At 68.5% G+C, this 454,078-nt stretch carries 425 protein-coding genes and 4 pseudogenes (1 of these 429 cut by a window edge); 197 read left to right on the forward strand and 232 right to left on the reverse strand.

The annotated features are described in order from the left end of the window. On the reverse strand, positions 1-1,376 hold the 5' end (the start) of the coding sequence (locus tag ACZZZF_RS09045; protein WP_463498026.1) for a S8 family peptidase. It extends 1,681 nt beyond the left edge of the window; only the first 1,376 of its 3,057 coding nucleotides appear in the window; it begins with the start codon at positions 1,374-1,376; the stop codon falls past the left edge of the window. A 174-nt stretch (positions 1,377-1,550) separates the two neighbouring features. On the opposite strand from ACZZZF_RS09045, the gene ACZZZF_RS09050 reads away from it, so the two are divergent. The 5 genes from ACZZZF_RS09050 (at position 1,551) to ACZZZF_RS09070 (ending at position 6,296) form a co-directional block, all read left to right on the forward strand. Then, positions 1,551-2,063 carry an ECF transporter S component gene (locus ACZZZF_RS09050; protein WP_463498028.1) on the forward strand — a complete coding sequence of 171 codons (513 nt, stop codon included), beginning with the start codon at positions 1,551-1,553 and terminating at the stop codon, positions 2,061-2,063. A 99-nt stretch (positions 2,064-2,162) separates the two neighbouring features. Further along, positions 2,163-3,914, forward strand: coding sequence for an ABC transporter ATP-binding protein (locus ACZZZF_RS09055; protein WP_056276576.1), 1,752 nt, complete (start codon positions 2,163-2,165; stop codon positions 3,912-3,914). Beyond that, positions 3,911-4,729, forward strand: coding sequence for an energy-coupling factor transporter transmembrane component T (locus ACZZZF_RS09060; protein WP_463498029.1), 819 nt, complete (start codon positions 3,911-3,913; stop codon positions 4,727-4,729). The genes ACZZZF_RS09055 and ACZZZF_RS09060 overlap by 4 nt, the downstream gene beginning before the upstream one ends. A gap of 11 nt (positions 4,730-4,740) precedes the next feature. Then, entirely contained in the window at positions 4,741-5,616 is an 876-nt protein-coding gene (locus ACZZZF_RS09065) for a siderophore-interacting protein (protein WP_285363849.1), read from the forward strand. After that, a complete protein-coding gene (locus ACZZZF_RS09070; protein WP_463498031.1) occupies positions 5,613-6,296 on the forward strand; it encodes an ECF transporter S component in 684 nt (227 codons plus the stop codon). Before ACZZZF_RS09065 ends, ACZZZF_RS09070 begins: the two co-directional genes overlap by 4 nt. 118 nt (positions 6,297-6,414) lie before the next feature. Here the strand turns inward: ACZZZF_RS09070 and ACZZZF_RS09075 are convergent, their stop codons facing one another. Both ACZZZF_RS09075 and ACZZZF_RS09080 read right to left on the reverse strand, forming a co-directional pair. Next, positions 6,415-7,578 carry an acyl-CoA dehydrogenase family protein gene (locus ACZZZF_RS09075; RefSeq protein ID WP_053098639.1) on the reverse strand — a complete coding sequence of 388 codons (1,164 nt, stop codon included), beginning with the start codon at positions 7,576-7,578 and terminating at the stop codon, positions 6,415-6,417. Positions 7,579-7,741: 163 nt separating this feature from the next. After that, positions 7,742-8,674: a M15 family metallopeptidase gene (locus ACZZZF_RS09080; protein ID WP_463498033.1), complete on the reverse strand. Its 933-nt coding sequence runs from the start codon at positions 8,672-8,674 to the stop codon at positions 7,742-7,744. Between the two features lie 83 nt (positions 8,675-8,757). Here ACZZZF_RS09080 and ACZZZF_RS09085 point away from each other — a divergent pair, with 83 nt between their 5' ends. Both ACZZZF_RS09085 and ACZZZF_RS09090 read left to right on the forward strand, forming a co-directional pair. Further along, positions 8,758-9,819, forward strand: a complete 1,062-nt coding sequence (locus tag ACZZZF_RS09085) for an Rv2578c family radical SAM protein (RefSeq protein WP_072592194.1) — start codon at positions 8,758-8,760, stop codon at positions 9,817-9,819. A 64-nt stretch (positions 9,820-9,883) separates the two neighbouring features. Continuing rightward, positions 9,884-10,423: a YaeQ family protein gene (locus ACZZZF_RS09090; protein WP_053098637.1), complete on the forward strand. Its 540-nt coding sequence runs from the start codon at positions 9,884-9,886 to the stop codon at positions 10,421-10,423. 189 nt (positions 10,424-10,612) lie between these two features. Here the strand turns inward: ACZZZF_RS09090 and ACZZZF_RS09095 are convergent, their stop codons facing one another. Continuing rightward, positions 10,613-12,958 carry a DEAD/DEAH box helicase gene (locus tag ACZZZF_RS09095; RefSeq protein ID WP_463498035.1) on the reverse strand — a complete coding sequence of 782 codons (2,346 nt, stop codon included), beginning with the start codon at positions 12,956-12,958 and terminating at the stop codon, positions 10,613-10,615. A gap of 292 nt (positions 12,959-13,250) precedes the next feature. On the opposite strand from ACZZZF_RS09095, the gene ACZZZF_RS09100 reads away from it, so the two are divergent. After that, positions 13,251-14,147: an aldose 1-epimerase family protein gene (locus ACZZZF_RS09100; protein ID WP_463498037.1), complete on the forward strand. Its 897-nt coding sequence runs from the start codon at positions 13,251-13,253 to the stop codon at positions 14,145-14,147. A 112-nt stretch (positions 14,148-14,259) separates the two neighbouring features. On the opposite strand, the gene ACZZZF_RS09105 is transcribed toward ACZZZF_RS09100, so the two are convergent. The 4 genes from ACZZZF_RS09105 to ACZZZF_RS09120 form a co-directional block, all read right to left on the reverse strand. Further along, positions 14,260-17,490, reverse strand: a complete 3,231-nt coding sequence (locus ACZZZF_RS09105) for an efflux RND transporter permease subunit (RefSeq protein ID WP_400340094.1) — start codon at positions 17,488-17,490, stop codon at positions 14,260-14,262. Between the two features lie 21 nt (positions 17,491-17,511). Next, entirely contained in the window at positions 17,512-18,102 is a 591-nt protein-coding gene (locus tag ACZZZF_RS09110; RefSeq protein WP_463498039.1) for a TetR/AcrR family transcriptional regulator, read from the reverse strand. Between the two features lie 99 nt (positions 18,103-18,201). Beyond that, on the reverse strand, positions 18,202-18,561 hold the full coding sequence (locus tag ACZZZF_RS09115; RefSeq protein ID WP_463498041.1) for a fluoride efflux transporter FluC: 360 nt from the start codon (positions 18,559-18,561) through the stop codon (positions 18,202-18,204). After that, positions 18,558-18,947, reverse strand: coding sequence for a fluoride efflux transporter FluC (locus tag ACZZZF_RS09120; protein WP_463498042.1), 390 nt, complete (start codon positions 18,945-18,947; stop codon positions 18,558-18,560). Before ACZZZF_RS09120 ends, ACZZZF_RS09115 begins: the two co-directional genes overlap by 4 nt. Positions 18,948-19,033: 86 nt before the next feature. On the opposite strand from ACZZZF_RS09120, the gene ACZZZF_RS09125 reads away from it, so the two are divergent. After that, entirely contained in the window at positions 19,034-20,563 is a 1,530-nt protein-coding gene (locus ACZZZF_RS09125; RefSeq protein WP_463498044.1) for an FAD-dependent oxidoreductase, read from the forward strand. Positions 20,564-20,566: 3 nt separating this feature from the next. On the opposite strand, the gene ACZZZF_RS09130 is transcribed toward ACZZZF_RS09125, so the two are convergent. From ACZZZF_RS09130 to ACZZZF_RS09140, 3 genes are all read right to left on the reverse strand, one after another. Next, the gene (locus ACZZZF_RS09130; RefSeq protein WP_053098629.1) at positions 20,567-21,391 is read right to left on the reverse strand and encodes a nitroreductase family protein; all 825 of its coding nucleotides are present in this window, start codon (positions 21,389-21,391) and stop codon (positions 20,567-20,569) included. A 4-nt stretch (positions 21,392-21,395) separates the two neighbouring features. After that, positions 21,396-21,770: a hypothetical protein gene (locus ACZZZF_RS09135; RefSeq protein ID WP_056276548.1), complete on the reverse strand. Its 375-nt coding sequence runs from the start codon at positions 21,768-21,770 to the stop codon at positions 21,396-21,398. 162 nt (positions 21,771-21,932) lie between these two features. After that, on the reverse strand, positions 21,933-22,721 hold the full coding sequence (locus ACZZZF_RS09140; protein ID WP_056276545.1) for a MerR family transcriptional regulator: 789 nt from the start codon (positions 22,719-22,721) through the stop codon (positions 21,933-21,935). A gap of 196 nt (positions 22,722-22,917) precedes the next feature. Between ACZZZF_RS09140 and ACZZZF_RS09145 the strand changes: the two genes are divergently transcribed. The 8 genes from ACZZZF_RS09145 (at position 22,918) to ACZZZF_RS09180 (ending at position 30,411) form a co-directional block, all read left to right on the forward strand. Further along, positions 22,918-23,127, forward strand: coding sequence for a hypothetical protein (locus ACZZZF_RS09145; RefSeq protein WP_201778466.1), 210 nt, complete (start codon positions 22,918-22,920; stop codon positions 23,125-23,127). A 29-nt stretch (positions 23,128-23,156) separates the two neighbouring features. Then, positions 23,157-23,912, forward strand: coding sequence for an ATP-binding cassette domain-containing protein (locus ACZZZF_RS09150; protein WP_463498046.1), 756 nt, complete (start codon positions 23,157-23,159; stop codon positions 23,910-23,912). Continuing rightward, positions 23,909-25,330 carry a hypothetical protein gene (locus ACZZZF_RS09155; protein ID WP_463498047.1) on the forward strand — a complete coding sequence of 474 codons (1,422 nt, stop codon included), beginning with the start codon at positions 23,909-23,911 and terminating at the stop codon, positions 25,328-25,330. The genes ACZZZF_RS09150 and ACZZZF_RS09155 overlap by 4 nt, the downstream gene beginning before the upstream one ends. Further along, positions 25,314-25,628 (forward strand): hypothetical protein, encoded by a 315-nt coding sequence (locus ACZZZF_RS09160; RefSeq protein ID WP_463498049.1) that lies wholly within the window; start codon positions 25,314-25,316, stop codon positions 25,626-25,628. Before ACZZZF_RS09155 ends, ACZZZF_RS09160 begins: the two co-directional genes overlap by 17 nt. Position 25,629: 1 nt before the next feature. Next, positions 25,630-26,151 carry a hypothetical protein gene (locus ACZZZF_RS09165; RefSeq protein WP_394194846.1) on the forward strand — a complete coding sequence of 174 codons (522 nt, stop codon included), beginning with the start codon at positions 25,630-25,632 and terminating at the stop codon, positions 26,149-26,151. An 85-nt stretch (positions 26,152-26,236) separates the two neighbouring features. Then, on the forward strand, positions 26,237-28,702 hold the full coding sequence (locus ACZZZF_RS09170; protein WP_056276522.1) for a glycogen/starch/alpha-glucan phosphorylase: 2,466 nt from the start codon (positions 26,237-26,239) through the stop codon (positions 28,700-28,702). A gap of 246 nt (positions 28,703-28,948) precedes the next feature. Beyond that, positions 28,949-29,788: a DUF4097 family beta strand repeat-containing protein gene (locus ACZZZF_RS09175; RefSeq protein WP_053098620.1), complete on the forward strand. Its 840-nt coding sequence runs from the start codon at positions 28,949-28,951 to the stop codon at positions 29,786-29,788. Beyond that, a complete protein-coding gene (locus ACZZZF_RS09180; RefSeq protein ID WP_053098619.1) occupies positions 29,785-30,411 on the forward strand; it encodes a PadR family transcriptional regulator in 627 nt (208 codons plus the stop codon). The genes ACZZZF_RS09175 and ACZZZF_RS09180 overlap by 4 nt, the downstream gene beginning before the upstream one ends. A gap of 106 nt (positions 30,412-30,517) precedes the next feature. On the opposite strand, the gene ACZZZF_RS09185 is transcribed toward ACZZZF_RS09180, so the two are convergent. Then, complete coding sequence (locus tag ACZZZF_RS09185) at positions 30,518-31,060, reverse strand: universal stress protein (RefSeq protein ID WP_053098618.1); 543 nt, start codon at positions 31,058-31,060, stop codon at positions 30,518-30,520. Positions 31,061-31,209: 149 nt separating this feature from the next. On the opposite strand from ACZZZF_RS09185, the gene ACZZZF_RS09190 reads away from it, so the two are divergent. Both ACZZZF_RS09190 and ACZZZF_RS09195 read left to right on the forward strand, forming a co-directional pair. Next, positions 31,210-31,398, forward strand: a complete 189-nt coding sequence (locus ACZZZF_RS09190; protein WP_042537993.1) for a DUF3073 domain-containing protein — start codon at positions 31,210-31,212, stop codon at positions 31,396-31,398. 132 nt (positions 31,399-31,530) lie between these two features. Continuing rightward, positions 31,531-32,352 carry an MOSC domain-containing protein gene (locus tag ACZZZF_RS09195; RefSeq protein ID WP_463498051.1) on the forward strand — a complete coding sequence of 274 codons (822 nt, stop codon included), beginning with the start codon at positions 31,531-31,533 and terminating at the stop codon, positions 32,350-32,352. 49 nt (positions 32,353-32,401) lie between these two features. Here the strand turns inward: ACZZZF_RS09195 and ACZZZF_RS09200 are convergent, their stop codons facing one another. The 3 genes from ACZZZF_RS09200 to purM are packed head-to-tail and all read right to left on the reverse strand — an operon-like array spanning position 32,402 to position 36,315. Beyond that, the gene (locus ACZZZF_RS09200; RefSeq protein ID WP_056276518.1) at positions 32,402-33,709 is read right to left on the reverse strand and encodes an MFS transporter; all 1,308 of its coding nucleotides are present in this window, start codon (positions 33,707-33,709) and stop codon (positions 32,402-32,404) included. Continuing rightward, positions 33,706-35,178 carry an amidophosphoribosyltransferase gene (gene purF / locus ACZZZF_RS09205; RefSeq protein ID WP_463498053.1) on the reverse strand — a complete coding sequence of 491 codons (1,473 nt, stop codon included), beginning with the start codon at positions 35,176-35,178 and terminating at the stop codon, positions 33,706-33,708. Before purF ends, ACZZZF_RS09200 begins: the two co-directional genes overlap by 4 nt. 6 nt (positions 35,179-35,184) lie before the next feature. Then, positions 35,185-36,315 (reverse strand): phosphoribosylformylglycinamidine cyclo-ligase, encoded by a 1,131-nt coding sequence (gene purM, locus ACZZZF_RS09210; RefSeq protein ID WP_053098614.1) that lies wholly within the window; start codon positions 36,313-36,315, stop codon positions 35,185-35,187. Between the two features lie 62 nt (positions 36,316-36,377). On the opposite strand from purM, the gene ACZZZF_RS09215 reads away from it, so the two are divergent. Continuing rightward, positions 36,378-37,010, forward strand: coding sequence for a hypothetical protein (locus tag ACZZZF_RS09215; RefSeq protein ID WP_053098613.1), 633 nt, complete (start codon positions 36,378-36,380; stop codon positions 37,008-37,010). A gap of 15 nt (positions 37,011-37,025) precedes the next feature. Here ACZZZF_RS09215 and ACZZZF_RS09220 read toward each other — a convergent pair whose 3' ends face one another. Together ACZZZF_RS09220 and ACZZZF_RS09225 are read right to left on the reverse strand one after the other, a co-directional pair. Beyond that, positions 37,026-37,340 (reverse strand): hypothetical protein, encoded by a 315-nt coding sequence (locus ACZZZF_RS09220; protein ID WP_053098612.1) that lies wholly within the window; start codon positions 37,338-37,340, stop codon positions 37,026-37,028. Between the two features lie 65 nt (positions 37,341-37,405). Then, positions 37,406-37,777, reverse strand: a complete 372-nt coding sequence (locus ACZZZF_RS09225; protein WP_053098611.1) for a sterol carrier family protein — start codon at positions 37,775-37,777, stop codon at positions 37,406-37,408. 198 nt (positions 37,778-37,975) lie between these two features. On the opposite strand from ACZZZF_RS09225, the gene ACZZZF_RS09230 reads away from it, so the two are divergent. From ACZZZF_RS09230 to ACZZZF_RS09245, 4 genes are all read left to right on the forward strand, one after another. After that, positions 37,976-38,656 (forward strand): NUDIX hydrolase, encoded by a 681-nt coding sequence (locus ACZZZF_RS09230; protein ID WP_463498055.1) that lies wholly within the window; start codon positions 37,976-37,978, stop codon positions 38,654-38,656. A 47-nt stretch (positions 38,657-38,703) separates the two neighbouring features. Next, positions 38,704-39,981: a phosphoribosylamine--glycine ligase gene (gene purD, locus ACZZZF_RS09235; RefSeq protein WP_463498057.1), complete on the forward strand. Its 1,278-nt coding sequence runs from the start codon at positions 38,704-38,706 to the stop codon at positions 39,979-39,981. Between the two features lie 98 nt (positions 39,982-40,079). Next, positions 40,080-40,544, forward strand: a complete 465-nt coding sequence (locus tag ACZZZF_RS09240; RefSeq protein WP_463498058.1) for a winged helix-turn-helix transcriptional regulator — start codon at positions 40,080-40,082, stop codon at positions 40,542-40,544. Further along, positions 40,541-41,860: an MFS transporter gene (locus ACZZZF_RS09245; protein ID WP_463498060.1), complete on the forward strand. Its 1,320-nt coding sequence runs from the start codon at positions 40,541-40,543 to the stop codon at positions 41,858-41,860. Before ACZZZF_RS09240 ends, ACZZZF_RS09245 begins: the two co-directional genes overlap by 4 nt. Positions 41,861-41,921: 61 nt before the next feature. On the opposite strand, the gene ACZZZF_RS09250 is transcribed toward ACZZZF_RS09245, so the two are convergent. The 6 genes from ACZZZF_RS09250 to ACZZZF_RS09275 all read right to left on the reverse strand — a co-directional run bounded on the left by ACZZZF_RS09250 (position 41,922) and on the right by ACZZZF_RS09275 (position 47,361). Beyond that, positions 41,922-42,650 (reverse strand): amino acid ABC transporter ATP-binding protein, encoded by a 729-nt coding sequence (locus tag ACZZZF_RS09250; RefSeq protein ID WP_056276496.1) that lies wholly within the window; start codon positions 42,648-42,650, stop codon positions 41,922-41,924. Next, positions 42,647-44,125: an amino acid ABC transporter substrate-binding protein/permease gene (locus ACZZZF_RS09255; RefSeq protein ID WP_072590633.1), complete on the reverse strand. Its 1,479-nt coding sequence runs from the start codon at positions 44,123-44,125 to the stop codon at positions 42,647-42,649. The genes ACZZZF_RS09250 and ACZZZF_RS09255 overlap by 4 nt, the downstream gene beginning before the upstream one ends. A 119-nt stretch (positions 44,126-44,244) precedes the next feature. Further along, positions 44,245-44,775 carry a GNAT family N-acetyltransferase gene (locus ACZZZF_RS09260; protein ID WP_463498062.1) on the reverse strand — a complete coding sequence of 177 codons (531 nt, stop codon included), beginning with the start codon at positions 44,773-44,775 and terminating at the stop codon, positions 44,245-44,247. Positions 44,776-44,871: 96 nt separating this feature from the next. Next, entirely contained in the window at positions 44,872-46,449 is a 1,578-nt protein-coding gene (locus ACZZZF_RS09265) for a DHA2 family efflux MFS transporter permease subunit (RefSeq protein ID WP_056276494.1), read from the reverse strand. Then, positions 46,446-47,057: a PadR family transcriptional regulator gene (locus ACZZZF_RS09270; protein WP_053098603.1), complete on the reverse strand. Its 612-nt coding sequence runs from the start codon at positions 47,055-47,057 to the stop codon at positions 46,446-46,448. The genes ACZZZF_RS09265 and ACZZZF_RS09270 overlap by 4 nt, the downstream gene beginning before the upstream one ends. Before the next feature lie 88 nt (positions 47,058-47,145). Next, the gene (locus tag ACZZZF_RS09275) at positions 47,146-47,361 is read right to left on the reverse strand and encodes a hypervirulence associated TUDOR domain-containing protein (RefSeq protein ID WP_072590630.1); all 216 of its coding nucleotides are present in this window, start codon (positions 47,359-47,361) and stop codon (positions 47,146-47,148) included. A 99-nt stretch (positions 47,362-47,460) separates the two neighbouring features. On the opposite strand from ACZZZF_RS09275, the gene ACZZZF_RS09280 reads away from it, so the two are divergent. Then, positions 47,461-48,339, forward strand: coding sequence for a phosphoribosylaminoimidazolesuccinocarboxamide synthase (locus tag ACZZZF_RS09280; protein WP_056276492.1), 879 nt, complete (start codon positions 47,461-47,463; stop codon positions 48,337-48,339). A 224-nt stretch (positions 48,340-48,563) separates the two neighbouring features. Further along, positions 48,564-49,919: a uracil-xanthine permease family protein gene (locus ACZZZF_RS09285; RefSeq protein WP_056276489.1), complete on the forward strand. Its 1,356-nt coding sequence runs from the start codon at positions 48,564-48,566 to the stop codon at positions 49,917-49,919. A gap of 81 nt (positions 49,920-50,000) precedes the next feature. On the opposite strand, the gene ACZZZF_RS09290 is transcribed toward ACZZZF_RS09285, so the two are convergent. Genes ACZZZF_RS09290 through ACZZZF_RS09310 form a run of 5 tightly spaced genes read right to left on the reverse strand, consistent with a single transcriptional unit; the run spans position 50,001 to position 56,147 of the window. Continuing rightward, the gene (locus ACZZZF_RS09290) at positions 50,001-51,713 is read right to left on the reverse strand and encodes an acetyl/propionyl/methylcrotonyl-CoA carboxylase subunit alpha (RefSeq protein ID WP_463498064.1); all 1,713 of its coding nucleotides are present in this window, start codon (positions 51,711-51,713) and stop codon (positions 50,001-50,003) included. After that, a complete protein-coding gene (locus ACZZZF_RS09295; RefSeq protein ID WP_463498066.1) occupies positions 51,710-53,299 on the reverse strand; it encodes a 5-oxoprolinase subunit B/C family protein in 1,590 nt (529 codons plus the stop codon). The genes ACZZZF_RS09290 and ACZZZF_RS09295 overlap by 4 nt, the downstream gene beginning before the upstream one ends. After that, on the reverse strand, positions 53,299-54,099 hold the full coding sequence (locus ACZZZF_RS09300; protein ID WP_463498068.1) for a putative hydro-lyase: 801 nt from the start codon (positions 54,097-54,099) through the stop codon (positions 53,299-53,301). Before ACZZZF_RS09300 ends, ACZZZF_RS09295 begins: the two co-directional genes overlap by 1 nt. Position 54,100: 1 nt before the next feature. Next, positions 54,101-54,865, reverse strand: coding sequence for a LamB/YcsF family protein (locus ACZZZF_RS09305; protein WP_400340017.1), 765 nt, complete (start codon positions 54,863-54,865; stop codon positions 54,101-54,103). 4 nt (positions 54,866-54,869) lie between these two features. After that, positions 54,870-56,147 (reverse strand): NRAMP family divalent metal transporter, encoded by a 1,278-nt coding sequence (locus ACZZZF_RS09310; protein WP_053098595.1) that lies wholly within the window; start codon positions 56,145-56,147, stop codon positions 54,870-54,872. Between the two features lie 174 nt (positions 56,148-56,321). Here ACZZZF_RS09310 and ACZZZF_RS09315 point away from each other — a divergent pair, with 174 nt between their 5' ends. After that, the gene (locus ACZZZF_RS09315; RefSeq protein ID WP_053098594.1) at positions 56,322-56,978 is read left to right on the forward strand and encodes a GntR family transcriptional regulator; all 657 of its coding nucleotides are present in this window, start codon (positions 56,322-56,324) and stop codon (positions 56,976-56,978) included. 34 nt (positions 56,979-57,012) lie between these two features. Here ACZZZF_RS09315 and ACZZZF_RS09320 read toward each other — a convergent pair whose 3' ends face one another. Next, positions 57,013-57,678, reverse strand: a complete 666-nt coding sequence (locus ACZZZF_RS09320) for a TetR/AcrR family transcriptional regulator (protein ID WP_082297963.1) — start codon at positions 57,676-57,678, stop codon at positions 57,013-57,015. Between the two features lie 116 nt (positions 57,679-57,794). Between ACZZZF_RS09320 and ACZZZF_RS09325 the strand changes: the two genes are divergently transcribed. Further along, the gene (locus tag ACZZZF_RS09325) at positions 57,795-58,598 is read left to right on the forward strand and encodes a DUF1266 domain-containing protein (protein ID WP_072590624.1); all 804 of its coding nucleotides are present in this window, start codon (positions 57,795-57,797) and stop codon (positions 58,596-58,598) included. 97 nt (positions 58,599-58,695) lie between these two features. Here ACZZZF_RS09325 and ACZZZF_RS09330 read toward each other — a convergent pair whose 3' ends face one another. The 5 genes from ACZZZF_RS09330 to ACZZZF_RS09350 form a co-directional block, all read right to left on the reverse strand. Continuing rightward, on the reverse strand, positions 58,696-59,691 hold the full coding sequence (locus ACZZZF_RS09330; protein WP_056276469.1) for a LacI family DNA-binding transcriptional regulator: 996 nt from the start codon (positions 59,689-59,691) through the stop codon (positions 58,696-58,698). A gap of 56 nt (positions 59,692-59,747) precedes the next feature. Then, the gene (locus ACZZZF_RS09335) at positions 59,748-61,184 is read right to left on the reverse strand and encodes a GH1 family beta-glucosidase (RefSeq protein ID WP_295103424.1); all 1,437 of its coding nucleotides are present in this window, start codon (positions 61,182-61,184) and stop codon (positions 59,748-59,750) included. Positions 61,185-61,189: 5 nt separating this feature from the next. Next, positions 61,190-62,080 (reverse strand): carbohydrate ABC transporter permease, encoded by an 891-nt coding sequence (locus tag ACZZZF_RS09340; RefSeq protein WP_053098590.1) that lies wholly within the window; start codon positions 62,078-62,080, stop codon positions 61,190-61,192. Beyond that, positions 62,077-63,183, reverse strand: a complete 1,107-nt coding sequence (locus tag ACZZZF_RS09345) for a carbohydrate ABC transporter permease (protein ID WP_053098589.1) — start codon at positions 63,181-63,183, stop codon at positions 62,077-62,079. Before ACZZZF_RS09345 ends, ACZZZF_RS09340 begins: the two co-directional genes overlap by 4 nt. Before the next feature lie 112 nt (positions 63,184-63,295). Next, entirely contained in the window at positions 63,296-64,603 is a 1,308-nt protein-coding gene (locus ACZZZF_RS09350) for an ABC transporter substrate-binding protein (RefSeq protein WP_072590620.1), read from the reverse strand. A 181-nt stretch (positions 64,604-64,784) separates the two neighbouring features. On the opposite strand from ACZZZF_RS09350, the gene ACZZZF_RS09355 reads away from it, so the two are divergent. The 3 genes from ACZZZF_RS09355 (at position 64,785) to purQ (ending at position 66,348) form a co-directional block, all read left to right on the forward strand. Beyond that, on the forward strand, positions 64,785-65,315 hold the full coding sequence (locus ACZZZF_RS09355; protein WP_394194862.1) for an adenine phosphoribosyltransferase: 531 nt from the start codon (positions 64,785-64,787) through the stop codon (positions 65,313-65,315). A gap of 80 nt (positions 65,316-65,395) precedes the next feature. Next, positions 65,396-65,644: a phosphoribosylformylglycinamidine synthase subunit PurS gene (gene purS / locus ACZZZF_RS09360; protein WP_053098586.1), complete on the forward strand. Its 249-nt coding sequence runs from the start codon at positions 65,396-65,398 to the stop codon at positions 65,642-65,644. Then, entirely contained in the window at positions 65,641-66,348 is a 708-nt protein-coding gene (gene purQ / locus ACZZZF_RS09365; RefSeq protein WP_053098585.1) for a phosphoribosylformylglycinamidine synthase subunit PurQ, read from the forward strand. The genes purS and purQ overlap by 4 nt, the downstream gene beginning before the upstream one ends. Positions 66,349-66,927: 579 nt before the next feature. Here purQ and ACZZZF_RS09370 read toward each other — a convergent pair. After that, positions 66,928-68,184, reverse strand: a complete 1,257-nt coding sequence (locus ACZZZF_RS09370; RefSeq protein ID WP_463498070.1) for a hypothetical protein — start codon at positions 68,182-68,184, stop codon at positions 66,928-66,930. Positions 68,185-68,339: 155 nt separating this feature from the next. Here ACZZZF_RS09370 and ACZZZF_RS09375 point away from each other — a divergent pair, with 155 nt between their 5' ends. Continuing rightward, the gene (locus ACZZZF_RS09375; protein ID WP_053099364.1) at positions 68,340-68,789 is read left to right on the forward strand and encodes a VOC family protein; all 450 of its coding nucleotides are present in this window, start codon (positions 68,340-68,342) and stop codon (positions 68,787-68,789) included. On the opposite strand, the gene ACZZZF_RS09380 is transcribed toward ACZZZF_RS09375, so the two are convergent. Beyond that, positions 68,786-69,214, reverse strand: a complete 429-nt coding sequence (locus ACZZZF_RS09380) for a DUF1761 domain-containing protein (protein ID WP_053098583.1) — start codon at positions 69,212-69,214, stop codon at positions 68,786-68,788. The genes ACZZZF_RS09375 and ACZZZF_RS09380 overlap by 4 nt on opposite strands. 139 nt (positions 69,215-69,353) lie before the next feature. On the opposite strand from ACZZZF_RS09380, the gene ACZZZF_RS09385 reads away from it, so the two are divergent. The 5 genes from ACZZZF_RS09385 to ACZZZF_RS09405 all read left to right on the forward strand — a co-directional run bounded on the left by ACZZZF_RS09385 (position 69,354) and on the right by ACZZZF_RS09405 (position 76,145). Further along, positions 69,354-71,015 carry a glycoside hydrolase family 13 protein gene (locus ACZZZF_RS09385; protein WP_072590618.1) on the forward strand — a complete coding sequence of 554 codons (1,662 nt, stop codon included), beginning with the start codon at positions 69,354-69,356 and terminating at the stop codon, positions 71,013-71,015. A 30-nt stretch (positions 71,016-71,045) separates the two neighbouring features. Beyond that, a complete protein-coding gene (locus ACZZZF_RS09390) occupies positions 71,046-72,053 on the forward strand; it encodes a LacI family DNA-binding transcriptional regulator (protein WP_187248936.1) in 1,008 nt (335 codons plus the stop codon). Positions 72,054-72,099: 46 nt separating this feature from the next. Further along, positions 72,100-73,572, forward strand: coding sequence for an alanine/glycine:cation symporter family protein (locus ACZZZF_RS09395; protein ID WP_187248937.1), 1,473 nt, complete (start codon positions 72,100-72,102; stop codon positions 73,570-73,572). 94 nt (positions 73,573-73,666) lie between these two features. After that, a complete protein-coding gene (locus ACZZZF_RS09400) occupies positions 73,667-74,560 on the forward strand; it encodes a formylglycine-generating enzyme family protein (RefSeq protein ID WP_463499933.1) in 894 nt (297 codons plus the stop codon). An 85-nt stretch (positions 74,561-74,645) separates the two neighbouring features. After that, positions 74,646-76,145, forward strand: a complete 1,500-nt coding sequence (locus ACZZZF_RS09405) for an arylsulfatase (protein ID WP_053098580.1) — start codon at positions 74,646-74,648, stop codon at positions 76,143-76,145. Between the two features lie 9 nt (positions 76,146-76,154). Here the strand turns inward: ACZZZF_RS09405 and nhaA are convergent, their stop codons facing one another. The 3 genes from nhaA to ACZZZF_RS09420 form a co-directional block, all read right to left on the reverse strand. Continuing rightward, a complete protein-coding gene (gene nhaA, locus ACZZZF_RS09410) occupies positions 76,155-77,435 on the reverse strand; it encodes a Na+/H+ antiporter NhaA (RefSeq protein ID WP_463498072.1) in 1,281 nt (426 codons plus the stop codon). 64 nt (positions 77,436-77,499) lie between these two features. Further along, positions 77,500-77,673: a hypothetical protein gene (locus ACZZZF_RS09415; RefSeq protein ID WP_171821976.1), complete on the reverse strand. Its 174-nt coding sequence runs from the start codon at positions 77,671-77,673 to the stop codon at positions 77,500-77,502. A gap of 51 nt (positions 77,674-77,724) precedes the next feature. Beyond that, positions 77,725-78,066: an ArsR/SmtB family transcription factor gene (locus ACZZZF_RS09420; protein ID WP_053098578.1), complete on the reverse strand. Its 342-nt coding sequence runs from the start codon at positions 78,064-78,066 to the stop codon at positions 77,725-77,727. Positions 78,067-78,149: 83 nt separating this feature from the next. Here ACZZZF_RS09420 and ACZZZF_RS09425 point away from each other — a divergent pair, with 83 nt between their 5' ends. Continuing rightward, on the forward strand, positions 78,150-79,484 hold the full coding sequence (locus ACZZZF_RS09425; protein WP_463498074.1) for an NAD(P)-binding domain-containing protein: 1,335 nt from the start codon (positions 78,150-78,152) through the stop codon (positions 79,482-79,484). Next, positions 79,481-79,885 carry an arsenate reductase ArsC gene (locus ACZZZF_RS09430; RefSeq protein WP_053098576.1) on the forward strand — a complete coding sequence of 135 codons (405 nt, stop codon included), beginning with the start codon at positions 79,481-79,483 and terminating at the stop codon, positions 79,883-79,885. The genes ACZZZF_RS09425 and ACZZZF_RS09430 overlap by 4 nt, the downstream gene beginning before the upstream one ends. 173 nt (positions 79,886-80,058) lie before the next feature. Here the strand turns inward: ACZZZF_RS09430 and ACZZZF_RS09435 are convergent, their stop codons facing one another. The 3 genes from ACZZZF_RS09435 to fdxA are packed head-to-tail and all read right to left on the reverse strand — an operon-like array spanning position 80,059 to position 81,546. After that, entirely contained in the window at positions 80,059-80,688 is a 630-nt protein-coding gene (locus tag ACZZZF_RS09435; RefSeq protein WP_053098575.1) for a superoxide dismutase, read from the reverse strand. 10 nt (positions 80,689-80,698) lie between these two features. After that, entirely contained in the window at positions 80,699-81,223 is a 525-nt protein-coding gene (locus ACZZZF_RS09440; RefSeq protein ID WP_053098574.1) for a flavin reductase family protein, read from the reverse strand. Beyond that, on the reverse strand, positions 81,220-81,546 hold the full coding sequence (gene fdxA / locus ACZZZF_RS09445) for a ferredoxin (protein WP_053098573.1): 327 nt from the start codon (positions 81,544-81,546) through the stop codon (positions 81,220-81,222). The genes ACZZZF_RS09440 and fdxA overlap by 4 nt, the downstream gene beginning before the upstream one ends. A 79-nt stretch (positions 81,547-81,625) precedes the next feature. Here fdxA and soxR point away from each other — a divergent pair, with 79 nt between their 5' ends. Next, on the forward strand, positions 81,626-82,102 hold the full coding sequence (soxR, locus tag ACZZZF_RS09450) for a redox-sensitive transcriptional activator SoxR (RefSeq protein ID WP_053098572.1): 477 nt from the start codon (positions 81,626-81,628) through the stop codon (positions 82,100-82,102). A gap of 17 nt (positions 82,103-82,119) precedes the next feature. On the opposite strand, the gene ACZZZF_RS09455 is transcribed toward soxR, so the two are convergent. The 6 genes from ACZZZF_RS09455 to ACZZZF_RS09480 all read right to left on the reverse strand — a co-directional run bounded on the left by ACZZZF_RS09455 (position 82,120) and on the right by ACZZZF_RS09480 (position 89,943). Next, entirely contained in the window at positions 82,120-84,366 is a 2,247-nt protein-coding gene (locus tag ACZZZF_RS09455) for an exo-beta-d-1,3/1,6-glucosidase (RefSeq protein ID WP_463498076.1), read from the reverse strand. Next, a complete protein-coding gene (locus tag ACZZZF_RS09460; RefSeq protein WP_400339978.1) occupies positions 84,366-85,490 on the reverse strand; it encodes an ABC transporter permease in 1,125 nt (374 codons plus the stop codon). Before ACZZZF_RS09460 ends, ACZZZF_RS09455 begins: the two co-directional genes overlap by 1 nt. A 1-nt stretch (position 85,491) precedes the next feature. After that, a complete protein-coding gene (locus ACZZZF_RS09465; protein ID WP_463498078.1) occupies positions 85,492-86,580 on the reverse strand; it encodes an ABC transporter permease in 1,089 nt (362 codons plus the stop codon). Then, positions 86,577-87,383, reverse strand: coding sequence for an ABC transporter ATP-binding protein (locus tag ACZZZF_RS09470; protein WP_463498080.1), 807 nt, complete (start codon positions 87,381-87,383; stop codon positions 86,577-86,579). The genes ACZZZF_RS09465 and ACZZZF_RS09470 overlap by 4 nt, the downstream gene beginning before the upstream one ends. Further along, on the reverse strand, positions 87,380-88,204 hold the full coding sequence (locus tag ACZZZF_RS09475) for an ABC transporter ATP-binding protein (RefSeq protein ID WP_053098568.1): 825 nt from the start codon (positions 88,202-88,204) through the stop codon (positions 87,380-87,382). Before ACZZZF_RS09475 ends, ACZZZF_RS09470 begins: the two co-directional genes overlap by 4 nt. Positions 88,205-88,275: 71 nt before the next feature. After that, entirely contained in the window at positions 88,276-89,943 is a 1,668-nt protein-coding gene (locus ACZZZF_RS09480) for an ABC transporter substrate-binding protein (protein WP_072590603.1), read from the reverse strand. Between the two features lie 166 nt (positions 89,944-90,109). On the opposite strand from ACZZZF_RS09480, the gene ACZZZF_RS09485 reads away from it, so the two are divergent. After that, positions 90,110-90,757, forward strand: coding sequence for a TetR/AcrR family transcriptional regulator (locus tag ACZZZF_RS09485; RefSeq protein WP_053098566.1), 648 nt, complete (start codon positions 90,110-90,112; stop codon positions 90,755-90,757). Between the two features lie 9 nt (positions 90,758-90,766). Continuing rightward, entirely contained in the window at positions 90,767-91,981 is a 1,215-nt protein-coding gene (locus ACZZZF_RS09490; protein WP_463498082.1) for an amidohydrolase, read from the forward strand. A 116-nt stretch (positions 91,982-92,097) separates the two neighbouring features. On the opposite strand, the gene moaA is transcribed toward ACZZZF_RS09490, so the two are convergent. From moaA to ACZZZF_RS09515, 5 genes are all read right to left on the reverse strand, one after another. After that, positions 92,098-93,183 carry a GTP 3',8-cyclase MoaA gene (moaA, locus tag ACZZZF_RS09495; RefSeq protein ID WP_463498084.1) on the reverse strand — a complete coding sequence of 362 codons (1,086 nt, stop codon included), beginning with the start codon at positions 93,181-93,183 and terminating at the stop codon, positions 92,098-92,100. Between the two features lie 186 nt (positions 93,184-93,369). Further along, a complete protein-coding gene (locus ACZZZF_RS09500) occupies positions 93,370-94,431 on the reverse strand; it encodes a sulfate/molybdate ABC transporter ATP-binding protein (RefSeq protein WP_463498086.1) in 1,062 nt (353 codons plus the stop codon). Further along, complete coding sequence (gene modB / locus ACZZZF_RS09505; RefSeq protein ID WP_463498088.1) at positions 94,428-95,216, reverse strand: molybdate ABC transporter permease subunit; 789 nt, start codon at positions 95,214-95,216, stop codon at positions 94,428-94,430. Before modB ends, ACZZZF_RS09500 begins: the two co-directional genes overlap by 4 nt. Then, positions 95,213-95,992: a molybdate ABC transporter substrate-binding protein gene (gene modA, locus ACZZZF_RS09510; RefSeq protein WP_431738123.1), complete on the reverse strand. Its 780-nt coding sequence runs from the start codon at positions 95,990-95,992 to the stop codon at positions 95,213-95,215. Before modA ends, modB begins: the two co-directional genes overlap by 4 nt. Before the next feature lies 1 nt (position 95,993). Then, positions 95,994-96,386, reverse strand: coding sequence for a TOBE domain-containing protein (locus ACZZZF_RS09515; protein ID WP_056276411.1), 393 nt, complete (start codon positions 96,384-96,386; stop codon positions 95,994-95,996). 150 nt (positions 96,387-96,536) lie between these two features. Here ACZZZF_RS09515 and ACZZZF_RS09520 point away from each other — a divergent pair, with 150 nt between their 5' ends. From ACZZZF_RS09520 to ACZZZF_RS09535, 4 genes are read left to right on the forward strand one after another with little or no spacing between them, the layout of a single operon-like run. Beyond that, positions 96,537-97,307: a HesA/MoeB/ThiF family protein gene (locus ACZZZF_RS09520; RefSeq protein ID WP_053098560.1), complete on the forward strand. Its 771-nt coding sequence runs from the start codon at positions 96,537-96,539 to the stop codon at positions 97,305-97,307. Continuing rightward, positions 97,304-98,551 (forward strand): molybdopterin molybdotransferase MoeA, encoded by a 1,248-nt coding sequence (locus tag ACZZZF_RS09525; protein WP_463498089.1) that lies wholly within the window; start codon positions 97,304-97,306, stop codon positions 98,549-98,551. Before ACZZZF_RS09520 ends, ACZZZF_RS09525 begins: the two co-directional genes overlap by 4 nt. Further along, positions 98,548-99,027: a cyclic pyranopterin monophosphate synthase MoaC gene (gene moaC, locus ACZZZF_RS09530; protein WP_295100619.1), complete on the forward strand. Its 480-nt coding sequence runs from the start codon at positions 98,548-98,550 to the stop codon at positions 99,025-99,027. Before ACZZZF_RS09525 ends, moaC begins: the two co-directional genes overlap by 4 nt. Continuing rightward, positions 99,024-99,260: a MoaD/ThiS family protein gene (locus tag ACZZZF_RS09535; RefSeq protein WP_056276399.1), complete on the forward strand. Its 237-nt coding sequence runs from the start codon at positions 99,024-99,026 to the stop codon at positions 99,258-99,260. Before moaC ends, ACZZZF_RS09535 begins: the two co-directional genes overlap by 4 nt. Before the next feature lie 125 nt (positions 99,261-99,385). Here the strand turns inward: ACZZZF_RS09535 and ACZZZF_RS09540 are convergent, their stop codons facing one another. The 5 genes from ACZZZF_RS09540 to ACZZZF_RS09560 form a co-directional block, all read right to left on the reverse strand. After that, entirely contained in the window at positions 99,386-99,826 is a 441-nt protein-coding gene (locus ACZZZF_RS09540) for a molybdenum cofactor biosynthesis protein MoaE (protein ID WP_463498091.1), read from the reverse strand. After that, a complete protein-coding gene (locus ACZZZF_RS09545; protein ID WP_053098555.1) occupies positions 99,823-100,311 on the reverse strand; it encodes a MogA/MoaB family molybdenum cofactor biosynthesis protein in 489 nt (162 codons plus the stop codon). Before ACZZZF_RS09545 ends, ACZZZF_RS09540 begins: the two co-directional genes overlap by 4 nt. Positions 100,312-100,352: 41 nt before the next feature. Further along, positions 100,353-101,993: a molybdopterin-dependent oxidoreductase gene (locus tag ACZZZF_RS09550; protein ID WP_072590595.1), complete on the reverse strand. Its 1,641-nt coding sequence runs from the start codon at positions 101,991-101,993 to the stop codon at positions 100,353-100,355. 84 nt (positions 101,994-102,077) lie between these two features. Further along, complete coding sequence (locus ACZZZF_RS09555; protein WP_053098553.1) at positions 102,078-102,347, reverse strand: hypothetical protein; 270 nt, start codon at positions 102,345-102,347, stop codon at positions 102,078-102,080. A 200-nt stretch (positions 102,348-102,547) separates the two neighbouring features. Beyond that, the gene (locus ACZZZF_RS09560; protein WP_053098552.1) at positions 102,548-103,246 is read right to left on the reverse strand and encodes a GTP pyrophosphokinase; all 699 of its coding nucleotides are present in this window, start codon (positions 103,244-103,246) and stop codon (positions 102,548-102,550) included. A 98-nt stretch (positions 103,247-103,344) separates the two neighbouring features. Here ACZZZF_RS09560 and ACZZZF_RS09565 point away from each other — a divergent pair, with 98 nt between their 5' ends. Continuing rightward, positions 103,345-103,704, forward strand: coding sequence for a nuclear transport factor 2 family protein (locus tag ACZZZF_RS09565; protein WP_187248959.1), 360 nt, complete (start codon positions 103,345-103,347; stop codon positions 103,702-103,704). Between the two features lie 93 nt (positions 103,705-103,797). After that, complete coding sequence (locus ACZZZF_RS09570) at positions 103,798-105,885, forward strand: APC family permease (protein WP_463499935.1); 2,088 nt, start codon at positions 103,798-103,800, stop codon at positions 105,883-105,885. A 6-nt stretch (positions 105,886-105,891) separates the two neighbouring features. Here ACZZZF_RS09570 and ACZZZF_RS09575 read toward each other — a convergent pair whose 3' ends face one another. After that, positions 105,892-107,298, reverse strand: coding sequence for an aminotransferase-like domain-containing protein (locus ACZZZF_RS09575; RefSeq protein WP_285363778.1), 1,407 nt, complete (start codon positions 107,296-107,298; stop codon positions 105,892-105,894). Here ACZZZF_RS09575 and ACZZZF_RS09580 point away from each other — a divergent pair. The 3 genes from ACZZZF_RS09580 to ACZZZF_RS09590 are packed head-to-tail and all read left to right on the forward strand — an operon-like array spanning position 107,297 to position 109,488. Then, a complete protein-coding gene (locus tag ACZZZF_RS09580; protein WP_463498093.1) occupies positions 107,297-108,244 on the forward strand; it encodes a DMT family transporter in 948 nt (315 codons plus the stop codon). The two genes, ACZZZF_RS09575 and ACZZZF_RS09580, sit on opposite strands and share 2 nt — an antisense overlap. After that, positions 108,244-108,855 (forward strand): FMN-binding negative transcriptional regulator, encoded by a 612-nt coding sequence (locus tag ACZZZF_RS09585; RefSeq protein ID WP_463498095.1) that lies wholly within the window; start codon positions 108,244-108,246, stop codon positions 108,853-108,855. Before ACZZZF_RS09580 ends, ACZZZF_RS09585 begins: the two co-directional genes overlap by 1 nt. Before the next feature lie 9 nt (positions 108,856-108,864). Next, the gene (locus ACZZZF_RS09590) at positions 108,865-109,488 is read left to right on the forward strand and encodes a GNAT family N-acetyltransferase (RefSeq protein ID WP_463498097.1); all 624 of its coding nucleotides are present in this window, start codon (positions 108,865-108,867) and stop codon (positions 109,486-109,488) included. Here the strand turns inward: ACZZZF_RS09590 and ACZZZF_RS09595 are convergent. The 6 genes from ACZZZF_RS09595 to ACZZZF_RS09620 all read right to left on the reverse strand — a co-directional run bounded on the left by ACZZZF_RS09595 (position 109,452) and on the right by ACZZZF_RS09620 (position 114,235). After that, positions 109,452-110,153 carry a GntR family transcriptional regulator gene (locus ACZZZF_RS09595; RefSeq protein WP_053098545.1) on the reverse strand — a complete coding sequence of 234 codons (702 nt, stop codon included), beginning with the start codon at positions 110,151-110,153 and terminating at the stop codon, positions 109,452-109,454. The two genes, ACZZZF_RS09590 and ACZZZF_RS09595, sit on opposite strands and share 37 nt — an antisense overlap. A 1-nt stretch (position 110,154) precedes the next feature. Continuing rightward, positions 110,155-110,895: a GntR family transcriptional regulator gene (locus tag ACZZZF_RS09600; protein ID WP_072590588.1), complete on the reverse strand. Its 741-nt coding sequence runs from the start codon at positions 110,893-110,895 to the stop codon at positions 110,155-110,157. Positions 110,896-111,108: 213 nt separating this feature from the next. Continuing rightward, positions 111,109-112,287 carry an SLC13 family permease gene (locus ACZZZF_RS09605; protein ID WP_463498099.1) on the reverse strand — a complete coding sequence of 393 codons (1,179 nt, stop codon included), beginning with the start codon at positions 112,285-112,287 and terminating at the stop codon, positions 111,109-111,111. 33 nt (positions 112,288-112,320) lie between these two features. Further along, the gene (locus ACZZZF_RS09610) at positions 112,321-112,677 is read right to left on the reverse strand and encodes a YciI family protein (RefSeq protein WP_053098543.1); all 357 of its coding nucleotides are present in this window, start codon (positions 112,675-112,677) and stop codon (positions 112,321-112,323) included. Continuing rightward, complete coding sequence (locus ACZZZF_RS09615; protein ID WP_463498101.1) at positions 112,674-114,047, reverse strand: RNA polymerase sigma factor; 1,374 nt, start codon at positions 114,045-114,047, stop codon at positions 112,674-112,676. Before ACZZZF_RS09615 ends, ACZZZF_RS09610 begins: the two co-directional genes overlap by 4 nt. Next, complete coding sequence (locus ACZZZF_RS09620) at positions 114,044-114,235, reverse strand: hypothetical protein (protein ID WP_463498103.1); 192 nt, start codon at positions 114,233-114,235, stop codon at positions 114,044-114,046. The genes ACZZZF_RS09615 and ACZZZF_RS09620 overlap by 4 nt, the downstream gene beginning before the upstream one ends. Before the next feature lie 282 nt (positions 114,236-114,517). Between ACZZZF_RS09620 and ACZZZF_RS09625 the strand changes: the two genes are divergently transcribed. Genes ACZZZF_RS09625 through ACZZZF_RS09650 form a run of 6 tightly spaced genes read left to right on the forward strand, consistent with a single transcriptional unit; the run spans position 114,518 to position 122,278 of the window. Further along, positions 114,518-114,607: a potassium-transporting ATPase subunit F gene (locus ACZZZF_RS09625; RefSeq protein WP_056276367.1), complete on the forward strand. Its 90-nt coding sequence runs from the start codon at positions 114,518-114,520 to the stop codon at positions 114,605-114,607. Continuing rightward, the gene (kdpA, locus tag ACZZZF_RS09630) at positions 114,607-116,292 is read left to right on the forward strand and encodes a potassium-transporting ATPase subunit KdpA (RefSeq protein ID WP_463498105.1); all 1,686 of its coding nucleotides are present in this window, start codon (positions 114,607-114,609) and stop codon (positions 116,290-116,292) included. The genes ACZZZF_RS09625 and kdpA overlap by 1 nt, the downstream gene beginning before the upstream one ends. Position 116,293: 1 nt before the next feature. After that, complete coding sequence (gene kdpB / locus ACZZZF_RS09635) at positions 116,294-118,432, forward strand: potassium-transporting ATPase subunit KdpB (protein ID WP_463498107.1); 2,139 nt, start codon at positions 116,294-116,296, stop codon at positions 118,430-118,432. Between the two features lie 41 nt (positions 118,433-118,473). Continuing rightward, on the forward strand, positions 118,474-119,073 hold the full coding sequence (kdpC, locus tag ACZZZF_RS09640; RefSeq protein WP_463498109.1) for a potassium-transporting ATPase subunit KdpC: 600 nt from the start codon (positions 118,474-118,476) through the stop codon (positions 119,071-119,073). 14 nt (positions 119,074-119,087) lie between these two features. After that, positions 119,088-121,610 carry an ATP-binding protein gene (locus tag ACZZZF_RS09645; RefSeq protein WP_463499938.1) on the forward strand — a complete coding sequence of 841 codons (2,523 nt, stop codon included), beginning with the start codon at positions 119,088-119,090 and terminating at the stop codon, positions 121,608-121,610. Continuing rightward, complete coding sequence (locus tag ACZZZF_RS09650) at positions 121,607-122,278, forward strand: response regulator (RefSeq protein ID WP_053098537.1); 672 nt, start codon at positions 121,607-121,609, stop codon at positions 122,276-122,278. Before ACZZZF_RS09645 ends, ACZZZF_RS09650 begins: the two co-directional genes overlap by 4 nt. 131 nt (positions 122,279-122,409) lie before the next feature. Here the strand turns inward: ACZZZF_RS09650 and ACZZZF_RS09655 are convergent, their stop codons facing one another. Both ACZZZF_RS09655 and ACZZZF_RS09660 read right to left on the reverse strand, forming a co-directional pair. Continuing rightward, the gene (locus ACZZZF_RS09655; RefSeq protein WP_463498111.1) at positions 122,410-123,204 is read right to left on the reverse strand and encodes a TspO/MBR family protein; all 795 of its coding nucleotides are present in this window, start codon (positions 123,202-123,204) and stop codon (positions 122,410-122,412) included. Between the two features lie 98 nt (positions 123,205-123,302). Next, entirely contained in the window at positions 123,303-123,866 is a 564-nt protein-coding gene (locus ACZZZF_RS09660; RefSeq protein ID WP_056277669.1) for a TetR/AcrR family transcriptional regulator, read from the reverse strand. Positions 123,867-123,960: 94 nt separating this feature from the next. Between ACZZZF_RS09660 and ACZZZF_RS09665 the strand changes: the two genes are divergently transcribed. Beyond that, positions 123,961-124,803 carry an alpha/beta fold hydrolase gene (locus ACZZZF_RS09665; protein WP_056276350.1) on the forward strand — a complete coding sequence of 281 codons (843 nt, stop codon included), beginning with the start codon at positions 123,961-123,963 and terminating at the stop codon, positions 124,801-124,803. Positions 124,804-124,866: 63 nt separating this feature from the next. Here ACZZZF_RS09665 and ACZZZF_RS09670 read toward each other — a convergent pair whose 3' ends face one another. The 5 genes from ACZZZF_RS09670 to ACZZZF_RS09690 form a co-directional block, all read right to left on the reverse strand. After that, positions 124,867-127,641, reverse strand: coding sequence for a glycosyl hydrolase 53 family protein (locus ACZZZF_RS09670; protein ID WP_463498113.1), 2,775 nt, complete (start codon positions 127,639-127,641; stop codon positions 124,867-124,869). 29 nt (positions 127,642-127,670) lie between these two features. Next, positions 127,671-128,582 (reverse strand): sugar ABC transporter permease, encoded by a 912-nt coding sequence (locus ACZZZF_RS09675; RefSeq protein ID WP_463498115.1) that lies wholly within the window; start codon positions 128,580-128,582, stop codon positions 127,671-127,673. Continuing rightward, positions 128,582-130,204, reverse strand: a complete 1,623-nt coding sequence (locus ACZZZF_RS09680) for an ABC transporter permease subunit (protein ID WP_072590577.1) — start codon at positions 130,202-130,204, stop codon at positions 128,582-128,584. The genes ACZZZF_RS09675 and ACZZZF_RS09680 overlap by 1 nt, the downstream gene beginning before the upstream one ends. A gap of 64 nt (positions 130,205-130,268) precedes the next feature. Further along, positions 130,269-131,495, reverse strand: a complete 1,227-nt coding sequence (locus ACZZZF_RS09685) for a sugar ABC transporter substrate-binding protein (RefSeq protein WP_463498117.1) — start codon at positions 131,493-131,495, stop codon at positions 130,269-130,271. A gap of 115 nt (positions 131,496-131,610) precedes the next feature. Further along, positions 131,611-133,617 (reverse strand): beta-galactosidase, encoded by a 2,007-nt coding sequence (locus tag ACZZZF_RS09690; RefSeq protein ID WP_463498119.1) that lies wholly within the window; start codon positions 133,615-133,617, stop codon positions 131,611-131,613. A gap of 215 nt (positions 133,618-133,832) precedes the next feature. Between ACZZZF_RS09690 and ACZZZF_RS09695 the strand changes: the two genes are divergently transcribed. Then, positions 133,833-134,840, forward strand: coding sequence for a LacI family DNA-binding transcriptional regulator (locus tag ACZZZF_RS09695; RefSeq protein WP_463498121.1), 1,008 nt, complete (start codon positions 133,833-133,835; stop codon positions 134,838-134,840). A 210-nt stretch (positions 134,841-135,050) separates the two neighbouring features. Here the strand turns inward: ACZZZF_RS09695 and ACZZZF_RS09700 are convergent, their stop codons facing one another. From ACZZZF_RS09700 to ACZZZF_RS09745, 10 genes are all read right to left on the reverse strand, one after another. Further along, positions 135,051-135,917, reverse strand: a complete 867-nt coding sequence (locus ACZZZF_RS09700) for an alpha/beta fold hydrolase (protein WP_463498123.1) — start codon at positions 135,915-135,917, stop codon at positions 135,051-135,053. Positions 135,918-136,203: 286 nt separating this feature from the next. Next, positions 136,204-137,160 (reverse strand): siderophore-interacting protein, encoded by a 957-nt coding sequence (locus ACZZZF_RS09705; RefSeq protein ID WP_463498125.1) that lies wholly within the window; start codon positions 137,158-137,160, stop codon positions 136,204-136,206. Next, complete coding sequence (locus ACZZZF_RS09710) at positions 137,150-137,950, reverse strand: ABC transporter ATP-binding protein (RefSeq protein ID WP_053098527.1); 801 nt, start codon at positions 137,948-137,950, stop codon at positions 137,150-137,152. The genes ACZZZF_RS09705 and ACZZZF_RS09710 overlap by 11 nt, the downstream gene beginning before the upstream one ends. Continuing rightward, positions 137,947-139,029, reverse strand: a complete 1,083-nt coding sequence (locus ACZZZF_RS09715) for a FecCD family ABC transporter permease (RefSeq protein ID WP_463498127.1) — start codon at positions 139,027-139,029, stop codon at positions 137,947-137,949. Before ACZZZF_RS09715 ends, ACZZZF_RS09710 begins: the two co-directional genes overlap by 4 nt. Beyond that, positions 139,026-140,069, reverse strand: a complete 1,044-nt coding sequence (locus ACZZZF_RS09720; RefSeq protein WP_072590572.1) for a FecCD family ABC transporter permease — start codon at positions 140,067-140,069, stop codon at positions 139,026-139,028. The genes ACZZZF_RS09715 and ACZZZF_RS09720 overlap by 4 nt, the downstream gene beginning before the upstream one ends. Before the next feature lie 32 nt (positions 140,070-140,101). Further along, positions 140,102-141,136, reverse strand: coding sequence for an iron-siderophore ABC transporter substrate-binding protein (locus tag ACZZZF_RS09725; RefSeq protein WP_053098526.1), 1,035 nt, complete (start codon positions 141,134-141,136; stop codon positions 140,102-140,104). A gap of 264 nt (positions 141,137-141,400) precedes the next feature. Then, on the reverse strand, positions 141,401-141,604 hold the full coding sequence (locus ACZZZF_RS09730) for a cold-shock protein (RefSeq protein ID WP_042538190.1): 204 nt from the start codon (positions 141,602-141,604) through the stop codon (positions 141,401-141,403). 77 nt (positions 141,605-141,681) lie between these two features. Continuing rightward, positions 141,682-144,594 carry a helix-turn-helix transcriptional regulator gene (locus tag ACZZZF_RS09735; protein WP_463498129.1) on the reverse strand — a complete coding sequence of 971 codons (2,913 nt, stop codon included), beginning with the start codon at positions 144,592-144,594 and terminating at the stop codon, positions 141,682-141,684. A 68-nt stretch (positions 144,595-144,662) separates the two neighbouring features. Further along, positions 144,663-144,914, reverse strand: coding sequence for a hypothetical protein (locus ACZZZF_RS09740; RefSeq protein WP_053098524.1), 252 nt, complete (start codon positions 144,912-144,914; stop codon positions 144,663-144,665). Between the two features lie 184 nt (positions 144,915-145,098). Beyond that, a complete protein-coding gene (locus tag ACZZZF_RS09745) occupies positions 145,099-145,554 on the reverse strand; it encodes an SRPBCC family protein (RefSeq protein WP_053098523.1) in 456 nt (151 codons plus the stop codon). Positions 145,555-145,671: 117 nt separating this feature from the next. Between ACZZZF_RS09745 and ACZZZF_RS09750 the strand changes: the two genes are divergently transcribed. Continuing rightward, positions 145,672-146,706, forward strand: a complete 1,035-nt coding sequence (locus ACZZZF_RS09750) for an FUSC family protein (protein ID WP_230100845.1) — start codon at positions 145,672-145,674, stop codon at positions 146,704-146,706. Positions 146,707-146,728: 22 nt separating this feature from the next. On the opposite strand, the gene ACZZZF_RS09755 is transcribed toward ACZZZF_RS09750, so the two are convergent. Beyond that, the gene (locus tag ACZZZF_RS09755; RefSeq protein WP_463498131.1) at positions 146,729-146,926 is read right to left on the reverse strand and encodes a hypothetical protein; all 198 of its coding nucleotides are present in this window, start codon (positions 146,924-146,926) and stop codon (positions 146,729-146,731) included. 101 nt (positions 146,927-147,027) lie between these two features. Between ACZZZF_RS09755 and ACZZZF_RS09760 the strand changes: the two genes are divergently transcribed. Next, positions 147,028-147,696 (forward strand): DNA alkylation repair protein, encoded by a 669-nt coding sequence (locus ACZZZF_RS09760; protein WP_053098520.1) that lies wholly within the window; start codon positions 147,028-147,030, stop codon positions 147,694-147,696. Positions 147,697-147,767: 71 nt separating this feature from the next. Here the strand turns inward: ACZZZF_RS09760 and putP are convergent, their stop codons facing one another. Next, the gene (putP, locus tag ACZZZF_RS09765; RefSeq protein WP_187248979.1) at positions 147,768-149,279 is read right to left on the reverse strand and encodes a sodium/proline symporter PutP; all 1,512 of its coding nucleotides are present in this window, start codon (positions 149,277-149,279) and stop codon (positions 147,768-147,770) included. A 106-nt stretch (positions 149,280-149,385) separates the two neighbouring features. Here putP and deoD point away from each other — a divergent pair, with 106 nt between their 5' ends. Then, entirely contained in the window at positions 149,386-150,099 is a 714-nt protein-coding gene (gene deoD, locus ACZZZF_RS09770; RefSeq protein WP_053098518.1) for a purine-nucleoside phosphorylase, read from the forward strand. A 176-nt stretch (positions 150,100-150,275) separates the two neighbouring features. After that, positions 150,276-152,789, forward strand: a complete 2,514-nt coding sequence (locus tag ACZZZF_RS09775) for a DEAD/DEAH box helicase (protein WP_463498133.1) — start codon at positions 150,276-150,278, stop codon at positions 152,787-152,789. Here the strand turns inward: ACZZZF_RS09775 and ACZZZF_RS09780 are convergent. Genes ACZZZF_RS09780 through ACZZZF_RS09790 form a run of 3 tightly spaced genes read right to left on the reverse strand, consistent with a single transcriptional unit; the run spans position 152,786 to position 155,531 of the window. Next, positions 152,786-153,781 carry a D-alanine--D-alanine ligase family protein gene (locus ACZZZF_RS09780; RefSeq protein WP_463498135.1) on the reverse strand — a complete coding sequence of 332 codons (996 nt, stop codon included), beginning with the start codon at positions 153,779-153,781 and terminating at the stop codon, positions 152,786-152,788. The two genes, ACZZZF_RS09775 and ACZZZF_RS09780, sit on opposite strands and share 4 nt — an antisense overlap. Continuing rightward, positions 153,778-154,926 (reverse strand): alanine racemase, encoded by a 1,149-nt coding sequence (alr, locus tag ACZZZF_RS09785; protein ID WP_463498137.1) that lies wholly within the window; start codon positions 154,924-154,926, stop codon positions 153,778-153,780. Before alr ends, ACZZZF_RS09780 begins: the two co-directional genes overlap by 4 nt. Next, positions 154,923-155,531, reverse strand: a complete 609-nt coding sequence (locus ACZZZF_RS09790) for a M15 family metallopeptidase (protein WP_056276300.1) — start codon at positions 155,529-155,531, stop codon at positions 154,923-154,925. Before ACZZZF_RS09790 ends, alr begins: the two co-directional genes overlap by 4 nt. Before the next feature lie 102 nt (positions 155,532-155,633). Between ACZZZF_RS09790 and ACZZZF_RS09795 the strand changes: the two genes are divergently transcribed. Both ACZZZF_RS09795 and ACZZZF_RS09800 read left to right on the forward strand, forming a co-directional pair. Beyond that, positions 155,634-156,305, forward strand: a complete 672-nt coding sequence (locus ACZZZF_RS09795; protein ID WP_463498139.1) for a response regulator transcription factor — start codon at positions 155,634-155,636, stop codon at positions 156,303-156,305. Between the two features lie 28 nt (positions 156,306-156,333). Then, positions 156,334-157,410, forward strand: a complete 1,077-nt coding sequence (locus ACZZZF_RS09800) for a sensor histidine kinase (protein ID WP_053098513.1) — start codon at positions 156,334-156,336, stop codon at positions 157,408-157,410. Between the two features lie 198 nt (positions 157,411-157,608). On the opposite strand, the gene ACZZZF_RS09805 is transcribed toward ACZZZF_RS09800, so the two are convergent. Continuing rightward, complete coding sequence (locus ACZZZF_RS09805) at positions 157,609-158,265, reverse strand: FMN-dependent NADH-azoreductase (RefSeq protein WP_053098512.1); 657 nt, start codon at positions 158,263-158,265, stop codon at positions 157,609-157,611. 79 nt (positions 158,266-158,344) lie between these two features. On the opposite strand from ACZZZF_RS09805, the gene ACZZZF_RS09810 reads away from it, so the two are divergent. Next, on the forward strand, positions 158,345-158,683 hold the full coding sequence (locus tag ACZZZF_RS09810) for a winged helix-turn-helix transcriptional regulator (protein WP_053098511.1): 339 nt from the start codon (positions 158,345-158,347) through the stop codon (positions 158,681-158,683). 164 nt (positions 158,684-158,847) lie between these two features. Here ACZZZF_RS09810 and ACZZZF_RS09815 read toward each other — a convergent pair whose 3' ends face one another. The 3 genes from ACZZZF_RS09815 to ACZZZF_RS09825 all read right to left on the reverse strand — a co-directional run bounded on the left by ACZZZF_RS09815 (position 158,848) and on the right by ACZZZF_RS09825 (position 163,038). Further along, positions 158,848-160,365: an SDR family NAD(P)-dependent oxidoreductase gene (locus ACZZZF_RS09815; protein WP_187248985.1), complete on the reverse strand. Its 1,518-nt coding sequence runs from the start codon at positions 160,363-160,365 to the stop codon at positions 158,848-158,850. A gap of 181 nt (positions 160,366-160,546) precedes the next feature. Continuing rightward, positions 160,547-161,752: a hypothetical protein gene (locus tag ACZZZF_RS09820; RefSeq protein ID WP_463498141.1), complete on the reverse strand. Its 1,206-nt coding sequence runs from the start codon at positions 161,750-161,752 to the stop codon at positions 160,547-160,549. 68 nt (positions 161,753-161,820) lie between these two features. After that, on the reverse strand, positions 161,821-163,038 hold the full coding sequence (locus ACZZZF_RS09825) for a hypothetical protein (RefSeq protein WP_463498143.1): 1,218 nt from the start codon (positions 163,036-163,038) through the stop codon (positions 161,821-161,823). A gap of 238 nt (positions 163,039-163,276) precedes the next feature. On the opposite strand from ACZZZF_RS09825, the gene ACZZZF_RS09830 reads away from it, so the two are divergent. The 4 genes from ACZZZF_RS09830 to ACZZZF_RS09845 are packed head-to-tail and all read left to right on the forward strand — an operon-like array spanning position 163,277 to position 165,297. Then, complete coding sequence (locus ACZZZF_RS09830) at positions 163,277-164,341, forward strand: M4 family metallopeptidase (protein ID WP_187248988.1); 1,065 nt, start codon at positions 163,277-163,279, stop codon at positions 164,339-164,341. Next, positions 164,316-164,621 carry a protealysin inhibitor emfourin gene (locus ACZZZF_RS09835; RefSeq protein WP_053098506.1) on the forward strand — a complete coding sequence of 102 codons (306 nt, stop codon included), beginning with the start codon at positions 164,316-164,318 and terminating at the stop codon, positions 164,619-164,621. The genes ACZZZF_RS09830 and ACZZZF_RS09835 overlap by 26 nt, the downstream gene beginning before the upstream one ends. A gap of 35 nt (positions 164,622-164,656) precedes the next feature. Continuing rightward, positions 164,657-164,995 carry a hypothetical protein gene (locus ACZZZF_RS09840; protein ID WP_463498145.1) on the forward strand — a complete coding sequence of 113 codons (339 nt, stop codon included), beginning with the start codon at positions 164,657-164,659 and terminating at the stop codon, positions 164,993-164,995. Between the two features lie 59 nt (positions 164,996-165,054). Then, positions 165,055-165,297, forward strand: a complete 243-nt coding sequence (locus ACZZZF_RS09845) for a hypothetical protein (RefSeq protein ID WP_463498147.1) — start codon at positions 165,055-165,057, stop codon at positions 165,295-165,297. A 9-nt stretch (positions 165,298-165,306) separates the two neighbouring features. On the opposite strand, the gene ACZZZF_RS09850 is transcribed toward ACZZZF_RS09845, so the two are convergent. After that, entirely contained in the window at positions 165,307-166,362 is a 1,056-nt protein-coding gene (locus tag ACZZZF_RS09850; RefSeq protein ID WP_463498149.1) for a mechanosensitive ion channel family protein, read from the reverse strand. 85 nt (positions 166,363-166,447) lie between these two features. Here ACZZZF_RS09850 and ACZZZF_RS09855 point away from each other — a divergent pair, with 85 nt between their 5' ends. Together ACZZZF_RS09855 and ACZZZF_RS09860 are read left to right on the forward strand one after the other, a co-directional pair. Then, positions 166,448-167,185: a ribonuclease H family protein gene (locus ACZZZF_RS09855; protein ID WP_053098502.1), complete on the forward strand. Its 738-nt coding sequence runs from the start codon at positions 166,448-166,450 to the stop codon at positions 167,183-167,185. 38 nt (positions 167,186-167,223) lie between these two features. Continuing rightward, entirely contained in the window at positions 167,224-167,646 is a 423-nt protein-coding gene (locus tag ACZZZF_RS09860; protein WP_053098501.1) for a DoxX family protein, read from the forward strand. A gap of 78 nt (positions 167,647-167,724) precedes the next feature. Here ACZZZF_RS09860 and ACZZZF_RS09865 read toward each other — a convergent pair whose 3' ends face one another. Both ACZZZF_RS09865 and ACZZZF_RS09870 read right to left on the reverse strand, forming a co-directional pair. After that, the gene (locus ACZZZF_RS09865; RefSeq protein WP_072590556.1) at positions 167,725-168,702 is read right to left on the reverse strand and encodes an SRPBCC family protein; all 978 of its coding nucleotides are present in this window, start codon (positions 168,700-168,702) and stop codon (positions 167,725-167,727) included. A 1-nt stretch (position 168,703) separates the two neighbouring features. Then, the gene (locus ACZZZF_RS09870; RefSeq protein WP_053098499.1) at positions 168,704-169,099 is read right to left on the reverse strand and encodes an ArsR/SmtB family transcription factor; all 396 of its coding nucleotides are present in this window, start codon (positions 169,097-169,099) and stop codon (positions 168,704-168,706) included. A 156-nt stretch (positions 169,100-169,255) separates the two neighbouring features. Here ACZZZF_RS09870 and ACZZZF_RS09875 point away from each other — a divergent pair, with 156 nt between their 5' ends. After that, on the forward strand, positions 169,256-170,302 hold the full coding sequence (locus ACZZZF_RS09875; RefSeq protein WP_053098488.1) for an NAD(P)-dependent alcohol dehydrogenase: 1,047 nt from the start codon (positions 169,256-169,258) through the stop codon (positions 170,300-170,302). 138 nt (positions 170,303-170,440) lie between these two features. Here ACZZZF_RS09875 and ACZZZF_RS09880 read toward each other — a convergent pair whose 3' ends face one another. The 9 genes from ACZZZF_RS09880 to ACZZZF_RS09920 form a co-directional block, all read right to left on the reverse strand. Beyond that, on the reverse strand, positions 170,441-172,558 hold the full coding sequence (locus tag ACZZZF_RS09880) for a heavy metal translocating P-type ATPase (protein WP_463498151.1): 2,118 nt from the start codon (positions 172,556-172,558) through the stop codon (positions 170,441-170,443). Positions 172,559-172,624: 66 nt separating this feature from the next. Beyond that, entirely contained in the window at positions 172,625-174,886 is a 2,262-nt protein-coding gene (locus ACZZZF_RS09885; RefSeq protein WP_463498153.1) for a heavy metal translocating P-type ATPase, read from the reverse strand. Positions 174,887-174,955: 69 nt separating this feature from the next. After that, entirely contained in the window at positions 174,956-175,918 is a 963-nt protein-coding gene (locus ACZZZF_RS09890) for an Ig-like domain-containing protein (protein ID WP_463498155.1), read from the reverse strand. Then, on the reverse strand, positions 175,915-176,127 hold the full coding sequence (locus ACZZZF_RS09895; protein WP_187248995.1) for a heavy-metal-associated domain-containing protein: 213 nt from the start codon (positions 176,125-176,127) through the stop codon (positions 175,915-175,917). Before ACZZZF_RS09895 ends, ACZZZF_RS09890 begins: the two co-directional genes overlap by 4 nt. Positions 176,128-176,273: 146 nt before the next feature. Beyond that, a complete protein-coding gene (locus ACZZZF_RS09900) occupies positions 176,274-177,212 on the reverse strand; it encodes a carbohydrate kinase family protein (protein ID WP_463498157.1) in 939 nt (312 codons plus the stop codon). Further along, on the reverse strand, positions 177,206-178,714 hold the full coding sequence (locus tag ACZZZF_RS09905; RefSeq protein ID WP_463498159.1) for a glycoside hydrolase family 32 protein: 1,509 nt from the start codon (positions 178,712-178,714) through the stop codon (positions 177,206-177,208). Before ACZZZF_RS09905 ends, ACZZZF_RS09900 begins: the two co-directional genes overlap by 7 nt. A 36-nt stretch (positions 178,715-178,750) precedes the next feature. Beyond that, entirely contained in the window at positions 178,751-179,584 is an 834-nt protein-coding gene (locus ACZZZF_RS09910; RefSeq protein ID WP_295103831.1) for a carbohydrate ABC transporter permease, read from the reverse strand. A gap of 8 nt (positions 179,585-179,592) precedes the next feature. Beyond that, a complete protein-coding gene (locus ACZZZF_RS09915) occupies positions 179,593-180,531 on the reverse strand; it encodes a carbohydrate ABC transporter permease (RefSeq protein ID WP_201778482.1) in 939 nt (312 codons plus the stop codon). Beyond that, on the reverse strand, positions 180,531-181,913 hold the full coding sequence (locus ACZZZF_RS09920) for an extracellular solute-binding protein (protein WP_463498160.1): 1,383 nt from the start codon (positions 181,911-181,913) through the stop codon (positions 180,531-180,533). The genes ACZZZF_RS09915 and ACZZZF_RS09920 overlap by 1 nt, the downstream gene beginning before the upstream one ends. A gap of 194 nt (positions 181,914-182,107) precedes the next feature. Here ACZZZF_RS09920 and ACZZZF_RS09925 point away from each other — a divergent pair, with 194 nt between their 5' ends. Both ACZZZF_RS09925 and ACZZZF_RS09930 read left to right on the forward strand, forming a co-directional pair. After that, positions 182,108-183,133: a LacI family DNA-binding transcriptional regulator gene (locus ACZZZF_RS09925; RefSeq protein WP_053098481.1), complete on the forward strand. Its 1,026-nt coding sequence runs from the start codon at positions 182,108-182,110 to the stop codon at positions 183,131-183,133. A 118-nt stretch (positions 183,134-183,251) separates the two neighbouring features. Further along, the gene (locus ACZZZF_RS09930; RefSeq protein WP_053098474.1) at positions 183,252-184,004 is read left to right on the forward strand and encodes an SDR family NAD(P)-dependent oxidoreductase; all 753 of its coding nucleotides are present in this window, start codon (positions 183,252-183,254) and stop codon (positions 184,002-184,004) included. Between the two features lie 160 nt (positions 184,005-184,164). Here ACZZZF_RS09930 and hisD (ACZZZF_RS09935) read toward each other — a convergent pair whose 3' ends face one another. Then, a complete protein-coding gene (gene hisD, locus ACZZZF_RS09935) occupies positions 184,165-185,481 on the reverse strand; it encodes a histidinol dehydrogenase (protein WP_053098473.1) in 1,317 nt (438 codons plus the stop codon). A 77-nt stretch (positions 185,482-185,558) separates the two neighbouring features. Between hisD (ACZZZF_RS09935) and ACZZZF_RS09940 the strand changes: the two genes are divergently transcribed. After that, the gene (locus ACZZZF_RS09940; protein ID WP_053098472.1) at positions 185,559-186,485 is read left to right on the forward strand and encodes a LysR family transcriptional regulator; all 927 of its coding nucleotides are present in this window, start codon (positions 185,559-185,561) and stop codon (positions 186,483-186,485) included. A gap of 251 nt (positions 186,486-186,736) precedes the next feature. Here ACZZZF_RS09940 and ACZZZF_RS09945 read toward each other — a convergent pair whose 3' ends face one another. From ACZZZF_RS09945 to ACZZZF_RS09960, 4 genes are all read right to left on the reverse strand, one after another. After that, positions 186,737-187,618, reverse strand: a complete 882-nt coding sequence (locus ACZZZF_RS09945) for a nitrilase-related carbon-nitrogen hydrolase (RefSeq protein ID WP_463498162.1) — start codon at positions 187,616-187,618, stop codon at positions 186,737-186,739. Continuing rightward, on the reverse strand, positions 187,611-188,780 hold the full coding sequence (locus tag ACZZZF_RS09950) for a hypothetical protein (RefSeq protein ID WP_463498163.1): 1,170 nt from the start codon (positions 188,778-188,780) through the stop codon (positions 187,611-187,613). The genes ACZZZF_RS09945 and ACZZZF_RS09950 overlap by 8 nt, the downstream gene beginning before the upstream one ends. Positions 188,781-188,810: 30 nt before the next feature. After that, the gene (locus tag ACZZZF_RS09955; RefSeq protein WP_053098470.1) at positions 188,811-189,791 is read right to left on the reverse strand and encodes a nuclear transport factor 2 family protein; all 981 of its coding nucleotides are present in this window, start codon (positions 189,789-189,791) and stop codon (positions 188,811-188,813) included. A 134-nt stretch (positions 189,792-189,925) separates the two neighbouring features. After that, positions 189,926-190,927: a LacI family DNA-binding transcriptional regulator gene (locus ACZZZF_RS09960; RefSeq protein WP_463498165.1), complete on the reverse strand. Its 1,002-nt coding sequence runs from the start codon at positions 190,925-190,927 to the stop codon at positions 189,926-189,928. Positions 190,928-191,026: 99 nt separating this feature from the next. On the opposite strand from ACZZZF_RS09960, the gene hisD (ACZZZF_RS09965) reads away from it, so the two are divergent. Genes hisD (ACZZZF_RS09965) through ACZZZF_RS09975 form a run of 3 tightly spaced genes read left to right on the forward strand, consistent with a single transcriptional unit; the run spans position 191,027 to position 193,853 of the window. After that, positions 191,027-192,358 carry a histidinol dehydrogenase gene (gene hisD / locus ACZZZF_RS09965; protein ID WP_463498167.1) on the forward strand — a complete coding sequence of 444 codons (1,332 nt, stop codon included), beginning with the start codon at positions 191,027-191,029 and terminating at the stop codon, positions 192,356-192,358. Beyond that, positions 192,355-193,113, forward strand: coding sequence for an SDR family NAD(P)-dependent oxidoreductase (locus ACZZZF_RS09970; RefSeq protein ID WP_056276223.1), 759 nt, complete (start codon positions 192,355-192,357; stop codon positions 193,111-193,113). Before hisD (ACZZZF_RS09965) ends, ACZZZF_RS09970 begins: the two co-directional genes overlap by 4 nt. Then, positions 193,110-193,853 (forward strand): HpcH/HpaI aldolase family protein, encoded by a 744-nt coding sequence (locus ACZZZF_RS09975; protein WP_463498169.1) that lies wholly within the window; start codon positions 193,110-193,112, stop codon positions 193,851-193,853. The genes ACZZZF_RS09970 and ACZZZF_RS09975 overlap by 4 nt, the downstream gene beginning before the upstream one ends. 167 nt (positions 193,854-194,020) lie before the next feature. On the opposite strand, the gene ACZZZF_RS09980 is transcribed toward ACZZZF_RS09975, so the two are convergent. The 8 genes from ACZZZF_RS09980 to ACZZZF_RS10015 all read right to left on the reverse strand — a co-directional run bounded on the left by ACZZZF_RS09980 (position 194,021) and on the right by ACZZZF_RS10015 (position 200,486). Next, the gene (locus tag ACZZZF_RS09980; RefSeq protein ID WP_463498171.1) at positions 194,021-194,734 is read right to left on the reverse strand and encodes an alpha/beta fold hydrolase; all 714 of its coding nucleotides are present in this window, start codon (positions 194,732-194,734) and stop codon (positions 194,021-194,023) included. A gap of 1 nt (position 194,735) precedes the next feature. Beyond that, positions 194,736-195,629, reverse strand: coding sequence for a carbohydrate ABC transporter permease (locus ACZZZF_RS09985; RefSeq protein WP_056276215.1), 894 nt, complete (start codon positions 195,627-195,629; stop codon positions 194,736-194,738). Further along, positions 195,626-196,498: a carbohydrate ABC transporter permease gene (locus ACZZZF_RS09990; protein ID WP_056276212.1), complete on the reverse strand. Its 873-nt coding sequence runs from the start codon at positions 196,496-196,498 to the stop codon at positions 195,626-195,628. Before ACZZZF_RS09990 ends, ACZZZF_RS09985 begins: the two co-directional genes overlap by 4 nt. 72 nt (positions 196,499-196,570) lie before the next feature. Beyond that, positions 196,571-197,878, reverse strand: coding sequence for an ABC transporter substrate-binding protein (locus tag ACZZZF_RS09995; RefSeq protein ID WP_053098462.1), 1,308 nt, complete (start codon positions 197,876-197,878; stop codon positions 196,571-196,573). A 153-nt stretch (positions 197,879-198,031) separates the two neighbouring features. Then, positions 198,032-199,255: an MFS transporter gene (locus ACZZZF_RS10000; RefSeq protein ID WP_072590531.1), complete on the reverse strand. Its 1,224-nt coding sequence runs from the start codon at positions 199,253-199,255 to the stop codon at positions 198,032-198,034. An 85-nt stretch (positions 199,256-199,340) separates the two neighbouring features. Beyond that, positions 199,341-199,631 (reverse strand): hypothetical protein, encoded by a 291-nt coding sequence (locus ACZZZF_RS10005; protein WP_157557383.1) that lies wholly within the window; start codon positions 199,629-199,631, stop codon positions 199,341-199,343. 3 nt (positions 199,632-199,634) lie between these two features. Then, entirely contained in the window at positions 199,635-199,964 is a 330-nt protein-coding gene (locus tag ACZZZF_RS10010; protein WP_285363716.1) for a DUF7882 family protein, read from the reverse strand. Positions 199,965-200,036: 72 nt separating this feature from the next. Then, positions 200,037-200,486, reverse strand: a complete 450-nt coding sequence (locus tag ACZZZF_RS10015) for a MarR family winged helix-turn-helix transcriptional regulator (protein WP_056276197.1) — start codon at positions 200,484-200,486, stop codon at positions 200,037-200,039. Positions 200,487-200,609: 123 nt separating this feature from the next. Here ACZZZF_RS10015 and ACZZZF_RS10020 point away from each other — a divergent pair, with 123 nt between their 5' ends. Both ACZZZF_RS10020 and ACZZZF_RS10025 read left to right on the forward strand, forming a co-directional pair. Next, on the forward strand, positions 200,610-200,861 hold the full coding sequence (locus ACZZZF_RS10020; protein ID WP_053098457.1) for a hypothetical protein: 252 nt from the start codon (positions 200,610-200,612) through the stop codon (positions 200,859-200,861). After that, on the forward strand, positions 200,861-201,418 hold the full coding sequence (locus ACZZZF_RS10025; protein ID WP_053098456.1) for a MarR family winged helix-turn-helix transcriptional regulator: 558 nt from the start codon (positions 200,861-200,863) through the stop codon (positions 201,416-201,418). The genes ACZZZF_RS10020 and ACZZZF_RS10025 overlap by 1 nt, the downstream gene beginning before the upstream one ends. Before the next feature lie 15 nt (positions 201,419-201,433). Here ACZZZF_RS10025 and ACZZZF_RS10030 read toward each other — a convergent pair whose 3' ends face one another. From ACZZZF_RS10030 to ACZZZF_RS10040, 3 genes are all read right to left on the reverse strand, one after another. After that, on the reverse strand, positions 201,434-203,011 hold the full coding sequence (locus tag ACZZZF_RS10030; protein WP_285363714.1) for an MFS transporter: 1,578 nt from the start codon (positions 203,009-203,011) through the stop codon (positions 201,434-201,436). A gap of 100 nt (positions 203,012-203,111) precedes the next feature. Further along, positions 203,112-203,285 carry a CsbD family protein gene (locus ACZZZF_RS10035; RefSeq protein WP_072590528.1) on the reverse strand — a complete coding sequence of 58 codons (174 nt, stop codon included), beginning with the start codon at positions 203,283-203,285 and terminating at the stop codon, positions 203,112-203,114. Positions 203,286-203,341: 56 nt separating this feature from the next. After that, a complete protein-coding gene (locus ACZZZF_RS10040) occupies positions 203,342-203,590 on the reverse strand; it encodes a hypothetical protein (protein WP_295104537.1) in 249 nt (82 codons plus the stop codon). 91 nt (positions 203,591-203,681) lie between these two features. Here ACZZZF_RS10040 and ACZZZF_RS10045 point away from each other — a divergent pair, with 91 nt between their 5' ends. Further along, the gene (locus ACZZZF_RS10045; protein ID WP_463498173.1) at positions 203,682-205,361 is read left to right on the forward strand and encodes an SDR family oxidoreductase; all 1,680 of its coding nucleotides are present in this window, start codon (positions 203,682-203,684) and stop codon (positions 205,359-205,361) included. A 286-nt stretch (positions 205,362-205,647) separates the two neighbouring features. Here ACZZZF_RS10045 and ACZZZF_RS10050 read toward each other — a convergent pair whose 3' ends face one another. From ACZZZF_RS10050 to ACZZZF_RS10060, 3 genes are all read right to left on the reverse strand, one after another. Further along, positions 205,648-207,723 carry a BCCT family transporter gene (locus ACZZZF_RS10050; RefSeq protein ID WP_463498175.1) on the reverse strand — a complete coding sequence of 692 codons (2,076 nt, stop codon included), beginning with the start codon at positions 207,721-207,723 and terminating at the stop codon, positions 205,648-205,650. A 198-nt stretch (positions 207,724-207,921) separates the two neighbouring features. Then, on the reverse strand, positions 207,922-209,610 hold the full coding sequence (locus tag ACZZZF_RS10055; protein ID WP_463498176.1) for an ABC1 kinase family protein: 1,689 nt from the start codon (positions 209,608-209,610) through the stop codon (positions 207,922-207,924). A 24-nt stretch (positions 209,611-209,634) separates the two neighbouring features. Continuing rightward, positions 209,635-210,222, reverse strand: coding sequence for a PadR family transcriptional regulator (locus ACZZZF_RS10060; RefSeq protein WP_053098452.1), 588 nt, complete (start codon positions 210,220-210,222; stop codon positions 209,635-209,637). A 165-nt stretch (positions 210,223-210,387) separates the two neighbouring features. Between ACZZZF_RS10060 and ACZZZF_RS10065 the strand changes: the two genes are divergently transcribed. The 3 genes from ACZZZF_RS10065 to ACZZZF_RS10075 all read left to right on the forward strand — a co-directional run bounded on the left by ACZZZF_RS10065 (position 210,388) and on the right by ACZZZF_RS10075 (position 213,619). Beyond that, positions 210,388-210,765 carry a YciI family protein gene (locus tag ACZZZF_RS10065; protein ID WP_053098451.1) on the forward strand — a complete coding sequence of 126 codons (378 nt, stop codon included), beginning with the start codon at positions 210,388-210,390 and terminating at the stop codon, positions 210,763-210,765. Further along, the gene (locus ACZZZF_RS10070; protein WP_463498178.1) at positions 210,762-211,949 is read left to right on the forward strand and encodes an RNA polymerase sigma factor; all 1,188 of its coding nucleotides are present in this window, start codon (positions 210,762-210,764) and stop codon (positions 211,947-211,949) included. The genes ACZZZF_RS10065 and ACZZZF_RS10070 overlap by 4 nt, the downstream gene beginning before the upstream one ends. 140 nt (positions 211,950-212,089) lie before the next feature. Continuing rightward, the gene (locus tag ACZZZF_RS10075; RefSeq protein WP_463498179.1) at positions 212,090-213,619 is read left to right on the forward strand and encodes a glycosyltransferase family 2 protein; all 1,530 of its coding nucleotides are present in this window, start codon (positions 212,090-212,092) and stop codon (positions 213,617-213,619) included. A gap of 6 nt (positions 213,620-213,625) precedes the next feature. On the opposite strand, the gene map is transcribed toward ACZZZF_RS10075, so the two are convergent. Next, positions 213,626-214,396: a type I methionyl aminopeptidase gene (gene map / locus ACZZZF_RS10080; protein WP_187249009.1), complete on the reverse strand. Its 771-nt coding sequence runs from the start codon at positions 214,394-214,396 to the stop codon at positions 213,626-213,628. Between the two features lie 78 nt (positions 214,397-214,474). Between map and ACZZZF_RS10085 the strand changes: the two genes are divergently transcribed. Further along, positions 214,475-214,753: a helix-turn-helix domain-containing protein gene (locus tag ACZZZF_RS10085; RefSeq protein WP_056277652.1), complete on the forward strand. Its 279-nt coding sequence runs from the start codon at positions 214,475-214,477 to the stop codon at positions 214,751-214,753. Between the two features lies 1 nt (position 214,754). Beyond that, the gene (locus tag ACZZZF_RS10090; protein ID WP_463498180.1) at positions 214,755-215,513 is read left to right on the forward strand and encodes an SDR family NAD(P)-dependent oxidoreductase; all 759 of its coding nucleotides are present in this window, start codon (positions 214,755-214,757) and stop codon (positions 215,511-215,513) included. 31 nt (positions 215,514-215,544) lie between these two features. On the opposite strand, the gene ACZZZF_RS10095 is transcribed toward ACZZZF_RS10090, so the two are convergent. Then, on the reverse strand, positions 215,545-215,850 hold the full coding sequence (locus ACZZZF_RS10095) for an ArsR/SmtB family transcription factor (protein WP_053098447.1): 306 nt from the start codon (positions 215,848-215,850) through the stop codon (positions 215,545-215,547). A gap of 85 nt (positions 215,851-215,935) precedes the next feature. Here ACZZZF_RS10095 and ACZZZF_RS10100 point away from each other — a divergent pair, with 85 nt between their 5' ends. The 3 genes from ACZZZF_RS10100 (at position 215,936) to ACZZZF_RS10110 (ending at position 218,557) form a co-directional block, all read left to right on the forward strand. Next, complete coding sequence (locus ACZZZF_RS10100) at positions 215,936-217,150, forward strand: MFS transporter (protein WP_463498182.1); 1,215 nt, start codon at positions 215,936-215,938, stop codon at positions 217,148-217,150. Positions 217,151-217,865: 715 nt separating this feature from the next. Further along, positions 217,866-218,354: a DUF2975 domain-containing protein gene (locus ACZZZF_RS10105; protein WP_053098445.1), complete on the forward strand. Its 489-nt coding sequence runs from the start codon at positions 217,866-217,868 to the stop codon at positions 218,352-218,354. Continuing rightward, entirely contained in the window at positions 218,354-218,557 is a 204-nt protein-coding gene (locus tag ACZZZF_RS10110) for a helix-turn-helix domain-containing protein (protein ID WP_042540715.1), read from the forward strand. The genes ACZZZF_RS10105 and ACZZZF_RS10110 overlap by 1 nt, the downstream gene beginning before the upstream one ends. 325 nt (positions 218,558-218,882) lie before the next feature. On the opposite strand, the gene panB is transcribed toward ACZZZF_RS10110, so the two are convergent. Genes panB through ACZZZF_RS10125 form a run of 3 tightly spaced genes read right to left on the reverse strand, consistent with a single transcriptional unit; the run spans position 218,883 to position 221,337 of the window. Continuing rightward, a complete protein-coding gene (panB, locus tag ACZZZF_RS10115; protein WP_463498183.1) occupies positions 218,883-219,752 on the reverse strand; it encodes a 3-methyl-2-oxobutanoate hydroxymethyltransferase in 870 nt (289 codons plus the stop codon). After that, on the reverse strand, positions 219,749-220,615 hold the full coding sequence (gene panC / locus ACZZZF_RS10120) for a pantoate--beta-alanine ligase (RefSeq protein ID WP_463498184.1): 867 nt from the start codon (positions 220,613-220,615) through the stop codon (positions 219,749-219,751). Before panC ends, panB begins: the two co-directional genes overlap by 4 nt. Next, on the reverse strand, positions 220,612-221,337 hold the full coding sequence (locus ACZZZF_RS10125) for a DUF2520 domain-containing protein (protein WP_463498185.1): 726 nt from the start codon (positions 221,335-221,337) through the stop codon (positions 220,612-220,614). Before ACZZZF_RS10125 ends, panC begins: the two co-directional genes overlap by 4 nt. Before the next feature lie 324 nt (positions 221,338-221,661). Between ACZZZF_RS10125 and ACZZZF_RS10130 the strand changes: the two genes are divergently transcribed. Beyond that, positions 221,662-223,158, forward strand: coding sequence for a SulP family inorganic anion transporter (locus ACZZZF_RS10130; RefSeq protein WP_463498186.1), 1,497 nt, complete (start codon positions 221,662-221,664; stop codon positions 223,156-223,158). Between the two features lie 19 nt (positions 223,159-223,177). Here the strand turns inward: ACZZZF_RS10130 and ACZZZF_RS10135 are convergent, their stop codons facing one another. The 4 genes from ACZZZF_RS10135 to ACZZZF_RS10150 form a co-directional block, all read right to left on the reverse strand. Beyond that, positions 223,178-224,500, reverse strand: coding sequence for an enolase C-terminal domain-like protein (locus tag ACZZZF_RS10135; RefSeq protein ID WP_463498188.1), 1,323 nt, complete (start codon positions 224,498-224,500; stop codon positions 223,178-223,180). Continuing rightward, positions 224,497-226,083, reverse strand: coding sequence for an aldehyde dehydrogenase (NADP(+)) (locus tag ACZZZF_RS10140; protein WP_463498189.1), 1,587 nt, complete (start codon positions 226,081-226,083; stop codon positions 224,497-224,499). The genes ACZZZF_RS10135 and ACZZZF_RS10140 overlap by 4 nt, the downstream gene beginning before the upstream one ends. 37 nt (positions 226,084-226,120) lie before the next feature. Further along, positions 226,121-227,056, reverse strand: a complete 936-nt coding sequence (locus tag ACZZZF_RS10145; RefSeq protein ID WP_053098437.1) for a 5-dehydro-4-deoxyglucarate dehydratase — start codon at positions 227,054-227,056, stop codon at positions 226,121-226,123. A 116-nt stretch (positions 227,057-227,172) separates the two neighbouring features. Next, positions 227,173-228,150, reverse strand: a complete 978-nt coding sequence (locus tag ACZZZF_RS10150) for a 2-hydroxyacid dehydrogenase (RefSeq protein WP_463498190.1) — start codon at positions 228,148-228,150, stop codon at positions 227,173-227,175. Positions 228,151-228,409: 259 nt separating this feature from the next. On the opposite strand from ACZZZF_RS10150, the gene ACZZZF_RS10155 reads away from it, so the two are divergent. From ACZZZF_RS10155 to ACZZZF_RS10170, 4 genes are read left to right on the forward strand one after another with little or no spacing between them, the layout of a single operon-like run. Continuing rightward, positions 228,410-229,978: an ABC transporter substrate-binding protein gene (locus tag ACZZZF_RS10155; RefSeq protein ID WP_463498191.1), complete on the forward strand. Its 1,569-nt coding sequence runs from the start codon at positions 228,410-228,412 to the stop codon at positions 229,976-229,978. Positions 229,979-230,007: 29 nt separating this feature from the next. Further along, positions 230,008-230,997 (forward strand): ABC transporter permease, encoded by a 990-nt coding sequence (locus tag ACZZZF_RS10160; RefSeq protein ID WP_053098434.1) that lies wholly within the window; start codon positions 230,008-230,010, stop codon positions 230,995-230,997. Beyond that, positions 230,990-231,955 carry an ABC transporter permease gene (locus ACZZZF_RS10165; RefSeq protein WP_053098433.1) on the forward strand — a complete coding sequence of 322 codons (966 nt, stop codon included), beginning with the start codon at positions 230,990-230,992 and terminating at the stop codon, positions 231,953-231,955. Before ACZZZF_RS10160 ends, ACZZZF_RS10165 begins: the two co-directional genes overlap by 8 nt. Positions 231,956-231,962: 7 nt before the next feature. Further along, positions 231,963-232,688, forward strand: a complete 726-nt coding sequence (locus ACZZZF_RS10170) for a sulfite exporter TauE/SafE family protein (RefSeq protein WP_363519108.1) — start codon at positions 231,963-231,965, stop codon at positions 232,686-232,688. A 36-nt stretch (positions 232,689-232,724) separates the two neighbouring features. Here ACZZZF_RS10170 and ACZZZF_RS10175 read toward each other — a convergent pair whose 3' ends face one another. Next, positions 232,725-233,705, reverse strand: a complete 981-nt coding sequence (locus tag ACZZZF_RS10175; protein ID WP_463498193.1) for a 2-hydroxyacid dehydrogenase — start codon at positions 233,703-233,705, stop codon at positions 232,725-232,727. Next, entirely contained in the window at positions 233,702-235,015 is a 1,314-nt protein-coding gene (locus ACZZZF_RS10180; RefSeq protein WP_463498194.1) for a glucarate dehydratase family protein, read from the reverse strand. Before ACZZZF_RS10180 ends, ACZZZF_RS10175 begins: the two co-directional genes overlap by 4 nt. Positions 235,016-235,147: 132 nt before the next feature. On the opposite strand from ACZZZF_RS10180, the gene ACZZZF_RS10185 reads away from it, so the two are divergent. From ACZZZF_RS10185 to ACZZZF_RS10215, 7 genes are all read left to right on the forward strand, one after another. Further along, positions 235,148-236,056, forward strand: a complete 909-nt coding sequence (locus tag ACZZZF_RS10185) for a LysR family transcriptional regulator (RefSeq protein WP_400339726.1) — start codon at positions 235,148-235,150, stop codon at positions 236,054-236,056. Between the two features lie 124 nt (positions 236,057-236,180). Further along, positions 236,181-237,887, forward strand: coding sequence for a dipeptide ABC transporter ATP-binding protein (locus ACZZZF_RS10190; RefSeq protein WP_187249023.1), 1,707 nt, complete (start codon positions 236,181-236,183; stop codon positions 237,885-237,887). A 354-nt stretch (positions 237,888-238,241) separates the two neighbouring features. Then, complete coding sequence (locus ACZZZF_RS10195) at positions 238,242-239,318, forward strand: extracellular solute-binding protein (RefSeq protein WP_053098430.1); 1,077 nt, start codon at positions 238,242-238,244, stop codon at positions 239,316-239,318. 45 nt (positions 239,319-239,363) lie between these two features. Then, positions 239,364-240,380 carry an ABC transporter ATP-binding protein gene (locus ACZZZF_RS10200; RefSeq protein WP_463498195.1) on the forward strand — a complete coding sequence of 339 codons (1,017 nt, stop codon included), beginning with the start codon at positions 239,364-239,366 and terminating at the stop codon, positions 240,378-240,380. Positions 240,381-240,462: 82 nt separating this feature from the next. After that, positions 240,463-242,256, forward strand: a complete 1,794-nt coding sequence (locus ACZZZF_RS10205; RefSeq protein WP_463498196.1) for an ABC transporter permease — start codon at positions 240,463-240,465, stop codon at positions 242,254-242,256. Then, on the forward strand, positions 242,253-243,290 hold the full coding sequence (locus tag ACZZZF_RS10210; RefSeq protein WP_463498197.1) for a LacI family DNA-binding transcriptional regulator: 1,038 nt from the start codon (positions 242,253-242,255) through the stop codon (positions 243,288-243,290). Before ACZZZF_RS10205 ends, ACZZZF_RS10210 begins: the two co-directional genes overlap by 4 nt. Before the next feature lie 40 nt (positions 243,291-243,330). Further along, positions 243,331-244,242: a metallophosphoesterase gene (locus ACZZZF_RS10215; protein WP_463498198.1), complete on the forward strand. Its 912-nt coding sequence runs from the start codon at positions 243,331-243,333 to the stop codon at positions 244,240-244,242. Positions 244,243-244,289: 47 nt separating this feature from the next. On the opposite strand, the gene ACZZZF_RS10220 is transcribed toward ACZZZF_RS10215, so the two are convergent. Continuing rightward, positions 244,290-244,823, reverse strand: a complete 534-nt coding sequence (locus ACZZZF_RS10220) for an HAD family hydrolase (RefSeq protein WP_463498199.1) — start codon at positions 244,821-244,823, stop codon at positions 244,290-244,292. A gap of 97 nt (positions 244,824-244,920) precedes the next feature. On the opposite strand from ACZZZF_RS10220, the gene ACZZZF_RS10225 reads away from it, so the two are divergent. Next, entirely contained in the window at positions 244,921-246,186 is a 1,266-nt protein-coding gene (locus ACZZZF_RS10225; protein ID WP_463498200.1) for a hypothetical protein, read from the forward strand. Between the two features lie 273 nt (positions 246,187-246,459). Here ACZZZF_RS10225 and ACZZZF_RS10230 read toward each other — a convergent pair whose 3' ends face one another. Together ACZZZF_RS10230 and ACZZZF_RS10235 are read right to left on the reverse strand one after the other, a co-directional pair. Next, positions 246,460-247,671: an ATP-dependent nuclease gene (locus tag ACZZZF_RS10230; RefSeq protein WP_463499940.1), complete on the reverse strand. Its 1,212-nt coding sequence runs from the start codon at positions 247,669-247,671 to the stop codon at positions 246,460-246,462. A gap of 1,282 nt (positions 247,672-248,953) precedes the next feature. Beyond that, positions 248,954-250,180 (reverse strand): DUF2130 domain-containing protein, encoded by a 1,227-nt coding sequence (locus ACZZZF_RS10235; protein ID WP_463498202.1) that lies wholly within the window; start codon positions 250,178-250,180, stop codon positions 248,954-248,956. A 193-nt stretch (positions 250,181-250,373) separates the two neighbouring features. On the opposite strand from ACZZZF_RS10235, the gene ACZZZF_RS10240 reads away from it, so the two are divergent. The 8 genes from ACZZZF_RS10240 to ACZZZF_RS10275 all read left to right on the forward strand — a co-directional run bounded on the left by ACZZZF_RS10240 (position 250,374) and on the right by ACZZZF_RS10275 (position 263,713). Continuing rightward, on the forward strand, positions 250,374-252,350 hold the full coding sequence (locus tag ACZZZF_RS10240) for a hypothetical protein (RefSeq protein WP_463498204.1): 1,977 nt from the start codon (positions 250,374-250,376) through the stop codon (positions 252,348-252,350). 50 nt (positions 252,351-252,400) lie between these two features. Then, positions 252,401-253,972, forward strand: coding sequence for a class I SAM-dependent DNA methyltransferase (locus tag ACZZZF_RS10245; protein WP_463498206.1), 1,572 nt, complete (start codon positions 252,401-252,403; stop codon positions 253,970-253,972). Then, positions 253,965-255,161: a restriction endonuclease subunit S gene (locus ACZZZF_RS10250; RefSeq protein WP_463498208.1), complete on the forward strand. Its 1,197-nt coding sequence runs from the start codon at positions 253,965-253,967 to the stop codon at positions 255,159-255,161. The genes ACZZZF_RS10245 and ACZZZF_RS10250 overlap by 8 nt, the downstream gene beginning before the upstream one ends. A 20-nt stretch (positions 255,162-255,181) precedes the next feature. Next, entirely contained in the window at positions 255,182-255,775 is a 594-nt protein-coding gene (locus ACZZZF_RS10255; RefSeq protein ID WP_463498210.1) for a hypothetical protein, read from the forward strand. A gap of 32 nt (positions 255,776-255,807) precedes the next feature. After that, entirely contained in the window at positions 255,808-256,977 is a 1,170-nt protein-coding gene (locus ACZZZF_RS10260; protein WP_463498212.1) for a GTPase family protein, read from the forward strand. A 15-nt stretch (positions 256,978-256,992) separates the two neighbouring features. Continuing rightward, positions 256,993-260,181, forward strand: coding sequence for a type I restriction endonuclease subunit R (locus ACZZZF_RS10265; protein ID WP_463498214.1), 3,189 nt, complete (start codon positions 256,993-256,995; stop codon positions 260,179-260,181). A 393-nt stretch (positions 260,182-260,574) separates the two neighbouring features. Next, positions 260,575-261,918, forward strand: coding sequence for a DUF6361 family protein (locus tag ACZZZF_RS10270; protein ID WP_463498216.1), 1,344 nt, complete (start codon positions 260,575-260,577; stop codon positions 261,916-261,918). A 202-nt stretch (positions 261,919-262,120) separates the two neighbouring features. Then, a complete protein-coding gene (locus tag ACZZZF_RS10275; RefSeq protein WP_463498218.1) occupies positions 262,121-263,713 on the forward strand; it encodes a phospholipase D family protein in 1,593 nt (530 codons plus the stop codon). Here ACZZZF_RS10275 and ACZZZF_RS10280 read toward each other — a convergent pair. After that, the gene (locus tag ACZZZF_RS10280) at positions 263,704-264,009 is read right to left on the reverse strand and encodes a hypothetical protein (protein WP_463498220.1); all 306 of its coding nucleotides are present in this window, start codon (positions 264,007-264,009) and stop codon (positions 263,704-263,706) included. The two genes, ACZZZF_RS10275 and ACZZZF_RS10280, sit on opposite strands and share 10 nt — an antisense overlap. Before the next feature lie 6 nt (positions 264,010-264,015). Here ACZZZF_RS10280 and ACZZZF_RS10285 point away from each other — a divergent pair, with 6 nt between their 5' ends. The 3 genes from ACZZZF_RS10285 (at position 264,016) to ACZZZF_RS10295 (ending at position 268,971) form a co-directional block, all read left to right on the forward strand. After that, positions 264,016-266,814, forward strand: a complete 2,799-nt coding sequence (locus tag ACZZZF_RS10285) for a helicase-related protein (protein ID WP_463498222.1) — start codon at positions 264,016-264,018, stop codon at positions 266,812-266,814. Positions 266,815-266,830: 16 nt separating this feature from the next. After that, complete coding sequence (locus ACZZZF_RS10290) at positions 266,831-267,817, forward strand: hypothetical protein (RefSeq protein ID WP_463498223.1); 987 nt, start codon at positions 266,831-266,833, stop codon at positions 267,815-267,817. Positions 267,818-267,969: 152 nt separating this feature from the next. Next, positions 267,970-268,971 (forward strand): SDR family NAD(P)-dependent oxidoreductase, encoded by a 1,002-nt coding sequence (locus ACZZZF_RS10295; protein WP_463498225.1) that lies wholly within the window; start codon positions 267,970-267,972, stop codon positions 268,969-268,971. Between the two features lie 139 nt (positions 268,972-269,110). On the opposite strand, the gene ACZZZF_RS10300 is transcribed toward ACZZZF_RS10295, so the two are convergent. Next, on the reverse strand, positions 269,111-269,815 hold the full coding sequence (locus ACZZZF_RS10300) for a uracil-DNA glycosylase (RefSeq protein WP_463498227.1): 705 nt from the start codon (positions 269,813-269,815) through the stop codon (positions 269,111-269,113). 211 nt (positions 269,816-270,026) lie between these two features. Between ACZZZF_RS10300 and ACZZZF_RS10305 the strand changes: the two genes are divergently transcribed. Further along, complete coding sequence (locus ACZZZF_RS10305; RefSeq protein ID WP_463498229.1) at positions 270,027-276,479, forward strand: DUF3320 domain-containing protein; 6,453 nt, start codon at positions 270,027-270,029, stop codon at positions 276,477-276,479. 89 nt (positions 276,480-276,568) lie between these two features. On the opposite strand, the gene ACZZZF_RS10310 is transcribed toward ACZZZF_RS10305, so the two are convergent. Continuing rightward, positions 276,569-276,844: a hypothetical protein gene (locus ACZZZF_RS10310; RefSeq protein ID WP_053098408.1), complete on the reverse strand. Its 276-nt coding sequence runs from the start codon at positions 276,842-276,844 to the stop codon at positions 276,569-276,571. Between the two features lie 73 nt (positions 276,845-276,917). Between ACZZZF_RS10310 and ACZZZF_RS10315 the strand changes: the two genes are divergently transcribed. Continuing rightward, the gene (locus ACZZZF_RS10315) at positions 276,918-277,229 is read left to right on the forward strand and encodes a hypothetical protein (protein WP_053098407.1); all 312 of its coding nucleotides are present in this window, start codon (positions 276,918-276,920) and stop codon (positions 277,227-277,229) included. Positions 277,230-277,260: 31 nt separating this feature from the next. After that, positions 277,261-277,641: a hypothetical protein gene (locus tag ACZZZF_RS10320; RefSeq protein ID WP_463498230.1), complete on the forward strand. Its 381-nt coding sequence runs from the start codon at positions 277,261-277,263 to the stop codon at positions 277,639-277,641. Here the strand turns inward: ACZZZF_RS10320 and ACZZZF_RS10325 are convergent, their stop codons facing one another. Together ACZZZF_RS10325 and ACZZZF_RS10330 are read right to left on the reverse strand one after the other, a co-directional pair. After that, complete coding sequence (locus ACZZZF_RS10325; protein WP_463498232.1) at positions 277,642-278,058, reverse strand: DUF1428 domain-containing protein; 417 nt, start codon at positions 278,056-278,058, stop codon at positions 277,642-277,644. A gap of 74 nt (positions 278,059-278,132) precedes the next feature. Next, positions 278,133-278,702, reverse strand: coding sequence for a TetR/AcrR family transcriptional regulator (locus ACZZZF_RS10330; protein WP_463498233.1), 570 nt, complete (start codon positions 278,700-278,702; stop codon positions 278,133-278,135). A gap of 101 nt (positions 278,703-278,803) precedes the next feature. On the opposite strand from ACZZZF_RS10330, the gene ACZZZF_RS10335 reads away from it, so the two are divergent. Beyond that, positions 278,804-280,027 (forward strand): FAD-dependent oxidoreductase, encoded by a 1,224-nt coding sequence (locus ACZZZF_RS10335; protein WP_463498235.1) that lies wholly within the window; start codon positions 278,804-278,806, stop codon positions 280,025-280,027. Here ACZZZF_RS10335 and ACZZZF_RS10340 read toward each other — a convergent pair. Then, on the reverse strand, positions 280,003-280,569 hold the full coding sequence (locus ACZZZF_RS10340; RefSeq protein ID WP_463498236.1) for a dihydrofolate reductase family protein: 567 nt from the start codon (positions 280,567-280,569) through the stop codon (positions 280,003-280,005). The two genes, ACZZZF_RS10335 and ACZZZF_RS10340, sit on opposite strands and share 25 nt — an antisense overlap. A gap of 120 nt (positions 280,570-280,689) precedes the next feature. Between ACZZZF_RS10340 and ACZZZF_RS10345 the strand changes: the two genes are divergently transcribed. Further along, a complete protein-coding gene (locus ACZZZF_RS10345) occupies positions 280,690-281,109 on the forward strand; it encodes a hypothetical protein (protein WP_463498237.1) in 420 nt (139 codons plus the stop codon). An 85-nt stretch (positions 281,110-281,194) separates the two neighbouring features. Beyond that, positions 281,195-281,578 (forward strand): VOC family protein, encoded by a 384-nt coding sequence (locus tag ACZZZF_RS10350; protein ID WP_363519026.1) that lies wholly within the window; start codon positions 281,195-281,197, stop codon positions 281,576-281,578. A 14-nt stretch (positions 281,579-281,592) separates the two neighbouring features. On the opposite strand, the gene ACZZZF_RS10355 is transcribed toward ACZZZF_RS10350, so the two are convergent. The 4 genes from ACZZZF_RS10355 to gnd form a co-directional block, all read right to left on the reverse strand. After that, complete coding sequence (locus tag ACZZZF_RS10355; protein ID WP_463498239.1) at positions 281,593-282,123, reverse strand: N-acetyltransferase family protein; 531 nt, start codon at positions 282,121-282,123, stop codon at positions 281,593-281,595. Between the two features lie 3 nt (positions 282,124-282,126). Beyond that, entirely contained in the window at positions 282,127-282,291 is a 165-nt protein-coding gene (locus ACZZZF_RS10360) for a hypothetical protein (RefSeq protein ID WP_157534255.1), read from the reverse strand. Between the two features lie 47 nt (positions 282,292-282,338). Further along, the gene (locus tag ACZZZF_RS10365) at positions 282,339-282,809 is read right to left on the reverse strand and encodes an N-acetyltransferase family protein (protein ID WP_463498241.1); all 471 of its coding nucleotides are present in this window, start codon (positions 282,807-282,809) and stop codon (positions 282,339-282,341) included. Positions 282,810-283,006: 197 nt separating this feature from the next. Then, complete coding sequence (gnd, locus tag ACZZZF_RS10370; protein ID WP_056276027.1) at positions 283,007-284,068, reverse strand: phosphogluconate dehydrogenase (NAD(+)-dependent, decarboxylating); 1,062 nt, start codon at positions 284,066-284,068, stop codon at positions 283,007-283,009. A gap of 426 nt (positions 284,069-284,494) precedes the next feature. Here gnd and ACZZZF_RS10375 point away from each other — a divergent pair, with 426 nt between their 5' ends. Next, positions 284,495-285,661, forward strand: a complete 1,167-nt coding sequence (locus ACZZZF_RS10375; RefSeq protein WP_463498242.1) for a MalY/PatB family protein — start codon at positions 284,495-284,497, stop codon at positions 285,659-285,661. 145 nt (positions 285,662-285,806) lie between these two features. On the opposite strand, the gene ACZZZF_RS10380 is transcribed toward ACZZZF_RS10375, so the two are convergent. The 3 genes from ACZZZF_RS10380 to ACZZZF_RS10390 all read right to left on the reverse strand — a co-directional run bounded on the left by ACZZZF_RS10380 (position 285,807) and on the right by ACZZZF_RS10390 (position 288,154). After that, a complete protein-coding gene (locus ACZZZF_RS10380) occupies positions 285,807-286,991 on the reverse strand; it encodes a MalY/PatB family protein (protein WP_463498244.1) in 1,185 nt (394 codons plus the stop codon). 182 nt (positions 286,992-287,173) lie between these two features. Next, entirely contained in the window at positions 287,174-287,920 is a 747-nt protein-coding gene (locus ACZZZF_RS10385) for a 3-keto-5-aminohexanoate cleavage protein (protein WP_463498246.1), read from the reverse strand. Positions 287,921-287,926: 6 nt separating this feature from the next. Next, complete coding sequence (locus ACZZZF_RS10390; protein ID WP_053098394.1) at positions 287,927-288,154, reverse strand: DUF2188 domain-containing protein; 228 nt, start codon at positions 288,152-288,154, stop codon at positions 287,927-287,929. A gap of 217 nt (positions 288,155-288,371) precedes the next feature. Between ACZZZF_RS10390 and ACZZZF_RS10395 the strand changes: the two genes are divergently transcribed. Beyond that, positions 288,372-289,847: a serine/threonine-protein kinase gene (locus tag ACZZZF_RS10395; protein ID WP_463498248.1), complete on the forward strand. Its 1,476-nt coding sequence runs from the start codon at positions 288,372-288,374 to the stop codon at positions 289,845-289,847. 106 nt (positions 289,848-289,953) lie between these two features. On the opposite strand, the gene ACZZZF_RS10400 is transcribed toward ACZZZF_RS10395, so the two are convergent. After that, a complete protein-coding gene (locus ACZZZF_RS10400; RefSeq protein ID WP_463498250.1) occupies positions 289,954-290,415 on the reverse strand; it encodes a VOC family protein in 462 nt (153 codons plus the stop codon). A 100-nt stretch (positions 290,416-290,515) separates the two neighbouring features. Between ACZZZF_RS10400 and ACZZZF_RS10405 the strand changes: the two genes are divergently transcribed. Further along, positions 290,516-291,469, forward strand: a complete 954-nt coding sequence (locus ACZZZF_RS10405; RefSeq protein WP_463498251.1) for a helix-turn-helix transcriptional regulator — start codon at positions 290,516-290,518, stop codon at positions 291,467-291,469. Positions 291,470-291,521: 52 nt separating this feature from the next. Here ACZZZF_RS10405 and ACZZZF_RS10410 read toward each other — a convergent pair whose 3' ends face one another. The 4 genes from ACZZZF_RS10410 to ACZZZF_RS10425 are packed head-to-tail and all read right to left on the reverse strand — an operon-like array spanning position 291,522 to position 295,829. Further along, on the reverse strand, positions 291,522-291,917 hold the full coding sequence (locus ACZZZF_RS10410) for a Rid family hydrolase (RefSeq protein WP_200955145.1): 396 nt from the start codon (positions 291,915-291,917) through the stop codon (positions 291,522-291,524). A gap of 32 nt (positions 291,918-291,949) precedes the next feature. Beyond that, positions 291,950-293,161 (reverse strand): N-methyl-L-tryptophan oxidase, encoded by a 1,212-nt coding sequence (solA, locus tag ACZZZF_RS10415; protein ID WP_463498252.1) that lies wholly within the window; start codon positions 293,159-293,161, stop codon positions 291,950-291,952. After that, positions 293,158-294,297 (reverse strand): tyramine oxidase subunit B, encoded by a 1,140-nt coding sequence (locus tag ACZZZF_RS10420; RefSeq protein ID WP_187249301.1) that lies wholly within the window; start codon positions 294,295-294,297, stop codon positions 293,158-293,160. The genes solA and ACZZZF_RS10420 overlap by 4 nt, the downstream gene beginning before the upstream one ends. 59 nt (positions 294,298-294,356) lie before the next feature. Continuing rightward, positions 294,357-295,829, reverse strand: coding sequence for an APC family permease (locus tag ACZZZF_RS10425; RefSeq protein ID WP_053098388.1), 1,473 nt, complete (start codon positions 295,827-295,829; stop codon positions 294,357-294,359). 436 nt (positions 295,830-296,265) lie between these two features. On the opposite strand from ACZZZF_RS10425, the pseudogene ACZZZF_RS10430 reads away from it, so the two are divergent. The 6 genes and pseudogenes from ACZZZF_RS10430 to ACZZZF_RS10455 all read left to right on the forward strand — a co-directional run. Further along, positions 296,266-296,805: pseudogene (locus ACZZZF_RS10430) on the forward strand (APC family permease); the annotation flags it as partial. Positions 296,806-296,954: 149 nt separating this feature from the next. Continuing rightward, positions 296,955-297,560 (forward strand): amino acid permease, encoded by a 606-nt coding sequence (locus tag ACZZZF_RS10435; RefSeq protein WP_463498253.1) that lies wholly within the window; start codon positions 296,955-296,957, stop codon positions 297,558-297,560. After that, the gene (locus ACZZZF_RS10440) at positions 297,557-298,240 is read left to right on the forward strand and encodes a helix-turn-helix domain-containing protein (protein ID WP_463498254.1); all 684 of its coding nucleotides are present in this window, start codon (positions 297,557-297,559) and stop codon (positions 298,238-298,240) included. Before ACZZZF_RS10435 ends, ACZZZF_RS10440 begins: the two co-directional genes overlap by 4 nt. A gap of 84 nt (positions 298,241-298,324) precedes the next feature. Beyond that, entirely contained in the window at positions 298,325-300,658 is a 2,334-nt protein-coding gene (gene purL / locus ACZZZF_RS10445) for a phosphoribosylformylglycinamidine synthase subunit PurL (protein ID WP_053098386.1), read from the forward strand. Continuing rightward, positions 300,655-300,798 carry a hypothetical protein gene (locus tag ACZZZF_RS10450; protein WP_171821968.1) on the forward strand — a complete coding sequence of 48 codons (144 nt, stop codon included), beginning with the start codon at positions 300,655-300,657 and terminating at the stop codon, positions 300,796-300,798. The genes purL and ACZZZF_RS10450 overlap by 4 nt, the downstream gene beginning before the upstream one ends. Before the next feature lie 244 nt (positions 300,799-301,042). Beyond that, positions 301,043-301,753, forward strand: a complete 711-nt coding sequence (locus tag ACZZZF_RS10455) for a DUF2786 domain-containing protein (RefSeq protein ID WP_463498255.1) — start codon at positions 301,043-301,045, stop codon at positions 301,751-301,753. A 21-nt stretch (positions 301,754-301,774) separates the two neighbouring features. Here the strand turns inward: ACZZZF_RS10455 and ACZZZF_RS10460 are convergent, their stop codons facing one another. Then, a complete protein-coding gene (locus ACZZZF_RS10460) occupies positions 301,775-302,344 on the reverse strand; it encodes a TetR/AcrR family transcriptional regulator (RefSeq protein ID WP_320489505.1) in 570 nt (189 codons plus the stop codon). Positions 302,345-302,416: 72 nt separating this feature from the next. On the opposite strand from ACZZZF_RS10460, the gene ACZZZF_RS10465 reads away from it, so the two are divergent. Further along, positions 302,417-304,957 carry an MMPL family transporter gene (locus ACZZZF_RS10465; RefSeq protein WP_463498256.1) on the forward strand — a complete coding sequence of 847 codons (2,541 nt, stop codon included), beginning with the start codon at positions 302,417-302,419 and terminating at the stop codon, positions 304,955-304,957. A gap of 357 nt (positions 304,958-305,314) precedes the next feature. Here the strand turns inward: ACZZZF_RS10465 and ACZZZF_RS10470 are convergent, their stop codons facing one another. Genes ACZZZF_RS10470 through phnD form a run of 5 tightly spaced genes read right to left on the reverse strand, consistent with a single transcriptional unit; the run spans position 305,315 to position 309,545 of the window. After that, positions 305,315-306,049 (reverse strand): TetR/AcrR family transcriptional regulator, encoded by a 735-nt coding sequence (locus tag ACZZZF_RS10470; protein ID WP_463498258.1) that lies wholly within the window; start codon positions 306,047-306,049, stop codon positions 305,315-305,317. Next, positions 306,046-306,813: a tyrosine-protein phosphatase gene (locus ACZZZF_RS10475; protein ID WP_463498260.1), complete on the reverse strand. Its 768-nt coding sequence runs from the start codon at positions 306,811-306,813 to the stop codon at positions 306,046-306,048. Before ACZZZF_RS10475 ends, ACZZZF_RS10470 begins: the two co-directional genes overlap by 4 nt. Next, complete coding sequence (phnE, locus tag ACZZZF_RS10480) at positions 306,810-307,700, reverse strand: phosphonate ABC transporter, permease protein PhnE (protein ID WP_187249061.1); 891 nt, start codon at positions 307,698-307,700, stop codon at positions 306,810-306,812. The genes ACZZZF_RS10475 and phnE overlap by 4 nt, the downstream gene beginning before the upstream one ends. Next, positions 307,684-308,604, reverse strand: coding sequence for a phosphonate ABC transporter ATP-binding protein (locus tag ACZZZF_RS10485; RefSeq protein WP_233277276.1), 921 nt, complete (start codon positions 308,602-308,604; stop codon positions 307,684-307,686). Before ACZZZF_RS10485 ends, phnE begins: the two co-directional genes overlap by 17 nt. Then, positions 308,601-309,545, reverse strand: a complete 945-nt coding sequence (gene phnD / locus ACZZZF_RS10490; protein WP_232224512.1) for a phosphate/phosphite/phosphonate ABC transporter substrate-binding protein — start codon at positions 309,543-309,545, stop codon at positions 308,601-308,603. Before phnD ends, ACZZZF_RS10485 begins: the two co-directional genes overlap by 4 nt. 105 nt (positions 309,546-309,650) lie before the next feature. Between phnD and ACZZZF_RS10495 the strand changes: the two genes are divergently transcribed. Further along, on the forward strand, positions 309,651-310,001 hold the full coding sequence (locus ACZZZF_RS10495) for a TraR/DksA family transcriptional regulator (protein ID WP_053098380.1): 351 nt from the start codon (positions 309,651-309,653) through the stop codon (positions 309,999-310,001). 33 nt (positions 310,002-310,034) lie between these two features. On the opposite strand, the gene ACZZZF_RS10500 is transcribed toward ACZZZF_RS10495, so the two are convergent. The 7 genes from ACZZZF_RS10500 to ACZZZF_RS10530 form a co-directional block, all read right to left on the reverse strand. Then, positions 310,035-311,114 (reverse strand): tartrate dehydrogenase, encoded by a 1,080-nt coding sequence (locus ACZZZF_RS10500; RefSeq protein ID WP_463498262.1) that lies wholly within the window; start codon positions 311,112-311,114, stop codon positions 310,035-310,037. A 44-nt stretch (positions 311,115-311,158) separates the two neighbouring features. Continuing rightward, entirely contained in the window at positions 311,159-312,175 is a 1,017-nt protein-coding gene (locus tag ACZZZF_RS10505; protein ID WP_187249064.1) for an ABC transporter ATP-binding protein, read from the reverse strand. Continuing rightward, positions 312,172-313,179, reverse strand: coding sequence for an ABC transporter ATP-binding protein (locus tag ACZZZF_RS10510; RefSeq protein ID WP_463498264.1), 1,008 nt, complete (start codon positions 313,177-313,179; stop codon positions 312,172-312,174). The genes ACZZZF_RS10505 and ACZZZF_RS10510 overlap by 4 nt, the downstream gene beginning before the upstream one ends. Next, the gene (locus ACZZZF_RS10515) at positions 313,176-314,078 is read right to left on the reverse strand and encodes an ABC transporter permease (RefSeq protein ID WP_463498266.1); all 903 of its coding nucleotides are present in this window, start codon (positions 314,076-314,078) and stop codon (positions 313,176-313,178) included. The genes ACZZZF_RS10510 and ACZZZF_RS10515 overlap by 4 nt, the downstream gene beginning before the upstream one ends. Next, positions 314,075-315,040, reverse strand: coding sequence for an ABC transporter permease (locus ACZZZF_RS10520; protein ID WP_187249067.1), 966 nt, complete (start codon positions 315,038-315,040; stop codon positions 314,075-314,077). Before ACZZZF_RS10520 ends, ACZZZF_RS10515 begins: the two co-directional genes overlap by 4 nt. Before the next feature lie 40 nt (positions 315,041-315,080). After that, positions 315,081-316,781 carry an ABC transporter substrate-binding protein gene (locus tag ACZZZF_RS10525; RefSeq protein WP_187249068.1) on the reverse strand — a complete coding sequence of 567 codons (1,701 nt, stop codon included), beginning with the start codon at positions 316,779-316,781 and terminating at the stop codon, positions 315,081-315,083. Between the two features lie 130 nt (positions 316,782-316,911). After that, positions 316,912-318,744, reverse strand: a complete 1,833-nt coding sequence (locus ACZZZF_RS10530; protein WP_463498267.1) for a S9 family peptidase — start codon at positions 318,742-318,744, stop codon at positions 316,912-316,914. A gap of 167 nt (positions 318,745-318,911) precedes the next feature. Here ACZZZF_RS10530 and ACZZZF_RS10535 point away from each other — a divergent pair, with 167 nt between their 5' ends. After that, positions 318,912-319,628 (forward strand): TetR/AcrR family transcriptional regulator, encoded by a 717-nt coding sequence (locus tag ACZZZF_RS10535; protein WP_187249070.1) that lies wholly within the window; start codon positions 318,912-318,914, stop codon positions 319,626-319,628. 289 nt (positions 319,629-319,917) lie between these two features. Here the strand turns inward: ACZZZF_RS10535 and ACZZZF_RS10540 are convergent, their stop codons facing one another. Both ACZZZF_RS10540 and ACZZZF_RS10545 read right to left on the reverse strand, forming a co-directional pair. Next, a complete protein-coding gene (locus ACZZZF_RS10540) occupies positions 319,918-321,018 on the reverse strand; it encodes a M20 family metallopeptidase (RefSeq protein WP_295102741.1) in 1,101 nt (366 codons plus the stop codon). Further along, a complete protein-coding gene (locus tag ACZZZF_RS10545; RefSeq protein ID WP_463498268.1) occupies positions 321,015-321,896 on the reverse strand; it encodes an alpha/beta fold hydrolase in 882 nt (293 codons plus the stop codon). Before ACZZZF_RS10545 ends, ACZZZF_RS10540 begins: the two co-directional genes overlap by 4 nt. 132 nt (positions 321,897-322,028) lie before the next feature. On the opposite strand from ACZZZF_RS10545, the gene ACZZZF_RS10550 reads away from it, so the two are divergent. The 4 genes from ACZZZF_RS10550 (at position 322,029) to ACZZZF_RS10565 (ending at position 325,850) form a co-directional block, all read left to right on the forward strand. Then, a complete protein-coding gene (locus ACZZZF_RS10550; RefSeq protein ID WP_463498269.1) occupies positions 322,029-322,952 on the forward strand; it encodes a hypothetical protein in 924 nt (307 codons plus the stop codon). Then, positions 322,949-323,674 (forward strand): polyamine aminopropyltransferase, encoded by a 726-nt coding sequence (locus ACZZZF_RS10555; protein ID WP_463498271.1) that lies wholly within the window; start codon positions 322,949-322,951, stop codon positions 323,672-323,674. Before ACZZZF_RS10550 ends, ACZZZF_RS10555 begins: the two co-directional genes overlap by 4 nt. Continuing rightward, positions 323,671-324,513, forward strand: coding sequence for an SDR family NAD(P)-dependent oxidoreductase (locus ACZZZF_RS10560; protein WP_463498272.1), 843 nt, complete (start codon positions 323,671-323,673; stop codon positions 324,511-324,513). The genes ACZZZF_RS10555 and ACZZZF_RS10560 overlap by 4 nt, the downstream gene beginning before the upstream one ends. A gap of 335 nt (positions 324,514-324,848) precedes the next feature. Then, positions 324,849-325,850, forward strand: coding sequence for a magnesium and cobalt transport protein CorA (locus tag ACZZZF_RS10565; RefSeq protein ID WP_053098377.1), 1,002 nt, complete (start codon positions 324,849-324,851; stop codon positions 325,848-325,850). A 12-nt stretch (positions 325,851-325,862) separates the two neighbouring features. Here ACZZZF_RS10565 and ACZZZF_RS10570 read toward each other — a convergent pair whose 3' ends face one another. Then, positions 325,863-326,396 (reverse strand): hypothetical protein, encoded by a 534-nt coding sequence (locus ACZZZF_RS10570; protein WP_053098376.1) that lies wholly within the window; start codon positions 326,394-326,396, stop codon positions 325,863-325,865. Positions 326,397-326,437: 41 nt separating this feature from the next. Here ACZZZF_RS10570 and ACZZZF_RS10575 point away from each other — a divergent pair, with 41 nt between their 5' ends. The 8 genes from ACZZZF_RS10575 to ACZZZF_RS10610 all read left to right on the forward strand — a co-directional run bounded on the left by ACZZZF_RS10575 (position 326,438) and on the right by ACZZZF_RS10610 (position 333,176). After that, a complete protein-coding gene (locus tag ACZZZF_RS10575; RefSeq protein WP_463498274.1) occupies positions 326,438-327,169 on the forward strand; it encodes an SGNH/GDSL hydrolase family protein in 732 nt (243 codons plus the stop codon). 96 nt (positions 327,170-327,265) lie between these two features. Then, positions 327,266-328,006, forward strand: a complete 741-nt coding sequence (locus ACZZZF_RS10580; RefSeq protein ID WP_187249076.1) for a Type 1 glutamine amidotransferase-like domain-containing protein — start codon at positions 327,266-327,268, stop codon at positions 328,004-328,006. After that, positions 328,003-329,358 carry an anaerobic C4-dicarboxylate transporter family protein gene (locus ACZZZF_RS10585; RefSeq protein WP_072590470.1) on the forward strand — a complete coding sequence of 452 codons (1,356 nt, stop codon included), beginning with the start codon at positions 328,003-328,005 and terminating at the stop codon, positions 329,356-329,358. The genes ACZZZF_RS10580 and ACZZZF_RS10585 overlap by 4 nt, the downstream gene beginning before the upstream one ends. Before the next feature lie 17 nt (positions 329,359-329,375). Continuing rightward, entirely contained in the window at positions 329,376-330,692 is a 1,317-nt protein-coding gene (locus tag ACZZZF_RS10590; RefSeq protein WP_072590469.1) for a threonine/serine exporter family protein, read from the forward strand. 205 nt (positions 330,693-330,897) lie between these two features. After that, on the forward strand, positions 330,898-331,257 hold the full coding sequence (locus ACZZZF_RS10595) for a PadR family transcriptional regulator (RefSeq protein ID WP_053098373.1): 360 nt from the start codon (positions 330,898-330,900) through the stop codon (positions 331,255-331,257). A 1-nt stretch (position 331,258) separates the two neighbouring features. Continuing rightward, a complete protein-coding gene (locus ACZZZF_RS10600; RefSeq protein WP_053098372.1) occupies positions 331,259-331,630 on the forward strand; it encodes a DUF1048 domain-containing protein in 372 nt (123 codons plus the stop codon). Further along, positions 331,627-332,412: an ABC transporter ATP-binding protein gene (locus tag ACZZZF_RS10605; protein WP_056275960.1), complete on the forward strand. Its 786-nt coding sequence runs from the start codon at positions 331,627-331,629 to the stop codon at positions 332,410-332,412. The genes ACZZZF_RS10600 and ACZZZF_RS10605 overlap by 4 nt, the downstream gene beginning before the upstream one ends. Further along, positions 332,409-333,176 carry an ABC transporter permease gene (locus tag ACZZZF_RS10610; protein WP_053098370.1) on the forward strand — a complete coding sequence of 256 codons (768 nt, stop codon included), beginning with the start codon at positions 332,409-332,411 and terminating at the stop codon, positions 333,174-333,176. Before ACZZZF_RS10605 ends, ACZZZF_RS10610 begins: the two co-directional genes overlap by 4 nt. Positions 333,177-333,375: 199 nt before the next feature. Here ACZZZF_RS10610 and ACZZZF_RS10615 read toward each other — a convergent pair whose 3' ends face one another. The 12 genes from ACZZZF_RS10615 to ACZZZF_RS10670 all read right to left on the reverse strand — a co-directional run bounded on the left by ACZZZF_RS10615 (position 333,376) and on the right by ACZZZF_RS10670 (position 350,214). Further along, a complete protein-coding gene (locus tag ACZZZF_RS10615) occupies positions 333,376-335,400 on the reverse strand; it encodes an outer membrane protein assembly factor BamB family protein (protein WP_463498275.1) in 2,025 nt (674 codons plus the stop codon). A gap of 49 nt (positions 335,401-335,449) precedes the next feature. Beyond that, positions 335,450-336,457 carry a hydroxyacid dehydrogenase gene (locus tag ACZZZF_RS10620; protein ID WP_463498277.1) on the reverse strand — a complete coding sequence of 336 codons (1,008 nt, stop codon included), beginning with the start codon at positions 336,455-336,457 and terminating at the stop codon, positions 335,450-335,452. Continuing rightward, positions 336,454-337,365, reverse strand: a complete 912-nt coding sequence (locus tag ACZZZF_RS10625; RefSeq protein ID WP_187249078.1) for a carbohydrate ABC transporter permease — start codon at positions 337,363-337,365, stop codon at positions 336,454-336,456. The genes ACZZZF_RS10620 and ACZZZF_RS10625 overlap by 4 nt, the downstream gene beginning before the upstream one ends. Beyond that, on the reverse strand, positions 337,362-338,303 hold the full coding sequence (locus tag ACZZZF_RS10630) for a carbohydrate ABC transporter permease (protein WP_463498278.1): 942 nt from the start codon (positions 338,301-338,303) through the stop codon (positions 337,362-337,364). The genes ACZZZF_RS10625 and ACZZZF_RS10630 overlap by 4 nt, the downstream gene beginning before the upstream one ends. A 66-nt stretch (positions 338,304-338,369) precedes the next feature. Then, a complete protein-coding gene (locus ACZZZF_RS10635) occupies positions 338,370-339,665 on the reverse strand; it encodes an ABC transporter substrate-binding protein (RefSeq protein WP_463498280.1) in 1,296 nt (431 codons plus the stop codon). A gap of 100 nt (positions 339,666-339,765) precedes the next feature. Next, the gene (locus tag ACZZZF_RS10640) at positions 339,766-340,875 is read right to left on the reverse strand and encodes a LacI family DNA-binding transcriptional regulator (RefSeq protein ID WP_463498281.1); all 1,110 of its coding nucleotides are present in this window, start codon (positions 340,873-340,875) and stop codon (positions 339,766-339,768) included. Between the two features lie 204 nt (positions 340,876-341,079). After that, the gene (locus tag ACZZZF_RS10645; RefSeq protein ID WP_463498283.1) at positions 341,080-342,552 is read right to left on the reverse strand and encodes a lipase maturation factor family protein; all 1,473 of its coding nucleotides are present in this window, start codon (positions 342,550-342,552) and stop codon (positions 341,080-341,082) included. Between the two features lie 190 nt (positions 342,553-342,742). After that, on the reverse strand, positions 342,743-345,043 hold the full coding sequence (locus ACZZZF_RS10650; RefSeq protein ID WP_463498284.1) for a GEVED domain-containing protein: 2,301 nt from the start codon (positions 345,041-345,043) through the stop codon (positions 342,743-342,745). A gap of 288 nt (positions 345,044-345,331) precedes the next feature. Further along, on the reverse strand, positions 345,332-346,249 hold the full coding sequence (locus ACZZZF_RS10655) for a glycine betaine ABC transporter substrate-binding protein (RefSeq protein ID WP_053098368.1): 918 nt from the start codon (positions 346,247-346,249) through the stop codon (positions 345,332-345,334). A gap of 76 nt (positions 346,250-346,325) precedes the next feature. Further along, positions 346,326-347,354 carry an ABC transporter permease gene (locus ACZZZF_RS10660; protein ID WP_463498286.1) on the reverse strand — a complete coding sequence of 343 codons (1,029 nt, stop codon included), beginning with the start codon at positions 347,352-347,354 and terminating at the stop codon, positions 346,326-346,328. Then, positions 347,354-348,658 carry a quaternary amine ABC transporter ATP-binding protein gene (locus ACZZZF_RS10665; protein WP_053098367.1) on the reverse strand — a complete coding sequence of 435 codons (1,305 nt, stop codon included), beginning with the start codon at positions 348,656-348,658 and terminating at the stop codon, positions 347,354-347,356. Before ACZZZF_RS10665 ends, ACZZZF_RS10660 begins: the two co-directional genes overlap by 1 nt. Positions 348,659-349,092: 434 nt before the next feature. Next, positions 349,093-350,214 carry a class I SAM-dependent methyltransferase gene (locus ACZZZF_RS10670; RefSeq protein ID WP_463498288.1) on the reverse strand — a complete coding sequence of 374 codons (1,122 nt, stop codon included), beginning with the start codon at positions 350,212-350,214 and terminating at the stop codon, positions 349,093-349,095. 61 nt (positions 350,215-350,275) lie between these two features. Here ACZZZF_RS10670 and ACZZZF_RS10675 point away from each other — a divergent pair, with 61 nt between their 5' ends. The 8 genes and pseudogenes from ACZZZF_RS10675 to ACZZZF_RS10710 all read left to right on the forward strand — a co-directional run bounded on the left by ACZZZF_RS10675 (position 350,276) and on the right by ACZZZF_RS10710 (position 356,753). Then, positions 350,276-350,932, forward strand: coding sequence for a TetR/AcrR family transcriptional regulator (locus ACZZZF_RS10675; RefSeq protein ID WP_320489487.1), 657 nt, complete (start codon positions 350,276-350,278; stop codon positions 350,930-350,932). Then, a pseudogene (locus ACZZZF_RS10680) lies at positions 350,929-351,444 on the forward strand (ABC transporter ATP-binding protein); the annotation flags it as partial. The gene ACZZZF_RS10675 and the pseudogene ACZZZF_RS10680, both read left to right, overlap by 4 nt. 463 nt (positions 351,445-351,907) lie before the next feature. After that, positions 351,908-352,708 carry an ABC transporter permease subunit gene (locus tag ACZZZF_RS10685; RefSeq protein ID WP_463498290.1) on the forward strand — a complete coding sequence of 267 codons (801 nt, stop codon included), beginning with the start codon at positions 351,908-351,910 and terminating at the stop codon, positions 352,706-352,708. Between the two features lie 196 nt (positions 352,709-352,904). Beyond that, positions 352,905-353,303: a GntR family transcriptional regulator gene (locus tag ACZZZF_RS10690; RefSeq protein ID WP_053098362.1), complete on the forward strand. Its 399-nt coding sequence runs from the start codon at positions 352,905-352,907 to the stop codon at positions 353,301-353,303. Further along, positions 353,300-354,217 (forward strand): ABC transporter ATP-binding protein, encoded by a 918-nt coding sequence (locus tag ACZZZF_RS10695; protein WP_056275931.1) that lies wholly within the window; start codon positions 353,300-353,302, stop codon positions 354,215-354,217. Before ACZZZF_RS10690 ends, ACZZZF_RS10695 begins: the two co-directional genes overlap by 4 nt. Next, complete coding sequence (locus ACZZZF_RS10700; RefSeq protein ID WP_053098360.1) at positions 354,217-354,903, forward strand: hypothetical protein; 687 nt, start codon at positions 354,217-354,219, stop codon at positions 354,901-354,903. The genes ACZZZF_RS10695 and ACZZZF_RS10700 overlap by 1 nt, the downstream gene beginning before the upstream one ends. A 158-nt stretch (positions 354,904-355,061) precedes the next feature. Continuing rightward, entirely contained in the window at positions 355,062-356,198 is a 1,137-nt protein-coding gene (locus ACZZZF_RS10705) for an FUSC family protein (RefSeq protein WP_463498291.1), read from the forward strand. Positions 356,199-356,294: 96 nt separating this feature from the next. After that, positions 356,295-356,753 (forward strand): GyrI-like domain-containing protein, encoded by a 459-nt coding sequence (locus tag ACZZZF_RS10710; protein WP_320489481.1) that lies wholly within the window; start codon positions 356,295-356,297, stop codon positions 356,751-356,753. Between the two features lie 3 nt (positions 356,754-356,756). On the opposite strand, the gene ACZZZF_RS10715 is transcribed toward ACZZZF_RS10710, so the two are convergent. Further along, positions 356,757-356,975, reverse strand: a complete 219-nt coding sequence (locus ACZZZF_RS10715; protein WP_394195029.1) for an SCO4848 family membrane protein — start codon at positions 356,973-356,975, stop codon at positions 356,757-356,759. A gap of 153 nt (positions 356,976-357,128) precedes the next feature. Here ACZZZF_RS10715 and ACZZZF_RS10720 point away from each other — a divergent pair, with 153 nt between their 5' ends. The 4 genes from ACZZZF_RS10720 to ACZZZF_RS10735 all read left to right on the forward strand — a co-directional run bounded on the left by ACZZZF_RS10720 (position 357,129) and on the right by ACZZZF_RS10735 (position 362,485). Further along, on the forward strand, positions 357,129-357,755 hold the full coding sequence (locus ACZZZF_RS10720) for an RNA polymerase sigma factor (protein ID WP_463498292.1): 627 nt from the start codon (positions 357,129-357,131) through the stop codon (positions 357,753-357,755). Then, complete coding sequence (locus ACZZZF_RS10725) at positions 357,752-358,234, forward strand: hypothetical protein (RefSeq protein ID WP_056275923.1); 483 nt, start codon at positions 357,752-357,754, stop codon at positions 358,232-358,234. The genes ACZZZF_RS10720 and ACZZZF_RS10725 overlap by 4 nt, the downstream gene beginning before the upstream one ends. Before the next feature lie 185 nt (positions 358,235-358,419). Beyond that, positions 358,420-359,994 (forward strand): S8 family peptidase, encoded by a 1,575-nt coding sequence (locus ACZZZF_RS10730; protein ID WP_463498293.1) that lies wholly within the window; start codon positions 358,420-358,422, stop codon positions 359,992-359,994. Positions 359,995-360,055: 61 nt separating this feature from the next. Then, a complete protein-coding gene (locus ACZZZF_RS10735) occupies positions 360,056-362,485 on the forward strand; it encodes a CHAT domain-containing protein (protein ID WP_463498294.1) in 2,430 nt (809 codons plus the stop codon). Between the two features lie 248 nt (positions 362,486-362,733). Here the strand turns inward: ACZZZF_RS10735 and ACZZZF_RS10740 are convergent, their stop codons facing one another. Genes ACZZZF_RS10740 through ACZZZF_RS10760 form a run of 5 tightly spaced genes read right to left on the reverse strand, consistent with a single transcriptional unit; the run spans position 362,734 to position 367,241 of the window. Continuing rightward, on the reverse strand, positions 362,734-363,510 hold the full coding sequence (locus ACZZZF_RS10740) for a DeoR/GlpR family DNA-binding transcription regulator (protein ID WP_053098352.1): 777 nt from the start codon (positions 363,508-363,510) through the stop codon (positions 362,734-362,736). A gap of 28 nt (positions 363,511-363,538) precedes the next feature. Further along, complete coding sequence (locus ACZZZF_RS10745) at positions 363,539-364,393, reverse strand: class II fructose-bisphosphate aldolase (RefSeq protein ID WP_463498295.1); 855 nt, start codon at positions 364,391-364,393, stop codon at positions 363,539-363,541. Beyond that, positions 364,390-365,331 (reverse strand): 1-phosphofructokinase family hexose kinase, encoded by a 942-nt coding sequence (locus ACZZZF_RS10750; RefSeq protein ID WP_463498297.1) that lies wholly within the window; start codon positions 365,329-365,331, stop codon positions 364,390-364,392. Before ACZZZF_RS10750 ends, ACZZZF_RS10745 begins: the two co-directional genes overlap by 4 nt. Continuing rightward, the gene (locus tag ACZZZF_RS10755) at positions 365,328-366,320 is read right to left on the reverse strand and encodes an ROK family protein (RefSeq protein ID WP_394195034.1); all 993 of its coding nucleotides are present in this window, start codon (positions 366,318-366,320) and stop codon (positions 365,328-365,330) included. The genes ACZZZF_RS10750 and ACZZZF_RS10755 overlap by 4 nt, the downstream gene beginning before the upstream one ends. Before the next feature lie 24 nt (positions 366,321-366,344). Beyond that, positions 366,345-367,241 carry an SIS domain-containing protein gene (locus ACZZZF_RS10760; RefSeq protein WP_053098349.1) on the reverse strand — a complete coding sequence of 299 codons (897 nt, stop codon included), beginning with the start codon at positions 367,239-367,241 and terminating at the stop codon, positions 366,345-366,347. Between the two features lie 288 nt (positions 367,242-367,529). Between ACZZZF_RS10760 and ACZZZF_RS10765 the strand changes: the two genes are divergently transcribed. Genes ACZZZF_RS10765 through ACZZZF_RS10775 form a run of 3 tightly spaced genes read left to right on the forward strand, consistent with a single transcriptional unit; the run spans position 367,530 to position 370,702 of the window. Next, positions 367,530-368,774, forward strand: coding sequence for an extracellular solute-binding protein (locus ACZZZF_RS10765; protein WP_056275906.1), 1,245 nt, complete (start codon positions 367,530-367,532; stop codon positions 368,772-368,774). 30 nt (positions 368,775-368,804) lie between these two features. After that, positions 368,805-369,779, forward strand: a complete 975-nt coding sequence (locus tag ACZZZF_RS10770; RefSeq protein ID WP_053098347.1) for a carbohydrate ABC transporter permease — start codon at positions 368,805-368,807, stop codon at positions 369,777-369,779. A gap of 2 nt (positions 369,780-369,781) precedes the next feature. Beyond that, positions 369,782-370,702 carry a carbohydrate ABC transporter permease gene (locus ACZZZF_RS10775; protein ID WP_171821966.1) on the forward strand — a complete coding sequence of 307 codons (921 nt, stop codon included), beginning with the start codon at positions 369,782-369,784 and terminating at the stop codon, positions 370,700-370,702. 96 nt (positions 370,703-370,798) lie between these two features. On the opposite strand, the gene ACZZZF_RS10780 is transcribed toward ACZZZF_RS10775, so the two are convergent. Beyond that, positions 370,799-371,533 carry an SDR family NAD(P)-dependent oxidoreductase gene (locus tag ACZZZF_RS10780; protein WP_053098346.1) on the reverse strand — a complete coding sequence of 245 codons (735 nt, stop codon included), beginning with the start codon at positions 371,531-371,533 and terminating at the stop codon, positions 370,799-370,801. A gap of 113 nt (positions 371,534-371,646) precedes the next feature. On the opposite strand from ACZZZF_RS10780, the gene ACZZZF_RS10785 reads away from it, so the two are divergent. Beyond that, positions 371,647-372,123: a hypothetical protein gene (locus ACZZZF_RS10785; RefSeq protein ID WP_400339531.1), complete on the forward strand. Its 477-nt coding sequence runs from the start codon at positions 371,647-371,649 to the stop codon at positions 372,121-372,123. 43 nt (positions 372,124-372,166) lie between these two features. Here ACZZZF_RS10785 and ACZZZF_RS10790 read toward each other — a convergent pair whose 3' ends face one another. Together ACZZZF_RS10790 and ACZZZF_RS10795 are read right to left on the reverse strand one after the other, a co-directional pair. Beyond that, on the reverse strand, positions 372,167-373,333 hold the full coding sequence (locus tag ACZZZF_RS10790; protein WP_053098344.1) for an ROK family protein: 1,167 nt from the start codon (positions 373,331-373,333) through the stop codon (positions 372,167-372,169). Between the two features lie 138 nt (positions 373,334-373,471). After that, the gene (locus ACZZZF_RS10795) at positions 373,472-373,771 is read right to left on the reverse strand and encodes a chorismate mutase (protein ID WP_053098343.1); all 300 of its coding nucleotides are present in this window, start codon (positions 373,769-373,771) and stop codon (positions 373,472-373,474) included. A 95-nt stretch (positions 373,772-373,866) separates the two neighbouring features. Between ACZZZF_RS10795 and ACZZZF_RS10800 the strand changes: the two genes are divergently transcribed. After that, positions 373,867-375,144, forward strand: coding sequence for an AI-2E family transporter (locus ACZZZF_RS10800; protein WP_463498298.1), 1,278 nt, complete (start codon positions 373,867-373,869; stop codon positions 375,142-375,144). Positions 375,145-375,210: 66 nt separating this feature from the next. Here ACZZZF_RS10800 and ACZZZF_RS10805 read toward each other — a convergent pair whose 3' ends face one another. From ACZZZF_RS10805 to ACZZZF_RS10845, 9 genes are all read right to left on the reverse strand, one after another. Next, positions 375,211-376,134: an ABC transporter substrate-binding protein gene (locus ACZZZF_RS10805; protein ID WP_056275893.1), complete on the reverse strand. Its 924-nt coding sequence runs from the start codon at positions 376,132-376,134 to the stop codon at positions 375,211-375,213. Positions 376,135-376,216: 82 nt separating this feature from the next. Continuing rightward, positions 376,217-376,945, reverse strand: coding sequence for an ABC transporter permease (locus tag ACZZZF_RS10810; RefSeq protein WP_053099329.1), 729 nt, complete (start codon positions 376,943-376,945; stop codon positions 376,217-376,219). Then, positions 376,942-377,622 carry an ABC transporter permease gene (locus ACZZZF_RS10815; protein ID WP_230101098.1) on the reverse strand — a complete coding sequence of 227 codons (681 nt, stop codon included), beginning with the start codon at positions 377,620-377,622 and terminating at the stop codon, positions 376,942-376,944. Before ACZZZF_RS10815 ends, ACZZZF_RS10810 begins: the two co-directional genes overlap by 4 nt. Then, the gene (locus ACZZZF_RS10820; RefSeq protein WP_082586468.1) at positions 377,619-378,506 is read right to left on the reverse strand and encodes an ABC transporter ATP-binding protein; all 888 of its coding nucleotides are present in this window, start codon (positions 378,504-378,506) and stop codon (positions 377,619-377,621) included. Before ACZZZF_RS10820 ends, ACZZZF_RS10815 begins: the two co-directional genes overlap by 4 nt. A 68-nt stretch (positions 378,507-378,574) precedes the next feature. Further along, entirely contained in the window at positions 378,575-378,877 is a 303-nt protein-coding gene (locus ACZZZF_RS10825) for a DUF427 domain-containing protein (RefSeq protein WP_056275888.1), read from the reverse strand. Between the two features lie 199 nt (positions 378,878-379,076). After that, a complete protein-coding gene (locus ACZZZF_RS10830; protein ID WP_463498300.1) occupies positions 379,077-380,510 on the reverse strand; it encodes a dihydrolipoyl dehydrogenase family protein in 1,434 nt (477 codons plus the stop codon). A gap of 111 nt (positions 380,511-380,621) precedes the next feature. Further along, positions 380,622-381,998: an MFS transporter gene (locus ACZZZF_RS10835; protein ID WP_463498302.1), complete on the reverse strand. Its 1,377-nt coding sequence runs from the start codon at positions 381,996-381,998 to the stop codon at positions 380,622-380,624. A gap of 57 nt (positions 381,999-382,055) precedes the next feature. After that, positions 382,056-383,165, reverse strand: a complete 1,110-nt coding sequence (locus ACZZZF_RS10840) for a lactonase family protein (RefSeq protein WP_072590450.1) — start codon at positions 383,163-383,165, stop codon at positions 382,056-382,058. A 7-nt stretch (positions 383,166-383,172) separates the two neighbouring features. Then, positions 383,173-384,459, reverse strand: a complete 1,287-nt coding sequence (locus ACZZZF_RS10845; RefSeq protein WP_056275880.1) for an adenylosuccinate synthase — start codon at positions 384,457-384,459, stop codon at positions 383,173-383,175. A gap of 210 nt (positions 384,460-384,669) precedes the next feature. Between ACZZZF_RS10845 and ACZZZF_RS10850 the strand changes: the two genes are divergently transcribed. Both ACZZZF_RS10850 and ACZZZF_RS10855 read left to right on the forward strand, forming a co-directional pair. Beyond that, the gene (locus ACZZZF_RS10850) at positions 384,670-385,605 is read left to right on the forward strand and encodes a DMT family transporter (RefSeq protein ID WP_187249102.1); all 936 of its coding nucleotides are present in this window, start codon (positions 384,670-384,672) and stop codon (positions 385,603-385,605) included. A 63-nt stretch (positions 385,606-385,668) separates the two neighbouring features. Then, positions 385,669-386,409, forward strand: a complete 741-nt coding sequence (locus tag ACZZZF_RS10855; protein ID WP_463498304.1) for a Pr6Pr family membrane protein — start codon at positions 385,669-385,671, stop codon at positions 386,407-386,409. Positions 386,410-386,454: 45 nt separating this feature from the next. On the opposite strand, the gene ACZZZF_RS10860 is transcribed toward ACZZZF_RS10855, so the two are convergent. Beyond that, the gene (locus ACZZZF_RS10860; RefSeq protein WP_463498306.1) at positions 386,455-387,333 is read right to left on the reverse strand and encodes a hypothetical protein; all 879 of its coding nucleotides are present in this window, start codon (positions 387,331-387,333) and stop codon (positions 386,455-386,457) included. Positions 387,334-387,566: 233 nt separating this feature from the next. Here ACZZZF_RS10860 and ACZZZF_RS10865 point away from each other — a divergent pair, with 233 nt between their 5' ends. Genes ACZZZF_RS10865 through ACZZZF_RS10900 form a run of 8 tightly spaced genes read left to right on the forward strand, consistent with a single transcriptional unit; the run spans position 387,567 to position 394,632 of the window. Beyond that, complete coding sequence (locus ACZZZF_RS10865) at positions 387,567-388,709, forward strand: AAA family ATPase (protein ID WP_463498307.1); 1,143 nt, start codon at positions 387,567-387,569, stop codon at positions 388,707-388,709. 6 nt (positions 388,710-388,715) lie between these two features. Beyond that, positions 388,716-389,603 (forward strand): DUF58 domain-containing protein, encoded by an 888-nt coding sequence (locus ACZZZF_RS10870; RefSeq protein WP_053098331.1) that lies wholly within the window; start codon positions 388,716-388,718, stop codon positions 389,601-389,603. Further along, positions 389,590-390,081, forward strand: coding sequence for a hypothetical protein (locus ACZZZF_RS10875; RefSeq protein ID WP_053098330.1), 492 nt, complete (start codon positions 389,590-389,592; stop codon positions 390,079-390,081). Before ACZZZF_RS10870 ends, ACZZZF_RS10875 begins: the two co-directional genes overlap by 14 nt. Then, positions 390,072-391,058: a vWA domain-containing protein gene (locus ACZZZF_RS10880; protein ID WP_187249106.1), complete on the forward strand. Its 987-nt coding sequence runs from the start codon at positions 390,072-390,074 to the stop codon at positions 391,056-391,058. Before ACZZZF_RS10875 ends, ACZZZF_RS10880 begins: the two co-directional genes overlap by 10 nt. Beyond that, the gene (locus ACZZZF_RS10885) at positions 391,040-392,077 is read left to right on the forward strand and encodes a vWA domain-containing protein (RefSeq protein ID WP_463498309.1); all 1,038 of its coding nucleotides are present in this window, start codon (positions 391,040-391,042) and stop codon (positions 392,075-392,077) included. Before ACZZZF_RS10880 ends, ACZZZF_RS10885 begins: the two co-directional genes overlap by 19 nt. Beyond that, positions 392,074-392,859: a hypothetical protein gene (locus ACZZZF_RS10890; protein WP_463498311.1), complete on the forward strand. Its 786-nt coding sequence runs from the start codon at positions 392,074-392,076 to the stop codon at positions 392,857-392,859. The genes ACZZZF_RS10885 and ACZZZF_RS10890 overlap by 4 nt, the downstream gene beginning before the upstream one ends. Continuing rightward, positions 392,853-393,974, forward strand: a complete 1,122-nt coding sequence (locus ACZZZF_RS10895) for a hypothetical protein (RefSeq protein ID WP_463498313.1) — start codon at positions 392,853-392,855, stop codon at positions 393,972-393,974. The genes ACZZZF_RS10890 and ACZZZF_RS10895 overlap by 7 nt, the downstream gene beginning before the upstream one ends. A 52-nt stretch (positions 393,975-394,026) precedes the next feature. Continuing rightward, positions 394,027-394,632 carry an ATP-binding protein gene (locus ACZZZF_RS10900; RefSeq protein WP_463498314.1) on the forward strand — a complete coding sequence of 202 codons (606 nt, stop codon included), beginning with the start codon at positions 394,027-394,029 and terminating at the stop codon, positions 394,630-394,632. A gap of 54 nt (positions 394,633-394,686) precedes the next feature. Here ACZZZF_RS10900 and ACZZZF_RS10905 read toward each other — a convergent pair whose 3' ends face one another. The 3 genes from ACZZZF_RS10905 to ACZZZF_RS10915 all read right to left on the reverse strand — a co-directional run bounded on the left by ACZZZF_RS10905 (position 394,687) and on the right by ACZZZF_RS10915 (position 397,670). Continuing rightward, entirely contained in the window at positions 394,687-395,394 is a 708-nt protein-coding gene (locus ACZZZF_RS10905) for a ZIP family metal transporter (RefSeq protein ID WP_320489437.1), read from the reverse strand. An 88-nt stretch (positions 395,395-395,482) separates the two neighbouring features. After that, positions 395,483-396,274, reverse strand: a complete 792-nt coding sequence (locus tag ACZZZF_RS10910) for an NAD(P)H-dependent oxidoreductase (RefSeq protein ID WP_463498316.1) — start codon at positions 396,272-396,274, stop codon at positions 395,483-395,485. A 13-nt stretch (positions 396,275-396,287) separates the two neighbouring features. Next, positions 396,288-397,670 (reverse strand): MFS transporter, encoded by a 1,383-nt coding sequence (locus tag ACZZZF_RS10915; RefSeq protein ID WP_463498318.1) that lies wholly within the window; start codon positions 397,668-397,670, stop codon positions 396,288-396,290. Positions 397,671-397,768: 98 nt separating this feature from the next. Here ACZZZF_RS10915 and ACZZZF_RS10920 point away from each other — a divergent pair, with 98 nt between their 5' ends. The 6 genes from ACZZZF_RS10920 to ACZZZF_RS10945 all read left to right on the forward strand — a co-directional run bounded on the left by ACZZZF_RS10920 (position 397,769) and on the right by ACZZZF_RS10945 (position 406,083). Then, positions 397,769-398,173 (forward strand): winged helix-turn-helix transcriptional regulator, encoded by a 405-nt coding sequence (locus ACZZZF_RS10920; protein WP_187249111.1) that lies wholly within the window; start codon positions 397,769-397,771, stop codon positions 398,171-398,173. A gap of 50 nt (positions 398,174-398,223) precedes the next feature. Then, a complete protein-coding gene (gene argG / locus ACZZZF_RS10925) occupies positions 398,224-399,657 on the forward strand; it encodes an argininosuccinate synthase (RefSeq protein ID WP_056275848.1) in 1,434 nt (477 codons plus the stop codon). A 229-nt stretch (positions 399,658-399,886) separates the two neighbouring features. Continuing rightward, positions 399,887-400,510: a TetR/AcrR family transcriptional regulator gene (locus ACZZZF_RS10930; RefSeq protein ID WP_053098320.1), complete on the forward strand. Its 624-nt coding sequence runs from the start codon at positions 399,887-399,889 to the stop codon at positions 400,508-400,510. Then, positions 400,507-401,421, forward strand: coding sequence for a hypothetical protein (locus ACZZZF_RS10935; protein ID WP_463498319.1), 915 nt, complete (start codon positions 400,507-400,509; stop codon positions 401,419-401,421). Before ACZZZF_RS10930 ends, ACZZZF_RS10935 begins: the two co-directional genes overlap by 4 nt. Next, entirely contained in the window at positions 401,418-403,295 is a 1,878-nt protein-coding gene (locus tag ACZZZF_RS10940) for a YhgE/Pip family protein (protein WP_431738917.1), read from the forward strand. Before ACZZZF_RS10935 ends, ACZZZF_RS10940 begins: the two co-directional genes overlap by 4 nt. Before the next feature lie 133 nt (positions 403,296-403,428). Beyond that, positions 403,429-406,083 (forward strand): penicillin acylase family protein, encoded by a 2,655-nt coding sequence (locus tag ACZZZF_RS10945; protein WP_463498321.1) that lies wholly within the window; start codon positions 403,429-403,431, stop codon positions 406,081-406,083. A 20-nt stretch (positions 406,084-406,103) separates the two neighbouring features. Here the strand turns inward: ACZZZF_RS10945 and ACZZZF_RS10950 are convergent, their stop codons facing one another. Continuing rightward, the gene (locus tag ACZZZF_RS10950) at positions 406,104-407,354 is read right to left on the reverse strand and encodes an MFS transporter (RefSeq protein ID WP_463498322.1); all 1,251 of its coding nucleotides are present in this window, start codon (positions 407,352-407,354) and stop codon (positions 406,104-406,106) included. Between the two features lie 104 nt (positions 407,355-407,458). On the opposite strand from ACZZZF_RS10950, the gene ACZZZF_RS10955 reads away from it, so the two are divergent. Next, positions 407,459-408,220: an alpha/beta fold hydrolase gene (locus tag ACZZZF_RS10955; protein WP_072590437.1), complete on the forward strand. Its 762-nt coding sequence runs from the start codon at positions 407,459-407,461 to the stop codon at positions 408,218-408,220. 63 nt (positions 408,221-408,283) lie between these two features. On the opposite strand, the gene ACZZZF_RS10960 is transcribed toward ACZZZF_RS10955, so the two are convergent. The 14 genes and pseudogenes from ACZZZF_RS10960 to ACZZZF_RS11025 form a co-directional block, all read right to left on the reverse strand. After that, positions 408,284-409,201, reverse strand: a complete 918-nt coding sequence (locus tag ACZZZF_RS10960; RefSeq protein WP_463498324.1) for a hypothetical protein — start codon at positions 409,199-409,201, stop codon at positions 408,284-408,286. Between the two features lie 261 nt (positions 409,202-409,462). Next, positions 409,463-409,852 carry a monovalent cation/H(+) antiporter subunit G gene (mnhG, locus tag ACZZZF_RS10965; protein ID WP_053098314.1) on the reverse strand — a complete coding sequence of 130 codons (390 nt, stop codon included), beginning with the start codon at positions 409,850-409,852 and terminating at the stop codon, positions 409,463-409,465. Continuing rightward, complete coding sequence (locus ACZZZF_RS10970; RefSeq protein ID WP_053098313.1) at positions 409,849-410,118, reverse strand: MrpF/PhaF family protein; 270 nt, start codon at positions 410,116-410,118, stop codon at positions 409,849-409,851. Before ACZZZF_RS10970 ends, mnhG begins: the two co-directional genes overlap by 4 nt. Further along, entirely contained in the window at positions 410,115-410,702 is a 588-nt protein-coding gene (locus ACZZZF_RS10975) for a Na+/H+ antiporter subunit E (RefSeq protein ID WP_056275839.1), read from the reverse strand. The genes ACZZZF_RS10970 and ACZZZF_RS10975 overlap by 4 nt, the downstream gene beginning before the upstream one ends. Then, positions 410,699-412,252, reverse strand: coding sequence for a Na+/H+ antiporter subunit D (locus ACZZZF_RS10980; RefSeq protein ID WP_056275836.1), 1,554 nt, complete (start codon positions 412,250-412,252; stop codon positions 410,699-410,701). Before ACZZZF_RS10980 ends, ACZZZF_RS10975 begins: the two co-directional genes overlap by 4 nt. Positions 412,253-412,515: 263 nt before the next feature. Then, positions 412,516-413,016: pseudogene (locus tag ACZZZF_RS10985) on the reverse strand (Na(+)/H(+) antiporter subunit C); the annotation flags it as partial. Further along, positions 413,016-415,958: a Na+/H+ antiporter subunit A gene (locus ACZZZF_RS10990; RefSeq protein WP_463498326.1), complete on the reverse strand. Its 2,943-nt coding sequence runs from the start codon at positions 415,956-415,958 to the stop codon at positions 413,016-413,018. The gene ACZZZF_RS10990 and the pseudogene ACZZZF_RS10985, both read right to left, overlap by 1 nt. Positions 415,959-416,138: 180 nt before the next feature. Continuing rightward, positions 416,139-416,855, reverse strand: a complete 717-nt coding sequence (locus ACZZZF_RS10995; RefSeq protein WP_053098309.1) for a GntR family transcriptional regulator — start codon at positions 416,853-416,855, stop codon at positions 416,139-416,141. Between the two features lie 5 nt (positions 416,856-416,860). Then, complete coding sequence (locus ACZZZF_RS11000) at positions 416,861-417,874, reverse strand: aldo/keto reductase (RefSeq protein WP_394195055.1); 1,014 nt, start codon at positions 417,872-417,874, stop codon at positions 416,861-416,863. Continuing rightward, on the reverse strand, positions 417,871-419,019 hold the full coding sequence (locus ACZZZF_RS11005) for a mandelate racemase/muconate lactonizing enzyme family protein (protein WP_463498328.1): 1,149 nt from the start codon (positions 419,017-419,019) through the stop codon (positions 417,871-417,873). Before ACZZZF_RS11005 ends, ACZZZF_RS11000 begins: the two co-directional genes overlap by 4 nt. Next, positions 419,019-419,882, reverse strand: a complete 864-nt coding sequence (locus ACZZZF_RS11010; protein ID WP_187249122.1) for a carbohydrate ABC transporter permease — start codon at positions 419,880-419,882, stop codon at positions 419,019-419,021. Before ACZZZF_RS11010 ends, ACZZZF_RS11005 begins: the two co-directional genes overlap by 1 nt. Then, positions 419,875-420,837 (reverse strand): carbohydrate ABC transporter permease, encoded by a 963-nt coding sequence (locus ACZZZF_RS11015; protein WP_463498330.1) that lies wholly within the window; start codon positions 420,835-420,837, stop codon positions 419,875-419,877. Before ACZZZF_RS11015 ends, ACZZZF_RS11010 begins: the two co-directional genes overlap by 8 nt. Before the next feature lie 13 nt (positions 420,838-420,850). Beyond that, complete coding sequence (locus tag ACZZZF_RS11020; RefSeq protein WP_463498332.1) at positions 420,851-422,107, reverse strand: ABC transporter substrate-binding protein; 1,257 nt, start codon at positions 422,105-422,107, stop codon at positions 420,851-420,853. Positions 422,108-422,187: 80 nt separating this feature from the next. Next, positions 422,188-423,531 carry an alpha-L-fucosidase gene (locus tag ACZZZF_RS11025; protein WP_187249123.1) on the reverse strand — a complete coding sequence of 448 codons (1,344 nt, stop codon included), beginning with the start codon at positions 423,529-423,531 and terminating at the stop codon, positions 422,188-422,190. A gap of 86 nt (positions 423,532-423,617) precedes the next feature. Here ACZZZF_RS11025 and ACZZZF_RS11030 point away from each other — a divergent pair, with 86 nt between their 5' ends. The 3 genes from ACZZZF_RS11030 to ACZZZF_RS11040 are packed head-to-tail and all read left to right on the forward strand — an operon-like array spanning position 423,618 to position 426,835. After that, positions 423,618-424,946: an alpha-L-fucosidase gene (locus tag ACZZZF_RS11030; protein ID WP_463498333.1), complete on the forward strand. Its 1,329-nt coding sequence runs from the start codon at positions 423,618-423,620 to the stop codon at positions 424,944-424,946. Between the two features lie 15 nt (positions 424,947-424,961). After that, on the forward strand, positions 424,962-425,288 hold the full coding sequence (locus tag ACZZZF_RS11035; protein WP_053098302.1) for an L-rhamnose mutarotase: 327 nt from the start codon (positions 424,962-424,964) through the stop codon (positions 425,286-425,288). A 47-nt stretch (positions 425,289-425,335) separates the two neighbouring features. Continuing rightward, positions 425,336-426,835, forward strand: a complete 1,500-nt coding sequence (locus ACZZZF_RS11040) for a hypothetical protein (protein ID WP_463498335.1) — start codon at positions 425,336-425,338, stop codon at positions 426,833-426,835. Between the two features lie 21 nt (positions 426,836-426,856). Here ACZZZF_RS11040 and ACZZZF_RS11045 read toward each other — a convergent pair whose 3' ends face one another. After that, positions 426,857-427,918, reverse strand: coding sequence for a LacI family DNA-binding transcriptional regulator (locus ACZZZF_RS11045; protein ID WP_463498337.1), 1,062 nt, complete (start codon positions 427,916-427,918; stop codon positions 426,857-426,859). Between the two features lie 59 nt (positions 427,919-427,977). Here ACZZZF_RS11045 and ACZZZF_RS11050 point away from each other — a divergent pair, with 59 nt between their 5' ends. Further along, positions 427,978-429,228 carry an MFS transporter gene (locus tag ACZZZF_RS11050; protein WP_320489405.1) on the forward strand — a complete coding sequence of 417 codons (1,251 nt, stop codon included), beginning with the start codon at positions 427,978-427,980 and terminating at the stop codon, positions 429,226-429,228. Between the two features lies 1 nt (position 429,229). On the opposite strand, the gene ACZZZF_RS11055 is transcribed toward ACZZZF_RS11050, so the two are convergent. Next, a complete protein-coding gene (locus ACZZZF_RS11055) occupies positions 429,230-429,556 on the reverse strand; it encodes a hypothetical protein (RefSeq protein WP_053098299.1) in 327 nt (108 codons plus the stop codon). A gap of 147 nt (positions 429,557-429,703) precedes the next feature. Here ACZZZF_RS11055 and nucS point away from each other — a divergent pair, with 147 nt between their 5' ends. Further along, positions 429,704-430,399, forward strand: coding sequence for an endonuclease NucS (gene nucS / locus ACZZZF_RS11060; RefSeq protein WP_053098298.1), 696 nt, complete (start codon positions 429,704-429,706; stop codon positions 430,397-430,399). A 63-nt stretch (positions 430,400-430,462) separates the two neighbouring features. After that, on the forward strand, positions 430,463-431,128 hold the full coding sequence (locus ACZZZF_RS11065) for an HAD hydrolase-like protein (protein ID WP_463498339.1): 666 nt from the start codon (positions 430,463-430,465) through the stop codon (positions 431,126-431,128). A gap of 117 nt (positions 431,129-431,245) precedes the next feature. Here the strand turns inward: ACZZZF_RS11065 and ACZZZF_RS11070 are convergent, their stop codons facing one another. Continuing rightward, positions 431,246-431,452 (reverse strand): cold-shock protein, encoded by a 207-nt coding sequence (locus ACZZZF_RS11070; protein ID WP_042540947.1) that lies wholly within the window; start codon positions 431,450-431,452, stop codon positions 431,246-431,248. A gap of 542 nt (positions 431,453-431,994) precedes the next feature. Here ACZZZF_RS11070 and ACZZZF_RS11075 point away from each other — a divergent pair. After that, positions 431,995-432,813 carry a shikimate 5-dehydrogenase gene (locus ACZZZF_RS11075; protein ID WP_463498341.1) on the forward strand — a complete coding sequence of 273 codons (819 nt, stop codon included), beginning with the start codon at positions 431,995-431,997 and terminating at the stop codon, positions 432,811-432,813. A gap of 30 nt (positions 432,814-432,843) precedes the next feature. Here the strand turns inward: ACZZZF_RS11075 and ACZZZF_RS11080 are convergent, their stop codons facing one another. Together ACZZZF_RS11080 and ACZZZF_RS11085 are read right to left on the reverse strand one after the other, a co-directional pair. Continuing rightward, a complete protein-coding gene (locus ACZZZF_RS11080; protein ID WP_295101241.1) occupies positions 432,844-433,677 on the reverse strand; it encodes an aldo/keto reductase in 834 nt (277 codons plus the stop codon). 35 nt (positions 433,678-433,712) lie between these two features. Next, positions 433,713-434,901, reverse strand: a pseudogene (locus ACZZZF_RS11085) (MFS transporter). A gap of 114 nt (positions 434,902-435,015) precedes the next feature. Between ACZZZF_RS11085 and ACZZZF_RS11090 the strand changes: the two are divergent. Then, positions 435,016-435,465 (forward strand): MarR family winged helix-turn-helix transcriptional regulator, encoded by a 450-nt coding sequence (locus ACZZZF_RS11090; protein WP_285363587.1) that lies wholly within the window; start codon positions 435,016-435,018, stop codon positions 435,463-435,465. A gap of 15 nt (positions 435,466-435,480) precedes the next feature. Here the strand turns inward: ACZZZF_RS11090 and ACZZZF_RS11095 are convergent, their stop codons facing one another. From ACZZZF_RS11095 to ACZZZF_RS11110, 4 genes are all read right to left on the reverse strand, one after another. Then, positions 435,481-437,826, reverse strand: coding sequence for an FdhF/YdeP family oxidoreductase (locus ACZZZF_RS11095; RefSeq protein WP_463498342.1), 2,346 nt, complete (start codon positions 437,824-437,826; stop codon positions 435,481-435,483). Next, the gene (gene fdhD / locus ACZZZF_RS11100) at positions 437,816-438,700 is read right to left on the reverse strand and encodes a formate dehydrogenase accessory sulfurtransferase FdhD (protein ID WP_056275793.1); all 885 of its coding nucleotides are present in this window, start codon (positions 438,698-438,700) and stop codon (positions 437,816-437,818) included. Before fdhD ends, ACZZZF_RS11095 begins: the two co-directional genes overlap by 11 nt. Positions 438,701-438,766: 66 nt before the next feature. Continuing rightward, positions 438,767-439,447, reverse strand: a complete 681-nt coding sequence (locus ACZZZF_RS11105) for an ABC transporter ATP-binding protein (RefSeq protein ID WP_394195066.1) — start codon at positions 439,445-439,447, stop codon at positions 438,767-438,769. Further along, positions 439,444-440,514, reverse strand: a complete 1,071-nt coding sequence (locus tag ACZZZF_RS11110) for an FtsX-like permease family protein (RefSeq protein WP_463498344.1) — start codon at positions 440,512-440,514, stop codon at positions 439,444-439,446. Before ACZZZF_RS11110 ends, ACZZZF_RS11105 begins: the two co-directional genes overlap by 4 nt. Positions 440,515-440,677: 163 nt before the next feature. Here ACZZZF_RS11110 and ACZZZF_RS11115 point away from each other — a divergent pair, with 163 nt between their 5' ends. Both ACZZZF_RS11115 and ACZZZF_RS11120 read left to right on the forward strand, forming a co-directional pair. Next, positions 440,678-441,796, forward strand: a complete 1,119-nt coding sequence (locus tag ACZZZF_RS11115; protein WP_463498346.1) for a sensor histidine kinase — start codon at positions 440,678-440,680, stop codon at positions 441,794-441,796. A gap of 61 nt (positions 441,797-441,857) precedes the next feature. After that, complete coding sequence (locus tag ACZZZF_RS11120) at positions 441,858-442,484, forward strand: response regulator transcription factor (protein ID WP_463498348.1); 627 nt, start codon at positions 441,858-441,860, stop codon at positions 442,482-442,484. A gap of 55 nt (positions 442,485-442,539) precedes the next feature. On the opposite strand, the gene ACZZZF_RS11125 is transcribed toward ACZZZF_RS11120, so the two are convergent. Beyond that, the gene (locus ACZZZF_RS11125) at positions 442,540-443,511 is read right to left on the reverse strand and encodes a LacI family DNA-binding transcriptional regulator (protein ID WP_053098288.1); all 972 of its coding nucleotides are present in this window, start codon (positions 443,509-443,511) and stop codon (positions 442,540-442,542) included. A gap of 152 nt (positions 443,512-443,663) precedes the next feature. On the opposite strand from ACZZZF_RS11125, the gene ACZZZF_RS11130 reads away from it, so the two are divergent. From ACZZZF_RS11130 to ACZZZF_RS11160, 7 genes are all read left to right on the forward strand, one after another. Beyond that, positions 443,664-445,196 carry a mannitol dehydrogenase family protein gene (locus tag ACZZZF_RS11130; protein WP_463498349.1) on the forward strand — a complete coding sequence of 511 codons (1,533 nt, stop codon included), beginning with the start codon at positions 443,664-443,666 and terminating at the stop codon, positions 445,194-445,196. Continuing rightward, the gene (locus ACZZZF_RS11135; protein ID WP_463498351.1) at positions 445,193-446,197 is read left to right on the forward strand and encodes an L-idonate 5-dehydrogenase; all 1,005 of its coding nucleotides are present in this window, start codon (positions 445,193-445,195) and stop codon (positions 446,195-446,197) included. The genes ACZZZF_RS11130 and ACZZZF_RS11135 overlap by 4 nt, the downstream gene beginning before the upstream one ends. Positions 446,198-446,256: 59 nt before the next feature. After that, entirely contained in the window at positions 446,257-447,648 is a 1,392-nt protein-coding gene (locus ACZZZF_RS11140) for an MFS transporter (RefSeq protein WP_053098285.1), read from the forward strand. An 84-nt stretch (positions 447,649-447,732) separates the two neighbouring features. Then, positions 447,733-448,959 carry a D-mannonate dehydratase ManD gene (gene manD, locus ACZZZF_RS11145; protein WP_053098284.1) on the forward strand — a complete coding sequence of 409 codons (1,227 nt, stop codon included), beginning with the start codon at positions 447,733-447,735 and terminating at the stop codon, positions 448,957-448,959. Beyond that, a complete protein-coding gene (locus ACZZZF_RS11150; RefSeq protein ID WP_372984470.1) occupies positions 448,949-449,602 on the forward strand; it encodes a bifunctional 4-hydroxy-2-oxoglutarate aldolase/2-dehydro-3-deoxy-phosphogluconate aldolase in 654 nt (217 codons plus the stop codon). The genes manD and ACZZZF_RS11150 overlap by 11 nt, the downstream gene beginning before the upstream one ends. Beyond that, entirely contained in the window at positions 449,599-450,558 is a 960-nt protein-coding gene (locus ACZZZF_RS11155) for a sugar kinase (protein ID WP_463498352.1), read from the forward strand. The genes ACZZZF_RS11150 and ACZZZF_RS11155 overlap by 4 nt, the downstream gene beginning before the upstream one ends. A 40-nt stretch (positions 450,559-450,598) precedes the next feature. Continuing rightward, complete coding sequence (locus tag ACZZZF_RS11160; protein WP_230101131.1) at positions 450,599-451,360, forward strand: Pr6Pr family membrane protein; 762 nt, start codon at positions 450,599-450,601, stop codon at positions 451,358-451,360. 18 nt (positions 451,361-451,378) lie between these two features. On the opposite strand, the gene arr is transcribed toward ACZZZF_RS11160, so the two are convergent. The 3 genes from arr to ACZZZF_RS11175 form a co-directional block, all read right to left on the reverse strand. Next, complete coding sequence (gene arr / locus ACZZZF_RS11165) at positions 451,379-451,789, reverse strand: NAD(+)--rifampin ADP-ribosyltransferase (RefSeq protein WP_083569242.1); 411 nt, start codon at positions 451,787-451,789, stop codon at positions 451,379-451,381. Between the two features lie 128 nt (positions 451,790-451,917). After that, positions 451,918-452,172 carry a hypothetical protein gene (locus tag ACZZZF_RS11170; RefSeq protein ID WP_053098281.1) on the reverse strand — a complete coding sequence of 85 codons (255 nt, stop codon included), beginning with the start codon at positions 452,170-452,172 and terminating at the stop codon, positions 451,918-451,920. Beyond that, positions 452,169-452,405: a hypothetical protein gene (locus tag ACZZZF_RS11175; protein WP_053098280.1), complete on the reverse strand. Its 237-nt coding sequence runs from the start codon at positions 452,403-452,405 to the stop codon at positions 452,169-452,171. The genes ACZZZF_RS11170 and ACZZZF_RS11175 overlap by 4 nt, the downstream gene beginning before the upstream one ends. Positions 452,406-452,594: 189 nt before the next feature. On the opposite strand from ACZZZF_RS11175, the gene ACZZZF_RS11180 reads away from it, so the two are divergent. Together ACZZZF_RS11180 and ACZZZF_RS11185 are read left to right on the forward strand one after the other, a co-directional pair. Then, entirely contained in the window at positions 452,595-453,008 is a 414-nt protein-coding gene (locus ACZZZF_RS11180; RefSeq protein WP_463498353.1) for a hypothetical protein, read from the forward strand. Between the two features lie 69 nt (positions 453,009-453,077). After that, positions 453,078-454,067: an aldo/keto reductase gene (locus ACZZZF_RS11185; RefSeq protein WP_463498354.1), complete on the forward strand. Its 990-nt coding sequence runs from the start codon at positions 453,078-453,080 to the stop codon at positions 454,065-454,067. Positions 454,068-454,078: the final 11 nt, after the last annotated feature.

Consider the following 454,078-nt stretch of genomic DNA (forward strand, 5'->3'; position numbering starts at 1 on the left):
GCCTGTCCGGCAGCCGGCGCGTCACCCGCGTAGATCGACGGCCCGGTGACGGTCGTGCCGAACGGCACGCTCACCGATGCGCCGGCCTGGGCGAAGCCGTCGAACTGCACGGTGCCCTCCCACGTCGGGATCGTCGATGCCGCGACCGTGGTGTACCAGGGGGAGGCGTGGTCGGCGGTGACGGAGTCGGGACCGTCGTTGCCGGCGCTCGTGGCGACGAAGACGCCGGCTGCCGCCGCGTTGAAGAACGCGATGTCCTCGGGGGCGAGCACGGTGGATGCCGCTCCGCCGCCGATCGAGTAGTTGATCACGTCGACGCCGTCGGCGACCGCCTGGTCGATGGCGGCGATCAGGTCGCTGCCCGCGCAGATGTCGTCGGTGGTGACGGCCTCATCGGGCCCGACGTAGCAGGCCTTGTAGGCGGCGACCTTGGCTCCGGGGGCGACCCCCGAGATCTTGCCGAAGTCGACGTCCTCGATCGAGGCCTTCACGCCGAAGTTGCCGGCCGCCGTGCTCGCGGTGTGCGAACCGTGGCCGTCGCCGTCGCGCGGCGAGAGGTAGTCGTACTGGAAGTCGAATCCGGCCGCCTCGGCGCCGGTGTAGAAGTACTGGGCTCCGATGAGCTTCGACGAGTAGTCGCCCTTGTCCCACTCCTGAGCCTCGACCATCGTGCTCTGGAACTGGCCGCCGTCGGACTTGTCGAAGTAGACGAAGGTGCCGTCGGTGTACGGCTGACCGCCCTTGTGGCGCTTGTCGTTCTTCGGCTGCTTCTTGAGCTTCTTGCCCTCGAAGGAGGGGTGCTCGGGTGCGATGCCCGTGTCGATGACACCCACGACCACGCCCTCGCCGGCCTTGTCGACGCCGCCGGTCTGCTGCCAGACGCCGCCACGCCCCTTCTTGTCATCGCCGAGGCCGAGGAAGTCCGTCGAGGTCTGCGCGTCGGGGTGACGGATGAAGTCGGGGTAGACGTCGTACACGTCCTTCGACGCCCGCAGCTTGTCGACCTGCGCGCCCGTGAGCTCGGCGCTGAAGCCGTTGAGCACGACCTGGTAGCTGATCTCGGGAGTGACTCCCGCCTCCTGCGCGACCGTCTGCTGCTCGGCCTCGAGGTGCTGCACGTAGCGCTGCGAATCCTGCGACTGCGTCTCGAGCTGCTCGCCTTCGGCGGGCTTGGTGGCCTTGAGCCCGTTGACGTCGCCGGTGTAGCTCGCGAGCGGATCGGACTTCAGCACGACGATGTAGTGACCGGGCGTGCCGTCGACCGGAGTGGGGTTTGTCACCTCCTCCGTGCCTGCGTAGCCTGCGGTTGCCGTCGATGCGATGAACAGCGTTGCCAGGGTGGTGGCCGCTGCCATCCGGAGGGGTGTTCGACCCATGTGCTTCTCCCGATGATCACGGTGCGACTGCGGTGCCGCACCGCCGTTCAAGCTACGCCCGGCTTCCGTCCACACACCAGGGTCGGGGATTATTCCTGGACGAACGGCCAGCCGTGTCGCCAATGGTCGACAGTAGGCTGGAGGGGTGGCCCCCTCCCCGTTCTGACGACCCGCGTGCTGCTGGTCTGCGCCGCGATCGGCGTCGCCACGGGCATCCTCGGGGGGATCGCGGGGCTCATCACGCCGGTCGTCATCGTGGGCGCTCCGTATCTCTACGGACTCGTGCTCGGCTCGCACGTGCTGCCGGGGATCATCGCTCAGGAGGTGCTGCGCCGCCCCTTCGTGGCCCTCGTCACGCACGTGTTCGCCGCCCTCATCTCGAGCGCGTTCAACCCGGCCTGGACGCTGCGCTTCATCGGCACCGCGCTGCTGTTCGGGGCGATCCAGGAGGGCATCGCCGCGCTCACCCGCTACCGCTCCTGGGGCCCTTGGCGCTTCTTCATCTCCGCAGCGATCATCGGGGTCATCGTGGCCGTCGTGGTGTTCTTCGCCGTCGACCTCGCGACCTTCCCGCTGTGGGCGGAGATCTCCTACCTCGTGATCGCGGTGCTCGGTCCGATCGCGTGGACCGCAGCAGGACTCGCGATCGGATCTTCTCTCAGCCGCGCAGGCGTCGCTCGGCGCTGATCACGGCGTCCGACCCTTCCGAGGCGTCCGGCCTGTGCAGATCAGGTAAGGCTCAGCTAAGTTAGAACGGTACCGATCCGCTGAAACCGGGGTTATGCCGTGCGCTCATCTGCGCCTCTCCTCCGCGTGCGTGACCTCTCGATCACCCACGCCGATGCTGTGCACCCCTCGCCGCGGGACGTCACCTTCGACATCGATGCCGGCGAGGTGGTGCTGCTGCTCGGCCCTTCGGGTTCGGGCAAGTCGACGCTCACGCTCGCGCTCAACGGGCTGATCCCGCACGCCGTGCCCGCGACCATGACGGGATCGGTCGAGGCCGGCGGAGTCAGCACGGCGGATGCCGACACCGCATCGCTGAGCACCCACGTCGCGATGGTCTTCCAGGACCCGGACGCCCAGATCGTCACCGGCACGGTCTACGACGAGGTCGCCTTCGGCCCCGAGAACCTGCTGCTGTCGCTCGACGAGGTGCGCACGAGAACCGAAGACGCACTGCGCCGTGTCGGCCTGTGGGAGCGGCGCGATGAGAACCCCGATCGCCTGTCCGGCGGCGGGCGTCAGCGTCTCGCGATCGCGTGCGCGCTGGCGATGGGGTCGCCCCTGATCGTGCTCGACGAACCGACCGCGAACCTCGATCCGCAGGGCATCGACGACGTCTACGCCGCACTGACCGACGTCATCGCAGCGGGCGACCGCGGCATCCTGCTCGTCGAGCACAATCTCGACGCCGCGATGGGGTTCCTGACCCGCACGATCGTGCTCGACCGCGCAGGGCGGGTCGTCTTCGACGGACCGCCGGCCCGGATCATCCGGGAGCACGCGGCGGAGCTCGTCGAGATGGGTGTCTGGCTGCCTGCGGCGACACTCGCGGCGCTGCGGATGCGGGATGCCGGAACGCTGCATCTCGACGACCTTCCATTGACACCCGAGGAGCTCGCCGCGGCACTGGCGGCGGCATCCGCCACTCCTGATCCGTCCGGTGTGCAGGACCACGGCACGGATGCAGGACCGGATACCGCTGTCTCCTCCGGCATCCGTGCGTCGGTCCTGCAGACGCACGAAGGAATGACAGATGCGGCAGACCGTGCAGCCACTCCGATCGTCCGCGCCCGCGGGCTGACGGTTCGTCGTCACCGCACGGAGATCCTGCACGGCATCGACCTCGACATCGAGGCGGGAACCCTGACGGCGATCGTCGGCACCAACGGCGCCGGAAAGACCACCCTTCTGCAGGCGCTCGCCGGTGTCGTCCCGCCGCCCCGGCGGCAGGTCACGGTCGACGGCATGGACCCCGGGTCGGCCTCGCCGCGCGAGCTCTCGAGCCGCATCGGGTTCGTGTTCCAGAACCCGGAGCACCAGTTCATCGCGCACACCGTGTTCGACGAGCTCGCGCACGGACTTCGGCTGCGGCACACCCCGGATGCCGAGACGCGCGAGCGCGTCGACGCCATGCTGATGCGCTTCGGCCTCGAGGCGAAGGCCGATGTGCATCCGTTCCTGCTCTCGGGCGGCGAGAAGCGCCGCCTCTCGGTCGGCACGGCCCTGATCACCCGCCCGCGGGTGCTCGCCCTCGACGAACCGACCTTCGGCCAGGATCGTGCACGGGCGTCCGAGCTCCTCACTCTGCTGCACGACCTGCGTGACGAGGGGACGACGATCGTCATAGTGACCCATGACCTGCAGCTCGTCGCCGAGCACACGTCGCACACGGTGATCCTGAAAGACGGTCGCGTGCACGCCGCCGATCGCACCGACGCGCTCTTCGCCGACGAGACGCCGTTCGTCGAGGCAGGGCTCCGCCTTCCGGCGCTGCAGCGCGTGCTCGCCGCAGCGGGACGGGCGATCGCATGACCGCCCACGCCTTCGACCCGTATGCCGCGATGTCGGCATCGTCTCGGCGCCAGTTCCTGTATGCGCTCAATCCGCTGGCGAAGGTCGCGGGGGTCGCCCCGGCCATGGTGCTGCTGATCTTCGTGCGCGACCTCGCCACGCCCGCCGCCTTCCTGGCGCTGTCCCTAGCGGTGATCGTCCTCGGATCGCGGGTGACCTGGCGCATCGCCGCGGTGCTGTTCCTCGCACTCCCACTCGGCATGATCGCCATCGGGCTCGGGTTCTCGCTGTGGGTCGACGCCGAGATCGTGCGCGACACCGCTGCCGTGGTGCAGCTCGGCGACTGGACGCTGCGCCAGGGCGCCCTCGCGATCGGCTTCGCCACGGCTCTGCGGCTCGGCGCGATCGTCTCCCTCGCACTCATCGGCGGCCTGACCACCACCGGCCCCGATCTCGTGCGCGCCAGCGTGCAGCAGCTGCGGGTGCCCTACCGCATCGGCTACACGGCCCTGGCCGCGTTCCGCTTCGTGCCGCGCTTCGGGCACGAGCTCGCGGTGATCAGAGCCGCGCATCGCGTGCGAGGGCACCATGGGGGCAGCAGTCCCTTCGCGCGCATCGCTCGCGGCTGGGGATACATCGTTCCGCTGCTCGCGGGTGCGATCCGCCACGCCGAGCGCGTGGCCCTGGCCATGGACTCGCGGGCCTTCGGCGCGCACTCGACGCGCACCGAGAGGCACCTCGTGCCGTTCCGCATCCGAGACACCGTCTTCATCGTCGCCTCGATCGCCGCATCCGCCGCGATCTTCATGCTCTTCTTCCCCTGGCAGCTGCCCTGAAAGGCGCCCGCATGGCATACAGCAGACTGGTCAAGCCCGAGACCGCCGAACTCCTCCATCTCAGCGTGCTGCGCACCGAGCGCCTCTCCGAGCACTGGATGAGGGTCACGCTCGGAGGCGGTGAGATCGAGAAGTTCCGCCCGATGGGCTTCGACCAGTGGTTCCGCCTGTTCCTGCCGATCGGCGGCGATGCGGGGCTCGACCGCGTTCCCGCGAAGGCGAACAAGATGTTCGGATACCTCAGGTTCCTGCGGATCCCCGACGGCGAGCGCCCGGTCATGCGCAACTACAGCGTGCGCGCGTACCGGGCGGCCACCGCCGAGTCGGGCGCCGAGATCGACGTCGACTTCGTGCTGCACGGGTCTGCGGCCGACGGCACGGCCGGCCCCGCGTCACGCTGGGCGGAGACCTGCGAACCCGGCGAGCACGTGCTCATCATCGACGAGGGCCTCACGTTCAACCCGCAGCGCGGAACGGATCGCGTGGTGCTGGTCGGCGATGAGACGGCGCTCCCCGCGATCGCCTCGATCTGCGCGTCACTGCCTGCGGACGCGACGGGAACGGCGATCATCGAGGTGCCGTCCGAGGCCGACGCTCTGGATTTCCCGCACCCCGCCGGCGTCGAGATCATCTGGCTCGCGCGGCCGCACGAGTTCGACCCCGGGTCGTTCGCCCTCGCCCGGCTGCGCGAGCTGACACTGCCGGCAGCGCCGTTCCACGCGTACGCCGCGGGCGAGCAGTCGCTGGCCTCGGGTGCACGCAAGCATCTCGTCGGCGAGCGCGGTGTCGACAAGAACGACGTGAGCTTCTGCGGCTACTGGAAGATCGGCGCGGCCTCGCCCACCTCGAAGGCGGCCCGCGAGGCTGCGGCGGAGCCCCTCGCATGAACGGCGCGGATGCTGTGAACGGTGCGGATGCCGTGAGCTCGAACCCCTACGCGGAAGCGTCGGCCACTGCGGGGTCAGAAACGCACCGCGAATCGGCTTCCGAGGTGCAGAATCGACCCCGCACCGGCGGCGGACGCTCGCGATTCCGCATCCCGACGGCGATCCTGCTGACGTGCGCGGCACTCGGAGTCGCCGGTGGCGCGCTCCTCGCCCCGGCGAACTGGATCTCGACGATCCTCTTCCCCGGCCTGCCCTTCGTGAGCGTGGCGCTGGCCGGCCTCTGGCTGCTCCCCTCGGTGATCGCCCTCCGCCTGCTGCGGCGCCCACTCGTCGGCCTGCTGGTGGGCCTGCTGGCCGGTCTCGTGATCGTGCCGTTCTCGGGCTACGGCTTCAGCAGCGTGGCCACCAACCTCTGGTGGGCGGCGTTCACCGAGCTGCCGTTCCTGTTCGTCCTCTGGCGCTACTGGGGAACCTGGCTGCACTACCTCGGGGCACTGATCGTCGGCATCGTCTACCCGATCCTCGCCTGGGCCTCGTTCGATCTCGGCAGCTTCGGGCTTCCCCTTCAGATCACCTTCTTCGCCGTGACCCTCGGCAGCTGCCTCGGCGCCACCGCACTCGGCATCCTCATCGCCGATCGGCTGCGCAAGGCCGGCGTCGGTGGCCGGCTGCCCCGCTGAACCGCGCTGGCTTCTCTCCGCCTGCGCGCCGGCAGGCCCGTTTCAGGCGGGCAGCCGTGCCATCGACAGGAGAAGGGCCCCGGATGCCGGCATCCGGGGCCCTTCTCTGAGAGGTTCGTCAGCGCTTGCCGACGATCTGGCGGCCGACGAGGTCGCGCATGATCTCGTTCGTGCCGCCGTAGATGCGGTGCACGCGGGCGTCGGTGAAGGCGCGGGCGATCGGGTACTCCATGATGTAGCCGTAGCCGCCGTGCAGCTGCACACCCGTGTCGAGCACCTCCCACTCGCGCTCGGTCGCCCAGAACTTGACCTTCGCAGCGTCCTCGGCGGTGAGGGTGCTGTTCTTGTAGGCGAGCAGCGCACGGTCGATGTACGCCCACATCGCGTCGGTGGTCGCCGCCATGTCGGCGAGCCGGAAGCGGGTGTTCTGGAAGTCGGCGATGCGCTCGCCGAACGCCTCACGATCCTTCGTGTAGGCGACGGTCCAGTCGAGGGCGGCCTGGGCGGCAGCGGCCGCGGCCACGCCGATCGACAGCCGCTCGAGCGGCAGGTTCAGCATCAGCTGGATGAAGCCCTGCCCCTCCTTGCCGCTGATGAGGTTCTCGTCGGGGATGAACACGTCGGTGAAGCTGAGCTCGGCCGTGTCCCAGCCGTGGAAGCCCATCTTGCTGAGCTTCTTGCCCTGATCGAAGCCCTCCATGCCCTTCTCGACGAGCAGCAGGCTGAACGCGTCGGGACGGTTGCCCTCACCGGTCTTGACGAAGGTCACCACGACGTCGGCCGTCGAGCCCGACGAGATGAACGTCTTGGCGCCGTTGAGGATGTAGCCCCCGTCGACCTTCTTCGCGTTGGTCTTGATGCCGCGCAGGTCAGAGCCCGCGCCGGGGTCGGTCATGGCGAGCGCACCGAGCACCTCGCCCGTGGCCATGCGGGGCAGCCACTTCTCCTTCTGCTCCTGCGTGCCCATGTGCACGAGGTAGGGCACGGCGAGGTCGTCCTGGATGCCGAACGCACCGGCGAGCGACCCTGCTCCGGAAGCGATGACCTCCTCCATGACGATGGTGCGGAAGCGGTAGTCCTGCAGCATGCCGGCACCGCCGAACTCCTCGGGGACGGACAGTCCGATCAGACCGGCCTCGCCCGCGGCCAGCATCGTCGCCCGGTCGATCTCACCCGCGGCATCCCACCGCTCGATGGCCTCGTTGTTCACGTGGCGCTTGACGAAGTCCTTGACGAGGTCGCGGAAGGCCTCGTGATCCTCTTCGTAGATGTCGCGTTCCATTGCGTCCTCCCGAACGTTCGTGCGTCATTGCTCCGGCGATTCTATGCCGGGTCGCCGACACCGCGACAGCTCGTTGTGAGAATGCATCCCACAATCCGTGAGACTCGGTACCGCGATTGTCGGATGCCGCAATGCGGTCGCACACGCGCCGCTGTCACTGCGCTCAGTGGGCGTAATCAGGGGCCGCGGGGAGCCCGAAGAACTCCTCCAGCGTGTGATACCCGCCGTGGTGATACGCCGCCGCGAGCTCGCGTCCGAGATATCGCAGGTGCCAGGGCTCGGGCTTGTATCCGGTGATGCCGGAGCCGACCTGGTCGTAGCGCACGATGAAGCCGTACTCCCAGGCGTTCGCCGCGATCCACTGCCCCTGCACCGTCGCGCCGAACGACTCGATGGCTCCGCACGACGAATCGCACGCCACGAGATCGAGCGCCAGCCCCGTCTGATGCTCGCTGTGACCGGCACGCGCCGACGAGGCGTCCGCTCCCGCCTGCCCGCTGTTGCGCACATGCGAGGCGTGGGTCACGACCTGCAGCTCATACGATCGGTAGCCGTTGTTCGCTCCGATGCGCCCCGCGCCCTCGGCGGCCGCCGCATCCGCCATCTCTCCGACCGCCGCGGCGACGTCCGTCCGCGCCTGACCGGAGCGGGTGGTCATCTGCAGCGGAAGGTCGGCGAGCGCCGACGGCGCGAAGGAGACCGGAGCGAGCGGACGCGCCTTGTTGACGACGACCCAGACGTGAGCCGGGTCGTCGAGCGCGATGCAGGGTGCGTTGCCCGCCACGACAGCGGAACGGAAGCTCTCGCCACCCCCGAAGCCGGCGATGATCGCCGCATCGTCGGCGACGGCTATCGCCTCGAGCACGCTCGGCTCCGAACACGGATCGGCAGCGGTGGTCGCACCGACCTCGACCGCCGGCACCTCCTGCACGACGGACGGCTGCGGCATCGCCAGCTCGTCGGTCGTCTCGGCCACCGGCGCACCGGCCAGCGACAGCAGCACGCCGATCGCCGTCGCCGCGAGACCGATGGGCAGCGCGGGACCGCGGATCGGGGAGCGCGGCGCCGCATGCTGAGGCTGCGGCGGGAAGAACATGCTTCCATTGTCCCTCATGTCCATTCGAACAGAATTCACACGCTCGGTTGACGGAGTGTCGTCTTTATGTTCGAATGGAGGACATGCGGTGGCAAGGACAGAAACTCGGTGACGTCGACGCCGCTGCGCTTCCCGGCCTCGAAGATCGCTCCAGCGTGCTCCGCACGGTGACCACGCCGGAGTTCGCAGGCATGACGTTCCATGAGGTGCTGTCGAAGTCGGCCCTCAACCATGTGCCCGGTGCATCGCGCATGCCGTTCGCCTGGACCATCAACCCATACCGCGGGTGCAGCCATGCCTGCGTCTACTGCTTCGCCCGAGGAACGCACGAGTATCTCGATCTCGACGGCGGATCGGACTTCGATTCGCAGATCGTCGTGAAGGTCAACGTCGTCGAGGTGCTGCAGAAGGAGCTGCGTCGCGGCAGCTGGGAGCACGAGACGGTCGCTCTGGGCACGAACACCGATCCGTATCAGCGCGCCGAGGGTCGGTACAAGCTGATGCCGGGGATCATCGATGCCCTCGCGACGTCGGGCACACCGATGTCGATCCTCACCAAAGGCACCCTGATCAGGCGCGACATCCCGCTGCTGGTGCGGGCGGCGCAGCGTGTTCCCGTCGACATCCAGATGTCCATCGCGATGTACGACGACGATCTGCAGAAGGCGATCGAACCCGGGACTCCGACGACCCAGGCACGGCTCGACACGGTACGCGCACTGCGGGATGCCGGCTTCCGCGTCACCGTCTTTCTGATGCCGATCATGCCCCACATGACCGACTCGGTCGAGGCGATCGACACCGCCCTGCGGCGCATCAAGGAGGCCGGAGCGAGCCGCGTGATCTACGGCGCCCTGCACCTGCGCGCCGGAGTGAAGCCCTGGTTCATGCAGTGGCTCGAGGGTTTCCGCCCCGACCTCGTGTCGTCGTATCGCGGGTTGTACCCCGGAGTCTCCGCCGAGGCGCCGAAGGGCTACCGCCAATGGCTCGCGAAGCGCGCACGGCCGCTGATCAGACTGCACGGACTCGATGGGCAGCACGAGGACGACTACCCCGTGCGCGGCATCCGGGCTTCTGCACCGCACGGGAGGCCGGCGCCCGCATTCACGCCAGCGCCCGCCCCCGCACAGCCGATGCTGTTCTGAACGCCGGTCCGGTGGAGCGTCGGAGGTCGGGAAGCCACCCCCGGGGCGCGTAGGCTCGAGCGTTATGGCTACCGGCTCCACGATGCACACGTTCGACGTCCAGTTGGCCGACATGGATCGCGGCGTCTACGACGACTACTCGCTGCGCGTGGCGCGGCATCCGTCCGAGACCGACGCCTACATGCTGACCCGCGTGCTCGCCTATGGACTCGAGTTCACCGAGGGCATCGCATTCGGCGGCGGCATCTCGCAGACCGATGAGCCCGCCGTGCTGGTGCGCGACCTCACCGGGAAGACGACGGCGTGGATCGAAGTCGGCGCGCCCGATGCAGAGCGCCTCCACTACGGCAGCCGCCTCGCCGAGCGTACCGTCGTCTATACGCACCGCGACCCCGCGAAGGTCATGGCGCCGTGGGCCGACAAGCGCATCCACCGCTCCGAGGACCTCCGGGTCTACAGCTTCGACCCCGGCTTCATCGACTCCGCGGCACCGCTCATCGCACGCCGCAACACGATGACGCTCACCGTGACCGAGCAGGTGCTCTACCTCGACCTCAACGGCACGACACTGACCACGGCCATCCACGAGCACCAGCTCGGCTGAGCCGCCGCTCGGAAGGAGATCACGCGCTCCGTAGGAGCGATCCGACGCGTCAGCCCTTCGGAGTGAGAGATCTCCTTCGCAGGACGCGCACCCGACCGCACCGCGCATCCCTGTGCCGCAGATCGGCCGCGCAAACGACGAAGGCCCCGCCGCCGCGAATGCGGGAGCGAGGCCTTCGAACGTGACGGATCAGGCCGTGAGGTCGGCGGCGGTCGGCACGCGACCGGCGATCTCCTCGATCAGGTCGTCGTCGATGCGCGCGTTCTCGAATGGCGCGTCGATCTCCGCACGCTCCAGCAGCTCGGTCATGCGACGCTGGCGCTGACGCGTGATGAGCGTGACGACGCGTCCCGAGCGACCGGCGCGGCCGGTGCGGCCTGAACGGTGCAGGTACGTCTTGTACTCGTCAGGAGCGTCGGCCTGCACGACCAGGTCGATGTCGTCGACGTGGATTCCGCGGGCGGCGACGTCGGTGGCGACGAGCACGTTCACGCGACCCGACGTCAGGCGCTCCAGGTTGCGCGTGCGCTTGGCCTGGTTGAGGTCACCGTGCAGCGAGACCGCGGGGATGCCGGCGTCGTCGAACTGCTCGGCGAGCATGTCGGCGTAGGCGCGGGTGCGGGCGAAGACCAGGGTCTTGCCGTCGCGGTCGACGAGCGAGGTGAGGATCTCGGCCTTGTCGCGGTGCTCGATCACGAGCACACGGTGCTCGATGGTGCTCGAGTCCTGATCTTCACCGGCGACCTCGTAGACGGCCGGGTCGACGAGGAACTCGTCGACGAGTGCCGCGACCTCACGGTCGAGCGTGGCCGAGAAGAGGAGCTTCTGGCTGCCGTCGGCCGTGTGACGCAGGATGCGCTGCACGGGCTCGACGAATCCGAGCTCGCACATGTGGTCGGCCTCGTCGAGCACCGCGATGCGGCAGTCGGAGAGGTCGAGCTTGCCCTGGTTGATGAGGTCCTCGACGCGACCGGGGGTGCCGATGACGATGTCGACGCCCTTCTTCAGCGCACCCACCTGACGGCCCTGCGGGACGCCACCGTAGATCTGCGTGGTGAACAGGCCGACGCTGCGGGCGATCGGCTGGATGGTCCGGTCGATCTGCAGTGCGAGCTCGCGCGTGGGAGCGAGGATGATCGCGCGCGGCGAGCGGCCGAACTCACGGCGCTTGCCCGCCTGCGACTGCAGCACGCGCTCGACGAGCGGTGCGCCGAAGGCGATGGTCTTGCCTGAGCCGGTGCGGCCACGGGCGAGGACGTCGCGCCCCTCGAGCACGGCCGGGATGCTGGCCGCCTGGATGGGGAACGGAGTCGCGGCACCCATGCCGACGAGGGTCTCGACGATGTTGGATCCGAGACCCAGGTCGCCGAAGGTCACACCGTCGACCTCGACCGCCGCGACGGACTTGGCCTCGAGGCGCTCGTGCACGACGTCGTCCGTCGGCTCGAACTTCTTGGCGGGTGCCGCGCTCGATGTGGCGTTCCAGTCGTTACGGCTGGGTCGCTCATTGCGCGACGGCCGCCCGCGGGTGTCCGACGTCAGCGGGCGGGGACGATCGGTGCGGTACGCGCCACCAGTCGAGGGACGCGAACGCTCGTCACGCCCACCCTCGATCGACCGCTGCGTGCGGTCGCGGTCGAAGGCACGGCGTGCGCGGTCGGCGTCGTAGGAACGCTCGGCGCCGCGGTCATCGCGACGCGGGCCCGCGCCACGGTCGTCACGACGCGGGCGGTCGTCACGGTCGAAGCGGGGACGCTCGGATGCCGCGCGGTCGAAGCGCGGACGCTCGGTGCGGTCGCCCGAACGCGGCGAGCGGTCGTCGCGGTTGAAGCGCGGACGCTCGGATGCGCCGCGGTCGTCGCGCTGCGGGCGCTCGTCACGGGAGAAGCGCTGACCACCGCGATCGTCGCGGAAGCCGCCGGAGCGCTGGTCACGGCCCGGACGTCCGCCATCGCGGTGATCGTTGTCGCGGAAGCCCTGGCGCTGCGTGCCCGCACCGCGGTCGTCGCGGCGCGGACGCTCGTCGCGCTGGCCGCCGCGCTCATCGCGGTACGTGCCGGGACCGGTCGGACGCTGGCCGCCGCGGTCATCGCGACGCGGACGGTCGAAGCCCGAGGGGGAACGGTCGTTGTAGCGGGGGCGCTCGGCACGATCGTCGAAGCGCGGACGCTCGGAACCGCCGCGGTGCGGTGCCTCGCGGCGACCCGACTCCGCACGGTTGCGGATGCCACGGGCCTCATCGCGACCCGCGCGCTCCTGCGAGGACCAGCGCTGCTTGGGTGCGCCCTCTTCTGCGGGACGGTAGCCGCGGTGGCTGGCGCTGCGGCTGCCGGGACGACGGTCGAAGCCGGCCGCCGGGGTGCGCCGCTCGCCGGCATCCGCTCGTCCGCCCCGCACGTCGCGGGAATCGCGGGTGTCGCGAGCGCTGTCGCGCCCACCGGCGTGGCGGTCGTGGAACGAGGTCTTGTTCGCGCCGTAGCGCGGCTCGAAGTTGGCGGAGGGGCGTCCGCCGCGGGGCTTCTTGTTCTTGGGCATGGGTGTGTCCTTCTGAGTTCTCGCACGAGAACAGCGCCGCGCACACGCGCGAGCACCCAGCGCCGGATCGGATGCGATCGGACGGGGTTCCGGACTGTCAGCGGCCGGGGCCATTCATGTGATGGTTGATTAGCGTCGAGCGACGCTCACCATCGGCCCCTGGACTCACACTTCTTACACAAAAACGTCCGCGCCATGCGCGGGTGTCCGAAGCCGACCCATCAAGTGTAGCGGTCGCACCTGAAAGACCGCCCAGCCCCATCGCGGATGCTGCTCGCCATACGATTGCGGAGTGAACTCCGCATCTCCCACCGGCACACAGGTGCACCTCCAGCTCGGCGACGTCAGCGCTCAGATCGCGCAGGTCGGCGCATCCCTCCGCTCGCTCCGCATCGGATCCGTCGATCTGATCGCCCCGTATCCGCTCGACTCGCCGACCCCGTCCTGCTCGGGCGTCGTGCTCACGCCCTGGCCGAATCGCGTCAGGGATGGAGCCTGGAACGACGAGGGCACCGAGCGGCAGCTCGCGATCACCGAGCCGAAGTTCATGAACGCCAGCCACGGGCTGCTGCGATTCACGGCCTACGCGATCGAGGAGACGGCGTCGGCGACGACGCTGAGCGCCACGATCGTGCCGCAGACGGGCTACCCCTATCTCGTCGAGACCAGTGTCACCTACGTGCTGCGTGCCGACGGGATCGACGTCACGCACGCGCTGACCAACCGTTCCGCCACCGCGGCACCGGTGGCACTCGGCACGCATCCGTTCGTGACGATCGGCGACGTCGACCCGGACGAGCTCGTGCTGCGGGTGCCGGCGCAGACCGCGTTCGACACCGTCGAGCGCATGCTCCCCACGGGCACGCACCCGGCGGATGCCGCGCTGCGCGACGGAGTGCGCATCGGCGATGTGAGCCTCGACACCGGATTCACCGACCTCGACCGTGATGCCGACGGGCTGGTCCGGCACTCGCTGACCGCCCCCGACGGTCGGCGACTCACCCTCTGGCAGGGCGCCGGGTTCGACTTCGTGCAGGTCTACACGACCGACAAGTACCCGGGCCAGTCCCTCGCGGTGGCGATCGAGCCCATGACCGCGCCCGCCGATGCACTGAACAGCGGTGTCGGCCTGCGCCGCCTCGCCCCCGGTGAGACCTGGACCCTCGACTGGGGCATCACGCTCGACTGAGCTCGGCGGCGCCCGCTCCACAACTCCGCCGGAAACGGCTGACGCCCGCCCGGAATGAAGTTCCGGGCGGGCGTCAGACTCCGTCGTGCGGAGGACGGGACGGCGAGGGCGACTACTCGCCGCGCTCGCGCAGCTCCCGGCGCGTCAGCTGATTCGCGTGCGGCAGCGACGAACCCGATTCCGCCGAGCCCGATTCCGACATGCCCGCGCCGGCCAGCGCCAGATCGCCCGAAGGACGAGGGCCGTCCGAGGGGTCCGAGTCGCCGTTCGGTGCAGAGCCGTCGTCGCCCGACCCCGCCTTGCGGGCGCGTCGACGCTCCTTCGCACCCTCGACCAGGTTGTAGAGCGTCGGCAGAACGATCAGCGTCAGAACGGTCGATGAGATGAGTCCACCGATCACGACGATGGCGAGCGGCTGGGAGATGAACCCGCCGTGCCCGGTGATGCCGAGTGCCATCGGGGTGAGCGCGAAGATCGTCGCCAGCGCCGTCATGAGGATCGGACGCAGACGCTTCTCGCCACCGGCCTTCACCGCATCGATCGTCGACAGCCCCTTCTCGCGATACTGGTTGACGAGGTCGATGAGCACGATCGCGTTCGTCACCACGATGCCGATGAGCATCAGCACACCGATCAGCGAGGCGACGCCGAGCGGCACACCCGTGACGATCTGCAGCAGGATCGCGCCCGTGGCCGCGAACGGCACAGAGACGAGCAGCAGCAGCGGCTGACGCAGCGACTTGAACGTCGCGACCATCACGACGTAGACGATCAGGATCGCGGCGAGCATGGCGAGCCCGAGCTGCGAGAACGAGTCGGCCTGCTGCGAGGCGACACCGCCCACCTCGGCCGACGCGCCGTCAGGCAGCTCGACCGCGGCCAGCGCCTCGGTGACCGACTGGGTCGCCACGGCGAGGTTGTCGGAGGCCGGGGGCACCGTGATCGTGGCGGTGCGGCGTCCCTGCTCGGTGGTGATGGAGGTCGGGCCGTTGCGCTCCTCGACGGTCGCGATGTCCTGCAGCTGCACCACACCGGTGGCACTCGGGATGGTGAGCTCACGAAGCGCCTGCGCGGTGGCGGGCGGCTCGGATGCGGCGAGGTAGATCGTCAGCGCGGTGTCGTCGATCTCGACCGTGCCCACCTGCTGGGGGCGCATCGTGTTCGAGACGATGGATCCGACGGCGACCTCCGACAGTCCACGCTGCGCGGCGGCGTCGCGGTCGACGACCACGGCCAGGTACGGCAGAGCCGCGGCGAGGTTGTCGGTGACCTGTCCGATGCCGTCCCGACCGTCGAGCTCGTCCACCACGGCGGTGGTGGCGGTCTGCAGGTCTTCGGAGTCGGATGCCGAGACGGTGATCTCGATGTCGCTCGAGCCGAGTCCGGCGGAGGCGGCGACCGACACCTCGCCGACGTCGGTGAGGCCCTCGATCGCGTCCTGGACATCGGCTCGGAGCTTCTCCTGGTCGGCATCCGCGTCGGTGAGCACCGAATAGGTCACGCCGGCTCCGCCCGAGAACGCGTCACGCAGGGCGGATCCGCTCGAGCCGATCGAGGCCTGCACGTGGGTGATGCCGTCGATGTCGAGCAGTGCGTCCTCGACGGCGATCGCCGCCTCCGACTTGGTCTCCAGGCTCGCGGTCGGGCCGAGGTCCTGTGTCACCGTCATGGTGTTCTGACCGGAGTCGCTGAGGAAGTTGATCTTCATGAGCGGTGCGGCGGCGAGCGTCGCACCGAGCACCACGACGGCGAGCACGACGGTCAGGCCGGAGTGCTTCAGCGTCCAGCCGAGGATCGGACGGTAGCCCTTCTGCAGTCGCGTCGGCGGAGCGTCCGGGTCCTCCGGGTCGATCTGCACGCCGTTCTCATCGAGCAGCGGCTTGCCCGGGCGGAGGAACCAGTACGCGAGCACCGGCACGATGGTCAGCGAGACCAGCAGTGACGCGACCATCGCGATCGACACGGTCATGGCGAACGGCCGGAACAGCTCGCCGACCATGTCGCCGACGAACACGATGGGCAGGAAGACGGCGACCGTCGTGATGGTCGAGGACGTGACCGCCATCGCCACCTCGCGCACCGCCAGACGGATGGCGTCTCCCTTGTCGGCGTCCCCCACATAGTGCCGTTTGATGTTCTCGATCACGACGATCGAGTCGTCGACCACACGGCCGATCGCGATCGTGAGCGCGCCGAGGGTGAGGATGTTCAGCGAGTAGCCGAACGCCTGCAGCCCGATGAAGGTGATGAGCACGCTGGTGGGGATCGAGATCGCCGTGACGAGCGTCGAGCGGATCGACAGCAGGAACACGAGGATGACGATCACGGCGAAGACGAGTCCGAGCAGGCCCTCGGTGGCGAGCGTCTCGATGGACTGCTGGATGAACGGAGCCTGGTCGAAGATGATCGTGAACTCGGCGTCGGGGAAGGCCTCGCCGATCGTGTCGAGCGCGGCGATGACACCCTGCGACACCTCGACGGTGTTCGCGGCCGGCAGCTTGGTGATCGAGATCGAGAGGGCGTCCTTGCCGTCGACGCGCGAGATCGACGAGATGGGGTCGCTCTCCTGCACCACCGTGGCGACGTCGCCGATGCTCTCGGTGGTGCCGACGAGCGGCAGCGCCGCGAGTTCATCGACCGAGGTGATCTTCGCGCCGGTCTGGACGGTGAGCGTCTGGCCGTTCTCGGTGATGTCGCCGCCGGGGAACAGCGTGCCGTTCTGCTGCAGCGCCGTGGTGATGGCCTGCGTGCTCTGACCGATCGCCGCCAGCTTCGCGACGTCGGGTGTGATCGTGATGCGCTGGCCGACGCCGCCGATGATCTCCGCGGCGTTGACACCGTCGACGTCTTCGAGTTCGGGGATCGCGACGCTCTGCAGCTCGGCCTGCGCGTTCTCGGCGTCTTCGAAGCCGGTCACGGCGACCTGGATCACCGGGAAGTCATCGATCGACACCGTCAGCACCTGCGGACTCACGTCTTCCGGCAGCTGCCCCGAGATGCGGTTGATCGCCTGCTGGATCTTCTGCTCGGCGGTCGCGAGGTTGGTGCCGTAGGCGAAGGTGGCCTGCACGATCGAGGCGTTCGTCGTGCTCGTGGCGGTCGTGCCCTCGAGGCCGGGGACACCCTGGATCGCCGACTCGATGGGGGTCGAGACGTCGTTCTCGACGACCTCGGGCGAGGCGCCGGGGTAGGTCGTCATAACCATCAGGTTGGGCAGCTCGAGCGACGGGATGAGCTCCTGCTTGAGGTTCGTCAGAGCGAGCCCGCCGAACACGGCGGCGACGATCGTGATCAACGCGATCAGTGCGCGGTTCTTCAGACTCAGGACGGCGAGGTTCGACAAGGCGGATTCTCTCTCTGCGGGTCAGGCGGATGCTGCGGCGGTGGGTGCGGAGGTGGACGCCTGAGGAGTGAGGATCCCGGCGAGGGCGTCGCGGATGAGCTCTTCGTCGAGCGGCTCGTCGTGGATCTGAGAGTGCCAGAGTACGCCGTCGATGAAGACGGCTGCGGCCCTGGCTCTGTCGACCCCGTGAACGGGCGCGATGAAGCCGACGATCTCGTCGGACCACAGTCGCGCGAACTGCCGGACGCGCGGGTCATGCACCGCGGCGGTCACGACGGCGCGGTCGGCCTGGACGGCGCGTGCGTCCTCGAGCCCGCGGCGCACGAGGCGCGCGAGCCCCTCCGGGGTCACTCCCTCGATCACGACGGCCCGTCGTGTCGCGTCGATGCGCGCCTCGATCTCGGCGGCCAGCGCTCCGATCGCCGCTTCACGCAGATCGTCGAGCGTGGCGAAGTACTGCGTCGTCGATCCCAGCGGCACTCCGGCCCGGGCTGCGACCTTGCGGTGGGTGAGTGCGTCGACGCCGATCTCGACGATCAGCTCGGCTGCCGCGGTGATGATCTCGAGACGGCGCGCTTCAGGATCGCGGCGGCGGCGCGTGCCATCGCTCATCCTGACCCCCAGCGCGATCATTCCTGTACGGGCGTACATGTACGTTTGTACATTCTGCATCGCCAAGCTGTGGGTTCGCCCGGATCCCGGCGTCGACGGTCAGAGCGTCGACCCGAGCGCCAGCCCGAGACCAGCGGCGATCAGCCCGAGCAGAAGCATCCCGATGGCGTTGACAGCGGATGCTCTGCGCTGACCGTCTCGCCACAGCACCACGGTGTCGAGCATGGCGGTGCTGAACGTCGTGTATCCGCCGAGAAGACCGGCCCCGACCACGAACGACTCGGACGGCAGTGCCGTGGTCAGCAGGCCCAACGCGAACGATCCGGTGAGATTGACGACGAGGATGCCCCAAGGGAGGCGGCGTCCGCCGACCTTCGAGACACCGAGGTCGATGACGTACCGGAGGAGGGCTCCCACCCCTCCGGCGAGAGCGGCCGCGACGAACAGCAGCGGAGTCATGCGCTCCCTCCCGCAGGGAGCGTCGGTCGACGCGGGCGTCCGAGTCGCAGGCCCGCCGCTGCGGCAGCGAGTCCCAGGACCAGACTGGCGGCCGCATACGCGAATGCGAGCACCGGGGCGTCGCCCCAGAGCGCGACCGTTCCGGTCATGAACGCGCTGTAGGTCGTGAAGCCGCCGAGCACGCCCGTGCCGAGCAGCAGTCTGAGCTCCGTGGCGCCGGGCAGGCGCGCGGCGAGAACGCCGATCAGCAGCGATCCGAGCACGTTCACGACGATGGTCGCGAGAGGCACGCCCCCGACATCCGGCAGCAGCAGACCGATCGCGAGCCGAGCGGCGGTGCCGATGCTCCCGCCGACGAAGACGAGGAGCAGGCGGCGAAAGGTCACGCGGCAACTCTATCCGCGCCATTGCAACGCATCCCTCGAATGTCAACCCGTTGGGCGAAGCCGGTCGGCAGGCGAAGACTGAGGCCATGAAGCCACTGTGGAAGCTCGACCGGACCCCGCCCATCGGCACACCGTTCGACCCCGGCGCACGACACGACGTGATCATCGTGGGTGCGGGCCTCACCGGCCTCAGCACGGCGGTCATGCTCACGCGCGCCGGTCTCGACGTCGCGGTGATCGAGGCGGGATCCGTCGCCGAGCTCGCGACCGGCGGCAACACCGGCAAGCTCACCCTGCTGCAGGGGAAGCGTCTCGCCGAGATCCGCAAGCACCACTCCGCGGCGCTCGTGCAGGCCTACGTCGAGGGAAATCGCGAGGGCATGGACTGGCTGGTCGGCTTCGCCGATCATGCGGGAGTCAGCTACGAGCGACGGATCGACCACTCGTACGCGCAGGACGCCAGCGGCATCGACTCGGTGCGCGAGGTGCACGAGGCGGCGCGGGAGGCGGGCCTCGAGACCAGGATGCTCACGCGAGGAGAGCTGGCCGGTGCGGCCTTCCCTGCGGCGGGAGCCGTGGCGCTCGACGACCAGGTGACCATCGATCCGGCACTCGTCACCCACGCGCTCGCGGATGAGCTGCTCTCGGCCGGGGGAACCCTGCACACCGGCGTCCGGGTCACGGCGACGCATGCGCTGCCCGACCCTCGAGTCGAGACGCCGCTCGGCCCGATGTTCGCCGACCACATCGTGATCGCGACCGGGTACCCGATCCTCGACCGGGGACTCTACTTCGCGAAAATGCGCGCCTTCCGCTCGTACTGCGTCTCGTTCCGGCTCCCCGGCGGCGTGCCGGACAGCACGTTCATCTCGGTCGACAGCCCCACGCGCTCGATCCGCCCGGTGTCGGATGCGGACGGCCCCGGCGGCCCTGCGCGACTGGTGGTCGGCGGAAACGGCCACTCCGTCGGACGCTCGGACGGCGAGACCGCCGCCATCGACGACCTGGTCGAGTGGACGAGGCGGTACTTCCCGGATGCCGAGGAGACCCACCGCTGGTCTGCCCAGGACTATCAGTCGAACAACCAGATCCCCTTCGTCGGCGCCATGCCCCGGGGTCTCGGCCGCATCCGCTTCGCGACCGGGTACGCCAAGTGGGGCCTGTCGAACGCCCCCGCCGCCGCCCTGCGTCTCACCGCGGAGATACTCGGTGCGAACTGGCACGACCGACCGTCGTGGATGGTCAAGATCGGCACGAGGCTCACCGTGCCGGCCGATCTGGCCCGCGGGGCCATCGAGGGCGCCAAGGTCGCCGCCGCTGCGACGACCGGGTGGGTCGGCGCCGAGCGTCGACCCGTGCCGGTCCCGAAGCCGGCAGAGGGCGAGGGCGTGGTCGCGAACCGCAGCGGCCGACCCGTGGGCATCTCGACGGTCGACGGCGTCACTCGGGCCGTCTCGGCCGTGTGCCCGCACCTCGGAGGCGTGCTCGACTGGAACGACGCCGAGTGCACGTGGGACTGCCCGCTGCACGCCTCGCGCTTCACGGCGGACGGCACGCGCATCGAGGGGCCGGCGCTGCAGGACCTCAAGCCCCTGCCCCGCAAGGTCGGCGGCTGAGGCTCAGCCCGCCGTCGGCGCTCCGGCGCCCGGCGGCGGCGCGTCCCATCCCTGCTGCGGCTGGTCGCAGTTCTCGCGGAACACGTACTGCGAGGCGAGCTTGCGCTGATGGCTCGACCAGTCGATGGCCGGGCGGCGCTGCTCGGGCGGCAGATAGCCGAGGCGGTACACCGCCATGAGCTCGAGGTCGTCCGGCACGCGCAGCAGCTTCACGATCTCGTCCCACTGCCCAGGGACCTCCATCGGGAACGAGATGAACTGGATGCCCATGCCGAGCTCGACCGTGGTGAGCCAGACGTTCTCCATCGCCGCGCCCATGCTGAACACCGAGTAGAACGACGACAGCTGGCCCGGTCGGTACTCGCTGCGATCGAGCATCACGCCGAGCAGCAGCGGCGATCCCGCGACGAGCTTGTGATTCTCCTCCCCGAGGGTCTTCGGCACCCCGAACGTGTTCATCAGCTTCTGCCCGCGCTTGGTGAACACCTGACTCGTGAACGGGCGGAGGGCCGCGGGGAGCTTGTCGAACAGCATCCCGCTGCGCTTCTCCTCCATCTCGGCCTGGCTGAAGCGGAAGTACGGCTTGTAGCGTTCGAAGAATGTGCCGTTCGACATCGCCTCGGTCATGCTGTCGCCCGAGATGCGGGCGATCTTGTCGATCGTGTCGCGGTTCTCGACGACCACGAACCGCCACGGCTGGCTGTTCAGCTGCGACGGCGCCCGACCTGCCGCCTCCAGCAGGATGCGCTGATGCTCCTCCGATACCGGGTCGGGCAGGAAGGGCCCGTTCGTGGTCTTGCGGCGGCGGATGGCGTCGAGCAGTTCCATGCGTTCACTTCCGGTCGGTGGCGAGGCGCGAGCAGACGAGGCCCGCGACGATGAAGGGGGCTGCGGCGAGCGCGACGAGCGGATGCCGTCGGCTGTGCGTGCCGAGATACGGGATGGCGGCGAGCGGTGCGGCGGCGGGCGCGAGGGCCAGGGCCGCGCGACGGCTCGCGTGCTTCGGCCGGCCCCAGAGGATCGCCGAGAACGCGGCGGCCGAAGTGGCGCACGTCGCGATGTAGATCGCATGGTGCAGCCAGCGGAAGCTGCTCGTGTCGATGAGTCTCGCGGCGACGGCCGAACCGAGGGCGACGTTCGCGGTGTAGGCGACGGCCGCCGCCGCGAACAGCGGCGCGGCATCCGTGCGTCTGCGTCGGTGACCCATGCCTTGACCCTACGCCCACCTCCGGCATCCGCTCCCGGCCTTGATCCGGCGTCCGCACCTGTGCAATGCCGTGACTCCCGTGCGGGGTCGAGAACGCATCGGAATCGGGTGATTCGGATGCGCTCTCGACCCCACGGCGACCGGCGAAGGCGGTGCAGCGGGTCACAGGTTGCCGTCCGCGTAGATGCGGAGCGCGTCGCGGACGAACTCGGCGCCCTGCGTTCCGCCGGCGGACGTGGCGTAGTTGGCGCCGAAGCGCGGGTCCGCGACGTACATCTCGCCGAGGCCGATGACGTACGCCTTGACGTCGCCGCCGGGCACGGCCGCGGGAGTGCCCGGGATGCCGGTCAGCCACTCGACGTGACGGCGGGCGATGTCCTGAGCCTCGGCGGACGCCGGATCGATGCCGCTCTCGGCGGCAGCTGTCCAGTCCCGGCCGAGGTCGGAGACGCGCTGCTGCCAGTCGGCGCGATCGGCGTCGGTCATCCCGCGCCACCAGCGGTCGCTGTCGGCGTAGGTCTTCCGACCCCAGCGCTGCTCGACCTCCTCCTTGTAACGGGTGTGGTCGAAACCGTCGAACATGTTCTCTGCCATGAGTTCTTCACCTCCTCTCAATGCGTTGATGGTGTTCTCGACCGACGCGATCTGCCGCGCCAGTCGGTTCTGTTCCTCGCGCAGCAGCTCGAGGTGCGTCTCCAGCGCGGATTCCTCGCTCTGCCGTGCGTTCACCGGGTCGAGCACCTCGGCGATCTGCGGCAGACCGAGTCCGAGCTCGCGCAGCAGCAGAATGCGCTGCAGGCGCACGAGCGCCGCCTCGTCGTAGTGCCGGTAGCCGTTGTGCGCGATGCGCGAGGGCGGCAGCAGGCCCACGTCGTCGTAGTGACGCAGGGTTCTGCTCGTGGTGCCCGCGAGACGGGCGATGTCCTGGATCGACCATTCGCGACCGGCCATCTCGTCCTCCTTCCCTGGAACTGATGATGACTCCACGGTAGAAGTTGACGTTGCGTCAATGTCAAGTGAATCCACGCATGTCAGCATTCTGCAGTCGAATGACTAGCTTTCGTGGCGCAGCGATGACAGCCTCCGTGTGTAACGACAAAACGGAGGTGGACAGATGTCCCTAATGGCGGCAATGGAGCCGACGCTGATGAAGCGCCGCGCACAGGACGCACTGGATGAGGCGATCATGCGTCTCGATGCCTGGTGGCTGGTGGTGATCGCGGCGATTCTCGTGTTCGGCGTCGCGTTCCTGGCAGCGCTGGCGCTGTGGTGCTTCTTCAAGGCGGGTGGCAGGCGCTTCACCGGCAACTGGCAGTGGGGCAAGAGCGGCGTCTCAGTGTGGATCGAATGCGTCTAACCCCTCGTCGCTTCCGGACATCGACCCCGATGTCCGGAAGCGGCGGCTTCGCACCGGACCCGCGCGTCCTCCTCGACGTCTCATCGGTCTCGTTCGCCTACTCGAAGCGCGCTCCGGCGCTCCGTGATGTGTCGTTCGCGATCGAGCGCGGCGAGAAGGTGGGTCTCGTCGGACCCAACGGATCGGGCAAGTCGACGCTCATCCGCCTCACCGCCGATCTGCTGCAGCTCGGCCAGGGGAGCATCCGCATCACCGGGCGCCCTCATCAGGACCGCGCATCGCGCGAGCAGCTGGCTTTCATCGCGAGCAACGACTACCTGCCGCAGTTCCTGACCGGGCGCGAGTACCTCGATCTGATGCTCCGCCTCTATCGCCACCGTGCCGACCCGACCAGGGCCGACGAACTCCTCAGCCGCTATCAGATGGAGGTGCGTCAGTTCGACCTCATCGAGGACTACTCGCACGGCATGCGCAAGAAGATCCAGCTCATCTCGACGCTTCTGCTCGAGCGCCCGCTCACGATCATCGACGAGACGCTCAACGGCGTCGACGTCGATGCGCTCTTCGAATTCGAGACGGATGCATCCCGGATCGGAGGGGCGAAGGGGCTGCTGCTGTGCAGCCATGACTTCCGTCTTCTCGAGGCCGTGTGCGACCGCATCATCGTGCTGCGTCGCGGAGAGATCGCCTTCGACCTCCCGCTCCCCCGCATCCTGCGCGAATTCGGCTCGGTCGACTCCCTCGTCAAGACCGCGATCGCGCAGCCGTCGAGGGCGGTGGAATGACTCCCGCCCTGCAGCTCGCCGGCTTCCTCTCGGTGTTCCTCGTGAGGCGCATCGCTCGTCGGGGCGTGCTGCGCCTGCCGTCCGTGCGCTGGACGATCGCTCTCGCCGGTCTCGCCGCTTTCGTCGGCTTCTGCGCGTTCGGGGTGGTGATCCTCCGCCAGCTGATCAGCGAGCCCGAGCAGCTCTCCCCGCTTCTGCGCGTCGTCGGCGTGTCCACCCCGCTGTGGATCCTGACGGTCTTCACGGTCGTGCGCGTGCTCTTCATGAAGGCGAGCGATCTGGTCGAGCTCACGTTCTCGTTCCCCCTGACCAATCGGGCGCGAACGCTGGGATTCATGCTCTTCGAGTCGCTGGTCGTGGGCCTCGGCGTGGTGCTCATGCTCGGCGCATTGGTCACCGGCACGATCTCGATCGGCGGATTCGGGATCCTCGATCAGGTCATCACCTGCCTGGTCATGCCCTCGACCGTCGCCTATCTCGTCGCGAGCGTCTACTACCTGGGCCTCGAGCGACTGCTGCTGCGTCTGCGGCTGGCGAGGCTCCGGGCGTTCCTCGTGCCGGTGGCGCTGGCGGCCACGCTTGTCGCCCTCTACCTCGGCGTGTCGACGCAGTCGGAATCCGTGCTCTTCGCGGCGGTCGGCCAGGGCGACGACTACTTCGCGGTGCAGCTGCTCTTCGCCGACATCGCCGCGAGTCACGGGATCATGGCGGCCACGGGCATCTGGCTGGCCATGCTGGCGCTGCTGGTCTGCGCCGTCTTCGCGATCGCGCCGCGACAGTTCGATCCGACCCGTCGCTTCGCGATCGTGCCCCGCCTGTTCGGCCCCACGGAGTTCGGCGCGTACTTCGCCGCCCACATCAGGGGAATCGAGACGGTGACGGTCTGCGGCATCTCCCTCGCAGGCTCCTACGCGCTCTTCCTCGCCGACATCCGACTCCCGCCGATCCTGCTGCTGGCCGTCACCGTGCAGTCCGTGTACGCCTACGTCTCGACGGAGCCCCTGCGGGCGTGCGGTCCGCGCCGCCACGGTCCAGGCATGCGGTACGTGCTCGTGATCGGACCCCAGCTGGCGACCCTCGCGATCATCGCACCTCCGATCAGCATCCTGTCCGCTCTCACCGGGGCGAGGCTCGACGAGATCCTCTCCGTCGTCGGCTTCGCGGTGTCGAACGTCATCGTGCTCACCCTCGCCGGCATCGCCTTCCCGCCCGAGAAGGGCAACCCCTTCTCGGTCATCGCGGGAGCCGCCGTCGCCGGCCTCGTGACGGGCACGATCATGCTCGGCACCAACCTCCTGGGTCTTCCCCCACAGTTCACGGTCGGAGTGATGCTCGCGCTCACCCTGATCGCCGCCGCACTCTCCATCGCAGGGATGGACAGGATAGAAAGGACCTCTCGTCATGAAGTGGTTGTTTAGGGCCGCCATCAGTGTCGTCGGAGCGCTCGTCGTCATCGCAGGATCCGCCGTCACCGCCGCGATCTGGCTGATGTTCACCGGAGGATCCGCCGAGGGTCGACGCCTGGGATTCTTCGACTCGGTCTTCGTCCACGTCCGGCAGAGCGCAGAGGGCGCGGTCCAGCTCGGCACCGGCGTCAACGATCCCCTCCCGCTGATCCTCGGAATGATCGTGGTCGCCGTATTCATCCTCGCCGTGTTCGTCGTGCACGACGGCCTTCTCGAACGGAAGAGGCAGCTCCTCGCCGAGGCCGACTGACATGTGGTCGGTCAGTGCGTCGCGCATCGATGGGGTTCTGGTCTGCCGATGGCTGCTGCTCGCCGCCTGGCCGATGAACACCGTGTTCGCGGTTCTGCTGACCGCGACCGTCGCTCTGGGCGCGATCACCGGGCAGCCCGCGATCGTCGGGGCCGCACTGATGATCGCGGTCCACTACGCCGCCGGCCTCGGCGGGTCGTTCGCGCTGCATGAACTCGGGCACCTCGCCGTGCTGTCCCGGGCGACCGGCGTCACGGCGATCACGCTCGAGCGCTCGCTGTGGAGGACGTCGATCAGTCCGCACGGCCGAGTCGGCGACCGGGACGCCGTGCTCGCCGCCCTCGCGGGTCCTGGCGCGTGCGTCGTCGTCGGAGCCGCCCTGTGGCTGCTCGCGCCGGGACTCCAGCTGCACGGGTGGTACCTGGCGCATGCCGTGTTCCTCATTCCGGTCTTCAACGACGGCCGGATCCTGTGGTCCGTCAGTCGGGCTCGCCGCACCGCCACCTCGCGGGCGGTCGAGTGACGCCAACCGATATTCTTCATCCGCTCGTCACACGTTGTGGCCCCACCATCGCTACGGTCGACACGTGCCCGAATCACACTCCGCCATGCATCCGCTCGCCCTCGCTCCGGTGATCGCTCCCCCGAGCACCGTCGACGAGTTCGTGAAGCGATTTCTGCACAACCTCAATCTCGAGCGCGGCGTCGCACTGTCGGCATCGAGCGCGAACGACCGCTATCTCGCGCTCGCGCACACGGTGCGCGACTACCTGATGGCTCGCTGGCTCGAGGATCTGCGTCACCAGAAGGAGACGCAGGCGAAGGGCGTCTGCTATCTCTCGGCGGAGTACCTGCTCGGTCGCCAGCTCGACAACAATCTGCTCGCGGCCGGCCTCACCGACATCGCCGACGAGGCCCTCGCCGCGTGCGGCGTCTCGCTCGACGACCTGCGCGCGCACGAGGTCGAGCCCGGTCTCGGCAACGGTGGGCTCGGGCGCCTCGCGGCCTGCTTCGTCGACTCGCTCGCCACGATGGGCGTGCCCAGCATCGGATACGGCATCCGCTACGAGTACGGGATCTTCCGACAGACGTTCGTCGACGGCCAGCAGGTCGAACAGCCCGACTCCTGGCTCACGCTCGGTTCGCCGTGGGAGTTCGCCCGTCCCGAAGACGCACAGACCATCGCGTTCGGCGGCCACACCGAGAAGTACGACGACGACGGCATCACGCGCAGCCGCTGGGTGCCGGCGTGGAACGTGCAGGCGGTGCCGTACAACTACATGGTCCCTGGGTTCCGCAACGGGCGGGTCAACACCCTGCGCCTGTGGAGCGCCGTCGCCACCAGCGCGTTCGACCTGCGCATCTTCAACTCGGGCGACTACGAAGAGGCGGTGCGCGCGCAGACCTACGCCGAGACCATCTCGAAGGTGCTCTACCCCGAGGACTCCACGCCGCAGGGCAAGGAACTGCGTCTGCAGCAGCAGTACTTCTTCGTCGCCGCGTCGATCCACGACTTCCTCGACAACATGCTCGCCGACGGCTTCGAGCTCGCGAACCTCCCCGACCGCGTGATCTTCCAGCTCAACGACACGCACCCGGTGATCGCTGTGCCCGAGTTCATGCGGGTGCTCGTCGACGAGAGGCATCTCGAGTGGGATGCCGCGTGGGCCATCACGCAGCAGTGCTTCGCCTACACGTGCCACACGCTGCTTCCGGAGGCGCTGGAGGTGTGGCCGGTCGAGCTGCTCGGACGCCTGCTGCCCCGCCACCTCGAGATCATCTATCGCATCAACGACGAGTTCCTCGTCGCGGTGCGCGAGCGGTTCGGCGATGACGAGATGCTCGTGCGCAACATGTCGATCATCGCGGAGCACCCGGTCCGCTCGGTGCGCATGGCATACCTCGCGACCGTCGCGGGCGCCAAGGTCAACGGCGTCGCCGAACTGCACTCGCAGCTGCTGCGCGACAAGGTGCTGAGCGACTTCGATGCGTTCTTCCCCGACAAGTTCACGAACGTGACCAACGGCGTGACGCCGCGGCGCTTCCTCCGCCTCGCCAATCCCGAGCTCTCGTCGCTCATCACCGCGGCGATCGGCGAGGGCTGGACCACCGATCTGGAACGCCTGCGCGAACTCGAGCCCTTCGCCGATGATGCCGAGTTCCGCGCCGCGTTCGCCTCGGTGAAGGCCGCCAACAAGCGCCGCCTGAGCGACGTGCTGCGCGAACGCGACGGTGTCGAGATCAGCGACGGCCACATGCTGGATGTGATGGTCAAGCGCCTGCACGAGTACAAGCGTCAGCTGCTCAAGGTGCTGCACATCGTCACCACCTACGAGGGGGTGATCTCCGGACGCCTCGCAGTGTCGGATGTCGTGCCGCGCACCGCGATCTTCGGGGCGAAGGCGGCGCCCGGCTACGCGATGGCGAAGCGCATCATCCACCTCATCAACGCGGTCGGCGAGGTCGTGAACACCGACCCTCGGCTGGAAGGCCGCCTCACGGTCGTCTTCCCCCCGAACTACAACGTGACGCTGGCCGAGCGGGTCATCCCCGCCGCCGACCTGTCGGAGCAGATCTCGCTCGCAGGCAAGGAGGCGTCGGGCACCGGCAACATGAAGTTCGCGCTGAACGGCGCGCTCACGATCGGGACGGACGACGGGGCGAACGTCGAGATCCGCGAGCTCGTCGGAGACGACCATTTCTATCTGTTCGGCATGAGCGAGCCCGAGGTCGAGGCGCTCAGCATCCGCGGTTACCGGCCGCAGGAGTTCTACCAGCACGACGAGGGACTCCGCCGGGCGATCGACCTGATCGCATCCGGGGCCTTCTCCCGCGGCGACCGCTCGGTGTTCGAGCCGGTCGTCTCGAATCTCCTCTACGAAGACCGCTTCATGGTGCTCGCCGACTATGCGTCGTACATCGAGGCACAGAGCAGAGTGGATGCCGCGTACGCCGACCAGGACGCGTGGAACCGCTCAGCGATCCTCAACGTCGCCCGCACCGGCTTCTTCTCGTCCGACCGTTCGATCCGCGATTACATCGACCGGATCTGGCACACCCCGCCTCTCGTCTGAGGCGTCCTCCCGGGCTGTTTCCTGTGTTTCAGGCCCGGTCGTCCAGACCGTGTGGAGGCCGGATCGTCCAGACCGTGTGCAGGACCGAAGCACGTCTGCAGGAACATCCCACACGGATTCTCCTGCAGACGTGCCGCAATCCTGCAGACGGGATGCTCGGACCACCCCCTTGACAGAGTCGAGATATATCGTGTTACTCTGTGCAGACACGATATATCGTGATCCCTCAAACCAGGAGAAGCAGACATGACCGAGAAGTGGCTCATCGCCCCCGGCGAAGAACGCGTCATCGACATCGAGAACGTCACCCGACTGAAGATCGGCCTGGTCGGCGGTCAGGTCGATGTCATCGCACACGACGAACCCGGCATCCGCATCGAGGTGCACGGCGTCACGACCAAGGACCTCCGCATCGAGGCGAACAACGGCGAGGTCGAGATCGACCACCCGCAGCTCGGCTGGGACAACTTCCTCGAGGTGTTCCGCAACTTCGGATCGGGCGGCCCCAAGGCCGAGGTGAGCGTCGCCGTCCCCCGCTCGATCGCCCTCAACCTCGGCGTCGTGAGCGCCGGAGCGCTCGTCTCGGGCATCCGCAACGACGCCCGCCTCAACACCGTCTCGGGCGACCTCATCGTCGACACCCTCATCGGCGACCTGACCGTCAACTCGGTCTCCGGCGACGTTCAGGTGCGCGGACTCACGGGATCGATCAGCGCGAACAGCGTCTCGGGCGATGTCGCAGTCACGGGCACCATCCGTCGCGCGACCGTCGACATCGTCTCGGGCTCGACACTGGTCGACGCCGCAGGCGACGTGAACACGATCAACGTCAACTCGGTCTCGGGCGGCACCACGGTGCGCCTCGACGAGTCGCTCGCTGCGAACTACGTCATCCGCTCGCTGAGCGGGCGACTGCTGATCGACGGCGTCGAACGCGGCTCCTCCGGCATCAACAACTACACCGGCTCGACGGGCGAGCTCGCAGGACGCTTCGTCGATCTGCGCGCCAACTCGGTCTCCGGCGGCGTGACCGTGCTGCGGCGCACGCCCGAGTCGATCACCGACGATGCGGAGTGGGAAGCATGAGCCCCGCAGTCTTCTCGCACGGCGACCTCAGGCTCTACCTGCTCTCGCTGCTCGCCGAGGCACCGCAGCACGGCTACGGGATCATCCAGGCACTGACCGATCGCACGGGCGGCACCTACACGCCGAGCGCCGGCACCATCTACCCTCGGCTCGCCAAGCTCGAGGAAGAGGGGCTGGTCACCAAGACGGTCGACGGTCGCACCACGATCTACGCGATCACGGATGCGGGACGCGCCGAGCTGGCATCTCGCGAGGGCGACCTCGCCGGAATCGAGGCCGGCCTGACCGACTCGGTGCGACTGATCGCCAACGAGGTGCGGCAGAGCGTCAAGGAGGCCATGAAGAGCCTCCGCGCCGACCTCGCCACGGCGGAGAAGGACGACCGCGCCGCATCCAAGTCCCGTCCGCGGACGGCAGGCGACGACGAGCGCATCGTCACCCGTGAGGAGCTGCACCGAGCGGATGCCGTCATCAATGCCTTCCGCGCACGCGTGCGCACCGACCTCCGCACGCATGTGGCGAAGGGCGGCACGCTGCCGGCATCCGTCGTCTCGCAGCTGGAGGACGGCCTGGACGCCGCGGCGCGAGGCATCACCACCGCGCTGGCGTCACTCGGCCGCTGAGCTCAGCGGCCGACGCCTGCCGAGACGCTCGAAGCCCCTCCCGTCACACGACGAGAGGGGCTTCGGCCGTTCGCATCCCCAGGAACTCAGCGAGGGATGCCGAGACCTACTCGGTCCAGATCTCGGGCTGCTCGTCGGGCACGGGCTCCTGCAGCGGCACGACGAGCACCGACCGGTGCTGGCGGTGCGCGAGGCGGGCAGCGACGGATCCCGTGAAGAACTCGCGGATCGACTCTCCGATGCCGCGCTTGCGTGTGCCGACCACGATCAGCTGGGCGTCGAGCTTGTTCGCCAGCTGTTTGATGGCGAGCGCCGGATCGCCCACGAGCTGCCGGGCCGTCCATGTCAGGCCCGTTCCGTCGAGGGCCGCAGCCGCCTCCGCCTGCACGGCCTCGAACTCGGCCGTGCCGGCATCGAAGTTGATGTCGATGGGCGCCGAGTGCACGTAGCCGTCGGGGTCCTCATAGGTGACGAACCGCGTGACGTCGACGTGTGCGACCACCAGCGGCACGCGGAGGAGCCGTGCGAATCGCGCCGCCTCTTCGATCACCCGTTTCGGCTGACCCGGCTGCATCCCGACGATCACGGCCTTCTGCAGTGTCGCGTTCTGCGCGGCCTCGTCGGAGGGCGTCGAGGTGTTGTCGGTCATGAGGATCGCTCCCTTCACCAGCTGCCAACGGGCCAGTGCGGTCTGGCCGCGTGCTATTCTGAATGCTACTCTTACCGGCCCTCAGCCGGTGTCGTGAATGACTCGGGCCAGTCGTTGCCCGGAGCTTAACTCGTGAGGGGGTCTCAGGCATGGGCCGTGGCCGTCAAAAGGCGAAACACACCAAGATCGCCCGCGAACTGAAGTCGTTCAGTCCGTCGGTGAACTACTCGGCGCTCGAACGCGAACTCGCGCACCCGAGCGACGCTGAAGACGCATACGTCGACAAGTGGGCCGACGAGTATGCAGACGAAGACGAGGACGAACTCGAAAAGGCCTGACCGCCTCTTCGCTCGTCATCGATTCCCCCGTGCACCGCACGGGGGTTTCGTCGTGTCCGAAATCCCGGAACTCTCGGCATCCACGCCGGGCTCGTGACGGACGGACACCGCGTGCCCTGAGAGGATCGACCCATGGCCCGCGTCGTCTCCCTCTTCCGTCATCCGATCAAGGGCTTCACGCCCGAGTCGGTCGAGTCCCTCACCGTGCAGCCTGATGGGCGCATCGCCGGCGATCGGGTGCTGGCGTTCCGCTTCGCCGACGCGATCGCGCCGGAGTCTCGTGACGGACTCGACCACTGGCCGAAGGCGAAGGGACTCTCCCTGCAGGACTTCCCGGGCCTCGCGGCGTTGCGCACCGACTACGACGACAATCGGCAGCGCGTGCGGATAGAGCACGAGGGTTCGGTGCTCGTCGAGGCGGGACTCGATGAGTCCGGTCGTGGCGAGCTCGCTGACGCGGTGACCGAGTTCGTGCTCGCGAGCCCGGAAGGCCGGCGGATCCGGCGCCCCGGACGACTGCCGCTCGTACTCGTCGGCGACGGTGTGACGTCGAGGTTCCAGGATCGTGAGCGCGGCTACGTCTCCGTGCACAGTCGTGGCAGTGTCGACGCACTGAGCGACTCTCTCGGCTTCGGCATCGATGACCGCCGGTTCCGCTCCAACGTCGTCATCGACGACGTCGCCCCCTGGTCGGAGCTCGACTGGGCCGGCGAGCTGAGCATCGGCGAGGTGACGTTCCGCACCGCGGGGCCGATCGTGCGCTGCCTCGCGACACACGCCAACCCCGACACGGGCGTTCGCGACGCGAAGGTGCTCACGACCCTCACGAGCGCCCACGGTCAGGACGAGCCGACTCTCGGCCGACTCCTTCTGCCGCCGCAGGACCCGGCCGATGCGTCAGCGCCGTGGGTCGGCGGCACGATCAGCGTCGGCGACCAGGTGCGAGCGCACTGACGGACCTCGGGCCCACGCCGATCCACCGGCGCCCCTTCACCGCCGCGAGTCACCAGCGACCGTGGCGACGCTCCCAGTCCTCTTCGATGGTGCGACGTCGACCGGCGATCCATCCGGCGGGGATCACCGCGATCAGAACCCCCACGAGCACCCACAGGGGAATCTCCCAGCTGTCGGTCATGTCGTGCAGCAGGCCGATCAGCAGCGGGAACACCGCGGCGACCGCGTAGCCGATGCTCTGCACGAAACCGCTGAGCGCCACCGCGCTCTCGGGCGTGCGGGCCCGGATGCTGAGCAGCACGAGGGCGAGCGGGAAGAGCCCGGGTGCGAGGCCGTAGAAGACCACCCACAGCGGCAGCGCCACCGTGGGCAGGAACAGGAATCCGAACAGCCCGATGAGCCCGCACGCGATCGAGATGAAGAACACAGGACGGGTCGCCTGGAACCGGACGATGAGAATGGGCACGAGCAGAGAGCACGGCAGGCCCATCAGGCCGAACAGCGAGAGCAGCAGCCCCGCGTTCGCCGGCGAGACCCCGCCCACGTCGATCATGATCGACGGCAGCCATGCGAAGGAGACGTAGGCCAGCGTCGACGACGACGCGAACACCAGCGCGATCGACCAGGCCATGGGCAGCCGCCACAGCCGACCGAAGACCCGCGGGTTGGCGGGCGTCGTCGCGATCGGTCCGGTCGCCACGGATGCTGCGTCGTAGCCGTCGCGCTCGATCTCAGTCGCGGCGGACTCCGTACGCGCGGGGGCCGAGGCGACGGCATCCGCCCGGCTCGTGACGAGCATCGCCACCCAGGGCACGAGCGCGATCGCGGCGAACACGCCCCACAGCCCCAGCGACACCCGCCACCCGGCCGAGTCGGCGAGCGGCACTGCGACCAGCGGCGGCACGAACGTCGACACCGCCATCGTGGTCGAGTAGACCGTCATCATCAGGCCGAGGCGATCGGGGAAGTACTTCTTCACCAGCGGCGGCAGCAGCACATTGCCTGAGCCGACGCCCGCGAACACCACTGCCGTCGCGGCGAGCAGCGATGTCGAGTCGACGGCGAGGCTGCGCAGCAGCAGCCCGGCGGCGATCAGGGCGATCGCCACGACGGCCACGCGCTCGAGTCCGAATCTCCGCTCGAACAGCGGCGTCAGCAGCCCGAACACCGCGAAGCACACCGGCGGCGCGGCTCCGATCAGGCCGACGACGACCGACGAGACCGGGAAGTCGTCGGCGACGTGGTCGAGCACGGGCGACAGCGACGCCACGGCCGAGCGCAGCGAGAACGCGACCAGCACGATGCCGACCAGCGCGAGCGCACGGCCACGCCAGAGCGGCTGCGCACCCGAGGTCACGAGGTCTGCGACCCCTCCACCCAGGCCAGGTACTCGTCGGAGACCGTGCCGGTGACGTACCGGCCGTCGAAGCAGCTCATGTCGAGGTCGCTCAGCACGGATCCCTCGGTGATCGCAGCTTTGAGGTCCTCGACCTCCTGATAGACCAGGTGGTCGCAGCCCAGCTCGGCGGCGATCTCGGGGATCGTCCGGCCGTGGGCGATGAGCTCGTGACGCGACGGCATGTTGATGCCGTAGACATGCGGGTGACGCACCGGCGGAGCCGCGGAGGCGAACGTCACAGAGGTGGCACCGGCATCCCGGGCCATCTGGATGATCTCCTTCGACGTGGTCCCGCGCACGATCGAGTCGTCGATCAGCAGCACGTTCTTGCCCTGGAACTCGGTCGACATCGCGTTCAGCTTCTGACGCACGCTCTTCTTGCGCACGGCCTGCCCGGGCATGATGAAGGTGCGGCCGACGTAGCGGTTCTTGTAGAAGCCCTCGCGGTACTCGATGCCCAGCTTGCGGGCGACCTCCATGGCGGCGGGCCGGGAGGAGTCGGGGATCGGCATGACGACGTCGATCTTGTCCATCGGCACGTGCTTCGCGATCGTGTCGGCGAGGCGGTCGCCCATGCGCAGGCGCGACTCGTAGACCGAGACGCCGTTCATGACCGAGTCGGGTCGGGCGAGGTAGACGTACTCGAACGCGCAGGGCGCGAGAGTGGTCTCCTTCGCACACTGCCGGCTGTGCAGCTCGCCCTCGTTTGTGATGAAGATCGCCTCACCGGGCTCGACCTCGCGCACGACCTCGTAGTCGGCGTTCTCGAGCACCAGCGACTCGCTCGCCACGACCCATTCGTCGCGGCCCTCTGCGCCGGGGACGGTCGAAGGACGACGGCCGAGGATCAGGGGACGGATGCCGAACGGGTCGCGGAACGCGAGCAGACCGTAGCCCGCGATCACCGCGATCACGGCGTACGCGCCCTCGATGCGCTCGTGCGTGCGCTCTACGGCCTCGAAGACGCGCTCGGCGTCGAGGTCGACCGTCGACGTCGTGTTCTGCAGCTCGCCGGCGAGGACGTTGAGCAGCAGCTCGGTGTCGCTCGACGAGTTGAGGTGACGGCGGTCGCGCTTGGCCATGTCGGCCGTGAGCTCGCGCGTGTTCGTCAGGTTGCCGTTGTGGATGAGGATGATGCCGTAGGGCGCGTTCACGTAGAACGGCTGCATCTCCTCTTCGTTCGACGCGGTGCCCTTGGTCGCGTAGCGCACATGACCGAGGCCGACGCTGCCGAGGAGTCCGCGCATGTCACGAGTGCGGAACGCCTCGCGGACCATGCCCTGCGCCTTGGCGTTGTGCATCACGCCGTTCGCCTCGGCGGTCGCGATTCCCGTTGCATCCTGACCGCGGTGCTGCAACAGCAGGAGTGCGTCGTAGATGTCCTGATTGACCGGGGCAGAGCCCACCATTCCGACGATGCCGCACATGGACTCTTACTTCGCTCCGTCCGCGTAGGCGCCGATCAGGCGCACCGCTCCACCGTCGACGCCCTTGGCGCCCTGTTCGAACTCTCCTGCCGGCCGCGCGCCGAAGCCCACGGTTCCGACCTGCCACGCGGGCATGCCGTCGGCCGCGAGCGCTGCGATCGCGGCATCCTTCTTGTCGGCTGCGACGATCGCGAGGAACCCGATTCCGAGGTTCCAGGTGCCCTCGGCGGACTCCAGCGTGGACCCGGCGATGTCGCTGAGCACGCGGAAGACCGGGCTCGGCGACCAGGTGCTGCGGTCGACCTCGGCCCAGCTGCCCTGCGGGAGCACGCGCGCGAGGTTCGCCGCGATGCCGCCGCCGGTGACGTGGCTGAGCGAGTGGACCCCGCCCGAGCCTGTGCCGCCGCCGAGCTGCTCGATGAGGCGCAGCAGCGGGAGCGTGTAGAGACGAGTCGGCTCGAGCAGCGCCTCGCCCCACGTCTTGCCGAAGTCGGCGGCGTTGTCGCCGTAGCCGATGCCCGCGTTCGTGACGATGTGGCGCACGAGCGAATAGCCGTTGGAGTGCAGTCCGCTGGACTCGACGGCGATGACGACGTCGCCGTCCTGCACGCGGTCGGCCCCGAGGATGCCGTCGGCCTCGACGACTCCGGTCGCGGCTCCTGCGACGTCGTAGTCGCGCGGGCCGAGAAGACCGGGGTGCTCGGCGGTCTCGCCGCCGATGAGCGCGGTGCCCGTCGCGGTGCACGCCTCGGCGATGCCGCGCACGATGTCGGCGATCCGCTGCGGGAAGACCTTGCCGCACGCGATGTAGTCGGTCATGAAGAGCGGCTTGGCGCCCACCACGACGATGTCGTCGACGACCATGCCGACCAGGTCCTGGCCGATCGTGTCGTGCTTGTCGATGGCCTGCGCGATGGCGACCTTCGTGCCGACGCCGTCTGTGCTCGTGGCGAGCAGCGGACGACGGAAGTCGCGCAGCGCACTCGCGTCGAACAGTCCGGCGAATCCGCCGACACCGCCGAGCACTTCAGGGCCGTGCGTCGCGCGCACGGAAGACTTCATCAGCTCGACGGCGAGATCGCCTGCAGCGGTATCGACGCCGGCTTCGGAATAGGGATTGGTGGGGGAGGCAGCCACACCTCCAGCCTACCGCCCGCGGAGACCTCCTCTCCCCTCCCTCCATCTCCTACGATGGGGCCATGGCCGACAAGCCGCAGTGGTTGATCCGCGAGGACGCGAGCGTTCCGGTGCTCGTCGCGCTCGCGCTGCGGCAATCGCTCGGCATCCGCGCACCGGAAGATCTTCCGAGCCTGCGCGATCTGCCCGTCCGGGCACCGGATGCCGCCGAGGTGACGCCCGAGCTCGAGAAGCAGTGGCGCGACTACTGGGACATGACCGTCGAGCCCCGAGCGCATCCGTCCGGCGTGCCGCTCGAGCTCGTCGACGGGTTCGACACGCTGGTGGCGCTGCCGGCGACCGGTGCCGAACAGCTCGCCGAGGCGATCGCGCCGCATGCCGCATCGGCGATGCACTACGCCCGCGTCGCGCACGATCGCTACGTGTCGTCGATCCACAGCTCGATCGCCAACCGGTCGGGCGGCGGGACGATCGGGGGCGAGTCGTATCGGGCCTATGCCAGCGCGATCGCCGAGTTCGAGCGCGAGATCGGTCGCCGTGCGCACTCGTTCGAACTCAACGTGCAGGTGCTGCCGTTCTCGCAACGGGGGATCTGGTGGATCGGCGCGCTCACCGTCGCGGTGACCGACGGCCTGCGCCGCGACGTGGTCTCGTTCGACGCGGCGATCCGGCCCATCATCGCCGAACTGGCGTGACGCCCCGGGGCGTGATCAGTCGTTCGCGATGATCGTCTCGTGCTCGACCCTGACGACGTGGTCGTGGCGACGCGCGACGCGTTCGAGGATCAGCGCGACGACGCTCGCGAGGGCGAAGCCGATCGGCACCGTCCACAGCAGCAGGAATCCGAACACCTGCCCTGGCGGGTAGACGACGTTGACCGCTTCGGACGGCTCGTAGCTGCCCATCATCGTCAGGATGCCGGCGGCGATGATGCCGAGCACGACGCCGATGCCCATGAACACGCCGAAGCGCGGCACGCGGCGGACGGTCGCCTCGACCGTCTGGGAGGAATCGTGGGAGGACATGCATCCATTGTCCCACCGTTGGCTGCGGGTCGCTCCCCCTCCTGCGCACTCAGCCGTGCGACGGGTCAGGGGCGCAGTGGCAGGACGTCCGAGAGATCGGCGCGGGTTCCGGAAGCGCTCACGCGCCCCGAGCCCGCCGCATCCGACCAGTGCTCCGTGCCCGTCGCGACCGCGATCCAGGTCGCCGGGTCCATCTCGACGACATTCGGAGGGGTGCCGCGGGTGTGACGGGGGCCCTGGATCACCTGCACGGCGCCGAACGGGGGCACCCGCACCTCGACGCTGTTGCCCGGGGCCTTCTCGTCGAGCAGCTGCAGCAGGTAGCGCACGGCGGTCGCGAGGGGAGCGCGTTGCGGCTTCTCACCTGCGGCATCCGCGCGCCTGACCTCGTCGAGGGCGGCGCGTCCGTCGATGATGTCGATCTTCCTGGAGGGCATGGAGAAAGGGTACGCCGAGGCGGGTGCGGCGTAGGCGGGGGGTGCCTCGTAGGCGCGGGCGCCTCGGACGGAGATCTGCGCTTCCGAAGGACAGATCACCCGAATCCCTCCTTCGCACGCGGATATCTCCTTAGCCGGCGACCTGGATCGGACCGATAGTCGCCCGCCGCCCGCGCGCACAGGAATAGGCTCGAGGCGATGAGCCAGAATCCCGATACCCTGCGTGGCGCGCGAGCCGAGCTGATCGCGGCGACGCGGCGCGGTGATGCGTGGGCGAAGCCGTTCCCGGCGGTCGGTGACGGTGCGCATCCGGCATCCGTGCTCGTGCTGTTCGGGCGGCTGGACAGTATCGCGGCCGGGACCGACGAGGCGACTGTCGCCGCCGACCTCGATGTACTGCTGCAGCGTCGGGCCGCGACCCTCTCGTCGCACCCCGGCCAGGTGTCCTTCCCGGGCGGCCGGGCCGAGGACACGGATGCGGATGCCGTCGCCACCGCCCTGCGCGAAGCCGAGGAGGAGACCGGACTCGACCCGGTCGGCGTCGAGATCCTCGCGACGCTGCCCGAGCTTCCTCTCGCCGCCAGCAACCACGTCGTCACCCCCGTGCTCGGGTGGTGGCGCACTCCGTCGCGCGTCGCCGCCGTCGATCACGCCGAGACGGTCGAGGTCTTCCGCGTCCCCGTGGCGCAGTTGCTCGACCCCGCCAATCGGCACACGTCGACCATCCACCGCATGGGACGCACGTGGAAGGGGCCCGCGTTCGACATCGACGGCACGATCGTGTGGGGGTTCACGGCGATGGTTCTCGATGCGCTGTTCGATGCAGCCGGGTGGACTCTGCCGTGGGACCCGTCGATCGAGCGGGCGATCGACGTCTGACCGGGAACCCGCCGAAACCCGCGCCCCCGCCTCGGTAGTCTGGACGGGTGAAGATTCTCGTCCTCGGTTCCGGTGCCCGTGAGCACGCGATCATCCTCGCTCTGCGAGCAGAGACCGCGGAGCACGAGATCTTCGTCGCCCCCGGCAACGCCGGCATCGCCCAGGATGCGACCCCCGTCACCCTCGACATGCTCGACGGCGCCGCGGTGACCTCCTTCGCCAACGAGCATGCGGTCGATCTCGTGGTCGTCGGCCCCGAGGCTCCTCTGGTCGCCGGAGTCGCCGATGCCCTCCGGGCCCACGGAATTCCCGTGTTCGGCCCGGGCAAGGCCGCGGCCCAGCTCGAGGGGTCCAAGTCGTTCGCGAAGCGCATCATGGATGCCGCCGGTGTCCCCACCGGTCGCGCAGTGCGCGCCACCACCACCGCAGAGGTCGAGGCCGCGTTCGACGACCTCGGCGCCCCGCACGTCGTGAAGGCCGACGGCCTCGCTGCCGGCAAGGGTGTCATCGTGACATCCGATCGTGCCGAGGCTCTCGCTCATGCCGAGCACTACCTGCCGTCCGGTCCCGTGCTGATCGAGGAGTTCCTCTCGGGCCCCGAGGTCTCGCTGTTCTTCCTGAGCGACGGCGACACCGTCCGAGCGCTCAGCCCGGCCCAGGACTTCAAGCGCGCGCTCGACGGCGACGAAGGCCCCAACACCGGCGGCATGGGCGCCTACTCGCCGCTGCCCTGGCTCGCCGAACAGTTCGGCAGCGAGCAGGCCTTCGTCGAGGAGGTCACCCGCGACGTCGCCCTGCCCGTGATCCGTCAGCTCGACGAAGAGGGCACGCCGTTCATCGGCCTGCTGTACGCCGGCCTCATCCTCACTCCTGCAGGCGTGCGCGTCATCGAGTTCAACGCCCGCTTCGGCGACCCCGAGACCCAGATCGTGCTGCCGCGTCTCGTGACCCCGCTGTCGGAGCTGCTGCTCGCCGCGGCATCGGGCACACTCGAGGATCAGCCCGAGCCCGTGTTCAGCGACGACGTCGCGATCACCGTGGTGCTCGCGAGCGAGGGCTACCCCGAGGCTCCGCAGACCGGCCGTCCGATCGAGGGCCTCTCCGATGCGGCGGCGGTCGAGGGCGTGCGTCTCGTGCACGCGGCGACCGCGAGCCCCGACGCACCCGGCGGGTCGCTGATCGCCACCGGTGGCCGCGTGCTCAACGTCGTCGCCGTGGGATCGGACTTCCGCACCGCGCGTGACCGGGCATACGAGGCCATCGGTCTCATCACCCTCGAGGGCTCGCACTTCCGCACGGACATCGCTGCCCGCGTCGCGGAGTAGTCCGACCCGTCGTCGCTTTCCTGCCGATTCGCGCAGGTACTCCGCCAACTCGGCCGAGAACTGTTGACACCACCAGCTTTCTTCAAGAAAGTTGTCGGATGCCGCTCCGCTCCGACTGGTCGACAGCCACCTGCCCGATCGCCCGCTCCGCCGATGTGCTCGCCGACCCGTGGGTCCTCCTGATCCTGCGGGAGCTCTTCTCCGGCCGCTCGCGCTTCGACGAGCTGCGCGATGCGACCGGCGCCGCCGACTCTGTGCTCGCCCGGCGCCTCGCCTCGATGGGCGAGGCGGGTCTCGTCGCACACGGTGACCCCGGCTATCGGCTCACGGATGCCGGACGCGAGACCCTCCCGATCCTGCACGCCTACGCGCGCTTCACGAGCACGACCGATCCTGACGGGTCCTGGGGCCTGACCGTCAGCTGCGGTCGCTGCCGCGAGGCGACGGCATCCGCCGACTGGTGCGCGACCTGCGCCGCCCCACTCGACGCCGACAGCACGCGATGGACCCGCCGCAGCATGGGCGGCGAGCCGTTCGCCCTCACGTCAGGCGACGCAGCGTGAGCGCAGAATCGGTCGAGGAGCCGACCGGCACCCCGACACCCGCACTCCGGCAGCGCCGCATCCATCCCGCCTGGATCGTCGCACTCGTGGCCCTGATCGCGCTGATCGGAGCCGCCGGATTCCGCGCCGCGCCCGGGGTGCTGATGCTGCCCCTGCAGGACGAGTTCGGCTGGACCACCGCGGAGCTCTCCCTCGCCGTCACGGTCAACCTGCTGCTGTTCGGTCTCACCGCTCCCTTCGCCGCCGCGCTGATGCAGCGCTTCGGCATCCGCGCGGTGACCGTGACCGCTCTGTTCGTGATCGGCGCCGGCGCCGCGCTGAGCGTCTTCGTGGCCACCCCGGCGCAGCTCATACTCACGTGGGGTGTGCTGATCGGGCTCGGCACCGGGTCCATGGCGCTGGTCTTCGCTGCGACGATCACCGACACCTGGTTCGCAACCAGACGCGGGCTGGTCTCGGGTGTGCTCACCGCGGGCAGCGCGACCGGACAGCTCATCTTCCTGCCCGTGATCGCCGCGGCGGCCGAGGACATCGGATGGCGCGGAGCATCTCTCATCATCGCTGGCGGTGCTCTCGCGGTCGTCCCCCTGGTCTGGATCTTCGTGCGCAACCGACCGAGCGATCTCGGCGTCACCCGCTACGGCGACACCGGCCCTGTCACCGTGGCCGCGCGGCCGAAGGGCAACGCGTGGGGCGCCGCTCGCCTCGCCCTCACCACGTTGCGCGACGCCGCCCGCACCAAGACGTTCTGGGCCCTCGCGATCGGGTTCGCGATCTGCGGCGCCACGACCAACGGCCTGATCGGCACCCACTTCATCCCCAGCGCGCACGACCACGGGATGCCGACGACGACCGCGGCCGGACTGCTCGCCGTCGTCGGGATCTTCGACATCGCCGGCACCGTGTTCTCGGGGTGGCTGACCGACCGGGTGAACCCCCGCATCCTGTTGGCCGCCTACTACGCGCTGCGCGGCGTGAGCCTGCTCTTCCTGCCGAGCCTGCTGTCGGCCGAGGTGCAGCCGAGCATCATCGTCTTCATCGTGATCTACGGCCTCGACTGGGTGGCGACTGTTCCGCCGACCATCGCGCTGTGTCGCGAGGTCTTCGGAGACCGAGGGCCTCTGGTGTTCGGTTGGGTGTTCGCCGCGCACCAGATCGGCGCCGGCATCGCCTCGTTCCTCGCGGGCATGGTGCGCGACCACACCGGCCAGTACACGTTCGCCTGGTTCGCCGCCGCCGGGCTCTGCGCGGTAGCGGCGCTGGTCAGCGCGACGATCCGCCGGCATCCGGCGCCGACGCCGACTCCGACGCCCTGACCCGACACGAACGAAGGCCCCCGTCCGGAACCGGATGGGGGCCTTCGTCATGGAGTACCGCTCAGAGGACCTTCGAGAGGAAGTCCTTCAGCCGCTCGTTCTTCGGCGCGCCGAACAGCTCGGCGGGCGGCGCCTCCTCGACGACGACTCCGGCGTCCATGAACACCGTGCGGCCCGAGACCTCGCGGGCGAAGCCCATCTCGTGCGTCACGAGCACCATCGTCATGCCGCCGGACGCCAGGTCGCGGATGACCTGCAGCACCTCGCCCACCATCTCGGGGTCGAGGGCGCTGGTCGCCTCGTCGAACAGCATGATCTCGGGGTCCATCGCGAGCGCGCGGGCGATCGCCACGCGCTGCTTCTGACCGCCCGACAGGGATGCCGGCTTGGCATCGGCCTTCTCGGCCAGGCCCACGCGGTCGAGCAGAGCCAGAGCGCGCTCCTTCGCCTGGGCCTTCGAGAGCTTGCCGAGCTCGACGGGAGCGAGAGTGATGTTCTCGAGCACCGTCATGTGCGGGAACAGGTTGAAGTGCTGGAACACCATGCCGATGCGCTGGCGCACCTCGTCGAGCTTGACGCTCTTGTCGGTCAGGTCGACGCCGTCGACGATGACGTGGCCCGACGTGGGCTCCTCGAGCTTGTTGAGGCAGCGCAGCAGGGTCGACTTCCCCGACCCCGACGGGCCGATGACCGCGACGACTTCGCCGTCCTCGACCGTGAGGTCGATGCCCTTGAGCACGTGGTTGTCGCCGAAGGACTTGTGCAGGTCTCTGACCTCGATCTTGCTCATGCGGTGAACTTCCTCTCCAGGCGGTTCGCGAGCAGCGTCAGAAGCGTGATCACGACGAAGTAGATGATGGCGACGATCGTCAGCACCTGCGCCGACAAGTACGTCGAGGCGATGATCTGACGCGACACGAAGGTCAGCTCTGCGAGGCCGATGACGCTGATGAGCGACGTGTCCTTGAGGGTGATGATGCCCTGGTTGACGAACGAGGGGACCATGATGCGGAACGCCTGAGGCAGCACGACCTTCTGCATCGTCTTCCAGTGTCCGAGACCGAGCGAACGCGACGCTTCGGCCTGGCCCGGATCGACGGCCTGGATGCCACCGCGGATGATCTCCGTCATGTACGCACCCGTGTTGAGCGAGAGCGTGATGGCTCCGGCGACGAAGGGGTTGAACGTCAGCCCGGGAAAGAGCTGCGGGATGGCGAAGAACACGAAGAACGCCTGCACGAGGATCGGCGTGCCGCGGAAGACGTAGACGTAGGCCGTGGCCACCCAGCGGAACGGCGCGAAGGCCGAGACGCGGCCGAAGCCGAAGATGAGGCCGAGGATGAATGCGGCCACGATCGCGACGAGCGTCGCGAGGATCGTGAGCCAGAGGCCCTCCATGAGAGCGGGCCAGTACTTCACGGCGACGGAGAAGATGTCGGTCGCCTGCGTGGTCTCCTCGCCGCCGGCGAGGTAGCTGTCGACGATCTCGTCGTACTCTCCGGAGGCCTGGAGATTCGCGAGACCCTCGTTGAACATCTCGATCAGCTCGGGGTTCTGCCCCTTGTTGACGGCGAACCCGTACTCGCCGCCGAGCTCCGGCTCACCGATCAGGCGGAAGCCCGACCCCTGCTGGATCCCGTAGGCGAGCACCGGGAAGTCCTCGAAGTAGCCGACGGCCTGGCCTGCCTTGACAGCGTCGACCATGTCGGTGGTGTCCTGGTAGGGCGTGATGCGGAAGCCGTACTCGTCCTGGTTCTCCTCCGCGAAGGTCTGGCCCTGCGTGCCGGTCTTGACCGCCACGGCCTCGCCGTCGAGGTCGTCGAGCGACTGGATGTCGCTCGACTCGAGCACTCCGAGCTGGATGCCGCTGGTGAAGTACGGCTCGCTGAAGTCGAACGTCTCCTGGCGCTCCTCGGTGATCGACATCCCGGCCATGACCGCGTCGACCTGGTTCGCCTGCAAGGCCTGCACGGCGGCGTCGAATCCGAGCTGACGGATCTCGACCTCGAAGCCCTGGTCCTTCGCGATCGCACGCAGCAGGTCCATGTCGATGCCGACGAGCTCACCGTCGGGAGAGGTGAACTCGAACGGCGCGAACGTGGTGTCCGTGCCGATGACGTAGGTCTCGGAGTCATCGGCCGCAGTCGCGGCGGAGGCTCCGCCGAGCAGGGCTCCGACGGCGACGAACGCCGTGAGCGCCATCGCCCCGGCGGTGCGTCCGAGCGCGCGCAGGCGCGCGGAAGCAGAGGTGGGATTTCGGATCACGACGGATGCTCCTCAGAGGGGACGGGCGGCAGGATGCTGCCACCGGGATGGTCGTCGACCATCAACCCTAACCGGCGACGACCGGCACCCCTGTCCCGGAGGCGCTTCGCGGATCGGCGTCAGAGCGTGATCCAGTAGCGCCGGAGCATGGCGTGTCCACGCTCCGACTGGTCGCTGACGTCCTGCAGCACGCCACCGGCGCCCTCGATCGTTCGGTAGGAGCCGAGGTTGTCGTCGTCGCACGTGACCAGCACGCGCTCGAGTCCGATCTCGCGGGCACGCTCGAGTCCGAGCCGCAGCGCGGCCGATGCGTAGCCCTGGCGACGACGGGAGGCGCGCACCGAGTAGCCGATGTGACCGCCCGCCTCACGCAGCCATTCGTTGAGCTCGTGACGGAAGGACAGGAACCCGACGACCTCGCCGTCATCCACGATCCAGTACAGATCGTTGTGCACGGCATCCTCGGGCAGCTGCGCGGAGGTGTCGGAGAGAACCGCCGACTTCTCGATCAGCGCGTCCAGCGTCGCCCGATCCGGGGTGACCGGCGCCTGCAGACCCGACCCGTCGACGTGCCCGTCACCGAACTCGGCGACCGCAGCCGCCCAGGAGTCGAACAGGTCGGTGGTGGGCCTCGTGAGCTCGATCGTCATCGCCCGATGAGATCACATCCGCGGTCACGGCCGCAAACCGGGAGAGCCGGGCCCGCTGCACGATCGCGCAGTCGACCCGGCTCGCCGGCGGACCGGTCACGCTGCGGGGGCGGGCGCCTCCGCGGGGGCGGATGCCGCGGCATCCGCCTTGTCGTAGCGACCGAGGAAGAGCGACGCCACGAGAGCGATGACCATCACGCACGCCGGCAGCAGGATCGCCTGCGACATGCCGGCGGCGAATCCCTCGGCGACCTGCGGAGGAAGCGATCCTCCGCCTTCGATCCCCGCGGGTGCGTCGGCGAGACCCGGCAGGTTCGCTTCGAGACGCGACTGCATGAACGCGGCGATGGATGCCGAGCCGATGACCGATCCGATGGTGCGGGTCGTGTTGTAGATGCCCGCGCCAGCACCGGCCTGGCGGGGAGGCAGCTTGCGCGTCGCGGTGGTGGCGAGCGGTCCCCACATTCCGGCGTTGCCGACGCCCATGAGCGCCGAGGGCAGCAGGAACATCCAGATCTCGGTGTCCATGTTGATCAGGGCCGAATACCAGACGAGCGCGACGACCACGCAGAGCAGACCGGGGATGAGGATGATCCGCGGGTCGATGCGGTCGAGCAGCTTGCCGGCGAACGGGGCGAGCACGCCCGACAGCACGGCCATCGGGATCAGCAGCAGCGCGGCCTGCGTCGGGGTGAGCCCTCGCGCCGTCTGCAGGAAGAACATCATCGGCAGCGACATGCTCGTCACGGTGAAGCCGACCGCGGCGATCGCGACGTTCGCCCCCGAGAAGTTGCGGTCGCGGAACAGTGCGAGAGGCACCAGGGCCTCGCTGCGCGTGCGCGCCTGCTGCACGATGAAGAGCGCGAGCACGACGAGGCCGGTGATGATGATGCTCCACACCGAGATCGGTCCCCAGATCACGCCCCAATCGAACTTCTCGCCCTCCTGCAGTCCGAAGACGATGAGGAACAGCGCCACCGCGCTGAGGATGACGCCCAGGATGTCGAACCGGTGCGCACTGGTCTGCAGCTTCGGGACGAGCCTCCACGCGAGCACGAAGGCGACGATCCCGACGGGGATGTTCACGAAGAAGATCCACTCCCAGCCGAAGCCGTCGACGAGCAGGCCCCCGACGAGCGGTCCCACGAGGGTCGCGACGCCGGCCGTCGCACCCCACAGCCCCATGGCGGCGCCGCGGCGCTCGGGCGGGAACGTGCGGGTGATCACGGCCATGGTCTGCGGCGTCATGAAGGCGGCGCCGAGCCCCTGCACGGCGCGAGCGGCGATCAGCATCTCGAGCGAGTTCGACAGCCCGCACCAGAGCGAGGCGAGCGTGAAGATCGCGAGGCCGATGAGGTAGATGTTCTTCGGGCCGAACCGATCGCCGAGACGGCCCGTGATCAGCAGCGGCACCGCGTAGGCGAGCAGGTAGGCGCTGGTGACCCACACGACGTTGTCGAGGTTGTTGGTGGTCGGGTCGAGCGCCGCCTTGATCGCGGGGTTCGCGACCGAGACGATCGTCGTGTCGACGAGGATCATGAAGAAGCCGATGACGAGCGCCCAGAGCGCGGGCCAGGGGCTCGCGGGTCGATGCCCGGCGGCGAAGGTGCCGGTCGAGGGACCGGATGACCCGGATGCCGTGGGCCGGCCTCCGGTCGAGGGGGAATCGGTCATTGCTGTGCAGCCTTTCGCTGAGCGAGGTAGCGGTCGGTGTTCTCGAAAGCCGTGGGCCCCCAGGGGAACTCCTCGGCCTCGAGACGATCGAGGAGCGAGTCGAGCCAGCGCAGCTCGGCGTCGAGCAGCACCTCCTGGCGCTCGAACTCGACGAGCACCTGCTCGGGGGCGCCCCTTCTGCGAGCGCCGACCAGCCCGTCACGGTGCAGCGCGTGGCCTTCGGCGAGCGCGGAGCGGCGCTCGCGGAGGCGGTCGATGACGTCGGGACGCTCGAGATTGTGAGCCTCGGCGAGTGCGATGCGGAACTCGGCCGGGCGCTCGATGATCGACAGCTCGCGACGCAGCCAGGCGATCAGCGCGTCCCGTCCGGCATCCGTGAGCGTGTAGGTGGTGCGTTCGGGGCGGTTGCCCTCTCGGTCGATGCCCACCTCGTCGATGAGACCGGCCCGCTGGAGTCGGCCGACCGTGTGATAGAGCGTCCCGTTCGTGACGGCGAGCAGCCGTTCGTCGCGGCGCACGCGCATCAGGCGCACCATCTCGTAGGGGTGCATGTCGCCTTCGCGCAGCAGCGCCAGCACCATGACGCCCATCGGGGTCAATCGCTGCATCGGCCCCTCCCCAGATGGTTCTGCTTGAAATAGTCCATGTGGACTATACGCCTGGCACGCGTCATCGACAAGACGGTGCCCGCGAGCATCAGCTGCTCAGCTTGCGCAGAGCCGATCCCTTGTGCGCCGCGGTGTCGCCGCTCTTCTCCGACTTCACGATGTAGGCGGGATCATCGTCGGAGGCGGTGAAGCTCTGCCCGGCGAACCGGAAGTCCTTCGTCCGCTTCTCCTCGACGGTGCCGTGCGTGCGCCCCTGCGACGTGTTCCAGCTCACCCGGTCCCCCGTGGAGAGATCCTTCGTCATGACTCCTCCGTTCGTCTTCCGTCGAGCCTCGCCGATGCATCGGAGGTCGCACCAGGGCTTGACACGACACCGGCGACGTCGACCCGGGATAATGGGCGGGTGAGCACACCTTCGGACAGCAACGCGCAGACCATCCCCGGCTGGCGCCACATCTACTCGGGCAAGGTCCGTGACCTGTACGCCTCGGACGACGCCGCCGACACCCGCATCCTCGTGGTCGCGTCCGATCGCGTGAGCGCGTTCGACTTCGTGCTCTCGCCCGGCATCCCCGAGAAGGGCGCGCTGCTCACGCGTCTCAGCCGCTGGTGGTTCAGCGAGCTCGACGATGTGCCCAACCACCTCGCCGAGGGTGAGATCCCCGCGAGCGTCGCCGACCGCGCCATGCTCGCGCAGTCGCTGGAGATGCTGCCGGTCGAATGCGTCGTGCGCGGCTACATCACCGGATCCGGATGGGCCGAGTACACCGAGAGCGGCACCGTCTGCGGCATCCCCCTGCCCGCCGGCCTGCAGAACGGCGACCGCCTGCCCGAACCGCTGTTCACCCCGGCCTACAAGGCGCCGATGGGCGAGCACGACGAGAACATCACCTTCGAGCAGACCGTCGAGCTCGTCGGAGCCGAGCGCGCGGCCGAGCTGCGCGACGTCTCGATCTCGCTCTACACACGCGCCGCCGCGATCGCCGAGGAGAAGGGCCTGATCCTCGCCGACACCAAGTTCGAGTTCGGGACGGATGCCGACGGCGTCCTGCACCTGGCCGACGAGGTGCTCACGAGCGACTCGTCCCGGTACTGGGATGCCGAGGCCTGGCGCACCGGAACCACGCCGAGCGAGCGCATGGCGAGCTTCGACAAGCAGATCGTGCGCGACTGGCTGGCCGCGAACTGGGACAAGCAGGGTGAACCGCCCGTGCTGCCCGACGACATCGTCGAGCGCACCGCCGCCCGGTATCGCGAGCTCATCGAGCGCCTCGGGGCCTGAGGCCCGGTACCGCCCCCGTCCCTCACTCCATTTCCCACTCGCTGCTAAGGAGATCTCACCCAGCGAAGGGGCGATCTGCGGATGCGGCCCTTCATCGCGCGAGTTCTCCTTCGTAGCGCGCGGCGACCCCGCCGCTCCCTCCGTCCCCCGCGCACCCAGCCAACACTCAGGAATCGGTAGTGTTGCTCCAGCACTCCCACTCCCCCCGATCCTGAGGAGCCCGCATGCCCCTGTGGAAGACCCACGGAAACGGACGCACCGTCGAACCCGGTGCCGTCGTCAAGCCCGAAGAGCGCCTGAACTGGCCGGCCACGATCGCGATCGGCGCCCAGCACGTCGTCGCCATGTTCGGAGCCACGTTCCTGGTGCCGACGCTGACCGGCTTCCCGGTCTCGACGACGCTGCTGTTCAGCGGCCTCGGCACCCTGATCTTCCTGCTGATCACGAAGAACCAGCTGCCCAGCTACCTCGGCTCGTCGTTCGCGTTCATCGCGCCGATCACCGCCGCGGTCGCAGCCGGCGGAACCGGATCCGCCCTCGCGGGCGTGGTCGCGGTCGGCATCCTGCTCACGGTCGTCGGCCTGGTCGTGCAGTTCGCCGGCCTCCGCTGGGTCGACGCTCTGATGCCCCCGGTGGTCGCCGGCGCGATCGTCGCCCTGATCGGCTTCAACCTCGCCCCCACCGCGTGGAACAACTTCCGGATCGACCCCGTGACCGCGACCATCACGCTCGTCGCGATCATCCTGTTCGCGGTGCTGTTCCGCGGATTCCTCGGACGCATCTCGATCTTCCTCGGCGTCGCCGTCGGCTTCATCTACGCCGCCTTCACGGGCTCGTTCGAGGTCCCCAACGCGCTGCGCGGAGGCAAGACGCCGGCGGAGCTCATCGCCGACGCCCCCTGGGTCGGTCTGCCCGAGTTCCAGCTTCCCGACTTCGTCGCTCCCGGCACCTGGTCGACCATCGCGATGTTCCTGCCGGTCGTCCTGGTGCTCGTCGCTGAGAACGTCGGGCACGTGCGCGGCGTCGCGACGATGACCGAAGACCCCGCGATCAACAAGCACACCGGTCGCGCGCTGATCGCCGACGGGGTCGCCACGACCATCGCCGGTGGTTTCGGCGGTTCGGGCACGACGACGTACGGCGAGAACATCGGCGTCATGGCCGCGACCCGCGTCTACTCGACCGCCGTCTACTGGGTCGCCGGTCTCTTCGCGATCCTGCTGGCGTTCTCCCCGAAGGTCGGCGAGGTCTTCAACTCGATCCCCGCCGGTGTGCTCGGCGGTGCGACCACCGCGCTCTACGGTCTCATCGGCATCATCGGCATCAAGATCTGGGTCGACAGCAAGGTCGACTTCTCACGACCGGTCAACCAGTACACCGCGGCCGTCTCGCTCGTGATCGGCGTCGCCGGCTTCTCGATGCAGCTCGGCGACTTCGCCTTCGGCGGCATCGTGCTCGGCACGGTCGCGGCTCTGCTGATCTACCACGTGGGCAACCTCATCGCCCGCGCCCGCAAGACCGGCGCCGACGACCCTCGCCCCCTCGAGGCCGTGGGGCCGCTGGGCGGAGACCCCGCGTAATCACGCTCGACTCGCGAACGCGAAGATCCCGGATGCCGCTGCGGCGGCATCCGGGATCTCTGGGTCAGGGCGCGGTAGCTCTCAGGCGATGACGGCGAGCACCGCGTCGGGCGCGACCGAGGCCGAGAGCTCCACGCGGTGCGACAGCGTGCCGGCACGATGGGCGGTGACCGTGGTCTCCATCTTCATGGCGTCGAGCACCGCGATCGGATCGCCCTCGGCGACGCTCGCCCCGTCGTCTGCGAGCCACCGCACGAGCGTTCCCGGTGCCGGAGCACGCAGCTCGGTCGGATCGGATGCGGGCGGCGCACCTCCGGCATCCGCCAGGCCGCCGAGCCCCGTGAGCAGCGCCATCGGGAGCCCGAGCACGACACGGCGCCCGTCGATCTCGACGGGGAAGCGCTGGAGAGCGGCGTCCGGTGCGGGGGCGGGACGCAGTTGCGGCTCGAGGCGCGGCAGCAGGGTGCTCTCGATCCACTGGGTGTGCACCGCGAAGGTCTCAGTGGCGAACGCCTCGTCGTCGAGCGCCAGCAGATCGAACGGGATGACCGTGGCCGGCCCCTCGACGACCAGCTCGCGCAGCGCCCGACGCGCCCGCACGAGGGCCGCGTCGCGGTTGTCGGCATGCACGACGAGCTTCGCGATCATCGAGTCGAAGGCGGGCTGAACGACGTCGCCCGCCTCGATGCCGCTGTCCCAGCGCACACCGGGTCCGCCGGGGATCCGCAGGGACTCGACACGACCGGGGCTGGGCAGGAATCCGCGACCCGGATCTTCGGCGTTGATGCGGAACTCGAAGGCGTGCCCGGTCGGCACGGGCGTCTCGGTGAACGAGATCCCCTCGCCGAAGGCGATGCGGAACTGCTCGCGCACGAGATCCGTGCCGGTGACCTCTTCGGTGACGGGGTGCTCCACCTGGAGTCGGGTGTTCACCTCGAGGAAGGAGATCGTGCCGTCGGCCGCGAGGAGGAACTCCACGGTTCCTGCGCCGCGGTACTGCACCTCGGCGCAGATCGCCCTGGCCGCGTCGTGGAACCGCGTGCGCTGATCCCTCGACAGGCCCGGCGCGGGTGCCTCTTCGATGAGCTTCTGGTTGCGTCGCTGCATCGAGCAGTCTCGATCGCCGACGACCACGACGCCGCCGAGTCCGTCACCGAGCACCTGGACCTCGATGTGGCGCGGGCTCTCGAGGAAGCGCTCGACGAAGCACTCCCCCCGCCCGAAGGCGGCGATGGCCTCGCGCGTCGCGGCCTCGAAGGCATCCGCGACCTCCGACAGCTCATGCACCACCTTCAGCCCTCGGCCGCCTCCGCCGAACGCCGCCTTGATCGCGATCGGAAGCCCGTGCTCCTCGGCGAAGGCCACGGCCTCCTCGGGGCCGGCAAGCGGCTGATCGGTGCCGGCGGCCAGGGGGGCCCCGACGCGCTGCGCGATCCGGCGCGCGGTCATCTTGTCGCCGAGCGCATCGATGCTGTCGGGCGACGGGCCGATCCAGATGAGGCCCGCACCCTCGACGGCCCGCGCGAACTCCGCGCTCTCCGAGAGGAATCCGTAGCCCGGGTGCACGGCATCCGCACCGCTCGTGCCGGCCGCGTCCAGCAGCGCATCGATCGAGAGATAGGTCGTCGCAGCGGTGTCTCCCCCCAGTCCGACAGCCTCATCGGCGAGCCGCACGTGCAGCGCATCGGCATCCTGGTCGGCGTAGACCGCGATCGACGTGTACCCGGCTTCGGCGCAGGCGCGGATGACGCGCACGGCGATCTCTCCGCGATTCGCGATCAGCACCTTGGTCATGAGGTCTCCTTGACGATGAAACGGATGCGCACGCCGGGCGGCAGCTGCGCGGCGAGGTCGAGACTGCGATCGGTGAGGGCGCCGACGATCGGATACCCGCCGGTGAGCGGGTGATCCGGGAGGAACAGCACGGGCTGACCGTCAGGCGGCACCTGGATCGCCCCGGTGACCGCTCCTTCGCTGGGCAGCTCGCCCCCGACGGAGCGCGCGAGGGGCCTGTCGCCCTCGAGCCGGATGCCGACGCGGTCCGACCGCGGGGTCACGGTCCACTCCTGGCCGGCGAGCGTCGAGAGCGCTGCGGGGGTGAACCAGTCGTCCCGAGGGCCGAGGGTGATCTCGAGGTCGACGACGTCACCGGATGCCGGCAGTGTGCGCGGGGTGACATCGGGCTCGACGGGATGCCGTGCGGAATCGCCTATGCGCAGCACGTCTCCGGCAGCCAGCGGATCGGGCCCGAGCCCGGCGAGGGTGTCGCTCGCGCGGCTGTCGAGCGCCGTGTCGACGGCCACTCCGCCACGGACCGCGATGACGTAGCGCAGCCCGCTGGTCGGATGCCCCAGCGTGAGCTCGTCGCCCTCGACGGTGGCGAAGGGCGCGCCATGGGCGATGCGACGCGCCACACCGTCCGCGTCGATCAGGTCGAGCGTCCCGACAGCGCCCGTGACAGCGGCGACCCCGGCGCCCCGGAATCGCAGCACGGCACCGCCGACGCTCTCGAGCACCGCCGCGCCGCTCGCATTGCCCACTGCGCGGTTCGCCTCGCGCATGGCGCGGCGATCGGCGACACCGGACGCTGAGACGCCGAGCGCCGCGAATCCCGGACGACCGGCATCCTGCACCAGCAGCTGCATCGACGGACGCACGACCTCGACGGCCGGGGACGCCGGAGAACCCGGGTCCGTCGCGCTCGCGGCGGCGTCTCGCTCGGTGACGCGCCGCGCGTCGGCACGATCGTCTGCGTTGTCCGACATCACGGCCTGCGCCCGCACCTGCTCGAACCGCACCGTCGTGCCGGGCGACAGCAGCGCAGGAGGGTCGCGATCGATGTCCCACATCAGGGCATCCGTGCGTCCGATGAGCTGCCATCCGCCGGGGCTCTCGCGCGGGTACACGCCGGTGAACTGGCCGGCGAGGGCCACGGATCCGGCCGGCACACGGGTGCGGGGCGACGAACGGCGGGGCACATCGAACAGCGGATCACTGCTCACCACATACCCGAAGCCGGGGGCGAAGCCCGAGAAGGCGACCGTCCACTCGGCGGCGAGGTGGCGGTTCACGAGCTCGGATGCCGAGACACCCAGCAGGGATGCCGCCTCGTCGAGGTCCTCTCCGTCGTACCGCACCGGAACGGTGACCTCACCGGTGGCCGGCAGATGAGCGCTGTCGATCTCGGTCGCGGCGAGCGCGCGGGCGAGATCGGCGGCCGACACCGCCAGCGGATCGAACCGCACGAGCACCGTGCGAGCGCCGGGGATGCGCTCGACCACGCCGTGCACGCCGTCCCACGCGAGGTTCAGACGCATCGCCTCGTCGAGGTCGGCCGCCTCGACGAGAAGCGCGTGGTCGGATGCCGTGAGGATGCGCATCAGACCAGGTACTCCGCATCGGGGACATCGGTGATGAACATGTAGCCGGGCGCGTGGGTGATGGCGAACGGCGGCTTCGAGGCCATGATGGCGGCCTGCGGCGTGACGCCGCACGCCCAGAACACCGGCACCTCGCCCTCGCGCACCTCAGGGGCATCGCCGAAGTCGGGGCGGGCGAGGTCTGCGATGCCGAGCGATACGGGGTCGCCGATGTGCACCGGGGCTCCGTGCACGGCGGGGGTGCGGCCGGAGATCTGCACGGCATCGGCCACGCGGTGCGCGGGGATCGGTCGCATCGACACGACCATCTCGCCGCTCAGCCTGCCCGCGGGGGTGCAGGGCACTGCGGTGCGGTACATCGGCACGTTGCGTCCGAGTTCCTGATGGCGGATCGGGATGCCCGCCTGCACGAGCCCGGACTCGAACGTGAAGCTGCATCCGATCAGGAACGAGACGAGGTCGGGTTGCTCCTCCCACGCCTCGGTCGCATCGGAGACCTCGTCGACCAGTTCGCCGTCGCGCCAGACGCGGTACCGGCCGATGTCCGTGCGGATGTCGCTGCCCGGGGCGAGCCGCGATTCCACCTCGCCCTGTTCGATGACCTCGAGCACGGGGCACGGCTTCGGGTTGCGCTGCGCGAAGAGCAGCGTCTCGAAGGCCCAGTCCGCGGGCACCGAGATGAGGTTCGCCTGCGTCAGTCCGACGGCGACGCCGCTGGTCGGCGCGGCGTGCCCCGCCCGGATGGCGGCTCGCGCTGCCCGCGCGGCGGCGAGCTGGTCGGGGGTGGCGAGAACGGTCATCTCAGACTCCCGCGAACGGTGCGATCGTGATGCCGGCGTCCTGCAGCATCCGCTTGGTCTCGGCGGCCATGGCCACCGAGCCGGGGCTGTCGCCGTGCACGCAGATCGACTGCGCGCTGACGGGCACGTCGGTGCCGTCGATCGCGCGGATCACTCCTTCGCCGGCGAGGCGCACCATGCGCTCGGCGACCGCGACGGGGTCGTGCAGCACCGAGCCCGCCTCGGTTCGTGAGACGAGCTGGCCGTCGGGCTGATACGCCCGATCGGCGAAGGCCTCGGCCGCGATCTGCAGGCCCGCACGCTCGGCGACGTCGAGCACGACGCCTCCGGCCAGACCCAGCAGCACGAGGTTCGGGTCGATCGCGCGGATCGCCGCCACCACGTCCTTCGACTGCCGCTCGTCGCGGGCGATCGTGTTGTAGAGCGCTCCGTGCGGCTTGACGTAGGCGACCGTGCCACCGACGGCTGCGGCAAGACCGATCAGGGCACCGAGCTGGTACTCGACGTGCGCCTGCAGGGTGGCCGAGTCGATCTCGACCTTCGTGCGGCCGAAGTTCTCGTAGTCGCGGTAGCCGGGGTGCGCGCCGATCACGACGCCTCCGGCCACGGCGCTCTCGAGAGTCGATCGGATGCCCTCGGGGCTGCCCGCGTGGAACCCGCACGCCACGTTCGCGCTCGTCACGAGGCGCAGCATGCTTCCATCGTCGCTGACCACCCGGTCGGGGACGTTCTCGCCGAGGTCGGAGTTCAGGTCGATCGATGTCATGGGGTCACGCTCCGATTCCGAGGAAGGCGAAGATGGGGCCGACCGAGACGATGCCCATGTACCAGGTCAGCAGCGTCACGAGCGTGCCGGCGATGAGCAGCCACAGCGGGTACTTCTTCGAGCCGAGCAGGTCACGGCGGAACCAGCCGATGTACATGAACACCGTGAGGCCGATGGGGAGGATGAGCCCGTTGAAGCCGCCGACGAAGACGAGGATCGCGGCCGGCGCCGTGCCGATCGAGAGGTAGACGATCAGCGACACGACGATGAAGGCGACGGTGGCCAGCTGCAGCGGCCACCCGCCCCGGAGCTTCTTCGTGAAGGTGGAGAGGAAGGTCGCTGACGTGTATGCCGCGCCGATCACCGAGCTGATCGCGGCGGCCCAGAAGATCGCGCCGAAGATGCGGAGTCCCGCGTCGCCGAGCACGGCGCCGAAGGCCTGTCCCGCGGGGTTCGCGGCCTGGCTCGACAGGTCGAGCGAGACGCCCGAGGCGACCACGCCGAGGATCGCGAGGAACAGCACGTAGCGCATGATGCCGGTGACGAGGATGCCGTTCGCCGCGGCGCGCATCACAGGACCCGCCTGCTCGGGACCGGTGTGACCCGAGTCGAGGTAGCGGTGGGCACCCGAGTAGGTGATGTATCCGCCGACCGTTCCGCCGACAATCGTGGTGATCGTGGCGAAGTTGAGCTCGTCCGGCGCGAACGTCTGGCGCAGCGCCTCGCCGATGGGCGGCTGGGCGATCACCGCGACGATCACGGTCATCACGATCATGCCGATGCCGAGCACGACGAGCACGATGTCCATCACCGGACCGGCCTTCTTGATGAGGAAGATGATGATCGCGAGAGCGGCGGTCAGCGCTCCGCCGAGCTTGGGATCGATGCCGAGCAGCGCGTTCATGCCCAGGCCGCCACCCGCGATGTTGCCGATGTTGAACGCGAGGCCGCCGATGACGACGAGCACGGCGATCACGTGCCCGGAGAACGGGATGGCCCTGTTGGCGAGTTCCCCGGCGCGCATGCCGGAGGAGGTGATCATGCGCCACACGTTCAGCTGCACGGCGATGTCGACGAGGATCGAGACGAGGATCGCGAACGCGAAGGCCGCCCCCATCGTCGCGGTGAAGGTGGCCGTCTGGGTGATGAACCCGGGACCGATGGCGCTGGTGGCCATCAGGAAGATGGCGCCGATCACGGCGCTGCGGCCGGCGCGTCTCTTGGCGGCGGAGAGCCGGACTTCGTCTTCGGCGGACAGCGGGGCTGCGGTGTTCTCTGACATTGCGGGGGGATTCCCATCGTCGTTGGTGGGTGTCGAGTGACACCCAGTGTAGAACGGATCGAGCAATATTGTTCAACAACTTTGTTTCCGCTGTGCTACGGCGGAGTTGCATTCGCGTGATGGCGGAGATGCTTCCTCGAACGATCCGCTCAGGCCGCCGCCTACGATGAAGGCATGAACCAGCAGGGCATGCTCGCCGATGCGCTCCGACAGCAGATCATCGACGGCGCGTTCGCACCCGGTTCCCGACTGTCGGAATCGGCCATCGCGGAGCACTTCGGCGTGGCACGCAACACGCTGCGCGAGGCGTTCCGCGCCCTCTCCGAGCAGGGTCTGCTCGAGCACGTGCCGCACCGGGGCGTCTCCGTCGCCTCGCCGTCGATCGCCGACGTGATCGACATCTATCGCGCACGTCGCATCATCGAGTGCACCGCGCTCCTGCACTCCGAGCCGGAGCATCCGGCGGTCCAGCAGATGCAGGAGGCCGTGCTCGCCGCCGAGGCCGCGGCGCACGACGCACTCCTCGACGACGCCGAGACGTGGCGCGCGGTGGGCAGCGCCAACATGGCGTTCCATGTCGCCCTGGTGTCGCTCGCGGACAGCCCCCGTCTGGCCCGCACCTACCGTGACCTCGCGGCAGAGCTGAGACTCGCGTTCCTGAAGATCGACGATCCTCGCTCGCTGCACGAGCCGTTCGTGCGCAAGAACCGCGCGGTGCTCGACACCTTCCTCGCCCGCGGTGCGGCGGCCGGTGCGGCCGAGCTCGAGCGCTACCTCGTGCAGTCCGAGCGCGTGGTGCTCGGGGCCTTCGCCCGGATGCAGCTGGGCTGACGCCGTCCGCGATGGAGGGTCGGCCGCAGCTCGGTCACTCCTCGTCGCGCAGAGCCCCCGCCGCCCTGGTCCTCGCGTCCGGATCCCGGGGCGCGAGTTGCAGCGGAAGCGGCGCCTCGGGCTCGGGCAGGCCGTAGAGACGCCGCACCCAGCGTCGGGCGTCTTCGAGCGGGTAGGTGTCGCCGTAGACGGCGTACTTCATGAAGACGCCCTCGAGGGTGGTGCGCAGCATGATCTCCTCGAGCGGAGGATCGGCGGCACCCCTCTCGCGGAAGATCTCGCGGACGGCGTTCTCCGATGCGATCGCCTGCTCGGCGAACCGGGTCTCGGCCTCGGCGAACATGCGGTGGGTGCTGGGTTGCTGCTGCATCGCGAACACCGCTCGCTGCACCGGGAGGGCGAAACCGGTGGCGGCGAGAGCACCGTCGATGATCCCGGCGAGCCGGACGTCGGCGGGCCCCTCGACCTGCGGGATCGCGAAGAGCGCCTCGTACCAGCGGTCGATCACGGCGGCCACGAGCTGGTCCTTGCCGCCGAAGTGGTAGCTCACGAGTCCCTGCGCGACCCCGGCGCGGCGGGTGATCTCGGCGATGCTCGCGCCGGAGACCCCACGTTCGGCGAACAGGATGATGGCCGATTCGAGAATGGCTTCGCGGGCGCGCTCCCGCGCGGCCCGGTTGTGTTCGTCTGAACGTGCCATCGGTGTCCCGCTCCCCAGCATCGGACGACTTCGGATTTCCCCCCGGAGGCTATATATTAGCGACTGAATAGCTGTTCAAGCTATGAGCGGCCCCAGGCCCCACCCTCAGGAGTGTGATGAGCCCGACATCATGGTTCACGCGTCCCCAGAGGCTCGCGCCATCCGAGCGGTTCTCCACCACCGACACCGAGGCGAACGAGATCGCGCTGGGCCTGCTGCAGATCAGCTCCCTCCCGTCCGGGCCCTGGAACGACCCGACGGCCCCCTCTCTGGGACCTGACGACAGGGCGCTCGTCGCCGAGACGTGGGGCATCCGCTCCCGTGACGACTGGCTCGGCATGATCGACCATCTCAGCACCGTGCGACGTCGACGTCAGGCCTGGATGCTCCGTCTGGCTGTCCGCAACGACCTGGACACCGCCCTCGGGCGTGTGCCGACCACGCGGGAGTGGCTCGCGGGGATCGTCGCCGAAGGCGGAGATGCGCGCGACGCGTTGCCGTTCGTGGCCGGCATCGAGCGCATCGAGCGCGAGGTGCGCAGACGAGTCGGAAAAGATGTCGTGACGCCCGATGTCTATGTGCGCACTCTCGACGCGTATGCGCTCGGTCAGGCCGTGGCGATGACGACGTGGGGTGTCGCGCTCGGATACGCCGACGTCGCAGAGGCCCGCCGCATCATCCACCGGATCAACGTCGACACCCGCCCGTCGTTCGTGTCATGGGTCGATTTCGGCCTGAGCTACATCGCCGGACGGGTCATGCACTGGAGCGACGGGAACCTCGACGCGGAGTCGTTCGAGAAGTACGGCGAGGTGTGGACGGATTTCGCGACGGCAGTGATGCCCAAGCGCAACGGCCCGTGGGCGACGCTGTCGTGGCCCGCGACGATCGATCAGCGGTCACGGGACCGGATCGGCTGATCGCCCGAAGACCCACGGATGCGGACCGACCTGGAGGGGCGTATGGTCCGCATCCGTGTTCTTCGGTCGCACCCGTTCGATCCCGGCCCGCGCGAGGTCACGACGAGGCGCGCACCACCAGTTCGGTCGGCAGGATCGTCGTGTGCGCCGGGTCGCGCCCGGCCAGGCGCGAGAGCAGCACTCCGGCCATGGCCTCCCCCTGCGCGTACATGGGCTGCCGCATGGTGGTCAGCGGCGGGTCGGTGCTCAGCGCGACCGACGAGTCGTCGAACCCGACGAGCGCCACGTCCTCGGGAACACGGATGCCGGCCGAGCGCAGCGCCGTGAGCGCGCCACGGGCCATGAGGTCGCTGGCGACGAAGATCGCATCCGGACGCCCCGCCGCGAGGATGCGGCGCGCGGCATCCGCTCCGCTGGCTTCGCTGTAGTCACCGGCCTCCTCGGCGAACGGCGAGAGCCCTGCATCGGCCAGTGCCCCGCGGAAGCCCTGCACACGGTCGACGGAGGAGACCATCGTGATGGGCCCCGAGATCGTGGCGATCCGCGTGCGACCGGTCTCGATCAGGTGCTGGGTGGCGGTGCGGGCGCCGGCGACGTTGTCGACGTCGACCACGTAGTCGCCCTCGCGGATGCGCACCGGCCTGCCGCCCCAGACCACGGGCACGGCATCGGCGACCCGGTCGATGAACGCGTCGCTCGTGTGGTGCGAGACGATGAGCGCGCCGTCCACACCGCCGTTGCGCACGAAGCTCGTCATCTTGTCGCCGGGGTCGTCGCTCGCGATCAGCAGGTTGAGCAGGTAGTCCGAGCCCCGGAGCGCCCCCGTGATGCCCGCGACGATCGCCGCGAAGAAGGGATCTCCGAAGAACCGCGTGGTGTCCTCGGGCACGATCAGGGCGATCGCGTGGGTCTGTCGGGACGCGAGTGAGCGAGCCGCGCGGTTGGGCACGTAGCTGAGCTCCTCGATGGCCCGCTTCACCGACTCGAGGGCTTCAGGACTCACCGCCGTCGACCCGTTGACGACGCGTGACACCGTCGATCGTGAGACTCCGGCGGCCGATGCCACCTCTTCGATGGTCGCTCGTGACGACACGACTCTCCCTCCGTCCGGCGGCGAGGCCGGATGCTCCCTGGTGACGCCGCCCGGCGTCAGAGAGCGCGAGCGGCGATGATCCGAGCGTACTCCCGACCGGAGTCCTTCAGACTCCGCTCCTGGGTGTCGTAGTCGACGCGCACGATGCCGAACCGCTTGTCGTAGCCCCAGGCCCACTCGAAGTTGTCGAACATCGACCAGTAGAAGTAGCCGCGCACGTCGACGCCGGCATCCGCCGCATCGAGCACGGCGGCCAGGTGCAGGCGCAGGAACTCGGTGCGGTCCTCGTCGTGCACGCGGGTCTCACCGTCTTCGACGACCGCGACGTCGTCATAGGCGGCACCGTTCTCGGTCATGTACAGCACGGTTCCGGCGGGCTCGGCGTACTCGGTCCACACGCGCTGCAGCAGACGGGTGAGCCCCTCGGGCTGCACCTCCCAGTTCTGCGCCGTGCGGGGCAGTCCGCGTTCGACGGGGTGGATGCCCTCGCTCGACGGATACGGGCTCCGACCGACCCGGTCGGTGGCGGGCCCGCCGCTGAGCGGGGTCCGCTCAGGGGCGGGAGCCGTGCCCGAGACGAAGTCGCCGTGGTAGTAGTTGACGCCCTGCGTGTCGATGCGCTGAGAGATGACGTCGAGGTCGCCGTCGTGCACGGCATCCGTGAAGCGGGCGACGGCATCGGCATCCACCGACCGGATGTCCCGGATGATGTCGTCCGGGTACACGCCCCGGTAGATCGGGTCGAGGAACCAGCGGTTGAACTGGCCGTCGACGCGACGCGCGGCGTCGATGTCTGCGGGGTTGGTCGGATCGGCGGGGTCTGCGACCGTGTGGTTCAGCGTGATGCCGAGATTCAGGCTCGCATCCCGGCCACGCAGCTCACGGACCGTCTCGCCGTGGGCGAGCAGCAGGTGGTGCGCCGAGAGCAGACCCTCGGCGACGCTCGTGTGACCCGGAGCGTGCTCGCCGCCGGTATAAGAGAGGAACGACGAGCACCACGGCTCGTTCAGGGTCGTCCACACGTTCACCCGATCGCCCAGGGCGTCGTGCATCGTGCCGGCGTACTCGAGGAAGCGTCCGACGGTGTCACGGTTGGTCCACCCGCCGGTCTCCTGCAGCGCCTGCGGCATGTCCCAGTGATAGAGCGTCAGCCAGGGCAGGATGTCGTTCGCGAGCAGCTCGTCGACCAGGCGCTCGTAGAAGTCGACGCCCTTCGCGTTGACCGCGCCGCCGTCGGGCCGGACGCGCGACCACGAGGTCGAGAAGCGGTAGGTCTGCAGCCCGAGCTCCTTCATCAGAGCGACGTCCTGCGGATAGCGGTGGTAGTGGTCGCACGCCACATCGCCGTTGTCGCCGCCGATCACGGCGCCGGGCTCCCTGCTGAAGGCATCCCAGATCGACGCGGTGCGCCCGTCTTCGAAAGCCGCCCCTTCGATCTGGTACGCCGCTGTCGCGGCGCCGAACAGGAAGTTCTCGGGAAAGGCACGGGTCATAGGGGTCATCCTTTCACCGCGCCCGCCATGATGCCACTGACCAGCTGCCGGCCCGCCACGACGAACAGGACGAGCAGCGGAAGGGTCGCGAGCACCGCACCGGCGAGCACGATGGAGTAGTCGATGTAGTAGCCGGACTGCAGCTGGCTGAGGGCCGTCTGCAGTGTCGGGTTCTGCGGGGAGAGCACGATCAGCGGCCAGAGGTAATCGGTCCACGCCGTCATGAAGGTGAAGAGGCCGAGGATCGCCATGGCAGGACGAGCGGCGGGGATGCCGACGGTGAGGAACGTGCGGAACTGGTTCGCGCCGTCCATCCGCGCCGCCTCGATCAGCTCGTCCGGGATCACGTCGACCAGGTACTGCCGCATGAAGAAGACGCCGAAGGCGGTGACCAGTGTCGGCACGATGACCGCGCCGATCGATCCGGTCCAGCCGAGCTCCCGCATCAGCATGAACAGCGGGATGATGCCGAGCTGCGTCGGGATCGCCATGGTCGCGATCACGAAGATCATCAGTCCGTCGCGGCCCTTGAAGCGCAGCTTGGCGAAGGCATAGCCGGCCAGCGTCGAGAACGTGACGACCGAGACCGTGATGATCGCCGAGATGAGGAACGAGTTGCCCAGAGCGAGCCAGAACGGGATCGCGTCGAACACCTTGGCGGCGTTGGTGAAGAAGTTGCCGCCGGGGATCAGCGGCAGGGTTTCGCCACGCGTGGCGTTCGTGCCGCTCGCCACGACGACCGACCACCACAGCGGGTAGACGCTGCCGATGATGAACGCGGCGAGCAGGCCGTAGGTGAGGAAGCCGGGGCGGCTGCCGATCCCGGCGTTGCCGCCCACGGCGCCTCGACGGCGGCGGATCTTCTCGGGGACGCTCAGCGCCTGGGTGGCGGTCATCGCGCATTCTCCTCGGTCGTGGTGGCGATCGTCGTGCCGGCGGCGGCCGTCGCGGCTGCGGCGGCAGCGGCGGTGCGGGCTCGTCGGCGCGCGGCGCGGCTCTTCGGAGCATCCCCGGTCGAGATGCGTCGGGAGATCAGGAAGTTGATGACGCCGATGCCGACGATGAGCAGGAACAGCAGGATGGCGACGGCGGATGCTTCGCCGAGGTCCCGGCGGAAGAAGGCGAGCTCCCACAGGAACAGCACGGTCGTCTGGAACTGCCGGTCGCTGCCGCCGATGCCGCCCGCGGTCGAGACGTCGAACAGCCGGGGCTCGGCGAAGATCTGCAGACCGCCGATCGTCGCCGTGATGATCACGAAGATCAGCGTCGGGCGGATCGTGGGGATCGTGATCGAGAAGAACCGGCGAGCAGCGCCGGCTCCGTCGAGGGCTGCCGACTCGTAGAGATCGCGCGGCACCGCCTGCATGGCGGCGAGGAGGATGAGGGCGTTGTAGCCGGTCCAGCGGAAGTTCACCATCACGGCGATCGCGAGGTGCGACAGGGCCGTGTTGTGCTTCCACTCCTGGTCGGCGATGCCGATCAGATTGAGCAGGTTGTTGGCGAGGCCGTCGGCCTCGTTGAAGATGCTCGAGAAGATGATGGCGACGGCGACGGGGGTGACGACGAACGGGATGAGAACGCTCATGCGCCAGAACGTCGGGGCACGCAGGCCGCGGTCGAGGAGGTAGGCGATCACCAGGGCGACCGCGAGCTGCGGGATCGCCGACAGCAGGAAGATGCTCAGGGTGTTGAAGATCGAGTTCCAGAACATCGGGTCGCCGAGGATCTCGACGAAGTTCCCGGCGCCGATGAACTCGCCCTGCCCCTTGAGCAGGTCCCACTCGTGCACGGCCACCCACACCGTGTAGAGCAGCGGGAAGAGTCCGACCAGCCCGAAGAGCAGGAAGAACGGCGAGATGTAGAAGTACGGGGAGGCGTTCTGGTCGAACCGCGAGATGCGGTGCCGCCAGGGACGCCGAGCCGCGGCATCCGTCTTCGGGCTCTTCGCGTCGTTCGACGACGCGGATGCCGTCTCCGAGCGCTCATGCGTGAGGGTCATGACTCTTCCTTGGTCCTGTTCCGGGCTTCCGTGGTGCTCCGGTCGCAGTCCGTGCCGCCCCGGTGAAGGCGGCGCGGCACGAACTGCGACCGGAACGGATGCGGTGGCTGGGTCAGTCGACCAGCTCGTTCAGGAGCTCGACCGCGGCATCCCAGGCGCCCTGGGTGTCGGTCTCGCCACGGTCGAGGCCGCTGAGGGCCGGACCGAAGACGTTCTCCTGAATCACCGAGTCATCGGCGCCCTTGAACTGGGCGACGACGCCCTTGGCACGCTCGGCGAGGATGGCACCGGTGGGTGCGTCGTTGAAGAACGCGTTCGGAGTCGCCTCGGACGAGAGGGTCTCCTGCGCCTTGATCGTCGACGGGAAGTTGCCCGCGGCGGCGGACTGCTTGACCTGCTGCTCGGGCTGCGTCAGCCAGTCGGCGAGGTCGGCCGCGGCCTCCTTGTGCTGCGAGCTCTCGGGGATCGACAGGAATGCGCCGCCCCAGTTGGCTGCGCCGCCGGGGAAGACGTCGGCGAAGTCCCAGCCGGTGGAGGCGTCGCCGCCGCCGGCCTCGACCTGGCCCTGCACGACGCCGAGCATCCAGCCCGGGCAGACGAACGTGGCGAAGGTGCCGTCGACGAACGACTTGCCGCCGTTCCAGTCCCACGCGGTCTGTGCAGCGGACTGACCGCCTTCGGTCGCGGCCCCGAGCAGCTCGAAGCGCTCCTTCAGCTCGGCGTTGTCCTCGACGTTCAGCTCGCCGTCAGAGGTGTAGTACCCCTCGTCGAGCTGGTTGACCATGGCGTTCCAGACGAAACCGGAGTGGTCGTACCAGGCCTTGCCGGTCTTGGCCGTGTACTCGGCGCCGACCGCGAAGTAGTTCTCCCAGTCGCCGTTCAGCAGCTCGGCGACGGACTCGCGGTCGCTGGGCAGGCCGGCTGCCTCGAAGGCGGCGCCGTTGTAGCAGATGCCGCTCGGGCCGATGTCGGTGCCGTAGCCGATCACGCGGCCCTCGGCGTCGGTCGCCTGTCCGTACTTCCAGTCGACCCAGTCGGACTTGCGGTCTTCGATGCCGTAGTCGCGCAGGTCGACGAAGGTGTCGGAGACGTCCATGATCGCGCCGAGCCACCCCTCCTCGATCGCGACAACGTCGCTGAGACCCGAGCCGGCTGCGATCTTCGTGAACGCGTCGGTGCGGGCGTTGCCGCCGGTGTCGATGTTGGTCGCCTCGATCGTGACGTTCGGGTTCGCCTTCTCGTACTCGTCGTAGAGGTCGTCGTATCCGAAGGTGCCGAAGGTGGTGACGGTCAGTGTGACCTTCTCGTCACCGGAAGCGCTGTCGCCGGCATCGGCGGAGGCGCAGCCGGCGAGGGCCAGGGCGGAGACGGATGCGACGGCTGCTGTCGTCAGGATCCGCTTGCGGGCACGTGTGTTCACAGTTCACTCCTTTGTGGTGGGTCGTGCAGTGGTGGTGCGGGTGGTGCTCGGGGTCGTGCGTGGGCTTTCCGTGATGGCTTCCCGTGAGGATTCCTGTGGGAGCGCTCCCACGCACTGTCCAGTGACTCTATGGGAGCGCTCCCACGGTGTCAAGCCCGAGCCTTTCGCGTAGCCTTGACCGGTGCCCGACACCGATCTCTCCCCCGCCCTCGTCCGCGCCGAATCCCTGATCCGCAGCATCGCCGACTATCCCGAGGCGGGGATCATCTTCCGCGACATCACCCCGCTGCTCGCCGACGCCGAGGCTCTGCAGGCGACCACCGATGCGATCATCGCGCCGTTCGCCGGACAGTTCGACGTCGTGGCCGGCATCGAGGCACGCGGCTTCATCCTCGCCGGAGCGGCCGCGATCGCCGCAGGCGTCGGCCTCATCCCGATCCGCAAGGCCGGCAAGCTGCCCCGCCCCGCGGCATCCGTCGACTACGCCCTCGAATACGGCACCGCGACGATCGAGATGCACGACGATCTGCCCGTCGGATCCCGCGTGCTGCTCATCGACGACGTGCTCGCCACCGGGGGCACGCTCGCCGCCGGACGCGAACTGGTCGAGCGCCTGGGCAGCCACGTCGTCGGCATCTCCGTGCTGTTCGAGATCGACGGTCTCGGCGGCCGCGAGGCGATCGGCGACCTGCACACCGTCTTCCACGCCTGAGCCCCGTCACCCGGGAATCGGGCGAGTCCCGAGCCGGTAGACTGGACACGCCCGTCCGCCCGCGACTTCCGGAGCCGTTCATGCCCACCATCGTCGTCGACGTCATGCCCAAGCCCGAACTGCTCGACCCGCAGGGGAAAGCCGTGTCCGGCGCATTCTCCCGTCTGGGCGTCGAGGGCTTCTCCGATGTCCGCATCGGCAAGCGCTTCGAGCTCACCGTCGAAGGCGAGGTCACCGACGAGATCCTCGCCGAGGCCCGCCGCATCGCCGATGAGGTGCTCTCCAACTCCGTGATCGAGGACGTCGTCGGCATCGAGGTCGCCGAGTGACCACGCGCATCGGCGTCATCACCTTCCCGGGCTCGCTCGACGACCGCGACGCCCAGCGCGCCGTGCGCATCGCCGGCGCCGAGCCGGTGGCCCTCTGGCACGGTTCGCACGACCTCGAGGGCGTCGACGCCCTCGTGCTGCCCGGCGGCTTCAGCTACGGCGACTACCTGCGCGCCGGTGCGATCGCCGCGCTCTCGCCGATCATGGCGGAGGTCAAGGACGCCGCGGCCAAGGGCATGCCGATCCTCGGCATCTGCAACGGCTTCCAGATGCTGGTCGAGGCGCACCTGCTGCCCGGCGGCCTGATCCGCAACGATCACCAGCACTTCGTGCGGCGCGATCAGAAGCTGATCGTCGAGAACTCCGACACCGCGTGGACAAACCGCTTCCGCACGGGCCAGGAGATCACGATCCCGCTGAAGAACGCCGACGGCGGGTACATCGCCGACGAGGAGACGCTCGACCGTCTCGAGGGCGAGAACCTCGTGGCATTCCGCTATGCGGGCGTGAACCCGAACGGCTCGCTGCGCGACATCGCCGGACTCACCAACGAGGCGGGCAACGTCGTGGGGCTCATGCCGCACCCCGAGCACGCGACCGAGGCCGGCTTCGGCCCCGACACCTCGGCCGCCATGCGCTCGGGCATCGACGGCGTCGACTTCTTCACCAGCGCGATCGCCGCCGTCGCCCGCGTCGCCGCGTAAGCGGTAGGCGCGCGCAGCCGCGGCCAGTTCCGCACCCGCGCCCGCAGCCGGGGCCAGTTCCGCACCGCGCGCACAGCCGGGGCCAGTTCCGCACCCGCGCGCACAGCCGGGGCCAGTTCCGCACCCGCGCGCACAGCCGGGGCCAGTTCTGCACCCACGCGCACAGCCGGGGCCAGTTCCGATCCCGAATCGCCGGTTTCGGATGCGTTATTGGCCCCGCATCAGCGGAGGATGCGCTTTTGGCCCCGCATCGGCGCGATGACGCCGGCCCCAGCACCGAGGGGGTCGGTTCCGCACCCGCTCGCGCAGCCGGGGCCAGTTCCGCACCGCGCCCGCAGCCGGGGCCAGTTCCGCACCGCGCCCGCAGCCGGGGCCAGTTCCGCACCGCGCCCACAGCCGGGGCCAGTTCCGCACCGCGCGCACAGCCGGGGCCAGTTCCGCACCCACGCGCGCTGCCGGGGCCAGTTCCGCATCTGAAACTGGCGATTCGGGTGCAATAGTGACCCCGCACCGCGCCGGAGGTGCACTAGTGACCCCGCACCGCGCCCGACGTGGCGGCAGGCGTCAGAGCGCGACGGGTCAGTCGACGGGCAGCGCGAAGGGATTGTCGCCTGCGGCGGCGAGCAGGTACCAGGCCGTCGCACCGGTGTGCAGGCTGGCGTAGTAGAGGTCGCCGAAGCCCGAGTCGAGGCCGTCGGTCGACGTCGCCACGATCCCCTTGCCGTCGCCGTTGAGCGCATCGCGCTGACCGAGGCGGATGCTGCTCAGCAGCGACTCCACGCGCTCGGCGTCACCGGGCGCATCGCGCAGCGTGAGAGCGAGCGCCAGGTGGCCGGATCCCTCGAACCACACCTTCGACACGTCGGCGTCGCTGATCGACGCGCCCTGATACTGCCCGTCCGTCGCGATCAGGTGGGTCAGCGTCCAGTCCAGCGAGGTGTCGTAGCGGGGGTCGCGCGTGGCGAGCGAGCTCCAGGTCTGCGCATCGAGGGGAATGGGGCGGGTGTTGACCGTCGACCCGTCCAGCAGGGTGCCCGTGTCGACATGGCCGTCGGCGCTCTGCATCGCGGCCACGAAGGCCGACGCGACGCCCGCGCGATCGGCCCAGACGGAGTCGCCGGTGAGCTGTGCGAGCTGCGTGAAGAAGCCGGCGATATCGCTGTTGTGCTCGGTGGACTTCCACTCCAGCGACGAGCCGTTCTCGAGCTGGCCGCCGGTGTATCCGAAGGGCGCGCGCACCATGTCGGCGGTGTTGTTCTGGATCCATTCGGCGATCTGCACCGCCCCGGCGAGGTACTTCGAGTCGCCGGTCGCGTGGAAGAGACGCGCGAGCGCCATACCGGTCCAGGCCTGGTTGCCGGTGAACGTGCCGGGGCCGGTGATCTCGACCCGCCCCTGACGGATGCCGTGCGGCTCGTACGAGGTGCGCACTCGGCCGTCGCCGATCGGGTCGTTCGCCTGCACGAAGAGCAGGGTGTCGCCGATGGTCCGCGCCCGACGGATGTCGTCGGGGAGCCCGCGTGCCGTGTATGCGATCACGACGAGGGCGTCGTCGTAGACGAACGACGGGGTGAAGTCCCAGGTCGGCAGGTCGGTGAAGAAGCCTCCCTGGTAGCTGCGGGGAAGGCAGTGCCCCGCGCCGTCGCAGAACTCGTCGACGCGCGCATCGAGGAACTCGTAGGCGAGGGCGACCGACAGAGTCGGATCCGGTGCGGCGGTCGGGTCGTCGGCGGGGGCATCACCGGAGGCCGCGGTGGTCACGCCCGCGACCATCGCGGCGGCGATGAGTGCGGCGGCGAGCATCCATGGCGCTGAACGGCGCGATGAACCCGACATGAAGACCCCCTCGGTCTGAACCGCAGTCGGCGACCGCAGGCGACCAGGAGGTCACGTGCAAAATGCTGGCATACCAGGAAGTCTCGGCGGAAGTGGCGAAGGTCTAGTCTTTCGAGGCGCCCGGCGTGTCGCGCCCCGCGAGTAGCATGCGAGCCATGCCCATCACACTGGAGAACGTCGGCATCGCCGTGCGCGACCTCGAGGCGACGATCGCCTTCTTCACCGATCTCGGCCTCACCGTGCTCGGTCGGGACGAGGTCAGCGGCGAATGGGCCGACACCGCCGTCGGCCTCGACGGCAACCACGCGAAGATCGCCGTGCTGCAGACACCCGACGGCCACGGTCAGCTCGAGCTGTTCGAATACATCCATCCCGACGCGATCGAGACCGAGCCGACCCTGCCGAACGAGATCGGGATGCACCGGGTGGCGTTCTCCGTCGACGACATCGACGAGTCCCTGGCCATCGCTGCCCGGCACGGATATCACCCGCTGCGAGGAGTCGCGAACTACCAGGACGTCTACCGGCTCACCTATCTGCGCGGCCCGAGCGGGATCCTCGTCATGTTCGCGCAGGACCTCACGACGGATGCCGCGGCGAGCTAGCCGAGAGCCGGCGGCCAGACGCCGATGATCACGGCCATGACCACGATCGTGACGATCTCGTGTGCGATGTTCATGGTGGTCAACGCCGTCGGGCGACCCTCGAAGGCGTCGTGCGTGATGAACCGCGCGGCCGTGAACCCGGCCCACAGCAGCACGCCGGTGACGACGGCGGCCCAGAAGAACGATCCGTCGTAGAAGTGCCAGGCGATCGCGGATGCTCCGGCGAGCACCCACGCCGTCGCGAAGCTCACGATCACGGTGGTGATGATCGCCATCGTCGCGCTCGCCCCCGGACGGTCCATGTCGACGTTCGCGAGCTTCGACCAGCGGGTGCCGAACACCTTCGGCGCGTACCAGATCGAGCCGACGATCATGCTCGAGGCGGTCGCGAGCAGAACGGCCCAGTAGTTGATCTCGGGAACCATGACAGCCTCCTGTGGTCGGATGCCCGAAGCATACTCCCGGGCCTGCAAGCGGCTGCGGACCGGCGCAGAATATCGGATCCCCGAATCGATTCGATGGTCGCTCTGGCAATCATGTAAGCGTTTGCACTAATCTGTTGCCATGGCACAGCTTGAGCAGATCGCAGCCCCCGGTTCCGAGTGGTGGCGCAGCGCGGTCATCTACCAGATCTACCCCCGTTCGTTCGCCGACGCCTCGGGCGACGGCATCGGCGACCTGCCCGGCATCACCAGCCGGCTCGACTCGCTGAAGGAGCTCGGCGTCGACGCGATCTGGCTGAGCCCGTTCATGACGAGCCCCCAGCGGGACGCCGGCTACGACGTCGCCGACTACCGCGACGTCGACCCGCTGTTCGGCACCCTCGACGACTTCGACACGATGCTGAACGAGGCGCACGCCCGCGGCATCCGCGTCGTGGTCGACCTGGTCCCCAACCACTCGTCGGCGCAGCACGCCTGGTTCCAGGAGGCCCTCAAGGCTGCTCCCGGCAGCCCCGAGCGCGCGCGGTACATCTTCCGCGACGGCAAGGGCAAGAACGGCGAGCTGCCCCCGAACAACTGGGAGTCCGTCTTCGGCGGCGGCATGTGGGAGCGCGTGACCGAGGCCGACGGCACGCCGGGCCAGTGGTACCTGCACATCTTCGACCCGACGCAGCCCGACTTCGACTGGAACAACGAAGAGGTGCGCGAGGAGTTCCGCTCGATCCTGCGCTTCTGGCTCGACCGCGGCGTCGACGGCTTCCGGGTCGACGTGGCCCACGGCATGATCAAGGCCGACGGCCTGCCCGACTACACGCCCCCGGCAGACGCCGACTCGATGGGCGGCGGCGAGGCGAACGTGCCGTACTGGGGCCAGGACGGCGTGCACGACATCTACCGCGACTGGCACAAGGTGCTGGCCGAGTACGACGGCGACCGCGCGCTGTGCGGTGAGGCCTGGATGCCGACGCTCAAGCAGACCGCCCTGTGGGTGCGCCCCGACGAGATGCACCAGACCTTCAACTTCCCCTACCTCATGACCGAGTGGGACGCGAAGGCTCTGGGGTCTGTCATCCGCGAATCCCTCGACGCGTTCGGCGAGGTCGGCGCACCCAGCACCTGGGTGCTGTCGAACCACGACGTCGTGCGCCACGCGTCGCGACTCGCGCTCACGGCCGAGAACCCGCAGGGCGAGGGCATCGGCCCGAACACCCCGCACAAGCCCGACACCGCCATCGGACTCGCCCGCGCTCGCGCGGCGACGACCGTGATGCTCGCGCTTCCGGGTTCGGCATACCTCTACCAGGGCGAGGAGCTGGGCCTGCCCGAGGCGATGGAGATCCCCGACGCCTTCCGTCAGGACCCGACGTGGTTCCGCACCAACGGCGAGCGCTACGGTCGCGACGGATGCCGTGTGCCGCTGCCGTGGGAGGCGGATGCTCCGGCGTTCGGCTTCAACGAGACCGGTGCGTCGTGGCTGCCCCAGCCCGCCGACTGGGCGTCGTACTCGCGCGACGTCGAAGAGGTCGACCCCGCCTCGACGCTGGCGCTCTACAAGCGCCTGCTCGCCGGACGGCGTGAGCACGGCTTCGGCAGCGGATCGCTCGTCTGGGAAGACGCCGGCGCAGATGCGGTGGCGTTCCGCCGCGGCGACGTGCACGTGCTCGCGAACCTCGGCACCGAGCCGCTGCCGCTGCCGACCGACGCGTTCGTGATCCTGCAGAGCCAGCCGTTCGACGGTGGCGCCGTGCCGGTCGACACCGCGGTCTGGTACACCAAGGCGTAACGTCGCATCACGTTCCGGAGAGGATCCCCCATGGCGAGCATCGATGAGGTCGCCCGGCTCGCCGGCGTCTCGACCGCGACGGTCTCGCGCGCGCTGAGCGGCCGAGGCCATGTGTCGGAGTCGGCCCGCCTGCGCGTGCAGGAGGCGGCATCGGCGCTCGGCTACGTCGTGTCCTCCCGCGCGTCGAGCCTGGCATCGGGCCGCACCCGCAACATCGGGGTCGTGGTGCCCTTCCTCGACCGATGGTTCTTCAGCACCGTGCTGTCGGGGGTGTCGTCCGCGCTGATGCGCGAGGGCTACGACATCACCCTCTACAACATCACCGCCGACAAGGACGTGCGCCGCCACGTGTTCGACACCTTCCTGCGGCGGCAGCGAGTGGATGCGGTGATCGCGGTGTCGATCGAGCTCGACGACGACGAGACGCAGTACCTGCTCGACCTCGGCCTGCCGGTGATCGCGATCGGCGGGCCGAACCCCAAGCTCGACACCCTCACCGTCGACGACGTCGCCGTGGCCCAGCTGGCGACCGAGCACCTGATCGGTCTCGGACACCGCGACATCGCCCACATCGGCGCGAACCCCGAGTTCGACATCGACTTCCACATCCCGACGAATCGTCGCCTGGGCTTCGAGAAGGCACTGGCGAAGGCCGGCATCCCTCTGAATCCGGCCTTCCTCGAGCCCGCCGACTTCACGGTCGAGGGCGGATACCGCGCGGCGAAGCAGCTGCTCGGACGCCCCGGCCCGCGACCCACCGCCGTGTTCGCGGCATCCGACGAGATGGCGATCGGGGCGATCCTCGCCGCCCGCGACCTCGGATTCGCCGTGCCGGACGACCTCTCGATCGTCGGCATCGACGGTCACGAGCTCGGCGAGTTCTTCCGACTCAGCACCGTCGACCAGTTCCCCCTCGGGCAGGGCGAGCGTGCGGCGGATGCCGTGCTCGCGAAGCTCGCCGACGGCGAAGCCGCGGGAATACCGGCCGAGCTCCCCTACGAGCTGAACGTCCGAGGCACGACCGCGCGCTTGGTCTAGAAGCGGAATATCACCACGGGCGCCAGCATGCCGCCATACTGATGCGATGGACGCGCTCAACGATTTCGTGCTCTCTGCCGGCGATGGGCTCTGGACGTGGGTGGTGCTGCCGATCCTCGTGGTCCTCGGCCTGTACTTCACCGCGCGATCGGGCGTGGTGCAGTTCCGGCTGATACCGGAGATGTTCCGCACCCTCACCGACCGGACACCCCGGAAGGAGAACGGCGAGCCGCAATCGGTCTCGGCGTTCCAGGCGTTCACGATCTCAGCGGCCTCCCGCGTCGGCGTCGGGAACATCGCGGGCGTCGGCACAGCGATCGCCATCGGCGGCCCCGGCGCGATCTTCTGGATGTGGACGATGGCGTTCATCGGCGGTGCGTCGAGCTTCATCGAGTCGACCCTCGGCCAGGCGTTCAAGGTCCGCGACAAGGACGGCTTCCGCGGCGGTCCCGCGTACTACATGCAGCACGGACTCAAGGCGCGCTGGATGGGCATCCTGTTCGCCGTCATCCTGATCGTCTGCTTCCCCTTCGCCTTCAGCTCCCTGCAGGCGAACACGATCAGCGCCACCGTCTCCTCGAGCTTCGGCGGCGAAGTGGGCTGGATCCCCTGGGTCGTCGGCATCATCCTGGCCGTCCTGACCGCCCTCGTCGTCTTCGGTGGCATCCGTCGCATCGCCAGCGTCACGCAGGCGGTCGTCCCGGCCATGGCGCTGGGATACCTGCTGCTCGGCCTCGTGATCGTCGGTATGAACTTCGAGCGCCTCCCCGAGGTGTTCGCCTCGATCTACACCCAGGCGTTCGGGTTCAACGAGGTCGTCGGGGCCGCACTCGGAACCATCATCATGACCGGCGTCAAGCGCGGCATGTTCTCGAACGAGGCGGGTCTTGGCTCTGCGCCGAACGCGGGCGCCACCGCCGCCGTGACCCACCCGGTGAAGCAGGGACTCGTCCAGACCCTCGGGGTCTACTTCGACACGTTCCTCGTCTGCTCGATCACGGCGTTCATCATCCTGGTGTCCACGCCCGACCTCGCGAACGCAACCCGGGGCATCGGGCTCACGCAGAATGCGATCGTGAGCAACCTCGGCGAATGGTCGAACATCCTCCTGAGCATCATCATCTTCCTGCTGGCGTTCAGCTCGATCCTCGGCAACTACTACTACGGCGAATCCAACATCGAGTTCATCAGCAGCCGACCCGCCGTCCTCACCGCCTACCGCGTGCTCGTCGTCGCGATCATCTTCCTCGGATCGATCGCCTCGGCGGACATCATCTGGAACACGGCCGACGGCATCATGGGGCTCATGGCGATCGTGAATCTCGTGGCGATCGCGCTCCTGTCGGGCATCGCGTTCAAGCTGCTGCGCGACTACTCCGATCAGCGGCGCGCGGGGCTCGACCCTGTCTTCACCCGCGCGCGGATGCCCGAGGTCACGGGGATCCAGTGCTGGGAGGACGAGCTGAGCGTCACCGGTCCGATCCCCGTCCAGGGCGAGCAGCGCACCCGCCGGGGCTAGCGCGCGGCTGGTCGGCTAACCCGGCGCGGGCGACCGTGGCCGCTCCCGCTCCGGCGCGGACGCTACGCTGACGCGGGTGACGAACATTCGCGACATGGTGCTGATCCCCGGCGGAACCTTCCGGATGGGGTCCGAGGACTTCTACCCCGACGAGCGCCCGGTGCACGAGCGCGAGGTCGCCTCGTTCGAGATCGACCGCTACGAGGTGACCAACGCGCAGTACGCGGAATTCGTCGACGCCACGGGATATATCACCGTGGCCGAGCGGCCTCTCGACCCGGCTGCCTTTCCGGATGCGGATCCGAAGGACCTCGTGCCCGGTTCCATGGTCTTCACGCCGACCGCCGGCCCGACCGACCTGCGCAACTGGCGCAACTGGTGGCGCTGGCAGGCTGGCGCCTCCTGGCGGCATCCGTTCGGCCCCGACTCGTCGATCGACGATCGGCTGCAGCATCCGGTCGTGCACATCGCGTTCGAGGACGCGGTCGCCTACGCCGACTGGGTCGGGATGCGGCTGCCCACCGAAGCCGAGCACGAGTACGCCGCCCGGGGCGGGGTCGACGGTGCGCCGTTCGCCTGGGGCGACGAGATCTACCCCGGCGGCGAGGCGCAGGCGAACTCCTGGCTGGGTCGCTTCCCGTATGACAATCAGGGCGTCGGCGGCACGGCCCCGGTCGGGTCGTACGCCCCCAACGGCTACGGACTCTACGACATGATCGCGAATGTCTGGGAGTGGACGAGCGACTTCTACACGCCGCGGCATCTGAAGCTGTCGGACAAGCCGGTGGATCCCGGCAAGCGCGCGAACCTGTTGGCAGCGGCGAGCGCGCAGGAGGGCTTCCCGAGCATCCCGCGCCGGGTGCTGAAGGGCGGATCACACCTGTGCTCCCCCGACTACTGCCTGCGCTTCCGCCCGGCCGCCCGCTCGCCCCAGGCGGAGGACACCGGCATGTCGCACATCGGATTCCGCCTCACCCGCTCCGTGTGAGGCCCCCCTGGGCATTGACCCGAGCCCCTGGTTGGCTGAGCGGCACGGGCGCCTGCCCGGCCTCACCGCCGACCGAGGAGCGACAATGTCCGACAAGCCCAACATCCTCATCATCTGGGGCGATGACATCGGCATCGCCAATCTGAGCACCTATACCGACGGCCTGATGGGCTATCGGACTCCGAACATCGACCGGATCGCCGATGAGGGCGCGAAGTTCACCGATTACTACGGCGAGCAGAGCTGCACCGCCGGGCGTGCGGCGTTCATCACCGGACAGAACCCCTATCGCACGGGTCTCACGAAGGTGGGGATGCCGGGGGCGAAGCTGGGGCTCCAGCCCGAGGATCCCACGATCGCGGATGCGCTCAAGCACCACGGCTACGCGACAGGCCAGTTCGGCAAGAACCATCTCGGCGACCGCGATGAGCACCTGCCGACGGCGCACGGCTTCGACGAGTTCTTCGGCAACCTCTATCACCTGAACGCCGAGGAGGAGCCGGAGCACCCGGACTACCCGACCGACGAGGAGTACCCCGGGTTCAGCGAGCGGTTCCGCCCGCGCGGCGTGATCCACTCGTGGGCGAACGACGACGGCACGCAGCGCATCGAAGACACCGGTCCGCTGACGAAGAAGCGCATGGAGACCGTCGACGAGGAGTTCCGCGATGCCGCGGCAGACTTCATCCGCGCCCAGGCCGACGACGACACCCCGTTCTTCGTGTGGTTCAACTCGACGCACATGCACTTCCGCACCCACACCAAGGAGGAGAGCAAGGGGCGCGCCGGACGCTGGCAGTCGGAGTATCACGACACGATGCTCGATCATGACGACGTGGTGGGCAGTCTGCTCGATCTGCTCGACGAGCTCGGCCTCGCCGAGAACACGATCGTCATGTACTCCACCGACAACGGCCCACACATGAACAGCTGGCCGGATGCCGGCATGACGCCGTTCCGCAACGAGAAGAACTCGAACTGGGAGGGTGCCTACAGGGTCCCGGCGATGGTGCGCTGGCCCGGGCACGTCCCCGCGGGCACGACGCTCAACGGCATCGTGAGCCACAACGACTGGTTCGTGACGCTGCTCGCGGCGGCCGGCGACACCGACATCGCCGAGCGTCTGAAGGCGGGCACGGATCTGCACGGCACCGACTTCAGGGTCCATCTCGACGGCAACAACCAGCTCGACTACATCACTGGAGTCGCCGAGCACAGTCCGCGACGACACTTCTTCTACGTCTCGGACGACGGCGACCTCACGGCGCTGCGCTTCGAGAACTGGAAGTTCGTCTTCCTGGAGCAGCGCGCGGTCGGAACCCTGCAGGTGTGGCAGGAGCCCTACATCGAGCTGCGGTTCCCGAAGCTCTTCAATCTGCGCACCGATCCGTTCGAGCGCGCCGACATCACCTCGAACACCTACTGGGACTGGGTGCTCGACCACATCTTCCTGTTCATCCCGGCCCAGGCGTATGTGGCGAACATGCTGCACACCCTTGCCGAGTTCCCTGCTCGCCAGGAATCGGCATCGTTCACGATCACCCAGGTGATGGCGAAGCTGCAGTCGACGGTCGGGAGCTCCTGACCGTCGCCCTCAGGCGTCGAGCGGCGATCGGCGGGCGAGCGCGTTGCGCCTCGCGAGCATCAGCCCGCCGATCACCGCGGCGATCAGGGAGCCGAGGAGCACGCCGATCTTGACGTGCTCGTCGGCGACCGAACTCGACCCGTAGGCGAGCTCGCCGACGAGCAGGGAGACGGTGAATCCGATTCCCGCGAGGAACGCCATGCCGGTGAGGTCGGGCCAGCGCAGCGATTCGTCGAGACGCAGAGCGGGCACCCGGCTGAGCAGGAACGTGGTCGCGAGGATCCCGATCGGCTTGCCCAGGACGAGGCCGACGATGATGCCGATCGCGATCGGATCGGTCAGCGCCGACGCGAGCCCCGCGAGTCCGCCGATCGTGACGCCCGCCGCGAAGAAGGCGAACACGGGCACGGCGAACAGCGTCGCCGCGACACCCCACCGGTCGGCGAAGTGCGGGGCGAGGCCGTCGTAGAGGGGCTCGCCGTCGGCATCCGTCCCTCGCGGCACCCGAGCGCGCTCGGTCGGGATGACAGGAACGACGAAACCGAGGAGGACTCCGGCGACGGTCGCGTGGATGCCGGCGGCATGGATGCAGACCCACACGGCGATCGCGAGAGGCATCAGGATCCACCACGCCCGCACGCCCTTCTGCACGAGCAGCGCGAATCCTGCGAGGGGCAGCAGCGCGAGAGTCAGCCAGGGGAAGCTGATCGAGTCGGTGTAGAAGGTCGCGATGATCGTGATGGCGATCAGGTCGTCGATGATCGCGAGTGTGAGCAGGAAGACACGGAGCGCCGGTGGGAGGAACTTCCCGACCACGGCGATCACGGCGACCGCGAACGCGATGTCCGTGGCGGTCGGGATGGCCCAGCCGCGCAGGGCGTCGCCGTCGCCCGCGTTGATCAGGGCGAAGATGATCGCCGGCACGATCACCCCGCCGACGGCTGCGGCGATCGGCAGCGCCGCCTGACGCGGATCGCGCAGTCGGCCGGTGACGAACTCCTCCTTCAGCTCGAGACCCACGACGAAGAAGAAGATCGCGAGCAGGCCGTCCGCGGCCCAGGCCCCGATGCTCAGATCGAGATGCAGCTCGGGGATGCCGAACGTGAAGTCGCGCACCGACTCGTACCACGACACGGCGGGGGTGTTGGCGAGGATCAGCGCGGCGACGGTGGCGGCGAGCAACAGCGAACCCCCGAGCACCTCGCTGCGGGCGTTGGAGCGGATGCCTCGCCACAGCTCATGGGGAGCCAGGCGGAGACGGGGACGGGTGCGGACAGGAGAAGCGGACATGACGAGACCTCACGCGAGAGAAGGGGTGAACGACGCGGAAGACCGCACCCCACAGAGGCGCGGTCTAGTCCCGTGGCGGCGGGCAGCCCGCGATCTCGCCGTGCGAGAGAGTGCCCCAGACGCTGGTCCACCCGTTCGTGCCCGGGTGGAGCACGACGCGCATCCATTCCTTCATCGGAGTCGCCGAGCGCAGCTCATGCGGAGCGCGCGCCGAACCGGCGATCGAGAGGAGGGCCATGGAATCAGCCTATCGGGATGACCGCACGCCGACCTGAGGAGCGCAGCAGGATCAGACGGCTCGCAGCGCGTCGCCGGCGGCGTCGAGAGCGCCCTCGGCGAGGGAGAAGTACGCCCACTTGCCGCGCTGCTCACGCGTGACGAGTCCGGCGTCCGCCAGCAGCTTCATGTGATGCGAGACCGTGCCCTGCGACAGACCGACCGGATCGGTGAGGTCGCAGATGCAGGCTTCGCCACCCGCGGCCGACGAGATCAGCGAGAGCAGGCGGATGCGCGTCGGGTCGCCGAGCGCCTTGAACAGGCGGGCGATCCGTTCAGCCTCGGCGAGCGGAAGAGCGGATGCCGCGCGCGGCGTGCAGCAGCCCGTCTGCTCGATCGTCACCGGAAGCGTCATACGCTCATCCTCTCACGTATTGACAATCTTCGATACGTGGGCGACGCTTCTCATATTGAAGTGTTTCGATCTGAGGAGATGTCGTGTCCGAGCTTCCCATCGTCGTCATCGGCGCGGGGCCGCAGGGTCTCGCAGCGGCGGCGCATCTCGTCGAACGCCGCGAAGACGTCGTCGTCCTCGAACGCGGGCGCGGCCCTGCCGCCGCGGTCTCCGAATGGGGCCACGTGCGCCTGTTCTCGGCGTGGCCCGAGCTGACGGATGCCGCCGCGCGTCACCTGCTTGAGCCGACCGGGTGGACCGCACCGACCGCGGGCTGTCCGACCGGGGCGGAATGGGTGAGCGACTACCTGGCGCCTCTCGCGGGCGCACTCGGTGAGCGGATCCGGTACTGCACCGCCGTCACGGGCGTCGCTCGCCAGGGTCGCGACAAGGTCGTCGAGTCCGGACGCAGGAACCAGCCGTTCGTCGTGCACACCCTCGACGCGGACGGCACCGAGTCGCGGATCCGCGCCCGGGCGGTCATCGACGCGAGCGGCACCTGGGACCTCCCCCACCCTGCGGGCGCAGACGGCTTCCCCGCCGTGGGCGAGGCCGCGGCATCCGATCTGATCTCCTATCGCATCCCCGACGACGTGTCCGAGCTCGCGGGTTCGCATGTGGTCGTCGTCGGAGCGGGACACTCCGCCACGCACGCCGTGCTGCGCCTGAGCGAACTGGCCCGCCGGTCGCCGGGCACCCGCGTCACCTGGCTGCTCCGCCGAGGGAGCGCCGCGAACGTTCTCGGGGGCGGCGCCGGAGCTCAGCTGCCCGAACGCGCAGCGCTCGGCTCTCGGGTGTCGAAGGTGATCCATGACGGTGTCGTCGAGGTGGTGACAGGATTCCGCGTCGCCGAGTTCCGACGGGACGGGAGCGGCCTGGTGATCGTCGCCGAAGACGGACGCGAGATGGCGGAGATCGCGCACGTGTTCGCGCTCACCGGATTCCGGCCGGACACCGGCATCCTGCGCGAACTCCGAATCGATCTCGACCCCGCTCTCGATGCGGTCGCCGGCATCGCCTCCGAGATCGACCCCAACATCCACTCCTGCGGTTCGGTGGGCGCGACCGGTGCCCGACAGCTCATGCAGCCGGAGGAGGGCCTCTTCATCGTCGGCGCCAAGTCCTACGGTCGAGCTCCGACCTTCCTCGCCCTCACCGGATATGAGCAGGTGCGCAGCGTCGCGGCCCACCTCGCCGGCGATCACGAGGGCGCGGCCCGCAACGAACTCACCCTGCCCGCGACCGGCGTATGCGGGGGATCAGGAGACTTCGACGACGGCGCGGGCGGATGCTGCGCCGCGCCGGCCGTGCTGCAGATCGGCAGGACGCCGTTGACGACCCTCGACGACGCACGCTCGCTTACCCTGGAGACATCATGACCACCACCAAGCCCTCCGTCCTCTTCGTGTGCGTGCACAACGCCGGACGCTCGCAGATGGCCGCAGGCTTTCTGCGCGAGGTCGCCGGCGACCGCATCGAGGTGCGCTCCGCCGGATCCATGCCCGCCGACCAGATCAACCCGATCGCGGTCGAGGCCATGAGCGAACTCGGCATCGACATCACCGCCGAGCAGCCCAAGGTGCTCACGACCGAGGCCGTACAGGCATCCGATGTCGTGATCACGATGGGATGCGGCGACGCCTGCCCGTTCTTCCCCGGCAAGCGCTACGAGGACTGGGAGCTCGACGACCCGGCCGGGCAGGGCATCGACTCCGTACGCCCGATCCGCGACGACATCCGCCGTCGCATCGAGGCGCTCGCGGGCGAACTGCTCGCCTGACGCTCGCTCAATCGGGAGGAGATCTGCGATCCGGAGGGCGGATGCCGCGGCATCCTCCTCCGGATCGCGGATCTCCTCCCGATGCGGCGCGTTGGCCGCAACGCGGCGCGCTGGCGGCAATGCGGCGCGAATCTCCTCCCGACGCGCTGGCGCCGGGAGGAGATCCGTGAGATTCAGCGGGCGACGATGAGGCCCGCGGTCTTCTCCTGTACGGCCTGGAACCGGCGCTGCACGTCGGACCAGTTGACGAGCTCCCAGAACGCCTTGACGTAGTCGGCGCGCACGTTGAGGTAGTCGAGGTAGTAGGCGTGCTCCCAGACGTCGAGCTGCAGCAGCGGCGTGACGCCGAGCGGGGCATTGCCCTGCTGGTCGAACAGCTGGAAGATGACCGGACGCGCACCGACGCTGTCCCACGCGAGCACAGCCCAGCCCGAACCCTGCACACCGAGCGCGGTGGCGGTGAAGTGCGCGCGGAAGGCGTCGATCGAGCCGAACGCGTCGGTCAGCGCGGCCTCCAGCTCACCCTCGGGGTTGCCGCCGCCGTCGGGCGACAGGTTCTCCCAGAACACCGAGTGGTTGATGTGACCGCCGAGGTTGAACGCGAGGTCCTTCTCGAGCTTGTTCACGGCGGCGAAGTCGCCGGACTCGCGGGCCGCGCCGAGCTGCTCGAGCGCCGTGTTGGCACCGGTGACGTACGCCTGGTGGTGCTTGGAGTGGTGCAGCTCCATGATCTTGCCGGAGATGTGGGGGGCGAGCGCCGAGTAGTCGTACGGCAGCTCGGGAAGGGTGTACGGAGTGGGCATGCTGTTCCTTTCAGTCGTTCTGATCGGTGGGGAGTGAGTGGAATCGGCGGTCGAGGTAGACGAGCGGTCGGCCCGCCCGCCCGAGCAGCACCTCGTCGATCTCGGCGACCACGACGGTCGATGAGCCGACCGCGACCGTCGACATCGTGTGACCGCGCATCGCGGCGCGCGCCTCGGCGAGGTACGGCTCACCGGTCGGAAGGGTGCCCCACCCCTGCTCGGGGGTGAAGCGGTCGGCGCCGCTCACCGCGAAGCTCTGCGCCAGGGCCGAGTGCTCGTCGTCGATCAGGTGCACGACGAACGACTCGGCGTTGAGGATCGAGCCCGCGCTGCCGGTGGCCCTGGTGACCGAGAACACGATCGCCGCGGGGTCGACCGCGACGGATGCGACGCTCGACGCCGTGAGACCGACGGGACCGGCAGGGGTCATCGCCGTGATGATCGCGACCCCTGCCGGATGCGCGCGGAACGCGGCCTTGAGCCCTTCACCGACCTCGGACGGAACCGGCGCGGCGGGGTGCTGCTGACTGCTCATTCGGGTGCCTCCTGGGGCGGAAGTGCGGCGATGATCGGGTGGTCGCGCTCGATGATGCCAAGCTTCGCGGCGCCACCGGGCGACCCGAGCTCATCGAAGAACTCCACGTTGGCCTTGTAGTAGTCCTGCCACTCGTCGGGCAGGTCGTCTTCGTAGTAGATCGCCTCGACGGGGCAGACGGGTTCGCACGCGCCGCAGTCGACGCATTCGTCGGGGTGGATGTACAGCGAGCGTTCGCCCTCATAGATGCAGTCAACAGGGCATTCGTCGATGCACGCACGGTCCTTGACATCGACGCAGGGCAGGGCGATCACGTAGGTCATCGGGTGGCGGTCTCCGTTCGGGTCACGGTTGCCACCGTATGACCTCAAGTACACTTGAGGTCAAATCGAGGAGGCCGCGATGAGCACCGATCCGGACCGGATTGCGCACGGACCCGACGAGCCGCTGACGATCGGCGAGATGAGCAGGCGCACCGGCGTCGCCCCGTCCGCCCTGCATTTCTACGAGAGCCTCGGTCTCATCGCGTCGACGCGCACCGCCGGCAATCAGCGCCGCTACGCCCGACACATGCTGCGCCGGGTCTCGCTCATCACCGTGGCGAAGCGCCTCGGCATCCCCCTGTCGGATGTGCAGGACGCGTTCGCCGACGTCCCGCTCACGCAGACCCCGAGCCACGCCGACTGGCAGCGGGCGTCACGCCGCTGGAAGCGCGAACTCGAGAAGCGCCGCGAGGGCATCGAGCGACTCGAACGAGAGCTGACGGGATGCATCGGCTGCGGATGCCTGTCGATGAAGGCGTGCGGTCTGCTCAACCCCGACGATGCCCTGGGAAGTCAGGGCGCGGGGCCGCAGCGCCTCCGCGACGAGGACGCCTGAGCGCCCTCGTCGCAGACTCATGCCACGGTGAACGCAGCACTCCGCAGGGCTTCTTCGCGCGAGCTCGGACCGACCAGCAGTTCGAACGCGCCGGATTCGACGCGACGGTTGCCGGCCGCATCCACGATCGAGCACTCGGCGACCGGCACCTCGAGCCGCACGCGCGCCGACTCTCCGGGCGCGACGTCGACCTGGCGGTAGGTCTTGAGCTCCTTGTCGGCCCAGCTCACGCTCGTGACGGAGTCGCGGACGTAGACCTGAACCGTCTCGCGCACCGGGCGCGAACCGGTGTTCGTCACCGTCACCTCGGCGACGATCGTGTCGGCGAGACCGAGCCGGTCGGTGTCGAGCGAGAGCTCGCCGTACGAGACCGTCGAGTACGACAGCCCCTCGCCGAACGCCCACGCGGGAGACTGCGTGAGGTCCGCGTAGCGGTCGCCGTGCTGGCCGCGGATCTGGTTGTAGTACGTCGGCTGCTGCCCGACGTGGCGCGCGAACGAGATCGGCAGGCGCCCCGACGGCTCGACCGCACCAGAGATGATCTCGGCGAGCGCGCGGCCGCCCTGCATGCCGGGGTTCGCCGCCCAGATCACGGCGGCGGCCTTCGATGCGGATGCCGGCAGCACCAGCGGCTTCGAGGCCAGGAGCACCACGACGACGGGCTTCCCCGTCGCGATGAGCGCGTCGAGCAGCGCGTTCTGTCCGCCGATCAGCTCGAGCGTCGCCGTCGAGCGGCCCTCGCCCACGAGCTCGATACGGTCGCCGACGACGGCGACCACGACATCGGACGCCTCGGCCGCAGCGACGGCCTCGGCGATCATCGTGTCGTCGGGTGCGCTCGGCACCACGACCGAGGGCCGGGGCTGCCCGTCGGGGAACTTCGTGCCCCGCGGATCGTCTTCGAGCGTGAGGATCTCGGCGCCGCGCGCGTGCGTCACCGACCATCCGTCGATACCGGCGAGACCGTCGAGCACGGTGGTGATCATCTCGCGCGGCTGTCCGTCGAGCCATCCGGCCTGACCCGATCCGCCGGCCCAGTCGCCGAGCTGCGTCTGGGCGTCGTCGGCGAGGGGCCCGACGACCGCGACCGTCAGCGGCGCGGACGCGTCGAGCGGCAGCACGCCGTCGTTCTCGAGCAGCACGATCGAACGGCGGGCCGTCTCGAGGTTGAGCTCGGCGTGGGCGGCGCTGCCGACCACGGCATCCAGATCCGCCTGCGGAAGTCGCGGGTCTTCGAACAGCCCCAGCTCGAACTTGAGCGTGAGGATGCGCGCCACGGCGTCATCGAAGGCGTCCTCCTCGAGCAGGCCGTTCGACACCGCCTCGAGAGCTCCGGCGAAGAAGCCCGGAGTGTTCATCACCATGTCGTTGCCCGCGCTCACCGCCGCGGCCGAGGCGTGCGCGTAGTCGGGCTGCACATGCTGCTCCCAGACCATGCGTCCGACGTTGTCCCAGTCGGTGATCAGCGTGCCGGTGTAGCCCCACTCGCCGCGCAGCACATCGCTGAGCAGCCAGTCGTTCACCGTGATCGGCACCCCGTCGGTGGTCTGGTAACCGAGCATGAACGTGCGGCATCCTTCACGGGCCACCCGCTCGAACGGCGGCAGGAACCACGACCGCAGCTTGCGCCGCGAGATGTCGGCCTCGCTGGCGTCGCGCCCGCCCTGCGTCTCGGAGTAGCCGGCGAAGTGCTTCGCCGTCGCGAGGATCGCGGTGGGGTCGTCGAGGCCCTCGCCCTGGTATCCGCGCACCATGGCGGAGGCGAGCTCGCCGATGAGGAACGGGTCTTCGCCGAACGTCTCGTCGATGCGGCCCCAGCGCAGGTCGCGCGCGATGCAGAGCACCGGCGAGAAGGTCCAGTGGATGCCGGTCGCCGCGACCTCGACCGCGGTGGCCCTCGCCACCTTCTCGACCAGCTCGGCGTCCCACGTGGCCGCCATGCCGAGCTGCGTCGGATAGATCGTCGCTCCCGGCCAGAAGGAGTGGCCGTGGATGCAGTCCTCGGCGACGAGCAGCGGGATGCGCAGTCGCGTCTGGGCGGTCAGCTCGTTCGCCCGGATGATGCGCTCGGGCGAGGTGTGCAGGATCGAGCCGACGTGCTTGCCCAGCACGTGATCGTCGAGGTCGTCGCGAGCGTCGAGCTGCAGCATCTGCCCGATCTTCTCCTCGACCGTCATGCGGTCGAGGAGGTCGGCGACGCGCGCGGCGATCGGCAGTTCTGGGTCGAGGTAGGGCAGGGATTCGGTCAGGGTCTGAGAGGTCATCACTCGGCGTTCTGTGTCTTCTTGTCGGTCTTCGTATGGGTCGTCGTCGCTGTCGCCGCGCTCTGCACGGTACCCGAGTCGGTCGTCGGCGCGCTGCGCACCGCCGTCACCGGATCGTTCACGTCGAGCCCCTTCTTCTTCATCGCGCGGGCACGCTCACCGGCCGACCGCAGCCTCGGGTTGACGTACTCGTCGATGCCGAAGTTGATGAGCGACAGGGCGACGCCGATGATCGCGATGCAGAGTCCTGCGGGCACGTACCACCACCACAGCCTCGGGAAGGCGCCGTTCTGCTGCGCCCAGAACAGGATGGTGCCCCAGTTGAGGTTGCTCACCGGGATCACCCCGATGAAGGCGAGGGTCGTCAGACCGAGGATGGCGGCGGTGACGGTGCCGACGAAGCTCGACGCGATCAGCGCCATGAGGTTCGGCAGCATCTCGACGGTGATGATGCGGTGCAGCGGTTCGCCGTTGGCGCGCGCCGCCTGGATGAAGTCGCGGTTGCGCAGTGACATGGTCTGCGCGCGCAGCACGCGCGCGCCCCATGCCCAGCCCGTGAGGCCCAGCACTGCGGCGATCACGATCAGCGGCGGGTTCTCGAACTGCGACGCCACGATGATGATCAGCGGGATGCCCGGGATCACCAGGAACACGTTCGTGAGCGCCGACAGCGACTCGCTCTTCCACCCGCGCACGTATCCGGCGATGACGCCGATCGTGATCGCGATGACGGTGGCGATAATCGCCGACAGGAATCCGACCACGACGACGCCGCGCGTGCCGAAGATGAGCTGGCTGAGCACGTCCTCGCCCATGTGCGTGGTGCCGAGCCAGTGGTCGAACGAGGGCGGCTGCCGCAGCGCCGTGCGGTCCTTCTGCGTGGCTCCGTAGGGGGCGAGCAGCGGCGCGAAGATCGCGATCAGCACGAACACCCCGAGGATGATCAGGCCGGCGATCGACTTGGGGTTGCGGAACATCGCGAACGATTGGGCGAGCTGCGACCAGAACGTCTTGCGGGTCGGCTGGTCGCCGTGGGCCGTGCGGAACGTGGCAGTCTCCGGCATCCCGGTGGGGATCGCGCTGCCGTCGGGCGCGGTCGTGTCGGTCGAGGTGGGAACGCTCATGTCAGGCCTCCGTCTGGCGCGTGCGCGGGTCGAGGTATGCGTAGACGATGTCCGCCAGGATGTTGGCGACCAGCACCGACAGCGTGATCACGAGGAACACGCCCTGCATGAGGGCGAAGTCCTTCGCGTTCGTGGCGTCGAGCAGCAGCTTGCCGACGCCCGGGTAGCTGAAGACCATCTCCATGACGATCGTGCCGCCGACGATGAACCCGATCGAGAGGGCGAAGCTCTGGATCTGCGGCAGCACCGCGTTGCGAGCGGCATACGCCCACAGCACCCGCCTGTTCGGCATGCCCTTGGCCTGGGCGACGGTGATGTAGTCCTCGTCGAGCACCGTGAGCATCATGTTGCGCATGCCCAGCATCCATCCGCCGAGCGAGGCGATGATGATCGTGACCGCCGGCAGGGTGCCGTGCACGATGACCTGGCCGATGAAGTCGAGGCTCCATTCGGGTGACTGCCCCTTGTCGTAGGCGTGCGACGACGGGAACCACTTGAGCGTCGACGAGAAGATCGCGATCGCGATGAGACCGAGCCAGAAGTACGGGATCGTGTTGAAGAACGTCGTGATCGGGATGAGGGCGTCGAGCCTGCTGCCGCGCTTCCAGCCGACGATCGCGCCGCCGACCGTGCCGAGCGCGAACGAGATGATCGTGGCGAGACCGACGAGGCCGAGCGTCCACGGGAGAGCGGATGCCAGCACCTCGCTCACCGGACGCAGGCCGTGCAGTGTCGAGATGCCGAGGTCGCCGCGGAACAGCATCGCCCAGTACTCGATGTACTGCTGCCACATCGACTTGTCGGTGTCGATGCCGAGCAGCGCCCGCAGCGAGTCCGCCGCCTCGGGACTGATGTTGCGGTTGCGCGCGAGGTACGAGCTGACCGCATCGCCCTTCATGAACCGCGGGAGGAAGAAGTTGATCGTGATGGCCGCCCACAGCGTGAACAGGTAGAAGCCGGCCCGACCGGCGACGAACCGCCAGGGCACGACGGCTCGCCCCTTCTGCGCGACGGTCGCGGTGGTGCCGACCTCGAGCGCGTCGCGGTCCTCCTGGTCGATCTGACCGAGATCGGGGGATGCGGTGGTCACAGTGCACCTCCGTGCGAGCCGGTCGTCGCGAAGTGCTTGTCGGGGTCGGGCGACGCCGCCCGCAGCTCGCGCGTGTAGGGGTCCTGCGGGGTGAGGATCACGTCGTCGGCGTCGCCGTACTCGACGACCCGACCCTGGTTCAGCACCATGATCTTGTCGCTGAAGTGACGGGCGGTGGCGAGATCGTGGGTGATGTAGAGCACGCCGAGGCCCTCCTCGCGCTGCAGATCGGCGAGCAGGTTCAGCACTCCGAGACGGATCGACACGTCGAGCATCGACACCGGCTCATCGGCGACGAGCAGCGACGGCCGCGAGGCGAGCGCACGGGCGATGGCGACGCGCTGACGCTGGCCGCCCGACAGCTCATGAGGGCGGCGGTCGATCACGGCATCCGCGTCGAGGCGCACGCGCTCGAGCAGTCGGCGCACCTCGGCCTCGGTGTCCTTCTTGGGGACGACGTCGTCGAGACGGATCGGGCGCTCGAGGTGATAGCGGATCGAGTGGTACGGGTTGAGCGAGGCGAACGGGTCCTGGAACACCATCCGCAGCTGCTGGCGGTACTTCCGCAGTCCCCTGCCGCGCCGCGGGATGGGTGCGCCGTCGAGCCGCACCTCGCCGGACGTGGGCGTCTCGAGCTGGGTGAGGATCTTCGCGATGGTCGACTTGCCGCTGCCCGACTGGCCGACGAGACCGATGGTCTGGCCGGAGTTCAGGGTGAAGCTGACGTCGTCGAGCGCCTGGAGCTGGCCGGCTCCGCGGACGTTGTAGATCTTGCTGACGTGGGCGAACTCGAGAGTGGTCATCGGGTCAGCACTCCTCTCGCACCGGTGAGTCGGGGGAACGACGACAGCAGGGTCTTCGTGTAGTCGTTCTGCGGGTCGGTCCAGATCTGCTCGGCGGAGGCCAGCTCGACGATCTCGCCCTCGCGCATGATGGCGATGCGGTCGCTGATCTCGAGCAGCAGCGGAAGGTCGTGGGTGATGAAGATCACCGAGAAGCCGAACTCGTGCCGCAGCTGCGAGATCTGCTTGAGGATCTCCCGCTGCACGAGCACGTCGAGCGCCGTAGTCGGCTCGTCCATGACCATCAGCTGCGGGCGCAGCGCCAGGGCCATCGCGATCATGACGCGCTGGCGCATGCCGCCGGAGAGCTCGTGCGGGAAGGACCGGGTGCGCTGACGCCCGACCTTGACGATCTCGAGCAGCTCCTCGGCCTCGGCCCTGCGCTGCCGTCGCGTCATGTCGGGACGATGGATCTCGAACACGTCCTCGAGCTGCGAGCCGATCGTCGCCACCGGATTCAGTGCGTTCATCGCACCCTGGAACACCATCGAGACCTTGTCCCAGCGGAACTTCTGCATCGCCTCGACGTCGAGCGCGTTGATGTCGACGTCGACACCGGATGCATCGTGAAAGGTCACGCTGCCGCCCGCGATCACCGCAGGGGCCCGGAGCAGACGCTGCACGCCGTAGGCGAGCGTGGTCTTGCCGCATCCGCTCTCCCCGGCGAGACCGAGGATCTCGCCTCTCTGCAGTTCGAGCGTGACGTTCTTCACCGCCTCGACGGGAGGGTCGACGTCGTACACGACCGAGAAGTCGCGCACGCTGAGCAGTGGTTCTGACATGAGGGGTCCTTCGTCGGTCGGGAGGTCGGTGGGAGGGGCGGATGCTGCTGCATCCGCCCCTCCGGGACTGCTTACTCGGCCGGCTTCAGCTTCGTGAGGATCTGCACGATGTTCTGCTGCGTCGGGTCGCCCGAGGCGTACGGGTCGTCCTCCGAGGGCCACCCGACGTAGTTGCGGGTGTTGTACTCGCCGAGCAGCGGGTGCGCGCCCAGCGGGATCGCCGGGACCTGCTCGACGAAGATCTGCTCGAGCGTGGTGATCGCCGCAGTGCGCTCCTCATCGGACGACGCGTTCGCGTAGGTGTTGAGTGCCTCGGTGGCCGCGGGGTCTTCGAAGCGTCCGAAGTTGAACCCGGCGATGCCCTCGGGCGAGATCCAGCGCGGGTCCATCGTCGACGTGTACAGGCCGTAGGCCGTGCCGCTGTCTTCCAGCCAGTGGATGATGGCCGAGAACGAGCCGTCGTCGCGGGGGCCCGCCCAGCCGCCCCAGTCGGGCATGTCGATCTTGACCTCGGCGCCGATGGCCTCGGTGACGTCTTCGGCGATGAGCTCCTGCGCGGTGTTCCAGTCGCTCCAGCCGGAGGGCACCGAGAGCGTGAACGAGACGGGCGTGCCGTCGGGGTCGATCAGCGCGTCGTCCTTCCACGTGTATCCGGCGCTCTCGAGCAGGTCGCGCGCCTTCTCGGCGTCGACCGAGTACTCCTCGCCCTGGAACTCGGGCTGGATCTCGTCCTCGAGGATCGACGACAGACCGGTCACCGACCAGACCGGCTCGCTCGCGCCCTCACGGGCGATGTCGACGTACGCGTCGCGGTCGATGACCCAGGCGAGCGCCTGGCGGAACGCCACATCGTCGAACGGCTTCTGCTGCAGGTTCATGAACAGCGTCGCCGAACCCGTGGTCGGCGCGACGAAGAACTTGTTGTGCTCGGGGTCGGCGTCGAGGAACTGCTCCTGGATCTGCGGGATGAACGCCTGCGCCCAGTCGGCCTCGCCCTGCGCGAGAGCCGTCGTCAGAGCGGTGTTGTCGCCGTACGAGACGTAGTGCAGCTCGGGAACCGCGAGATCGCCGCCCCAGTAGTCGTCGCGGGCCTCGAGCGTGACCGACTCGGTCGACCAGTTCGACAGGGCGTAGGGGCCGGTGCCGACCAGGTCGTCGCCCTTGACGGGGTCGGTGGCCGGCTCGTCGAGGTTCTCCCAGATGTGCTTCGGCACGATCGGCACGTGCAGGACGCGCGCCTGGTTCACGTACTTCGATTCGCCGAAGTTCAGGGTGACGGCGTCGCCCTCGACGGTCGCCCCCTCGAACTTGAGGCCGGCGGTGTCGAGCTCGGGGGTCGACACGAGCTCATAGGTGAAGACGATGTCGTCGGCGGTGAACGGCTCGCCGTCGCTCCAGGTGACGTCCTTGCGGGGCACGACGGTGAGGGCCGTGTAGTCGTCGTTCCACTCGATGCTCTCGGCGAGCCAGGGGGTGACCTCGCGGTCGCCGGTCTGGTTGACGAGACCGAGGGTCTCGAAGATGACCTTGCCGTAGCCGTACTTCGACGCCGACGAGTCGCCGACGTAGGGGTTGTTCGACTCGGTGGTGATCGCACCGTCGGGCTTGGCGATCGTCAGTGCTGCGCCGCCGGATCCGGCGTCACCGTCGTTCGATCCGCCGGCTGCGCAGCCGGCGAGGGCCGAGACGCCGAGGGCGGAGATCGCCGCGACGGCGATCATGGACTTTCTGAGCTTCATTGCTTCTCCTTGGGCACGGGTCGTTGTGCTGTGTGGCTGTCGGTGCCCGGGCATCCGACTGCATTCGCTTACTGGCGAGAAAGTAAGCTGGTGCGAGGTTACTCGTTGGTAAGTAGAGTTGGCAAGTACGATCCAGTGCAGGATTCCGTGCAGAAGAGGATGGACCATGTCGAAGGATGCTGTCGCCCACACGTCCGTCCGGCCTGCCACCCGCGAGAAGCGCGAGCAGATCCTCAAAGCCGCCGTCGAGATCTTCGGCAACAAGGGATCGACCAACGGCACCCTCGCCGATGTCGCCGAGCAGGTGGGCATCACCCACGCCGGCGTGCTGCACCATTTCGGGTCGAAGCAGAAGCTGCTGCTCGAGGTGCTCGCCTACCGCGACCAGGCCGACGTCGCCGAGCTCGCCGAGAAGCACATCCCCGGCGGACCCGAGCTCTTCCTGCACCTCGTGCGCACCGCCATCGCCAACGAGCGGCGCCCCGGGATCGTGCAGGCGTACACCGTGCTCTCATCGGAGTCCGTGACCGACAACCACCCCGGCCGCGAGTACTTCGAAGAGCGCTACACGACGCTGCGACGCGAGGTGACGGATGCCTTCCACGCCCTGTGCGCGCAGGAGGGAGTGACCGAGCCCTCGACGATCACGACGGCCGCCGCCAGCATCCTCGCCGTGATGGACGGCCTGCAGCTGCAATGGCTGCTGCATCGCGACGTGTTCGACCTCGGCGAGGCGAGCGAGTTCGCGATCCGGTCGATCGTCAACGGCGTACTGCATCCAGGACCGGCACTGGAGTCGTACCGCCGCGACTAGGCTCGGGCCATGACGATCGACCTCGAAGCGCTCTACACCGACCTGCACCAGCATCCCGAGCTCTCGTTCCAGGAGACGCGCACCGCCGGCATCGCCGCGGGCCACCTGCGGGATCTCGGCCTCGAGGTGCACGAGGGAATCGGCGTCACCGGCGTGGTCGGCATCCTGCGCAACGGCGACGGCCCGGTCGTGTGGGCGCGCGCCGACATGGACGCGCTGCCCGTCGGCGAGGAGACCGGGCTGGCGTACGCGAGCACCGCGACCGGCATCGACCCGGCCGGCAACACCGTGCCCGTCATGCACGCCTGCGGCCACGACATGCACGTCACGGCGATGATCGGCGCCGTCGAGAAGCTCGTCGCCGAGAAGGCCGACTGGTCGGGAACCGTGGTCGTGCTCATCCAGCCCGCCGAGGAGTACGGCGCCGGATCCCGTGCCATGCTCGACGCCGGACTGCGCGATCTCGTGCCGCACCCCGACGTCGTGCTCGGCCAGCACGTCACTCCCCTGCCCGCCGGAACCATCGGCGTGCGCCCCGGTACGCAGATGGCGGCATCCGACGGACTCACCGTCGTGCTGCACGGACGCGGCGGACACGGCTCACGCCCGCACTCCACGATCGACCCGGTCGTCATGGCCGCGGCGACCGTCATGCGGCTGCAGACCATCGCATCGCGCGAGGTCGACCCGCGCGATGTCGCAGTGGTGACGGTCGGCTCGATCCATGCGGGCCTCAAGAACAACATCATCCCGGCCGAGGCCAAGCTCGAGCTCAGCCTGCGCTATCCGAACGACGAGATGCGCGACAAGGTGCTCGCGAGCGTAGAGCGCATCGTGCGGGCCGAGGCGGCGGCATCCGGAGCCGAGCGCGAGCCCGAGATCCGCACTGACCACACCCTGCCGCCGACGATCAACGACGCCGATGCCACCGCGCGCGTCACCTCCGCCCTGCAGCGCGCGCTCGGCGAGGCGTCGGTCGTCGACCCCGGGATGTTCACCGGCAGCGAGGACGTGTCGTGGTTCGCCCGCGACACCGGCGCGCCGCTGGTCTTCTGGTTCTGGGGCGGCATCGATGCGGCGATGTTCGCGGCATCCGCCGCCGCCGGCACGCTCGACAAGGACATCCCGACCAACCACTCGCCGTTCTTCGCGCCCGAGATCCACCCGACGATCGAGGTCGGCGTCACCGCACTGTCGGCCGCCGCGCGGGAGTTCCTCGACTGACGCGCGTTCTCGCCGTTCACAATTCAGCATGAACAGCCGGAACTGCGCCGGATACGCACTCTGGACGCGCGGAACGCACGTTCTCTGCTGAATTGTGAACGCGAAGCGGGGCTGACTCAGCCGCCGATGGCGTTCATGCCGCGGGCGGGCTGCAGGAATGACGGGTCGTTGATCGCGTGCCCCGGCAGCTTGCCGTGCACGCACGAACGCAGCATGGCTCCGATCGCGTCGGCTCGCTGAGCGGGAGCAGCCTGCGCGTCCGGCCGCAGCACGCCGATCAGGTCGTACTCGGCGTTCGAGAAGAGGCAGTTGCGCAGCTGTCCGTCGGCGGTCAGTCGAAGTCGGTCGCACGCGCCACAGAAGGGGGCGGTGACCGAGGCGATGACGCCGACCTCGTGCGGTCCGCCGTCGATGCGCCATTTCTCCGCCGGCGCACCGCCGCGGCCGGGAACCGGCTCCAGCTCCCACCGCGCGCTGAGCTTCTCGAGGATCTCCTCGCGCGTGACCATCGAGGCGCGATCCCAGGTGTGGCCGGCGTCGAGCGGCATCTGCTCGATGAAGCGCAGCTGCGCACCGACCTCCATCGCGAACGCGACCAGGTCGGGCAACTCGTCGTCGTTCACGCCGCGCATCGCGACCGTGTTGAGTTTGAGCGGGCGGAGTTCGGATGCCGCCGCTGCCGCGATGCCCTCGAACACGTCGTCGATGCGATCCCGGCGGGTGAGGTCGGCGAAGCGCTGTCGATCGACCGTGTCGATGCTGATGTTGAGTCGCGTGAGGCCGGCGTCGATCAGGTCGGGCAGGTGCTTCGCGAGCGTGATGCCGTTCGTCGTCATGGCGACCTCGACAGGGCCTTCGTCCCCCTCGATCGCCGAGACACGGCGCACGACGTCGACGATGTCGGCACGCAGCAGCGGCTCACCGCCCGTGAGACGGAAGGTGCGGATGCCGAGCGATGCGGCGACCTGCGCCACTTCGACGATCTCGTCGGTCGACAGGATGCTGGTGCGCGCCAGCCATTCGTTTCCCTGCTCGGGCATGCAGTAGGTGCAGCGCAGCGAGCAGCGGTCGGTCAGCGAGATGCGCAGGTCGCGGTGCACGCGACCGTGGGTGTCGACGAGTCCCTGCGACGCGGGCGCGGGGTCTGTGGCGACCACGGGACGCGGCGAGCGCACACCGATCACGACCGGCACGGCCGTCATCGCAGTTTCCCTCTCCCCGACATGTTCCGAGACTACCCGCGCCCCGCGTCATGCGGCCCATGCGGGCGCGACGACCGGCATATTGCCAGGTCCTCTCGGGACGCGCGGCGCTCGCCCAGGCCACCTGGCTGGAGATTCAGCCGGGAGTTCACCAGTCATCGGGCGAGCTCAGCGCACGGCTGCAGCTCACGGAACTGAGACGAACCGCACCAGCGCCGGATCCACACGCAGACGGATCAGATCGCCCGCCGACAGCCCTCCGGCAGCATCCAGCGACAGGTCGATCGCGCCTGCATCGGTGTGCACGCGCACGCCTCCCAGCGTGGGCTCGATGCGCGTCACCGCAGCCGGCCACGACTCCGGGCCTGCCTCGGCGACCCGCACGTCGCCCGGGCGGAAGACCGCGGCGAGCGCCGCGCCGTCGGTCGCTGCGAGAGCACGCGACGCAGGCTGGGCGCTGGTCAACCGTGCGTCGCCGCAGCTCCACGATCCCCCGCGTGCGACGCCGACCAGGCGATTGACCCCGGCGATCGACGCGACGAATCCGGATGCCGGGGCGGCGAGCACCTCGCGCACCGGGCCCTCCTGCGTCACGCGACCAGCCTCGACGACGATCAGCCGGTCGGCGAGCGCGACGGCATCCGCGGCATCGTGCGTGACCGCGACGGTCGTGGTCGAGATGAGCTGGTCGCGCAGCATCCGCCTGATGTCGCCTGCCGTCTCGGGGTCGAGCGCGACGAGTGGCTCGTCGAGCAGCACGACGCGAGGGGATGCGGCGAGCGCGCGAGCGACCGCGACCCGTTGCTGCTCACCGCCGGAGAGCTCGTGCGGCATCCGCTCTCCGGAGCCGGGGAGACCGACCCGTGCGAGCCAATCGTCGGCCCCCGCCCGCGCCGCGCGCGCGTCAGTGCCCGCCGCCCGTGGCCCGAACGCCACGTTCTCGCGCGCCGAGAGATGAGGGAACAGCCGCGGCTTCTGCCCGAGCAGCACGACCCCGCGGCGCATCGGCTCGGTCCTCACCCGCGGCTTCGCGACCCGGTCGACGACCCGGCCCTCGACGGCGATCTCGCCCCCGCCCAGCGGCTCGAGTCCGGCGAGCGCCTGCAGCAGCGTCGACTTGCCCGCTCCGCTGGGTCCCATCACGGCGACCGTCTCGCCGGTCTCCACCTGCAGCGAGACATCGACGGTGAAGTGCTCTCGCGGCACGACCACGCGGGCGCGCAGCCCGGCGACAGCAGGCGCGCTCATCGCGTGGCCCCCGGCCGCCAGCCGCGCACGAGCAGCAGCACGAGGATCGCGGTGGCGAGCAGCAGCAGCGCGAGGGCGACCGCGGCCCCCTGGGTGACGCCTGCGCCGTTGAAGGCCGTGTAGATCGCCAGGGGCATGGTCTGCGTGACGCCGGGGCGGTTGCCCGCGAAGAGTGCCGTCGCGCCGAACTCGCCGATGGCCCGGGCGAAGCACAGCACCACGCCCGCGACGATCCCGGGCGCCGCGAGCGGCAGCGTGATGCGTCGCAGGATCGTCCAGCGGCCGGCTCCGAGTGCGGCGGCGGTCCGCTCGTACTCGACGCCGGAGGTGCGCACGGCCCCTTCGACCGCCAGCACGAGAAACGGCAGCGCCACGAAGGTCTGCGCGAGCACGACGGCCGGCGTGCTGAAGGATATCCCGAGACCGCCGAACCACCCCGCCCGTCCGAACAGGTAGAGCAGGGCGACACCGCCGACCATCGGCGGCAGCACGAGCGGCACCGTGACAGCGGCCCGCAGTACGGCGGCCAGGCGGGGCCCGGAGCGGGCGATCGTCAACGCCAGCGGCACACCGATCACGATGCACAGAAGAGTGGCGACGAGGCCGGTGCCGAGCGACAGGAGCAGAGCCGAGCGCGCGGCCTCCGACGTCACGTCGGCGAGGAAGGTCGACCACTCGACACGGGCGACGAGCGCCGCGAGCGGGAGGATGAGGAACGCGAGACCGATCAGGGCCGGGATGGCCAGAGCACGCGGCGCGTATCCGTGTGAAGCGGCCGCAGTCACGGCGCTCCGAAGCCGAAGTCGGCCAGGATGCTCTGGCCATCATCCGACAGCACGAACGCGACGAACGCGTCGGCGGCCGCAGAGTTCGATGCCTCCGACAGCGTCGCGATCGGATAGTGGTTGACGACCTCGTCGGCACCGTCGGGCACGATCACCTCGACATCGTCGCGACCGACGACGTCGGTGGCGTAGACGAGGCCCGCATCCGCCTCACCGGCTGCGACCTTGGTGAGCACGGCGGTGACGTTCTGCTCGAGGCTCGCGGCGTCGACCACGACGCCGGCGTTCGAGAGCAGCGTCGCCGAGGCGGCGCCGCACGGCACCTCGGGGGCGCACAGCACGGTGGTGACGTCGGCCAGATCGGCGAGGGCCTCGACGCGACCCGGATTGCCCGAGGGAACGGCGATCACGAGCGTGTTGGAGGCGAACAGGGTCGGGTCGACCGCGGCATCCTCGAGCTTGTCCATGTTCGCCTCGTCGGCTGAGGCGAAGACGTCGGCCGGAGCGCCCTCGCGCAGCTGGGTGACCAGCGTCGACGATCCGTCGTAGACGCCGCTGAACGTCACAGCGGGGTTCTCGTCGGTGAAGGCCGCACCGATCTCGTCGAAGGCGCCCGACAGCGATGCGGCGGCGTACACCGTGAGCTCGCCGCTGACGGCACTTTCCGGTGCATCTCCCGAGCTGGCAGGGGCCGGGGCTTCGGCGGTGCACCCTGTGAGGGCGAGAGCGGCGGCGGCCAGGACGAGCGCGACGGTGCGACGCAGGGCGCGATTCATGTCAGCCCTTCGGCACTTCGACGACGACGTTGGTCGCCTTGACGGATGCGGTGGCGAGCGAGCCGACCTCCAGGTTCAGCTCGCGGGCGGCCTCGGCCGACATGAGCGAGACGACGCGGTGGGGTCCGGACTGCAGATCTACCTGTGCCATGACTCCGTCGATCTGCACGCGCGTCACGATGCCGACGAAGCGGTTGCGGGCGCTCGAGAGAGCATGATCCGACGCCTGCGCCTCCTCGGCGAGCTCCACAGCGCGGGCGGCGAGAGCGTCACCGGGGATCTCGGCCGGGACGGCATCCGTCGTCGGCAGCAGGCCCTGATCGATCCAGCGCCGCACCGTGTCATCGCTCACTCCGAGCAGCTGTGCTGCGCGGGCGATCCGAAAGCTCTGCATGGGTGGACACTACCGCAGACGCGGATGCTGAAACCAAAAATCACCGCATTCGCGGAAGCAACACGCTCGATCGGCATCCGTTCGCTGCGAACTCCGGACGAATCCCCTCGCCCCCGCCGCAATCGCGCACCCCGGGCATAGCCTGGTGCCATGCAGCCGCTCGTCGCTCCCGCGCCCGCCCTCGACCCGGCCGAACTCGTCCGCACCGCCAGGCACGCGGTGCTCACGGGCATCGGAGAGGAGGGGCAGCGCCGTCTCGCCGCGGCCCACGTCACCGTGGTCGGCGCCGGCGGCATCGGCTCCCCCGTGCTCCTCGCACTGGCCGCGGCAGGAATCGGCAGCATCACGGTGATCGACGACGACGTCGTGGAGCTGACCAATCTGCAGCGCCAGCTCGCGCACCGTGTCGAGGACATCGGCCGCCCCAAGACCGTTTCGGCGGCGCGCGCGATCAGCGCACTGTCACCGGGGGCGGAGGTCGTGACGGCCTCCGAGCGACTCGACTCCGAGAACGCCGAGCGCCTGTTCGCCGGGGCCGACATCGTGGTCGACACGAGCGACTCCTTCGCGACCCGCCGCGACGTCGCCGCGGCGACCGAGAGCCTCGGCATCCCGCTCGTGTGGGGTGCCGTGCAGGAGTGGCACGCGCAGGCCACCGTGTTCTGGTCGAATCCCCCCGAAGGCCACACGCCCGTGGTGCTCACCGATCTCTTCCCGCTCGGCACCGAGGGCGAGCCGCCCAGCTGCGCGCAGGTCGGCGTGCTCGGGGCCCTGTGCGTGCAGGTGGGCGGGATGCTGGCGGGCGAGGTCGTGAAGCTCATCACCGGCGCGGGCGAGCCGCTGCTCGGCCGGCTCGCGATGATCGACTCCCTCACCTCGAGACAGCACGAGATCGCCATCCGTTCGGCGGTGTCGGCATGAGCGCCGCGGGCGGCGGTCGCCGATCCGTCGAGGATCAGCTCGCGCGGGTGCTGGATGCCGTACGCGCACTGCCCGCCGAGACACGGGCGATCCGGGACGCGGCCCAGCGCACGCTCGCAGAGCCTGCGACGGCGGCGCACGACATCCCGCTCTTCGACAACTCCGCGATGGACGGCTTCGCCGTGCGTGCAGCGGATGTCGCCTCGGCATCCGACGAGAGCCCTGTCGTGCTCCGCGTCGTCGCAGATCTGCCCGCCGGGGTGTCGGACGACCCGGCACTCGGAGTCGGCGAGGCGGCACGCATCATGACCGGCTCACCCGCCCCGACTGCGGCGGACGCGATCGTGCCTTTCGAGGACACCGTCGGCGGTCTCGCCGATTCGCTCGGCGAGGTGCGGGTGCTGCGCGCACCGTCGACCGTAGGAGCGTTCATCCGCCGTCGCGGCGCCGACCTGCGCGCCGGTGACGCAGTGGTGCTCGCCGGCGAGCGCCTCGGAGCGTTCCAGCTGTCCGCCGCCGTCGCCGCCGGGGTCGAGAGCGTGACGGTGACACGCGCACCCCGGGTAGCCGTCGTATCGACCGGCAGCGAGCTGCTCGAGCCGGGCGAGCCCGCAGCGCGCGGCCGCATCCCCGATTCCAACGGTCCGCTGCTCGAGCTCCTCGTCGCCGATGCCGACGCCGAGGTCGTGCTCGTCGCCCGCGTCGCGGATGACGCCGATGCCGTGCGCGCCGTCACGGCGACCGCCGTAGAACGCGGCGCTGACGTGATCGTGTTCACCGGCGGCGTGAGCTCCGGTGCATACGAACCCGTGCGCGGCGCGTTCGACGGACAGGGCGAGGTCGAGTTCGCGAGCGTCGCGATGCAGCCGGGCAAGCCGCAGGCGTTCGGCGTGCTCGACGCCGGCACTCTGGTGTTCGGTCTTCCCGGAAACCCCGTGAGCGTGGCGGTGTCGTTCGAGGTGTTCGTGCGCCCCGCGCTGCTGGCGCTGCAGGGCCGCTCCGAGATCCACCGCCCGCGCGCATCCTTCACCGCGGATGCCGCGTGGACCACCCCGCCGGGACGCCGTCAGTACCTGCCCGCCGTCGTCGACCTCGTGAACAGGACCGTGCGCCCGGCGACCTCGGGCGGCTCGGGATCGCACCTGGCCGGCGGACTCGCCCGCGCCCACGCGTTCGCCGTCGTGCCCGCTGAGGTCGAGGCCGTCGCCGTGGGCGACGCGATCGATGTCATGCTGGTCGGATGAGCTTCACCCATCTCGATTCGGCCGGCCACGCCCACATGGTCGATGTGACCGGCAAGCAGCCGACGGTCCGCACCGCCACCGCGCGCGGATTCGTGCGCTGCAGCGCCGAGGTCATCGCTGCCCTGCGCGACGGCACCGCACCCAAGGGCGACGTGCTCGCGGTCGCCCGCATCGCCGGCATCCAGGCCGCCAAGTCGACACCCGCTCTGCTGCCTCTCGCCCACGTGATCGGCGTGCACCGCGCGTCGGTCGAACTCGACATCGTCGACGACGGCGTGCACGTCGAGGCGACCGTGGGCACCGCCGACCGCACGGGCGTCGAGATGGAGGCCCTCACAGCGGTCTCGGTGAGCGCCCTCGCGATCGTCGACATGATCAAGGGCCTCGACCGCTCGGTTGTGATCGAAGACGTGCGCATCGTCGCGAAGTCGGGCGGGCGCTCGGGCGACTGGGTGCGCGAGGGAGAGACGCTGTGACCACCCGCGTCCGCTATTTCGCTGCGGCCGCCGAGGCCGCGGGCACCGACGCCGAGGACCGCGGCGAGCACTCGCTCGAGCAGCTGCGCGCCGCCGTCGTCGCCGACCATCCGGCGCTCGCCGACATCCTTCCGCGGTGCGCGGTCATGGTCGACGGTGTGCGCAGCGATGACGACCGTCCGCTCGACGACGCCCAGCTGATCGACGTGCTTCCCCCGTTCGCCGGGGGATAGGCCGCAGGCGAAGCGATGCCCGCGGGGCGTGCGCTTCGTGCGGCGATCTGCGCGTCAGAAGGACGCGGATGCCGAAAACGGCCTTCAGAAGCGCGAATGGCCGCGTGAAGCAGCCGCGACTCGACTCAGCCGCCGATGCCCTTCCACGAGGTCGAGCCGTCCGACTCGACCTGGCGCTTCCACACCGGCAGCGACGTCTTGATGTCCTCGATGACCGCGCGGCACACCTCGAAGGCCTCAGCACGATGCTCTGCCGCGACCGCGATGACCACGGCCGCATCCCCGACGTCGAGGCGACCGATGCGGTGGCTCACGGCGACCACGACCCTGGCGTCGCCGACGGCATCCGCTGCCGCCTCCTCGGCGATTCGTCGCAGCGTCGGCTCCGCATCGGGGTGCGAGCTGTATTCGAGCCCGACCACCGGGGTCGTCGCATCGGGGTCGTTGTCGCGCACGCGCCCGATGAAGGTCGTGACCCCGCCCAGGGCCGGGTCGTCCACCGCAGCGAGATGCGCGTCGACGTCGAGCTTCTCCTCCGAGATCACTGCGATCCGCACCTCGTTCACGAGTGATCACCGCCCTCGACCTGGTCGACGACGTGTCTGGCGACGGTGAGCACGACGGGAACACCGGATGCCACGGCCCGGGGCGACCCGGGAAGATTCACCACGAGCGATCCGGCCGGGTCGACGATGCCCGCCACGCCACGAGAGAGCAGGGACAGCGGGGTGTCGGCGAGGCCGCTGCGGCGCAGCTCCTCGGCGATGCCGGGCACCTCGCGGGTGATCACCCGACGGGTGCCCTCCGGCGTCTCATCGCGCGGGCTAACGCCGGTCCCCCCGGTCGTCACGATCAGTCTCACGCCGCGGGCCACCGCTCGGCGCAGCGCATCAGCGACCGAGGTGGCGCCGTCGGCGATGACCTCGGCATCCGGGCAGTGCCACCCGGCATCCCGCAGCAGCCCGACCGCGATCGGCCCTCCCCTGTCTTCGCGTTCACCCGCGAAGGATCGATCCGAGACAGTGATCACGCAGGCGGGGAGCGACGTCATGGCTCCCACACTAGGGCGAGACCCGGGGTCGCGCACCGGCATCAGGCGACGCGGATCAGCGACCGCTGCCACCCCGACGAACCGTTCGGCGCGATCGGCGCCCGCTCTTCGATCTGCAGGTCGCCGTTCTTGTTGATGGCTCGCACGGCCACGTAGTGCGTGCCCGGCGTGGCATCCCACTCCATGAACCACTGCACCCAGGTGTCCTCGTTGATCGGTGCCGACAGCGTCGCCGGCATCCAGTCGCCCTCGTCGATGCGCACCTCGACCCGCTCGATGCCGACCGACTGCGCCCACGCGACGCCCGCGATCGGGATGCGGCCGGCCTTGACCGCCTCGCCGACCTTGGGAGTGTCGACGCGCGAGGCGAACTTGATCGGCGCCTCGGCGCTGTATCCACGCGGGGTCCAGTAGGCCTCGTCCTTGTCGAACGTCGTCACCTTGAGCTCGGTCAGCCACTTCGTCGCCGAGACGTAGCCGTAGAGACCGGGAACGACCATGCGCACCGGGAACCCGTGCTCGAGCGGCAGCGGCTCGCCGTTCATGCCCACCGCGAGGATCGCATCGAGGTTGTCGTCGGTCAGCGCCGACAGCGGCGTGCTCGCGGTGTATCCGTCGACGCTCTTCGACAGCACCATGTCGGCTCCGGACTTCACCCCTGCCTTCTTGAGAACATCGCGCAGCGGGACGCCGAGCCACTTCGCATTGCCGACGAGGTCGCCGCCCACCTCGTTCGAGACGCAGGTGAGGGTGATCGCATACTCGTCGAGCCCCATGTCGAGGAGGTCCTGGAAGCTCATCTCGACGCGCTGATCGACCATGCCGTCGATCACGAGACGCCAGGTGCTGGGGTCGATCGTGGGCACGGTCAGCGCGGTGTCGACGCGGTAGAAGTCCTTGTTCGGGGTGAACAGCTTGCTCAGGCCCGGGATGTCGAGCTCGGCGCCCTTCGGCACCGTGACCGTCGACTTCGGCGCCGGGAGCTTCAGCGCCTCCCGGATCGACGCCACGGAGGCGACCGTCATGCTCACCGTGCGCGACGCGATGCCGACGACGACCGCCGAGACGCTCGCGATCCCGGCGAGGATGAAGAACTGCCGACGCCCCAGATCCTTCGGCGGCTGTGCGGCATCCTGGCCCACCGTCCCGGTGCCGGTCGCGGCGAGACCCTCGCCCTTGCGGTCGGTCATCACGGCGGGAACCGCCGAGGCCCTCCACGTCTTCAGACGGCGGATCAGGAGCACCATCAGGATCGACCCTGCGATGGTGCCGAGCACGGGAGGCAGGAAGGCGAGGGGCGTGACTCCCGCCCTCGTCACGATCGCCGCGGTGGAGAGCGCGCCCGCGACCACCAGGGCGATCACGCCGAGCGGGGGACGGAGCAGCTGAAGGATTCCGGCGATCGCCGACGCGATCACCACCGCGAGACCGAGACCGACCAGCAGCGCGATCTTGTCGTACTCGCCGAAGGTCGCGATCGCGAATTCCTTGAAGGGCTGCGGCACGATGTCGATCACGAATCCGCCGACCGCGAGGATCGGGCTCGCTGAGCGCGCGAAGATCAGCGCGAACAGCTCTGCGGTGGCCAGGAAGACGGCACCGCTGATCACACCCGAGAGTGCTGCCCAGAGGATGAATCGTCTGCCCTTGCTGCGCTGTGGGTCTTTGCTGCGCTGTGCCATGATCTGCTCCTTCGCACCGCCGACGGTGTGGTCAGCGGTTGTTCGGAGCGAAGGCGCGAACGGATGGTCGCGAGCGCCGGCGCGTCAGAGACGCCGCGCGGTGATGGTGTCGCGGTCCTGCAGCTGGCGCAGAGTGCGCAGGCACCGGGAGCACAGGATCTCGACGCGACGCGGGTGGTTCTCCCCGCAGACGCAGTCGACCGTGACGCGCCACTTGGCCTTGCGCCCGCAGGCGGCATAGGCCTCGTCGTCGCCGTGGTCGCACTCGCACAGCTGGCGTCCTCGGTCGAGACCGGGGAGCTCGACGAGGGTGCGCTCGAGGTCGGCGACCGGGGGCTGCTGCGTTTTCACCACCTGCCGATGTTCCCAGGGGTGCGCGGCTGCGCGCAACACGGTAGCGCGGGCACCACACCGCGGTCCTCGCGTGCGCCGCCGTGCACGATTCAGCACGAAAGCCGCGCGAACGGCCAGAACACCCCCAGAACCGGCCCATTCGATGCGCTCATGCTGAATTGTGAACGAACCGCCTGCGCACCCATCGCGCGGGCGGCGTGTCAGACCTGCACGACGTGCGGCGGGGGCGGCGGCGCGAGCTGGCGCTGCGGCACCCCGTGTGCCTCGCGGTGCAGGCGCTCCATGCGGCTGTCGAGCTCGGCGGCGGCCTCGGCCGCATCGGTCAGGCTGTCGACGAGGTGCGAGGGCACCTGGTTCGAGAACTTGTAATAGATCTTGTGCTCGAGGCTGGCCCAGAAGTCCATCGCGATGGTCCGGAACTGCACCTCGACCGGCACCGCGAGCGCCCCGGTCGACAGGAACACCGGCACCTCGATGATCGCGTGCAGGCTCTTGTAGCCGTTCTCCTTCGGCGTGGCGATGTAGTCCTTGACGGTGCGCACGGTGACGTCGTCCTGCGCGGTGAGCAGGTCGAACAGGCGGTACACGTCGGCGACGAAGCTGCACGTCACGCGCACGCCGGCGATGTCGGTGATCTCGGAGCGGATGCGCTCGAAGTCCGGTTCGACGATGCCCTTGCGGGCGATCTTCTCGACGATGCTGTCGGGGGTCTTCAACCGGCTCTTGACGTGCTCGATCGGGTTGTACGCGTGGTGATGGGTGAACTCGTCACGCAGGATCGAGATCTTCGTCTCCACCTCCCGCATCCCGAACTCGTACTCGCGCAGGAAGCGCTGGAACTCATCGCGGAGCTCCCGAGTCTGCTGGATCGCATCGTCGGTGAGCTGAAGAGACGTCATGCCTTCGACGTTATCCGTCCGTGATCGGAAGTGGCTGTGCATCTTCGATGGAGTCGAGAACCTTGACGATGTCGGAGGCCGGGTCTAGAACGGAGGACATGACCAGCGCAGGAGAGAAGTGGACCGAGGCGTACGTCGAGGCCTGGAAGTCGAACGATCCCCAGCAGATCTCCGCGCTCTTCAGTGAAGACGCGATCTACCTCACCAGCCCGGACGCCGAGCCGCGCGTCGGCCGGGCGGACATCGTCGCCGGCTGGCTCGACGACCTCGACGAACCGGGGGCGTGGTCGTTCGACTGGTGGATCGTGCGCGAAGACGACGAGTTCGTCGTGGTCGAGGGACGCACGAAGTATCCGGCGGAGCGCGACTACGTGAACCTCTGGATCGTCCGGCTGGATGCGGAGGGGCGGGCGACCGCCTTCACCGAGTGGTACATGCCCCGCCCTCATCAGGAGTGACGGCGACAGGGGCCCGTGAGGATTCCGTTAGGGACACCGGGGCACCCGTAGGGATTCCGTGAGGAACGCGTGAGGAAGCCGTTCGCGGGCGTAATGTCGCCCGACGTGTCAGATGAAACCCGGGACAACCTCGACGCTCCTCCTCGCGTGAAGCGCATCCTCATCGGCGACCCGCTGACGAGCGCACAGGTCGACGATCAGCTGCTCCCGAAGAAGATGGCGTTGCCGATCTTCGCGTCGGACGCCCTGAGCTCGGTCGCCTACGCGCCGCAGGAGCTCGTGATGATCCTCCTCATCGGCGGACTGACGTTCCTGTCGTTCACCCCGCTCGTCGCGGTCGCGGTCGTCGTGCTGCTGATCGTCGTCGTGCTCAGCTACCGGCAGCTCATCAAGGCCTACCCCTCGGGCGGCGGCGACTACGAGGTCGCCTCGAAGAACCTCGGCGAGATCCCCGGCGTCATCGTCGCGGCCGCGCTGCTGGTCGACTACGTGCTGACGGTCGCCGTGTCGGTGGCATCCGGCGTCGACAACATCATCTCGGCGGTGCCGGGCCTCGATCCGCTGCGCGTCGAGCTGGCGGTCGGATTCGTGATCCTCATCATCCTGGTGAACCTGCGAGGAGTGCGCGAGGCCTCGCTCGTCTTCGCGATCCCGACCTACGTGTTCATCGCCTCCGTCGGCTTCATGATCGTGACCGGGCTGTTCCGCACCTTCCTCGGCGATGCGCCGGTCGCCTCGAGCGCCGAGTTCGCCGTGCACTCCGAAGACCTCGGCCAGGCCGCGGTGATCCTTCTCATCCTGCGGGCGTTCTCGAGCGGATGCTCGGCCCTCACCGGCGTCGAGGCGGTGTCGAACGGCGTGCCCGCCTTCCGCACCCCGAAGGTCCGCAACGCCCAGACCACGCTCGTGCTGATGGGTTCCATCGCCGCGTGCCTGTTCGCCGGGCTCACCGCCCTGGCCCTGATCACCGGCGTGCACTACGCCGAGAACCCGTGCGACCTGATCGGCTTCGACTGCTCGAACCCGCAGCCGAGCCTGATGGCGCAGATCGCGTCTGCGACGTTCGGCGGCGGCAGCATCCTGTTCTTCATCATCCAGGCGGCGACCGCCTGCGTGCTGCTGCTGGCGGCCAACACCGCCTTCAACGGATTCCCGCTGCTCGGCTCGGTGCTCGCCCGTGACGGCTACGCCCCCAAGTCGCTGAACACCCGCGGCGACCGCCTCGTGTTCTCGAACGGCATGATCGTGCTGGGGATCGCGGCGATCATCGTGCTCGTGGTGTTCCAGGCGAAGCTCACCACGCTGATCCAGCTCTACATCATCGGCGTCTTCGTGTCGTTCTCGCTCGGGCAGATCGGCATGGTCCGGCACTGGCGCCGCGTGCTGCGCGGGCCGCTCGAGACGACTCCCGGATCGGGCGTCGACGGCGCCTCGGCATCCGACCGCCGCTCGGCGAGGATCGGACTGGTCATCAACTCGGTGGGCGCCGCGATGACGGTGGCGGTGCTGCTGATCGTGACGATCACGAAGTTCACGCACGGCGCCTACCTGGTGTTCTTCGCGATCCCGGTGCTGGCGTTCCTGATGATGGGCGTGAAGCGGTACTACCGCGACGTCGAGCATGAGATCGCGATCGACGACACGACGAAGTTCGGCGCGACCGGCGACCTGGCGATCGTGCTCGTCAACCGCCTGCAGAAGCCCGTGATCAAGGCCATCGACTACGCGATCGCCGCCAAGCACGGCAAGACTCTGGCGGTGCACGTCGCCGTCGCATCCGACGATGCCGCGCAGCTGCAGAAGGACTGGGCAGACCACCTGGTGCCGATCCCGCTGGTGATCGTCGAGTCGCCGTTCCGGTCGTTCGCACAGCCGGTGACGCAGTTCATCAAGCAGTACCGCGAGAAGCACGGCTCGTCCGTGGTCACGGTCTATCTGCCGCAGTACATCGTGGGGCACTGGTGGGAGACGTTCCTGCACAACCGCCGCTCACGCCGCCTGGCCAACCAGCTGATGCTCGTGCACGGGGTCTCGATCACGCTCGTGCCGTGGCTGCTCGACTCGTCGGAGCTGATCTACGGCCGACGCTCACGCCCGCTGCCGGGGCAGGAGCGCGCAGGGCGACCGGTCGTCGTGAACGGCCGCCGCGCGCACCGCCCCGAGGGTCCGCCCGAGAGCTGACGCCGGTCAGGATGCCGCGAGCACACCGCCGAGGATCTCCGCCGCCTCGGGGAATCGCGTCGGGTCGGCGTTCGCGTAGTTGAGTCGCACATAGGCTCCGGAGGGCTCCGCGGGGAACCATTCGGATCCGGGAGAGATGATGAGGCCGCGGGTCTCGCATCCTCGGACCACGCCGACGACATCGGTGCCCTCCGGAAGCCGCACCCAGAGGTTGAGGCCACCGGCCGGCACCGTCTCGACCGTCGCGGTCGGGGCGTGCTCGGCGAGGCTCGCGAGCAGCAGATCGCGTCGCGCCCTCAAGTGGTCGCGGAAGCCACGCAGGTGGCTCTTCCACGCCGGCTGGGTCACGACGTCGAGCGCGGCAGCCTGCAGCAGCCCGCTCACGTACATCGACTCGGCGGCACGGTCGGCGAGGATGCGCTCGCGCGCCGGGCCCCGCACGATCACCGCGGCGATCCGCAGTGCGGGCGAGACGCTCTTGGTCAGCGAACGGAGATAGACGACATGGCCGTCATCGTCCATCGCCGCGATCGGACGTGGATCGCCGTCGATGGCCAGATCGTGCGCCCAGTCGTCTTCGATGAGGAAGGCGCCGTGCCGCCGCACGCTCTCGAGAACGGCGAGGCCGGTCGACGCGGGCCACCTGGCGCCCGTCGGGTTGGCGAATGTGGGCTGCGCGTAGAACGCACGAGCGCCGGTCTCGACGAACGCCCGCTCGACGGCATCCGGATCGGGCCCGTCCGGCCCCGACGGGATCGGCACCAGCACCACCCCGGCCTGCTCGGCGGCGAGAAGAGCACCCCAGTAGGTGGGCGACTCGATCAGCAGAGGCTGCCCTGCCCCGACCACGGCTCGGAAGATGGAGCTCAGCCCGCTCTGGCTGCCCGCGATCACGAGCGCATCCCTGGCGGATGCCGGAGTGACGTCTGCGGGGGCGGATGCCGCGAGCTCGGCGGCGAACCAGGCCTGCAGCTCCGGCATCCCGGCGGCGGGCGAGCGAGTGAGCGCTGACGAGGTGCGTGCCGCACGGGTGATCGCCTGACGGACCAGCCGCTCGGGAAGCAGGTCGACCGCCGGATACCCGGAATGCATGCCGATCGCGTCGGGAGCGACAGTGCGCTGCGTCGAGGTGAGCCCGGCGAGTCGCGCGGGAGGAGCCCCGAGCGCGGATGTCTGCCAGCCGTAGTCGGCGGGGCGCGGCGTCTTCTGCGCGCGCACGAACGTCCCCGCGCCTGGTCGGGATTCGATCAGGCCCAGCCGGGCGAGGCGTCCCATCGCCTTCTGCACCGTCACAGGGCTCGCTCCGTACTGCGCGACGAGCGCTCGATTCGAGGGAACCCGAGACCCCGGAGGCGCCGCCTCGATCCACCGACGCAGTTCTCCTACGATCCGGTCACTGCTATCCTGACTCATGAAAGAACAGAGTAGCGTTATCGCTCCTGCTCGCACAGCGCTATCCCGTGCGGGCCTCTGGTGGGGCCTCCTCGGCGTCGCCGCCTTCTCGTTCACCCTCCCCTTCACCCGCATCGCGGTCGGCGGCCTCTCGCCTCTGTTCATCGGATCCGGTCGCGCGGTCGTCGCCGCAGCGCTCGCTGCCATCGCTCTGGCGGCCACCCGGCAGCATCCGCCGACCAGGGTGCAATGGTGGCGACTCGCGATCGTGGCCGGCGGCGTGGTCGCCGGGTTCCCCCTCTTGACGTCGTTCGCCATGACCGCCGCACCGGCGAGCCACGGCGCCGTGGTGATCGGCCTGCTCCCCGCAGCGACGGCCGTCATCGTCGTGCTCCGCACGCGCGAACGGCCGGGACGTGCGTTCTGGTGGTTCGCCGCACTCGGCGCCATCACGGCGGTGGTCTTCGCGTCACTGCAGAACGGGGATCTCGGCGAACTCCACTGGGCCGATCTGCTGCTGTTCGCCGCGGTGCTCGCTGCGGCTGTCGGCTATGCGGAGGGCGGCCTGCTGGCTCGGGAGCTCGGAGCCTGGCAGACCGTGTCGTGGGCGCTCGTGCTCGCCGCGCCGCTGATGCTCGTGCTGACCCTGGCCTCGGCGGTCGCCGACCCGCCGACGGCATCGCCGGTGCAGTGGCTCGCCTTCGCCTACCTCGCCGTGGTGAGCATGTTCCTCGGATTCTTCGCCTGGTATCGCGGTCTCGCGATCGGGCCCATGGCCCAGGTGAGCCAGATCCAATTGGTCCAACCCGTGATGAGCATCGCGTGGGCCGCGCTGCTTCTTCATGAGCAGATCGGATGGCCCACCGCGCTCGGCGGCCTGGCCGTCATCGTGTGCGCCGCGCTCGCGGTGCGCACCCGACTGACCCATCCCCGACCCACCACCCACCCCCTGAACGAGGAGTTCTGATGCGCCACACACCCCGTTACCTGATGACCGACCCGCTCGAGGTGAAGCGCCTGATCCGCGGCAATCCGTGGGCGACCTTCGTGTCCCCCGCGAGCACAGGGCTGGTCGCTTCGCATTACCCCGCGCTGCTGATCGAAGACGAACACGAGATCGTGATCGCGAGCCACTTCGGTCGCCCCGACGAGCAGATGCATGAACTGGGCGCGCACGAGGTGCTCGTGATCATCCAGGGCCCCCACGACTACGTGTCGCCCAGCCTCTATGCGCCCGGCGACCTCGTGCCCACCTGGAACCACGTGACCGCTCACCTCTACGGCACTCCCGAGATCCTCACCGAGGAGGAGAACTACGCCATGCTCGCGCAGCTGACCGACCACTTCGAGAAGGGAACGCCGCACGGACGCAGCCTGTCGGAGGACGAGGCCGGCACCCGGCGAGCGGCGAAGGGAACCGTCGGGCTGAGGATGCGTGTCGACCGGTTCGACGCGCGCGCCAAGCTGAGCCAGAACAAGTCTCCCGAGGTGCGAGACACCATCACCGGGCGGTTCGACGAGACGAACGCGGCCCTCGCGGCCGAGATGCGTCGAGTGTCCGGCCAGGCCCCTCAATAGGCTGGGGCGATGACCGATTCGCCGCACACCGACGTCTGGCCCGTCCGCACCGAGCGGCTGCAGATCCGGCCGATGACGGCACTCGACGTCGACGCCATGTGGGAGTGGCGTCGACGGCCGGAGGTGAACCGGTGGCTCGGACTCGCGCCGGCCACACTCGAGGAGTTCCGCGAGCGGTATCTCGACCCCGGCCGGCTCACGTCGATGTACCTCGTCGAGCTGATCACGGAGAACGACGGACCCACGCCGATCGGCGACATCATGATCAGGATCGGTGACGGCTGGGCGCAGCTCGAGGTCGCCGATCAGGCGAGGGGCGTCGAGGCCGAGCTCGGCTGGGTGCTCGACCCCGCGCACACCGGTCGCGGCTATGCGACCGAGGCCATCCGCGCCGTGATCGACGTCTGCTTCGGTCCGCTGGGGCTGCGCCGGGTGCACGCCGGATGCTTCGCCGACAACGAGCCCTCGTGGAGTCTGATGGAGCGGCTCGGCATGCGCCGGGAGGAGTTCAGCCGCAAGACCGCTCTGCACCGGTCGGGCGAGTGGCTCGACGGGCTCAACTACGGCATCCTCGCGGAGGAGTGGACACCGACGCGTCAGAGTTCTGTGACCCCGTCGACCACGAACGTGTAGAGGTCTCTCACCAGATCAGTCGCTTCGAGGCGGTCGCGATCGCGCGCTGCGGCGACGAGCGCGTCGACGACCGATCGGAGCATGGCGGGGTTGCGGGGCCGGCTGAGCGAGCGGATGCCGAGCACCAGCGCCGTGCGCTTCGACGCGTGCAGGGCGCTGAGGTGTCGGTTGCGCGAGAACACCGCGAGCAGGTCGAGCAGTTCCCACAGCCCCTCCGCTCCGATGACCTGATCGCTCTCGTCCGACGCCCAGAGTTCGCGGACGGTCGCCGCCCGCTCGGCGAGATCGGCGATCTGCGCCTCGGTCGCCTCCGCGATGCCGAGGTCGGCCGCCGCGATCGACAGGCCGGAGCACTCAGCGGCGACAGCGACGAACCACGCGGGGGTCGGCGTCACGACGACCGACGCCCTGTTCAGACGGTGCTCGATCAGATGCATCGCTTCAAGGGTGCCGAGGGCTGATCGCACGGTCGCCGCGGCGACGGTGAGCCGCTGTGCGAGGGCGGTGACCGATAAGGGATCGCCGGGCGCCAGTTCGCCCGACTCGATCGAGTGCGCGAGCGAGTCGACGACGGCATCCGCTCGGGAGGTGATGACGGGCGGTGGCTGCTCGACCCCTCCCAGCAGTCGCGTGGAGTTCAGCCTGTCGATCCGCCGGTCGGGCATGTCAGTCCCCGGGTAAGAGGACGGCGGGCGTCGAGCCGGCGGAGACGGAGGCGGATGCCGCGGCGAGCGCCGCCGCCGCGCGGAGAGGTTCGATCGTCGATCTCAGGAACAGCGGTTCGATGAGGTCTCGTACCCCGACCCCGTCGCGCCGATCGAGCAGGGCACGCAGCTGATCGAGGGCCGCCCGCATGTAGTCGACGAGTTCGTCGGGCACGCGTTGCGCGGGCACGGTTCGGGTGAGGTGCAGCACCAGTTGACCGTCCAGGATGTCGATCATCGTCTGGTTGTGGGCGTTGAGCACGATCTCGCCCCACAGCGCGTACCAGAGGCTGAGCCCCTCGCGACTCGAGGTTCCCGCGAGCTCGGCCACCAGGAGTCCGTCGATCCTCTCGTGCAGAGAGGCGACCTGCTCGTCGGTGTAGGTCGGCACTGCTCTGACGGCGCAGTATCCGATCATGGCGACGGCGGTCTCGACACGTTCCGCCTGTGCCTCGAGGTCGACCGGCGCGACGCGTGTGAACCGGTTGGTGCTGACCTCGATGAGTCCGAGGTCGGCGAGACGGTTGAGAGCCTCGCGGATGGGTGTGCGGGAGACGCCGTATTCGGCCTGCAAGTCCTGGTCGCGAATCTCTTCGAGGGGTTGCATGCGCCCAGAGATGATCTCTTCGGCGAGCGTGGCGAAGACCTGGTCGCGGATCAGCTGCCGCGGCCGGATCGGCAGAGATGCGCTGATGTCGCCCACGGGCACACTTTATGCCGGTGTCATGCCGACGCACCATACATCAGGCACTGAAGTTTCACCGGATCCGACGGCATGTGCGTAGCGTTGTGGAGTAGGGCAGCGACCCTCACCCGGCACACACTCCCCATGTCGTGCCGCGGACCTCCCCCAGATCCCGTGACGCGAGTCGCTGCCCTTTTCCCTCCCCTGCGGCCGGGATCGGGATGCCGGATCTCAGCCTGCGACCAAGGCGAGCACGAGCGTGGCGACCAGCACCGTCGGCACGGCGACGATCGCTCCCCAGAGCATCAGGCTGCCCCAGCGGATCTCGACACCCAGCGACACCACCCTGTGATGCCAGAGAAGGGTGGCGAGCGATGCCCACGGGGTGATCAGGGGGCCGAGGTTCACGCCGATCAGCAGCGCCATGAGCGCGACCGGATCGCCGGCTGTGGGTTCGAGGATCAGGTAGGCGGGCAGGTTGTTGACCCCGTTCGCGGCGAGCGCGCCCGCCGCAGAGAGACGCAGCAGTTCTGCGGGCGCGTGGCCACTGGTCGCGAGGACCGACAGGAAGTCGAGGATGCCGTTCGCGTGCGCGGTCTCGACCACGACGAACAGGGCCGCCGCCAGGCCGATCGCCTGCCATGGCACGAGCGAGAGTCGCAGCACATGGCGACGCCGGATGCCGAACACGACGATGAGCACGAGCGCTGCGACCGTCGCGGGGATCCACACGTCATGGGTCAGTGCGAGCAGCGGCATCAGGAGCAGCAGGATGGCGGACGCCGCCCAGAAGAGCATCCGGTCGGAAGGGGCACCCCCTGTCGGAGTGCGATACCCGCCGAAAAGCGTGCGCCGGTGTCGCAGCGTGAGGATCACGACGGGCACGAGCACCCCGACGAGTGTCGGCGCCCAGCTCAGCGCGAGGAACGCGAGCGGGTCGTCACCGATCGACCGTGCCGCGAGCAGGTTCGTGAGGTTCGACACGGGCAGTGCGAGAGATGCGGTGTTCGCCAGCCACACCGTGACGAGGGCGAACGGCAGCGGAGGGATGCCGACGCTCTGCGCGAGCACGACCACGACCGGCGTCACGATGACCGCCGTGGTGTCGAGCGACAGGAACACCGTGCTGATGACGGCGAGCACCACGACAGACAACCAGAGCAGGATGACGCGCCCGTGCCCCCACCGAGCCAGACGCTGAGCGACGACGTCGAACACCGCGGCATCCCGGGCCAGCTCAGCGACGATCGTGATCGCGATGACGAACCCGAGCACCGGTGCGATGCGGGCACCGAGCGCCCCGGCATCCGCTGACGGCAGGACGCCCGTGACGATGCAGACGAGTGCGACGGCGATGAGCGCCAGGACGATGATCGTCCCCGCTCCCAGCCGCCGTCGCGTCGCACTCACTCGCTGAGTGTAGATCCGGGAGGGGTGTGGTCCTCAGTCCTCGTCCCAGGGGAGCTTCACCACCGGCAGGATGTAGACCCTCCCCATGACGGCGGTGGGATGCTTCGCCATGAAGCTCGCCGCCTCGTCGATCGACTCGGCGGTGACGATGTCGTAGCCGGCGAACCACTCCTTGAACTCCGGGAACGGGCCGTCGGTGACGAGCACCTTGCCGTCTCGCACCGCCACCGACTTGGCTTGGTCCGCCCCGGCGACGGGTGCGCCCTCGCCCAGGCTGCCGGCCGCCCTGCCCTCATCCGCCCAGTCTTCGAGAAGGCGCTGATCCTCTCCCTGCGGCATCGTGCCGCCGGTCGGGTCGGTCATGTGGATCACGAGGTACTTGTTGCTCATCTGCTCTCTCCATTCGTCGTGCGCCCGGGCTCCCCGGGTGCGAGGGGCGCCGCGAGCTCGTCGCGGCGTCGGGTCAGGTGGATGATCTCCGCGGTGTTGTCGGCGAGGGCGATCGCGCGCTCGTAGGCAGCCCGAGCATCGTCCGGCCGGTCCGCAGCGCGCAGCAGCTCTGCGCGCGTCACGTGGAAGGCATGGAACTGATCCAGCGCATCGCGCAGCGTCTCCACGATCAGCAGTGCTCGTTCGGGCGAGTCCCGCTCTGCGACGGCGACCGCCCTGCTGAGGGTCACGACCGGGCTGGAATCGATCCGCTCGAGCTGCTCGTAGAGTCCGACGATGCGCGCCCAATCGGTGTGCTCGGCATCCGTCGCCCGCACATGCACCGCGTTGATCTCGGCCAGCAGTCGGTGACGACCGGGGGCCGCGGTGGGTGGCTCGTCGAGCAGTGCGAGGCCTCGACCGATGAGCTCGTTGTCCCACGAGCCACGGTCCTGTTCGTCCAGGCGCACCAGCTCGCCGCCGTCGGTGACGCGTGCCGCGGCGCGCGCTTCGCTGAGCAGCATCAACGCCAGCAGACCCGTGACCTCCTCGTCGGCGGGCAGCAGCTCGCGGAGCAGTCCGGTGAGCCGGATCGCCTCGCCCGTCAGCTCGCGACGCAGTGCGGGCACTCCGGCCCCGGACGCGAAATACCCTTCGTTGAAGATCAGATAGAGCACTGCGAGCACTCCGTCGATCCGGATGCGGAGGTCGTCGGCAGCCGGCATCCGATAGGGGATCCGGTCGGTCTTGATCTTCGCCTTGGCTCGGGTGATGCGCTGCCGCACCGCAGATTCCTGGATGAGGAAGGCCCGGGCGATCTCCTCGACGGTGAGCCCGCCCACGATCCGCAGGGTCAGGGCGACGCGTGCTTCGAGTGACAGCGCCGGATGGCAGCAGGTGAAGAGCAGACGGAGGCGATCGTCGTCGATGACGCCCGTCGGCTCCGGCGGTTCGGGATCGTGCAGCATGAGAGCCTCCCGATGCTTGGCATCGCGGAACGACTCACGACGCAGTCGATCGATGGCCTTTCGGTAGGCCGTGGTGGTGATCCACCCGGCGGGATTGGGCGGCACTCCCTCGTCCGGCCATCGCTCAGCGGCCGAGGCGAACGCCTCAGCAGCCGTCTCCTCGGCGAGGTCGAGATCACCGCACCGTCGGGTGAGTCCTCCCACGATGCGCGCCCACTCGTCGCGATAGACCTGCGCGACGTGCTCTGCGACGTCGGTGTTCACCGAGAACCCTCGATTCGATTCCGGCGCTGCATCACTCAGACTCTCTCCGTCCGCTCGTTCGAGCAGGTCGCGCTCCGATCCTGCCGTCAGGACGATCATCCCGGTTCCCCGCTTCCGCCGGAAGAGATGCGCGCCCAGAGGCGGCGAGCGCGCACACGGAGGGAAGGGCGCCGGATCAGACCAGGATGCTCGAGCGCCGTCCGACGTCGCACGATCTGCTCCTGGGCGTGCTCAGCCTCGAGCCGGTAGACGAGGTTCGCCACCATCGGGTCGTTGTACACAGTCACCACCGCACCTCTCGCGTCTGAGGCCCCCGATCGGGGACCTCCTACCCGAACCACGAACGACGAACGACGGATGCGACAACGCGTCGCGAGAAAGTCGGATCGACCCCGAGATGTGAGCAAGTCGCATGCATCCCGCACGGCCCCGTAGGCAAAGCGTGAGGATCGCCATATGCCGGTCCGCACGGGAGTTGTATCGAGTCTCGTGCTCGACATCATCTACATCGCGCTGACTCTCGCGCTGTTCGCCCTCGTCTCTCTTGTCGCGAAGGGGGTGGAACGACTGTGATCGTCTTCGAGATCATCGCCGCCGCCCTCGCCGTGGCCGCCGTCGTCTACCTCGTGGTGGCTCTCGTCGCCCCGGAGAAGTTCTGATGGGCGCGGGTGCCGACATATGGTTCGGCGTCCTGCAGGCCGCCGTCCTCATCATCGCCCTCGTGCTGCTGTACCGCCCGGTGGGCGACTACATGGCGCACGTCTTCAGCACCCCGCGTGACCTGAAAGCCGAGCGCGGCCTGTACCGACTGATCGGCGTCGACCCGGCATCCGAGCAGACCTGGCGGGCCTATGCCCGCAGCGTGCTCGCGTTCTCGGTCGTCGGCCTGCTGCTCGTCTACGGGCTGCAGCGACTGCAGAGCTTCCTGCCCCAGTCGCTCGGACTCCCGGCCGTGCCCGAAGGGCTCGCGTTCAACACCGCGGCGTCATTCGTCGCGAACACCAACTGGCAGTCGTACTCGCCCGAGCAGACCATGGGCTACACCGTGCAGCTCGCCGGCCTCACGGTGCAGAACTTCGTCTCGGCCGCCGTCGGTCTGGCCGTCGCGGTCGCGCTGATCCGCGGCCTCTCGCGCGGCGGCTCGACCACGATCGGCAACTTCTGGGTCGACCTGATCCGCGGGCTCGGACGCATCCTGCTGCCGATCGCCCTGATCGGCGCGATCGCCCTGATCGCGGGCGGCGTGGTGCAGAACTTCGCCGGCTTCACCGATGTGACCACGGTCTCGGGCGGCACGCAGACCATCCCGGGCGGGCCGGTCGCCTCGCAGGAGGCCATCAAGCTGCTCGGCACGAACGGCGGCGGCTTCTTCAACGCCAACTCGGCGCATCCGTTCGAGAACCCGACCGGCTGGACCAGCCTGCTACAGATCCTGCTGATCCTCGTGATCCCGTTCTCACTCCCCCGCACGTTCGGTCGCATGATCGGCGACAACCGCCAGGGCTATGCGATCGCCGCCGTGATGGGAACGATCTTCCTGATCTCGACTTTCGCGCTCTCGGCTCTCGAACTCGCCGGCCGCGGCAGCGCCCCCGAACTCGCCGGCGCGGCGATGGAGGGCAAGGAGGTGCGCTTCGGCATCCTCGGCTCGACCCTCTTCGGCAGCGCCAGCACCCTGACGTCGACGGGTGCGGTCAACTCGATGCACGACTCGTACACGGCGCTCGGCGGCATGATGCCGATGCTCAACATGATGCTCGGCGAGGTCGCCCCCGGCGGCGTCGGCTCTGGTCTCTACGGCATGCTCGTGCTCGCGATCATCGCGGTGTTCGTCGGCGGACTGCTCGTCGGCCGCACCCCCGAGTACCTCGGCAAGCGCATCGGCCCGAAGGAGATCAAGCTCGCGAGCCTCTACATCCTCGTGACGCCCACCCTCGTTCTTGTCGGCACGGCCCTGAGCTTCGCGATCCCCGGCATCCGGGCAGACGTCGAGGCGACCAGCATCCTCAACCCCGGCGTGCACGGCATGAGCGAGGTGCTCTACGCCTTCACCTCGGCCTCGAACAACAACGGCTCGGCCTTCGCCGGCCTCACCGCGAACACCCCGTGGTTCAACACCGCACTGGGCATCGCGATGCTGCTCGGCCGCTTCCTTCCGATCGTGCTCGTGCTGGCCCTGGCCGGATCCTTCGCCGCACAGCAGCGCGTGCCCGAGAACACCGGAACCCTGCCCACGCACCGACCGCAGTTCGTCGGCCTCCTCACCGCCGTCACGGTCATCATCACGGCACTCACCTACTTCCCCGTGCTCGCACTGGGCCCCCTCGCTGAAGGACTCGTCTGACATGACCCTCACCACCACGCCCTCGGAACAGCAGGATGCTCCGGCATCCGCCCCGACCGCACCGCCCCGCTCATTCGGCTGGGCACAGCTGACGCAGGCCCTGCCCGGCGCCCTGCGCAAGCTCAACCCCGCGTCGCTCGTGCGCAACCCCGTGATGCTCCTCGTCTGGGTCGGTGCCGCATTCACGACCGTGCTCGCGATCGCCGAGCCGTTCCTCGGCGGCCCGGCCGACTCCGGCGGAACACCCGTGCCCGCACCCTTCACCTGGGGCATCGCGATCTGGCTGTGGCTGACCGTGCTGTTCGCCAACGTCGCCGAGTCCGTGGCCGAGGGCCGCGGCAAGGCCCAGGCCGCGAGTCTGCGCAAGACCCGCACCAGCACGATGGCCCGCAAGGTCGTCCGCTATGACTCGGCGACGGATGCCACGGCCGAGCGCACCGAGGCGGTCGACGTCTCATCGGCCGAGCTGCAGCGCGACGACATCGTGATCGTCACGGCCGGCGAGCTGATCCCCGGCGATGGCGACATCGTGGCGGGCATCGCGACCGTCGACGAATCGGCCATCACCGGCGAGAGCGCCCCCGTCATCCGCGAATCCGGCGGTGACCGCAGCGCTGTCACCGGAGGCACCCGCGTGCTGTCGGATCGCATCGTCGTGCGCATCACCTCGAAGCCCGGCGAGACGTTCGTCGACCGCATGATCGCGCTCGTCGAGGGCGCCAGCCGTCAGCGCACACCCAACGAGATCGCGCTCAACATCCTGCTCGCGAGCCTGTCGATCGTGTTCGTCGTAGTGGTTCTCGCGCTCAACCCGATCGCCTCGTATGCGGCCTCGCCCGTCAGCATCCCGGTGCTGATCGCCCTGCTCGTGTGCCTGATCCCGACCACGATCGGCGCCCTGCTCTCGGCCATCGGCATCGCCGGCATGGACCGTCTCGTGCAGCGCAACGTGCTCGCGATGTCGGGCCGCGCCGTCGAGGCCGCAGGCGACGTCACGACGCTGCTGCTCGACAAGACCGGCACCATCACCTACGGCAACCGCCGCGCCCACGAGGTGCTGCGGCTCGGTGGCGTCGACCCCGACGAGCTGCTGCGTGTCGCTGCCCTCTCATCCCTCGCCGACCCCACGCCCGAGGGTGCCTCGATCGTCGAGCTGGCGCTGAGCCGCGGCATCCGGGTCGACGAGCCGGCGGATGCCGTGGTCGTGCCGTTCACCGCGCAGACCCGCATGTCGGGACTGGACCTCGCCGACGGGACGCAGATCCGCAAGGGCGCAGGGTCGGCGATCGACGCCTGGCTCGGGCTCGACACGGATGCCGAACTCACCGGCCTCGTCGACGGCGTCGCCTCGAGCGGCGGCACCCCGCTGGTGGTCGCCGTGAAGCGTCCAGCGGGATCCGGCGAGGTGCTCGGCGTCGTGCACCTCAAGGACATCGTGAAAGACGGCCTGCGCGAGCGGTTCGAGGAACTGCGCAGCATGGGCATCCGCACGGTCATGATCACGGGCGACAACCCGCTGACCGCCGCCGCGATCGCGACGGAGGCGGGCGTCGACGACTTCCTCGCCGAGGCGACACCCGAGCAGAAGCTCGAGCTGATCAAGCGTGAGCAGGAGGGCGGGCGACTCGTCGCCATGACGGGCGACGGCACGAACGACGCCCCCGCTCTCGCCCAGGCCGACGTCGGCGTCGCGATGAACACGGGCACGTCGGCCGCGAAGGAGGCCGGCAACATGGTCGACCTCGACTCGGACCCGACCAAGCTCATCGACATCGTGCGCATCGGCAAGCAGCTGCTCATCACTCGCGGCGCGCTCACGACCTTCTCGCTCGCGAACGACATCGCCAAGTACTTCGCCATCATCCCGGCGATGTTCATGGGGGTGTTCCCGGGCCTCGCGGCGCTCAACATCATGCAGCTGCACTCGCCGGCATCCGCCGTGACCAGCGCGATCATCTTCAACGCGATCGTGATCGTCTTCCTCATCCCGCTCGCGCTGCGCGGAGTGAAGTACCGGCCGGCGAGCGCCTCGCAGATCCTGCAGCGCAACCTGCTCGTCTACGGCCTCGGCGGAGTGATCGCACCGTTCATCGGCATCAAGCTGATCGACCTCGTCATCACCCTCATCCCCGGTTTCTGACCGGCGTCCGTCTTCGTCCTTCTCTCATCGAAAGGCACTCCATGTCCTCCTCCCGCACCGTCGCCCGCACCACCGGCGTCGCCATCCGCGCGATGCTCGTGCTCACCCTCGTGCTCGGCGTCGGCTACACGCTCGTCGTCACCGGCATCGGTCAGCTGCTGCTGCCGTTCCAGGCGAACGGCTCGCCGCTGGGCGACGACAAGGGCAGCTCGCTGATCGGTCAGTCCTTCACGGATGCCGACGGCGACGCGCTGCCCGAGTACTTCCAGTCGCGTCCGTCGGCCGCCGGTGACGGCTACGACGGGGCCGCGTCCAGCGGCAGCAACCTGGGCCCCGAGAACCCCGACCTCGTCGCGGCGATCGACGAGCGCCAGGCGGCAATCGCCGAGCGCGAGGGCGTGAGCACGGATGCCGTGCCGGCCGACGCTGTGACGGCATCCGGATCCGGCCTCGACCCGCACATCAGCGTCGCGTACGCGCTGCTGCAGGTGCCGCGGGTGGCGGGCGAGCGCGACCTGCCCGCGCAGCAGGTGCGCGACCTCGTGGAGTCTAGGATTCAAGGGCGGGATCTGGGATTCCTCGGCGAAGAACGCATCAACGTCGCCGAACTCAATCTCGCGCTCGATGAGCAGGAGGGCTGATGACGGCAGAGCGGATGCCGCGGCGCGGCCGACTCCGCGTGCTGCTCGGCGCAGCCCCCGGTGTCGGCAAGACCTTCGAGATGCTCGTCGAAGGTCGCCGGCTGCTCGACGAGGGCCGGGACGTCGTGATCGCGATCGTCGAGACGCATGAGCGCGCGGCGACCGCCGCGCAGACCATCGGCATCCCCGAGGTCCCCCGTCGCACCGATCTGCACCGGGGCGTGCCGCTCAGCGAGATGGACCTGGATGCCGTTCTCGCACGCCGACCCGAGATCGCGCTGGTCGACGAACTCGCGCATACCAACACCCCCGGCTCGCAGAACCCGAAGCGCTGGCAGGACGTCGGTGCGCTGCTCGACGCGGGCATCGACGTCGTCACGACCGTGAACGTGCAGCACATCGAGTCGCTGAACGCGGTGGTCGAGAAGATCACCGGCATCGCGCAGCAGGAGACGATCCCGGATGCCGTGGTGCGCGCCGCCGACGAGATCGAGGTCGTCGACCTGGCGCCGCAGTCGCTGCGCGACCGTCTCTCCGCCGGACTCGTCTACCCGGCGGAGCGGATCGACGCGGCCCTGTCCAACTACTTCCGTCTGGGCAACCTCACGGCTCTGCGTGAACTCGCACTGCTGTGGCTCGCCGACGAGGTCGACAGCGCGCTGCGCAGCTACCGGGCCGACCACGGCATCGAGGGCACCTGGCAGGCGCGCGAGCGCGTGGTCGTCGCCCTCACCGGCGGACCCGAGGGCGAGACGCTGCTGCGCCGAGGGGCCCGCATCGCCGCACGCTCGGCCGGCGGCGAACTGCTCGCCGTGCACGTCGCCGCGCAGGACGGGCTGCGCGATGAGACCCCCGGCGCCCTCGCCGCGCAGCGGTCGCTCGTCGAATCCCTCGGCGGCAGCTTCCACCAGATCATCGGCGACGACATCCCCGGCACGCTCGTCGAGTTCGCCCACGGGGCGGATGCCACTCAGCTCGTGATCGGTGTCAGCCGGCGTGGGCGTCTCGCGGCGGCGCTGACGGGACCGGGCATCGGCTCGGAGGTCATCCGCCGCTCCGGCGACATCGACGTGCACATCGTCACCCACGCCGCCGCGGGCGGCCGCGTCGCACTCCCCCGCATCACCGGCGGCGCCCTCGGCTGGCGACGTCAAGCGCTCGGGTTCGCACTGGCGCTCGTCGTCGGCCCGCTGCTCTCGTGGGCGATGTTCGCGTTCCGCAGCCCCGAGTCGATCACGGTCGAAGTGCTGGCCTTCCAGCTGCTCGTCGTGATCGTGGCCCTGGTGGGAGGCGTGCGGCCTGCCGTCTTCGCGGCGGTGCTGTCGGGCATCACCCTCGACTTCCTGTTCGTCGCCCCGCTGTTCACCATCACGATCGCGCACCCGCTGCACGTGCTCGCCCTCGCGCTGTATGTGACCATCGCCATCCTCGTCAGCATCATCGTCGACCAGGCCGCCCGGCGAGCCCGCACCGCCCAGCGCGCCGCCGCGGAGGCAGAGCTGCTCGCGGCCGTGGCCGGCAACGTGCTGCGCGGCGACAACGCGGTGCTCGCTCTCGTCAGCCGCACGCGCGAGGCGTTCGGACTCACCGGCGTCCGCCTGCTCACCGCCGACGGCGAGGTACTGGCCAGCGACGGCGAACCCGTGCCCGACGGACGCGCCACGACCATCCCGGTCGGTGCCGGAGGATCGGCACCCGCCGTGCTCGAGCTGCACGGCGAACCGCTCGACACCCCCGCCCGACGCCTGCTCGACGCGATCGTCGCGCAGCTGACGGCGGCCATCGAGCACACCGACCTGCGTGCCACGGCGCGCGAGGTCGCTGCCCTCGCCGAGACCGACCAGGTGCGCAGCGCCCTGCTCTCGGCGGTCAGCCACGACCTGCGCCGCCCTCTGGCCTCGGCCGTCGCCGCGATCGGCGGACTCCGCGGGGCGCACGCGCTGTCGGCATCCGATCGGGAAGAGCTGCTCGCGACGGCCGACGAGAGCCTCGCGACCCTGTCGTCGCTCGTGACCGACCTGCTCGACGTCAGCCGGGTGCAGGCCGGAGTGCTCGCCGTCTCGACCATGCGGCTCGATGTCGCGGGCCCCGTGCTCGCTGCCGTCGACGAGCTCGGCCTCGGGCCGTCGGATGTCGAGCTCGCGCTCGATGCCCGGCTGCCCGCCGTGTCGGCCGACCCGGTGCTGCTGCAGCGAGTGCTCGTCAACGTCATCGCGAACGCCCACCGTCACGCGCCCGCCGACAGCCGGGTGATCGTCTCGACGAGCACGATCGGCGACCACGCCGAGGTCCGCATCATCGACCGCGGTGCCGGCGTTCCCGCCGAGAAGCGCGACGAGATCTTCCAGCCGTTCCAGCGCCTCGGCGACACCGACAACACCACCGGCCTCGGCCTCGGCCTCGCCCTCTCGCGCGGATTCGCCGAGGGCATGGGCGGTACCCTGACACCCGAGGACACCCCCGGCGGTGGACTCACCATGGTCATCTCGCTGCCCCTCGCAGCAGAGCCCGACATCATGCAGGAGGAGACGGAGTGAAGCTCCTCATCGCCGACGACGACCCGCAGATGGTGCGCGCACTGCGCATCACCCTCGCCGCCCACGGGTACGAGGTGGTGGTCGCGCCCGACGGCGCCGCCGCCGTGGCCGTCGCCGCACAGACTCACCCCGACCTCATCATGCTCGACCTCGGCATGCCGCGGCTCGACGGCATCGAGGTGATCCAGGCGCTGCGCGGCTGGACGACCGTGCCGATCATCGTCGTGTCGGGTCGCACCGGGTCCGCCGACAAGGTCGAGGCCCTGGATGCCGGAGCCGACGACTTCGTCACCAAGCCCTTCCAGGTCGACGAGCTGCTCGCGCGGCTGCGGGCGCTGTCTCGTCGGGCGGTGCCCGCGGGCGGGGAATCCACCGTCGGGTTCGGCGATGTGGTGGTCGACCTCGCGACGAAGACCGTCACCCGGGCGGGTGCGCGCGTGCACCTGACACCGACCGAATGGCGCATGCTCGAGCACCTCGCCCGGCATCCCGGAGCCCTGGTCACCCGGCAGGACCTGCTCAAGGAGATCTGGGGCAGCGAACAGGTGTCCGACTCGGGCTACCTGCGGCTGTACATGTCGCAGTTGCGCAAGAAGCTCGAGGCCGAGCCGAGCGCACCGGTGCACCTGCTCACCGAGTCGGGCATGGGCTACCGTCTCGTGCTCTGAGCCAGGTCTGCCGTTCTCGTCATTCTCGGTTCACAACTCAGCATGAGCTGCTGTCAACCGACGGAATCGGCGGGTTCACCTCGTCGCACGCACGATCTGTGCTGAGTTGTGAACGCCGACCGAGCGCAGAGTCAGAGGGCGACGTCGGCGCGAGGGCGGCGCAGCACTCCCCAGACACCCGCGGCGACGAGGGCGACCGCGACGACGATCGCGACGATCGCGGTCACCGTGCTCTCGGGTTCGCCGGTCAGACGACCGACGGCGAGCCATCCGAGACCCCATGCGGTCGCGAGGGCAGGGGCGATGCGCTTGGTGACGAGGGCGCTGGCAACCCCGATCACGAGCACGACGGCGAGCACGACGACCGCCCAGATCTCGGCCTGATCAGCCCAGCTCTCGGGCGCGATCTGCGTGAGCCAGGCCGTGGTATTCGCGACCGTCGCGATGGTGACCCAGCCGAAGTGCAGGCCGTTCGCGCCGTCGACGACGATGCGCTCGGGCCAGGTGCGGGCACGGCTGCGGCCGAGGATCACGATGACACGGGCGAGGGTCGCGAGCAGCAGGGCGATCACGATGACCGTCAGCGGCAGCGACAGGAACTGCGCCGTCACGAGCCAGAGCCCGTTGAGGATCATCGACGCGGCGATCCATCCGCCGACAGCTCGCTGGCGCTCATCCGCCCGCTGCGCCGGAAGCGCCTGCCACACCGTGTAGGCGATGAGGCCGATGTAGATCAGCGACCAGATCGAGAAGGCGGGGCCGGCCGGCGCGAGGTATGAGCCCTGCGCCGAGAGCGCTCCATCCTGCAGCTCGCTGACCGAGGTGCCGCCGAAGGCACCGGATCCGACGGCCGCTGCGATGAGCATGAAGGTGGCCGAGGCGATGATGATCGTCTGGCGGGCGATGTCCTGCGTCCGGGAGTCCATGCTCGCAACATACGCGCGCGAGGGCGCAAACGCACCAGCCTTGACACCGGGATGCATAAACGCTAGCCAAGCTAGCTAAATCTGCTCTCCCGTTGCGGTCAGGCGGCGACGGCGGCGTCGATCAGCACTTCGGCGGCGTTGCGCGCCTGCACGGCGACCTGCGGGTCGGCGGCGATCGCCGCGGTGCTCTGCGCACCCTCGGCGAGGATCGACAGCTGCGCGGCGAGGGATGCCGGCGCTCCGGCCGCCACGACGAGGTCGGCCATGTACGCCTGGAACGACGCCTTGTGATCGCGCACGATCTCGGCCACCTCGGGGTTCGTGCCACCGAGCTCGCCGAACGCGTTGATGAACGCGCAGCCGCGGAAGTCGTCAGTGCAGAACCAGTCCTCGAGGTACCCGTAGACGGCGAGCAGGCGTTCGCGGGGGTCTGCCCCGGCATCCGCCACCGCTCCCGTGAGTCCCGACTCCCACTCCCGATGCTTGCGCGCGAGGACGGCCGTGACGATGTCGGTCTTGGATGGGAACAGGGCATAGAGGCGACGCAGCGACACGCCGGCCGCAGCCCGCAGCTCATCCATGCCGACGGCCGCGTATCCCTTGCGGTAGTAGAGCTCGTCGGCCGCCGCGAGGATCTGTTCACGCACTGTGTCGTCGGTCATCACCCCAGTGTACTTGACACGAGAACGAGCGTTCTCTACAGTGAAGACATCAGCGAGAACGACCGTTCTCACCGGACCGAAAAGGATCAGGATCATGGGCTACATCACCGTCGGAAACGAGAACAGCACCCCGATCGAGCTCTACTACGAAGACCAGGGATCGGGTCAGCCCGTCGTCCTGATCCACGGGTACCCGCTGAACGGCCACAGCTGGGAGCGCCAGACCCGTGAGCTGCTCGCTCAGGGCTACCGCGTCATCACCTACGACCGCCGCGGTTTCGGCCAGTCCTCGAAGGTCGGCACCGGATACGACTACGACACCTTCGCCGCAGACCTCAACACCGTGCTCGAGACCCTCGACCTGCGCGACGTCGTGCTCGTCGGCTTCTCGATGGGCACCGGAGAGCTCGCCCGCTATGTCGGCACCTACGGTCACGAGCGGGTCGCCAAGCTCGCCTTCCTCGCCTCACTCGAGCCGTTCCTCGTGCAGCGCGATGACAACCCCGAGGGCGTGCCGCAGGAGGTCTTCGACGGCATCGAGGCTGCAGCCAAGGGCGACCGCTACGCGTGGTTCACCGACTTCTACAACAACTTCTACAACCTCGACGAGAACCTCGGCAGCCGCATCAGCCAGCAGGTCGTCGACGCCAACTGGAACCTCTCGGTCACCAGCGCCCCGGTCGCGGCCTACGCGGTCGTCCCGAGCTGGATCGAGGACTTCCGCGGCGACGTCGACGCCGTGCGCGACGCCGGCAAGCCCACCCTGATCCTGCACGGCACGAAGGACAACATCCTTCCGATCGACGCCACCGCCCGCCGGTTCCACCAGGCCGTGCCCGCCGCGACCTACGTCGAGGTCGAGGGCGCACCCCACGGTCTGCTCTGGACCCACGCCGACGAGGTCAACGCCGCGCTGAAGGACTTCCTCAGCAAGTAGTCCGCGAACGGCCCGAGAGCCCGGCATCCGCCTCAGGATGTCGGGCTCTCGGACGCGTTGACGTCAGCGCTTGACCGCCACCGTGAGCGTCTTGCTCTGGGTGCTCCCGGCCGCGTTCACGAACTCGACGCGGTAGGTGTGCTTCCCCACCGCGCGATCAGCGACCGGCACCGTCACCCGTTGCGCGGCGGGGCTGTTCGCGACCATGTCGCCCTCGGAGATCAGCATGCCGTCCTCATACAGGCGATACGAGGTCGCATTGGTGCCCCACCACATGTCGGCGGTGAGAGTGTATGAGCCGTCGCCGTCCCAGTTGTCGGCCGAGAGCACGGGCGTGCCGGGCGCGGCATCCTTCACCGTCACCGTCACGGGCTTCACCGCCGTCACACCGCGCGAATTGACCAGCTCGCCACTGTAGACGTACGAGCCATTCGTCTTGCCGGTCACGGCGATCTGCGCGCTCTGCGCGGAGGTTCCCCCGAAGGTGAGCGGCACGGTCTTGACCAGCACACCGTTCTCGAACACCCGCAGCTTCGTGGCGTTCTGCCCCCACCACAGGTTCATGGTGAGCGTGAAGTCGCCGTCGAGCAGCCCCGTATCGTGACCGTTGTCGTGCGACAGCACTCCGCGAGCGGGCGCGGTGGTCGCCGCATCCTGAAGCAGGAGCGCGTCCACTGCGGCAGCCAGTGTGTCCAAGGCCCCCGTGACCGCTGACGCCCTCGGACTCGCGGCAGCCAGCACGATGTCGGCGCGAGCGATCGCTCCGGGCAGCGCGACCGTCGACGACGCGACATAGGCATCGAGGTCGAGAGCCGCGGCCGCATCGCGCCGCTCTCGCAGCTGCGAGGTGTCGGCACCGGGCACCGGTGCGCGCACGAGTTCGAGATCGTCGATCGTCCCCCACGCCCCCGCCGGAAGCGCCGCGGAGACCCGCACGACAGCCGTGCCGTCAGCGCCCACCTGCAGCGCTTCGGTCGTCGGCGTCGACCACACGCGCCAGCCGTCGAAGCCGAACGCCGCAGCGGCGCCGGCGACCGACGCAGACGACAGCGACAGCGACGCACGCCCGTCGGCACCCTCCCCGTCGCCCTGCAGCGATGCCCGTGCGACATACGACCCCGCGGGCAGTCCGGAGACCGTCTGCGAGAGGTCGAACGAGTATCCGGCACCCGCATAGAAGTGCGCCGAGTGCGTGCCGCTCCGAGGGTCGTCCCACGCGCGCAGCGTGAGTCCCGATCCGGTGACGCTCCACATGCTCGTGTCCGCGTCCTCGAATCCGGGGTTGCGCAGGTAGTTGCGCGCCGAGACGGTGACGGTGGCCGACGCCGCTATGCCGGCATCCGTCGCGCCCGAGATCACGTACTCGCCGGCGCCCTCGATGAATCCGGCCGCCGACGACCAGGTGACGGGCTGCTGCTCCGACGACCCGTCGTTGTAGAGCACCGTGACCTCGTCGGGCAGCTCGACGGCATCGCCCTCGGTCACCTGCAGCGCGACCGCCTGCACCGACTCGACGGCCCGCGGGGCCTGGGCGCCGGTGCGCACGTACGAGAAGATGTTCAGCGCATCGGATGCCGTGCCGTCGAAGCCGAACAGCGCCTGGTTGTCCCACGCGGATCCGCCGAACCAGTGCCCCGCGTCCTCGGGCTCGTACTCGCCGGCGAAGCTCGACGCCCAGCCCGATCCGTCGCGCTCCCACAGCGTTCTGTTCTGCTCGAGCTGTGCGGGCGGACCCACCGGCAGCCATGCGGGCTCCCAGTAGTAGACGCCGAGTCCCGCCTCACCCACGTCGGCGACGGCCTGCACGACCGCGCGCACGGCATCGGCCTGACCCTGCACGCTCACCGGGTACTGCGTCGCCTCGGACGCCAGGTCGACGACGTTGCCGTGACCGTCTCCGTCGTCGAGCGTGAACGCCCACGAGGTCTCGGCGACCATGACCTTCTTGCCGTAGGTCTCGGCGACGTGCGAGAGCACGGCCGTGAGGTTCTCGGGAGTCCCGTGCCAGAACGGGTAGTACGACGACGCGAACACGTCGTAGTCGACGTCGCGGCGATCGAGCTGCGCGGCGACGTCGGCGTAGAACCCGGCGCGCTCGGGGTTGGTGAAGTGCAGGGCGACGAGCGTGTCCGGCGCCTCGGCCCGCACGGCGGCGGAACCGGCCGAGAACACTTTCGCCATGTCATCCCAGCCGCGCACTCCGGCGACTCCGCCGTTCGTCTCATTGCCGACCTGCACCATGCGGAGGTCGACACCCGCATCGACCAGGCGACGCACCGCATCGCGCGTGAAGGCACCCACCTCGGTCGCCACCTGGTCGGCGGTCATCCCCTCCCACGCCTTGGGCGCCTGCTGCTTCGCGGGGTCGGCCCAGAAGTCGGAGTAGTGGAAGTCGACGAGCACGCCGAGGCCGGCATCCGTCGCTCGCTGCGAGATCTCGATCGCCCGATCGACGTCGACATCGCCCCCGCCGTAGCCGTTGCCGTTCGCGTCGAACGGGTCGTTCCAGACGCGCACGCGCACGTCGGTGACCCCGGCGTCCGCGAGGATCTCGAACAGGTCGCCCGGCGCGCCCTGGGCGTCGCGGAACACCACGCCCGACTCCTCGAGCGACAGCACCGACGAGACGTCGACGCCGCCGATGAAGTCGTCCGGCAGGTTCTCGACCCGGGGGACGGTGATGGTGGCATCCACCGGCCCGTCGACCGAGACAGCCGCAGGAGCGAGAGCGGATGCCGCCGGCGAGGCGGCCGACGCCGGCAGCGCGACGCCGATCAGGGCGACGGCGGTGACCGTGGCCAGGGCGGTGGAGAGAAGGGAACGCGTGCGACGGTGCATGACGGCCTTTCGAGCGATGGAGGTGCGGATCAGCCCTTGACGGATCCCTGGGTGAGCCCGCCCACGATGTACTTCTGCAGCGAGAAGAACAGCGCGAGCACGGGCACGGCGGCGACCACGACGCCGGCGGCGAAGAGCCCCCAGCGTGAGGTCAGCTGGTTCGAGACCCACTGGTACATGCCGACGGCGAGGGTCCAGTTGTCCTCGGACGTGAGGATGATCTTCGACAGGATGAAGTCGCCGAACGCCGCGAGGAACGCGAGCAGGGCGACGACCGCGAGGATCGGCACGACCAGCGGCATGATGAGCCGCCAGAAGATCTGCGCGTGGCTGGCCCCGTCGATCTTCGCCGACTCGTCGATCTCGACGGGGATCGTGTTGAAGAACCCGTACATCAGGAAGGTGTTCGCGCCGAGCGCGCCACCGAGGTACACGCAGATCAGGGCGATCTTCGAGTTGATGCCGAGCGCCGGCACGACGTCGCCGATCGTCTGCAGCATCAGGAAGATCGCGATGAACGCGAGCGCCTGCGGGAACATCTGCAGCACGAGCAGGGTGGTGAGGCTGGCGCGTCGTCCGCTGAACCGGAACCGGGAGAACGCGTACGCGCCGCAGGCGCCCATGAGCACCGAGCCGACTGCGGTGACACCGCCGATCAGCAGGGTGTTGCCGAACCAGACCCAGTAGCGGGATTCACCCAGAGCGATGTAGTTCGCCGGGTCGAACGCGCTGAACAGCGCACTGGATGCCGCAAGGCTGCCGTTCGGGTTGAGCGAGGCCGAGAGGACGTAGACGAGCGGGAACGCGGCGAAGAACAGCACGCCGGCGGCGAGGATGTACTTCCAGCCGACCTCGCCCCACCAGCGACGCCGACGTACACCCGCGCGCGCGGCCTCGGCATCCTTCGATGAACCGGTCACGATGACTCTGGTCTCACTCATCACTGGTACTCCTCGAGCTTGCGGGTCTGTCGGAAGCTCAGCGCTGAGATGAGACCGACCACGATGAAGGCGATGATCGACAGCGCACTCGCGAGGCCGTAGTCGGCCGCACCACCCGAGACGCCTGAGACGTCGTAGATGGCCGAGACGAGGATGTCGGTCGAACCCAGTGCGTAGGGCGCTCCGGCGATCGCCGGCCCGCCGTTGTTGAAGGTGTAGATCACGGTGAAGTTGTTGAACGCCACCGCGAACGAGGCGATCAGCAGCGGAGCAGTCGAGACGAGCAGCAGCGGCAGCACGATGGCGCGGAAGCGCTGCAGCTTGTTGGCCCCGTCGATCTCGGCGGCCTCGAGCGTCTCGCCGGGGAGCGACTGCAGGGCTCCGGTGCAGACGAGGAACCAGTACGGGTAGCTCAGCCAGACGTTGACGAAGATCACCGCCGCACGGGTCAGCCACGGGTCGCCGAGCCAGTTGATCTGCGACCCGAAGAAGAACAGGTCGTTGATGACGCCGAACTCGGCGTTGAACATGCCGCGGAACAGCAACGCGGCCATGAACGCGGGGAACGCGTAGGGCAGGATGAACAGCGCTCGCAGGAACCGGCGACCCTTGACCCGCGGGTCGTTGTAGACGATCGCGAGGCCGAGCCCCACGGCGAAGCTGAGGACGACCGACAGGATCGCGAACGCGAAGGTCCAGACGGTCACGCTCAGCAGAGTGCCCGCGAGATTCGCATCGGTGAAGAGCTTCAGGAAGTTGGCGAAGCCGACGTTGACCGACCAGCCCGTCGGCAGCGCCGTGCCGTCCTCGGCCACGAACGCGCCGAGTTCTGTGGCGGTGTAGACCGTGCCCGACTGCGTGTCCGTGATGGTCTGCGCCTCGGCATCCCACACCAGCGTCGGTTCGTACACCGAGCCGGTCGAGCCCTCCCGTGTGCGGATGGAGCCGTCGTTCGGGTCGTCCGACACGGGCACCCTGAGGTCCTTGATGGTCGCGCCGAGTGCCGGATCGGTCAGCACGGTCGCCCTCGGGACGACCTCCCACCCGGGCACCTCGCTGGGGGCGCCGGTCGCGCCGATCTCGGCACCGGATGCGGTGGTCAGCGGCTCGGTGGCCGAGCCGACCTGCACGTCGCCGTCGTCATCGACGATCGCGAAGCCGAGCTCCGCGCCGCGCTGCACGATCGACAGCGGGTAGTCGGACGAGCCCTCGATGCGGCGCTCGCCCTGGATCAGTGCGGCCTCGACCGCCTGCTCCTGGGTGCCGACGTGACCGGTGCCGTAGTTCGTGAAGGCGATGTAGGCCGTGTAGCCGAAGATGAAGATCTGGAAGACGAGCAGGAAGATCAGCCCGGGCAGCAGGTACTTCAGCGGCAGCGCCCTGCGGGTGAAGTACACCCAGTCGGCGATGATCACCAGCAGCACGACGACGCCGAGCACGATCCACGACTCGGCGCTCCAGGCCGAGATGGCCGTCATGATGCCGAAGGCGTTGACCAGCGCCATGAGCGCGAGCTTGATGAGGAAGCCCCAGCCGAGGCCGCGGAAGCGGCGGGCATGGGACTCGCGCGAGGGCTTCACCACGGGAGTGGGCGCCTCGGCGGGCGGTGCCTGGATCGTCATGTGTGCGTCCTGTCTGAGGATCGCAGGACGGGGAGGGGTTCGGGCCCCTCCCTGTCCGGCGGGGTCAGCCGGCGAGGGTCGTCTCGAGGTCGGCGACCATGGTGTTCCACGTCGACACCGGGTCGGCGCCGTTGATGATCTGCGCCTGCGCGGCGTTCCACAGGTCCCAGACGGAGCCCATCTCGGGGATCGACGGCATCGGGACGCCGGTCTGCGCCGAGGCCACGAATCCGGCCGTGATCGGGTCGGACGACACCTCTTCGGCGAGCGTGGTCCACGCCGGGATGCGCGGGTCGGCCTCGTACAGCGCGCGCTGCGCGTCTTCGGTGCCGAGGTAGTTCACGAGGAACTCCTGCGCGAGCAGCGCGTTCTTGCTCTTGCTGGAGAGGTAGAAGCCCTGCACGCCGACGAACGGCGCAGCGGTCTCGCCGCCCGCAGACGGGATCGGGTTCACGGCGACGTTGACGCCCTCGAACGCGCTGATGGCCCACGGGCCCTGGATCGTGTACGGGGCCTTGCCCGACGCGAACAGCTCGTTGTTGATGTCGTAGTCGACCGTGGTCGAGATGTAGCCGGTGCCGTTCGACCCGTTGGCTCCGAGCCACGTGGCGAACGCCTCGCCGGGCGCGCCGCCCATGCCGACCTCGCTCGTGTACGAGCCGGTGTCGTCCTGCACGAAGACGGGGGCGCCGAACGAGGTCTGCAGTCCGTACATCGTGTATCCGTCGCCGGTCTCGCCACCCGTGTTGATGACGAACGGGCGCTCGGTGCCGGCGGCGACGCCCTTGGCGATCATGTCGTCCCAGCTGGCGGGAGCCTCCGCGCCGACCAGGTCGACGTTCTGCACGAGGGCGATGGTCTCGAGCGAGTACGGCATCGCATACAGCTGACCGTCGTACGTCATGGCGTCCAGCGCGACCTGCTCGAACTCCGACGCCTTGTCGCCCAGGTCGATCGTGTCGACGACACCGGCCGCGACGAGCGCGCCGAGCCAGTCGTGGGCGCCGACCGTGATGTCGGGGCCCTCTCCGGTCGGGACCTGTGCGATGAAGTCGTTGCGGAGGTCCTCGAAGTTCTTCTGCACGAGGGTGACCTTCGCGCCGGTCTCCTCCTCGAACGCCTCTGCGGCGGCGGTGATCGCGGCTTCGCGCTCGGCGTCCGTCCAGATGACGAGTTCCGCGCCGTCGCCGGATGCGGCGTCGTCGCCGCCTTCGGGTGCGCCGGCGGAGCAGCCCGCGAGGACCACGGCCGCGGCCAGAGCGAGTGCGCCGACTCCGATGTGGTTGCGCATGCGTTTTCCTATCTGTCGTGGCCGACGATGCGCTGCGCGTCATCGCGACCGGTGAGTGGGTGGTGCTGGGTGAAGCGGGTGGTGCGGGGTGAAGCGGTTCGTGCGGTTCGTGCGGTCAGTGGGAGGTGCGGATGACGGCGACGCCGCCCGCCGCGATGGTCAGGGCGCCCGAGACCTCGGCGCCGCTGAGGAGCTCGATGCCCGAGGCATCGAGCTCGACGTCGTCGTCACGGTGGTTCACGGCGATCCGGTAGACCGCGTCGGCGCCGTGACGCGTGATGACCTCGAGGCCGTCGGCGACACCCGACGGGGTGATGTCGGCATCCGCGTAGACCTCGTGGAGAAGGGCGCGCATGCCCGCGGCATCCAGACGGGTGCCGACGTACCAGCCGGTCCCCGCGCCATGCGCGTTGCGGGTGATCGCCGGCTCGCCCTCGCCGGGTCCGCCCGAGAAGTTCGCGACGACCTCGGCGCCTTCGAGCGCGATGTCCTCCTGCCAGACGTCCGCGACGATGCCCTCGTGGTCGACCCAGTCGAGGCCGTGGCTCTCGCCCTCGCGCAGCGGCAGGAACTCCTCGACCGTGAGGCCGAGCGCCTCGCGCAACGGCGCGACGAAGCCACCGGCGTGCACGGCGTCGTTCTCGTCGACGATCGCCGAGAAGAACGACACGAGCAGGGTGCCGCCGTCGTTGACGTAGGCGGTGAGGTTGGCGGCATCCGCCGTGCTCAGCAGGTACTGCGCCGGAGCGACGACCAGGCGGTAGCCCGAGAGGTCCTGGCCGGGCAGGGCGAAGTCGACCGTGATGCCGTCACGCCAGAGCTGCTCGTAGAAGCGGCGCACCTGGGCGGCGTGCGTGACGTCTTCGGACGGGCGCCACTCGAGGTCCTGCGCCCAGAACGATTCGAAGTCCCAGAGGATCGCGACGTCGGCCTTCACGACGCTGCCCTGCACCTCGTCGAGGCGGCCGAGTGCTGCACCCAGATCGACGACCTCGCGGAATACCCGCGACTCGGTGCCGGCGTGCGGCAGCATCGCCGAGTGGAACTTCTCCGCACCGGAGCGCCCGGCGCGCCACTGGAAGAACAGGATGCCGTCGGCCCCGCGACCGAGGTGCGTGAGCGAGTTGCGCTTCATCTCTCCCCGGCGCTTCGCGATGTTGCGCGGCTGCCAGTTCACGGCCGAGGTCGAGTGCTCCATGAGGATCCACGGCTTGCCGCCGCCCACCGAGCGGCTGAGGTCGGCGGCGATCGCCAGGCCGATGTGAGCGTCTTCATCGGCGGCCCACAGGTAGTGGTCGTCCGAGACGATGTCGACCTCGCGGCCCCACGCCCAGAGGTCCGTGGTCCAGCTCTGGTTCGCCATGAAGTTGGTCGTGATCGGCTGGTCGGCGTGCGCGCGGATCGCGTCGCGCTCGGCGATGAAGCACGCGCGCAGCTGGTGATCGGTGAAGCGCGCGAAGTCCAGGCGCTGGGCGGGGTTCACGACGCTCGGGGCGATGGCCGGGGCGCCGACGTGCTCCCATGCCGAGTAGTGCTGGCCCCAGAAGGCGGTGCCCCACGCGCTGTTCAGTGCGTCGAGCGAGCCGTACTTCTCCTGGAGCCAGAGCCGGAAGGCGGCGACCGCGTTCGGCGAATAGTCCTCGCCGACGGGAACGCCGTACTCGTTGTGCACGTGCCACAGCACGACGGAAGGATGCTGTGCGTAACGCGCCGCGAGAGCATCCGAGATCCGCACGATCGCCTCGCGGTAGGCCGGCGACGAGTGCGAGGCCATGCCGCGCGAGCCGAAGCCCATCGTGCGGCCCTCGCGGTCGATGACGTGCGCGTCGGGGTTGCTCGCGAAGAACCAGGCGGGTGGCGAGGCCGTCGGTGTGCCGAGGTCGACCCTGATGTCGTTCTCGTGCAGGAGGTCGAGCAGCTCGTCGAGCCAGGCGAAGTCGAACTCGCCCTCGGAGACCTCGATGAGCGCCCACGAGAAGATGCCGACACTGACCAGGTTCACCCCGGCCTCGCGCATCAGGATGACGTCTTCGCGCCACGTATCGGGCGACCACTGCTCGGGGTTGTAGTCGCCGCCGTAGGCGATTCCGCGCAGGTCGGGCCAGGCGTGGGGCGAGGTCATCGGCACTCCATCGGGTCGGTGTGGTCGTGGTGCGGGTCCCGACGTGCTGTCGCTCATTCGACTGGGACCGGTCTCAGGTTGTCACGGGGACATGACTGGGACCGGTCTCAGTTCTACCCCAGGTTCGGCGTCGACCACAACCGCCGTTACCGAACTGAGACCGGTCCCAGGTTGGACTACCGCTGGACGGGATGCTGTGGGTAGAGTCACAGGCGATGAGTGATGTCAGCGCGAAGCGCAAGCCGACGATCCGCCAGATCGCGGCGCAGGCGGGGGTGTCCCGCAGCACGGTCTCGCGAGTGATCAACGGCGGGCACTGGGTGTCCCCCGACGCCAGGCAGGCCGTCGAAGAGGCGATCCTCGCTACCGGCTACACCGCCAACCACCATGCCCGCAGCCTCGCCACCGGCCGCGCCGGATCGCTCGCCTTCCTCCTGACCGAGCCGCAGCAGCTGCTGTTCGACGATCCGACCTTCGCGCTGCTGCTGCGCGGGGCCGCCGAAGCGCTCGCCCAGCGGGCCATGACCCTCGTGCTGCTCGTCGCCGGAACCCCCGCCGAGCGCGAGAGCGTCGCCCAGTTCCTCAGCGCGGGACACGTCGACGGCGTCATGCTGATCTCGTCGCACGAGTCCGACCCGCTGCTCGATCAGCTGATCGAGGTCGGCATCCCGACTGTGTGCTGCGGCGTGCCGCTCGGGCACGAACGCGAGCTCTCGACGATCTCCGTCGACGAGATCGCCTCCGCCCGCACCATGGCCGCGCACCTCGTGACGCAGGGACACCGCCGCATCGGCATGATCGCCGGCCCCGACGACACCCCCGGTGGTCGCTATCGCCTGGTCGGCTTCCGCGAAGAGCTCGGCGACCTCTACGACGAATCGCTGGTCGAGCGCGGCGACTACTCGTACGAGTCAGGGCTCGCCGCCATGACGCGGATGCTCGAGCACGACGTCGACGCGGTGTTCGCGGCATCCGACCGGATGGCGGCCGGAGCCATCGCCGCCGCCCGCCGCGCAGGGCGCCGCGTGCCCGAGGACATCGCGATCGCCGGCTTCGACGACTCAGGCCTCGCCGCCACCCATGAGCCGCCCATCACGACCATGCGCCAGCCGTGGGATCAGATCAGCGCGAAGATGGTCGCCGTGCTGCTCGAGGTCATCGCCGGGGCATCCCCCCGCTCGGTCGTCCTCGACACCGAGCTCGTGGTGCGCGCGACCGCGTAGGCGGCATTCGCTCCGCTCCCGCTCCCGCTGCCGCCCCCGCTCCCGCTCCCGCTCCCGCTCGTGCTCCCGCTCCCGCTAGTGCGCGCGCTGCGAAGGTGATCTCCCGCAGCGAAGGGCCGAAGGCCGCGTGAGGCCCTTCGCAGCGCGAGATCTCCTTCGGTGCGTGCGATGGCTGACGACAGGACGCGTCGACGAGGTCTCGCTCGCCGCCTACGGCCGGTCGAGCACCTCGCGGAGCGTGGCGGCGAAGGCCTCGGGCTGCCCGGCATAGCCGAACTCGCCACCCATGAAGCCGCCGTGGTGACTGGGGAAGACCGTCGCCTGCTGTCCGAGCTTCTCGGCCAGGGCGAGCGCGGTGCGGCCGGTGTAGCCCTTCAGCGACTCCTCCCCGACAGCGACGACGATCCGAGTCGGGGATGCCTTCAGCGCTTCGAGATCCGGCTCGTAGAGCGGCACCGCCCACGAGAGTTCGGACAGCAGTGGATCATCCCGCGAGCCGTCGTCCTCCGTCGGCATCCCGAATGCCGCGGGGTCGGGGGCCGGCTGGGCGAGGAACTCCTCGGTGACCTCTCCCTCCCACGACGTCATCGCGACGAACGCCGCCATTCCGGCACCCCATCCTCGCTCCTGATATGCCCGGGTATAGGCGATTCGCGCTCGATGCACCGCTTCGGCATCAGGCAGCACGCTGTCGATCGGCGGCTCGTGGGCGACCAGAGTCACCACGTCCTGAGGGTGCGCGGTGACCAGAGCGAGTGCGCTCACGGCTCCACCGCTGCTCGCGAACATGTCGACAGGGCCTGCACCGAGCGCCTCGATGATCGCGTGGACATCCTCGGCCTGGACATCGGGCTCGTTCGTGACTCCGCCGTCCTTGCGCACGCTGCGGCCCAACCCTCGTGGATCGTAGGTCACGACGGTGCGATCGCCGAACAGCTTCACCTGCGCCTGGAAGCCGCTCGCATCCATCGGCTGGCCGATCATCATCAACGGAGGGCGGCCATCCTTCGTCGGGAGTGGCCCATGCACGTCGTAGACGAGGTCGACGTCCGGGAGCTCGAGGGTGTGCTGCGTCATCGGGTGGCCTCCTCGGCGTCGAACGATTCCACTGGGATGCTACGGCGCGGCATCCGCTGGCGCCAGCGCTTCGACACTTCTTCGTGACAGCCGACCGCACCCCGTCTCAGCCGACCGCATCCCGTCTCAGCCGACCGCATCCCGTGAAGGAGATCTCGCTCGGCGAAGGATCGGATGCCGGATCCGCGCCTTCGTTACGTGAGATCTCCTGCGATGCGAAAGCGCCAACGCGAACGCGAGCGCCAACGCGAACGCGAACGAGAGCGGCCCCCCGAAGCGCCTGGCGTCAGCCGCGCATGGCGACACCGCGTCGCCAATAGCCCATGAAGGCGACCTGCGAGCGGTCGATGCCGAGATCCTTGACCAGGTGGCGGCGCAGTGTCGTGACGACGCCGCTTTCGCCGGCGATCCAGAAGTAGCGCTCCGCGGGAGCATCCGCCTCCGCGATCTCCTCGCCGAGACCCGAGTAGTCGGGGGTCTCCCAGAGCAGGGCCTCCGTGTCGATGTCCTTCACGTCGATCTCGTCGGCAGCATCCGCATCTCCGAGGTACTCGAGCACGGCGGGAATCAGCCGCACACCGTGGGGCTCACCCGCATCGCGAGGCAGCCAGTGCACCTCGACCCCGGCAGGCGCGTCGATGCGCAGGACGTCGGCCGGGGACGGCACCTCGATGAAGGCGCAGCCTCGAAGGTCGCTCGGGGCGTCTTCGAGGATGCGCGCGATCGCGGGAGCCGCCGTCTCGTCACCGGCGAGGACGACCGACGTCGCGGTGCCCGGCTCGTACTCGGCGCCGCCGTGTGCGGCCGCGGCGACGCCTCGACGTGGTCCGACGATGAAGAGCTCCTTGCCGACCGCCGCCGCATCAGCCCAGCGCGACGCCGGGCCCGTGAGTCCGGGCGCCAGGTGCAGCACGAAATCGACATCGATCTCGGTGCCCGCACCCGTCGCCCGCAGGTCACGCACCGAGTAGGTGCGCATGGATCCGCGGTCCTCCTCGGGGACGGCGAGGAAGGAACCCCACCAGTCGTCGGTCTCACGATCGAGATCGGGGAGGATGCCGGATGCCGGCGGGAACACGATCTTGATCCGGGAGTCGAAGACGTCACCCGGCGTGCCGAACTCGAGAAGGTCGTCGCCGCCGAACGTGATCCGCACGAAGTTCGGCGACACCCGTTCGACCCCGCGCACCTCGGCGCGGGCGAGCACGTAGGTGGGGCGTTCGGTCGTGGTCTCAGCGGACATGATGCCTTCCGATCGGGGTGACCATCGGCTTCCCGGAGACCGGGTCGATGGTGATCTGGTTCGCGAGGTCGAAGACCTCTTCGACGAGCTGGGCGGTCACGACATCCTGCGGAGCGCCGGTGGCGTGCACCCTGCCCTCCTTCATCGCGACGAGCTCGTCGGAATACCTCGCGGCGAGGTTGAGGTCATGCAGCACCATCACGATCGTGGTGCCGCGCGAGACGCTCAGGTCGGTGAGCAGATCGAGGACCTCGACCTGGTGAGCGACGTCGAGGAACGTGGTCGGCTCGTCGAGCAGCAGGATGTCGGTCTCCTGCGCGAGCGCCATGGCGATCCACACGCGCTGACGCTGGCCGCCCGAGAGCTCGTCGACGCTGCGGTCGGCGAGCTCGGTGGTGCCGGTGGCGGCCAGAGCATCCGCGACGACCTCGTAGTCGTGAGCGCTCCAGCGAGCCAGCATCTTCTGATGCGGATGCCGACCGCGGCCGACGAGATCCGCGACGGCGATGCCCTCGGGAGCGACGGGCGACTGTGGCAGCAGGCCGAGGATGCGCGCGACCTCCTTGGTGGGGCGCGCGTGCACCGACTTGCCGTCGAGCACGACCTGACCCGCCGTCGGCGAGAGCAGACGCGCGAGCGAACGCAGCAGGGTCGACTTGCCGCATCCGTTCGCGCCGACGATCGTGGTGATCTTGCCCGGCGCGATCGCGAGGTCGAGGCCGTCGATGATCGTCCGGTCGCCATAGGCGAGAGTGACGGACTCCGCCGTCAGAGTGTGCGCCTCGGTCACAGGGAGCCTCCCGAGCGGTTCGTGCGGATGAGCAGGTAGATGAGGTACGGAGCGCCGAGCACGCCGGTGATCACGCCGACCGGGTAACGCTCGCCGAAGGCGAACTGACCGATCAGGTCGCCTCCGAGCACGAGCACAGCGCCGATGAATGCGCTGGGGACGAGCAGGTTCGCTCCGGGCCCCGTGATGCGGGCCGCGATCGGACCCGCCATGAACGCCACGAAAGCGATGGGGCCGGTCGCGGCGGTGGCGAACGCCAGCAGGGCGACGGCGCCGAGGATGAAGAGCAGACGAGTCGTGTTGACCCGCACCCCGAGACCGGATGCCGAATCGTCGCCGAGCTGCATCGCCCCGAGCGCCCTGCCCTGCAGGAGCAGCAGCGGCACGATGATGACGGCGGCGATCGCGAGCGGCATCACGCGTTCCCACGAGGCGTTGTTCAGGCTTCCGGTGAGCCACTGCATCGCGGTCTGGATGTCCCAGTTCGCCGCCCTCGACAGCATGTACGAGACGATGCTCTGCAGCATCGCCGCGACACCGATGCCGATCAGGATCAGTCGAGTGCCCGCGAAGCCGTTCTTGATCGACAGCAGGTAGATGACTCCTGCCGTGACGATCGCACCGCCGAGCGCGAGCAGCGAGACGATCGGCCCGTTGAGCGACAGCACGATGATGCCGAACACCGCTGCGGCGCCGGCGCCGTTCGAGATGCCGATGATGTCGGGCGAGGCGAGCGGGTTGCGCAGCAGCGTCTGGAACGAGACGCCGGCGATGCCGAACGCGAAACCCGCGAGGATCGCGAGCACCGCGCGGGGCAGGCGCAGCTCGCCGACGGTGAACGACGCCCCCGGCACGGTCTCGCCGAGGATCACGCGGATCACCTCGTCGAGCGGATAGAACGTGTTGCCGATCATGAGCGCCACGGCGAACAGCACGAGCAGCAGCGCACCGAGCACGATCGTGGCCGTGGCGTGGCGGCGGTGGCGCGAACGGCGGCCCGCGACGAGCGCGGCGACCTCGTCGCGGGTGCGGTCGGATGCTGCGGGAGTGTGGGCGGCAGCCCGGTCGATGGTGCTCACAGTTCACGCACCTTCTGACGACGGACGATCCAGATGAAGAACGGGGCGCCGATGATGGCGGTGATGATGCCGACCTGGATCTCCTCCGAGGTCGGCGCGATGACACGGCCGACGATGTCGCTCGCAAGCAGCAGGGCGGCGCCGGCCATGGCCGAGAACGGCAGCAGCCAGCGGTGGTCGGTGCCGATCAGCATCCGGCAGACATGCGGGATCACGAGACCGACGAATCCGATGGGCCCGGCGATCGCTGTGGCTGCTCCGGCGAGGATCACGGCGCCGACCGCCGACATGAGGCGCGTGCGGAAGACGTGCTCGCCGAGTCCCTTCGCCATGTCGTCGCCGAGAGCGAGGGAGTTCATGCCCCGGGCGCTGGCGAAGCAGATCAGTGCGCCGAGCGCGAGCACCGGGGCGGTGATCGCGATGCGCGGCCACTCGGCACCGCCCACTCCCCCGATCTGCCACGACTGGAACGCCTGCAGCAGGTCGACGCGCGGCAGCATGACGGCGCTGATGAGCGAGGCGAAGGCGGCCGAGGTGGCGGCACCGGCGAGCGCGAGCTTGAGGGGCGTGGCACCGCCGCGTCCGAGCGAACCGACGGTGTAGACGAACGCCGCGGCCAGGGCGGCGCCGATGATCGCGAGCGCCATTTGGCTGTAAGCGTCGGTGAGACCGAGGAAGGCGAGGCCGAAGACGACGGCGAGCGAAGCGCCGTTCGAGACGCCGAGGATGCCGGGGTCGGCGATCGGGTTGCGGGTGACCGCCTGCATCGTCGCGCCGGAGAGTGCGAGCGCTGCACCGACGAGGATCGCGAGCACCGTGCGCGGAAGGCGCTTGATGATCGCCGCCTGGGCGAGGGTGTCATCCTGCCCGGCGAGGGCGGCGAAGATGTCGTCGATGCTCACGGAGCGCACGCCGAAGCAGATCGACAGGATGCAGAGCACGAACAGCACTCCCAGGCCGACGAGCAGCCAGAGCGTGCGCGCCCATGCCGGGCGTCGCAGATCTGCGACGCCCGGCAGGGGAACGGTGACAGCGGTCACGGGAATTCAGTGTGCGAAGGTGACGCCGACGGTCACTTCGCGGCGAGCGGTGCTGCCAGCAGGCCGAGGTAGTCGGACAGGCCCCACTGGATCGACAGCGGCGACGGGTTCGCCGACGCCGCGATGGGGGTGGAGTCGGGCAGGATCACGATGTTGCCGGCGGCGATCGCGGGGATCTTCGACAGCAGCGGGTCGGCCTGCATGGTGGCGATGAGCGAGTCGTCGCCGTAGGTCACGAAGACATCGACGTCGTCGAAGGTGTCAGCCTCTTCGGAGCTCACCGACAGGTAGAACTCCTTGCTGTCTGCGTTCTCCTCGACGATCGACGGAAGCGGAAGACCCAGGTCGTCGTGCAGGTAGCCGGGGCGCGTGTCGATCGCGGTGTAGTAGCCGACCTGGCTCAGGTCGCTCGGGTCGACGTACGCGAACAGCACCTTCTTGTCCTTGAGGGCGCTGTTCTCCTCGAGGGCGGCCTCGGCGTCGGCGTGCAGCTCTTCGATGAGGGCGTCGCCCTCCTCCTCGAGGCCGAGCGCCTTCGAGTTCATCTCGATCATGTCGTCGACCGGGGTGCCCCAGGCGACCTCGGGGTAGGCGACGACCGGTGCGATCTTCGAGAGCTGGTCGTACTCCTCCTGCGTCAGACCCGAGTACGCCGCGAGGATGACGTCGGGCTGCGTGTCGGCGACGGCCTCGTAGTCGATGCCGTCGGACTCGTCGAACAGCACGGGCTCTTCGCCGCCGAGCTCGTCGAGCTTGTCCTCGACCCAGGGGAGGATGCCGTTGTCGTCGTCGTCGCCCCACGTGGCCTTGCTCATGCCGACCGGGACGATGCCGAGAGCGAGGGGAACCTCGTGGTTCGCCCACGCGATCGTCGCGACGCGCTCGGGCTTCTCCTCGATCGTGGTCTCGCCGAACACGTGCTCGATCGTGACGGGAAAGGCACCGTCATCGGCGGGGTTGCCGCCGGCGGAGTCGGAGTTCGAGTCGGTCGACGACGTCGCGCAGGCCGTGAGGCCGACGGCCAGAGCCGCGGCGACACCGGCGGCGATGAGACGAGAGGTGCGCACAGGCGTTCCCTTCGGGTTGGGATGAGGGGGTGTGGCGCGGAGGGGCGCCAAGGCTTTGGTAAGCCTGGCCTAATCTAACAGAAAGTTAGGCAAGCCTCATCTTGGGTCCCTGGCCCGGGCGTCATCCTCGCCTCTCGCGCGGGGTCGACATCGCACCGCACCGCCCGATGCGGGGGGCACGGGCACGGGCAGAAAACACCCGGACATGCAGAAAGCCGGCCGGATCCGTGAGGATCCGACCGGCTTCAGGAAGCCTATGCGCGCTCAGAGAGCGCGGATGTTCGCAGCCTGCATGCCCTTGGGGCCACGCTCAGCGTCGAATTCGACCTTCTGGTTCTCACGAAGCTCCTTGAAACCGGAGCCGGTGATTGCCGAGTAGTGGGCGAAGAGGTCGTCCGTGCCGTCATCGGGAGCGATGAAGCCGAAGCCCTTTTCCGCGTTGAACCATTTCACAGTGCCAGTGGCCATGTGTTTTCTACTTTCTGTTTTCAAACGGCCGCTTGCGCGGCCCGCGCCGTGACGGAACGTCCGACATACGCGCCTGCTCAACGTACCACGGCAGGCTGACCGGTGTCCCGGAAGTTCGGATTCTTCTGAAGAACAGCCGCCTCGGTGCGGGTGCTCACCCCGAGTTTGCGCAGCACGGCCGACACGTGGACGCTCACCGTCTTGACGCTGATGAAGAGCCGCTCCCCGATCTGGCGGTTGCTCAGACCCTCGGCGATCAGCTCGAGCACCTGCCGCTCGCGGGCGGTGAGCGGGTCGGCATCCGGTTCGACGCCGGCGGTGCCGGATGCCGCAGTGCCGGGTGCGGTGCCGGATGCTGCGGCGAGGCCAGCCGCCGCTTGGAAACCACCGACGATCCGCCCCAGGGGAACGTGGCCGAGGCGCTCCGCCTGGCGCATCGCGGCCGAGAGCACGGCGCTCGCCTCCCCTCGGTCTCCTGCGTCGACGAGTGCGCGAGCGAGAGCCAGACGCGTGGTCACCGCGAACGTCACGGGCACATCGCGGTCGTCTGCGTGCTCGACCGCCTGGCGCAGGGCTGCGACGGACGGGAAGAGGAATGCCTCGAGGATCGTCTCCCACCTGTCGCCTCGCAGCTGCGGAGGTTGGGCGCGCCACGCGTCGCGCACGTCTACGACCGCCGCCTCGACCTCGACGCCGGATGCCCGCAGCTCGGCGATGAACCATGCCGCCTCGAGCAGCAGTCGACGCTGATGCAGGGACACCGGCCCCTGATCGGCGAGCATCGCCCTGACCTCACCGAGAGCACCCGCGAGGTCGCCCCGCCCCTCGGCGACGGCCACGCGCATCATGACCTCGTCGTACCAGATCTGACGTTCGACCCGACCGGTCTCCTCGAATGCGGGGTGCCACTCGCGCAGGATCTCGGCCGCCTCCTCGTGCCTGCCTCGCCACGAGAGCACCCGCACGCGCGTCATCGTGGAGTACATGTGCGAGATGCGCAGAGTCCGCTGAGCGAGCTCGCGCGCCAGCATCCCCTCGACCCGTTCGATCTCGCCCATCTCGAGCAGTGGCACGGCCATGTTCTGCGTCATCAGCGCGCCCGTGGTGCGCTCGACGCCGAAAGCGCGCGCGGGCGCGAGCCCCTCTTCGGCGACCCTGACGGCATCGCGATAGCGCCCCAGCAGGCCGAGCAGATCCGAATAGTTGACCCGGTATCTCATCTCGGCGTTCGTGCCTTTGGCGAGCTGCAGGGCGAGCGCGTACTCGCGGTGCCCCGCGTCGAGGTCGCCGAGGTGCGCGCGGGCTCCGCCCCGGACGTTCGCGGCGATCGATGCCTCGTCGTCCGACCCGGCGCGCGCGGCCCGCTCGCCCGCCTCCGCGGCCAACGCGATCGCCTCGTCGAGTCGCCCCGAGATCATGTAGCGACTGGCGAGCTGGTTCAGCACCGAGGCGCGCAGCCGGTCGTCGTCGACGCCCGCCTCGAGGATCTCGAGCGCCTGCTGCAGCAGGGGGACCGCGCCGGCGCGGCCGAGGTTCATCGTGTAGTACGCCTTGTCGCGCAGCAGCCGGGCGTGCATGCGGGGGTCGACCGTCGTCGGATCGACCTCGGCGAGCGCGAGGTCGACCACGGCGAGCGCCCGTTCTCCGTCTCCCGCGTTGCGCAGCACGGAACCGAGAGTGCGCAGCACCTCGAGGCGCGCCACACCCACGACGGCCTCGGCATCCGGCACCTGGATCCACAGGTCGAGGGCGAGCTCGCCGAAGCGGGCAGCGCTCGCGAAGGCGAACCGCGACTTGGCGTCGGCCATCGCGGTGACGGCCGCGGCGAGCGCTCGCCGGTCGTCTTGCGCGAGCTGCCAGTGATAGGCGAGCGCCGCGGAGTCGGCGGTTTCGGCCCCTGAGCAGTTCTCCTCGAGCGCCTCGGCATACGCCCGATGCAGCCGCGCTCTCTCGCCCGGGAGCAGATCGTCGTGCACGGCTTCGCGCAGCAGCGCATGCCGGAACCGGTAGTCGTCGTCGACCACGACGAGGATGCCGCTGAGCGTCGCCTCGCGGATCGCCTCGTCGAGGCGGGCTTCGGGCAGACCCGCGAGGCGGGTGACGAGCGGGTGGGTCAGCGGACGCTCGGCTCCCGAGACGACCTGCACCACCCGCCGGGCGTCATCGCTGAGACGGTCGAATCGGGCGAGCAGCAGGTCGCGCAGACTGCCGGGCAGGGGACCGGTCGAGCACCCGGCGAGCTCTTCGACGAAGAAGGGCACGCCCTCGGCTCGATCGTGGATGCGATCGAGCGCCGCGTCTGTCACGGGCTGCCCGGTGAGCGATTCGACGAGCGCACGGACAGCCGAGGTGTCGAGCCGATCGATCGCGACCCTCTCGAGCAGACGCGCGCGGGTGGACTCGCCGATGAAGCGGCTAACGGCATCGCCGCGTCGCACGTCGTCGGAGCGGCAGGTCAGGATCAGGAGGATGCGGCCGTGCCCGAGGGTGCGCAGCAGGAAGGAGAGCAGCGCCAGGGTCGACTCGTCAGCCCAGTGCAGGTCTTCGACGACGAGCACCTGCGGCGCGTGTTCGGCGGCCGCCTCGATGAGCGCCGCGATCGCATCGCGCAGGCGGTCAGGGCTGGTCTGCGATCGCTCGGTGGGGTTGAGCTCGGGCAGCAGCATGCCCAGCGCCTCGACGCCGACGCCGATCTCCTCCCGCACCCGGTCGGCGCCCATGCTCGCGACGATCGACCGGAGGATGCCGGCGAGCGGCCCGAAGGGCGTGCGCGACGTCCCGAGATCGAGGCACCAGCCGACATGCACGTCTGCGCGGTTCGCCACCTCGGCGCTGAACTCGCGCAGCAGTCGCGACTTGCCGATGCCCGCCTCGCCCTCGATGAGCGCGGCCACCGGGACCCCGTCGACCGCTCGCCGGAACAGCTCGCGGATGGTCGCGAGCTCGGTCTCTCGGCCGACCATCGCGGCGCTGGGAGCGGACGGGGGCATGAATTCATCGTGCCACTCCCCTCCGACATCCGGCGTCGCGCTGCCGTCTGCCCGCAGCGGAGCGACGATCACCGGGCGGGTGCCGGTTCGCGGCCCGCGGATGCGCGGCGCTCGGGCTGCCGTGCAGCATCCGTCGCCGCGTCGCGCGATGCGTCGGTCGTGTGCAGCAGCCGGCCGGCCAGACGCCGGACCGGGCCGGGCTGTCTGCGGACCAGCTGATCGCTGCGCTCCTCGATGACGCGACGGCGTTCTGCCGCGCGAGCGAGCTGCTCCTGGTCGAACTCGGTCGATCTGTAGGCGAGATACGGGTGCTCGAACATGACATCTCCTCGGTGTGCGATGTCCTCAGAATCCGCTCTGAGTCACCCCGACGACATCGGGAGGATGCCCTATCTTCCGTTCGTGAGTTCCCTAGTCGACGCCGGGCGTGCCGTCCTCCGGGCAGCGAAAGAGGTCCGAGCGGTGATGGGGGCACCACCGCTCGGACCTCAGCTCAGGGGTCGATCAGGCGTCGACGTCGCCGCGCCACGCACCGGTCTCGGTGCCGCGCTTCTCCATGAACTCCTTGAAGTTCTGGAGATCCTTCTTCACCGCGTGCGAGCCCGCGCCCACGAGCGAGCCGACCTTCTCGAGAAGCCCCTCGGGCTCCCAGTCGATCTGCACGGTCACGCGGGTCGTGAGGTCTTCGAGCTTGTGGAACGTCACGACGCCCGCATGCTCGGTCTCACCGCCGATGCTGTTCCACGCGACTCGCTCGTCGGGGTGCTGCTCGGTGATCTCCGCGTCGAACTCGCGCGTCGCGCCGCCGACGTTCACCTTCCAGCGGGTGTGGGTGTCGTCCAGCTGGACGATCGACTCCACCTCATCGAGGAACTGCGGGAAGCTCTCGAACTGCGTCCACTGGTTGTACGCCACGTCGATGGGAACGTGTACGTCGATGGTCTCGATGATCTGCACCATGTGATGCTCCTCACTGTTCGTCGGTCGTGTCATCCCATTCAGCGGCGTTCGACGACTCTTGGCGACGGGGTTGACATCTCCCCTGACGGCACTCGCTAGCCGAGTAGCGTTGCAGGCATGCGCATCCACGCCGCGATCCGCGCCTCGAAGCGCTCACCCCTGCTGCAGGTGGTGAAGTCCGCCGCGGCGACGATCGCCGCATGGATGCTCGCGGGATGGGTGGTTCCGGGACAGCTCCCCGTCTTCGCCGCGATCGCCGCTCTGCTCGTCGTGCAGCCCAGCGTCAACCAGTCGCTGTCGAAGGCGCTCGAACGCAGCATCGGCGTGATCGTCGGCGTGGTGATCGCGGTCGCCCTGGGCCTTCTCCTGGGGTCACCGAGCTGGATCGTGCTGCTCGCCATCGTGGTGGCCATGCTCGTCGCGTGGGCCTTCCGGGCGACGCCCGGCACCGGCAACCAGGTGGCCATCTCGGCGATGCTCGTGCTCGCGCTGGGCTCGACTCCCGACTATGCGATCGCGCGCATCTTCGAGACCCTGATCGGCGTGGTCATCGGCATCGTCGTGAACGCCCTGATCGTGCCGCCCGTGCTGGTCGCCCCGGCCCGACGCGATCTCGGGCTGCTGGGCAGCGAGCTCGCCTCGAGCCTCGACCGACTCGCCGATGCTCTACCCGAACCCCAGACTCCCGCCACGCTGCATCAGCTCATGCTCGAAGCCAGACTGCTGCGCCCGATGAAGGACGCGGCAGAGGCATCCATCGCTGCGGGTGAGGAATCCCTCACCCTGAACCCGCGCCGGTCGACGCACCGTGAAGAGCTCGTCGAGATGCGCGCACTGCTCGAACGGCTGACGCCCATCGTGACGCAGACCATCGGGATGACGCGCGCCTACTTCGACCACTACGACGACTCCATCGGCGAGGAGCCGGCCGTCACGGCCATCGCGGAGCAGCTGCGGCGCGCCGGACACGATGTGCGACTGGCTGTGCAGATCGCCGACGTGTCCCCGGAGCCCGAGGCCCTGACCTCGGCGATCCCGGCACTGACCGCGCCTCTCGTCATCCGGCCGCCCTCGTCGACGCACTGGATCCTCATCGGGTCGCTGATGGAGGACCTCAGGCGCATCCGCGCGGAGCTCGTCGACGAGGAATGACAGGGCGACGCGGCGGCGCCGGTCAGTCCTGCTCGGGGTCGTCGGCGAGCACGTCGCCGTCGTCGTCGTCGCTCTCGTCGCCCGGACCGGAGGGGACGACCGTCGGCGGCTCTCCCTTGTTGTCCTCGGCGCCGAGGTTGTCGTTCTCCTCGGGGCCGGGCGACGGCTCCGTGCTGATGTCGTTGCGGTCGGTGCTGATGTCGTCGCTGTCGCGAGTCATGGCATTTTCCCTTCGTCGGAGTTCGATCTCCTGCGAGGTTAGGGCCGCATGCCCGCAGAAAGCCCGGGCCTTGACAAGCGCTCCGGGCCTACCCTGGTGACATGTCCGACATGACCGTTCCCGAGGCTCTGGCCGAGCTCGCCGCCCTCGAGGATCCGAAGATGCGCGCCGCGAACGAGAAGCGCGGCGACGACCACGGCATCAATCTCAGCCGCATGCGCACCCTCGCGAAGCGCATCAAGACAGACCAGCCCCTGGCGAAAGAGCTGTGGGCGACAGGCGACACCGCCGCCCGGCTGCTGGCGCTGCTGATCTGCACGCCGCGCGCGTTCACCGCCGACGAGCTCGACGCGATGCTGCGACAGACTCAGGCCCCCAAGGTCAACGACTGGTTCGTGAACTACGTCGCGAAGAAGACCCCCCTCGCGGAGGAGCTGCGGCTGCGCTGGTTCGACGACTCCGACCCGACCGTCGCCGCGGCCGCATGGTCGCTCACGACGGTGCGCGTCGCGAAGGATGCCGAGGGCCTCGACCTCGATCACCTGCTCGATCTGATCGAGCGCGATCTGCAGAACGCTCCCTCGCGGTTGCAGTGGGCGATGAACGAGACGCTCGCCAACATCGGCATCTTCCACCCGGAGCTGCGGTCCAGGGCACTCGAGATCGGTGAGCGCCTGCAGGTGCTCGCCGACTACCCCACCGCGCCCGGCTGCACCTCGCCGTTCGCGCCGATCTGGATCGGCGAGATCGTGCGGCGGCGCGAGGGCTGAGACCCGACGCGAGGGCTGATCCCGGCATCCGGCGACTCAGCCCTGCGTCCCGCGACTCAGCCCTGCGTCCGTCAGCGAGCGCTGCCGACTGCGGCCCGCGGTGCCGTCAGCATCGCTTCGGCGTCCGTGAACTCCTTCTCGATGTCGTCGTTGCGCGTGTAGGTGACGAGGCTCACCACGACGGCCGCGACGAACGCGAACACGAACGCGGGGAGCAGCTCGTACAGGTCGGTGTCCAGGGCCTTCCAGACGAACACCGTGACCGCTCCGACGAACATGCCCGCGAGAGCACCCCAGTTCGTGAGCTTGCGCCAGAACAGGCTGAGCAGGATGATCGGGCCGAACGCGGCACCGAATCCTGCCCAGGCGAACGACACGAGCCCGAGGATCGAGTCGTTCGGCGTGATCGCGAGGATGATCGCGATGATCGCGACGACGAGCACCGCCAGGCGGCCCAGCAGCACCAGCCGTTTGTCGGACGGCGGGGTCTTGCGCACCACCTTGTAGAGGTCCTCGACCAGCGCAGACGAGCACACGACCAGCTGGCTCGACACGGTGCTCATGATCGCCGCGAGCACGGCCGCCAGCACGAGCCCGGCGACGAACGGATGCAGCAGCGTCTGCGACATCAGCAGCACCACGGTCTCGGGGTTGTCGAGGGTGATGCCCTGCTGCGCCATGTAGGCGATGCCGACGAGGCCCGAGATGATCGCGCCGAACATCGAGACGACCATCCACGAGATGCCGATGCGACGCGCGCTCTTCGCCTCCTGCGGCGAGCGCAGCGCCATGAAGCGCACGATGATGTGCGGCTGCCCGAAGTACCCGAGGCCCCACGCCAGGGCCGAGGCGATGGCGAGGAAGGTGCCGCCGGTGACGGCCCCTCCACCGAGCAGCGACAGGAATCCCTCTCCGGCGTTCTCGGTGATGAGCGTCGACGTCTCCTCGAGTCCGCCGATCGCGATGACGGCGGCGACCGGCACGACGATCAGCGCGATCACCATCATCAGCCCCTGCACGACGTCGGTGAGGGAGGCCCCGAGGAATCCGCCGAAGAGCGTGTACAGCAGCGTGATGCCGCCGACCAGCAGCATCCCGAACAGGTAGTCGCCGTTGAACGAGCTCTCGAAGAAGACGCCGGCGGCGACCATGCCCGACGAGATGTACAGCGTGAAGAACACCAGGATGATGAGCCCCGAGACGATGCGCAGCGACCGGCTGGTGTCGCGGAGCCGGTTCTCGAAGAAGCTCGGGATCGTGATCGAGTTGCGCGACACCTCGGTGTAGGCGCGAAGCCGTGGGGCCACCAGCAGCCAGTTGAGGTAGGCGCCGATCGTCAGCCCGATCGCGATCCAGGCCTCGATCAGTCCAGCGGCGTAGATCGCGCCGGGAAGGCCCATCACGAGCCAGCCCGACATGTCGGCCGCACCGGCGCTGATCGCGGCGACCCACGACGGCAGGTTGCGTCCGCCGAGCATGTAGTCCTCGTGGTCGGAGGTGCGCTTGTAGGCGAAGTATCCGATGAGCAGCATGCCGGCGAAGTACAGCCCGAGCGCCCCGTACAAGAAGATCTGATCGGACATCGTCGTCCCTTTTCCGCGGTGCCGATCACCGCTCGGTACCGATGATCTCAAGGCGGACGCCGTGGTCCGGGCGCGCCACGCAGAGACCGCTGGTTACGCTGAAGCCATGAGCACGCACATCGCCGCACAGCCCGGTCAGATCGCCCCCGTCGTCCTGTTCCCCGGCGATCCGCTGCGGGCGAAGTGGATCGCCGAGACCTTCCTCGACGACGCCGAGCTGTACTCCGAGACCCGCGGGATGCTGGGCTTCACCGGCACCTGGGAGGGCCACCGCGTCTCGGTGCAGGGTTCGGGCATGGGTCAGCCGTCGATGGCCATCTATGCGACCGAGCTGTTCGAGGAGTACGACGTGCAGACGATCGTGCGCGTCGGCTCGTGCGGGGCGCTGACCGAGAAGCTGCAGGTGCGGGACATCATCATCGCGAACGGCGCCTGCACCGATTCGGGCATCAACAGGGTGCGCTTCCACGGACTCGACTACGCACCTGTCGCGGACTTCGGACTGCTGCGCGCGGCGGTCGAGGCGAGCGAGGCCGAGCCCCTGGACTCGGCCGTCCACGTCGGTCTGCTGTTCTCGAGCGACCAGTTCTACAGCACCCGACCCGAGCTCACCGAGCCGTTCGTGCAGCACGGCGCCCTCGGAGTGGAGATGGAGGCCGCGGGGCTGTACACCCTCGCCGCGTACCACGGGCGTCGCGCTCTGGCCATCTGCACGGTGTCTGATCACATCGTCACCGGCGAGCAGACCACCGCTCAGGAGCGCGAGCAGACCTTCGGCGACATGATCCGCATCGCGCTGCGCGCCGCGACGTCCGTCTGAGGCGAAGCGGGCCGGGGCCGGCGCGCTCGCTCGCTTGCAGGCTCGCTCGCTCGCTCGCTCCCTTGCAGCGAAGGAGATCTCACGCTGCGAAGGACCGCATCCAGCATCCGCTCCTGCACAGCACGTGTTCCCCTTCGCAGGAGGTGCCCTGCCGGAGGTGGGATGATCGACAGACCATGCCTGCGATCCTCGACCACACGACGCTGACCGACGGATCCGATGCGGATGCCGTCTACACGGCGTTCGTCGAATGGGCCGAGTCGACCGGCATCAGCCTCTACCCCGCCCAGGACGAGGCGGTCATCGAGATCGTCTCGGGCAACAACCTGATCCTGTCGACGCCCACCGGCACCGGCAAGTCGCTCGTCGCGGTCGGCGCGCATTTCGCCGCGCTGGTCGAGGGGCGCCGCTCGTTCTACACCGCCCCGATCAAGGCGCTCGTGAGCGAGAAGTTCTTCTCCCTCGTCGACGTCTTCGGCGCCTCGAACGTCGGCATGATCACGGGCGACTCCTCGGTCAACCCGGATGCCCCGATCATCTGCTGCACGGCCGAGATCCTCGCGAACCTCGCACTGCGCCAGGGCACGGATGCCGCGGTGCATCAGGTCGTCATGGACGAGTTCCATTTCTATGCCGACCCCGACCGCGGATGGGCCTGGCAGGTGCCGCTGCTCGAGCTGCCGCAGGCGCAGTTCATCCTCATGTCGGCCACCCTGGGCGACGTGTCGCAGCTGTCGAGCGACCTCACCCGCAGGACGGGCCGTGACACGGCATCCGTCACCGGCGTCGAGCGCCCGGTTCCGCTGCACTACTTCTACGAGACGACGCCGATCCACGAGACGATCGACGACCTGCTGGGCACGGGCCAGGCGCCGATCTACGTCGTGCACTTCTCGCAGGCCGCTGCGATGGAGCGGGCCCAGGCCTTGTCGAGCACGAAGGTCGCCACGCGTGAGCAGCGCGGCGAGATCGCGGCCCTGATCGGCGGTTTCCGCTTCACGACCGCCTTCGGCAAGACCCTCTCCCGCTTCCTCCGCGCCGGCATCGGCGTGCACCATGCCGGGATGCTCCCGAAGTACCGGCGCCTGGTCGAGCAGCTCGCCCAGCGAGGTCTACTGCGCGTGATCTGCGGCACCGACACGCTCGGCGTCGGCATCAACGTGCCGATCCGCACGGTGCTGCTGACCGCTCTGACCAAGTTCGACGGCACCCGGATGCGGCAGCTCAGCGCCCGCGAGTTCCACCAGATCGCCGGGCGGGCGGGCCGCGCGGGCTTCGACACGGCCGGCACCGTCGTCGCCCAGGCTCCGGAGCACGAGAGCGAGAACGTCGCCGCGATCAAGAAGGCCGGCGACGACCCGAAGAAGAAGCGCAAGATCGTGCGCAAGAAGGCTCCCGATGGCTTCGTCTCGTGGGGCGAGCCGTCGTTCCGCAAGCTGATCGACGCCGAGCCCGAGACCCTCACCTCGCACATGCAGATCACGAGCGCCATGATGCTCAACGTGATCGGGCGCGGCGGCGACGTCTTCGGCAACATGCGTGCACTCGTCTACGACAACCACGAACCTCGCAAACGACAGCGCGAACTCGCTCTGCGCGCCATCGGCATCTACCGCACGCTGCTCGAATCGGGCGTCGTCGAGCAGACGGCCGACGGCGAGATCCGCCTGACCGTCGATCTGCAGCCGAACTTCGCCCTGAACCAGCCGCTGTCTCCGTTCGCTCTCGCCGCCTTCGAACTGCTCGACCGCGACCCGGCTGCCGGCACCGGAACCGGGTCGTACGCCCTGGACATGATCTCGATCGTCGAGTCGACGCTCGATGATCCGCGGGCGATCCTCGGACAGCAGGAGTTCCTGGCACGGGGCGAGGCCGTCGCCGTCATGAAGCGCGAGGGCATCGAGTACGACGAGCGCATGGAGCTGCTCGAGGAGATCACATATCCGAAGCCTCTCGACGAGCTGCTGACCGCCGCATTCGAGACGTTCAGCGCCGCGCAGCCGTGGATCCGCGACTTCGAGCTGCATCCGAAATCCGTCGTCCGCGACATGTACGAGCGAGCCATGTCGTTCGGGGAATATGTCGCGTACTACAAGATCGCACGGTCGGAGGGCGTCGTGCTGCGCTACCTCTCCGACGCCTATCGGGCGGCCTCGCAGACCATCCCCGAAGAGGCGAAGGACGAGGATCTCCGCGACCTGATCGAGTGGTTGGGCGAGTTGGTGCGCCAGGTGGACTCGAGCCTGCTCGACGAGTGGGAGGAGCTGGTCAACGGCGTGCTCCACGGCCCGGACGACGAGCCGATCGTTCCACCGGCGCCGAAGAGACTGACATCGAACGTCCGCGCCTTCCGCACTCTCGTGCGCAACGAGCTGTTCCGTCGGGTGCAGCTGGCCGCCCGCGAGGACGTCGCCGCCCTCGCCGAACTCGACCCGACCTTCGGCGCCGACGCCTGGTCGGATGCGCTCGACGGATACTTCGCCGATCACGACGAGATCCTCACGGGCGCGAACGCCCGCAGCTCTCAGCTGCTGCTCCTGACCGAGGGTGCGACGGAGTGGACCGTCCGTCAGATCCTCGACGACCCGGCAGGCGACCACGACTGGGGCATCTCGGCCACCGTCGACCTCGCAGCCTCCGACGAAGAGGGCGCGGCCGTGGTCACCGTGACGGGCGTCGACCGCCTCTAGGCGACCCGCTCGAGGCCGGCGCTCCGGCGCGCACCGTCACCGCCTGGCACCTCAGCGGCTCGCACGAGGCGCGACACGAGGTCGACGTACGACACATCGGCCGCCGCGAACATGCGCGGCGCCTGCGAGGCCGCGGTGAGCCCCGGCATCGTGTTGACCTCGTTCAGCACCGGGCCCTCGGCGGTGAGGAAGAAGTCCATCCTGGCGACCCCGGCGCATCCAAGGGCGTCGAACATGGTCAGTGCCGCACGCGTGAGCGAGGTCGTCTCGGCCGTCGACAGCTGCGCGGGCACGGTGAATCGCGCGCTGCCGTCGTACTTCGTGGCGGTGTCGAAGAGGCCGGCGGCGTGGATCTCGAGCGGCGGCGCCGCCCAGCGGACGCCACCGGCTTCGCGCAGGACGGCGACATCGATCTCCCTCCCCTGCACGACCTCTTCGATGAGGATGCGGCGGTCGAACCGCGCCGCCTCGCGGAGCGCCGGCCCCAGTTCATGCTCTCCCCGCACGAGCGAGACGCCGTAGCTCGAACCGGCCGACAACGGCTTCACCACCACGGGCCCCTCGAACTCGGCATCGCCGCAGTCCGCCGCATCGACGACGCGTCCCCGTGCCGTTCGCAGCCCTGCCGCTTCGGCGACGAGCTTGGTGGCCCACTTGTCCATGCCGATGGCGCCAGCCCGCGGACCCGATCCGACCGCGCGCACCCCTGCGAGACCGCACAGTGCCGCGAGTGCTCCGTCCTCCCCCAGGGGTCCATGCACGGCGGGGAATACGACGTCGCAGTCGGCGAGGAGCGGCATCGCGAGAGCGAGGGATCCGGCGGCGGTGGCACCCTCCGAGACGCCCGCCACCTCCCACACGCCCTGCCGCGAGATCGTCACCGTGCTCACGTCGTATCCCCCGAGCCGCAGGGCCTCTGCGACCGCTGCCGCCGAGGCGAGCGACACCTCGTGCTCGGCGTTCTGCCCTCCCCCGATCACCAGCACTCTCATGCGATAGCCCTCTCGACGCGGGAGCCGATGCCCGTCACGACGGTGTGCGGGATGCTCCCCGCCCACCGCGCCCACTCCTGCATACTCGGCACCGCGCCCCCCTCGGGTCCGAAGACCACCGCCGTGGTGCCCCTCGGCATCGAGAAGTCACCCGTGTCGATCACGATCTGATCCATCGACACGCGACCGACGATCGGGCACCGGATGCCGTCGACCGCCACCCCTGCGCCCGCACCGAGCTCCCGCGGGATGCCGTCGGCATACCCGACCCCGATCACGCTCAGATGCGAGGTGCGCGTCGTCACATATGCGCCGCCGTAGCCGATCGCGGTGCCCGCCGGCACGACACTGCTGTGCACGACCGATGCCGTCAACCGCGCCGCCCCCTGCAGCGGCACCGTCTCCGACGGATCGATGCCGACCAGCCCGGCGCCGACCCTGACCATGGCGAAGTGCGTGGCGGCATCCGTCAGCGTCCCGGACGTCGCCGCGAGATGCACGAGCAGAGGACCGAATCCGGCACGCAGCACGGCATCCCTCGCCTGTCGCATCCGGAGCACAGCGGGCGCGTTCTTCGCCGGGTCGGCGGCGTCGGCGTCTGGCAGGTGCCCCATCACCCCGACGACGTCGATGCGTGCACGACCCGAGTCGCGGCCCGTGCGAGCCACCCGCAGCAGCTCGGCCCAGTCCTCGAGCGGTACCCCGCCCCGCGACATGCCCGTGTCCATGTGCAGATGCACGCGAACGCACCCGTTCGGCAGCGCCGACGCATCCGCGATCAGCTGCCGCAGCTCCTCGACCGAGCCGACAGCCAGATCGACGCGATCCGCGACGACCTGCGCGGCGTCGACCCCGGCGGGGTTGAGCCAGGCGAGGATCGGCACCTCGACACCCGCCGCACGCAGCGGGGCAGCATCCTCGGCATCCGTGATCCCGAGCCACTCGGCCCCGGCCGCGATCGCCGCGAGAGCGACGGTCACGGCGCCGAGGCCGTAGCCGTCGGCCTTGACGACCGCCATGATGCGGGCGTCCGTGGCCGATCGGATCCGCTCGACGTTCGCTCGGATCGCGTCGGGGATCGTGTGCAGTGTCGGCGGGTGAACGCGCGAGAGGGTGAGGCGTGGAGTGGTGAGCGCCGTGGTCATCGCTGCGTCCTGGGATCGGTGGTCGGGTCGTCGTACATCAGCGGGCACCCGTTCGCCGGGGCCGCCGGCCGCAGCTCGAAGTGCCAGCGCTCATTCGCGTAGATCTGGCAGAGGCCGAAGTCCGCGCCGTGGCGTGCCAGCCAGTCCTGAGCGGCGAGAGGGCCGAGGTCGACCGCGTCTCCCGATACGTGCTCGGAGTTCTCGGGGGTGGCGACCCAGCGCGCGGCCTCCTCTTCGGAGCCGTACTCGACGACCGCATCCTGACGCAGCACCTGCTGGTAGTCGGCCGACCGCCAGCCGCTGTTCACATGCATCCGCACGCCGTCGTGCTCGGCAGCGGATGCGGCAGCGCGCACGGCGGCGAGCAGGTCGGAGTCGAGATTCGTCACGGCGGGCGTGTCGTCGAACACCGAGACGGCGCCCTCCTCGCGGATCATCCCGTCCGCCTCGCTGAGGGACGACGGCGCGACGGTCGGCACGACGGATGCCGACGCCAGAGACTGCTGACCGATCAGCACGACCGAGACCGTGAGAGCGACGGCGAGCAGGGCGGCACCGACGATCGCGGTGAGGCGTCTCCGTGAGGAGGTGGAGCGAGTGTTCATGTCCTCAGTCAAGAAGGAGGCGTGTTGCGACGACGTATGCGATTTCTCATATGCTCCCGATATGTCCGGGTGCGTAAGCTCTGAGCACATGGGAGCTGTGTCGTGCGTGTGCTGATCGTCGAGGACGAGCCCTATCTCGCGGAGGCTGTGCGAGACGGCCTGAGGCTCGAGGCGATCGCGGCGGACATCGCCGGCGACGGCGACACGGCCCTCGAGCTGCTCAGCATCAACTCCTACGATCTCGCGGTACTCGACCGCGACATCCCCGGCCCGTCGGGAGACGATGTGGCGAGGTCGATCGTGGCCTCGGGCAGCGGCATCCCGATCCTCATGCTCACCGCGGCCGATCGCCTCGACGACAAGGAGTCGGGTTTCGAGATCGGCGCCGACGACTATCTCACCAAGCCCTTCGAGCTGCGCGAGCTCGTGCTGCGCCTGCGGGCGCTCGACCGTCGTCGCCACCGCGCCAGGCCGCCCGTGCTCGAAGTCGCAGGGCTGCGTCTCGACCCGTTCCGCCGCGAGGTCTTCCGCGACGGCAAGTACGTGGCCCTGACGCGCAAGCAGTTCGCGGTGCTCGAGGTGCTCGTCGATGCGGGCGGCGGAGTCGTGAGCGCCGAGCAGCTGCTCGAGCGCGCGTGGGATGAGAACGCCGACCCGTTCACGAACGCCGTGCGCATCACGGTATCGTCGCTGCGCAAGCGACTGGGCGAGCCGTGGCTGATCCTCACCGTCCCCGGCGTCGGTTACCGCATCGGAACGGATGCCCATGGCTGATCCCGTTCGGCCCGTGAGGCGCCGAGGCATGAGCGCCCGCTGGAAGCTCACGCTGAGCTATGCGGGCGTCGTGGTCGTGTCAGGCATCGGTCTGCTCGCGGCCGTCGCCGTATACCTGCTGCGGTATGTACCGGATGCCGCGATCATCGCCGACCGCTTCGTGCCGAACCGCTCGGACCTGATCCGCGCATTCATTCCGGCTGCGATCGTGATGATGCTCGTGCTTCTCGCGATCGGAATCGGCGGCGGATGGATCATCGCCGGACGGATGCTGGCCCCCCTCGACCGCATCGGACGGGCAGCGCAGCTCGCCGCGCAGGGGTCGCTGTCGCACCGGGTCGCCCTCGAGGGACCGCGCGACGAGTTCCGTGATCTGGCCGATGTCTTCGACTCGATGCTCGAGCAGCTCGAGGCGCACATGGGCGAGCAGCAGCGGTTCGCCGCCAACGCCTCGCACGAGCTGCGTACCCCGCTCGCGATCTCGCAGGCGATGCTGGAGGTCGCCCGCAACGACCCCGACCGCGACGTCGACGCGCTGATCGACCGCCTGCACGAGGTCAATGCGCGCGCGATCGAGCTGACCGAGGCCCTGCTGATGCTGAGCCGTGCCGAGCGCCGCGCGTTCACCCGCGAGCCGGTCGACCTGTCACTGCTCGCCGAGGAGTCGACCGAGACGCTTCTGCCGTCGGCCGAGCGACGTGGTGTGTCCATCGACGTCGGCGGTGACACCGCGAACGTGCTCGGATCCCCCGCCCTGCTCCAGCAGCTGATCACGAACCTGGTGCACAACGCGATCGTTCACAACCTGCCCGCAGGCGGCACGGTCATCGTGCGGACGCATGTTCTGCCGCAGGCGGTGGCGTTGGTGGTCGAGAACACGGGCGACGTGCTGCCCGCCCATCTCGTCGCGACGCTCGCGGAACCGTTCCAGAGAGGTGCCGACCGCACGCGCGGCGAGGATCACGGCGGTGTCGGCCTGGGCCTCGCCATCGTGCAGCGCATCGCCCAGGCGCATGACGGATCCCTCGTGCTCACCGCCCGGCACGGCGGGGGTCTGAACGTGACGGTGTGGCTGCCGCATCCGTTCCCCCGGCCCCTCGCCTGAGGCGGCGGTCGGTCGTCTGGAGGTCCGGGTCCTGCCCGGAGGTCCGGTTCCTGTGCCGTCTGCAGGACCGAGGCACGGATGCAGGACCAGAAACCGTGTTCTGACCCCGCATCCGTGCCCTGATCCTGCAGACGGGACGCCTGGAGGGGCGGGACCAGACGGGATGCCTGGAGGGGCGGGACCGCTCAGGATGCCGGGTCAGGCGACCTGGTCGCCCCGCAGTGCGGCGAGCTCGCGGCCGTACGTGCGCGCCGACTCCTCGGCGTTCTCCTTGAGCTCGCGGGCGGTGTCTGCGAAGGCGTCGAGAGCGGGGTTCACGCCGACCAGGGTGAACGGACGCTCGACGATGCGCAGGTCGAGGCCCCAGACGTCCTCGAGCACGCGGCGCAGCCATCCGGTGGAGTGGTCCCAGCCCTCCTTGGGCGTTCCGGGTGCGTAGTTGCCGCCGAGCACGGTGACGAGGGTCGCCGGCTTGCCGCGCAATGCGGTGCCCTGCGGGTCGATGCGGGAGTCGGTGTAGGCCAGGTCGAACCAGGTCTTGAAGTGCTGCGAGACGCCGTAGTTGTAGAGCGGCACGGCGAAGAGCAGCGCGTCGGCGCCGATCAGCTCGTCGGCGAAGGTGGTGGCGAGGGCGCGCGCTGCGCGCTGAGCGTCGGTGCGCTGGGCGTCGTCGACGAATCCGCCGGTCACGGCATCCGCCCATGCCGTCGCGGGCACGGGGTCGGCGGCGAGGTCGCGGCGGGTGACCGTGGAGTCCGGGTGCGAGGCGGTCCACTCGGCTTCGACGAGGTCGGCGAGCGAACGGCTGGCGGACGACGCGGGCAGGATGCTGGCATCCAGGCGGAACAGGGACATGAGAAGTGCCTTTCGTTTTTCGTAGTCACTCTGTTTTTCTTAGCGACTCGCGTTAACGTAGCACAGGTATGATGGGCGCATGGCCGAGATCGACGAAGAGCGTCACGTCTGCGACGCCGCCGTCACACTGGCCTTCAGCGTGCTCGGCAAACGCTGGAACGGCATGATCGTCTCGTCGCTCGGCGGCGGTCCTTCGACGTTCGTCGCGCTGCGCCGCGGGGTGTCAGGCATCAGCGACACCGTGCTCTCCGACCGGCTGGCAGAGCTCGCCGAGGCCGGGCTCGTGGCCCGCGCGGTCGACGCCGGTCCGCCTGTCACGGTCTCGTACTCACTGACCGACAGCGGACGTGGGCTGCTGCCCATCCTCGATCAGCTCGGCACCTGGGCGTCCGAGAACCTCGAGATCCGCGCGCACTGACCGTCGCGCGCGGCCCAGGGTGGCGACCAGCACACCGTTCGCAGGACCGAAGCCCGGACGCAGGACCAGATTCCCCGTCCCCTCCTGCAGACGGGATCTCACCCTGCAGACGGCACAGGTCGGTCCGTGCAGTCACGGCAGCCCGCAGCTCAGAGGCCGCCGACTCACCAGGGGCTGGGCTCGTAGTCCTTCAGGAACACGCCGTGGATGTCTTCGCCGGCCTCGCCGCGCACGATCGGGTCGTACACGCGGGCCGCTCCGTCAACGAGGTCGAGCGGGGCGTGGAAGCCCTCCTCGGCCAGGCGCACCTTGGTGAAGTGGGGGCGCTCGTCGGTGATCCAACCGGTGTCGACGGCGGTCATGAGGATGCCGTCGGTCTCGAGCATCTCGCCGGCGCTCGTGCGCGTCAGCATGTTCAGCGCCGCCTTGGCCATGTTCGTGTGCGGGTGACCGGGACCCTTGTACCGGCGCGAGAACTGCCCCTCCATCGCCGAGACGTTGACCACGTACTTGCGGTTCGCCGACGAGGCCGCCATCGAGGCGCGCAGGCGACTGATCAACAGGAACGGCGCCGTCGTGTTGGCCAGCTGCACCTCGAGCATCTCGAGCGGATCGACCTGATCGATCGACTGCACCCAGCTGTTCGTGCGGTTGACGTCGGGCACGAGTCCGCCGGCGTCGATGGCGGTGCCGTCGGCGTGCTTCTCGAGCGACGACGATCCGGGGGCCATCGCGAGTCGTGCGAGGTCTTCGGCTGTCAGCGCCTGGCCGCCCTGCTCGGCGACCGTGCCCCCGAGCGCCGCGACGGACAGCAGCGGATGCGCATCGACCGAAGCCTGCAGCGCCTGCGGATGCGGATCGGCGGTGTGTCCGAACGTCTCCATCTCGGGCAGCGGTCCGTCGGGAAGCGGCTGCAGCTCGGCATCCGCCAGGAGAGAGTATGACCCCGGTGAGCGTCGCACCGTCTGCGCGGCGTTGTTGATCAGGATGTCGAGCGGCCCCTGAGCCGCGACAGAGTCGGCGAGGCCGATCACCTGAGCGGGGTCGCGCAGGTCGATGCCGACCACGCGCAGGCGGTGCAGCCAGTCGCCCGAGTCGGGCAGCGCCGAGAACCGACGAACCGCATCGCGGGGGAATCGTGTCGTGATCGTCGTGTGCGCGCCGTCGCGCAGCAGTCGCAGGGCGATGTGCATGCCGATCTTCGCGCGGCCGCCGGTCAGAAGCGCGCGCTTGCCGGTCAGATCGGTGCGGGCGTTTCGCTTGCCGTGACTGAAGCGGGCGCAGTCCGGGCAGAGCTGGTGATAGAACGCATCGACCACCGTGTAGGGCTGCTTGCAGATGTAGCAGTTGCGCGGCTTGAGCAGCTCGCCGGCGATCGGGGCGTCGACGACGCTGGTCGCGAGGTCGTGCCCGCGGGTCTCGTCGTCGATGCGGTCGGGAGCGCCGGTCGCCGTGCGGGCGACGACCGCCTTGTCGGCGTCGGCGATCGCGTCGCGGATCTCCTTGCGACGCACGCGCTTGACCGCCTTGAACATCGCCGCCGTCGCATGACGCACGGCCACGAAGTCGGGGTGCTCGTTGTCGATCTGGTGCAGCTCCGACAGGACTCGCAGGGTGGTGGCGAGATCCTCGGGGTCGATACCGGCACCCAGGTCGGAGGCGGCGTCGGGTGCATCGGTCATTGTGCCGATTTTACGCGACTTCTCGGGGTGTCTTCCTGGGAGCGCGGGCGGGGCGCCGGGGCTCGACCTCCACAACTCCGGAGACGCGCGCACCACCGGGTTCGCGCTCCCCGGAACGGCGCACAACGGGGAACGAGAGCCACGTGGATCTCCGGAGTTGTGGAGCGGTACCTCGCGCCGGTCAGTGGCCAGCGGCGCCGACCACGACGAACTCGCCGGGCACGACGTCGAGCGTCGCCTCGGCCGCGACCTCGCCGGTGTGCAGATCGATGGCGACGATGCGGTTCTCTGCCGGCTCGGTCACGTAGGCGACGTCGCCGACCACGCGGAGTCCCGGGTGCGGCTGCTGCCACTCGTCGGGGCTCTCCCACGGCTCGATGACATCCCACGAGTCGACCACCGCGCCGGTCTCGTCGAGCACGTTCAGGGTGCCGTCGGATGCGAGCACGATGATGTTGTCGTGCCCGTCGCGGCCGACTCCGCGCCACGTGTACTCGACGCCCTCCGGGAGGTCGACCACCGACAGGCTCTGCGCGTCGGTGTCGACAAGCGCGAGCTGCGACAGCAGGTAGCCCTCCTGATCGGGGTCGGACTTGTAGTCCAGGGCGGCGATCGCACTCGTCCCGGTCACGTACGCGTTGCCCGAGCGACCGAAGTCGTCAGGCGCCTCGAGCTTGGTGAACGCTCCGTCGGCGAACACCAGCACGCCGTCTTCGCAGCCGAACACGATGGTCTCGCCCTTGAGCGCGCCTTCGCCGTGCACCCCGGGGCACTGCTCGTTGCGGGCGAGCTCGCCGCCGTCCTCCGCGAGCAGGCGGGCGCCGCTGCGCGACTCCGACGTGCCGATGGTCGACAGCAGCGTGCCGTCGGACAGCTCGATCGCGACTCCGTGATGAGCGGCCTCCGATGCGACCGTCCGCGAGTCCGGCAGCGTGCCGGTGCCGACGGCATCCGTGTCGAAGAGCGTCACGTCTCCGGTGCCGTCGTCGAACAGAGCGGTGCGCCCGGCATGCGGGGTGGCGTGACCCGGGGTGACGGCGTCGAAGATCTCGCCGGTGAACTCCACGGTGTCCGAGGCGAGGCCGGTGTCGAGCACGTGGAATCCGTCGGCCGCGGTGACGAAGACGTGTCCGTCGTGGTCACCGGCCGGGTTGACGCGCAGGAAGCCGTCGAGCTCGGGGGAGTCGACGGTCTCGAGGGTCTCGCCGTCGAGCACGGTGATGCCGCCGTCATAGGCGATCGCGACTCTGGTGTCGCCTTCGTGGTCCGACGACGACTCGGACTCTCCGGATGCCGAGGGCGCGGCGGTCGCGCATCCGGCGAGCGCGACCACGGCGAGCGTGGCGATCGCGCCGGCCGCGAGGCGGCTGCGGGCGGGTCGATGCATGGGTGTCTCCTTCTTCTGGGGGGGTGCGCGGGTGCGCGTGACGACGGATGCCGCCGATGAGTCCGGTGTCAGCCGACGAGCTGGAGGTACTGCGGATCGAGGCCGTCGAAAGTGCGGGTGACGGTGCCGTCGCCGTGGTCGATCTCGTGCACCGCGCCTGTGGCCGGGTCGGAGACGTACGCGTGATCGGCGTCGATGACGAGGTGCACGAGGTCGCGCAGGGCAGGGTCCGCGACGGATGCGGCGAGCAGGGCGCTCGTCCGGACGAGTTCCGAGCCGTCGGCGGCCAGCACTCGCACGGTGCCGTCCGCCGCGATCACGACGGTGCGGCTGTCATCGTCGCCGATGGCCACGGCGCGCAGCAGCGGGGTGTCCGTGGCGAGCAGCATCCCTTCGCGGGTTCGGGAGTCGAGCAGCCAGGCGCCTCTGTCGCCGGCGACGCCTGCGAGATCCGGTCGGTCTGCGCGTCCGGCGAGAACCGGTGCCGCGACGGCGCCCGCGGGGTAGGGGATCGACTCGGCGACGAGCGCTCCGCCGACTTCGCGGGTCACGAGCACGGCACCGGCGTCGCACGCGAAGACGGCGCCGACACGGGTGAGGTCGACGTCGGTCGCGTTCGTGCAGGGCACGGCGATGCCGGTCGCGGTGCCTTCCGCGTCGAGGATCTCGATCGTCTCGTCGGTGGCGGCGAGGAGGTGCCCGGAGAACGGGATGACGGGTCCGGCCGGGTCGACGGGGACTGTGAGGTGAGGCGCGTCGTCGAGATCGGCGAGCTTCTCGTGATCGATGAGGGCGACGTCGCTGCCGAAGCGGATGGCGGTCGCACTGTCACCGACTCGGATGTCGACAGGGCCCTCTCCGTCGATGGTTCCGAGCACCCCCGCGTCGCCGAAGAAGGAGTGAGAGTGGTCGCCGTGCGGCACCGTCCAGCGGCCGGAGTCGATCACGTCGACGACCGTGCGGTCTCCCTCGACATGGGTCACGTGGGCGAAGCGGCCGACGCCGAGCACGGCATCCGCATCCGCGTCCCCCTCTGCGAGCGTCGAGCGTTCTTCGGTCTCGAGGTCGAGCAGGGTCAGCTCGGCGTCCGCGTCGGCGACGACGAGCGCGAGAGCCGGCGATGCGACCTCGGCCGCTCCCCCGCCGTCGACCCCGTCGTTCGGCGGAATGCTCGCGCTCGATGCAGGAGCCGGGGCATCGGATGCTGCGCACGAGGTCACCGTCAGGGTGGCCGCGAGCAACGACACGAACAGGAGAGTGCGGCCGGCGCGGGGAGAGGGGGTCACAGGACCCCACTTTATTGATAACGATTCTCAGTATCAAGTTGGGGCCATTTCCCGTCATCGTCGTGCCGTCCCGACATCGTTCGTGTGCGCCGGCTCGGCGACACATGCTTCCCTCGGCCAGAGGCCCGGAATCCGGCCGATGCAGGCGCATCCGGCCGACCGAGACGCACGTGCGGCGACTCCGCACGGCCCCGCCAGCCCTCGCCCGAACGTCGGACCCCCGGCGTAGGGTCTGAACATGAGCAGCCACACCGAGATCCCCGGAGTCGTCCCGTCCTACCTGCTCGCGCGCCTGGCCGAGTCGGGCCGCTATCCCCGTGCGGCCGCCGCCGCACGGCAGACACTGACGGCGGGCAGACCGCCGTTCCGTGCGCGCATCGATCTGTCGATCGACGAGAACGGAGACCTGGTCGCCGAGCTGTCGGACGCGCCGAACCGCACGATCAGCGACGCCGGCAACACCCAGAACCTCCCCGGGGCGATCGTCCGCGCCGAAGACGACGAGCCGGTGGCCGACACGTCGGTCAACGAGGCGTTCGACGGACTCGGGGCGACGTTCGAGATGCTGCTCTCCGCCTTCGGGCGCAACTCGCTCAACGACGCCGGCGCCCCTCTCGACGCCACCGTGCACTACGGCATCGACTACGACAACGCCTTCTGGGACGGCGAGCGCATGGTGTTCGGCGACGGCGACGGCGAGGTGTTCGTCGGCTTCACCTCATCGACCACCGTGATCGGCCACGAACTCGCGCACGGTGTGGTGCAGTACACCGCGAACCTCGAGTACCAAGGTCAGCCCGGCGCGCTGAACGAGTCGATCGCCGATGTCTTCGGCGCGCTCACCGAGCAGTACCTCCTCGGGCAGACCGCCGCAGATGCCACCTGGCTCATCGGGGCGGAGATCTTCACGGATGCCGTGCAGGGCAGTGCACTGCGGTCGATGATCGCCCCGGGCACGGCCTACGACGACGACGAGCTCGGCAAAGACCCGCAGCCCGATCACATGAGCGGATTCGTGCGCACGACAGAAGACAACGGCGGCGTGCACATCAACTCGGGCATCCCCAACCGGGCCTTCGCCCTCTTCGCGATCGACCTCGGCGGCAACGCCTGGGAGACCGCCGGAACGGTCTGGTACCGCGCGCTCACCGGCGGCCTGTCGAGCACTGCGAGTTTCACGGAGTTCGCCGACGCGACCCTCGCCGCGGCATCCGCCATCGACGACGCGACGGCCGCAGCCGCTCGACGTGCGTGGGCGACCGTGGGAGTCTATGAGGATGAGCGAGTCCCCAGAGTCGAGTGACGCGCCGGTCGTCATCGCGGTGGTGCGGACGGGCGGCATCGCCGGCATCCGTCGCAAGTGGCGGGTGGAACCAGACCCGACCGAGACGCACCACTGGATCGCGATGATCGACAGCTGCCCGTGGGATGCCGACAGCGATGCCGATTCTGGCGCAGACCGCTTCGTGTGGCTGATCCGCGTGCGCACACCGTCGGAGGAACGCGAACGCGAGCTCCCCGACTCCGCACTCGACGGGCCGTGGCGAGAGCTCGTCGATGCGGTCCGCGAGGCCGCGGCCTGACCGAACGATCCACAGACGACGAGAGGCACGACCCCGTGACGACCGAAGAGGCCGCCCGGCTGCTGCAGCTGGCCCGAGACGCCTACGACCGCGCTGACGCGTTGCTGCACCTCAACGTCGAGGTCAGCCGACTCACCGGCGAGGCCTCGACCTGGGGATCTGCGCAGAACGGATTCATGAGCGATGACAGCATCGGCTATTTCCTGAGCGAGGTCGAACGCGTGGGCTGGCGGCTCGATCACAGGGGGTACACGTTCGTCGAGTCCGGGGCGACCACCTCGGCGCGCATGCTCAGCACCGGCACCGGCGTCGTCAATCACGGCGCTGTCGAGGGGTACTTCACATTCCGTCGCCGCCAGCCGGCTGAGGCCTGACCCGATCAATCCGGTGTGAATCCGGCCGCCCCATCGCGAGGCGGGTCGAGAATGGGCCCATGGGACTTTTCCAGCAGCGCTCCGATGACGAAGAGAATCAGTGGACTCTGCCCTCCGAGCCGCTCGAGCGGTCGGAGACCGAGGTGCTCGACGCCGCGCCGGCGGTCGACCCGCTGGCCATAGGACTCGACCTCGGTGCCGGCGCATCGATCAGCTCCGTCGCCTTCCCCGTCGCCCCGCCCGCTCCCGCGGCGTTCTCGATCGAAGATCGCGAGCCCGAAGACCGCGAGCCCGAAGGCTGACCCGCCTTCTCAGTCCGCGAGCTGCGGGGCACCCAGGTCGACTCGCGTCCGGGGGAGTGCCTCGGGATGCTCACGCTGCAGCCAGCCGATCATCATCTCCCGTACCTCGCAGCGCAGTGTCCACTGATCGCCCGAGTCCTTGGCCGACATCACCAGGCGCACCGTGACGTAACCGCCCTGTGCCTCCGTCACCGCGGAGTCGTAGGAACGGCCGTCCCAGGCGGGTGACGCCTCGACGATGCGCTGGAACTCCTGCCGCAGCTCATCCATCGGCACCCGCCAGTCGAGATCGAGGTAGACCGTGCCGAGGATCTTGTCGGAACGTCGCGTCCAGGTCTCGATCGGTGTCGTCGTGAAGTAGCTGCACGGAATGACCAGGCGGCGCTCGTCCCAGATGTAGACGACCACGTAGGACAGGTTGATCTCGCCGACCCGCCCCCATTCGCCTTCGACGACGACCACGTCGCCGACTCGGATCGCATCGGTGAAAGCGACCTGCACCCCTGCGATGAGGTTGCCGAGGATCGACTGCGCAGCGAGTCCGGCGATGATGCTCACGATGCCGGCCGAGGCCAGCAGGCTGGTGCCGACGGCCCTCATCTCGGGGAAGCTGAAGAGCACGGCCCCCAGAGACAGCACGGCGATCGTGACCAGAACGAGCCGGTGGATGACGAGCAGCTGCGTGCGACGGCGGCGCGCTTCCGGACCGACGAGCAGCGTCTCCTCTCTGGCCATCAATCGCTCGAAGCCGAACGAGATCGATGCGCCGAGCAACCACGAGCCGGTGAGGATCGTGGCGATCAGGAACAGCCGGGACACCACCGGCCACCATTCCTGTGTCTCCGGCTCTGAGATCGCACCCGCGATCCAGATCGCGACCACAGCGGTCGTCGCGATCATCGCGTTGCGCACGCGTCTGGCGAGATCGCGCACCCATGGCACACGACGGCTGATCAGCGAGGCGGCGAGCGCCAGCACCGCGAGTGCGGCGGCAGAGATCACCGTGAGGATGGCGATCGACGCGGCGGTGCCGACCCAGGAATCCCAGGAGAAGTCGGTAGGCATCGATCCACACTATGTCCCGCGGCGGGCGGAGGCGAACGCACGTAGCCGCGCAAGGAGTGTCGCCGCGCGCGGCTACGGTTGAGGAATGACGATCACCGCCGCCGCAGACGGCTCCGCCCTGGGCAACCCCGGCCCGAACGGCTGGGCCTGGTACATCGACGACGCCAACTGGGCCGCGGGCGGCTCCCCGCACGGCACGAACAACCAGGGTGAGCTGCGGGCCGTGCTCGAACTGCTGCAGGCGACGGCCGGCATCTCCGAGAAGCTGATGATCGAGTGCGACAGCCGCTACGTGATCGATTCGGTGACCAAGTGGATGCCGGGCTGGAAGCGCAAGGGCTGGCGCAAGTCGGACGGCGGGCCCGTGCTCAACCGCGACCTGCTCGAGGGCATCGACGAGGCGATCCGCGGGCGCGACGTCGAGTTCTCGTGGGTCAAGGGCCACGCCGGCCACCCCCTGAACGAGGCGGCCGACGAGCGCGCGAACGCCGCAGCGAAGGCCTACCAGGCACAGCAGGAGCCGCGCCGCGGGCCCGGGTTCACCATGGCGACGGATGCCGGGGCCGCTGCCGCAGCATCCGCCCCGATCGCCGCCGCAGCGACACGCGGCGAGCAGGATGCTGCGGCGTCCCCGGCCGTCGCGACGTCTCTCGCCGAACCCCTGTGGGCCGAGCCATCCGATCTGCTCGACAGCCTCTACGCGCCGGTCGACGATCCGATCGAGGTGCGACTCGCGTTGTCGAGCGACGAACACGCCCGCCTGCGCGATCGCGCCGAGGCACAGGGCGTCACGCTCGAAGAGGCGCTCCGCCGCCTGATCTGACGGCCCTCACCCCTGAGGGCCCCGCGTACACTCGCACCATGGCGAAGAATGTCGCACGCACCATCGGCCGGGTCTTCCTGGGTTCCTCGCTCGTCTTCGCGGGCGTCTCGCATCTGACGTTCGCGCGCGAGGAGTTCCAGGCGCAGGTGCCGGAGTGGGTGCCCATCGATCCGGACGTGACCGTCCTCGCCTCAGGTGTCGTCGAGATCGGACTCGGCACCGCGCTGCTCGTCGCGCGCAAGCACCGCGGACTGGTCGGCGTGATCACCGCACTGTTCTTCGTCGCGGTCTTCCCCGGCAACATCGCGCAGTGGACGCATCACCGCGACGGCTTCGGCCTCGACACCGACATGAAGCGATTCGTGCGCCTGTTCTTCCAGCCCGTGCTGATCGCCCTGGCCATCTGGTCGACGCGCCGCCCGCGCCGCGACGCGGCCGGCTCCGCTCCCGCCGCTCCATAACTCCGAAGCTCTGCACCGGAACGGCGGAAGACCGGCCGTTCCCCGAGGGATGCGACCGGCCTTCCGGAGTCGTGGAGCTCAGACCGCGAGCAGCTCCCGCTCGAGGCGGGCGTACGAGGTCTCCATGCCGTCGGCCATGCCGGTGGCGAGGATCATGTCGCGCGTCTCCTTGTCGGGGTACTCGATGTAGAGCGTGATGAGCGTCGCCCCGTCCTCTTCGTAGAGGTTCAGGTCGTTCAGCGTCTCGACCGGCATCCCGATCATCCGCTCGGTCTGCACCGACCGCCGCGGTGCGTCGATCAGCAGCGCCTCGCCCTCGAATCCGAACGGCTGCCCCTCGGTGTCGCCCACGGGCGCCCACGAGTTGCGATAGGTCTGACCGACCTCGGTGGCAACCACGCACTCGGTCATCTCCCACCCGTCGGGTCCGAGCAGCCACTGCTTCATGAGCTCGGGGTCGTTGTGCGCACGCCAGACCAGTTCGCGCGGTCCCTCGACGAGACGCGTGATGCGCACGTGGGTGTCGTCGAGCAGCTCGACCTGCGTGCCCTTGCCCTGCGCGTAGTCGCGCAGATCCTGCAGCACGGCGTCGAGCTGGCTCATCGCCAGCTTCAGACCCTCGATCTGGCCCATCTCGACGACCTGCTCGATCGCCTCGACCGAGTCGAAGTGACTGGTCGTGACCATGCGGGTGCCGTCGGCGGTGGACTCGAACGCGAACGACATCCGCTGCGCGGGGAAGCCGTCGAGAGGATTGCCCTCATCGTCGACGAACGAGTCGAGCACCTCGAAGCTGTGCGGGGCATCGATCGAGAGGAACTCCCACGACCCCGACGACTTCTCGCCGCGCGGCCCGCTCATCGAGTACTGCGCACGTCCGCCGACCGTGTGGTCCCAGGCGGTGAAGGTGGCCGGCCATCCGGGAGGGCCCCAGAAGCGCTCGAGCTGGCGCGGGTCGCTGTATGCGGCCCAGACCCGCTCGATCGGCGCCGCGAAATCGGCGACGACGGTCATGGTGAGGTTGTCGGCATCGGTGGTGACATCCGTGACGGGCATGTCAGTCTCCTTCTTCGGTTCGTGGAACATCGGTGGTGTCGGTCGTATCGGTGCGGGATGCCGGCGTCTCGGCCAGCAGCTCGTCGAGCCGGGCGATGCGCGACCGCCACAGCTCTTCGTATCGGGCGAGGAGCGCCCTGGCGCGGGCGATCATCTCGGGGTTCGCGCGGACGAGCCGCTCGCGTCCCTCGGCGCGCTTGACGATGAGGTTCGCCGCTTCGAGCACGGCCACGTGCTTCTGCACCGCAGCGAACGACATCTCGTATTCGGAGGCGAGGGTCGAGACGGACTGCTCCCGCTCGATCGTCCGACGCAGGATGTCGCGTCGGGTCGACGTCGCCAATGCGTGGAACACACGGTCGACCTCCGCTTCGCTCAGTTCTCTTTGTGCAACCATTTGGTTGTACGTTAGACCCGGGTGAGAGCGGATGTCAAGGGTTCTGCTGCAACAGCCGCCACTCACGCCCCGGGCGGATACTGGAAGAGACGGCCTCGAGCGCCCACGCCTCCGCACCGCGCGGCAGACCGCTCGGGCGCCAGGAAGAAGAAGCACATGAAAGCTCTCCGTTACGTCGAGATCGGCAAGCCCCCTGTCGTCGTCGACATCCCGATTCCTCAGCCCGGCCCCGGTCAGGTTCTGCTCAAGATCACTGCGGGCGGCGTCTGCCATTCCGACGACTACGTCATGGGTCTTCCTGAGAAGGACTACCTCGAGCAGAGCTATCCGCTGCCCCTGACGCTCGGCCATGAGGGCGCAGGCATCGTGCATGAGATCGGAGAGGGCGTCGACTCGACGCTGAAGGTCGGCGACGCCGTGGCGGTCTACGGTCCGTGGGGCTGTGGCCGCTGCCACAACTGCTCACAGGGCATGGAGAACTACTGCACCAACGCCGCGGCTGAGGGCATCCGCCCTCCCGGCCTCGGCAGCCAGGGTTCGATGGCCGAGTACATGATCGTCGATGATGCCCGCCACCTCGTGCCGCTCGGCGACCTCGACCCCGTGCAGAACGTCTCGCTGACCGACGCCGGCCTCACCCCGTACCACGCGATCAAGCGCTCGCTCCCGAAGCTCGGCGCCGGCACCTTCGCCGTCGTCATCGGCACCGGCGGGCTCGGCCATGTCGGCATCCAGATCCTGAAGGCGATCTCTGGCGCCACCGTCATCGCCCTCGACGTGAACGACACGAAGCTCGAGCTCGCCACCGAAGTGGGCGCAGACCACGTCCTGATCAGCGATGCATCCGCCGCCGACAAGATCCGCGAGATCACCGGCGGTCTGGGCGCCAACGCCGTGTTCGACTTCGTGGGCGCGAACCCGACGATGGCCCTGGCGCAGAGTGTCGCCGCACTCGATTCCGACGTGACGATCGTCGGCATCGGCGGCGGAACCATGTCGCTCGGCTTCGGCGCGATCGCCTACGACGCCGCCGTGCGAATCCCCTACTGGGGATCGCGCTCGGAACTGATCGAGGTGCTCGATCTCGCGCGCGCGGGAAAGATCCACGTGCAGACCGAGACGTACTCGCTCGACGACGGCCCGAAGGCGTACGAGGATCTCGCCTCGAACAGCATCCGCGGCCGCGCAGTCATCGTCCCGTAGACGGCGCATTCGCACAGCGGCCGCTCCGTCTCACAGGCGGGGCGGCCGCTGCTGTCTGCACCGCCGATCGAGCACCGTCACCGCGCTGAAGCGCCGGTGAGATCTCGGTGTTCGCGGGATCACCGAGGCGATCCCGCGTCAGGACCGCCCGAGCACACCCCGCACACTCGCCTCGGGCGACAGTTCGATGCGCCGGAGCAGCTGCGCATTGAGCGCGACGACGATCGTCGAGAGCGACATCAGCACCGCTCCGACCGACATCGGCAGGACGAATCCCACGGGCGCCAGGATGCCGGCGGCGAGCGGCACCGACAGCAGGTTGTATCCGGCCGCCCACCACAGGTTCTGCCGCATCTTGCGGTATGCGGCGCGGGAGAGCTCGATGACCGAGATCACTGACCGCGGGTCGGAGCTCGCGAGGATCACCCCGGCCGAGGCGATGGCGACATCGGTCCCCGCGCCGATCGCGATGCCGACGTCGGCCTGAGCGAGGGCGGGGGCGTCGTTGACGCCGTCGCCGACCATCGCGACCTTCTTGCCCTCTGCCTGCAGCTCCTTCACCTTGGCTGACTTGTCTTCGGGACGCACCCCCGCGAACACCCGGTCGATGCCGAGCTGCGCCGCGACGGACTCGGCGACCGCCTGGGCGTCGCCGGTGATCATGACGACCTCGACGCCGAGGCGGTGGAGCGCGTCGACCGCCTGCTGAGATTCCGGTCGCACCTCGTCGGCGAGCTTCAGCCCGCCGGCCACCTGTCCGTCGACGGCCACGTGCAGGATGATGGCACCCTCGTCTCGCCACCCGTCTGCGGCGGAGATCTCTCGGCCGCCCACCTCGTCGAGGAGCTTCGGCCCGCCCACGCGCACCTCTCTGCCGTCGACCGTGGCGGTCACGCCCACGGCAGGCGACGACGTGAACCCGGAGGCCTTCGAGAGCGTCAGCCCTCTCTCCTCCGCCGCGCGCACGATCGCGCGAGCGAGCGGATGCTCACTGTCGGCCTCGGCCGAGGCGGCGAGCGCCAGCAGACGATCGGCGTCGATGTCACCGGTCGGCTCGACGGCGGTCACGGTCGGCGCGCCCTTCGTCAACGTGCCCGTCTTGTCGAACAGCACGGCGTCGACGGTGCGCATGCTCTCGAGCGCGAGGCGATCCTTGACGAGCACCCCGCCCCGGGCTGCGCGCTCGGTCGCGATCGACACGACCAGCGGGATCGCGAGGCCGAGCGCGTGCGGGCAGGCGATGACGAGCACGGTGATGCTGCGCACGACCGCGGCATCCGGATCCCCGACGAGGGTCCACACCAGCGCGGTCAGAGCGGCCGACAGCAGCGCGAACCAGAACAGCAGGGCGGCTGCGCGGTCGGCGATGCGCTGCGCCCGCGACGAGGAGTTCTGTGCATCGGTCACCAGCCGCTGGATGCCGGCGAGCGCGGTGTCATCCCCGGTCGCGGTGATCTCGACCCGCAGACCGGAGTCGGTCGCGACCGTCCCCGCGGTCACGGTGTCACCGGTCGCTCGGGTGACCGGGCGGGACTCGCCCGTCACCATGGACTCGTCCATGGCGGCTGTGCCGTCGATGATGCGACCATCCGCCGGAACGCTCGCCCCGGGACGGATGACGACCACGTCGCCGACGACGAGATCGGCGGGTGCGACCGTGACGATCTCGTCTCCCTCGACCCGTTCGGCCTCGTCGGGCAACAGCGCCGCGAGGGAGTCGAGCGCCGACGTCGTCTGCGCGAGGGACCTCATCTCGATCCAGTGGCCCAGCAGCATGATGACGATGAGCAGTGCGAGCTCCCACCAGAACTCGAGCTCGTGATGGAGGATGCCGAGCGTCGCGCCCCATGAGGCGAAGAACGCGACCGTGATCGCGAGGGCGATCAGCAGCATCATCCCGGGCTTGCGGGCCTTCAGCTCGCTGATCGCCCCGGTGAGGAACGGCCATCCGCCCCAGACATACATGACGGTGCCGAGCACGGGCGAGATGAACCGGGCCCCTCCGGCGACGTCGTAGCCGAAGATCATCGCGAACATCGGCGAGAACGCCACCACCGGCACGGCGAGCAGGAGATTGACCCAGAACAGGCGACGGAACTGACCGACGTGGTCACCGTGCGCGCCATGTCCGCCGTGTCCGCCGTGTCCGCCGTGGTCCGCGTGCTCGCTGTGAGCCCCGTCCGCGTTCCGAGCGTGATCGTCGTGCGAGACCTGGTGGCCTCCCCCGGGGGTTCCGTGCGCGTCGTGTGCAGTCATGGGTCCCGTCCTCCCGTATCGGGTGTCGTTCTCAGTGTGTCTCGGCGGTCGCCGAGAGCCTAGGGGTCACCGCGTCGCGATGCTGCGGAACCCGCGCAGACGCAGGCTGTTGCCCACGACGAAGACGCTCGACAGCGCCATCGCCGCACCGGCCAGCATCGGGTTGAGCATTCCCAGCGCCGCGACCGGGATGGCCGCCACGTTGTAGGCGAAGGCCCAGAACAGGTTGGTCTTGATGGTCGAGAGCGTCGCCCGCGAGAGCCGGATCGCGTCGACCGCGCTGCGCAGATCACCGCGCACCAGGGTGATGTCGGACGCCTCGATCGCGACATCCGCTCCGGTTCCCATGGCCAGGCCGAGGTCGGCCTGGGCGAGTGCGGGCGCGTCGTTGACGCCGTCGCCGATCATCGCGACCGTCTTCCCCTCACCCTGCAGGCGGGTGATGACCGCGACCTTGTCTGCCGGGAGGACTTCGGCGATGACCTCGTCGATGCCGACCTCCGCGGCGATCCGCCGGGCGACGGCCTCGTTGTCGCCGGTAAGCAGGATGGGCGTCAGCCCGATCGCCCTGAACCGGGCGATCGCCTCGGCGCTGCTCGGCTTCACGGTGTCGGCGACGACCAGGATGCCGCGAGCCAGGCCGTCCCAGCCGACCGCGACGACCGTCTTGCCCTCGCCCTCGGCGCGGGCCTTCGTGGCGGCGAGCTCGGGGCTCAGCGCCTGCGCCCACTCGGCGAGGAGCGAGTCCCGGCCGACGATGACGGTGTGGCCGTCGACGACGCCCTGCACGCCCTTGCCCTCGATGTTCGCGAAGTCCTCTGGTGCGGGCAGTGCGCCGATCTCCTGGGTCGCGCCCGTGGCGATCGCCTGCGCGATCGGGTGCTCGGAGGCATCCTCCAGCGCACCGGCCAGCCGCAGGAGATCCGAACGGTCGGTGCCCGGCTCGACGAACACGTCGACGAGCGTCATCCTGCCGGTGGTGACGGTTCCCGTCTTGTCGAGCACCACGGTGTCGACCGTGCGAGTGGACTCCAGGACCTCCGGCCCCTTGATGAGCACTCCCATCTGCGCACCGCGGCCCGTGCCGACGAGCAGCGCGGTGGGCGTCGCGAGGCCGAGCGCGCAGGGGCACGCGATCACGAGCACCGCGACCGCCGCGGTGAACGCCGCCGTCATGGGGAACCCGGCGCCGAGCCAGCCGCCCAGCGTGACGACGGCGATCACGATCACGATCGGCACGAAGACACCCGAGATGCGGTCGGCGAGGCGCTGCACCTCCGCCTTCCCCGTCTGGGCGTCCTCGACGAGCTGGGCCATCTGCGCCAGCTGCGTGTCGGAACCGATTCGGGTGGCGCGAACCACGAGCCGCCCACCGACGTTCGTCGTGGCGCCCGTGACGGCGTCGCCCTCGGCGACCTCGACCGGCACGGCCTCGCCCGTGAGCATCGACGCGTCGACGGCCGACGTGCCCGACACCACGATGCCGTCGGTCGCGATCTTCTCGCCGGGCCGCACGACGAATTCGTCTCCCACCTGCAGGTCCTCGACCGGGACCTTGGTCTCGACTCCACCGCGCAGCACGGCGACGTCCTTCGCGCCGAGCTCGAGCAGCGCACGCAGCGCCGCGCCGGCCTGCTTCTTCGACCGCTTCTCGAAATAGCGCCCGGCGAGGATGAACATCGTGACACCGGCACCCACCTCGAGGTAGATGTTCGCCGCTCCATCGGACGGAGCGAGCGCGAACTCGAAGGGGTGGGTCATGCCCGGCGTGCCGGCCGTGCCGAAGAACAGCGCATACAACGACCAGAGGAAGGCGGCCGATGTGCCCAGGGAGATGAGCGTGTCCATCGTCGCAGTGCCGTGGCGGAGGTTCATCCAGGCCGCCCGGTGGAACGGCCAGGCCGCCCAGAGGATCACGGGAGCGGCCAGCGCCAGCGACGCCCACTGCCAGTACGTGAACTGCAGCGCGGGGATCATCGCCATCGCGATCACCGGCACGGTCAGCACGACCGCACCGATCAGGCGAGTGCGCAGCGAGCGAAGCTCCGGGTCCTCGGCGTCCGGATCTCCGGCGTCACGCACCGCCCCCTTCGGGGCAGGCAGCGACGCCGAGTAGCCGGTCTTCTCGACCTCGGCGATCAGCGCGGCCGGGTCGTACCCCTCGGGAACGGTGACCTTCGCCTTCTCGGTCGCGTAGTTGACGGTCGCCACGACGCCCGCGAGCCTGTTCAGCTTCTTCTCGATCCGCATCGCGCAGGACGCGCAGGTCATCCCGCCGATCTCCAGCTCGAGACCTGTCCCCGTGGTCGAGGGTGCTGACGTGCTCATGTTCGTTCCTTCTGTGCGATGTCGTTGTGGGTCGCAGCGGACAGCCGCGGTGGGGGCGATGGGCGACGGTCAGTGCGCGTCGTCGTGCGAGTCGCCGTCGGATTCGGGCGCGCCGTCAGCCGGAGCGGCATCGAGCACGAACGCGGCGGTGTGCACGGCGCCGTCGACCTGGAAGTCCAGGTACAGCAGGTAGCGCCCGGCAGTCGGAGCCTCGGCGGCGAACGCGATCTCCGGCCCCGACGTCTCGCCCGGTTCGGGTTCAGCGCCCGCGGCGTGCACGTGCAGGTAGGCGAGGTCTCCGTCCCGGAGTGCCACGAGATGCCCGAACGCCCCGAGATACGGCTGCAGAGCGATGACCGGCCGGCCGTCGCGGGTCACGGTGAACGTCAGGTCGCTCACCGCCCCGGCCTCGAGAACCCCGTCGACCGAGACCGTATAGCCGTCGACCTCGGCGACCTGCGTGGGCTCCGGCTCGACGGGTGCGAACTCGCCCGCCACCTCGACGGTGCGCGCGAGAGTGAGCGACGGCGCATCGGCGCCCGCCGGCGTGAAGTCCGCGAAGACGCGGTATGCGCCGGCATCCGTCCACTCCCACGGCAGCGACCAGGTGCCGGTCGACTCATCGAGCACCGGATGCACGTGGCGGTACTGGCTTCCGTCGGAGCGCACGACGATCAGGTGGAGCTGCTTCTCGTGCGCGGTGGCATACGCCGTCACCGGGATGCCGTCTGCGTCGTCGATCCGGAACGCCAGCTCACCGGGTTCTCCCGTCGATGTCGGGGCCTCGACCGGCGACATCGTGTAGCCGTCGAGCCCGAGGGAGAGCCCCTTCAGGTCGTCCGCCGGAGCACTCTCGCCCTCGCCGGAACCGGCGGCACTCGCATCGTGAGTGTCGTGTTCGTCCATCTCCGCACCTTTCGTCCAGTCACTCACCGCACTCGCGGGGATGATGACGCCGGCGAGGCCGAAGGCCACGCCGAACGCCACCACCAGGCCGGCCCCGAAGAGGCCGAGCCGTGCGCCGGAGTTCATGACGTCCGCACCGCCGAATAGCCCGCCTCGGCGACGGCTGCGAGGATCCGCGTCTCGTCGATCGGGGCGGATCCGGTGACGACGAGCGTGCCGTTCTGAGCGCTCACCTGAACGTCTTCGACGCCGGGAACTCCGGAGACCTCTTCACGGACCGACATCTCGCAGTGGCCGCACGTCATGCCCGTCACCTGGAACTCGTTCTTCGTCATCATGTCTCCTTGTCTTCGTTCTAGTACCCCAGGGGGGTATTAGACACAAGCGTATACCCTCTCCGGGTATTCCACGATGGGCGCACGAAAATCGCACCGCACGAACCGGCAGTGCGGTGCGTGCGGTGCGTGGGAGTGCGGGCGCGTCAGCGCGAGGAGATCGCCAGCTCACTCAGGCGCGGCGGGTTCGCGCCGCGCCGGGACACGGTGACGGCCGCGCCGGCGAGCGCGGCCTCGGTCACGCGTTCGAACTGCGTCAGATCGCCAGCGTCGGGATGGAACACCTCGCCGACGAGCGCCGGCGCCAGCCCGCCGGAGACCACGCCGTGGATGAGGCCCGACATGAAGGAATCGCCCGCACCGATCGTGTCGACCACCTGGACCGGCGGCGCCTCTCTCTCGACCGGCCCCGTTCCCCCCTCGATGAGCGAGACGCACCCGTCGCCTCCGCGGGTGACGACGGCGAGCCGCGCACCCAGCGCGATCACCCGCGCGAGCACGTCATCGATCGGGCATCCGGGATACAGCCACTCGGCATCCTCATCGCTGAGCTTCACGATGTGCGACGCCGCCATGATCGCCTCAATACGCTCGGTCGCGGCCGCTCGCGGCCCGAGAAGCTCGCCCCGGATGTTGGGATCGTAGGTGCGCAGAATGCCGTCGGGCACTGCGTCGATCATCGCGCGGACGGCATCCGCTCCGGGGTCGAGCACCGCGCCGAGCGAGCCGACATGCACCACGTCGACGCCGGCGGCCTCTGCGATCGCGACCTCCGCTGACACATCCCACTCGATGTCGAAGTCGTAGGCCGCAGCCCCGTCGGCCCCGATCACGGCGACGGCGCGGGACGTGCGCTCCCCTGCTCTCATGCTCGTCGGCACGACGGCGACCCCCTCCCGGGCGAGGTGCTCGCCCAGCATCCGTCCGTGCGGGTCGTCACCGATCCGCGTGAGCAGTCTCGTCGCGAGTCCGAGACGAGAGAGCCCCACCGCCACGTTCATCGGCGATCCGCCGGGGTGGGGCACACCGCCGACGACGTCGACGAGCGCCTCCCCCACGACGAGGCACCGCGCGGTCGTCAGCACGGCAGCTCGGCGACGGCGACACGGGCGTCGAGGAGCGCTCCCCCCGAGGCCTCCAGCACGCATGAGCGATGCGCGGCGGCAGGGATCAGCGCCGTGAGCACCCGAACGCCGTCCTCCGCGAAGAGCTCGAGAGACGACACCCTGTCATTCAGCCGATCGATCCAGATCTCCCAGTCGATCTCGTCCGGGCGAGTGACGGGCATCGACATCGACCCGCCGACCCCGGCGGGAGGGATCAGCTCGGGGCGGACGACGTCGATGCGCCCGCTCGCGCGGTCCTGACGGATCACGACCCCACCCGCATCCGCGCCCTCGAGGCGCAGTTCGACTCCTCGCGCGTCTCCGAACGCCGCCGAGACCCTGATCCGCGCGGCATCCGGCAGCTGCTCGGACACCGTGGTCGGACCCGTCATCGAGCCGAGCTCGGTGAACTCGACGGGCGCGGCGTCGACCGCCGGCGCCTGGCGCAGACGCACCACGCCACTGCGGTCGCGGGTGAGCGAGAGCCGTCGAGGGAGAGTCATCGCGGTGCGGTACTCGGACGACTCGTCCTGGGGGATGCGGCCGGCGTACTCCCAGTTGTCCATCCACGCGATCAGCGTCCGCTCGCTCGCGGCGAGGCCGTCGAAGGTGACACCGGCGTAGCAGTCCGGGCCGAAGTCGATCCAGCCGTACGCCTCGAGCTCGTCTCGGGATTGACTGCGGTCGACCATCAGCCGCCGCGAGGGAGTCGGATGCGGTGCGCTCGCGCGGAACGTCGTGCCGTCGAAGTCCCCCACGACGTAGTGGGTTCCCGATCCCCCCGCGATGCCCCCGGGGTTGAGGCTGATGAGCAGCACCCACCGCGAGTCGGTCTCATCGCCGTCGACGGCGAGCCGGAACATGTCGGGGCACTCCCAGACCCCGCCGACGGGTCCCGCGGGGCCGTACGACGAGAGATACGTCCAGGTCGTGAGATCGTCGGACCGGTGGAACAGCACCTGCCGGTCGTGGGCTTCGACCGCGACCATGATCCAGTACCCGCCGTCGGCGTCGTCGTAGCGGAACACCTTGGGGTCGCGGAAGTCGCTGGTACCGCGGTCGAGCACGGGGTTGCCCTCGTACTTCGTCCAGACGTATCCGCCGTCGGTGCTGTACGCGAGAGCCTGGGCCTGATGCCCTGCAGCGGCCGCCGTGTAGAGGGCGACCAGGGCGGGCTCCTCGGCGGTGCCGAATCCCGAGGTGTTGCCGTGATCGACCACGACGGAGCCGGAGTAGATCTGCGCCGCGTCGTCCGAGAGGATGGCCGGCTCGTGCTCGGTCCACCGCGCGAGATCCGTGCTCGTCGCATGCCCCCAGCTCACGTTCGAGTGCGAGATCCCGTGCGGGTTGCACTGGAAGTACAGGTGGTGGATGCCGTCGTGGAAGACGAGTCCGTTCGGATCGTTCATCCAGTTGTTCCGCGGTGCGAAGTGCGTGCGCGGGCTCGTGGTGCGGACCGGAGGAGAGTCAGTGGGGGTCACCGGGGTAGTCGTCTTTCTCTGTGATGGGGGCGTGCGTCACTTGCCGACGCCGGCGGTGAGTCCTTCGCGCAGCGGCTTCTGCCCGAAGAAGAACACCAGGAGTGCGGGGATCATCGAGAGGATCACTCCGGCGAGCACCGTCGACACGCTGCCCGTGCCGAGGTTGCCCTGCAGTGTGACCAGACCGAGCGGCAACGTGAAGTTCTGCTCGCTGATCGTCATGATCAGCGGACGGAAGAACTCGTTCCAGTGGTAGTTGAAGGCGAGGATGCCGACGATCGCGAGACCCGGGGTCGCGAGCGGCAGGTAGACGCCGAAGAACGTGCGCCAGGGGCCCGCTCCGTCGAGCTGGGCGGCCTCTCCCAGCTCGGTCGGGATGCCCATGAAGTACTGCCGCATCAGGAAAGTGCCGAATGCCGTCGGGAGCGCGGGGACGATGAGCGCGAGCAGCGTGTCGGCGAGGCCCATGCCCCTCACGAGCATGAACACGGGGACGATCGTCACCTGCAGCGGCACCATCATCGTCGCGAGGATCAGGGCGAACAGCAGCTTCTTGCTGCGGAACTCGAACTTCGCGAACACATACCCGGCCATCGCGGCCGAGAGCATCTGACCGGCGGCGACCAGCACCACCACCAGCGCGCTGTTCCATGCGTAGAGCCAGATCGGGATCTTGGCGAAGACGTCGGCGAACGCACCGAACCCGACGCTGACCTCCTGGGTCACGGGGTCGGTCGGCGAGAGCGCCGTGATCAGGGTCCAGACGACGGGACCGATGGTCAGCAGGGCGGCGAGCCCGAGAAGGGCGAACTTTCCGCCGGTGCCGAGGGTGTAGAGCCAGGAACGCTTCGAAGACACTGTCGTGGTCATGATGGGCCTCACCCGTAGAAGACGAATCGGCGGCTCAGCCGGAACTGGATGGCCGTGACGAGCATGATGAGAAGGGTCAGCACGATGCCGATGGCCGATGCGCCGCCGAAGTCGAGCTGTCGGAACGCGGACTCGTAGATCACCATCACCGCGGTGCGGGTCTCGTCGCCGGGACCGCCTCGGGTCAGCACCCACGGCTGGTCGAAGATCTGCAGCGCGTTGATAATCGCCATCACCGATGCGACGAGCAGGGTCGGGCTCACTAGCGGCAGCGTGATCATGCGGAACTGGGTCCACCCGGCCGCGCCGTCGAGGGAGGACGCCTCGTAGACCTCACTCGGGATCGCCGCGAGACCTCCGATGAAGAGCAGGAACGTGAACCCGAAGTTCTGCCACACGTAGACCAGCAGCACCACGACCTTGGCACCGAGGCCGGTCGTCAACCAGCCGACGTCCGCGATGCCGATCAGGTTGAGCGTCTGATTGACGAGCCCGAACTCCTGATTGAACAGGTACGCCATGATCAGCGAGACGGATGCCGCCGACAGGATCAGCGGGAAGAACAGCGCCGACCGGAAGAACGTGCGCAGCCAGTTCGGCATCCTGGACTGGACCAGCACCGCCAGCACCAGCGCCACCGACAGCTGCAGGATGACGGCGACGACGACGAAGCCGATGGTGTTCAGGAACGAGACGCTCACGGTCGGGTTCGCGGCGAGGTCGACGAAGTTGTCGAATCCGACGAACACCGGATCGGAGATGATGTCCCAGCGGAAGAACGCCAGGACGAACGATCCGATGATCGGCACGAAGTTGAACAGGCCGAGCCCGATCAACGTGGGCGCGAGGAAGACCCAGGTGAAGACGCGCCCCGATCGGGCGACCGTGCCGGTCTCCCGACGCAGCTTCGTGGGCACCGTGACGGTGCGGGTGCTGCTCTCGGACATCAGTTGCCCCCCAACGCGAGCTCGAGATCTCGCTGCATGGTCTCGAGTCCTCGGCGGACGCCGGACGGACCGTTCGTGATGGTCGACACCACGTTCTTCAGCAGGGCGGATTCGACGGCCGCCTGCTGGGGCGGTGCCGGCATCGGGCCCGTGTCGGGGAACTTGTCGAGCGTGTCGTAGAAGACGTCCCAGTGCGCCGGCCCGACTCCCGCGCCGTAGAGCTTGGCGTTGAGTGAGCGACGGGGGAGCGACGAGTCGGGTTTCGAGTGCGCGATCGTCATGCCCTCGACCGAGACGCAGTACTTGAGCCACTCCCACGCCTCGTCCTTGCGCGGCGAGGTCTCCATGATCGCGTAGCCGCCCGCGCCGAACTGGTGCCGCTGCCCCGCCATCCTCGGGAAGTAGGTGACGTCGTAGGCGTCGTTCGCGACGCCGGCCTCCTCGAGGCCGCGCACCCAGAAGCCGCCGGCCGGGGTCATCCCGACGGAGCCGGTGGAGAACAGGGAGACCAGCTCGTTGCCGCCGCCCTGCGCCGGGTTCGCCGCGAGCCCTTCCGAGACCATGCGCTCGAGCACCGAGAAGCTCTCGACCGCATGCTCGTTGAGCGCGTCGGCCTGCTTCCACACGTAGCCTCCGCTGCGGGCCGGCTGATCCGGATAGAAGCGGTCCCAGAGCCAGTCGCCGCCGGTCGCCTTCTCCTCATGCAGGAAGCTGGTGTTGTTCACATACAGCCAGGGCACCACTCCGCCCCACAGCCGGTTGTTCCAGAAGTACGGCAGGAACTGCCCCGAGGCGCTCTTCTTCATCGCGCGGGCGGTGCCGAGGAAGTCCTCCAGCGTCCAGTTGTCCGCGGGACGCTCCAGCCCCGCGCGCTCCATAGCCGTCGTGCTGTAGAACACGTTGGCGGCGTTGAAGTTGTCGGGCATCGGGAAGAGGCTGCCCTGATACATGAACGCCTCGATGAGGGTGGGGTTCACGTCATCGAAGTACTCCTGCATCTCGGACGCGTCACGACGCACGAAGTCGTCGAGCGGGTGCGCGAGGCGCGAGGCGAAGAGCTGCGCCCCCTCGGTCGCGACGGTGACGACATCGGGTGGCGTGCCCGCGGCGATCATCGTGAGGATCTTCGCGAAGTACTCGCTCCAGTCCTGACCCTGGATGGCGACGATGCGCACCTCGACGCCGGGGTGCTTGCGCTGGAAGCCGTCGATCAGCGACTGACGAGCCAGCGCATCCTGCGCGGTGCCGAAGAGGGCGACCGTCAGAGTGTCCTTGCCGCGCCCGGGGATGTCCGATCCGGTGAGCCTCGGCCACGAGACGACGGTGCCGACGATGCCCAGTCCGATCGCGCCGAACAGAGCCCTGCGAGTGAGATCAACCACGATGTTCTCTCCTGTGTGATGACTTCGCGGCACGGATCGAGAGCCCGGGCTGCGATGCTAAATTGATTCAGCATCGCCGAGAGTAGCATCGTCGAATCGCGGTCGCAACGATTTTGCTAAATCAATTCAACACGGGTGGTTTCGGGGCTCGGCATCCACTGCCTATGCTGGATCGCAGCGACTGGAGGACGCCGATGCCGAAGAGAGTGGATCGCAGACCGACGCTCGCCGACGTCGCGGCGCTCTCGGGCATGTCGAAGGCCTCGGTGAGCATGATCCTCAACGATCGACCGGGTTCGCGACTCTCCGTCGACGCGGCGCGACGGGTCAAGGCCGCCGCCGAGGAGCTGGGCTATCGGCCGAATCCCGCGGCTCAGAGCCTGCGCCTGGGCAAGACGAAGACGCTGGGTTTCATCTCCGACCAGATCACCGTCACCCGCTACGCCTCCGAGATGATCCGCGGCCTGCTGTCGGCGGCGAAGGAGCACGGGCACACCGTCCTCATCGCCGAGACCGAGGGCGACGACGCGACCATCGCCGATGAGATCCAGGCGATGATCGACCGCCGGGTCGACGGCATCCTGATCGGCCTCCTCGGCGCCCGCATGATCGAGGTGCCCGAGACGCCCGCAGACGTCCCCGTCGTGATCGTCAACGGCACGTCGACGACGGGTCACCCCTCGGTCCTGCCCGACGAGCGCGTCGCGGGCCACGCGATGGCGCGCCTGCTCACCGATGCCGGGCATCGCCGTGTCGGCGTGATCGGCAACAATCCCCGTGCGGTCTCGTCCCCCGTGTACTCGGTGACCATCGGCTCGCGATTCGACGGCATCCGCGCCGCGTTCGCCGAGGCGGGCGTCGATCCGCTCATCATCGACGTCCCCGAGTGGAACCCCGACATCGGATACACGCGGACCCTGCAGATGCTGGACGCGCACCCTGACCTCACGGCGATCCTGGCGGGCAACGACGGCGTGGCGTTCGGCACGTACCAGGCGATCGCCGAGCGAGGGCTGAGGGTGCCGGACGACATCTCGGTCGCCTCCTTCGACGACGAGGAGCTCGCCAGCTTCCAGCGGCCGGGGCTCACGACCGCCCGGCTCCCGTACGACGTGATGGGTCGCACAGCGGTCGAGATGCTGCTCGGCGAGCGGCCGCTCGACGCCGTGCTGATCCCCATGCCGGTCATCGAGCGGGCGTCGATCCGCCGTGTGAGCTGACGCGCACGGATCCATTCACGTGCATCCATCTCCCTGAGACAGGCGTAGGCTGGAGACCTAGGACGGACCGTCCGAGAAGATCTCCCGGCACCGTGACCGTCCGGAAGAGGAGTCACTCGTGGCTCAGTACGACGTCTCGAACCGCTCGGCGATCGTGACGGGAGCAGGCAGCGGAATCGGACGCTCGACCGCTCTGCTGCTCGCCCAGAACGGCGCCTCCGTCGTGGTCAACGACCTGAACGCGGACAACGCGAACGCGGTCGTCGAGGAGATCCGCGCCGCCGGCGGCATCGCCGAGGCATCCGTCGGAGACGCGACGGACACCGACTGGATCGCCAGCTCGGTCGAGCTCGCGAACACGCTCGCCCCGCTGCGCATCGGCGTGAACAACGCCGGCATCGGCGGCGCATCCGCTCCTACCGCCGAGTACGACGACGCCGCGTGGGACAAGGTCATCTCGATCAACCTCAACGCCGTGTTCCGCAACATGAAGGCGCAGATCCCCTCGATCCTCGCGAACGGCGGCGGCTCCGTCGTCAACATCGCGTCGATCCTCGGCAGCGTCGGCTTCGCGAACTCCCCCGCCTACGTCGCCGCCAAGCACGCCGTCGTGGGCATGACCAAGTCGGCTGCCCTCGAGTACTCCGCCCAGGGCGTGCGCGTGAACTCGGTCGGCCCCGGCTTCATCGACACCCCCCTGCTCGCCACCATGGGCGACGAGGCCAAGGCGTTCCTCGTGAGCAAGCACCCGATCGGTCGCCTCGGCCAGCCCGACGAGGTCGCGAACCTCATCGCCTTCCTCGCCAGCGACGCCGCCAGCTTCATCACCGGCAGCTACCACCTCGTCGACGGCGGCTACACCGCCCCCTGAGGCTCGTCGCCACGCGCCGCTGTCCGCGCCGCGCCGTTTGCAGGACGAAAACACGGATGCAGGGCGAGATCGACCATCTCGCCCTGCATCCGCGCTTCTGTCCTGCATCCGGCACCGACCTACCCGTCGGCACCGGATCAGGCCACCCGACGCCCCTCCGTCACCCGAGACGGTCCAACCGCAGGGTCGCCGTGGCGCTGTGCGCGGCCATGCCCTCGGAGTCCGAGATCACCTGCACGGCGTGCGCGAGCTCGGGCGTGGCCGCACGGCTGATGCGCTGATACGTGAGCGGCTTGAGGAAGCGCGAGACCGAGAGCCCGGCGCTGTGCTTGGCCCCGCCGGCCGTGGGCAGCACGTGGTTCGTGCCCGCCATGCCCTTGTCGGAGTATGCGACCGTGCTCCAGGGCCCGAGGAAGATCGAGCCGTAGTTGCGCAGATTCTCGTGGTACCAGTCGTCGTCGGCCGTGAGCAGTTCGAGATGCTCGGGGGCGAGGTCGTCCATCAGAGCGACCGCCGTCTCGCGGTCTTTCACGACGGTGACGACGCCGTAGTCACGCCAGGCGGCGCCGGCGATGTCGACCGTCGCCAGCGTCTCGAGCTGTCGTTCGATCTCGGCGATCACGGCATGACCGTGCTCGTCGGAGGTCGTGATGAGCGCCGCAGGCGAGTTCGGCCCGTGCTCGGCCTGCCCGAGCAGGTCAGCGGCGACGAGCACGGGGTCGGCCGTCTCATCCGAGATCACGGCGACCTCGCTCGGGCCTGCGAGCAGATCGATCGCGACCGTGCCGAACAGCTGGCGCTTGGCCTCGGCGACGTAGGCGTTGCCCGCGCCGACGAGCATGTCGACGGGCAGGTCGCCGAGCAGTCCGAACGCCATGGCTGCGAGTGCCTGCACCCCGCCGATCACGAACACCCGGTCGACGCCCGACAGGTGCGCGGCGTAGACGACGGCGTCGTTCGCTCCGCCGTCGGGCTGCGGGGGCGTGCACGCGATGACGGTCGGCACGCCGGCCGCCTTGGCCACGCCCACGGTCATGAACGCGCTGGCCGTGAGCGGGAAGCGTCCGGCTGGCAGGTATGCGCCGACACGCGACACGGGGATGTACTTCGCGCCGGTCACGATGCCCGGAACGAACTCGGTCTCGAAGTCGGTCAGGTGCTCGCGGGAGGCGCGGGCGAACGCCTGCGTCCGCTCGGCGCCGAGCTCGATGGCCGCCCGCAGGTCGGGGGCGAGGCGTTCTCCGCTGCTCGCGATCTGCTCGGGGGTGAGCTCGATGTCGGTCCCCTGGTAGTTGTCGAGCTTTCGCGCGTAGTCGAGCACGGCGTCGAGGCCGCGCTCGCGGATGTCGGCGAGCATGGCCGTGACCGTCTCGATCACGGCGGGGTCGCGCTGCGCGGCGGGTGCGTCGATGAGCGGGGTCTTGAGGTGGTGGAAGTCGCCGTCGAAGCGGGCGAGCACTGCAGAGGAGTAACGCATGCAGGAAGGCTAGATCCGCTCGCAACCACGAGACAAGCCTGATGATCCTGCACGATCCATCGGGTTTACCATTGGGTGTGACCATCACCCAGCTCACCGCCTTCCTCGCCGCACTCGACGACGGATCCTTCACGGCGGCGGCGAAGACCCTCGGGATGACGCAGGCCTCGGTCTCGGAGCTGGTCGCGCGCCTCGAACGGGAACTCGGCGTCACGCTGTTCGCCCGAGGCAGCAGACGCCTCGTCCCGACGGCCGCGGCGCTCGAACTGCGGCCGCACGCCGCGCAGGCGGTCAGCGCGGTGCAGAACGGCATCGACACGATCCAGGCGCTGGCCTCGCTCGAGCGGGGCACATGCACCTTCGGCGTGCTGCGCAACGCGGCCTATTACGCGCTCGCCGATCTGGCCGAGACATTCCATCACCGGCATCCCAATGTGCGGTTGCGCCTGGTCGGCATCAACTCGGCGCACGTCGCCCGGTCGATCGCGGCCGGCGAACTCGAGGCCGGACTGCTCGTGCTGCCGGTCGATGAAGACGGCCTCGAGGTGCGCCCGCTCTTTCGCGACGAGGTGCTCTACGCCTCGGCCACGCGGACACCGGAAGCCGGCCCGGTCACGATCGAGGAGGCCGCCGACGCCAAGCTCGTGCTCTACGACGCCTTCGCCGGGTGGGACGACCCGACCCGACGCCAGCTGCTCGAACGCGCACGGCTGCGGGGCCTGACCATCGAGCCGGCGGTCGAGGTCGAGCACGTCGAGACGGCCCTCAGCCTGGTCGCCGCAGGCACGGCCGACACGATCGTGTCACGTTCGATCGCCGAGTCCGACGCCTTCCCCTCCGGCATCCGCACCTTCCCCTTCGCCGAGCCGATGCACGACACGATCGCCCTGGTGCAGCGAGCGGGCGTGCTGCTCTCACCCGCGACGCAGAAGCTCGCCGAGCTCGCCGAGCGGATGCTGCGCGAACGCCTGCCGGAGCATCAGGGTCGCACGGCACTGAGCTGAGGCCGACTCCGGGTGGGCGGGCGGCGCCACCTCGCCACCCCACCGCGCGCCGTTTGCAGGACGAGAGCACGGATGCAGGACCAGATCGGCGATCCCGCCCCGCATCCGTGCTCTCCTCCTGCATCCGGCACAGGTCAGGACCCATCCGGCACGGGGGCAGTTCCTGCATCCGGCACAGGTCAGGACCCATCCGGCACGGGGTCAGTTCCTGCATCCGTGCTCAGGTCCTGCATCCGGCACGGGGCCGGACGTCACATACCCACCCAGTACAGGTCGGCGCGCCGATCGGCGAACAGGTCGTTGTGCGGCGGCAGCGCCTTGCCGCGGGCGGCGTCGAGCGACAGCACGGCCGTCGCCCCCATCACCGCGCGGAAGGCGACGATCCAGCCCTGCTCGTCGATGATCGCCGTGCCGTCGGTCCAGTCGACGCCGCGCTCGGACCCCCATCGATCGGCGATCACGACGGGCAGTCGCGACGACCGCGCCGACGCCATCGCCTGGATCAGCTCGGGTGCATGTTCGCCGTCCGGCCGGGGCACGAGCGGCCAGTTGACCGGCAGCGCGAGCACATCCGCGCCCGCGAGCGCGAGACGGCGCGGCACCTCAGGGAACTCGTTGTCGTAGCAGAGCGCCACGCCGAGACGACCGAACGGGGCGTCCACGACGAGTCCGGCCTCGGACCCGCTGTCGAAGACGAGCTTCTCGGCACCCCACAGATGCGACTTGCGGTAGTCGGCCAGGCGCGCGTCGCGAGTGAGCACGGCGGCGGTGTTGAAGAGCCGCTCCCCGTCTGCTTCGGCGTATCCGACCACGACGACGGCATCCGCGGAGATCGCCTCCTGCAGCGTCGACCACCGCGGGTCGTCGGCGGTGAGAGCGGCGCTGTGCGCCTCCTCGCGATCCGCGAACACGTAGCCGCTGGTCGCGAGTTCCGGCAGCACGATCAGCTGCGCCTGCCGACGAGCAGCGGCAGAGATCGCCGAGCGGATGCGGTCGAGATTGCCGTCGACGTCGCCGAGCACGATCTCGGGCGACAGCGCCGCGACGCGCAGCTCAGCGGCATCCGATCCCGTCACGGACGCGCCGGGGCGCGAGAGGGCAGTACCCCCTCGCGCCCCGTCGTTCTCAGTCATCTTCCGTGGCGGTGACCATCACTCCCAGCGGGGCCAGGTAGCCGTTGGGATCGATGGTCCAGTCGGCGGCGGCCGCCGCTTCGACGACCTCCGGAGCCCACTCGAGGTAGACGCGGTCGTCGCCGCCGTTGATCACGAGCACCGTGCCGGTGCCGGACTCGTCGCCCTCGACGCAGACGTACGAGCGCCAGCTGCCCTCCGGAACCGAGAAGGTGTCTCCGGCGCCCAGCGTGACGGCGGTCGACGGGTCGCCGTTGAGGGTGACCTCCCAGCGGCCGGTCTTGAACAGCAGCGCCTGCGTCTTGTCGTGGCGGTGGCGCAGCACTCCCTGACCGGCTTCGGCCCGCACCCACGCGAGGTTGAACGAGTGGGGTTCCGTGACGTTCGGCACCTGGCGACGGTTCTCGCTCATGCCGTATCCGATGGCGGTGGCGAGCTCGACGTGCCCGCCGTCGACCGCCGCGCACAGCAGCGCCGCCGACGAGTACTTGCGGTCGCCGGGCTGGATGACCCGCGAGCGCATATCCTCGACGGTGTAGGTCGTGAGCTCGTCGATGTAGTGCTGCTTCATCGGGGTGATCAGCGGCACATCGTCGGGCAGCACGCCACCGGCGACCGTGTCGATGAGCTTGTTGTCGGCCGTGAGGTGAAGGCCGTAGGACTCCGCCTCGCGCAGCACCGACGGACCCCAGATGATGCCGCCGTTGTCGTCGCGGCCGAGCACCGTGTAGAGGATGCCGTCATCCGGCCCCTCGTTCGTGAACCCGCGGAAGATCCACGTGGGGATCGTCACGATGTCTCCGTCGTGACTGATGTATTCGCCCTGCTTGCCGTCGACACCCCAGCGGAGGCGGAACTCGCCGCCGAGGTTGATGAAGACCTCCGCAGTGAAGTGCAGATGCAGGTTGTTCGAGATGCCGTTCGGCATCCCCGCGGCTCCGGTGTTGAAGCCGTGATTCACCTCGAGGTTCACGTACTGGCTCGCGTTCTGCGAGACGCCGGCGCCGATGAAGGAGTAGTTCTCCTTGCGGTCGGATCCCGGAGTGCGGCAGTCGATGAAAGCGGAGTTGCACGGCACCCAGTCGGTGCGGCGGATGGTGCGGCGTGCGATCTCGTCCGCGGGGACGATGACGTCGACCTGGTCGACGATGGCGTTGCTCATTTCTTCTTCTCCTTGTCGATCAGTCGATGATCAGTAGATGTTGCTGAAGGCTGCCGGCTCGTCGCCGCGGGTACCCGCGATCTGGGCGCGCAGGGCGATGTCGTCCCACAGGCGCACCTCCTTGACGAGGGCTCCCTGATGGAAGGTGAACTGCGAGATGCCGAGCACGTCGACGGGCTTGCCGGTGAGGCTGCCGTAGTTCGGGGCTCCGTTGTAATCGCCGACGAACTTCCAGGTGACCGCGACGCGCAGTCCCGCATAGCGGACGTCGTAGTTGGTCTGGATGTCACGGATCTCGAACTGCCCGGCGGGGAACGACTCGAGGAATCGCAGCAGTGCGCGGCGGTAGCCCTCAGGCCGGATGACGACGCGGTTGCCGACCGTGAGCAGCACGAGGTCGCGGTGGAAGAACTTCTCGACCTTCTGCAGGTCGCGGTCGTTCCACACCGTCTGGATCATGTCGATGACGGTCTCGACCTCGGAGCGGTGGTCGTCGGGACGCACGCCCGAGTCGCCCTTCGCGATCGGATCGGCGGGCGCCGGCTCGGTCCACGACCCCGTGTAGCCGCGGAAGGCCTGGGCGCGGGCGAGCTCGTCGAGGTCGTCGCCGCGTTCGAGTGCGCCGGCGAGCGAGTCGCGCACGACCCACTCCTCGACCATGCGGCCCTTGCGGTACAGGCAGTTCGCGATGGTGCGGCTGTGCGAGGAGGTCTGCAGGTGCCCCGACAGCACGAGGTGCGAGCTGAGGAACGCATCGTCGCCGCGAGCCTCCCAGATCACGTCTTCGGCCTGGCCGGTGCGATCGGGTGTCGCCGAGATGCGCATGAGCGTTCCTTCGATGACCTCCTGTCGCGTCGTCGAGGTGCCGTAGGCGCCGTGCACGATCGAGTCGGGCTCGTAGTTGTCGCGGATGAAGCTGATCGACCGATCGACCCAGATCAGATCGGTGACCTCACGGATGAAGTCGTCGGGGTCTTGGTAGGGCAGATAGGCAACCGGGTCGAGAGACACGCGTTTCACTCCTTCGAGATGCGAAGCTGCGGTTCATCGGTGATCGCTGGCTTCTTCCTCGTCAGTGTATGCGTATGCACAAAGCAACGCAAGAGACGATCCTGCGCACACGGTGATCATCGCCGAGAGGCGGGTCAGTCGGCGCGTGCGGCCGCGAGAGTGCGCCTCGGCACGAAGACGGACTCGAAGCGCGTCTTCTCGAGCTCGGCGCTCGGATCCTCGATGCGGCGCACGATGAGGTCGGCGGCCGTGCGCGCCATGCCGGCGATGTCGTAGCCGATCGTGGCGAGGTCGATGATCGGCCAGGCCGCTTCGGGAAGGTCGTCGAAACCGAGGATCGATAGGTCGTCAGGCACCCGCAGACCGGCGCGGTGCGCGGCATTGAGCGCACCGTACGCCACCACATCGTTGCCGCAGAACAGCAGGGTCGGGCGCTCCGACCCTTCGAGGAGCTCGGATGCCGCAGCCTCGCCCTCGGCGGCTCCGTACGGCACCCGGCGCACGTGACTCTCGGGCAGCGTCACACCCTCGGCGACGAGCGCCTCCCGCAGAGCGGCCTCGCGGCTCTGCGCCGTGCTCGTGTTGCTCGGTCCGAGCACCGCGCCGACCCTGGTGTGACCGAGTCCGACAACACGCCGAACCGCCTCGCGATAACCGGGAGCCGGATCGACGACCGTGGCGTCCGCCTCGACGAACGAGCCGGTGCGGTTGAAGTACACGAAGGGCAGCCCGCGATCCTTGAGGCGCAGCGGCGCGACGGAGTCCACGGTGGTGGTCGCGAGGATCACGCCGTCGAGGCCGTTGGCCAGCAGTCGCTCGACGATGGTGTCGTTGTCGGCCGACTCGGTGTGCAGCATCAGCTGATACCCGAGCGTCTCGAGCTCTCGGTGCACCGGGGCGATGATGTGCGAGTAGAACTGATTGTCGAGATCGGTCAGCAGCAGGCCGATGCGCCGCGTGCGCCCGGACGACAGAGCGCGCCCCGCCTCGCTCGGCACGTAGCCCAGCAGCTGGGCCGCCTCGCGCACCCGGAGCTTCGTCGCCTCGGACACCCGCGCGTCGTCGCGCAGTGCCCGAGACACCGTCGGCTGCGAGACTCCCGCCAAGCGGGCCACATCACGACTCGTGACGACCATCTGGCGCCTCCCCCTCGATCTCAGGATTCTACCGCCCTTGACGCCCGAATGCATACGCGGTCATAATCAGCACATACGTATGCAAAGGAAGGAAGGGCCATGCCCCTGCATCTCAAGACCGCGCCGACGAAGACGTTCGCGGACACCGCTCAGCAGGACGTCGCCGAGCGGGTGAGGGGAATCATCGGCGACATCCGCCAGAACGGCGACGTCGCCGTGCGGCGGTACGCCGAGCAGTTCGACAACTGGAGTCGCGACTCGTATCGGCTCTCCGATGACGAGATCACCGAGATCATCGGCACGCTCGACGCCCAGGTGATCACCGACATCGAGTTCGTGCAGAGCCAGGTGCGCCGCTTCGCTCAGGCCCAGCGCGACTCGCTGGTCGACATCGAGGTCGAGACGCTGCCCGGGGTGTTCCTCGGACAGAAGCATGTTCCGGTTCAGGCGGCCGGTGCGTACATCCCGGGAGGGAAGTACCCGCTGACGGCATCCGCGCACATGACGATCATCACCGCCAAGGTCGCCGGCGTGCCCCGCGTCGTCGCGTGCACTCCGCCCATCCGCGGCGAGATCCCCGCCGCGACCGTGGCCGCCATGAAGATGGCCGGCGCCGACGAGATCTACATCCTCGGCGGAGTGCAGGCGGTGGCGGCGATGGCCGTGGGCACCGACTCGATCGAACCGGTCAACATGATCGCCGGCCCGGGCAACGCCTACGTCGCCGAGGCCAAGCGCCAGTTGTTCGGCGAGGTCGGCATCGACCTCTTCGCCGGCCCGACCGAGATCCTCATCGTCGCCGACGAGCACGCCGATCCCTTCTTCACCGCCGTCGACCTGCTCTCCCAGGCAGAGCACGGCCCCGACTCCCCCGCCGTGCTCGTCACGACCTCGCAGGCGCTGGCGGAGGAGGTCATGGACTGGATCGAGAAGATCCTGCCCGGCATGCCCACTCGCGACTACGCCGGCCCGGCCTGGCGCGACTGGGGACAGGTGATCGTCGCGGACGACCTCGACGAGGCCTATCGGATCGCCGACGACTTCGCCTTCGAGCACGTGCAGATCTTCACGCAGAACCCGCGCGAGGCACTGACGCGGATGCACGACTACGGCGCGCTGTTCCTCGGCGAGAACACCTGCGTCTCCTACGGCGACAAGGTGATCGGCACCAACCACGTGCTGCCGACGCTCGGCGCCGCGAGGTACACCGGCGGACTCTGGGTGGGCAAGTACCTGCGCACGGTGACCTATCAGGAGATCCAGAACAGCGAGTCGTCGGCCGAGCTCGGAGCCGTGTGCGGCCGCGCTGCACGAGTCGAGCTCTTCGAAGGTCATGCCCGCTCGGGCGATGCCCGCGCCTGGAGGCACGCCGGCACGGAGTTCGCCTGGATCGACGAGAGTCACGCGGCGGTCGGCGCGGAGTCGCGATGACCGACCTCGCCGGTCGCACGGCCGTGGTCACCGGCGGCGGCAGCGGACTCGGGGCGGCCATCGCCCGGTCCCTGCACGCCGCCGGTGCGCACGTGGTCGTGGTCGGGAGGGACGCCGAGAAGCTCGACCGCGTCGTCGCTGACCTCGGTTCACGGACACGCGGAATGACCTGCGACGTGTCGGATCCGGCATCCGTCGACAGGCTGCGGGAGCAGCTGGCGGACACCGAGGTGTCGATCCTGGTGAACAACGCCGGCATCCCGGGTCCGGTCGCAGCGCTCACCGACATCGAGGTCGACGACTGGGACGAGGTCTTCGCCGTGAACGTGCGCGGCACGTTCCTGCTCTGCAAGGCATTCCTGCCCGGCATGGTCGAACGCGGCGACGGCGACGTCATCAACGTGGCCTCCGTCTCGGGCAAGCGTCCGCTCGCGCACCGCACGCCGTACTGCGCGTCGAAGATGGCCGTGATCGGGCTCACCTCGACGCTCGCGTTCGAGGTCGGACCGGCAGGTGTGCGGGTGAACTCGCTGTCGCCGGGCCCGGTGCAGGGACCGCGCATGGAGCGCAACTTCCGCCTCGAGGCCGCGAGATCGGGCACGAGCATCGACGACGCCGAGCAGGCGTTCGTCTCGCGCGCGGCGCTCGGACGCATGGTCACAGAAGAAGAGGTGGGCGCAGCGGTCATCGCGATGCTCGGGATGCCAGGCATGTGCGGTGCCGACATCGATCTCTCAGCAGGAATGGTCGCATGACGCGGTCGCTGCGAGCCCGAGCGCTCGCCGGCGAGAAGCTGATCGGGGCACTGCTCCGGATGCCGTCGGAAGAGCTGGTCGAGATGCTCGCCGTCGCCGAGTTCGACTTCGTGCTGATCGACTGCGAGCACGGCCCCGCCGACGTCGTCGCGCTGCGGCAGCACATCGCGCTGGCCCAGGTGCACGGCGTGCCGGTGATCGTGCGCGTCGGCGAGGGCGACCGCGGCCAGATCCTGCGGGTGCTCGACCAGGGAGCCCAGGGCATCCTCGCCCCTCACCTCGACACGACAGCGGATGCCGAGGCGCTGGTCTCTGCGGCGATGTACCCGCCGGTCGGGTTGCGCGGATTCGCGACCTACAGCCGGGCCGGACGCTTCGGTCTCATCGACCCCTCAGAGCACCGCCACTGGTGGCTCGAGAACACTCTCGTGCTCGGGATGATCGAATCGCCCGGCGGGGTCGCAGACGTCGAGGGCATCGCCACGGTGCCACGACTCGACGGCATCATGGTCGGCCCCGCCGACCTCGCGGCGTCGAGTGGACCGGATGATCGACCGGTGCCCGAGGCGATCGCTGCGGTGCATTCGGCGCTGGCCAGGGTCGGTTCACTGCGCATGGACATCGTCGGCACGAGGGATGCGGCGAGCGCGGCCTTCGCCGACGGAGCCGACCTCGTCGTCTACAACCTCGCGTCCTCTCTCATGGCGCATCTGCGCGGCCTCGCGGCGCCCGAGCGCTGAGCGCTCCCCGCATCCCGCGCCGCCCGCGCCGCCCGCGCCCCGCCACCCACCGTCGATTCGGAGGAGATCTGCGATACGGAGGTCACCTCCCCCGCCTCCACTCTCCGAATCGCGGATGTCCTCCCGACTGCCGCAGCACCACAAGCCGAGGCGCAGCGAACCCGAGGTCAGACGACGATGCCGGCCAGTCGCTGCTGCGACCTCCACGACCGGACGAGACGCCCGAACTCACGCGGCCGCTCGAGTGGCAGCAGGTGGCCGGCATCCAGGGTGACGAGACGGGCGTCAGGCATCGCCGACACGATCTCGGTGTGGAAGTGAGGCGGACAGATGGCGTCGTCGAGCCCCGAGACGACGAGGGTCGGCATCGTCAATCCGGTGATCCGCGAGAGCAGGTCGGTGCGCGTGAGTTGCATCCGCAGTTGAGCGCGCAGCCGGTCGGCACCGGTCTCCTCCCCCATGCGCAGAGTCCGCTCCACGAGCTCGGGCCGCTCTCGCACGAGCGCCTCCCCGAGCAGAGGAATGAGGATGCCGTCCTGCAGCGCGCGCGGCTCGACGCCCTCGTCGAGTGCCGTGAGCCACCCGCCCCATCCGGAACGCTGCGCGTCGGTCGGCGCCTTGGCATTGGTCGACACGAGGCAGAGGCCGGCCACCCTCTGAGGCGCGGCGAGGGCGAGAGCCATGCCGACGATGCCCCCGAGGGAGTGGCCGACGAGCACGAAGGTCTCGGGCAGATCCCGGAGCAGCGCCGCCACCTGCTCGCCGATCGAGGGACGATCCAGCACCGGCCGGACCGCCCCCTCGAACCGCGCATCCGTCCACAGGTCGGCCGTGCAGTTCATGCCCGCGAGGAGCACGAGCGGCGGCACCGCGGCAGCCACCTCAGCCCTTCACGGCACCGTCGCTGAGACCCGCGACGAGATACTTCTGCGCGATGAACGCGATCACGAACACCGGGATCGTCAACAGCATCGACGCCGCTCCCGCCTGCTGCAGCATCGGCAGGGTCTGCCCGAGCTGCGTGGCGATGAACACGGGCACCGTCTTCGACGAGGTGTCGGTGAGCACGAGCGCGGTGAGGTACTCCTGGAAGGCGAACAGGAACACGAAGATGCCGGCGGTCAGGATCCCCGGCCCCATCAGCGGGATCATGACCCTGCGCAGCATCCCGATCCTGGTGCAGCCGTCGATCATGGCCGCCTCGTCGAGCTCCTTCGGAATCTCGGCGAAGAAGTTGCGCAGCAGCCAGATCGTGAACGGCTGGTTGATCGCGACGAGGGCGATCGCCAGCGCGAACGTGGTGTCGTAGATGCCGAGCGCGCGGCTGATGTCGTACATCGGCAGCACCACCGCGAAGCGGGGCAGCGCACGGAAGATCAGTGCGAGCACGAGCAGCAGCGCCGAGACGTAGCTGGGGAACCGCGACAGCGCATAGGCCGCCGGGATGCCGATCGCCAGCGCGATCACGGTGGACACGACCGCCACGACCACGGTGTTCACGAGGTAGTCGGCGAAGTACGTGGTCTGCCACAGATCGACGAACGCCTGCAGGGTCGGCTGGTAGTCCCAGAGCACCGGCGGGTTGGCGAAGGCGACGTCGGTGGGCTTGGTCACCGACAGCGTCATCCAGATGAACGGGCTCAGCATCACGATGCAGAGGATGCCGAGCAGCAGCCCCGTGATCACCGGCGGGCGGTTGGGGCCGCGGCGACGGCGCTTCGGCACGCCCTTCGTGACGATGGCCCTCGTCGAGAGTTCTGCGGAGGTGAGACTCATCGTTCGGCCTTCGCTTCCTTGAAGATGCCCCGGATGAACGGGATCAGCATGATGAGGATCAGGAGGATGGTGAGCACGTTGATCGCGCTGCCGAGACCGAGGTTCTCGGCGCCATCGGCGAATGCCACGGAGTAGACGTAGAGCATGATCGATTCGTTGCCGATGTTCTGCGCCTGCGGCGACAGCGGGATCAGGTTGTCGAACATGCGCAGCACATCCATGATCGTGATCAGCGTCACGAATCCGAGCACTCCGCGGATGGTCGGGATGATCACGTTGAGGTGCGTCTGGAAGCCGTTGGCGCCATCGATCTTCGCCGCCTCCTTCAGCTCGTTCGGCACGCCCTGGAGTCCGGCCAGGATGATCAGCATCGCGAACGGGAGCATGTGCCAGACGGTGTTGGCGATCACGAGGATCGCGTTGGGCACCTGGTCGGTGAACCAGAGCACCTGCGACCCGCCGAAGAAGCCGATCAGGCGGTTCACCACACCGCCGAAGTTGTCGTCGAAGAGCCACGAGAAGGCGACGGCGCCGACGAGGTTCGGCAGCACGTACGAGACGAGCATGATGCCGAGCACGAGCGGACGCGACGTGGTGATGCGGTTGATGCCGGTGGCGATGATGTACCCGAAGACGAGCAGGATCGCCGTGGTGACGATCGTGACGGCGACCGTGAACATCACCGCCTTGTGGAAACGGGGGTCCGTCAGCGCGTCGGTGAAGTTCTCCAACCCGATGAAGGTGCCTGGTGTGCCGTAGCGGACCTGCTCGAAGCTCCACTGCACCGTGCGCACCAGCGGCAGCACGAGCAGTGCACCCATCACCAGCAGGCTCGGAGCGAAGAGCAGCCAGAATTCGCGTGCCTTCATGTGCGTCCTCCCTTGGACGGACTGTGGCCTGAACTCACGCTCAGGCCACAGTCATGGACGGTCGGATCGGGGTCAGCCGGCGATCTTCTCGCCGGCGGCCTGCATCTGGGCGAGCCCGTCGTCGACGGACACCTGGCCGTTGAGGATCGAGACCAGGATCGGCCGGATCTCGTTGGTGATGTCGGCGATGACCGGCGACACGATCGGCGGCATGGCGCTCGCGATCGAGTCGTTGGCGGCGGCACCGTACGGGGAGTTCTCCTCCGTCACCATGCCCTCGCGGGCCGGGTAGGCGGCGGGGACGGATGCCGTGGAGGCGTCCTCGCTGACGGCGGACGCCATCATCTGGAAGAGCATGTCGTGGTCGAGCTTGGTGTTGAAGGGGATCGACCAGCCGTCGATCGAGAGGCGGTTGTAGGAGTACTCGGCGTCGTCGGAGACCTTGGGCGCACCGGCGAATCCGAAGGAGTCGGACAGCTTGGAGTTCGCGGGCAGGGTCAGGTCGAACATGCGACCGGAGAACATGATCGACATGGCCGCCGTGCCGTTGAACATCTGCTGCTGCACCTTGGGCTGGTCGAAGGTCGTGACCTGCGGGTCCATGTAGGGCTTGAGTGCGAGCATCGCTTCGACGGCCTGCTTCGCCTCGGGTCCGTCGAGCGTGACCTCGCCGTCTGCGGTGACGAAGTCGGCGCCGAGGGAGTTCATCGCCCCTTCGAAGCCGGTCGTCACGTCGGCCGTGGCGAGCCAGGGCAGCGCGATCGGATAGTCCATGAGGCCCTCTGCCTTGATCGCCTCGGCCGCGGCGATCATCTCGTCGAAGGTGGTCGGCACGTCGAGGCCGAGGTCTTCGAAGATGTCGGTGCGGTAGGCCATGACGAACATCTGCGCCTGCATCGGGATGGCGTAGATGTCGCCGTCGTAGGACATGCCCTCGACCATCGACTCGCTGATCTCGCCGAGCCCGTAGTCCTCGCCATACTTGTCCCAGAGGTCGTTCAGCGGAACGAGCTTCTCCTCTTCGCCGAAGCCGGGGATGACGAATCCGTAGGTCTCGATGATGTCGTAGGTGCCCGTGTCGCCGGCCAGGGTGGCCGTGGTCTTGGTCACCTGCCCGCCGAAGTCGATCGGATCGTGCTTCAGCGTCACGTCATCGGTCGAACAGCTCTTGACCATGGTGTCGGTGAAGGGGTCGATGGCGGAGGAATTGTAGGCGAGGACGTTGACCGTGGTCTTGCCCTCGGGAGCCGTGTAGTCGCACGACACCGTTGTCGCGTTCTCATTGTCGGTTCGGGTCCCGGCGCCGCAGCTGGAGAGGGCGATCATGCCCACTGCTGCGAGGGCGAGTACCGGCAGTGCTCGATGCTTGATGTGTCCCATGACGCTGATGGTATACGTATGCAATCGACTTAGGGAAGCCTATGTTCCCGGAAACTTTCTGGATTGAATACGTATACTGCGAAAACCCGCGATACGCGAGGACGAACACCCTTCGGCATCACTCTCACGGCCCGCCGCGGCCGACCCGAACTGCTACTCCCGAACCCTGCGCTTCTCGAGCACTCCGGCGAGAAGCACCGCGACCAGAGCCGCAGCCGGGGCCACGATCAACCCGGCCCGCAGGCTCTCGGTGTCGGCGATGAACCCGACGATCGGCGGTGACAGCAGGAAGCCGAGCCGCAGCAGCCACGACACGACCGTGAGCCCCACTCCCGGTCGCAGGCCGGGCAGTTCGTCCGCCGCATGCATGGCGGCCGGGATGAGCGTCGCGATGCCGAAGCCGACGGCGGCGAATCCGGCGATGGTTCCCGGCACGCTCGGGAAGATGAGCGCGAGTGTCATGCCCGCTGCGGCGATCAGTCCTCCGACGCGGGCCACCGCGCGCTGCCCGAACCGGTCGGTCATGCCGTCGCCCAGCATCCGGCCGATGAACTGTGCGCCGACGAGCGCGATGAATCCGAGCGGCGCGATGGCGGCCGCGGCGCCGAGCGATTCACTCAGATAGAGAGTCGCCCACGAGTTGCCGGCGTCTTCGGCCACGGCACCGGCCATCGCGATGAGCGTGAGCGCGATGATGATCATCACGGTGCGAGGGCTGACTCCGCGGCGCACGGCGCCGCCCAGCTCGACCGGCTCGGCCGTCGCCTCCGCATCCGCCTCCTCATCGCGTCCGGGCAGGCAGAACCAGAGCGCGGTGAAGGCGACGGCCGCGAACACCGCGGTCGAGATGCCGAGATGCACGCCGAGCGGCAGCTGCAGGGCGATCGCGGCCGCGGCCATGCCTCCGCCGAGAACCGCGCCGATCGACCAGATGGCGTGGAACGAGTTGATGATCGAGCGGCCGTATCGCCGCTGCACGCGCAGACCGTGCGCGTTCTGCGCGACGTCGGTGATCGCGTCGGATGCCCCGCCGAGCAGAAGGGCGACGGCGAAGAGGATGCCGGAGGGCGCCAGTGCGGCCGCGAGCAGGCCGAGCCCCGTGGCGATCGTGCCGAACACGGCGATCCGCGCCGAGCCGAATCGACGGATCAGCACGGCGGCGAGAAGACCCGCGGCGATCGCGCCGGCAGGGAAGGCCGCGATCGCGAGGCCGTACCCGGCGTTGTCGAGCCCCAGAGCAGCCTTGATCTCGGGGTAGCGGGGCAGGATGTTGGCGAACAGTGCGCCGTTCGTGAGGAACAGCGCCGAGACCGCGATGCGCGCTCGGCGCGACGCCTGGTCGACAGCCGGCCGTCGAATCGATTCGATCGAAGTCATAGCAACGACCGTACACGTCGAGGGACGCCGTCGAAAATCGCCTTCCGCATCGCGTATGCCACCCGTGCGGCGATCGCGATCGACCTCAGTGGAGCTGCGGTTCGCCCTGTGCGATCTCTTCGGCGATCACGGATGCCGCAGCGACCGCTGCCTTGGCGGCATCCAGGTCGTCGAACTGGCCGATGAAGTCGGACTGCGCTCCGAAAGCCCGAAAGCCCTCACGCGGCGTCCCCGTGATCGATCCGAGGAACTGGCGCCGGTCATTGCCGACGTGGAAGCCGGGATCGACCTCGACCCACAGCCCTCGCGTCCGCGAGGCGCCTCGCACCCGCGCGCTCGTCGCCGCCTTCGCGGCATTTCTGATTCGTACGGACATGGCTCACGCAGTCATCGCGTGCAGCACACGCGACCCCGTGAGCGCCGGAGCGAACTCAGCCCGAGTGAGGTCGAGCCCGCCGGCCGAGTTCGCCGCGTTCATCATCGAGACCACCAGCGAGCGGTCGATGCTCGGCTCCTCGTCCATGGCGAACCGGAGGGGGATGGAGGCGTGCACCCAGAGCGTCTCGATGGCGCCGTCGCCGATCGAGAGGGTCAGGGGGAAGGACTCGTTGCGCCGCAGCTTGGTCACGATCACCAGCCGCAGGTGGGTCAGCAGCTCGTCGTCGATCTCGATCGGTGCGGCGGTGCTTCCGTAGGTCAGGTAACCCATGTTCTCTCCCTCACGCTCAGACTGGCTTGAGAAATAGATTACTAGGTTACCTAGCTAAATCCCAGTCGGACGTCAGGGAAGGTCGCCGATCTCTTCCGTCAAGCGGTGCAGGAACCGTGAGATCGCATCGGTCTGCTCGGGCGTGAACTCGTCGGCGAGGGCGGCGATGCGCTGCGTGAGCTCGTCGCCGGGCGAGTGGAGATCGCGCAGAGAGGGTCGCAGAACCTTCGATCGCGCGTCGGCCGGATGCGGGGCGACGACGATCTGGCCGCGCTCCTGCAAACGGCGCAGCAGACTCGTGATCGCGGCCGTGCTCACGTTCAGGTGCGCAGCGAGTCCTCCCGGGGTCGCGGGAGCATCCGCCGGCGCCTCCGTGATGTACCTCATGGCCTCACGATCGGTGTCATTGGGCGCGCGCAGCGCGGCGAGACGACGGCCCAGCTGCGCCTCGGCGCGACGGAGTTCGTCGACCCGAGCGACGAGATCGGTCGACGTCGTTCTGATGTCGGTCCTGCTGGCCATGTGTCACCCCCTGACCCCTCCATGCTACTCGAAAGACAGGTAACGAGGTGGCCTAGCGAATTCCAATGCCACCAGGGACTCTGATCGGGTGCGAAGATAGAACACGGGCAGGAAAGGGACGTCATGGTCGAGCGATTCACACTCGGGGATGCGGGGTACATCATGTACGCCGACATGCTCGATCGCCTGCGAGCGCGGTTCCCGTCGGTTCCCGCCTGGCGGCTCGACCAGATCGTGGCCGCCGAGCACGACGCCATCACGGGCGGACTGCTGCGGATCGTCCCTGCCGAGGTCGAAGCCGGCGCGATCGAGATGCTCGCGCGCGAGCATGGAGAGAACGAGGGATCCCTGAGCGATGACGGCGAGGTGGCGTGATGGAGCGCTCTGAAGAATTCGGCCGATCGGGGTACTGGTACCCCGACTCCGACAGCGCGAGCACGGTCGACGTGCTCAACATGCTCCGCCGCTACCGCTCGGCCGAGACCGCCATGCGAGCCCGCACCAGGGCGTCGATGGGCATGAACGAGACCGACCTGGTCGCGCTGCGATTCCTGCTGCGCGAGCAGCGGGCCGGCCGCATCGTGCGCCCGATCGACATCGCCCGCATGCTCGACATCTCCACGGCGTCGACGACGACCCTCATCGACCGCCTCGAGAAGGGCGGGCACGCGAAGCGCGAGCCGCACCCGACCGATCGCCGCGCCGGGGTCGTCGTGCCCACGGTCAGCAGCGACGACGAGGTGCGCGAGACCCTCGGCGCGATGCACCGGCGGATGCTGTCGCTCGTCGACGAGATGAGCGACCGCGAGCGTGGCATCGTGACGCGATTCCTCGCCGGCATGACCTCGGCCATCGAAGAGGCGTCGGATCTCGATCAGGAGCTGCGCGACGTCATCCGCTCGCACGAGGAGTCCGAGCCCTCCGGCGAGTGATCCCTCCGCCGCGGGTCAGGCCTTCTCGACCTGATCCTCGACCCGAGCGCCGGCCACTCCGTCGTCGTCCGCGGCGTTCTCGAGGCGTTCGGGGAACAGCTCGTCGAGGTCGAGGTCGGGGTTCTCCTCCTGCGTCTCGACCAGTTCCACGGCCTCCTCGATCGTCTGCACGCTCGGCATCGCACCCGGCAGCGGCCTGCGCGCCGACTCCTTGAGCACCACCACGGCGATGAAGCCGGCGATCGAGGTGCCGATCACGTAGAACGCCGGGGCCAGCGACGATCCGGTCATCTGCACGAGCGCCTCCATCACGACCGGAGCCGTGCCCGCGAACAGGGCGACGGCGAGGTTGTACGAGATGCCCATGCCGCCGTAGCGCGACGACGTCGGGAAGAGCGCGGGCAGAGACGAGGCGAGGTTGGCCACATAGAAGGTCACGGGGAAGGCGAGCAGCACCAGGCCGAGGAGCGTCGACCAGATCTCCCCGTGCATCATGAACAGGAACGACGGCACGGCCAGCACGATCGCCGAGATCGAGCCGATGAACAGCACCTTGCGGCGTCCGATGCGGTCGGAGAGCTTTCCGGTGAGCGGGATGCAGAGCGCCATCGCCACGAGCACGGGAAGGGTGAGCAGAGTGCCGTGCACCTCGTCGTAGCCCAGGGTTCCGGTGAGGTACGTGGGCATGTAGGAGGTGAGGGCGTAGCCCACGGTGTTGGCGGCGGCGACGAGCACGAACGCCGTCAGCAGCTCGCGCCAGTATGCGCGGATCAGTGCGAGCACGCCCTTGGGCGCATCCGCCGACGCCTGTGCGTCGTCGGCCGCGCGCTTCGCCGAGTCCTGTGCCTCCTGGAATGCCGGGGTGTCCTCGATCTTCAGCCGGAAGTAGATCGCGATCAGTCCGAGCGGAAGCGCGACGAGGAACGGGATGCGCCAGGCGAAGCCCTGCATGACCTCGGCCGACAGCGTCAGCTGCAGGATCGAGACGAAGGCGGCGCCGATCGCGAAGCCCATGTACGAGCCGAGGTCGAGCAGGGAGGCATAGAAGCCGCGGCGCCGGTCGGGCGCGTACTCGGTGATGAAGGTCGTGGCGCCCGCGTACTCACCGCCGGTCGAGAAGCCCTGCGCGAGCTTGAGCACGATCAGCAGGATCGGCGCCCAGACGCCGATGACCGAGAAGTCGGGGAGCACGCCGATGAGGAATGTGGCCGCGGCCATCATGATCAGCGTGAAGGCCAGCACGCGCTGACGGCCGAGTCGATCGCCGAGCTGGCCGAGCACGATGCCGCCGAGCGGACGGGCGACGAAGGTCACCGCGAAGACGCCGAGCGAGAAGAGCGACTGCGCCCCCGCGGATGCGTCCGGCAGGAACGCCCGCCCGATGATCACCGCGAGATAGCCGTAGACGCCGATGTCGTACCACTCCATGAGATTGCCGACCACGGTGCCGGCGACCGCGCGGCGGAGCATCGGGCGGTCGACGACGGTGACGTCCTCGACCGTGAGCCGACGAGGCTCTGCCGCGGCGGGACGCAGCCGTCGCAGCAGGCGCTGCCACAGGTTCGGCGTGTCATTGTTCAGGCGGTCGGACATGCTGTCTCACTCTCTCTCGCGCCGCACGACCATCGCAGGTCGGGCCGCACAGAAGGCGGGGAGGTGGCTCGCGCCACCTCCCCGCCGTTGCTCACCGGTGTCAGTTGTTGAACGCGTCCTTCACGTTCTCTCCGGCCTTCTTGACGTCGGCCTTCGCCTGGTCGGCGCGGCCCTCCGCCTCGAGCTTCTCGTTGTCGGTCACCTTGCCGACGGCCTCCTTCGCCTTGCCGGCGAGGTCCTGAGCGGTGTTCTTGATCTTGTCATCGAGTCCCATGGGGGCTCCTCTCTCTTATCAGCGGTGGTCTGTGGTCGAGCGCCCGCGCCGTGCGGTCACAGGGGGATGTCGAGGGCGGATGCCGCCAGCGGCAGAGTGCCGGCGGCGATGACCGCGATGAGGCCGACGACTCCGGCGGACTTCCAGAACGGCGTGCGCGATGCGGGGAGCGGGACGCTGCGGAGCCCGGTGGAGCGGCCGACAGCAGCACGTGCCGACAGCGGGGCGACGTCGACAGGACCGTTCGGCAGGATTCGCCGAGACCGGAGCTCACGACGGGTGGGGTACTGCGTGGCTGTCGTCATGTGATCACCTTCCTCCGCCAAAAGATTACTAGATGAACTAGTCAATCGCCAGCCTAGTGAAATTTCCGGTCATCACGCCTACGCTCGACACATGACCGAGCTCACCCAGCCCACCGGGCACGAAGAGGCCCTGCGCGCCCTCCCCCGCGAAGACGGATCGGCGCCTCGCGCGCTGGTGCTCGGCGCCACGGGATACATCGGCGGGCGGCTGACGCCTCGTCTGCTGAACGCCGGATACCGGGTGCGCGCACTGGCCAGGGACGCCGCGCGCGCGGCATCCTTCCCGTGGGGTGCCGACTGCGAGATCGTCGAGGGGTCGGCTGACGACGCGGACGCCGTGGCCGAGGCCATGCGCGATGTCGACGTGGTCTACTACCTGATCCACTCGATGACGGCGGGCAAGGGGTTCGAGGAGAGCGACGAACGAGCGGCCACCACGGTGGCGGATGCCGCGGCGAAGGCCGGCGTGCGCCGCATCGTGTACCTCGGCGGACTGCATCCCGACGATGTGAAGCTCTCGCCTCATCTGCGCTCCCGGGTGCGGGTGGGCGAGATCTTCCTCGAGTCGGGCGTTCCGACGCTCGTGCTGCAGGCGGGCGTCGTGATCGGCTCCGGTTCCGCGTCGTTCGAGATGATCCGGCACCTGACCGATGTGCTGCCGTACATGCCGGCGCCGAAATGGGTGCGCAACCGCATCCAGCCGATCGCGGTGCGCGACGTGCTGCACTACCTGCTGGGCGCCGCGCGCGTCGATGACAGCGTCAACCGCGCCGCCGACATCGGCGGACCCGACGTGCTGCGCTACGGCCAGATGATGAACGGCTATGCGCTTGAGGCGGGTCTGCGCCAGCGCGCGATCGCTGCCCTGCCGGTGCTCACTCCGGGACTCGCATCGCACTGGGTGAACCTGGTGACCCCGGTTCCGCGATCGATCGCGCGCCCGCTCGTCGCGTCGCTGCAGAACGAGTGCATCGTCAAGGACCGCGCGATCGATGACCTCATCCCCCGCCCGGACGGCGGGCTGACCCCGTATCGGACCGCCGTCTCGATGGCGCTGGGCCGTCTCGACGCCGACACCATCGAGACGAGCTGGCAGGATGCCGAGGTCTCGGGCGCCCCCAGCGACCCGCTGCCCAGCGACCCGGACTGGGCGGGACGCACCGTCTTCACCGACACCCGCAAGCTGAAGACGTCAGCTCCGGTCGACGGACTGTGGCGGGTGATCATCGGCATCGGCGGGTCGAACGGCTGGTATTCGTCGAAGTTCCTCTGGGCGGTGCGCGGCTGGATGGACCGGCTCGTCGGCGGAGTCGGGCTCCGCCGCGGACGCCGCAGCAAGGCCGAGGCGCGGGTCGGTGATGCGATCGACTTCTGGCGCGTCGAAGCCGTCGAGGAGCCCGGCCGCAAGACCGACTCGTCGCCCGCGAGCGGCGGACTGCTACGGTTGCGCGCCGAGATGAAGGTGCCGGGCGAGGCCTGGCTCGAGCTGCGCGCACTGCCCGACGGCGACGGATCCCGCTACGAGCAGCGGGCGGTGTTCTTCCCCCGCGGGCTCGCGGGACGGCTGTACTGGCTGGCCGTGCTGCCGTTCCACGGCTTCATCTTCGCGGGCATGGCGGCGAAGATCACCGCCGCGGCATCCGTCCCCGTCGAGACGGTCGCGCCCGGTGCGGGCGAGGCGGGTGCGGGCGAGGCGGGCGTCGGCGAAGCGGGTGCGAGCGAGGCGGGTGCGGGCGAGGCGGCCCCGAGCGAGACGGCCCCCGTCGCCTGAGCCTCTGGGCCCACGCGAGGTGTATGCGGGGCCACTTCGACACCGGGACTCACGTGCGGGGCCACTTTCGCAGCGGAAACGGTCGATTCGGATGCGTTACTGACCGCGCACCGCGATGGAACCCGCGGGTAGGGGCAACCTCACGCCCCACCTACATGGCGGGGCCACTTCGACACCGGGACTCACGTGCGGGGCCACTATCGCAGCGGAAACGGTCGATTCGGATGCGTTACTGACCCCGCACCGGGCCGGGGCGGCGCGGGCGGGGTCAACAATGCGACTGACGTCAGGAAGGACGCTCGGCGAGGCCCGCAGGGTCGCCCCCGTCATCCGACCCGGCGTCCGCGGCCGCACCCGCACTCGCATCGCCGGCCGCACTCGCGTCGCCGGTCGCACTCGCATCTCCGGCCGGACTCGCATCGCCGGCATCGGCGCCGGCATCCGCTGCGCCACCACCGGCGTCGGGGATGATGTCGATCGCCTCGGTCGCGGTCGCGTAGACCTCGGCGAGGCTGTCGTCGACGTCGGCCTCATCGATCCAGGCGAGGTCGTCTTCGGAGTGGTCGTACTCGACGGGCACGAGCGCGAAGTCGTCGCCGTACTCCTCGAGTCCGGCCATGACGCTGTGGCGCACGGCCATGCGGGCATAGCGCTCGCGCAGGATCATGGGGTCGCGTCGCAGATCCTTCATGAACGCGACCATCATGAAGGCCATGATCACCGCGAACGGCAGCGCCGCGATGATCGTGACGTTCTGCAGCGACTTCAGGCCGCTGCCCTCTTCGCCGGTGACGAGCAGCACCGCCGCGATCACTCCGACCAGGATTCCCCAGACGACGGCGACCCAGCGCGACGGCTCGGGGCGGCCCTGCTGCGAGAGCGTGCCCATGACGAGCGAGGCCGAATCGGCGCCGGTGACGAAGAAGATCGAGATCAGCAGGATGAGCACGATGCTGGTGATCAGCGGGAACGGCAGGTTCTCGAGCACGCCGAAGAGCACCTCTTCGGGCGGGTCGACCGTGAGCCCTGCCCCGTTCATCTGCTGCTGGATCGCCGTGGTTCCGAAGATCGCGAACCAGATGAGCGAGATCGCGGCCGGAACCAGGATGACGACGGAGACGAACTGGCGCAGCGTGCGGCCCCGCGAGATCTTGGCGATGAACATGCCCACGAACGGCGACCAGGAGATCCACCATGCCCAGTAGAAAATCGTCCAGCTCGACAGGAACATCTGCGCCTCATCGCCCTGCGACGCCGACCGCGCGACCATCTCGGGCAGGTCGCCGAGGAACTGCACGGCGACCGAGGGGATGACGTTGAGGATCAGCAGCGTCGGTCCGACGAAGAAGACGAAGAATGCGAGCAGCAGCGCGACGACCGCGTTGATGTTCGACAGCGCGCGGATGCCCTTCGAGACGCCCGAGACCGCCGAGGCGATGAAGCAGGCGGTGAGCACGGCGATGGCCGCGATGAGCACGCCGTTGCCGAGTTCGCCGATGCCGCTGACGATCTCGACGCCGTGGCCGATCTGCAGGGCTCCCAGGCCGAGCGACGCGGCGGTGCCGAAGAGGGTGACGATGATCGAGAAGATGTCGATCGTGCGACCGAGGGGTCCGGTGGTGCGGCCCTCGCCGAGCAGCGGCGCGAAGATCGACGAGATCAGGGGCGTGCGGCCACGACGGAACGCCCCGTACGCGATCGCGCCGCCGACCAGCGCGTAGAAGGCCCACGCCTGCGGGCCCCAGTGGTAGAGCACCTGCGCCTGCGCCGTGTGCATGGCCTCGAGGGTGTTCGCCTCGACCGTTCCGGGCGGCGGGTTCTCGAAGAAGGTGAGCGGCTCGGCGGCGCCCCAGAAGACGAGACCGATGCCCATTCCGGCGGCGAAGAGCATCGAGATCCACGAGAACATCGAGAATTCGGGCTCTTCGTCGTCGCGGCCCAGGGGAATGCGTCCGTAGCGGCTGAAGCCGACGAAGAGCATGAAGACCAGGATGACGGTGGCGATCGTAGTGAAGAAGAAGCCGAAGTACTCGACGACCCACCCGAGCACGGTCGAGGTCGTGCCCGAGAGGTTGTCACCCGCGAACACGCCCCACGCGATGAACGCGAGGGTCAGCGCGACGGCGATGCCGAAGACGAGCGGATCGGTGCGGTAGGTGCGTCCGGTCTCTTCGACCGAGACGCCGGGCACGAGCGCCGGGTGCACGCCGCGCGGCGGAACCGCGGCGATGTCGCGCACGATCTTCTGCGCGGTCTCGGTGGCCTTCGCGGCCTGCCTGATCGCGGCGGTGGAGGTCTTCGGAGGGTCGTTCCTCGTGGGCGTCTTCTCGTCCGGAGTGTCCATGAGAACCCATTCTCCCATGCCGGCATTCTGCGACCTGGACGGAAAGGCCAGATGAACGGGTCGATCCGCGGCGCTCCGGGGCCCTACACGCCGGGCGGATGCCGGATGCTCCGGGTTCTCCGGGCGCATCAGCGCGAGCACCAGGACGCGTCAGCGCGAGCACCAGGACGCGTCAGCGCGAGCACCAGGGCGCATCAGCGCGAGCACCAGGACGCGTCAGCGCGAGCGACGGCCGCCGAACACCGAGTGCAGCAGGGGCAGCGCCGAGACGCAGATGAGGGAGATGCCGAGCGGCGGCAGCGGCGTGACGAGCAGCGCGCCTCCGACGAGCATCGCGGCGAACAGCACGCCCGATCCGATGCGGCGGGCGATGCCCTCGAGCCGGTCGAGGCGGCGCTCGAGGGCCGAGGTGTCGAAGGTGACGTTGCCGTCGTCGACGCGGGTGATGATCGCGTCGATCCGCTTCGGCAGGCGGTAGGTGACGGCAGCGGTCTCCATGGCCTGCTGCGCCATGTCCTGCATGAGGTTGCCCGACTCGTCGCGCAGCAGGCGGCCGGCGTAGGGCTCGGCGGCGTCCCACACGTTGAACGACGGATCGAGGCTCGAGCACATGCCCGAGGTCAGCGACACCGCACGGATGAGCAGCAGCATGTTCTCGGGCAGCTGGAGCGGAAGCGAGCGCACCATGTCGCCGAACTCATCGGCGAAGTCGGTGAACTCCCGAGGGTCGACCTTGCTGAGCTCGGCGAAGCCCATGCCGCCGAAGCGGGCGAACAGTGCGCGGAGCGCCCGCTCGAGCTCGGCGGTGTCGGCGGAGGGCAGCAGCACGCCGATCTCCTGGGCCGCTGTGACCAGGCCTCGACTGTCGCGACCGGCGACCGCGATCAGCAGGGTGCGCAGACCGTCGCGGAGGTTGTCGGGCACCTCGGCCATCATCCCGAAGTCGATGAAGGTGAGGCGGAAGTTGCGGCCGGTCGTCGAGTCGGCCTCGGGTGTCACGAAGATGTTGCCCGGGTGCGGGTCGGCGTGCACGAAGCTGTGCGTGAACACCTGGTCGAACATGACCTCGGCGAACACGTCGGCGACCTCGGCCGGATCGATGCCGGCTGCCCGTAGAGCATCCGTGTCGTTGATCTTGATCGCGGTGACGTCCGAGAGCGTGAGCACGCGCCGGGTCGACCGCTCCCAGACGATCTCGGGGGCGCTGACGCGGGAGTCGCCGGCGAAGTTCTCGCGGAACCGCTCGGCACTGGCGGCCTCGTGCAGGTAGTCGATCTCCTCGAGGCTGGTCTGCGCGAACTCCTCGACGAGGCCGGGCGCGTCGACCCGATCGGCGACCAGTCGCACGCGCATCGCCCAGCGGGCGACGCGGCGCAGAGCCGCGAGGTCGACCGCGACGATCTCGTCGATGCCGGGGCGCTGCACCTTGACGACGACGTCGCCGAGACCGGTGTCGACGGCATCCTGCGCGGAGAGGCGGGCCCGGTGCGCTTGGCCGAGGGATGCGGCAGCCACCGGCGTCTCATCGAACCAGGCGTAGGCCTCAGCGAGCGGACGGCCGAGCTCGGCCTCGGCGGCCGCACGGATGTCGGCGAACGGCACGGCCGGGACCTCGTCCTGCAGTCCCTCGAGCTCCTTCGTGATCTCGGGCGGCAGCACGTCGAGGCGCGACGACATGAACTGCCCGACCTTGATCATGAGGCCGCCGAGTTCGACCGCGAGCACGTGGAACCGCTTCGCGAAGCGCTGCATGCGCGGCGCCCGGGTGCGCTCGGCGATCGAGCTCATGCCGAAGCGCGGCAGCACGAGCTCGAACCACCAGACCTTGAGGAACTCGCGCGCCGCGAACGACAGGATGCGGCGGTACCGGGCACGATGGGCGCCCTGCGCCGCAGCATCCGTCATGTGTCGTCCCTGTGTCGTGTGCGATCAGTCCTGAGCGAGGATCGAGTACAGCCTACGGCGGGCCTCGTCGAGGATCTCGACCGCCTGCTGCACCTGCTCGGTGCTGCCGCTGCGACCGACGGCCGCGGCTGCCGCCGCGAGGTCGACGCCCGCCTTGGGCAGTGCGCTGTAGCGGGGGTTGTCGTGCGAGCCCTCGCTCTTCGACTGCGACTCCCAGGGGGCGGGGGTCTCGGTGTGCTCGGCGGCGACGGCGCGGCCGGCCTCGGTGAGCGAGTAGGTCTTGCGACCGTTCTGCTCCTGAGCCTCGATCAGGCCCTCGTCGGCCAGCAGCTGCAGGGTGGGGTAGACCGAGCCTGCGCTCGGCTTCCACGATCCGCCGCTGCGATCGGCGATCTCGTTGATGATCTGGTAGCCGTGCATCGGCTTCTCGGTGAGCAGCGACAGCACCGCAGTGCGGACGTCGCCCTTCGCCATGCGCGAGCCGCCGCTGGGGCGCTGCTCGAAGGACTTGCGGAGCTGCTCCATGGCATCGAAGATCGCGGATGCGGGTCCGCCCTGGCCCGAGCCGAAGCCGGATCCGCCGAACGGGTTCGAGGGGAATGCGTTGTTCATGATGACCTCCCGGAAGTGGTGAGCGATAGTCAACGATATATCGTTAAGGCTGAGTGTGGGGTGGGAGTCTCGGCCCGGAAGGCGAACTTCGGCGGATGTGTCGATCGGCCTGCTGCTCGAACGTCATCTCTCTGTACGCTGACCGTCGAACAGTGAGGAAGAGACATGCGCTACACACTGCTGTTGCACTACGAAGAGCTCGATGCCGAGACTCTGGGCGCCGAGGCGCTCGCAGAGGGCCAGGCCGCATTCGCGAGCTACGCCGCCACCCTGCAGTCGGCAGGGGTGCTCGTCTCGGCCGAGGTTCTGCAGCCGTCGGCCGTCAGCACCACCGTTCGCGTGCGCGATGACGCACTGCAGGTGCAGGACGGCCCGTTCGCCGACACGAAAGAGCAGCTCGGCGGCACGGTCGTCATCGACGTGCCCGACCTGGATGCCGCGATCGGATTCGCCCGCCAGGCCCCGCCGGCGTTCTGGGGTGCGGTCGAGATCCGCCCGGGTGCCGTGTTCACGGTCGACGGCGTCTGGACTCCGAACCGATGATCCCCGAGGGGGTCCGGGCCGCTGCAGAGAGTGCGGCGCGGACCTCCTACGGCCGGCTGGTCGCGCTGCTCGCGGCGCGGTCCGGCGACCTCGCGCTCGCCGAGGACTCCCTGTCGGGAGCGTTCGAAGAGGCGCTGCGGCGCTGGCCGGATGCCGGAGTGCCCGACAACCCGGAAGGGTGGTTGATGACCGTGGCGAGGAACAGGCTGCGCGACGTGTGGAAGTCGGCCGCGGCGACGGCATCCGCTCCCCTCGCCGAGGAGAGCGCTCGCGTCGATCCGCTCGCCGACCATGATCCGCTCGCGATCGGCGACAAGCGACTCGAACTGCTGTTCGTGTGCGCGCATCCGGCGATCGACCCGGCCGTGCGCGCGCCGCTCATGCTCCAGACCGTGCTCGGATTCGAGGCGGCCGAGGTCGCGCGCGCGTTCGCCGTTCCGGCGACGGCGATGGCACAGCGCCTGGTGCGGGCGAAGCGACGCATCAGAGATGCCCGCATCCCGTTCGCGATTCCGGACCGCCGCTCGATGCCCGAACGATTGCCCGCTGTGCTGGAGGCGGTCTACGGATGCGCCGCGCTCACCTGGCGCGGCGACGCCGAGTCGATGGCGGGCGAGGCGCAGTACCTGGCCGTCACTCTGGCGGGGCTCCTCGAGGACGAGCCTGAGGCGTGGGGGCTGGCCGCCCTCACGACGCTGACTCTCGCGCGGCGCTCTCGCGAGTTCATCCCCCTCGACGAGCAGGATCCTCAGACCTGGGATGCGGCGCTGATCGCCGAGGGCGAGGCGTACCTGCGGCGAGCGCGGCCGACCGGTGCGCCGGGACGATTCCAGTTCGAGGCGGCGATCCAGGCGGTGCACTGCGATCGGCTGCGCACGGGCGCGACCGATTGGGACTCGCTGCGGATGCTGTACGCCGCGCTTCTCGCGGTCGCTCCGACCCTCGGCGCCCGGGTCGCGGCCGCCGTCGTCACCGCGCGCATCGACGGAGCCGAGGCGGGCCTCGCCGCACTTCCGGCCCATGCAGAGGGATTCCAGCCGTACTGGGCGGCTCGGGCGGGCCTGCTCGCCGAGACCGGACAGGATGCCGGTGAGGCCTACGCGCGGGCGATCGCGCTCGCCGACGATGACGGCGTCATCGGCTTCCTCCGCGGCCGCGCGGCGGCCCACGCACGATCCCACTGACACGCACTGCACGCACACGGCGCACGCACTGCACGCACACGGCGCTGAAAGCAAGCCCCGTGCGCTCCATAGCCGACGATGTTTGACTGCCGTCGATGTCGTCTTCCCCTGCCGTTTCCCCACCGTCCACTTCGATCAGAGTGAGCGTCGTCGTTCCCGTGTTCCGTCCGGGAGCGGCGTTCGACGAGCTCATCGCGTCTCTCGATCGGCAGACGCTCGATCACGGCCGGTTCGAGGTGCTGCTCTGCGACGACGGCTCCGGTGAGGAGACGGCGGCTCGACTGGTCGAGATCGCGCGTGATCGTCCCTACGTGCGCGTCGCGTATCTGCCGCATTCGGGATGGCCGGGAACACCGCGCAACCACGGGATCGACGATGCGCGCGGCACGTACATCCAGTTCGTCGATCAGGACGACTGGCTCTACGACGGCGCCCTCGAGGCGCTCTGCGACTACGCCGACGAGCATGCATCCGATGTCGTGGTCGGCAGGGAGGTCGGCATCGGCCGGCGGCTTCCGAGTCGCATCTTCCGCCGCGACATCCCCCGTGCGCGCCTCGGCGAGGATCCGCTGCTCGAGATGCTGACGCCGCACAAGATGTTCCGCACCTCGTTCCTGCGCGAGAAGCGCATCCGATTCCCCGACGGCAAGGTGCGCCTCGAAGACCATCTGTTCGTGATGAGGGCGTACTTCGAGGCGTCGACGATCTCGATCCTCGCCAGCCGCCCCTGCTACGCGTGGGTCAAGCATGCGGGCAGTGCCAGTTCGTCGCGGATCGAACCCGAGACGTACTTCCCGCATCTCGAGGCCGTGCTCGATCTCGTCGAGCGGTACACCGAACCGGGGCGACTGCGCGACCGGCTGCTGCGGCACTGGTTCCGCGGCAAGATCCTCAAGCGGGTGTCGGGCAAGAAGTACGCCGGGTACCCCGAGGAGTATCGCCAGCGACTGCTCGACGTCGTCATCCCGCTCGCGCGACGTCGCTTCGGACCCGGCGTCGACGGAGGCCTGGCCTTTCCGAACCGCATCCGGGCCGCACTGCTGCGAGCCGATCGACGCGCCGACCTGCTGACGTTCGCGCGGTTCGAGGCCGAGCTCACCTGCCGGGCGGTGGTGACGTCGGCACGGTGGTCGCGGGGCGGCGGACTGTATCTCACCGTCGATGTCTCGATCACCCGCGACGGGCAGGACGCACTCGAGTTCGAGCCGGGCACGGGCGTCATGACGTCACTGCCGATCGCGATGGACGGCCTTCCGACCGGTCTTCTCGAAGCCAAGCGGGAGATGTCCAACGATCACGTCGAGTTGGTGTGGCGCGACAAGGCCGCGGCGATCGAGCGTCGCGTGGCGAACCTCCACCCACGCAGCCTCGACTCCCTCCGCATCGCGATCGACCCGCTGAAGGTGTTCCGGCCCGGCGACGAGTCGCGCGGGGCGAAGCTCTTCGTGACCGTGCGACGGGCGGGGTGGACCTTCGACGTCCCCCTCCGAGCGGATGCCGCGACGCTCGCCGCCGCGGGACGCTCACCCCTGCTCGCCGGGCGCACGTGCACGCCGGTCGCGGGACGCGGCGGCGCCGTCGAGCTGCGCAGGCAGTACCCCGGCGGCCGGCTCAAGGACCTGGCCGGCCGCGCTGTGCGTCGGGTGCGGAGCGGCTCGCGCACGAAGTGACGAGGGTCAGCGCGGCAGCGTGAGCACCTCGGCCCCGGTCTCGGTGATGGCGATGGTGTGCTCGGTGTGGGCTGTGCGGCATCCGGTCGCACTGCGCAGCGTCCAGCCGTCGTCGTCGGTGACCAGCCGGTCGGTGTCGGCCATCACCCACGGTTCCAGTGCGAGCAGCAGGCCGGGGCGCAGTCTGTAGCCGCGGCCGGGGCGTCCGTCGTTCGCGACGTGCGGATCCTGGTGCATCGTCGAACCGATGCCATGGCCGCCGAACTCGAGATTGATCGGGTAGCCCGCGTCGCCGAGCACCGTGCCGATCGCGTGGGAGAGGTCGCCGATGCGCGCGCCGGGTCGGGCTGCGGCGATCGCGGCGGCCAGCGCACGCTCGGTCGCGTCGATCATGTCGAGGTCGGCGGATGCGGCACCGTCGCCGACCACGAAGCTGATGGCGGCATCCGCTGAGATCCCCCGGAGCGTGACGGCGAGGTCGAGAGTGAGAAGGTCGCCGTCGAGGAGGGCGTAATCGTGCGGCATCCCGTGCAGCACCGCGTCGTTCACGGCAGTGCAGACGTAGTGGCCGAAGGGCCCCCGGCCGAAGGAGGGGGCGTAATCGACGTAGCAGGACTGCGCACCGGCATCCTCGATCATCTGCTTCGTCCAGCGGTCGAGGTCGAGCAGGTTCACCCCGACCGCGGCTCGCTCCTTGAGGGACTGGAGGATGCCGCCGACGAGGGCGCCCGCGTCTCGTGCACGAGCCAGTTCGTCGCGGTTCAGGATCTCGATCATGGGGTTCTCCACAGCTCGCCGTCAGTCGTTCCAATAACTATCCCGGTAATACTATCCCGGTATTACAATGGGCACATGATGGTTCGGATGCCCCTGACTCCCGCCGAGGTCGAGCGGGGCGAGCGCCTCGGCGCGCTGCTGCGGCGAGCGCGCGGTGAGCGATCGATGCTGAGCGTCGCCCTCGAGGCGGGAGTCTCGCCCGAGACCCTGCGCAAGATCGAGTCGGGTCGCGTGGCGACCCCCGCCTTCTCGACCATCGCCGCGATCGCCGGCGTGCTCCACCTCTCGCTGGACTCGGTGTGGTCCGAGATCGAGCCGGCGGTGCATGCGGTCGGTCGCACGCAGGTCGCGTCCTGAGATGGCGCATGCGCTGATCACGGGCAGCTCGCGCGGCATCGGCCGCGCAGTGGCGCAGGCCTTCGCCCGACGGGGCGACCGGGTCGTCGTGCACTACGGCCGTGATCGCGCGTCCGCGGAAGAGACCCTCGCCTCGCTCGAAGGCTCGGACCATGCGATCGTGGGCGGCGACCTCGGGGATCCGGCGGAGGCGCAGCGCGTGGTCGAGGAGGGCATCACAGCCCTGGGTTCACTCGACATCCTGGTGAACAATGCAGCCGTGGCCCCGAGCGCGGCGAACGAGCATCGCGTCGACTCGACGACGTATGCCGAGTGGCAGCGCGCCTGGTCTGCCATGGCCTCGGTGAACCTGCTCGGCGCCTCGAACGTCACGATGCTCGTCGCTCAGCACATGATCGAGCGGGGCAGCGGCGGATCGATCGTCAACATCGGGTCACGCGGCGCGTTCCGCGGAGAGGCCGACCACCCCGCGTACGCCGCGACGAAGGCAGGACTGCACGCGTTCGGGCAGTCGATGGCGCTGGTGCTCGCACCCCACGGCATCTCTGTGACCTCGGTCGCTCCGGGAATGGTGGCGACAGACCGGCAGGCGGCGAAGCTCGAGGGAGCGCAGGGCGACAGCATCCGCGGCCAGAGTCCGTTCGGCCGGGTGGGCTCGCCGGAGGAGGTGGCGGATGCCGTCGCCTATCTCACCTCGCCGACCGCGGTGTGGGCGTCGGGCACGGTGCTCGACCTGAACGGCGCGTCGTACTTCCGCTGAGGCGGTGGGCTCCCGCCTGGGCGGTTGCGGGTCAGGAACGCAGCACGGACTCCAGCAGGCCGGGGAACAGCTCGTCGAGCTCTGCGCGGCGCAGCGTCAGCATCCGTCGCCGGCCGTTGGGCTCGTTGCGGATCACGCCCGCTTCGCGCAGCACCTTCATGAAATGCGACTTGGTGGACTTCGGCAGGTTCGGGTCGGTCGCGTGGCATTCGGCCATGTCGAGCGGGCCGTCGGCGAGCTGTCGCGCGATCGCCAGACGCTCGGGGTCGCTGAGGGCGAAGAGCACATCGGTGAGCTGGATCTCGGATCGCTCGGGGTGCGGGAGTTCGCCTGGCATGGTTCGAGAATAGTTGAACAATCGCGGAATCGCGAGTACGCTCCGATAGTTCGATGAATCTCGAACCGATACCGCGGGAGCACTCATGACCACCACGTCACCGATCGACACGACCGCGACGGCACCTCGGATCCGTCGCCCGCGCTTCGGCTTCGCGCTGGCCGTCGTGACGCAGATCGCGATGATGATGGGCGCGAGTGCGCCGTCGCCGTTCTACCCCGTGCTCGCCGCTGAGATCGGATTCGACGCGATCGTCATCAGCGCCGTCTTCGCCGTCTACGCGATCGCCCTGCTGCTCGCCCTGCTCACCGCAGGCTCGCTCTCCGACCATGTCGGGCGGCGACCGGTCGCGATCGGCGGTCTCCTGGTGCTCGCCGCGAGCATGGTGCTGTTCTGGCATGCCGATACGGTCGCCACGCTCATGCTCGCCCGCATCCTGCAGGGTGCGGCGAGTGGCGTACTCATCGCCGCCCTCTCGGCCGCCGCACTCGACCTCGCCCCCGGTGGCCGTTCGAGGGTCGCCGCACTGTGGAACGCGCTCAGCCCCGGAATCGGCCTCGCCCTCGGCGCGCTCGTCTCGGGCATCGCGCTGGACGTGACCGGACAGCCGCTGCTCGACGTGTTCGCACCTTTGACCGCCGTGTACATCGTGCTCGCGGGGCTCTTCTTCCTGGCACCCGAGACCGCTCCGCTGCGGCCGGGTGCACTCGCGTCGCTGAGCTTCCGGCTGTCGGTGCCGGCCGGCATCCGCTCGGACTTCTGGCGCGGAGCCCCCGCGATCATCGCCGGCTGGGCGACGGGTGGGCTCTTCCTCTCACTCGGCGCGAACATCGTGCGCACCCAGCTCGGCGGTGAGGCGCACGTCTGGCAGGGACTCGCGGTCGCGATGCTGGCCGGCGTCGGTGCGGTCACCGCATTCCTCTTCCGCAACCGGCGCCCGCGCACCTCGGTGATCTTCGGCACCGCGGCCCTCGCCGTCGGCACCGCGCTGTCGCTCTGGGCGCTCGCGACCGGGTCGCTTCCGTTCTACCTCGCCGCGACCGCCGTGACCGGCATGGGATTCGGCACCGCCTTCTCGGGAGTCGTCGCCTCACTCGCACCCCGCATCCCCCCGACCGACCGCGCCGACACGTTCGCCGTGATCTACCTGCTCGCCTACCTCGCCTTCGGCGTGCCCGCAGTCATCGCAGGGATGCTGGTCGGAGTCTTCGGACTCGGCGCAGTGTGCGTCGGGTACGGCGTCGCGGTCATCGCGCTCGCGCTCATCGCACTGGTGCTGCGGGTGCGTCGGGCGGAGTAGCTGCTCTCTGTTGGGTGGAGGTCTCTCGCGCTGGGGGAGGTCTCTCACTGCGGAGGGCGGATGCCGCCGATAGCTCCTTCGCTAGGCGCGATCTCCTTCCGAGCGCGCGCTGCCCCCTCATCCACCCCCCTACGAAGGAGATCTCTCGCTCCGAAGGACAGATGCCGCCGACACCTCCTTCGGTAGACGCGATCTCCTTCCGAGAGCGCGCCGCCTCCGGCATCCACCCCCACCGCGAGGGAAATCTCTTGCCTCGAAGGAGGTATGACGGCGACACCTCCTTCGGTCGACGCGATCTCCTTCCGAGCGCGCGCTGCCCTCCGGCATCCACCCCCAGTACGCAGGAGATCTCTCGCCCCGAAGGACGGATGCCGCCGACACCTCCTTCGTTATGCGCGATCTCCTTCCGAGCGCGCGGCCCCGGCATCCACTCCCACTGCGAGGGAAATCTCTCGCCTCGAAGGAGGGATGCCGCCGATATCTCCTTCGTTATGCGCGATCTCCTTCCGAGCGCGCGGCCCCGCACCCGGAGGAGATCTGCGCACCGGAGCAGATCCGCGTAGCGGAGGAGATCTGCGCACCGGAGGACGAACTCGCGCAGTTGATCCTCCCTTCCGTAGATCTCCTCCGCATCGAACGCGCCCCCGCACATCCACCTTGCCGAATCGAACGATTAACGATAGATTTCTGCTGTTGTTCGATGAGGGGTGGAGTCATGGCGAAGTCGACGATCATCGTGCTGCGGGTCGTGATCGCGTTGGCGCTGGTCGGATCCGTGGCCGTGCAGGCGCTCATCGTGCCGCTGCTGTGGCTCGACCTCGCCGACGAAGAGCTGTGGGGACGGATCGCCTTCGTGTCGATCGTCGTCCTCGGGGTGGGCACTCTGCAGGTCTTCGGCATCTGCGTGTGGCTGCTGCTCACGAAGGTGCGTCGCGGATCGATCTTCTCGACCTCGTCGTTCCGCTACATCGACGTGATCATCGGCGCGATCCTCGTGGCCGCGGCTCTCCTGTGGATCCTCGCGGCGATACTCGCTCCGGGCTCGGCAGCTCCGGGTCTCGTCGCGCTCATCGGCGGAGCCGGGGTGGTGCTCGCCGGCGTCGCCCTGCTGGTCGTGGTGATGAAGGCGCTGCTGCGGCAGGCGATCGACCGCGATGTCGAGGCGCAGGCGCTGCGGTCCGAGCTCGACAACGAGGTCATCTGATGCCCGTCGTCGTCGACATCGACGTGATGATGGCGCGACGCAAGATGGGTGTCGGCGAGCTGGCCGAGCGCATCGGGATCACGCCGACGAACCTGGCCGTGCTGAAGAACGGGCGGGCGAAAGCCGTGCGGTTCTCGACCCTCGACGCACTGTGCGAAGTGCTGGAATGCCAGCCCGGCGACATCCTGCGCTGGGAGGCGTGAGGGGGACCTCTTTCATCGCGGCGCCCACACACCCACACACCCACACACCCACGCACCCACGCACCGGAGGAGTTCTGCGCTTCGGAAGGCCTGATCCCGGGATTCTCTCCTTCGGAAGCGCATTTCTCCTTCACAATGCGTGATGCGCGCTGCGACACCTCGACGCGGCGGTATCGAGCTCTTGCGGTGCGGAGGAGAACAGCGCACCGGAGGATGGGATCGTCGATACGGCCCTCCGCATCGCAGATCTCCTCCACATCGACGATGGCCAGCAAGAGAGGGACAGCAATGGATGCCGGACGTCGAAGCGCCCGGAGGCCGACGCCTACCGCCGCGCGAGCAGGTCGCGCAGTCGCGCGGCCTCGCCCTCGGGCATCCCGTAGCAGTGCTCGGGCGCCGGGTACTGCCCGCCTCGCACCTCGTCGGCATAGGCCGCGACCCCCGCGATGGACACACCGCGCACATCGGCGTAGCGCTTGACGAACTTGGCGGCCCCGCCGGCGTAGATGCCGAGCAGGTCGTGGAAGACGAGCACCTGGCCGTCGGCATCCGCTCCGGCTCCGATGCCGATCAGCGGAATGCGCAGCAGGGGCGCGAGAGCGGCGGTGACCTCGGACGGCACTGCTTCGATCACGAGCAGCGAAACTCCGGCATCCTGCAGCGCGAGGGCGTCGTCGATCACGGCGAGCGCCGCCTCGGCGGTGCGTCCCTGGGCCCGGTATCCGCCGAGCGAGGTCGCGGTCTGCGGGGTGAGCCCGACATGGCCGACGACGGGGATGCCGGCATTCACGAGCGCTCGAGCACGGTCGACCGTGGTGCCGCCGCGCTCGATCTTGACCAGGTCGACGCCGGCCTCCTTGATGAAGCGCTGCGCGGTCGCGAGGGCGAGCTCATCCGACGCCTCGTACGAACCGAAGGGCAGGTCGCCGACGAGCAGTGGCTTCGTGAGTCCGCGCCGCACGGCCTTCGTCAGCATCAACATCTCGTCGGTCGTGACGGGCACGGTGCTGTCGTGGCCGAGCACGGTCATCGCGGCCGAATCACCGACGAGCACCAGGTCGACGCCGGCCTCCTCGACGATCTGCGCACTCGGGAAGTCGTACGCGGTGACCATGACGATCGGCTCGCCGGCATGCTTCTTGGCGTCGAGATCGCGCAGGGTCAGTCGCTTCGTCGGGGCGGCGTGGGCGCTCATGGCGTGAACCCTCTCAGCAGGTGGTTGTCGATCAATCGGGCGGCGCCGACACGAGCGGCGACGAGCAGCAGGGCGTCGCGGTCGATGCGGGTGACGGGCTGAAGCGTCTCGGCATCCCGGAGTTCCAGATACTCGACGTCGATTCCCGCCTCGGCGAGAACATCCCGGGCAGCGGACAGGATGCCATCGCCATCGCCGATACCGTCCCCGTCGCCCGAACGGTGCGCGGCATCCGCCGCGTCGAGCGCACGGTTCAGCGCGGTCGCCCGGTCGCGTGCATCCGCGTCGAGGTAAACGTTGCGCGAGCTCATGGCGAGTCCGTCGGGTTCGCGGACGATGGGGCACGCCTCGATGCGCACATCGAGGTTCAGGTCACGCACGACCCGCCGGACGACGAGCACCTGCTGCGCGTCCTTCTGCCCGAAGTACGCGACGTCGGGCTGCACGATGCCGAACAGCTTCGTGACGACGGTCGCGACGCCGTCGAAGTGGTGGGGGCCGCGGCTCGCGCCGTCGAGTACCTCGGTGATGCCCGCCACGTGAATGTTCGTGGCGAAGCCGTCGGGGTAGATCTCGGCCGGCTCGGGGGCGAAGAGGATGTCGACGCCCTCCGCTTCGGCGAGCGCGGCGTCACGCGCTTCGTCGCGCGGGTAGGTGCTGAGGTCTTCGTTCGCGGCGAACTGGGTCGGATTGACGAAGAGCGAGACGACGACGAGGTCGTTCTGCGCCCTCGCCGCGCGCATGAGCGAGAGGTGCCCCTCGTGGAAGGCGCCCATGGTCGGGACGAGCCCGACAGTCCCGCCGTCACCGCGGGCGTCTCGAACCGCGGTGCGCACCTCGGCGATCGTACGGAGGATTCTCATGACCGGGGCTTTCTGTCGGCGACCGCTCGGGTGGCGGCGGCGAGTGCGTCGAAGAGGTCGGCGACGTCGGCGGATGCTGCGCGCTGCCGCGCGACGGTCGCCTCGTCGCCGCGAGCGATCGGACCGGTGAGGGCGGATGCCGCGCCGGATGCCACCCAGTTGTCGACCGTCTGCTGCACGAGCGGTGCGAGGTGGGCGCGATCCAGCCCGGAGGGAGCCGCGAGGCGCTCGGCGGCGTCGAGCACCGTGAGCACGAAGTTCGAGGCGAAGGATGCGGCCGCGTGATACTCCGCGCGGTGGGCGTCGTCGACGCGGAAGGGTGTCGCACCGAGCGCTGTGGCGAGCTGCTCGGCCACCGCGAGCGCCTCGGGTGTGCGGCCGTCGACTGCGACGCCGATTCCGCGGAAGACCTCGGGCGTCTCGGTGCCGGTGAAGGTCTGCAGCGGGTGGATGCTGAAGTCGACGTCGGCGAGCGGCGTCGCACCTGAGACATGCGCGACGAGTCGAGCATGCGGTCGCGCGGCGAAGGCCACCGCCGCGATCGCCGAATCGGGAATGCAGAGCAGCGCGATATCGGCATCCGGCATCCGGTCGTCGCGACGAAGCGGGCCGAGGACGCCGAAGCCCGCTGCACGCAGGGCCCGGGCGAGAACGCCGCCGAGACGACCGGCGCCGACGATGGCGATGGTCGTGTCAGGGGCGAGAACAGGGGTGCTGTGCATGTCGATTCCCCGGCCGAGAAGGGCGGCGCGGATGGGATGAGTATCCGCCCGAGACCGGGTACGCGCAAAATCTCGGAACATACTGACAATCCGAACGCGCCCAGCCCTTGTCACTCTGCTGCACATGACACGCAGATACCTGCTCGCAATGACCTCGCGATCTCGCCACCCTCCCGCGACACCACCGATCGGGAGGGGATCCTCGATGCGGAGGGCCGATTCCCGGCATCCGCCCTCCGTACTGCAGAAATCCTCCGCATCGAGACCGAGGTCTTACGCTGGAACGTCTGCCCCATCCCCGGGCACCTTCTCTGGAGCATCCCCATGTCTGCACTCGCGGTCGACGATCGCGCCCGCTATCGGGCGAATCCCACTGTCCTCCAGGCGCTGAAGAGTCCGCGGATGCTGACGCGCGAGGTGCTCGCGGGCCTGGTCGTGGGTCTCGCGCTGATCCCCGAGGCGATCGCGTTCTCGGTGATCGCGGGCGTCGACCCGAAGGTGGGGCTGTTCTCGTCGTTCATCATGGCGGTGTCGATCGCGTTCCTCGGCGGGCGCCCCGCGATGGTGACCGCGGCGACCGGAGCCGTCGCGCTCGTGATCGCACCGGTCGCTCCGACCTACGGGATGGACTACTTCATCGCGACCGTGATCCTCGCGGGCATCTTCCAGGTGCTCCTCGGGGTGCTGGGCGTCGCGAAGCTGATGCGATTCATCCCACGCAGCGTCATGGTCGGGTTCGTGAACGCGCTCGCGATCTTCGTGTTCAGCTCGCAGTTCCCGCAGCTGATCGACGTGCCGTGGCTGGTGTATCCGCTGGTCGCACTGGGGATCGTCGTGATGATCGTGATGCCCAGGATCACCAGGGTCGTGCCCGCGCCACTCGTGTCGGTGGTCATCGTGACCGGTGTCGTGCTGGCGTTCGCGATCACCGTGCCGACGGTCGGCGATCAGGGCGAGCTGCCGAAGAGCCTTCCCGAGCTGTTCATCCCGAACGTGCCGCTCACCTGGGAGACGTTCACGATCATCGCTCCGTTCGCCCTCGGGGTCGCGCTGGTCGGGCTCATGGAGTCACTGCTCACCGCCAAGCTCGTCGACGAGATCACCGACACCCACTCGAACAAGACGCGCGAGTCGTGGGCGCAGGGCGTGGCGAACATGCTCTCCGGAATCTTCGGAGGCATGGGCGGATGCGCGGTGATCGGCCAGACCATGATCGGCGTCAAGGCGTCCGGGGCGCGTACCCGCATCTCGACGTTCTGCGCCGGCATCTTCCTGTTCCTGCTGGTCGTCGTGTTCGGCGACTTCGTCGGCACGATCCCCATGGCCGCCCTCGTCGCCGTGATGATCATGGTCGCGATCGGCGCCTTCGACTGGCACAGCGTGAAGCCGTCGACCCTCAAGCGGATGCCGAAGAGCGAGACCTTCGTGATGGTGGCGACCGTCGTGCTCGTGCTCCTCACCCACAACCTCGCGGTCGGCGTCGTCGGCGGGGTGCTGGTCGCATCCGTGCTGTTCGTGCGGCGGGTGGCGCACTTCGTGTCGGTCGAGCGCTCGGTCTCGGGCGACGTCGCGCGCTACGTCGTGAACGGCGAGCTGTTCTTCGCCTCGAGCAACGACCTGACCACCCTCTTCGAGTACCCCGACGACCCCGAGCATGTCGTGATCGACCTCTCGGGATCGCACATCTGGGATGCGTCGACCGTCGCCGCCCTGGATGCGATCGAGACGAAGTATGCAGCGCTCGGCAAGAGCGTCGAGATCGTCGGGATGAACGAGAGCAGTCAGCGGATGCGGGGACGGTTGACCGGCGGGTTCGAGTAGCGATCCACCCGGACGCGCCTCAGCGCACGAGGGCGGGCCGCTTGCTGTCGAACTGCCAGTCGGGCACGAGGTACTGCATGCCGATCGCGTCGTCGCGGGCGCCGAGCCCGTGCTCGACATACAGCTCGTGGGCCTCGGCGAGCCGCACGCGGTCGATCGTCACACCGAGTCCCGGCCGGTCGGGCACGCGCACCGCGCCGTCGCGGATCTGCGGCGCATCGACCGTCAGCTGCTGACCGTCCTGCCAGATCCAGTGCGTGTCGAGTGCCGTGATCTCGCCGGGCGCGGCCGCACCGACCTGCGTGAACATCGCCAGCGAGATGTCGAAGTGGTTGTTCGAGTGCGAGCCCCATGTGAGGTCGAAGTCGTTGCACAGCTGCGCGACGCGCACCGACCCTGCCATCGTCCAGAAGTGCGGGTCAGCGAGCGGGATGTCGACGGCATCCGATCGGATCGCGTGCGCCATCTCGCGCCAGTCGGTCGCGATCATGTTCGTCGCGGTCCGCAGTCCGGTGCGCCGCCGGAACTCCGCCATCACCTCTCGGCCCGAGAACCGGCCCTCCGCACCGCAGGGGTCCTCGGCGTAGGCGAGCACGTCGCGCAGTCGTCGACCGATGCGCACCGCATCCTCCAGCAGCCACCCGCCGTTCGGGTCGAGCGTGATGCGCGCCTCGGGGAAGCGCTGGGCGAGGGCGGTCACGACGTCGGCCTCGATCTCTCCGTCGAGCACGCCGCCCTTGAGCTTGAAGTCCGCGAATCCGTAGCGCTGCTGGGCGGCTTCGGCCAGGCGCAGGACGCCCTCGGCCGTCATCGCCTCTTCGCGTCGCACGCTCTCCCAGCTGTCGCCGCTCTCGCGCAGATAGGGGAGGTCGGTCCTGTCGGCATCGCCGACGAAGAACAGATAGCCCAGCATCGGCACGCTGTCGCGCTGCTGACCGTCGCCGAGCAGTTCGGCGACCGGCACGCCGAGGTGCTGCGCATGCAGGTCGAGAAGCGCCGACTCGATGCCGGTGACGGCGTGCACGGTGGTGCGCAGGTCGAACGTCTGCAGCCCGCGGCCACCGGCGTCGCGATCGGCGAAGCGCGTCGCGATCGACCGCAGCAGCGAACGGTATCGGCCGACCGGCTGACCCGAGAGCATCTCGCCGGCCTCGATGATGGTGCGGCGGATCGGCTCTCCGCCGGGAACCTCGCCGAGACCCTCGCGTCCGTCCGAATCCGTCACGATGACGATGTTGCGGGTGAAGAACGGCCCGTGCGCGCCCGAGAGGTTCAACAGCATCGAGTCGTGGCCGGCGACCGGAACGACCTCGACTCTGTCGACGGTGGGAACGGCGCTCATGCGGACGCCTCGCGCCGCCCGTCGATGAAGCGCGGGACGTGCCACGGGTTGGCGTCGCGCAGCGCCTCGGGCAGCAGCTCGTCGGGGATGTTCTGATAGGCGACGGGCCGCAGGAAGCGCTCGATCGCGAGAGTCCCGACGCTCGTGGTGCGCGAGTCGCTCGTCGCCGGGAACGGTCCGCCGTGAACCATGGCGTGCCCGACCTCGACCCCGGTCGGCCAGCCGTTCGCGAGGATGCGCCCGACCTTGCGCTCGAGCACCGGCAGCAGCGCCGCCGCGAGCTCATTGTCGTCCGCGCTGAGCTGCAGCGTGGCCGTCAGCTGACCCTCCAGACGCGACGCCGCCTGCACCAGCTCGACGACATCGCCGTACCGCACCACCAGCGATGCCGCACCGAAGATCTCCTCGTGCAGCACGTGGTTCTCCTCGAACGATCCGAGGTCGGCCGCGTGGATCACGGGCGCGGGAGCATGCGGACCCTGTCCGTCGGATCCCCTCGCGAGGATCTCGGCGTTGGCGTCCCTCGTCTCGACGCCCTCGCGCCACGCGGCGGCGATGCTCGGCGAGAGCATGGTCTGCCCTGTGGCCGCGCGCAGCGCCTCGGATACGGCCTGCAGGAAGGCGTCGCCCTGCGCGCCCCGCGGGATGAAGACGATTCCGGGCTGCGTGCACAGCTGCCCGCTGGATCCGGTCGCGCTCTGCACGTACCCCGCGGCGAGCGCTCCGACATCGCCGCGCAGAGCGCCGGGCAGGATGAACACGGGGTTCACCGAGCTCATCTCGGCGTAGACGGGGATCGGCACTGGCCGCGCCTGCGAGGCGCGCACGAGGGCGAGACCGCCTTCGCGGGAGCCGGTGAACCCGACGGCCTGGATCTCGGGGTCGGAGACGAGCGCCTGTCCGACGCTGCGGCCCGGGCCGAAGATGTGCGAGAAGACTCCCGGATGCAGTCCATGGGCGTCGATGGCACGCGCGATCGCCGCGGCCACGAGCTCGCTCGTGCCGGGGTGCGAGCTGTGCGCCTTGAACACGACCGGGCAGCCGGCTGCGAGGGCGGATGCGGTGTCTCCGCCGGCGGTGGAGAACGCGAACGGGAAGTTCGACGCCCCGAACACCGCCACCGGCCCGAGAGGGAGCTTGCGCTGGCGGATGTCGACGCGGGGCACCGGCGTGCGGTCGGGCTGCACCGGATCGATGCGCACGCCTCGGTGCTCGCCGGCTCGGACGACCTCGGCGAACAGCCGCAGCTGCCCGGTGGTGCGCGCACGCTCGCCGAGAAGACGCGCCTGCGGCAACCCGGTCTCCTGCATCGCCCGTTCGATCAGTGTGTCGCCGATCGCCTCGATCTCCTCCGCGACCGTCTCGAGGAAGGCCGCGTGTGCCTCGGGCTCGAGGCGCGAGAACGTCACGAACGCCTCTGCGGCGGCCGCCGTCGCCTCGCGGAGCTGGTCGACGTCGATCTGCGAGTAGGGCGGATCGAGCTGCTCGTCGGTGTCGGGCGCGATGGCGTGCAGTGCCGAGCCGGTGCCGGCGACGGAGCGTCCGGCGATCGAGGAATGCCCGGTGAGGACGGGAACGGTCATGTCACTCTCCTTGAGTCGAGGGTGGGGATGGTGAGGATCAGACGGGGACGGACTCGAGCAGCCCGGCGCGGTCGAGAAGCTGCAGGAGGTCGGCGTCATCCTGCTCCGACAGGTCGTGCAGCGGCGGGCGGACGGGTCCGACGCCGTGTCCGGTGAGACGCAGCCCCGCCTTGACGATCGAGACGCCGAAGCCGCGGCCCCGATCGCGGATCGCGATGTACGGCAGCACGAAGCGTCCCAGCTTCTCGGTCACCGCGACTCGGTCCTGGGCACGCACGTCCCGGTAGAACTCGAGGGCGAACTCGGGAACGAAGTTGAACATCGCGGACGAGTAGGTGCTCATGCCCATCTGCAGCAGCGGCAGCGCATACGTCTCCGCCGTCGGCAGCCCGCCCAGGTAGAACAGCCGCTCGCCGTTGCGGACGTAGACCGAGGCGAGGTGCTCGATGTCGGCCGTCGCATCCTTGAAGCCGATGACGTTCTCGTGTCGGTCGGCGAGGATCGCCATCGTCTCGGCCGAGTAGATCGCGTTGCCCCGGTTGTAGACGATGATCGCGAGACGGGTCGCTGCGGCGATCGCCGAGACGTGCTCGACGAGACCGGGCTGGTCGCATTCGGTGAGATACGGGGGCAGCACGAGGATGCCCTCGGCACCGGCCTCCTCCGCTGCGCGAGCGTTCGCGATCGCATTGCGGGTCCAGCCTCCGGCCGACGCGAGCACCGGCACCTCGGGTCGGGACGCCTGCACGGCCGCGCGGACGACCGCGGCCGACTCTGCGGCATCGAGGCTGAAGCCCTCGCCGGTGCCGCCGGCGGCGAACAGACCGGCGACGCCGAATCCGGCCTGCCACTCGACGTGCTCGCGGTAGCGCTTCTCGTCGAACTCGAGCTCCGGCGTGAATGCCGTCGCGGGGAACGAGAGGAGACCTTCGCGAAGGTGGTCGGCCAGCTCGGTGGGCGTGAATCGTGCCACGGTGCACTCCTGGGGTGTCGCGCCGGTGTCCGGCTCGGATCTGAACAATCGTCACGCTATGCGGGAAACGATGCGCCTACAAACCAAATGGTGGATAGATCAATGCGCCGCCTGCATCAAAGCGCAGACATCTCCGGCACCGGCGTCGGGAGCGGCTCGCCTGCGAGGTACGCCCGGAGGTTCGCCAGCGTGAGGTCTCGCATGTCGCGCCGGGTCTCGTGCGTTCCGCTGCCGACGTGGGGCAGCAGCGTGACATCGTCGCGGATCAACCGCTCGGGCACGTGCGGCTCCTGCGCGAACACGTCGAGCCCCGCCCCCGCGATCTCACCGGCCTCGAGAGCGGCGATCAGCGCGTCCTCGTCGACGACCGAGCCGCGGGCGATGTTGACCAGGAACCCGTCCGGTCCGAGGGCGCGGATCACCTCGGCGTCGACCAGACCCTCGGTCGCGGCTCCTCCGGGAACCGCGATGACGAGCACATCCGATCGGCGTGCGAGTTCGACGGCGGAGGCCACGTGCTCCCACGGCGCCTCCTCGACGGGGCGGCGGGTCGTGTAGAGGATCGTCGCGTCGAATGCCGCCGCGCGCCGGGCGATCGCCTGCCCGATGCGGCCGAGGCCGAGCACGCCGACCGTGCTGCCCGAGAACCGACGCGTCAGCGGGAAGCCGCCGGACTCCCAGCGGCCCTCGCGCAGGAACCTCTCGGATGCCCCGAACCGTCGGAACACGTCGAGCATGAGCCCGAGGGCCGTATCGGCGACGCAGTCGGTGAGCACATCGGGCGTGTGGGTGACCTGGATGCCGCGTGCGACCGCCTGAGCCACATCGGTCGTGTCGTAGCCCACCCCGAAGTTGGTCACGATCTCGAGGTTCGGGAGCGCAGCCATCAGAGCGGACGGGACACCGTTGCGACCGCTCGTGACGACGGCGCGCACCTTCGCGGCATCCGCGGGATCGAGGGTCGTGAGGTCGTCGGGAAGACGCACCACGGAGTACTCGTCCTGGAGCGTCCGCTCGAGCGAGTCGAGCAGTGGCCCCGCCTGGGCGACGGAGCCGGGGGCGACGGGCGAGGGGGCATCGATGATGTTCGTCATGGCGCGAGACTACGACCCGTCAACGATGCAGTTCCATAAGCGAAGTTGCATGGATTGATGCGTCCGCTGTATTCATCGGGCGAGAACGGCGGAATCCCGCGGATCGCCGCATGTCGCTCCACCGCTGCCGAGCGCCGAGCCCCGGTTCCGCCCGCCGATGCGTGCCGCGCATCGGTTGACGCTCGTGAAGCGGTCTGCGACATTCTGAACGAGCCGACGACCACTCTGGGCCTCGGCCGTCCCCTACCTGGAGGAACCGATGAAGCTTTCTTCCCCCCGACGCAGAGCGGCCCGCGCGTCCGCCGTCACCGCTGGAATCGCGTCGATCGCACTGCTCGCATCCTGCTCGGTCGCGAACTCGGAGTCGCAAGGCGGCGGCGAGGGTGGCACCGAAGACACTCTCCGCGTCGTGCTCACGCAGGAGCCGCCCACGCTCGAGGCATGCGACGCGAACCTCACCTCGACGGGTGTGGTCGTGCGCAGCACGGTGACCGAGCCGCTCGTCGAGCGCAACCCGTCGACCGGAGAGCTCGAGCCGCTGCTCGCCACCGAGTGGGAGCAGACCGGCGACACCGAGTGGACGTTCACCGTCCGCGACGACGTCACGTTCCAGGACGGCACCCCCTTCGACGCCGAAGCGGCCGCCTACTCGATCGACCGCGCCGTGAACGGCGACCTCGGCTGCAACGTCGAGGGGTACATCTTCGGTGACGACGACCTTGAGGTCGCCGCCACCGATGCCACCACCCTCACCGTGACCACCCCGAGCCCCGACCCGATCCTCCCGCTGAAGCTCTCGTTCATCGAGATCGTCTCCCCCGAGACCTCGAACACCGAGTTCGTGCGCGAGCCCATCGGCACCGGCCCCTACGCGATCGGCGACTGGCAGGCCGGCACGAAGCTCACCCTCGACCGCAACGACGACTACTGGGGCGACGCTCCGCAGTTCGCCGAGGTCGAGTACCAGTGGCGGTCGGAGGGCACCGTCCGTGCCGCGATGATCACCAGCGGCGAGGCGGACATCGCCCTCGGCCTCAGCGCCGAAGACGGCATCGGCGACTTCGGCGTGAGCTACCCGAACAACGAGACGATCGCACTGCGCTTCTCCGGGCAGACGGCGCCGCTCGACGACATCCGCATCCGCCAGGCGATCAACTACGCGATCGACCGCGAGGGCATCGTCTCCTCCCTCTACCCCGACGGCGACGTGGTCGCCGCGCAGCTGATCCCCGAGGGCATCGTCGGCTTCAACTCCGACCTCGAGCCCTGGGAGTACGACCCCGAGAAGGCGAAGGCCCTCGTCGAGGAGGCTGCGGCGGACGGCGTCCCGACGGACACGAAGATCCTCATGCCGGTGCGCACCGCCCAGTTCCCGAAGGTCAGCGAGCTCGGCGAGGTCCTGCGCGAGCAGCTCGCCGCCGCCGGCCTCAACGTCGAGCTCCGCATGGTCGACACCACGCAGCACCTGCAGTACCAGCTGAGCCCGTTCGTCACGAACGAGGGCCCCATCTCGATGCTCATCCAGCACGGCAACCAGGCGGGTGACGCGCAGTTCACGGTCGAGCAGTACATGCTCACGGGCGGTGCGCAGGCCGAGTTCGGCGACCCGGGTCTGGACGAGCTCATCAACACGGCGCGCACTCTGACCGGCGATGAGCGTCAGACGGCCTACGAGGACGTGTTCGCCTACGAGCGCGAGAACGTCGTGGCCCTCGCCCCGATCGCGCACCAGACGGTCATGCTCGGTCTCGCCGACCGCGTGACGTACGAGCCCAACTCGTCGACCGGCGACGAGCTGCGCATCAAGGAGGTCTCGCTCGCGGGCTGACCGCGAGCGAGAGTGAGAGGCGGGCGACCATGTGGACCTACCTGAGAAAACGGATCCTGCAGAGCGCGCTGCCGCTGATCGCCGTCGTACTGGGTGTCTTCGTGCTCGCCCGTCTCACCGGCGATCCGTCGCAGCTGTACCTTCCGCTGAACGCCACCGACCAGATGCGCGAGGACTTCGCCGCCCGCAACGGCTTCGACCAGCCGCTGTGGAAGCAGATGGGCGACTACTTCCTCGGTGTCCTGCAGCTGGACTTCGGTCAGTCGCTGCGCACCGGGGAACCCGCCGCCGAGATGGCGCTGCGCGCCTTCCCGGCCACCCTGCAGCTCGCCGCGGTGACGATGATCCTCGCGATCGTCATCGCCATCGTGCTCGGCAGCTGGGCGTCGCTGAAGCCGAACGGCATCGCCGACCGCATCGTGAGCTTCTTCTCGATGACGGCGGCCAGCGTGCCCGACTTCTGGGTGGCGATCCTCGGCATCTGGATCTTCGCGATCACCCTCGGCTGGCTGCCGACATCCGGAACCTCCGGCGCTCTCGTCTGGATCCTGCCGGTCGCGACGCTCATGCTGCGACCGGTCGGGGTGCTCGCCCAGGTGATCCGCGGGTCGATGGTGACCGTGCTCGGGCAGCCGTACATCCAGGTCGCCCGCAGTCGCGGCGCCGGCCAGATGCACATCGTCTCGAAGCACGCGCTGCGCAACGCCGCGGCACCTGCCCTGACCGTCGCCGGCGACCTGACCGTCGGCCTCATCAACGGCGCGGTCGTGGTGGAGTCGATCTTCGGCTGGCCGGGCATCGGCAAGCTCATGATCGACTCGATCCTGCAGCGCGACTTCGCGGTGCTGCAGGCCGCGGTGCTCATCACCGCTCTGGCGATCTTCGCCCTCAACATCATCATCGACCTCGGTTACGCGCTGCTGGATCCCCGCGTGCGGCCGACCTCGGGAGCCAAGGCCCGTCGCCGCGGTCCCGGGGCACTCTCCGACACGAAGGCAGAGGTGCTGACGAATGTCTGACAACGCATCGACCGTCACCGTCCTCACGCAGAAGGCGCGCGGAGCCCGCTCGTCGGGCCGCGCCAACCTCTGGCAGCTGCTGCTGAAGGACAAGGTCGCCACCGCAGCCGCCATCGTGCTGTCGTTCATCGTGCTCACCGCGATCATCGGTCCGCCGCTGTTCGGCGAGATGGCCCAGCGACAGGACCTCGGCGCGCGCAACATGCCGCCGTTCAGCTTCCAGCTCGGCTGGGAGTACGTCCTCGGCAGCGACTCGCTGGGTCGCAGCCTGCTCGCCCGCATCATCACCGCCGCGGGAACCACGCTCGGTGTCGCGGCGGCCGCCGTGGTCGTCTCGGCGGTCGTCGGCTCGATCTGGGGCATGTGGGCCGGATTCCACCGCGGATGGCGCGAATCGGTGTCGATGCGCATCGCCGACGTCATCATGAGCTTCCCCTCGCTGCTGCTCGCCGTCGTGATCCTGTACGTGTTCAACCCCAGTGCGGCCAACATCGTGCTCGTGCTCGCGATCACCCGCATACCTCTCTACCTGCGCACGGCGCGAGCGGATGCCGCCGAGCTGCGCTCGAGGATGTTCGTCGACGCCGCGACGAACTTCGGAGCCACGAACAAGGCCATCGTCTTCCGGCACATCGTCCCGAACGTCCTGCCCACGTTGGTCACGCTGGCGACGCTGGAGTTCTGCTACGTGATGCTGGCGGAGTCGTCGCTGAGCTTCCTCGGCATCGGCATCCAGCCGCCCGATGTCAGCTGGGGCCTCATGGTCTCGCAGGGACGCCAGTACCTCGCCGAGGCGTGGTGGCAGTCGGTGCTCCCCGGTCTCGCGATCGTCATCACCACGGTGTGCGCGAACGTCCTGGCCGCGTGGCTGCGTCTCGCGACCGACCCGGGCCAGCGCTGGCGTCTGCAGAGCAAGAAGCGCCGTCGCGTGATCGGCTCGATCGCCCCGCGTCGCTGAGTCCGCGGTGACGCCGCTCGAGTTCGTGCTGCTGGGGGCCGTCATCCTCGTCGCCGGCTGCCTGCAGGGCTCGATCGGCTTCGGAATGGGGATGCTGGCCGCACCGTTCATCGCCCTGATCGACACGACGCTGCTGCCGGTGCTCGTGATCATGCTGGCCATGGTCGTGACGCTGATCGTGGCGGTGATGGATCGCGCGGCGCTCGATCTGCGCGGGGCCGGCTGGGCATTGGCGGGGCGGGTGCCCGGGACCGTCGTCGGCGCGGGTCTCGTCACCGTGATGTCGACGACCGTGCTCTCCTGGGCGGTCGCGGTCGTCGTGCTGCTCGGAGTCGTCGTCTCGCTGCGGGGCTGGCGCCCGAGAGTGACGAGGACGACGCAGGCGGTGGCCGGGGCGCTGTCTGGCGTCATGGGCACGACCACGTCGGTCGGAGGGGCGCCGATGGCGATCATCTGGCAGGGCTCCGACGGGCCGCGCCTGCGCGGCACGATGTCGGCGTTCTTCCTCGTCGGATCATCGCTGTCGCTCGTCGCGCTGTTTCTGTGGGGCGCGGTGCCGACGCACGCGCTCGCCACGGCGGCCTGGATGGCGCCGTTCGCGGTCGCGGGGGTGGTGCTGTCGCGGTTCGTGAACAGGTTCCTCAACCGCCGGCGCACGCGCGCGATCGCACTCGGCGCATCCGCTCTGGGCGCGGTGACGCTGATCGTCACCCGCCTGTTCGAGCTCGGCTGAGCGGATGCCGGAGCGACCCGCCCACGGCCAGCCGCCTCAGCGCACCTGACGCTCGAGTGGGAGGCCCGCGTCGAGCAGGTCGATGTTGCGGGCGATGTCGGCGGCCCGCGCGGTGAAGACCTCGCGGGCATGACCCGAATGGTGCGGGGTCAGCACGACACGGTCGAGCGCGGCGAATCTCTGCACGACCGGCGGCGCCTCGGCACCCTGCGGAGCATCCCACCACACGTCGATCGCCGCTCCCCCGATGCGTCCCTCGCTGAGGGCCGAGAACAGTGCGTCCTCGTCGATGAGCGCCCCGCGGGCGACGTTGACGATCAGAGCGTCGGCGTTCAGCTGTGCGAGCGCTTCGGCGTCGATCATCCCTCGCGTGCTCTCGGTGAGGGGCGCGGTGACGACGACGACATCGCTCTCCCGCAGCAGCGGATGCAGCTGATCCTCGCCGTACACCTGATCGAGCAGCTCGGTTCCGAGTCCGCCCGCGTCCGGATGCCGGCGCATCGCGACCACGCGCATGCCGAAGGCCTTCGCGAGGTGGGCGACGGAGCGACCGATCTCGCCGTAGCCGACCAGTCCGAGGGTGCTGCCGGCGAGCGAGCGATGGTAAGGGGCGCCTGCCGTCGCGATCGTCCGCCACTCCCCCCGACGCATCTCGGCGTCGGCGTCGATCGCGCGACGGCGCAGCATGAGTGCGGTCATGAGCACGTGCTCGGCGATCGCGGCGCCGTGGTGACCTGTGTTGCACAGCGGCACACCCTCGGGCACGGCACCGGCTTCCACCCGGTCGACGCCCGCACCCGTCGCATGCACGAGACGCACGCGATCGGCCCCTGCCATCTCTGCGACCGTGAGCCGCGAGCAGATCACCACGTCGGCGCCCTCGATCGCCGCTCGCGTCGAACCGGGCACGTCGAGGTCGGCGAACACCCACTCGTGCGGGCGCGCGGTGCGGCGCAGATCGTCGGCGAACGCCGACATGATCGGATCAGTGACTGCGATGCGCAGCGGCGCGTTCACCAGCGGGGGCTCTCGAGCACGTATCCGGGATCGACGCGCTGCATGTAGCCGGTGTCGTCGCGCTCCCGGATGCCGCCGTCGAGGTACTGCCTGTGCAGCCGCGCGAGCGCCTCGGGGTCGAGCTCGACGCCGAGTCCGGGCGCGGTCGGCACCGCCAGCGATCCGTCCCTGAAGGTCAGGGCGCCGGGGGCGATGACGTCTTCGTCCTCGCGCTTCCACGGCCAGTGCGTGTCGCACGCGTAGCCGACGCCGGGGGTGGCACCGGCGAGGTGGGTCATCGCAGCGAGGCTGATGCCGAGGTGCGAGTTCGAGTGCATGGAGAGCCCCCACCCGAGAGTCTCGGCGAAGCCGGCGAGCAGCCGGGATCGTTCGAGACCTCCCCAGAAGTGGTGGTCGGAGAGCACGATGTCGATCGCGCCGAGTCGCACGGCATCCGCGATGTGCGAGAACGCGACGACGCACATGTTGGTGGCGAGCGGCAGGTCGGTGTGGCGGCGCACCTCGGCCATGCCCTCGAGACCCGGGGTGGGGTCTTCGAGGTATTCGAGCACGTCCTTCAGCGCATCGGCGACCCGCAGCGAGGTCTCGACGGTCCAGGCCCCGTTCGGATCGATGCGCAGGGGGTGGTCGGGGAACTCCTCGCGCAGCGCGAGGATCGCGGCGATCTCGTCGTCGGGCGCGAGGACACCGGCCTTGAGCTTGAGCGCTGTGAAGCCGTAGGTGTCGACGATGCGACGGGCCTGCGAGACGATTCCGTCCGGCGTCAGCGCCTCGCCCCATTCGTCGTCGGACCCGCCCGGATGCCCCGCCCACTTGTAGAAGAGGTAGCCGCTGAACGGCACGGCATCCCGCACCCGCCCGCCCAGCAGCTCGCTGGCGGGCATGCCGAGCAGCTTGCCGCGGATGTCGATGGCGGCCACGTCGAACGGCGAGAGCACACGGTCGCCGGTGCTCGTGCCGGTGACCATGCCCGACATGCCGTGTCCGCCCTGCACGCCGTCGCCGGCCACACTGCGTTCGACCCGCGCGCGCAGGTCGTTCGTGGCGAACACGTCGCAGCCGAGCACGGCGTCGGCGGCGACCCGCAATCGCTGCAGGTGCGCGCTGTCGCCGTAGGTCTCGCCGAGTCCGACGACGCCCGATTCGGTGGTCACCTGCACGATGGCGCGCAGCGCGAGCGGCTCGTGCACGCCGACGGTGTTGAGCAGAGGCGGGTCGTGGAATGCGACCGGCGTGATGCGGACGGACCGCACCGCGTTCTCGGACAACCGCGTGGCAGCCGGGACAGACAGCAGGAACTCTTCGGACATCACGCCTCCGTTGGTGAGACTCCGGGACTCCGCTTCGACGGATTCCGCGTCATCGAGTTTCTCCGACACTATGGTGGGGACAGATGCGCGGACAAACCAAAACTCGCACTGATTGATGTCGGGAGTGGATCGATGATCTCGCTGGTACAGCTCGAATGCTTCATCGCCGTCGCGGAGGAACTGCACTTCGGTGCGGCCGCGACCCGGCTCAAGATGACGCAGCCGCCGCTCAGTCGGCAGATCCAGCAGCTCGAGCGCGAGCTGTCGACGAGGCTCTTCGATCGCACCAGCCGTCGCGTCGCGCTGACTCAGGCCGGGCGCGCGCTGCTGCCCAACGCGCGGCGCCTGATCGACCTCGCGGCGAAGGCGGTCTCGGATGTGCGCTCGGTCGGCGAGGGCGCCGCCGGAACCGTCACGATCGCCTACACCGCGATGGCCGGGCAGGCCGTCGTGCCCGATCTGCTGCGGCGCGCGTCGGCCGAGCTGCCCGGCGTCACCCTGCTGCTGCGCGAACTCGTCTCGCTCGATCAGGTGGAAGAGCTCGAGAAGGGCACGGTCGACATCGGCCTGATGCGACCACTGCTCGCCCGACCGCAGATCAGCAGCCGTGCGGTGTACCGCGAGCGGCTGGCGGTGGCGCTGCCCAGCGACTCGGCACTGGCGCAGCGCTCCGAGCCCGTGAAGCTCATCGACCTCAAGGACGAGTCGCTGCTCATGTACTCCCCGAGCGGCGCGCGCTACTTCCACGACCTGCTGCTGTCGATGTTCGTGGCGAGCGGGGTGCACCCGCACATCGTGCAGTACGCCGGGCAGGTGCCCGCCCTGCTGGCGATGGTCAGCGCCGGCATCGGGTTCACGCTCGTGCCGCAGTCGGCCGAGCGGATCTCTCCCGACACCGTGACGCTGCTGCCGATCAGCGAGGCCGATCCGTCGTCGCGGGTGAACAGCGTCGAGCTCGACATCGCGTGGAACTCCGAGTCGCACAATCCCCTCGTCGAGCGTCTGCTGAATCTGATCGACGACGTGGATCACGACGACTGATCTATGCAGTGGGAGCATTGCCCAATGCCGATGTAGTGCTTGATCGGGATGAATCCTCACGCCTAGCGTGAACGAGAAGATGATCAGTGCTGATGACACGACCCGTGCTCGACGAGGAGGACGCATGCCGAAGGACATCGCCGCGACCGCCGATGAGTCCGCCCGACTCGGTGAGGCCGTGAACCCGACACCCGGCGGCCGACCCGCCGCGCGTGACGACATCCTGCGCGTCGAGGATCTGCGCGTCGCCTACCGGATCGGCGACCGCGAGGTCGATGCGGTGCGCGGGGTGAACCTCAGCGTGGGCCGCGGAGAAGTGGTCGCGATCGTCGGCGAATCCGGATCCGGCAAGAGCACGGTCGCGCAGTCGATCATGAACCTCCTCGCGCCGAACGCCGAGGTCACCGGCGGGCGCATCGAATTCGACGGCGAAGACCTGATCCCGCTGAGCGAACGACGCTGGCGCGGCATCCGAGGTCGGCTCATCGGCTTGGTCCCCCAGGACCCGGCGCTCTCTCTCAACCCGGTGCGACGCGTGGGCGTGCAGGTGGCGGAGCCGCTGCTCGTGCACGGACTCGCGACCAAGCACGACGCGCATGATCGTGCGGTCGAGCTGCTCGAGATGGCGGGGCTGACGTATCCGGCCGAGCGAGCGAAGCAGTATCCGCACCAGTTCTCGGGTGGCATGAAGCAGCGCGCGCTGATCGCGGGAGCGCTGGCCGCGCAGCCGAGCCTGATCATCGCCGACGAGCCGACGAGCGCCCTCGACGTCACCGTGCAGAAGCAGATCCTCGACCACCTCGCGAACCTCACGCAGGAGCTGGGCACCGCGATCCTGCTGATCACCCACGACCTGGGCATGGCGGCCGAGCGGGCCGACCGGGTCGTCGTCATGAAGCAGGGCGAGATCGTGGACTCCGGACCGGCGGCGCAGGTGATGACCGCGCCGACGCACGAGTACACCCGCAAGCTCATCGCCGCCGCACCGCGGCTGAGCGCACACGAGCGGCGGACGGCATCCACCCAGGCCCGCATCGAGTTCGGCGGCGAGCCGATCGTCCGCGTCTCCGAGCTCACCAAGGTCTTCCCGCTGCCCAAGGGCGAGGGCGAGCGCCGCTCGCTGACCGCCGTCGACGCCGTCTCTCTCGAGGTGCGCCGCGGCGAGACGCTCGCCGTCGTGGGCGAGTCGGGGTCGGGCAAGAGCACGCTCGCGCGACTCGTGCTGCGGCTGGAGGAGCCGACCTCGGGATCCATCTCGTTCGCCGGCGAAGACATCACCCACCTCAAGGGCGAGAAGCTGCGTCAGCTGCGGCGGCGGTTCCAGATGGTCTACCAGAGCCCGTTCGACTCCCTGAATCCGCGCATGACGATCGAGCAGCTCATCACCGAGCCGCTGCTGTCGTTCGGCGAGGGCGACCGACAGTCGCGGTCGAAGCGCGCCGTCGAGCTGTCGGAGCAGGTCGCTCTTCCCGACGGGATGCTGGGTCGGTTCCCCGACGAGCTGTCGGGCGGCCAGCGGCAGCGCGTGGCCATCGCCCGCGCTCTCGCGCTCGACCCGGAGTTCCTCGTGCTCGACGAGGCCGTCTCGGCGCTCGACGTGTCGGTGCAGGCGCAGATCCTGGCACTGCTCGACGAACTGCAGCGCGAGCGCGAACTGAGCTACCTCTTCATCACGCACGACCTCGGTGTCGTCGCCGAGACCGCCGACCGCGTCGCCGTGCTCAAGCACGGCAAGCTCGTGGAGTGCGGCGATGCCGCGCAGATCTTCACGGCTCCGCAAGAGGAGTACACGCGGATGCTGATCGAGGCCGTTCCGGCGTTCTCCGCCTGACGCGTCGCCCTCGGTTCGACCGCGCGTGAGGGGTCACTTTCGCATCCCTTACGGCCACTTCAGGTGCATTACTGACCACCCACCGCACGCCCGGCGGGTGAGTGGTCACTTTCGCATCGCTCACGGCCACTTCAGGTGCATTACTGACCACCCACGGAACAGGCGTCAGGCGTCAGGCGTCGGGCGAGGCAAAGCGTCGACAGTTCACTTCGCGCTCCCCGTGCGTTCACCTCGGACGCCTATCTTGAGTGCGGTCGCGCGAACGCGGCTAAGAATCAGACAGATCGTTGTACGTAAACCACAACATCGCGGTAAAGTCGGATCAGACATACCTCGATGACGAGAAAGGCGACCATGGTCGACATCCGAAAGAAGCGCTGGTCTCTCCTGGGAATCGCTGCGGTGGCGGCCGTGACCCTGACCGGCTGTGCAGGCGGCAGCACCGAGTCCGACGGCGGTTCGAGCGACGGCGGGTCGGATGCGACCCTCATCGTCTACACGAACTCGAACAGCGACGGCCGTGGCGAGTGGATCACCGAGAAGGCCGCGGATGCCGGCATCGACATCGAGATCGTGGGCCTCGGCGGCGCCGACCTCACCAACCGCATCATCGCCGAGAAGAACAACCCCGTCGGCGACGTGGTGTTCGGTCTGAACAACATGTTCTTCGAGCAGCTCAAGGCCGAAGAGGCGATCACTGCCTACGAGCCCGAGTGGAGCGGCGAGGTCCCGGCCGATGCGGGCGACCCCGCTGACGGAGCTTTCTGGCCGCTCGTCGAGCAGGCCATCGTCACGGTCTACGACGAGAACACCATCACCGACGCCCCCTCCGATGAGGAGGACCTCTGGACCGACGAGGAGTACGCGGGCCGCTACGAGGTCAACCCGGCGCTCGGCCAGGCCACCCCGCAGCTCGTGCTCGCCAGCATCCTGTCGCGTCACCTCGACGAAGACGGCGACCTCGGCGTCAGCGACGAGGGCTGGGACCTGGTGAAGTCGTACTACGCCAACGGATCGCCGGCCGTCGAGGGCACCGACCTCTACGCCCGCATCACGCGTGGCGAGATCGACTACGGCGTGCTGCCCTCGAGCGGCATCGCGGCGCGCGACGAGGAGTACGGCACGAAGACCGGCATGATCGTGCCCGACTACGGCGTGCCGTATGTCACCGAGCAGATCGCGCAGATCAACGGCACCGGCAATGAGGAGAAGGCCCAGGAGTTCATCGACTGGTTCGGCAGCGCCGAGGTGCAGGGCGAGTTCGCGGCCGAGTTCAACTCGATGCCCGTCAACGAGGGCGCGGTCGAGCAGGCCAACCCCGAGGTCGTCGAGCTCATGGGCACCCTCGACCGTCAGGACATCGACTTCGGCTTCGTGAGCGAGAACCTCGGTGCCTGGGTCGAGAAGGTCACGCTGGAGTACATCGGCTGATCTCGCACGACACCCCCCTCCTCTCGCACTAGCCGGAAAGACACCATGATCCGTTTCGAAGATGTCGAGGTCGCGTTCGGCGATCACCGCGCGGTCTCGCACCTCGATCTGGAGATCCAGGAGGGTGAGTTCTTCACCCTCCTGGGTCCGTCCGGATGCGGCAAGACCACCGCCCTCCGCACACTCGCCGGGTTCGTCGAGCCGACGGGCGGTCGCATCCACATCAACGGCCGTGATGTCACTCGCGTGCCGAGCGAGAAGCGCGGCGTGGGCATGGTGTTCCAGAACTACGCCCTGTTCCCCAGCATGAACGTGCGCGAGAACATCGCGTTCGGGTTGTCGATCCAGAAGACGTCGAAGGCCGAGCAGCGCCGCCGCGTCGACGAGATCGCCGACCGCACGGGCCTCGCGCCGTCGCAGCTCGAGAAGAACGTCTCGGAGCTCTCGGGCGGGCAGCAGCAGCGTGTGGCGATCGCCCGCGCGCTCGCGCTGACCCCCAGCATCCTCTTGCTCGATGAGCCGCTGTCGAACCTCGACGCGAAGCTGCGCGTGCAGCTGCGTGAACAGCTGAAAGACTTGCAGCATGAGGTCGGCGTGACCACGGTCTACGTCACGCACGACCAAGAAGAGGCGCTCACCCTCAGTGACCGCATCGCCGTGCTCGACGCCGGAACCCTGCAGCAGGTGGGCACTCCCGAGGAGATCTACGACCGCAGCGCGACGCCGTTCGTCTGCCGCTTCATCGGCGAGAACAACCGTCTCAGCCCGGCGCAGATCACGAGCCTCGGCGGCGGACTCGACGCCACGGCCGAGAGCTACGTGCGGCCCGAGAAGCTGCACCTCGCCGATGCGGGCGACAGCTCGACGGCATCCGCGTCGCTCACCGGCACCATCGTCGATCGCACGTACCACGGCAGCCACAGCGTCTACACGGTGACGGCAGAGGATGCTGCGCTGCGCGTCAGCGTTCCTGCCGCGGCGAGCGCGCGCCAGTGGAACCCGGGCGATGCCGTGCGCGTCGACGTGGACCCGCGCTGGATCCTGCAGTATCCGGCGGCGTGACATGTCGGATGCTCGGAACCCCCAGAACCCCTCACACCCCGCGGTCCCGCCCTCAGCGGCCGTGACCGGAGAAGCCGGCTCCTTGACGACCGAAGCTGTCGTCGAGGGTCAGACGGCGGGACCGCGGCTCAACAAGAGAGGGCGCCCCGGCAGCGTGAAGGCGATGCTCCGCTCGCCCCTCGCCTGGATCACGGGCATCATCGTGATCTGGTTCGCCGCGGCGTTCCTCGTACTTCCCAACGCCGCCCTGCTCGGGGTCACGTTCTTCCCCGACGGGCAGTTCAGCATCCGTGCCGTCGAGAAGCTGTTCGGCAGCGAGCGTGCGCTGAAGACCCTCGGCAATAGCTTCCTGCTCGCGGTCACGCTGTCGATCACGGTCAACGTGGTCGGTGTGTTCATCGTGCTGGTGACGAAGTACTTCCAGGTGCGCGGGGCGACGATCCTCTGGCTCGGCTATGCCACGACCCTGATCTACGGCGGCATCGTGCTGGCCGCCGGCTACAACTTCATCTACGGCCGGTTCGGATTCTTCACGAACATGATGGTCAACTGGTGGCCCGACATGGACCGCGACTGGTTCTCGGGGTACTTCGCCGTCGTCTTCGTGATGACGTTCGCGACCACGACGAACCACATGCTCTTCCTCTCCTCCTCTCTCGGCAAGGTCGACTACGCGTCGATCGAGGCGGCGAAGCTCATGGGCGCCTCCACCTGGACGATCCTCCGCCGCATCGTGCTGCCGGTGATGAAGCCGATGCTGTTCGCCGTCACCGTGCTGACGTTCCTCATCGGACTCGGGGCGCTGACGGCTCCGCTCGTGCTCGGCGGGCCCGACTTCCAGACGGTCGCGCCGCTGATCATCGACCTCTCGCGCAGCCCCATCACGCGTGACATCGCCGCGCTGCTGGCGATCGTGCTCGGCATCGCGACGATCATCCTGCTCGCGGTCATGAACCGCTTCGAGAAGTCGGGCGTGTACTTCTCGGTCGCGAAGGTGGCAACGCCGATCCAGAAGCAGAAGATCCGCAACCCGTTCGCGAATGTCGTCGTGCACGTCGTCGCGTACCTGCTGTGGGTGATCTACCTGATCCCGGTCGTGCTCATCGTGATCTTCTCGTTCGTCGATGCGCGCAGCATCCTCGCCGGGTCCATCACCCTCGACAGCTTCACGCTCGACAACTACATCACCGTGTTCTCGAGCGCCGAGGCGATCCGTCCCTTCATCGTCAGCGTCGTCTACAGCGCCGTCGCGTCGCTCGTCGTGGTCGGCGGTCTGCTGTTCGTGGCGCGGATGCTGCAGAAGCACCGCAACCTGCTGACCACCGCGATCGAGTACGTGCTGCACATCCCGTGGATCCTGCCGATCGTGCTGATCGCGCTCGCGCTTGTGACCGCGTTCGACGAGCCGCGGGCGATCGTGGGCGGATTCGTGCTGACCGGCACGCCGATCCTGCTGCTCATCGCGTACATCTGTGTGAAGATCCCGTTCACGCTGCGCCTGCTCAAGGCCGGGTTCGCGTCGGTGCCTGACTCGCTCGAAGACGCCTCGCGCATCCTCGGGGCCAAGTCGCTGACGACGTTCCGCAAGGTGCTGGTTCCGCTGGTGCTGCCGACGGCCGCCGCGATCACGGCGCTGAACTTCAACAGCCTGCTCGACGACTACGACGCGGCGATCTTCCTCTACCACCCACTGTTCAAGCCGCTGGGTGTGGCGATCCAAGAGAGCACGCGCGGCGAGAACAACCTCGACGCGATGCCGATCACGTTCGTCTATACAGTGCTGCTGATGATCATCATGGGTGTCACCATGTATCTCGTGTATGGACGAGGTTCGCGCGCCGGAGCGCCCCGCAAGGCCAAGAAGGCGCGCGCGTGAGTGGTGCATCGCCTTCGGATGCTCCGGGGCTGCGCGTCACGGTCAGCGATGTGGCCGCCGCCGCAGGAGTGTCCCGGGCCACGGCGACCAGAGCGCTCAAGGGTGAGGGGCGATTCGCTCCCGAGACCCAGGAGCGGATCCTCGCCGAGGCCGAGCGCCTCGGATACGTGCGCAACACGATGGCCGCCGAGCTCGCCGCCGGCCGCACCGGCACGGTCGGGCTGATGCTGCGCGATGCGAGCAACCCGGCCTACGGTCTGCTGTTCTCGCGGCTGCAGGATGAGGCACACAGGCGGGGGCTCGACCTCGTGACCGTGACGATCGGCGCCGACGTACAGGGAGCCGAGCAGGTCAACGCCCTGCACCGGCTGCTCGGCATGCGTGTGGCCGGACTGATCGTCGCGACCGGTGGCATCACGGCCGCGCAGCTCGAGCCGTTCGCCGACCAGGTGCCGATCGTGCGCGCGGGGCGGGTTGAGACGGCGGAGGGGATTCATACGGCGCACTACGACGATCCGGAGCACGGGCGGATGTTGGCCTCGCATGTTCTGTCGTTGGGGCATCGTCGGGTGGTGGTGCTCGCTGGCGCGGAGGATGTGTCTTTTGCTGAGCATCTGCGGGCATCGGCGATGGAGTCGACGTTGGTGGCTGGTGGGGCCTCGGTGACTTTGATTTCTGCGGGGGCCGCTCCGACCGATGGGGTGGATGAGGCGCTGGACGCCGTGCGCTCCGGAGCGACGGCGGTGATGTGCGCGTCGGACTATCGGCAGTTGGCTGTCATGCGCGCTCTGCGTGCTGCGGGGTTGTCTGTGCCAGGGGACGTGAGCGTGACGGGGTGCGACGGCATTCTTCCCGGCGCTGACCTCTTGGGTCTGACGACACTGCGGATTCCGGTCGAGGCCGTCGCGGCCGCGGCTGTGGAGACGATGCAGCGGTTGCTTTCGGGATCGAATGCTGAGTCGGATTCTTCGGAGACCGTGCGACAGCCGTTCGTCGGAACCCTCGTCCCCGGGTCGACCGCCGCAGCCGTCTGACTTCTGTCCTGTACTTGTTCGTCGTCTCACTGGAAGAGAAATGATCCTCACCGAGCACTCTCGCCCATCGCACACCTTCGTGCACATCTCCGATACGCACCTTCCCGGTGAACGCGCCCCGCTGTATGGCAGCGGGGCGGATGCTGATGCGAACCTCGCTTCGGCGTTGTCGCGGTTGGTGGCTTCGGGGCTTCGCCCTGATGCGCTGCTGTTCACCGGGGATCTGGCTGATCGCGGGGACGCGTCGTCGTATCGGCGGTTGCGGGAGCTGGTCGCGCCGGCGGTGGATGCGTTGGGGTGCGAGGTCGTGTGGGCCATGGGGAACCATGACGAACGCGGGGCGATGCGGGCGGAGATGGGGCTTGCTCTCGAAACGCCGGTGTCCGGTACCGCAGGTGCCGGTTCGGATGCTGTGGTCGAGGTGCGCTGGTTCGGCGGGATGCGGGTGATCGTGCTGGATTCGACGGTTCCCGGGCAGCATTGGGGGCGGGTCGATGAAGCGCAGCTGTCGTGGCTTGCGGCCGAGTTGGATACGCCCGCGCCGGAAGGTTCGCTGCTGCTGATCCATCACCCGCCGCTGCCGACGGTGCTCGACCTCGCGGTGACCGTCGAGCTGCGCGAGCAGTCGGCGCTGGCTGCGGTGCTGGCGGGGTCGGATGTGCGGGGGATCCTGTCGGGACACGTGCATCACCCGTCGTTCGGGACGTTCGCGGGGATCCCGGTGGCGGCGGCCTCATCGAGTGCGTACGGGCAGGATCTGGCACAGCCGGTCGGGGCTACGCGGGGGCAGGATGCAGCACAGGGGTACAACCTCGTGCACGTGTACGAGGGGACGATCGTGCACTCGGTCGTCGGGCTTGAGGTCGGGGCGGATGTCGGCGAGCCGGTTGCGGCGGAGGAGGCCGGGAGGCGGATTGCTGGGCGGGGGATTAGCTGGCGGGAGAGGGTCTAGTCCAACCTCGTTCGTTGAGCGAGCGAAGCGAGACGAAAAGCCCGCAGTCAGTGCACGACGCCCGCTTCGCGCAGTGCCTCGCGAAGCCCCGCGATTCCCGCGAAGTGATGCGTCGGCATCCCGAGTGCCTCAGCCCCGGCGAGCTTGCAGACCGAGTCATCGGTGAAGAACACCTCCTGCGGCGCAAGCTGCATCGCATCGAGCACGTGTTGGAAGGCCCGCACGTCAGGCTCCGTCCATCCGATCTCCGCGGAGTTGAAGACGGCCTCGAAGTGAGAGCCGAGGTTGGTCGAAGCGACCTCGGCGGGGATTGTGTCAGTCCCCTTGGTCAGAACGGCAGCGCGGATGCCGTTCGCTCGCAGGTCATCGACAAGGCCAAGCACTTCCTCATCGACGTGGAAGGGCTGACTCCCCCATCCATCGGCAGCCTCAGGGTTGCCAAGCTCCACAGCGATCCGCTCAACCCACTCGCGGCGAGAGATGCGCCCGGTCGTCACCTGTTCGAGATGACGTGGAGCGAAGGCGACGGCCCCAACGGATCCTGGTTCGAGGTCGAAGAGCACGGCACGTATGGGAGACATCGGATCACGATAGCGGTCGGATAATCATGCCGATCTTAGAGGCTGCAGGACTCGCCAATATGATGCGAGCAAAAGGTAACGCACGTTGAGAGGCGATATGGACATTCTTCAGGCAATGCGGGCGATCGAAGAGCCCGGGTTTATGAGCGGGCAGAGTGATCCCTGGCTAGTCGATCGAGTGCAGTACGAGGTAGACCGGCTCCGCCGCGGCAACCCCGATCTGATGTCCAAAGCAGTGACCGTGGCGCGCGGTCTTGATGATGGCTTCGTCGAGATCCGGCCGGTGGACGCGCTCCAGCGCCTCGCTCGAGTGACTGCTCTCGACATAAGTGAAGACATTTTCACCCATTACCAATGGTGGGCACGAATGCGATACCTGGGCGCCTTCGACCGCCCCGGCGCGATCGGGGAGTTCCGACTCAGCGAGGCCGCGGGCCTTAATCGTGGAAACCAACGTCGCGTGATGTCGGAGGAACTTGGCGTGGGGTTCGGTGTCCTCCTTGCTGAGAAATGGTGCCGTGCGCTGGGCGCGGTTGGTCCGATCATCGCGACCGACATCGATCAGGCGCTGCAGGACGACGACTGGGACCTAGAGGTGGCTGCAGGACAGCGCAGGCAGCCTGACTACCTTCTGCAGTATCCCAATCCCTCCAGTCCAGATGAGCTGATGTTCAAACTCTTGGAGTGCAAAGGAACCACCAGCATCGACTACGCCGCAAAACAGCTGGCGCGAGCAACCACGCAATTGGCCACCATGCTCGTGGGGGGTCGACCGGTCCAGGGCATCGCGATCTCGACAATATCGACCGACATGGAGCTCAGCTACCGCGCCGTCGATCCAGACGCACCAGACGATTCCTGGCGCCCAACCGAAGGCGAGCTGGCCCGGACGAAAGAGCGCGGGCCGCGAATGACAAAATCGAAGAAGTCGATTGACGTTGATCGAAGCGATTTTCTCAGCGCCGCAACAGCCACCTCTCTTGGCTCACTCGCCGAGTATGCAGGCGACCCGCAGTCAGCAGAGGAGTGGCTGCCGACGAAAGTGGCGCAGAAGCTGCCGAAGCGCTCATCCCGAACTCGACGCAGTAAGCAGACGGATCTTGGTGACTTCATCGGGCAGGAGATGAGGATCACAGTACCTGGGGACAGTCGGGAGTTACGTGTCTTCCAGGGCGTCGCGCGGGATATCGATTCGGCTCTGAAGACACAGCGCGTGTCCGATGTGCTCGAGGCTCAGAAGGAGTTCTCTGACCGGTCACTCTCATCCATCGCTTCCGTGCACGGTCACGTAAACGGTGAGTTCCTCGTCAGCTCAGTGGCTAGCGAGGGGTCTATCCTCACATTCGAGGTGACTGACCCGTAACCCACCCGGCCGAGACTGTAGGTCCGTAGGCAGAGCCAGCAGGGCGTGCTCCACACAGTCATCGCCGAGCGGACTCGGGTTCGGGCTCGGGCTCGACCGATCCCCAAGCAGGGTCTACTTATTCGTGCCGTCGCTTCTCCCTGTCTTGAGTCCTTCAACAGGCATGGCCGCTGTTCTTCGCGTCAAGTAATGATCTGACGACGATGTTCTCGTATACCGAGGATCCGTCGTCTGTCGTCATCGATATATCGGGGGCGCACATCTGGGATGCGCTCACGCCCTCTCGTTCGCCCGGCGAATGAGTTCAATGACCTCGCCGACACGATCGCGGAGATCGAGCGGCCAGTCGTCGCCCCAGGCGGAGGCGACCTGTTTGGCGACGGCGGTCTTGCTTGGGATCAACCCCAGCCGCGCCTTTGTCAACGGGTTGGTGAATCGTCGTTGGGCACCGAAGCTTGTTCCGGCCAACGTGGGATGGGCGGCCTTGATAGCAGCATCCAAAAGGTTGGCCGGCACATAGTTCTCGATCGTGTACCCAGCGGTAACCCAAGCCAGGCCGGTCTCAGGTTCCGCAGATAGTCCATCGATAACGCGGGACTTGGCGACCCCGAGCGGTCCATCCGCCCTCGCGCGATCGGAGTCGATCAGGACCACCATGTATCGGTTGAGCCGTCGGAGCGATATAAAGTCGTCTACTTCCTCGGCGTCTAGCGGTGAGAGTTCGCTGAGCAACGAACCACCATAGAACATGATCGAGTAGTGAGTCCCCTCGACGAACTCCGCCGGTGCGAGCTTTTCAATCCAGTGACGCAAGTACGTGCGATCAGAAGGCCCCTCAACCCACAGCACAGCATTGGTCTGGACGAGATCGGAAGGCCGATAACCAAGATCTGCGCAGATCGCGCTGCGCGCACTTGCTGAACCTGCGTAGCGAACTTGCGACCACCCATCGTCAGCGGTGATGTGGAACAGAGATCCAATGGCCGAGTCCAACATGTGTGCAGAGTGCGTCGCGATGAAGTACTGATTCGACGTCTCATCATTGAGGTAGCGAAGGAGTTTCCGCTGCAGCACGGGATGGAGGTGAATCTCGGGCTCTTCAATGCACACGATGGATTCCGCGACGACCGTGGCCGCAGCTGCGAGTATCACGACTTCGTGCACGCCAGTCCCGAGATTCTCGATCGGGAGCGTGCGTCCCCCCTGGTCGACATGGATCGTCGTCAGGTCATGGGGGATATCTATCCTCACCGTGTCGTCGTCGAGGACGGCCTGCACGAATCGCTCGATCGCGTCAAACTTCCCGCGGTCCAGAAGCTGGTCAGTCGAGGGTGACTTCAACTGTTGCAACCTTCGCTTGATGCTCGTGCCGTTGAGGTTCGGTTCATCATCGTTTGATTCACCGATCGCTCGGAGCCCCGACACCGAATAGGCAGTCGGCGCTGGCTCGAGTCCAGAGAAGATCTGTGTGAGCACGTTTGCCATGTCCACGCCCCGGGCAGTGGTTGAACTCGAAAAATAGTGTCGATTGAGATCAGTAAAATCGGGCACAGTGTGGATCGTGGAGCTAATCGACTTGATAAGTTCCAAGTCAATTGCCCCGTGGGCGCCGATGGGGAGCCACGCCCGATCGGCGTGCCGAGAGGGTACCGCAAACAGTTCGTGCTCAAGGACCGCTCGTAGGATCTCCTGCCTAACAGTGTTGAGGTGAGAGCGCGCCTCCTCGGCCGCAAGTATCTCTGAGATACTTCGAAGCTCGAGGTGGACTGGGTTCGCCCCAACCTCGCCAATCGGCGCATCCCAACGCTCGTCGTCACTGGAATCCCCGAACGTTTTTTGAATCACTCGAAGTACATTCGACTTACCGACGTTGTTTTGTCCAGCAATCAGATTGACCTTGGCTAACGGGGCAAGCTCGGCCAGCGGAGTCGAGCCAAAACTGCGGAAACCTGCGAAGGCGAAGCCTCTCAATTCATGCACTCAGCTAGGCTACCGCTGGTACGGGGATCAGTCGACAGCACGATCTCTCGCGTTTCCCGGCCACACTCGATCGCGCGTCGGTCGACCAATACTGCGACTGTTGCAAAGTCGCAACCGCGCGGATATCGCTCCTTCGAACGAGGAGGCAGGGAGGTTCCCGGGGCGACGCTGAGGCCCCGCATTCGTCGTGAGCTGGCGCCCGATCGTCCCTCGCCAATCGATGGCCGCTACATCTCAACTCCGCACCCCTTCTACCATAAAATTGCAATAGATGCTGGTACGTGATCGGCTCATCTACGGATGCTGGGGATTTCCGTGCCGTTGTCCAACGTAGATGCCCGAGTGCAGAGCTGTTTCTTTCTTATTCTCTTTGGCTTGGCTCTACCCCTGCCTTCTTAGATAGGTTCCGCTCGGTTGGGCCCGGTTCGGCATTGCGTCTCGGGTCTTGCGTTTCGCCTGTTTATCCGCGGTGCGAGGCATTTGTTCTCTCGAACGATACCCAACTATGCCGCAACGCTCGTGAGTAGGAAGTCACGGCAGGCGTCGCATTCGTGCGTGCGGATTTCGCGGCGTCGAGTCGCGGGGATCGCATCGGCCCCACGCTGACGCATCGACGCGGCAGCGTGAAGTGCCGAGACGGCCTCGCGGTGATCGCGGAACCAGCTCCTCCGCAGATAGGTGACCGGTGGGCCATGAGCTTCCATCCGCGGAATCGATCGCAAGCCGGCCCATTCGGCGCTGCGACCGCTGACCGGGAGTCCCCCGCCGGGAGACTCCCCAGCCAGTGTTACGCGGCGTCCAGCTCTTCGGGGGCATCCAGCTCGGCGAACTTGGCCGCCATGGTCGGGTTGCCCTTGGTGAGCTTCTTGACCGAGAGCGCCGCTGCCTTATCGTTCGCGAGGCGCAGGTTGTTCTCGGAGCCGAGGAGCCCCTCCTTCACCTTCTGCAGCTTCTCGATCGCGACATCGATCTCCTTGATCGCCGTATCGAACTTGCGCTTGGCGAGGTCGTAGTTGCGGCCGAACACTGTCTTGAACCCCTCGAGCTCCGACTCGAAGTCGGTGATGTCGATGTTCTGCTTCTTCACCTGCTCGAGTTCGGCCTTGACGACGATCGTGTCCAGAGCAGCATTGCGCAGCAGCGCGATGATCGCGAGGAAGAACTGGGGACGCACGACGAACGTCTTCGGGTAGAGGTGCGACACGTCGGTGATGCCGGCGTAGAGGTCGGAGTCCTCCTCAAGCATGGAGACGAGCACGGCATACTCGCACCCCTTCGCGATGCGGTCCTTGTCGAGCTTCGCGAGGAAGTCAGTGTTCTTCTTGCGGGTGGAGGACGAGTCTGATTCGTTCTTCATCTCGAACATGATCGACACGTACTCCACGCCGTCGTCGCTGAAGTCGCGGAAGACGAAGTCGCCCTTCGTGCCGCCGGATGCATTGTTGTCCTTGCCGAAGGTGGCGTTCGGAAAAGCCAGTGAGCGCATGCGATTGAACTCGATTTCGCAGTGCTGTTCCAGCGTCTCGCCCAAGAGCTTGACCGAGAGCTTCGCCTTCAGATCCTTGTAACGGTTGATCAGGTCATCTTTGAGCGCGAGCTCTTTGGTGAAGGACTCCTTGGTCGCGGCGTCCTTCACCTTCTGTTCGACCGCCTGGATTTCGAACTTGGCCTGCACTTCGGCCAGCTTCTTCTCGGAGGCCGAGACGGCCTTGGTGACGGCCAGCTCCTGCAGCGCGGACGCGGCCCTCAGGTCGGCCGTCAGCCGCTCGACATCGAGCTCTCGCTGCGCCGTCGCCTTCTCTGCCTTCTGCGTCGCCTCCGCGACCGCGAGGGCGATCTCCGTCGCCTTCACCTGCTCCGCTTCGGCGAGCCGCGAGTGGATCTCGTTGTCGAACTCCGCGGTGCGCACCTGCTGCGCGATGTTGGCGTAGTGCGCTTCGTCGATCGTGAAGACGGTCTCGCAGTGCGGGCACTTGACCTCGTTCGCCGCGCCGACCTGACTGTTGTTGCACATGTTGACCTCCAGATGTGTTGAGACTGAGAGCTTCGGGCGGGGCTTCTTCCCCGAGATCACCCCGCCCGAACGGCGACGATTGCCGCCGGACACATCGTGACGGCCGACCGCCCGCACACGCGCACAAGCTTCTGATAACTCCAGTTATCACCCCCAACCGTAGTAAAGACCGGGATATCGCTACATTGATGACATGACCGCAACCGGATCGCTTCGCATCGACCTGGCCGGCGTTGCCCGCCTGGCCGGCGTCAAGCGACCCGTGGCTTCGATGTGGAGGACGCGCTTCGCCTCCAGCTCCGATCCGTTCCCGGCGGCTGTCGCCGAGAAGGCCGGTCAGGCGATCTTCGACGCTTCTCATGTGGCGGAGTGGCTGATGCGCACCGATCACGGCAACAATCCGGATGCGCGAGCGGATGCCGCCGCCGCAGCGATTCCCGAAGGCTTCTCATTCGACGATCTCGGCGCTGTCGCCGAACTCGAAGCGCTCGTCGCGCTCCACCACCAGCGCGGCAGCTTGGATCATCTGACATCGGAAGGCCTCCGACGGGCCGCGGGGGCAATGGATCCGCTCGATAAGTTCCTGCTCAGCGAGGTCGTCACGCACGCACATCGCGGAGCGCCCTGGCTCGAGTACGCCGAGAGCCTCATCGACTCGTCTTACTCGGCGTCGGCGGCGCTGGCGCTGGTGAACCGGCATCGAGCTGCGCGGCACACGACGGCCGGCTCCGCCGGTCGGCTCTCCACGGACGCAAGCGAACTCGTCGTCGCAGCCACACTGGCTCTGGTCGGCAACACCGAGGCGACGGTCACCATCGACTCCTGCGACTCCGACCTCGCTGCGGCGATCGCACATGCTCTGTCTAACGAAACCGCGCTCACCGTCCCGTCGGGTCGTGAGACACGTGGGGTCCGCCGCCGCCTCCTCACTGATGGGCGTTGGATCGCTGAGCCGAGCAATCAGATTGAGCGCTCAGTCGTTGTGGCCCGCGTGCCGTTGAATCGAGACGAGAGCGTGGGCGACACGCTGCAGGCCGTCGACGAGATATCGCTCGCGCTTCGCGATTCGGACGCAGCCGTCGTCATCGGTCCCGCACGTGTTCTCGTCGATGCGCTCAGGCCGCCGGATGAGAGGCTCCGCGCCGATACGCTTCGTTCGGGCCGAGTGCGCGGTATTGCGCGGCTGGCTCCCGGCCTGGTCGATAGCGCTCCTCGCGAGGCACTCGCGCTGTGGATGCTCGGAGTGCCCACAGGTGATGTCGCCATCGCCGATCGCTTCACCGTGCTGGCGGATCTCACGGATGTTTCGCTCACGGCCGCGACCCGCGCCGACCTCGTGTCCGATGTGGTGGCGAGCATGGGCGGCGCTCGTGAGGTGCGCTCGCACGCGTTCCGATTCGCACGCTTCGCGCGTACCGCCTCGCTTCTCGCGAGGGGAGGGTCGCTGATCGAATCGACGCCGTCGAAGCACGGGTTGCAGCCGCGGGGCTCAGACCTGCCCGCGCGGCTCGACACCGCCGCCGCGGCTCTGGGAGATGACCTGCCATCCGTCGCGATCGCAGAGGGTGCGTCTTCAGCGCCCACACCGACGTCTGTCGGGGATCTAGTTCGGGAGGGGCACCTGCGCGTCATCTCCGGCACCCGAGGAACGGAAGGTGTTGCCGGCTCGGCTGGTCTCGTCGTCGTTGGCGCCTCCGACCTCGATGCTCCGCAAAGGATCGGAGCAACACGCGTGGACCAGCTCGCGTTCGCGGACCGGCATCCATCAGCCTCTCTCACGCGCCCCGGCGACGTGATCTTCCGCACGAGCCCCACCGCCGCCGCGTGGGTTGACCCCGACGGCTCGAAGGTTGTCGCTTATCCGGCGCGAGTCTTGCGCATCCGGGCGAGCGATCCCGGTGGATTGGTGCCCGAAGTCGTCGCGGGCGATATCGTCGGAGCGGCAAGCGGCCCCGGAGCCTGGAAGCGATGGATGCTGCGCCGAGTGGCTCCGCAGTCGATCGTGCCGTTGCGCACGGCGCTCGCCGAGATCGAAGCCGCCCGTTCCGACCTCGAGGCCCGCGCTGCGCGCCTCTCCGGCTACGCCAATCTCCTCGTCGCCGGAGCGACATCGGGAGCCATCACCTTGACATTCCCGACCAACGCCGCGGATGCGGCACCCACGCAGTAAGGAAGCCCATGCCTCGCGCACCGAAAGCCGCCCCCCAGGCGCCATCGACCATGAAAGAGCTCAAAGACACGCTCTGGAAGGCCGCCGACAAGCTGCGCGGATCGATGGATGCCTCGCAGTACAAGGACGTAATCCTGGGGCTCGTGTTCCTCAAGTACGTGTCAGATGCTTTCGACGAGCGCCGCGCGGGTATCCGCGCCGAGCTCACCGCTGAGGGATATGACGAGGAGCAGGTCGCGGCTCTTATAGACGACACCGACGAGTACACCGGGCGTGGAGTCTTCTGGGTTCCGGCGAACGCGCGCTGGGGCTTCCTCGCCGAGAACGCGAAGGGTCTTGGCCCGTCGATGGACGGCCCCGAGAAGTCGATCGGACTGCTGATCGACGAGGCGATGGATGCCGTCATGCAGGCGAACCCGCAGCTCTCGGGCACGCTGCCTCGTATCTTCAACCGCGACAGCGTCGACCAGCGTCGATTGGGGGAGCTGGTCGACCTCTTCAACTCTGCGCGCTTCGCGTCGCAGGGGCAGGGTGGGTCCGACGGACGCCGCGCGCGCGACCTGCTCGGCGAGGTGTACGAGTACTTCCTCGAGAAGTTTGCTGCGGCCGAGGGCAAGCGCGGCGGAGAGTTCTACACGCCGGCCGGGGTCGTGCGCGTGCTCGTCGAACTGCTGCAGCCCACGCACGGGCGCGTCTACGACCCCGCGTGTGGGTCGGGCGGCATGTTCGTGCAGGCCGAGAAGTTCATCGATGCCCATCACGGCGAAGGCAGCGACATCTCGGTCTTCGGCCAGGAGCTCAACGAGCGCACGTGGCGCATGGCGAAGATGAACCTCGCCATCCACGGGCTGTCGGGCAACCTCGGCTCGCGCTGGGGTGACACATTCGCGCGCGATCTGCACCCCGACATGCAGGCCGACTTCGTGATGGCGAACCCGCCCTTCAACATCAAAGACTGGTCGCGCAACGAAGACGACCCGCGCTGGCGATTCGGCGTGCCGCCGGCGGGCAACGCGAACTACGCCTGGATCCAGCACATCCTCTCGAAGCTTGCTCCCGGCGGCACGGCCGGTGTCGTCATGGCGAACGGGTCGATGTCGTCGAACTCGGGCGGCGAGGGTCAGATTCGAGCCGAGATCGTCGAGGCAGATCTGGTGTCGTGCATGGTCGCGCTACCGACGCAGCTCTTCCGCTCGACGGGCATCCCCGTGTGCGTGTGGTTCTTCGCGAAGGACAAGGGCACCCGCGCCGGCGAGGTCCTGTTCATCGATGCGCGGGGCCTCGGCCATATGGTCGACCGGGCGGAGCGTGCCCTGTCAGATGACGACATCGCGAAGATCGCGGGAACGTTCCACGCCTGGCGGGGGATCGAATCGGAGGCCGCGCTCGACGAGTACGCAGACATTCCGGGCTTCGCCTATTCGGCGACACTCGCCGAGATCAAGGCCGCGGACTACGCCCTCACGCCTGGTCGCTACGTGGGGGCCGCCGACGTCGAGGACGACGGTGAGCCGATCGCGGAAAAGCTTGCGCGACTTCGCGCGGAGCTGGAGGAGCAATTCGTAGAGTCCGCTCGGCTGGCGGAGGTTGTGCGTGAGCAGTTGGGGAGGGTTGATGTCTGACTGGCGTACCGCGACGGTGGCACAACTCGAGGCTGAGGGGTCGATACTCGTCCAGGACGGAAATCATGGCAACGATCGGCCGCTCGCCAGCGAATTCGTAGAGGTGGGAACGCCGTTCATTCGAGCTGCGGACATCAGTTTGGGCGTGGTCGCGTTTGACCACGCTAGCCGCATCAATAGTGATGCGGTGTCTCGAATTCGTAAGGGGCATGGCCGCGCTGGTGATTCGCTTCTGACGCATAAGGGCACAGTTGGAAAGGTCGCGTACGTGCCTCTGGGGTCGGAACCGTTCGTGTGCTCGCCCCAAACCACGTTCTGGAGATCGACAGATCCTGATGTATTGGATCGCCGGTTTCTCACCTATATCCTGCAATCGCCGCGATTCGTAGCTCAGCTCGACTCTCAAAAGGGCGAGACCGACATGGCGCCATACGTGAGCCTCACGCAACAGCGCAGCCTACGGGTCGATCTCCCTTCAATATATGAGCAGCAGGCGATTGCCGAGGTGTTGGGCGCGCTCGACGACAAGATCGCCGCCAATACCGCCCTCGCTGGCGTGGCGGACGAGCTCATGCATCACAGCTTGCTTAGTGCCTCGTCGGGGCCGAGAGTTCCACTCTCGTTAACGGCGAACTTCGTGAATGGGAGGGCGTTCACAAAGGGCGCTAGCGGGACGGGTCGAGTCGTCGTCCGAATCGCGGAGTTGAACGCTGGCATCTCGAAATCCACTGTTCTTTCGGACGCGCTAGTCGACGATAAGCACGTTGCCCGCCCCGGTGACATCCTTTTCGCTTGGTCCGGATCGCTCACCCTTCACCGCTGGTTTCGCGACGAGGCAATCGTCAACCAGCACATCTTCAAGGTCATCCCCGGAGCTGGGTACCCAAGCTGGCTCATCTACGAGCTTCTGCGTCGCAAACTCAGTGACTTCAAGGCGATCGCCGCTGACAAAGCGACCACGATGGGACACATCCAACGCCACCACTTGGATGAACTTGTTGAGCTCCCATCGCCGGAGGCGGTGGACCAACTGAACCCGCTGATGAGTGGACTTTGGCACACCGTGCTCAACGCACAGCAGGAGTCGATGACACTCACCGCCACCCGCGACGCGCTTCTCCCGCAGCTCATGTCGGGAAAGCTCCGAGTCCGCGATGCCGAAGCTGCCGCATCCGCGGCGGGCGCCTGAACCACAACGAACGGAATCTCATGAAGACCTTTCTCATGTCGGCAGCCTTCCTCCTCGTCGGTGTGGTCGTCGCCGTTGGAGCGCTCTTCGTCTTCCGGGTGCCGATCGTGAGCTGGATCGGTCCGTCCACGGACAAAAACACCCAGATCGTGAACGCGGTAACGCGCACGCAAGAGGTGGCGCTGGTCACGCTGGGCATCGAAGGCCTCGAGGAACGCAAGACGGAGGACGGCCAGCTGCTCTTCCTCAGCATCCCCAACTCCCGCGCGACGTTCGTCCGATACAGCTTCGATGCGAAGCTCGGACTCGATGCGGCGGGTGTGGAGATCGACGAGCAGTCGGATGGTTCGTTCGTCGTGCGAATCCCTTCGTTCATCGTGATCGGACTCGACAATCAGCACGTCGAGACCGCGGAGAGCAACGACGTGCTCAGTTGGACGACTCCTGAGATCAATAAGGACGAGATCTACAACACGATTTTCGGCGACGACGTCGAAGCCGAGTACCTCAGCAAGAACGGTGAGTTGCTCCAAGACCAGACACGGGCGTTCTACTCCACGATCGTCCACGCGATCGACCCTGACGTCGTCCTCGAGTTCGAGTTCGCGCAATGACCAGGAACAGCAATCACAAGGAGACCGAGGACATGGCAGAAGAACCCACGCCCCGTGCGGGTGACATTCCCAAGATCGACGAACAGGACTTCATCAAGGCCACAGATGAGGCGAAGTCTCGGTACGGCCGATTCAACCTCGCGATCGTCGGGGGCTCGGGCGTCGGCAAGTCGTCGCTGGTGAACGCGGTCTTCGGTCGCGACTGGGCGAAGACGGGCAAGGGATTGCCGGTTACCCGAGGAGTCCAGTACTTCCATGACGACTCCCTCGGCATCTGGGACATCGAGGGGTTCGAGATCGGGTCATCCGTCCCTCCGCGGGAGCAGCTACGCAACCACCTCCAGGCGATCTCGGGGCACGCCGCGGAACAGCAGATCGCCGTCGTCTGGTACTGCGTGAAGGCGAACGATGATCGCCTCACTCCCGCCGACATCGAGATGATCCGAGAGCTCGACGCCCGGGGCCTGCCGGTCATTCTCGTGCTCACGAAGGTCGACTGGACCAAGAACCCGATCACCGGACAGCGAGGCGTCGGCAAGGACGTCGAGAAGTTCGTCGAATGGCTCGAAGACCCGCGCGAAGAGGAGTCGAAGCAGCCGATCAGCATCCCGTACGAGCGAGTCATCCTCACGTCCACGCGTGACAAGAACGGGAAGGGTAAGGGGCACGGCCTCGGTGAGCTCGTATCCGAAACCCTCGCACTTTCGCCCGAAGACGAGAAGGATGCCTTTCGCATCGCCCAGCGACTCAACCTTCCCTGGAAGCGTGAGATGGCTCGCAAGGTCGTCGCTACTGCTGCGACAGCTGCGGCCGGAGCTGCTGCGGTCCCTGTTCCCGTCGCGGACGCCGCGATTCTGGCGCCGATCCAACTCGGAATGATGGGGCGGATCGCCACCATTTATGATCTCGAGATCAAGTCGATGCTCTCCGCGGGTGCGCTCGCGCAAGTCGGCGTGCAGCTCGCGGGGAGGGCTCTGGCGAGCAGCCTGCTCAAGATCATTCCGGGGGCCGGCAGTGTTCTCAACGCCGGCGTTGCGGCCGCTCTCACTGGCGCCACCGGCGAGGGCTGGACTCGTCTGTGTGAGCAGGTGCATACGGGCAAGCTCGATCTCGACAACGTCGGTGCGTCACTGGGCGACTATGTCCCCGGCCTCCTCGACGTCATCCGCAAGATGGCCGAGCAGAAGATCGCCAAGTCTTAGAGATCTGAGGGAAACATGACTGCTCTCACCGAAGCCGCCTGGGAACAGGACGCTCTCGATACGCTCGCGGAACCGCTCGGCTGGCGCACGGCGCGAGGGGAAGATATCGCTCCCGGCAGCGGAGAACGCGACTCCTGGGACGATCTGCTCGTGCGTCCCCGACTTCTCGATGCGCTGCGCCGCCTGAATCCCGGCGTCCCGGGCGAGTACCTCCAGCAGGCTGCGGCAGAGATCGCGGCGCCGAAGTCGCAGGACGCGATCACTGAGAATCACCGTATCCATCAGTACCTCGTCAGCGGGTACCCGCTTAGCTACTTCGACTCCGACGGCGTCGAGCAGAACCCACGCCTGCGACTGCTCGGCTCCGACCCGTCGGAGAATGACTGGCTCGCCGTCAACCAGCTCACGCTGCGTCAGGGCGACCTGCATCGACGGTTCGACATCGTGCTCTTCATCAACGGGATGCCGCTGTCGATCATCGAGCTGAAGCGCGCAGGCTCCGCATCCACAGGAGTCGCCCCCGCACACGCGCAGTTGCAGACGTACCTGCGTGAGTTCCCGATGTCGTTCCGCTTCTGCGTGTTCACACTCGCCAGCGATGGGCTCGAGGCGAAGTACGGCACGCCGTTCACGCCGCTCAACCACTTCGCCCCGTGGAACGTCGACGACGACGGTGCGCCGCTCGCGCAGCCGCGCCTCGAGAACGGGACGTCGGTCGAGCCGATCGATGATGCGTTGAACGGCCTCTACAACCAGGAGCGCTTCCTGCAGCTCGTTCGGAACTTCACGGCGTACGACGAGAACTCGGATGGGCTGACGAAGCGCATCGCCAAACCCCACCAGTACTTCGCCGTCACCAAGGCGGTCGGGAGCACCGTGCAGGCCGTAGAGACCAACGGCAAGGCCGGTGTTGTTTGGCACACGCAGGGTTCGGGCAAGTCGATGGAGATGGAGCTGTACACGAACCTCGTGTCGCGGCATTCGAAGCTCAAGAACCCCACGGTAGTCGTCGTGACCGACCGCACGGAGCTCGATGGACAGCTCTTCCAGACCTTCGATCAGAGCCTGTTGCTCGCCGAGAAGCCTGTCCAGGTGCGCGAGCGCATCCAGCTTCGCGACGAGCTCGGCAACCGTGTGACCGGTGGCATCTATTTCACGACGCTGCAGAAGTTCGGTCTCACTGAGACCGAAAAGCAATCCGGTGCGCAGCATCCTCTCCTCACTGATCGACGCAATGTGATCGTCGTCGTCGACGAAGCCCATCGAAGCCACTACGACGACCTGGACGGGTACGCGCGACACTTGCGCGATGCTTTACCGAACGCCACCCTCATCGCTTTCACCGGTACCCCGATCTCGTTCGCGGAACGCGACACGCGTGCGGTGTTCGGCGACTACATCGACATCTACGACCTCACGCGGGCGGTGGATGACGGAGCGACAGTTCCCGTCTACTTCGAGCCGCGACTCATCAAGGTGTCGTTCGCTGAGGGGACCAACGAAGAAGACATCGACCGGGCCGCCGACGAGTACACCCTGGGCCTCGACGACACCGAGCGGGCGCGGCTGGAAGCATCCGTCGCGGTCGTCAACGCCGTCTACGGTGCACCGGAGCGCATCGACAAACTCGCTGCGGATCTGGTCGCCCACTGGGAGGAGCGCCGCGAACGGATGAAGCCCTTCCTCGAGTCACCCGGCAAGGCGCTGATCGTCGGAGGCACTCGCGAGATCTGCGCGCGCCTGTACTCGGCAATCGTCGCCCTTCGGCCAGATTGGCATTCCGGCGCCCTGGACTCCGGGCGGATCAAGGTCGTGTATTCGGGCTCGGCATCGGATCAGCCGCCGATCAGCGACCATGTGCGTCGCGACTCCGAGAACAAGGCGATCAAGGCGCGCCTCAAGGATGCCGACGACGAGCTCGAACTGGTCATCGTGAAGGACATGATGCTCACCGGCTTCGACGCTCCGCCGCTGCACACGCTGTATCTGGATCGACCGCTGAAGGGTGCTCTGCTGATGCAGACGCTCGCGCGGGTGAACCGTACGTTCAAGGGCAAGCAGGACGGACTGCTCGTCGCGTACGCACCGCTCGCCGACAACCTCGCGAAGGCGTTGTCGGAATACACCGTCACGGATCAGGAGAACAAGCCGATCGGGCGCAATGTCGATGAGGCGGTGGCGATCGCAACAGAACTGGTCGCGCAGATCCGCGGGATGCTCGTGGACTGCGACTGGCGTTCGATTGCACAGAAGGGCGGATCCCGGGCATGGCGAACTGCCGCTACGACCGCGACAAACTACCTGCGCGACGCCGAGAGTCCACTGAACCTCGAAGAATTGGGGTCGGAGAAGCTCTCCTCGAGGTATCGCACCGCGACCGGGCAACTGGCGCGCGCGTGGGCGCTCGCCTCCGGGCGCGATGGCCTCGCCGAACTGCATGAAGAGATCGCCTTCTACGAAGAGGTGCGGGTGTGGATGGCGAAGTTCGATGCGGCGGAGCGCCAGTCACGCGACGAGCCGATCCCCGAGGAGATCTCACGCTTGCTGGGGACGCTCGTCGCCGACTCGATCGCTCCCGGCGAGGTACTCGACATCTATGAAGCTGCGGGTCTTCCGCGTCTATCTCTCGATGACCTCGGGTCCGAGTTCCTTGCGAAGGCGCAAGCCGCGCCGAACGCTCAACTTGCGATCGAGGCTCTGCGCAAGTCGCTGACGGACGCAGGATCTTCGGCAACTCGCGGAAACCTCGTGCGCCAGCGCGCGTTCTCGGAGCGCATCGCCGAGATCATGAATCGGTACACGAATCAGCAACTGACCTCGGCAGAGGTCATCGCAGAACTCGTCGAACTCGCGAAGGAGGTCGCGGCCGAGGCATCCCGAGGTTCTACTTTCACGCCACCCCTGTCGAGTGACGAGCTCGCGTTCTACGACGCCGTGGCGACCAACGAATCGGCGATCGATCTTCAGGGGGTGGATGTGCTCGCGCAGATCGCGCGGGAACTCGTCAGCGTCATGCGGCGCGACGTGCGCACCGACTGGACCGTGCGCGACGATGTTAGGGCGAAGCTTCGGTCATCGATCAAGCGGCTCTTGGTGAAGTACAAGTACCCGCCGGACAAGCAGCCCGAGGCGATCAAGCTCGTGATGGACCAGATGGAATCAATGGCCCCGAGGTACGCGGACGATCGAGAGAAGGGTCGATAGCCGTGGCGCTAAGCGACTGGGCTGACGTCGCAACGATCGTGACAGCCGGAGCCGTTATCGTTGCGATTCTGTCTTTCATTGGGGACCGAAGTCAGCGACACCGAGAATTTGAGAGCCTATACGTGCAGCGATACTGGGCCATCCAGGATCGACAGTCACCCGACGTTCGCCTGGGGCTCAAGCGGAGGCTTTGCAAGGCAGACCGCGCCTTAGCGTTGGACTATCTCCGTCTCTGTGAAGACGAGCTGGAGATCCGCAAGCTCGGCCTGGTGACGAACCGTACATGGAAGGTGTGGTCGGACGCGATCAAGTCCGGGATTGCCACCCCCCTGGCGCAAGAGTTGCTCGCCGAACGACCGTCCGAATTCGAGTACGTCCGAAGATTCGCGCTTGATGTTCGCGACCCCTACACTGGCTGGACCCCCTGGGCGAAGTGGAACGGACTTTGAGTGGCAAGCACGGGCGGGGATTCCAGTCCTTCACAGCGTGCCTTCCGATGGCACGAGATATTGCCCCCTGATGCCTTCCCTTATCGCGTGGCTCGATGCGTCGAGCGAAGAACAGCGCCGCATGCGCGACATCATCCGCCTCTTTGCCGAGCGAGAGAGCCGCGACGAGCTCGGCCTCGGCCAGATCCGAGACGCGATCGCCGACTCACTCTTCCCCGGCACGTCGACGCTGCTCACGCGCGCGCGGTATCTGCTGTTCGTGCCTTGGGCGTATCAGAAGGCTTCACGGCGCCCGAATCCTGCGGCCGACGCCGACCGGTTCGAACGCGACATTATCCACGCGGTGAAGGACTCGGGCGATTACGCGGGACTGCTGGGGATGCAGGCCGGCGAGGCGTTGAAGAACCTCCCCTCAGCGATCTACTGGACGATGCTGCGTCACTATGGCATCCTCACCGATTCCTCGCTATCGCGTGAAGACGTCCTCCGCCTCGACGGAATGAGCACATCGGGCGACGATTTCGGGGACACGTCCGGCACCCGGTTTCACGCTTGGTCAACGACGCTGCCCGCGGCTCCCGAGGGCTTTCCGAAGTCAATCCCTGACGGGTTCGCGCTAGAGCCGGACGAAGCCGCGTGGCTACGTGACCGCATCCTTGACGAGGCAGGCGGATCGCTGTTCGCCCACCTCGCCGTGGAACGACCCACCGCCGAGAGCCCGGCGCCCTGGGCTGACGCCGCCGCCCTCGCCGTCGACGGCGAGGCCCACGAGCTGCTCGCCGACGCGCGCGCGTTCTCGGCCCTGATGCACGGCGCGCAACTGCTCTACAACCTCTTGCTCGCAGAGGAGTATCAGGATGCCGGTTACGACCGACTCAGTGATCCGAGCGAGGCGTTCCGTGAACGGCTCACCCGGTGGTCCGGCGATCTCCCCTCGATGATCGACCTGACGACCTGGAACCTCGACGCGCTGCTCGCCCGAGTCGAGCTGACGCGAGGGTCACCCATCAACCTGAACTCCCGTCGTTTCGTGCGGGGTTGGCGCGATCTTCTCGCCGAGCAGGGAACCGACGCGCTCGCCGACAGCGCAGCGGCCCGCGACTTCATGACCCGACGCGAGCGGCAGCATAAGGGCGCTCAGGCTCGTCTCGGCAACCGCACCCGCCTCGCCAGCTGGGGCGGCAGCTCCGGCGCGGGGGCACTGGTGTATCGATGGCCACAGGTCCGCGGCATCCTCCTCGATATCCATGACAGTCTCGAACGCACACCGGAGATGACGGATGCTTGAGCCACAGTCTCGCGCGGCACTAACCGAGCAGCTCAGACCGCCCACAGGGTTCGAGCTCTCGCACGCCGTCGGCACCACGTTCACGCTCGACCTCGCCACCGCGCTGGCGGTACCGCTGTCGTTCGCCTCGCATCGGCTGTCGGCGCAGGACGACACGCTCGGGGTCCTCGACGCGATTCGCCGCGCCGCCGATCGCGTCGACGTGTTCGCGCAGGCCGGCGAGATCTCGATGGGCACCCGCTCTGACCTCGTTGCGTTCCTCGAGCCGATGGTGCACCCGGTCGTGCTCCGTCGCGGCCTGTTCCACCCGAAGGTGTGGTTTCTGGAGTACCGCGCCGGCGAGCGCACCACGTACCGCTTCCTCTGCGCGAGTCGCAATCTCACGGCCGACCGCAGCTGGGACGTCATCGTCCGCCTTGACGGTGAGCCAGCCGGGGCGGGCGAGAAGGGCGAAGTCGCCGCGGTGAACCGTCCCCTCGTCAAGTTGCTGCGCCGATTGCCGTCGCTCGGCGTGCACGAACTCCACCCGGAACGGCGGGCGCGCATCGACGAGCTGGCTGAGCGCTGGCGCAGCGTGGTGTGGGAGCAGCCCGATCCTATGCGCAGCGTCGCGTTTCACGTCTTCGGCGTCCCCGGCGCCAGTGCGCCTGACCTGCACGGCAAGCGCGCGCTGATTGTGTCGCCCTTCCTGTCAGATGACGGAGTGCGGATGCTTCGGTCCGGTGTTCGCACGGAGACGCACGTTCTCTCACGCGCCGAGAGCTTCGACCGACTGCTACCCGGCTCCCTCGATGCCAAGCTTTCGACGTACGTACTGGACGAAGCGGCGACATATTCCCCCAACGACACTGACGACTACGGCGGGTTTGTCCCTCCCGGCGACCGACTCGCGGGCCTGCATGCGAAAGCCTTCATCGTCGATCGTCAGGATGGCGCTCACGTGTTCCTTGGGTCTGCGAACGCAACGGATGCGGGCTGGCAGAGCAATGTCGAGGTGATGGTCGAGTTCGTCGGGCCTATCCCGAAGGTCGGGGTGGAGGCAACACTGGACGCGCTCGGTGAGCTGAAGGAGGACTACGCCACCACGGGAGGCCGTGAGCCCGATGCCGAAGAAGAGGGGGAGCGCAAACTCGAAGCCTTTGTGCGCACGCTCGCCGGCGCGCGCTTCACGGCCCGCGTGCTACCCGCGGATCCGTACGCGCTGCGGGTATGGGCGGACGATTCCGTCACGTCGGCATTGGCCAGTCGCGCCGACGACGTCTCCGTGCGGTGGCACCTGCTCACTCGTCCGGACCTTGGCAGCAGCATCGTGAGCGCGTCCGAGTCAGAGGGAGTCCTGCTCCAGGGGATTCCGCTCGCCAATATCACCCCCTTCGTCGTGCTGGTCGCTCGCGATACTGCCGGCAAGGAGCGTCGCACCATCGTTCTTGCACGACTGCTCGACGACGTCGCGAGCCGGCGCGATGCGATCATCGCGCGCCAGCTCACCGACCGTTCAGCGTTCGTGCGCCTGCTGACGCTGCTATTGGATCTGTCCGGCGCTTGGACGCTGACGACATCCAGCTCCGGCGCGGGCGGCTTCTTCGGAACTGCGGATGCCTCCGGCACGGGCGCCGGCCTGTTCGAGGCACTAGTGCGCGCCGTCGGCGAAGGCCACCACGGGCTCGCCGATGCTCGGCGCATCATCGACTATCTGCGCGAACACGACGAAGACGCCGTCCTGCCCGACGGCTTCGACGAGCTGTGGAGTCATGTCTGGTCGGCGCACCTCGAACTGGCCGGAGGTCACGCGTGAGCACTGTCGATGTCGACGCGGTCATGGCCGGGCTCAAGGGCTTTCAGCGAGATGCCGTCGATCACGTCATCGAGCGGTTTTACGGTGCCGCGTCGGGTGAGGCATCCGGTCGCTTTCTCGTCGCTGACGAAACGGGACTCGGCAAGAGCATCGTCGCGCGCGGTGTGATCGCGAAGGCGATCGAGCACCTGCAGGATGTTGACCACGTCGACCGCATTGACATCGTCTATGTCTGCAGCAACGTCGACCTCGCTACGCAGAACTTGCGCCGCCTGAACGTCACCGGCGACAAGCACATCGGCATGGCAACCCGGCTCACGCTGCTCGCCAAGGAAAGTCGGCGCCTGTCGGAGAAGACGGCGGACGCCGGCAAAAAGGTCAACCTCGTCTCATTTACGCCGGGCACGTCGTTCAGCGAAGGCGGATGGCGGCAGGGGTCGGCGCCGGAGCGAGCGATGCTGACCGTGATTCTCGACAAGATCGCGAACCGCACCGACTCGGACCGACGGGTCACGCGGCTGCTGATGCACGGCACCGTCAAGACTGCCAGGCGGTTCGACCAGTGGTACGTTCAGCCCCTGCTGCGTGAACTCGCTGGTGAGCCCGACCCCCGGATCGTGACCGCGTTCACGCGCATGATCGAGGCGGACGGCTCCCTTGACCGATTTGTCGCGCTCCGCGACGAGGTTCGACGTACGCAGTCCGTGCCGGGCGAGTTGTGGCATCGGAACCACGACCTCATCGCCGAGTTCCGTCAGTCGCTGGCCAAGGCCGGTGTCGACACCCTGGAACCGGACCTCATCATCCTCGACGAGTTTCAGCGTTTTCGGCACCTTCTCAACCCGGAGTCCGGCGACGCCGCCGAACTGGCCCACGCGCTATTCGAGCATCCGGATGCGAAGGTACTGCTGCTCTCAGCAACGCCGTACAAGCCGTTCACCAACAGCGACGACGCCGAGGACGACCACTATCAGGACTTCCTCGCGACAGTGCGCTTCCTCGCAGGTGGGGCACCCGGCGCCGAACGAGAGGCTGCCGCGGCACTCGCGGCGTACCGCCAGTCGCTCGTGGTCGGCGGTGACGCGTCTGCCTCCGCGCGCCTTGTCAGCGACACGCTGACACCGCTCATGACCAGGTCAGAGCGACCACCCATCGGTGAGCGCGAAGACCTCGTCGCCGTGCGCCATCTGGCGACCGACTCTCCTACGGCAGCCGACCTTCGCGAGTGGGCGTCACTGCGTGCACTCGGGCGTACCGTCGATTCGCCGATTGACCTCGAGTACTGGAAATCGATTCCCTACTTCGCCAGCTTCATGGACGGATACAAGGCGGCAGATCGCGTCAAAGCCGCGCTGGACGGACCCGACGCGGAGAACGTTGGCTCTCTGCTCGCGACGACTCGGTCGCTCGAATCAGATGCGGTGGCCGCATTCGAACCTGTCGACCTCGGCAATGGACACTTGCGGGCCCTGGCTGAGGAGACGCTGGAGCGCGGATGGTGGAGGCTGCTGTGGGTTCCACCGACGATGCCGTATCTCCAACCAGGGCCAATATATGCGCCGTTGTCAGACGGATCGGTCACGAAGCACGTGGTGTTCTCGGCCTGGACCGGAGTACCCACCGCGATCGCATCATTGCTCAGCTACGAGGCCGACCGCCTTGCGGCAGGCGACCGAGCACTCCTCCGCGAGAACACATCCGACGCCCGAAAGGCGGTCGGCGCACGCCTGCAGTACCGACTCGCTGAAGGCCGTCCAGCCGCAATGTCAACACTCGCCCTCTTCTGGCCCCACCCGGGCTTGGCCGAGCTTGGTGATCCCTTGCAAGCCGCGCGAACCGCCGGCGCGACCGTGTCAGCAGATGCTCTGCTCGCGACCGTCGACGCGAACCTGACCAGGGGTTCGGCGGCAGACCAGGTTGCGGACGCCGTGTTCGCATATCCCGGGATGCTGTCGGCAGAACTCGGCGGTGCGACAGCGGAACAGCTCGTCGAGTCTCGCGCCGAGGAGGGACGCGTCGGCGGGCTCCTGGAGCACGTCCGACTGGCGCTGGAACCGTCGTCGAACGGCGTCCTGTCACACCCCGACCTCGCACGCATGGCCGTCCACTCGCCCGGGAACATTGCGTGGCGGGCGTTGCGGACCATCGCCGGCCCCAGCGTCACTCCCGAGGGACTCTGGGCCGCCGCGTTCGAGCTCGTGCGAGGCATCCGCACGCTTTTCAATAGGACCGAATCGATCGCGCTGCTCGTCACGCTGTACGGCGATGAGCAGCCGTTCTGGCGAAGCGTGCTCGACTACTGCGCCGACGGCAACCTGCAGGCCGTCATGGACGAGTACATGTACCAGCTACTCAGCGAGACCGGTGGAGGCGACCTCGACGACGTCGGGCTCGCAGCTCTCGCTCGCCGCACGGTCGAGTCGATGGAGCTTCGCCCCGCCCGGTACGTCGCTCGCAACAACACGGCTGCACGTGACGAGATCCCCATGATGGCGCGCTTCGCGCTGCGATACGGTGGCAAGTTCGCCACCGACTCGGACGACACCTCGGGGGTACGCCAGGCCGAGGTGCGGGCTGCGTTCAACAGCCCGTTCGCACCCTTCGTGCTTGCGTCGACGAGCGTAGGTCAGGAAGGGATCGACTTTCACTGGTGGAGCCATTCGGTCGTGCACTGGAACCTCCCCTCGAATCCGGTCGACTTCGAGCAGCGTGAAGGCCGAGTCAACCGCTTTGCGGGTCACGCCGTCCGCAAAAACGTCGCCGAGTCGCACTGGCTCGATGTACTGGCATCCGACGACATACGCGCTTGGCGAGCCGCATTCGATGCGGCGTCGGATGTCGACAACGAGCTCGGCGAGTTCTCCCCCTGGTGGCTCTACCCAGGTTCGGCACGCATTCACCGCGTGATCGCGCAGTACCCACTCAGTCGCGACATCGCCAAATACGAGCGACTGCGCAGCGCGCTGACGCTCTACCGGTTGACGCTCGGCCAGCCCCGCCAGGAAGACATGATCGACATGCTCGCAAAGCGCGGCGTCGATGGCGAATCGGTGCCGACAATCGACCTGAGGCCGCCGCGCATCGCTGTCAAGTCAATCTGATCGATAGGCTGATCTCGTGTCGTCGCCCACCTTTCGTCTGAACGCTGGTGACATCACCACGCGCGAGGACTTGGTGATCGACTACGGCGGGAGCGTGTATTCGGGAGGCATCGTCCCAAGCACGACGTCCAACTCCGTATTCGTATTCACGGACCCAGCCGAGGGCGCTCAGTTCGGCTACGTCTACGATGGCTTCTCATCGGATGGACTGGTGTTCTACTACACCGGGGCTGGCCCCAACGGCGATCAGACGCTTCGTGGGGGCAACTCGGCACTCATCACGCACGTCGAGAAGGGCCGAGTCATTTACGCTTTTCGTGAGGCTGGCTACAAGTCGGGAACGAGGACCAGGTACCAGAAATACATCGGCGAGTTCATTGTGGATCCTTCCTTGCCGTTCGTGCGGATGCCGGGGCTCGGAAAGGACAAGGCGCTTCGCACGGTGGTCGTGTTCCGGCTGCTCCCTATCACCGTCGTCCCAGATGACATCGTCGAGTTCGTCGGTTACTCCGAGGTCGCGCGCGAACCTCGGGCAATCTCAGTTCCCGTAGAAATCAACTCAACCGAGTTTTTCGAGACCGCAGATCGCGTCGGCGGCCGGGCCGTAAGACGCGAGTCTCAACTTGTCGACGAATTCATGGCCCATCAAGTCGGGCACACTTTCTCCCGATGGGCAATCAATCTCCCCATCGAGCACACGCGGCTTCTCACCGACATTTTCGACGAGGCCGATCACATCCTGTACGAAGCGAAGGCGATCGCGGGTCGCGCAGACCTCCGTATGGCGGTCGGCCAGCTCTACGACTACCGCCGCCATGTATACGTCGACGACCTGCAGTGTTCAGTCCTGCTCCCCGAACGCCCCACAGCAGACCTCAGAGATCTGCTGCAAGATGCCGGTCTCGGGCTTGCCTTTCGCGAGGGGACAACGTTCGTGTTTACGCCGCCTACCACCGCAGATCGAGGAGAACAGCTTCGCCAGCGACGCGGCGTTCCAACTTAGTCGGCTCGGTCATCGTGAACACGAACGCGTGTTCGCCCCGCAGTGGGGTCCGTTGGAGACGAAGCCATTAAACCGCGCACACACACACGAGTTACGGACTAATCTTTATCGAGACGCACCGTTGCGAAACCCAAGCCTCAAGGAGCTCGACCATGGCCCTCACCGCACACTCCACCATCGGCGACTGGATGAACGACCCGACCGGCGGGCCACTCATCCGCGCACTCTTCGAGCAGACGGGCGCCGACCCCGAGCTCCTCACCCCCGTGCTCGGGCTGCCGCTGCAGCAGCTCGTCGCGATGAGCCAGGGCGCACTGCCACAGTCCGTCGTCGATGACCTCGTGCGCGCAGCCAACGGCGGCGAGATCCCCGAGGCCGACGAGTCCGAGGGCTGGACCGAGAAGCCCACCACCGGACGTTTCGCCGGCAAGACCGTGATCGTCACGGGCGCAGCATCCGGAATCGGCAAGGCCACCGCATCCCGCATCGCCCGCGAAGGCGGACGCGTCATCGCCTCCGACATCGCCGCCGACAAGCTCGACGCGCTGAAGGCCGAGCTGCCGGATGCCGACATCACCACCGTCGCCGGCGACCTCACCAAGCAGGACGCGATCGACGCCGTCATCGCCGCCGCTGGCGACCGCATCGATGCCCTCGCGAACGTCGCCGGCATCAACGACGACTTCTCCCCCGCAGGCGAGACGACGGATGCCGTGTGGGACCGCGTCATCGCCATCAACCTCACCGCCCCGTTCAAGCTCATGCGCGCGGTGCTGCCGATCATGGAGAAGGCCGGCCGCGGCTCGATCCTCAACGTCTCCAGCGAAGCGGGTCTGCGCGGCAACTCGTCGGGCAACGCCTACACGGCCAGCAAGCACGGCATCATCGGCGTCACGAAGTCTGCGGCGTTCATGTACGGACCGAAGGGCATCCGCGTGAACTCCGTCGCCCCGGGTGGCGTCGCCACCGGCATCCCGATGCCCCCGAACATGTCGGAGTACGGCTCGGGCCGCCTGGCGCCGTTCCAGCAGTCGATCCCGACGGTCGCGACCGCCGAGCACCTCGCCGCGTCGATCACGTTCCTGCTGTCGGACGACGCCGTGAACATCAACGGTGCCGTGCTGGCATCCGATGGGGGATGGTCGGTGCAGTAAGCGCCTCGATGACCACGCCCCTGCCGACCCGAACGGCAGGGGCGTTCTTCGTTCTCGAGCCGACGTCGGCTCCTGCTAAGCCCCTCTGGTACGGAAGACTGAGCCGAGGCAGATCGATCTTGTCTCGCCCATCCGATCGTCACGTAGAGGGGGAGATGGCACTCCAGTTGATGACCCTGTCGCCCAGGAACTGGTTTGCTTCCGAGAACACGTACGCACCCTTGAACGGCCGTTGGCCAGTGTTCGACGCCACTGGATGCGCGGCCCGAATGATCGCCTCACGCGGAACCTGTCGCAGCAACGGCATCGCGATCTTCCGTGCGTCCTCGCCGAGCACGACGAACGCGATAGGCGAGCCAGACGCCGCTAGACGTCGGATCACCGTCTCGATGAACGGCTTCCAAAGTCGGAGATGCGATTTTGGCTTTTCACTGAAAACAGTCAAGGCTGTGTTGAGAAGCAGGACACCTCCCGTTGCCCACTCAGTGAGGTCACCTGTCGCTGGCCTGGCGAACTGGATGTCGGGATCCCGTTCGAGATTGAGGAAGATTCGGTGAAGCGCCGAGCGCTTGTCCACCTCTCCCTGTTGAGAGAATGCCAACCCGTCCGCGAGGCCTGACGTGTCGTACGGATCCTGACCCAGGAGCACGACCCTCACATCGGTGGGGGCAACCAGTTCGAAAGCGCGAAACACATTCCGGCGCTCAGGTAGGACGTCCTGCCCGCGCTGGTAGAGGCTCTGAAGATCCGGTGGCCTATCGGACACGCGAAGGTCGAGCCACTCGTCCCAGGCGCGCGGAAGAGTTGGACCGTTGGCCGCTTTCGCAACTGACGATGTGTTCACACATCCAAAGCTAGGACCTGCTTGCCCCAGACGTAGCGCGCGATCCACGTTACGCGCCCGTCGACGTCACCGTAACTCGAACCCGCAGTGGCGACGGATGCTGTGCCTATCGGAACTGGCGCTTCCACTCAGTGCGGGCCGCCTAGCTCTCTCATATGCTCAGAGAGGGATGACGGTCCACCAAGGGCGTCGGGGGATGAATAGAGGGTCAATGAGCGACTTCAGTCCGCTTGAATACATCGAGCAGGCATTGACGGCAGCCGCAAGTGCGCTCGGGCCGTTCGTGACTCGACGTCTCTCCGAGGTTGCTCCGGAGGTATCGGATTGGACCCAGATCCTCGCGGCGAAGGACCGGCAGGCCGGCCGGCGAGTGGACCGCTACAACCCCCGTGATCTTTCGCTGCAACTTCGCGTCCTGACGGAGCGGCTCGGTACTCTGGGTTTCCCCTTCACTGACCTCATCGACAGGCAGGCGAGCAACTGTGCGAGTGAGCTCCGCGACGTCCGCAACAAGTGGGCGCACAGTGAAGAGTTCACTGTCGCCCAGACTTTCCGGGCTCTTGATTCGACCGAGATCCTCTTGCGAGCGATTGCTGCCGACGAAGACGCCGACGCGATCGGACTCCTGAAGTCGGAGGTCCTAACAGCGCTGAACACGTCGACCGAATCCACGCACCAGGAACCAAATGAGCCGAACGCCTCTCCCGCGACCCCGGAAGCCTTCGAGTCTCCGACGCTCATCGACGAATCGGGATCCGCTGCCTCGCTCGACGCTTCTGTGCTCAGTCCGTTGAGTTTCGCTGTCGCGCGAACGGGCATCTCGGTCGTGCCACAGCTTACGATCTCCTACCGAGGCCCCGAGCTGCGAGGCGCGTCCGTCGAGGTCGAGGTCGACTGTCAGTTGGGATCGCTGGGAGACCCCCGCGTTCTAATCGTCGACCTCGACGGAGACCATGACACGACTCTTCGCAACGTCGATCTGCGGCTGGATCCAGGTCGCATGCTCGCGGTCGAGTCGCCCATGCCCGGCACGGTTACAGCGACGTTGAGGGACGCGAACGGTGACGAGATCGCGAGCCAACGCTCGGACGTCCAACTACTGGCGGCGAATCAGTGGATGGCCAAGCCGATGCCGCTGAGTCTCGAGTTGCTCGCCGCATTCATCCAGCCTCAGTCGTCGGCCATCAGCGCTCTTCTTGTCGAGGCATCGACGCTTCTGGGCAACCGGACGGGTTCGTCGGCACTCGACGGGTACCAGCAGGGCGATCCTGATCGAGTCGACTCGATGGTCGAAGCGATCTACGACGCCGCACGCGCGCGAGACATCCGTTACGCGGAGCCGCCAGCGAGCTGGGGACTCACGGGCCAGAAAGTGCGCACTCCGGCCGAAGTGCTCGAGGGGCGCCTTGGCACCTGCATGGATACGACGTTGACCCTGGCCGCGGCCCTGGAGGAAGCCGGGATCAACTCGACCCTGTGGCTTCTTGAAGGTCACATCTTCCTCGGATACTGGAGGGAATGGTCGAGCCTGGACGCACCTGCGCAGGCAGAGGCCAGCGAGGCGGTCAACCTCGTCGGACTCGGCAAGATCGGGCTCGTGGAAACGACGAAGATGACCGGAGGGGCGGAATCCGCGCCGTTCGGGGTCGCCCGACGGCAGCCATTCACCGACGGCAACGTGGATCCCACTCGGGTCATCGGCGTGACCGATGTCTTACAGGCTCGACAAGCAGCTATCTATCCCCTGCCGAGTCGCTCGATCGGCTCGAACGGCGAAGTCACGGTGCACGAGTACCGCGCGGCCGCAGCTCCGGATCCATTGCAGTACAACCCCTCCGCCACGGATCTCGCCGGTGATGACGCGCGCAGGCTGCCTGCGCGCGTGAGCTCGTGGAAGAACTCCCTGCTCGACCTGAGCCTGCGCAATCGCCTCATCAACTACACGCCGTCAGCGGGTCACTCCATCGCCGTGCCGCAGCCAGCTCTAGCCGCATTCGAGGATCTGATCAACAGCGGGTCCCCGATCACACTCCTTCCGAGCGATCGAATCCCCGATGTCGACAAGACCCGCGGTGTTCAGTTCGGACGCGACCTGCCTGAAGCTGTCCGCTCGGACTTGCTCATGTCCCGGAAGTCCGCCTATGTCGACATCACCGAGGGGGCCTACACCGCGCGACTTCGCGCCCTGGCCTACAAGGCGCGCACCATCGCCGAGGAAACAGGCGCGAACAATCTCTACGTCGCGTTCGGAATGCTGCGCTGGCGATTCAACGATCGCGACCTCAGGTCGCCGCTCATCCTCCTGCCTGTGACTCTCGAGCCCGCGGGCCGCGGCTCTGTGTTCCGTATGCGCGTGGACGACACGGGTGAATCCACACCGAACTACTGCCTGCTCGAGAAGCTGCGGGTGACTCACGGCATCCGCATCCCCGGTCTCGAGAACCCGGTGAAGGATGAAGCCGGCATCAATCTCGCAGCTGCATTCGCGGCTGCGCGGCAGGCTCTGGCGGAAGCCCGACTGCCGTTCACCGTAGAGGACTCCGCAGACCTGTCGATCCTTCAGTTCGGCAAGTACCGGCTGTGGAAGGACCTCGACGAGAGTTGGGAGACCTTCACGTCGAACCCGCTCGTCAAGCATCTCGTTCATACGCCGACGGCAGCGTTCGAGGACCCATCACCGTCGCCGACCTCAGTGGATCTGGATGCCCTCGGCACGTCCTTGCCCGTGCCGGCGGACTCCTCGCAACTCGACGCGGTCTCGGAAGCGGTCGCTGACCGGACATTCGTACTCGAAGGCCCTCCCGGCACAGGGAAGTCACAGACCATCACGAACCTTCTCGCTCATGCGATCGTCAACGGCAAGAGAGTGCTTTTCGTCGCTGAGAAGCGCGCGGCACTGGACGTCGTGAAGCAGCGCCTCGATGCCGTCGGACTGGGGCCGTTCTCGCTCGATCTCCATGACAAGGGCGCTCGCCCGAACGCAGTCCGTGCGCAGTTGAAAGAGGCACTCGAAACGACCGCCCGCCCGGACGGCGCCGCCCTCAGCGCACAGAACGAGAACGCCGTATCGAGCCGGAACACTCTGCGCCGGTACGCTGACCGCCTCCACGAGAGCAACACCGCGGGCATGTCGTTCTACACATCGAGGGATCGCCTCCTGGCGTTCGAGCCCGATGCTCCTACGCTCGACATCCCGACCGCTTTCGTCTCGACGAGTTCCACCACGCAGATCGACTTCGTCCGCGCGACGCTGAGACGCCTGCCGGACACTGCCGACCTTGTCCGACCAGCGGAGCTCAACGGGTGGGGCTTCGTCGACGTCACGTCTCACGACCCGTCGGACATCGGGGCCCTGCATCGAGCAGCGATGGACTTCGACCAGGCGATCGGAGACGTCTTCGTCACGACCGGCGAGTCGCCGGCACTCTCGCACAGTACCTCGCCTGAGTTCATCGAACGCTGGTCACAGCTCGCGGGAGCTCCACGCTTCTCTCTTGAGTCCCTCGATCAGCTGCTCCCCCGAGTCCAGTCCGGTGAACTCAGCGCTCTTCAGCAGCGCCTTCGAACGCTCACGGCCGCATCACCGCAGTGGACGAACACCGTGAGCCTCCACGCGCTGAGCGCGAACCCGGCGCCCGGTGCCGTTCACATAGCAGCTCAGGCTGCCGATGCCTCTGGGTTCTTCGGCCGACGCAAGCGTCAACGATCGGCGCTCGAGATGTTCGGCGACAGCCTGTTGGTGCCTCTGAAGAGCGTGCCTCCGAAATCCATCGCGCAGTTGACCGGACAGGTGGAAGCGACAGCGGCGTCGGCGGCTGCTCTGCGCAACGGACTCCTCTCGCTCCCCGTCTCCGTGGTCGGTGCGGGTTGGAACCCGTTCGATGCGACCGACGCGGCTCGCGCCGCGTCGCAGCTCGATTGGCTCGTCTGGCTCAGCGGGGCTCTCGAGTTGCGACCTCACGATCTGGACGCGACGATTCTGCGAGAGACCTATCGCACCTCGCCTGCGGATCCGGCGCTCTCCGGTGCGCTCGCAAAGCTCGGGACAGCTTGGCGTTCACTCGAAGTGATGGCCTCGCCGAAGATCGGAGCCGGGGTGTTGAAGAGTTGGGCCTCGCCGCGCGCCGTGGTCGATGCGTGGGGAGCAACTCGCGGTTCGCGGGCACTCGACACCCCTACTCCCACGTCCCTGCAGAGATGGGTGGCGTTCGCTCGGGCGCTCGAGCCTCTGCGAAGCTATGGACTCTCAGACGCACACGCAGCACTCATCTCGGGACGCGTTCTGGCAGACGATGCGTCGATCGCCTTCGACAAAGGCGTGGCGGCCTCATCGTTGGTGGAGCGCGAGCATGCGCAGGGCCTCGAGATGTTCGACCCTCAGGCTCACGGCCGATCCGTCGAAAGATTCACCTCAAGCACAGCCGCGATCCGAGCCGAGCTTCCACGTTGGATCCCCGCCGAAATACTCGGCCGGAGGAAGATCGACGCAGCTTACAGCGGCGGGCGCCTCGGCGAACTCAAACGCCAGATCGGGCGCCAGCGCGGGGGGCTCTCAGTGCGCGGACTGATGGATGGCTATGCAGATCTGATCACGCAGATCACCCCATGCGTGCTGGCGAGTCCCGAATCCGTCTCACGCTTCTTCCCGGCAACCGGCGACCTGTTCGACATTGTCGTCTTCGATGAGGCGTCGCAGATCAGAGTTCCTGATGCGATCGGCGCGATGGGGCGATCGAACTCGGTGGTGGTGGTGGGCGACAGCAAACAGATGCCACCGACCAGCTTCGCCGATGTGGTCACCGACTCCGATGAGGTGGTGACCACGGACAGCACCGCGATCGCCGATGAGGAATCCATCCTGAGCGAGTGTGTCCAAGCGCAGGTGCCCAGACGCTGGTTGTCCTGGCACTACCGGAGTCAGGACGAGGCGCTGATCGCGTTCAGCAATCACAAGTACTACGACGGCCGACTCGCGTCTTTCCCTGCACCCTGGCCGACGAGGTCCTCTTCACGACCCTCGGTATCCGGTCACGGAGTTTCGCTCGTCAGGGTCGACGGTCACTTCAACAGAAGCGGACGAGGACGGGATCTTCGCACCAACATCGTCGAAGCCCGTGCCATCGTCGGAGACATCGCCCGGCGCTTCGCCGCGTCCGACACGCCTCCGTCGCTCGGAGTCGTGACGTTCAATGCGCAACAACGCTCACTGATCGAATCGCTTCTGCGCGACGAGTCGGACGACCGAATCGCCGCCGCTCTGGACCAGCGCGACGGACTTTTCGTGAAGAACCTGGAAAACGTGCAGGGAGACGAGCGCGACACGATCCTCTTCTCCGTGGCCTTCAGCGCGAACGAGCGTGGTGACCTGCCACTCAACTTCGGGCCGCTCTCGCGTGCGGGCGGAGAGCGCCGTCTCAACGTTGCGATCACCAGAGCGCGTCGAGAAGTGATTCTTTTCGCCAGTTTCGACCCTTCAGACCTGCGAGCTGAGCAAACATCATCCGTGGGAATCAAGCATCTGCGCTCATATCTACAACTTGCTGCTGACGGCATCGATGAGAATGCAGACGAGGTAGCCCGGTCCGGATTCGTCGATCGCCATCGAGAAGAGATCGCCACCGCGCTTCGCGACCGAGGACACGTGGTGCAGACGGACATCGGTCTTTCTGATTTCCGCGTCGACATCGCAGTCGCGGCAACAGATGATCCTGAACAACCGGCACTCGCCGTTCTGCTCGATGGCCCGACGTGGCGCGAGCGGCGTACTGTGGCCGACCGCGATGCGCTTCCCACGGACGTCCTGAAGGGCCTCATGAACTGGCCGGGCGTGGAGCGTGTGTGGCTTCCCGAGTGGCTGCAGCAAAGGGAGAGGACGCTCGACCGCATCGATTCCGCCGTGAGGGAGGCCACTTCTGCCGCGCATCGCGCCGCAGAAGAAGCAGTGGCAAAGACACCTTCTCCCGACGTCGAAGGTCTCGCAGCCCTGGCATCGGTCGCCTCCGAGACGAGCGCTCCGGACGAGCCAGGATCGCGCGCGGCAGTGTCCGAGCCCGGCCTCCTTGCGCAATCGGCACCGGCCCCTGTGGTCGCCGATCTGCAGCATCCACGAATCCGTGACTTCTCGGAGTGGTCGTCGCGAACCGCCGGTGGCATCGCCGTACTTGATGCTCTGCCATCGCCGGCCGCGGCTCAGCGAGTACGTGATCTTGTGCACGAGGTAATCACGCATGAGGGCCCTATTCACCGAATGCGGTTAGTGAAGCTCGTGGCCGGCGCCTTTGGTCTGAGCAAGGTCCATGCTTCACGGGCGGAGGCGATACTCCGTTGCGTTCCGTCAGAGTTCGTTCGCTCGAACGACCGGGCGGTCCTGTGGCCTCGAGATGTCGATCCACGCACGTGGCGGGATGTCCGTCGTCCCGTCGAGGGTTCGGCTCGACCCCTCGAGCATGTCCCTCTGGCTGAGATCGCGAACGCCATGGCGGTCGTTGCCGACCTGAGCGGCGGGATGACCGACGAGGAGATCAAGCGTGAGTCGCTCGGCCTCTTCGGTGGAAAGCGCGTGACATCCGGCATCGGCGATCGCCTGAGCGAGGCCCTGGACACCGGGCTGAGCACCGGACGGCTCGAGCGACGTTCCGAAGGCTTGATCGTGGCTGGCAACTGATGGAGTCGTGTCGGCTCCCGCGGCGCTCCGCATAGCCGCAGACGTCGACCCCCGCCACGTGATGGTGCATTGTGGGTGCAGTAAGCGCCTCAGTCTTGGAGGCCGGAGCGGCGACCGTGCCGGCCTTCGAACTCACCGATCGCTCGACGCGCCTTGCGCAGCTGAGAGACCCCGAGGCCCACTCCGGCACCGAAGATGGCGAGACTAATCCATCGGTACGGCGCGCTCGAATCGATCGCGATAGTGACGGCCCACCCGGCGAACATGACCGCGGACAACACGATTGTGTAAAGCGCGAAGTTCCTCTGACGCTGCAGTGCCATGCGCTGCTGGATCAGGGATGGCTCGGCGTTGGGCTCGCTCATGGGGCGAGCCTAGACCGCAGCACCTGTGACGGGCTCAGACCGCTGGCTCCAGAGCAGATGAGAGACTGAACCCGTGCCCGATCGTCCCGAGATTGTCTGCATCTGCGGCTCCATGCGGTTCGCCGAGGACATGCGAGCCGTGAGCCGATCCTTGACGCTCGCGGGCGTCATCGCCCTCATTCCCGGTGAGATCGACGGGCCGATCACCGCCGAGCAGAAGGCCGTGCTCGGCGAGCTGCACCTGCGCAAGATCGACGTGGCCGATCGTGTCGTGGTGGTGAACCGCGGCGAGCACTTCGGCGAGTCCACGACGCGAGAGATCGACTATGCGCGCGCCGCAGGCAAGCCCGTGACCTTCGTCGGCCCTACCTGGGGCTCGGAGTAGACCTCACATCTCCCCCGCCTACCCTGACTGTATGAAGAAGCTCCCCGCCCTCGCGACGCTCGCCGTCGGCATCCTTCTGCTGTCCGGATGCTCTCAGGCCTCGAGCATCGCCTCCTGCGGCCAGGTCGCCGCTGAGGCCGCGCAGGTCACCGGCGTGATCTCCAGCGTCAGCTCGCCGACACCCGAAGCAGCGCAGGCAGCTCTCGACGAGGTCAAGAGCGTCGCCGAGAACATCCGCGGTGTCGATGGACCCGACGAGTTCGTCACCCTCCGCGACTCGTGGACGACGAGCATCGACGCCTTCGCCGCCGAGGGCGAGAAGGCCATCGCGGGCGACATCACGGGTCTGGACGCGGCGACCACAGAGATGCGCACAGCGACCGACGCGATGCTCGCCTACTGCACCCCGTAGCTATCGCCACTCGTCGCGTTGAACGCTCATCGCGATCTCGAAGCTATCGCCGATCACGCGACCGCCGTCGAAGACGCGCTCTTCGTCGAGCGTCTCGAGCACGCGGGGATCGCTCGTGACGGCAGCGGTTCCGCGGTCACGCGCCTCGCGCGACGGCCAGGTCGTCACCGTGACCACGACGGACTCCTCGGCGTTCGCTCCTGCGAGGTCGGCGATGCTCTTCAGCTCGCCCGGCTCATACGACGTCCCATCTGCGTGATAGTCACCCGGGTCGGCCGAGTCGCTCGACTGCCAGTAGTCCACGACACTGATCGCACCGTGATCGCGGTAGACCTCCGCCATGCGCTTCGAGAAGTCCAGGTATGCGGCCTTGCGTTCCGTCGGCACCGGAACGACGGTGATGTCAGCGATGACCATTGTCTGCTCCAGTCCTCAGCGGTGAGTGTCCGTCGCCAGGGTATCCAGCGCCGGCCTCAGCTAAACAGAGGGACCTACTGAGCGATGCCTCGCAGCAGCCGCGTCACCGTCTCCTCGACGCGTTCGGCACTCAACGGCTGACCGATGAGAGCCGCGTACGACGCCATGGCGATGAGCTGATCGGCGATCGCGTCGGCATCCACGTCGGTCCGGATCTCTCCTGCCGCCTGTCCGTGCGCGATCCGTTCGGCGACCCACGAGCGGATCGGCGCCGCGAGACGCTCGTTGAGCGCGAGCCCGAGTTCGTGGTCGGTGGCGGTCACCGCGATCAGCGCCCGGGCGAGTGCGACGCCCTCCGGCCGCGCGAGTCCGGCCGACATCACGGAGAACCACGCATGCAGGTCGGCACGGATGTCGTCGCTCATCGCGACGGCGGGGTCGGCTCCGGGCAGGTCTCCCTCAAGCAGCGCCTCGCCGAGGATCGCCGCCTTCGACGGCCACCACCGGTAGATCGTCTGCTTGGCGACCCCCGCCGTCTCGGCGAGCCCCTCGATCGTCACCGCTTCGTACGTACCGGCCACGACCGCAACGCGCATCGCCTCGAGCACCGACTGGCGCGCGGCTTCACTTCGGGGACGGGGCATTAGTTCAGGCTACTGGTCACCGCGTTTCGTCTCGGGCTTCGCGCCTCGCTCAACGACCGGAGCCCGGTGACTTCGCGGCCCGCCTCCGCCAAGCTGGACTCATGCGCATCGTGGTGAGCGGGGCCGGTCTCGGCGGACTCGTGCTCGCCCAGGCCCTCCGCGACCACGCCGACGTCATCGTGCTCGACCGCGATGTAAATCCGGCCGACACCGGCGGCTACCGCATCGCGCTCACTCCCGAGGCGGTCGCCGTGATCGAGCGGCACGTTCCGGGGCGGCTTGTCGACCGCCTCCGATCGGTCTCCGACGGCCCTGAGACGTTCTCGCAGTTCGCGATGGCCGACTCGCACCTGCGACCGATCGTCGTGGCTCCGGAGCCGGCGGGACAGGACCGGATGCTGTGCCAGCGCCGCGCGCTGCGGCAGATCCTCAGCGAAGACCTCGGCGAGCGCCTGCAGTTCTCGTCGACCGTGACCGCGGCTGAAGCCCACGACAGCGGGGCGAGTGTCACGCTCGCGGACGGCTCGCGCATCGAGGCCGACCTGGTCGTCGCGGCCGATGGTGCCCGCTCGGCGACTCTTCGCTCGATCGCCCCTGAGACAAGCGCGGACACCGGCCTGGTCGGCATCGCCGGGTCGACACCGCTGACCCGGCACACCCGGTTCCCGCGCTACCTGCTGCGGGGTCCCGCCCTGGCCGTCGACCGCCACGGCGTCGGCATGTTCCTCTCGCTGACGTCGCGCGGGTTGCGCGACATCTCACCCGAACTCGCGGATGCCGTCGGCCCGCCGTCACTCGTGTGGGGCCTGATCGCCCGGCGCGACAGCATCGGTGCGGTGCAGACGGCATCCTCAGCCGAACTCGTCGCGACGGCATCCGCCCTCGTGGACCGCTGGACTCCGTGGATACCGGGAGTGATTCGCGACTCCGATCCCGACCGCACTGCCGCTTTCTCGTTCCGCGCCGCCGACCCGAAGGCGCCGCGCTTTCCGTGGGATCCCGGCCGTATCACCGCGATCGGTGATGCAGTGCACGCGATGCCTCCCACCGGCGGACGCGCCGGGTCGACCGCCATCCGCTCGGCCGGCGCACTCGCCGAAGCCCTCACGGCCCACCCCGACATCGACTCCGCTGTGGCGCGCTATCAGGCCCGGGTCGACGAGTGGGCCGTGCCCGCGATCGAGGAGTCGCTCGGTCCGGTGCGGGCGATCCGGGCTCTCGGCAACCCACTGGCTCAGCTCGCCGCCGGTCCCCTGCTGGAGGTCGCTGGATGGATCGGGGCCGGCAGATATCGCCGCAGTCAGGCGGCGGGCACCGGACGATAGCGGTTCGCGACCGTTCCCGATGCGAACTCGCGGCGGTCGATGAGCTCGAGCCGGGTGCGTTCGCTCAGCCCGTCGAGGAGTCTCGGGCCGTGGCCGGCGATGATCGGATGCACGACGAACGTGTACTCGTCGATCAGCCCCAGCTCGGCCAACGCCAGCGGCAGCGTCACACCGCCCACCGACAGGCCCTCGCCCGGCTGCTGCGTGAGTCGCTGGACTACCTCAGCTAGGTCGCTTCGGATGAGCTCGGCGTTCCAGTCGACGGCTTCGAGCGTGCTCGACACGACGTACTTCGGCACGCGGTCGATGGCCTCGGCGAACGGGACCTTCCACTCGCTCATCCAGTCGGGCCAGACTCCGGATGCGGGGCGACGCCACGCGCCCTCCATCATCTCGTAGGTCGTTCGACCGTAGATAGCGGCATCCGCTCGTTCCATCTCGGCGGTCCAGAAGCGCATCAGCTCCTCATCGGGAGCGACCCCCGCCTCGTGATGGACGCACCCGTCGAGCGTGACGTTGATCGAGTAGCGCAGTGGTCTCATCTCGCCGATCTCCTTCGATGCGGGCGGTGGGTGGTACGGGGTGGGACTCAGAGTACCGACGGGCTGCCGCTGAGGTAACCGTGCTGTCGCCGAGGTGGCCGCCGCGAATATGGTGAACGCATGCCCTCCAGCCAGCCTCGCGTCATCTCCGTTCGGGGCGGTCGCGTTCGTCCCAGCGGGTCATGGCTGTACGTCTGGCTCGACTCCGCCACGGGGGAAATCGTTCACGTAGGTGGCACGGGGTTCGATCCGGAATTGCGGGCGCATCTGCATCTGACGGGCGACGACCCGCAGCTCGGGCGAGTGCGTGCCACTGTGCCTCGATCCAGCGAGCGCGACTTCGACGTCCTCGCCTTCGAGCTGAGTGCACGAATCGACCGGCCACGTGCGAAGGAAGCCCTCACCCTCCGCCTCCTGGACTCCTTCAACGAGGTCGAACACCCAGAGCAGCCGTCGAGCGAGATGAGCGAACTCATCGATTCGATCGCTCAAGAGGTGAAGAAGTATGTGGACAGCTTGCCAGGGAGCACGGACGGCTGATTGCTCGTCGCCGCGATCTCCACTGCGTCAGTGATCCGATTCAAGCCCCTGTTCAGCACGTGTCAGTCGCCCTAACCTGACCGGCATGTTGAAGATCGTGTCGATCGTGATCCGCGTGAACGACCTCCCGGCGCAGTCCCGCTTCTGGCAGGCCGCCCTCGACTATGTCGAGCGAGACCCCGCATCCGACGACTGGGTCGTGCTGAAACCGCGCGACGCGGACGCCCCCTGCATCGCCCTCGACGCTCACCACTCCGAGCGAGTGCTGCCGCCCCGCATCCACCTCGACATCTATGCCCAGGATCAGGATGCCGAGGTGCGACGCCTCACCGAACTCGGCGCTCGCGAGGTGCACTGGGACAACCTACCGGACGATGCCGACTACGTGATCATGGAGGACCCCGAGGGCAACCGGTTCTGCATCGTGGACCGGCCGGACTGGGTGGGCTGGGAGCGCCCGACGGCGTGAAGAAACGGCTGAAGTCAGCCCGTAGCCACTACTTCGACGCCACCCGACATACGTCCCATGACTTGCCGGTTCTCTCCGTAGGTCGCGAGGGTGACCCAGCCTCGTGACGAGTGGAGCCGCGCCCCCGGGTCATCCGCGTGAGCCGACGTCGACAGCAGCGCCCGCTCGTGCGGCAGATCGGCCAGAAGCGCATCGTGCAATCGCCGCCCGACTCCGCGGCGGCGTGCATGGGGCATCACCGCGAGCTCGACGAACTCGAAGTGACCTCCGATCCATTCGTCGATGCTCGGGCCGATCTCGCGCGCGATGAAGTCAGTCCAATACTGTCCGCGCTCGCCGGTGTATCCCCACGCGAACCCCTGCAACCTGTCTTCCTCTCGGGCGACGACCAGACGGAAGCCAGGGCGAGACCGATGCCGGTCCCAGACGGACGCTCGCCAGCCATCGGCATCCTCCAACGGGCCGAAGACCTCAGCCCAGGCCTCGAGGATCTCGCCGTCGAGCCCTGCCGCGTCCGACCCCGAGAGGGTCGTGACAGAGGCCATTCGTCAGCGCCCGGAGTAGCGCTGCGCCGGTCGTCCCTCTTCCGCCAGCGCCTGACGATGCGACGTCAAGGCCGACCGCACGGCCGTGTAGATCACGAGCCACAGGATCAGGATGCCGATCAGGAACCCGGCGACGTAGAAGAGGACGATGGTGAGGAAAGGATCCATGGCGTCAGGATAGCCACCGGGGTGCGCGGCGCCTCTAGCCCCGGCAGCTAGTCCCCGACCTCCAGCGACCGATAGAAGTAGAACGCCCGCTCGCCGGAATCCGGGTCGACGCCGCTGAACCCGTGTCGTTCGTAGAAGCGCATCGCCGCGGCATCCGATTCATCGACGTTGATCTCGATCGCCGCGACGCCGAGTTCCCGGCAGATCTCGACCATGTGCCGGAGGACCGCGCCGCCGACACCACCACCGCGGCGCGCGGGCTCGACGTACATCTCATCGAGCAGCGCCACCGGCCCCTCCGACCACACGTTCGGACGCAGAGTCACGAGCGCGAGACCGACCGCCGGATCGCCGCCGAGCACCGCGAAGGTCGAGGTTCCGCCCAGCAGCGTGCGCAACCGCTCGGCGAGCACCTCGACCCCCGGCGTCTCGGTGTCGAACTCCGTGTTGAAGGCGTGCAGGAGTTCGGCGAGACGGGCGGCATCGCGCGGGGAGGCTCGACGTGTGGCGGCGGTCATCGGATGCCTTTCTCGGGTCGAGGGCTTCGTCTCTGGCGGATGCGGCGGTTCCTCCGGTTCACAACTCCGGAAGAACGAGCGGGCCGACGCATCGATCCCCCGGGATTCCGGGGCCGAGCCGGCGGACGCAGTCGCTTCTTCCGGAGTTGTGAACGTGAACCTCCGTGGGCCACGCTCGACGATCCGCGAGAAGGCGATCAGGCGCTGTCGGAATCCGCCTTGCGCGATCCGGCCTCGAGCACGTCTCCCGCGGGCAGTTCCTGGTGCCCGCCGAACTGCAGACGCATCGCCGACAGCACTTGGTTGGCGAACTTGTCTTCGTCGCGCGAGGCGAAGCGCTCGAACAGCGATGCCGCGAGCACTGGCACGGGCACGCCGACATCGACGGCGGCCTTGACCGTCCAGCGTCCCTCGCCCGAGTCGGAGACCCGGCCGGCCAGACCGTCGAGCTGCGGGTTGTCGGCGAGCGCGGCAGCGGTCAGGTCGAGCAGCCACGACGAGATGACCGACCCCCGGCGCCAGAGCTCGGCGACCTTCGACGTGTCGATGGGGAACTGGTAGAACTCCGGCTCTTCCAGCGGAGCGATCTCGGCCGAGTGCTCGGCCTCGCGCACCCCGGCATCCGCGTTGTGCAGCAGGTTCAGCCCCTCGGCGATCGACGCCATGATGCCGTACTCGATGCCGTTGTGCACCATCTTCACGAAGTGCCCCGCACCCGACGGTCCGCAGTGCAGGTAGCCCTGCTCCTCGGGGGTGAGGTCTCCGGTGCGGCCCGGCGTGCGCTCGATCTCGCCGACACCCGGAGCGATCGTGCGCAGCACCGGCTCGATGCGCTGCACGGCCTCGTCGGGTCCGCCGACCATCAGGCAGTATCCGCGGTCGAGTCCGAACACGCCACCGCTCGTGCCCACGTCGACATAGTGGATGCCGCGCTCGCGGAATGCCTTCGCCCGGCGGACGTCGTCGCGGTAGTTCGAGTTGCCGCCGTCGATCAGGATGTCGCCCTCGTCGAGCACCTCCGCCGCCTGATCCGCCACCATGCCCGTGAGCGAGGCGGGCACCATCATCCACACGGCCCGCGGCGCCTCGAGCTTCGACGCCAGATCGGCCATGCTGTCGGCGCCCGTGGCTCCCTCGGCGACCAGCGCCTGCACGGCATCCGTGTTGACGTCATAGACCACGCATTCGTGCCCCGCCCGCATGAGGCGGCGCACGATGTTGGCGCCCATCCGGCCGAGTCCGATCATCGCCAGCTGCATGAGAATCCCTTCGTCTCAGCCCCGGTGGGCCGAGTCGGGGCAATCCTGGCACGGGTACTGATGACGCTCAATGGTGTTGCGGGGTGGCGTGGGGTCGTGTGGGGGCGTGCGCGGGGTCGTGCCGGGTCAGTTGTGCACCCGAAACGGCGATTTCGGACGCCGAAGCGACCCCGCTCCCGGCTCGACTCCGTGCGGGGCCAGTTGTGCACCCGAAACGGCGATTTCGGATGCCGAAGCGACCCCGCACGCGGCTCGACTCCATGCGGGGTCAGTTGTGCACCCGAAACGGCGATTTCGGATGCCGAAGTGACCCCGCACGCGGTTCGACTCCGTGCGGGGTCAGTTACGCACCCGGAACGGTGCCCGCTCCCGGCATCCGGAGCCGCGCGCGAGCCCGGTGTCGCCGACGGGTGGAAGGATTGAGACATGACTTCCCCCGCGTTCGACCAGATCACGCAAGACGACCTGCGCGCTGCGGGCAGCGTCAAATGGACGGCCTTCCCCGACACGATCGGCGCGTTCGTCGCCGAGATGGACTTCGGCCTCGCCCCCGCGATCACCGGCGCAGTGAAGGATGCCCTCGACCTCGGCGTGACCGGGTATCTGCCCGAGAAGCTCGCGAAGGACCTCTCGGCGGCCACGGCGCGCTGGTACTCCGACTCGTATGGGTGGGAGATCCCCGCCGAGCGCGTGCACCACGTGCCCGATGTGATCGCCGCGTTCGAGCTGGCGATCGAGCACTTCACCAGTCCGGGTTCGGCCGTGATCGTGCCGACCCCTGCATACATGCCGTTCCTGCTGGTGCCGCCCATGCACGGCCGTCGGGTCATCGAGGTGCCGAGCATCGAGGTCGACGGACGCTGGGTCATGGACCTGGATGCCGTCGCCCAGGCCTTCCGCGACGGCGGCGAGATGCTGGTGCTCTGCAACCCGCACAACCCGCTCGGCACCGTCGCGACCCGCGACGAGCTGCTCGCCATCGCGTCGGTCGTGACGGATGCCGGCGGACGCGTGTTCGCCGATGAGATCCACGCGCCCGTCGTCTACGCCCCGGCCCGACACATCCCCTACGCCTCGGTGTCGGATGCCGCCGCAGCCCACACCCTCACCGCGACCTCCGCCTCGAAGGCGTGGAACCTCGCGGGCCTCAAGTGCGCGCAGATCATCCTCTCGAACGACGCCGACGCCGAGCTCTGGGAGAGCCTGGGATTCTGGGCCGGACACGGCACATCGACGCTCGGCGTCATCGCGAACATCGCCGCCTACACCGGCGGGCGCGAATGGCTCGACGACGTGGTCGACTACCTCGACGGCAACCGGCGGACGCTGGCGCAGCTCGTCGACGAGAAGCTCCCCGGCGTGCGGATGGTCGTGCCGGAGGGCAGCTACATCGCCCTGCTCGACTTCCGCGAGACCGGGCTGACGGGCGATCTCGGCGAGTGGTTCCGCGAGCACGCCGGAGTCGCGATGACGGATGGCGCCGCATGCGGTGTGGCCGCGATCGGGTACACGCGCTTCGTCTTCGCGATGCCCCGTCCGGTGCTGGTCGAGGCGGTCGAACGGATCGCCTCGGCGCTGCGCGACCGAGGTTGAGCCGCCTTCGGCCCGCCGGCCCCCGGCGCGTGCGGGGTCAATAACGCATCGGAACTCAGCGTTTCCGGTGCGTTTTTGACCACTCACCCGCCAGGAGATGCGGAACTGACCCCGCACCCGCCGTGGCGAGGCGACGAACGACGCGTCACCGAGTGCGAACGGCATCCCCCATCGCCGCGAAGGCCTCGCGCAGGACCGGCCGAGGTGTCGCGAACACGATCCGCACGAAGTTCTCGTATCCCCGCCCGAGCAGCGCGCCCTCGGTCAGCACGACGCCGGCCTCCTCTCGGAAGTACGCGGCCGGCGGGCCGGGGATCTCGAGCGCCGTCGTGTCGATCCATCCGATGTAGGTCGCCTCGGGCTCGCGATACACCGCGCCGGGCAGGTGCTCCGTGATGAGGTCGCCGACAAGGCGGCGCGACTCCGAGAGATACCCGAGCACGCCGTCGAGCCACGGCTTGCCCTCCCGATATGCCGCCGTCGACGCCACGACACCGAGCGTCGCGGCACCGTGCTGCACCGAGAACCCGAAGCGGCGGTACAGCTCCTGGTCGGCGTCGTTCGAGGTGATCAGTTGCGCGGTCTTGAGGCCGGGGATGTTCCACGCCTTCGACGCGCTGGTGCCGGTGACGGTGTGGGCGGCGGTCGCCTCGGACACCGACGCATAGGGGATGAACGGTCTCCCGTCGAAGCGCAGCGGCGCATGGATCTCGTCCGCGAACACCCGTCCGCCGTGGCGTTCGACGATCTCCGCGAGCGCCTCGAGCTCGGAGCGGTCCACGACCGTGCCGGTGGGGTTGTGCGGGTTGCAGAGCACGAGCGTGCGGGCACCGGCGGCGAATGCCTCGTCGATGCGCTGCAGGTCGTGGTGCCAGCGTCCGTCGATGTCGACGCCGGGGATCTCGATCACCGGATGGCCGACGGTCGGCAGATATGTCAGGAACGGCATATATGCCGGAGTCGGCACGATCACGGGCGATCCCGCGGGAGCGTACTCCTCGACGGCAACCCTCAAGGCCGCCATCACGTCGGAGACCGGATGCACGCGCTCCGGATCGACGGCCCAGCCGTATTCGCTGCGCATCCACTCGGACGTCGCGTCGCCGAGTCGGGCGGCGAGTGGCGGCGACAGGTATCCGAGGTTCTCCTCGTCGATCGCGCGGTGCATGGCGTCGGCGATCACCGGCGCGACGCCGAAGTCCATCTCCGCCACCCATGCGCCGATGTGGCCGGGGTGCAGGCTCCACTTGCGGCTTTCGGGCCGGTCGAGGTCGAACCTCGTGCGGGAGTCGAACGGGTGCGGGTCAGAGGGCGCGCGGTGGTCGGTCATGGCGGGCGTTCCTCAGCCCACGAGCCGACATCGAACGGCACCGGCGCGGCGGGTCTGGATCTCGGACACGCGTACTCCTTCTCAGCGGGAGCTTCCACCCTAAGGAAGCGGCGGATCGGTCGCGAGTCGCATGACGGCGGGTGACGATGAGGCTGCAGGGCGAGCCGACCCCGGACCCCGACTCAGGCGTTGATGAAAGCCACAGCCGCTCGCACCAGGGCCGCGTTGTCGGGTGCCGTCCGTCCATCGGGCAGCTGCAGGGTGTCTTCGAGGCCGATGCGCGAATCGAGGCCCAGCTCGACCGCCAGGGTGAACGCCGGCCAGGCGGACCGCTGCTCGCCGTGCAGCAGGATCGGAATGTCCGGGTCGTCGAGGCGCACGTGCGCGATCAGCCCCTCCGCGTGCCGCCGCACGACATCCGCCGCCTCGTCCGGCAGCTCGACCAGCACCCGCAGCGTGTCATCGTGAACGGGCGAGCGCTGCCAGGCGTCGAGTCCGGTGGCATCCCAGATGCCCGCCTCCACGCGGATGCCGCGGCTCACGAGCAGCGCCGCGACCTCGTCAGCACCGGCTTCGTGCCAGTTCACCGACGCGAAGTCGGGAAGGACGCTCCATTCGCGGATCGCCGCGAGGCGCTCCCCGACATCGGGCTCGATCCATGCACCGGTCGTCACCCCGACCTGCACGCCAGGGCACGCCGAGCGCAGTGCTCTCACCCACCGGTCGACATCGGCGGCACGCAGACTGTCGTCGCCCGCGGCATCCTTCGGGTGCACGTGGATCTCGCGGGCACCCGCCGCGACGGCACGCGCGGCGTCGGCGCCGGCGAGGGTCGTGTCGGCGGTGAGGGCAGGATGCTGCGCTGCGGGTCGCGCACCGTTGAGGCACGCCTGCAACAGCATCCGCCCGTGTCTGTCGTTGCCGGTCACCGGCCCTCAGTTCATGAGATCGCGCGGGTGCCAGTCGTAGAGGTTGCCCGTGCCCGACGGCCCCTCTTCGACACGCACGGTGTGCTTGACCTGACGTGCCGTCGCGGCACCCCGACCGACTCGAACCGCCTCGGCCTCGGTCTCGAAGCTGGACCCCAGAGTGCGGGATTCGCCCTCGATGCGGTTGAACCAGATCCCGTCTCGCTGGAACGTCTCGATGTCACCTGCGGCCATGCCACATCCTTTCGATCTGACTCTTTTCTACCCGAGGCCGCCGACGCTCGAGGAGGGCCTTGACAGCCTCCGCGCACGCGCTCGCCCGGCGCGAGAGCACGCGAATCATCGACCGCATCCACTTCTTCGTCCATACGTCAACCCCGATGACGCACTCCCGTCAGCCGTGGTTATGTCGAACGATGCATGACCCGGGTGCATCTGCAAGGAGCAAGTGATGACGCTGGAAGTGATGTCGCCGACGGCGGCACTGCTCGACGGACGGTACGTACTGCACGACCGCGTCGGACGAGGCGGCATGGCGACCGTGTACCGCGCCGAGGACACCCACCTCGGACGCATCGTCGCGATCAAGATGATCCACGAGAGCGACGGTCCGGTCGCCTCGATCGAGCGCGCGCATACCGAGAAGGCGCTGCTCGCCTCGCTGAGCCACCCGTCGCTCGTGACGCTGTACGACGCGCAGCTCGTGCCCGGCCGTCCGCAGTACCTGGTGATGGAGTTCGTCGACGGGCCCACCCTCGGCGCGCGCATGGCCGAAAGCCCGATGACGCCGCGCGACGTGGCCCGCATCGTCCGCGATCTCGCCGAGGGACTCACCGCCGTGCACGCGGCTGGCATCGTGCATCGCGACATCAAGCCGTCGAACGTGCTGCTCGCGCACGCCCGGTCCGGCCGTCCGGTCGCGGCGAAACTCGCGGACTTCGGCATCGCCTGCTCCATCGAGGACACCCGCCTCACGACGCCGGGGATCGTGCTCGGCACACTCACCTATATGGCACCGGAGCAGCTGCGCGACGCCGACCCCGGAACCCCGGTCGACATCTTCTCGCTCGGACTCGTCGCTCTCGAGGCACTCAGCGGATACCCCGGCTACCCCTCCCTCGCTTCCGGACGCGCGGCGGCGGTCGCTCGCCTGCTCAACCCGCCGACCATCTCCGACACGGTTCCGGACGAGTGGCGTGACCTCCTCAGCCGCATGACACGCCTCGAGCCCGAGGAACGCCCGACCGCCGTCGAGGTGGCGCGCGCCGCCCGGGCTCTGCTGCGCGACTACGCCGCGAACAGCAACGGCACCGCCGTCGCCGCGGCGGCTGCGGCCATCGTCGCATCGGCCGGCACGGACCCGGCGGTCGACGCGACTCCGGGGGTGACGGGCGCGGAATCGGATGCCGTCGCCGCCGCGCCAGACGCGGGCGCGGGAATTCAGCCGCGTCCCGCATCCGCCGCCTCATCCGCGAGCGTCGACGCGGAGTCGTCGGCCCTCGACGCTGATTCCGCCCCGACCGGAGCGACCGCTGTGATCCCTGCGACCGAGGTCACGGATCCCGCACCCCGCTTGCGGACCCGCGACCGCACCCGCCCCGGCACACGCACCCGCACCCGCGTGATCGCCGGCGCCGCGGGGCTCCTTGCCGCCGGTGCGATCGTCACCGGCATCGCGGCGTTCAGTGCGCCACCGGCATCCGAGTTGGGACGAACCGCCTCAGGCGTCGTCGCCCGCACGGCGTCGACCCCGGCGGAGACCTCGCCCATCGACACCCCCGCAGCGCCCGTCGAGGTGGTCACAGAGCCCGTGGACCCGGGCAACAACGGGAACTCCGGGAGCTCCGGCAACTCCGGCAACTCTGGGAACTCCGGGAACAACGGGAACTCCGGCAAGGGCGACAAGGGCAAGCCGGACAAGGGCTAGGCGCGTCGCGGTCCGCAACTCCGGAAGAACGCGGCCGATCGCGCCGAGACCCCCGGTCTCGGCCCGATCGAGCGCACATCTTCCTGAGTCCTGAACGGCGCCCGCCTCAGCCCGCGTAGGCGGCGCGCACGTCGAGCACCCAGGTGACGCCGAATCGGTCGGTCAGCATGCCGAATCCGGGTGACCACGCCGATGCAGCCAACGGCTCGACGATCGAGGCGCCGTCCGCGAGGGCGTCCCAGTACCCGGTGAGATCGTCGAGCGAATCGGCGCGCAGCGACTGGAAGAACGTGCGGTCGGTGACGGTCGTCCCGTTCTCCCTCGAGGTGGTTCCCGCGGTGGCGTCAGCGTCGTCGGCGCCGGGGACGTCGTATGCCATCAGCCGGAAGCCGTCGGCGTTCTCGACCTGGCCGAACACGATCTTGTCGGCGTCGGGAACTCCCGCCGGCATGCCGAAATCCGCGTAGGTCGCCCGCGTGACCTCGCCGCCGAAGACGGACTGGTAGAAGTCGAGCGCCTGGCGCGCGGTGCCGCGGAAGTTCAGGTGGGTGGTGGTCGCGATGGTCATGGGATCTCCTCGGATCTGTGTGGGCGGCGGATGCCGGTGAGACCAACACTCACAGCAGAAGAGGTCAGTTTCGGTCCTCTACTCGGAGCACAATGGGGTCATGACCGGCAGCTCCTCTCGCATGCTCGCCCTGCTGTCCCTGCTGCAGACGGCTCGCGATTGGCCGGGGCAGGTGCTCGCCGACCGCCTCGACGTCACACCCCGCACGGTGCGACGAGACGTCGACCGACTGCGCGAGCTCGGCTACCGCATCAGCGCGATCAAGGGCCCCGACGGCGGATACCGCCTCGCCGCCGGTTCCGAGCTGCCGCCGCTGCTCTTCGACGACGAGCAGGCCGTCGCGATCGCCGTCGCGCTGCAGAGCGTGCCGGCCACGGGGATCGATATCGACGAGGGCGCGGCTCGTGCGCTGGCCACCGTGCGCCAGGTGATGCCGTCGCGCCTACGGCACCGGGTCGACGGCATCCGCTTCGCCGGGGTCGAGAACGAGACGCGCGTGGATCCGGCGGTGCTCGAAGCCGTCAGCGGTGCGGTGCGAGACCACCACGTGCTGCGCTTCGATTACGGAGAGAAACATGACCGCCCGGCGCGGCGCACCGAGCCCCACGCGGTCGTCGCCCGGGAGGGCCGCTGGTACCTGCTCGCCTGGGACCTCGAGGCCGATGACTGGCGCACCTTCCGACTCGACCGGATGACACCGCGCATCCCGACCGGCCCCGCCTTCACGCCACGCGAGCTGCCCGCCGCCGACGCCCAGACCTACCTCGCAGCTCGGGCGAAGGGATCGGATGCCGCAGACCACTGGCCGTGCATCGGAGAGCTCGTGCTCGATCTGCCCGCCCGCGAGGTGGCGCACTGGATCGGCCGCGACGGCACCGTCGAGCCGACCGACGAGACCTCGTGCCGCCTGACCCTCGGATCGTGGTCGTGGGTCGGCATCCTCGCGTCGATCGCCCGCTTCGACGCGCCGTTCCGCGTCGTCGGACCGCCCGCGCTGGCGGACGCCGCGACCGCCCTCTCGCGACGCCTGTCCGGCGCGGGCGAGGCCCGCTGACCGGGTCAGGCCTGACCGTATCCGAGACCCCGCACTCCGAGTCGCCGAGTGCTCACAGATCGATCTGCGTGCGCCTCGCCGCCCCCGCCCCGCGGTGCGCGGTCACCTCGATCTCGGCCTTATACTCGCCCGCGAGCGGGCTGCGCGTCATGGTGAGTGCCGGGTCGATGCCGCGGAACTCCTCGCCGAGCACTTCGATCGTCTCGTCCTGATCGGACGCATCCGGAACGAAGACCTGGATCCGGACGACATCGGAGAGCGATGAATCCACGGCGGCGAGCGCCCGCGCGACGGTGGCGATCGCGAGACGCAGCTGCTCTGCCGCCGTGTCCGGCAGGGTCCTCGTCTCGTAATCGATGCCGGCGGTGTTCGAGACGAAGATCCAGTCGCCGATCGCGACGGCCCGCGAATAGCTTGCGAGGGTCTCGAACTTGCTGCCGCTCTTCACGCTGGTGATTATCAACGGTTCCGTCTTTCGTGTCAGTGGCCCTGGAGGACCGGATAGTCGTCTGCGAGGACAAGATCGTCGGCCCGCGCCTGAGCACGGCGCCGGTGGTGACCGAGCGTGAACAGGGGGTGCTGCAGCGCGCTCGACCCGCTCTCGGCGAGTTGCGCCAACACTCGCCCGTAGGCGGGCGAGAACTTGAAGCCGTTGCCGGAGAATCCGGCTCCGATGATGGTCCGGCCCGACTCGGAGACGTCGAGGATCGGGACATGATCGGCCGTCGCCGACTCCGGGTGGATGGACGACCGGACCACCTCGGGCAGGATGCCGGGGAACATCCGGGTGGCGATCGCCGTGCATCTCCGCAGTTGCTCACGCGACAGATCGCGGGGATCTGTGTCGGGGTCCTCGATCGTGTCGATGCGGGTCGTGGGGGCGATCTTGACCGAGTAGCCGTCGAGTGTGGGGACGCCGAAGGCATGGTCGCCGTCCAGGTCCCGCATCCAGCATGGGAAGCGATCCGGGGTGAACTGGCTGATGTCCTCCGGCATGAACCACGTGAGCGGTATGGCGATGGCGCTCACCAGATCGCGCACCTCCGGCACGATCCTCGTCGTCCACGCACCGGTCGTCACGATCACCTTCTGCGCGTGGACGATCCCCTCGGATGTCGAGATCACGACACCGCTCTCGCGCTCATCGATGCCGAGCACCGGAGTGTTGTAGAGGATCTCCGCCCCGCGCCTGATCGCGGCCCGCTGCGCCGTCGCCACCGCCAGCTCCGAGCGCAACCCGCCGCCCAGCAGGTCCATGATCCCGATGTCGCCGTCCTCGACGGTGAACTGCGGATACTCCCGGCGAAGCTCTGCGGCGTCGAGGAACCGGTGCGGCAGATCGCCCTCCACGATCGACCGCTGCGTGGACTCGAGGAATGGATGACCCTCCGGCGCGATCGCGAGGACGCCGGTCTTCAGCAGCAGCTGACGGCCGGTCTCACGCTCCAGCTCGGTCCACAGCGCCCTGGCCTCGAGAGCAGCGGCCGTGTAGAGCGCGCCCTCCTTGTTCGCCGCACGGAACAGACGCGACTCGCCGGCGAAGGCCGCGTGGCCGTGCGCCGGTCCGTACTGCTCGATGCCCAGCACGGACATCCCCGTCGATCTCGCGAGGTGCCACAGCGCCATCGATCCCATGGAGCCTGCACCCACCACCGCGACGTCGACGGTCCGGATGACCTCTGCCGCACTCATGCGAGAGCCGGCTCGGTCCACAGGTTCAGCTTCTGGCCGATGCCGCGCTCAAGGGCGTTGCGATACACCTTCGTCCCCCACGCGACGTCCTCCACCGGCATCCCGCCGACCGACATGATGACGATCTCGTCGTCGCTCTGCCGACCGGGCCGCTTTCCGGAGACGACATCGCCGATGTCGACGAGCTCGTCACGTGAGAGCTCCCCGGCCTTCACGAGATCCATCCACTTCTGCCCGACCATCGGAATGTACTCGAACGACGGCTTCGGGAACTCCTCGTACCAGGTCTCGTACAACCCGTACGCATCGACGACCTTCGTGATGTCGCTGCCCAGCAGCGAGTCGTCGGTGTTGCACAGGGACGGCATCGCGAAGAACGCCCCCGGCGTGATCCACTCCCGCTGGATCGTGGGGTAGCTCTCCGAGCCGCCGGCACCGGTGCCCGTGGTGCAGAAGCTCACCAGGTCGCTGCCCCGGACGACGTCTTCGATCGAGTCGACGACCTCGATCGTGGTGATCGTCGGGAACTCCTCGCGCACCCACTCCTGGAAGCGCGCGAGGCTCTCCGCCCCTCGCCCCTTGATCTTCAGCGTGTCGATCAGCGGGCACGCATCCATGAAGGCCAGGAGCACCGTACGTGCCATGACGCCGGGCCCGGCGATCCCCGCGACGCGCGAGTCCTTGCGGGCGAAGTGCCGCGCACCGACCCCCGGCACGGCGCCGGTCCGGTATGCCGACAGCAGGTTCGCCGACATGAACGCGAGTGGCGCCCCGGTGTCGGTGTCGTTGAGCGTGAACATGAGGATCGACCGCGGCAGACCCTTCTCGCGGTTGGCGATGTTGGATCCGTACCACTTGACGCCAGTCGTCTGGAAGTCTCCGCCGAGGTACGCCGGCATCGCCATGAACCGTCGATCCTCAGTGGGCACCGGCATGTTCGGGAACGGCGACGCCTCAGGGAACGTCATCATCGCGCCGTGCGAGTCGTTGCTCTCACCGGTCATGCGGTAGTCGCCGGCAGCGAACAGTGCGAACATCTCCTCCATGGTGTCGACGCACTGGTGCATATCGGTCACTCCGGCCGCGATCATGTCGGCTTCGGAGAGGTAGAGGAAATCCACGTGGGGCAGGGGCATGACGGTCCTTCTCGTCGAGGGGGTGGGGGAGAGTGTGTCGGTCGCGCTCATGGTGCGCCTCAGCCGGCGATGGCGTCGGTGAGCTTGACGTATGCCGCGGGCCTGCGGGCTCTGATCCACGCGGCCTGGGCGTACCCGATGAGGGGGAAGACGATCACCAGCCCGAGCAGACTCCAGCTGACCGCGCCGAACACGGGCGCGCCTGTGGCATCCGCATCGCCGACCATGATCGGGAAGTAGACGACGATCATGACCACGGAGAGCACCAGGCCGATGAAACCGAGCACGGGGGCGATCACGGTGTTCCAGATCCTCCGGTCCTTGCGTGTCCTCGCGAAGTAGACGATGACCGCGATCGAGGTGACCGCCATCAGGAGGGCGATCGCCACGGTCGCGACCCCGGCGAACCAGGTGAACACCTGCAGCACCGGGTCGAGCTGCAGAACGGCGAACAGCGCGACGAGGACGATCGCGGTGATGCTCTGCACGAGCGAGGACACGTGCGGAGACATGTGCCGGGGGTGCACGGCGCCCACCCGGTCGGGCAGCACGCCGGCGCCTGACATGGAGTACTGGTAACGGGCGACGACGTTGTGGAACGACAGCACGCAGGCGAACATCGCGGTGATGAGGAGGATGTTCGTGATGATCTCGCCGGTGGCGCCGAGGTACGCCGACATCGTGCGGAGGATGAGCGTTCCCGGGTCGGCTGCGGCCTCCTCCAGGATGTTCGAGGGACCCCACGCCATGACGAGGCCCCATGAGGCGAGCGTGTAGAACACGCCGACGCCGATCACGGCCATATAGGTGGCGCGGGGGATCGTGCGGTCGGGATCGCGCGCCTCGCTGCGGAAGACGGCGGTCGCCTCGAACCCGATGAAGGCGGCGATGGCCATCATGAGCCCGACGCCGGGGGAACCGCTCGCGACGTTCTTCGGCTCGAACGGAGCCAGGCTCAGACCTTCAGGGCCGCCGGAGATCACGACCGCCGCTACGAGAAGGAGGACGATTCCGACCTCGGCGCAGAGCAGCACGCCGAGCACTTTGCTGGACAGATCGATGTGGCGATAGCCGAGGAACCCGACGAGCGCGACGACGGCGATCGAGTACAGCCACCATGGGAGCGTGATGCCGAACCCCTCGAAAGTGAAGCTCAGCACGTAGCCCATGTACCCGTACACGGACACCTGGATCGTCGTATACGTGAGCATCGCGATCCAGGCGGATGCGAGACCGGTCGAGCGTCCGAGGCCGTATCCGACGTAGGTGAAGAACGCCCCGGGGTTGGGGACGTGCTTGGCCATCGCGGAGACGCCGACGGCGAAGAGCACGAGAACGACGGCGCTGATCGCATACAGCGCCGGGAAGCCCGCCCCGTTGCCGAGCAGGATGCCGAGTGGGGCGGACCCGCCGATGACAGTCAGGGGCGAGGCGGCGGCGACCACCATGAAGACGATCGCGGTAGCACCGAGCGATCCCGACAGGACCTTCTTCGGGGAGGTCTCGGTGGCGCTGGGTTGAATCTGGACCATGTGCAAACCCTTCTGAGAGAAGCGGAGTGGAGCGGTTCCCCCACCCTGCCGCGGCGGGATTTCCCACCCGTCTCGCTGGAGTGACGTCTGCGTTCGCCGCGAACGGGACACCGGAACTCCGGCCGTCTCATTCGGGTGACATCTGCGTGAAACATCGCAGACGCGCTCCGGCAACAGGCCGCTCGTAGCCTCCTCCCATCACGAGACAGGCGGAGGCCCCATGTCTGCACTGGAAGAGGCGATCGAGCGCCCGCAGACCGTGCGCTCGTTCGCCGCCCGCTCGCCGTTGCACGGACTGGACAGACACACCGTGGGTTTCGCCGACATCCTCGCGCAATCGGTCGCGGCCGTCGCCCCAGCCGCCGCCTCGGCGATGGCGGTGCTGCTGGTGGCGGACCTGGCGGGCGGCGCCACCGTGCTCGTGATGGCCCTCGCCATGATCATCACGTTCCTGGTCGCTCGGACGATCAACCAGTTCACTCGTCGGTTCGCCGCCAGCGGCTCGCTGTACACCTACGCGGCGCGCGGACTCGGCGCGGCGGGCGGACTCGCGACCGGTGCAGCGATCCTCGTCGGGTATGCCTTCATCTCGATCTTCGCTCTCCTGGGCGGCGCCCATTATGCGACCATGCTCGTGACCCGACTGTGGCCTCAGCTCGCCGCGACGCCGATCGCCCTGGGCGCTCTCGTCGTCGAAGCAGCGGTGCTCGCGATCGTGCTCGTGCGCGGCATCCGCCTCTCATCCCGGGTCGCGCTCGTCGTCGAACTCATCTCCGTCGCGCTGATCCTGTCGCTGATGATCGTGCTCCTCGTGCACATCGGGCCGCTCCAACCGGCAGCGATCTTCTCGGCCGACGGCATCTCCGTGGCCGGCGTCGCCGGCGGTGCCGTTCTCGCGATCACCGCGTTCGTGGGGTTCGAGAGCTCCGCGACGCTCGGCGTCGAGGCCCGCTCGCCGCTGAAGAACATCCCTCGCGCCATCGTGTGGAGCGTCGGCGTCGCCGGAGTGTTCTACCTCATCGCCGCCTACACGCAGATCGCAGGAGCCGCCGCGATCGGGGGACGGCATCGGTCGCGCTCCTCGACGATCTCGCGTCGCGTTTCGGCCTCTCCGCATGGGCCGCCGTGGCGGACGTCGGCATCGCCACCTCGGGTCTGGCCTGCGCGATCGCCTCGACGACCGCCCTCACCCGTATCGTGTTCGCGCTCGCCCGCGACGGTGTCCTCCCCGCCCGACTCGGCCGCACGCACGGGCGCCACCGCACCCCGATCGGCGCGGTCGTCGTCGCGGTCCCGCCGATCGTCCTCGCACCGCTCGTGATCGTCGCGGCCGGCGTGTCACCGTGGGACGCGATGAAGGCCGTCCTGCTGATCTCGGCAGCGGGCTACATCGTCGCCTACGTGCTGGTCTGCATCGCCGCTCCCCTGTTCCTGCGCCGTATCGGGGAGGTCACCGTCGGTTCCGTCATCGCCGCCGTCAGCGCGGCGGCGGCGCTTGCGGCATGCCTGACGGTCTATCTCGTCGCGGAGGCGGCCGCGGGGAATCCGGGAGTCTGGCTCACCGTCGGCATCGCCGTCATCGCGGCGGCACTGATCCGATGGCGACGGCGCTCGCCTCTCGGCGAGGTCGGGCGCTACGACGAGCCGGTCGCCGCCCACGTTCTCGGCGGCGTGGCCCGCACCGGCGGCGGCAGCGCACACGGGGGCGAACCGGGGGACGCCGACGGATGACGGCTGGCGACGCGGTATCGATCACGGCCCGCCAGCCCGCCGCCATCCACAGCGCGCTGTCGATGCTGGAGGCCGTCGCTGCGATGGGTGCCGGCGTCACAGCGCGGCAGCTGGCCGAGCGGCTCGGGATGCCGCGTGCGACCACCTATCGCCTGCTCAACCTGCTGGTGCAGGACGAGTACCTCGTCCGGACGCCGGATCTCACCGGATTCGCCCTGGGCACGAAGGTGGCGCTGCTGGCCGGCAGCATCGGCGTCGAACGCATCCCGCGCGCCGCACGGGACGTGCTCGAGCGCACCAGGGCGAGCGCGAGGGGCGGCATCCACCTCGTGCTCTATCGTGACGACCGGGTCGTCGTCGCCGATGAGGACCCCGACTTCCCCCTCTCGAATCGGCAGGGCCTGCAGCAGGAGCCCACCCGCTACGCCCTCGGCCTGCTGCCCCTGGTCGTGCGCGGGGAGACCGCCGCCGGTGACCTGGTCTCCGAACTCCGCTCGCAGGGGGTGATCCGCGCCCGCGACGGTCAGCGTGGCTGCCTGGTCGCGCCGATCACCGATGCCTCCGGCACGCTCGCCGGAGCGCTCTCCTACTCGGGCCCGCGCCGGCAGATCGACAGCTCCGACTCGATCGCGCTCTCCCTCACCGCGGCCGCACGGGAGCTCGGGCCGCTCCTGACGTAGACCCCGCTGTCCGCCCGGGCCGATGGCCACGGCATCCCCCGGTAGACTGGCCATGCCCCGCCGGCCCCTCATCTAGGAGTGCGCGTGACCACCGCCCCTGCACCTGCCCACAAGCACGTCCCCGACTCCGTCGAGAACGCCACCGCGACTCCGGAGAAGGAGCAGCCGTACGCAGCGCTGGGCCTCAAGGACGACGAGTACGCCCGCATCAAGGAGATCCTGGGCCGCCGCCCGACCTCCGGCGAGCTGGCGATGTACTCGGTCATGTGGTCGGAGCACTGCTCGTACAAGTCGTCGAAGAACTACCTGCGCCGCTTCGGTCAGAAGGTCTCCGACGAGATGAAGGAACGCCTCATGGTGGGCATGGGCCAGAACGCGGGCGTCATCGACGTCGGCGAGGGCTGGGCCGTCACCTTCAAGGCCGAGAGCCACAACCACCCCAGCTTCATCGAGCCGTTCCAGGGCGCCGCGACCGGCGTCGGCGGCATCGTCCGCGACATCATCTCGATGGGCGCACGTCCGGTCGCGGTCATGGACGCCCTCCGCTTCGGCGCGATCGACCACCCCGACACCGCTCGCGTCGTGCACGGCGTGACCAGCGGCATCAGCTTCTACGGCAACTGCCTGGGTCTGCCGAACATCGGGGGCGAGACGGTCTTCGACTCCGTCTACCAGGCCAACCCGCTCGTCAACGCGCTCGCGGTCGGCGTGCTCCGCCACGAGGACCTCAAGCTCGCCAATGCGACCGGCGTCGGCAACAAGGTCGTGCTGTTCGGCGCCCGCACGGGTGGCGACGGCATCGGCGGTGCCAGCATCCTGGCATCCGACTCGTTCGACAGCACCGGACCCACCAAGCGCCCCGCGGTGCAGGTGGGCGACCCGTTCGCCGAGAAGGTGCTCATCGAGTGCTGCCTCGAGCTCTACCGCGACGAGCTGGTCGAGGCCATCCAGGACCTCGGCGCAGCCGGCATCTCGTGCGCGACCAGCGAGCTCGCGGCCAACGGCAACAGCGGCATGAAGGTCTCGCTCGACAACGTGCTGCTGCGCGACCCGTCGCTCACGGCCGAGGAGATCCTCATGTCGGAGTCGCAGGAGCGCATGATGGCGATCGTCGCTCCCGAGAAGCTCGACGCGTTCCTCGCCGTCGTTCAGAAGTGGGACGTCGAGACGTCGGTCCTCGGTGAGGTCACCGGCGACGGCCGCCTCATCATCGACTGGCAGGGCGAGCGCATCGTCGACGTCGACCCCTCGACCGTCGCGGTCGACGGCCCGGTCTACGACCGCCCGGTCGCGTACCCCACGTGGATCGACGCACTGCAGGCGGATGCCGCTGAGAACCTTCCGCGGTCGAACGACCCCGAGGTGCTTCGCGAGCAGTTCCTCGACCTGGTCGCCTCGCCGAACCTCGCCGACACCCGCTGGATCACCAACCAGTACGACTACTACGTGCTCGGCAACACGGCCCTGTCGTTCCCCGATGACGCCGGCATGATCCGCGTCGACGAGGAGTCGGGACTCGGCTTCGCGATCTCGACCGACGCCAACGGACGCTACTGCCAGCTCGACCCGTACGCCGGTGCGCAGCTCGCACTCGCCGAGGCGTACCGCAACGTCGCCGTCACGGGTGCCGTTCCCACCGCGATCACCGACTGCCTGAACTTCGGCTCCCCCGAGAACCCCGAGGTCATGTGGCAGTTCGGGCAGACCGTCGACGGTCTCGCCGACGGATGCTACGAACTCGGCACCCCGGTCACCGGCGGCAACGTCTCGTTCTACAACCAGACCGGCGACGTGCCGATCCACCCGACCCCGCTCGTCGGCGTGCTCGGCATCATCGACGACGTCTCGCGCCGCATCCCCTCGGGATGGCAGGACGAGGGTCAGAACATCTACCTGCTCGGCACGACCTCGACCGAGCTCTCGGGTTCGGCGTGGGCCGAGACCGTGCACCAGCACCTCGGCGGACTGCCCCCGAAGGTCGACCTCGCGGGCGAGAAGCGCCTCGCGGGTCTGCTCGGAGCCGCCCGTGACGAGTGGCTGATCTCGTCGGCGCACGACGTGTCGGAGGGTGGCCTCGCGCAGGCCCTCGCCGAGGGCGTCTCGCGCTTCGGCGTCGGCGCACGCGTCTGGCTGAACGAGATCATCGAGCGCGACGGTGTGGATGCGGCATCCGCCCTCTTCTCGGAGTCGACGGGCCGCGTCATCGTCACCGTTCCGCGTGAAGACGACGTCAAGTTCCGCGGACTCTGCGAAGGCCGCGACTACCCGGTGATGCGCATCGGCGTGACCGACTCCGAGGGCGACAAGCTCGAGGTGCAGGACGTCTTCACCGTGCCGATCGCCGAGATCCGCGAGCGTTCGCAGGCCACCCTGCCCGCCGCCTTCGGCCCCACGGTCACCGAGCCGGTCAGCGCATGAGCGGCGACGGTCTGAGCGAGGACTACGGCGATCTCGGCGAGAAGCGCAATCGCCGCATGCGCATCGTCGCCTGGACCGTCATCATCGCCCTCATCCTGGGTGGCGGCGGCGCGACAGTCATCACGCTGATCCTGGGCTGAGTCGAGTTCTTCTCGGGTCTCTTTCCGACGCTGGTTCGGGGTGCCCGGCGGCACTCCGGCGACCCCGGCCCCCGTGGCGGCGTGTCGGCGACCGGGTCCGAACCTGCGCCCGGCGGGCCTCGCGGCATCCTCTTCTGCACCGGCATCCGTCATCCGGGTTTCTTCACAGTCCCCGGAACTCGGCCTCGCAATGTAGGCGCCCCCGCGAAGGATCCGAGGCATCACAGATCCATTGGGGGATGCCATGACCGAAGCCAAGCTCGACCTGATCGCCAAACTGCTCGCCAAGGCCGAGAGCACGACGCCCGAAGAGGCCGAGGCTCTGACCGAGCACGCCGAGCGCCTGATCGTGAAGTACGGGATCGAGCAGGCGCAGATCGACGAAAGACGGGGACTCCTGGGGCAGATGCGCGAGCAGATCGTCACCGAGAGGATGCTGTTCCGCGGCGTCTACGCGAAGGACCTTCGTGAGATCGGCATCGGCGTGGCCTACGGACTGGGTGCGGTGCGCCCGATCCTGGCGGAGTACCCGCCGATCGCCGGCCTGCTGCTGGTCGGGCACTCGTCGGATGTGACGCAGGTGCAGACGCTGACCGCCAGTCTGCAGGTGCAGGCCACGGTCGCGATGCGTGCGTGGTGGATCGCGCATCGCGATCTGTATGCCGGCCATCGCGAAGGGGTGAGACGTCGAGCGCGCAGCGGCTTCCTCCGGGGGTTCGCCGCGGGTGCCATGAACCGGATCGAGGAGAGTCGCCGCGCTGCGGTCGAAGAGAGCGGCTCGGGGACCGAGCTCGTTCTCACCTCGCGCCGGAGCCGAGTGGACGAGGCGGTCGACGAGATGGCGACGACACCCGCCCGGCGACGCCGCGGCGCGGATCCCGGCTCCTTCGCGCACGGCCACCGTTCGGGCATGGAGGCTCAGACCGGCGGCGGCAGAGCGGTCTCGGCGCGATGACCACGCACGCGCCCGCTGCTGCTATCGCGAGAAGAGGAAGCGCGTCAGCCGAACGATCGCGTCGGTGTCGTGCTCGTCTCGAACGAGGGACTCGACGATGATCGCCCCGAGGATCGCCCGTCCCAGCTGCTCGACCGGTGCGTCCGGGGCGAGCTGCCCGTCGCGGATGCCGCCGCGGATGCGCTCGGCCAGGTACTTCTCGACGCCGAGGCTCTCACCGAGGTGCGCGCCGACTCCGGCGTCCTCGGTGGCGGCCGCCACGAGCGAGCGGAGAAGTGCCCCTCCCTCCGGCGCTTCGAGGATGGACAGCACGCTGCGCAGCCAGGTCTCGACATCGTCGGCGAGGTCTCCCGTGTCGGGAACCACGAAGTCGACGGGGATCAGGCGGCCCTCGGCGAGGCATTCGCCGATGAGGGCTCCGCGCGACGGCCACCACCGATAGATGGTCTGCTTGCCGACGCCGGCCTCTTTCGCGATCCCCTCGATCGTGAGACGGTCGTACCCCTGGTTATGGAAGAGGCGTGCGGTGGCGTCGAGGATCGCTTCGCGGGCAGCCGTGCTGCGCACGGGTCCGCTCCGATGCTCGTTCACCACACGTTCAGGATAACCACAGAACACTAGACGAGACGCCCCGTATGATCTATTCGTCTGAAGGAGATCGTTTTGGCTTCACTGCTGTTCCGCCTGGGTTCGTTCGCTGCACGCAAGGCGTGGACGGTGATCGTCTCGTGGGTCGTCATCCTCGGCCTGGGTGTCGGCGCGTTCCTCACGCTCGGCGGCACGCTGAGCAACAGCTTCGACATCCCCGGCACCGCCTCGGGCGCTGTGACCGACCAGCTCGCCGAGAAGCTGCCCGACACCGCCGGCGGCACGGGCACGGTGGTCTATCAGACGACCGACGGCTCGGCTTTCACGGAGCAGCAGAAGCAGGAGATCTCCGCGCTCGCGAAGAGCGCCGAAGACCTCGACGGCGTGGCATCCGTGATCGACCCGTTCGACGCACAGCAGCAGCAGGCCGTGCAGGCGCAGGATCTCGCCGACGGCAAGGACCAGATCGAGGGTGGCCGGGCGCAGCTCGACGCCGGTCAGACGCAGCTCGACGAGGGTCGCACGCAGCTCGAGGCCGGTCTCGACCAGCTGACCACGGCTCGGTCGCAGGCAGAAGCGGGCGGCGCTCCGGCCCAGCAGCTCGCAGCACTGGATGCGCAGATCGAGGCTCTGAACGCGCAGGCAGCCCAGCTCGATGCGCAACAGAAGACCATCGACGACTCGCGCGCCGAACTCGATGCGAACGCCGAGAAGGTCGACCTCGGTTCCACGCTCCTCGACCTCACGAACGGCATCGGCGTCGTCTCGGAGGATGGCTCGACGGCTATCGTCAACGTCTCGTTCGAAGACCCCCGTCTCGAACTCTCCGAAGAGGTCAAGCAGGGCACGATCGAGCACTTCGAGTCCTCGCCGATCGAGGGCGTCGAGGTCGACTTCGGCACCGACATCGCGCAGGGCGTGCCCGAGATCTTCGGCGTCGGCGAAGCGATCGGACTCGCATTCGCCGCCGTCGTGCTGATCGTCATGCTCGGCACACTCATCGGTGCAGCACTGCCGATCGTGACGGCCGTCGTCGGCGTGGGCGTCGGCGTGACCGCATCTCTCGCCTTCTCGGGCGTCGTCGACATGGCATCCGTCACCCCCGTGCTCGGCGTCATGCTCGGTCTCGCCGTCGGCATCGACTACTCGCTCTTCATCGTGAACCGGCACCGCAAGCAGCTGCTCAACGGTGTTCCGGTTCGCGAATCCATCGGCCTCGCCACCGGCACCTCGGGAACGGCCGTGGTGTTCGCCGGCACCACGGTGATCGTCGCGCTGCTGGCCCTCAACGTCACCGGCGTTCCGTTCCTCGGACTCATGGGCACGGTCGGCGCGGTCTGCGTCGGCGTCGCCGTGCTCGTCGCCATCACGCTCGCCCCCGCGATCCTCGGCCTCGTCGGAACACGACTGCTCAGCGGCAAGGCTCGCTCCACGATCGGCCAGCCGCACGCCGCGGGCAAGCCCGTGAAGCGGATGTCCACGCTCCGCGCGATCGTCACCGTGCTCGTCAGCGTGATCGCACTGCTGATCGTCGCGATCCCGTCGATGTCGATGCGCCTCGGACTGCCCGACGGCGCGAGCGAACCGTCGGATTCGACCAGCTACCGCGCCTTCCACATCGTCGACGAGCAGTTCGGCGAAGGGGCGAACGGTCCGCTGCTCGTCACAGCCACCCTCGACGATGCGGTGAGCGACGACGACCTGCTCGCCACGCAGGTCGAGATCGCCCAAAAGATCGCCGACCAGGACGACGTCGTGGGTGTCGCCCCGATCGCGAACTCCGACGACAACACTCTGCTCGCGTTCCAGGTGCTCCCCGCCGAAGGCCCGAACAGCGCATCGACCGAGAAGCTCGTGCAGGACATCCGCGCGCTGCCGCAGCTCGACGGCGGCATCACCCTCGGCGTCGCCGGGCAGGCCGCGACCAACATCGACATCTCCGAGGCACTGGCCGCCGTCCTGCCGCTCTACCTCGTGGTCGTGGTCGGGCTCTCGCTGCTCATCATGATCGTCGTGTTCCGCTCGCTGCTCGTGCCGATCATCGCCACCGGTGGCTTCGTGCTCTCGCTGTTCGCGACCTACGGCCTGATCGTCGCCGTGTTCCAGTGGGGCTGGGGCGCCGACCTCATCGGCCTGGACAGCCCGGGGCCCATCCTCAGCTTCCTGCCCGTGATCCTCGTCGGCATCCTGTTCGGGTTGGCGATGGACTACCAGCTCTTCCTCGCCTCGGGGATGCGCGAGGCGTACGTGCACGGAGCCTCGGCACGGGATGCCGTCGCGCAGGGCTTCCGGGCCGGACGTTCGGTCGTCGTCGCCGCGGCACTCATCATGGTGTCGGTCTTCGGCGGGTTCATCTTCTCGGAGTCGACCATCATCCGCTCGATCGGCTTCGGCCTGGCGTTCGGTGTGCTGCTCGACGCCTTCGTCGTCCGGATGCTGCTCATGCCGGCGCTCATGCACCTGCTCGGCCGGTCGGCCTGGTGGCTGCCGCGGTGGCTCGACCGCATCCTTCCGAACGTCGACATGGAGGGTGCAGCGCTCGAGCGCGAGCACCCGGGAGTCAGGACCGACACGGTGCAGGTCGTGGCGAGCTCGGAGACGCCTGAGGCGCGCTGACGTCGCGGCAGTGACTGCCGCTCGGCGTCCCTGCGAAGGAGATCTCGCACAACGAAGGAGCCCATCCGCGGAATGCTCCTTCGGTGCGTGAGATCTCCTTCCGCGCCTGAGATCCCTTCGGCGCGTGAGATCTCCTTCCGCTGACGTCGCGGCAGTGACTGCCGACTGCCGCGACGGCGTCCCTGCGAAGGAGATCTCGCACAACGAAGGAGCCCATCCGAGGAATGCTCCTTCCGTGCGTGAGATCTCCTTCTGCGCGTGAGATCCCCTGAGGGCGATGCTCCCGCCATTCGTGATCCAGCCCGCCGTCTGCATCACCTCACCCGGATGCCCGGGTGGGTCCCCGGGACGCGTGGGTCAGGCGACCATCCCGCGCCAGATCGTCTCGACCGCAGCCCGCAGGCGAGCGGCCACCGCAGGGTCGTCCATCCGGTCGCCGCGCACGACGATCTGGTAGTACGCGGTGCCGGCTATCGCATCGAAGCACGCCTCGACGTCGAGGTCGGCCCGCAGCTCGCCACGGGAGATTCCCGCGCGCAACGCGTTCAGGAGCGGCACTCGTCGCCGCGACACGTGCGACTGCCAGTACGCCTTCTGCAGTGCGCGATCCGACATGACGAGTCGGATGCGCTGCCGGAATCGTTCCTCCGCATAGCCGGATGCCGCGACAGACAGCGCCACCCCGGTGTCACCGAGACCGAACCCGTCGAACAGCGCCTCACGCAGGTCGACACCGTCCGGGTATTCGGGCGGGATGGTGCGTCCGACGTCGAGCGCCGCCGCGATCAGCGTCGTGAGCGACGGCCACCGCCGATACAGGGCAGCGCGACTGACTCCGCTCCGCGCGACGACGCGGCTGACGGTGACGTCCTCGCCCGCATCGATGATCTCGAGCGTCGCGGCGACGATCTGCCCGTCCATGTCCTCATCGCGCGGACGGCCGGGGCGGCGGCGGACCGCAGCCCCGGCATCCGTCGCGCCCGCGCAGTTCGCGCCCGCAGACGTCGAGCCCGCAGTTCCGACGGCGACCGGAGCGGCACCGACAGCGTCACCCGCGCTCGCGACGCGAGCCTCCAGCTCCACGGTCGTCACGCGGCGAGCGCCCGCTCACGGAGCCGCGCGACAGTCGCATCCGACAGTCCCGCCGCTCGCAGCGGAGCGAGTGCATCGCCGTGCTGCGCGCGGAGGGTGTCGAGCAGGGTGCGCATCGACACCTCCATCGAACCCTCCAGCAGCGACGACGTCGCACCGGCGGCATCCGCGTCGAAGCCGAGCGCCTTCCACATCGCGCCCATCACGGGTGCGGTGCGCTGCATGATCGCGACCATGTTGCCGCCGGTGAGGGCGTAGTCGGCGACGATGTCATCATCGGCCGCGCCGAGGGCGAGCAGCAGCATCGCCGCCACGACTCCGGTGCGGTCGCGTCCGGCCGCGCAGTGGAACGCCGCGGTTCCCGGCGTGTAGGCGATCACGTTCAGCGCGGTGACGAGCTGGGGTGCGGCGACCTCGACCATGCGCAGGTACATCCGGCCCATGGCGTCGTGGCTGAGCTCGGGAGCGTCGCGGTTCATCGACTCCCCGACATCCGCGATCAGCGGCAGGTGGTGGTACGCGACCGGGTAGTCGGCGAGCGGACCCCGCCCCGTGACCGAGACCTCGAGCGGCGAGCGCAGGTCGATGATCGCGGTGAGCCCTGCGGCTACGAGCTGCGACGCGATCTCGGTCGTGACGTAGGCGAGGTCATCCGTGCGGATCGCGAGACCCTCCCGCAGAATTCCCCCCTCGATCGGGATGCCGCCGAGGTCGCGCAGGTTCACGGGGGCGCTGAGCACCAGGTCGATGTCGGCGATGGTCATGTGATTCTCCTTCGGATGAGGGCACTGCCCTGGTCGATCGCCGTGACGAGCACGATGATGCAGATGATGATGGCGCTGAGGTGGCCGTAGTCGTACATGCGCATGGCGGTGGTCAGCTCGAGGCCGATGCCACCGGCGCCGACGAGGCCGAGGATGGTCGCGCCGCGCACGTTGCCCTCGAACAGCAGCAGCGTGTAAGACGTGAGCAGCGGTGCGCTCTGCGGCAGGATGCCGTACTGGATGACCTGACGCTTCGAGGCACCGACCGCCTCCATGGCGACGACGGGTCCGCGGTCGACCTGCTCCATGGCCTCGGCGAAGATCTTGCCGATCGACCCGATCGAGCCGAGGGTCATGGCCAGGATGCCGGCGAACGGACCGAGTCCGACGGCCGAGACGAACATGAGCGCGAACACCAGGTCGGGCACCGAGCGGATGATGTTCATCACCCAGCGCGTCGGGTAGTAGACCCACTTCGGCGCGATGTTCGACGACGCCCCGAAGGCGACGAGCAGCGACAGCACGGCTCCGAGCACGGTGCCGACCACCGCCATCTGGAAGGTCTCGAGCAGCAGCGCGAGGATCGTGCCGATCTTCGAGAAGTCCGGCGGGAGCAGGCGTGACAGGAACTCGCCCATGTTGACCGCGCCGTCGCCCAGCTTGATGAAGTTGAACTCGGCGCCGTTGAACGACCAGATCAGCAGCAGGGCGGCGATCGGCAGCCCGAGCAGGAACCTCGCGCGCGGCACCCGGAACGCCCGCTCCAGCCGCGAGCGCTCGGCAGGGTCGAGGGTCGGCCTCGAGATCGAGCGGTCGGTCGTGCCGGCGGCGGGGCCGGCTGAGCCTGCCGACCCTGCCGTGGAGCGGGGGTCAGTGGTGAGCGTCATCGTCGTGCTCCTCGTCGTCGTAGAGCGGCGCGAGGGCCGCGGCATCCAGCTGCGAAGTGGCGCCGGCGACCAGCATCCGTCCGTGCCGCAGGCCGATGATGCGGTCGCTGTGCGCGAGGGCCAGCGGCAGCACGTGCAGGCTGACGAGCACGGGGATGCCGTCTTCGGTGGCGATCTCGCGCAGCAGACCGAGAACGGAGTCGGCGAGCTTCGGGTCGAGCGACGCGACCGGTTCGTCGGCGAGGATCACCTTCGGCTGCTGCATGAGAGCGCGGGCGATCGCGACGCGCTGCTGCTGTCCGCCCGACAGCGAGCGAGCAGGCTCGTTGGCCTTGTGCGCGATGCCGACGCGATCGAGCAGCTCGAGTGCGCGGCGACGGTGCGCGCTCGAGAAGCCGCCGACCAGATTGATGGAGCCCGCGCCGTGCAGGGCTCCGGCCAGCACGTTCGTCATGACGCTCAGGCGCGGGATGAGGTTGAACTGCTGGAACACCTGGCCGACATCCGACCGCAGGGTGCGCAGCTCGCCGCGCGCGAGATTGGTGACGTCGTGGCCGGCGACCCGAGCCGACCCTGCCGAGATCGGCGCGAAGCCCGTGAGACTGCGCATCAGGGTGGACTTGCCCGACCCCGAGGCGCCCAGCAGCGCGACCATCTCGCCCGGGAACAGGTCGAGATCGACGCCGTCGAGCACGGTGGTGGTGTCATACGCGACGCTGAGGTCGCGCACCGTGACGAGCGGCAGGGCCTGGCGCAGCTCGGCGGTCGGGGTGCGGAGCTCTTCCGCCGTCGGCGATCCCAGACCATCGGATGCCGTCTCGGCGCGTCGGGAGGCGACATGCCGATCGGCGGACGCACCGCGCGCGTTCTCCAGCGAAGCGACGACGGGTGCGGGACTCGTCACTTGAGGTCCTTGAGCTCGACACCGGCGACCGCGGCGATCTCGGCGAACGAGGCGAACGACGAGCCGTCGGGGTCGACGGTCTGCTCGGCGGCGGCGAAGGCGCCGTACGCTCCGAGGCGCTCGGCGTTCTCGGGCGAGAAGACTTCGGCGATGCCCTCCTGGATGACCTTGCGGGTCTCGGCGTCGAGCGACTGACGTCCGAGCACAGCACCCTGGATATCCATCGCCGGGCTCTCACCCACCGCACGCCACTCCCCGTCGGCGAACGGGAACATCGGCGCGCCGAGCTCGGTCAGCATGACGGCAGTGCAGGCGGCATCCACCTGTCCCTGCTCGAGCGCGGCGAAGCTGCCTTCGTGTCCGCCGGCGAAGATCGCCTCGTAGTCGGTGCCCTGCTCGAGGCCTGCCTCATGCAGCATGTACACCGGCATGAAGTAGCCCGAGCTCGACGCCTGGTCGGCGAAGGCGACGGTCTTGCCCTCGAGGTCCTCGACGGTCTGGATCGGCGAGTCGTTCAGCACCACACAGGTCGAGACGGGCTTGCCGTCGCCCTGGAAGGCGACGAGCGCGTCGACCTCGCCCGTGTTCACGGCGAGCGCCGAGGGGAAGCCGCTCATGATGCCGATGTCGACGTGGTCGGCGCGGATCGCCTCGACGACGCTGAGGTAGTCGGGAACATCGGTGATCTCGACGTCGCGGCCGGTGGCGTCTTCGAGCAGCTCGGCGAAGACCTCGACGGGGTTCTCGGCTGTGGGGTCGTCACCGACCGGGATCGTCGCGATCGTGAGAGGAGCGTTCGGGTCGGCGGGGGCCGCTTCGGCGGACGGGCTCTGGCAGCCGGTCAGGGCGAGGGCGGCGACGCCGAGGAGGCCGACGGCGGGCAGGGTGAGGCGGCGCATGATGACCTTTCGGGAGGAGGCGTTCCCGAATTCCGAGAACATGGGTATTCCAACTCGCGAAGGTGACAGGCAATTACGAGACCGCCGTACTCGAAACGGAACGCTGAGTGAACGGCTGGTGTCGGAGGTGCCGCCTAGAGTGTGCGGATGACGTCGGATGCCCGCTCACGCCTCGAGATGCTGCGCGCCGAGGCGACGGCGCGGGTCGCATCGACGGCGGCGACCCTCGCCGAGCTGATGCACGATCGCGAAGGCTCGAACGACGACGACGAGCACGACCCCGAGGGCGTCACGCTCTCGTCCGAGTGGTCACGGCTGACCGGGCTCGCCGACGCGGCGGCATCCGAACTCCAGCAGGTCGACGACGCGATCGCACGACTGGATGCCGGCACCTACGGCGTCTGCGCGCACTGCGGCAGGCCGATTCCCGAGGCGCGACTCGAGGTGCGCCCGTTCGCCACGCACTGCGTCGCCTGCGCGGAGAAGCTCGGCCTCTGATCGGCGCCCCGCAGAGCTGGACGCCGCAGACCCTTACCCGCCGACGACCTCGGCGATCGCCCGACCGAGCTCGACCGTCGTGGCGGTGCCTCCGAGGTCGGGGGTGAAGGGCGCAGCATCCGCTCCCCTGCTGAGCACGTCTTCGATCGCGCCGAGCACGGCGGCCCCGGCATCCGAATACCCGAGGTGCTCGAGCATCATCGCACCGCACCAGATCTGGCCGATCGGGTTCGCGATTCCCCGCCCGGCGATGTCGGGCGCCGAGCCGTGCACGGGCTCGAAGAGGCTGGGGAACAGCCCCTCCGGGTTGATGTTGGCGCTCGGTGCGATGCCGATCGTGCCGGTGCATGCCGGTCCGAGGTCCGAGAGGATGTCGCCGAACAGGTTGCTCGCCACCACGACGTCGAACCAGTCGGGATGCAGCACGAAGTTCGCGGTGAGGATGTCGATGTGGAACTGGTCACGCCGCACATCGGGGTAGTCCGCGGCGACCGCGGCGACCCGTTCGTCCCAGTAGGGCATCGAGATCGAGATGCCGTTGCTCTTCGTCGCGGACGTGAGATGGCCGCCGCGCTTCTGCGCCAGGTCGAACGCATACCGCAGCACCCGGTCGACACCCGTGCGAGTCATCACCGTCTCCTGCAGCACGAACTCCCGCTCGGTGCCCTCGAACATGCGCCCGCCGATAGACGAGTACTCGCCCTCGGTGTTCTCGCGCACCACGTAGAAGTCGATGTCACCGGGCTCGCGGCCGGCGAGCGGAGAGACGACGCCGGGCATGAGACGGCACGGTCGCAGGTTCACGTACTGGTCGAACGCACGCCGGAACTGGATGAGGCTGCCCCAGAGGCTCACGTGATCGGGCACGACATCGGGCCAGCCGACGGCGCCGAAGTAGATCGCGTCGAACCCGCTGAGCGTCTCGAACCAGTCCTCCGGCAGCATCCGCCCGTGCTTCTGCCAGTAGGCGGCGCTCGCGAACTCGAACTCCTCGAACTCGAGCGCGATGTCGAAGCGGGATGCCGCGGCACGCAGCACCCGCAGCCCCTCGGGCATCACCTCGGTGCCGATGCCGTCGCCGGCGATCACGGCGATGCGGTGCGTGGTGGTCATGGGATTCCTTCCGGGTACGGACAGAGGGGACGGAGGAGCGAACCTCAGAGCACGTCCCGCTCGGCGGGGTGGTGGCAGGCCACGCCGTGGGTGTCGCCGTGGTCGACGAGCAGGGGCACGACCTCGGCGCAGACTTCGGTGGCCTTCCAGCAGCGGGTGCGGAAGCGGCATCCGGACGGCGGCGAGACCGGACTCGGCACGTCACCCGTCAGCACGATGCGCTCCCGCGCCCGCTCGGCTCGGGGGTCGGGCACGGGGATCGCCGACAGCAGCGCCTGGGTGTACGGATGCAGCGGCCGCTCGTAGAGCTCATCGACCGGTCCCTCTTCGACGAGCTTGCCGAGGTACATGACCCCGACGCGGTCGCTCAGGTGTCGCACCACCGACAGGTCGTGCGCGATGAAGAGGTAGGTGAGACCGAGGTCGCGCTGCAGATCGTCGAGCAGGTTGAGCACTCCGGCCTGCACGCTCACATCGAGGGCGCTGACCGGCTCGTCGAGCACGATGACCTCGGGCTCCACCGCGAGAGCGCGCGCGATGCCGAGCCGCTGGCGCTGACCGCCTGAGAACTCGTGCGGAAAGCGATCGGCGTGGGCCGGGTTCAGCCCCACCTGCGCCAGCAGCTCCTCGACCCGCTGCTCGTGCCGTCCACGGTGCAGCCCGTGGATCACGAGTGGTTCGGTGATCGTGGCGCGCACGGACTTGCGCGGGTTGAGCGATGCGTAGGGGTCCTGGAACACGAACTGCACCCGACGCCGCAGCGCCCGCAGCCGCCCGCCCTCGAGGCCGGTGATGTCGTCGCCGCCGAGCCGGATCGTGCCGCCGTCACTCGACTGCAATCGGGCGACGCTGCGTCCGAGCGACGACTTGCCGCACCCGGATTCGCCCACGAGGCCGAACGTCTGGCCGGCATCGATCGAGAGGCTCACATCCGACACGGCCTGCACGACGTCGCGCGTGCGTCCGAACAGCCCTCCGCCGACCTTGTACTCCTTCACGAGCCCCTCGACGGTCAGACCGGTGCCTCCTCGAACGACCTCGCTCACGACGCGATCACTCATGACACGACCTCCTTCTGCCATTCGTCGACCCGTACGCATGCGGCCGTATGCCCGGCGCCCACCTCGATCGGCGGTGGCACCACGGCATCGCAGAGCCCCTCGACCGCATGGGCGCAGCGCGGTGCGAAGCGGCATCCGCCGGGCCAGGCTGTCGCCACCGGCGGTTGCCCGGCGATCTGATAGAGCCGCTCGTCCCGAGACGAGCGGCGGTCGAGCCGAGGCAGCGAGGCGAGCAGCCCCGCCGTGTACGGATGCGCGGTCTCGTAGAACAGCGGGTCGACGTCGGCCGTCTCGACCAGCCCGCCCGCGTACATCACCAGCACCCGATCGGCGGTGCCGGCGACGACGCCGAGGTCGTGGGTGATGAGCAGCACGGTCGTGCCCGTGCGCCGCTGCACCTCGCGCAGCACCTCGAGCACCTGCGCCTGCACCGTGACGTCGAGGGCGGTGGTCGGCTCGTCGGCGATCAGCAGGTCGGGCTCGTTCGCGATGCTCATCGCGATCATCACACGCTGCCGCATGCCGCCCGAGAACTCGTGCGGAAAACGGTCGACCCGCAGTTCGGGCGAGGGGATGCCGACGACATCGAGCAGCTCGACGGCCCGCGCCCTGCGCTCGGCCGCCGTCGAATCGGGCCGATGCACCCGCACCGCCTCGATCAGCTGCTCGCCCACCCGCATGACCGGATTCAGCGCGGTCAGAGCGTCCTGGAACACGATCGCGATGTCCTTGCCGCGGATCTCACGCAGCTCGGCATCCGAGAGTCCGACGAGTTCACGCCCGCGGAGCTTGATCGATCCGGTGACGACGGCCTTCTTCGGCAGCAGCCCCATGATGGCCATCGCCGTCATCGATTTGCCCGATCCGGACTCGCCGACGATGCCGACCGTCTCTCCGGTGCGTAGAACGAACGAGACGCCTTCGACGGCTCGAGCGAGGCCGGCATCCGTCGGGAAGCTGATCGCGACGTCGTCGACCTCGAGGAGGATCTCTGCGGTGCTCATAGATTCTTCCCCTGCGGGTCGAGGGCGTCACGGAGTCCGTCGCCGATGAAGTTGACGCACAGCACCGTGACGAGGATGAACAGGCCGGGGAAGTACAGCAGGTACACCTGGGGTGTGCCCACATAGCCCGCGGCCTGACTGAGCATCGAGCCCCAGCTGGTCTGGGGCGGCTGCACACCGAACCCGAGGAAGCTCAGGGTCGACTCGGCGATGATCGACGACGCGACGGCGAGGCTCATCGCCACGACGATCACGCCCGCGAGGTTCGGCAGGAGGTGCGAGACGACGATGCGGAATCCGGATGCTCCGATGCCGCGCGCCGCGTCGATGAAGTCCTTCTCCCGCAGCGACAGCACCTGGGCGCGCACGACGCGGGCGATGTACGTCCACCCGAGTGCCGTGAGCGCCAGGACGATCGTCGTCGGCGAGGGCCCGAGCCCCTGCAGGATCACCGCGAGCAGCGCGATGGCGGGGACGATGAGGAACAGGTCGGTGATGCGCATGATGAGCTCGCCGACCCAGCCGCCGACGTACCCGGCGATCGCCCCGAGGGCGGTGCCCACGACCGTCGCCAGGAGAGCGACGGCGAGGCCGATCGCGAGCGAGATCTGCCCCGCGAAGAGGATCTCGCTGAGGTAGTCGCGGCCCAGCTCATCGGTGCCGAGCCAGTGCTCGCCCGACGGGGGTGTCGGGCCGAGCAGCAGATCCTGCTGCCCTTGCGGGTACGGGGCGAGCCAGCCGGCGCCGAAGCACGCGATCAGCAGGATGGTCAGCACGACGAGACTCGTCACCGCGAGTCGGTGATGCAGGAACCCTCTGAGCAGCTGGCGGGTGGGCGCCTTCTGCGGATCCTGCTCGGCGAGGATCTCCTCGCGTCCGGCGATGCCCGCACCGCTCATGACAGCCTCACTCTCGGGTCGAGCACCGCATAGGCGATGTCGGCGATCAGGTTGCAGACGACGACCGCGACGGCGACCACGACCATCCAGGGCAGCAGCACGTAGACGTCGCCGGCGACGAGCGACTGCAGGAACAGCCGCCCCATGCCCGGGATCGCGAAGATCTGCTCGGTGACGACGAGACCTCCGATGAGGATCGCGGCGTCGAGGGCGACGACGGTGACGAACGGCGCCATCGAGTTCCGCACCGCGTGCCGCCAGATCACCTGACGACGCGGCACCCCTTTGGCTCTGGCCGTGCGCACATAGTCACTCGACAGGGCGTCGAGCATCGCCGCCCGCCCGAAGCGGCTCCACGATGCGACGAGCGCGATCATGAGGGCGGCGACGGGCAGGATCAGGTGCCGGATGTAATCGATCACGCCGGTCTCGCCCGGCGAGTGCAGCCCGATGAAGAAGAGAGGCGGCTCGCTGAGCCCGAACGCCTCCTTGGGCCATACCGCGAACGTCTGGATGAGGATGAGTCCGAACCAGAACGCCGGCATCGCGATGCCGATGTACGAGGCGCCGGTGAGCAGGTTGTCCCCGAGCGAGTACTGGCGGACGGCCGAGTAGACGCTGATGCCGCCGGCGATCAGCACCGCGATGATCAGCCCCCAGAAGGCGAGCTGCACTGTCGGCCACAGCGCATCGCCGATCAGCGGCAGGACCGGGGTTCCCGTGCGGGTGCTGAGGCCCCAGTCTCCGACGATCAGCGACCGCAGCCACAGGAGATACTGCTCGGGGATCGACCGATCGAGACCGAGCCTCTCCACCTCGCGGGCGATCACGGCCGGGTCATGCGCCTGGCGCAGCTTGGCGAGCGGATCGAACGTCGAGCGCACCGCCCAGAACAGGATGAACGAGGCGACGATGATCACCGGGATCGAGTACAGCACCCGTCGTGCGATGAAGGTGATCACGTCGTCTCGTTCCTGTCCTGCTCTGCCTGTCCGAGCCGGCTCAGCCGGCCAGGCCCCACTCGGCCAGGTTCCAGAACGGGCCCTCCACCGGGTTGATCTGCAGCGGGCCGCCGACCGTGTCGCTCCACAGGAGCACGTTGGGCACGGCGTCCAGCGGCAGTGACGGCACGTTCTCGGCGATCAGGGCGTCGGCCTCGTGGGAGGCGGCGATGCGCGCATCCGGGTCTACCTCGCTGTCGACCTGCGCGAGCAGGTCGTTGAGGCCCGGGATGTCGGTGCGGTAGAAGTTGATGCCGGAGAAGCCGTTCGCCTCGCTCGGGATGTTGACCGATGAGAACGTCGAGCTGAGAGTGGGATCCGGGAACGTGTCGACCAGAGCCCAGATACCGGCCTGGAAGTCGCCCTGCGGGGCGATCGTGCCGAACAGGTCCGCGGGCGTCACCTGGTCGATGGTCATCTCGAATCCAGCATCCGCGAGCTGCGACTGCAGCACCTGCACCGTGAGGTCGCGGCGCTTGTTGCCGGCGAGGGTCTTGATCGCGAACGTCGCCGTCTCACCGTCCTTCGCCCAGACGCCGTCGGAGTCCTTCGCCCAGCCGTCGCCCTCCATCAGCTCGTCGACCTTGTCGAGGTCGAGCGAGTACTGCGAGAAGTCGTCGGCCGCGAACGGTGCGACCATCGGCGAGTTGAAGCTCTGCTGGGCCTCGTCGATGCCGAGGCTGCCGAACAGGCGCTTCACGATGGCATCGCGGTCGATCGAGTAGGCGAGTGCCTGGCGCACGGCGACCGAGTCGAAGGGAGCGGCCGAGTTGTTGAGCCAGATCGCCTCGAGGTTGCCGCTGCGGGCATCGACCTGCGACTGGATGCCGGGCAGCCCTGCATCGATCTGGTTCAGCGCATCGAGCTGCGGCGAGGGGTAGAGCGCACTGACCTGGCCGCTCTTGAGCGCCTGGAACGCGGCGGTCGTGTCGGGGAGGAAGAGGAAGGTCACCTTGTCGAGGTGCGGCTTCTCACCCCAGTAGTTCTCGTTCGGGACGAGCGTCACGGAGGTGCCGCGCGTCCATTCGTCGATCTTCCACGGACCCCCGCTGAAGTCGTACCCGTCGGCCATGAGCGCGTTGCGGTCCTGGCCCTCGAGCAGGTGCGCGGGCATGATGCCGTAGACGCTGAAGAGGGTGCGCCATCCGGCGTAGGGCGAGCTGAGGGTGACGACCGCGGTGGACGGGTCGGTCGCGTCGACCGAGGCGATGCGGTCGTAGCCGGTCTTGTCGAAGATGTCGTCGCCGTCGCGGATCTGCAGCGCCGTGTACTCGAAGTCGGCCGAGGTGATCGGCTCCCCGTCCGACCAGACCGCATCGGGGTTGATCGAGTAGGTGATCGTCTGGGTGCCGTCGTCCGCGACCTCGACCTCGGGCTCGGCGGTCACCAGGTCAGACGGCACCGGCACCCATTCGTCGTCGACCTGCCGCGTCTGGAAGACACCGGGCAGCGTCGGGATCTGCATGATGTACGTGCCCCAGATCGACCCGCCGCAGGTGGCGATCCAGTCGGCGCAGTCGGGCTCCTGCTCGGCGCCGATCACGATCTCGCCGCCGTCGACGACCGCGACCTCGCTGGGCTCCGGCGTGGTGCCCGACGACGAGCAGGCGGTGAGCGAGCCGATGAGCGCGGCGACGGCGAGAGCGGCGACGAAGCCGCGACGGGAGGCGGGTGCAACAGAGCGAAGGGGCGATTTCGACATGGTCGGATCTCCTGTGATCGGGCTACTGAGGGACACTTCGGGCGTGCTGTCGTGCTGTGGTGGTCTGACTCTAGGACTGCCCAGAACAGATAGCAAGCCTTTTAGTCAATGTTCGTGACTAGAGGTGAGATCAGTGATCCCAGCGCTCTCCCGAGAGCGTCCGCAGAGCGAGCTGGTGCATGCGCCGCTGGTCGACCGCGGCCGCTTCGAGACCGGTCGGCTCGTGCCCGCCCTCGAAGATGTCGAGCACGACGTCGCCGCCCTGCGCGCCCAGTTCGTCGACGTAGCGCTGCACCCCGATGATGGGCGTTCGGGTGTCGATGGATCCCTGGTTGATCCAGACGGATGCCGTCACGTCATCGAGGTAGGAGATCGCCGAGAAGCGCTCGACCATCTCGGGCGGCACCCATGAGCTCCACACCGATCGCACCGCCGGATTCATCGCCGCGATCGCGGCCGTCCAGTCGGCGACGGCGACGTGCGCGAGCCCGCCGGCGAAGAGGTCGGGCAGGCGACCGACGCTCAGGAGCGTCATGTGACCGCCGTACGAGGCGCCGGTGATGAAGGTCGAGACCGGGTCGGCGAGCCCCTGCTCGCGCAGCCATGCGATCGCCGCCGCGACATCCTCGATCTCGCGGTCGCCTCCGGCTCCCCAGAATCCCTCGCGGAACGCCCGACCGAAGGTGACGGAACCGCGGTAGTTGAGTGAGGCGTACGCGAAGCCGGCATCGAGCCACGCCTGCGCAGACGGGTTGTACGAATCGACCGTCACGAGCATCGGTCCGCCGTGGATCTCGAGCACGGTGCCGCGCGGCTCGGCACCCTCGGGTCGCGCCCACCAGAGCTGCACTCGGGTGCCGTCTGCGCTCTCGACCATCGCCGAGGCGAGCGGATGCCCCGCCGGAGCGGGCGCGGGTTCGATCAGAGGCGCGGTGCCGCCGTCGGCGGAGACCTCGTCGATGTGCAGTGGCACGTCCCATGACGACCGGACGGCCCGGATCGCGCCGTCGGGTGCGTAGTACGACGCCCACTGGAACGGATGCAGGTCGGCGACGTCGGGGTCGGCGAAGCTGCCTCCCTCGAGGACCGTCCTCGCCAGCCCGTCGCTCTCCTGGATCTCGATCAGGCGATGGATGCCGTTCTCGACGTGTACCGCGAGGATCCTGCCGGTCGGCGAGTGCCAGTCGACCGGGACGACCTCGCCCGCGAGTTCAGGGAGGTCGAAGTCCTGGCGCTCGCCCGTGCGGACGTTCCAGATCGCCGGTCGCGAGAAGCCGCTGCGCTCGGTGTTCAGCAGCAGTCGGTCATCACCCGCATCCGCGGCGAAGCGCACTCCGCGCACGGGGCCCGCCGGGAGGTCGTCGAGCGTCGCCACCGTCTCGCCGGTCGCGCCGTCGACGACCGTGAGCATCGGGCGCCGGATGCCGGGGTTGTGCGCCGTCGTGTCGACCGAGACGAGCGATCCGTCCGGCGAGATCTGCCCGTACCAGGCCTCGATCGGGTTCGAGTAGACGACCCGTGGTTCGCCCCAGGGTGCTGCGGGGATCACGAGCACGTGGAATCCGTCTTCGTCGACCACCGTCACGACGAGGTGCGAGCCGTCGTACGACAACTCGAGCCCTCTGATCACGTAGGGCGCACGGCCGGGTGTGAGGACGACGCGCTCGGAGCCGTCGACGGCGAAGGCGACGAGACCGCCGACCTCAGACCCCCCATCGTCGTCGAGGTCGATCACCCACTGGCCGTCGGCGGTGAGGATCGCTCCGACGCTCACGGGGAAGGGCAGCAGGTCGCCGGGTGCCGACGGCGCCCGCCAGACACGGCCCCGCGCACCGTCGGGGTGGTTCTCGACGAGCAGCGCCAGGTCTGTGTCGCCGGGCACCGGCCGCGCCGTGAGGAGGTAGGGCACGGCGAATCGTGCGTCGAGCACCTCATCGGACGGAATTGCGGGGACCTCGAGCATCCTGACTCCTTCTGACCACGTTGCCAATGGCGTTGACTATAACAGTGGCTATCGGGCAACGCCAGGGTTGTCGCATTGTCGATGCCACTGACAGACTGGCTGACAGCGGTGCGGTACCGTGATGTCTGCGCGGTCGACAGGGCCGCGGACTGCGAACGGAGTTCTCGATGGCGACGACACGGAAGGCCGCTGATTCAGCGAAGGCGAAGGCCCCAGCGAAGACAGCCGCCCGGCCGCGGCGAGCGCGGGACTCGCTGAGCCGGGAGATCATCGTCGCCGCCGCCGATCGCGTGGTCGAGCGCGAAGGCCTCGACCGACTCACCTTCCAGTCGATCGGCGAGGAGCTCGGCGCGCACCCGACGTCGATCTATCGGCACTTCCGCGACAAGGACGAACTGCTCCTCGCGTTGATCGACACCCTGCGTGCCCGCTCCTACAGCGGAGGCATGGTGGCGACCGACGACTGGCTCGCCGACCTCCGCACCCAGGCGCACCTGATCCACGACCACTACATGCGCTATCCCGAGTTCGCTCTGCAGATGGCGCTGCGCCGCCCGACCGACTTCGCGTCGATGGAGTTCTCGATCGGCGCTCTGCGCCGCGGCGGCTACGACCGCGAGCAGTCCGCCCTCTACGCGCGGGCGCTCGGCCAGCTCATCCGCTCGGCATCCAGCATCCAGGCCGCCCTCACCGCACTGCCGGCCGACGTGCAGGATGCCGATGAACTGACCTGGCAGATGGACTACCGCCGGCTCGACCCCGCCGAGTACCCCGAGATCGTCTGGGCCGGCGACGCTCTGCCCGGCATCCGGGATCCTCGCGCCTGGGAGACCGCGCTCGACCTGCTGCTCGAGAGCATCGAGCGGCACGCACCAGGGGCCTGACGCGGCGCCGTGCTCGCGGCGGTCCCGCGGTGCAAGGAGTGGGCTCGCGCGTGGCGAGTCGTGGGCTCGCGCTATGCGAAGGAGATCTCACGCAACGAAGGAGCTCCTTGCTCTGATCTGACCTTCAGATCGGGAGATCTCCTTCTGAACGCGCGGGCGACCGGTGCGGATGCGGAAGCCGCCGCCCGGGAGGAGGACTCGCCCTCCGGAGGAGCATCCGGGCGGAACCCTCCTCCCGAAGCGCAGTTCTCCTCCCGAAGCGGCGACGTGACCCAGAACGGATGCTGCGTCAGCCCTCGCGCGCACCGACGAGGTCGTCGAGCATGCCCGCCAGCAGGTCGACCCGTTCGAGCATCGACGAGATCGACACCCATTCGTGGTCGGCGTGCGCCCCGCCTCCCCGCGGACCGAGTCCGTCGAGGGTGCGGGCGCCGACGGCCGCGGTGAAGTTGCCGTCCGACGCACCCCCGGCCGAGACCGCCTCGACCTCGGGGTGACCGAGGGCATCCGCGACGCGACGAGCGCAGGCGAGCAGTTCCGCCGACACGCTCTCCTCCATCGGCGGACGATTGATGCCGCCGAACACCTCGACGCCGACGTCCTCGGTGTGGGCGCCGAGCGACTGCATCCGCTCGTCGACGCGTTCGAGCTCATCGAGGGTCCACGCGCGCACATCGACGCGCAGTTCGGCGTGCTCGGGGATGACGTTCGTGACGGTTCCCGCCTGCGCGACGGTCGGACTCACGGTGGTTCCCCGGTCGTCGTCGGCCAGCAGGGGCAGCGCGAGCACCTGGTGGGCGAGCTCGACGAGGGCGCTGCGGCCCTTCCACGGTTCGAGTCCGGCGTGCGCCGCGCGTCCGGTGATCGCCAGCCGGTAGATGCTGCCGCCCCGGCGAGCGATCTTCAGCGCGCCGTCGAGGCTGGGCTCGAGCACCAGCACCGTGCCGGCCCGCGCAGCCTCGCGTTCGATCAGCGCACGCGAGGTGGTCGAGCCGACCTCCTCGTCGCTCGTGAGCAGCACGGCGATCTCGCCGCGGCGTGCGACCTTCTCGAGCGCCGCCGCCATGATCACGATGCCCGCCTTCATGTCGAAGACGCCGGGTCCCGTGGCACGGTCGCCGTCGAGGCGGAACGGACGCTCGTCGATCGTGCCCGCCGGGAACACCGTGTCGAGGTGTCCGATCAGCAGCACCGAGGGTGTCTCGCCACCGGGCCACAGCAGATGCGGGATGCCGTCGACCGTCTCGATCACCCCCGTCTCGCCCAGCACCGGCTCGAGCCACGAGCGCACGAGGTTCTGTGCGGCGGCGAGGCCGTCGGCATCCCCCGTCGGAGTCTCGATCATGACGAGCTCGGCGAGACGCTCGGTCTCGCGGTCGCGGGAGGTCACGAGGCCATCTCCACGCCGGCGAGGAAGCGTCGGAGCGCCGCCGTGGTCGCCGTCGGCGCCTCTTCGGCGAGGTAGTGGTCGGCCTCGATCGGCTCTCCCCTGACCTGCTCGGCATAGTGCGACCACGTCTCGACCACGTCGAAGTTGCGGCCGACATAGCTGTGCGCACCCCAGAGCGCGAGCACCGGGCAGGTGATGCGTCGCCCGTCCGCCCGATCGGCACGGTCGTGGTCGAGGTCGACCGTGGCGGCGGCGCGATAGTCGGCTCCGCTCGCGAAGACGGTGTCGAGGTCGAAGCAGCGCAGGTACTCGTCGAACGCCTCGGGCAGCGCATCGCCGTCATGCCGCCGGCCGGTGAAGCGGCTGCGCAGCCAGGTCTCGCGCTCCGCGCCGATCAGGACCTCGGGCAGACCGTCCGAGCGGGCGAGGAAGAACCAGTGGAAGTATGCCGTCGCCATCTCTCGGTCGACGTTCTCGAACATGTGCAGCGTGGGGACGATGTCGAGCACGGCCAAGGAGGTGACGGCATGCGGATGATCGAGGGCCAGTCGGTGTCCGACGCGCGCTCCCCTGTCGTGCCCGATCACGACGAACTGCTCGTGACCGAGCTCGCGCATGAGGATGAGCTGGTCGTGGGCCATGTCGCGCTTGGCGTACGAGGCACCGCGCGGCTTGGCCGAGTCCCCATAGCCGCGCAGGTCAGCCGCGACGACCGTGTGATCGTCGGCGAGCGCGCCGGCGATCACATCCCACATCGCCTTCGTCTCGGGGTACCCGTGCAGCAGCAGGACGGCCGGGCCGGTGCCGCGGATGTCGGCGGCGATCCGGATGCCGTCGCAGTCCACCGCGACGGATGTCGGCGTGCGGGAATGGGTCATCTTCGTCCAACTCTCGGAACTCACTGCGCAAGTCAATTGCATTGACTATAGCAATGACCAAGAATTTGGGAAGAGATGTTCGCCGCCGATACCCACACCGCCACACAGCCCGAGAAGTAGGCTGAGGGCATCATGGACGAGTTCATCCAGGGCTTCTGGAACTTCGCGGGGCACTACTGGTGGCTCGTCTTCCCCATCATGGGCATGGCCGGCGGCGCCGCGAAGGCGTGGGAGCGCAACTCGAAGCGTCGCCACGAACGTCGCATCGAGACCCTGCGACTGAAGGCCGAGATCAAGACGGCTCAGCTCGAAGCCCGCACCGGAAGGGCGAGGCAGGCGGGACCGGCGTTCGTCGACACTCGTGCTTCCGTCGCACCGAACACCCTGCTCGAGCGGCTCTTCTCCGAGCACGACGAGATCACCGCGCGGTGGCTCGACTACGAGCTCGACGTCGCGAAGCTCATCGCCTTCCCCGCCATGAGCGACGGACGCCAGCCTCTGGTCGCGGCGTTCCTGCGGGCCAAGAGGACGGCGGATGCGCTGCGCCCGCTCTCCGCTGACGCAGCCGTGACGGAGCAGCAGGTGTCGGAGTACCTCGACGCCGTCGGTGCGTACGCCGTCGCATTCGAGATCGCCGAGAAGGATGCCCGGCGGCTGCGCGACTCGACCTTCACCGAACCCGAGCGCAAGCGCCTCGACCGCGCGCAGCAGCTGCTCAAGGTCGCCGTCGACGAGTCAGCCACCCAGGCCGAGCGCAACGTCGCCTACCGACGAGTGCGCGACGAGCTCGAGGGCCTGATCCTGCTGAGCGACGAGGCCGTGCAGGTGCTCGAGAAGCAGGTCGCACGCGAGCTCCCCGCACATCCGTCGACCCCGGCCGCGAGCGCGAGCACCGCCGCATCGACGGCGCCGGCGCCCGCTGCGGCCGCCTCCGATCCGGAGCCCGAGAAGATCCGGCTGCCGTCGCCGACGACGGCTCCCGACTCCCCGGCCCGGGCTGACGCGTCTGCACCCCTGCGCGCGAACACGAACGACGATGGCGAGAATCCCCGATGATCACGAGATTCGAAGAGCTCGACTGGCAGGAGACCCCCATCGGCGAGCTGACGCTGCGTCGCCGCGCCGAACCCGCTGTCGGCCAGGAGATCTACGAGGTCAAGCTCGGTGACGAATACCTGATGTCGAGCCTGTTCACGGTGGCGGAGGAGGAGCTCTCGAATCTCGGCCTGGCCGCTGTCGCCGGCGATGACCTCTCTGTGCTGGTCGGCGGCCTGGGGCTCGGATACACGGCGGTCGCGGCGCTGCGTGACGACCGCGTGGCGTCGCTCACCGTGGTCGACCGGCTCGGCGCTGTGATCGGATGGCACCGACGGAAGCTGCTGCCCGTGTCGGCGGAACTCGTCGACGACCCGCGCACGAGCCTGGTCGAGGACGACTTCTTCGCCGTGGTCCGCGCAGCGCCCCCGGAGGGTCACCGCGGCGACTCTGCGATCCTGCTCGATGTCGACCACTCGCCGCGCCACCAGCTCGACCCCACGCACGCCGACCTCTATACCGCGGCCGGCCTGCGCGCCCTCGACCGGCACCTCGCCTCCGGTGGCGTCTTCGCACTGTGGTCGGATGATCCGCCCGACGATGCCTTCATGGACGAGATGCGTGCCGTGTTCGACGACGCCGTCGCCCACGTGGTCGACTTCGCGAACGCGGTCACCGGTGGGACGTCGTCCAACACCGTGTACGTCGGGCGCAGCCGCGGCGCGGCGGAGCCGACGTCGTGACCCCGAAGACGGTGGTCCTCACCGGCGCATCCGACGGGATCGGTGCGGCATCGGCACGCCAGCTCGCGGCATCCGGCCACCGACTCATCGTCGTCGGACGATCGGTCGAGAAGACACGCGCCGTCGCCGCGGACACCGGGGCCGAGTGGTTCACCGCCGACTTCGCGCGACTCGACGACGTGCGCGAACTCGCGACGAAGATCGCGGATGCCGTGGGCGACGGCGGCATCGACGTGCTCGCGAACAACGCCGGCGGCATCTTCGGCGATCAGACCCCGACGGTCGACGGCTTCGAGAAGACGCTGCAGGTCAATCACCTGGCGCCGTTCCTGCTGACGAACCTGCTGCTGCCGCAGCTGCGCACCGGTCGCGCGGCGATCATCAACACCTCGAGCGTCGCGCACCGGCTGTTCGCCAAGCTCGACATCGACGACCTCGACAACCGTAAGGACTTCAGCGCGAACCGCGCCTACGGCGATGCGAAGCTCGCGAACGTGCTGTTCACGAAGAGCCTGCACACGAAGTTCCACGGCGAGGGACTCAGCTCGGTCGCCTTCCACCCCGGCACCGTGCAGACCAACTTCGCCTCGGACTCGAACACGCTCATGCGGTTCGTCTACCGAACCCCGCTCAAGCGACTGCTGCTCATCAGCAGCGAGAAGGGCGGCAGCACGCTCAGCTGGTTCGTCGAAGGCACCCCGGATGACACCTGGATCTCGGGCGAGTACTACGACGAGCGCGTTCTGACCCGGCGGGTGAACCCGATGATCGAGGATGCCGCACTGGCCGAGGCCCTGTGGCAGAAGAGCGCCGAACTCGTCGGGATCGACGCCACCTGACCGCATCCTGATCGCCGGCCGTTCGCCCCGCTGTGTTGCGACCGGAACCTCAAGCGCACGCAGCCGGACGGGTGGATCGACCCCCAGCAGGCAGGAGTATGCTGGCACACCGGGTCACATGACCCCTTCAGAGCGCGAGAGGCGGTGATGGCGATGTCCGGTGATAGTTGCGACGCCGCCTTCGTTGCGTCGCGTCTGACGGCATCCGTGCGTTGAGCTCCGGCTCCGCACCTGCACGTCCTGCTCCGCAGCCGTCGGCGGCGTCTTCCGCCCCCTGACGAATACTGCGCACGCCCCCTCTGACCCGGCGTGCGCCTGCGAGAACGGAGCCAGCCATGGCCCTCATCGACAACGGCGTGTACGTCCACGGACGTCGCGTGGAGACCCCGAAGAACCTCGACGAGACCTACCGGTCGCTCGATGCCCACGGCGGCATCGCCTGGATCGGCCTCTACCGACCGAGCCCTCAGGAGGTCGCCTCGGTCGCGCGCGAGTTCGACCTGCATCCGCTCGCCGTCGAGGATGCCCTCTCGGGTCACCAGCGGTCGAAGGTCGAGCGCTACGGTGACACGCTCTTCGCCGTGCTACGCCCCGCCCGTTATCGCGACGAGCAGGAGTCGATCGAGTTCGGCGAGCTGCACCTGTTCGTCGGCCCCGACTTCGTGGTGACCATCCGGCACGCCGAGTCGCCCGACCTCGTGGGCGTGCGTCGTCGCATGGAGGCGCACCCCGACCTGCTCGCGATGGGCCCCGAGGCCGTGTTCTACGCGATCCTCGACGAGGTCGTCGACGGCTATGAGCCCATCGTCACGGGGCTGCTGAACGACATCGACGAGATCGAGGACCAGCTCTTCGGCGACAGCGACGACGACGCCCTCTCGCGGCGCATCTACGAGCTCTCGCGCGAGGTCATCAACTTCCAGCGCGCGGTGCACCCCCTCGCCGGGATGCTGGAATGGCTGCGCCGCGGATCCGAGAAGTACCGCATCGACGAAGAGCTGCAGCGCTCACTCCGCGACGTGCTCGACCACGTCATCCGCGTGAATGAGCGGGTCGACTCGTTCCGCGCGATCCTCGAGAACGCCCTCACGGTGCAGTCGGCTCTCGTCGCACGCCGGCAGTCGGATGCGAGCCTCGCCCAGAACGACGAGATCAAGAAGATCTCGTCGTGGGCGGCGATCATCTTCGCGCCCACCCTCGTCGGCACGGTCTACGGCATGAACTTCGACGTCATGCCCGAGCTGCACTGGGCGCACGGCTATCCGATGGCGATCGGTGCGATGGCCGCCTTCGCGGTCGCCCTCTACGGGGTGTTCAAGTACAAGAAGTGGCTGTGACCCCCGGCGGGCTCAGCGGTCGTCGCCGCTGAGCCTGTCGAGCAGCTCGTCGAGATCGTCGAACTCCAGGACCTCGACGTCAGCGGCATCCCGGTCGCGCACCTCGATGTTCGCGACTTCGAGGTCGTCGTCGAGCTGCACCAGGATCCGCGAGTCCGGGAACTGCTTCGGCGCATCGAAGGCGATCAGCACGGCATCGGCGAACACCACCACCGAGGTGGCTTCGAGGTCGTCGCGCAGGTCGACCTGCTCGATCACCGGCTCGTCGTCGACGGCCTCGTCGATGTCGTCGGCGACCTCGTCGATCACCGCCCGCCACCGGGTCTCGGACACCGACAGGATGCGGGTGATCGCCGCGATCAGCGCGTCGTCGTCGAGGGTCTCCTCGTCGTCCTCCAGCTCGGGGTCGACGTTGACGGTGACGACCGCGCCGGCGGCATCGATGGTGGCCCGCCCGTAGACGAGACCGTTCTCGGCGACCGGATCATCGAGCAGTCCGCTGTCGACGATGCGGGCGAGGAGAGTGTCGAGCAGTGGGGAGGACATGGCACCAGTCTTCCACTCTCGCCGCCGCTAGGCTCTAGGGCGTGCCGAATGCTGACTCCCCCGCCTCCGCCGCATCCGACCTCCGCCGCATCGCGGCCTCCCTCGCCGGAGCCGAGCCGCTGAACTGGGTCATCACCGGAGACTCGATCACGCACGGCCTGCTGCACACGCAGGGCGGGCGCAGCTACACCGAACATCTGCACGAGCTGATCCGCGGCGAGCTCGGGCGCACCCGTGATGTCGTCATCAACAGCGCCATCAGCGGGCACCGCATCACCGACATCCTGAACGACTGGGACCGTCGTGTCGCATCGTGGCACCCCGACGTCGTGACGCTGATGATCGGCACGAACGACCTGGCGACCGGCCCCGGCCAGGTCACCGTCGAACCCGGCGACTTCGCCGCGTCACTGCGCGAGTTCGTGTCGCGCGTCCGTGCCACCGGCGCCGTCGTCGTGCTGCAGACCCCACCCGCGATCGACATCGTGAACGCCCCCGGTCGCGAGAGGATCGCCGAGTTCGCGGATGCCGTGCGCACCGTCGCGGCATCCGAGGACGTGATCCTCGTCGACCAGCACGCGCGCTTCACCGAGCTGGGCAACGGCGGAGTTCCGTGGGGGCTGATGGGCGACCCGTTCCATCCGAACGCCGCCGGTCACGCCGCGCTGGCTCTCGAACTCGCGAACGCCCTCGACATCTGCCCGCAGCCCGAGGCCGATCGCACCCTGCCGCTGCTCGAGGCGCAGGTCGCGATGGCGCGCCTGAACGGCTGATCGCGGCGGTCGCCCCGCCCGGGTGAGATCACCCCCCGCAGCGCCCCGAACCCCAATACGCTGAGCGCATTCGCAGACGACAGCGGGGGTGGCGACGTGTCTCATGTGGTGGCGACGGGCGCAGGCAAGGCCATGATGGAGCGGCGGAACGATCCGACGCACGACTACATCCTCGGGCTCACCCGCAAGGAGAGACCTCGAGTGCTGTTCGTCGGCACGGCGACGGGCGATGACGCGGCATACATCGTGAGCTTCTACGCGACGTACGACTCGGACCGCTGCGCACCGCATCATCTGCCCCTCTTCCACCGATCGGTCGACGACCTCGCCGGTTTCGTGAAGGGGTTCGACGTCATCCATGTCGGCGGCGGCAACACCGCGAACATGCTCGACGTCTGGAAACGCCAGGGCCTCGACGAGATCATGCGCGAGATGTGGGAGGACCCGAACTCGAACGTCGTGTTCACCGGAGGCAGCGCCGGCGGCATCTGCTGGTTCGAGGGCGGCACGACCGACAGCTACGGTCCGACCCTGCAGGTGCTGCCCGAGGGGCTCGGATTCCTGCACGGCAGCTTCTGTCCGCACTACGACGCCGAGGATCAGCGGCGACCGCTCTTCCACGCGTCGCTGCTCAGCGGTGAGCTCGCGACCGGATACGCGGTCGGCAACCTGCAGTCGCTGCACTTCGAGAACTCCGACTTCGTCACGGCGATCAGCCCGGTCGAGAACCCGCTCGCGCTGCGCGTCGAGGCGATCGGCGGCAGGATCGTCGAGACCGAGCTCGCGACCGAGATCCTCACGGCATCCGCCCCGATCACGAAGGGGCCGTCGACGTGAACGACAACGTGTGGATCCTGATCGCCCAACTGATCGTCGTCATCCTCGCGATCTACATGGGCACCCGCACCAGCGGGATCGGCCTGGGCGTGTGGGGACTCGTCGGCGTCGCCGTGCTCATCTTCGTGTTCGGAGAGGCTCCCGGCAACGCCCCGGTGGATGCCGTCTTCATCGTCATCACGGTGATCACGGCCGCATCCACCATGCAGGCGGCCGGCGGCATCGACTGGATGGTGTCTATCGCCGCCAAGGTGATCAGACGCAAGCCGAAGTCCGTGGTCTTCCTCGCCCCGGCGATGTCGTTCCTCTTCACGGTCGGCGCCGGCACGGGCAACATCTTCTACCCGCTGCTGCCGGTGATCTACGACGTGTCGTACCAGCAGAAGATCCGCCCCGAACGAGCGCTCTCCGTCTCGGCGGTCGCGTCGCAGGTCGGCATCCTCTGCTCCCCCGTCTCGGCAGCGACCGCGTCGATGGTGGTGCTCCTCGCGCCGCAGGGAGTCGATCTCGGCGGACTGCTGCTGATCATGTGGCCCGCGTCGATCGCCGGGCTCTTCGTCGCCGCGCTCGTCATGATGCGCCACGGCAAGGACCTCGAAGACGACCCCGAGTTCCAGCGGCGCCTCGAGAGCCACCAGATCCAGCCGCCCACGGTCGACGCGCACGACAGCAGGCTTCCGCGCACCGCAGTGCTGTCTGCCACGCTCTTCCTGATCGGCGTCGGCGTCATCGTGCTCTTCGGGCTCTTCGAGGGGCTGCGTCCCGTGATCGGCACCGACGACGCCGGCGACCCGGTGCGTCTGAGCGTGACCGTGATCATCGAGGTTGTGATGGGTGTCATCGCCGCTCTCATCTTCGTGTTCTGCAAGGTCAAGGCCGCGGATGTGCCGAAGCAGCCGACGTTCCCCGCCGGCATCGTCGGCGCGATCGCCCTGTTCGGCATCGCGTGGCTCGCCAACACCTTCGTCGCCGCCAACCAGACGCTGATCGTCGACGGCCTCGGCTCGGTGGTGTCGGGATCGTCGGCGTTCCTCGGAGCACTGCTGTTCGCCCTCGCGCTGTTCGCTGTCGCGATGCTGACCACGAGCCAATCGAGCGCGACCAACGCGATCGTCCCGATCGGCATCACCATCGGGCTGCCCGCACCGCTGCTCGTCGGGCTGTGGCCGTCGACCATGGGCATCTACACGCTGCCGGCCAACGGCAGTCAGGTCGCCACCGTCGCATTCGACCAGACCGGCACGACGAAGATGGGCAGGTTCGTCTTCGACCACTCGTTCCAGCTGCCCAACCTCGTCTACATCGGCGTCGCGATCGTCGTCGGCGTGACCCTGTCGTTCCTGTTCTCGTGACGTGAGCGCGCGCTGACATGCCGGACGTGCTCGACCGCTCGGCCCTGCGCCAGTTCCTTCTGGGAGTGGCGCAGGGCATGAACGCCTCGGCCGAGTCGGTCGACCGCATCCGCGACACGATGACAGAGGTCGTCGAGGCCTATGGCGGCGACGACACCGACTTCGTCGTGCTGCCGACCATCATCCTGGTGGAGACCGGCGACGACGAGGAGTCGCGAGTCGCGATCCGGTCGGCGACCAACGCCTCGTTCCGCTTCGACCAGATCGCGGCACTGTACGAGTTGATCGCGCAGGCGCGCACCGCCTCGGTGTCGCCGCTCGACGGCATCCGTCGCCTGAACGAGATCGGGGCGATGCGTCCACGGCTGGGCTGGGTCACCCGCACGTTCGGGCATGCCGTGCTGACGACCGGCTTGGCGCTGCTGCTCGCCCCCACCTGGCAGGGCGCGATCGTCGCCTTCGTACTGGGTGCGGGCATCGGGCTGCTCAAGCTCGTGCGCTCGCCCACCCTGCAGCTCGTGATGCCGATCGCCGCGGCGTTCGTGTGCGCCGCCGCGGTGTTCCTGCTCGCCGAGGTCATCGAGATCGGCGATCCGATCCGGCTGCTCATCGCCCCGCTGGTCACCTTCCTGCCCGGAGGCGTGCTGACGACCGCGACCGTCGAGCTCGCGGCGGGGCAGATGATCTCGGGCGCCTCGCGTCTGATCTACGGCTTCGTGCAGCTCGCCCTGCTGGCATTCGGCATCCTGGCGGCAGGCACCGTCGTGGGTGTCGAATCGCGCTCCTACGAGCCGCTCGAAGCGGCATCCTTCCTACCGTGGTGGGTCGCGCTGATCGGCATCCTGGTGTTCGCGCTCGGCAACTATCTGCACTTCTCGGCCCCCACCTCGACATTCGGGTGGGTGCTGCTGGCGCTCGTCGTGGCGTACATCGGACAGTGGGTCGGCACCGCGCTGCTCGGCGCGACCCTGGGCGGATTCGTCGGGGCCGTGGCGATGGCACTCGTGGTGTTCTGGATCGCCTCGCTGCGCCGCGGCGTCCCGGCGCAGATCACGTTCCTTCCCGCGTTCTGGCTGCTCGTCCCGGGCGCTGCGGGACTCGTCGGACTCACCGAGGCCGTCGCCACCGACAGCGGCCTCGCCGACTTCATGGCGGCGCTGCTGTCGATCATGTCGATCGCGCTCGGAGTGCTCATCGGCACCGCGCTGTATCGGGTGGTGCACCACGGGGCCGAGGAGATCGTGCAGTTCGCCGTCGCTCCGCCCACGGTGGTATCCGAGGCGCCGCGGCGGTTCCTCGACCGGCTGCTGCCCTGGCGGCGCGCTCGCGACTGAGCCGCGCTCGCGCTCAGCCCGCCCGCGGATCGCTGAGCCACCCGGGCGGCAGCAGCCCGCGCAGCACGAAGCGCGACCGTCAACGCGGCCACCGGACGGCTTCCGAGAAAGTTCAGTATTCGGTGTTGCTAAGTACCGGTACTCAGTGTTACTTTGTACCGGTACCCAGCAACACTGAGTACCGAACCAACGAAAGGAGGCTCTCATGGGCAAGCAGATGACCGAGATGCTCAAGGGCACACTCGAGGGCATCGTCCTGGCACTCCTCGCCGAGCAGCCGGCTTACGGCTACGAGATCACCAGCCGCGTGCGCGACCACGGATTCACCGACATCGCCGAGGGCACGATCTACGCACTGCTGGTGCGCGTCGAGCAGAAGAAGCTCGTCGACGTCGAGAAGGTGCCGAGCGAGAAGGGACCGCCCCGCAAGGTGTACTCCCTGAACGCCGCAGGCACGCAGGAGCTCGAGGAGTTCTGGAAGACGTGGAGCTTCCTCTCCGAGCACATCGAACAGCTGAACACGAACAGCACGAACAGCACGAACACGAACAACAAGGAGAACTGACATGGCCGCCAAGTGGATCGAAGCGCTCACCGGATCGCTCGAGCAGAAGAAGCAGTACCGCGATGCGAAGAAGCGCATCGACGCCCTCCCCGAGCCGTATCGCACGGTCGCCAACGCCCAGCACCGCTACACGATGTACTACGGGGGCATCACCGACGGCGACATCCTCGTGCAGATCTTCCTCGACCTCGCCGATCTGTGGGAGCGCGCCGCCATCGACGGCACCCCGATCGACGACATCGTCGGCGACGACCCCGTCTCGTTCGCCGAGACCTACGCCGAGGCGTACGGCGGAACCCACTGGATCGACAAGGAGCGCGCCCGCCTCGTCACGGCGGTCGACGACGCGAAGAAGAAGGAGTCACGATCATGAACGCACCAGCGATCGCCGTTCGCGGCATCGAGAAGTCCTACAAGGACCTCCACGTGCTGCGGGGCGTCGACTTCGAGGTCGAGAAGGGGACGATCTTCGCCCTCCTCGGCTCGAACGGCGCCGGCAAGACGACGATGGTCCGCATCCTCTCGACGCTGCTGAAGTCGGATGCCGGCGCAGCCACCGTGCAGGGGATCGACGTGGCCGCCGACCCCCTCGGCGTCCGTCAGCGCATCAGCCTCACCGGTCAGTTCGCCGCAGTGGACGAGATCCTCACCGGACGCGAGAACCTCGTGCTCGTCGCCCAGCTGCGCCACCTGCCCGACCCCGGAACGGTGGCCGACGAACTGCTCGCGACGTTCCGGCTGACGGATGCCGGGGGCCGCAAGGTCGGCACCTACTCCGGCGGTATGCGCCGCCGACTCGACATCGCGATGAGCCTCGTCGGGAATCCCGAGGTGATCTACCTCGACGAGCCGACCACCGGTCTCGACCCCGAGGCCCGCATCGAGGTGTGGGACGTGGTGAAGAAGCTCGCGAACACCGGCACTACCGTGCTGCTCACCACGCAGTACCTCGATGAGGCCGAGCAGCTGGCCGACCGCATCGCGATCCTGCACGAGGGTCGGATCATCGCCAACGGCACCCTCGCCGACCTCAAGCGGCTGCTGCCCGCGGCGAAGGTCGAGTACGTCGAGAAGCAGCCCACCCTCGAGGAGATCTTCCTCACTCTCATCGGACCGAAGTCGGGTTCGACCACCGGAAAGGAGAACGCAGCATGAGCACGCACTTCGCCGCCGATACGGCGACACTCACCGGCCGCTCGATGCGGCACATCTTCCGCAGCCCCGACACGATCATCACGACGGCGGTCACCCCGATCGCCCTGATGCTGCTGTTCGTCTACGTCTTCGGCGGGGCTCTGCAGACGAGCACCGGGGTCGACAACTACGTGAACTATCTGCTTCCGGGCATCCTGCTGATCGCGATCGCGTCCGGCATCGCCTACACGGCGTTCCGGCTCTTCACCGACATGCAGAGCGGCATCTTCGAGCGCTTCCACTCCATGCCGATCGCCCGATCGAGCGTGCTGTGGGCGCACGTGCTCACATCACTCACCGCGAACGCCATCACGCTCGCGATCATCTTCGCGGTCGGGTTCGTGATGGGATTCCGCACCGGGGCGAGCGTCTGGGCCTGGCTCGCCGTCATCGGCATCCTGATGCTGTTCACCCTGGCGCTCACGTGGCTCGCGATCATCGCGGGGCTCAACGCCAAGACGGTCGACGGGGCGAGCGCGTTCTCGTATCCGCTGATCTTCCTGCCGTTCATCAGCTCGGCCTTCGTGCCGACCGACACGATGCCGGGTCCGGTGCAGTGGTTCGCCGAGAACCAGCCGGTCACCTCGATCGTCGACACCATCCAGGCGCTGTTCGCCGAGCAGCCGGTCGGCACCGACATCTGGGTCGCTCTCGCCTGGTGCGTCGGCATCCTGGTCGTCGCCTACGTGTTCGCGATCATCTCGTACCGCAAGAAGGTCAGTTGAACGTCTGCAGTGAGACGGAACGCTCCGTCCGGGCCCCGCACCCGGCCGGGGCGTTTCGCCGCGCTCGGCGTCGGCCTCATGCGGGAGGAGATCTGCGATTCGGAGGGTGAGTCTCGGCAATGTGCCCTCCCGATCGCAGATCTCCTCCGGAACGCCGAAGGGAAGGAGAGACGGAAGGCCGGACGGAGGATGCCGGGGCTCAGCGCCGCGGCCGATCATCGACCTTGACCAGCGTGCGTCCGCGGAGGGTGAACACCGCGCCGTCCTCATCGACGTTGAGATGCGGTCCGCTGTACCAGCCGCCATTGATGCCCGGCACGACCGTCGTCACCTCGAAGGTGCGAGGGTCGATGCGGAACAGGTTCGTGTCCGAGACGCCGTAGACCACGCCGCGGGCCGCCTTCATCGCCGCGAATCCGGGCACGAGGGCCGCGAGGTCTCCGGTGTGGACGATCGCCCGCCGCGGGCGATCGATCACCACCAGCGCACCCTTGATCGAGAGCGCGAAAAGGTACCGCCCGTGAGCGGCGAGCGCGGCGATGCCGTGAGGCGCGCCCGTCTCAATCCGCCAGAGCTCACGGTGCGCCAGCGGGTCCCACGCGACGATCGTCCCGCGTGGCCCCGTCTTCTGCGCGTTGTCGCCGCCGAGGTACGCGACACCGTCGACCGCGACGACCGCGCGCACCAGCTGCATGTCGTCGATCGGATTGATCGCATGCGTGCTCGCGCCCGTCCGGGGGTCGAACGTCCATAGCGAGCCACCGCCCTCGGTATCCGCCTGGGCGGCGACGAGGAGCAGCCGATTACGGTCGTCCCAGTGGGTGTCGAGGGGGCGATTCTGGGCTGACGGGAACGCCGCGACACGGTGGATCGACTCCCCGGTCCGCGGGTCGTAGGCCCAGATCCCCTGGGCGTTGTACTGCCCCGTGTAGAGCACGCCGCCGATGACCTCAGCATCCTTCGCCTCTCCCGGCGCGCGCAGATTCACCGCGCCGCCTCGGCGCAGATCGTGCCGCGCGATGCCCCCGTTGCCTCCCACGTAGGCGAACCCGGCACCGACGGCGATTCCCATGCAGGTCTGCGCGCTCACCGGGGCGCCCGCCTCGCCCAGGCCGTACTCGGCGCGCACAGCGCCGTCGAGCTCGAGAGCGGCGACGAAACCGTAGCCCGAGACGACGACGAGCCCATCGTCGTGCACGTCGAGTCCCCAGATCTCGCCCAGGTCGACGGGCACCGGAAGCTGATGCACCGCATCCTCGCCCGGCGTCCACCGCAGCACCCCCGCGTCGTTCGCGCAGTAGACGTCGCCGCCCGCAACGGCGAAGTTCTTCGCCGTCGTCCCGATCGCCGTCACCGCGCGGTACGAGGTGTGATCGGCGAGGGAGATCTCCGCGATCTTCGTGGGCTCCACCGAGCCCGCCGTCGATGCCAGCAGCCGGTCCCCGGCGATCGTGAGCTCGCGGATGCTGGGGTCGTTCATCATCTCCGTCGGCGTGATGTCCGTGAAGGTCGCCGCCCTGCGGTCGAAGGCGTAGAGCGCTGCCCTGCTCGTTCCGGAACCTCCCCCGAGCGTGCTTCCGGCCCCGAAGAACACCGTCTGATCGGTCGCCGCGACGGCGCGCGCGAGCGTTGCCTTGGCGTCGGGCACGCCGAGGTTCGTGATCGATCCCGTCGACGGGTCGTACCGCCACAGCGCCGGAGCACCTGTGCCACCGCCGCCGACTGCGAACAGGGTGCCGTCCGGCGCGACGGCGAGGTCGCGCACGTCGCGGTCGCCGATACGGCCGATCGCCACAGCGGGAGCGGCGAGATCGGTCAGATCCCAGCGATAGAGGTTGTTCGCGCTAGGGGCTTTCTGCAGGATGCCGGCATAGAGCAGCTTTCGCGCCGGATCCACCGTCAGCGCCTGAATACTGTGCCCGGTCGCGAGCGTCGTCGAGTGAGTCACAGCGGCGGAGGCGACGTCGAAGGCCAGGATCCCCGTCGGCTCGAGGTTGCGGGATCCGATGTAGCAGATGCCGTCGAGCAGCACTCCGCTCATCAGGGAGTACTGCATGATGCCCGGCCCGATCTCGGTGATCGTGGTGCCTGCGCGCCCCGCCGGGAAGAGGGTCGGGGAGGCCTGCGCAGACTGCGCGGAGCCGACGCCTGCGGCCGCGGCGAGCAGCCCTCCGGCCCCGGCGAGCAGGACTGTGCGGCGGGTCAGCTTCAGGGGTTCGGACATGGGGACTCCTTGCGTTCGTCGTCGAATGTCGGGGAGGGAGCGCGCGCGGTCAGGCGGTGATGGCCAGCAGTTCGGGTTCGACCTCGTACGCGAGCGGTTCATCGCGAGTGATCCGTCCGAGCTCGTCGAGCATCGCCCGCGACAGGCGCTCGAGCTCCACTCCGTACGACCCGGCGATGTGCGGCGTGAGCAGTGCATGGTCGGACGAGTACAGCGGGTGGTCGGATTCGAGGATCCACGGCACCGTGACATCGAGGATCGCGAACAGCTCGCCGGCGAGCACGCGTCTCGTCAGAGCCTGCTGGTCGACGATCTCTCCGCGAGCCGTATTCACCAGGGTCGCCCCGCGCGGCATGGAGGCGATGCCCGCGGCATCCACCAGATCGAGCGTCGACGGCAGCGACGGCGCGTGCACCGAGACCACTCGGCTGGTACGCAGCAGCTCGTCGAGCGACACCGACGTGACGCCCAGGGCCGCGGCGTCGTCCTCCGTCAGATACGGGTCGTAGACGACGACCTCGAACGAATATGCACGCAGCATGTCGATGACCATCCGACCGATCTTCGACGCGCCGATGATGCCGACGCGCTGACCGAAGTTACCCAGTCCGGGGAATGCGGCCTCGATGTCGAACTCGTCCTGCACCCGGCCATAACGGCGAGCGATCGGCAGCACCTGCTTGCCCGCGAGCACGATCATCGCGACGGCGTACTCGGCCACCGGCACCGCGTTCGCCGCGGCGGCGGAGCTCACGCGCACACCGCGCTCGAGAACGACGGGATCGAGATACGGCTTGACCGTGCCCGCCGCGTGCAGCACGGCCTCGAGGCGAGGGGCCTGGTCGAGCACCGAGGCGTCGATGCGCGGCGCTCCCCACCCGGTCACCAGGACTTCGGCCTGCGCCAGCACGGCGCGGGCCGGGTGGGAGGTGAACTCGGTGAGGACACCGGCGACATCGGCGATGGTCTCGTAGTCGCGCATGACCCTCTCGGGGAACACCCGCTCGCGCACCGACGCCGTCATCGCGAAGGCGATCACGGGGCGCCGAGCGCTCACTTGACGCTCCCAGCCGAGAGGCCGGATCGCCAGAACCGCTGCAGCATCACGAACGCGATGATCAGGGGGAGCACGGACACGAAGGAGCCGGCGATGACGAGCGTCGAGAACTCGGGGTTCTGCTGCACCTGGCTCTGCCACAGCGCGATGCCCACGCTCGACGGGAAGAGATCGCGGTTCTGCAGCATGATCAGGGGGAGCATAAAGTTGTTCCAGATGGCCACGAACTGGAACAGCGCGATCGTGACGAAGCCCGGCACCAGCATCGGCATCCCGACCTGGAGGAAGCTGCGGATGGGCCCCGCCCCGTCGACCCTCGCCGCCTCGAGCGTCTCGGCGGGCAGATAGCCCGAGGAGAACACGCGGGCGAGGTAGACGCTGAAGGGGTTGCACAGTGTCGGGATCAGCACAGCCCAGATCGTGTTGGTCAGGCCGATCGATGCGGCAAGCAGATACAGCGGGATCACCGTGGCGGTGTTCGGGATGAGAACGCCCACGAGCACCGACGCGTACAGCCCGCGCTTGCCGCGGAACTCGAACTTGTCGAACGCGTACCCGGCCATCAGTGAGACGAACCCGCCGACGACGGCTCCGATCCCCGCGTACAGGATGCTGTTTCCCAGCCACCGCACGAAGATGCCGTCATCCTGGGCGAGCAGTCGCTGCAGGTTCACGACGAGATCGCTGCCGAAGGCGAAGGCGTTGCCCGAATAGAGCTCCCCCGCATCCTTCGTCGCCGCGAACACCAGCCAGAGCAGCGGCAGCACCATGTAGGCGGAGCCGAGCACCAGCAGTCCGTTGACGCCGACCTTCGCGGCGGTGCGACGTCCGCTATGCCGCGGGCGTGTGCCTGTCGGACTCGTCGAGCGAGGAGAGTGCGATGTCGGTCGATCGATCACGGCGGTCATCGCGTCGGCTCCTTCGAGGTGAATCGGGTGACGACCCACGACAGCAGACCGGCGAGCAGGGCGAGGATGATCGAGGCGGCAGCCGCCTGCGGCAGGTTGTTGCGGTTGAACGCCGCGTCGTAGGCCCACATGTTCGGCACCCAGGTGCTGGTGACCGCGGTCGTGGCGGACGAGAGGATCTTCGGCTCGGTGAACAGCTGCAGCGAGCCGATCACCGTGAAGAGCAGCGCGACCCCGAGCGCGGGCCAGACCAGAGGCGTCTTGATCGAGAGCGCGGTGCGGATCTCCCCGGCACCGTCGACCTTGGCCGCCTCGAGGATCTCACGGGGCACCGCCTGAAGCGCGGTGAACAGGATGATGACGTTGTAGCCCGCCCACTCCCACACGGCGATGTTGACCATCGACGGAAGCACGAGCTGCACCGACAGGAAGTCGATGCCGATGCCGCCGGACTCGAGCGCCTTGACGATCGGGCTGATGCCGGGCGTGTAGAGGTACGCCCAGATGAGTGCGGCGATCACACCGGGAACGGCGTGCGGCAGGAAGAGCAGCAGCTGGAACGCCCGTTTGGCGTAGGCGACTGCCGAGTCGAGCAGCAGCGCCAGTACGAGAGCGACAGCCAGCAACGTCGGCACGTACAGCAGGCAGTAGATCGCGAGCCGACCGAAACCGTCCGTGAACGTCGAGTCGCTCAGCACCTCGACGTAGTTGCCGAGCCCGACGAACTCGACCGTCGCGCCTCCGAAGCCGAGTCCGCTGCGCTTCTCGGCGAAGAGGCTCATGCCGATCGCATAGATCACCGGGGCGATCATCGTCAGCGCGAAGAGGACGAAGAAGGGGATCAGGAAGACGGATGCGGTGCGCCCGCCCGTTCCGGGTATCGTCTTCCGCGCGGTGCGCCGTGCGGTGCGCCTCGTGGCGGATGCCTGAGTCGTCATGGTCTGTGTCCTTCGATCCGTACCGTCGGGCGGGCGTGCGTGGACGCCCGTCCGACGATGCACCGGCTATTCCGTGATGTCGAGGCCGAGCTTCTCGAGCCCGTCGACCGTGGACTTCTGCGTCGAGGTGAGCGCGTCAGACAGCGTCGGCGACGCCGTGACCGAGTCCTTCAGCGCCGTGGCGGTGAGGTCGTACTTCGGCCCCCACGCCCACTCGCCGAGGTTCGCCGATGCCTCATCGAAGACCTCGTAGATGTCGTTGCCGTAGTAGTCCGTCGGTGCGACGGATGCCGCGACATCGTTGAGTCCGGGGTAGGCGAGGTAGGCGGTGCCCACGGCACCACGCGCCTCGATCGCATCCGGCGAGGTGACGAGCCACTCGAGGAACACGGCCGCAGCCGCTGCGTTGTCGGAGTTCTCGGGGATCGCGAAGCTCGTTCCGCCGCTCAGCGCACCGCTGGGCTCGCCGTCCCACGAGGGAGGGGCCGCGGCGATCCACTTGCCCTCCTGACCGGACGCTTCGGTGCGTGTCTTCAGTGCCGAGGCGCTCCACGATCCGCCCACCCACGCGTTGACCACGCCGCTGTTCAGATCGGCTGTCCACTCATCGCTGAAGCCGAGCTGCTTCTTCACCAGTCCCTCATCGATCAGGCGCTGCCAGTAGTCGGCGACCTCCTGCGACTCGTCGTCGTCGATGGCGACCTTCCAGCTGTCGTTCTCGACGGAGAACCACTCGGCGCCCGCCTGCCACGACATCGGCGCCAGCTGAGGCTCGTTGGTGAAGAAGCTCGTGAGGTAGGCGTCGGGGTTCACGGCCTTCACCGCGCGTGCCGCGTCCTCGAACTCGTCCCACGTGGTCGGCACGTCGACGCCGGCGGCATCGAGCACGTCCTGGCGGTACCAGATCACCATGGGCGGTGCGTCGTAGGGAAGTGCGTAGGCGGCGTCGCCGAACGAGACGAGGTTGCGCACCTGCTCGTCGTACTCGCCGAGCACGTCGCCCGAGACGAGGCCGTCGACCGGCGCGAGCTGTTCAGCCGCGACGAAACCGGGCAGCCGGTCGTACTCGATGCCCACGACGTCGGGACCGCTGCCCGATTCGATGGCGGCGGAGAGCTTGGTGTAGCCGCCGTTCGCCCCGTTCGGGATCTCCTCGAAGTTGACGGTGATGTCGTCCTGGCTCGCGTTGAACGCGGCGGCCACGTCGGACATGCCGCTGAGAAAAGACCAGAACGTGACTTCGCCCGTCGGGGTCTCGGTGGCCACGGGTTCTGCGGCGGGGCCTCCGGCCGCGCATCCTGCGACGAGAGCGGAGATGGCGGCGAGAGCCACCACAGAGAGGGAAGTTCGATGCAGGGACATCGCGGGTTCTCCTTTGAATCGTTGACCGTGCGAGTTCGATCATTCGCCACGCCGAACGATTCACCAACCGAAGTGGGCGGTTTCTAACAGAACCTAACAATCAGACGGGGCGCACGGTCGATTCCCTGACGACCAGGGCGGGCAGCAGCGCCATCCGCACCGGTGTATGCGCGGCCCCCGCGGGCTGCTTGAGCCGATCCACGCACAACCTCACCGCGGCGTGGCCGAGCTCGTGCTTCGGTGGCGCGACCGCCGTGAGCGGAACCGTCGCGAAGGCCGCGACCTCATCGTCGTAGGCGACCACGGCGAAATCCTCGGGCACCCGCAGGCCCTTCTCGATCACCAGATCGAGAAAGGCCATCGCGTCGGCATCGCCGAGGAGGATCGCTGCGGAGACCCCCTCGGACAGACAGTCGTCGAGCAGATCGCCGAGCTCGGCGATGTTGGCATTGTCGCCGAGCTGCGGGTGCGACAGATCGCGGCGGAGGGCGCGTGTGGAGTGCTGATCGAGCGATCCCATCGCCCGCCGGAACCCCGCGTCCAGCCCGGCGACCGTCGCAGACGGCCGGGCGGCGAGCGCGATCCGGAGGTGCCCCTGCTGCACGAGGTGGCGCACCGCGACCTCCGCGCCGTGGGCATGATCCGTACGGACCCACTCGAGTCGTCCGGCGAGAGGATCCTCGACGGAACGCTCGACCATCACCACGGGAAGGTCGGTCTCAGCCAGCATCCGCTGCAGTCGCGAGTCGGGGGTGAGGGTGTCCTGCGGGGTGATCATCAGGGCATCCACTCCGCTCGCGATCAGACGCTCGGCCTGGCGGAACTCCTCCTCCTCGGAGTAGTTCGTCGCGCCGACGACCAGGCGGCAGTTCGACTCATGCGCGGCCTGACTCGCTCCCCTGATCACCTCGGGGAAGTAGTACTGCGTCGTCGGCACGATCATCCCGATCGTCGCGACGGGTCTCGGTCGCGAATCGCCGCGCTCACTGTCGCGGGACTGCTGCTGCGCCACGGCGAGAGAGAGCGCGCCACCATGGACGCGCACCAGCAGCCCACGATCCTCGAGTGCGACGAGATCACGCCACACGGTCATGGTCGTCACCCCCAGCCGCACGGCGAGCGCGGCGCTCGACAGCGAGCCGCGCATCTCGAGCTCGCGGAGGATCGCATCGTGACGCGCGGCGGCGGGCATCAGTCCTCCGATGGGCATGCTCGAATCCAACAGAATCCAACATAGCCCGCGTGGATCGCTCCTAGCGTGCGAAGGAGATCTCGCGCTCCGACGGAGGGGATCACCGCATCTGTCCTTCGTTACACGTGATCCCCTTCGCTGCGGATGCCGGATGCCGGATGCCGGGCAGCGGATGCCGGATGCCGGATGCGGATGCGGATGCCGGATGCTGTGCGCCGCGGCCTACCGCAGCCCGAGGGGACCGAGCACGACGGACTGGCGCGTGCGCACCCACACCCCGGCGCCGCCGCGCCGTTCGGCCCGCGTCGCGAAGCGGTAGCGGTATGACACGGCGCGCACCCACCGCGGCGGCTCACCGTCGAACGGGTCGGACCGCAGCAGAGCGAGCGTCGGAGCATCGGCCTCGAGCAGTCGCAGCAGGAAGACCGTGAACCAGTCGTCGAGCGAACGGCCGAGCGGCAGGAACCACATCAGCCAGTCGAGGCGCAGGTGGTACGGCGCGAACTGCCCCGGGATGCGTCGCACGTCGCCCGGCTTTCCCTTGAACTCGTACTCGCGCCACAGCAGACCGTCGTCGTCGACCGATCCCTCGACGACGATCTCGACCCGCTGCTTCGTGACCGTGCCGAACGCTCCGTAGGCGTTGCCGATCTGCCACCGGTTGAAGCTCGCGTTCATCAGCTGCCGCCGCGCGAAAAGGTTGCGCAGGGCGGGCCCGCTCAGCGCCACGACGAGCACGCTCACGGCCGCCGTGAGCACGAACCAGTACAGCGGGATGCCGGGCCACAGCGTGTCGTCCATCGCATCGTCGCGCGGCGCCGCGCCCACCCCCGGCAGTCCGATCGCCGAGAAGGCGATCACGATCGTCACCCAGTTCAGCCAGGCGAAGTTGCCTGTCGCGACGAGCCACACCTGCGTCGCGATCATGATCGCCGCGGCCACCGCCCCGACGATCTGGGGCACGGGCCCGGGAATCCAGACCGACAGCAGCGGAGCGAACACGAAGAAGGGCACGACGAGCTGCGCGACGTGGTTGCCGACGACCTCGGCGCGATGGAACCACCGTGGCAGCAGATGGGCCTGTCTGCTGAGCGGCCCCGGCATGGGCTGCGTCTCGTGGTGGTACATCAGCGCCGTCAGATCACGCCACTCCCGCCCGCCGCGGATCTTGATCATGCCGGCACCGAACTCGACACGGAACAGCAGCCACCAGAACAGCACGATCACGACGGTCGGCGGAGGCTGATCGTTCGAACCGAGGAAGGCGGCCAGGAACCCCGCCTCGAGCAGCAGCATCTCCCAGCCGAACGAGTAGAAGGTCTGACCGATGCTGACCACCGACATGTATCCGAGCCACAGCGCGAGGAAGCACAGCATCGGCACCCACGGCGGACCCCACTGCGGGATGCCGACGACCAGCGCCGCGGACACGACGATCCCTGCCCCGCACAGCAGTCCGAGCCTGCGGTCGGAGTACCGGACGCGGAGGAAGAGGGTCGGATGCCGCATCCGCCGCCGTGACTCCTTCTGCCCGATCCAGTCGAGCAGCGCCGGCGCCGGCAGCAGCCCGTGCTCGCCGAGCAGCGGTCGGAACTGGTTCAGGGTCGAGATGAACGCGACGAGATAGAGCGCCGCGACGCCCCGCTGCAGGACCTCGCGGGCGAACCCGAAGTCGACCGCCGCGAACCCGTCCACGGCCACAGGCTAACCCCGGGTGCGACAGGTCGAAGAGGGGGTTGCGCGTGCCGGGTGGCGCCGTGTCGGGAGTCGCCGTGTCGGGAGACGACCAGCGATCGGGAGGAGAACGGCGATCGGGAGGAGGATCCACCGGGGACCCCCCTCCCGAGTGCAGATCTCCTCCCGATCGCAGACGACTCGACCCGGGTCAGCTGACGGCGTCGAGCACTTCCTCGCGACGCCCACGCCGTGCGCGACGGATCTCCAGCGCGACCACGCCCGCGATCGCGAGCGCGATCAGCAGACCTCCGGTGAGCGTGAAGCCGTGCGTCCCCGTTCCGCCCGCGGCCGGCAGCTCGAACACCGGCACGTCCCGCACCGACACCGTGCTGCCGGCGAGGGTGACCTGCGGACTCGACTGCCCGTCGGCGATCGACAGCACACCGGCCGCCGACACGATGATCTTCACCGGCTCGGCGAGGAGTGAGAACCCTTCCGGAGCCGTCGTCTCTTCGAGCCAGTACGTGCCAGGGCGCAGGCCAGCGGCGGTGAACAGCCCGACCTCGGCCCCGGCGATCAGCCCGGGAGTCACCGGCGCACCGGGAACCCCCGCGGCGTCGGCGAGCAGCCGGAAGCCCGACCCGTCCATCCGCACCCAGTCGCCGTTGACGTCTTCGCCGAGCTTCTCGACGATGAGCGAGGCCAGCACCTCACGCGTGGTCGCGTGGGCCGGATCGGTGTCCGTGACCCGAGCCCCGCCCGACGCCGGCTGCCCTGAGGCGGTCGCCGTGTTCTTGTGCAGCACGCCGCCCGTGGTCGGGGCGGGGTAGGTCGCGGTGAACACGACCGACTCTCCCGGATCGAGCGTGCCGTCCCACGCGCCGACGGGAAGGATCGAGGCGGCCGCGATGACGTCATCCGCGAGCTGCACGGCGGTCAGCACGACATTGCCCGTGTTCGTGACCCGGAACTCGAACCTCATCGCCGATCCGGCGTCGACGGCGACTCCCGGCGCGGTGTTCGCGTCATCGCCGTTCACGAGCTTGACGACCTCGATCGCGGGTGCCGCCGCGGCGAGGGTGAGGATGTAGTCCTCGACCTCACCGGACTGCGAGATGCCTCGCGGGTCAGCCACTTCCGCAGCGGTGAACGACGTGCGCAGACGCAGGTACGTGTCACCCACGACGGCCGTGCCCGGCACCGTCCACGAGAGGTTCACCGAGGTCGCACCGGCGAGGAAGGCGGCCTGCACCCGCTCGGTCGCATCGAAGATGCCGTTCTTGTTGAAGTCGATCCATCCGGCGACCGTGCCGGGCGACGTGGTGCCCGACAGCGGGATCGGCAACGAGTACGCGGTGCCGCGGATCGCGCGCGGAGCCCGGATGCCGTCGGCGATCGCGTCATCCGTGTCGAGCGAGGCTCCTGCACCGGCGTTCGGCGAGAGCGTCGGCTTGGCCGTCGCGTCGGCATCCGACGTGATGCCCGCACCGAGGCGCAGCGGACCCTGGACGTGCACCGCGGCCTGAGCGGCGTCGTAGCTGCTCGGCGCGTCGCCCATGTCCTCGTGCAGCCGGATCGAGAGTCGGATCAGGTCGCCGAGGCTCTTGCCCGGGTCGTAGGTGTTGTACCCGTTCGCCCAGCCATCCGCCGCCGGCGCCCGCTGGATGTGCGTGCCGAGATTCATGGTGACCGTCTGGAAGGTGCCCTTCAGCACGACGGAGCCGCAGCCGGCGAGCGCGGTGCTGGTCATCGTCCGCCCAGCCAGCTCGGCCGCAGTGGGGAGCATGGTGTTGCACCGCGAGCTGCTCGTCTTCGTCGCAGCGGTGAGCGTGGTGGGGGTGACGCTGAGGTTCTGCGCGCCGGCGATCGGAGCGAAGGTCACTCCGGGTGTCACGATGTCCATCTGCATGGCGATCCAGCCCGCGGCTGTGCGGTCACCATCGGCATCCGTCTTCATCGTGAATCCGTTGCCGGTGATGATCTCGCAGAACGTGTCGGCTGTATTGCGCTCCTCCACGCACTGGGCGTAGCCGCCGAGACCGGAGATGTCGATGATCGGATCCGTGACCGCGCGGCTGAATGCCACCGTGAGGGTGCCGTTCTTGTTCGCGCAGTAGCCGGAGAAGTCCAGGCCGTCGCACATGCCGGCGCCCGCCTCGAGTCCTACCGTCGGCGTGGTCGCGACGTCCAGGCCGGGCGCGAACATCGCGTTGGTCGCGCCGTATCCGTTGTGCGGCGTGGTCGCCAGGAACTGCACGCCGGCCGAGCCCGACTTCGTGGTCGCCGGGTTCACCGTCAGTGTGGCCGTGACTCCGCCGCGGTAGTTCATGGTCGCGCTCGTCGCGGTGCGCGTCGTGCTCAGCGCTTCCTCGATGGCCTCTGCCGGCTGCTGCGTCATCGGCAGCCCGCCGGCGAGCAGGATCGCGCCCATGAGCGCGACTCCGAGGATCGTTCGGAGGCGACGGCGCCCTCGGGGTACGCGTGCGGATGCCGGTGCGGGTGCTGTCATGAGGTCCTCGAATCACAGGGACATCTCGCAGGAGTTCCGGGATCCGAGCAACGGACCGATGCGCATGGCAATCAGCCCCGGCGAAGCATGTCTGGGGTGTCGTCGATCTTTCGACGGCACTCACAAGACGTGGGGCTCGCGACATCGTGACGGGGGTGCATGGCCGCTGTTTCGGTACATCAATACACCCGCCCAGACACAGCGATGGGCGGAGGATCCGTGACAGATCCTCCGCCCATCGGAGGGGAGTCCACCCGCGTGCGGACGGACTCGTTCCCGTGAGTCAGGTCAGCTGACGACCCAGTCGAACTGGTCGCCGTTCTCCTCGAGCCACGCGTCGATGGCATCCGCTTCCTTGCCCTCGCCGTACTCGTTCACGACCATGTCCTCGAGCGAACCGTACTGCTCGTCGTCGAGCTTGATCTGCTCGATCAGCTCGGCGGCCTCGGGGAACTCCTCCGCGAAGCCCTTCGTGCCGAGGAAGTGCAGGGCCTCGGACTCGCCCATCGCACCCTTGGGGTCTTCGAGGTCCTTCACGGGGAAGGCGTCGTTGGCCCAGAACGGACGCCACAGCGTCACGACGATGTCCTCCTGCTTGTCGGTCGCCGACTTCAGCTCGGTGAGCATCGCCGCGGTCGACGAGGTGACGAGCTCGTACTCGCCGTCGAGACCGTACTCCGGCATCATCTTCTGGGTCTGCGCGGTGAGGCCGGCACCCGGCTCGATGCCGTAGATCTTGCCGTCGAGCTCTGCGCCCTTGCCCGCGAGGTCCTCGATCGAGTTCAGGTCGGAGTACTCCGGAACCGCGAGGGTCAGCTTCGCGTTGTCGTAGTACGCGCCGAGGTCCTCGATGTCGTCGCCGTACGTCTCCATGTACTCGGCGTGGGTCAGCTCGGGCCAGGCCGACGGGTACATGTCGACATCGCCCTGCGCCAGGCCGGTGTACAGCGGACCCGCCTCGGTCAGCGTCTTCATCTCGACCGTGTAGCCGATCTTCTCCAGCTGGTCCTGCAGCAGGTATGCGGTGCTGAGTCCGTCGGTCCACGAGGGCAGGAACCCGAGGGTGATCGTGCCCTTGTCGCCCGAACCGGACTCGCTGCCGCCGGTGTCTCCGCCGGTTCCGCCCATGCCGTCACCGCTGCAGCCGGCGAGGGTCAGTGTCGCTGCGGCGCCGATCGCCGCGATGGTCAGGATCTTCTTCTTCATGTGTATGTCTCTCGTTCCGTATATATAGGTGCTGTGTTGCTGTGTACTGCGCGTTCTCTTGTGCGGAAGGGATGAGTCAGTGCACGCCGCCGCCGACAGGGGCGCGGCGCGGGGAGGCCTTCAGTCGCTCGGCCTCGGCGTCGGCATCCTCCGCGTCGGCTGCCTCGGCCGATGCGGGAGCGGATGCCGTCGCCGACGTCTCCGCCTCGGCGGATGCGGCATCGAGACGCTTCTGCGTGCGGCGACGCGCCAGCATCCCGAGCAGCGACGAGCGGTTGCTGCCCAGGTCGCCGAGGGCCGCGGTGACGCGGTCGAGGAAGACGGCGATGAGCACGACGCCCAGACCGGCCTCGACGCCCTTGGCGATGTTGATGGTCGAGATCGCCTCGACGACGATCTTCCCGAGGCCGTCGGCGCCCGCCATACCGGCGATGACCGCCATCGACAGCGCGAGCATGATGACCTGGTTGACGCCGGCGAGGATCGTCGGCATCGCGAGCGGGAGCTGGATGCCGCGCAGGATCTGACCCGGCTTGGCGCCGAACGCCTGACCGGCCTCGACGGTCTCGGAGTCGACTCCGCGGATGCCGAGCTCGGTCAGTCGCACACCCGGAGGCAGCGCGAAGATGACGGTGGCGACGAGACCGGGCACGACGCCGATGCTGAAGAACACGATCGCCGGGATCAGGTAGACGAACGCCGGCATCGTCTGCATAAAGTCGAGCACGGGCTTGAGCACCGCGCGCACGGTGGCGTTGCGGGCCGACCAGATGCCCAGCGGCACCGCGATCAGCACGGCGATCACCGCGGCGACGAGCACGAGGGCGAGCGTCTGCATCGCGGGGACCCAGAGGCCCATGGCCACGATCAGACCGAACGAGACGATCGTCCCGATCGCCAGCTGCCACGAGCGCACGAGCCACGCGATGAACGCCGCGATCAGGATGATGACCACGAAATGCGGGCTCAGCAGGGCGCGGGTGAGGCCGTCGACCAGGAAGCTGACCACGAACGAGATGACGTCGAGCAGACCGTCGAGGTTCGTCTTGATCCAGTCGACTCCCGTTGCGACCCAGCTGCCGAGAGGAATGCGGAAACCATCCATCAGCGCACCTCCTCCGTCGTCGTCGCGACCGGCAGCGGCTCGGCCGTCCATCCGTCATCGAGCACGGCGTCGATCTCGGCCTGCGGCATCGGAAGAAGCGGCAGGGTGAGCTCGCCCGTGGCACCGGGGCCAGGGCCCAGGGCTGCGAGCAGGGTGATGCGTGGGATCACGCCGACGAGGCGCCCCTCGGCATCCACCACGGCCAGAGGCAGCGGCGATTCGACGGAGGGGATGAACAGGTTCATCAGCACCTCGTCCTTGCTGACGCTCTGCGGCGCCGGCTTGATGATGGAGTCGAGGGTCGACACCCCCTGGCGCACGAGTTTGACGGCATCGCGGTCGGTGACGATTCCCAGCAGCTTGCGGTCGCGACCGGTCACGTAGGTGGCCGACATGAACGCGTCGCGCATCTGGCGAAGCGCCGTGCGGGGGCCGGCGGTCTCGGCGACGACCGGGCGCGGGCGCTCCATGACGTTCGCGGCGGTGAGCACGCGAGCGCGGTCGACGTCCTGCACGAACTGCTCGACGTAGTCGTTGGCGGGGTCCGTGAGGATGTCCTCGGGCGTGCCGATCTGCACGATGCGACCGTCGCGCATGACAGCGATGCGGTCGCCGAGGAACATGGCCTCATTGAGGTCGTGGGTGATGAAGACGATCGTCTTCTGCAGCTTCTCCTGCAGTTCGAGGAGCTGCTCCTGCATCTCGCGACGGATCAGCGGGTCGAGGGCGCTGAACGCCTCGTCCATGAGCAGGATGTCGGAGTCGGCGGCGAGCGCACGGGCGATGCCGACGCGCTGCTGCATGCCGCCCGAGAGCTCGGACGGGAGCTTGTCGGCCTGGCCTTCGAGACCCACCAGGGTGAGGATCTCCTCGGCCTTCTTCAGTCGCTCGTCCTTGCCGACGCCCTTGAGCTCGAGCGGATAGGCGACGTTCGCGGCGACCGTGCGGTGCGGCAGCAGGGCGAAGTGCTGGAACACCATCGAGACGCGGTCGCGGCGGATCTCGCGGAGCCGTGACGACGGGATGCCCGTGATCGGGTCGCCGTTCACGATGACGGATCCGTCGGTCACATCGTGCAGGCCGTTGAGCATGCGGATGATGGTGGACTTGCCGGAACCGGAGAGCCCCATGATCACGAAGATCTCGCCGCGGTTCACGGTGAAACTGGCGTCGATGACGGCGGCGGTTCCTGCGTCGCCGACGGCGGATCTGCTCTCACCGGCCTTGAGTCGACGGACGGCACTGCTCGGATTCTTCCCGAACACCTTGTACAGATTGCGCGCTTCAAGAGCGATTTCGGACACGTTTCCCCTGCGGCTCGCCTTCGGGTGGCTGAGCCTGCTTCGGTTACGCCCGGGTGATCCTCCCGGCCGTTTCGAGTTGGAGCTGTGGCGGCGCGGACGGCGGATTTCGGATCCACCGCGATAGAGCATCGACCGTACGTCCACGCCTCTTCGCAGCACAGCACATTCGAAAGAAAGGACGTGGTCGCGGACTGGTCTTCGGGCCGTCAGGCCCACCAACCAACGTAACGAAATGGCCGGTCAGGGGCAAATCCACGATTCCTAGTGCCGTTCAGTTTCGTCGGCTGACCGGGGGATTGCGCGGGATTCGGACGCGGTCGCGGCGCGGTTCTGGTCGGCGATTTCGGTCGGCCGTTCGCGCCTGCGTCGGCCCGATCCCGAGCATTCGGCCGCGGGAAGTGCGTGTGACCGAACGACGCCCAGTCGGCGACGGGTCAGCGCCGGATGCTGCGCGTGACCGTGAACTTCGGGGTGCGCGCGAGCTGCTCGGTCGCCCCGACGAGCCGGGTCAGTTCGGCGCGGTACCCGAGCGACGAGTTGAAGACCGTGAAGAGCTCTCCGCCGGGGCGGAGGATGCGGGCGGCGGCCTCGAACAGTCGGGTCGCTGCCCCGGTGTGCACGCTGCTGCCGAGGTGGAAGGGCGGATTGAGCAGCACGACGTCGGCGGTCGCATCGGCGATCTCCGAGCCGGCGTCGTCGTGCATGACGGCGACTCGATCGTCGACGCCGTTCGCGACCATCGTGGCGCGCGCCGAGGCGACGGCCGCCGCAGATCGGTCGGTGGCGATCACGCGGGAGTCCGGGTGCGCGAGGGCGTAGGAGGCGGCGAGCGCGCCGGTTCCGCAGCCCAGGTCGACGACGATCGGAGCCGGGCTCGGCTGTTCATCGAGACCGAGCACCTCGAGCAGAACCCGCGTGCCGATGTCGAGTTTCGCCCCCGCGAACGCGCCGCCGTGCGCGACGAGCACGAGCCCGTCATGCCGCTCCGCGACCGGGAACGGCGGCTCAGCGGGGGCCGGCCGCGGCTCGGACGCGACCACCAGCCGCGACTTCCGCTCGGCGCGCTGCGCCTGCACCGTCTCGAAGCTCCGCGCGAGCACCTCGTTCTGCGTGATGGTCATGTGCTTCACGCGCCCGCCGGCGACGAGCACCACATCCGGGGCGGCCCGACGCGCTACGGCATCGGCGATCTCCTCGAGCTCGGCGAGCGCCTTGGGCAGCTGCAGCAGCACGAGCCGCGCGCCGTCGAGCAGAGCGGCGTCGAGCTCGTGAGTGGAGAATCCCGTCAGCCCGAGCTCCTCGGCGTTGCGGGCGAGCGCGCGTCGCCCGGTCGCGAGGTCCTGATGCACGCGGATGCCGTCGAGTCCGCCGTCCGTCAGCGCGAGCGTGATCGCCCCGTATTCGTCGCCGATCACCGCGATCTCGCGCCCCGAGAGACCGGAGAACTCCGGCGCCAGCGCGCGCTCGACGAGCAGCAGGTCGGTCGCGTCGTGCGCCTGCAGATTGTCGGCCTCGACGTCGGGCCAGCGGCGCAGGCGGCTGTAGGGGAAGTCCACTCCTCCAGAGTACGAGCGACCCCTCTTGACCGCGGCTGAACATCTGTTTAGTCTGCTGTACATGCGTTCAGCTTCCGACGATCTCACCGCTCGTGCCCGCATCCGCGACACTGCCATCGCCGCTTTCGCGCGCAACGGCTTCGATGCCACCAGCCTTCGCGCGATCGCCACGGAGGCCGGAGTCAGCGCCGCGCTGATCGTGCATCACTTCGGCGACAAGAACGCCCTGCGCACGGAGTGCGACGACTACGTCGTCGGCGTCTTCACCGATGAGGAGCACGACCTCATCACGGCCCCGACCGGCGACCGCATCCGCACCGCGCTGAACGACCTCGGCCGATACGGGCCCTATATCGACTACCTCGCCCGGATGCTGATCGACGGCTCTCCGGCAGCGGATCGGCTGTTCGACAGCTTCCTCGCGAGGACGCGCGATGTGCTCGCCGAGCAGCGCGAGGCGGGGATGCTCGAGCCGATGAGCGACCCCGAGATGACGACGCTGACCCTCACCCTGATCGGCCTGGCGCCGGTCGTGATGCGCGCTCAGATCGCCCGGGCCCTGGGCACTGATCAACTGAGCCCGGCCGGGCTGCGACGCACGACGCTGCCCACACTCGAGCTGCTCACCCACGGCATCTATTCGACGACCGCGCTGCTCGACGGTGCGCGCGAAGCCCTCGGAACAGAGGGTCCCACCCCGGAAGGAGACGCATCATGACCGACACCATCGAGATCGAACGTCTGCACAAGCGCTTCGGCAGCCGCGTCGCGCTGCACGAGCTCGACCTCCGAGTACGTCCGGGAACCGTGTTCGGGCTCATCGGACCGAACGGCGCGGGCAAGACCACCACGCTCCGCACACTGGTCGACATCATCCGTCCGTCCTCCGGCACAGTGCGCATCCTCGGCGAGGACCCGCGTCACGGCGGTGCCGCTCTGCGGCGGCGCATCGGCTACGTGCCGGGCGAGCTGCACCTCGAGGGGCGCACGAGCGGACATCGGATGCTGGCGTTCTATGCCCAGGTCTCGGGTTCACGGGACTCCGCCGCGACCCTGCGCACGGCACGCGACCTCGGCGACCGTCTCGGCGTCGATCTGTCACGTCCGGTGCGCACCCTGTCGAAGGGCAACAAGCAGAAGGTGGGGCTGATCCAGGCGTTCATGCATCGTCCGGAGCTGCTGATCCTCGATGAGCCCACCAGCGGCCTCGATCCCCTCGTGCAGCGCGAGTTCCTGCAGATGGTCCGCGAGGCGAAGGATGCCGGGCAGACCGTGCTGCTGAGCTCGCATGTGCTCAGCGAGATCCAGCAGACCGCCGACGAGGTCGCCGTCCTCGCGAACGGACGGGTCGTCGCCGACGGTGACGTCGCCTCGCTGCGACTGGGCTCGATCCGCCGAGTGCGCGTCGAGCTCGCGACGACGGATGCCGCGGCCGCGCGCGCCGGCTTCGACCGGGTACCGGGGCTCACCGGCATCGACGCGCACGATGCCGACGGCATCCTGCAGCTGTCCGGCACGGTCGACGGCGCGATCGACCCGTTCATCAAGGCGCTCGCGCCGTTCGAGGTGCGCGACCTCACCGTCGAGGAGCCGGATCTCGAAGAGTCCGTGCTGAGGCTGTACGGATCCTCTGTCACTCCGGCATCGGCCCGACCCGCGACCCGACGATCGCGGCGCGACAGGGGGAGCAGCGATGAACGGCATCCTGCCCGTGTTCCGACGCAGCCTGCGCGAGTCCTGGCGAAGCCTGCTCGGATGGACCACCGGCCTCGCCGCGGTGCTGTTCCTCTATCTGCCGCTGTACCCGAGCCTCGCCGGAGACGGCCAGCTCGAGGCCATGATCTCGTCGCTGCCGAAGGAGCTCGTCGACACGCTCGGGTACGACCAGATCGCGACCGGCGCGGGATACGCGCAGAGCACGTTCTTCGGCCTGATCGGCTTCCTTCTGCTGACGATCGCAGCGGTGACGTGGGGGTCGGCGGCCATCGCCGGCGCGGAGGAGAGCGGGCGGGCCGAACTCGACCTCGCGCACGGCATCGGCCGCGGCCGGTATGCGCTGGAGTCGGCCTTCGCCGTGCTCGTGCGGCTACTGTGGCTCGGCGTCTTCTCGGGGCTCGTCGTCTGGGCGTTGAACGACTCGGCCGAACTCGGCCTCGACGGCTGGCGCATCGTCGGAGCGAGCGCCGCGCTCACCGGACTCTCTTTCCTCACGGCATCCGCCGCTCTGCTCGTAGGAGCAGCGACGGGTCGCCGCATCTGGGCGACCGGCGCCGGCGCGGGAATTGCCGTGGTCGGCTACGTCCTGCAGGCCCTCGCGAAGCAGTCCGATGACCTCGAATGGTTGAACGCGCTCTCGCCCTACGCCTGGGTGTACCGTCAGCCACCCCTCGCCGAGGGCGTGGATGCCGGTGGACTCGCGCTCACCTGGGGCCTGGCCGTGGTCTTCGCCGCAGCTACGGCAGTCGCGCTGCGCGCTCGGGACCTGCGCGGCTGAGCGCTCCTCACCGCACCAGCCAGGCGGGGTCAGTTCCGCACCGCACCAGCCGTGCGGGGTCAGTTCCGCACCGCAACGCGGCCTTTCGGATGCAGAACTGACCCCGCATGGCTGTCTGCCCGAAACGACTGTTGACACACCCGCGGTTCAGTGGTTACCTGGTCGAGTAACTAACCCATTAACCAGCGGAGGACTCGTGATCGAAGAAGGCAAGCCGCTCTTCCTCCAGATCGCCGAGCAGATCGAGGACTCGATCCTCGACGGCTCTCTCGAGGAGGAATCGCAGGCGCCCTCGACGAACGAGCTCGCCGGCTTCTACCGGATCAACCCCGCGACGGCAGCGAAGGGAGTCGCCATGCTCACCGACAAGGGAGTGCTCTACAAGCGCCGCGGCATCGGCATGTTCGTCGCCGCCGGGGCGAAGGATCTGCTGCTCGGCGAGCGCCGTGCCGCATTCGCCGACCGCTACATCGAACCGCTCATCGCGGAGGCCCGCACACTGGGCCTCGGCTCAGACGACCTCGTCGCGCTGCTGCACGAGCGCGCGACCCAGACACAGCAGAAAGACCAGACAGAAGGGAAGACCACCGCATGACCGCCGTCATCGAGGTCCAGAACCTCACCAAGCACTACAAGGAGAAGAACGCGCTCGACGACGTGTCGCTCAGCCTCGAGGGCGGCGCGATCTACGGACTGCTCGGCCGCAACGGCGCGGGCAAGACCACGCTCATGTCGATCCTGACCGCGCAGAACTTCGAGTCCTCCGGCACCGTGCGCGTCTTCGGCGAGCACCCCTACGAGAACACGCACGTCCTCAACCGGATCTGCTTCGTGCGCGAGAGCCAGAAGTATCCGGATGACGCCTACCCGCGTCACGCGTTCAAGGCGGCGAGCCTGTTCTTCCGCAACTGGAACCAGGAGCTGGCCGACGAGCTCATCGAGCAGTTCCAGCTGCCGATGAAGCAGACCATCAAGAAGCTCTCCCGCGGACAGCTCTCGGCCGTCGGGGTCATCATCGGCCTGGCGTCGCGCGCCGAGCTCACCTTCTTCGACGAGCCGTACCTGGGGCTCGACGCGGTCGCCAGGCAGATCTTCTACGACCGCCTGCTCGAGGACTACGCCGAGCATCCGCGCACGATCGTCCTCTCGTCGCACCTGATCGACGAGGTCTCGAACCTCATCGAGAAGGTCATCGTGATCGACAACGGCAAGATCCTCCTCAACGAAGACACGGATGCCGTGCGCGACCGCGCCGTCACCGTGGTCGGCGATGCGGTCAAGGTCGACGCGTGGGCGGCAGACCGTGAGGTCCTGCACCGCGAGGCGCTCGGCCGAGTGGCATCCGTCACCGTACTCGGAGCGCTGTCGGCCGCCGAGCGCGCCGAGCTCACGGCATCCGGTCTCGATCTGGCTCCGGTGTCGCTGCAGCAGCTGATCGTCCGTCTGACCCAGAAGGCCGAGGCGGGCGCAGCCACCAGAGCCTCCGTCGCGAAAGAGGAGGTGCGCTGATGCGACGCACACTCAACGTCATCCGTCTGCAGCTCATCAACCGTCAGACGTTCATCTGGGTGCCGCTGATCATCCTCGGCTCCGCGGTCGTGATCTCGGTGCTGATCTACGCGATGATCCCCGTCGACACCCCCAAGTACGGCGGTGGCGGCCAGGCTCCGCTCTGGTACTTCTTCGCGATCGGCCTCTCGGCCATGACACTCACCTTCCCGTTCTCGCAGGCGATGAGCATCACGCGGCGCGATTTCTTCTTCGGCACGCTGCTCACCGCGATCCTCGGCAGTGCGCTCATGGGCGTCGTCTTCCTGATCGGCGGCGGAATCGAGACGCTGACGAACGGCTACGGCGTGAACGGCTACGTGTTCTACCTGCCGTGGCTGTGGGAGGCGGGTCCGCTCGGAGCGTTCACCGTTTACTTCACGCTCGCCCTGTTCCTGTTCGTGGTCGGCTTCACCGGTGCGACGATCTACAAGAGCTGGGGACCCACCGTGCTCACGATCGCGGGCGTCGGGCTCGGTCTCGTGCTCGTGGGTCTCGCGTTCCTCGCGACGAGGCTCGAGCTGTGGGACGAGGTGTGGCGGGGCATCCTCGACGCCGGAGCTCTCGGTCTCGCACTGTGGGGTCTCGTCGTGACCGCGGTGCTGGCGGGCATCTCGTTCCTCGCGTTCCGCCGGGCCATCCCCTGATCGTCCGCTGATCACTCGACGCCGGTCGCTCCGAAGAGGGGCGGCCGGCGTCGACGCGTCGCGACCGCTACTCGCCCTCGCCGCCGGACGCAAGCACATGCGTGAACGGATGCCGAGCGGCTAGCGTCACCCTTCGGGGAGGATGACGAGAGGATGCCGTGACGAACATCAGGACACGAGTGCGCGCGCGCCGTCCCGGCATCGTGCGCTCACTGCGCGAGGCGGTCGACCCGGCCCGGCTGCTGCTCGTGGCCAAGACCGCTCTGGCTGTCGGACTCGCGTGGCTGATCGCCCCGCACATGCCCGGCGTCACCGACGAGTACCCGTACTACGCGCCGCTCGGCGCCCTCGTGAGCATGTATCCCACGCTGATGGGGTCGGTGCGGTCGGGGCTGCAGACCCTGCTCGGACTCGCCACCGGCATCGGGCTGGCAGCGATCGTCGTGCTCACCGTCGGCCCGACGTGGTGGACCATCCCGGCCGTGGTCGGCATCGGCGTGCTGGTCTCGGGGACGGGGTGGTTCGGCGTCGGCCGCGAGTACGTGCCCATGGCCGCGCTCTTCGTGCTGATCATCGGCGGCCAGAATGCTGACGACTACTCGATCGGGTACCTGGTGCAGACGGCGGTCGGCGTCGTCGTCGGACTCCTCGTCAACCTGGTGATCGCGCCGGCGCCGCTGACCCTCGCCGCCGCGGCCAAGGTCGACGCGTTCCGCACGCAGCTGAGCGAGCACCTGCACGACATCGGGTCGGCGGTCTCGGAGTCGTGGCCGCCCGAGCACCAGCAGTGGGCCGATGATGCGGCCTCGCTCGCCGACACGACGTCGGAGCTGCGCACGGCCCTGTCGGAGGCCGACGACAGCCGGCGAGGCAACCCACGGGCGCTGGGACGACGGGGGGAGACGCGACACATCCACGCCGAGCTCGCCCGGCTCGACAGGATCGCGCATCTGATCCGCGACATCTCGGACGAGATCGCCGACACCATCTGGGATCGCCCAGGGGCTCTGATGCTCGACGCGGCGCTGCCCGAACCGCTGTCGAACGCGTGCCATGCCGTCGCCGAGGTGATCGCCCAAGAGGATCCCCTGTCGCCCGAGGATCACCGGGTCAGGGGCGAGGCGGCGCGCGCCGTGCGGCTGCTGCTCGAGACCGTCGACGACCGGACCATCGACGCCCGCCGCTCGATGGGGCCGGGAGTGCTCGCGGCCATGCACCTGCGGCGCATCCTGATCCTCAGCGGCCACCGCGACGAGGACGAGGACGAGGACGAGTCGGACGACGGGGCGGGATAGTCGGATCCGACGAGCGACCAGGATCGACGACGGTAGCCGATGTCCGTGCCCCTGCGTAGGATCGGCGGCACGCACCCACGACCTGAGGAGACGACGATGTCCGCCGAGCAGATCACCGAGAAGCCCCTTCCCTACGTCCGCCTCGCGGCGCTGACCCAGAGCGTCGCCTCACAGCCCGAGGTCGCGGGGGTGGTGGGTCCGCTGTTCGATCAGGTGGCCGATGCGATCGTCGCGTCGGGCGGAGAACCGGGGCTCCCGATCGCGGAGTACGACATGAACAAGCACGGCGTGCGCATCACGGTCGGCTTCACCTATGACGGGCCGGCGATCGACGGCCTCGTCATCGTCGAGCTTCCCGCCGTCGAGGATGCGTTCACCGCCACGCACCTCGGCACCATGGCGACGATCGATGACAGCTGGCACGCGCTGAACCAGGCGATCGCCGCGCACGGGGCGACGGCGCAGGGCGCCTGCCGTGAGGTCTATCTGCAGTCGGAGTCCGAAGATCAGGCCGACTGGATCACCGAGCTCCAGCAGCCGGTCACCCGCAGCTGATCGTCAGAGCGCTCCGGCGAGCGCCGCGATGCCGACGATCACCGAGACGAGCGCGAGCACCAGGGCGATCGCGATCAGCACGGCGTGCACCTTGAGGAACGCCGTCGCCTTGCCGTCGGTATCCCGTGCCCGCGGGTCGGTCGCGACGCGCTTGTAGAAACGGGGCCACACCAGCACGTTGAAGGCGGCGTTGAGGAAGAGCACGACGGCGAGAGCGATCACCACTCCACGCTAACGCCCGCGGCACGAGTCGCCGGACACCCGGCATCCGTCTCCCCGGGACGGAATCCCGCCAGAACCCCGAAAAAACATACCGAGTCCATGTATCAGGAGCCTCTTGCCGTGCTCCTTACCGGTGTGATCACAATGGGACTCATGATCGACGGCGCACCCGACGGCGCCGCCCTCGATCCTGCACCGGACGACGGAGCAGCACGCTGGAGGCGTGCCGCCGAGTTCTTCGACGCATGGCGGGACGGCGAGAGCCGCGCGATGGACGACCTCGTGCGGCTGATGACGCCTGTGCTCTGGCATGTCGTGCGCGCCTACGGACTCGACCGCACACTGGCCGAAGACGTCGTCCAGACGACGTGGCTGCAGCTGGTTCGCGGGCACCGCTCGATCAGTGATCCGAAAGCGGTGTCGGCCTGGCTGACGACCACCGCTCGCCGCGAGGCCTGGCGGGCCGGGAAGGCCCAGAACAGGGTCGACACGACCGAGTCGGATACTCTCGACGCACTGCTTCCCACGCAGCAGTCGGCCGAGCACCACGCCACCGTCGGCGACGAGAAGCGACGGCTGTGGGCAGCGGTTCACCTCCTCGCCGACCGATGCCAGCGACTGCTGCGAGTGATCGCCTTCGAGGAGCGACCGGATTACGCCCGCCTCGCCGCCGATCTCGCGATGCCGGTCGGCAGCATCGGCCCCACCCGCCAGCGCTGCCTCGCGAAGCTGCGCGAGCTGCTCGACGCACCGACACCACGAACGGAGGACAGCTCATGAGCGAGAACGATCGCGCCAACGGCGGCGACAACCATGAGGATGCCGAGCTGTTCGCGCAGCTGCGTTCGCTCTGGCGTGACGTCGATCCGATGCCGGCCGCCCTCATCGACCGCATGATCGCGGCCGTGGCAGCCGAGGGGCTGTCGGAGGAGTACGCGCTGCTCACCCTCATCGAGGAACCGCTCGGAGCCGTTCGCGGCGACGCCGACGCGCTCACCCTGCAGTTCAGCGACGGCACGACCAGCATCCTGCTGCACGTCACGCGCACGGCGAGCGGTGCGCACCGGGTCGACGGCTGGGTCGACTCGATCTCGGGTGCGATCGAACTGGCTCAGGGCGAGAGCATCCGCACGACGACCGCGAACGACACCGGCCGCTTCCTGTTCGACGACGTGCCCGACGGGTTGACCCGCGTGCGCCTGAGCACCACGGTCGGCGACCAGGAGCGCACTCTGTCGACCCCGCAGTTCGAGTTGTGATCCACCGCGGGGCGACCCGCGCATGACGGGGCGACCCGTGCACACCACCGCTGGGCGACTCCCGCACCACGCAGGACCTCACTCACCGGAAGCGGGCCGACCCGCACACACCGCGGGGTCCCCCGCACAGGACGCGGGCTCATCCCGCAGAGGACGCGGGTCCGCCCGCGAGGAGAGGATCGACGATGGAGCGGCCCAAGGGGTGGAGCTGGCAGGACCGGGCCGAGGGATCGATCAGACGGGGGACGGCGCTGGACCCGTCGGTCGAACCCGTCGAGGACGTCAGGGCGTTCCCCACCGCGTATCTGCAGGAGCGGCTGCTGATCACGCAGGATCAGGAGAACGGTCAGGAGGAGTACGACGAGGAGATCCGCGAGCTGCGCGATGCTGCCGGCTCGTTCGGCTGGATGCTCGAGATCGATTCGCCGGATGCTCTGCGCGCGGCTGATCCGCTGGTCCCCGGCGTGCCGGGGTTCCTGCGCGCTCGCCTGACCACTCCCGACGAGCCGACCCGCGGCGAGTCGCCGGTGCCGCCGGACGCCTGGCGCGTGCTGCAGCGCGCGCGGCGCAGCTCCGGCACGTCGATGCCGCGAACCAGCCTCGAGCATGTGCTGTCGATCGACCCCGTCGGACTCAACCCGTTCAGCCGAACGAATCCCTTCAGCCGCACCAACCCGTTCAGCCGCACCAACCCGGTGCGCGGCGCGGGCGGAGGGGCCGGAGGCAGCGACGACTACCTCGAGCCCGGGCGCGGCGCGCGCCAGCCGGTGACCTGGCTCGGACCGGCTCCCCGGCGCACGGCGGACCCGAAGCGCGGCCGACGTCCGGTGGTGGCGGTGCTCGACACGGGATGCGGTGTGCACGACTGGCTGCCGGACGACATCGTCACCCGGCACATCGAGATCGACGGCATGCCGATCGGACTCACCGACGACGCAGACCCCGAGGTCTATCCGGATCTCTACGGGCAGCTCGACGGCGAGATCGACGCCGTCGCCGGGCACGGCACGTTCATCGCGGGCATCATCCGCCAGACGGCGCCGGATGCCGACATCCTGTCGATCCGCATGGCCGGCGCACTGGGCGTGATCGACGAGAGCACCTTCCTGACGACCGTCGCGCAGGTCGTCGAGCTGCTGCGGCGACACCGCGAGGACCCGTCGACCGGGCATCCGATCGACGTGCTCAACCTGTCGCTCGGGTACTACCACGAGACCCCGGTCGACGGTCAGTTCAGCCGGACCCTCGACGCGCTGCTCTCCGCGGCGCGAGAGCTGGGATGCGTGGTGGTGTGCTCGGCGGGCAACGACGCGATCGACCGACCGTCGTTCCCGGCATCGCTGTGGCCGTGGCCCGGTGCCGACAACGGCATCCCCCGTGATCACGCTGCGCCGCATGTGTCGGTCGGGGCTCTCAATCCGTCGGGCCGCTCGGTCGCGCTGTTCTCGAACGTCGGCCCCTGGGTGCAGGTCTACGCCCCCGGCGCCGCCGTCGTGAGCACGTCACCGGCCTTCGTCGGAGGCGAGCAGGCGACGACCAGAGCGGACGTCGACGGACTGCGGCGCGAGACGATCGACCCGGACGACTACCGCGGAGGCTTCTCGATCTGGAGCGGCACGTCGTTCGCGGCTCCGTATGTCGCGGGGCGCATCGCGGCACAGTGGGGCTCCGTGCCGGCACAGGGCGTCACGGCGGACGCAGCGGCCAAGGCCGTCGCCTCCGTGCTCAAGACCCTGCCCTCACCCGTGACGGGAGGGTAGCCGCGCGCGTCTGATCACAGCACACCTTCCCTGAGGCCAGACATACCGGCATTCTGGTGCAATGCCCCTGTCTGCTCTCGAGCTGCATCAGCGCGGCGTCGACGCAGCCAACTCCCGACGGTTCGCCCAGGCGCGGCGTGCGCTGACCGCCGCATCGGCGCGCACGGACGACGCCGATCTGCGTGCCCGCATCGACGGGACCATGGCCTACGTGCTCGCCCAGACCGGCCAGCCGGTGGAAGCCGAGCGACTGTCGCGCGAAGCGCTGTCACGGCCGGGCCTCAGCGACGAGACAGTCGCCCTCGCGAACGGCCAACTCGGCACGTTGCTCATGCACGGCGGACGGCTCGACGACGCCGACCTGTTCCTCACCAGGGCGATAGACGGCCTCGACGAGGGCTCGATCGAGAGCGCCAACTGCCTGATGAGCCGGTCGATCGTCAGTATGCAGAGGCACCGGCTCGACGCCTGCACGGCCGATCTGCAGCGGGCCATCGCGGCCTATGAGGCCCACGGGGCCAAGGAACCGCTGGCCGAAGCGCGCCACAATCTCGGCTACGCCGCGCTGCTCGGCGGCGACCTCGTCACCGCACTCGGGCTGATGACCCGATCGCGTCCGATCCTCGCCGCGACCAGCGACCTCGCCGCCGCGATCAGCGACCTCGATCGGGCCGAGGTGCTGCGCGATGCCGGCCTCACGACCGAGGCCGAAGAACTGCTCGGCACGGTCGCGGTGCGATTCGGTGCACAGCGGATGCGGCAGGCGCGAGGCGAGGCCGAATTCCATCTCGCCCGATCGCTGCTGCGGCACGACGCCTCGTCGGCCGAGCGTGCCGCGGCGACCGCATCCCGTCGCTTCGCCGGCCTGGGAAGCGAGAGCTGGGCCGCCCGCGCCGACGCGGTGCGGCTGGAAGCGCAACTGCGAACTCGACCTCACAAGCCGCCGGCCGCCGAGGACTTCTCTCGCACGGTGGACGCGCTCACGCGGGGAGGATTCCGCACCGAAGCGGCTGCGGTGTCACTCACCGCTCGGCTGGCCGACGGAGGTCGCCTGCCCCGACTCACCCCTGACGCCCCGACGCCGCTGCGTCTGCGCGCGCACGAGGTGCGTGCGGTGCGTGCCGCCGCACGGGGCAGGGATGCCGATGCTCGCCGGGCCGCCGCCGAGGGCCTCGACCTGCTCACCACGTGGCAGCAGTCGTTCGGAGCGCTCGACCTGCAGGCGTCGGTGGCCATGCACGGCACCGAGCTGATGTTCGCCGGTCTCGCCGCGGCCGCGCGATCGCGCGATCCCGAGGTGCTGTTCGAGTGGTCCGAGCGTGCCAGGCATCTCAGCCAGCAGGTCGCACCGGTGCGCCCGCCGCACGATGCCGAACTGTCGGCCGACCTCGCCGAGCTGCGGATGCTGCGCGCCGACCTCGCGGGGTCGGACTGGACGACCGACGCCCGGGTGCGCGAGCTGCGGGATCGAGTACGTGACCGCCAGTGGTCGTCGACCGGCGTCGGCGAGAGCCACGAACGCCTGGGTCTCTCCGAGACCCGAGCGCGACTCGACGAGGACACAGCGATCCTCGCCTACCTCTTCACGCGCGAGGAGCTGCTGTGCGTCGTCGTGACGACATCCGGCTCGTCGATCGTCGAGCTGGCGCTGCCGCGCATCGAGGCCGCGCTCGACGGACTCCGCGCCGACCTCGACGTGGCGGCTCTGACCCACGGCGGGCCGATGGCGCACGTCGTGGCGCGTTCGCTCGACGACAGACTGCGACGACTCGACGAGGCCCTCCTGGCACCTGCGCGCGCGGCGTCGGGAGGAGCGGCACGTCTGGCCCTGACGGTTCCCGGCATCCTGGGCGGCATCCCGTGGGCGATGCTCCCGGGAATGCGCGGAACTCCGTTCACCATCGCGACGTCGGTGTCTCGCCTGCTCGGCGGCTCCGATCGCCGCCCGCCACAGGCCTCCCGCGCAGGTTTCGCGACCGGCCCCCGCGTCGCGCGCGCCGAAGAGGAGGTGCGCCGGGCCGCCGCAGCGTGGGCAGGCGCCAGGATGCTGACCGGCGACAGCGCGCGGGTCAGTGCCGTCACCGAGCTCGCCGAGCAGGTCGACGTGCTGCACATCGCCGCCCACGGTCGTCACGCGGTCGACAACCCGCTGTTCTCAGGGTTCGAACTCGTCGACGGCACCCTGTTCGGGTACGACGTCGACCTGATCTCGCGTCCGCCCGAGACCGTCGTGCTCTCGGCGTGCGAACTCGGCCGCTCGTCGGTGCGCTGGGGCGAGGAGGCGCTGGGCATGACGCGCGTCTGGCTGCACGCCGGCACCGGCTGCGTCATCGCCGCCCCTGTCGTGGTCGCCGACGACGTCGCCTGCGAGCTGCTCGGGGCCGTGCACTCCGAGCTGGCCACCGGTGCCAGACCTGCGGACGCGCTGGCCGCGGCATCGGAATCCACAGGCCTCAGCGCGCCTTTCCAGTGCCACGGAAGCGGACTCTGAAACTTTTCTCCAGTCGATGTATCAGAACATCGGTGACCCGCTCCTTATCTCCAGAAGGTGCCAGCGAAGGGCTTCGGAAACGAAGCGCGAGGGAGGCGCAGTCGAACTGGGGAAACCCTCGTGCACTGGGGAGTGTGAGGGGACGACAGGACACCATCTACTCCGGGGATGTCGCGAGAGGGGTCGCGGCATCCCCACCAGGAGTCCGGCACCGCGTTGCTTGTGAGGTCCGAGGACTGATCGGCAGGTCAGGCCGTCATGACCTCGTACCCCGCGTCGCGGAACGCGGCGAGCGCGGCGTCGTCGGAACCGTCGTCGGTCAGGAGAACGGGGAACAGCTCCGGGCCGCCGACGGCCGCGAACGCCACGGTGCCGATCTTGCTGCTGTCGGTGACGACCACGGCTCGGCGGGCGCGCTCGGCCATCATGCGGTTGACGGCTGCCTCGCGTTCATCCTGCGTGGTGGCGCCGGCCGCGGCATCCATCCCGTTGACCCCGATGAAGGCGATGTCGAGTCGCACTCCGCGCAGCAGCTGCTCGACGAACGGACCCACCAGCTCGTAGCTGCGCGAGTGGATCACCCCGCCGGTCACGACGACCTTGATGTCGGGTCTGGTGGCGAGCTGGGCGGCGATGTTCACGGCGTTGGTGACGACCGTGATGCCCGGGCCTGCGGCGAGATCGTCCCGAGCGGCGAGCGCTGCGGCGATGGCGGTGGTCGTGGTTCCGCCCGAGAGCCCGACGACCATGCCCGGCGCCACGAGGGCGGCGGCGGCCTGGGCGATGCTCTCCTTCTGCTGCGAGCGCTGGTGGCTCTTGTAGCGGATCGGCAGCTCGTAGGCGACCGAGTGGGCGACCGCCCCGCCGTGGGTGCGCGTGAGCAGACGCTGCTCGGCGAGCGAGTCGAGATCACGGCGCGTCGTGGCGGCCGAGGCTCCGAAGCGCTCGACGAGCTCGTCGACGTTCACCTCGCCGTCCGCGGCCAGCAGGTCGAGGATCGCGTTCAGTCGGGCGGCGCGCTTCATGTCACCATCCTGCCCGGCATCGCGTGACTCACCCCGCCACCTCGGTGGACTCGAGGGCGAACAGGCGCAGCATCCGCGCCGCCTCCCCGGCGAGCGCATCGCGCGCGGGGGTGAGGTACTTGCGCGAGTCGACGAGCTTCGCATCCGCGTCGAGGGTCGCGCGGATCGCGCGGGTGAAGAACCCGTTCAGGTGCGTCGAGACGTTGATCTTCGTCATGCCGGCCCTCACGGCGTCGGCGATCACGGCGTCGGCTACCCCGGATGATCCGTGCAGCACCAGCGGCACGTCGAGTGCGTCCCTCAGCCGCGCGATCAGCTCGAGGTCGAGGGATGCCGTGCGGTCCGTCATGGCGTGCGACGAGCCCACCGCGACGGCGAGCGCGTCGACGCCGGTCGCTGCGACGAACGCGCGCGCCTCGTCGGGGTCGGTGCGCACACCGGGGGCGTGGGCGCCGTCCTTGCCGCCGACCTCGCCCAGCTCGCCCTCGACGTAGACGCCTGCCGCGTGCGCCCGCTCGGCGACGGCAGCGGTCAGCGCCACGTTCTCGTCGTACGGCAGCGCACCGCCGTCGAACATGACCGAGCCGAAGCCCAGCGCGATGGCCTCGTCGACGAGCTCGGGGCGCTCGGCGTGATCCAGGTGCACCGCGACCGGGGTCTGCGCGCGCCGCGCGACGGCGAGCGTCGCCAGAGCGATCGGCTCGAGGCCGCCGTGGTAGTCGGCGCAGTTCTGCGAGATCTGCAGGATCACGGGCAGTCCGGCGTCGGCAGAGGCGCGTACGAGCCCCTCGGCGGTCTCGAGGTGGATCACGTTGAAGGCGCCGATGCCGGCGCCGCGGGCTGCGGCATCCGTCACGAGCTCTCGGGCGGAGACCAGGGTCACAGAGGGTCCTCTCGAACGGGGGAATCGTAGGGGGTGACGACGAGGCGCTCCTCGAGCGCCGCCCAGTCGTCGGAGATCTCGCCGGCGAGCGGCATGAGCACGGCGGCGGCCGACCACGCGGTGGCGCGTCGCAGAATCGTTGCGGGATCCCGGATGCCGTCGGCGTAGAGCACGGCGCACGCGGCCACTCCCGCGTCGCCCGCACCGGTCGGGTTGCCGGCCAGCGGGGCATCGAGGCGCGCATGCAGCACGTCGGAGGCCGTGACGGCGAGCATGCCCTCGGCGCCGAGCGACAGCAGCACGAGGTCGACGCCGCACTCGATCAGCGAACGCGCGCCGTCGACCGGGTCGCTGATGCCGGTCGCCTCGACGAGCTCGGCCGCGTTGGGCTTGAGGACGGATGCTCCGGCATCCGCGGCGTGCAGCAGAGCGGGTCCCGAGGTGTCGACGATCACGGGCACACCGGCGTCCCGCGCCGTGCCGATCAGCAGCGGAAGCAGCGTCTCAGGAGCACCGGGCGGCAGGCTGCCCGAGATCACGAGCACGCGCGCGCCGGGAAGCGCATCGACGACCTCGCCCAGCATCGCAGCCCACTCGGGGTCGGAGGGGTTCACGCCCCGCTCGTTCACGATCGTCGTGTCGCCGAGGGTCTCGTCGACCAGCGCGATGCTCTGCCGCGTGGCTCCGACCACGGTGACCAGGCGATGGGGCACGCCGCTGGCCCCGAGCTCTGCGGCGAGCTCGACACCGCTGCGACCGCCGGCCGTCGACACGGCGAGCACCGAGGCGCCCTGCGCGTGGGCGACCCGGGCGACGTTCAGGCCTTTGCCGCCGGCACGCACCGCACCGGCATCCGCTCGGTGGGTCTCGCCGAGGGTCAGTCGCTCGACGTGCCAGGTGAGGTCGAGCGCGGGGTTCGGGGTGACGGTGAGGATCATGCCAGCTCCCTCGCGCGCAGCGCCGCGCCCAGGATGCCGGCATTGCCCGACAGCTCCGCCGGCACGAGCTCAGGAAGGCGATGGAAGCTCAGACGCTCCGCCAGTCGTGCCCGCAGCTCGTCGAAGAGCGCTCCCCCGGCGCGGGAGAGTCCACCACCGATCACGATCGCCTCGGGGGCGATGACGGCGGTGAGCTGCGCGAGGGACAGGGCGAGGGCGTCGAGCGCCGAGTTCCAGATCTCGGAGGCGACGCGGTCGCCGGCCGCCGCGCGGGCGATCACGTCCTTCGCGCCGTCGGGGCTGATTCCGGTCGCCTCGCGATAGCGGCGAGCGATGGCGCCGGCAGACGCGACGACCTCGAGGCACCCGCGCGCACCGCACGCGCACACCGGTCCGTCGGCGATCGGCGAGTGGCCGATCTCGCCCGCGTAACCGCCGGCGGTGTACGGCTCGCCGCCCACCAACAGGGCACCCGCGATGCCCGTGCCGATGACCAGCACGACGGAGTTCGAGTAGGCGCGGGCGCCCCCGAGGCGGTGCTCGGCCCAGCTCGCCGCCCGCACGTCGTGATCGAACGCGACGGGCAGACCGAGCTTCTCCGACGCGAGGTCGCGCAGCGGCGAGTTCCGCCAGCCGAGATTGCTCGCGAAGACGCCGAGGCCGGCCTCCGCGTCGACGATCCCCGGCACCACGAGTCCTGCCGCCTGCGGCACGACACCTGGGTGGTCGGCCCGCAGTTCGGCGGCGAGCACGCCCAGGCGCTCGATCAGCGCCTCCGTGCGGTCCCCCTCGGCGACGGGGGTCGGCGTGCGGCGGAGGCTTAGAGCCGTACCGTCGGCATCGAACAGCGCCGACTTGATGTCGGTGCCGCCCACGTCGAACGCGAGCACCGGCGCGCCGTGACCGAGCGGGCGCGCGGCGGCGAGCCGCTCGCCCGACGCGTCGCTCACGACGTCGGCGATGCTCGCGGCATCCTCAGTGCTGGTCATCGATCGCTCCGCTGGTGGGTCGGGTCATGCATCCAGGATGACGGATCGCGTGAGGTTGCGCGGCTGGTCGGGGTCGAGCCCGCGGGCGACGGCCCTGTCGAGGGCGACGCGGTGCAGGCGCACGAGGTCGGCGAGCGGGTCGACCGGATGCTGCACGAAGCGGGCCCCGGTGGCCTCGACCTGCGCGGCCAGGCCTTCGGGCGCCTCGCCGAACTGCCAGGTGACGCGGCCGGGGGCGGCGATCGCGATCGGACCGTGGCGGTACTCCATCGACGGGTACGACTCGGTCCACGACTGCGACGACTCGCGCATCTTCAGCGCGGCCTCGTGCGCGAGGCCGACCGTCCACCCACGGCCGAGGAACGAGTACTGCTCGGCGTCGCGGAGCTCGTCGTCGTAGTCCGCCGTGAGCACGGCGGCCGCATCGGCGATCGCCGCGGTGAGGTCCTCACCGAGCGAGGCACGGAAGAGGGCCAGGGCCGTGGTCGCGAAGCGGGTCTGCACGACCGACTTCTCATCGGCGAAGGGCAGCAGCACGGCGTCGTCGACGAGCGAGACGAGCGGCGATGTCTCGTCGCCGATCACGCCGATCGTGGGCACGCGGCCCTTGATGCGCTCGACCAGCTCGAGCACCTCGGTCGTCGTGCCCGAGCGCGTCAGTGCGACGACCGCGTCGTAGCCGCGGTCGACGAACGACTCGGATGCGGCGAACGCATCGGTCTCGCCCTGGCCCGCGGTCTCGCGGAGGAACGCGTAGGACTGCGCCATGAACCACGAGGTTCCGCAGCCGACGACGGCGATGCGGGCTCCGGATGCCGGGAGCAGCGCCTGCGCGTCGCGGAGATCCGCCGCGCGGGCCCAGGTCTCGGGCTGCGAATTCAGTTCTTCGCGCATGTGTGCGCCGGGCAGAAGTTCGGTCATGTCGGGCCCTCCGGACCAGATGTTGCAACTTTGTGATTGTTTAGCGGCTTATTCGATCATAGTATGTCGACATTAGGAATCGTTGCAAGGTTCCTCTTGATTTGTTTATTCTCCTGACAAATAATCGAACAAGTTCCACCGCCCCTCCGGAGATCCGGTCCATGGAGGGTTCCTCGAGCCGACCCGGCTTGAACCGATCGTCCCGCCACCGGGGGAGGCGATCACACGCACCGTCGCGTGCTGTGCTTGCGACTGTGCACCACCTACACAGTGAGGAATGCAATACACATGAAGAAGTCACTGCGATTCGGTGCTGTCGCTCTTGCGGCCACCGCCACGCTCACGCTCGCTTCGTGCGGGTTCGGCGGCTCGACAGGAGGCGGCGGAGACGCCGAGGGCGAGACGACGCTCAACCTTCTGGTCCCCAGCTACTCCGACGCCACCAAGGGCCTGTGGGAAGACGTGATCGAGGGTTTCGAGAAGGAGAACCCTGACATCACGGTCGACCTCGAGGTGCAGTCGTGGGACAACCTCGAGAAGGTCGTCTCCACCAAGATCCAGGCCGGCGAGGCTCCCGACATCTACAACGGCGGTCCGTTCGCCGGATTCGTCGGCGACGAACTGCTCTACCCGGTCGAAGACGTCGTCTCGGAGGAGACCTACTCCGACTTCCAGGACGCGTTCCTCGCGAACGCCGAGGTCGACGGCACGGCCTACGCCCTGCCGCTGATCGCATCGGCCCGTGCGCTGTTCGTCAACAACGCGCTGCTCGAGCAGGCCGGCGTCGAGGCTCCGACGACCTGGGACGAGCTGCTCGACGCTGCGACCAAGGTGTCGGCACTCGGTGGCGGCGTGGCCGGCTACGGCATGCCCCTCGGCTCCGAAGAGGCTCAGGCCGAAGCGGCCGTGTGGCTGTGGGGCGGCGGCGGATCGTTCGGCGACGCGTCCGAGATCACGATCGACACCCCCGAGAACCTCGAAGGCGCCGAGCAGATCAAGAAGATGATCGACGCCGGTGCGACGCAGGCCGACCCCGGCTCGACGCAGCGTTCGCCCCTGATGGACATCTTCATCCAGGGCAAGATCGGCATGCAGGTCGGCCTGCCGCCGACGGTCGGCCAGATCGAAGAGGGCAACCCCGAGCTCGACTACTCGATCGTCCCGATCCCGACGAAGGACGGTTCGCCCTTCACCCTCGGCGTCATGGACCAGCTGATGGCCTTCCAGAACGACGGCGACAAGCAGGAGGCGATCACCGCCTTCTTCGACTACTACTACTCGGCAGACGTGTACGTGCCGTGGGTGCAGGCAGAGGGCTTCCTGCCCGTCACCAAGTCCGGTGCCGAGCAGCTCGCCGGTGAGGAGGCGCTCGCGCCGTTCCTCGAGGTCCTGCCCGACGCGCAGTTCTACCCGTCGACGAACGAGAAGTGGTCGGCCACCGACGGCGCCTTCAAGTCGCTGTTCGGCCAGCTGCAGTCGAAGCCGGCCCAGGACGTCCTGGCCGAGATCCAGGCACAGGTCGACGCGGGCTGAGCCCCGCAGACGGAGAGGTTCGGGTATCCCATGAGCCAGACGAAAGAATCCTCGAACCTCGCGGGGGCGGCCACCGGCCGCCCCCGCACCCCGGGCCGCCGATCGGGCGCCGCCCGCGGCAAGCCGGGAGGGAAGGACCTGCTCCAGGCGCTGCCCTGGATCGCGCCCGCCCTGCTCCTCATCATCGGCGTGGTCCTGTTCCCCGCCGGGGTGATGTTCTTCAACTCCACCCGTGACATCTCGCTCTCGGGCCTCGACAAGGGCTCGGTCGGCTTCGACAACTTCGTGACCGTGTTCACGTTCGCCGAGTTCTGGCCGATCATGTTCCGCACGATCATCTGGGTCGTCGCGGTGGTGACCTTCACCGTGATGATCTCGCTCGGGCTCGCGCAGATCCTCAACAAGGCCTTCCCCGGTCGCCAGATCGTCCGCATGGCCGTGATCGTGCCCTGGGCGGCATCCGTCGTGATGACGACGATGGTCTTCTACTACAGCCTCGAGCCGTACTTCGGCGTCTTCAACAAGTTCCTCTACGACATCGGGCTCGCAGACGACGCGGTCGGCTACGGCTGGACCAAGAACCCGGCCACCGCCTTCGCCTGGTCGATCGTGATCGCGATCTTCGTCTCGCTGCCGTTCACGACCTACACGATCCTCGCGGGCCTCCAGACGGTTCCGGCCGACACCCTCGAAGCCGCGAAGATGGACGGCGCCGGCGCGACCCGCACCTACTGGACGGTCGTCGTGCCCCAGCTGCGCAGCGCCCTCGCCGTCGCGATCCTCATCAACATCATCAACGTCTTCAACTCGCTGCCGATCCTCAAGGTGATGACCGGGTCGATCCCCGGATACGGCGCCGACACGATCATGACGATGATCTTCAAGTACATCGAGCTGCAGAAGAAAGTCGACGTCGCGAGCGCACTCTCGGTCGTCGCCTTCCTCATCGTGATCGTGATCGTCGCGATCTACGTCAAGGCCGTCAAGCCCATGAAGGAGGTCTGATCATGACCCTGACCGAGACCGCCCTCGTCACCACCGCGGGCGATGACGCCGCCCCTCGCATCCCCGGACGCAAGCGCCGCTACACCGAGGACCAGGTCACGCTTCCCCGCGTCATCCTGCGCATGGCAGCCGGCATCCTGGTGCTCGCGATCTTCGTGCTGCCGTACCTGATCATGTTCTTCGGCTCCGTGAAGACGAAGTCGCAGATCCGCTCGGTCGACCCGACGTACCTGCCGATCGAGTGGCACTGGGAGAACTACATCTCGATGTGGTCGACCCCCGAGACGCCGCTGCCCTACAACCTCATCTCGACGATCATCATCGCCGTGTTCGCGACGCTGCTCGTGCTGCTGGTCTCGCTGCCCGCGGCCTACTACACCGCCCGCTTCAAGTTCCCCGGGCGCATGGTCTTCCTGTTCCTGGTGATCGTGACGCAGATGCTGCAGCCGGCCGTGCTCACCTCGGGCCTGTTCCGCCAGTTCACGGTGCTCGGACTCAGCGACACGTGGGCGGCGATGATCTTCATCAACGCCGCGTTCAACCTGTCGTTCGCGGTGTGGATCATGCACTCGTTCTTCGCGGGCATCCCGAAGGAGATCGACGAGGCCGCCCAGATCGACGGCGCGGGGCGCTTCACCGTGCTGTTCAAGATCAACCTGCCGCTCGTCTGGCCGGGCATCGTGACGGCCATCGTCTTCACGTTCGTCGCCTGCTGGAACGAGTTCGCCGCATCGCTCGTCATCCTCTCGACCGACAAGAACCAGCCGCTCTCGGTCGCATTGACCAAGTTCGTCGGTCAGTACGAGACGAGCTGGCAGTACGTGTTCGGCGTCTCGATCGTCGCGATCCTGCCCGTCGTCATCCTGTTCATGCTCATCGAGAAGCGCCTCGTCGGCGGCCTGACCGCCGGCAGCGTCAAGTAGACCTCGGGCCCGTCGCGGGGCGTCCGGTTCGCAGTTCGTGCCGCCGGGCGCACCCGCGAGCGGCACGAACTGCGACGGGAACCTCGACTCTGACGCCTACCGCGCAGGCAGCTCGACCCCGGTCGCGTCAGCGAGGGCCGCGAGGAGCCGCTCCTGGAAGGATGTGTCGTCGACGGCCGGGTGGGGTGTGCGCCGCTCGCCGTGGTGCCAGTATCCGCCGGTGACGTCGAGACGCGGCTCGGTCGCGAGGCGCTCCTGCGTCTCATGCCCGAGATCGAAGTCGTCGGGGGCGCCGGCACCGCCCATCTTCGTCGGCACCCATCCAGGATCCACCGAGTCGGCCGCGACGCGAGGCGCCCACCGTCGGGCGACCGCCGCCGACAGAGCCGTGACGAACAGCTTGCTGTCGGAGTAGCTGGCCGTCGTCCGCGAGCCGTCCCAGTCGAGCTCTGTGAGATCGGTCGAGCCGCCGCGATGCATCCCGCTGCTGAGGTAGACGTGACGTGTGGGCGTGCGCAGCAGCGCGGTGAGCAGGTAGGGACTGACCACGTTGACGGGCAGGATGCCGGACCCCGAGATGACACCGGCGTTGTGGATGACCGCGTCGACCTCCGCTCCCCCGTTCAGCTCGTCGGCGACATCCCTGACGGCGCGGCGATCCGTGAGGTCGGCGATGACGAGATCGGCACCGCGATCCGTCAGCGATGACACGGCGGCTGCTCGATCCGCGCTGCGCGCATGGACGATCACCCGATGGCCCTGGTCGAGAAGTGCGGCGGCCGTCGCGCGGCCGAGACCGTCCGTGGAGCCCGTGACGAGGATGCGTGTCATGACCCCATCCTCTCGCGATGCTCAGCATCCTCTCCACCGACAGGAACCGACCGCTCCCGGTACTCTGGCACGGTCGACTCCGCCATCCGGCGCGGTGAGACGGGGGGGATCACATGACCTGGCAGGATGCGGGGCGCGTCGAGAGGCGGCCGACGGAAGACGCTCACCCCGGGTGGGGGTGGGGCGTGGTGCTGGTGCCCGTGGCCGTCGGACTCGCGGCTCTCGGGCTGTTCTTCATCCGTGAGCTCGACCCCGGGATGGGCACCGTGATCGGCGTCGCGCTCATCGCCTGGGCCGTGTCTCTCGCGATGCCGTTCTTCGTCATCGCCTGGTATGCCGTGCAGGCTGCGTGGAAGGCATCACGCGAAGAGCGCGGGCAGACGTTCGCCGCACCGTCGCACGCGCTGCGGCGCATCGGGTTCGGCATGCGCTGGAGCTTCCGCGCACGCGGCACGCTCTTCAATCCCGCGTCGTACGTCGGACCCGACCTGCCGATGCTCGTCGTGGGCAAGGTGGTGCACATCCTCGCGATCGTCGTCCTGGTGATCGCCGGGCTCGTCGCCGCTCTCGTCGGGATCGCCTCGCGCTGAGCGGGATCCCGCATCCTCCGATGCGTCGTTGCCGATCCGCGAATCAGGATGCCGGAACGGATGCCGCGCGCAGCTGCGCGGGACTCCAGCGGACCCCGAGCGCGCTCGACAGCGCCACCTGTGCGACCCCGGTCGAGATCGACGCGTCGGCATCCGCGAAACGCACCGGAACGTTCGCGGTGCCCGTCGCCGTGTAGTCGATCTCCGCCTGCACGAGGCCGAGGAACGGGTCTCCGAGCGCGCGCGCCGGCCCCCCGATCACGACCTCGGCCGCGTCGAGCACTGCGGCGATGAGCTTGATGGTGCGCGCGAGTGCGCGTGCGCCCTCAGCCAGCTTCTCTTCATCGGCAGACGCGGCCAGCGCGGTGATCGCCTCGTCATCCATGGCGTCATCGAAGTCGTCGCCCAGCATCGCCGTCATCGACGACGCCGATTCCAGGCATCCCTGGCGTCCGCAGCGACACGCGCGCGCATCCTCGCCGAACTGCACCTGGACGTGACCGATCTCGCCCGCGCGGTCTCGTGGGCCCGGTGCGAGTTCGCCGTCGAGAGTCACCGCCGCACCGATCCCGGTGCCGATGTGGATGAACAGCCGGTATCCGGACGACTCATCCTCTCGGGCCGCTTCGGCGATCGCCTCGGCATCGACGTCGTTCACGAGAAGGACGGGAACCGAGAGCAGGCGCTCGAAGCGCTCGGCGAGCGGCACGTCGGTCCATCCGAGCTGCACGCTCTCGAACACGCGACGGCCGTCTGTCGTTCCGGGAAGCTGCACGCCGGCGACGAGCAGCCGTCCGGCGTACTCGGCGGCGATCTCCGTCAGCGCAGCGTCGAGCATTCGCACCCGTGATTCATCGGAGAACGCGACTCGCCGCGTCTCGACCTCGGTGCCGTCGAGCGCGACCAGAGCGATGCGCGCATCGGTCGGTCGGATCACGAGCACCAGGATGACGTGATGCTCGGCCTCGATGCTCAGCGTGGTCGCGCGTTTGCCGCCCGTGCTGGCGGCCTGCTCGCCGTCGACGACCAGCTGCAGCTCGATGAGCTCGGCGACCAGCGACGAGGCCGTCGCCGCGGTCAGGCCGGTGGCTCGGGCGATCCCCGCCCGGGTCTCGGAGCCCGGGTTGCGGAAGACCAGCTGCAGCGCCCGGCGCAGGTTCGCGCGGCGGACCGAGGCCTGGGTGTCGAGTGCGTCATCGCCGTTCAGCATGGTGCCGGTCCCGGTGCAGGAATCAGTTGACAGACCTGGTGGTTCTGCGTACCCTCGGTCATAGTTTATTCAATAAACTTAGTTCGGTCCCCGGGCGAGTGAGTGCTGCACACACTGTCACTCGCTCGGAAGGCCGGATCATCGTCCTTCGGCGGCTTCGGTGTGATGGCGGATCACTTCGGCCACGACGAAGTTGAACCACTTCTCGGCGAACTCCGGATCGAGATGCGCCTGCTCGGCGAGTGCCTTGAGCCGCGCGACCTGCTGTTCCTCGCGACCCGGATCGGATGCCGGCATCTCGTGCTCGGCTTTGAGCTGACCGACCTGCTGCGTGGCGCGGAAGCGCTCGGCGAGCATGAAGATGAGTGCGGCGTCGATGTTGTCGATGCTCGAACGCAGTCGGAGGAGTTCAGCTCGGGGGTCTTCGGCGGCGGTCATGCCCCCTACTCTACGGAAACACGCGGCAGAACGACCCCACCCTGAAGGGGGGATGCCTCCCGGATGGACCCGCGCTCGGCCGCTATCGTGAGCACATGAGCCGAGAAGAGCAGGACCCGTCGAAGAGCGCGTCTGCTGCCGCATCCGAACCCTCCTCGGCACCCGACGTCGCAGCGTCGATCACCGAAGCATCCGCCGACACCCCGGGGTCCGCGAGCTCCCCCGCAGGAGACACCGCCGTTCCGGCGATCTCCCCGCACACCCCGAAGACGTCGCCGGCAGTTCATCACGGGGTCGTCGAGCCGATGACTCCGAGCCGCTCGTTCTGGACGCGCATCGACCGGCCTTTCGTGTTCGGATTCCTGGTGACGATCGGCGGCCTCGCCGCCATCGTGCTCGGTCTGGCCGTCGCGAACCTGTCGACCGTGCTCATCTACATCGCCCTGGCGCTGTTCGCCGCCCTGGGCCTCGACCCCACCGTGCGCTTCCTCGAGCGGCGCGGGCTGTCTCGCGCCATCTCGGTGGTCGTCGCGATCCTCGGGCTCGTGGTCGTGGCGGGTCTCGTCGTGTGGATGGTTCTGCCGGTCGTGATCGACCAGGTCGCGAGCTTCGTGAGGTCGGTGCCGGGGATGATCCAGGAGTTCACCCGCAGCGACATCTACGCGACGCTCGACGCCCAGTTCGGCGACCAGTTCCAGGACCTCGTCGCCGATGTGCAGACGTTCCTCACCGACCCGGGAAACATCGCCGCGATCGGCGGAGGAGCGCTGCAGGTCGGCGCCTCGATCGCCAACGCCATCTCGGGCATCATCGTGGTGCTCGTGCTCACGCTCTACTTCGTCGCGACGCTGCCGTCGATCAAGTCGGGGATGCTCCGTCTCGCTCCCGCACGTGACCGCGCTCGCGCAAGCGACATCACCGAGCAGATCACCGATTCCGTAGGCGCCTACGTGATGGGAATGGTCGTGCTCGCGTTCTGCAACGCCGTGCTCGCTTTCCTGCTCTATCTGTTCCTGGGCCTGCCTTTCCCGCCGCTCATGGCGACGGTCGCGTTCTGCATCACGCTGATCCCGCTCGTCGGATCGGTGATCTTCTGGATCATCGGCACGAGCCTCGCCCTGTTCACGAACCCTGTGGCAGCGCTCGTCTTCGCCCTCATCTACCTCGTGTACATGCAGATCGAGGCCTACGTCATCACCCCGCGCGTCATGAACAAGGCCGTCGCCGTTCCGGGTGCCCTCGTCGTGATCGGCGCCCTCGCCGGCGGCACGCTGCTCGGCCTGCTCGGCGCTCTCGTGGCGGTGCCGGTCGCGGCATCCATCCTCATCGTGATCAAACAGGTGCTGATACCCCGGCAGGACGCCAGGGTCTAGGCAGTCCCTGGACGCAGAAGTGCCCGGCCCCCTGGGGGCCGGGCACTTCTGTGAGGACGACTCGGATCAGACGAGGTCGTTGTCAGCGAGCCACTTCTTCGCGATGTCCGCGGAGGACTGCTCCTCGACGGTGCTGAGCACGTTGAGGGCTACGAGCTCCTCGCCGGTCAGCTTGGCGCTGATGGCGTTGAGGACATCGGAGACGTCGTCGGCGATGTCACTCGAGACGATCGGCACGACGTTCGACGAGATGATCAGGTTCTCGGGGTCTTCGAGAGCGACGATCTCCTCGGTCTCGAAAGCCGGGTCGGCGGTGTAGATGTCGGCGACCTGGATCTGCCCGGCGAGCAGCGACTCGAGCGTGGTCGGGCCGGTGGCCGAGAACGTCAGGTCGACGCCGTAGACCTCTTTGGCCTTGGCCGGGCTGTACGGACGCTGCTCGAACTCCGGAGCCGCACCGATCGTGACCTCGGAGGTCACCTTCGAGAGGTCGCCGATCGTCTTCAGGTCGTTCTCCTCGGCGAAGCTCTTCAGCACCGTGTAGGAGTCCTGATCGGTCGCCTCGGCGAAGTCGAGAGCGGTCAGGCTCTCGGGAAGGGCCTCCTGCAGCGCCGCGTAGACGTCGTCAGGGCTCGTGACGTCGACCTCGTCATCCGAGATGTACTCGAGCAGGCTGCCCGTGTACTCGGGGAAGACGTCGATGTCGCCCGACTCGACATCCGGCATGTACGCGTCACGCTGGCCGATGCTGAGCTGCTTCTCGACGTCGAAGCCGGCGGCCTCGAGCGCCTGGGCGTAGATCTCGGCGATGATCTCGTTGGAGTAGTACGCCTGCGAGCCGACGACGATCGTGTCGCCGCTGCCCGAGCTCTCACCGGAGTCGGACGGCTCGTCGAGCGGATTGCTCGACGAGCAGGCGGACAGGGCGAGTGCAGCCGCGGCGACAAGACCGACGGCGAAGACAGAGCGCTTGCCTCGTGCTGTGAACATGGACTTCCTCTTTTCTGAAACTGCTGTGGGGGACTGCTGCTGTGTGGAACTGCGCGGTAGGGACGGAGGAGCCGGTGCGCGATCAGGCCGTGGCCGGAGCCGCGGCGGGAGCGAGGTCGCGCGACCGGCGACGGGTGGGACGGCCGGCACGGAGCCCCGCCGGCACCGCGGCGTGCTGGGCTGCGGCGAGGATCAGGTCGACGAGCAGCGCCAGCGTGGCCACGAGGATCGCCCCGGCCAGCACCTGATCGAACTTCTGCAGGGGAATGCCCTGGATGATCGGCCAGCCGAGGCCGCCGAGATTCACGTAGGCGGCGATCGTGACGGTCGCGATGACCTGAAGCAGGGCTGAGCGGAGGCCGCCGACGAGCAGAGGCAGTCCGAGCGGCACCTCGACCTTCCAGAAGATCTGCCAGCCGGTCATGCCCATCGCCTTGGCCGAATCGATCACGCGGCGATCGATCGCCTCGAGCCCCGTATACGCGCCGGCGAGCAGCGAGGGGATCGCGAGCAGAACGAAGGTGATGATGGCCGCCTGCGGCACACGCAGCACGCCGAGCAGGAGGACGAGCAGGATCATCAGGCCGAACGCGGGAATCGCTCGCGCCGCGCCGGAGATCGCGACCGCGACCTCGCGTCCCTTGCCCGTGTGGCCGATCAGCCAGCCGATCGGCACCGCGATCACCGCGGCGATCAGCACCGAGATCACCGTCAGGGCGAGATGCTCGGCCAGCAGCTTGGGCAGCGCGTAGTTTCCCGTCCACTGCTCGGGAGCGAGCATCCAGGCGAAGGCCTCGGCGAAGAGATTCATGCCGGGGCTCCCAGCGCGATCGGCCGAGGCGCGACCTTCTTCGAGGCGGCGCGCGTCCACGGCATCAGCGCGCGACCGATCAGCAGCAGGATCAGATCGATCACGAGGGCGATGATGACCACGGCGACGACGCCCGCGAACACCTCGGCGATGATGCGCCGGTCGAGGCCGTTCGTGAACAGGTAGCCGAGGTTGGTCACGCCGATCAGGATGCCGACCGTGGCGAGCGAGATGGTGCTGACGGCCGTCACGCGGAGTCCGGCGAGGATCACCGGACCGGCGAGCGGGAACTCCACCGCCCAGAATCTGCGGAAGGCGGCGAAGCCCGTCGCCGTCGCCGCCTGGCGCACATCGTCATCGACCGAATCGAGACCGTCGGAGACCGCGCGCACCAGGATCGCGATCGCATAGATCGTGAGTGCGATGACGAGATTCGACTCGCTCCGGGCCGAATACCCGGCGACCGAGGGGAGCAGGATGAGCAGCGCGAGCGACGGGATCGTGTAGAGCAGACCGGTGAGCACGATGATCGGGCCGCGCACCAGCCGGAAACGCCACGCGACCCAGCCGAGCGGGAGCGACAGCACGAAACCGAGCACGATCGGGATGATGCTCTGACGCAGATGCACCAGAGTCAGATCGAGGATCAACCCGAGGTTGTCGGTGACCCAGTTCACGCGCCCTCGCCCCGCACAGCGCCGAGGGCGGCGGCATCCGGCCCCGCCAGAGGGCCGTCGGACGTCTCGGCCGCCGCGACGATCGCACCCTGCGTACGCCCCTCGGAGTCCACCACGACGGTGCCGTGCGGGGTCTCTTTGAGGTGCAGGGCCCGACGCCCACGGTCGGCTCCGATGAACGAGGCGACGAAGTCGTCTGCCGGGTTCTCGATGATCTCGCTCGGGCTGCCCACCTGCACGATGCGCGCGCCCTTGTCGAGGATCACGACCTGATCGCCGAGCAGGAAGGCCTCGTCGATGTCGTGGGTGACGAACACGACGGTCTTGTCGAGCTCGTGCTGCAACCGCAGCGTCTCCTGCTGCAGGTCGGCGCGCACGATCGGGTCGACGGCGCCGAAGGGCTCGTCCATCAGCAGGATGTTCGGATCCGCCGCAAGACCGCGGGCCACACCCACACGCTGCTGCTGACCGCCCGAGAGCTGACTGGGATACCGGTCGGCGAGTGACTGGTCGAGCCCCACCGTCTTGAGCAGCTCACGCGCGCGCTCGTGCGCCGGCCCCTTCTTCACGCCGGTCAGACGCAGCACGGTGGCGACGTTGTCGATCACCGTGAAGTGCGGCATCAGGCCGGAGTTCTGCATGACGTAGCCGATGCGGCGGCGCAGGGCGACGGGGTCGCCGCCGAGCACGCTCTCGCCGTCGATCTCGACCTCGCCCGAGGTCGGCTCGACCATGCGATTGATCATGCGCAGCAGAGTCGTCTTGCCGCATCCCGAGGATCCGACGAACACCGTCGTCTTGCGGGACGGCAGCACCAGGCTGAAGTCCTTCACGGCGGTCGTGCCATCGGGGAACTGCTTGGTGACGTTGCGGAACTCGATCACGATTTACTACTCTCCGGTCGATCGATCGACGAGGCGCGCATCAGCGCCTCGACTGCGGCATACAGAGGTCATGCAGAGACCTCGACCCGCGGGTCGAAGGCGACGAAGCCCGAGAAGTCCTTGCCCACACGGTCGAAGGCGCTCGGATACGGCGTCGGATAAGACCAGGCGTAATCGGTGTGCAGCTCGCCACCGGCCTGGACGGAGAAGTACTGGGCGGCGCCCTTCCACGGGCATGTGTACGGAGTGGGGCTCTCGACGAGCACGCCCTCCGTGATGGATGCCGGCGGGAAATACCAGTTTCCCTCGATGCGCGCGAGATCGCTCTCGTCGGCTTCGGCGATGACGGTTCCTGCGAGTACAGCCTTCATGGTCCTGCCTCCTCGGATGTGTGTTCGAGCGTATAAGACGTGTGCGACATTCGGCCGGGGGTTGTGCCGGAGGTCGTCAATGTGGGAAACAATCCTGCTCCGGGCGCGCCGATCGCGCCAGTCTCTCGTCGGTTGTTCGGAGCGGATGCTGAAACGGATGGGCCGCGCGGCGTCCGTCGTCGGCATCGGTCCGATGCGCTCAGGCCGAGTCCCTCCCATAGGACTCGAGCAGCCGCAGCCAGATCTCGCTGATCGTCGGGTACGCCGGAACGGCGTGCCACAGGCGGGCGATCGGCACCTCGCCGACGATCGCGACCGTGGCCGTCTGCACGAGCTCGGCGACCTCGGGGCCGACGAAAGTCGCTCCGATGATCACCTCGCGCTCCTTGTCGATCACGAGGCGGGCCTGCCCCTCGAAGCCGTCCTCATAGAGGCTCGCGCCGGCGACAGAACCCAGGTCGTAATCGACGACGGCGACGTCGGTTCCGGCCTTTCGGGCCTCTGCCTCGGTGTGCCCGACCGAGGCGACCTCGGGGAACGAGAAGGTCACCTGAGGGGCGCCCGCGCCGTCCGCGGTGGCGACGTGACGACCCCAGGCCGCATCGTCGACGTCCTCGCCCTTGGCGCGCGCCGCGATCACGTCGCCCGCTGCTCGCGCCTGATACTTGCCCTGGTGCGTGAGCAGCACACGACCGTTCACATCGCCGACCGCATAGAGCCAGTCGGATCCGGGAACACGCAGCGTGTCGTCGACCGTGATCCAGCGACCGGGCTCGAGACCAGCGACGTCGAGGCCGATGTCGCCGCTGCGAGGAGACCGCCCGGTCGCCACGAGGACCTCGGCAGCGGTGACCGTCGACCCGTCGTCGAGCACGATCTCGACTCCCTCGTCGCCTCGCGTCACGCTGGTCGTGCCGGTGTCGGTGCGGACGTCGACACCGAGCTCCTTCAGCCCGGCCGCGACACGCTCCCCGGCGAACGGCTCCATCGAACCCAGCAGACCGCTGCGGGCGATGATCGTCACCGTCGAACCGAGGGCCGCATAAGCCGTGGCCATCTCGACCGCCACGACCCCGCCGCCGATCACGGCCAGCGACTCGGGCAGCTCCTCTGCGCTGGTCGCCTCGCGGCTGGTCCAGGGGGACGAGTCGCGCAGGCCCTCGATGGGCGGGATCACGGCATCCGATCCGGTGCTGATCGCGACGGCGTGGCGGGCGCGGAGCACGCGGGTGCCGCCGTCGGCATCCGTCACCGTCACCTCGCGCTCACCCGTCACACGACCGTGCCCGCGGGCGAGGTCGATGCCGGCGGAGTCGAGCCACTTCACCTGCCCGTCATCCGACCAGTTGCTCGTGAACGAGTCGCGGCGGTCGAACACCGCACGCACGTCGAGCGACCCCGTCACCGCCTCGGCCGAGCCCTTGACCTTCTGCGCGGCTCGCAGCGCCTGGGCCGGACGCAGCAGCGCCTTCGACGGCATGCATGCCCAGTACGAGCACTCACCGCCGACCAGCTCGCTCTCGACGATGATCGCGGTCAGTCCGTTCTGCACGGCGCGGTCGGCGACGTTCTCGCCCACCGGCCCGCCGCCCAGCACGATCAGGTCGTAGTCGTCGGTCTTCTCAGCAGTCATGGGGTGCACCTCTCCGTCGCCCAGTCTTGCTCAAGTCCAACGTCGAGTCACGGGGTGGTTGTTCCGCGACGCGCCGTCGGGCGCGTTGCGACCTGAGTTGTGAACGTCCGGTCAGGCACCCCGAGGCGCCACCCGAGGAGCGAGCACCGCCGCGGCGAGCGCGATGATCCCCGCGAAAGCGAACACCGCGACGAACGGGTCGCCCACCCCCGCGATGCCGGTGAACAGCACCCCGGCGATCGCGAGCGCGAGCGCGCTGCCGAACGAGTCGGCGACGGTCATCGCCGAGCTGTTGAAGCCCTGGTTCTCGGGTGCCGACATCTCGAGCGTCAGCGCGCTGGTCCGTGGGCTCATGAGCCCCATGCCCGCACCGGCGACGATCCAGGCGACGATGATCACGGCGACCGGCGCGGCGAGCATCACGGCGACGAGCGCCAGCAGGACGCCTGCGACGACCAAGACCGTGCCGACCCGCACGGCCACCGCACTGGAGAGCCGGACGCCCAAGCGTCCCTGAAGGGTGGCGGCCGCCGACCAGGCCAGCGCCCCGCCGGTGAGGGAGAGCCCCGCGATGGTCGGCGACACCGCGTAGCGGTCGGTCAGCAGGTAGGGGATGTAGACCTGAGCGCCGAAGAATCCGGCGGCGGCGAGCCCTCGCACGAGGAGCACGGAGGGAAGGCCGCGTCGGGCGCGGAGGGTTCCCGCGGGCAACAGCGCACGAACCGCGACGAGCGCCACGACGACCGCGACGGCCGCGAGAACAGGACCCGCTCCCGGCACATCGCCCACCAGATTCAGCGCGAGCACGGCGACCGCCGCGAGCACCGACCAACCGATCCGCCCGAAGGCCCATGGCGTCGTCGCATCGCCGTCGCCGTCGCCGGAGAGGCCCCGGAGCGCGGGGACGACCATGAGCAGCGCCGGCACCACGAGGAACACGACGCCGAGGAAGACCCAGTGCCAGCTCCACAGTTCGGTGACGGCACCCGCCACGGTCGGCCCGATGAGCGAGGGCACGACCCAGGCTGCGGCGAACCCCGCGAAGATCGCCGGATGCAGCTCGCGTGGATACACGCGGGCGACGACCACATAGAGCGCCACCATCAGGCCGCCGTTGCCGAGCCCCTGTGCGAAGCGTCCCGCGACGAGCACCTCCATGCTCGGCGCGAGTCCGGCGACGACCAGACCGAGGACGAACAGCGCCACCGACGCGTAGAGGGGGGCAACGGGTCCCCGGCGATCCGCCCAGTTGCCCGCAACCGCCATGCCGATCACACCGGTCGCGAGCGGACCCGCGAACGCGAGGGCGTAGAGGCGCTCGCCGGCGAGGTCGGCGCTCACCGCCGGCATGACCGTCGTGACGGCCAGGGACTCGAACGCTCCGAGGAACACGAGCGCGCACGCGCCGATCGTGATCCATGCGTAGGTGCCGCTCAGGATGCCGGTGCGGGCGTTGGCGGTCGGAACCGCACCCGTGTCGATAGTCATAGGCTCGACCGTAAAACCTCAACAATGGTTGAGGTCAAGCCGCGAACGACGGGCGCGTCAGCGAACCGGCAGGATGTGCGTCGGCGCCGGGGCCTGCGCGAGGTGGCGGATGCCGAGCGGCGCGCCGGTGCGCTCGTCGAGGTCGATCAGCGCGACGGTGTCGGAGCGCTGCCCCGCGACCAGCAGCTTGCCCTCGTGCACGACGTGATGACGCGGCCAGTCCACGCCCGAGTCGGCGAGGGCGATCGACTCGAGAGCCTCGCCTCCCCCGCGCACACGGAGCGCGGCGATCGTGTTGCTGCCGCGCAGGGCCGTGTAGAGGAACTGCGCGTCACGGCTGCGGGCGAGTTCGGCGGGGAAGTCCACGCCGATCTCGGCGATCGGGCTCGCGAGCACCGACGACACGACAGCCCACGTGCCGTCGCGCCCGGCGCCGAGAGTGAACACCTCGCACGAGTACTCGGTCACCACGTGCAGGTGGCCGCTGGGGTGCACGACCATATGCCGGGGGCCGGTGCCGACGGGCAACACGACCTCGTGATCGAGCACCAGGCCACCCCCGGTGGGCCGCCAGATCCGCACCAGGTCGAAGCCGAGATCGGTGGTCGCGATGCGCCCGTCGGCGAGGAAGGCTGCCGAGTGCGCGTGCGATGCGCGCTCCTCACCCGTCGCGGTGAGCTCGCCGGGGTACGGATCGGATGCCGCGACCGCGACGCCCGCCGGAGGCGCCGCCTCGAGCGGCTCGCCGAGGAGAGCGGCACGCAGCTCGGCTGCCTTGTTCACGGCATCCGGCACCAGGCGGCCCTGCGAGTCGATGCCGATGCGGACGACCCGGCCGTCGCCGTAGCAGCTCGCGACGAGGAACGATCCGCTCGACGAGACCGCCACGTGGCAGACGCCGTCGCCCGCGGCGACCGGCTCACCGAGCGGCTTCAGAGTCGAGTCGCCGCTGCGCGCGAACGCCTGCACTCCGGCATCCCCTTCGAGCGCCGCGTAGACGACGTCGAGCGACGGATGCTGCGCCAACCACGACGGGGAGGGGGTCTGCGTGACCGCTCCCCGATACTCGAGTGCGGTGGGCGCGCTCTCGTCGCCCGCGAGCAGGCCGATGCCGTCGGCCGAGCCGTCCATCGCGGGTCCGTACCCGCCGAGCCAGAACCGGGTCATGTCAGCCTCAGTCGAGCAGGTCGTGACGCACGATGACCTGGTCGCGCTCGGGGCCGACGCCGATGACGGAGATGCGCGTGTTGCTCATGCCCTCGAGCGCGATGACGTAGTCCTGCGCGTTCTTCGGCAGGTCGTCGAACGTGCGTGCGGTCGAGATGTCCTCGCTCCACCCCGGGAAGTACTCGAGGATCGGCGTCGCGTGGTGGAAGTCGGTCTGGTTGACCGGCACCTCGTCGAAGCGCCGACCGTCGACGTCGTATGCGACGCAGACGGGAATCTGCTCGAGTCCGGTGAGGATGTCGAGCTTGGTGAGGACGAGATCGGTGATGCCGTTCACACGCGTCGCGTAGCGGGTGATCGGGGCGTCGTACCAGCCGACCCGGCGCGGACGGCCCGTGGTGGTGCCGAACTCGAAGCCGCGCGACCGCAGCCACTCGCCCTGCTCGTCGAACAGCTCGGTGGGGAACGGACCGGAGCCGACACGGGTCGTGTAGGCCTTCACGATGCCGACGATGCGGTCGAGCGCTCCGGGGCCGACGCCCGATCCGGTGGACGCGCCGCCCGCCGTGGCCGACGACGACGTGACGAACGGGTAGGTGCCGTGGTCGACGTCGAGCATGGTGGCCTGACCGCCCTCGAACACGACCACCTCATCGCGGCGCAGGGCCTCGTCGAGCAGGTATCCCGTGTCGGCGACCATCGGCCGCAGGCGCTCGGCGTACGAGAGCAGGTCTTCGACGACCTCGTCGGCGGTGATCGCGCGACGGTTGAAGATCTTCACCAGCAGGTGGTTCTTCTGGTCGAGGGCGCCTTCGACCTTCTGGCGCAGGATGTTCTCGTCGAAGAGGTCCTGCACGCGGATGCCGACGCGGTTGATCTTGTCGGCGTAGGCGGGGCCGATGCCACGGCCGGTCGTGCCGATCATGCGCTTGCCGAGGAAGCGCTCGGTGACCTTGTCGAGAGTGCGGTGGTACTGGGTGATGATGTGCGCGTTGGCGCTCACCTTCAGACGGGAGACGTCGATGCCGCGGCCGCCGAGCGCCTCGAGCTCGCTGAAGAGCACCTCGAGGTCGATCACGACGCCGTTGCCGATCACCGGCGTGACGCCCGGCGACAGGATGCCGGACGGCAGCAGGTGCAGTGCGTACTTCTCATTGCCGACCACGACGGTGTGGCCCGCGTTGTTGCCGCCGTTGAACTTGACGACCCAGTCGGTGCGCTCGCCGAGCAGGTCGGTGGCCTTGCCCTTGCCCTCATCGCCCCACTGGACGCCGACGATAACGATTCCTGGCATGGGTATCCCCCTTGCTTTCGCCGGGTTTGCACCGGCTGATGAGCTGGCCCTCTTCGGGCGGCTCCATCCTATCGAAGGTCGTTCGCCGACCCTCCGGGCTGTGGGCGGCGGACGCTCTCGAACGGACTGCAGCGACCCGTGGCGGAAAACGAGCGGATGCTGTCGCTCGGGCGCATCGCCGATGTCGGTGGCCGGTGCCAGGATCGAAGGATGCCGAAGACCGGTCGCGTGCGCCGCGACGACAGCCTGAACCCCGCGAAGCCCCGCCCACAGGGTCCGCTCGTGCTTGTCGCCGCACTGGTGACGGTGGTGCTGTGGGCCTCGGCGTTCATCGGCATCCGCGGTGCCGGTCCGCACTTCGACCCGGGCGCGCTGGCGCTGCTGCGCATGGCTGTAGGAAGCGCCGTGCTCGCGATCATCGCGGTGCGCCACGGCATCCGTCTTCCCGACCGGAGGCACTGGTGGCTCGTCGCGGTCTGGGGCGTCGGGTGGTTCTGCGTCTACAACCTGGCCCTCAATGCCGCCGAGCGCACGCTCGACGCCGGCACGGCCGCGATGGTGGTCAACCTCGCGCCGCTCATGGTGGTGGTCTTCAGCGGGCTCTTCCTGCGTGAAGGCTTTCCGAAGCCGCTGATCATCGGCGCGCCGATCGCCTTCCTCGGTGTCGTCCTGATCGGCATGAACTCGTCGACGAGCGAGGGTCCCGACATCACCGGGCTGCTGCTCGCGCTGCTCGCGGCAGTGATGTACGCGGGATGCACTCTGCTGCAGAAGCATCTGCTCAGCGCGGGGTCCGACGCGACCACGCTGACGTTCCTCGGCGCGGTGGCCGGCACGGTCGCGCTGCTCCCGTGGGCAGGCAGCCTGGTCGGAGCACTGCAGACGGCGCCGCTCGGCTCGACGCTGTGGGTGGTGTATCTCGGCATCTTCCCGACGGCGATCGCGTTCACCACCTGGGCGTACGTCCTGCAGCGCAGCACGGCCGGCCAGACGTCGGCGACGACCTATGTCGTGCCCGCGATCGCGATCCTCATGTCGTGGGCGATCCTCGGTGAGGTGCCGACCCCGCTCATGTTCGTCGGCGGTGCGCTGTGCCTGCTCGGGGTGCTCGTCACACGGATGAAGTGGGGACGCCGCGCCGCGTGACGTGACGGCATCGAGGCTAGCGTCAACCGGCATACTGACCGATAAAGTGTGCGCGGAGGCGAAATGACGACCTGGTGGCCCTACGCCCGACTGGCAGCAGCAGCGCTCGGACTCGCGGCGATCATCGCCCAGCTCGCACGCAGCGTCGAGAACGCTCTCGCGGCCACCACCGAGTGGGGCCAGCACCTGCCGACGGTCGCGGCGAACTTCCTCAGCTTCTTCACGATCCTGTCGAACCTGCTCGCGGCCATCGTGCTGATCGTCGCCGCGGTCTGGGCGCTGCGCCACCGTCACGACGAGGAGCGGGAGCCCGGCTGGCTCGCTGTCCTCCTCGTCTGCGTCAGCACGTACATGATCGTCACGGGCATCGTCTACAACACCCTGCTCCGCGGCGTCGAACTGCCCCAGGGCGTCACGGTCCCCTGGTCGAACGAGGTGCTGCACGTCGTCTTCCCGTTGTTCCTGCTGGTCGACCTGCTGTTCGCTCCGCGGCGGCGCGCGCTGCGCTGGCGTGCCGTGGCGATAGCGACGATCTTTCCCATCGTGTGGGTCGTCTACACGATGATCCGGGCGAATCTCATCATCGCCCCCGCCACCGGCGAGGCCTGGTGGTATCCGTACCCGTTCCTCAACCCCCACATCGTGCCGGGCGGCTATCTCGGGGTCGCCGGCTACATCATCGCCATCGCCATCGCCATCATCGGCGTGGCCTGCGTGGTCATCTGGGTGGGCCGCAAGCGCGGCGCCCCTCAGGACGTCGCCGACACGACGCACGCCGAGGAGTCCCCGCGCGCCCGAGGATGATGCGGCGAGAAGCCTGCCCCGAGGCGGAGCGGCTCACTGCTGCGGCTATCGGGTTCCGCCCTCGGGCCTGAACGTCGCGAGCACCGGATCGCTCACGTGCTGAGGAGTCGTGGCCAGGGCCTCGCGCGGATCGAGGAGGCGAGTCGGAACACGGTCACCGCGAAGCTCCTCCCGCGTCGATGGTTCGAGTACGTAGAGACGAAGGGCGAGCCAGAGCAGTGTCCCGTCCAGCCCCAGCGCTGCCGGGTCGATGTCAATCACGCCGCGCCTGCGTGAGAAAGGATGACGCCACCGTTCCCGATAGCTCTGGGCGTCAGGACGAACACCCACCTTCAGAACCATCGAGTTGTTCATGCCGACGCCGAGGTCGATGCTCTGGATGTCGTCCCAGTGCACTTCGGCATCCAGGTGGAAGGTCGCGGATCCGAGTCCGCGGGGATGCAGGAACAGTCGCCGAGGCTGCCGCAGTGAGATCAGGTGACTGACGACAGGACCCAGCAGCAGCACGGCGACCAGTGCCCAGATGATGCGCCACACACCGCTGACGGTCGCCGCCACGACCGCGAAGGTCGACGCGGCGGCGAGCGCCGCGACCAGCGTCATCGCGGGCACGAGCTTCGATCCGGGGAGGAGGATGCCCCCGGGGACGCTCGCACTCGCCCGACTGATGTCCTCCGCGCTGACGCGCCGGCGAGAGAGCGTGGTGAGCCAGAGTGTCACCGCGATCACCCACCACAGCGAAGGGACAGCGATGAGCACGCCGATCATGGATCGCATGGACCCGGTGTCGTGCAGGTACGCCCAGGCGCAAGCAGAGGTGGCGACGGCCGCGAGGATCACGTTCAGCACGACCACGGCCACCCACAACGGTCGTCCGATCGAGTACTCGAGCGCACTGCGCGGCATCGTTCTGGGCTGCTTCATCGTTCCCGCATCATCCGAAGATCGAGTTCTCAGCTAAGCACGCGTCCGTCGCTCCGCCGATATACGCGTCGGGCCGGATCAGATCCCATGATGTCGAGTCACGGATGCCGTCCCCCCTGCGTGGCCCGCCGCCGCGCCATCCGCGCCGGGGCCGGAGCCGCGCCGGCCGATGCGGTTACGCTGGTCGACGGGGGTCGTCGACGCGTCCCCCGTGGGAACGAGGAGACACACCGATGAACGAGCCTTACGCGCCCGGCCCCTCCGCAGGTTCGACGCCGCCGCCTCCGCCTGCGCCCTCCTCCCAGGCCGCCGCGCCGGCTCCTCCCGCTCCCGCGACCCGCGCCGAATCGTCGGCCCCCGCGGCCTCCCCGTCGGCGAGCAGGAAGTCCGAAGCGCCGACGGACGCCGAGCTCCAGCGCGCGAGCGCCGTGCTGAAGACCGTGTCCGACGCGTACTCGGCCAAGATGGTCGGCCAGGAGCGTCTGCGCATGAGCCTGCTGATCTCGCTGATCGCGGGCGGGCACATCCTGCTCGAGAGCGTTCCGGGTCTGGCGAAGACCACCGCGGCCAGCACCCTCGCCGACACCGTGAGGGCGCAGTTCAAGCGCATCCAGTGCACCCCCGACCTGCTGCCCAGCGACATCACGGGCAACCAGATCTACGACGCGGCGACCGGGTCGTTCCGCACCGTGCTCGGACCGGTGCACGCGAACTTCGTGCTGCTCGACGAGATCAACCGCTCGAGCGCCAAGACCCAGAGCGCCATGCTCGAGGCCATGCAGGAGCACCAGACCACGATCGGCGGCGAGGTCCACCACCTGCCCAAGCCGTTCCTGGTGATCGCGACGCAGAACCCGATCGAGCAGGAGGGCACCTACGAGCTGCCCGAGGCGCAGATGGACCGCTTCCTGCTCAAGGAGATCGTCGAGTACCCGAGTCCCGCCGAGGAGTTCGAGATCCTCGGCCGCATCGACTCGGGAGTGCTCGATCCCGACCGTCACGTCTCGAGCGCCATCAGCCTCGACGACGTGCACATGCTGCAGGACGTCGCGAGCCGTATCTACGTCGACCCCGCGATCCGCAACTACATCGTCTCGATCGCGTACGTCACGCGGAACCCCGCCCCGTACATCGGCGAGGAGCGCGCGCGCTTCATCAAGTACGGCGCGAGCCCGCGTGCGAGCATCGCGTTCCTGCAGGCGTCGCGGGCGCTGGCGCTGCTCAACGGCCGCGGCCACGTGATCCCCGAGGACATCCGCTCGCTGCGCCACCTCGTGCTGCGTCACCGCGTGCTGCTGACGTTCGAGGCAGACGCCGAGGGCATCCGCAGCGAGGAGATCATCGACCAGATCTTCGCGTCCGTCCCCACGCCCTGACCCGCCATGGCCAGCCTGATCGCCCAGGTGAAGAGCAAGCTCTTCATCCACTCGTCGCGCAAGTCGCTGCACGCGCTCGACGGCGCCTACGCGTCGCTGCTGCACGGCCGCAGCCTCGACTTCGAGGACCTGCGCAAGTACGAGTACGGCGATCAGGTGCGCGACATCGACTGGCGCGCGACGGCTCGACTGGGCACTCCTCTGGTCAAGCGGCACCGTGCGATGCGGATGCACACGGTCCTCTTCGTGGTCGACACCGGCCGCTCGATGGGCGCGCTCGCGCACGACGAGAAGTCGAAGAAGGACCTCGCGATCCTCGCCACCGGCGTGCTCGGCGTGCTGGCGCTGCGGCACGGCGACGACTTCTCACTGGTCTACGGCGACTCCGACCGCATCCGCCGCCGCGCGCCGGGCCGCAGCGAGGGCGCACTGGAACACGCGCTGCGCACGATCGACCGGTCGATCGACACGAGCAGGGCAGCCAGCGACCGCGACGCGCTGCTGTCGTACGTCACGCGCACGATCTCTCGCCGCATGATCGTCGTCGTCATCACCGACGAGGCTCCGGTCACGACGGAGACCGAACGGATGCTGCGCCGACTGCGCGTGCAGCACGACGTCCTGTGGCTGACCGTGAGCGACGCCGATCCGGTGCTCGACCACGCGACGGCGACCATCCGCAGCGATGTCGACAGCATGTGGGAGGTGCCGGACTTCGTGCAGGGCGACCCCGACATCATCCGCGAGCTCGCCGCGCAGACCGAGGCCGACGCGGCGCGACTTGCTGAGCTGCTCAAGCGCATGGAGATCAGCCACAGCGTGCTGGCGGGTCAGGACGACGCCGTCTCGCAGCTGCTCCAGCTGCTGAATCGGAGGTCGAATGCCCGACTCTGATGAGCTGTACCCGCCTTTCCAATACGGCTGGGGCTGGATCCTGGTCGCATTCGGCATCCTCCTGCTGCTGATCGCGGCAGCATGGGTGGTCGTGGCGCTCACCAGGCCGCGGCGTGACCTCACGCTGTCGCGCGACGCCCAGGGACCGACCCTGCTCACCACCGACGTGCTGTCGCAGCTGCGGGTCGAGTACTTCGACCGGATCCAGCGCATCGAAGACGACTACCGCGCCCGCACCCTGTCCGCCCGCAACGCGAATCTCGAGCTCAGCCGCGTCGTGCGCACCTTCGTGAACGAGTACAGCGGACTCGAGGCCCCGGTGCTCGCGCTCGACGACCTCGTCTCTCGAGGGGTCCATCCCGCGCTCGTCGACGCCATGGGCCGCCACTACTACCCCAGCATCTTCCGGCCCGGTCCCGCGATCGACCCGATCGCCGGCGCCGAGGCGGCCCGAACGGTGGTGCGCACATGGCACTAGCGAACGGGTGGCTCATCCTCGTCGCCGTGGCCGTCGTCGTCATCGCGATAGCGCTCGGAATCGTCATCGGGCTGCGCAGCGGTGCGAAGACCGAGGCCCACGAGCGCGCCCGCGTCGCCCGAGCCGAGCGCCTGCGCGCGCTGCCGACTTTCCGCCAGGCGTTGAACCGCCGCGTGCTCGCACTGTCGAGCATCCTGCTCATCGGCGTGATCGCGACCCTCGCGGCCGGGGTCGTCTCCGCCCGGCCGATGGCGTCGCAGACCATCCAGCCCGTCAACACGAGTCGCGACATCATGCTCTGCCTCGACGTCTCGGGGTCGATGAGCGAGGTCGACGTCGAGGTGCTCACGGTCTTCGAGGAGCTGCTCGAGGACTTCGAGGGCGAACGCATCGGCCTCACGATCTTCAACAGCTCGCCCGTGCAGATCTTCCCCCTGACCGATGACTACGAGTTCATCCGCAGCCACCTGCAGAGCATCCGCGAGAGCTTCGAGTTCACTGAATCGGTCCCCGAGCACTGGGTGGGCACGCTCAACGGCAACGGCGCCTCGCTGATCGGCGACGGCCTCGCGGCGTGCGCGATGGCGTTCGACCACCCCGACGACGAGCGGTCGCGCTCGATCATCTTCGCGACCGACAACGAGGTGAACGGCGCATCGATCGTGACTCTCGACGAGGCCGCCGCGTATGCCGCATCGAACGGCGTGCGCGTCTTCGCACTCAACCCGGTGCAGGGCAAGGACGCCGACGTCAGCGCCGAGCTCACGAAGGCCGCCGAGGCCACGGGCGGACAGGCGTACGGCCTCCGGGACACCACCACCGTGAGCGACATCGTCACGCAGGTGCAGGAGCAGGAGGCGTCCGCGCTGAAGGGTCAGGCGCAGGTCGTCTGGACAGACGCGCCGAACCTCTGGATCGTCGTGCTGATGATCTCGATGCTCTCGTTCATCGTCGTTCTGTGGAGGGTGAGACTGTGATCTTCCAGCCCGTGCTGAACGTCTTCCTCCTCGCTCTGCTCTGCGCGCCGGTGGCCGCCCTCGCCGTGATGGCGCTGGTCAGGGCGACCGGCCGCGGACGGGCGCTCTGGGCCATGCGGCTCGTCATGCTGCTCGCGTGTTTCGTCATGCTCCTGCGCCCGGGGATCCCCGGCGGTGCCACCGAGACCCTCGCGACCGACACCGACATCGTGCTCGTCGTCGACACCACCGCGAGCATCGTCGCCGAGGACTGGGACGGCGACAGGCCTCGCCTCGACGGCGTCCGCGCCGACGTGCAGGCGATCGTCGACGAGTACCCCGGTGCGCGGTTCGCGCTGATCACGTTCGACGCCACGGCCGATCTCCGCATGCCGCTCACCACCGACACCACCGCGCTCGTCTCGTCGCTCGAGGTGCTACGCCCCGAGGTGACGAGCCAGTCGCGCGGCAGCTCCATCGGCATCGCGAACCAGCTGCTCTCGGACACCCTGTCGAACGCGGCCGAGTCGTCGCCCGATCGCTCGCGCATGGTGTTCTACTTCGGAGACGGCGAGCAGACGGTCTCGTCGGCCCCCGAGCCGTTCGACGGGAGCGCCGAGCTCACCGACGCCGGCGCCGTGCTCGGGTACGGCACCGCGGAGGGCGGACCGATGAAGCTCACCACGGGCGGCGTGGACGGTTCGTCGAGCGAATACATCGAGTACGAGGGTGCGAACGCGCTGTCGGTGATCGACGAGGGGAACCTCGAGGCGATCGCCTCGGATCTCGGAGTCGAGTACCAGCACCGGACCGCGGATGCTGCACTCACCCTGCCCGAGGCGCCCTCGACCACCACCACCTACGCGGAGTCCGGCACCGTGGGCAACGTGACCGAGCTCTACTGGGTCGCCGCCCTCGTGATCGTGGCGCTGCTCGGCGTGGAGCTCACGAGGGCGAGCATGCTCGTGGCCCGACTGCGTCTGCTGCGAGCGCCGTCGACATCGCCGCGACGCCGGACGACCGACGGAGGTGTCGCATGACAGATCTGTCTGCACGCGCCGGCGGGACGCCGTCCGACAGCCCTGAGGACCTGAGGGCGTCGGCCGCCGCCGCGCTGCTGGCCTCGAATCGTCGCCGTCGCCGCATCCGACGGTGGATCGCGATCGGCACGCTTCCCCTGACGCTGGCCGCACTGCTGTTCGTCGGCAAGATCCTCAGCATGTACGCATTCGCGCACCAGTCGATCACCGCGTACGTGGCCGATGACTATGCCGGATCAGAGGCGTCGGCCCGCGGGCAGGAGTGGGTCAACTGGTTCGAGCCCTTCAAGGCGCCGTTCAACGTCGGCACCGCGCTGGCGGGCGCCGAGAAGCTGCCGGATGCTCGGGCGAAGCTCGAGGAATCGCTCGACCTCGCGACCGGCCTCGAGGTGTGCACGGTGCGCATCAACCTCGCTCTCGTCCTCGAGCGCATGGGCGACGCCGCCCGCGCCGAGGGCGACGGCGCGGGGGCCGCGGAGTTCTACGGTGAGGCGCTCACCGTCACGACCGAGATGCCCGAGGAGTGCAACAGCGACGAGGCGCAGGAGCAGTCGTCCGACCCCGACCGAGACATGCAGCAGAGCAGGGAAGACCTCGAGGACCGCCTCAAGCAGAAGCAGCAGAACGAGCAGCCGCCGCCGGAGGAGGAGCAGGAGCAGGAGCCGCAGCCCTCCGACGAGAAGCTCGAAGAGCTCGAGGACAAGCTGGAGCAGGGCACGCAGGAGCGCGATCAGCAGCAGGGCGACGATGGCGGAGGCTCGGGAACGGACAAGCCATGGTGATGGATCACGAGAAGCAGCGGGCCCGCTACGTCGCCGGCACGGAGGGTGCGCCGCCCGTGCCGCCGCCCGGTGGCTATCGTAACGCCCGCCGCCAGGCCGGGCCGGTCGTGCAGCATCCCGGCGCTCCGGCGATGTCGGGCACGGCGACCGCAGCCGAGGTCGCCTCCGCGGAGAAGAAGCCGGCGAACGCACTCGGCTGGATCGCACTGATCGCCAGCATCCTGTTCGCCCTGATCCTCCTCATCATGCCCGCGATCGGAGCGACCGACGCGGTCTACGGCGTGACGATGCTGACGCTGCAGCTCGTCGTCGTCGCCGTCGTGATCGGCGCGCTGTTCACCGCCCGAGGACGCACGCTGGCCGCTGTCGCCCTCGCCGTCACGCTGATCTTCAACGTCGCCACCGTGGGCGGCATCGGTGCACTGCAGACGTCGGCCTCGGGCAGCTACGACGGCATGAAGACCGACGAGCAGAAGCACGAAGAGGCCTACCCGGGCATCAAGGGCACCGATCCGCAGGACGCTCTCACCCAGCAGTCGCTCGAAGAGGTGAAGACCGAGGCGGACAGCCTGTTCGCCGACATCCGCGAGCGCATCACCGCCGAGTACGGATACGACTGGGTGCAGGTCGGCGACGAGGATCTGCGTCCGGAGCGCAACGGCTACGGCGGCGAATCGATGCTCATCGAGTACACCTCCGTCGGCTGGGCCACCACCGAGCCGATCCAGGACTACAGCCTCAAGCTCGAGGTCATGTCGACGATCGACTCGGTCGTCGACGAGCACGGTCTGCCCACGCTGTACTCGTTCAACGGGGAGTACTCGGGGATCGACCCGTCGATGATCGCGAAGCTCTACGGCAGCGAAGACCCGCGCGAGCAGCACACGTGGGAGTACTACACCGAGAACTATCCCGATCCGATGAGGTTCTACGCGAACATCTTCGACCTCTCGAACGACCCGTCGGGCGACTTCCTGACGACGCGCGAGGCGCAGAACGCCCGCACCGGCGAGCCCCTCGAAGGGCTGCAGATGGTGGTCATCGCGAGCGCCGTGCTCAGCGATGCGGACCGAGCCGAGTTCGAGCAGAAGCTGCAGGAGTACCCCGGGTTCTGAGCCCTGGCGAGTCTGCCATCCCCGACCGGCCGCGGATCGGTAGAGTGCGGTGATGAAGTCGGAGGATCGCGCCACGTGGACCATCACGACGCATGACTGGGCGCGAGATGTCGACGTCGATCACCTGCACGGCATCCGCGACGAACGAGCCATGTACGAACCCGGCGGACGCCGCCATCAGATCCTCGAAGTCCTCGCGTACGCGGACGACGAGGCCGCTGGGCTCGGGCGAATCGGCCATGTCGTCGTGAGCATCTCTCGCGACGGCTCGGTGTCGGTCGCCGACGATGGCCGCGGCACCGACACGCGGACCGACGGCGGGGGTAACATCGTGCGGAAGCCCGTCATGGCCACCCGGGATGTCCGCTTCTTCGAATCTGCCTCGGCACCGCTTCTGCCGGATGGTCTGCCGCGCCGCGGAATGTCGACAGTCTCGGCACTCAGCTCTGTCCTCGCCCACGAGAACCGGCGGGCTGACGGGCGGTGGGTGCAGGAATACCACCACGGAGTCCCGTCGACGGACCTGCGCATCCTGGCCGATCCGGCAGAAGTCTCACCCGGCGCCGGCGCGGGGACCGGGACGACGGTGACGTTTCGCTCCGAGCTCGGCGACCCGACGGACCTCAGCGACACGGATCTCGCCGCGTTCCGTGGGTGAGCATCCGGGTCGTCCGCGAGGGCTGACCTATCGGGCGGGCTCATCGCGGTGATGCTAGCTCGCGAGCGAGAGCCCCGCGGCGAGCGCGAAGCCCAGCACGGTCGCGAGCCCGGTCACCTGCTTGGCCTTCTGCTGCGCGTCGGGCACCATCGAGTCGACGAGCATCACGAGCAGCGCGCCTGCCGCGAAGCCGCTCGCGCCGGCCCGGAAGTCGTCGCCGGTGCTGCTCGCCACAGCGAATCCGGCGACGGTCGCCAGCGCGCAGATGACCGAGATGCCGGCCCACAGCAGCAGCACGCGCGACTTCGCCATGCCGCCCTTCAGCAGGTCGGCGGCCGAGCCGATCGACTCGGGCAGGTTCGAGACCACGATCGCCACGACGAGCGCGATGCTCACCGGTTCTCCGGAGGCCAGTCCGATTCCCAGCACGAGCTGCTCGGGGATGCCGTCGAGCAGTGCTCCGAGCGCGAGCGGGACGCCCGCTCCCCGTTCCTGGGACTTCGCGGCTCGCGCATCGAGGATCCGGTCGGCGATGAAGTACGCGAGCGCGCCAGCGACCACGCCGACGATGAGAGGGATCGGACCTGCGAGGTCCAGCCCCTCCTCCCACAGCTCGAAGGCGATGGAGGCCATCAGGGCACCGGCTCCGAAGCCGAGCACGATGCCCAGCCAGCGCGGCGGCCAGGTGCGCAGCAGAGCGAGAACAGCGCCGACGATGAGGGGCGACGCCGCGACGACGCCCCACAGGATCGCTCCACCCATGCCGTCCTCCTTCACGGACACTCTGCCACCGTCGGGGCCGATCGTGCAGAAGCGAAGAGCTACGCCGGCGCGCGTCGGGCCGCGTCGCTCAGTCGACCGTCACGCGATGGATGCCGAGGTCGGTGCGCCCGGGAAGCAGGTCCGATCGCAGCGCCCGGGTGCCGTGGTAGTCGCCATCGCGCAGCCGACGGTACGGGCGGCTCGGAGATTCGAACGCCACTCCGGAGAGCCTCTCGATCAGCCGTGCGCTCTCGAGATCGACGCGCTCCGCGTCCAACCCGTCAGCGTCGTGGACGACGTGCAGGTCGAGCGGCTCGATGCCCGTGTACCAGAGGGTGCCGTGGGTCAGCGGGAACAGCAGCGAGTCCAGATCCCCGCTGATGCCCCGTTCTCCGATCGAGCGCTCGTCCTCCCCTGCCGTCACGATCACGAGGGCTCGGCGCCCGGCGAGCGGGCCCTCTCCGTATCGCAGCGGCAGACCGGTCTCGGCATCCGCGGGGCCGTAGGCGAAGCCGTTGGTGAGCACCCGATCGAGCCAGCCTTTGAGGATCGCCGGCGGTCCGTACCACCACAGCGGGAACTGGAGCACGACGAGGTCGGCGGCCGCGAGCTTGCGCTGCTCCTCGGTGACGTCCGGCGGCAGCTGGCCCGTGGCGTACGCCTCGCCCATCAGGTCGACGACGCTGCCCTCACGCCCCCGGGGCTCGCCCAGATCCGGCGCTGCGAGAACCGGATCGAAGCCCTGAGAGTACAGGTCGGTGATCTCGACATCGTGGTCGCGCGCGAGGGCGTCGACCCCATCTCGGAACAGTCGCGCGTTGAACGAGCTCGATCGGGGGTGGGCATAGATCCAGTGGACGGTCGGGCGCGATGCTGACACGGGTGTCCTCCCTTCAGCGGGCATCGATGGCCGGGTTCTCGGCAGTGCTCACCGGCGAGCGTCTCCACAGCGGCAGGAGCGCGGCGGCGACGACCGCGACGGTCGCGACCAGCAGGGCGACGAGGAAGCCGCGAGAGCCGACGATCGACGCGATCGTGCCGAGCACCGCGATGCCGAGACCGCCGCCGAGGGCGAACCCGACCTCCTGGATCGCCCCCACCTGACCGGCGTCGTCCTCCGTCGTGACGTCGAAGAGCGTGGTGGCGGCGAGCGTCGCCGCGACTCCGAACCCCGCGCCGACGAGCACCAGAGGGATCACGACCAGCTCGACGCCCGTCGACAGCCACGCGAGTCCCGTCCCCTGCACCACCAGGGCGAGCACGGTGAGCGTCGGCGAAGTCAGCCACCGCAGGAACAGGGGTGCGAGCACCCCGCCGAGGGCGATCGCCACCGCCTGCGGGAGGATCGCGATACCGGCTTCGGCCGCGCTGAAGCCCCGCGCATCCTGCAGGTGGAGGCTCACCAGGAGCACGGATGCCGTCGACACCCCGCTGCTCGCCAGGATGCGCACGATCGCAGGGCTGAAGCCGGGCACGGCGAACAGCCGCATGTCGATGAGAGGTTCGGCGAGGGCACGCTGGCGGCGGATGAAGAAGACGAGCGTCACGACGGCGACGACACCTGCGATGCCGGCGGCGACGGGAGCGGCGAGCACCTCGTGCAGGGCGAAGACGAGAGACCCGAGAGCGACGATCGACGTCACGATGCTGAGGATGTCCCACGACGGGCGACGGGAGCTGCGCGAATCCGGCACGAGCCAGATCGCGAGCACCCCGGCGACGACGGCGAGCGGCACGCTTCCGAGCAGCAGCCAGCGCCACCCCGGCCCCTCGGTCACCAGCCCGCCGAGCACGGGTCCGAGCGCGCTGCCGGCACCGAACGTCGCGGTCCACAGCCCGTAGGCGAGCACGCGCTGCCGTGCGTGATAGTGCGCCCCGATCGTCGCGACGACGCCCGCCACAACGAACGCCTCGGCGACGCCGAGGAGCGCCCGGACGACGATGAGCAGCATCCCGTCCTGAGCGAATCCGCCGACGAGGTTGAGCACCGCGAAGCCGGCGAGACCCGCGAGCACGATCCGCTTGCGACCGAACGCGTCTCCGATCCTGGCCGCGATGATCAGGGTCGCCGCCAGCGACAGCGCGTACACGTCGACGAGCCACAGCGCGCCGCTGTCGGACAGGACGAGATCGCCGCGGATCGCGGGCAGCGCGGTCGACATGCTGCTGATCGCGAGAGCCCCGATCAGGATGCCGAGAAGCAGCGGGATCATGGCGAGCCACGGATGCAGGGTCGTGCGCGGTCGAGCGGATGCCGTGGGAGTCGGGAAGGTCACCGCATCAGTCTCCCGGTCTGAGTACACTTCGGACAAGTACTGTCATTCGGGGTAGATAGTGACCGAATGGATACCATGACGACCAGGAAGCGGAGCCGATGAGGGAGAAGACCGAGCGGATCGTCCGGGAGTGGGGCGACGCGTGCGACGCGGAGATCTCGATCGCCGTCCTCGGCGGGGCCTGGAAGCCCAGCATCCTCAGCCTCCTCGGTGAGCATGAGGTCCTGCGGTTCGGCGAGCTCAGCCGGCTTCTCGACGAGCCCACAGCCCGCGTGCTCACCCGTCAGCTGCGCGAGCTGGAGGATGACGGCCTGATCCTCCGCACGGTCTACCGGCAGGTGCCTCCCAAGGTCGAATACCGCCTCAGCGACCTCGGGCGCGGATCGATGCCGCTCGTCGAGGCGCTCACGAGCTGGGGTGCCGGCTACGCCGCGCATCAGCGACGCGAGTTGGTGCGGCTCGACTCCGAGCCCGAGGCACTCGACGCCGGCGTCGCCCGCTGACGGCCGACGCCGTCCGAAACAGCCGACACGCCGCCGATAGACTGGGAAGCATGTCCAAGGTCCTCCAGTCACTTCCCGTCGGCGAGCGCGTCGGCATCGCCTTCTCCGGAGGACTCGACACCTCCGTCGCCGTCGCGTGGATGCGCGACAAGGGCGCCGTCCCTTACACGTACACCGGTGATCTCGGTCAGTACGACGAAGACGACATCGAGTCGATCCCCGGCCGCGCCCTCGAGTACGGCGCCGAGGCCTCGCGCCTGGTCGACTGCAAGACCGCGCTGGTCGAAGAGGGTCTGGTGGCGCTCGCCTGCGGCGCCTTCCACATCCGCTCCGGCGGCCGCACCTACTTCAACACCACTCCCCTCGGCCGCGCCGTCACCGGCACGCTGCTGGTGCGCGCCATGAAGGAGGACGGCGTCGACATCTGGGGCGACGGCTCGACCTACAAGGGCAACGACATCGAGCGGTTCTACCGCTACGGCCTGCTCGCCAACCCGCGTCTGCGCGTGTACAAGCCGTGGCTGGATGCCGACTTCGTCACCGAGCTCGGCGGCCGCAAGGAGATGAGCGAGTGGCTCGTCGCCCACGACTTCCCCTACCGCGACTCGGTCGAGAAGGCGTACTCGACCGACGCCAACATCTGGGGCGCCACGCATGAGGCGAAGACGCTCGAGCACCTCGACGTCTCGCTCGAGACCGTCGACCCCATCATGGGCGTGAAGTTCTGGGACCCCTCGGTCGCGATCGAGACCGAGGACGTCTCCGTCACGTTCGAGGCCGGCCGCCCCGTCGCACTCAACGGCGTCGAGTACACCGACCCGGTGGCCCTGGTGCAGGAGGCCAACACGATCGGCGGACGCCACGGCCTCGGCATGAGCGACCAGATCGAGAACCGCATCATCGAGGCGAAGTCGCGCGGCATCTACGAGGCCCCGGCCATGGCGCTGCTCTTCATCGCCTACGAGCGCCTCGTCAACGGCATCCTGAACGAGGACACCCTCGCGACCTACCACGAGCAGGGTCGCCGCCTCGGTCGACTGATGTACGAGGGCCGCTGGCTCGAGCCGCAGTCGCTCATGCTGCGCGAGTCCATCCAGCGCTGGGTCGGCCTCACGATCTCGGGCACCGTGACGATCCGCCTGCGCCGCGGTGACGACTGGACGATCCTCGACACCACCTCGCCGAACCTGTCCTACGGCCCCGAGAAGCTCTCGATGGAGCGCGTCGGCGACGCCGCCTTCGGCCCGGTCGACCGCATCGGCCAGCTCACCATGCGCAACCTCGACATCGCCGACTCGCGCGCACGCCTCGAGCAGTACGCGGGCCTCGGCCTCGTGGGCGGCGCGACGGGCGAGCTCGTCGGTCGCGTCACCGCCGGCGAGTCCGGCGAGATCACGGGTTCCGTCGAAGAGGTCGACGAGAACTTCGCCGACGCGGTCGACACCGCATCCGAGGGCGCTGCCTTCGACTCCGGCACCGACTGACGCGCGACTCTTCTGGGGGGCGGATGCTGCGGCATCCGCCCCCTTTTCTGTCTGTGCCCGCCGCTCGCCGTTCACGATTCAGCATGAGCGCCGGGATTCGGGTCCGCATGGTGCTGATTGCGGCTTTAAGCGCCCATCCGTGCTGAGTTGCGAACGGCCCACCGTTCAGACCCTGTGAGTCCCCCGAGTTATCTTGCACACGACTGTGCACAATACGTAGAATAGGGGCATGACAACCCGTGCTCCCCGCCGCGACTCCGTCGAGAACCGCGCCGGAATCCTCGATGCGGCCCGCGCGACCCTCGCCACCGACCCGCGGGCGTCCATCGACGTCATCGCCCGCAGCGCCGGCCTGTCGCGCCGCACCCTCTACGGCCACTTCGACGACCGAGAGGCTCTGATCCGCGAGCTGATCTCGGTCGGAGCGCAGCGCTTCAACGCGATCGCCGAATCCGTCACCGACGCCGACTCACGCATCGCGCTGGCCCGCCTCGCCGCACGACTCTGGCAGGAGGCCGCGCACGTCCAGGTCGCAGCCGCGCTCGCCCTCGACGAAGCCCACGTGCAGCACACCGCAGACGCCCTGGCCCCGCTGCGCCGCACCGTCGCCGCCCTCGCGCGTCGCGGGCAGGAAGACGGCAGCTTCCGCACAGACCTCTCTGCCCCCACCCTCGCCCGCCTCATCGAAGAGGTCGCCCGCACGGTCGTCTCGCGCACCGACGCATCGAGCACCGGGGCAGCCGATCTCGCTGTTCGCACTCTGCTCAGCATCGCCGGACTCTCGTGGCGCGAGGCCGACGAGCTGTTGAGCGCGCACCCGGACATCGTCGAATCACAGGAGGTCAGCGCATGAGGGTCGCCCTGCACGACGTGAGCAAGGGACGCGGTGGTCAGGCGCTGCCGACGACGAGCCTCGAGTTCCACAGCGGAGCGGTGCGCTTCGCACTCGCCGAGACCGAGCAGCGCCCGACGGTGCTGGGCCTCATCGCCAGCGGTCGGATGCGGCCGGACACCGGGCGCGTGACGATCGACGGCGACGCGGACAACCGCGCGCTGCGCCGCACGATCGCGCTCGTCGACGCGCCCGACGTGAGCGATCCCCACGCCGACATCACCCTCGCGGGCGTCGTCGGCGAAGAGCTCATGTTCGCCGGCGTCGGCGCCACCCCTCTGCACGCACGGCGCTGGCTGAATCAACTCGGCTTCGGCGAGCTCGCCGGCGTGGCGATCGGCAACGTCGATCCCGCCGCACGGGTGCGCATCCTCTGCGAACTCGCGATCCTCCGCACGGGCACCGAAGGAATCGTGCTCGTCTCGCCCGACCGTCACGGCGGCAGCCCGGACGGCTGGTGGCGGATCGCGTCGGAGTTCGCCGACCGCGGGTACGCGATGCTCGTCGTCATCGGCGGATCCGCCGCGGTCGCCCTCGAGCGCATGCACGAGCTCGAGGCGATCAACGCGTCCGGACCGGTCGAGCCGCTCGTCCTCGACCTGCCCGGCGGCTCTGATCCCGAGCCCGAGCCAGACTCCGAGGCCGAGCCCGAGCCGGTGCCCGAACCGGATCCCGAGCCCGACCCTGAGCCCGAACCGGCGCCCGAACCGGATCCCGAGCCAGAGCCCGAGGCGGAAGACCCGGACGAGCGCCCCGCGACACCGCATGCCGACGCCGAGCACGCGGATGCTCTCGGCTCTCCCCCGGCCGACGACGAAGACCCACCCGCAGAACCCGAGCCGAACACGACAGAGAACGGAGGCGAGCGATGAAGGTTCCCGCCATGATCGCCGCCGAGCTGCGGCGCCTCACCGCGAGCAGGATGGGCGTGATCGCCCTGATCGCACTGGTCTGCGTGCCCATCCTCTACGGCGGCCTGTACCTCTGGGCCAACCAGGACCCGTACGCGAAGTTCCCGGAGGTCCCCGTCGCGCTGGTCGTCGATGACAGCGGAGCCCCCGAGCCCACCACGGGAACGGATGCCGCCACCGGCGAGACCGTGAACTACGGCGAGGACGTCGCCGACAACCTCATCGACGGCAACGCCTTCGACTGGCAGCGGATGTCGGCAGACGAGGCCGCCGACGCATTGCGGGAGGGAACGGTGGACTTCACCGTCACGATCCCCGCCGACTTCTCGTCGGCGTTGACCTCGGCCGCGGGTGACGACCCCCACCAGGCGCGCATCGAGCTCGAGACCAACGACGCGAACAACTACCTCGCGTCGTCGATGGGCACGCAGGCGGTGGAGAAGATCCGCAGCTCGGTCGCCGAGATGGTGGGCAGCGAGGCCGCAGAGCGCCTGCTCACCGGCCTCAGCGAGGTGCGCGACAACCTCGTGACCGCGGTCGACGGAGCGACCCAGCTCGCCGACGGCGCCGACACCGCCGCCACCGGCAGTGCGACGCTCGCAGACGGAACCTCTCAGCTCGCTGCGGGCACGTCGCAGCTCGCGGGCGGCGCGTCCGAGCTCGCCGGTGGTGCGGCGACGCTGGCGTCGGGGGCTCAGCAGGTCAGTGACGGCAACCGGCAGCTGGCCGACGTCGCGGACCGGGCCGGATCGGCTGTGCAGCAGGCGACGGATGCTCTGCCCCAGGCGCGCGAGGACATCGCCACCGTGCTCACGGATCAGGGCCTGACGCCGGAGCAGATCGATCGGGTCCTCACGACACTCGATCCCCTCGCGACACGACTCCAGGAGGGCAACTCGACCGTGCAGAACGCGGTCGACAAGGTCGACCAGCTCGCCGCAGGAGCGGACTCGGTGGCATCCGGCGCCTCGCAGCTCGCCGGCGGCGCGCAGACCCTGGCCAGCGGCGCGCAGACCGTCGCCACCGGTGCGGCGGCCGCGAACGACGGCGCGGCCCAACTGCGCGATGGGCTCGGCACCCTCGCGTCAGGCACGGCCGAGTTGCGCGACGGGCTCTCGGACGGTGTGCAGCAGATCCCCGTCTCGACGCCGGAGCTCCGCACGCTGCAGGCCGACACGATCGCCGACCCGGTCAAGGTCTCGAGCGACAAGGTCGCCTCCGCCGAGGACTACGGCGCCGGTCTCGCACCGTTCTTCGCCGCACTGTCGGCCTGGATCGGCATCTACGCCCTGTTCCTCATCGTGAAGCCGATCTCCCGCCGCGCGGTCACGGCGCTGCACTCTCCGATCCGAGTGACGCTCGCCGGGTGGCTCACCCCGGCGATGCTCGGCGCGGTGCAGATGCTGGGGCTCATGGGCATCCTGGCGATCACCCTGGGCTTCACGTTCAACAACCCCATCGGCACCTTGGGCGTGATGATCTTCGCGTCGGCGACCTTCGCGGCGATCATCCTCGCCCTCAACGTCTGGCTCGGTTCCGTGGGGCAGTTCCTGGGACTCGTGCTCATGGTTCTGCAGCTCGTCACCGCGGGCGGCACCTTCCCCTGGCAGACCCTCCCCGCCCCGCTGGCCGCGCTCCACCACGTGCTGCCGCTCGGCTACGTCGTCGATGCCATGCGGCAACTGATGTACGGCGGCAACCTCGGCCGGGCGGGATGGGATCTGGTGGTACTGGGCATCTGGCTGGTCGGCGCGCTGCTGCTCGCCGCCATCGGAGTGACGCGCATGACGCACCGGCGCACGCTGCGCGACCTGCAGCCGAGCCTGATCGGCTGACGCCGCGGGCGGGGGCGAGAACACCCCCGCCCGCGAATGCTTTATGGGTAGTATTCCGGAAGCGTCTGTTGAGACGCGCTCTGGGACTCTCTGGGACTGAGTTCCGCCATGCCACCCGAAAGAGTTCTCGAAGATGACAACCCATTCGACCGAGATCGTCGACCCGTCGCGCCCTTCCCTGGGTGCTCGCATCGGCCGCATCGTGTTCCTCGTCGTCGCTGCGATCGTGGTGGTCGCCGTCGCCGGCGCCTTCTTCGTGACCTGGACCATCCAGCGCTCGTTCCCGCAGACCGACGGCACCCTGTCGCTCGACGGGCTGCAGGCCGAGGTCACGGTGCAGCGCGACGCCAGCGGCATCCCGACCATCACCGCCGACTCATCGCACGATCTCTTCTACGCCCAGGGCTTCGTGCACGCGCAGGACCGTTTCTTCGAGATGGACTTCCGCCGGCACGTCACGGCGGGACGCGTGGCCGAGATGTTCGGCGAATCGCAGGCCGGGACCGATGCCTTCCTCCGCACGCTCGGCTGGCGCAAGGTCGCCGAAGCCGAGGTCGAGGCCATGGACGACGTCACCCGCGGCTACTACGAGGCCTACGCCGACGGCGTCAACGCCTACCTCTCCTCCCGCTCGGGCGCCGAGCTGTCGCTCGAATATGCCGTTCTCGGAATACAGAACCCGGAGTACGCGCCGGAGCCCTGGGAAGCGGCCGATTCGGTGGCGTGGCTCAAGGCGATGGCCTGGGATCTCCGCGGCAATGTCGAAGACGAGGTCGAGCGCTCGCTCCTGGCCGCACAGCTGGCGGAGACCTCCGACGCCGCCGGGATCACCGCGACGCTCGACGAGCTGTACCCGCCGTATCCGTTCGAGGATCACCCCGTCATCGTCCCCGAGATCTCGACCGCCCCGATCACCGAGGCCGGTGCCGAGCCCGCCGCGTTCACGACCGATGGGAACGACGGCGAGATGCAGCAGGCGGCGACGACGATCGAGTGGCAGGAGGCATCGGACGTGATCGAGGCGGCGAGCCTGCTCGTCGGCGATGTCGGCGAGGGCATCGGATCGAACTCGTGGGTCGTGTCCGGGGACCTCACCGACACGGGCATGCCGCTGCTCGCCAACGACCCGCACCTGGGCGCATCACTCCCCTCGGTCTGGTATCAGGTGCAGCTCCGGTGCAGCGAGGTCACCGACGACTGCCCGTTCGACATGGGCGGTTTCTCGTTCTCGGGTCTCCCCGGCATCGTGATCGGCCACAACCAGCAGGTCGCCTGGGGCTTCACCAACCTGACCACCGACGTCACCGACCTCTACGTCGAGCGGATCGAGGGCGACCAGTACTGGCGCGACGGCGCACTGGTGCCGATCGACGAGACCACCGAGACGATCGCCGTGGCCGGGGGCGACGACATCGATCTCACGATCCGGTCGACCGTGCACGGACCGATCATCTCGGGTCTCACCGACGACTTCACCGCGATCGCCGACGACCCTGAGCCGGGCCTCGCCGCCGGCGGCGCCGCAGGTCCGGCGCCCACCGGCACCGCGCCGGAGGGAGCCGAGTACGCGGTCAGCCTGCGCTGGACGGCGCTCGACCCCGGCACGGCCGCGACCGCGATCTTCGCTCTGTCGACCGCCCAGGACTTCGAGGAGTTCCGCGCGGCGGCCGCGCTGTTCGATGTGCCGGCACAGAACCTCATCTATGCGGACGTCGAAGGCAACATCGGCTATCAGACCCCCGGACGCCTCCCCGTGCGCGGGGCCGGCGACGGATGGATGCCGCAGCCCGGCTGGGACAGCAGCTACGACTGGACCGGATTCATCCCGTTCGACGAACTGCCGGTGTCATACAACCCGGCATCCGGGTACATCGTGACCGCGAACAACGCGATCGTCACCGACGACTACCCCTACTTCCTCTCACGGGACTGGGACTACGGCTACAGGGCCGATCGCATCGCGCACCTGATCGAGCGACGCGCCGCCGCCGCACCGCTCACCGCCCAGGACATGCGGGAGATCCAGATGGACAGCGAGATGTGGATCGGCAAGCGACTCGCAACGGAGATGGAGGATGTGGAGGTGACGGGTGCGGGGACTGCAGATGCCGTGGCGCTGCTGCGCTCGTGGGACGCACAGAACGACGCAGGGTCGGCCGCGGCCGCCTACGCGAACGTCCTCTGGTCGAACCTCGTGCAGAACCTGTTCGCCGAACGCGACCAGCCCCTGCCGATCGACGGCCAGGGTCGACTCTTCACCGTCGTCGCGGACCTTCTCGATGACCCATCCGACCCGCTCTGGACCAACCCGAGCATCGATGTCGCGGGCATGGACGAGATGCTCGCTCTGTCGGCCGAGGAAGCGTACGACGAGCTCTCCGCGGTTCAGGGCGACGTCGTCACCGCATGGAGGTGGGGCGACCTGCACGCGATCACCCTCACGAGCGACACCCTCGGGTCCTCCGGCATCGCCCCGATCGAAGCCCTCTTCAACCGCGGCCCCTACGCCGTCAGCGGCGGCGCGTCCGTGGTCAACGCCACCGGCTGGGAGCTCGGCACGTCGTACGCCACGACCACCGTGCCGTCGATGCGGATGGTCGTCGACCTCTCCGATCTCGACGCCTCGACCTGGATCCACCTCACCGGCGCATCCGGACACGCGTTCGACGAGCACTACGTCGATCAGACGTCCGACTGGGCGGCGGGGATTCAGCGGCCGTGGGCATTCACCGACGCGGCGGTCGATGCGGCGACGCGTCACACTCTGGTGCTGGCGCCGGCCGGTTAGCCCGGGGCGGCTCTACGGACTCAGGCGGGAGCAGGCGTGGCGGATGCTGCGGCGCGGCGTGCGATGAGCCAGATGCCGATCGCTGCGGCGAGGAAGATCGCGGCGAGGATCACCCAGCCCACGAAGCCGAAGGTGATCGCGGTGGCGTTCACGACGATCGGCGACGCCAGGGCTCCGAGCGAGAAGCCCATGCCGAACACGCCCTGATAGGCGCCCGCTCGCACAGGATCGGCGAGCTCGAAGCTGAGACCCCAGGCTCCGGCCTGCGACAGGATCTCGGCGAACGTGTGCGCGATCATGCCGACGATGAGGGTGACGATCGCCGCCCATGCCGGAAGCCCCGCGGCGAGCGCGTAGATCAGGCAGGCGGAGACCATCAGCCAGCCGGCGATCATCGTCACCCTGCCGGCGATCCGCAGGTCGTGCGTGCCACGGGAGGCACGCACCTGGAACAGGACGACCAGGGCGGTGTTGACGATCAGGAGCACTGCGAACGTGGCATCCGGGGCGTTTGTGTACTCGCTGATCCACAGCGGCACCCCGAGTTCCGCGACTCCGAACTGCATGCCGAAGATCGCCGAGAGCGCGCTCAGCAGCAGGTACCTCGGGTCCCGCCACGGTGAGCGGCGGTTCCAGTCCCTGAGGGAGAGCGAGCCGAGCGCGCAGACGGCGCCCGCGCAGGCGATGACGACGCGGTAGGCCTCGGGTGTGCCGAGAGCCAGAGCGATCGCGCCGAATCCGGAGCCTGCCGCGATCGCGAGGTTCGTGACCGTGCGCAGCACCGCACGCGCGTGCACCCGCCGGTCCGGCGCGAAGCCCCGGGCGATGATCGCGGAACGAGCGGAATACCCCAGCGAGTCGAAGAAGCCCGAGAGGCTGGCGAGGACGAGCGCCGACACGAAGTCCCCGACGAACGCGTATGCGGCGAGCAGCACGCCACCCGCCATCTCGAAGCCGAAGGCGAGGCGTCGGGCGCTCCACCGGTCGGCGAGCCAGCCGCCGAGGAGCGACCCGACCACCCCGCATCCGCTCGACACGGCGAGCACCACCGCAGCGTGCGCGGGCGAGAGGCCGATGATCTGCGTGAAGAACAGCACGGTGACCGCGAGGAAGACGCCGCGGCCGATGCGTGAGACGGCCGTCGCGGCGACGAGCGCGCGCAGCACCGGATCGCTCAGACCATCGGCGATGCGCGCGATGACACCCTTGGGCGAGCCTGATGTCTCGCCCTCCGACTCGATCTGATCGGGATCGGGGTTCGGCGAAGACACCCTTCATCCTCGCACGACGCAGGCTCGCCCCTCGTCGCACACCGGCGTACGGCATGCGTGGATCCCGGTTCGTCGCAGGGGTCCCACTCGGTTAGCGTTGAGGTGTGGTCTCCAGCTATCTCGCCCCGAAGGGCACCCCCGTCACGCTGCTCGAGTTCGAGCACGCGGGCGCGACGCTGATCGCGGAGACCTTCGGCGAAGGACCGCACACCTTCCTCCTGCTGCACGGCATCGGCATGGGACGCAGCGTCTACCTCGACGTCGTGCAGCGACTGAAAGGCCGGGTGATCGCACTCGACCTGCCCGGTTTCGGCGAAGCACCCGAGCCCGCTCGCACCTTCACCATGGAGCGTCACGCCGACCTCGTCGCCGCGTACCTCCGTCATGCCGACGAGGGCCCCGTCGTCGTCATCGGGCACTCGATGGGCAGTCAGATCGCCGCGGAGCTCGCCGCCCGGCATCCCTCCCTCGTCGAGGGCGTCGTGCTCGCCGGTCCGACCGTCAACAAGGCCGCACGGAACGTCGCAGCGCAGGCGAGCTATCTCCTCACGGACCTGGTCGGCGAGCGCCCGCTCGTGATCTGGCGAGGTGCCCGCGAATATCTGCGCGGCGGCCCCCACCTCATCCGCAAGATCCGGGCGACCATCGTGCACGAGCCGGAGAAGGCGTTCGCGCGCATCGATCAGCCTGTGCTGGTGCTGCGCGGAGAAGACGACCCGCTCGCTCCGATGACCTGGTGCCAGGAGATCATCGACGAGATCCCGGGTGCCGATCTGCAGGTCATCCCGGATCACGGCCACGGCACGTTGATCAGCGACTCCGAGCCGGCCGCGCGGCTGATCCAGAGCTTCGCCGACGGCCTCTGACCTGCCGCCCCGCACTTTTCCGTTCACAACTCAGCATGAACGCATGTGAGCCCCGTGATTCCGCTACTCGACCGCCGCTCCGCGGCGATTCCTGCTGAATTGTGAACGACGTGCGTCTACGAACCTCGGTCCGAGTGCAGCGATGACCTGCTCGAGAGCCTGCCTCACAGACGCCTGGTCACCGAAAATGTCTTTCGCAAGGGGCCGGACGGTCACGAAGCCGAGTCGGGCCGCGGCGATATCGCGCTCGCGATCCTGCATCTGCTTCTCCCACCCCTCGTGGAACTCCTTGCTGTCGCACTCGATGATCAACCAGCCGTCCACCACGAAGTCGACGTACCCGACGCCTTCGAGGTACACCTGGGTCTCATAGGCGACGCCCATCGTCCGGAGCAGCAACCGCATGAATGTCTCTGAGCCCGAGCCCGCCGACGGGTCGACCAGTGCGAGCAGCGGGCGGAATCGGGCGGGTAGAGCAGCGAACATCGTGACCAGATCGTCGCGGGTCAGGAGTCCGTGATGAAGCACACTGTCCAAGGTGGCAAGCGCCTCGCGCGGAGCCTGGCAGAGCACGGAGTGCGCGACGGCATCGATCAACGGAGCCGCATGAAGGCTCTCGCGAACGCTGGTCAGCGCCTTCCAATGGAGCACGACCTTTCCGTCCCTCGCCACACGTAGACGAGACGAACCCGGAGTCACGAGCACATGGAGCTCTCGGCAACGGAACACGAAGACACCGAGAAGGGCGAGGAGAGACAAGCATGAGACCCGCCCGCCGATGCGGACAGCCTCGACGATGTCCCGGTGCGTCGACGGCAGCGCATATCGATCGCGGCGCACGTGCTGGAGTTCTCCTCGGGCCACCGACTCGGCGATGAGACGCCCCGTAAGCCCTCGGTGCACCAGATCCGATCGACTGAAGACCGTGCGCGAATAGGTGTCTTTCGCGCGCTGAACGACCGTCTTCTGCTTATTCCCCATCGCAGAAGTGTGCAGACAAGGGACGGTGTCGATGTGCGTCGTCCAAGCAACAGTGGATGACCTGCACGGAACAGGGTTCCGTGTAGGAGAAGAAGCAATGACCGGTGTCGTTCACTACTCAGCATGGATCTCGTATCGAGCAGCCCTGAAGCCCCTTTGGCCCCACCGGCACAGGCTCATGCTGAATTGTGAACCGCAAGCGGCCCCGCACCGGCGTAAGACGTGCGTGGCGTCCGTCTCAGCGCAGCTGCGGGCGTGCGATCAGCCGGCGGCCGGCGGGGTCTGCTTCGACTCGGCGAGCTCGTCCACGACCAGGCTGCGCTCGTCGGTGGTGCCGTTGCGATACGCCTGCCGCCCGACGATGTGCGCGGACAGCGGCGCGGTGGCGAACTGCATGAGCACGACCGGGGCGACGAGCGCGAGCCCGAACAGGATTCCCCCTACCGTGCGCTGAGACAGGGCGATCGCGAGGCAGATGAGGATGAGGCCGAGCACCTGCGGTTTGGTCGCGGCGTGCAGCCGCGACGGCACGTCGCGGAATCGCAGCAGCCCGACCGCCGCCGACAGGCAGAGGATCGCGCCGAGCAGGATCAGCACGAGCACCGCGACGTCGATGACCACGTCGGGAATGGCGAGACCGAACACGTTCATGGTGTCGTGTTGTCCCTTCTGGCCACGAACCGGGCGACCGAGATCGAGCCGAAGACGCCGACCGCGGCGATGATCAGCATCACCGGGATGTTGCGGGTGTGGCCGTTGATGGCCATCTCGGCACCGAGCACGCACATGACCTCGGTGAGCAGCACGTCGGAGGCCACCGCCCGGTCGAGGATCGAGGGCCCCCGCACGATGCGGATGATCGTCAGGATGGCGGCGACGCCGAAGACGACCATGATCGCGAGCATCAGCACATTCATCGGGCACCTCCGCCGGCGCGCGCCGCACGTTCGTCGGCCTTGAGGGCACGGTACTGCGCCGGGGCTCCGAGCGCACGCACGACCCGTCGCTCCCAGCGCAGCACGCCTTCGCGCTGCTTCTCGACATCGGCCATGCTGCGCACCCCGATCACGTGCAGATACAGCACCTGCCGGTCGCGATCGGCCTCGACGACGAGCGACCCGGGAACCAGCGACGACACCACGGACACGTGCGTCATCATCAGGTCGTCGGCGTAGCGCAGAGGAACGGCGATGATCGCGGCGCCGGGCTGATGCCGGAAGTCGAACACCTGCACGGTGACCGCGACGGCGCCGCGGAGCACGGCGAAGAGGAACTGCACGATGAGCAACGCGGCGAACCAGATGTTGATGCGTCCCGAGAGCTCGACGGTGGGCAGCCGGAAGACACGGGTGACGAACACCGCGATGACCAGGCCCGAGACGAACGCCAGCACCGTGAACTGCCCCCACAGCAGCATCCAGAGCACGACGAGCCATGCCAGGAACGGCAGCTGCACGCGGATGTCCCGCCAGAAGTGGCGGCCGGTCTCGGTGGGGCTCATCCTTCCACCTCGTCTTCCAGCTGCACGAGGGTGACGGGGTCGAGCAGCGCCGCACCGATGCGGTCGCACAGGGCATACAGCGGGCCCGCGAACACGGTGAGCGCGATCGTGACCCCGACCATCCCGGCGGTCGCGATGGTCATGATCCGGGGGATGCGGCGACGCTCCTGCTGCTCATCCGCGGCCGGGGCGTTGCCGAGGTACGAGATGCGCCCCTCGGTCTCGGTCGAGTCGTCCTCCTCGCGCCAGAACGCGAGGTTCCATGCTCGCATCAGCGCGTAGAGCGTGAGCAGCGAGGTGACGATGCCGCCGAAGATCAGCACGAGCATCAGCGGCGTTCCCACGGATGCTGCCGCTTCGAACAGCGCGAACTTGCCGATGAAACCGGAGAACGGCGGCAGTCCGCCGAGGTTGATCGCGGGGATGAAGTAGAGCACCGCGATCACGGGCGCGACCTTGAGCAGTCCCTTCACGCGCAGGATGGACGTGCTTCCCGCCCTGCGCTCGATGAGACCGACCGCGAGGAACAGCGTCGTCTGCACGATGATGTGGTGGACGATGTAGTAGACCGTCGCGCCGATCGCCGCGGGGGTCGCTATCGCGAGGCCGAAGATCATGTAGCCGACGTGGCTCACCAGCGTGAACGACAGGATTCGTTTGAGCTCGGCCTGTGCGACAGCGCCGAGCACGCCCACGATCATGGTCGCCAACGCGATGATCAGCAGCACCGTGTCGATGCTGTTCTCGGCGAACAGCTGCGTCTCGGTGCGGATCAGCGCGTAGACGCCGACCTTGGTCAGCAATCCCGCGAACACCGCAGTGACGGGCGCCGGTGCCGTCGGGTACGAGTCGGGCAGCCAGAACGACACCGGGAAGATCGCGGCCTTGATGCCGAAGGCGATCACCAGCATGAGGTGCAGCACGAGCTGCGTCTCCTGCGGGAGCTCGGTCATGCGCTCGGCGATCTGGGCCATGTTCACGGTGCCGAGGGCACCGTAGATCATCGCGATCGAAGCGAGGAACAGGATCGACGAGACCAACGAGACGACGATGTAGACGGCACCCGTGCGGATGCGGGACTCGGTGCTCCCGAGCGTTATCAGCACGTACGACGCCACGAGCAGGATCTCGAATCCGACGTACAGGTTGAAGAGGTCGCCCGCGATGAAGGCGTTGAAGATGCCGGCCGCGAGGATCAGGTACGACGGGTTGAAGATCGAGATCGGGGTCTCGTCGGTGCCGTCCGCGGCACCCTGACCGATCGAGAAGAGCAGGACCGCGAGCAGCACGATGCTCGAGATGAGCACGAGGAGCGCCGCGAGCCTGTCGACGTAGAGCACGATGCCGAAGGGCACCGGCCACCCGCCGACCGAGACCGCGAGCGGCTCACCCGCATCGACGACGACCAGCAGCACGGCCGCGATGACCGAGACGATCGCGAGCGTGGCCACCGTGACGAAGGCCTGGAGGCGCGGATTGCGGCCGAAGATCAGGGTCACGGCGGCGCCGAGCAGCGGCAGGGCGACGAGCAGGGGGACGAGGGCGCTCATCGGCGGTCCTCCCCATCGTCGGTGTGCTCGGGTGCGCTGTCATCGGATGCCGTGTCAGCCGCCGTATCTCGAGCGGCGTCCGCCGCATCGGTCTCGTGGGCGTCCGACGCGTGCGTGTCGGCATCCGTCCGGAAAGCCGACGAGTGCGTCGAGTCCTCGGCGTCGTCGTCGGGCGGTGCCGACTCCCCGTCGAGGACGGCCGCGCCTGGACCGGCATCCACATCGGGATCCTGGTCGGACGCCGCAGACACGGCTCGAGGCGGGGTGGGCCGGTCGGTCGGAGCGTCGTCGTTGATCGCGGCGTGGTCGCGCATGTGCAGCACGGTGATCGGCGACGTCTGCACGCCGACGAAGTCCGTGGTCGCCTCGTCGTCCGCCGCGTCGGCCTCGTCGTCCATGAGGTCTTCGTCGGCATCGGTGCGCTCGCGGAGTGCGATGTCGGCCTCGTCGTCCTCGACGGTGTCGGCCTGACCCAGCTGCCACGAGCGGTAGATGAGGGCGAGGAGGAATGCCGAGACGGCGAACGTGATGACGATGGCGGTCAGGGTGAGCGCCTGGGGCAGCGGGTCGCTGAGCTCGCCCTCGGTTCCGAAGAAGGGCGCGTTGCCGGGCACTCCCATGACGATGAGGAGCAGCAGGTTCGTCGCGTTGCCGAGCAGCAGGAAGCCGATCAGCACGCGGGTGAGACTGCGCTCGAGCATCGCGTAGACGCCGCAGGCGAAGAGCACGGCCATGATCACGATCAGGGTGAGGGAGACATCCATCAGAGGGTCACCCCTCGCTCGCGGAACTCCTGCGCCTGACGGTCGACCTCGGCACCGAGGCTGCGCAGCACGTCGAGCACGAGGCCGATCACGACCAGGTACACACCGACATCGAAGATGGTCGAGGTGACGAACTCCATGTGGCCGATGCCGGGGATCTCCCACTCCCAGAAGTTGCTGGTGAGCGGCGCCAAGCCGAAGAACAGCGGCACGACCGCCGTGCCGACGGCGAGGATCAGACCGGCACCGAGCAGTCGCCCGGCATCCGTGGGTGCGGCAGCGCCCAGCTCCCAGCGTCCGCCGGCGACGTAGCGCATGACGAGGGCCATGCCCGCGACGAGGCCTCCGGCGAAGCCTCCGCCTGGCAGGTTGTGGCCGGAGAAGAGCAGGAAGATCGACACGACGATGATCGTGTGGAAGAGGATGCGGACGATGACCTCGAGCAGGATCGACCTGTTCTCGGGCTTCATCTTCGGGCCGCCGACGAGCCAGGCGCGGGGGCTGCTCTCGTTCTCGTCGGTCTGGAAGCGCACGCCCTCGGTCGTCTCGACGAGCGGGCGGCTGAGCGTGCGACGGCGGCGCGCCTTGGGCAGCGTCTTCGTCGCGGAGAGCATGTCGGCGCGGTGCGTGACGAACACGAGAGACGCGACACCCGTGGCGGCGAGCACGAGCACCGAGAGCTCGCCCATCGTGTCCCAGCCGCGCAGGTCGACCAGGGCGACGTTCACGACGTTCTTGCCGTGACCGATCTCGTACGCGAGCTTCGGGAACGCGGCGGAGATCGGATCCGCGACGCGGGACTGGGTCGCCACGATCGCGACCAGCGCCATGGTGAGCCCGACCCCGACACCCAGCAGCGCGCGGGGAATGCGCCCGACAGAGGCGTTGTGCTCGCCCATCCGCGCGGGCAGGCGACGCAGCACCAGTGCGAAGGTGACCATCGTCACGGTCTCGACGAGGATCTGCGTGAGCGCGAGGTCGGGGGCGCCGCTGGTCGCGAACAGCACGACCATCCCGAGGCCGGTGATCGACACGAGCACGACGCCCGTGTATCTCTTCTGCGCGCGCACGGCCATGACGCCCGCGGCGGCCATCATCGGCGCGACCACGAGCTGCGTGGGCGTGTGCCAGGCCGAGAGCTGGAAGCGATCGATGTCACTGGCGACGAGCGCCGTGATCTCGGCGGCGACGAACACCACGAAGATGGTGCCGACGTAGACCGGCAGAGAGCCGCGCTGGGTGAGCGTCGTGCTCAGCACCGAGAGTCGGTCGATACCGCGCATGACCAGGTAGTAGACGTCTGCGGCAGTGAAGCGGATCAGTCGCGCCTTGCGGTCCCATCCGGTGCGCAGCGTGAGGAGGAAGACCGCGGCGCCGAGCAGGATCGACAGGATCGAGATGCCGAGCGCCGGCTCGAGACCGTGCCAGAGCGCGAGGTGCCCGGGTCCTTCCGCGGCGACCCCCTCCGCATCGAGGCCCGGGGTGGCTGTGAGCGCGTATCCCTGGAGCGCGACGTCGAGAGCCGGTGCTCCGATCCCGGCGGCGAGCGTGAGCCCGGCGAGGATGATCGGCGACGAGAGGAATCCGACGGGCGGGTCGGGCCAGGCGGTGTCGGGAAGGCGATCGCCCGCCGCATCGCGCTTGGTCCAGAAGGCACCGCAGAGGAAGCGGATGCCATATGCCGCCGTGAGCATGGATCCCAGGCTGACGCCGATGATCGCGACGAGCCCCCAGGGCGAGCCGTGCAGTGCGTCGTCCAGGAGCGCCGTGAGGGTCGACTCCTTCGCCACGAATCCGAGGGTCGGTGCGATGCCGGCCATCGATGCGATGGAGATGAATGCCGCTGTCGCCATGACGGGAGCCTGACGCCCGACGCCACTCAGCTCGGTGATGTCTCGCGTCGACAGCTGACGGTCGATCACGCCGACGATCAGGAACAGCGCCGACTTGAACAGCGCGTGCGCGATCACGAGTGCGAGACCGGCCAGCGCGCTCGCCTGGGTGCCGTAGCCGATGACGACCGAGAAGAAGCCCAGCTGGCTGACGGTGCCGAACGCGAGGATGCGCTTGAGGTCGGTCTCGCGCAGCGCCTGGATGCCGCCGATCAGCATCGTCAGGATGCCCAGCGAGATGATGATCGGCCGCCACGGACCGGTGAAGGCGAAGATCGGGGCGAAGCGCGCGATCAGGTAGATACCCGCCTTGACCATCGCCGCGGCGTGCAGGTACGCGCTCACGGGAGTGGGCGCCGCCATCGCACCGGGCAGCCAGAAGTGGAAGGGGAAGATCGCGGACTTGCTGATCGCGCCGACGAGGAGCATCACGACGGCGGCGTCGACGATGGCGCCTGTGGGTGCGATCTCGAGGATCTCGCGGATGCTCGAGGTACCCGCGTCGACCACGAGCAGCACGACTCCGACGAACATCACGAGCCCGCCGAGAGTGGTGACCAGGAGCGCCTGCAGTGCTGCTCGTCGGCTGGCGGCGCGGCGTCGGTAGTGCCCGATGAGGAGGTACGAGAGGATGCTCGTCACCTCCCAGAACATCACGAGCATGACGAGGTCGTCGGTCAGGACGAGGCCGTACATCGCACCCGCGAACCCGAGCAGCACGCCCGCGAACTGGCCGATGCCGGCGGAGTCGTCATGGAAGTACCAACGGCAGTACAGCAGCACGAGAGCACCGACGCCGGTGACGATGAGCGTCAGCACCCAGCCGAGCACGTCCATGTTCATGGACAGATTCAGTCCGAGCTGCGGGATCCACGCGACCGAGACGAAGGGCGTCGGTCCGTCGAGCACCTGAGGGGTGAGGACGAGGGCGTGGATGAATGCCGCGGCGGGAATGAGAGCCGCGATGGCGAATGCCTGGGATCCCAGCCAGCGCACCAGAACGGGCATCAGGATCGACCCGAGGAGGAACACGGCGAGGAGCGTCAGCATATACGCGGCTCCTCAAAGCTCGTCGGCCGGGGGCGGCGCAGGCGGGCGGGCGGGTGTCGATATCGAGTTTACCTTGATATTCCGCGCTTCAGGGTCGATGATGTCGGCGCCCGACCATGCAAATGGTCGGTTTCCCCCGGATTTTCGGGCACTTTGCGCGATCTCGCACGCAGAATCAGCTCATTCGGATGCGTTCTCAGCCTGCCGAGCGAGCGCCGGACCGAGACGGTCGTACGAGTTCGCGATGTGCATCCTCATCGCCGCGGCGGCGGCTTCGGGGTCGCGTCGGCGCAGCGCGTCGAGGATGCTCTCGTGCTCGCTCACGGTGTCGTCTTCGAAGTCGTGGCGGAAGTTCAGCCGGTAGAGGTGCATGTGCGCACGCAGCCGCACGATGGCCTCCGACAGCAGCGGACTCTGCGCACTCTCCGCGATCAGGTGATGGAAGTGCAGATCCTCGTCGATGAACCGCCGGTAGTTGCGGAAGCGCTCGTCCTCATCGGGTGCCGACGCTGTACGCATCGTCACCACGGACTCCGCCAGCTCGGTCTCGGTCTCGTGGTCGAGATGCGCCGATGCACGCCGCGCCGCCTCCGGCTCCAGCAGCTCGCGCATGTCGTACAGATCGCGCAGGCCCGCCGCGTCGAGCAGAGGAGCTGCGACATAGCCCTTCAGCGCCCGCTTCGCGACGAGCCCTTCGGACTCGAGCCGCGTCAGCGCCTCGCGCACGGGCGTCGGAGACACGTCGAGGTCGCGGGCGACCGCGTCGATGTTGACCTTTGCTCCCGGTTCGATGACCTGGTCCATGAGCAGGCCGAGCACCGCGTCGTACACGTCGTCGACGAGCGCGCGCCGCGCCGGAAGCGGCCTCGGTCCGCGTGCCTCGTCGTCGCCGAACATGAGTCTCATCGTAGGGGGTGCCCTTCGTCGGCGATCAGACCGCGATCACGCAGATCGTCCCAGACCGCCTCGGCGACCGGGCGTGCGACGAGACGGCTGTTGCGCGCGACCTGCTCCGCGCTGGCACCGCCCATCACCACCGCGCCCACGGCGGGATGCGTCAGCGGATACTGTGCGGCCAGCTCGGGGAGTGTGGTGCCGTGATGCCGGGCGACCCGGGCGATCGCCTGAGCCCGGGCGAGCACCGAGCGGTCCGCGGGGCCGTAGTCGAACGTGGCATCGCGAGCGGGAGCATCCGTCGCGAGGATTCCCGAGTTGAAGACGGCGGCGGCCAGCACCGTCACCGCACGCTCCCGGGCGATTGGAAGCAGGTCATCGGCGGCCGACTGGTCGAGCAGCGTCCAGCGCCCGGCGACCATCATGACGTCGGCATCCGTCTCCTGCACGAACCGCGTGAGCATGCCGCTCTGATTCATGCCGGCACCGAACGAGCGGATGACGCCCTGGTCCCGCAGCTCGCTCAGGGCGGGGAAGGCACCCTCGAGCGCCTCGCGCTCGTGCTCATCGGGATCGTGCACCAGAGCGATGTCGATGCGGTCGAGTCCGAGGCGCTCGAGCGACTGCTCGACCGAGCGCAGCACGCCGTCGCGGGAGTAGTCGCGCACGCGCCGATGATCCGCCGGCACGTCGAACAGGTTGTCGAGGTCCGAGCGGCCCGCGGCATCCTGCGGAACCAGCAGGCGTCCGACCTTGGTCGAGACGATGTACTCCTCACGCGGGAGCTCGCGCAGGCTCTCGCCGAGGCGTCGCTCGGCGAGGCCGAGACCGTAGTGCGGCGCGACATCGAAGTACCGCACGCCGCCCTCCCACGCGGCCGGCACGATCCGCGGCCACTCCCGGTCGTCCAGCGCCCGGTACAGATTGCCGAGCGCGGCAGCCCCATAGGCGACGGGCGGGGCGAGAAGCCCTCCGCGTCCGATCGCGACGGGCTTCGCTGCGGTGGAGACAGGCGCACTCATGACACGATCAGCCGGCCCAGGGCGTCATCGTTCCAGGGGATGCCGAGGCCCGCCTGGGTCGGCGCCCACCCGCGACCGTTCTCGATGCGGATCTCGCCCGTCGTGACCGCTCGCAGCTGCGGGATGTGCTCGAGGTACAGCGCGTTGGGGATCGCGCAGACGAGGGAGACGTGGAGCTCCATGAGGAAGTGCGGCGCGACGGGGGCGTTGAAGGACTCGGCCAGATGCGCGATCTTGAGCCACGGAGTGATCCCGCCGACCCGGGCGACGTCGGCCTGCACGATCGACGCGCCGCCACGCTGCAGGTGCTCGCGGAAGTGACCGAGCGAGTACATGCTCTCGCCGACCGCGATCGGCACCGACGTCGAGCGCGCCAGAAGGCGATGCCCCTCGATGTCCTCCGCAGGCAGCGGCTCTTCGAACCAGAAGACGTCGACCTGCTCGAACAGCCGGGCTCGACGCACGGCTTCGGCGACCGTGAACGACTGGTTCGCGTCGACCATGATGTCCATGCCGGGTCCGACCGCGTCGCGCACGGCACGCAGTCGCTCGAGGTCCTGGTGCCCTCGCGGCATGCCGACCTTGATCTTCACGCCGCCCATGCCGCGCTCTTTGGCGGCGACCGCATGGGCGACGAGCTCGTCGGTGCGGAAGTGCAGCCATCCGCCCTCCGTGTCGTACACGGGCACGGAGGGCGACGCGCCTCCGGCGGCGACCCAGAGCGGGAGTCCGGCGCGACGGGTCTTCGCATCCCAGACCGCGGTGTCGACCGCGGCGAGCGCGAGTGCCGTGATCGGCCCGACCGTGGTGGCGCGAGTGATGCCGAAGAGTGCGAGCCACAGCGCTTCGGGACGCTCGGCCTCGAGCCCGATCAGAGCGGGCAGCAGCGTCTCGCGCAGCATGCTGAGCACCGCCCCGCCGCCGGTGCCGATCGTGTAGCTGTAGCCGATGCCCTCGGTGCCGTCGGCGGTGCGCAGCCGCACGAAGATGGTCTCCTGCTTGACGAACGTCTGCAGGGCATCCGTGCGCTCGGTCTCCACGGGCAGGTCGCACAGCTGCGCCTCCGCGTGCACGATGCGGCTGCCGGCCGTCGCGTCCGCGATGGCCTCCCGCACGGGCTTCGTGGTGTGGTGTGTCGTGGTCATCAGCGTCCTCCGAGTCCGCCCAGGGTGACCCCCTTGATGAGCTGCCGTTGCAGCAGCAGCACGAGGATCAACGAGGGGATGACGGCCAGTGTCGATGCGGCCATGAGCAGCGACCACTGCGTGCCGAACTGACCGGTGAACATGCCGAGCCCGAGGGGCACGGTGGCCATGTCCTGCGTGTTGATGATGATCAGCGGCCACAGGTACGAGTTCCAATAGCCGATGAACGAGAACACCGCGAGCACGCTGAGCGGGGCGACCAGCTGCGGCAGCAGCACCGACCACAGGGTGCGCAGTCGCGAGGCGCCGTCGATCAGTGCCGCCTCCTCGTACTCCATGGGGATGGTGAGGAAGAACTGCCGCATCAGGAAGGTGCCGAACGCGGTGAAGGCGAACGGGATGATGAGGGCCGCGTAGCTGTCGTTCCATCCCCAGCTGTTGATCATGATGAAGAGCGGGACGACGAGCACCTCCTGCGGCAGCACGAGAGTGAGCACGAACAGCAGGAAGAGCTTGTCGCGGTACTTGAACCGCAGTCGAGAGAAGGCGTAGGCCGAGAGCACGGCGACGATCACCGAGAGGGCGGCGCCGAGGATCGCGACGAACAGGCCGTTGAGGATGAAGCGTCCGAACGGCACGACGGTCCACGCCTCGACGAAGTTCGCCCAGCGGATCTCCGATCCGAAGATCTGCGGGGTGGCGGTGAAGACCTCGTTCTCGGGCTTGAGCGCCGTGAGGAACATCCAGATGAAGGGGAACGCGAAGATCAGCGCGACCACGGCGATGGCTGCGGTGTTGAGCCACTCCTTGAGCGACTCACGGCGCTGTCGCGCACGACGGGGCAGGCTCACGACGTCACTCATAGTTCACCCACCTGCGCTGGCCGACGAACTGCAGGGCCGTGATGAGCATCACGACGAGGAAGAGGATCCACGCGAGAGCGGATGCATAGCCGAGCCGATCGAAGACGAATCCGTTGCGGTACAGGTACAGCACGAAGGTGTTGGTGCTCTCTCCCGGCCCGCCCTGCGTGAGGAAGAGCGGCTGTACGAACACCTGGAACGCGCCGATCATCGTCATCGTGGAGCAGAAGAACAGCGACGGCGAGAGCAGCGGGAGGATGATGAAGCGCAGTCGCTGCCACGCCGAGGTGCCGTCGATGCGAGAGGCCTCGAGCAGTTCCTTCGGGATCGCGCTGAGTCCGGCCGACAGGACGATCACGTTGTAGCCGAACGACTGCCATACCGACATCGCGATGACCGAGGGCAGCGCCCACGCCGAGTCCGACAGCCAGTTCGGTCCGTCGACGCCGACGGTCGCGAGCATCGAGTTGACGAGACCGTCCTGCGAGAGCAGGAGTCGCCACACCAGCGCGTTGGCCACCACGGGCGTGATCACGGGCAGGAAGAAGATGACCCGCCACGCCCCGGCCGCCTTCATGCGCGTGCTGAGCCACAGCGAGATGGTGAGGGCGACGACCAGATTCAGCGCCGTGTACACGATCGCGAAGATCAGGGTGTTGCCGAGCACCGTGTAGAACGTCGGGTCGCGGAACAGCTTGACGTAGTTCTCGAAGCCGATGAAGTCGGGGCTGCCGAACAGCTTCCAGTCGAACAGGCTGATGAAGGCCGACCCGAACAGCGGAGTGAGGATGAAGAGGACGAACCCGATCATCCCGGGTGCGAGGAAGGCCACCGCCACCCAGGCTTGGCCGCGCCGTCGCGGGGGGCGGGGAACCCGCGGGGCGGGAGCGCCGAAGCGCACTCCCGCCGCGCCGGGCACGGGAGAGGAGGCCGTGGCCTCTCTCCGCTCGCTCATGATCGCCATCCGCTCAGCCCGCGACCGAGTTCTGGATGGTCTCCATGATCTCCTCCGCCGTCAGCTCACCCCGGTAGCCCTGCACTCCGTACTGGGTCATCAGGGTCTCGACCTGGTTCCAGGTCGGGGTGGTGCGCTGCGGGGTCGCATCGGCCAGCAGAGCCTCGACGACCTCGGCCGCACCCTCGGTCTTGCCCTCAGCCCAGGCCGGGAGCGCCTCGATGCGCGCCGGAACGATGCCGCGCGCCTCGGCCTGCTTCTCCTGCACCGACACCGAGGTCAGTGCCTCGATCGCCGCGAACGCCTCGTCCGGGCGGTCGCAGTTGGCCGCGATGCCGAAGCCCGAACCCGCCGTCATCGCGGCGGCCTCGCCGCTGGTCGACGGGACGATCGTGACGCCGAGCGTGAAGTCGGCGGCGTCGGCGAAGCTGCCGTACATCCACGGACCTTCGATCAGCATCGGCACCTCGCCCGAGGTGAAGGCCTGCTGCGAGACCTCCGAGCCGTCCGCCGCCTCGGGGGCCTTGGCGACCTGCTCGACCGACACCAGGTCGAAGAAGCTCTGGATCTGGTCGACGAAGTCGGGGTTCGTGAGGTCGAGCTCGCCGTCCTCGGTCACGGCCGGAACGCCGTCGGCGAGCGACCAGGCGTTCGGGATGAAGATGCCGGGTGCGAGCGCGAGGCCCTTCTTGTCGCCGTCGGTCAGCGCCTTCGCATCCGCGATGAACTGATCGCGCGTGTACTCGGTGCCGGGCAGTTCGAGACCCGCGGCCTCGAACGCGTCGACGTTGTAGAACAGCACGATCGGCTCGGCATCGTAGGGGATCGCCCTGATCGTGCCGTCGACCGTCATGCCGCTGAGCATGGATGCGTCGATGTTCTCGATGTCGAAGTCGGACTTCTCGATCAGGTCGTCGAGCGGCATCAGCAGGTCGCCGAGCTCCTGCGCGCGGGCCGCCTGCGTGGTCAGCAGGCAGGGCGGGTTCGAGCCGCTGAGGCGGGTCTTCACCTTGGTCCAGTAGTCCGAGAAGCTGGGCCCCTCGACGGTGATGTCGAGGTCGGGATCCTCGGCCTGGGCGCCGTCGATGAAGTCAGCCCACTGCGCCTGATCGCCCTCGCTGGCGGCCCACGTGTAGAGCACGAGAGGGCCGCCGGCGTCGCCGCCTCCTCCTCCCGATCCGCTGGCACAGCCGGCGAGGGTGAGAGCGGTGAGGCCCGCGACGCCTGTCAGGATGAGACGCTTCGCGCGTCGGGATGAGAGTGCATTCATTCTGTCTGCCTCCTTCATTGGATGCTGATTCGATGCGATGGGTGAGGGGGTGCTGCTCGGGGGTTCGGGTCGTGCTCGGGTCACTCGGAGAAGTCGATGGCGACGACGTCGATCAGGGCGCCGCTCGGTGCGGGGGCGACGATGCGCAGCTCGCCCAGGTCGTCGCCGGCGATCGAGGCCTCGTGCACCTCGAAGCTCGCGTCATGCTGCAGCTCGAGATCGTCGGCCAGGCGGTGCACCCGGGTGATGCGACGCACGGGCAGGCCCCGCACGATGATCTCGTCGACCGGCACCGCGGTCAGATGCAGGTAGAGGCGTCCGGCGCGCGCGGTCGTCGGCCCGTGGAAGTCGATGCCGACGGTGGGCTCGACACCGATCACGGACTCGGCGTGCGCGTGCATCCATTCCGCGAACTCGCCCAGCCGCTCCTGTTCGACCGCCGGCAGCGCACCGTCGGGACCGGGCCCCACGTTGAGCAGCAGATTGCCGCCGCGGGCGACGACGTCGATGAGGGTGACGAGCAGCGACCGCGCGGACTTCTCGTTGTCCGGCCCCGTGCGCCATGCCCAGTGATCGCCGATCGTGAGGCACAGCTCCCACGGACCGGTCGGCGGGGTGAGCGGGAAGCCCTGCTCGGGGGTGCGGTAGTCGCCCTGGCCGGGCAGGCGGTCGTTGATGACGACATCGGGCTGCAGCTCCTTGATCAGGCGGCGCAGTGCCGGCGCCGTCCACTCGACGGCGGAGCGCTCCCAGTCGCCGTCGAACCAGAGCAGATCGATCTGCCCGTAGTTCGTGAGGAGCTCGGTCAGCTGCGCCCGCACGTAGTCGAGGTAGCGCGACCACTCCTCCGGACTCGACCGCCGGTGGCGATCGGTCGCGTCGGGGGTGTCGGCGAACTCGGCGAGGCCCGCGGCGGGCCAGTGCTCGAGCTTGTACGGCCGGTCCTCATCGCGGAATGCCGGATAGTCGGGGTGGTTCCAGTCGGGGAGGCTGTAGTAGATGCCGACCTTCAGGCCTTCGGCGCGCACGGCGTCGACGAACTCACGGGTGATGTCGCGACCGAAGGGGCCGTGCTGCACGCCGAAGTCGGACTCCTCGGTGAAGAACATGTTGTATCCGGCATGGTGACGTGCCGTGAAGACGAGGTAGGTGGCTCCCGCTTCGCGGGCACGACGCGCGAGATCTGCGGCATCCCAGTTCACGGGGTCGAACGTCGGAGCCGTCGCCTGGTACTCGGCCACGGTCACGGCGTCTTCCACGGCATCCTCACCCGGAATGATCGATCGTCCGACGAGGGGCCAGGAGATCTCGATGCCCTGCTGCGATGCCTGGTCCCAGTGCACGAAGAGGCCGAAGCCTGCGCCGCTGAACCACTCCCCGCCGGGGATGCGCTCTGTGGGGCGTCGGAAGCGTGCGTCTGTCATCGAACCTCTCCTTTGAGTCCAAGATTTCCTATAGGATACGTGATAGACGAAACCGTTCACAAGGGTGTGATGAAAGGTGCCTACCGATGGCGATGTTCGAAACCGATCCTGTTCGTCCCGAGGCCTACCGCGAGTTCGAGCGACCGCTTCCCGAGTGGTTCCGCGGCGCCGCACTGGGCATCTTCGTGCACTGGGGGCCGTACTCGGTTCCCGCCTGGGCAGAGCCCACCGGTGAGCTCGGCGCCGTGCCACGGGACGAGTGGTACGCCCACAATCCCTATGCCGAGTGGTACGCCAACACCATGCGCATCGAGGGCTCGCCGACCCACCGGCATCACGAGGAGGTCTACGGCGGGGCTCCTTATGACGACTTCCTCGATGCCTGGAAGGCCGAGGAGTTCGACGCCGACGAGGTGCTCGCCGTGGTCGCGGCGACGGGCGCGAGATACTTCATCCCCACGACCAAGCACCACGACGGCGTCACGCTCTGGGACGCACCGGGAACGGATGGGCGCAACACCGTCGCCCGTGGCCCTGGGCAGGACCTCATCGGAGCCTTCGCCGACGCGACGCGCGCGGCCGGCCTCCGCTTCGGCGTGTATTACTCGGGCGGTCTCGACTGGCACTTCTCCGACCTGCCGCCCATCGCCCATGACGGCGCCCCCGCCCCCGATGACCTCGCCTACGCGGAATATGCGCACGACCACGTCATCGACCTGATCGACCGCTATCGTCCCGACATCCTCTGGGGCGACATCCGGTGGCCGGCTGCGGGAATCGAGCCGGGGCCGAAGAGCATCGCCCACGCCTTCCAGACGTTCTACGCGCAGGTTCCCGAGGGCGTCGTCAACGATCGCTGGGGCGAGTCCCACTGGGACTTCCGCACCAGCGAGTACGTGCACGGCACCGCAGTCGAGGTCGGCGAGGCGTGGGAGAACACCCGGGGGATCGGGCTCTCGTTCGGCCACAACCGCAGGGAGACGAGCGAGCACCTGCTGTCGGCGCACGAGGCCGTGCTTCTGCTCGTCGACGTGGTCTCACGCGGCGGCAACCTGCTGCTCAACATCGGCCTCGAGGCGTCCGGCCGCATCCCCGATCTGCAACGAGAGACCCTCGAGGGCATCGGCCACTGGAACAGGCAGTATGGGCACGCCGTGTTCGGTGCGCGACCGGAAGAGCGGATGCCGGCGTCCGACGACCCCGGGCTGCGCTGGACACGCACGGATGACGCGGTGCACGCGGTCGTCGACCAGAACGGACACGTCGAGCTCCCCGATCCGCACGGCCTGCTCGACGAGAGCAGCGCACGGATCGGCGAGCATCCGGTGACCGCAGAACGCGTCGATGGTGCCATCCTGGTCGAGGTGGCGGACGCGACGACCCCGGTCGCGATCTCGTTCCAGCCCAGGGACTGACGGAAGGACCCTCTCATGCGCATCGCTCTGCACTCCGAGATCCGCGACGGCGCGGTCGACGACTACCGCACGAACCACGCCCGCATCCCGGATGCTCTCGCCGAGACCTTCGCGCGCATCGGCATCCACGACTGGACGATCTGGAGGTCGGGCCGGCGCCTGTTCCACCTGGTCGACTGCGATGACTGGGATGCCGCGGTCGCCGCGCTCGAGGACGATCCGGCCGACCACGCCTGGCAGGCCGACATCGGTCGCTTCGTCGAACTCTTCCGCGACGAAGACGGCGCCGAGGGCACCGCTCCCCTGGAGCAGGTCTGGGATCTGAGGTCGCAGGTCTCCTGACCGCCCCGCTGCCCGGGTCTGCCGCGGGCTCGTGGCAGAGTAGCCCCGTGACTCGGACGTGGGTGCGCGAGCTGGCCGGCTGGATGTGCGCTGCCGCCGTGTCGATCGTCACCGCATCCGTGGTCGCGTCGTCAGCCCGGTCCGACCTGCTCTTCCGAGACGGCGATTCGCTGGTCGTCGCGATGCTCGCGCGGTCGCTGCTGTCGGGAGAATCGCTCGACTGGGCGATGTCGAGCGTGCTGTTCCTGCCCGAGACCGCGGCGTTCACCGCGATCGACGCCGCCGTGCCTGCGACGGTGAACGGCCTCTTCGCGATCAGCGCGGTCGTCAATCTCCTCGCCCTCTATGGAGCCATCCGGCTCGTCGCCGGCCGCGGCCGCGCGGGTTCTGCGCCCGTCACCTGGTCCGTCGTCGCGCTCGGGGTGTTCGGCATGCTCGCGATGACCGATGTCTCGGCGTCGCGAGAGGCGCTCGACCTCGCATCCCTGCAGCTGACGACCACCTACTACTCGGCGACCGTGATCGGCGTCGTCATCACGGTCGGCATCGTGCGGCGCGTGATCGACGACGGCCGCCTCAGAGCCTCGCCGTCGATCGCTCTCGGCGCCGTCGCGCTCTTATCGGCTCTCTCGAACCCGCTGTACGCGGTGTGGGCGACCCTCCCCCTCGCGATCATCCTGGGCATCGCCGCCGTGTCGCCGTCGCGGCGTGCGCAGATCCTCGCCCTCATCGCGGTGCTGCTCGCCGGCACCACCGCGGGCTTCCTGGCTCGTATTCCGTTCGCGGCATGGATCGCGAACACCGGCGTCGGCTACGCGCAGCCCGACCACTGGCACGAGTCGGTCGACTATTACGCACGGCTCATCGCCGAACGCGGTCAGAGCCTCCCCGGGCTGATCGGGCTGCTGGTCACCGTCGCCCTCATCGTCTTCGCCGTCGCGAGAACGGCGCAACAGGGCGACCCGGGAACCCGTCTCGTCGCCGCGATGGCCTGGGCGGCACCGATCGTCGTCGTCGTCGGGGCGATCGCGCTGGGCACGCATGCCGCGCGCTACCTGCAGCCTCTCGTCTTCGCTCCGGTGCTCGTGCTCGTCGCGTCACCTCGCGCGATTCGCCTCCCCGCCCGCCTGCGTCGTTCGACAGCTGCCATCGTCGGCGTGGTGCTTCTCGTCGTCGGCGGCCTCAGCATCCCGCGCCTGGCGGACGCGGCCGCCCGGCCGGACCCCGATCTCGCGTGCGTGACGGACTGGGTCGACGCCTCCGGTCGCACGGGCGCCGGACAGTTCTGGACCGTTCGTCTGCCCGCACTGCATGTCGCAGACCCCTCGCGCCTCGTCCAGGTCGATCATCAGCTCAACGGCTACGCGTGGCTGGTCAACCGCACGGACTTCGCAGTCGGCGAGGTGTCGTTCCTCGTCGAGGATTCGCAGACCGTGCCGTGGGATCTTCCGCAGGCGGTGCAGCCTGAGCGTGTGGTCGAGTGCGGCCGGTACTCGATCCTGGACTTCGGCCGTCAGACCCTGCCCCTGGGACCGCAGCGCAGCTGAGCGAGACCGCAGCGACCCGTGTCAGCGAGCCGGTGCCGCGGTGGTCGTTCCCTCGCGGAACCGACACGTGAGGTGCAGGGTCTGGCCGGGTTCTCCCCGGAGCATCCGCGCGACCTGCTCTCCGGCGGCGCGCCCCTTCTCGACCGCCGGCTGCACGCTGGTCGTGAGCACGAGGTCGCCGAGCCCATCGGCGGCGATCCCGTCGAAACCCGCGACCGACAGGTCTTCGGGCACGCGCAGTCCCAGCTCCTCCGCGGCGCGGATGATGCCGACGGCGATCAGATCGCTCTGAGCGAGGATCGCCGTGGGCCGCGTCTCGGCATCCGCCAGCAGATGCCGTCCGGCGAGGAGCCCCTCGTCGATGAAGCTGCCTCCCGCCGAGATCGCGGGCGCGTCGGGAAAGATCTCGCGCATGCCGGCGAGGCGATCGATGGTCACATCCACCGTCGCGGCATCGATTCGCTCCTGAGTGACCGGTCCCCGCTCGCGACGGGTGTCGAGCGGCAGCGTGACGAGTGCGACGTCGCGGTGTCCGAGGTCGCGCAGGTGACGTGCGACGTCCGCGGCCGCTGCGGAGTTGTCGAGCAGGATCTTCGGGATGCCCTCCCCCGCGTCACCCTCGATCACGACGACCGGCAGGCCCCGGCTGCGCACGATGTCGAGCGACGCCTTGGCGCGCCCCGAGCACCCGATCAGCACGACCGCATCGACGGGTGCGTTCGAGAGAGACGACTCGTCGTCGCCCGGCTCGTCGCGCATCAGCAGGATGCCGGCACTGAGCTCGGCCATCCCATCGGTCAGGCCGTCCATCATGGCGGTGGTCACCGGGTCGAGGAACGCCGCACGCAGGTGGCCCTCGAGCACGACCGCGACGATGCCGCTGCGTCCTCGTCGCAGCGATGCGGCGCGCGGGTCGGGACCGGCATATCCGAGAGCCGCCGCTGCGGCGAGCACCCGCTCGCGCGTGTTCGGCGCGACGTTGGCCTTGCCGCTGAAGACGACGGATGCCGTCGACGTGGCAACTCCCGCCTCGCGTGCGACATCGGCGATCGTCGCTCGGCGCGGGCTGTCGTGGCTCGTCATACTCCGAGGATAGCTCCCCGGCTTCCCGATCATCGAATCGATTCGATATGCTGATCCGCATGGACACGGCTCTCTCCCGATCGCAGTACGTGCGCTGGCGCACCGCGATCTTCGCGATCTTCCTCGCCAGCGGTCTCTCGATCGCGACCTGGGCGTCCCGTGTCCCCGACATCAAGCTCGCCCTCGAGGTCGACAAGGCTCAGGTGGGCATGCTGCTGCTCGGCGCGGGCATCGCCTCGATCATCGGCATCTCGACCAGCCCCGCGATCATGGCACGCACCGGCGCGCGCCTCGGCATGATGGTGTCGATCTTCACCTTCGCCTCGGGCGTGGCCCTCATCGGCATCGGCGCCAACGTCCTCGGCTCGTACTCCGTGGTGCTGATCGGTCTCGTGCTGTTCGGACTCGGCAACGGCTGCGTCGACGTCATGATGAACGTCGAGGCCACCGCGATCGAGCAGCACTCGGGCAAGACGATCCTGCCCCTCTTCCACGCCTTCTTCAGCTTCGGCACCGTGATCGGCGCCGGGCTCGGGGCGCTTGCCGCACAGCTGCACATCGACGTCTTCACCCATACGCTCGTGATCGCCGTCGCGATCGCCGCCATCGGCATCGCCAGCATCGCGAACGTGCCGCGACGCGAAGAGGCACTCGACCCCGCGGCCGACGACGCAGAGAAGCCGCACTGGCGGGAGCGGATGCACGTCGCGATGTCCGCCTGGCGCGAGCCGCGTACCTACGCGATCGGCGTCGTCATGCTCGGCATGTCGTTCGCAGAGGGCGGTGCCAACGACTGGCTCGCCCTCGGCGTCGCCGAAGACCACGGAGGCGGCACCGCACTGGGCGCCGCCGCGCTCGCGACGTTCTCGGTCGCGATGACCGTCGTCCGCGTCTTCGGAGGCCCACTGGTCGACAGGTTCGGCCGCGTCGCCGTGCTGCGCATCCTCGCGGTTGCCGCCGCATCCGGCATCCTGCTCTTCATCCTCGCCCCCAGCCTTCCTCTCGTCTTCGTGGGCGCAGCGCTGTGGGGCGTCGGCGCTTCTCTCGGCTTCCCGCTCGGTATGTCCGCCGCCGCAGACGACCCCGCCAAGGCGGCCGCGCGAGTGAGCGCAGCCGCGACGATCGGCTACATCTCGTTCCTGGGCGGCCCGCCCGTGCTCGGCTTCATCAGCGAGCACATCGGACTGCTCAACACGCTCTACATCCTCGTCGGCCTGGTCGTGTTGTCCGGCCTGTTCTCGGGTGCCGCGCGCCCGCTCCGCAAGGACGAGATGTCGACGCCGCCGGTCACCGCGAAGTCAGCCTCGTAGATCAGCGGGCGACAAGCAGACGTGGCGCCGGGCCTTCGAGTCGGGCGATGGCGATCTTCACCTCTCCGAGCTCGACGTCCACCTTCTCGAACCTCGCATCCATGCGCTGCTCGACCTTCTCGAACCGCGCATCCATGCGCTGCTCGAACTTCTCGAACCGCGCATCCATACGCTGCTCGACCTTCTCGAACCGCGCATCCATACGCTGCTCGAACATCTCGAACCGCGTATCCGTGCGCGTGATCATCCATCCGAAGCCTGCGGCAAGCCCCAGCAGCGTGGTCGCGACGGTCACGATCATGGTCACGAGCTCTATCGACACCGTCATCTCCTCATCCTTGACCTGTCCGCCCAGAATGTCAGGATCCAGTCCGATGGAATCGACGACGGGAGTCGATCCGCCGCAGATGTGGAAACTTCGGCGCTGATGCTGACATCAGCAGAAGGAGTCGACCCGACGAAGTAGGCTCGACGGGTGCGTCTCGTCATCGCCCGCTGCTCCGTGGATTACACGGGCCGCCTCAATGCCCACCTCCCGCTCGCCACGCGTCTGCTCGTGCACAAGGGAGACGGGAGTCTGCTCGTGCACTCCGACGGCGGCAGCTACAAGCCGCTGAACTGGATGAGCCCGCCGTGCTCCCTGGCGGTCGAGGAACCCGGCGAGGAGGAGTCCATCGCCGGCGTCACCGAAGTATGGCGAGTGACGCACAAGAAGACCGGCGACGCGCTCCGGGTGCAGATCTACGAGATCCTGCACGACACCAACCACGACCTCGGCGTCGACCCCGGTCTGCAGAAGGACGGCGTCGAAGCCGATCTGCAGCGCCTGCTCGCCGAGCAGGTCGAGCGCATCTCCGACGGCGCGACCCTGGTGCGCCGCGAGTACCCGACCGCGATCGGTCCCGTCGACCTGCTCGTGAGGGATGCCGCCGGCGCGGCGATCGCTGTCGAGATCAAGCGGCGCGGAGACATCGACGGCGTCGAGCAGCTCACCCGCTATCTCGAGCTGCTGGGCCGCGACCCGCACCTCGCGCCGGTGCAGGGCGTCTTCGCCGCGCAGGAGATCAAGCCGCAGGCGCGGGTGCTCGCCGAGGACCGCGGCATCCGCTGCCTCGTGCTCGACTACGACGATATGAAGGGCATCGAGTCCGGCATCCCCCGCCTGTTCTGAGGCCATCTGCACAGATGTCCACCGCGGTCGGTCGCGTCGTACACTGCCCATAGGCTGGAAGGTATGGCTTCTTCCCCCTATTCGTGCGTGCTCTGGGACGTCGACGGCACGATCGCCGACGCGTCGGTCGGCATCCTGCGCCGTCTGAACGTCGCCCTCACGCACTTCGGTCACCCTGCTCCCACGCGCGAACAGCTCGTGCACTGGATCGGGCCGCCCATGTTCGAGTCGTTTCAGGCGCAGGCGGCGATGACCCCCGAGCAGGCGACCGAGGCGGTCACCTTCTATCGGACACTCGGCAAGGCCGACGGATACACGACCGATGTCGCGACCTACCCGGGCGTGCCCGAGATCATCCGCGATCTGCACGCGGCAGGGGTGCCTCAGGCGACCGCCAGCTCGAAGCCCGAGATCCAGGTCGATGCGATCGTCGACTTCTTCGAACTGCGCCCGTACTTCCTGACGACGGTCGGTGCGACGCCCGACGAGGCGACGCTCGCGTCGAAGACCGACATCGTCGCCGAGGCGCTGCGCCGTCTGGCCGAGCGCGGGGCAGACATCTCACGCCCCGTGCTGGTCGGAGATCGCCATCACGACGTCGAGGGCGGCAACGCCAACGGCGTGCCGGTGATCTTCGTCGAGTGGGGCTTCAGCGACACGCACGAAGGCGATGAGGCCGCGTTCCGCGCCGCATCGACCGACGAACTGCGCGCGCTGCTGCTGCACTGACCTCGGCCGACCGGGGGCCCACTCGGCCGGAGTAATCCGGCCGGAAAGCACAGAACTCCCCGCCGAGGGTCGCAACGAGTGCAGACCTCCGGTCGGGGAGTTCTATGACGTCCGCTCTCAGAGCGGACGGATGTTCTCAGCCTGCAGGCCCTTGGGGCCCTGCGCCACGTCGAACTCGACTCGCTGGTTCTCTTCAAGAGAGCGGTAGCCGGATGACTCGATGGCGGAGTAGTGCGCGAAAACGTCAGCGCCGCCGTCGTCGGGGGAGATGAAGCCGAAGCCCTTCTCCGAGTTGAACCACTTAACCGTGCCCTGGGTGCTCATGTACTGCCTGTTCTGCTGGAAAGAAGCCGACGCAGGATGCCCCGACGTGCTCCACGCTAGTGGAGCACGCGCTGAGCGGAAGTCCTGATGTCAGCCCGTAACCCAAATGTTGCATGAGCGGTCGTCCGCGGTCACATGACAGGGCAGATGGAGACCCTCAGAAAATGGTGTGGCCCTCACCGCGGGGGGAGCGATGAGGGCCGAAGACGACCGGAGGGTGCGTCAGATTCCAGCCTAACCCCTCGCGCCTGCTTTTGTCCCCCATTTGGGGGACAGATTCGAAATTTGTGAGATGGAGACAAACGACAGCGGCCCTCTCGAGCAGTCCGTTGGGGACAGAACTACTCGAGAGGGCCCAATCGCATGCACGGATCGCCTTTGCCTCTGGGGAAGGCAGCCCGTCTCTGGGGAAGACGGAGACGATCAATCCCCTGTGCATGCACCTTCACACTAGGGGAGTCCGTTCGATCCCGCCAAGGGGGGTTGACGATCGTCGTCATCGGTGGCAATGACGGGACGGACTGCGCGAGTAGCCTGGTGCGGTGACCATGCTGAACAAGGACATGACCCTGTGCATCTCGCTGTCTGCACGCCCGAGCAACAACGGCACGCGATTCCACAACTTCCTCTACGAGGAGCTGGGCCTGAACTGGATCTACAAGGCCTTCGCTCCGACCGACCTGGGCCACGCGATCGCCGGCGTGCGCGGTCTCGGCATCCGCGGGTGCGCGATCTCGATGCCGTTCAAGGAAGACGTCATCGCGCTCGTCGACCGCATGGACCCTTCAGCGACGGCGATCGACTCGGTGAACACGATCGTGAACGACGACGGGGTGCTCACCGCATACAACACGGACTACAGCGCGATCGCCCAGCTGATCGAGCGCAACTCGCTCGACCCTGCATCATCGGTGCTGCTGCGGGGCTCAGGCGGGATGGCCAAGGCCACCGCCGCCGCCTTCCGTGACGCCGGATTCAGCCGCGTCACGATCGCGGCCCGCAACGAAGAGCGCGGTCGAGGGCTGGCCGACCTCTACGGCTTCGCCTGGACGGCGGATGCGGATGCCGCCAACGCCGACATCATCGTGAACATCACGCCGATCGGCATGGCGGGAGGCGCGGACGAGCACGCGCTGTCGTTCACCGAGGAGCAGATCGCGGCGGCATCCGTCGTGTTCGACGTCGTCGCCCTGCCGGCGGAGACGCCTCTGATCTCCGCAGGGCGCGCGGCCGGGAAGACCGTCATCACGGGCGCCGAGGTGGCGACCCTGCAGGCCCTCGAGCAGTTCGTGCTGTACACCGGCATCCGCCCCTCCGCCGCTCAGGTGCAGGCGGCCGAGGAGTTCATGCGGGCGCAGTGACCACTGCGCCCGCAATCCGCCCCGAGGACCTCAGCCGTTGAACACGGCGGGGTGGGGGCCGGTGCGACCGTCGCGCTCGAGGCGGTCGACCGCGGCCAGCTCGTCGTCGGCGAGCTCGAACCCGAACACGTCGAGGTTCTCAGCGATGCGAGCGGGGGTCACCGACTTGGGGATCACGATGCGTCCCTGCTGCAGGTGCCAACGCAGCACGATCTGGGCCGGCGTCCGCTCGTGCCGCTCGGCGATCTCGACGACCGAGCGATCGGAGAGCACGGCGCCCTGGGCGAGCGGGCTCCATGCTTCGGTGAGGATCCCCCGCTGAGCGTTCGCCTCGGCGACCGCTCGGTTCTGCAGCGCCGGGTGGAGCTCGACCTGGTTGACGGCGGGCACGACGCCACCCTCGGAGGCGATGCGCGCGAGGTGCTCGGGTTCGAAGTTCGAGACGCCGATGGCTCGTACGCGCCCGTCCGCGTAGAGACTCTCAAGCGCACGCCAGGTCTCGGGGTACGTCGCCAGAGCAGGCGTCGGCCAGTGGATCAGGTACAGGTCGAGGTGATCGAGGCCGAGCCGTTCGAGGGACGCGTCGTATGCGCGCAGGGCCGCGTCGTATCCGTGGTCGGAGATCCATACCTTCGACGTCACGAACAGCTCGTCGCGAGCGATGCCCGACTCGGCGATCGCACGCCCGACGCCGGCCTCGTTGCCGTAGATCGCCGCGGTGTCGATGCTGCGGTACCCGGCGTCGAGGGCGGCAGCGACGGCGGCCGTGGTCTCGGCATCCGGCACCTGGAACACGCCGTATCCGAGCTGGGGCATCTCGAGGCCGTTGTTCAGGGTGAGTGTGGGGACGATGGGAGCGTTCATGCTCGTGCTTCTTTCTCTCTCTGCGAATCGGGTGGTCACGCGGCGACGGTCTGCAGCGTGCCGGTGGGGGCGGGCGACGGCTTCCTGGCTGCGACCACGGCGATCACCATGACGACCAGGGCGGATGCGGTGATCGCGGCCCCGATCCAGATGGGCGAGGTGTAGCCGAGTCCGGCGGCGATGCCGAGGCCGCCCGCCCACGCGCCGAGGGCGTTGCCGACGTTGAAGGCGCCGATGTTGGCGCCGGAGGCGAGGGTCGGTGCACCGCCGGCGTAGTGCATGATGCGGCTCTGGAGCCCCGGAACCGTGCCGAATCCGAACGCGCCCATCAGAACGAGGATCGCGATGGTCACGGGCTGCGACCAGGCGAAGAAGCCGAACAGCACGAGCACGACGACCAGAGCCGCGATGAAGATCAGCAGCGTGCGGTCGATCGATCGGTCGGCCAGGCGTCCGCCGATCCAGTTGCCCGCGACGAGCCCGGCGCCGAAGAGCACGAGCAGCCACGGTGCCGTGGTGTCTGCGAAGCCCGTGACCCCGGTGAGCGTGTAGGCGATGTAGGTGAAGGCGCCGAACATGCCGCCGAAGGCGAGCGCGGTGACGATGAGCGAGAGCCACACCTGTCCGGACCGGAAGGCCCGGAGCTCGCCGCGCAGACTCACCTGCTGGCCTGCCGTCTTCGGTGCCGTGACCAGCAGAGCGATGCCCGCGAAGGCGACGATGCCGATGGCGGAGATGACCCAGAACGTCGACCGCCAGCCGAACTGCTGCCCGAGGAAGGTTCCGAACGGAACACCGAACACGTTCGCCGCTGTGAGGCCGGTGAACATGATCGCGATCGCCCGCGCCTTCTTCTCGGGGGCGACGAGGTCGGCGGCGACGACGGATCCGATGCCGAAGAACGCTCCATGGCACAGCGCCGCGACGATGCGTCCGATCATGGCGGTCGTGTAGTCCGGGGCGAGGGCGGTGATCGCATTGCCGACGATGAACAGCACGACGAGGCCGAGCAGCACCGGTTTGCGGGGCAGACGGGTCGTTGCGGCGGTGAGGCCGAGTGCACCGACGACCACGCTGAGCGCGTAGCCCGAGATGAGCCAGCCGGCCGTGGCCTCGGTGACCCCGAAGTCCGCGGCGACGTCGGGGAGGAGCCCCATGATCACGAAACTCGGTGAGTCCGATCCCGAAGGCGCCGATGGCGAGTGCGATGAGTCCGAGTGGCATGGGTGTGCTCCGTGGTCCTCTGCTAAAGTAGTTGCAGACGCGGGATATTGCGTCACGAGGGATAATCATTGCATACGCAACTATCCCGCGCAAGCAACTACTTCGGAGGTCACTGTGGGCATCTCAGACGACGCTGTCGAGATCCGGGCACGCGGCTGGCGAACGCTCGCCGCTCTGCACGGGATCATCGAGGCCGACCTCGAGAAGGCACTGGGCGCATCCGTCGGCCTGTCCGTCGTCGAGTACACGGTGCTCGACGCCCTCAGCAGACAGGACGGCTGGCACATGCGCATGCAGCAGCTCGCCCGCGCGACCGCGCTGAGCCCGAGCGCCACGACGCGTCTCGTGACACGGCTCGAAGACCGCGGGCTGCTCACCCGCATCCTCTGCGCCGACGACCGTCGGGGCATCTACACCGAGCTCACCCCTGCCGGCCTGGCGCTCTACGAGAACGCGCATCCGATCCACGACGAGACCCTCGAGCGTGCTCTCGGCGAGGCGGTCACGCAGCCCGAGCTGGCCCCCGTCGTGCACGCGCTTCAGGCAGTGACCGCCGAGGCCTGAGTCAGGCGAGCGCCCTCACGCGCTCGCGCGGGAGACCGACACCTGGATGCTCTTCATCAGCGGCTGGTCGCTCTGGACGCTGAAGTCCTTGCGACCGATCAGCACGTTCATCTCCGGCATGTACCCGGCGGCGCTGCCGCGCGGCAGGTCGTACGGAACCGCGCGGAACGCCTTCAGCATCCGCGTCGAACCGTCTTTCGACGTCGACACGATGTCGACCAGATCGCCCTCGACGAGGCCGCGATCGCGCATGTCGTCCTCATGCAGGAAGACGAGCTCGCGCAGGTTCTTGACGCCTCGGTACCGGTCGTCGTTGGAGTAGATCGTGGTGTTCCACTGGTCGTGCGAGCGCACCGTCTGCAGCACGAGGGTGTCGGCGGACTCGGGGATGACGTTCGGCAGTGGAGCCAGGGAGAATTCGGCACGGCCCGACGGCGTCTCGAACACGCGGTCCCTGGCGGGCTGCGGAATGCGGAACCCGTGCCGGTCGCGGATCAGGTCGTTGAAGCCCTCGAACCCCGGCAGCACCTTCGCCATCACATCGCGGATGTTGTCGTAGTCGCCGACGTACCAATCCCAGGGCGTCGCCGTGTGCGGCAGGGTCGCCTTCGCGATGCCGGCGATGATCGCCGGCTCCGACCTCAGATAGGCGGATGCCGGCTGCTTGCGTCCCCTCGAGAGGTGCACCATGCTCATCGCATCCTCGACGGTGACGCCCTGCGGGCCCTGCGCCTGCTGGTCACGCTCGGTGCGGCCGAGACACGGCAGGATCAGGGCCTTCTCGCCATGCACGAGATGGCTGCGGTTCAGCTTCGTGCTCACCTGCACCGTCAGGCGGCACTTCTCGAGCCCCTGCGCGGTGAACGGGGTGTCGGGCGCAGCGAGCACGAAGTTGCCGCCCATGCCGACGAACACCTTCACGCGCCGGTCATGCATCGCCTCGATCGTGCGGACGGTGTCGAGCCCCGGATGCCGCGGCGGCTCGATGCGACAGACCTCCGCGAGGCGGTCGAGCCACGCCTCCGTCGGCCGGTGATCGATGCCGCACGTGCGGTTGCCCTGCACGTTGCTGTGTCCGCGGATCGGCGACGGGCCCGCCCCCTTGCGGCCGATGTTGCCGCGCAGGAGCAGCAGATTGACGATCTCGCGCACCGTGTCGACGCCGTGCTCGTGCTGACTCACGCCGAGGCACCAGCTGATGATCGTGCGCTCCGAGGCCAGATAGACCGCAGCGGCGGCGCGGATCTGCTCTTCCGTGAGGCCGGACTGAACGACGAGATCTGCCCAGCTCGTGGCGTCGACCAGTGCGCGGTACTCGTCGATGCCGTTCGTCAGAGTGCTGAGGAATTCGCTGTCCAGCACCGACGGGTCGGTGGCGGCGGCTTCGAAGACGACCTTCGACATGCCGCGGATCAGCGCCAGATCGCCCCCCGGGCGCACCTGCAGGTTCATGGTGCTCGTGTCCGTCGCCGCGAAGCGCGCCATGTCGACGAAGTCGTGCGGCACGATCGTCCGGGTCGCCCCGGCCTCGACGAGCGGGTTGACGTGCACGACCTGCGCGCCGCGCTTCACGGCATCCGAGAGCGCGGTGAGCATGCGGGGAGCATTGGATGCCGCGTTCACGCCCAGCACGAAGAGGGCGTCGCAGTCGTCCCAGTCGTGCATGTCGACAGTGCCCTTGCCGGTCGCGATCGACGCCTTGAGCGCGCGTCCGGAGGCCTCGTGGCACATGTTCGAGCAGTCGGGCAGGTTGTTGGTGCCGTACTCGCGCACCATCAGCTGATACAGGAAGGTCGCCTCGTTGCTCAGACGCCCCGAGGTGTAGAACGCGGCCTCGTCGGGACTGTCGAGCGCCTGCAGCTCGTCGCCGACGAGCGCGAAGGCGTCGTCCCACGAGATCGGCACGTAGTGATCGGTGGCGGCGTCGTAGACCATCGGCTCGGTGAGACGACCCTGGTCCTCCAGGTCGAAATCGGGCCACGTCGCGAGCTCGGTGACAGAATGCTCGGCGAAGAACCGGCGGTCGACGCGCTTGCGCGTCATCTCCCACGTGACGTGCTTGATGCCGTTCTCGCAGATGTCGAGCTTCAGATTGCCCGGGTCGTCCGGCCACGCGCATCCGGGGCAGTCGTAGCCCGACACGGGGTGGTTCATCTGCAGCATCGCGAGCGGTCCGGCGATGGGCTCTCGCTGATCCAGCACCACCCGCCCCACCGACACGGCGGCTCCCCACCCGGCGGCCGGATGCCGGTACGGCTTGCGCGACCACGGTCGATCGGTGCGAGGGCCGTATCCGCCTTGACGCGGCTCGGCGGGCATCAGCCCGAACGCGGTGCCGATGGGTCCCTGGCTATCGAGCATGGCGTGCCCCTTCTTCGGCGTGCGCAGACGGTGCGAGCCCGTCGAGGCGCACCCGATGCGCGTGCGAATAGATGTTCATCGAACGCCCTCGGACGAACCCGATGAGCGTCACCCCGGCCTCCTCGGCGAGCTCGGCGGCGAGAGACGAGGGGGCCGAGACGGCACTGAGCAGGGGGATGCCGGCCATCGCGGCCTTCTGCACCAGTTCGAAGCTCGCCCTGCCCGAGACCTGGAGGATCTGCCGACGCAGGGGAAGCCGGTCGTTCAGCAGCGCCCACCCCACCACCTTGTCGACGGCGTTGTGACGCCCGACGTCTTCGCGCAGCACGAGCAGTTCACCCGAGTCGGCGTCGAACAGCGCGGCGGCGTGCAGACCACCGGTCTTGTCGAACGCCGCCTGCTCGGCGCGCAGCCGATCAGGGAACGACGCGATCTGCTCGGCCCCGACCTGGACATCGTCGACGGACACCGGATGCCGCGACACCGTGCGGACGGCGTCGATGCTGGCCTTGCCGCAGACCCCGCAGGAGCTGGTCGTGTAGAAGCGCCGAGCGACCTCGGGGTCGGGAAGCGCGACGCCGTGAGCGAGGCTGATGTCGAGCACGTTGTAGGTGTTCTCCTGTCCACCGGTGCCGGGGCCACCGCAGTGGATCGCCGAATGGAAGTCTTCGGCCTGGGCGATGATCCCCTCGGACACGAGGAACCCCGCCGCGAGCTCGACGTCATGCCCCGGAGTGCGCATCGTGACGGCGAGCGGTGAGCCTGCGACCCGGATCTCCAGGGGCTCCTCGACGGCGAGCGTGTCGGCACGCCGAGTGGCTCCCTCCCCGAGAGTGAGCTTCAGTATCGGTCTCCGCGTCGTGATCCGCCCCACACGAGCGAGCGTACTCCGCGGTCACGGGATCGCCTCATACCCATCTCACCCGGTCGCCGGGTCCGCCTACCGCGTGACGCGGCCGTCGACGAGGTGCAGCACCCCGTGCATGCGAGGGAGATGCACGAGGTCATGGGTGACGAGCAGCGTCGAGGTGTTGCGCTCATCGGTGAGTCGGAGGATGAGGTCGATGATCTTCGCTCCGCGCTCCTGGTCGAGAGCGCTGGTGGGCTCGTCGACCAGGAGCACGCTCGGATCGTTCATGAGCGCTCGCGCGATGTTGACTCGCTGACGCTGTCCGCCGGAGAGCTGGTGCGGCCTCTTGTGACCATGCTCGGCGAGGCCGACCGCGGCGAGCAGGTCATCCGCACGGGATGCCGCGGCGGCGCGATCGCGGCGGCGGCTGCGCGGCGCACCGAGCTCGTTCATGACGCTCAGCTGCTCTCGGGCCGTCAGAGAGGGGATGAGGTTGGGCTGCTGGAAGACGATCCCGATCCGGTCCCGCCGCAGACGCGTCGCCTCGGCCGGACTGAGGGCCGTGACGTCGTTCCCGTCGATGAGGATCTCGCCGGAGTCCGGACGCAGGAGGGTGCCGGCGACGGCGAGCAGACTGGACTTTCCCGAGCCGCTGGGCCCCGTGATGCCGGTGACGGTTCCGGGGTGAGCCGTGAGTGAGACACCGTCCACGGCGGTCACCCGCGAGTCACCGTCGGGGAAGGTCAGAGTGATGTCGTTCAGGCGGATCATCGGTTGCTCCCGAGGGCGGTGAGAGGGTCGGCGGAGGTGACGGAGCGCAGGGCGAAGGCGGCGCCTGCGAGGCCGAGGGCGATCATGATGCCGCCCGGAAGGATGGTCGTGACAGGACTCAGCAGGAACGGGAGGGCGGTGCCCGCGAGCAGGCCGAGCGCGGTGACCAGGCTCAGCCCGATGCCGATGCCCGCCAGCAGGACGATCAGCGCCTGCCCCAACGCGTCTCGGATCAGGGAGCGCGTGCTCGCGCCGAGCGCTTTGAGGACGGCGACATCGCCCTTGCGCTGCATCGTCCAGACAGTGAAGAACGCCCCGATGACGAGTCCCGAGATGCCGAACAGCATGCCGACCATGAGCAGGAGCGATCCGATCTCGGAGCGGAAGGCGCTGAGTGCCGTCAGCGATCCGAGCGTCGTCTCGGAGATCGTGTCGTTCGCCGCATCCGCGGCATCCCAGTCGGGGGCTGCCGTGACAGCGAGGACCGTGGCGTAGGCGTCGGGGTTTCCGGTGGATGCCGAGTACGCCTGCCAATCCTGCAGGGTCATCTGCACGACCGGCGTGTGGCTGTACCAGGCATCTCCCTCGATCGACTCGATGTCGTAGGAGACGCCCGCGATCTCGATCTGCTCGCCGACCTTCGCGGCGAGCGCGTCCGCCGCGGGCACCGACAGGCGCAGCCGTCCGTTCTCGGAGGGGGCGGCAGCGTCGAAGCCGGGCTCGACACCGAACACCGCGATCGCGGCCCGGGTGTCGTCCGTCTCGGCGCGGGTCTGACTGATGCCGAGAGGGCGCGCGTCGGTCACCCCTGCCGTCTGCGCCCAGTCGTTCGCCTGCTGCTCGGTGATGGCGGAGTCCGCGAAACTGGCCGCACCGTCGCCGCCCGAGGGTGCGGAGAACACGATGCGGTCTGCGGGGAGCGCGAGCACGCCCGAGACGTTCTGGATGGCGAGGCCCCCCGTCAGTCCGCTGAGGAACCCGACGAGCAGGGTGATGAGGGCGACGACGGAGCCGATGAGGATGAATCGCCCCTTGGCGAAGCGGAGATCGCGTAACGCGACGAACATTGTGGTGCCTTTCCTGTCTCCGGTGCGGTGACCATTCCACTTTCGCCGTCGGCCCATTCGACGTCATCAGCCGCTCGACGAGCCTTTCGCGCCCGGAGTGAGGACGCCTCGATCGTCCTTTCGGACGATGCCGCGGTGCGCTCGTCGGCGTAGAGTTCGAGCCATGGCGCATACCGCTCTGACCCCGGTGTTCGTGGGTCTGCGGACCGGTCTCCACGTCCTCTTCTTCGCCCTGACGGGGGTCGTCATCGCGCGGGCCGTGCTCGACCCGTCGGAGTCGAGCGCGTCCGCGATCGTCCTGGCGCTGATCGTCGGCGCAACGTATGCGTCGGGTGCGCTGCTCGCTCGTCTCTCCCGCGGACGACGGCTGACGTCACTGATCTGGCTCGCCCTGCTCTCGGCGGAGTGGTTGGGCCTGCTGTGGGTGAGCGCCGACGCCGCCTACCTCGTGTTCCCCCTGTTCTTCCTGTTCCTGCACCTTCTGGGGCGCTGGGCGGGATCGGCGGCGATACTGGCCGCGACGATCGTCGCCGTCTGCGCCCTCGGCATCCACGGCGGGTGGAGCGTCGGCGGCGTGGTCGGCCCGTTCGTCGGCACCGGCGTCGCCCTCCTGATCGGCCTCGGCTACCAGGCCCTCGCGAGAGAGGCCCAGCAGCGTGAGGCGCTGGTCAGCGAACTGCTGGCGGCCCGCGGACAGCTCGCCGCGCGCGAACACGAGTCGGGGGTCCTCGCGGAGCGCGCCCGGCTCGCCCGCGAGATCCACGACACACTCGCGCAGGGACTCTCCAGCATCCAGATGCTGCTGCACGCCGCGGAACGCGCCGATGACACCCGACCGGGCATCGAGCACATCCGGCTCGCGCGCGAGACGGCCGCCGCGAACCTCGTCGAGGCTCGGCGATTCATCCGTGAGCTGACCCCACCCCAGCTCGACGACCAGACCCTCGGCGGGGCGCTGCGCCGACTGGCGCGAACGCAGTGGGCGACGCAGGGACTCGACGTCCAGGTGCGGGTGTCCGACGCTGTCGTGCTGCCCATGCACCTGCAGACGGCGCTGCTGCGCATCACGCAGGGAGCCATCGCCAACGTCATCCAGCACGCTCACGCGACGACGGCGACGGTCACCATCGGCATCCAGAACGACCACCTGCGCTTCACGGTCGAAGATGACGGAGACGGATTCGACGCGGAGCTCCCTGCGCCGGGGACCGCTGAGAAGTCCGATTCCTTCGGTCTGCGCGCCACCGCCGAGCGAGTGGAGCAGCTCGGGGAAGACTCGTGATCGGCACGGCATCCGGGCGGGGAACGACGCTCACCGTCGACCTCCCCCTCACGGAGTTCGTATGATCCGCCTCGTGATCGCCGACGACCACCCCATCGTCCGTGCCGGTCTCCATGCCCTGTTCAGCCTGGAACCGGATCTCGAGGTGGTCGCGGAGGCGGCCACGCCTGATGAAGCGGTCGCCTGCGCGGAGCGCGAGAACCCCGACGTGGTGTTGATGGACCTCCAGTTCGGCTCTCAGACGGCGACCACGGGTGTGGATGCGACGCGACGCATCCGGGCGCTCGAAGCGCCGCCCTACGTGCTCGTGCTCACGAACTACGACTCGGATGCCGACATCCTCGGCGCCGTCGAGGCCGGTGCGAGCGGCTATCTGCTGAAAGACGCCCCGCCGCACGAGCTGACCGCCGCCGTGCGCGCGGCGGCCGCCGGAGAGAGTGCTCTCGCGCCCGTGATCGCCTCGCGATTGCTCGACCGGATGCGCGCGCCGCGCGTCAGCCTCAGCAGCCGCGAGATCGAGGTGCTCGAGCGCGTCGCCGCAGGGCGTTCGAACAGCGAGGTGGCAGAACAGCTCTTCGTCAGCGAGACGACCGTGAAATCGCATCTCGCGCACATCTTCTCGAAGCTCGATGTCACCTCACGCACCGCCGCGGTCTCGGAGGCGCGCCGGAAGGGGATCCTCCGCTGACACGGGCCGCACTCCGCGGTACTCACCTGTCGGACACGGTGCGACGGTGGGCGACTCAGCGGGAGTCGTCAAGCGGCGGAGCGGTCGAGGCGCGCACGATCAGCTGCGACCCGAGGGTCACGACGTCGTCGATCGCGGTGCCGTTCATCGCCTGCAGAAGCAGGTCGACGGCGAGCGCGCCACTGCGTTCGATCGGCATCCGCACCGTCGTGAGCGCCGGGGTGACCGCACCCGCGAGGTCGATGTCATCGATGCCGACGATGCTGATGTCGGCGGGGCACCGCTTGCCCAGCTCGAGCAATCCGGCCTCGAGTCCCAGGGCGACGAGGTCGTTGTAGGCGATGACGGCCGTGGCGCCACTCGCCGCCGCCGGTGCGGCTGCGGCCCGTCCGCCCTGAATGGACGCGGCATGGTGGCTGAGCCCGGTGAGACGGATGCCGTGGCGCTCGCACGCTCGCGCGACGGTGTCGGCGCGGCGCACATCGGCCCATGATCCGCGCGGACCGGCGGCGTAGGCGATGTGCGTGTGTCCGAGGGCGGCGAGGTGCTCGATCGCCTGCGCAGGTCCGTGCTCGGTGTCCATGAGCACGCACGGTGCGCCGTCGATCTGCCGGTTGACCACGACGTAGGGGGTGTCTCCGACGAGGTCGAGCACGTCAGCGTCGGGCAGACGGGGTGAGCACAGCAGCATGCCGTCGAGCTTTCGGGCCTGCTCGATCTGCTCGCGTTCGCGGCGCAGGTCCTCGTCGGCGTCGAAGAGCACGATGCGATGGCGTCCGTGCCATGCCTGCCCCTGGATCGCCTTGAGCAGAGTGGCGTAGACGGGGTTCGCGACGTCGGGCACGACGACCCCGAAGGTGCGCGTGGCGGTGGCCGACTGCGACGCCGCGTAACCGAGCTCCCCCGCCGCTTCGAGCACGCGGCCGAGGGTGTTCGGGGCGAGGCGATCGGGCTCCCCGAAAGCACGCGATGCGGTCGCGATGGACACGCCTGCGCGTCGTGCCACATCCGTCAGCGTCGCTGCCATGTCGTTCTCCCGCCCTCGCAGGCAATCCTACGATCCTCCACCTCGATGTAAAACTGCTTGACATGTTTGTACAAACACTGCACACTGATTTGCATGACGATCAACGCCGATCACCCTCAGCGGTGCGCGGCCCCGAGCGAAGGAGCCACCGCGTGAGCATCCCAGCACCGGCCCTGCGCCGCACGACCTCTGCCACCGCATCCCCGCTGGTCGCTCCGACGGCCCCCGGCATCCTGCACCTCGGCCTCGGCAGCTTCCACCGGGCACACCAGGCCGTCTATACGGCAGCCGCGCTGCAGTCCGCGGGCGGCGACTGGGGCATCGTCGGTGTCGCCTCGCGTTCGCGCACCATCGTCGACGCGATGCACGCCCAGGACATGCTCTACACGGTCGCGACCATCGCCCCGGGCACCACGTCACTCACCATCCCCGGTGTGCACGCCGACGCCTTCGTCGGCGCCGAGCAGCCCGAGCGCGTCGTCGCACAGATCGCCGACCCCGGCATCCGCATCGTGACCCTCACCGTCACCGAGAACGGCTACAGCTACTCCCCCGCCACGCAGCATCTCGACCTCGACGACGACACCGTGCGCTCCGACCTCCGGGGCGGCGCCGCCCGCTCGACCATCGGCCAGCTCGCCCGTGGCCTGCAGGCCCGTGCCGCAGCCGGTGGAGCGCCGATCTCGATCCTCAGCTGCGACAACCTCTCGGCCAACGGCGCCCACACCGAGAAGCTCGTCCGAGAGTTCCTGCACGAGCTGCCCGGATCCGAAGGCGCCGACACCCTCGCCTTCCTCGACCGCGCCGTGTCGTTCCCCTCGAGCATGGTCGATCGCATCGTGCCCGCGACCACCTCCGAGCTGCGCACCCGCGTCGACACCCTGCTCGGCGCCCGTGACGACATCCCGGTGCCCGCCGAGCCGTTCACGATGTGGGCGATCGAAGACCGCTTCGCCGGCGGACGCCCCGCCTGGGAGGCCGGCGGTGCCGTGTTCACCGACGAGGTCGGACGCTACGAGCAGATGAAGGTGCGACTGCTCAACGGCACGCACTCGCTGATCGCCTACCTCGGCGCGCTCAGCGGAGTGGGGACGATCCCCGAGGCCATCGGGCTCGACGGCATCGAGAGCGCGGCGCGCGCCGTGCTGCGTGACGAGTACGAGCCCTCGATCGAGGTTCCGTCCGGCGTCGACATTCGCGCCTACGAGAGCGAGCTGTTCGAGCGCTGGGCCAACAGCGCCCTGGGTCACCGCACCAGCCAGGTCGGTACGGACGGCTCCGTGAAGCTGCGCCAGCGCATCCCGGAGCCCGCCCTGCGGGCGCTGCGGCTCGGCGAGATGCCCCACCTGATCGCCCTCACGGTCGCCGGATACCTGTCGTGCATCGCCCCGCTGCCCGGATTCGACCCGGGCCTGCACGCCGCCGCGATGACCGACGGCGCCCGAGAGCGTCTCGCCGACTATGCGGCGAGCGCCCGCACGGGTCGTGAGCTGGCACAGCGCGTGATCGGCGAGCTTCACCTGTTCGGTGATGGACTCGGATCACAGGATGCGTTCATCGCGCGCGTCGGCGAGCTCGTCGACACGATCCAGCGGCGCGGCGTCGACGCCGCGATCGCCGATGCCGTCTCGGCATCCCAGACCACCACACCATCACTCACCCGCGCAGAGGAGTTGCAGCCATGAAGGCTCTCGCCATCCACGGCAAGGAAGACATCCGCTGGGAGGACCGCGAGGTCCCGACCCCCGGCGACGGCGAGGTCCGCCTCCGCGTGAACTTCGTCGGCATCTGCGGCTCCGACCTGCACTACTACTTCCACGGAGCGAACGGCGAGTACACGATCCGCGAGCCGCTCACCCCCGGCCATGAGCTGTCGGGTGTCGTCGACCTGGACCCGTCCGGCCGCCTGGAACCCGGCACCCCCGTCACCGTGCACCCCGCGCGCTACGGCGCCGAGGTCCCCGGGCTCGAAGGCCACCCGCATCTGCGTCCCGGCGGCGACTACTTCGGCAGCGCCGCCGCGAACCCCCACCGCCAGGGCGGGGCATCCGAGCTGCTGATCGTCGAAGACCACATGCTGCGCGTGCTCCCCGCATCCCTTCCGCTCGAGCGCGCAGCCCTCGCCGAGCCGCTGGCCGTGGCGATCCACGCCGTGAGCCTCGCCGGAGACATCACCGGCAAGCGGGTGCTGGTGATCGGCGCGGGACCCATCGGACTCCTCGTCGTCGCTGCGGCACTTCACGCGGGTGCCGCGGTGGTCGGCGCGAGCGACGTGCGTGAAGAGCCTCTCGACCGCGCGACGTCTCTCGGCGCGACCGAGGTCTCGCTCGTCGGTCGCGACATCATCGAGAACGAGTCCTACGACATCGTGTTCGAATGCTCCGGCGTCGGAGTGGCCCTCACCCAGGCGGTGCGCGCCGCCCGCCGCGTCGGCACCATCGTGCAGGTCGGGATGCTGCCGAACGCCGACATCGGAGTGAACCTCGCGCCGATGCTCGCCAAGGAGCTCACCATCCGCGGCGCCTTCCGCTTCTCGACCGAGATCGACGACGCGGTCGCGCTGCTGGCCGAGTCCGACGCCCTCGACTCCGTCATCTCGCACGTCCTCCCGGCATCCGACGCCGTCCAGGCCTTCGAACTCGCTCGCGACTCGTCCGCCTCGGCGAAGGTCCTGCTGGCCCTCTAGCAACACCCTCCGCGCTCCCCGCGCACCCCACCCGATCCTGGTCCGAAGGAGTACCTCCCATGTCCGAACCGCAGACGACCGCCACGGTCGCCGATCCTGCCGCGAAGAGGTCGGTGCGCGACCTCGTGCGCGCCGCCATCTCCGGATGGCTCGGCACGGCCCTCGAGTTCATGGACTACCAGCTCTACTCGCTGGCAGCCGCCCTGGTCTTCGCCGATCTGTTCTTCTCGTCCGAGAACCCCGCCGTGGCCGTGGTCGCCGCGATGGCCACCTACGGCGTCGGCTACGTCGCCCGCCCGGTCGGCGCATTCTTCTTCGCCCGCCTCGGCGACAAGACCGGTCGCACGAAGGTCCTCTTCTACACGATCCTCCTCATGGGTCTCGCGACCACCCTCATCGGATTCCTTCCGACCTACTCGCAGGTGGGCGTCCTCGCCCCGATCCTCCTCGTGCTGCTCCGCATCGCGCAGGGCTTCGGAGCCGGAGCCGAGATCTCGGGTGCGGGCGTCATGCTCGCCGAGTACGCCCCCGCCAAGCGCCGAGGCATCATCGCCTCGCTCGTCGCACTGGGCACGAACTGCGGAACCCTGCTCGCCTCGGGCATCTGGGCGATCCTGCTCGTCGCGTACAGCGAAGACGAGGTCATCGCCTGGGCGTGGCGCATCCCGTTCATCGCCAGCGCCGTCATCATGCTCTTCGCGATCTGGGTGCGCTTCAACCTCAAGGAGACCCCGGTCTTCGAAGAGCGCGACGACGTCGTCGACGGCAAGGCGCTCTCGCGTGAAGAGGTCGTGAAGCTCGCCACCGAGACCAACGACATCCGCACGCTCGAGGCGATGAACCGCAAGCCCTGGAAGGCGTTCTCGATCGCGCTCCTGCTGCGCTTCGGCCAGGCCGGCAACTCGGGCATGATCCAGACCTACCTGATCAGCTACATCACCGTCGTGCTGCTGCTCGACCGCTCGATCGGCGTCAACGCCGTGATCGTCTCGTCGCTCGTCGCCTTCATCACGGTGCCCCTGTCGGGCTGGCTCGGCGATCGCTTCGGCCGCAAGCGCATGTACATGGTGTGGGCGATCATCGCGCTCATCATCATCGTCCCGACCATGCTCATGATCAGCAGCAAGGACACCGTGCAGGTCTTCGTCGGCTACGTGGTGCTGCACAACCTCGCGGTGATGAGTTTCGCGTCGCTCGAGAACCTCACGCTCCCCGAGCTCTTCGGATCCCGCAACCGCTACACGTTCACGGCCATGGCACGCGAGATCGCCGCCATCGTCGCGACCGGTGCGGGCCCCGTCATCGCCGCCGCGTGGGTGTCGGCCGTCACCGGCTCGTTCATCCCGATCATCATCATGCTGTTCATCTTCACGCTGTGCGCGCTCATCGCCTCGATCTGGATGCCGGAGGTCGCCGGTCGCGACCTCACCGATCCGCGCGACGCGATCTGATCGGACCGCTCTTCACGACCAGGGGTGCGGGCGCCCGAACGCCCGCACCCCACACCTCATTCCGCACCTCCAGGAGAGAACGACATGACCATCGAGATCGTCGACGTCAACATCACCAGCCCCGGACGCAACTTCGTCACGCTCAAGATCACGACCTCCGACGGCATCGTCGGCCTGGGCGACGCCACTCTGAACGGCCGCGAGCTCGCCGTCGCCTCGTACCTGTCCGACCACGTCGCCTCGATGCTGATCGGTCGCGATGAGGACAGGATCGAAGACACCTGGCAGTACCTCTACCGCGGCCCGTACTGGCGTCGCGGACCCGTCACAATGGCGGCCATCGCGGCGGTCGACATGGCGCTGTGGGACATCAAGGCGAAGAAGGCCGGGATGCCGTTGTACCAGCTTCTCGGCGGCGCCAGCCGCGAGGGCGTCCGCGTCTACGCGCACGCCTCGGGCACCGACTACGCCGCCCTGAAGAACGCGATCACCGGATACGAGGAGCTCGGGTTCACCGCCGTCCGCGTGCAGACCGGTGTTCCCGGCCTCGGGCAGATCTACGGCGTCTCTGCCGCAGGCCCCGGCGTGCGCTACGACTACGAGCCCGCCAAGCGCTCGGGCGACCGCCCCAGCGAAGAGACCTGGGACACCCGCAACTACCTCAACCACATGCCGGGGATCTTCTCGCAGATCCGGGAGGACTTCGGCACCGACCTCCGCATCCTGCACGACGGACACCACCGCATGTCGCCGATCGAGGCCGCGCGCTTCGCGAAGGACATCGAGCCCTACGACCTGTTCTGGCTCGAGGACTGCACCCCCGGCGAAGATCAGACCGCCCTGCGGCTCGTGCGTCAGCACTCGACCACGCCGCTCGCGATCGGCGAGGTCTTCAACTCGGTCTTCGACTATCAGACACTCATCACCGAGCGCCTGATCGACTACGTGCGCTCGGCGGTGACCCACACCGGTGGCATCACGGCCATGAAGAAGCTGCTCGACTTCGCCGCGATCTACGGCATCAAGTCCGGCATCCACGGGCCGACCGACATCTCGCCGGTCGGCATGGCCGCGGCACTGCATCTCGACCTGGCGATCCACAACTTCGGCATCCAGGAGTACATGCCGCACAACGAGCAGACGCTCGAGGTGTTCCAGACCTCGTTCACGTTCGACAAGGGCTTCCTGCACCCCGGCGACCAGCCCGGTCTCGGTGTGGACCTCGACGAGGATGCCGCGGCGGGCCACGAGTACACCAAGGCGTACCTGCCGGTGAACCGTCTGCTCGACGGGACCGTCCATGACTGGTGAGGTGCGACGGGTCGCCCTGCCCCCGCGCACGGTCGACTCGCGCCTGATCGTCGTCGCCCGCGCGAAGCGGGCGGAGGACTACGACGCCGTGCTCGACGTGCTCGTCGATGCCGGCATCCGCAGCGTCGAGCTGACGCTGACCACACCGGGCACGTTCGAGCACTTCCCGCACCTGCTCGCGCGGTTCGGCGACGCGATCGACCTCGGCATCGGCACCGTCACGAACGCCGTGGACCTGGCACGGGCGATCGAGGTGGGGGCGGCCTACATCGTGACCCCGATCACCTCGCGCGACCTCGTCACACAGGCGACGGATGCCGGTGTGCCGATCGTCCCGGGCGGACTCACGCCGACCGAGCTGTTCGCCTCGTGGTCTGCCGGAGCATCCGCGGTGAAGGTGTTCCCCGCGGGGCAGGTCGGACCCGCGTACCTGAAGGATCTGCGCGGCCCCTTCCCCGACCTCGTCGCCGTGCCCTCGGGTGGAGTCGACCTCGCCGGGGCCGAGGCGTGGCTGCGTGCCGGTGCGGTCGCGGTGAGCGTCGGCGGGCCGCTGCTCGGCGACGCGTTCGCCGGCGGTGACCTGCATGCCCTGCGGGAGCGCGCCGCGTCATTCGTCGACGTCTGCGCGCGGAGCGCCGAGTGACCACCTCGTCGCCGTCCGTCGTCACGCTCGGAGAGACGATGGCGCTCGTGCGCACGACCGAGATCGGCTCGCTGCGTCACGCGAACTCGTTGGCGTTCGGCATCGGCGGTGCTGAGAGCAACGTCGCGATCGGACTCGCGCGACTCGGAGTCACGACCTCGTGGCTGGGCCGCGTCGGCGACGACTCCCTCGGCGAGCGCATCGTCCGAGAGATCCGCGGTGACGGCGTCGACGTGCGCGCGATCGTCGACCCGGATGCCGCGACCGGCCTCATGGTGAAGGAGCGCCCGTCTGCGGCATCCACCGCGGTGCACTACTACCGTGCGGCGTCAGCCGGATCGCGGCTGCGACCGGAGGACCTGCCCGACGGGTGGGTCGAGGACGCGTCGCTGCTGCACATCACCGGGATCACTCCGCTGCTGTCCGAGACGGCCCGGTCCGCCGTCCACTCAGCCATCGATCGTGCCCGGGCAGCCGAAACGATCGTGAGCTTCGACATCAACTACCGGTCGGCGCTGGCGTCGCCCGATGTCGCCGGGTCCGTGCTGCGCGAACTCGCGGAACGTGCCGACATCGTCTTCGGCGGCGACGAGGAGTTCGCCATCCTGTATCCCGGCACCTCGGCAGCGGATGCCGCGGAACGCCTGCGGGAGGCCGGATGCGCGACGACCGTGCTCAAGCAGGGACCTGACGGCGCCTCGGTCCTCACCGCCGGATCGGTGGTCGACTCGCCCGGGTTCACGATCGAGCCGGTCGACACGGTCGGTGCGGGCGATGCGTTCGTGGCCGGGTATCTGAGCGCCCTGCTCGACGGCCAGGCGGTCGATGCGGTCCTGCTCCGGGCGAATGCCTGCGGCGCCATGGCCTGCCTCGTTCCCGGCGACTGGGAGGCGGCACCGACTCTGCGCGACCTCGAGCGCTTCCTCGACGCCGGCTCCGACCCGGTGCGCCGCTGAATCGGCGTTGACGCCGCCTCAAGACGCGTAGCCTCGAAGGATGTCCAAAGCCGTCGCCTCCCTGTCCACGGCTTCCGCCCTCCCGGAGTCCGTGCCCCGTCGCACCCCGTTGTTCTCCCGCGCCGCGGTGAACTTCCGACCGGCCGCACTCGTCTACCGGGTCGTGGCGCTCGCCATCATCCTCACCGGTGTCATCCGGCACTCCGACATCCTGACCGGTCAGCCGGCGTGGACGACCCTGCTGTTCTACACGATGGTCAGCAACCTCCTGTGTCTCGCGTGGGTGCTGCTCCTCCTCGTCCGCACAGTCGGCGATCTGCGTCAGCGCGGACGGTTCGGCACATCGACGCCCAGCGCACGCGGCAGTGGAGCGGTGATGTTCGCGATCACCGTGACCATGCTGATCTACCTGATCGTGCTCGTTCCCTCGAGGTTCGCCGACGGCGACGCCGAGATCTTCTCACTCACCGACAACCTGATCCACATCATCACGCCCGTGCTCGTGATCGTCGACTGGCTGGTCTTCGTGCCGAAGGGATCGTTCCGGTGGATCGATCCTCTGCTGTGGACACTGCTCCCCTACGTGTATCTGACCTGGGCTTTCGTCTACGGCGCGCTCGGCGGCGAGTTCACACCAGGACAGGCGTATCCCTACCCGTTCATGGATGTCGACGTGCTCGGGGTCGCGGGCGTCGCTCAGTGGATCATCGCCCTCACGGTCGCTCTCGTCGCGGTCGGCTTCGTCTTCGTCATCATCGACCGCGTCCTCGGATCGCTCGCCCGGCGGTTGGTCCGACACTGAGACGCCCCGCGCCGGCGCTCAGTTGATGATCTCCGCGCGGTCGTCGGCGTGCAGCGCCGCGAGCCGTTCGCGCCATGCGGCGAGCGCCTCGGCCGAGAGGCGGGTCCAGTCGAGCACCTCGCGGACGACCCTCAGCGGCTCCGCGCTGCGATAGGAACGGGTCGGATTGCCGGGGAACTTCTTGTCGGTGACATTCGGGTCGTTCTCGAAGTCCCCGGTCGGCTCGACCTCGTAGACCCGCGGCTCGCGATCACCCGGCGCGAGTTCGGCGGCGAGTCCCGCACCGTCGGCCACGGCGGTGAAGTAGATATGGTTCATCACGATCTCGGGCCGGTAGTTCGATGGATATCCGGCGGTCAGCAGGTCGCCCGGTCGCAGGTCTGCCTTGGTGCCGTGGAAGAAGGGGCCGTCATCCAGTGCGTCGCTCACCCGCAGCATCCTATGACTGCGCGCACACGCAGGGAAGGAGATCTCACAGTACGAAGGACGGATGCCGACGGCTCACCCTTCGTCGAGAGAGATCTCCTTCACTGCGGTCGTCGCACAGATGGCGACGGTCAGTCGCCCGAGCGTCGCGTTCCGATACCCGGTTCGTCGTTGTGGATGGACTCGTCCTGCACGGATGACTCCGACGACGGGTCGACGCGCACCGCACCGGAACCGCCCGAGTCGGCGCCAGCGTTTCCGGCGGGAGTCTCTCCGACCTGGTCGGGGTCGTCCGCGTTGCGGTCTTCGATCAGCGCGGCGATCCCTTCCTCGGAGGGTTCTGCACCGCCGAGATCCTGACCGGACTCCTCGCCGCGGCCGCTCACTCGGTGCCGTCCCGCAGGTCGGTCGGCGCGTCGCCGCTGTGCTGCAGACCCTCGTCCTCCGGAGCCAGGTCACCCTGTCCGTCGTCGCCCAGCTCGGCGTCGACCGGGTCGTCGCCCTGGGTCTCCGGCTGGTCGGTATCGGTGGGGAAGGTGCCGTCCGAGAAGTCGTCGACTCGGGGGATGCCGGGCATGTCCGGCGGGAAGCTGTTCGCGAAAGCGTCGATGTTCGACATGATGCCCTCCAGGGTGTGGTGTCCGAGTTCTCATGATGCGTCCGATCCGCGGCGAGCGCAGGGCGGTTGACAGCCCGGCGGAGGGCGAGGATCATTCCCGCCCCGATCCCGACGGGTGACGTCACAGGCCGAGCCGATTCGGCGGGCTGCTCGATTGTGTCGACACCCGGTCGCCCCTATGGTGTGGTCATGAACCGCTCGCGCCTCCGTCCACTGGTGAGCGCGGCTCTCGCGCTCGGGGCGGTCGCGTTTCTGGCCGGCTGCGTCAACGCTCCGACGGTCGACCTGCTTGCCAGCGGCGAATCCGCCCGCCTGCCTGAGTCGGTCACGTCCGACCAGCTCGAGACGGTAGTCCCCGACACGGCGCGCCTGCTCGGCGAGGACTCCGAAGGGCACACTTTCTACGCCGTCGAGGCGAGTGACGAGAGCGGGCTCGGAAGGGTCTGCCTGGTGATCGACGGCGTCGAGAACGGGCCGGTCATGGTATGCGGGGCGATGCCGATCGAGGTCGAGACCGCCGGCGTGCGCGCCCGACTCAGCGTCGAGGTCGTCCCCGAAGACCGCGGCGAGAAGATCGGCGACTACCTCCGCGTCTTCCTGTGACCGACGACCCCGCACCGCGCGCGACCGTGAGAGCATCGATCGCAGACCACGACTCGAGAGAGATCTCGGATGCTCGACACAGCAGACAGCGTCAGGCTCGGCCGTTCCGGAGTGAAGATCTCGAAGGTGGTGCTCGGATGCATGAGCTTCGGCGCACCGGACCGCGGCGCACACGGATGGTCGCTCGATGAGGAAGCGAGCCGCCCGCTGATCGCGCAGGCTCTCGAGGCAGGAATCACGACGTTCGACACCGCCGACGTGTACTCCGACGGCACGAGCGAGGAGTTCGTCGGCCGTGCACTCAAGGACTTCGCGCGCCGCGACGAGATCGTGCTCGCGACGAAGGTGCACGGGCGCATGGGCCCGGGCGCGAATCAGGCCGGACTCAGCCGCGGGCACATCCTGTCGGGCATCGACGCGAGCTTGACGCGCCTCGGCACCGAGTATGTCGATCTTTACCAGATCCACCGGTGGGACCCCGAGACGCCGATCGAAGAGACCATGGAGGCGCTGCACGACGTCGTCCGCTCGGGCAAGGCTCGCTACATCGGCGCATCATCGATGTGGGCGTGGCAGTTCGCCAAGGCCCAGGGTGTCGCTGCGCAGAACGGCTGGACGCGCTTCGTCTCGATGCAGGATCAGTACAACCTGCTGCAGCGCGAGGAGGAGCGGGAGATGCATCCGTTCTGCCTCGACTCGGGCGTCGGCGTGCTGCCCTGGTCTCCGCTGGCGCGTGGCAAGCTGACGCGGGACTGGGATGAGACGACCACGCGCACGGCGACCGATGCCTTCGGCGCGACGCTCTACCGCCGCGAAGAGGAGTCGAATCGGGCGATCGTGGATGCGGTGGCTCGCGTCGCCGAGGGACGCGGCGTCTCCCGGGCTCAGATCGCCCTCGCGTGGGTCGCCCAGCAGTCGGCGGTGACCGCCCCGATCGTCGGCGCGACCAAAGCCGCTCACATCGACGATGCGGTCGCAGCCGCCAGCATCCGACTCGAGGCCGCCGAGCTCGCCGAGCTGGAGGGTGCCTACACGCCGCGGGATCCCGAGGGCTTCTGACCGCGCTTCGG

The organism is Microbacterium sp. AC215 (genome assembly GCF_979258645.1).

Coding starts and splice junctions, on each gene's coding strand:
- ACZZZF_RS09060 (WP_463498029.1), top strand. CDS start 3,911: ATGACCGCCCACGCCTTCGACCCGTATGCCGCGATGTCGGCATCGTCT.
- ACZZZF_RS09065 (WP_285363849.1), top strand. CDS start 4,741: ATGGCATACAGCAGACTGGTCAAGCCCGAGACCGCCGAACTCCTCCAT.
- ACZZZF_RS09070 (WP_463498031.1), top strand. CDS start 5,613: ATGAACGGCGCGGATGCTGTGAACGGTGCGGATGCCGTGAGCTCGAAC.
- ACZZZF_RS09075 (WP_053098639.1), bottom strand. CDS start 7,578: ATGGAACGCGACATCTACGAAGAGGATCACGAGGCCTTCCGCGACCTC.
- ACZZZF_RS09080 (WP_463498033.1), bottom strand. CDS start 8,674: ATGTTCTTCCCGCCGCAGCCTCAGCATGCGGCGCCGCGCTCCCCGATC.
- ACZZZF_RS09085 (WP_072592194.1), top strand. CDS start 8,758: ATGCGGTGGCAAGGACAGAAACTCGGTGACGTCGACGCCGCTGCGCTT.
- ACZZZF_RS09090 (WP_053098637.1), top strand. CDS start 9,884: ATGGCTACCGGCTCCACGATGCACACGTTCGACGTCCAGTTGGCCGAC.
- ACZZZF_RS09095 (WP_463498035.1), bottom strand. CDS start 12,958: ATGCCCAAGAACAAGAAGCCCCGCGGCGGACGCCCCTCCGCCAACTTC.
- ACZZZF_RS09110 (WP_463498039.1), bottom strand. CDS start 18,102: ATGAGCGATGGCACGCGCCGCCGCCGCGATCCTGAAGCGCGCCGTCTC.
- ACZZZF_RS09115 (WP_463498041.1), bottom strand. CDS start 18,561: ATGACTCCGCTGCTGTTCGTCGCGGCCGCTCTCGCCGGAGGGGTGGGA.
- ACZZZF_RS09125 (WP_463498044.1), top strand. CDS start 19,034: ATGAAGCCACTGTGGAAGCTCGACCGGACCCCGCCCATCGGCACACCG.
- ACZZZF_RS09130 (WP_053098629.1), bottom strand. CDS start 21,391: ATGGAACTGCTCGACGCCATCCGCCGCCGCAAGACCACGAACGGGCCC.
- ACZZZF_RS09135 (WP_056276548.1), bottom strand. CDS start 21,770: ATGGGTCACCGACGCAGACGCACGGATGCCGCGCCGCTGTTCGCGGCG.
- ACZZZF_RS09140 (WP_056276545.1), bottom strand. CDS start 22,721: ATGGCCGGTCGCGAATGGTCGATCCAGGACATCGCCCGTCTCGCGGGC.
- ACZZZF_RS09145 (WP_201778466.1), top strand. CDS start 22,918: ATGAAGCGCCGCGCACAGGACGCACTGGATGAGGCGATCATGCGTCTC.
- ACZZZF_RS09150 (WP_463498046.1), top strand. CDS start 23,157: ATGTCCGGAAGCGGCGGCTTCGCACCGGACCCGCGCGTCCTCCTCGAC.
- ACZZZF_RS09155 (WP_463498047.1), top strand. CDS start 23,909: ATGACTCCCGCCCTGCAGCTCGCCGGCTTCCTCTCGGTGTTCCTCGTG.
- ACZZZF_RS09160 (WP_463498049.1), top strand. CDS start 25,314: ATGAAGTGGTTGTTTAGGGCCGCCATCAGTGTCGTCGGAGCGCTCGTC.
- ACZZZF_RS09165 (WP_394194846.1), top strand. CDS start 25,630: ATGTGGTCGGTCAGTGCGTCGCGCATCGATGGGGTTCTGGTCTGCCGA.
- ACZZZF_RS09170 (WP_056276522.1), top strand. CDS start 26,237: ATGCATCCGCTCGCCCTCGCTCCGGTGATCGCTCCCCCGAGCACCGTC.
- ACZZZF_RS09175 (WP_053098620.1), top strand. CDS start 28,949: ATGACCGAGAAGTGGCTCATCGCCCCCGGCGAAGAACGCGTCATCGAC.
- ACZZZF_RS09180 (WP_053098619.1), top strand. CDS start 29,785: ATGAGCCCCGCAGTCTTCTCGCACGGCGACCTCAGGCTCTACCTGCTC.
- ACZZZF_RS09185 (WP_053098618.1), bottom strand. CDS start 31,060: ATGACCGACAACACCTCGACGCCCTCCGACGAGGCCGCGCAGAACGCG.
- ACZZZF_RS09190 (WP_042537993.1), top strand. CDS start 31,210: ATGGGCCGTGGCCGTCAAAAGGCGAAACACACCAAGATCGCCCGCGAA.
- ACZZZF_RS09195 (WP_463498051.1), top strand. CDS start 31,531: ATGGCCCGCGTCGTCTCCCTCTTCCGTCATCCGATCAAGGGCTTCACG.
- purF (WP_463498053.1), bottom strand. CDS start 35,178: ATGTGCGGCATCGTCGGAATGGTGGGCTCTGCCCCGGTCAATCAGGAC.
- ACZZZF_RS09215 (WP_053098613.1), top strand. CDS start 36,378: ATGGCCGACAAGCCGCAGTGGTTGATCCGCGAGGACGCGAGCGTTCCG.
- ACZZZF_RS09220 (WP_053098612.1), bottom strand. CDS start 37,340: ATGTCCTCCCACGATTCCTCCCAGACGGTCGAGGCGACCGTCCGCCGC.
- ACZZZF_RS09225 (WP_053098611.1), bottom strand. CDS start 37,777: ATGCCCTCCAGGAAGATCGACATCATCGACGGACGCGCCGCCCTCGAC.
- ACZZZF_RS09230 (WP_463498055.1), top strand. CDS start 37,976: ATGAGCCAGAATCCCGATACCCTGCGTGGCGCGCGAGCCGAGCTGATC.
- ACZZZF_RS09240 (WP_463498058.1), top strand. CDS start 40,080: ATGCCGCTCCGCTCCGACTGGTCGACAGCCACCTGCCCGATCGCCCGC.
- ACZZZF_RS09250 (WP_056276496.1), bottom strand. CDS start 42,650: ATGAGCAAGATCGAGGTCAGAGACCTGCACAAGTCCTTCGGCGACAAC.
- ACZZZF_RS09260 (WP_463498062.1), bottom strand. CDS start 44,775: ATGACGATCGAGCTCACGAGGCCCACCACCGACCTGTTCGACTCCTGG.
- ACZZZF_RS09265 (WP_056276494.1), bottom strand. CDS start 46,449: ATGACCGATTCCCCCTCGACCGGAGGCCGGCCCACGGCATCCGGGTCA.
- ACZZZF_RS09270 (WP_053098603.1), bottom strand. CDS start 47,057: ATGCAGCGATTGACCCCGATGGGCGTCATGGTGCTGGCGCTGCTGCGC.
- ACZZZF_RS09275 (WP_072590630.1), bottom strand. CDS start 47,361: ATGACGAAGGATCTCTCCACGGGGGACCGGGTGAGCTGGAACACGTCG.
- ACZZZF_RS09285 (WP_056276489.1), top strand. CDS start 48,564: ATGCCCCTGTGGAAGACCCACGGAAACGGACGCACCGTCGAACCCGGT.
- ACZZZF_RS09290 (WP_463498064.1), bottom strand. CDS start 51,713: ATGACCAAGGTGCTGATCGCGAATCGCGGAGAGATCGCCGTGCGCGTC.
- ACZZZF_RS09295 (WP_463498066.1), bottom strand. CDS start 53,299: ATGCGCATCCTCACGGCATCCGACCACGCGCTTCTCGTCGAGGCGGCC.
- ACZZZF_RS09300 (WP_463498068.1), bottom strand. CDS start 54,099: ATGACCGTTCTCGCCACCCCCGACCAGCTCGCCGCCGCGCGGGCAGCG.
- ACZZZF_RS09305 (WP_400340017.1), bottom strand. CDS start 54,865: ATGACATCGATCGACCTGAACTCCGACCTCGGCGAGAACGTCCCCGAC.
- ACZZZF_RS09310 (WP_053098595.1), bottom strand. CDS start 56,147: ATGTCAGAGAACACCGCAGCCCCGCTGTCCGCCGAAGACGAAGTCCGG.
- ACZZZF_RS09315 (WP_053098594.1), top strand. CDS start 56,322: ATGAACCAGCAGGGCATGCTCGCCGATGCGCTCCGACAGCAGATCATC.
- ACZZZF_RS09320 (WP_082297963.1), bottom strand. CDS start 57,678: ATGGCACGTTCAGACGAACACAACCGGGCCGCGCGGGAGCGCGCCCGC.
- ACZZZF_RS09325 (WP_072590624.1), top strand. CDS start 57,795: ATGAGCCCGACATCATGGTTCACGCGTCCCCAGAGGCTCGCGCCATCC.
- ACZZZF_RS09335 (WP_295103424.1), bottom strand. CDS start 61,184: ATGACCCGTGCCTTTCCCGAGAACTTCCTGTTCGGCGCCGCGACAGCG.
- ACZZZF_RS09340 (WP_053098590.1), bottom strand. CDS start 62,080: ATGACCGCCACCCAGGCGCTGAGCGTCCCCGAGAAGATCCGCCGCCGT.
- ACZZZF_RS09345 (WP_053098589.1), bottom strand. CDS start 63,183: ATGACCCTCACGCATGAGCGCTCGGAGACGGCATCCGCGTCGTCGAAC.
- purS (WP_053098586.1), top strand. CDS start 65,396: ATGCCCACCATCGTCGTCGACGTCATGCCCAAGCCCGAACTGCTCGAC.
- ACZZZF_RS09370 (WP_463498070.1), bottom strand. CDS start 68,184: ATGTCGGGTTCATCGCGCCGTTCAGCGCCATGGATGCTCGCCGCCGCA.
- ACZZZF_RS09375 (WP_053099364.1), top strand. CDS start 68,340: ATGCCCATCACACTGGAGAACGTCGGCATCGCCGTGCGCGACCTCGAG.
- ACZZZF_RS09380 (WP_053098583.1), bottom strand. CDS start 69,214: ATGGTTCCCGAGATCAACTACTGGGCCGTTCTGCTCGCGACCGCCTCG.
- ACZZZF_RS09385 (WP_072590618.1), top strand. CDS start 69,354: ATGGCACAGCTTGAGCAGATCGCAGCCCCCGGTTCCGAGTGGTGGCGC.
- ACZZZF_RS09390 (WP_187248936.1), top strand. CDS start 71,046: ATGGCGAGCATCGATGAGGTCGCCCGGCTCGCCGGCGTCTCGACCGCG.
- ACZZZF_RS09395 (WP_187248937.1), top strand. CDS start 72,100: ATGGACGCGCTCAACGATTTCGTGCTCTCTGCCGGCGATGGGCTCTGG.
- ACZZZF_RS09400 (WP_463499933.1), top strand. CDS start 73,667: ATGGTGCTGATCCCCGGCGGAACCTTCCGGATGGGGTCCGAGGACTTC.
- ACZZZF_RS09405 (WP_053098580.1), top strand. CDS start 74,646: ATGTCCGACAAGCCCAACATCCTCATCATCTGGGGCGATGACATCGGC.
- nhaA (WP_463498072.1), bottom strand. CDS start 77,435: ATGTCCGCTTCTCCTGTCCGCACCCGTCCCCGTCTCCGCCTGGCTCCC.
- ACZZZF_RS09415 (WP_171821976.1), bottom strand. CDS start 77,673: ATGGCCCTCCTCTCGATCGCCGGTTCGGCGCGCGCTCCGCATGAGCTG.
- ACZZZF_RS09420 (WP_053098578.1), bottom strand. CDS start 78,066: ATGACGCTTCCGGTGACGATCGAGCAGACGGGCTGCTGCACGCCGCGC.
- ACZZZF_RS09430 (WP_053098576.1), top strand. CDS start 79,481: ATGACCACCACCAAGCCCTCCGTCCTCTTCGTGTGCGTGCACAACGCC.
- ACZZZF_RS09435 (WP_053098575.1), bottom strand. CDS start 80,688: ATGCCCACTCCGTACACCCTTCCCGAGCTGCCGTACGACTACTCGGCG.
- ACZZZF_RS09440 (WP_053098574.1), bottom strand. CDS start 81,223: ATGAGCAGTCAGCAGCACCCCGCCGCGCCGGTTCCGTCCGAGGTCGGT.
- fdxA (WP_053098573.1), bottom strand. CDS start 81,546: ATGACCTACGTGATCGCCCTGCCCTGCGTCGATGTCAAGGACCGTGCG.
- soxR (WP_053098572.1), top strand. CDS start 81,626: ATGAGCACCGATCCGGACCGGATTGCGCACGGACCCGACGAGCCGCTG.
- ACZZZF_RS09455 (WP_463498076.1), bottom strand. CDS start 84,366: ATGACCTCTCAGACCCTGACCGAATCCCTGCCCTACCTCGACCCAGAA.
- ACZZZF_RS09460 (WP_400339978.1), bottom strand. CDS start 85,490: ATGAGCGTTCCCACCTCGACCGACACGACCGCGCCCGACGGCAGCGCG.
- ACZZZF_RS09470 (WP_463498080.1), bottom strand. CDS start 87,383: ATGACCACTCTCGAGTTCGCCCACGTCAGCAAGATCTACAACGTCCGC.
- ACZZZF_RS09475 (WP_053098568.1), bottom strand. CDS start 88,204: ATGTCAGAACCACTGCTCAGCGTGCGCGACTTCTCGGTCGTGTACGAC.
- ACZZZF_RS09480 (WP_072590603.1), bottom strand. CDS start 89,943: ATGAAGCTCAGAAAGTCCATGATCGCCGTCGCGGCGATCTCCGCCCTC.
- ACZZZF_RS09485 (WP_053098566.1), top strand. CDS start 90,110: ATGTCGAAGGATGCTGTCGCCCACACGTCCGTCCGGCCTGCCACCCGC.
- ACZZZF_RS09490 (WP_463498082.1), top strand. CDS start 90,767: ATGACGATCGACCTCGAAGCGCTCTACACCGACCTGCACCAGCATCCC.
- moaA (WP_463498084.1), bottom strand. CDS start 93,183: ATGACGGCCGTGCCGGTCGTGATCGGTGTGCGCTCGCCGCGTCCCGTG.
- ACZZZF_RS09500 (WP_463498086.1), bottom strand. CDS start 94,431: ATGAGCGCGCCTGCTGTCGCCGGGCTGCGCGCCCGCGTGGTCGTGCCG.
- modA (WP_431738123.1), bottom strand. CDS start 95,992: ATGAATCGCGCCCTGCGTCGCACCGTCGCGCTCGTCCTGGCCGCCGCC.
- ACZZZF_RS09515 (WP_056276411.1), bottom strand. CDS start 96,386: ATGCAGAGCTTTCGGATCGCCCGCGCAGCACAGCTGCTCGGAGTGAGC.
- ACZZZF_RS09520 (WP_053098560.1), top strand. CDS start 96,537: ATGCAGCCGCTCGTCGCTCCCGCGCCCGCCCTCGACCCGGCCGAACTC.
- ACZZZF_RS09525 (WP_463498089.1), top strand. CDS start 97,304: ATGAGCGCCGCGGGCGGCGGTCGCCGATCCGTCGAGGATCAGCTCGCG.
- moaC (WP_295100619.1), top strand. CDS start 98,548: ATGAGCTTCACCCATCTCGATTCGGCCGGCCACGCCCACATGGTCGAT.
- ACZZZF_RS09545 (WP_053098555.1), bottom strand. CDS start 100,311: ATGACGTCGCTCCCCGCCTGCGTGATCACTGTCTCGGATCGATCCTTC.
- ACZZZF_RS09550 (WP_072590595.1), bottom strand. CDS start 101,993: ATGGCACAGCGCAGCAAAGACCCACAGCGCAGCAAGGGCAGACGATTC.
- ACZZZF_RS09560 (WP_053098552.1), bottom strand. CDS start 103,246: ATGACGTCTCTTCAGCTCACCGACGATGCGATCCAGCAGACTCGGGAG.
- ACZZZF_RS09565 (WP_187248959.1), top strand. CDS start 103,345: ATGACCAGCGCAGGAGAGAAGTGGACCGAGGCGTACGTCGAGGCCTGG.
- ACZZZF_RS09570 (WP_463499935.1), top strand. CDS start 103,798: ATGTCGCCCGACGTGTCAGATGAAACCCGGGACAACCTCGACGCTCCT.
- ACZZZF_RS09580 (WP_463498093.1), top strand. CDS start 107,297: ATGAAAGAACAGAGTAGCGTTATCGCTCCTGCTCGCACAGCGCTATCC.
- ACZZZF_RS09575 (WP_285363778.1), bottom strand. CDS start 107,298: ATGAGTCAGGATAGCAGTGACCGGATCGTAGGAGAACTGCGTCGGTGG.
- ACZZZF_RS09585 (WP_463498095.1), top strand. CDS start 108,244: ATGCGCCACACACCCCGTTACCTGATGACCGACCCGCTCGAGGTGAAG.
- ACZZZF_RS09590 (WP_463498097.1), top strand. CDS start 108,865: ATGACCGATTCGCCGCACACCGACGTCTGGCCCGTCCGCACCGAGCGG.
- ACZZZF_RS09595 (WP_053098545.1), bottom strand. CDS start 110,153: ATGCCCGACCGGCGGATCGACAGGCTGAACTCCACGCGACTGCTGGGA.
- ACZZZF_RS09610 (WP_053098543.1), bottom strand. CDS start 112,677: ATGAGCAACAAGTACCTCGTGATCCACATGACCGACCCGACCGGCGGC.
- ACZZZF_RS09615 (WP_463498101.1), bottom strand. CDS start 114,047: ATGATCGTCCTGACGGCAGGATCGGAGCGCGACCTGCTCGAACGAGCG.
- kdpA (WP_463498105.1), top strand. CDS start 114,607: ATGGGCGCGGGTGCCGACATATGGTTCGGCGTCCTGCAGGCCGCCGTC.
- kdpB (WP_463498107.1), top strand. CDS start 116,294: ATGACCCTCACCACCACGCCCTCGGAACAGCAGGATGCTCCGGCATCC.
- kdpC (WP_463498109.1), top strand. CDS start 118,474: ATGTCCTCCTCCCGCACCGTCGCCCGCACCACCGGCGTCGCCATCCGC.
- ACZZZF_RS09645 (WP_463499938.1), top strand. CDS start 119,088: ATGCCGCGGCGCGGCCGACTCCGCGTGCTGCTCGGCGCAGCCCCCGGT.
- ACZZZF_RS09655 (WP_463498111.1), bottom strand. CDS start 123,204: ATGGACTCCCGGACGCAGGACATCGCCCGCCAGACGATCATCATCGCC.
- ACZZZF_RS09660 (WP_056277669.1), bottom strand. CDS start 123,866: ATGACCGACGACACAGTGCGTGAACAGATCCTCGCGGCGGCCGACGAG.
- ACZZZF_RS09665 (WP_056276350.1), top strand. CDS start 123,961: ATGGGCTACATCACCGTCGGAAACGAGAACAGCACCCCGATCGAGCTC.
- ACZZZF_RS09670 (WP_463498113.1), bottom strand. CDS start 127,641: ATGCACCGTCGCACGCGTTCCCTTCTCTCCACCGCCCTGGCCACGGTC.
- ACZZZF_RS09675 (WP_463498115.1), bottom strand. CDS start 128,582: ATGAGTGAGACCAGAGTCATCGTGACCGGTTCATCGAAGGATGCCGAG.
- ACZZZF_RS09680 (WP_072590577.1), bottom strand. CDS start 130,204: ATGACGATCCAGGCACCGCCCGCCGAGGCGCCCACTCCCGTGGTGAAG.
- ACZZZF_RS09685 (WP_463498117.1), bottom strand. CDS start 131,495: ATGCGCAACCACATCGGAGTCGGCGCACTCGCTCTGGCCGCGGCCGTG.
- ACZZZF_RS09690 (WP_463498119.1), bottom strand. CDS start 133,617: ATGACCTCGCCCCACGCCTGGCCCGACCTGCGCGGAATCGCCTACGGC.
- ACZZZF_RS09695 (WP_463498121.1), top strand. CDS start 133,833: ATGAGTGATGTCAGCGCGAAGCGCAAGCCGACGATCCGCCAGATCGCG.
- ACZZZF_RS09700 (WP_463498123.1), bottom strand. CDS start 135,917: ATGACGCAGCACACCCTCGAGCTCCCGGACGTCGACCTCGTCTACGAC.
- ACZZZF_RS09705 (WP_463498125.1), bottom strand. CDS start 137,160: ATGTCCGCTGAGACCACGACCGAACGCCCCACCTACGTGCTCGCCCGC.
- ACZZZF_RS09730 (WP_042538190.1), bottom strand. CDS start 141,604: ATGGCCACTGGCACTGTGAAATGGTTCAACGCGGAAAAGGGCTTCGGC.
- ACZZZF_RS09735 (WP_463498129.1), bottom strand. CDS start 144,594: ATGCCCCCGTCCGCTCCCAGCGCCGCGATGGTCGGCCGAGAGACCGAG.
- ACZZZF_RS09740 (WP_053098524.1), bottom strand. CDS start 144,914: ATGTTCGAGCACCCGTATCTCGCCTACAGATCGACCGAGTTCGACCAG.
- ACZZZF_RS09745 (WP_053098523.1), bottom strand. CDS start 145,554: ATGGTGCAGATCATCGAGACCATCGACGTACACGTTCCCATCGACGTG.
- ACZZZF_RS09750 (WP_230100845.1), top strand. CDS start 145,672: ATGCGCATCCACGCCGCGATCCGCGCCTCGAAGCGCTCACCCCTGCTG.
- ACZZZF_RS09755 (WP_463498131.1), bottom strand. CDS start 146,926: ATGACTCGCGACAGCGACGACATCAGCACCGACCGCAACGACATCAGC.
- ACZZZF_RS09760 (WP_053098520.1), top strand. CDS start 147,028: ATGTCCGACATGACCGTTCCCGAGGCTCTGGCCGAGCTCGCCGCCCTC.
- putP (WP_187248979.1), bottom strand. CDS start 149,279: ATGTCCGATCAGATCTTCTTGTACGGGGCGCTCGGGCTGTACTTCGCC.
- deoD (WP_053098518.1), top strand. CDS start 149,386: ATGAGCACGCACATCGCCGCACAGCCCGGTCAGATCGCCCCCGTCGTC.
- ACZZZF_RS09775 (WP_463498133.1), top strand. CDS start 150,276: ATGCCTGCGATCCTCGACCACACGACGCTGACCGACGGATCCGATGCG.
- ACZZZF_RS09780 (WP_463498135.1), bottom strand. CDS start 153,781: ATGAGAGTGCTGGTGATCGGGGGAGGGCAGAACGCCGAGCACGAGGTG.
- alr (WP_463498137.1), bottom strand. CDS start 154,926: ATGACCACGGCGCTCACCACTCCACGCCTCACCCTCTCGCGCGTTCAC.
- ACZZZF_RS09790 (WP_056276300.1), bottom strand. CDS start 155,531: ATGAACACTCGCTCCACCTCCTCACGGAGACGCCTCACCGCGATCGTC.
- ACZZZF_RS09800 (WP_053098513.1), top strand. CDS start 156,334: ATGAGCGCCCGCTGGAAGCTCACGCTGAGCTATGCGGGCGTCGTGGTC.
- ACZZZF_RS09805 (WP_053098512.1), bottom strand. CDS start 158,265: ATGTCCCTGTTCCGCCTGGATGCCAGCATCCTGCCCGCGTCGTCCGCC.
- ACZZZF_RS09810 (WP_053098511.1), top strand. CDS start 158,345: ATGGCCGAGATCGACGAAGAGCGTCACGTCTGCGACGCCGCCGTCACA.
- ACZZZF_RS09815 (WP_187248985.1), bottom strand. CDS start 160,365: ATGACCGATGCACCCGACGCCGCCTCCGACCTGGGTGCCGGTATCGAC.
- ACZZZF_RS09820 (WP_463498141.1), bottom strand. CDS start 161,752: ATGCATCGACCCGCCCGCAGCCGCCTCGCGGCCGGCGCGATCGCCACG.
- ACZZZF_RS09830 (WP_187248988.1), top strand. CDS start 163,277: ATGAGCAGCCACACCGAGATCCCCGGAGTCGTCCCGTCCTACCTGCTC.
- ACZZZF_RS09835 (WP_053098506.1), top strand. CDS start 164,316: ATGAGCGAGTCCCCAGAGTCGAGTGACGCGCCGGTCGTCATCGCGGTG.
- ACZZZF_RS09845 (WP_463498147.1), top strand. CDS start 165,055: ATGGGACTTTTCCAGCAGCGCTCCGATGACGAAGAGAATCAGTGGACT.
- ACZZZF_RS09850 (WP_463498149.1), bottom strand. CDS start 166,362: ATGCCTACCGACTTCTCCTGGGATTCCTGGGTCGGCACCGCCGCGTCG.
- ACZZZF_RS09855 (WP_053098502.1), top strand. CDS start 166,448: ATGACGATCACCGCCGCCGCAGACGGCTCCGCCCTGGGCAACCCCGGC.
- ACZZZF_RS09860 (WP_053098501.1), top strand. CDS start 167,224: ATGGCGAAGAATGTCGCACGCACCATCGGCCGGGTCTTCCTGGGTTCC.
- ACZZZF_RS09865 (WP_072590556.1), bottom strand. CDS start 168,702: ATGCCCGTCACGGATGTCACCACCGATGCCGACAACCTCACCATGACC.
- ACZZZF_RS09870 (WP_053098499.1), bottom strand. CDS start 169,099: ATGGTTGCACAAAGAGAACTGAGCGAAGCGGAGGTCGACCGTGTGTTC.
- ACZZZF_RS09875 (WP_053098488.1), top strand. CDS start 169,256: ATGAAAGCTCTCCGTTACGTCGAGATCGGCAAGCCCCCTGTCGTCGTC.
- ACZZZF_RS09880 (WP_463498151.1), bottom strand. CDS start 172,558: ATGACTGCACACGACGCGCACGGAACCCCCGGGGGAGGCCACCAGGTC.
- ACZZZF_RS09885 (WP_463498153.1), bottom strand. CDS start 174,886: ATGAGCACGTCAGCACCCTCGACCACGGGGACAGGTCTCGAGCTGGAG.
- ACZZZF_RS09890 (WP_463498155.1), bottom strand. CDS start 175,918: ATGAACTCCGGCGCACGGCTCGGCCTCTTCGGGGCCGGCCTGGTGGTG.
- ACZZZF_RS09895 (WP_187248995.1), bottom strand. CDS start 176,127: ATGACGAAGAACGAGTTCCAGGTGACGGGCATGACGTGCGGCCACTGC.
- ACZZZF_RS09910 (WP_295103831.1), bottom strand. CDS start 179,584: ATGACCACGACAGTGTCTTCGAAGCGTTCCTGGCTCTACACCCTCGGC.
- ACZZZF_RS09915 (WP_201778482.1), bottom strand. CDS start 180,531: ATGTCCGAGAGCAGCACCCGCACCGTCACGGTGCCCACGAAGCTGCGT.
- ACZZZF_RS09925 (WP_053098481.1), top strand. CDS start 182,108: ATGCCGAAGAGAGTGGATCGCAGACCGACGCTCGCCGACGTCGCGGCG.
- hisD (WP_053098473.1), bottom strand. CDS start 185,481: ATGCGTTACTCCTCTGCAGTGCTCGCCCGCTTCGACGGCGACTTCCAC.
- ACZZZF_RS09945 (WP_463498162.1), bottom strand. CDS start 187,618: ATGACTGAGAACGACGGGGCGCGAGGGGGTACTGCCCTCTCGCGCCCC.
- ACZZZF_RS09950 (WP_463498163.1), bottom strand. CDS start 188,780: ATGAGCAACGCCATCGTCGACCAGGTCGACGTCATCGTCCCCGCGGAC.
- ACZZZF_RS09960 (WP_463498165.1), bottom strand. CDS start 190,927: ATGGTCGTCACGAGTCGTGATGTGGCCCGCTTGGCGGGAGTCTCGCAG.
- hisD (WP_463498167.1), top strand. CDS start 191,027: ATGCCCCTGCATCTCAAGACCGCGCCGACGAAGACGTTCGCGGACACC.
- ACZZZF_RS09970 (WP_056276223.1), top strand. CDS start 192,355: ATGACCGACCTCGCCGGTCGCACGGCCGTGGTCACCGGCGGCGGCAGC.
- ACZZZF_RS09975 (WP_463498169.1), top strand. CDS start 193,110: ATGACGCGGTCGCTGCGAGCCCGAGCGCTCGCCGGCGAGAAGCTGATC.
- ACZZZF_RS09985 (WP_056276215.1), bottom strand. CDS start 195,629: ATGAGTCTCACCTCCGCAGAACTCTCGACGAGGGCCATCGTCACGAAG.
- ACZZZF_RS09990 (WP_056276212.1), bottom strand. CDS start 196,498: ATGAAGGCACGCGAATTCTGGCTGCTCTTCGCTCCGAGCCTGCTGGTG.
- ACZZZF_RS09995 (WP_053098462.1), bottom strand. CDS start 197,878: ATGGGACACATCAAGCATCGAGCACTGCCGGTACTCGCCCTCGCAGCA.
- ACZZZF_RS10000 (WP_072590531.1), bottom strand. CDS start 199,255: ATGACTTCGATCGAATCGATTCGACGGCCGGCTGTCGACCAGGCGTCG.
- ACZZZF_RS10005 (WP_157557383.1), bottom strand. CDS start 199,631: ATGTCCGTACGAATCAGAAATGCCGCGAAGGCGGCGACGAGCGCGCGG.
- ACZZZF_RS10010 (WP_285363716.1), bottom strand. CDS start 199,964: ATGGGTTACCTGACCTACGGAAGCACCGCCGCACCGATCGAGATCGAC.
- ACZZZF_RS10015 (WP_056276197.1), bottom strand. CDS start 200,486: ATGGCCAGCAGGACCGACATCAGAACGACGTCGACCGATCTCGTCGCT.
- ACZZZF_RS10020 (WP_053098457.1), top strand. CDS start 200,610: ATGGTCGAGCGATTCACACTCGGGGATGCGGGGTACATCATGTACGCC.
- ACZZZF_RS10025 (WP_053098456.1), top strand. CDS start 200,861: ATGGAGCGCTCTGAAGAATTCGGCCGATCGGGGTACTGGTACCCCGAC.
- ACZZZF_RS10030 (WP_285363714.1), bottom strand. CDS start 203,011: ATGTCCGACCGCCTGAACAATGACACGCCGAACCTGTGGCAGCGCCTG.
- ACZZZF_RS10035 (WP_072590528.1), bottom strand. CDS start 203,285: ATGGGACTCGATGACAAGATCAAGAACACCGCTCAGGACCTCGCCGGC.
- ACZZZF_RS10040 (WP_295104537.1), bottom strand. CDS start 203,590: ATGACGACAGCCACGCAGTACCCCACCCGTCGTGAGCTCCGGTCTCGG.
- ACZZZF_RS10045 (WP_463498173.1), top strand. CDS start 203,682: ATGACCGAGCTCACCCAGCCCACCGGGCACGAAGAGGCCCTGCGCGCC.
- ACZZZF_RS10050 (WP_463498175.1), bottom strand. CDS start 207,723: ATGGGAGAATGGGTTCTCATGGACACTCCGGACGAGAAGACGCCCACG.
- ACZZZF_RS10055 (WP_463498176.1), bottom strand. CDS start 209,610: ATGACGGATGCTGCGGCGCAGGGCGCCCATCGTGCCCGGTACCGCCGC.
- ACZZZF_RS10060 (WP_053098452.1), bottom strand. CDS start 210,222: ATGAACAACGCATTCCCCTCGAACCCGTTCGGCGGATCCGGCTTCGGC.
- ACZZZF_RS10065 (WP_053098451.1), top strand. CDS start 210,388: ATGCGCTACACACTGCTGTTGCACTACGAAGAGCTCGATGCCGAGACT.
- ACZZZF_RS10070 (WP_463498178.1), top strand. CDS start 210,762: ATGATCCCCGAGGGGGTCCGGGCCGCTGCAGAGAGTGCGGCGCGGACC.
- map (WP_187249009.1), bottom strand. CDS start 214,396: ATGATCGAGATCCTGAACCGCGACGAACTGGCTCGTGCACGAGACGCG.
- ACZZZF_RS10085 (WP_056277652.1), top strand. CDS start 214,475: ATGGTTCGGATGCCCCTGACTCCCGCCGAGGTCGAGCGGGGCGAGCGC.
- ACZZZF_RS10090 (WP_463498180.1), top strand. CDS start 214,755: ATGGCGCATGCGCTGATCACGGGCAGCTCGCGCGGCATCGGCCGCGCA.
- ACZZZF_RS10095 (WP_053098447.1), bottom strand. CDS start 215,850: ATGCCAGGCGAACTCCCGCACCCCGAGCGATCCGAGATCCAGCTCACC.
- ACZZZF_RS10100 (WP_463498182.1), top strand. CDS start 215,936: ATGACCACCACGTCACCGATCGACACGACCGCGACGGCACCTCGGATC.
- ACZZZF_RS10105 (WP_053098445.1), top strand. CDS start 217,866: ATGGCGAAGTCGACGATCATCGTGCTGCGGGTCGTGATCGCGTTGGCG.
- ACZZZF_RS10110 (WP_042540715.1), top strand. CDS start 218,354: ATGCCCGTCGTCGTCGACATCGACGTGATGATGGCGCGACGCAAGATG.
- panB (WP_463498183.1), bottom strand. CDS start 219,752: ATGAGCGCCCACGCCGCCCCGACGAAGCGACTGACCCTGCGCGATCTC.
- panC (WP_463498184.1), bottom strand. CDS start 220,615: ATGAGAATCCTCCGTACGATCGCCGAGGTGCGCACCGCGGTTCGAGAC.
- ACZZZF_RS10125 (WP_463498185.1), bottom strand. CDS start 221,337: ATGCACAGCACCCCTGTTCTCGCCCCTGACACGACCATCGCCATCGTC.
- ACZZZF_RS10130 (WP_463498186.1), top strand. CDS start 221,662: ATGTCTGCACTCGCGGTCGACGATCGCGCCCGCTATCGGGCGAATCCC.
- ACZZZF_RS10135 (WP_463498188.1), bottom strand. CDS start 224,500: ATGAGCGCCGTTCCCACCGTCGACAGAGTCGAGGTCGTTCCGGTCGCC.
- ACZZZF_RS10140 (WP_463498189.1), bottom strand. CDS start 226,083: ATGACCGTTCCCGTCCTCACCGGGCATTCCTCGATCGCCGGACGCTCC.
- ACZZZF_RS10150 (WP_463498190.1), bottom strand. CDS start 228,150: ATGACGAACATCATCGATGCCCCCTCGCCCGTCGCCCCCGGCTCCGTC.
- ACZZZF_RS10155 (WP_463498191.1), top strand. CDS start 228,410: ATGAAGCTTTCTTCCCCCCGACGCAGAGCGGCCCGCGCGTCCGCCGTC.
- ACZZZF_RS10160 (WP_053098434.1), top strand. CDS start 230,008: ATGTGGACCTACCTGAGAAAACGGATCCTGCAGAGCGCGCTGCCGCTG.
- ACZZZF_RS10165 (WP_053098433.1), top strand. CDS start 230,990: ATGTCTGACAACGCATCGACCGTCACCGTCCTCACGCAGAAGGCGCGC.
- ACZZZF_RS10180 (WP_463498194.1), bottom strand. CDS start 235,015: ATGTCCGAAGAGTTCCTGCTGTCTGTCCCGGCTGCCACGCGGTTGTCC.
- ACZZZF_RS10185 (WP_400339726.1), top strand. CDS start 235,148: ATGATCTCGCTGGTACAGCTCGAATGCTTCATCGCCGTCGCGGAGGAA.
- ACZZZF_RS10190 (WP_187249023.1), top strand. CDS start 236,181: ATGCCGAAGGACATCGCCGCGACCGCCGATGAGTCCGCCCGACTCGGT.
- ACZZZF_RS10195 (WP_053098430.1), top strand. CDS start 238,242: ATGGTCGACATCCGAAAGAAGCGCTGGTCTCTCCTGGGAATCGCTGCG.
- ACZZZF_RS10200 (WP_463498195.1), top strand. CDS start 239,364: ATGATCCGTTTCGAAGATGTCGAGGTCGCGTTCGGCGATCACCGCGCG.
- ACZZZF_RS10215 (WP_463498198.1), top strand. CDS start 243,331: ATGATCCTCACCGAGCACTCTCGCCCATCGCACACCTTCGTGCACATC.
- ACZZZF_RS10220 (WP_463498199.1), bottom strand. CDS start 244,823: ATGTCTCCCATACGTGCCGTGCTCTTCGACCTCGAACCAGGATCCGTT.
- ACZZZF_RS10225 (WP_463498200.1), top strand. CDS start 244,921: ATGGACATTCTTCAGGCAATGCGGGCGATCGAAGAGCCCGGGTTTATG.
- ACZZZF_RS10230 (WP_463499940.1), bottom strand. CDS start 247,671: ATGGCAAACGTGCTCACACAGATCTTCTCTGGACTCGAGCCAGCGCCG.
- ACZZZF_RS10235 (WP_463498202.1), bottom strand. CDS start 250,180: ATGTGCAACAACAGTCAGGTCGGCGCGGCGAACGAGGTCAAGTGCCCG.
- ACZZZF_RS10240 (WP_463498204.1), top strand. CDS start 250,374: ATGACCGCAACCGGATCGCTTCGCATCGACCTGGCCGGCGTTGCCCGC.
- ACZZZF_RS10245 (WP_463498206.1), top strand. CDS start 252,401: ATGAAAGAGCTCAAAGACACGCTCTGGAAGGCCGCCGACAAGCTGCGC.
- ACZZZF_RS10250 (WP_463498208.1), top strand. CDS start 253,965: ATGTCTGACTGGCGTACCGCGACGGTGGCACAACTCGAGGCTGAGGGG.
- ACZZZF_RS10255 (WP_463498210.1), top strand. CDS start 255,182: ATGAAGACCTTTCTCATGTCGGCAGCCTTCCTCCTCGTCGGTGTGGTC.
- ACZZZF_RS10260 (WP_463498212.1), top strand. CDS start 255,808: ATGGCAGAAGAACCCACGCCCCGTGCGGGTGACATTCCCAAGATCGAC.
- ACZZZF_RS10265 (WP_463498214.1), top strand. CDS start 256,993: ATGACTGCTCTCACCGAAGCCGCCTGGGAACAGGACGCTCTCGATACG.
- ACZZZF_RS10270 (WP_463498216.1), top strand. CDS start 260,575: ATGTTCGCGACCCCTACACTGGCTGGACCCCCTGGGCGAAGTGGAACG.
- ACZZZF_RS10285 (WP_463498222.1), top strand. CDS start 264,016: ATGGCAACCCGGCTCACGCTGCTCGCCAAGGAAAGTCGGCGCCTGTCG.
- ACZZZF_RS10295 (WP_463498225.1), top strand. CDS start 267,970: ATGGCCCTCACCGCACACTCCACCATCGGCGACTGGATGAACGACCCG.
- ACZZZF_RS10305 (WP_463498229.1), top strand. CDS start 270,027: ATGAGCGACTTCAGTCCGCTTGAATACATCGAGCAGGCATTGACGGCA.
- ACZZZF_RS10310 (WP_053098408.1), bottom strand. CDS start 276,844: ATGAGCGAGCCCAACGCCGAGCCATCCCTGATCCAGCAGCGCATGGCA.
- ACZZZF_RS10320 (WP_463498230.1), top strand. CDS start 277,261: ATGAAGAAGCTCCCCGCCCTCGCGACGCTCGCCGTCGGCATCCTTCTG.
- ACZZZF_RS10325 (WP_463498232.1), bottom strand. CDS start 278,058: ATGGTCATCGCTGACATCACCGTCGTTCCGGTGCCGACGGAACGCAAG.
- ACZZZF_RS10330 (WP_463498233.1), bottom strand. CDS start 278,702: ATGCCCCGTCCCCGAAGTGAAGCCGCGCGCCAGTCGGTGCTCGAGGCG.
- ACZZZF_RS10335 (WP_463498235.1), top strand. CDS start 278,804: ATGCGCATCGTGGTGAGCGGGGCCGGTCTCGGCGGACTCGTGCTCGCC.
- ACZZZF_RS10340 (WP_463498236.1), bottom strand. CDS start 280,569: ATGAGACCACTGCGCTACTCGATCAACGTCACGCTCGACGGGTGCGTC.
- ACZZZF_RS10345 (WP_463498237.1), top strand. CDS start 280,690: ATGCCCTCCAGCCAGCCTCGCGTCATCTCCGTTCGGGGCGGTCGCGTT.
- ACZZZF_RS10350 (WP_363519026.1), top strand. CDS start 281,195: ATGTTGAAGATCGTGTCGATCGTGATCCGCGTGAACGACCTCCCGGCG.
- ACZZZF_RS10355 (WP_463498239.1), bottom strand. CDS start 282,123: ATGGCCTCTGTCACGACCCTCTCGGGGTCGGACGCGGCAGGGCTCGAC.
- ACZZZF_RS10360 (WP_157534255.1), bottom strand. CDS start 282,291: ATGGATCCTTTCCTCACCATCGTCCTCTTCTACGTCGCCGGGTTCCTG.
- ACZZZF_RS10365 (WP_463498241.1), bottom strand. CDS start 282,809: ATGACCGCCGCCACACGTCGAGCCTCCCCGCGCGATGCCGCCCGTCTC.
- gnd (WP_056276027.1), bottom strand. CDS start 284,068: ATGCAGCTGGCGATGATCGGACTCGGCCGGATGGGCGCCAACATCGTG.
- ACZZZF_RS10375 (WP_463498242.1), top strand. CDS start 284,495: ATGACTTCCCCCGCGTTCGACCAGATCACGCAAGACGACCTGCGCGCT.
- ACZZZF_RS10380 (WP_463498244.1), bottom strand. CDS start 286,991: ATGACCGACCACCGCGCGCCCTCTGACCCGCACCCGTTCGACTCCCGC.
- ACZZZF_RS10390 (WP_053098394.1), bottom strand. CDS start 288,154: ATGGCCGCAGGTGACATCGAGACGTTCCAGCGAGACGGGATCTGGTTC.
- ACZZZF_RS10395 (WP_463498248.1), top strand. CDS start 288,372: ATGACGCTGGAAGTGATGTCGCCGACGGCGGCACTGCTCGACGGACGG.
- ACZZZF_RS10400 (WP_463498250.1), bottom strand. CDS start 290,415: ATGACCATCGCGACCACCACCCACCTGAACTTCCGCGGCACCGCGCGC.
- ACZZZF_RS10405 (WP_463498251.1), top strand. CDS start 290,516: ATGACCGGCAGCTCCTCTCGCATGCTCGCCCTGCTGTCCCTGCTGCAG.
- solA (WP_463498252.1), bottom strand. CDS start 293,161: ATGAGTGCGGCAGAGGTCATCCGGACCGTCGACGTCGCGGTGGTGGGT.
- ACZZZF_RS10420 (WP_187249301.1), bottom strand. CDS start 294,297: ATGCCCCTGCCCCACGTGGATTTCCTCTACCTCTCCGAAGCCGACATG.
- ACZZZF_RS10425 (WP_053098388.1), bottom strand. CDS start 295,829: ATGGTCCAGATTCAACCCAGCGCCACCGAGACCTCCCCGAAGAAGGTC.
- ACZZZF_RS10440 (WP_463498254.1), top strand. CDS start 297,557: ATGACGGCTGGCGACGCGGTATCGATCACGGCCCGCCAGCCCGCCGCC.
- ACZZZF_RS10450 (WP_171821968.1), top strand. CDS start 300,655: ATGAGCGGCGACGGTCTGAGCGAGGACTACGGCGATCTCGGCGAGAAG.
- ACZZZF_RS10455 (WP_463498255.1), top strand. CDS start 301,043: ATGACCGAAGCCAAGCTCGACCTGATCGCCAAACTGCTCGCCAAGGCC.
- ACZZZF_RS10475 (WP_463498260.1), bottom strand. CDS start 306,813: ATGACCATCGCCGACATCGACCTGGTGCTCAGCGCCCCCGTGAACCTG.
- phnE (WP_187249061.1), bottom strand. CDS start 307,700: ATGACGCTCACCACTGACCCCCGCTCCACGGCAGGGTCGGCAGGCTCA.
- phnD (WP_232224512.1), bottom strand. CDS start 309,545: ATGTTCTCGGAATTCGGGAACGCCTCCTCCCGAAAGGTCATCATGCGC.
- ACZZZF_RS10495 (WP_053098380.1), top strand. CDS start 309,651: ATGACGTCGGATGCCCGCTCACGCCTCGAGATGCTGCGCGCCGAGGCG.
- ACZZZF_RS10500 (WP_463498262.1), bottom strand. CDS start 311,114: ATGACCACCACGCACCGCATCGCCGTGATCGCCGGCGACGGCATCGGC.
- ACZZZF_RS10505 (WP_187249064.1), bottom strand. CDS start 312,175: ATGAGTGATCGCGTCGTGAGCGAGGTCGTTCGAGGAGGCACCGGTCTG.
- ACZZZF_RS10510 (WP_463498264.1), bottom strand. CDS start 313,179: ATGAGCACCGCAGAGATCCTCCTCGAGGTCGACGACGTCGCGATCAGC.
- ACZZZF_RS10515 (WP_463498266.1), bottom strand. CDS start 314,078: ATGAGCGGTGCGGGCATCGCCGGACGCGAGGAGATCCTCGCCGAGCAG.
- ACZZZF_RS10525 (WP_187249068.1), bottom strand. CDS start 316,781: ATGTCGAAATCGCCCCTTCGCTCTGTTGCACCCGCCTCCCGTCGCGGC.
- ACZZZF_RS10530 (WP_463498267.1), bottom strand. CDS start 318,744: ATGCTCGAGGTCCCCGCAATTCCGTCCGATGAGGTGCTCGACGCACGA.
- ACZZZF_RS10535 (WP_187249070.1), top strand. CDS start 318,912: ATGGCGACGACACGGAAGGCCGCTGATTCAGCGAAGGCGAAGGCCCCA.
- ACZZZF_RS10545 (WP_463498268.1), bottom strand. CDS start 321,896: ATGACCCATTCCCGCACGCCGACATCCGTCGCGGTGGACTGCGACGGC.
- ACZZZF_RS10550 (WP_463498269.1), top strand. CDS start 322,029: ATGGACGAGTTCATCCAGGGCTTCTGGAACTTCGCGGGGCACTACTGG.
- ACZZZF_RS10555 (WP_463498271.1), top strand. CDS start 322,949: ATGATCACGAGATTCGAAGAGCTCGACTGGCAGGAGACCCCCATCGGC.
- ACZZZF_RS10565 (WP_053098377.1), top strand. CDS start 324,849: ATGGCCCTCATCGACAACGGCGTGTACGTCCACGGACGTCGCGTGGAG.
- ACZZZF_RS10570 (WP_053098376.1), bottom strand. CDS start 326,396: ATGTCCTCCCCACTGCTCGACACTCTCCTCGCCCGCATCGTCGACAGC.
- ACZZZF_RS10590 (WP_072590469.1), top strand. CDS start 329,376: ATGCCGGACGTGCTCGACCGCTCGGCCCTGCGCCAGTTCCTTCTGGGA.
- ACZZZF_RS10595 (WP_053098373.1), top strand. CDS start 330,898: ATGGGCAAGCAGATGACCGAGATGCTCAAGGGCACACTCGAGGGCATC.
- ACZZZF_RS10600 (WP_053098372.1), top strand. CDS start 331,259: ATGGCCGCCAAGTGGATCGAAGCGCTCACCGGATCGCTCGAGCAGAAG.
- ACZZZF_RS10605 (WP_056275960.1), top strand. CDS start 331,627: ATGAACGCACCAGCGATCGCCGTTCGCGGCATCGAGAAGTCCTACAAG.
- ACZZZF_RS10610 (WP_053098370.1), top strand. CDS start 332,409: ATGAGCACGCACTTCGCCGCCGATACGGCGACACTCACCGGCCGCTCG.
- ACZZZF_RS10615 (WP_463498275.1), bottom strand. CDS start 335,400: ATGTCCGAACCCCTGAAGCTGACCCGCCGCACAGTCCTGCTCGCCGGG.
- ACZZZF_RS10625 (WP_187249078.1), bottom strand. CDS start 337,365: ATGACCGCCGTGATCGATCGACCGACATCGCACTCTCCTCGCTCGACG.
- ACZZZF_RS10630 (WP_463498278.1), bottom strand. CDS start 338,303: ATGACGACTCAGGCATCCGCCACGAGGCGCACCGCACGGCGCACCGCG.
- ACZZZF_RS10635 (WP_463498280.1), bottom strand. CDS start 339,665: ATGTCCCTGCATCGAACTTCCCTCTCTGTGGTGGCTCTCGCCGCCATC.
- ACZZZF_RS10640 (WP_463498281.1), bottom strand. CDS start 340,875: ATGCCCATCGGAGGACTGATGCCCGCCGCCGCGCGTCACGATGCGATC.
- ACZZZF_RS10650 (WP_463498284.1), bottom strand. CDS start 345,043: ATGACAGCACCCGCACCGGCATCCGCACGCGTACCCCGAGGGCGCCGT.
- ACZZZF_RS10655 (WP_053098368.1), bottom strand. CDS start 346,249: ATGAAGAAGAAGATCCTGACCATCGCGGCGATCGGCGCCGCAGCGACA.
- ACZZZF_RS10660 (WP_463498286.1), bottom strand. CDS start 347,354: ATGGATGGTTTCCGCATTCCTCTCGGCAGCTGGGTCGCAACGGGAGTC.
- ACZZZF_RS10675 (WP_320489487.1), top strand. CDS start 350,276: ATGCGTTCAGCTTCCGACGATCTCACCGCTCGTGCCCGCATCCGCGAC.
- ACZZZF_RS10685 (WP_463498290.1), top strand. CDS start 351,908: ATGAACGGCATCCTGCCCGTGTTCCGACGCAGCCTGCGCGAGTCCTGG.
- ACZZZF_RS10695 (WP_056275931.1), top strand. CDS start 353,300: ATGACCGCCGTCATCGAGGTCCAGAACCTCACCAAGCACTACAAGGAG.
- ACZZZF_RS10700 (WP_053098360.1), top strand. CDS start 354,217: ATGCGACGCACACTCAACGTCATCCGTCTGCAGCTCATCAACCGTCAG.
- ACZZZF_RS10710 (WP_320489481.1), top strand. CDS start 356,295: ATGTCCGCCGAGCAGATCACCGAGAAGCCCCTTCCCTACGTCCGCCTC.
- ACZZZF_RS10720 (WP_463498292.1), top strand. CDS start 357,129: ATGATCGACGGCGCACCCGACGGCGCCGCCCTCGATCCTGCACCGGAC.
- ACZZZF_RS10725 (WP_056275923.1), top strand. CDS start 357,752: ATGAGCGAGAACGATCGCGCCAACGGCGGCGACAACCATGAGGATGCC.
- ACZZZF_RS10730 (WP_463498293.1), top strand. CDS start 358,420: ATGGAGCGGCCCAAGGGGTGGAGCTGGCAGGACCGGGCCGAGGGATCG.
- ACZZZF_RS10735 (WP_463498294.1), top strand. CDS start 360,056: ATGCCCCTGTCTGCTCTCGAGCTGCATCAGCGCGGCGTCGACGCAGCC.
- ACZZZF_RS10740 (WP_053098352.1), bottom strand. CDS start 363,510: ATGAAGCGCGCCGCCCGACTGAACGCGATCCTCGACCTGCTGGCCGCG.
- ACZZZF_RS10750 (WP_463498297.1), bottom strand. CDS start 365,331: ATGATCCTCACCGTCACCCCGAACCCCGCGCTCGACCTCACCTGGCAC.
- ACZZZF_RS10755 (WP_394195034.1), bottom strand. CDS start 366,320: ATGACCAGCACTGAGGATGCCGCGAGCATCGCCGACGTCGTGAGCGAC.
- ACZZZF_RS10760 (WP_053098349.1), bottom strand. CDS start 367,241: ATGACCGAACTTCTGCCCGGCGCACACATGCGCGAAGAACTGAATTCG.
- ACZZZF_RS10765 (WP_056275906.1), top strand. CDS start 367,530: ATGAAGAAGTCACTGCGATTCGGTGCTGTCGCTCTTGCGGCCACCGCC.
- ACZZZF_RS10770 (WP_053098347.1), top strand. CDS start 368,805: ATGAGCCAGACGAAAGAATCCTCGAACCTCGCGGGGGCGGCCACCGGC.
- ACZZZF_RS10775 (WP_171821966.1), top strand. CDS start 369,782: ATGACCCTGACCGAGACCGCCCTCGTCACCACCGCGGGCGATGACGCC.
- ACZZZF_RS10780 (WP_053098346.1), bottom strand. CDS start 371,533: ATGACACGCATCCTCGTCACGGGCTCCACGGACGGTCTCGGCCGCGCG.
- ACZZZF_RS10785 (WP_400339531.1), top strand. CDS start 371,647: ATGACCTGGCAGGATGCGGGGCGCGTCGAGAGGCGGCCGACGGAAGAC.
- ACZZZF_RS10790 (WP_053098344.1), bottom strand. CDS start 373,333: ATGCTGAACGGCGATGACGCACTCGACACCCAGGCCTCGGTCCGCCGC.
- ACZZZF_RS10795 (WP_053098343.1), bottom strand. CDS start 373,771: ATGACCGCCGCCGAAGACCCCCGAGCTGAACTCCTCCGACTGCGTTCG.
- ACZZZF_RS10800 (WP_463498298.1), top strand. CDS start 373,867: ATGAGCCGAGAAGAGCAGGACCCGTCGAAGAGCGCGTCTGCTGCCGCA.
- ACZZZF_RS10805 (WP_056275893.1), bottom strand. CDS start 376,134: ATGTTCACAGCACGAGGCAAGCGCTCTGTCTTCGCCGTCGGTCTTGTC.
- ACZZZF_RS10810 (WP_053099329.1), bottom strand. CDS start 376,945: ATGAATCTCTTCGCCGAGGCCTTCGCCTGGATGCTCGCTCCCGAGCAG.
- ACZZZF_RS10825 (WP_056275888.1), bottom strand. CDS start 378,877: ATGAAGGCTGTACTCGCAGGAACCGTCATCGCCGAAGCCGACGAGAGC.
- ACZZZF_RS10830 (WP_463498300.1), bottom strand. CDS start 380,510: ATGACTGCTGAGAAGACCGACGACTACGACCTGATCGTGCTGGGCGGC.
- ACZZZF_RS10835 (WP_463498302.1), bottom strand. CDS start 381,998: ATGACTATCGACACGGGTGCGGTTCCGACCGCCAACGCCCGCACCGGC.
- ACZZZF_RS10840 (WP_072590450.1), bottom strand. CDS start 383,165: ATGACCCGGTTCTGGCTCGGCGGGTACGGACCCGCGATGGACGGCTCG.
- ACZZZF_RS10845 (WP_056275880.1), bottom strand. CDS start 384,459: ATGCCAGGAATCGTTATCGTCGGCGTCCAGTGGGGCGATGAGGGCAAG.
- ACZZZF_RS10850 (WP_187249102.1), top strand. CDS start 384,670: ATGCCGAAGACCGGTCGCGTGCGCCGCGACGACAGCCTGAACCCCGCG.
- ACZZZF_RS10855 (WP_463498304.1), top strand. CDS start 385,669: ATGACGACCTGGTGGCCCTACGCCCGACTGGCAGCAGCAGCGCTCGGA.
- ACZZZF_RS10860 (WP_463498306.1), bottom strand. CDS start 387,333: ATGAAGCAGCCCAGAACGATGCCGCGCAGTGCGCTCGAGTACTCGATC.
- ACZZZF_RS10865 (WP_463498307.1), top strand. CDS start 387,567: ATGAACGAGCCTTACGCGCCCGGCCCCTCCGCAGGTTCGACGCCGCCG.
- ACZZZF_RS10870 (WP_053098331.1), top strand. CDS start 388,716: ATGGCCAGCCTGATCGCCCAGGTGAAGAGCAAGCTCTTCATCCACTCG.
- ACZZZF_RS10875 (WP_053098330.1), top strand. CDS start 389,590: ATGCCCGACTCTGATGAGCTGTACCCGCCTTTCCAATACGGCTGGGGC.
- ACZZZF_RS10880 (WP_187249106.1), top strand. CDS start 390,072: ATGGCACTAGCGAACGGGTGGCTCATCCTCGTCGCCGTGGCCGTCGTC.
- ACZZZF_RS10890 (WP_463498311.1), top strand. CDS start 392,074: ATGACAGATCTGTCTGCACGCGCCGGCGGGACGCCGTCCGACAGCCCT.
- ACZZZF_RS10895 (WP_463498313.1), top strand. CDS start 392,853: ATGGTGATGGATCACGAGAAGCAGCGGGCCCGCTACGTCGCCGGCACG.
- ACZZZF_RS10900 (WP_463498314.1), top strand. CDS start 394,027: ATGAAGTCGGAGGATCGCGCCACGTGGACCATCACGACGCATGACTGG.
- ACZZZF_RS10905 (WP_320489437.1), bottom strand. CDS start 395,394: ATGGGTGGAGCGATCCTGTGGGGCGTCGTCGCGGCGTCGCCCCTCATC.
- ACZZZF_RS10920 (WP_187249111.1), top strand. CDS start 397,769: ATGAGGGAGAAGACCGAGCGGATCGTCCGGGAGTGGGGCGACGCGTGC.
- argG (WP_056275848.1), top strand. CDS start 398,224: ATGTCCAAGGTCCTCCAGTCACTTCCCGTCGGCGAGCGCGTCGGCATC.
- ACZZZF_RS10930 (WP_053098320.1), top strand. CDS start 399,887: ATGACAACCCGTGCTCCCCGCCGCGACTCCGTCGAGAACCGCGCCGGA.
- ACZZZF_RS10935 (WP_463498319.1), top strand. CDS start 400,507: ATGAGGGTCGCCCTGCACGACGTGAGCAAGGGACGCGGTGGTCAGGCG.
- ACZZZF_RS10940 (WP_431738917.1), top strand. CDS start 401,418: ATGAAGGTTCCCGCCATGATCGCCGCCGAGCTGCGGCGCCTCACCGCG.
- ACZZZF_RS10945 (WP_463498321.1), top strand. CDS start 403,429: ATGACAACCCATTCGACCGAGATCGTCGACCCGTCGCGCCCTTCCCTG.
- ACZZZF_RS10960 (WP_463498324.1), bottom strand. CDS start 409,201: ATGGGGAATAAGCAGAAGACGGTCGTTCAGCGCGCGAAAGACACCTAT.
- mnhG (WP_053098314.1), bottom strand. CDS start 409,852: ATGAACGTGTTCGGTCTCGCCATTCCCGACGTGGTCATCGACGTCGCG.
- ACZZZF_RS10970 (WP_053098313.1), bottom strand. CDS start 410,118: ATGAATGTGCTGATGCTCGCGATCATGGTCGTCTTCGGCGTCGCCGCC.
- ACZZZF_RS10975 (WP_056275839.1), bottom strand. CDS start 410,702: ATGAGCCCCACCGAGACCGGCCGCCACTTCTGGCGGGACATCCGCGTG.
- ACZZZF_RS10980 (WP_056275836.1), bottom strand. CDS start 412,252: ATGAGCGCCCTCGTCCCCCTGCTCGTCGCCCTGCCGCTGCTCGGCGCC.
- ACZZZF_RS10990 (WP_463498326.1), bottom strand. CDS start 415,958: ATGCTGACGCTCCTCGCCGTGTTCCTCCTCGGGTCGATCCTGATGCCC.
- ACZZZF_RS10995 (WP_053098309.1), bottom strand. CDS start 416,855: ATGTTCGGCGACGACGAGGCACGCGGACCGAGGCCGCTTCCGGCGCGG.
- ACZZZF_RS11000 (WP_394195055.1), bottom strand. CDS start 417,874: ATGAGTGCGCCTGTCTCCACCGCAGCGAAGCCCGTCGCGATCGGACGC.
- ACZZZF_RS11005 (WP_463498328.1), bottom strand. CDS start 419,019: ATGACCACGACACACCACACCACGAAGCCCGTGCGGGAGGCCATCGCG.
- ACZZZF_RS11010 (WP_187249122.1), bottom strand. CDS start 419,882: ATGAGTGACGTCGTGAGCCTGCCCCGTCGTGCGCGACAGCGCCGTGAG.
- ACZZZF_RS11015 (WP_463498330.1), bottom strand. CDS start 420,837: ATGAGCGAGCGGAGAGAGGCCACGGCCTCCTCTCCCGTGCCCGGCGCG.
- ACZZZF_RS11020 (WP_463498332.1), bottom strand. CDS start 422,107: ATGAATGCACTCTCATCCCGACGCGCGAAGCGTCTCATCCTGACAGGC.
- ACZZZF_RS11025 (WP_187249123.1), bottom strand. CDS start 423,531: ATGACAGACGCACGCTTCCGACGCCCCACAGAGCGCATCCCCGGCGGG.
- ACZZZF_RS11030 (WP_463498333.1), top strand. CDS start 423,618: ATGGCGATGTTCGAAACCGATCCTGTTCGTCCCGAGGCCTACCGCGAG.
- ACZZZF_RS11035 (WP_053098302.1), top strand. CDS start 424,962: ATGCGCATCGCTCTGCACTCCGAGATCCGCGACGGCGCGGTCGACGAC.
- ACZZZF_RS11045 (WP_463498337.1), bottom strand. CDS start 427,918: ATGACGAGCCACGACAGCCCGCGCCGAGCGACGATCGCCGATGTCGCA.
- ACZZZF_RS11050 (WP_320489405.1), top strand. CDS start 427,978: ATGGACACGGCTCTCTCCCGATCGCAGTACGTGCGCTGGCGCACCGCG.
- ACZZZF_RS11055 (WP_053098299.1), bottom strand. CDS start 429,556: ATGACGGTGTCGATAGAGCTCGTGACCATGATCGTGACCGTCGCGACC.
- ACZZZF_RS11065 (WP_463498339.1), top strand. CDS start 430,463: ATGGCTTCTTCCCCCTATTCGTGCGTGCTCTGGGACGTCGACGGCACG.
- ACZZZF_RS11070 (WP_042540947.1), bottom strand. CDS start 431,452: ATGAGCACCCAGGGCACGGTTAAGTGGTTCAACTCGGAGAAGGGCTTC.
- ACZZZF_RS11080 (WP_295101241.1), bottom strand. CDS start 433,677: ATGAACGCTCCCATCGTCCCCACACTCACCCTGAACAACGGCCTCGAG.
- ACZZZF_RS11095 (WP_463498342.1), bottom strand. CDS start 437,826: ATGCTCGATAGCCAGGGACCCATCGGCACCGCGTTCGGGCTGATGCCC.
- ACZZZF_RS11105 (WP_394195066.1), bottom strand. CDS start 439,447: ATGATCCGCCTGAACGACATCACTCTGACCTTCCCCGACGGTGACTCG.
- ACZZZF_RS11110 (WP_463498344.1), bottom strand. CDS start 440,514: ATGTTCGTCGCGTTACGCGATCTCCGCTTCGCCAAGGGGCGATTCATC.
- ACZZZF_RS11115 (WP_463498346.1), top strand. CDS start 440,678: ATGGCGCATACCGCTCTGACCCCGGTGTTCGTGGGTCTGCGGACCGGT.
- ACZZZF_RS11120 (WP_463498348.1), top strand. CDS start 441,858: ATGATCCGCCTCGTGATCGCCGACGACCACCCCATCGTCCGTGCCGGT.
- ACZZZF_RS11125 (WP_053098288.1), bottom strand. CDS start 443,511: ATGGCAGCGACGCTGACGGATGTGGCACGACGCGCAGGCGTGTCCATC.
- ACZZZF_RS11135 (WP_463498351.1), top strand. CDS start 445,193: ATGAAGGCTCTCGCCATCCACGGCAAGGAAGACATCCGCTGGGAGGAC.
- ACZZZF_RS11140 (WP_053098285.1), top strand. CDS start 446,257: ATGTCCGAACCGCAGACGACCGCCACGGTCGCCGATCCTGCCGCGAAG.
- manD (WP_053098284.1), top strand. CDS start 447,733: ATGACCATCGAGATCGTCGACGTCAACATCACCAGCCCCGGACGCAAC.
- ACZZZF_RS11150 (WP_372984470.1), top strand. CDS start 448,949: ATGACTGGTGAGGTGCGACGGGTCGCCCTGCCCCCGCGCACGGTCGAC.
- ACZZZF_RS11160 (WP_230101131.1), top strand. CDS start 450,599: ATGTCCAAAGCCGTCGCCTCCCTGTCCACGGCTTCCGCCCTCCCGGAG.
- ACZZZF_RS11175 (WP_053098280.1), bottom strand. CDS start 452,405: ATGTCGAACATCGACGCTTTCGCGAACAGCTTCCCGCCGGACATGCCC.
- ACZZZF_RS11180 (WP_463498353.1), top strand. CDS start 452,595: ATGAACCGCTCGCGCCTCCGTCCACTGGTGAGCGCGGCTCTCGCGCTC.
- ACZZZF_RS11185 (WP_463498354.1), top strand. CDS start 453,078: ATGCTCGACACAGCAGACAGCGTCAGGCTCGGCCGTTCCGGAGTGAAG.